Annotated in this window: 410 protein-coding genes, 14 tRNA genes, 1 other RNA gene, 6 pseudogenes and 2 riboswitches (2 of these 433 only partly in view); of the genes and pseudogenes, 205 read left to right on the top strand and 226 right to left on the bottom strand. The window is 65.3% G+C overall.

Features of this window, described 5'->3' with window-relative positions; genetic code table 11:
• The 6 genes in view from ACW7G0_RS04570 to ACW7G0_RS04545 are tightly spaced (at most 20 nt apart) and all read right to left on the bottom strand, a layout consistent with a single transcriptional unit that may run on beyond the window.
• On the bottom strand, positions 1 to 416 hold the 5' portion of the coding sequence (locus tag ACW7G0_RS04570; RefSeq protein WP_456987919.1) for a polysaccharide deacetylase family protein. It extends 238 nt beyond the left edge of the window; only the first 416 of its 654 coding nucleotides appear in the window; its start codon is at positions 414 to 416; its stop codon lies off the left edge, out of view.
• A complete protein-coding gene (locus ACW7G0_RS04565; RefSeq protein WP_456987917.1) occupies positions 413 to 1,570 on the bottom strand; it encodes a glycosyltransferase in 1,158 nt (385 codons plus the stop codon). The genes ACW7G0_RS04570 and ACW7G0_RS04565 overlap by 4 nt, the downstream gene beginning before the upstream one ends.
• A 20-nt stretch (positions 1,571 to 1,590) precedes the next feature.
• Positions 1,591 to 2,943: a phenylacetate--CoA ligase family protein gene (locus ACW7G0_RS04560; RefSeq protein WP_456987915.1), complete on the bottom strand. Its 1,353-nt coding sequence runs from the start codon at positions 2,941 to 2,943 to the stop codon at positions 1,591 to 1,593.
• Positions 2,940 to 4,496, bottom strand: a complete 1,557-nt coding sequence (locus ACW7G0_RS04555; protein ID WP_456987914.1) for an oligosaccharide flippase family protein — start codon at positions 4,494 to 4,496, stop codon at positions 2,940 to 2,942. The genes ACW7G0_RS04560 and ACW7G0_RS04555 overlap by 4 nt, the downstream gene beginning before the upstream one ends.
• Positions 4,493 to 5,824 carry an O-antigen ligase family protein gene (locus ACW7G0_RS04550; RefSeq protein ID WP_456987912.1) on the bottom strand — a complete coding sequence of 444 codons (1,332 nt, stop codon included), beginning with the start codon at positions 5,822 to 5,824 and terminating at the stop codon, positions 4,493 to 4,495. Before ACW7G0_RS04550 ends, ACW7G0_RS04555 begins: the two co-directional genes overlap by 4 nt.
• 11 nt (positions 5,825 to 5,835) lie before the next feature.
• Complete coding sequence (locus ACW7G0_RS04545; RefSeq protein WP_456987911.1) at positions 5,836 to 6,924, bottom strand: polysaccharide deacetylase family protein; 1,089 nt, start codon at positions 6,922 to 6,924, stop codon at positions 5,836 to 5,838.
• 153 nt (positions 6,925 to 7,077) lie between these two features.
• Here ACW7G0_RS04545 and ACW7G0_RS04540 point away from each other — a divergent pair, with 153 nt between their 5' ends.
• Genes ACW7G0_RS04540 through ACW7G0_RS04525 form a run of 4 tightly spaced genes read left to right on the top strand, consistent with a single transcriptional unit; the run spans position 7,078 to position 11,616 of the window.
• Complete coding sequence (locus ACW7G0_RS04540) at positions 7,078 to 7,680, top strand: J domain-containing protein (RefSeq protein WP_456987909.1); 603 nt, start codon at positions 7,078 to 7,080, stop codon at positions 7,678 to 7,680.
• A gap of 24 nt (positions 7,681 to 7,704) precedes the next feature.
• Complete coding sequence (locus tag ACW7G0_RS04535; protein WP_456987907.1) at positions 7,705 to 8,316, top strand: class I SAM-dependent methyltransferase; 612 nt, start codon at positions 7,705 to 7,707, stop codon at positions 8,314 to 8,316.
• Positions 8,309 to 9,526: a glycosyltransferase gene (locus tag ACW7G0_RS04530; protein WP_456987906.1), complete on the top strand. Its 1,218-nt coding sequence runs from the start codon at positions 8,309 to 8,311 to the stop codon at positions 9,524 to 9,526. The genes ACW7G0_RS04535 and ACW7G0_RS04530 overlap by 8 nt, the downstream gene beginning before the upstream one ends.
• Positions 9,517 to 11,616, top strand: a complete 2,100-nt coding sequence (locus ACW7G0_RS04525; RefSeq protein ID WP_456987904.1) for an NAD-dependent epimerase/dehydratase family protein — start codon at positions 9,517 to 9,519, stop codon at positions 11,614 to 11,616. Before ACW7G0_RS04530 ends, ACW7G0_RS04525 begins: the two co-directional genes overlap by 10 nt.
• A gap of 11 nt (positions 11,617 to 11,627) precedes the next feature.
• Here the strand turns inward: ACW7G0_RS04525 and ACW7G0_RS04520 are convergent, their stop codons facing one another.
• The gene (locus ACW7G0_RS04520; RefSeq protein ID WP_456987903.1) at positions 11,628 to 12,692 is read right to left on the bottom strand and encodes an acyltransferase family protein; all 1,065 of its coding nucleotides are present in this window, start codon (positions 12,690 to 12,692) and stop codon (positions 11,628 to 11,630) included.
• A gap of 38 nt (positions 12,693 to 12,730) precedes the next feature.
• On the opposite strand from ACW7G0_RS04520, the gene ACW7G0_RS04515 reads away from it, so the two are divergent.
• Positions 12,731 to 13,891, top strand: a complete 1,161-nt coding sequence (locus ACW7G0_RS04515; protein ID WP_456987902.1) for a glycosyltransferase — start codon at positions 12,731 to 12,733, stop codon at positions 13,889 to 13,891.
• Here ACW7G0_RS04515 and ACW7G0_RS04510 read toward each other — a convergent pair.
• Entirely contained in the window at positions 13,782 to 15,545 is a 1,764-nt protein-coding gene (locus ACW7G0_RS04510) for a GMC oxidoreductase (protein WP_456987901.1), read from the bottom strand. The genes ACW7G0_RS04515 and ACW7G0_RS04510 overlap by 110 nt on opposite strands.
• A 189-nt stretch (positions 15,546 to 15,734) precedes the next feature.
• Here ACW7G0_RS04510 and asnB (ACW7G0_RS04505) point away from each other — a divergent pair, with 189 nt between their 5' ends.
• Both asnB (ACW7G0_RS04505) and ACW7G0_RS04500 read left to right on the top strand, forming a co-directional pair.
• On the top strand, positions 15,735 to 17,681 hold the full coding sequence (gene asnB, locus ACW7G0_RS04505) for an asparagine synthase (glutamine-hydrolyzing) (protein ID WP_456987900.1): 1,947 nt from the start codon (positions 15,735 to 15,737) through the stop codon (positions 17,679 to 17,681).
• Between the two features lie 42 nt (positions 17,682 to 17,723).
• Positions 17,724 to 18,506 (top strand): annotated as a pseudogene (locus ACW7G0_RS04500) (class I SAM-dependent methyltransferase); the annotation flags it as partial.
• Positions 18,507 to 18,706: 200 nt separating this feature from the next.
• On the opposite strand, the gene ACW7G0_RS04495 reads toward ACW7G0_RS04500, so the two are convergent.
• Complete coding sequence (locus ACW7G0_RS04495) at positions 18,707 to 19,849, bottom strand: PQQ-dependent sugar dehydrogenase (protein WP_456987899.1); 1,143 nt, start codon at positions 19,847 to 19,849, stop codon at positions 18,707 to 18,709.
• Between the two features lie 313 nt (positions 19,850 to 20,162).
• Here ACW7G0_RS04495 and ACW7G0_RS04490 point away from each other — a divergent pair, with 313 nt between their 5' ends.
• The 5 genes from ACW7G0_RS04490 (at position 20,163) to ACW7G0_RS04470 (ending at position 24,960) form a co-directional block, all read left to right on the top strand.
• On the top strand, positions 20,163 to 20,915 hold the full coding sequence (locus ACW7G0_RS04490; RefSeq protein ID WP_456987897.1) for an FkbM family methyltransferase: 753 nt from the start codon (positions 20,163 to 20,165) through the stop codon (positions 20,913 to 20,915).
• 232 nt (positions 20,916 to 21,147) lie between these two features.
• Entirely contained in the window at positions 21,148 to 21,405 is a 258-nt protein-coding gene (locus tag ACW7G0_RS04485) for an acyl carrier protein (protein WP_456987895.1), read from the top strand.
• 8 nt (positions 21,406 to 21,413) lie between these two features.
• Complete coding sequence (locus ACW7G0_RS04480; RefSeq protein ID WP_456987894.1) at positions 21,414 to 22,928, top strand: class I adenylate-forming enzyme family protein; 1,515 nt, start codon at positions 21,414 to 21,416, stop codon at positions 22,926 to 22,928.
• Entirely contained in the window at positions 22,925 to 23,911 is a 987-nt protein-coding gene (nadE, locus tag ACW7G0_RS04475) for an NAD(+) synthase (protein ID WP_456987892.1), read from the top strand. The genes ACW7G0_RS04480 and nadE overlap by 4 nt, the downstream gene beginning before the upstream one ends.
• Complete coding sequence (locus ACW7G0_RS04470; RefSeq protein WP_456987890.1) at positions 23,908 to 24,960, top strand: hypothetical protein; 1,053 nt, start codon at positions 23,908 to 23,910, stop codon at positions 24,958 to 24,960. Before nadE ends, ACW7G0_RS04470 begins: the two co-directional genes overlap by 4 nt.
• A 23-nt stretch (positions 24,961 to 24,983) precedes the next feature.
• Here ACW7G0_RS04470 and ACW7G0_RS04465 read toward each other — a convergent pair whose 3' ends face one another.
• Positions 24,984 to 26,018: a polysaccharide deacetylase family protein gene (locus tag ACW7G0_RS04465; protein WP_456987888.1), complete on the bottom strand. Its 1,035-nt coding sequence runs from the start codon at positions 26,016 to 26,018 to the stop codon at positions 24,984 to 24,986.
• Here ACW7G0_RS04465 and ACW7G0_RS04460 point away from each other — a divergent pair.
• A complete protein-coding gene (locus tag ACW7G0_RS04460) occupies positions 26,017 to 26,934 on the top strand; it encodes a glycosyltransferase family 2 protein (RefSeq protein ID WP_456987887.1) in 918 nt (305 codons plus the stop codon). The two genes, ACW7G0_RS04465 and ACW7G0_RS04460, sit on opposite strands and share 2 nt — an antisense overlap.
• Before the next feature lie 20 nt (positions 26,935 to 26,954).
• Here the strand turns inward: ACW7G0_RS04460 and ACW7G0_RS04455 are convergent, their stop codons facing one another.
• The 10 genes and pseudogenes from ACW7G0_RS04455 to ACW7G0_RS04410 all read right to left on the bottom strand — a co-directional run bounded on the left by ACW7G0_RS04455 (position 26,955) and on the right by ACW7G0_RS04410 (position 37,968).
• On the bottom strand, positions 26,955 to 28,349 hold the full coding sequence (locus ACW7G0_RS04455; RefSeq protein ID WP_456987885.1) for a TIGR03013 family XrtA/PEP-CTERM system glycosyltransferase: 1,395 nt from the start codon (positions 28,347 to 28,349) through the stop codon (positions 26,955 to 26,957).
• Between the two features lie 268 nt (positions 28,350 to 28,617).
• Positions 28,618 to 28,694, bottom strand: a tRNA-Arg gene (locus ACW7G0_RS04450).
• A 65-nt stretch (positions 28,695 to 28,759) separates the two neighbouring features.
• Positions 28,760 to 28,851 (bottom strand) — tRNA-Ser (locus ACW7G0_RS04445).
• Positions 28,852 to 28,914: 63 nt separating this feature from the next.
• The gene (csrA, locus tag ACW7G0_RS04440; RefSeq protein WP_456987884.1) at positions 28,915 to 29,139 is read right to left on the bottom strand and encodes a carbon storage regulator CsrA; all 225 of its coding nucleotides are present in this window, start codon (positions 29,137 to 29,139) and stop codon (positions 28,915 to 28,917) included.
• Positions 29,140 to 29,265: 126 nt separating this feature from the next.
• Positions 29,266 to 31,935, bottom strand: coding sequence for an alanine--tRNA ligase (gene alaS, locus ACW7G0_RS04435; protein ID WP_456987883.1), 2,670 nt, complete (start codon positions 31,933 to 31,935; stop codon positions 29,266 to 29,268).
• Positions 31,936 to 32,125: 190 nt separating this feature from the next.
• Positions 32,126 to 32,695 (bottom strand): regulatory protein RecX, encoded by a 570-nt coding sequence (locus ACW7G0_RS04430; RefSeq protein ID WP_456987882.1) that lies wholly within the window; start codon positions 32,693 to 32,695, stop codon positions 32,126 to 32,128.
• A gap of 71 nt (positions 32,696 to 32,766) precedes the next feature.
• Positions 32,767 to 33,801: pseudogene (recA, locus tag ACW7G0_RS04425) on the bottom strand (recombinase RecA); the annotation flags it as partial.
• Positions 33,802 to 33,977: 176 nt separating this feature from the next.
• Complete coding sequence (gene lexA / locus ACW7G0_RS04420) at positions 33,978 to 34,646, bottom strand: transcriptional repressor LexA (protein ID WP_456987881.1); 669 nt, start codon at positions 34,644 to 34,646, stop codon at positions 33,978 to 33,980.
• Positions 34,647 to 34,723: 77 nt separating this feature from the next.
• Positions 34,724 to 35,224, bottom strand: a complete 501-nt coding sequence (locus tag ACW7G0_RS04415) for a CinA family protein (RefSeq protein WP_456987880.1) — start codon at positions 35,222 to 35,224, stop codon at positions 34,724 to 34,726.
• A gap of 107 nt (positions 35,225 to 35,331) precedes the next feature.
• On the bottom strand, positions 35,332 to 37,968 hold the full coding sequence (locus ACW7G0_RS04410; RefSeq protein ID WP_456987878.1) for a TonB-dependent receptor: 2,637 nt from the start codon (positions 37,966 to 37,968) through the stop codon (positions 35,332 to 35,334).
• 329 nt (positions 37,969 to 38,297) lie between these two features.
• Here ACW7G0_RS04410 and mutS point away from each other — a divergent pair, with 329 nt between their 5' ends.
• Both mutS and ACW7G0_RS04400 read left to right on the top strand, forming a co-directional pair.
• Entirely contained in the window at positions 38,298 to 40,865 is a 2,568-nt protein-coding gene (mutS, locus tag ACW7G0_RS04405; protein WP_456989450.1) for a DNA mismatch repair protein MutS, read from the top strand.
• Positions 40,866 to 40,924: 59 nt separating this feature from the next.
• On the top strand, positions 40,925 to 41,524 hold the full coding sequence (locus tag ACW7G0_RS04400) for a DUF937 domain-containing protein (RefSeq protein WP_456987876.1): 600 nt from the start codon (positions 40,925 to 40,927) through the stop codon (positions 41,522 to 41,524).
• 70 nt (positions 41,525 to 41,594) lie between these two features.
• Here the strand turns inward: ACW7G0_RS04400 and ACW7G0_RS04395 are convergent, their stop codons facing one another.
• From ACW7G0_RS04395 to ffh, 6 genes are all read right to left on the bottom strand, one after another.
• Positions 41,595 to 41,999 carry an RNA-binding S4 domain-containing protein gene (locus ACW7G0_RS04395; protein ID WP_456987874.1) on the bottom strand — a complete coding sequence of 135 codons (405 nt, stop codon included), beginning with the start codon at positions 41,997 to 41,999 and terminating at the stop codon, positions 41,595 to 41,597.
• Positions 42,000 to 42,155: 156 nt separating this feature from the next.
• On the bottom strand, positions 42,156 to 42,587 hold the full coding sequence (gene rplS / locus ACW7G0_RS04390) for a 50S ribosomal protein L19 (protein ID WP_456987872.1): 432 nt from the start codon (positions 42,585 to 42,587) through the stop codon (positions 42,156 to 42,158).
• 77 nt (positions 42,588 to 42,664) lie between these two features.
• Positions 42,665 to 43,444, bottom strand: a complete 780-nt coding sequence (trmD, locus tag ACW7G0_RS04385) for a tRNA (guanosine(37)-N1)-methyltransferase TrmD (protein WP_456987870.1) — start codon at positions 43,442 to 43,444, stop codon at positions 42,665 to 42,667.
• Positions 43,445 to 43,605: 161 nt separating this feature from the next.
• A complete protein-coding gene (gene rimM, locus ACW7G0_RS04380; RefSeq protein ID WP_456987869.1) occupies positions 43,606 to 44,121 on the bottom strand; it encodes a ribosome maturation factor RimM in 516 nt (171 codons plus the stop codon).
• Between the two features lie 38 nt (positions 44,122 to 44,159).
• Positions 44,160 to 44,444, bottom strand: coding sequence for a 30S ribosomal protein S16 (rpsP, locus tag ACW7G0_RS04375; protein ID WP_456987867.1), 285 nt, complete (start codon positions 44,442 to 44,444; stop codon positions 44,160 to 44,162).
• A 195-nt stretch (positions 44,445 to 44,639) separates the two neighbouring features.
• Complete coding sequence (ffh, locus tag ACW7G0_RS04370; RefSeq protein WP_456987865.1) at positions 44,640 to 46,004, bottom strand: signal recognition particle protein; 1,365 nt, start codon at positions 46,002 to 46,004, stop codon at positions 44,640 to 44,642.
• A 151-nt stretch (positions 46,005 to 46,155) separates the two neighbouring features.
• Here ffh and ACW7G0_RS04365 point away from each other — a divergent pair, with 151 nt between their 5' ends.
• A complete protein-coding gene (locus ACW7G0_RS04365) occupies positions 46,156 to 47,280 on the top strand; it encodes a tellurite resistance/C4-dicarboxylate transporter family protein (protein WP_456987864.1) in 1,125 nt (374 codons plus the stop codon).
• The gene (locus ACW7G0_RS04360; protein ID WP_456987862.1) at positions 47,277 to 48,068 is read left to right on the top strand and encodes a cytochrome C assembly family protein; all 792 of its coding nucleotides are present in this window, start codon (positions 47,277 to 47,279) and stop codon (positions 48,066 to 48,068) included. Before ACW7G0_RS04365 ends, ACW7G0_RS04360 begins: the two co-directional genes overlap by 4 nt.
• A gap of 39 nt (positions 48,069 to 48,107) precedes the next feature.
• Here the strand turns inward: ACW7G0_RS04360 and radA are convergent, their stop codons facing one another.
• The 11 genes from radA to murJ form a co-directional block, all read right to left on the bottom strand.
• A complete protein-coding gene (gene radA, locus ACW7G0_RS04355) occupies positions 48,108 to 49,532 on the bottom strand; it encodes a DNA repair protein RadA (RefSeq protein ID WP_456987860.1) in 1,425 nt (474 codons plus the stop codon).
• A gap of 84 nt (positions 49,533 to 49,616) precedes the next feature.
• Positions 49,617 to 51,512 carry a sulfate adenylyltransferase subunit CysN gene (gene cysN / locus ACW7G0_RS04350; protein ID WP_456987858.1) on the bottom strand — a complete coding sequence of 632 codons (1,896 nt, stop codon included), beginning with the start codon at positions 51,510 to 51,512 and terminating at the stop codon, positions 49,617 to 49,619.
• A complete protein-coding gene (gene cysD / locus ACW7G0_RS04345; protein ID WP_456987857.1) occupies positions 51,512 to 52,423 on the bottom strand; it encodes a sulfate adenylyltransferase subunit CysD in 912 nt (303 codons plus the stop codon). The genes cysN and cysD overlap by 1 nt, the downstream gene beginning before the upstream one ends.
• Entirely contained in the window at positions 52,416 to 53,426 is a 1,011-nt protein-coding gene (locus tag ACW7G0_RS04340; RefSeq protein WP_456987856.1) for an NAD-dependent epimerase, read from the bottom strand. Before ACW7G0_RS04340 ends, cysD begins: the two co-directional genes overlap by 8 nt.
• A gap of 31 nt (positions 53,427 to 53,457) precedes the next feature.
• Positions 53,458 to 54,744, bottom strand: a complete 1,287-nt coding sequence (gene tviB, locus ACW7G0_RS04335) for a Vi polysaccharide biosynthesis UDP-N-acetylglucosamine C-6 dehydrogenase TviB (protein WP_456987855.1) — start codon at positions 54,742 to 54,744, stop codon at positions 53,458 to 53,460.
• A gap of 293 nt (positions 54,745 to 55,037) precedes the next feature.
• Positions 55,038 to 55,113 (bottom strand) — tRNA-Thr (locus tag ACW7G0_RS04330).
• 36 nt (positions 55,114 to 55,149) lie between these two features.
• Positions 55,150 to 56,100: a 4-hydroxy-3-methylbut-2-enyl diphosphate reductase gene (gene ispH, locus ACW7G0_RS04325; RefSeq protein WP_456987854.1), complete on the bottom strand. Its 951-nt coding sequence runs from the start codon at positions 56,098 to 56,100 to the stop codon at positions 55,150 to 55,152.
• Between the two features lie 53 nt (positions 56,101 to 56,153).
• The gene (lspA, locus tag ACW7G0_RS04320; protein ID WP_456987852.1) at positions 56,154 to 56,666 is read right to left on the bottom strand and encodes a signal peptidase II; all 513 of its coding nucleotides are present in this window, start codon (positions 56,664 to 56,666) and stop codon (positions 56,154 to 56,156) included.
• A 6-nt stretch (positions 56,667 to 56,672) separates the two neighbouring features.
• A complete protein-coding gene (ileS, locus tag ACW7G0_RS04315; protein ID WP_456989449.1) occupies positions 56,673 to 59,486 on the bottom strand; it encodes an isoleucine--tRNA ligase in 2,814 nt (937 codons plus the stop codon).
• Positions 59,487 to 59,548: 62 nt separating this feature from the next.
• Complete coding sequence (locus ACW7G0_RS04310) at positions 59,549 to 60,514, bottom strand: bifunctional riboflavin kinase/FAD synthetase (protein WP_456987851.1); 966 nt, start codon at positions 60,512 to 60,514, stop codon at positions 59,549 to 59,551.
• 36 nt (positions 60,515 to 60,550) lie between these two features.
• Positions 60,551 to 62,131, bottom strand: a complete 1,581-nt coding sequence (gene murJ, locus ACW7G0_RS04305) for a murein biosynthesis integral membrane protein MurJ (RefSeq protein WP_456989448.1) — start codon at positions 62,129 to 62,131, stop codon at positions 60,551 to 60,553.
• A gap of 119 nt (positions 62,132 to 62,250) precedes the next feature.
• Here murJ and rpsT point away from each other — a divergent pair, with 119 nt between their 5' ends.
• A complete protein-coding gene (rpsT, locus tag ACW7G0_RS04300) occupies positions 62,251 to 62,523 on the top strand; it encodes a 30S ribosomal protein S20 (protein WP_456961846.1) in 273 nt (90 codons plus the stop codon).
• 127 nt (positions 62,524 to 62,650) lie between these two features.
• On the opposite strand, the gene cgtA is transcribed toward rpsT, so the two are convergent.
• The 3 genes from cgtA to rplU form a co-directional block, all read right to left on the bottom strand.
• A complete protein-coding gene (gene cgtA / locus ACW7G0_RS04295) occupies positions 62,651 to 63,742 on the bottom strand; it encodes an Obg family GTPase CgtA (RefSeq protein ID WP_456987850.1) in 1,092 nt (363 codons plus the stop codon).
• Between the two features lie 162 nt (positions 63,743 to 63,904).
• On the bottom strand, positions 63,905 to 64,162 hold the full coding sequence (gene rpmA / locus ACW7G0_RS04290) for a 50S ribosomal protein L27 (protein ID WP_456961848.1): 258 nt from the start codon (positions 64,160 to 64,162) through the stop codon (positions 63,905 to 63,907).
• A gap of 12 nt (positions 64,163 to 64,174) precedes the next feature.
• Positions 64,175 to 64,498: a 50S ribosomal protein L21 gene (gene rplU, locus ACW7G0_RS04285; RefSeq protein ID WP_456987849.1), complete on the bottom strand. Its 324-nt coding sequence runs from the start codon at positions 64,496 to 64,498 to the stop codon at positions 64,175 to 64,177.
• A gap of 245 nt (positions 64,499 to 64,743) precedes the next feature.
• Here rplU and uvrA point away from each other — a divergent pair, with 245 nt between their 5' ends.
• Positions 64,744 to 67,674, top strand: a complete 2,931-nt coding sequence (gene uvrA / locus ACW7G0_RS04280; protein WP_456987848.1) for an excinuclease ABC subunit UvrA — start codon at positions 64,744 to 64,746, stop codon at positions 67,672 to 67,674.
• A gap of 278 nt (positions 67,675 to 67,952) precedes the next feature.
• Entirely contained in the window at positions 67,953 to 68,330 is a 378-nt protein-coding gene (locus ACW7G0_RS04275; RefSeq protein WP_456989447.1) for an acyl-CoA thioesterase, read from the top strand.
• A 56-nt stretch (positions 68,331 to 68,386) separates the two neighbouring features.
• Here ACW7G0_RS04275 and ACW7G0_RS04270 read toward each other — a convergent pair whose 3' ends face one another.
• On the bottom strand, positions 68,387 to 68,830 hold the full coding sequence (locus ACW7G0_RS04270; RefSeq protein ID WP_456987846.1) for a copper chaperone PCu(A)C: 444 nt from the start codon (positions 68,828 to 68,830) through the stop codon (positions 68,387 to 68,389).
• 38 nt (positions 68,831 to 68,868) lie between these two features.
• Here ACW7G0_RS04270 and ACW7G0_RS04265 point away from each other — a divergent pair, with 38 nt between their 5' ends.
• Positions 68,869 to 70,428: a DUF4139 domain-containing protein gene (locus tag ACW7G0_RS04265; protein WP_456987844.1), complete on the top strand. Its 1,560-nt coding sequence runs from the start codon at positions 68,869 to 68,871 to the stop codon at positions 70,426 to 70,428.
• Positions 70,425 to 71,204, top strand: a complete 780-nt coding sequence (locus tag ACW7G0_RS04260; protein ID WP_456987843.1) for an enoyl-CoA hydratase/isomerase family protein — start codon at positions 70,425 to 70,427, stop codon at positions 71,202 to 71,204. Before ACW7G0_RS04265 ends, ACW7G0_RS04260 begins: the two co-directional genes overlap by 4 nt.
• 194 nt (positions 71,205 to 71,398) lie before the next feature.
• Here the strand turns inward: ACW7G0_RS04260 and ACW7G0_RS04255 are convergent, their stop codons facing one another.
• From ACW7G0_RS04255 to ACW7G0_RS04245, 3 genes and pseudogenes are all read right to left on the bottom strand, one after another.
• A complete protein-coding gene (locus tag ACW7G0_RS04255; protein WP_456987842.1) occupies positions 71,399 to 72,280 on the bottom strand; it encodes a sulfurtransferase in 882 nt (293 codons plus the stop codon).
• Positions 72,277 to 73,094 (bottom strand): annotated as a pseudogene (locus tag ACW7G0_RS04250) (NUDIX hydrolase). The gene ACW7G0_RS04255 and the pseudogene ACW7G0_RS04250 overlap by 4 nt, the downstream one beginning before the upstream one ends.
• 93 nt (positions 73,095 to 73,187) lie before the next feature.
• Positions 73,188 to 73,895 (bottom strand): FKBP-type peptidyl-prolyl cis-trans isomerase N-terminal domain-containing protein, encoded by a 708-nt coding sequence (locus tag ACW7G0_RS04245; RefSeq protein ID WP_456987841.1) that lies wholly within the window; start codon positions 73,893 to 73,895, stop codon positions 73,188 to 73,190.
• A 198-nt stretch (positions 73,896 to 74,093) separates the two neighbouring features.
• On the opposite strand from ACW7G0_RS04245, the gene ACW7G0_RS04240 reads away from it, so the two are divergent.
• Genes ACW7G0_RS04240 through nth form a run of 3 tightly spaced genes read left to right on the top strand, consistent with a single transcriptional unit; the run spans position 74,094 to position 76,027 of the window.
• Complete coding sequence (locus ACW7G0_RS04240; protein WP_456987840.1) at positions 74,094 to 74,891, top strand: enoyl-CoA hydratase/isomerase family protein; 798 nt, start codon at positions 74,094 to 74,096, stop codon at positions 74,889 to 74,891.
• Between the two features lie 54 nt (positions 74,892 to 74,945).
• Positions 74,946 to 75,326 (top strand): hypothetical protein, encoded by a 381-nt coding sequence (locus ACW7G0_RS04235; protein ID WP_456987838.1) that lies wholly within the window; start codon positions 74,946 to 74,948, stop codon positions 75,324 to 75,326.
• Positions 75,323 to 76,027 carry an endonuclease III gene (nth, locus tag ACW7G0_RS04230; protein ID WP_456987836.1) on the top strand — a complete coding sequence of 235 codons (705 nt, stop codon included), beginning with the start codon at positions 75,323 to 75,325 and terminating at the stop codon, positions 76,025 to 76,027. The genes ACW7G0_RS04235 and nth overlap by 4 nt, the downstream gene beginning before the upstream one ends.
• 4 nt (positions 76,028 to 76,031) lie before the next feature.
• Here nth and ACW7G0_RS04225 read toward each other — a convergent pair whose 3' ends face one another.
• Positions 76,032 to 76,880, bottom strand: a complete 849-nt coding sequence (locus tag ACW7G0_RS04225) for a 2OG-Fe(II) oxygenase (RefSeq protein ID WP_456987834.1) — start codon at positions 76,878 to 76,880, stop codon at positions 76,032 to 76,034.
• A gap of 253 nt (positions 76,881 to 77,133) precedes the next feature.
• Here ACW7G0_RS04225 and ACW7G0_RS04220 point away from each other — a divergent pair, with 253 nt between their 5' ends.
• The 24 genes from ACW7G0_RS04220 (at position 77,134) to rnt (ending at position 101,638) form a co-directional block, all read left to right on the top strand.
• Positions 77,134 to 78,576, top strand: a complete 1,443-nt coding sequence (locus ACW7G0_RS04220) for a hypothetical protein (RefSeq protein ID WP_456987833.1) — start codon at positions 77,134 to 77,136, stop codon at positions 78,574 to 78,576.
• Positions 78,577 to 78,722: 146 nt separating this feature from the next.
• A complete protein-coding gene (locus tag ACW7G0_RS04215; RefSeq protein ID WP_456987831.1) occupies positions 78,723 to 81,425 on the top strand; it encodes a TonB-dependent receptor domain-containing protein in 2,703 nt (900 codons plus the stop codon).
• Positions 81,426 to 81,626: 201 nt separating this feature from the next.
• Entirely contained in the window at positions 81,627 to 82,472 is an 846-nt protein-coding gene (locus ACW7G0_RS04210; RefSeq protein ID WP_456987830.1) for a type II secretion system protein N, read from the top strand.
• A complete protein-coding gene (gene gspD, locus ACW7G0_RS04205; RefSeq protein ID WP_456987829.1) occupies positions 82,469 to 84,538 on the top strand; it encodes a type II secretion system secretin GspD in 2,070 nt (689 codons plus the stop codon). The genes ACW7G0_RS04210 and gspD overlap by 4 nt, the downstream gene beginning before the upstream one ends.
• The gene (gene gspE, locus ACW7G0_RS04200) at positions 84,535 to 86,058 is read left to right on the top strand and encodes a type II secretion system ATPase GspE (protein ID WP_456987827.1); all 1,524 of its coding nucleotides are present in this window, start codon (positions 84,535 to 84,537) and stop codon (positions 86,056 to 86,058) included. Before gspD ends, gspE begins: the two co-directional genes overlap by 4 nt.
• Positions 86,045 to 87,265 carry a type II secretion system inner membrane protein GspF gene (gspF, locus tag ACW7G0_RS04195; protein WP_456987825.1) on the top strand — a complete coding sequence of 407 codons (1,221 nt, stop codon included), beginning with the start codon at positions 86,045 to 86,047 and terminating at the stop codon, positions 87,263 to 87,265. The genes gspE and gspF overlap by 14 nt, the downstream gene beginning before the upstream one ends.
• Positions 87,266 to 87,274: 9 nt before the next feature.
• Complete coding sequence (gene gspG / locus ACW7G0_RS04190) at positions 87,275 to 87,718, top strand: type II secretion system major pseudopilin GspG (RefSeq protein WP_456987824.1); 444 nt, start codon at positions 87,275 to 87,277, stop codon at positions 87,716 to 87,718.
• A gap of 3 nt (positions 87,719 to 87,721) precedes the next feature.
• Positions 87,722 to 88,201 (top strand): GspH/FimT family pseudopilin, encoded by a 480-nt coding sequence (locus ACW7G0_RS04185; protein ID WP_456987822.1) that lies wholly within the window; start codon positions 87,722 to 87,724, stop codon positions 88,199 to 88,201.
• Positions 88,188 to 88,562, top strand: coding sequence for a type II secretion system minor pseudopilin GspI (gene gspI, locus ACW7G0_RS04180; RefSeq protein ID WP_456987821.1), 375 nt, complete (start codon positions 88,188 to 88,190; stop codon positions 88,560 to 88,562). Before ACW7G0_RS04185 ends, gspI begins: the two co-directional genes overlap by 14 nt.
• Entirely contained in the window at positions 88,559 to 89,239 is a 681-nt protein-coding gene (gene gspJ, locus ACW7G0_RS04175; protein ID WP_456987819.1) for a type II secretion system minor pseudopilin GspJ, read from the top strand. The genes gspI and gspJ overlap by 4 nt, the downstream gene beginning before the upstream one ends.
• Before the next feature lie 11 nt (positions 89,240 to 89,250).
• Complete coding sequence (gene gspK / locus ACW7G0_RS04170; protein ID WP_456987817.1) at positions 89,251 to 90,222, top strand: type II secretion system minor pseudopilin GspK; 972 nt, start codon at positions 89,251 to 89,253, stop codon at positions 90,220 to 90,222.
• A gap of 4 nt (positions 90,223 to 90,226) precedes the next feature.
• Positions 90,227 to 91,390, top strand: coding sequence for a type II secretion system protein GspL (gene gspL, locus ACW7G0_RS04165; RefSeq protein WP_456987815.1), 1,164 nt, complete (start codon positions 90,227 to 90,229; stop codon positions 91,388 to 91,390).
• Positions 91,387 to 91,875 carry a type II secretion system protein GspM gene (gspM, locus tag ACW7G0_RS04160; protein WP_456987813.1) on the top strand — a complete coding sequence of 163 codons (489 nt, stop codon included), beginning with the start codon at positions 91,387 to 91,389 and terminating at the stop codon, positions 91,873 to 91,875. The genes gspL and gspM overlap by 4 nt, the downstream gene beginning before the upstream one ends.
• On the top strand, positions 91,872 to 92,591 hold the full coding sequence (gene gspN, locus ACW7G0_RS04155; protein ID WP_456987811.1) for a type II secretion system protein N: 720 nt from the start codon (positions 91,872 to 91,874) through the stop codon (positions 92,589 to 92,591). The genes gspM and gspN overlap by 4 nt, the downstream gene beginning before the upstream one ends.
• A gap of 141 nt (positions 92,592 to 92,732) precedes the next feature.
• On the top strand, positions 92,733 to 93,884 hold the full coding sequence (locus tag ACW7G0_RS04150) for an OprO/OprP family phosphate-selective porin (protein ID WP_456987809.1): 1,152 nt from the start codon (positions 92,733 to 92,735) through the stop codon (positions 93,882 to 93,884).
• Positions 93,885 to 93,989: 105 nt separating this feature from the next.
• Positions 93,990 to 95,102 carry a phosphate ABC transporter substrate-binding protein PstS gene (gene pstS, locus ACW7G0_RS04145; protein WP_456987807.1) on the top strand — a complete coding sequence of 371 codons (1,113 nt, stop codon included), beginning with the start codon at positions 93,990 to 93,992 and terminating at the stop codon, positions 95,100 to 95,102.
• Positions 95,103 to 95,214: 112 nt separating this feature from the next.
• Entirely contained in the window at positions 95,215 to 96,174 is a 960-nt protein-coding gene (gene pstC, locus ACW7G0_RS04140; protein ID WP_456987806.1) for a phosphate ABC transporter permease subunit PstC, read from the top strand.
• Positions 96,174 to 97,070 carry a phosphate ABC transporter permease PstA gene (gene pstA / locus ACW7G0_RS04135; RefSeq protein ID WP_456987804.1) on the top strand — a complete coding sequence of 299 codons (897 nt, stop codon included), beginning with the start codon at positions 96,174 to 96,176 and terminating at the stop codon, positions 97,068 to 97,070. Before pstC ends, pstA begins: the two co-directional genes overlap by 1 nt.
• Before the next feature lie 46 nt (positions 97,071 to 97,116).
• Complete coding sequence (gene pstB / locus ACW7G0_RS04130) at positions 97,117 to 97,908, top strand: phosphate ABC transporter ATP-binding protein PstB (protein ID WP_456987802.1); 792 nt, start codon at positions 97,117 to 97,119, stop codon at positions 97,906 to 97,908.
• Between the two features lie 10 nt (positions 97,909 to 97,918).
• Positions 97,919 to 98,650, top strand: a complete 732-nt coding sequence (gene phoU / locus ACW7G0_RS04125; RefSeq protein ID WP_456987800.1) for a phosphate signaling complex protein PhoU — start codon at positions 97,919 to 97,921, stop codon at positions 98,648 to 98,650.
• 69 nt (positions 98,651 to 98,719) lie between these two features.
• The gene (locus tag ACW7G0_RS04120; RefSeq protein ID WP_456961880.1) at positions 98,720 to 99,139 is read left to right on the top strand and encodes an HvfA family oxazolone/thioamide-modified RiPP metallophore; all 420 of its coding nucleotides are present in this window, start codon (positions 98,720 to 98,722) and stop codon (positions 99,137 to 99,139) included.
• Between the two features lie 25 nt (positions 99,140 to 99,164).
• Positions 99,165 to 100,049: an HvfB family MNIO-type RiPP peptide maturase gene (locus ACW7G0_RS04115; RefSeq protein ID WP_456987799.1), complete on the top strand. Its 885-nt coding sequence runs from the start codon at positions 99,165 to 99,167 to the stop codon at positions 100,047 to 100,049.
• A complete protein-coding gene (locus ACW7G0_RS04110; RefSeq protein WP_456987797.1) occupies positions 100,024 to 100,923 on the top strand; it encodes an HvfC family RiPP maturation protein in 900 nt (299 codons plus the stop codon). Before ACW7G0_RS04115 ends, ACW7G0_RS04110 begins: the two co-directional genes overlap by 26 nt.
• 25 nt (positions 100,924 to 100,948) lie before the next feature.
• Positions 100,949 to 101,638 carry a ribonuclease T gene (gene rnt, locus ACW7G0_RS04105; protein WP_456987795.1) on the top strand — a complete coding sequence of 230 codons (690 nt, stop codon included), beginning with the start codon at positions 100,949 to 100,951 and terminating at the stop codon, positions 101,636 to 101,638.
• A 30-nt stretch (positions 101,639 to 101,668) separates the two neighbouring features.
• Here rnt and sugE read toward each other — a convergent pair whose 3' ends face one another.
• The 5 genes from sugE to ACW7G0_RS04080 form a co-directional block, all read right to left on the bottom strand.
• Positions 101,669 to 101,986 (bottom strand): quaternary ammonium compound efflux SMR transporter SugE, encoded by a 318-nt coding sequence (sugE, locus tag ACW7G0_RS04100; RefSeq protein WP_456987793.1) that lies wholly within the window; start codon positions 101,984 to 101,986, stop codon positions 101,669 to 101,671.
• 72 nt (positions 101,987 to 102,058) lie between these two features.
• Positions 102,059 to 102,811, bottom strand: a complete 753-nt coding sequence (rlmB, locus tag ACW7G0_RS04095) for a 23S rRNA (guanosine(2251)-2'-O)-methyltransferase RlmB (RefSeq protein WP_456987792.1) — start codon at positions 102,809 to 102,811, stop codon at positions 102,059 to 102,061.
• Positions 102,812 to 102,871: 60 nt separating this feature from the next.
• Positions 102,872 to 103,672, bottom strand: coding sequence for a hypothetical protein (locus tag ACW7G0_RS04090; RefSeq protein ID WP_456987791.1), 801 nt, complete (start codon positions 103,670 to 103,672; stop codon positions 102,872 to 102,874).
• 209 nt (positions 103,673 to 103,881) lie between these two features.
• On the bottom strand, positions 103,882 to 106,335 hold the full coding sequence (gene rnr / locus ACW7G0_RS04085) for a ribonuclease R (RefSeq protein WP_456987789.1): 2,454 nt from the start codon (positions 106,333 to 106,335) through the stop codon (positions 103,882 to 103,884).
• Positions 106,336 to 106,485: 150 nt separating this feature from the next.
• Positions 106,486 to 106,572: transfer RNA gene (locus ACW7G0_RS04080), tRNA-Leu, on the bottom strand.
• A 252-nt stretch (positions 106,573 to 106,824) separates the two neighbouring features.
• Between ACW7G0_RS04080 and rnk the strand changes: the two genes are divergently transcribed.
• The 4 genes from rnk (at position 106,825) to ACW7G0_RS04060 (ending at position 110,822) form a co-directional block, all read left to right on the top strand.
• The gene (rnk, locus tag ACW7G0_RS04075; RefSeq protein ID WP_456961888.1) at positions 106,825 to 107,241 is read left to right on the top strand and encodes a nucleoside diphosphate kinase regulator; all 417 of its coding nucleotides are present in this window, start codon (positions 106,825 to 106,827) and stop codon (positions 107,239 to 107,241) included.
• A gap of 14 nt (positions 107,242 to 107,255) precedes the next feature.
• Positions 107,256 to 109,499 carry a DNA topoisomerase IV subunit A gene (gene parC / locus ACW7G0_RS04070; RefSeq protein WP_456987788.1) on the top strand — a complete coding sequence of 748 codons (2,244 nt, stop codon included), beginning with the start codon at positions 107,256 to 107,258 and terminating at the stop codon, positions 109,497 to 109,499.
• Positions 109,500 to 109,506: 7 nt separating this feature from the next.
• Positions 109,507 to 109,650 carry a hypothetical protein gene (locus ACW7G0_RS04065; protein WP_456987786.1) on the top strand — a complete coding sequence of 48 codons (144 nt, stop codon included), beginning with the start codon at positions 109,507 to 109,509 and terminating at the stop codon, positions 109,648 to 109,650.
• A gap of 71 nt (positions 109,651 to 109,721) precedes the next feature.
• Positions 109,722 to 110,822 (top strand): Gfo/Idh/MocA family protein, encoded by a 1,101-nt coding sequence (locus ACW7G0_RS04060; RefSeq protein WP_456987785.1) that lies wholly within the window; start codon positions 109,722 to 109,724, stop codon positions 110,820 to 110,822.
• A gap of 24 nt (positions 110,823 to 110,846) precedes the next feature.
• On the opposite strand, the gene ACW7G0_RS04055 is transcribed toward ACW7G0_RS04060, so the two are convergent.
• From ACW7G0_RS04055 to ACW7G0_RS04040, 4 genes are all read right to left on the bottom strand, one after another.
• Positions 110,847 to 111,722: an aspartyl protease family protein gene (locus ACW7G0_RS04055; protein ID WP_456987783.1), complete on the bottom strand. Its 876-nt coding sequence runs from the start codon at positions 111,720 to 111,722 to the stop codon at positions 110,847 to 110,849.
• A gap of 504 nt (positions 111,723 to 112,226) precedes the next feature.
• Positions 112,227 to 114,515, bottom strand: a complete 2,289-nt coding sequence (gene betT, locus ACW7G0_RS04050) for a choline BCCT transporter BetT (RefSeq protein WP_456987782.1) — start codon at positions 114,513 to 114,515, stop codon at positions 112,227 to 112,229.
• A gap of 181 nt (positions 114,516 to 114,696) precedes the next feature.
• On the bottom strand, positions 114,697 to 116,394 hold the full coding sequence (gene asnB / locus ACW7G0_RS04045; RefSeq protein ID WP_456987781.1) for an asparagine synthase B: 1,698 nt from the start codon (positions 116,392 to 116,394) through the stop codon (positions 114,697 to 114,699).
• A gap of 301 nt (positions 116,395 to 116,695) precedes the next feature.
• Positions 116,696 to 117,601 (bottom strand): LysR family transcriptional regulator, encoded by a 906-nt coding sequence (locus ACW7G0_RS04040; RefSeq protein WP_456987780.1) that lies wholly within the window; start codon positions 117,599 to 117,601, stop codon positions 116,696 to 116,698.
• Positions 117,602 to 117,733: 132 nt separating this feature from the next.
• Here ACW7G0_RS04040 and ACW7G0_RS04035 point away from each other — a divergent pair, with 132 nt between their 5' ends.
• The 4 genes from ACW7G0_RS04035 (at position 117,734) to ACW7G0_RS04020 (ending at position 122,681) form a co-directional block, all read left to right on the top strand.
• Complete coding sequence (locus ACW7G0_RS04035) at positions 117,734 to 118,600, top strand: pirin family protein (protein ID WP_456987779.1); 867 nt, start codon at positions 117,734 to 117,736, stop codon at positions 118,598 to 118,600.
• Positions 118,601 to 118,702: 102 nt separating this feature from the next.
• Positions 118,703 to 119,287 (top strand): NADPH-dependent FMN reductase, encoded by a 585-nt coding sequence (locus tag ACW7G0_RS04030; RefSeq protein WP_456987777.1) that lies wholly within the window; start codon positions 118,703 to 118,705, stop codon positions 119,285 to 119,287.
• 7 nt (positions 119,288 to 119,294) lie between these two features.
• Positions 119,295 to 120,215 (top strand): rhodanese-like domain-containing protein, encoded by a 921-nt coding sequence (locus ACW7G0_RS04025; protein WP_456987775.1) that lies wholly within the window; start codon positions 119,295 to 119,297, stop codon positions 120,213 to 120,215.
• A gap of 330 nt (positions 120,216 to 120,545) precedes the next feature.
• Positions 120,546 to 122,681 carry a M20/M25/M40 family metallo-hydrolase gene (locus tag ACW7G0_RS04020; protein WP_456987774.1) on the top strand — a complete coding sequence of 712 codons (2,136 nt, stop codon included), beginning with the start codon at positions 120,546 to 120,548 and terminating at the stop codon, positions 122,679 to 122,681.
• A 28-nt stretch (positions 122,682 to 122,709) separates the two neighbouring features.
• Here ACW7G0_RS04020 and ACW7G0_RS04015 read toward each other — a convergent pair whose 3' ends face one another.
• From ACW7G0_RS04015 to map, 13 genes are all read right to left on the bottom strand, one after another.
• Complete coding sequence (locus ACW7G0_RS04015) at positions 122,710 to 123,795, bottom strand: HoxN/HupN/NixA family nickel/cobalt transporter (protein ID WP_456987772.1); 1,086 nt, start codon at positions 123,793 to 123,795, stop codon at positions 122,710 to 122,712.
• A 41-nt stretch (positions 123,796 to 123,836) separates the two neighbouring features.
• Positions 123,837 to 124,583, bottom strand: a complete 747-nt coding sequence (gene ureG, locus ACW7G0_RS04010; RefSeq protein WP_456987771.1) for an urease accessory protein UreG — start codon at positions 124,581 to 124,583, stop codon at positions 123,837 to 123,839.
• Complete coding sequence (locus ACW7G0_RS04005) at positions 124,576 to 125,403, bottom strand: urease accessory protein UreD (RefSeq protein ID WP_456987770.1); 828 nt, start codon at positions 125,401 to 125,403, stop codon at positions 124,576 to 124,578. Before ACW7G0_RS04005 ends, ureG begins: the two co-directional genes overlap by 8 nt.
• Positions 125,404 to 125,428: 25 nt before the next feature.
• The gene (locus ACW7G0_RS04000) at positions 125,429 to 126,100 is read right to left on the bottom strand and encodes an urease accessory protein UreF (RefSeq protein ID WP_456987768.1); all 672 of its coding nucleotides are present in this window, start codon (positions 126,098 to 126,100) and stop codon (positions 125,429 to 125,431) included.
• Positions 126,101 to 126,110: 10 nt separating this feature from the next.
• On the bottom strand, positions 126,111 to 127,820 hold the full coding sequence (locus ACW7G0_RS03995; protein WP_456987767.1) for an urease subunit alpha: 1,710 nt from the start codon (positions 127,818 to 127,820) through the stop codon (positions 126,111 to 126,113).
• Positions 127,813 to 128,355 (bottom strand): urease subunit beta, encoded by a 543-nt coding sequence (locus ACW7G0_RS03990; protein ID WP_456987765.1) that lies wholly within the window; start codon positions 128,353 to 128,355, stop codon positions 127,813 to 127,815. Before ACW7G0_RS03990 ends, ACW7G0_RS03995 begins: the two co-directional genes overlap by 8 nt.
• A complete protein-coding gene (locus ACW7G0_RS03985) occupies positions 128,352 to 128,642 on the bottom strand; it encodes an urease subunit gamma (RefSeq protein ID WP_456989446.1) in 291 nt (96 codons plus the stop codon). Before ACW7G0_RS03985 ends, ACW7G0_RS03990 begins: the two co-directional genes overlap by 4 nt.
• A gap of 171 nt (positions 128,643 to 128,813) precedes the next feature.
• Positions 128,814 to 129,287, bottom strand: a complete 474-nt coding sequence (locus tag ACW7G0_RS03980) for a DUF1456 family protein (RefSeq protein WP_456979820.1) — start codon at positions 129,285 to 129,287, stop codon at positions 128,814 to 128,816.
• Entirely contained in the window at positions 129,284 to 130,426 is a 1,143-nt protein-coding gene (gene dapE / locus ACW7G0_RS03975; protein WP_456987763.1) for a succinyl-diaminopimelate desuccinylase, read from the bottom strand. The genes ACW7G0_RS03980 and dapE overlap by 4 nt, the downstream gene beginning before the upstream one ends.
• Positions 130,423 to 130,782 (bottom strand): Spx/MgsR family RNA polymerase-binding regulatory protein, encoded by a 360-nt coding sequence (locus ACW7G0_RS03970; protein ID WP_456987762.1) that lies wholly within the window; start codon positions 130,780 to 130,782, stop codon positions 130,423 to 130,425. Before ACW7G0_RS03970 ends, dapE begins: the two co-directional genes overlap by 4 nt.
• Before the next feature lie 85 nt (positions 130,783 to 130,867).
• The gene (gene dapD / locus ACW7G0_RS03965) at positions 130,868 to 131,719 is read right to left on the bottom strand and encodes a 2,3,4,5-tetrahydropyridine-2,6-dicarboxylate N-succinyltransferase (protein WP_456987761.1); all 852 of its coding nucleotides are present in this window, start codon (positions 131,717 to 131,719) and stop codon (positions 130,868 to 130,870) included.
• The gene (gene glnD, locus ACW7G0_RS03960) at positions 131,716 to 134,337 is read right to left on the bottom strand and encodes a [protein-PII] uridylyltransferase (protein WP_456987760.1); all 2,622 of its coding nucleotides are present in this window, start codon (positions 134,335 to 134,337) and stop codon (positions 131,716 to 131,718) included. Before glnD ends, dapD begins: the two co-directional genes overlap by 4 nt.
• A complete protein-coding gene (gene map, locus ACW7G0_RS03955; protein WP_456987758.1) occupies positions 134,334 to 135,110 on the bottom strand; it encodes a type I methionyl aminopeptidase in 777 nt (258 codons plus the stop codon). The genes glnD and map overlap by 4 nt, the downstream gene beginning before the upstream one ends.
• 336 nt (positions 135,111 to 135,446) lie before the next feature.
• On the opposite strand from map, the gene ACW7G0_RS03950 reads away from it, so the two are divergent.
• The 8 genes from ACW7G0_RS03950 (at position 135,447) to tsf (ending at position 143,481) form a co-directional block, all read left to right on the top strand.
• Entirely contained in the window at positions 135,447 to 135,962 is a 516-nt protein-coding gene (locus ACW7G0_RS03950; RefSeq protein ID WP_456987757.1) for a Csu type fimbrial protein, read from the top strand.
• Between the two features lie 77 nt (positions 135,963 to 136,039).
• Entirely contained in the window at positions 136,040 to 136,558 is a 519-nt protein-coding gene (locus ACW7G0_RS03945) for a Csu type fimbrial protein (protein WP_456987756.1), read from the top strand.
• A 25-nt stretch (positions 136,559 to 136,583) separates the two neighbouring features.
• Positions 136,584 to 137,330 carry a fimbrial biogenesis chaperone gene (locus tag ACW7G0_RS03940; protein WP_456987754.1) on the top strand — a complete coding sequence of 249 codons (747 nt, stop codon included), beginning with the start codon at positions 136,584 to 136,586 and terminating at the stop codon, positions 137,328 to 137,330.
• Entirely contained in the window at positions 137,281 to 139,671 is a 2,391-nt protein-coding gene (locus ACW7G0_RS03935) for a fimbria/pilus outer membrane usher protein (RefSeq protein WP_456987753.1), read from the top strand. The genes ACW7G0_RS03940 and ACW7G0_RS03935 overlap by 50 nt, the downstream gene beginning before the upstream one ends.
• Positions 139,668 to 140,684, top strand: a complete 1,017-nt coding sequence (locus tag ACW7G0_RS03930) for a Csu type fimbrial protein (RefSeq protein WP_456987751.1) — start codon at positions 139,668 to 139,670, stop codon at positions 140,682 to 140,684. Before ACW7G0_RS03935 ends, ACW7G0_RS03930 begins: the two co-directional genes overlap by 4 nt.
• Before the next feature lie 217 nt (positions 140,685 to 140,901).
• Positions 140,902 to 141,219: a hypothetical protein gene (locus ACW7G0_RS03925; RefSeq protein WP_456987750.1), complete on the top strand. Its 318-nt coding sequence runs from the start codon at positions 140,902 to 140,904 to the stop codon at positions 141,217 to 141,219.
• 367 nt (positions 141,220 to 141,586) lie between these two features.
• Complete coding sequence (rpsB, locus tag ACW7G0_RS03920; RefSeq protein ID WP_456987748.1) at positions 141,587 to 142,525, top strand: 30S ribosomal protein S2; 939 nt, start codon at positions 141,587 to 141,589, stop codon at positions 142,523 to 142,525.
• A 71-nt stretch (positions 142,526 to 142,596) separates the two neighbouring features.
• Complete coding sequence (gene tsf, locus ACW7G0_RS03915; protein ID WP_456961921.1) at positions 142,597 to 143,481, top strand: translation elongation factor Ts; 885 nt, start codon at positions 142,597 to 142,599, stop codon at positions 143,479 to 143,481.
• 206 nt (positions 143,482 to 143,687) lie between these two features.
• Here tsf and ACW7G0_RS03910 read toward each other — a convergent pair whose 3' ends face one another.
• Positions 143,688 to 146,690, bottom strand: a complete 3,003-nt coding sequence (locus tag ACW7G0_RS03910; RefSeq protein ID WP_456989445.1) for a TonB-dependent receptor — start codon at positions 146,688 to 146,690, stop codon at positions 143,688 to 143,690.
• A gap of 352 nt (positions 146,691 to 147,042) precedes the next feature.
• Between ACW7G0_RS03910 and pyrH the strand changes: the two genes are divergently transcribed.
• From pyrH to ACW7G0_RS03845, 13 genes are all read left to right on the top strand, one after another.
• Positions 147,043 to 147,765 carry a UMP kinase gene (gene pyrH / locus ACW7G0_RS03905; RefSeq protein WP_456961923.1) on the top strand — a complete coding sequence of 241 codons (723 nt, stop codon included), beginning with the start codon at positions 147,043 to 147,045 and terminating at the stop codon, positions 147,763 to 147,765.
• A 74-nt stretch (positions 147,766 to 147,839) separates the two neighbouring features.
• Positions 147,840 to 148,736, top strand: a complete 897-nt coding sequence (locus tag ACW7G0_RS03900) for a cation diffusion facilitator family transporter (protein ID WP_456987746.1) — start codon at positions 147,840 to 147,842, stop codon at positions 148,734 to 148,736.
• Positions 148,737 to 148,804: 68 nt separating this feature from the next.
• Positions 148,805 to 149,362 (top strand): ribosome recycling factor, encoded by a 558-nt coding sequence (gene frr, locus ACW7G0_RS03895; protein WP_456961925.1) that lies wholly within the window; start codon positions 148,805 to 148,807, stop codon positions 149,360 to 149,362.
• Between the two features lie 20 nt (positions 149,363 to 149,382).
• Positions 149,383 to 150,141 carry a polyprenyl diphosphate synthase gene (gene uppS / locus ACW7G0_RS03890; RefSeq protein WP_456987745.1) on the top strand — a complete coding sequence of 253 codons (759 nt, stop codon included), beginning with the start codon at positions 149,383 to 149,385 and terminating at the stop codon, positions 150,139 to 150,141.
• Entirely contained in the window at positions 150,138 to 150,974 is an 837-nt protein-coding gene (locus ACW7G0_RS03885; protein ID WP_456961926.1) for a phosphatidate cytidylyltransferase, read from the top strand. Before uppS ends, ACW7G0_RS03885 begins: the two co-directional genes overlap by 4 nt.
• Positions 150,974 to 152,224: a 1-deoxy-D-xylulose-5-phosphate reductoisomerase gene (locus ACW7G0_RS03880; RefSeq protein WP_456987744.1), complete on the top strand. Its 1,251-nt coding sequence runs from the start codon at positions 150,974 to 150,976 to the stop codon at positions 152,222 to 152,224. Before ACW7G0_RS03885 ends, ACW7G0_RS03880 begins: the two co-directional genes overlap by 1 nt.
• Entirely contained in the window at positions 152,217 to 153,599 is a 1,383-nt protein-coding gene (gene rseP / locus ACW7G0_RS03875; RefSeq protein WP_456987742.1) for an RIP metalloprotease RseP, read from the top strand. The genes ACW7G0_RS03880 and rseP overlap by 8 nt, the downstream gene beginning before the upstream one ends.
• A gap of 77 nt (positions 153,600 to 153,676) precedes the next feature.
• Positions 153,677 to 156,193 carry an outer membrane protein assembly factor BamA gene (gene bamA / locus ACW7G0_RS03870; protein ID WP_456989444.1) on the top strand — a complete coding sequence of 839 codons (2,517 nt, stop codon included), beginning with the start codon at positions 153,677 to 153,679 and terminating at the stop codon, positions 156,191 to 156,193.
• Between the two features lie 17 nt (positions 156,194 to 156,210).
• Positions 156,211 to 157,254: a UDP-3-O-(3-hydroxymyristoyl)glucosamine N-acyltransferase gene (gene lpxD, locus ACW7G0_RS03865; RefSeq protein WP_456987741.1), complete on the top strand. Its 1,044-nt coding sequence runs from the start codon at positions 156,211 to 156,213 to the stop codon at positions 157,252 to 157,254.
• Positions 157,251 to 157,712 carry a 3-hydroxyacyl-ACP dehydratase FabZ gene (gene fabZ / locus ACW7G0_RS03860; protein WP_456961930.1) on the top strand — a complete coding sequence of 154 codons (462 nt, stop codon included), beginning with the start codon at positions 157,251 to 157,253 and terminating at the stop codon, positions 157,710 to 157,712. The genes lpxD and fabZ overlap by 4 nt, the downstream gene beginning before the upstream one ends.
• Positions 157,709 to 158,494, top strand: coding sequence for an acyl-ACP--UDP-N-acetylglucosamine O-acyltransferase (lpxA, locus tag ACW7G0_RS03855; protein ID WP_456987740.1), 786 nt, complete (start codon positions 157,709 to 157,711; stop codon positions 158,492 to 158,494). The genes fabZ and lpxA overlap by 4 nt, the downstream gene beginning before the upstream one ends.
• The gene (lpxB, locus tag ACW7G0_RS03850; RefSeq protein ID WP_456987739.1) at positions 158,491 to 159,705 is read left to right on the top strand and encodes a lipid-A-disaccharide synthase; all 1,215 of its coding nucleotides are present in this window, start codon (positions 158,491 to 158,493) and stop codon (positions 159,703 to 159,705) included. The genes lpxA and lpxB overlap by 4 nt, the downstream gene beginning before the upstream one ends.
• Complete coding sequence (locus ACW7G0_RS03845; protein WP_456987737.1) at positions 159,698 to 160,357, top strand: ribonuclease HII; 660 nt, start codon at positions 159,698 to 159,700, stop codon at positions 160,355 to 160,357. Before lpxB ends, ACW7G0_RS03845 begins: the two co-directional genes overlap by 8 nt.
• 15 nt (positions 160,358 to 160,372) lie before the next feature.
• On the opposite strand, the gene ACW7G0_RS03840 is transcribed toward ACW7G0_RS03845, so the two are convergent.
• Both ACW7G0_RS03840 and ACW7G0_RS03835 read right to left on the bottom strand, forming a co-directional pair.
• The gene (locus ACW7G0_RS03840; RefSeq protein WP_456987735.1) at positions 160,373 to 160,813 is read right to left on the bottom strand and encodes a hypothetical protein; all 441 of its coding nucleotides are present in this window, start codon (positions 160,811 to 160,813) and stop codon (positions 160,373 to 160,375) included.
• A gap of 64 nt (positions 160,814 to 160,877) precedes the next feature.
• Positions 160,878 to 163,127, bottom strand: a complete 2,250-nt coding sequence (locus tag ACW7G0_RS03835) for a tetratricopeptide repeat protein (RefSeq protein WP_456987734.1) — start codon at positions 163,125 to 163,127, stop codon at positions 160,878 to 160,880.
• A 136-nt stretch (positions 163,128 to 163,263) separates the two neighbouring features.
• Between ACW7G0_RS03835 and ACW7G0_RS03830 the strand changes: the two genes are divergently transcribed.
• The 7 genes from ACW7G0_RS03830 to ACW7G0_RS03800 all read left to right on the top strand — a co-directional run bounded on the left by ACW7G0_RS03830 (position 163,264) and on the right by ACW7G0_RS03800 (position 172,871).
• Positions 163,264 to 163,935 (top strand): hypothetical protein, encoded by a 672-nt coding sequence (locus tag ACW7G0_RS03830; RefSeq protein ID WP_456987733.1) that lies wholly within the window; start codon positions 163,264 to 163,266, stop codon positions 163,933 to 163,935.
• Between the two features lie 93 nt (positions 163,936 to 164,028).
• Positions 164,029 to 167,616: a DNA polymerase III subunit alpha gene (gene dnaE, locus ACW7G0_RS03825; RefSeq protein ID WP_456987732.1), complete on the top strand. Its 3,588-nt coding sequence runs from the start codon at positions 164,029 to 164,031 to the stop codon at positions 167,614 to 167,616.
• 152 nt (positions 167,617 to 167,768) lie between these two features.
• Positions 167,769 to 168,743 (top strand): hypothetical protein, encoded by a 975-nt coding sequence (locus tag ACW7G0_RS03820; RefSeq protein WP_456987731.1) that lies wholly within the window; start codon positions 167,769 to 167,771, stop codon positions 168,741 to 168,743.
• A 162-nt stretch (positions 168,744 to 168,905) separates the two neighbouring features.
• Positions 168,906 to 169,403 carry a hypothetical protein gene (locus ACW7G0_RS03815; protein ID WP_456987730.1) on the top strand — a complete coding sequence of 166 codons (498 nt, stop codon included), beginning with the start codon at positions 168,906 to 168,908 and terminating at the stop codon, positions 169,401 to 169,403.
• Between the two features lie 588 nt (positions 169,404 to 169,991).
• Positions 169,992 to 171,494 (top strand): DUF262 domain-containing protein, encoded by a 1,503-nt coding sequence (locus tag ACW7G0_RS03810; RefSeq protein WP_456989443.1) that lies wholly within the window; start codon positions 169,992 to 169,994, stop codon positions 171,492 to 171,494.
• A gap of 426 nt (positions 171,495 to 171,920) precedes the next feature.
• Complete coding sequence (locus ACW7G0_RS03805; RefSeq protein WP_456987729.1) at positions 171,921 to 172,190, top strand: hypothetical protein; 270 nt, start codon at positions 171,921 to 171,923, stop codon at positions 172,188 to 172,190.
• Between the two features lie 201 nt (positions 172,191 to 172,391).
• Positions 172,392 to 172,871 carry a hypothetical protein gene (locus ACW7G0_RS03800; protein WP_456987728.1) on the top strand — a complete coding sequence of 160 codons (480 nt, stop codon included), beginning with the start codon at positions 172,392 to 172,394 and terminating at the stop codon, positions 172,869 to 172,871.
• Positions 172,872 to 172,970: 99 nt separating this feature from the next.
• Here the strand turns inward: ACW7G0_RS03800 and ACW7G0_RS03795 are convergent, their stop codons facing one another.
• Positions 172,971 to 173,870 carry a LysR substrate-binding domain-containing protein gene (locus tag ACW7G0_RS03795; RefSeq protein WP_456987727.1) on the bottom strand — a complete coding sequence of 300 codons (900 nt, stop codon included), beginning with the start codon at positions 173,868 to 173,870 and terminating at the stop codon, positions 172,971 to 172,973.
• Positions 173,871 to 173,982: 112 nt separating this feature from the next.
• Here ACW7G0_RS03795 and ACW7G0_RS03790 point away from each other — a divergent pair, with 112 nt between their 5' ends.
• The 14 genes from ACW7G0_RS03790 (at position 173,983) to ACW7G0_RS03725 (ending at position 185,672) form a co-directional block, all read left to right on the top strand.
• Complete coding sequence (locus tag ACW7G0_RS03790) at positions 173,983 to 174,723, top strand: SDR family oxidoreductase (RefSeq protein ID WP_456989442.1); 741 nt, start codon at positions 173,983 to 173,985, stop codon at positions 174,721 to 174,723.
• A gap of 57 nt (positions 174,724 to 174,780) precedes the next feature.
• Positions 174,781 to 175,692, top strand: coding sequence for an SDR family oxidoreductase (locus ACW7G0_RS03785; RefSeq protein ID WP_456987726.1), 912 nt, complete (start codon positions 174,781 to 174,783; stop codon positions 175,690 to 175,692).
• 127 nt (positions 175,693 to 175,819) lie between these two features.
• Positions 175,820 to 177,457 (top strand): L-glutamate gamma-semialdehyde dehydrogenase, encoded by a 1,638-nt coding sequence (pruA, locus tag ACW7G0_RS03780; RefSeq protein WP_456987725.1) that lies wholly within the window; start codon positions 175,820 to 175,822, stop codon positions 177,455 to 177,457.
• 136 nt (positions 177,458 to 177,593) lie between these two features.
• Positions 177,594 to 177,917, top strand: a complete 324-nt coding sequence (locus tag ACW7G0_RS03775) for an antibiotic biosynthesis monooxygenase family protein (RefSeq protein ID WP_456987723.1) — start codon at positions 177,594 to 177,596, stop codon at positions 177,915 to 177,917.
• 9 nt (positions 177,918 to 177,926) lie between these two features.
• The gene (locus tag ACW7G0_RS03770; RefSeq protein ID WP_456987721.1) at positions 177,927 to 178,271 is read left to right on the top strand and encodes a TfoX/Sxy family protein; all 345 of its coding nucleotides are present in this window, start codon (positions 177,927 to 177,929) and stop codon (positions 178,269 to 178,271) included.
• 34 nt (positions 178,272 to 178,305) lie between these two features.
• Positions 178,306 to 178,857 carry a YdeI/OmpD-associated family protein gene (locus ACW7G0_RS03765; protein ID WP_456987720.1) on the top strand — a complete coding sequence of 184 codons (552 nt, stop codon included), beginning with the start codon at positions 178,306 to 178,308 and terminating at the stop codon, positions 178,855 to 178,857.
• A gap of 70 nt (positions 178,858 to 178,927) precedes the next feature.
• Positions 178,928 to 179,326 carry an EF-Tu C-terminal domain-related protein gene (locus ACW7G0_RS03760; RefSeq protein ID WP_456987718.1) on the top strand — a complete coding sequence of 133 codons (399 nt, stop codon included), beginning with the start codon at positions 178,928 to 178,930 and terminating at the stop codon, positions 179,324 to 179,326.
• On the top strand, positions 179,326 to 179,835 hold the full coding sequence (locus ACW7G0_RS03755; protein ID WP_456987716.1) for a lysozyme inhibitor LprI family protein: 510 nt from the start codon (positions 179,326 to 179,328) through the stop codon (positions 179,833 to 179,835). The genes ACW7G0_RS03760 and ACW7G0_RS03755 overlap by 1 nt, the downstream gene beginning before the upstream one ends.
• A 117-nt stretch (positions 179,836 to 179,952) precedes the next feature.
• Positions 179,953 to 180,414, top strand: coding sequence for a hypothetical protein (locus ACW7G0_RS03750; RefSeq protein ID WP_456987715.1), 462 nt, complete (start codon positions 179,953 to 179,955; stop codon positions 180,412 to 180,414).
• Between the two features lie 23 nt (positions 180,415 to 180,437).
• Positions 180,438 to 180,773 carry an antibiotic biosynthesis monooxygenase family protein gene (locus ACW7G0_RS03745; RefSeq protein ID WP_456987713.1) on the top strand — a complete coding sequence of 112 codons (336 nt, stop codon included), beginning with the start codon at positions 180,438 to 180,440 and terminating at the stop codon, positions 180,771 to 180,773.
• Between the two features lie 38 nt (positions 180,774 to 180,811).
• Positions 180,812 to 181,810 (top strand): Gfo/Idh/MocA family protein, encoded by a 999-nt coding sequence (locus ACW7G0_RS03740; RefSeq protein WP_456987711.1) that lies wholly within the window; start codon positions 180,812 to 180,814, stop codon positions 181,808 to 181,810.
• A 172-nt stretch (positions 181,811 to 181,982) separates the two neighbouring features.
• Positions 181,983 to 183,146, top strand: a complete 1,164-nt coding sequence (locus ACW7G0_RS03735) for a calcium:proton antiporter (RefSeq protein ID WP_456987710.1) — start codon at positions 181,983 to 181,985, stop codon at positions 183,144 to 183,146.
• A gap of 169 nt (positions 183,147 to 183,315) precedes the next feature.
• A complete protein-coding gene (locus ACW7G0_RS03730; protein WP_456987708.1) occupies positions 183,316 to 184,458 on the top strand; it encodes an alpha/beta hydrolase in 1,143 nt (380 codons plus the stop codon).
• A gap of 5 nt (positions 184,459 to 184,463) precedes the next feature.
• Positions 184,464 to 185,672 (top strand): phage tail sheath subtilisin-like domain-containing protein, encoded by a 1,209-nt coding sequence (locus ACW7G0_RS03725; RefSeq protein WP_456987707.1) that lies wholly within the window; start codon positions 184,464 to 184,466, stop codon positions 185,670 to 185,672.
• A 23-nt stretch (positions 185,673 to 185,695) separates the two neighbouring features.
• Here the strand turns inward: ACW7G0_RS03725 and ACW7G0_RS03720 are convergent, their stop codons facing one another.
• Positions 185,696 to 186,760 carry an NADH:flavin oxidoreductase/NADH oxidase gene (locus tag ACW7G0_RS03720; RefSeq protein ID WP_456987705.1) on the bottom strand — a complete coding sequence of 355 codons (1,065 nt, stop codon included), beginning with the start codon at positions 186,758 to 186,760 and terminating at the stop codon, positions 185,696 to 185,698.
• A 160-nt stretch (positions 186,761 to 186,920) separates the two neighbouring features.
• On the opposite strand from ACW7G0_RS03720, the gene ACW7G0_RS03715 reads away from it, so the two are divergent.
• Genes ACW7G0_RS03715 through ACW7G0_RS03695 form a run of 5 tightly spaced genes read left to right on the top strand, consistent with a single transcriptional unit; the run spans position 186,921 to position 190,664 of the window.
• On the top strand, positions 186,921 to 187,880 hold the full coding sequence (locus tag ACW7G0_RS03715) for an acetyl-CoA carboxylase carboxyltransferase subunit alpha (RefSeq protein ID WP_456987704.1): 960 nt from the start codon (positions 186,921 to 186,923) through the stop codon (positions 187,878 to 187,880).
• A 4-nt stretch (positions 187,881 to 187,884) separates the two neighbouring features.
• Positions 187,885 to 188,151, top strand: coding sequence for a hypothetical protein (locus ACW7G0_RS03710; RefSeq protein ID WP_456987703.1), 267 nt, complete (start codon positions 187,885 to 187,887; stop codon positions 188,149 to 188,151).
• 15 nt (positions 188,152 to 188,166) lie between these two features.
• Positions 188,167 to 189,495 carry a tRNA lysidine(34) synthetase TilS gene (gene tilS, locus ACW7G0_RS03705; RefSeq protein WP_456987702.1) on the top strand — a complete coding sequence of 443 codons (1,329 nt, stop codon included), beginning with the start codon at positions 188,167 to 188,169 and terminating at the stop codon, positions 189,493 to 189,495.
• Positions 189,496 to 189,526: 31 nt separating this feature from the next.
• Positions 189,527 to 189,790: an exodeoxyribonuclease VII small subunit gene (locus ACW7G0_RS03700; protein WP_456961959.1), complete on the top strand. Its 264-nt coding sequence runs from the start codon at positions 189,527 to 189,529 to the stop codon at positions 189,788 to 189,790.
• Positions 189,783 to 190,664, top strand: coding sequence for a polyprenyl synthetase family protein (locus ACW7G0_RS03695; RefSeq protein WP_456987701.1), 882 nt, complete (start codon positions 189,783 to 189,785; stop codon positions 190,662 to 190,664). Before ACW7G0_RS03700 ends, ACW7G0_RS03695 begins: the two co-directional genes overlap by 8 nt.
• Before the next feature lie 25 nt (positions 190,665 to 190,689).
• Here ACW7G0_RS03695 and ACW7G0_RS03690 read toward each other — a convergent pair whose 3' ends face one another.
• From ACW7G0_RS03690 to ACW7G0_RS03660, 7 genes are all read right to left on the bottom strand, one after another.
• A complete protein-coding gene (locus ACW7G0_RS03690) occupies positions 190,690 to 191,604 on the bottom strand; it encodes a DUF4412 domain-containing protein (protein WP_456987699.1) in 915 nt (304 codons plus the stop codon).
• Between the two features lie 34 nt (positions 191,605 to 191,638).
• On the bottom strand, positions 191,639 to 192,628 hold the full coding sequence (locus ACW7G0_RS03685; protein ID WP_456987697.1) for a hypothetical protein: 990 nt from the start codon (positions 192,626 to 192,628) through the stop codon (positions 191,639 to 191,641).
• A 55-nt stretch (positions 192,629 to 192,683) separates the two neighbouring features.
• The gene (locus tag ACW7G0_RS03680) at positions 192,684 to 193,664 is read right to left on the bottom strand and encodes a hypothetical protein (protein ID WP_456987696.1); all 981 of its coding nucleotides are present in this window, start codon (positions 193,662 to 193,664) and stop codon (positions 192,684 to 192,686) included.
• Between the two features lie 133 nt (positions 193,665 to 193,797).
• The gene (locus ACW7G0_RS03675; protein WP_456987694.1) at positions 193,798 to 194,352 is read right to left on the bottom strand and encodes a DUF2799 domain-containing protein; all 555 of its coding nucleotides are present in this window, start codon (positions 194,350 to 194,352) and stop codon (positions 193,798 to 193,800) included.
• Between the two features lie 97 nt (positions 194,353 to 194,449).
• Positions 194,450 to 195,775: a Yip1 family protein gene (locus ACW7G0_RS03670; RefSeq protein WP_456987692.1), complete on the bottom strand. Its 1,326-nt coding sequence runs from the start codon at positions 195,773 to 195,775 to the stop codon at positions 194,450 to 194,452.
• A 326-nt stretch (positions 195,776 to 196,101) separates the two neighbouring features.
• A complete protein-coding gene (locus tag ACW7G0_RS03665) occupies positions 196,102 to 199,215 on the bottom strand; it encodes a YadA-like family protein (protein WP_456987691.1) in 3,114 nt (1,037 codons plus the stop codon).
• A gap of 144 nt (positions 199,216 to 199,359) precedes the next feature.
• Positions 199,360 to 199,845 carry a hypothetical protein gene (locus ACW7G0_RS03660; protein WP_456987689.1) on the bottom strand — a complete coding sequence of 162 codons (486 nt, stop codon included), beginning with the start codon at positions 199,843 to 199,845 and terminating at the stop codon, positions 199,360 to 199,362.
• 291 nt (positions 199,846 to 200,136) lie between these two features.
• Here ACW7G0_RS03660 and ACW7G0_RS03655 point away from each other — a divergent pair, with 291 nt between their 5' ends.
• From ACW7G0_RS03655 to ACW7G0_RS03625, 7 genes are all read left to right on the top strand, one after another.
• Positions 200,137 to 200,739 carry an ECF-type sigma factor gene (locus ACW7G0_RS03655; protein WP_456987687.1) on the top strand — a complete coding sequence of 201 codons (603 nt, stop codon included), beginning with the start codon at positions 200,137 to 200,139 and terminating at the stop codon, positions 200,737 to 200,739.
• Positions 200,740 to 200,788: 49 nt separating this feature from the next.
• Positions 200,789 to 203,533, top strand: coding sequence for a tetratricopeptide repeat protein (locus tag ACW7G0_RS03650; protein WP_456987686.1), 2,745 nt, complete (start codon positions 200,789 to 200,791; stop codon positions 203,531 to 203,533).
• Positions 203,534 to 203,579: 46 nt separating this feature from the next.
• On the top strand, positions 203,580 to 206,294 hold the full coding sequence (locus tag ACW7G0_RS03645) for a tetratricopeptide repeat protein (RefSeq protein WP_456987685.1): 2,715 nt from the start codon (positions 203,580 to 203,582) through the stop codon (positions 206,292 to 206,294).
• Between the two features lie 136 nt (positions 206,295 to 206,430).
• A complete protein-coding gene (locus ACW7G0_RS03640) occupies positions 206,431 to 208,731 on the top strand; it encodes a vWA domain-containing protein (RefSeq protein WP_456987683.1) in 2,301 nt (766 codons plus the stop codon).
• Between the two features lie 38 nt (positions 208,732 to 208,769).
• Complete coding sequence (locus ACW7G0_RS03635; RefSeq protein WP_456987681.1) at positions 208,770 to 210,590, top strand: CHASE2 domain-containing protein; 1,821 nt, start codon at positions 208,770 to 208,772, stop codon at positions 210,588 to 210,590.
• 42 nt (positions 210,591 to 210,632) lie between these two features.
• Positions 210,633 to 212,471, top strand: coding sequence for a CHASE2 domain-containing protein (locus ACW7G0_RS03630; protein ID WP_456987680.1), 1,839 nt, complete (start codon positions 210,633 to 210,635; stop codon positions 212,469 to 212,471).
• A complete protein-coding gene (locus ACW7G0_RS03625; RefSeq protein WP_456987678.1) occupies positions 212,468 to 213,796 on the top strand; it encodes a M48 family metalloprotease in 1,329 nt (442 codons plus the stop codon). The genes ACW7G0_RS03630 and ACW7G0_RS03625 overlap by 4 nt, the downstream gene beginning before the upstream one ends.
• A gap of 111 nt (positions 213,797 to 213,907) precedes the next feature.
• Here ACW7G0_RS03625 and ACW7G0_RS03620 read toward each other — a convergent pair whose 3' ends face one another.
• On the bottom strand, positions 213,908 to 214,243 hold the full coding sequence (locus tag ACW7G0_RS03620) for a DUF4870 domain-containing protein (RefSeq protein ID WP_456962980.1): 336 nt from the start codon (positions 214,241 to 214,243) through the stop codon (positions 213,908 to 213,910).
• Positions 214,244 to 214,402: 159 nt separating this feature from the next.
• Positions 214,403 to 215,713 carry a metalloprotease PmbA gene (gene pmbA / locus ACW7G0_RS03615; RefSeq protein ID WP_456989441.1) on the bottom strand — a complete coding sequence of 437 codons (1,311 nt, stop codon included), beginning with the start codon at positions 215,711 to 215,713 and terminating at the stop codon, positions 214,403 to 214,405.
• A gap of 112 nt (positions 215,714 to 215,825) precedes the next feature.
• Between pmbA and yjgA the strand changes: the two genes are divergently transcribed.
• The gene (yjgA, locus tag ACW7G0_RS03610; RefSeq protein WP_456987677.1) at positions 215,826 to 216,398 is read left to right on the top strand and encodes a ribosome biogenesis factor YjgA; all 573 of its coding nucleotides are present in this window, start codon (positions 215,826 to 215,828) and stop codon (positions 216,396 to 216,398) included.
• A 26-nt stretch (positions 216,399 to 216,424) separates the two neighbouring features.
• Here yjgA and tldD read toward each other — a convergent pair whose 3' ends face one another.
• The 4 genes from tldD to ACW7G0_RS03590 form a co-directional block, all read right to left on the bottom strand.
• Positions 216,425 to 217,867 carry a metalloprotease TldD gene (gene tldD, locus ACW7G0_RS03605; protein ID WP_456987675.1) on the bottom strand — a complete coding sequence of 481 codons (1,443 nt, stop codon included), beginning with the start codon at positions 217,865 to 217,867 and terminating at the stop codon, positions 216,425 to 216,427.
• Positions 217,868 to 217,950: 83 nt separating this feature from the next.
• Entirely contained in the window at positions 217,951 to 221,817 is a 3,867-nt protein-coding gene (locus tag ACW7G0_RS03600; RefSeq protein WP_456987673.1) for a YhdP family protein, read from the bottom strand.
• Between the two features lie 20 nt (positions 221,818 to 221,837).
• Entirely contained in the window at positions 221,838 to 223,343 is a 1,506-nt protein-coding gene (gene rng / locus ACW7G0_RS03595) for a ribonuclease G (protein WP_456987671.1), read from the bottom strand.
• Positions 223,340 to 223,945: a Maf family protein gene (locus ACW7G0_RS03590; protein ID WP_456987669.1), complete on the bottom strand. Its 606-nt coding sequence runs from the start codon at positions 223,943 to 223,945 to the stop codon at positions 223,340 to 223,342. Before ACW7G0_RS03590 ends, rng begins: the two co-directional genes overlap by 4 nt.
• A gap of 123 nt (positions 223,946 to 224,068) precedes the next feature.
• On the opposite strand from ACW7G0_RS03590, the gene ACW7G0_RS03585 reads away from it, so the two are divergent.
• Positions 224,069 to 224,845, top strand: coding sequence for an SIMPL domain-containing protein (locus ACW7G0_RS03585; protein WP_456987667.1), 777 nt, complete (start codon positions 224,069 to 224,071; stop codon positions 224,843 to 224,845).
• A gap of 3 nt (positions 224,846 to 224,848) precedes the next feature.
• A complete protein-coding gene (locus tag ACW7G0_RS03580; RefSeq protein WP_456987665.1) occupies positions 224,849 to 225,058 on the top strand; it encodes a hypothetical protein in 210 nt (69 codons plus the stop codon).
• 13 nt (positions 225,059 to 225,071) lie between these two features.
• Here the strand turns inward: ACW7G0_RS03580 and rlmH are convergent, their stop codons facing one another.
• The 6 genes from rlmH to leuS all read right to left on the bottom strand — a co-directional run bounded on the left by rlmH (position 225,072) and on the right by leuS (position 231,391).
• The gene (gene rlmH / locus ACW7G0_RS03575; RefSeq protein ID WP_456961981.1) at positions 225,072 to 225,542 is read right to left on the bottom strand and encodes a 23S rRNA (pseudouridine(1915)-N(3))-methyltransferase RlmH; all 471 of its coding nucleotides are present in this window, start codon (positions 225,540 to 225,542) and stop codon (positions 225,072 to 225,074) included.
• 17 nt (positions 225,543 to 225,559) lie between these two features.
• On the bottom strand, positions 225,560 to 226,003 hold the full coding sequence (gene rsfS / locus ACW7G0_RS03570) for a ribosome silencing factor (protein WP_456961982.1): 444 nt from the start codon (positions 226,001 to 226,003) through the stop codon (positions 225,560 to 225,562).
• A gap of 38 nt (positions 226,004 to 226,041) precedes the next feature.
• Entirely contained in the window at positions 226,042 to 226,701 is a 660-nt protein-coding gene (gene nadD, locus ACW7G0_RS03565; RefSeq protein ID WP_456987663.1) for a nicotinate-nucleotide adenylyltransferase, read from the bottom strand.
• Positions 226,702 to 226,768: 67 nt separating this feature from the next.
• A complete protein-coding gene (holA, locus tag ACW7G0_RS03560) occupies positions 226,769 to 227,815 on the bottom strand; it encodes a DNA polymerase III subunit delta (RefSeq protein WP_456987661.1) in 1,047 nt (348 codons plus the stop codon).
• Between the two features lie 2 nt (positions 227,816 to 227,817).
• A complete protein-coding gene (locus tag ACW7G0_RS03555) occupies positions 227,818 to 228,489 on the bottom strand; it encodes an LPS-assembly lipoprotein LptE (protein ID WP_456987659.1) in 672 nt (223 codons plus the stop codon).
• A 112-nt stretch (positions 228,490 to 228,601) separates the two neighbouring features.
• Complete coding sequence (leuS, locus tag ACW7G0_RS03550; protein WP_456989440.1) at positions 228,602 to 231,391, bottom strand: leucine--tRNA ligase; 2,790 nt, start codon at positions 231,389 to 231,391, stop codon at positions 228,602 to 228,604.
• A 159-nt stretch (positions 231,392 to 231,550) separates the two neighbouring features.
• Here leuS and ACW7G0_RS03545 point away from each other — a divergent pair, with 159 nt between their 5' ends.
• The 3 genes from ACW7G0_RS03545 (at position 231,551) to ACW7G0_RS03535 (ending at position 235,130) form a co-directional block, all read left to right on the top strand.
• Complete coding sequence (locus ACW7G0_RS03545; protein ID WP_456987657.1) at positions 231,551 to 233,269, top strand: diguanylate cyclase; 1,719 nt, start codon at positions 231,551 to 231,553, stop codon at positions 233,267 to 233,269.
• Positions 233,270 to 233,334: 65 nt separating this feature from the next.
• The gene (locus tag ACW7G0_RS03540; RefSeq protein WP_456987655.1) at positions 233,335 to 234,651 is read left to right on the top strand and encodes an amidohydrolase family protein; all 1,317 of its coding nucleotides are present in this window, start codon (positions 233,335 to 233,337) and stop codon (positions 234,649 to 234,651) included.
• Positions 234,648 to 235,130, top strand: a complete 483-nt coding sequence (locus tag ACW7G0_RS03535) for a TlpA family protein disulfide reductase (protein ID WP_456987653.1) — start codon at positions 234,648 to 234,650, stop codon at positions 235,128 to 235,130. Before ACW7G0_RS03540 ends, ACW7G0_RS03535 begins: the two co-directional genes overlap by 4 nt.
• Positions 235,131 to 235,162: 32 nt before the next feature.
• Here the strand turns inward: ACW7G0_RS03535 and ACW7G0_RS03530 are convergent, their stop codons facing one another.
• Both ACW7G0_RS03530 and ACW7G0_RS03525 read right to left on the bottom strand, forming a co-directional pair.
• A complete protein-coding gene (locus tag ACW7G0_RS03530) occupies positions 235,163 to 235,381 on the bottom strand; it encodes a helix-turn-helix transcriptional regulator (RefSeq protein WP_456987651.1) in 219 nt (72 codons plus the stop codon).
• Positions 235,382 to 235,392: 11 nt separating this feature from the next.
• Positions 235,393 to 236,022 carry a hypothetical protein gene (locus ACW7G0_RS03525; RefSeq protein ID WP_456987649.1) on the bottom strand — a complete coding sequence of 210 codons (630 nt, stop codon included), beginning with the start codon at positions 236,020 to 236,022 and terminating at the stop codon, positions 235,393 to 235,395.
• Positions 236,023 to 236,158: 136 nt separating this feature from the next.
• On the opposite strand from ACW7G0_RS03525, the gene trxA reads away from it, so the two are divergent.
• Positions 236,159 to 237,031: a thioredoxin gene (gene trxA / locus ACW7G0_RS03520; protein WP_456987647.1), complete on the top strand. Its 873-nt coding sequence runs from the start codon at positions 236,159 to 236,161 to the stop codon at positions 237,029 to 237,031.
• Positions 237,032 to 237,056: 25 nt separating this feature from the next.
• Here the strand turns inward: trxA and ACW7G0_RS03515 are convergent, their stop codons facing one another.
• Complete coding sequence (locus tag ACW7G0_RS03515) at positions 237,057 to 240,008, bottom strand: putative bifunctional diguanylate cyclase/phosphodiesterase (RefSeq protein WP_456987645.1); 2,952 nt, start codon at positions 240,006 to 240,008, stop codon at positions 237,057 to 237,059.
• A gap of 111 nt (positions 240,009 to 240,119) precedes the next feature.
• On the opposite strand from ACW7G0_RS03515, the gene ACW7G0_RS03510 reads away from it, so the two are divergent.
• Complete coding sequence (locus ACW7G0_RS03510; RefSeq protein WP_456987643.1) at positions 240,120 to 240,764, top strand: IMPACT family protein; 645 nt, start codon at positions 240,120 to 240,122, stop codon at positions 240,762 to 240,764.
• 5 nt (positions 240,765 to 240,769) lie between these two features.
• A complete protein-coding gene (locus tag ACW7G0_RS03505) occupies positions 240,770 to 242,554 on the top strand; it encodes an ABC transporter transmembrane domain-containing protein (RefSeq protein WP_456987641.1) in 1,785 nt (594 codons plus the stop codon).
• A 64-nt stretch (positions 242,555 to 242,618) separates the two neighbouring features.
• On the opposite strand, the gene ACW7G0_RS03500 is transcribed toward ACW7G0_RS03505, so the two are convergent.
• From ACW7G0_RS03500 to ACW7G0_RS03465, 8 genes are all read right to left on the bottom strand, one after another.
• On the bottom strand, positions 242,619 to 244,307 hold the full coding sequence (locus tag ACW7G0_RS03500; RefSeq protein WP_456987640.1) for an acyl-CoA dehydrogenase family protein: 1,689 nt from the start codon (positions 244,305 to 244,307) through the stop codon (positions 242,619 to 242,621).
• Positions 244,308 to 244,368: 61 nt separating this feature from the next.
• Entirely contained in the window at positions 244,369 to 245,151 is a 783-nt protein-coding gene (locus tag ACW7G0_RS03495) for an S-methyl-5'-thioinosine phosphorylase (protein ID WP_456987638.1), read from the bottom strand.
• Between the two features lie 3 nt (positions 245,152 to 245,154).
• Positions 245,155 to 245,754 (bottom strand): hypoxanthine-guanine phosphoribosyltransferase, encoded by a 600-nt coding sequence (locus ACW7G0_RS03490; protein ID WP_456961997.1) that lies wholly within the window; start codon positions 245,752 to 245,754, stop codon positions 245,155 to 245,157.
• Complete coding sequence (nagZ, locus tag ACW7G0_RS03485; RefSeq protein ID WP_456987636.1) at positions 245,751 to 246,746, bottom strand: beta-N-acetylhexosaminidase; 996 nt, start codon at positions 246,744 to 246,746, stop codon at positions 245,751 to 245,753. Before nagZ ends, ACW7G0_RS03490 begins: the two co-directional genes overlap by 4 nt.
• 55 nt (positions 246,747 to 246,801) lie before the next feature.
• On the bottom strand, positions 246,802 to 247,329 hold the full coding sequence (locus ACW7G0_RS03480; protein ID WP_456987635.1) for a CYTH domain-containing protein: 528 nt from the start codon (positions 247,327 to 247,329) through the stop codon (positions 246,802 to 246,804).
• A 6-nt stretch (positions 247,330 to 247,335) separates the two neighbouring features.
• Positions 247,336 to 248,667, bottom strand: a complete 1,332-nt coding sequence (gene rlmD / locus ACW7G0_RS03475; RefSeq protein WP_456987633.1) for a 23S rRNA (uracil(1939)-C(5))-methyltransferase RlmD — start codon at positions 248,665 to 248,667, stop codon at positions 247,336 to 247,338.
• 70 nt (positions 248,668 to 248,737) lie between these two features.
• Positions 248,738 to 249,355 (bottom strand): DUF1318 domain-containing protein, encoded by a 618-nt coding sequence (locus ACW7G0_RS03470; protein ID WP_456987632.1) that lies wholly within the window; start codon positions 249,353 to 249,355, stop codon positions 248,738 to 248,740.
• 75 nt (positions 249,356 to 249,430) lie between these two features.
• Complete coding sequence (locus tag ACW7G0_RS03465; RefSeq protein WP_456987630.1) at positions 249,431 to 251,470, bottom strand: hypothetical protein; 2,040 nt, start codon at positions 251,468 to 251,470, stop codon at positions 249,431 to 249,433.
• Between the two features lie 55 nt (positions 251,471 to 251,525).
• Here ACW7G0_RS03465 and ACW7G0_RS03460 point away from each other — a divergent pair, with 55 nt between their 5' ends.
• Positions 251,526 to 252,257, top strand: a complete 732-nt coding sequence (locus ACW7G0_RS03460) for a response regulator (protein WP_456987629.1) — start codon at positions 251,526 to 251,528, stop codon at positions 252,255 to 252,257.
• On the opposite strand, the gene recO is transcribed toward ACW7G0_RS03460, so the two are convergent.
• The 9 genes from recO to rpoE form a co-directional block, all read right to left on the bottom strand.
• Positions 252,254 to 252,982 carry a DNA repair protein RecO gene (recO, locus tag ACW7G0_RS03455; protein WP_456987628.1) on the bottom strand — a complete coding sequence of 243 codons (729 nt, stop codon included), beginning with the start codon at positions 252,980 to 252,982 and terminating at the stop codon, positions 252,254 to 252,256. The two genes, ACW7G0_RS03460 and recO, sit on opposite strands and share 4 nt — an antisense overlap.
• Before the next feature lie 33 nt (positions 252,983 to 253,015).
• Entirely contained in the window at positions 253,016 to 253,921 is a 906-nt protein-coding gene (era, locus tag ACW7G0_RS03450) for a GTPase Era (protein WP_456987627.1), read from the bottom strand.
• 50 nt (positions 253,922 to 253,971) lie between these two features.
• Positions 253,972 to 254,634, bottom strand: a complete 663-nt coding sequence (gene rnc, locus ACW7G0_RS03445) for a ribonuclease III (RefSeq protein ID WP_456987625.1) — start codon at positions 254,632 to 254,634, stop codon at positions 253,972 to 253,974.
• 10 nt (positions 254,635 to 254,644) lie between these two features.
• Positions 254,645 to 255,025, bottom strand: a complete 381-nt coding sequence (locus tag ACW7G0_RS03440) for a DUF4845 domain-containing protein (protein ID WP_456987624.1) — start codon at positions 255,023 to 255,025, stop codon at positions 254,645 to 254,647.
• Positions 255,026 to 255,070: 45 nt separating this feature from the next.
• On the bottom strand, positions 255,071 to 255,856 hold the full coding sequence (lepB, locus tag ACW7G0_RS03435; RefSeq protein ID WP_456987623.1) for a signal peptidase I: 786 nt from the start codon (positions 255,854 to 255,856) through the stop codon (positions 255,071 to 255,073).
• Between the two features lie 23 nt (positions 255,857 to 255,879).
• On the bottom strand, positions 255,880 to 257,673 hold the full coding sequence (lepA, locus tag ACW7G0_RS03430; protein ID WP_456989439.1) for a translation elongation factor 4: 1,794 nt from the start codon (positions 257,671 to 257,673) through the stop codon (positions 255,880 to 255,882).
• 118 nt (positions 257,674 to 257,791) lie between these two features.
• Positions 257,792 to 259,297: a Do family serine endopeptidase gene (locus ACW7G0_RS03425; protein WP_456987622.1), complete on the bottom strand. Its 1,506-nt coding sequence runs from the start codon at positions 259,295 to 259,297 to the stop codon at positions 257,792 to 257,794.
• Between the two features lie 108 nt (positions 259,298 to 259,405).
• Positions 259,406 to 260,431: a sigma-E factor negative regulatory protein gene (locus ACW7G0_RS03420; RefSeq protein ID WP_456987621.1), complete on the bottom strand. Its 1,026-nt coding sequence runs from the start codon at positions 260,429 to 260,431 to the stop codon at positions 259,406 to 259,408.
• Positions 260,431 to 261,036, bottom strand: coding sequence for an RNA polymerase sigma factor RpoE (rpoE, locus tag ACW7G0_RS03415; protein ID WP_456987619.1), 606 nt, complete (start codon positions 261,034 to 261,036; stop codon positions 260,431 to 260,433). The genes ACW7G0_RS03420 and rpoE overlap by 1 nt, the downstream gene beginning before the upstream one ends.
• A 221-nt stretch (positions 261,037 to 261,257) precedes the next feature.
• Here rpoE and ACW7G0_RS03410 point away from each other — a divergent pair, with 221 nt between their 5' ends.
• Complete coding sequence (locus tag ACW7G0_RS03410; RefSeq protein ID WP_456987617.1) at positions 261,258 to 263,327, top strand: 3-hydroxyacyl-CoA dehydrogenase NAD-binding domain-containing protein; 2,070 nt, start codon at positions 261,258 to 261,260, stop codon at positions 263,325 to 263,327.
• A 29-nt stretch (positions 263,328 to 263,356) separates the two neighbouring features.
• Here ACW7G0_RS03410 and ACW7G0_RS03405 read toward each other — a convergent pair whose 3' ends face one another.
• From ACW7G0_RS03405 to ACW7G0_RS03345, 13 genes are all read right to left on the bottom strand, one after another.
• Complete coding sequence (locus tag ACW7G0_RS03405; protein ID WP_456962013.1) at positions 263,357 to 263,713, bottom strand: PilZ domain-containing protein; 357 nt, start codon at positions 263,711 to 263,713, stop codon at positions 263,357 to 263,359.
• Entirely contained in the window at positions 263,710 to 264,783 is a 1,074-nt protein-coding gene (locus ACW7G0_RS03400; RefSeq protein ID WP_456987616.1) for a DNA polymerase III subunit delta', read from the bottom strand. The genes ACW7G0_RS03405 and ACW7G0_RS03400 overlap by 4 nt, the downstream gene beginning before the upstream one ends.
• On the bottom strand, positions 264,780 to 265,418 hold the full coding sequence (tmk, locus tag ACW7G0_RS03395; protein ID WP_456987614.1) for a dTMP kinase: 639 nt from the start codon (positions 265,416 to 265,418) through the stop codon (positions 264,780 to 264,782). Before tmk ends, ACW7G0_RS03400 begins: the two co-directional genes overlap by 4 nt.
• Positions 265,415 to 266,497 carry an endolytic transglycosylase MltG gene (gene mltG, locus ACW7G0_RS03390; protein WP_456987612.1) on the bottom strand — a complete coding sequence of 361 codons (1,083 nt, stop codon included), beginning with the start codon at positions 266,495 to 266,497 and terminating at the stop codon, positions 265,415 to 265,417. Before mltG ends, tmk begins: the two co-directional genes overlap by 4 nt.
• Positions 266,494 to 267,285 (bottom strand): aminodeoxychorismate lyase, encoded by a 792-nt coding sequence (gene pabC, locus ACW7G0_RS03385; RefSeq protein WP_456987610.1) that lies wholly within the window; start codon positions 267,283 to 267,285, stop codon positions 266,494 to 266,496. Before pabC ends, mltG begins: the two co-directional genes overlap by 4 nt.
• A 122-nt stretch (positions 267,286 to 267,407) precedes the next feature.
• Positions 267,408 to 268,838, bottom strand: coding sequence for an aminodeoxychorismate synthase component I (locus tag ACW7G0_RS03380; RefSeq protein ID WP_456987608.1), 1,431 nt, complete (start codon positions 268,836 to 268,838; stop codon positions 267,408 to 267,410).
• A gap of 47 nt (positions 268,839 to 268,885) precedes the next feature.
• Positions 268,886 to 270,139 (bottom strand): beta-ketoacyl-ACP synthase II, encoded by a 1,254-nt coding sequence (gene fabF, locus ACW7G0_RS03375; RefSeq protein ID WP_456987607.1) that lies wholly within the window; start codon positions 270,137 to 270,139, stop codon positions 268,886 to 268,888.
• Positions 270,140 to 270,298: 159 nt separating this feature from the next.
• The gene (acpP, locus tag ACW7G0_RS03370; RefSeq protein WP_456962020.1) at positions 270,299 to 270,538 is read right to left on the bottom strand and encodes an acyl carrier protein; all 240 of its coding nucleotides are present in this window, start codon (positions 270,536 to 270,538) and stop codon (positions 270,299 to 270,301) included.
• A 105-nt stretch (positions 270,539 to 270,643) separates the two neighbouring features.
• Positions 270,644 to 271,390: a 3-oxoacyl-ACP reductase FabG gene (gene fabG, locus ACW7G0_RS03365; protein ID WP_456987605.1), complete on the bottom strand. Its 747-nt coding sequence runs from the start codon at positions 271,388 to 271,390 to the stop codon at positions 270,644 to 270,646.
• A gap of 54 nt (positions 271,391 to 271,444) precedes the next feature.
• Complete coding sequence (fabD, locus tag ACW7G0_RS03360) at positions 271,445 to 272,404, bottom strand: ACP S-malonyltransferase (RefSeq protein ID WP_456987603.1); 960 nt, start codon at positions 272,402 to 272,404, stop codon at positions 271,445 to 271,447.
• A gap of 153 nt (positions 272,405 to 272,557) precedes the next feature.
• Positions 272,558 to 273,538: a beta-ketoacyl-ACP synthase III gene (locus ACW7G0_RS03355; protein WP_456987602.1), complete on the bottom strand. Its 981-nt coding sequence runs from the start codon at positions 273,536 to 273,538 to the stop codon at positions 272,558 to 272,560.
• Positions 273,539 to 273,607: 69 nt separating this feature from the next.
• Complete coding sequence (rpmF, locus tag ACW7G0_RS03350) at positions 273,608 to 273,802, bottom strand: 50S ribosomal protein L32 (protein WP_456962024.1); 195 nt, start codon at positions 273,800 to 273,802, stop codon at positions 273,608 to 273,610.
• A gap of 58 nt (positions 273,803 to 273,860) precedes the next feature.
• Positions 273,861 to 274,397, bottom strand: a complete 537-nt coding sequence (locus ACW7G0_RS03345; RefSeq protein WP_456987601.1) for a YceD family protein — start codon at positions 274,395 to 274,397, stop codon at positions 273,861 to 273,863.
• 189 nt (positions 274,398 to 274,586) lie between these two features.
• Here ACW7G0_RS03345 and ACW7G0_RS03340 point away from each other — a divergent pair, with 189 nt between their 5' ends.
• Entirely contained in the window at positions 274,587 to 274,961 is a 375-nt protein-coding gene (locus ACW7G0_RS03340) for a hypothetical protein (RefSeq protein WP_456987600.1), read from the top strand.
• A 48-nt stretch (positions 274,962 to 275,009) separates the two neighbouring features.
• On the opposite strand, the gene ACW7G0_RS03335 is transcribed toward ACW7G0_RS03340, so the two are convergent.
• Positions 275,010 to 276,971 (bottom strand): ArnT family glycosyltransferase, encoded by a 1,962-nt coding sequence (locus ACW7G0_RS03335; protein WP_456987599.1) that lies wholly within the window; start codon positions 276,969 to 276,971, stop codon positions 275,010 to 275,012.
• A 124-nt stretch (positions 276,972 to 277,095) separates the two neighbouring features.
• On the opposite strand from ACW7G0_RS03335, the gene ACW7G0_RS03330 reads away from it, so the two are divergent.
• Genes ACW7G0_RS03330 through ACW7G0_RS03315 form a run of 4 tightly spaced genes read left to right on the top strand, consistent with a single transcriptional unit; the run spans position 277,096 to position 281,563 of the window.
• On the top strand, positions 277,096 to 278,076 hold the full coding sequence (locus ACW7G0_RS03330; protein ID WP_456987597.1) for an AAA family ATPase: 981 nt from the start codon (positions 277,096 to 277,098) through the stop codon (positions 278,074 to 278,076).
• A 21-nt stretch (positions 278,077 to 278,097) separates the two neighbouring features.
• A complete protein-coding gene (locus ACW7G0_RS03325) occupies positions 278,098 to 279,066 on the top strand; it encodes a DUF58 domain-containing protein (RefSeq protein WP_456987596.1) in 969 nt (322 codons plus the stop codon).
• The gene (locus ACW7G0_RS03320; RefSeq protein ID WP_456987594.1) at positions 279,059 to 281,047 is read left to right on the top strand and encodes a transglutaminase TgpA family protein; all 1,989 of its coding nucleotides are present in this window, start codon (positions 279,059 to 279,061) and stop codon (positions 281,045 to 281,047) included. The genes ACW7G0_RS03325 and ACW7G0_RS03320 overlap by 8 nt, the downstream gene beginning before the upstream one ends.
• A gap of 30 nt (positions 281,048 to 281,077) precedes the next feature.
• The gene (locus tag ACW7G0_RS03315) at positions 281,078 to 281,563 is read left to right on the top strand and encodes a Slp family lipoprotein (protein ID WP_456962031.1); all 486 of its coding nucleotides are present in this window, start codon (positions 281,078 to 281,080) and stop codon (positions 281,561 to 281,563) included.
• A gap of 21 nt (positions 281,564 to 281,584) precedes the next feature.
• Here the strand turns inward: ACW7G0_RS03315 and ACW7G0_RS03310 are convergent, their stop codons facing one another.
• From ACW7G0_RS03310 to dnaX, 4 genes are all read right to left on the bottom strand, one after another.
• Positions 281,585 to 281,938 carry a histidine triad nucleotide-binding protein gene (locus ACW7G0_RS03310; RefSeq protein WP_456987593.1) on the bottom strand — a complete coding sequence of 118 codons (354 nt, stop codon included), beginning with the start codon at positions 281,936 to 281,938 and terminating at the stop codon, positions 281,585 to 281,587.
• Between the two features lie 81 nt (positions 281,939 to 282,019).
• A complete protein-coding gene (recR, locus tag ACW7G0_RS03305; RefSeq protein WP_456987591.1) occupies positions 282,020 to 282,616 on the bottom strand; it encodes a recombination mediator RecR in 597 nt (198 codons plus the stop codon).
• Positions 282,617 to 282,671: 55 nt separating this feature from the next.
• Positions 282,672 to 282,992 (bottom strand): YbaB/EbfC family nucleoid-associated protein, encoded by a 321-nt coding sequence (locus ACW7G0_RS03300; protein WP_456962034.1) that lies wholly within the window; start codon positions 282,990 to 282,992, stop codon positions 282,672 to 282,674.
• A gap of 71 nt (positions 282,993 to 283,063) precedes the next feature.
• On the bottom strand, positions 283,064 to 284,824 hold the full coding sequence (gene dnaX / locus ACW7G0_RS03295) for a DNA polymerase III subunit gamma/tau (RefSeq protein ID WP_456987589.1): 1,761 nt from the start codon (positions 284,822 to 284,824) through the stop codon (positions 283,064 to 283,066).
• A 211-nt stretch (positions 284,825 to 285,035) separates the two neighbouring features.
• Between dnaX and ACW7G0_RS03290 the strand changes: the two genes are divergently transcribed.
• Positions 285,036 to 285,128: transfer RNA gene (locus ACW7G0_RS03290), tRNA-Ser, on the top strand.
• A gap of 25 nt (positions 285,129 to 285,153) precedes the next feature.
• Positions 285,154 to 285,250: signal recognition particle sRNA small type (gene ffs / locus ACW7G0_RS03285), an RNA gene on the top strand.
• A 51-nt stretch (positions 285,251 to 285,301) separates the two neighbouring features.
• On the opposite strand, the gene ACW7G0_RS03280 is transcribed toward ffs, so the two are convergent.
• Complete coding sequence (locus ACW7G0_RS03280) at positions 285,302 to 286,063, bottom strand: MBL fold metallo-hydrolase (RefSeq protein WP_456987588.1); 762 nt, start codon at positions 286,061 to 286,063, stop codon at positions 285,302 to 285,304.
• A gap of 1 nt (position 286,064) precedes the next feature.
• Positions 286,065 to 286,814: a 3-deoxy-D-manno-octulosonic acid kinase gene (locus ACW7G0_RS03275; protein WP_456987586.1), complete on the bottom strand. Its 750-nt coding sequence runs from the start codon at positions 286,812 to 286,814 to the stop codon at positions 286,065 to 286,067.
• A 22-nt stretch (positions 286,815 to 286,836) separates the two neighbouring features.
• Here ACW7G0_RS03275 and ACW7G0_RS03270 point away from each other — a divergent pair, with 22 nt between their 5' ends.
• Positions 286,837 to 287,943 carry a glycosyltransferase family 9 protein gene (locus tag ACW7G0_RS03270; protein WP_456989438.1) on the top strand — a complete coding sequence of 369 codons (1,107 nt, stop codon included), beginning with the start codon at positions 286,837 to 286,839 and terminating at the stop codon, positions 287,941 to 287,943.
• On the opposite strand, the gene ACW7G0_RS03265 is transcribed toward ACW7G0_RS03270, so the two are convergent.
• Positions 287,919 to 288,326, bottom strand: coding sequence for a DUF6165 family protein (locus tag ACW7G0_RS03265; protein ID WP_456987585.1), 408 nt, complete (start codon positions 288,324 to 288,326; stop codon positions 287,919 to 287,921). The two genes, ACW7G0_RS03270 and ACW7G0_RS03265, sit on opposite strands and share 25 nt — an antisense overlap.
• A gap of 127 nt (positions 288,327 to 288,453) precedes the next feature.
• Between ACW7G0_RS03265 and ACW7G0_RS03260 the strand changes: the two genes are divergently transcribed.
• Together ACW7G0_RS03260 and ACW7G0_RS03255 are read left to right on the top strand one after the other, a co-directional pair.
• Positions 288,454 to 288,544 (top strand) — tRNA-Ser (locus ACW7G0_RS03260).
• A gap of 172 nt (positions 288,545 to 288,716) precedes the next feature.
• On the top strand, positions 288,717 to 289,421 hold the full coding sequence (locus ACW7G0_RS03255; RefSeq protein ID WP_456962039.1) for a PP2C family protein-serine/threonine phosphatase: 705 nt from the start codon (positions 288,717 to 288,719) through the stop codon (positions 289,419 to 289,421).
• On the opposite strand, the gene dnaQ is transcribed toward ACW7G0_RS03255, so the two are convergent.
• The 3 genes from dnaQ to ACW7G0_RS03240 form a co-directional block, all read right to left on the bottom strand.
• Positions 289,418 to 290,137 (bottom strand): DNA polymerase III subunit epsilon, encoded by a 720-nt coding sequence (dnaQ, locus tag ACW7G0_RS03250; RefSeq protein WP_456987584.1) that lies wholly within the window; start codon positions 290,135 to 290,137, stop codon positions 289,418 to 289,420. The genes ACW7G0_RS03255 and dnaQ overlap by 4 nt on opposite strands.
• Before the next feature lies 1 nt (position 290,138).
• Entirely contained in the window at positions 290,139 to 290,648 is a 510-nt protein-coding gene (gene rnhA / locus ACW7G0_RS03245; protein ID WP_456989437.1) for a ribonuclease HI, read from the bottom strand.
• 146 nt (positions 290,649 to 290,794) lie between these two features.
• Positions 290,795 to 291,481 (bottom strand): hypothetical protein, encoded by a 687-nt coding sequence (locus tag ACW7G0_RS03240; RefSeq protein ID WP_456987583.1) that lies wholly within the window; start codon positions 291,479 to 291,481, stop codon positions 290,795 to 290,797.
• Positions 291,482 to 291,573: 92 nt separating this feature from the next.
• Between ACW7G0_RS03240 and gloB the strand changes: the two genes are divergently transcribed.
• From gloB to ACW7G0_RS03225, 3 genes are all read left to right on the top strand, one after another.
• On the top strand, positions 291,574 to 292,356 hold the full coding sequence (gene gloB / locus ACW7G0_RS03235; RefSeq protein ID WP_456987582.1) for a hydroxyacylglutathione hydrolase: 783 nt from the start codon (positions 291,574 to 291,576) through the stop codon (positions 292,354 to 292,356).
• Positions 292,353 to 293,339 (top strand): lytic transglycosylase domain-containing protein, encoded by a 987-nt coding sequence (locus ACW7G0_RS03230; protein ID WP_456987581.1) that lies wholly within the window; start codon positions 292,353 to 292,355, stop codon positions 293,337 to 293,339. Before gloB ends, ACW7G0_RS03230 begins: the two co-directional genes overlap by 4 nt.
• A 73-nt stretch (positions 293,340 to 293,412) precedes the next feature.
• A complete protein-coding gene (locus ACW7G0_RS03225; RefSeq protein ID WP_456987580.1) occupies positions 293,413 to 294,207 on the top strand; it encodes an enoyl-ACP reductase FabI in 795 nt (264 codons plus the stop codon).
• 74 nt (positions 294,208 to 294,281) lie between these two features.
• Here the strand turns inward: ACW7G0_RS03225 and ACW7G0_RS03220 are convergent, their stop codons facing one another.
• The 13 genes from ACW7G0_RS03220 to ACW7G0_RS03160 form a co-directional block, all read right to left on the bottom strand.
• The gene (locus ACW7G0_RS03220) at positions 294,282 to 296,258 is read right to left on the bottom strand and encodes a peptidyl-prolyl cis-trans isomerase (protein WP_456987579.1); all 1,977 of its coding nucleotides are present in this window, start codon (positions 296,256 to 296,258) and stop codon (positions 294,282 to 294,284) included.
• 118 nt (positions 296,259 to 296,376) lie between these two features.
• Positions 296,377 to 296,453: transfer RNA gene (locus ACW7G0_RS03215), tRNA-Asp, on the bottom strand.
• Between the two features lie 28 nt (positions 296,454 to 296,481).
• A tRNA-Val gene (locus ACW7G0_RS03210) sits at positions 296,482 to 296,556 on the bottom strand.
• A 47-nt stretch (positions 296,557 to 296,603) separates the two neighbouring features.
• Positions 296,604 to 296,966, bottom strand: coding sequence for an HU family DNA-binding protein (locus ACW7G0_RS03205; protein WP_456962045.1), 363 nt, complete (start codon positions 296,964 to 296,966; stop codon positions 296,604 to 296,606).
• A gap of 131 nt (positions 296,967 to 297,097) precedes the next feature.
• A complete protein-coding gene (lon, locus tag ACW7G0_RS03200; protein ID WP_456987578.1) occupies positions 297,098 to 299,545 on the bottom strand; it encodes an endopeptidase La in 2,448 nt (815 codons plus the stop codon).
• A 219-nt stretch (positions 299,546 to 299,764) separates the two neighbouring features.
• Entirely contained in the window at positions 299,765 to 301,057 is a 1,293-nt protein-coding gene (gene clpX / locus ACW7G0_RS03195; protein WP_456987577.1) for an ATP-dependent Clp protease ATP-binding subunit ClpX, read from the bottom strand.
• A 205-nt stretch (positions 301,058 to 301,262) separates the two neighbouring features.
• The gene (gene clpP, locus ACW7G0_RS03190; protein ID WP_456962048.1) at positions 301,263 to 301,889 is read right to left on the bottom strand and encodes an ATP-dependent Clp endopeptidase proteolytic subunit ClpP; all 627 of its coding nucleotides are present in this window, start codon (positions 301,887 to 301,889) and stop codon (positions 301,263 to 301,265) included.
• Positions 301,890 to 301,975: 86 nt separating this feature from the next.
• Positions 301,976 to 303,271: a trigger factor gene (gene tig, locus ACW7G0_RS03185; protein WP_456987576.1), complete on the bottom strand. Its 1,296-nt coding sequence runs from the start codon at positions 303,269 to 303,271 to the stop codon at positions 301,976 to 301,978.
• Positions 303,272 to 303,444: 173 nt separating this feature from the next.
• Positions 303,445 to 303,531: transfer RNA gene (locus ACW7G0_RS03180), tRNA-Leu, on the bottom strand.
• A gap of 52 nt (positions 303,532 to 303,583) precedes the next feature.
• Positions 303,584 to 303,659, bottom strand: a tRNA-Lys gene (locus ACW7G0_RS03175).
• Positions 303,660 to 303,732: 73 nt separating this feature from the next.
• A tRNA-His gene (locus ACW7G0_RS03170) sits at positions 303,733 to 303,809 on the bottom strand.
• Positions 303,810 to 303,842: 33 nt separating this feature from the next.
• Positions 303,843 to 303,919: transfer RNA gene (locus tag ACW7G0_RS03165), tRNA-Arg, on the bottom strand.
• A 32-nt stretch (positions 303,920 to 303,951) separates the two neighbouring features.
• Positions 303,952 to 304,028, bottom strand: a tRNA-Pro gene (locus tag ACW7G0_RS03160).
• 134 nt (positions 304,029 to 304,162) lie between these two features.
• On the opposite strand from ACW7G0_RS03160, the gene ACW7G0_RS03155 reads away from it, so the two are divergent.
• Positions 304,163 to 304,918, top strand: a complete 756-nt coding sequence (locus tag ACW7G0_RS03155; RefSeq protein WP_456987575.1) for a Bax inhibitor-1/YccA family protein — start codon at positions 304,163 to 304,165, stop codon at positions 304,916 to 304,918.
• 57 nt (positions 304,919 to 304,975) lie between these two features.
• On the opposite strand, the gene ACW7G0_RS03150 is transcribed toward ACW7G0_RS03155, so the two are convergent.
• The 3 genes from ACW7G0_RS03150 to grxC all read right to left on the bottom strand — a co-directional run bounded on the left by ACW7G0_RS03150 (position 304,976) and on the right by grxC (position 307,931).
• Positions 304,976 to 306,307: a Na+/H+ antiporter NhaC family protein gene (locus ACW7G0_RS03150; RefSeq protein WP_456987574.1), complete on the bottom strand. Its 1,332-nt coding sequence runs from the start codon at positions 306,305 to 306,307 to the stop codon at positions 304,976 to 304,978.
• Positions 306,308 to 306,494: 187 nt separating this feature from the next.
• Positions 306,495 to 307,502: an isocitrate dehydrogenase gene (locus ACW7G0_RS03145; protein ID WP_456962051.1), complete on the bottom strand. Its 1,008-nt coding sequence runs from the start codon at positions 307,500 to 307,502 to the stop codon at positions 306,495 to 306,497.
• 135 nt (positions 307,503 to 307,637) lie between these two features.
• Positions 307,638 to 307,931: a glutaredoxin 3 gene (grxC, locus tag ACW7G0_RS03140; protein WP_456987573.1), complete on the bottom strand. Its 294-nt coding sequence runs from the start codon at positions 307,929 to 307,931 to the stop codon at positions 307,638 to 307,640.
• 287 nt (positions 307,932 to 308,218) lie between these two features.
• Between grxC and ACW7G0_RS03135 the strand changes: the two genes are divergently transcribed.
• The 5 genes from ACW7G0_RS03135 (at position 308,219) to ACW7G0_RS03115 (ending at position 315,842) form a co-directional block, all read left to right on the top strand.
• Positions 308,219 to 309,796 (top strand): M48 family metalloprotease, encoded by a 1,578-nt coding sequence (locus tag ACW7G0_RS03135; protein ID WP_456987572.1) that lies wholly within the window; start codon positions 308,219 to 308,221, stop codon positions 309,794 to 309,796.
• Positions 309,797 to 309,922: 126 nt separating this feature from the next.
• Positions 309,923 to 310,630 carry a phosphate regulon transcriptional regulator PhoB gene (phoB, locus tag ACW7G0_RS03130; RefSeq protein ID WP_456987571.1) on the top strand — a complete coding sequence of 236 codons (708 nt, stop codon included), beginning with the start codon at positions 309,923 to 309,925 and terminating at the stop codon, positions 310,628 to 310,630.
• Positions 310,631 to 310,696: 66 nt separating this feature from the next.
• Positions 310,697 to 312,097, top strand: coding sequence for a phosphate regulon sensor histidine kinase PhoR (locus ACW7G0_RS03125; RefSeq protein ID WP_456987570.1), 1,401 nt, complete (start codon positions 310,697 to 310,699; stop codon positions 312,095 to 312,097).
• 77 nt (positions 312,098 to 312,174) lie between these two features.
• A complete protein-coding gene (gene ppk1 / locus ACW7G0_RS03120) occupies positions 312,175 to 314,295 on the top strand; it encodes a polyphosphate kinase 1 (protein WP_456989436.1) in 2,121 nt (706 codons plus the stop codon).
• Positions 314,296 to 314,312: 17 nt separating this feature from the next.
• Positions 314,313 to 315,842, top strand: coding sequence for a Ppx/GppA phosphatase family protein (locus ACW7G0_RS03115; RefSeq protein WP_456987568.1), 1,530 nt, complete (start codon positions 314,313 to 314,315; stop codon positions 315,840 to 315,842).
• A gap of 24 nt (positions 315,843 to 315,866) precedes the next feature.
• On the opposite strand, the gene mdoH is transcribed toward ACW7G0_RS03115, so the two are convergent.
• Both mdoH and ACW7G0_RS03105 read right to left on the bottom strand, forming a co-directional pair.
• The gene (gene mdoH, locus ACW7G0_RS03110) at positions 315,867 to 317,870 is read right to left on the bottom strand and encodes a glucans biosynthesis glucosyltransferase MdoH (protein ID WP_456987566.1); all 2,004 of its coding nucleotides are present in this window, start codon (positions 317,868 to 317,870) and stop codon (positions 315,867 to 315,869) included.
• Positions 317,843 to 319,393, bottom strand: a complete 1,551-nt coding sequence (locus ACW7G0_RS03105; RefSeq protein ID WP_456987564.1) for a glucan biosynthesis protein — start codon at positions 319,391 to 319,393, stop codon at positions 317,843 to 317,845. The genes mdoH and ACW7G0_RS03105 overlap by 28 nt, the downstream gene beginning before the upstream one ends.
• Before the next feature lie 165 nt (positions 319,394 to 319,558).
• On the opposite strand from ACW7G0_RS03105, the gene ACW7G0_RS03100 reads away from it, so the two are divergent.
• Together ACW7G0_RS03100 and ACW7G0_RS03095 are read left to right on the top strand one after the other, a co-directional pair.
• Positions 319,559 to 320,722, top strand: coding sequence for a glycosyltransferase family 4 protein (locus tag ACW7G0_RS03100; protein WP_456987562.1), 1,164 nt, complete (start codon positions 319,559 to 319,561; stop codon positions 320,720 to 320,722).
• Positions 320,682 to 321,230 (top strand): phosphatase PAP2 family protein, encoded by a 549-nt coding sequence (locus ACW7G0_RS03095; protein ID WP_456987561.1) that lies wholly within the window; start codon positions 320,682 to 320,684, stop codon positions 321,228 to 321,230. The genes ACW7G0_RS03100 and ACW7G0_RS03095 overlap by 41 nt, the downstream gene beginning before the upstream one ends.
• 54 nt (positions 321,231 to 321,284) lie before the next feature.
• Here ACW7G0_RS03095 and ACW7G0_RS03090 read toward each other — a convergent pair whose 3' ends face one another.
• From ACW7G0_RS03090 to creB, 4 genes are all read right to left on the bottom strand, one after another.
• A complete protein-coding gene (locus tag ACW7G0_RS03090) occupies positions 321,285 to 321,893 on the bottom strand; it encodes a GNAT family N-acetyltransferase (RefSeq protein ID WP_456987559.1) in 609 nt (202 codons plus the stop codon).
• A 172-nt stretch (positions 321,894 to 322,065) separates the two neighbouring features.
• Positions 322,066 to 323,451 (bottom strand): cell envelope integrity protein CreD, encoded by a 1,386-nt coding sequence (creD, locus tag ACW7G0_RS03085; RefSeq protein ID WP_456987557.1) that lies wholly within the window; start codon positions 323,449 to 323,451, stop codon positions 322,066 to 322,068.
• 87 nt (positions 323,452 to 323,538) lie between these two features.
• On the bottom strand, positions 323,539 to 324,966 hold the full coding sequence (gene creC / locus ACW7G0_RS03080; RefSeq protein WP_456987556.1) for a two-component system sensor histidine kinase CreC: 1,428 nt from the start codon (positions 324,964 to 324,966) through the stop codon (positions 323,539 to 323,541).
• Positions 324,967 to 325,011: 45 nt separating this feature from the next.
• The gene (creB, locus tag ACW7G0_RS03075) at positions 325,012 to 325,686 is read right to left on the bottom strand and encodes a two-component system response regulator CreB (protein ID WP_456987555.1); all 675 of its coding nucleotides are present in this window, start codon (positions 325,684 to 325,686) and stop codon (positions 325,012 to 325,014) included.
• A 97-nt stretch (positions 325,687 to 325,783) separates the two neighbouring features.
• On the opposite strand from creB, the gene ACW7G0_RS03070 reads away from it, so the two are divergent.
• Positions 325,784 to 326,641, top strand: coding sequence for a 23S rRNA (adenine(2030)-N(6))-methyltransferase RlmJ (locus ACW7G0_RS03070; RefSeq protein ID WP_456987554.1), 858 nt, complete (start codon positions 325,784 to 325,786; stop codon positions 326,639 to 326,641).
• 69 nt (positions 326,642 to 326,710) lie between these two features.
• Here ACW7G0_RS03070 and ACW7G0_RS03065 read toward each other — a convergent pair whose 3' ends face one another.
• Positions 326,711 to 327,631: a cation diffusion facilitator family transporter gene (locus tag ACW7G0_RS03065; protein ID WP_456989435.1), complete on the bottom strand. Its 921-nt coding sequence runs from the start codon at positions 327,629 to 327,631 to the stop codon at positions 326,711 to 326,713.
• 149 nt (positions 327,632 to 327,780) lie between these two features.
• Here ACW7G0_RS03065 and ACW7G0_RS03060 point away from each other — a divergent pair, with 149 nt between their 5' ends.
• The 4 genes from ACW7G0_RS03060 to aqpZ all read left to right on the top strand — a co-directional run bounded on the left by ACW7G0_RS03060 (position 327,781) and on the right by aqpZ (position 333,346).
• Complete coding sequence (locus ACW7G0_RS03060; RefSeq protein ID WP_456987553.1) at positions 327,781 to 328,329, top strand: GNAT family N-acetyltransferase; 549 nt, start codon at positions 327,781 to 327,783, stop codon at positions 328,327 to 328,329.
• Between the two features lie 84 nt (positions 328,330 to 328,413).
• Positions 328,414 to 331,938 (top strand): transcription-repair coupling factor, encoded by a 3,525-nt coding sequence (gene mfd, locus ACW7G0_RS03055; protein ID WP_456987551.1) that lies wholly within the window; start codon positions 328,414 to 328,416, stop codon positions 331,936 to 331,938.
• Positions 331,939 to 332,115: 177 nt separating this feature from the next.
• Entirely contained in the window at positions 332,116 to 332,550 is a 435-nt protein-coding gene (locus ACW7G0_RS03050) for a hypothetical protein (RefSeq protein WP_456987549.1), read from the top strand.
• Between the two features lie 58 nt (positions 332,551 to 332,608).
• Complete coding sequence (aqpZ, locus tag ACW7G0_RS03045; protein ID WP_456962070.1) at positions 332,609 to 333,346, top strand: aquaporin Z; 738 nt, start codon at positions 332,609 to 332,611, stop codon at positions 333,344 to 333,346.
• Positions 333,347 to 333,412: 66 nt separating this feature from the next.
• Here the strand turns inward: aqpZ and ACW7G0_RS03040 are convergent, their stop codons facing one another.
• The 5 genes and pseudogenes from ACW7G0_RS03040 to ACW7G0_RS03020 all read right to left on the bottom strand — a co-directional run bounded on the left by ACW7G0_RS03040 (position 333,413) and on the right by ACW7G0_RS03020 (position 338,146).
• On the bottom strand, positions 333,413 to 335,221 hold the full coding sequence (locus ACW7G0_RS03040) for an amidohydrolase family protein (protein ID WP_456987547.1): 1,809 nt from the start codon (positions 335,219 to 335,221) through the stop codon (positions 333,413 to 333,415).
• A 97-nt stretch (positions 335,222 to 335,318) separates the two neighbouring features.
• Positions 335,319 to 336,548: pseudogene (gene rlmKL / locus ACW7G0_RS03035) on the bottom strand (bifunctional 23S rRNA (guanine(2069)-N(7))-methyltransferase RlmK/23S rRNA (guanine(2445)-N(2))-methyltransferase RlmL); the annotation flags it as partial.
• A gap of 115 nt (positions 336,549 to 336,663) precedes the next feature.
• Positions 336,664 to 336,734 (bottom strand) — tRNA-Ser (locus tag ACW7G0_RS03030).
• Positions 336,690 to 337,586 (bottom strand): annotated as a pseudogene (locus tag ACW7G0_RS03025) (THUMP domain-containing protein); the annotation flags it as partial. The pseudogene ACW7G0_RS03025 and the gene ACW7G0_RS03030, both read right to left, overlap by 45 nt.
• Positions 337,583 to 338,146, bottom strand: a complete 564-nt coding sequence (locus tag ACW7G0_RS03020) for a hypothetical protein (RefSeq protein WP_456987546.1) — start codon at positions 338,144 to 338,146, stop codon at positions 337,583 to 337,585. The pseudogene ACW7G0_RS03025 and the gene ACW7G0_RS03020, both read right to left, overlap by 4 nt.
• Before the next feature lie 91 nt (positions 338,147 to 338,237).
• On the opposite strand from ACW7G0_RS03020, the gene ACW7G0_RS03015 reads away from it, so the two are divergent.
• From ACW7G0_RS03015 to ACW7G0_RS02995, 5 genes are read left to right on the top strand one after another with little or no spacing between them, the layout of a single operon-like run.
• Positions 338,238 to 338,858: an N-acetylmuramoyl-L-alanine amidase gene (locus ACW7G0_RS03015; protein ID WP_456987545.1), complete on the top strand. Its 621-nt coding sequence runs from the start codon at positions 338,238 to 338,240 to the stop codon at positions 338,856 to 338,858.
• Between the two features lie 29 nt (positions 338,859 to 338,887).
• Complete coding sequence (gene tesB, locus ACW7G0_RS03010) at positions 338,888 to 339,784, top strand: acyl-CoA thioesterase II (protein WP_456962075.1); 897 nt, start codon at positions 338,888 to 338,890, stop codon at positions 339,782 to 339,784.
• A 10-nt stretch (positions 339,785 to 339,794) separates the two neighbouring features.
• Positions 339,795 to 340,670, top strand: coding sequence for a hypothetical protein (locus tag ACW7G0_RS03005; protein ID WP_456987544.1), 876 nt, complete (start codon positions 339,795 to 339,797; stop codon positions 340,668 to 340,670).
• Positions 340,671 to 340,709: 39 nt separating this feature from the next.
• Complete coding sequence (locus ACW7G0_RS03000; protein WP_456987542.1) at positions 340,710 to 341,465, top strand: arginyltransferase; 756 nt, start codon at positions 340,710 to 340,712, stop codon at positions 341,463 to 341,465.
• Positions 341,462 to 342,739: an endonuclease/exonuclease/phosphatase family protein gene (locus tag ACW7G0_RS02995; protein WP_456987541.1), complete on the top strand. Its 1,278-nt coding sequence runs from the start codon at positions 341,462 to 341,464 to the stop codon at positions 342,737 to 342,739. The genes ACW7G0_RS03000 and ACW7G0_RS02995 overlap by 4 nt, the downstream gene beginning before the upstream one ends.
• Positions 342,740 to 342,768: 29 nt before the next feature.
• On the opposite strand, the gene ACW7G0_RS02990 is transcribed toward ACW7G0_RS02995, so the two are convergent.
• Entirely contained in the window at positions 342,769 to 343,197 is a 429-nt protein-coding gene (locus tag ACW7G0_RS02990; protein ID WP_456987540.1) for a hypothetical protein, read from the bottom strand.
• 38 nt (positions 343,198 to 343,235) lie between these two features.
• Positions 343,236 to 344,510 (bottom strand): formate-dependent phosphoribosylglycinamide formyltransferase, encoded by a 1,275-nt coding sequence (gene purT / locus ACW7G0_RS02985; RefSeq protein ID WP_456987538.1) that lies wholly within the window; start codon positions 344,508 to 344,510, stop codon positions 343,236 to 343,238.
• A gap of 120 nt (positions 344,511 to 344,630) precedes the next feature.
• On the opposite strand from purT, the gene ACW7G0_RS02980 reads away from it, so the two are divergent.
• The 5 genes and pseudogenes from ACW7G0_RS02980 (at position 344,631) to ACW7G0_RS02960 (ending at position 348,116) form a co-directional block, all read left to right on the top strand.
• Positions 344,631 to 345,566 carry a hypothetical protein gene (locus tag ACW7G0_RS02980; protein WP_456987536.1) on the top strand — a complete coding sequence of 312 codons (936 nt, stop codon included), beginning with the start codon at positions 344,631 to 344,633 and terminating at the stop codon, positions 345,564 to 345,566.
• A gap of 4 nt (positions 345,567 to 345,570) precedes the next feature.
• Positions 345,571 to 345,669 (top strand): annotated as a pseudogene (locus ACW7G0_RS02975) (Arc family DNA binding domain-containing protein); the annotation flags it as partial.
• A gap of 27 nt (positions 345,670 to 345,696) precedes the next feature.
• Entirely contained in the window at positions 345,697 to 345,876 is a 180-nt protein-coding gene (locus ACW7G0_RS02970; protein WP_456963067.1) for a DUF4177 domain-containing protein, read from the top strand.
• 1 nt (position 345,877) lies between these two features.
• A complete protein-coding gene (locus ACW7G0_RS02965) occupies positions 345,878 to 347,227 on the top strand; it encodes an alpha/beta fold hydrolase (protein ID WP_456987535.1) in 1,350 nt (449 codons plus the stop codon).
• Positions 347,228 to 347,291: 64 nt separating this feature from the next.
• Positions 347,292 to 348,116 carry a M15 family metallopeptidase gene (locus ACW7G0_RS02960; RefSeq protein ID WP_456987534.1) on the top strand — a complete coding sequence of 275 codons (825 nt, stop codon included), beginning with the start codon at positions 347,292 to 347,294 and terminating at the stop codon, positions 348,114 to 348,116.
• Positions 348,117 to 348,132: 16 nt separating this feature from the next.
• Here ACW7G0_RS02960 and ACW7G0_RS02955 read toward each other — a convergent pair whose 3' ends face one another.
• The 5 genes from ACW7G0_RS02955 to ACW7G0_RS02935 all read right to left on the bottom strand — a co-directional run bounded on the left by ACW7G0_RS02955 (position 348,133) and on the right by ACW7G0_RS02935 (position 352,471).
• Positions 348,133 to 348,807, bottom strand: a complete 675-nt coding sequence (locus ACW7G0_RS02955; RefSeq protein ID WP_456987532.1) for a DNA-3-methyladenine glycosylase family protein — start codon at positions 348,805 to 348,807, stop codon at positions 348,133 to 348,135.
• A 1-nt stretch (position 348,808) separates the two neighbouring features.
• A complete protein-coding gene (locus tag ACW7G0_RS02950; RefSeq protein ID WP_456987530.1) occupies positions 348,809 to 349,186 on the bottom strand; it encodes a DUF423 domain-containing protein in 378 nt (125 codons plus the stop codon).
• Between the two features lie 110 nt (positions 349,187 to 349,296).
• Positions 349,297 to 350,469 (bottom strand): polyketide cyclase, encoded by a 1,173-nt coding sequence (locus tag ACW7G0_RS02945; RefSeq protein WP_456987529.1) that lies wholly within the window; start codon positions 350,467 to 350,469, stop codon positions 349,297 to 349,299.
• A gap of 119 nt (positions 350,470 to 350,588) precedes the next feature.
• Positions 350,589 to 351,269 carry a response regulator gene (locus ACW7G0_RS02940; RefSeq protein ID WP_456987528.1) on the bottom strand — a complete coding sequence of 227 codons (681 nt, stop codon included), beginning with the start codon at positions 351,267 to 351,269 and terminating at the stop codon, positions 350,589 to 350,591.
• Positions 351,266 to 352,471 carry a sensor histidine kinase gene (locus ACW7G0_RS02935; protein WP_456987527.1) on the bottom strand — a complete coding sequence of 402 codons (1,206 nt, stop codon included), beginning with the start codon at positions 352,469 to 352,471 and terminating at the stop codon, positions 351,266 to 351,268. Before ACW7G0_RS02935 ends, ACW7G0_RS02940 begins: the two co-directional genes overlap by 4 nt.
• 169 nt (positions 352,472 to 352,640) lie before the next feature.
• Between ACW7G0_RS02935 and ACW7G0_RS02930 the strand changes: the two genes are divergently transcribed.
• The 5 genes from ACW7G0_RS02930 to ACW7G0_RS02910 all read left to right on the top strand — a co-directional run bounded on the left by ACW7G0_RS02930 (position 352,641) and on the right by ACW7G0_RS02910 (position 355,776).
• Positions 352,641 to 353,246 (top strand): GNAT family N-acetyltransferase, encoded by a 606-nt coding sequence (locus ACW7G0_RS02930; RefSeq protein ID WP_456987526.1) that lies wholly within the window; start codon positions 352,641 to 352,643, stop codon positions 353,244 to 353,246.
• A complete protein-coding gene (gene minC / locus ACW7G0_RS02925) occupies positions 353,243 to 354,037 on the top strand; it encodes a septum site-determining protein MinC (protein ID WP_456987524.1) in 795 nt (264 codons plus the stop codon). The genes ACW7G0_RS02930 and minC overlap by 4 nt, the downstream gene beginning before the upstream one ends.
• Positions 354,038 to 354,173: 136 nt before the next feature.
• Complete coding sequence (gene minD, locus ACW7G0_RS02920) at positions 354,174 to 354,983, top strand: septum site-determining protein MinD (RefSeq protein WP_456987522.1); 810 nt, start codon at positions 354,174 to 354,176, stop codon at positions 354,981 to 354,983.
• Positions 354,984 to 354,985: 2 nt separating this feature from the next.
• On the top strand, positions 354,986 to 355,261 hold the full coding sequence (minE, locus tag ACW7G0_RS02915; protein ID WP_456962091.1) for a cell division topological specificity factor MinE: 276 nt from the start codon (positions 354,986 to 354,988) through the stop codon (positions 355,259 to 355,261).
• Between the two features lie 41 nt (positions 355,262 to 355,302).
• Positions 355,303 to 355,776, top strand: coding sequence for a hypothetical protein (locus tag ACW7G0_RS02910; RefSeq protein WP_456987520.1), 474 nt, complete (start codon positions 355,303 to 355,305; stop codon positions 355,774 to 355,776).
• Between the two features lie 59 nt (positions 355,777 to 355,835).
• Here ACW7G0_RS02910 and ACW7G0_RS02905 read toward each other — a convergent pair whose 3' ends face one another.
• From ACW7G0_RS02905 to ACW7G0_RS02880, 6 genes are all read right to left on the bottom strand, one after another.
• Positions 355,836 to 356,585, bottom strand: coding sequence for a pentapeptide repeat-containing protein (locus ACW7G0_RS02905; RefSeq protein WP_456987519.1), 750 nt, complete (start codon positions 356,583 to 356,585; stop codon positions 355,836 to 355,838).
• A 50-nt stretch (positions 356,586 to 356,635) separates the two neighbouring features.
• On the bottom strand, positions 356,636 to 357,886 hold the full coding sequence (locus ACW7G0_RS02900) for a hypothetical protein (RefSeq protein ID WP_456987518.1): 1,251 nt from the start codon (positions 357,884 to 357,886) through the stop codon (positions 356,636 to 356,638).
• A gap of 28 nt (positions 357,887 to 357,914) precedes the next feature.
• On the bottom strand, positions 357,915 to 359,567 hold the full coding sequence (locus ACW7G0_RS02895; RefSeq protein ID WP_456987517.1) for a DUF4384 domain-containing protein: 1,653 nt from the start codon (positions 359,565 to 359,567) through the stop codon (positions 357,915 to 357,917).
• Positions 359,568 to 359,656: 89 nt separating this feature from the next.
• Positions 359,657 to 360,028, bottom strand: coding sequence for a hypothetical protein (locus tag ACW7G0_RS02890; RefSeq protein WP_456962096.1), 372 nt, complete (start codon positions 360,026 to 360,028; stop codon positions 359,657 to 359,659).
• Between the two features lie 104 nt (positions 360,029 to 360,132).
• Positions 360,133 to 360,468, bottom strand: a complete 336-nt coding sequence (locus ACW7G0_RS02885; protein ID WP_456987515.1) for a hypothetical protein — start codon at positions 360,466 to 360,468, stop codon at positions 360,133 to 360,135.
• A 63-nt stretch (positions 360,469 to 360,531) separates the two neighbouring features.
• Positions 360,532 to 360,840 carry a hypothetical protein gene (locus tag ACW7G0_RS02880; RefSeq protein ID WP_456962098.1) on the bottom strand — a complete coding sequence of 103 codons (309 nt, stop codon included), beginning with the start codon at positions 360,838 to 360,840 and terminating at the stop codon, positions 360,532 to 360,534.
• Positions 360,841 to 361,410: 570 nt separating this feature from the next.
• On the opposite strand from ACW7G0_RS02880, the gene ACW7G0_RS02875 reads away from it, so the two are divergent.
• Complete coding sequence (locus ACW7G0_RS02875; protein WP_456987514.1) at positions 361,411 to 363,474, top strand: M2 family metallopeptidase; 2,064 nt, start codon at positions 361,411 to 361,413, stop codon at positions 363,472 to 363,474.
• A 99-nt stretch (positions 363,475 to 363,573) separates the two neighbouring features.
• Here ACW7G0_RS02875 and ACW7G0_RS02870 read toward each other — a convergent pair whose 3' ends face one another.
• Positions 363,574 to 364,869, bottom strand: coding sequence for a multidrug effflux MFS transporter (locus tag ACW7G0_RS02870; protein ID WP_456987512.1), 1,296 nt, complete (start codon positions 364,867 to 364,869; stop codon positions 363,574 to 363,576).
• A gap of 90 nt (positions 364,870 to 364,959) precedes the next feature.
• Positions 364,960 to 365,059, top strand: a riboswitch (glycine riboswitch).
• Positions 365,060 to 365,166: riboswitch (glycine riboswitch) on the top strand. It abuts the riboswitch before it with no gap.
• Positions 365,167 to 365,208: 42 nt separating this feature from the next.
• Here ACW7G0_RS02870 and gcvP point away from each other — a divergent pair.
• Positions 365,209 to 368,139, top strand: a complete 2,931-nt coding sequence (gene gcvP / locus ACW7G0_RS02865; protein WP_456987511.1) for an aminomethyl-transferring glycine dehydrogenase — start codon at positions 365,209 to 365,211, stop codon at positions 368,137 to 368,139.
• 95 nt (positions 368,140 to 368,234) lie between these two features.
• Here gcvP and ACW7G0_RS02860 read toward each other — a convergent pair whose 3' ends face one another.
• Both ACW7G0_RS02860 and ACW7G0_RS02855 read right to left on the bottom strand, forming a co-directional pair.
• Complete coding sequence (locus ACW7G0_RS02860) at positions 368,235 to 370,205, bottom strand: hypothetical protein (RefSeq protein ID WP_456987510.1); 1,971 nt, start codon at positions 370,203 to 370,205, stop codon at positions 368,235 to 368,237.
• A gap of 106 nt (positions 370,206 to 370,311) precedes the next feature.
• Positions 370,312 to 370,581: a hypothetical protein gene (locus ACW7G0_RS02855; RefSeq protein WP_456987508.1), complete on the bottom strand. Its 270-nt coding sequence runs from the start codon at positions 370,579 to 370,581 to the stop codon at positions 370,312 to 370,314.
• Positions 370,582 to 370,626: 45 nt separating this feature from the next.
• Here ACW7G0_RS02855 and ACW7G0_RS02850 point away from each other — a divergent pair, with 45 nt between their 5' ends.
• From ACW7G0_RS02850 to ACW7G0_RS02825, 6 genes are all read left to right on the top strand, one after another.
• Positions 370,627 to 370,761 carry a hypothetical protein gene (locus tag ACW7G0_RS02850; protein WP_456987506.1) on the top strand — a complete coding sequence of 45 codons (135 nt, stop codon included), beginning with the start codon at positions 370,627 to 370,629 and terminating at the stop codon, positions 370,759 to 370,761.
• Positions 370,762 to 370,820: 59 nt separating this feature from the next.
• A complete protein-coding gene (locus ACW7G0_RS02845; RefSeq protein ID WP_456987505.1) occupies positions 370,821 to 372,674 on the top strand; it encodes an FUSC family protein in 1,854 nt (617 codons plus the stop codon).
• A gap of 47 nt (positions 372,675 to 372,721) precedes the next feature.
• Positions 372,722 to 374,191: a M64 family metallopeptidase gene (locus tag ACW7G0_RS02840; RefSeq protein ID WP_456987504.1), complete on the top strand. Its 1,470-nt coding sequence runs from the start codon at positions 372,722 to 372,724 to the stop codon at positions 374,189 to 374,191.
• Complete coding sequence (locus ACW7G0_RS02835; protein ID WP_456987502.1) at positions 374,188 to 375,204, top strand: GlxA family transcriptional regulator; 1,017 nt, start codon at positions 374,188 to 374,190, stop codon at positions 375,202 to 375,204. Before ACW7G0_RS02840 ends, ACW7G0_RS02835 begins: the two co-directional genes overlap by 4 nt.
• Before the next feature lie 109 nt (positions 375,205 to 375,313).
• Entirely contained in the window at positions 375,314 to 376,324 is a 1,011-nt protein-coding gene (locus tag ACW7G0_RS02830) for a DJ-1/PfpI family protein (protein WP_456987500.1), read from the top strand.
• 62 nt (positions 376,325 to 376,386) lie between these two features.
• Complete coding sequence (locus ACW7G0_RS02825; protein ID WP_456987498.1) at positions 376,387 to 377,238, top strand: S1 family peptidase; 852 nt, start codon at positions 376,387 to 376,389, stop codon at positions 377,236 to 377,238.
• 19 nt (positions 377,239 to 377,257) lie between these two features.
• Here the strand turns inward: ACW7G0_RS02825 and ACW7G0_RS02820 are convergent, their stop codons facing one another.
• Positions 377,258 to 377,671, bottom strand: a complete 414-nt coding sequence (locus ACW7G0_RS02820; RefSeq protein WP_456987497.1) for a VOC family protein — start codon at positions 377,669 to 377,671, stop codon at positions 377,258 to 377,260.
• A 38-nt stretch (positions 377,672 to 377,709) separates the two neighbouring features.
• On the opposite strand from ACW7G0_RS02820, the gene ACW7G0_RS02815 reads away from it, so the two are divergent.
• The 3 genes from ACW7G0_RS02815 (at position 377,710) to ACW7G0_RS02805 (ending at position 382,727) form a co-directional block, all read left to right on the top strand.
• On the top strand, positions 377,710 to 378,060 hold the full coding sequence (locus ACW7G0_RS02815) for a nucleotide pyrophosphohydrolase (protein WP_456987496.1): 351 nt from the start codon (positions 377,710 to 377,712) through the stop codon (positions 378,058 to 378,060).
• A 312-nt stretch (positions 378,061 to 378,372) separates the two neighbouring features.
• Positions 378,373 to 382,368 (top strand): chemotaxis protein CheB, encoded by a 3,996-nt coding sequence (locus tag ACW7G0_RS02810; protein WP_456987495.1) that lies wholly within the window; start codon positions 378,373 to 378,375, stop codon positions 382,366 to 382,368.
• Positions 382,365 to 382,727, top strand: coding sequence for a response regulator (locus tag ACW7G0_RS02805; RefSeq protein ID WP_456987493.1), 363 nt, complete (start codon positions 382,365 to 382,367; stop codon positions 382,725 to 382,727). Before ACW7G0_RS02810 ends, ACW7G0_RS02805 begins: the two co-directional genes overlap by 4 nt.
• Positions 382,728 to 382,769: 42 nt before the next feature.
• Here the strand turns inward: ACW7G0_RS02805 and ACW7G0_RS02800 are convergent, their stop codons facing one another.
• The 10 genes from ACW7G0_RS02800 to rlmE form a co-directional block, all read right to left on the bottom strand.
• Complete coding sequence (locus ACW7G0_RS02800) at positions 382,770 to 384,062, bottom strand: adenylosuccinate synthase (RefSeq protein ID WP_456962113.1); 1,293 nt, start codon at positions 384,060 to 384,062, stop codon at positions 382,770 to 382,772.
• A 171-nt stretch (positions 384,063 to 384,233) separates the two neighbouring features.
• Positions 384,234 to 385,097: a protease modulator HflC gene (gene hflC / locus ACW7G0_RS02795; protein WP_456987491.1), complete on the bottom strand. Its 864-nt coding sequence runs from the start codon at positions 385,095 to 385,097 to the stop codon at positions 384,234 to 384,236.
• Positions 385,094 to 386,236: an FtsH protease activity modulator HflK gene (hflK, locus tag ACW7G0_RS02790; protein WP_456987489.1), complete on the bottom strand. Its 1,143-nt coding sequence runs from the start codon at positions 386,234 to 386,236 to the stop codon at positions 385,094 to 385,096. Before hflK ends, hflC begins: the two co-directional genes overlap by 4 nt.
• A 96-nt stretch (positions 386,237 to 386,332) precedes the next feature.
• Entirely contained in the window at positions 386,333 to 387,640 is a 1,308-nt protein-coding gene (gene hflX / locus ACW7G0_RS02785) for a ribosome rescue GTPase HflX (RefSeq protein ID WP_456987487.1), read from the bottom strand.
• Between the two features lie 67 nt (positions 387,641 to 387,707).
• Positions 387,708 to 387,989 (bottom strand): RNA chaperone Hfq, encoded by a 282-nt coding sequence (gene hfq / locus ACW7G0_RS02780; RefSeq protein WP_456987485.1) that lies wholly within the window; start codon positions 387,987 to 387,989, stop codon positions 387,708 to 387,710.
• Positions 387,990 to 388,115: 126 nt separating this feature from the next.
• Positions 388,116 to 389,072, bottom strand: a complete 957-nt coding sequence (gene miaA, locus ACW7G0_RS02775) for a tRNA (adenosine(37)-N6)-dimethylallyltransferase MiaA (RefSeq protein ID WP_456987484.1) — start codon at positions 389,070 to 389,072, stop codon at positions 388,116 to 388,118.
• A gap of 45 nt (positions 389,073 to 389,117) precedes the next feature.
• Entirely contained in the window at positions 389,118 to 390,626 is a 1,509-nt protein-coding gene (putP, locus tag ACW7G0_RS02770) for a sodium/proline symporter PutP (RefSeq protein WP_456987483.1), read from the bottom strand.
• A gap of 181 nt (positions 390,627 to 390,807) precedes the next feature.
• On the bottom strand, positions 390,808 to 391,662 hold the full coding sequence (folP, locus tag ACW7G0_RS02765) for a dihydropteroate synthase (protein WP_456987482.1): 855 nt from the start codon (positions 391,660 to 391,662) through the stop codon (positions 390,808 to 390,810).
• A 79-nt stretch (positions 391,663 to 391,741) separates the two neighbouring features.
• Complete coding sequence (gene ftsH, locus ACW7G0_RS02760; RefSeq protein ID WP_456987481.1) at positions 391,742 to 393,658, bottom strand: ATP-dependent zinc metalloprotease FtsH; 1,917 nt, start codon at positions 393,656 to 393,658, stop codon at positions 391,742 to 391,744.
• 66 nt (positions 393,659 to 393,724) lie between these two features.
• Entirely contained in the window at positions 393,725 to 394,357 is a 633-nt protein-coding gene (gene rlmE, locus ACW7G0_RS02755) for a 23S rRNA (uridine(2552)-2'-O)-methyltransferase RlmE (protein ID WP_456962119.1), read from the bottom strand.
• Positions 394,358 to 394,436: 79 nt separating this feature from the next.
• On the opposite strand from rlmE, the gene yhbY reads away from it, so the two are divergent.
• Both yhbY and ACW7G0_RS02745 read left to right on the top strand, forming a co-directional pair.
• Positions 394,437 to 394,742, top strand: a complete 306-nt coding sequence (gene yhbY, locus ACW7G0_RS02750) for a ribosome assembly RNA-binding protein YhbY (protein ID WP_456962120.1) — start codon at positions 394,437 to 394,439, stop codon at positions 394,740 to 394,742.
• Between the two features lie 38 nt (positions 394,743 to 394,780).
• A complete protein-coding gene (locus ACW7G0_RS02745) occupies positions 394,781 to 395,155 on the top strand; it encodes an Mth938-like domain-containing protein (protein WP_456987480.1) in 375 nt (124 codons plus the stop codon).
• Between the two features lie 32 nt (positions 395,156 to 395,187).
• On the opposite strand, the gene ACW7G0_RS02740 is transcribed toward ACW7G0_RS02745, so the two are convergent.
• The 4 genes from ACW7G0_RS02740 to surE all read right to left on the bottom strand — a co-directional run bounded on the left by ACW7G0_RS02740 (position 395,188) and on the right by surE (position 398,148).
• A complete protein-coding gene (locus ACW7G0_RS02740) occupies positions 395,188 to 395,919 on the bottom strand; it encodes a peptidoglycan DD-metalloendopeptidase family protein (protein ID WP_456987479.1) in 732 nt (243 codons plus the stop codon).
• An 86-nt stretch (positions 395,920 to 396,005) separates the two neighbouring features.
• Positions 396,006 to 396,665 (bottom strand): exopolysaccharide biosynthesis protein, encoded by a 660-nt coding sequence (locus ACW7G0_RS02735; protein ID WP_456987477.1) that lies wholly within the window; start codon positions 396,663 to 396,665, stop codon positions 396,006 to 396,008.
• 5 nt (positions 396,666 to 396,670) lie between these two features.
• Positions 396,671 to 397,348, bottom strand: a complete 678-nt coding sequence (locus ACW7G0_RS02730; protein ID WP_456962124.1) for a protein-L-isoaspartate(D-aspartate) O-methyltransferase — start codon at positions 397,346 to 397,348, stop codon at positions 396,671 to 396,673.
• Positions 397,345 to 398,148, bottom strand: coding sequence for a 5'/3'-nucleotidase SurE (gene surE, locus ACW7G0_RS02725; RefSeq protein WP_456987475.1), 804 nt, complete (start codon positions 398,146 to 398,148; stop codon positions 397,345 to 397,347). Before surE ends, ACW7G0_RS02730 begins: the two co-directional genes overlap by 4 nt.
• 180 nt (positions 398,149 to 398,328) lie before the next feature.
• Between surE and ACW7G0_RS02720 the strand changes: the two genes are divergently transcribed.
• The gene (locus ACW7G0_RS02720) at positions 398,329 to 398,886 is read left to right on the top strand and encodes a Smr/MutS family protein (protein WP_456987473.1); all 558 of its coding nucleotides are present in this window, start codon (positions 398,329 to 398,331) and stop codon (positions 398,884 to 398,886) included.
• A 19-nt stretch (positions 398,887 to 398,905) separates the two neighbouring features.
• Here the strand turns inward: ACW7G0_RS02720 and ACW7G0_RS02715 are convergent, their stop codons facing one another.
• The 9 genes from ACW7G0_RS02715 to ACW7G0_RS02675 all read right to left on the bottom strand — a co-directional run bounded on the left by ACW7G0_RS02715 (position 398,906) and on the right by ACW7G0_RS02675 (position 406,226).
• Positions 398,906 to 399,133, bottom strand: a complete 228-nt coding sequence (locus tag ACW7G0_RS02715) for a hypothetical protein (protein WP_456962127.1) — start codon at positions 399,131 to 399,133, stop codon at positions 398,906 to 398,908.
• 183 nt (positions 399,134 to 399,316) lie between these two features.
• Positions 399,317 to 400,375 carry a tRNA pseudouridine(13) synthase TruD gene (truD, locus tag ACW7G0_RS02710; protein ID WP_456989434.1) on the bottom strand — a complete coding sequence of 353 codons (1,059 nt, stop codon included), beginning with the start codon at positions 400,373 to 400,375 and terminating at the stop codon, positions 399,317 to 399,319.
• 26 nt (positions 400,376 to 400,401) lie between these two features.
• Positions 400,402 to 400,905 (bottom strand): 2-C-methyl-D-erythritol 2,4-cyclodiphosphate synthase, encoded by a 504-nt coding sequence (gene ispF, locus ACW7G0_RS02705; protein ID WP_456987472.1) that lies wholly within the window; start codon positions 400,903 to 400,905, stop codon positions 400,402 to 400,404.
• Between the two features lie 22 nt (positions 400,906 to 400,927).
• Positions 400,928 to 401,629: a 2-C-methyl-D-erythritol 4-phosphate cytidylyltransferase gene (ispD, locus tag ACW7G0_RS02700; protein WP_456987470.1), complete on the bottom strand. Its 702-nt coding sequence runs from the start codon at positions 401,627 to 401,629 to the stop codon at positions 400,928 to 400,930.
• A 53-nt stretch (positions 401,630 to 401,682) separates the two neighbouring features.
• Positions 401,683 to 402,000: a cell division protein FtsB gene (gene ftsB, locus ACW7G0_RS02695; protein WP_456962131.1), complete on the bottom strand. Its 318-nt coding sequence runs from the start codon at positions 401,998 to 402,000 to the stop codon at positions 401,683 to 401,685.
• 8 nt (positions 402,001 to 402,008) lie between these two features.
• Positions 402,009 to 403,295, bottom strand: a complete 1,287-nt coding sequence (eno, locus tag ACW7G0_RS02690) for a phosphopyruvate hydratase (RefSeq protein ID WP_456962132.1) — start codon at positions 403,293 to 403,295, stop codon at positions 402,009 to 402,011.
• An 18-nt stretch (positions 403,296 to 403,313) separates the two neighbouring features.
• Positions 403,314 to 404,147, bottom strand: a complete 834-nt coding sequence (kdsA, locus tag ACW7G0_RS02685; RefSeq protein ID WP_456987468.1) for a 3-deoxy-8-phosphooctulonate synthase — start codon at positions 404,145 to 404,147, stop codon at positions 403,314 to 403,316.
• The gene (locus ACW7G0_RS02680) at positions 404,144 to 405,832 is read right to left on the bottom strand and encodes a CTP synthase (RefSeq protein ID WP_456987466.1); all 1,689 of its coding nucleotides are present in this window, start codon (positions 405,830 to 405,832) and stop codon (positions 404,144 to 404,146) included. The genes kdsA and ACW7G0_RS02680 overlap by 4 nt, the downstream gene beginning before the upstream one ends.
• Positions 405,833 to 405,953: 121 nt before the next feature.
• Positions 405,954 to 406,226: a hypothetical protein gene (locus ACW7G0_RS02675; protein ID WP_456987465.1), complete on the bottom strand. Its 273-nt coding sequence runs from the start codon at positions 406,224 to 406,226 to the stop codon at positions 405,954 to 405,956.
• Positions 406,227 to 406,449: 223 nt separating this feature from the next.
• Between ACW7G0_RS02675 and parE the strand changes: the two genes are divergently transcribed.
• Positions 406,450 to 408,369 (top strand): DNA topoisomerase IV subunit B, encoded by a 1,920-nt coding sequence (gene parE, locus ACW7G0_RS02670; protein ID WP_456987463.1) that lies wholly within the window; start codon positions 406,450 to 406,452, stop codon positions 408,367 to 408,369.
• 146 nt (positions 408,370 to 408,515) lie between these two features.
• On the opposite strand, the gene hutG is transcribed toward parE, so the two are convergent.
• The 5 genes from hutG to ACW7G0_RS02645 all read right to left on the bottom strand — a co-directional run bounded on the left by hutG (position 408,516) and on the right by ACW7G0_RS02645 (position 413,791).
• Entirely contained in the window at positions 408,516 to 409,295 is a 780-nt protein-coding gene (gene hutG / locus ACW7G0_RS02665) for an N-formylglutamate deformylase (protein ID WP_456987462.1), read from the bottom strand.
• A gap of 23 nt (positions 409,296 to 409,318) precedes the next feature.
• Positions 409,319 to 410,662, bottom strand: a complete 1,344-nt coding sequence (gene gorA / locus ACW7G0_RS02660) for a glutathione-disulfide reductase (RefSeq protein WP_456987460.1) — start codon at positions 410,660 to 410,662, stop codon at positions 409,319 to 409,321.
• A gap of 73 nt (positions 410,663 to 410,735) precedes the next feature.
• Positions 410,736 to 411,992 (bottom strand): NAD(P)/FAD-dependent oxidoreductase, encoded by a 1,257-nt coding sequence (locus tag ACW7G0_RS02655; protein WP_456987459.1) that lies wholly within the window; start codon positions 411,990 to 411,992, stop codon positions 410,736 to 410,738.
• 47 nt (positions 411,993 to 412,039) lie between these two features.
• Positions 412,040 to 413,272 carry a DUF418 domain-containing protein gene (locus ACW7G0_RS02650; protein WP_456987458.1) on the bottom strand — a complete coding sequence of 411 codons (1,233 nt, stop codon included), beginning with the start codon at positions 413,270 to 413,272 and terminating at the stop codon, positions 412,040 to 412,042.
• Positions 413,273 to 413,311: 39 nt separating this feature from the next.
• Complete coding sequence (locus ACW7G0_RS02645; protein WP_456987456.1) at positions 413,312 to 413,791, bottom strand: FKBP-type peptidyl-prolyl cis-trans isomerase; 480 nt, start codon at positions 413,789 to 413,791, stop codon at positions 413,312 to 413,314.
• 106 nt (positions 413,792 to 413,897) lie between these two features.
• On the opposite strand from ACW7G0_RS02645, the gene ACW7G0_RS02640 reads away from it, so the two are divergent.
• Together ACW7G0_RS02640 and ACW7G0_RS02635 are read left to right on the top strand one after the other, a co-directional pair.
• Entirely contained in the window at positions 413,898 to 414,479 is a 582-nt protein-coding gene (locus tag ACW7G0_RS02640; protein WP_456987455.1) for a C40 family peptidase, read from the top strand.
• A 118-nt stretch (positions 414,480 to 414,597) separates the two neighbouring features.
• Positions 414,598 to 415,257: a C40 family peptidase gene (locus ACW7G0_RS02635; protein ID WP_456987453.1), complete on the top strand. Its 660-nt coding sequence runs from the start codon at positions 414,598 to 414,600 to the stop codon at positions 415,255 to 415,257.
• A gap of 70 nt (positions 415,258 to 415,327) precedes the next feature.
• On the opposite strand, the gene ACW7G0_RS02630 is transcribed toward ACW7G0_RS02635, so the two are convergent.
• On the bottom strand, positions 415,328 to 415,819 hold the full coding sequence (locus ACW7G0_RS02630; protein WP_456962143.1) for an acyl-CoA thioesterase: 492 nt from the start codon (positions 415,817 to 415,819) through the stop codon (positions 415,328 to 415,330).
• A gap of 311 nt (positions 415,820 to 416,130) precedes the next feature.
• On the opposite strand from ACW7G0_RS02630, the gene ACW7G0_RS02625 reads away from it, so the two are divergent.
• Together ACW7G0_RS02625 and ACW7G0_RS02620 are read left to right on the top strand one after the other, a co-directional pair.
• Positions 416,131 to 416,619: an NUDIX hydrolase gene (locus ACW7G0_RS02625; protein ID WP_456987451.1), complete on the top strand. Its 489-nt coding sequence runs from the start codon at positions 416,131 to 416,133 to the stop codon at positions 416,617 to 416,619.
• A 60-nt stretch (positions 416,620 to 416,679) separates the two neighbouring features.
• Entirely contained in the window at positions 416,680 to 418,374 is a 1,695-nt protein-coding gene (locus ACW7G0_RS02620) for an alkaline phosphatase (protein WP_456987450.1), read from the top strand.
• 23 nt (positions 418,375 to 418,397) lie between these two features.
• Here ACW7G0_RS02620 and ACW7G0_RS02615 read toward each other — a convergent pair whose 3' ends face one another.
• A complete protein-coding gene (locus ACW7G0_RS02615) occupies positions 418,398 to 418,820 on the bottom strand; it encodes a CopD family protein (RefSeq protein WP_456987448.1) in 423 nt (140 codons plus the stop codon).
• A gap of 130 nt (positions 418,821 to 418,950) precedes the next feature.
• On the opposite strand from ACW7G0_RS02615, the gene ACW7G0_RS02610 reads away from it, so the two are divergent.
• The 3 genes from ACW7G0_RS02610 (at position 418,951) to ACW7G0_RS02600 (ending at position 421,923) form a co-directional block, all read left to right on the top strand.
• A complete protein-coding gene (locus ACW7G0_RS02610; RefSeq protein WP_456987446.1) occupies positions 418,951 to 419,559 on the top strand; it encodes a class I SAM-dependent DNA methyltransferase in 609 nt (202 codons plus the stop codon).
• Between the two features lie 85 nt (positions 419,560 to 419,644).
• Positions 419,645 to 420,892 carry a polyhydroxyalkanoate depolymerase gene (locus ACW7G0_RS02605; RefSeq protein ID WP_456987444.1) on the top strand — a complete coding sequence of 416 codons (1,248 nt, stop codon included), beginning with the start codon at positions 419,645 to 419,647 and terminating at the stop codon, positions 420,890 to 420,892.
• 119 nt (positions 420,893 to 421,011) lie between these two features.
• Positions 421,012 to 421,923, top strand: coding sequence for a peptidylprolyl isomerase (locus tag ACW7G0_RS02600; RefSeq protein WP_456989433.1), 912 nt, complete (start codon positions 421,012 to 421,014; stop codon positions 421,921 to 421,923).
• Positions 421,924 to 421,931: 8 nt separating this feature from the next.
• Here ACW7G0_RS02600 and speG read toward each other — a convergent pair whose 3' ends face one another.
• Entirely contained in the window at positions 421,932 to 422,546 is a 615-nt protein-coding gene (speG, locus tag ACW7G0_RS02595) for a spermidine N1-acetyltransferase (protein WP_456987443.1), read from the bottom strand.
• Between the two features lie 123 nt (positions 422,547 to 422,669).
• Here speG and ACW7G0_RS02590 point away from each other — a divergent pair, with 123 nt between their 5' ends.
• Together ACW7G0_RS02590 and ACW7G0_RS02585 are read left to right on the top strand one after the other, a co-directional pair.
• Positions 422,670 to 422,969 carry a hypothetical protein gene (locus ACW7G0_RS02590; protein ID WP_456987442.1) on the top strand — a complete coding sequence of 100 codons (300 nt, stop codon included), beginning with the start codon at positions 422,670 to 422,672 and terminating at the stop codon, positions 422,967 to 422,969.
• Between the two features lie 80 nt (positions 422,970 to 423,049).
• Positions 423,050 to 423,901, top strand: coding sequence for a DUF72 domain-containing protein (locus ACW7G0_RS02585; protein WP_456987440.1), 852 nt, complete (start codon positions 423,050 to 423,052; stop codon positions 423,899 to 423,901).
• Positions 423,902 to 423,922: 21 nt separating this feature from the next.
• On the opposite strand, the gene ACW7G0_RS02580 is transcribed toward ACW7G0_RS02585, so the two are convergent.
• Complete coding sequence (locus ACW7G0_RS02580) at positions 423,923 to 424,828, bottom strand: DMT family transporter (RefSeq protein WP_456962152.1); 906 nt, start codon at positions 424,826 to 424,828, stop codon at positions 423,923 to 423,925.
• 111 nt (positions 424,829 to 424,939) lie between these two features.
• On the opposite strand from ACW7G0_RS02580, the gene ACW7G0_RS02575 reads away from it, so the two are divergent.
• Together ACW7G0_RS02575 and ACW7G0_RS02570 are read left to right on the top strand one after the other, a co-directional pair.
• A complete protein-coding gene (locus tag ACW7G0_RS02575; RefSeq protein ID WP_456987439.1) occupies positions 424,940 to 425,887 on the top strand; it encodes a DMT family transporter in 948 nt (315 codons plus the stop codon).
• 60 nt (positions 425,888 to 425,947) lie between these two features.
• Entirely contained in the window at positions 425,948 to 426,340 is a 393-nt protein-coding gene (locus ACW7G0_RS02570) for a DoxX family protein (RefSeq protein ID WP_456987437.1), read from the top strand.
• 12 nt (positions 426,341 to 426,352) lie between these two features.
• Here ACW7G0_RS02570 and dbpA read toward each other — a convergent pair whose 3' ends face one another.
• Complete coding sequence (dbpA, locus tag ACW7G0_RS02565) at positions 426,353 to 427,747, bottom strand: ATP-dependent RNA helicase DbpA (protein ID WP_456987435.1); 1,395 nt, start codon at positions 427,745 to 427,747, stop codon at positions 426,353 to 426,355.
• Positions 427,748 to 427,837: 90 nt separating this feature from the next.
• Here dbpA and ACW7G0_RS02560 point away from each other — a divergent pair, with 90 nt between their 5' ends.
• Positions 427,838 to 428,065: an RNA-binding S4 domain-containing protein gene (locus ACW7G0_RS02560; protein WP_456962156.1), complete on the top strand. Its 228-nt coding sequence runs from the start codon at positions 427,838 to 427,840 to the stop codon at positions 428,063 to 428,065.
• A gap of 33 nt (positions 428,066 to 428,098) precedes the next feature.
• Here ACW7G0_RS02560 and ACW7G0_RS02555 read toward each other — a convergent pair whose 3' ends face one another.
• Both ACW7G0_RS02555 and ACW7G0_RS02550 read right to left on the bottom strand, forming a co-directional pair.
• Entirely contained in the window at positions 428,099 to 428,887 is a 789-nt protein-coding gene (locus ACW7G0_RS02555) for a BON domain-containing protein (RefSeq protein ID WP_456987433.1), read from the bottom strand.
• 125 nt (positions 428,888 to 429,012) lie between these two features.
• The gene (locus ACW7G0_RS02550) at positions 429,013 to 430,101 is read right to left on the bottom strand and encodes a hypothetical protein (RefSeq protein WP_456987431.1); all 1,089 of its coding nucleotides are present in this window, start codon (positions 430,099 to 430,101) and stop codon (positions 429,013 to 429,015) included.
• 114 nt (positions 430,102 to 430,215) lie between these two features.
• Here ACW7G0_RS02550 and ACW7G0_RS02545 point away from each other — a divergent pair, with 114 nt between their 5' ends.
• Positions 430,216 to 430,512 carry a GIY-YIG nuclease family protein gene (locus ACW7G0_RS02545; RefSeq protein ID WP_456987429.1) on the top strand — a complete coding sequence of 99 codons (297 nt, stop codon included), beginning with the start codon at positions 430,216 to 430,218 and terminating at the stop codon, positions 430,510 to 430,512.
• Here ACW7G0_RS02545 and ACW7G0_RS02540 read toward each other — a convergent pair.
• Positions 430,465 to 431,958 carry an amino acid permease gene (locus tag ACW7G0_RS02540; protein ID WP_456987427.1) on the bottom strand — a complete coding sequence of 498 codons (1,494 nt, stop codon included), beginning with the start codon at positions 431,956 to 431,958 and terminating at the stop codon, positions 430,465 to 430,467. The genes ACW7G0_RS02545 and ACW7G0_RS02540 overlap by 48 nt on opposite strands.
• 116 nt (positions 431,959 to 432,074) lie before the next feature.
• Between ACW7G0_RS02540 and upp the strand changes: the two genes are divergently transcribed.
• Together upp and htpG are read left to right on the top strand one after the other, a co-directional pair.
• Complete coding sequence (upp, locus tag ACW7G0_RS02535) at positions 432,075 to 432,710, top strand: uracil phosphoribosyltransferase (protein ID WP_456987426.1); 636 nt, start codon at positions 432,075 to 432,077, stop codon at positions 432,708 to 432,710.
• A 119-nt stretch (positions 432,711 to 432,829) separates the two neighbouring features.
• On the top strand, positions 432,830 to 434,740 hold the full coding sequence (htpG, locus tag ACW7G0_RS02530) for a molecular chaperone HtpG (RefSeq protein WP_456987424.1): 1,911 nt from the start codon (positions 432,830 to 432,832) through the stop codon (positions 434,738 to 434,740).
• A gap of 115 nt (positions 434,741 to 434,855) precedes the next feature.
• Here the strand turns inward: htpG and ACW7G0_RS02525 are convergent, their stop codons facing one another.
• Positions 434,856 to 435,563 carry an HAD family hydrolase gene (locus tag ACW7G0_RS02525; RefSeq protein ID WP_456987423.1) on the bottom strand — a complete coding sequence of 236 codons (708 nt, stop codon included), beginning with the start codon at positions 435,561 to 435,563 and terminating at the stop codon, positions 434,856 to 434,858.
• A gap of 163 nt (positions 435,564 to 435,726) precedes the next feature.
• Between ACW7G0_RS02525 and ACW7G0_RS02520 the strand changes: the two genes are divergently transcribed.
• Positions 435,727 to 437,085, top strand: a complete 1,359-nt coding sequence (locus ACW7G0_RS02520) for a Gfo/Idh/MocA family protein (RefSeq protein WP_456987421.1) — start codon at positions 435,727 to 435,729, stop codon at positions 437,083 to 437,085.
• 64 nt (positions 437,086 to 437,149) lie between these two features.
• Here the strand turns inward: ACW7G0_RS02520 and ACW7G0_RS02515 are convergent, their stop codons facing one another.
• The gene (locus tag ACW7G0_RS02515; protein WP_456987420.1) at positions 437,150 to 438,802 is read right to left on the bottom strand and encodes a M28 family metallopeptidase; all 1,653 of its coding nucleotides are present in this window, start codon (positions 438,800 to 438,802) and stop codon (positions 437,150 to 437,152) included.
• Between the two features lie 159 nt (positions 438,803 to 438,961).
• Between ACW7G0_RS02515 and ACW7G0_RS02510 the strand changes: the two genes are divergently transcribed.
• A complete protein-coding gene (locus ACW7G0_RS02510) occupies positions 438,962 to 439,516 on the top strand; it encodes a DUF1697 domain-containing protein (protein ID WP_456987418.1) in 555 nt (184 codons plus the stop codon).
• A 12-nt stretch (positions 439,517 to 439,528) separates the two neighbouring features.
• On the opposite strand, the gene ACW7G0_RS02505 is transcribed toward ACW7G0_RS02510, so the two are convergent.
• On the bottom strand, positions 439,529 to 440,518 hold the full coding sequence (locus ACW7G0_RS02505; protein WP_456987416.1) for a DUF2268 domain-containing putative Zn-dependent protease: 990 nt from the start codon (positions 440,516 to 440,518) through the stop codon (positions 439,529 to 439,531).
• 170 nt (positions 440,519 to 440,688) lie between these two features.
• On the opposite strand from ACW7G0_RS02505, the gene ACW7G0_RS02500 reads away from it, so the two are divergent.
• The 4 genes from ACW7G0_RS02500 to ACW7G0_RS02485 are packed head-to-tail and all read left to right on the top strand — an operon-like array spanning position 440,689 to position 444,176.
• Positions 440,689 to 441,411, top strand: coding sequence for a DUF3348 domain-containing protein (locus tag ACW7G0_RS02500; protein ID WP_456987415.1), 723 nt, complete (start codon positions 440,689 to 440,691; stop codon positions 441,409 to 441,411).
• 11 nt (positions 441,412 to 441,422) lie between these two features.
• Positions 441,423 to 443,051: a DUF802 domain-containing protein gene (locus ACW7G0_RS02495; protein WP_456987413.1), complete on the top strand. Its 1,629-nt coding sequence runs from the start codon at positions 441,423 to 441,425 to the stop codon at positions 443,049 to 443,051.
• Between the two features lie 5 nt (positions 443,052 to 443,056).
• Positions 443,057 to 443,704 carry an OmpA family protein gene (locus tag ACW7G0_RS02490; protein ID WP_456987412.1) on the top strand — a complete coding sequence of 216 codons (648 nt, stop codon included), beginning with the start codon at positions 443,057 to 443,059 and terminating at the stop codon, positions 443,702 to 443,704.
• A complete protein-coding gene (locus tag ACW7G0_RS02485; RefSeq protein WP_456987411.1) occupies positions 443,694 to 444,176 on the top strand; it encodes a DUF2894 domain-containing protein in 483 nt (160 codons plus the stop codon). Before ACW7G0_RS02490 ends, ACW7G0_RS02485 begins: the two co-directional genes overlap by 11 nt.
• A gap of 31 nt (positions 444,177 to 444,207) precedes the next feature.
• Here the strand turns inward: ACW7G0_RS02485 and ACW7G0_RS02480 are convergent, their stop codons facing one another.
• On the bottom strand, positions 444,208 to 444,915 hold the full coding sequence (locus tag ACW7G0_RS02480; protein WP_456987410.1) for a glutathione S-transferase N-terminal domain-containing protein: 708 nt from the start codon (positions 444,913 to 444,915) through the stop codon (positions 444,208 to 444,210).
• Between the two features lie 201 nt (positions 444,916 to 445,116).
• On the opposite strand from ACW7G0_RS02480, the gene ACW7G0_RS02475 reads away from it, so the two are divergent.
• A complete protein-coding gene (locus tag ACW7G0_RS02475) occupies positions 445,117 to 445,479 on the top strand; it encodes a DUF1428 domain-containing protein (RefSeq protein ID WP_456962173.1) in 363 nt (120 codons plus the stop codon).
• Positions 445,480 to 445,561: 82 nt separating this feature from the next.
• On the opposite strand, the gene ACW7G0_RS02470 is transcribed toward ACW7G0_RS02475, so the two are convergent.
• Both ACW7G0_RS02470 and ACW7G0_RS02465 read right to left on the bottom strand, forming a co-directional pair.
• Positions 445,562 to 445,999: a hypothetical protein gene (locus ACW7G0_RS02470; RefSeq protein ID WP_456987408.1), complete on the bottom strand. Its 438-nt coding sequence runs from the start codon at positions 445,997 to 445,999 to the stop codon at positions 445,562 to 445,564.
• 113 nt (positions 446,000 to 446,112) lie between these two features.
• Positions 446,113 to 446,367 (bottom strand): hypothetical protein, encoded by a 255-nt coding sequence (locus ACW7G0_RS02465; protein WP_456987407.1) that lies wholly within the window; start codon positions 446,365 to 446,367, stop codon positions 446,113 to 446,115.
• A 195-nt stretch (positions 446,368 to 446,562) separates the two neighbouring features.
• On the opposite strand from ACW7G0_RS02465, the gene ACW7G0_RS02460 reads away from it, so the two are divergent.
• Complete coding sequence (locus ACW7G0_RS02460) at positions 446,563 to 446,988, top strand: PepSY domain-containing protein (RefSeq protein ID WP_456987405.1); 426 nt, start codon at positions 446,563 to 446,565, stop codon at positions 446,986 to 446,988.
• A 65-nt stretch (positions 446,989 to 447,053) separates the two neighbouring features.
• Here ACW7G0_RS02460 and ACW7G0_RS02455 read toward each other — a convergent pair whose 3' ends face one another.
• The 3 genes from ACW7G0_RS02455 to ACW7G0_RS02445 all read right to left on the bottom strand — a co-directional run bounded on the left by ACW7G0_RS02455 (position 447,054) and on the right by ACW7G0_RS02445 (position 449,859).
• Positions 447,054 to 447,584, bottom strand: coding sequence for a tetratricopeptide repeat protein (locus ACW7G0_RS02455; protein ID WP_456987403.1), 531 nt, complete (start codon positions 447,582 to 447,584; stop codon positions 447,054 to 447,056).
• An 81-nt stretch (positions 447,585 to 447,665) separates the two neighbouring features.
• Positions 447,666 to 449,357 carry a urocanate hydratase gene (gene hutU, locus ACW7G0_RS02450; RefSeq protein WP_456987401.1) on the bottom strand — a complete coding sequence of 564 codons (1,692 nt, stop codon included), beginning with the start codon at positions 449,355 to 449,357 and terminating at the stop codon, positions 447,666 to 447,668.
• 106 nt (positions 449,358 to 449,463) lie between these two features.
• Positions 449,464 to 449,859 carry a hypothetical protein gene (locus ACW7G0_RS02445; RefSeq protein ID WP_456987400.1) on the bottom strand — a complete coding sequence of 132 codons (396 nt, stop codon included), beginning with the start codon at positions 449,857 to 449,859 and terminating at the stop codon, positions 449,464 to 449,466.
• Positions 449,860 to 450,008: 149 nt separating this feature from the next.
• Here ACW7G0_RS02445 and ACW7G0_RS02440 point away from each other — a divergent pair, with 149 nt between their 5' ends.
• From ACW7G0_RS02440 to ACW7G0_RS02430, 3 genes are read left to right on the top strand one after another with little or no spacing between them, the layout of a single operon-like run.
• Positions 450,009 to 451,292 (top strand): alkaline phosphatase family protein, encoded by a 1,284-nt coding sequence (locus ACW7G0_RS02440; protein WP_456987399.1) that lies wholly within the window; start codon positions 450,009 to 450,011, stop codon positions 451,290 to 451,292.
• A gap of 49 nt (positions 451,293 to 451,341) precedes the next feature.
• Entirely contained in the window at positions 451,342 to 452,886 is a 1,545-nt protein-coding gene (locus ACW7G0_RS02435; RefSeq protein WP_456987397.1) for an AlkA N-terminal domain-containing protein, read from the top strand.
• A complete protein-coding gene (locus ACW7G0_RS02430) occupies positions 452,883 to 453,386 on the top strand; it encodes a methylated-DNA--[protein]-cysteine S-methyltransferase (RefSeq protein ID WP_456987396.1) in 504 nt (167 codons plus the stop codon). Before ACW7G0_RS02435 ends, ACW7G0_RS02430 begins: the two co-directional genes overlap by 4 nt.
• A 35-nt stretch (positions 453,387 to 453,421) precedes the next feature.
• On the opposite strand, the gene ACW7G0_RS02425 is transcribed toward ACW7G0_RS02430, so the two are convergent.
• Complete coding sequence (locus ACW7G0_RS02425) at positions 453,422 to 454,768, bottom strand: formimidoylglutamate deiminase (protein WP_456987394.1); 1,347 nt, start codon at positions 454,766 to 454,768, stop codon at positions 453,422 to 453,424.
• A 144-nt stretch (positions 454,769 to 454,912) separates the two neighbouring features.
• Here ACW7G0_RS02425 and hutI point away from each other — a divergent pair, with 144 nt between their 5' ends.
• Positions 454,913 to 455,403 carry the beginning of an imidazolonepropionase gene (hutI, locus tag ACW7G0_RS02420; protein WP_456989432.1) on the top strand. The gene runs 703 nt beyond the window's last position, so 491 of the gene's 1,194 nt are visible here — the first part of the coding sequence; its start codon is at positions 454,913 to 454,915; the stop codon falls past the right edge of the window.

Here is a 455,403-nt window from a genome sequence, read left to right as displayed (position 1 = left end):
AGCGGCAGCGGCAGCACCCCACGCGGCGGCCGGAACGGATGGCGCGGGCGGCCGTCGAACCGCGCCAGCAACGCATCCGTCCGGTCGACCTGGGCCAGTTGTTCCGCCAACGACAGCCGTTCAAAACGCGGGTGGTCGTAGGAATGGTTGCCCAGCGTATGTCCCGCCGCGACGATGCGAGCCACCAGCGACGGGTGCCGCTCCACCTGGTTACCGACCAGGAAAAACGTCGCGCGGGCACCGTGGCCAGCCAGGAAATCCAGCACCGGCAAGGTGTGCTCCGGATGCGGCCCGTCATCGAAACTCAGGTACAGGGGCTTGCGTCCGCGCGGGCCTGCCGTGGTCACCCAGGCTCCGGGAAGCCAGCGCAGCAGGTGCAGCCGCCGCGGCCTCGGCGTCATGTCACTCATCGTCATGGCCTGTCCTGTCCCGCATAGATCCTCGCATATCGTTCGGCCATGCTGCGAAATGAACCTTGCTCCAAGACCCAGGCCCGGCCGGCCAGCCCCATGCGGCCGGCGAGATCAGGATCTCCGAGTATCGCGAGGATCGCCTCGGCTAGTGCGATCGGGTCCGACGCGGGCACCAATCGCCCACTGACGGCGTTCTGCACGATCTCGGCATTCCCGCCGACGTCGGTGGCAACAATCGGCAACCCGGCGGCGCTGGCTTCGAGCAGGGCGATCGAGTAGCCCTCGGATACCGACGACATCGCGAAAAGGTCGAGTCCCTGCAATAGCACGTCGACGTCCGCGCGATCACCGAGGAAATGCACCGAGCCGTGGACGCCTTCTGCATGCGCGATCGCGGCCAGTCCGGCGCGTTCCGAGCCATCGCCGATCAGTAGCAAAGCCGTGGCCGGCATCGCATCATGAACCCGACGGAACGCCCGGATCAGCGACGCTTGGTCCTTCACCGGATTCAGGCGGCCGACGGTGCCGATCAATGCCGTGCCGGCAGGCAGTCCCAGGACTTCCGCCAATTGCCGTCGCGATGTCGCGGAGGCCGGCTGGTACCGGCCGAGCTGTATGCCATTGGGAATGGATACCAGCTTGGTGCGGGGGCCGACACCCCCTGCCTCCAATTGCAGGCGCGCGGCCTCGCAAACCGCCACGCAGACATCGGTCAATCGCATTGCCTGGCGGTACAGCCACTCGCGCCGGCCGGCGCCCTCGCCTACGGGCATCGCATGGCGCGTGTTGACCACCCGCCGCAACGACAGCCCCACGGCCGCCAACACCGCGTAGTAATGGGCAACGGCATTGTGGGTATGCACGATCGCCCCGGGCTCCTGCCTCAACAGCACGCGCATGCGGCGCACGGCGCGCAGGTCGGCGCCATTGCGCTTGCCGCAGGCCTGTACATCCACGCCGTCGGCCAATAGCTCGTCTGCCAGCGGCCCTTGTCCGAACAGGCAAATCACTTGGCAACGCATGCCCATCGCACACTGCGCACGGATCAGGTCGATGACGACGCGCTCCAGCCCGCCGCGGTTGAGGTTCTCGACCACGTGGATGACGGTCTCCCGGCGGTTCTCCCCGGAACGATCGCCGAGGTTTACCGTCGGCATCCTCCGACATGCATCCGCGCTCATGGCACCTCCGAAATGGTCACCCGCAGCTTCCCGGTCGGCGTCAGGGGAATGGTGTCGGCATAGATGAAATTGCATGTCACGCTCGAACCCAAGACCCTGGCCAGTTCCCGGCGCACCAGTGCCAGCGTGTGGTCGCCGAAGCCGTGGTCGCGCACCAGGATGATGTCGAGCGTGTCCAGGCGCCGCTGGATCACCTGGTAGCGCTTGATCCCGCTTACACCCAACAACGCGTAGACGATGAACTCCCCCGGCACGAAGCGACCGTCGGGCGTACGCAGCGCATCCAGCTTGCGGCCGTCCACGCTTGCCAGTCGGGGCAGGCCGCGTCCACAGCCGCAAGTGCCGTCGAGCGCGGTCCCGAGGTCACCGTTGGCATACCGCAACAGCGGCATACCGTAATTGTGCAGATCGGTGATCAGCAGTTCCGACGGGCCATTGCCCAGGGTCGGATCCAGCGGCGCTCCGAATTCGACCTTCAGGTGGTCGGCGTTGAGATGCAGTCCGGTCCTATGTTCGCATTCCGCAGCGATCAACATCACCTCGCGGCAGCCGTAGGTGTTGTACACGGGGCAGTCGAACGCCTGCTCGATCAGCTGTCGCTCAGGTGGATGCAGCGCCTCGGCGGCGGTGAGGATCCGCTGCGGCGGCTCGATACCGCGCTTGTTGGCGATCAGCCACTTGGCCAGGGCCACCAATGGCGCCACGTAGGACACCACCACCTCGGGGCGATACGCCGCCATCGCGTCGGCGTAGGAGGACATCCGGGCATCGGTCAGCAGGAAAGCATTGAGTACCTTGCGGTTGAACGCGGCGTGGTACAGGTCGTCCTTCAACTTCGGCAGCCCGGTCGCGCTCAGGGACGCACCCCACAGATACAAGGTGCGCTGCCCGAGGCGTGCGCCGGTCCAGCCATATCCGCGATGCATGGCCGCCATGCGTCGTTCGTAGCTTTCGCGGGTATAGCCGAATCGCATCGGTTCGCCGGTGGAGCCGCCGGTCGCCTTGTACAGGAGTCCGTCACGAAACGAAGGTGCGATCAGCTGCTCGAAGTTGTCGCGCACATCCTGCTTGGTCAGTACCGGCAATCGGGCATAGTCATCCGGACCGCGGATGTCCTCCGCCCCGGCGAGTCCGGCGCGCCGCCAGCGCTCGCGGTAATAAGGCACGTCATTCCAGCAATGTTCGACCAGGCGCTTCAGCTTGGCCCATTGCAGCGCCGCTATCTGCTCGGTCGACAGCCATTGACTGGCCTCGTATTCGCGCAGGTAATCGAGCGTGCGGCGCCGCCGCAGCACGGATTCGTACGCGGGGAACAGGACATTGCGGAACAACGGCTCGTAAAGGCTCATCGGCCACCTCCCTCGGGCGCGCGTTGGTATGCCCATTCCAGCAAGCGTGCGCTGATACGTGGCCGGCCCGCCACGAATCGCTGGTGGAGTTGTTGCAGGTATTCGATGTCGCCGCGGCTCCAGCAACGCAGCAGCAAGGTCAGCGGTACATAGACCAGCCCCAGCGCAACGACACCGGCCGCCACCTCCACCAGCGGCAGCAACTGGCCGCGCAAGGGCAACACGATGAGTGCGGCCAACGCCGCAGCGAAGCAGATGCGTGCCAGACGTCCCCAGTCCGGCGCCGCGCCGCTGACGCGAATGGCCAGTACCATCATGGCCACTGCGCTGGCCAGCGACACCGCCACGTAGGCGACCGCCGCACCGGCGAGTCCGAACTGCCGCACCAGGATCGCATCAAGCAGCACCTTCAGCAGGCCGCATCCCACGACCACCGCGAGCACGCTTTGCTGCCGGTCGGCGCTGATCAGCAAGCTCGACCCGCCGCCGGTCATTGCGGTGATCGAAACACCCAGCAGGCAGGCAGCAAACACCGGGGCGGCTTGCAGGTAGGCGTCGCCATACAGCGCCTGCACCGCTGCTGCGCCAAACACCGCTCCGAACGCGACCAGCGGCGCCGCCAGCAATGCCAGGTAACCGGTGGTTGCGACAAAGCGCCGGCCGGCGACATCGCGCCCCTGGCCAAGTGCGTTGGCCATCATCGGCAACAGCAACGCACCGAACACCCCCGGCACCAGCGCCGCGGCGCCGACCGCCAGCTGGTAGGCAACCTTGAACTGACCGGCCGCCTCTGCATCGCCGTACAGGTTGAGGAACAGGACCTCGACCTCGCTCGCGGCGACGAAACCCACGCTGACGATCATCGCCGTCAGCCACATGTGCCGACGGATCCGCGCCCGCAACTCCGGCGCGAGTACGCGGGACCCGGCCGCCATCGGCGCACGGGAGGCGATCATCCTGTGCGATACGCCGTAGAACACCACACTGGATACGACGAATACCCCCAGCAGCCATTCCACGGACGCGCCGAACTGCCAGGCCGCGATCACCATCGCCAGGTTGAGTGGGGTCGAGACCAGGGAAATAATGGCGGTGGCCCGGAAGTCCTCGAACCCTTTCGCCACGCCGATGTTGAACATGTAGCCCGCGCGCAGCGCAACCGCCACCACCAGGAAGGCCAGCAGCATCACGTGGTCCAGTCCCGCGGCTATGTGCTCGCCGGCCACCGCGAACACCACTGCACCGATCCCCAGCACCACCAACAGGAACAGGCGCTGGGCCCGTCGCAGGTAGGCCAGCAGCGCGGGAATGTCGTCGTCGCGCCCCGCCCCGCGAAATTCCGCGACGAACTTGATCGCGGAGCTGGCAGTGCCTGAATTGGTAGTCGCCACCCCCGTCGCCACCAGCCAGATCACCAGGCTGTAGACGCCGAAACCGTCGGGCCCCAGGTGGCGGGCGATGATGATCGACGTCAACATTCCCAGCAGGTACTCGGTATACATGCCAACCGAGGAGAATGCCGTGTTGCGCAAGGTGATGGACCGCGTGTTCATACCATCCCCAGCAGGACCTTTACCATCAGGTAAAGGCCGACGATCCCGACCATCGACCACAGCGGCCAACGCAACATGTCGTTTTCGAGGCGGAACCGGGGCAATCCCGCGTAGCGCGCCTGCATACCGGAGTAGTGCCCCACCACCAGCGCCGCCAGCAGGTAAAGGATGACCACGTAGCTGCGGCTGAGAAAAAACGAGGCGGCAAAGAAGCCCGACAACGACAACAGCAGCGTCATTGCGATGGCGCGGTCCTCCTGCCACTGCAGTGCCCTGCCGTCATCAAACTCCGGATCGGCATCCAGTCCGGTGATGGCATGGACATCGCCCCCATCGGTGTCGAGGTCGAGGTCGTCCTGGTGCTTCAGTACCGCCAGCACCATCCGAAAGCAGTAGCCGATGAACGCCAACCAGATGGTGAAACCGATGATGCCGGTCTCGGCCAGCACCAGCACGAAGGAGTTGTGCGCGGTCAGGTTGTACATGTCCGAATAGCCGTCGGCGCCGATCCCGAGCAACGGACTGGAAATGAACATTTGCAGCCCCTCGTACCAGGACTCGACGCGGCCCTGCGCGGATGCTTCGCCCACGTCCAACTCCTGCATCCGCGATGGCAACAGCATCAGCACAGTCAGCGCAGCCGAGCCCAGCACCCCGGCCGTGACCAGCCCCCGACACTGCCACACGTACACACCGAGCAGCACTACCAGCGACAGCATCGTGCCGCGCGAGTCGGTGAGGTAGATGCCATAGAGCAGGACTCCCGCGACCACCAGCCAGAACAGCCGGCGCAAACCCATGAGCCCACCGCGCTGGCTGAGGTAAACGCTCATCGGCAAGCACATCACGAACAGCATCCCGAGGTCGTTGGGGTCGTTGAAGATGCCGACGTACTGGATGCGGGTTTCCTGTGACATGGTGACCCCGGTCCAGCCGATGCCCGTCCGCGACTGTTCAATGCCGTGCAGCGCCAGCACGCCCGCGCAGACCGCGAACACCGCCATCACGGCAACGACCCGCTCGCGGGTATCGACTGCGTTGGCGAGTAGAACAAATGCCATCACCACCGGCGCGAACTTGGTCAACTGGACGAGCGCGCCGCCGGTCCAGCCATTGACGACCTTCGACAACATCAGCACCAGAAGAAAGCACAGCAGCAACAGGTATTGCGGCGCCGCAAGCGACTTGCGTGCCGAGAACAACCAGAACAATGCGGCCATCATCAGAACGATGGGCTGCCACGGCAGCCCGGCGGACTCCAACACCGCTGGATAGTCCTGCGGGCGAATCAGCACCAGCACCAGGTAGGCGACCATGAAGAGGAACATCGGCCGCACCCTCAGTACGCACGCCGGCGCGAGGGGAAGCCGAACACTTCCGGCAGCGAAACCATCGACTCGAACCACGCGGCGTCCATGTCCCGCTCCACCGGCAGCCGGTTCAGTGCGTATCGCGACTCACGTACGACCGGGTTGGTGCCCGAGATATAGCTGCATGCCATCCGGTAGCCCGCCTCACGGGCCGTCTCGATCACCTTCGCGTCGAAGGCATCCGGACCCCCGACCGGATAGGCCAGCACCTCGACGGATGTGCCGAGCTCACGGTCGAGCGTCGCCTTCGAACCCTGCAGTTCCTGGACAAGGTCGTCGATCGACAACTTCGCCAGCATCCGGTGAGTGACCCCGTGCGACCCGACTTCCATCCCGCCATCACGCATCTCGCGCAACTGATCCCAATTCATCGGCCGGCAATCAGGATGGCCGTCGGTGCGAGCGATGCCCCATTCGCGTTCCAGTCGCGCGATCAACGCCGTCTGCGACGCGTCATCCAGTGACTTGAGCCGGGTCAACAACTTCCGCACCAGTTGGCGCCGTCCATCCAGGCCTTCCGGCAATGGTGTCTCCAGCGCGAGCTCGGGAACGCTGAGCCTTCCCGCCGGGATGCTGCAGACCATGTGCACCAACCAATCGTAGGAGAACGGCAGCCCGGAATCGACATGGCCGGTGGACACGAAGAACATCGCCGACATTCCCAGGTCGTTGAGGATTGGGAACGCAACGCGATGGTTGTCGTCATAGCCGTCGTCGAAGCTGACCAGGACGGCGCGGGACGGCAGTGGGCGCCCGGCTTCGACCCGCTCCAGGACCTCGTCGAAGCGCATCGGATGGAACCGTCGGCGCAGGAACGCCATCTGATCGTAGAACCGCTCGGCCGATGCACTGATCAGGTCGACGTCGAAATCGAAGCCTGCGGGGTCGGCTGATTCCAGCACCCGGTGATACGCCAGTATCCGCAGGTCGTCGCGCAGCAACGTGCGTAGCCGCGCGAGCGGGGCCGTCACCTGCGCACCGTGGCAAAGGCGCGCCAATGCCTGCCTTCGGCCGTAGCCGGTAGCGGGCATTGTTGCCGTTACCTTCGAGGTGATCATCAGACTACCCACTCTTGTTGGTTGCTCCCCCTGGCAGTCCCCGACTTGTCGGAATCTGGCAGACCTCTTTTCCTGTTAACGCAAGCCGGCGCGATTCGAGGCCGGCTGTATCCGCAGCTGCGACGGCGAGCGCATCGTCCACGAGGGCACGACATGGGGGTCGACAACGACGTCAATGAGCTCTACCGCGAGTTGGGGGTCACCCCCGACTGCACCATCGAACAGTTCAGGCAGGCCTACCGACGACGGGTCGGCAGCCTGCACCCCGACCGCATACGCACCGATGGCGGACTCACCCGGCTGCAGCAGTTGAACGGGTCTTACGCGTGGGCCACCGAGTTCCATCGATTGCACGGACGGCTTCCCGGCGCCCGTATCCAGATCCAGGGGGCTCGCACGGTGTACGAACCTGCACCGGCGGTTGCGCGTGATGCGCCCCCGATGGCCGGAAACTCACATCGCGCCCGTTACTCAGTCTTGGTAGCGCTGGTAGCGGTGACACTGTTGTGGCTGCACGGGAGTGGATCCCTCGGCCCGCGGGTGGCTCTGGGCATGGACGCCGACGATATCCGGGCTATCCAGGGTGAACCCGCGAGGATCACTGGATCGCGCTGGGAATATGGCCTGTCGTGGATCGAGTTTCGTTGCGGCAAGGTTGTCGACTGGTACAGCGAGTCGGGGCAGCCTCTCCGGGTCCACGACAATCCGGTCACGGGGGGCAAACCCCTGCATCCGGACACTGCGCTTGACTGCTGAGCACGATCAGAATCGGGGAAAGGCATGTTTGCAGCGACTGGTCAACTACTGAGCAAGGCACAGCGGCGCTTGTGGATGAAGTACGCATTGCGCGGCGTTGGCGGCAACGACAACCATTCGCGGCTCGACCTTGCCTACCGTCTGGAAGACCCCTGGAACATGGATTCCACGATGGAGCGGACGCGGTTCGAGACCACCAATCAGGTCATCGAGCGAGCCTTCGGCCGGGTTGGCTCAATCCTCGAACTGGGCTGCGGCGAGGGGCATCAGAGCCGTCATCTGGCCTTGCTGGCCGACCAACTGTATGGGGTCGATGTCAGCGCGCAGGCAATCGGCAGGGCCCGCACACGGTTGCCGGACGCGCAGTTCGCGGTCGCCGACATCTTCAGTCAGCCGTGGGGCACGGAGCGCCACCGGTTCGACCTGGTGACGGCCTGCGAGGTACTTTATTACCTCAGCGATCCGGTCGCGACCATCGAGCGGATGCGACGATTGGGCCGCAACGGGCTGGTCACCTTCTTCGCACCCGCGTCGGGCCGTATAGGGCCATCGCTGGAGAACGTCCCGGGGCTGCACAAGGACTGGATTCACGCCGGTGCGACTTCGTGGCTGGTGGGATGGTGGACCGATGCCTGACCCGGACGCATCGATCCAGGACTTGGGAGTCGTCTACTTCGGCAACGACTGGCATGCGGAAAATCGTACCAGCAGCCATCACGTGGCGGAACGGCTGGCCGCGAAATTCCCACTGCTCTATGTCGACTCCCCCGGGATGCGCGCACCCGGCGCATCCGGTCGCGACTTCAGGCGTGCCCTCAGCAAGCTCGCCGCGACCTTCCGTGCGCCGGTGCGGACTCCCCAGGGCTTGTGGCATTGCACCGTTCCGCAGCTACCGTTCCGGCGCGTGCCCGGCGTCGACGCCTTCAACCGGCTGTTCGGGCGCTGGGCTGTGCGGCGGGCGTTGCGACGGGTTGGCATCCAGCGCTGCATCTCATGGTTCGTCGTGCCCCACCCGGGCTTCATGGCCCAACGACTGGGCGAGGAACTCTGCGTGTACTACTGCATCGACGATTATGCGGCGCACCCGGGGGTCGACGCGCCCCTGATTGCACAACGAGACCTCGACCTCAGCCGGCGCGCCGACCTGTTGTTCGTGGCGCCGCCGGCGCTGCTGGATGCAAAGCGCAGCATCAACCCGAGTACGATTTTCTCACCGCATGGCGTCGACGTGGCGCTGTTCGGGCAGGCAAGCGATTCGGCGACGCAGGTGCCCGAGGAAGCACGTGGGCTGCCTGCGCCGGTGATCGGGTATTTCGGCTCCGTGCACGAGTGGATCGACCTGGACCTGATCGAATGGCTGGCACAGTCGCGCCCCCGGTGGAGTTTCCTGCTGGTTGGGCACGCCGCGACCGATGTGGGCGCGCTGCGGGCGCTGTCCAATGTCCATCTGGTCGGCCCCAAGCCCTACCCTACCCTGCCGCAGTGGGCCAAGGCGTTCGATGCCTGCATCATTCCGTACCGGCTCAATCGCCAGGTGGCCAACGCCAATCCGTTGAAGCTGCGTGAGTATCTGGCCACCGGCAAGCCCGTGGTCAGCGTGCGCAATCCCGAGATCGAGAAATTCGCGCAATGGGTGCATATCGCCGACAGCCGCGATGAGTTCCTCGCCGCACTCGAACAGGTGCTGTGGAATGATCCCGTCGGCGGCGCCGCGGATCGCATCGCCGCCGTTGCCGACCAGACCTGGGACCGGCGCGTCGACGCGGTGCTGGAAACCGTGCGGCAGGCGCTGGCTCGGCGCGCGGCGACCCCGAAATCCACTTCCGAGGCAGCACCATGTCAGTAGCGCCCACCACCCGGCTGCGCGTCGGCATCGTGGGGGCCGGCTACGTCGCCGGCCACCATCTGGCCGCGCTCAAACGCCTTGATTTCGTGGATATCGTCGGCATCTGCGATACCGATCTCGCTGCCGCGGAGGCGCTGGCAACCCGCTTCGGCGGCGTGGCCGCCACCCATCTGGCCGACCTTGCCCACCTCGTCCCGCAGGTCGTGCACGTGTTGACCCCCCCGGCATCGCATGCGGCACTCGCCATCGAAGCACTCGACATGGGTTGCCATGTATTGGTCGAGAAGCCGATGGCCGACTCGGTCGCCGACTGCGAGGCGATGAGCGCCAAGGCCCGCGAGAAGAACCTGTTGCTCGGCGTCAATCACTCCGACCTGTTCGACCCGGTGGTGATGAAAGCGCTGGAGGTCGTGCGTTCGGGCCGGATCGGCGAAGTCGTGTCGGTCGACATCGTACGCAATTCGGACTACCCGGCCTACGCAGGCGGCCCGTTGCCGGCGATGGTCACCCAGGGTTCCTATCCGTTGCGCGACCTCGGCGTGCATGGCGTGTACACGCTCGAGGCCTTTCTCGGACCGCTTGAATCACTGGAGCTGGATTATCGGGCGAGCGGCACCGACCCCAACCTGAAGTTCGGAGACTGGCAAGCGCGCGTGGTCGGCCGGAACGGCGTCGGCCGCCTGCTGCTGTCGTGGACCGCACGGCCGATGGAGAACCGCCTGTTCGTGCGCGGCACCCGCGGCCTGGTCGAGGTTGATCGATTCCTGCAGACCTGCCGGATTCACCGCGTGTTGCCGGGTCCCAAGTTCATCGGCATCGTCGCCAATGCCTTCCTGCATGCAGCGGCCGATCTGGTGCGCATTCCCTGGAACGTGGTGCGCTTCGCCACCGGCCTGCTCAGGCCGTCGCCGGGGATCCAGCGCGGCGTGGAGCAGTTCGCGCTGGCGGTGCTGGACAAGGCGGCGCCGCCATTCAACGCAGAGGACGCATTGCGGGTGGCGCGCTTGCTGGAACCGGCCTGCGCCGAGCCCGATGCCTCGCGACTGCGAGAGTTGGAGGCGCGCTACGCATCGCTGGAACCGGTCGACGCACTGGTCACCGGCGCCGGTGGCTTCCTCGGCCGCGCCCTTGTAGCGGCCTTGCGTGCGCGTGGCCAGCGTGTGCGGGTCCTGGTCCGACGCCCGGTCCGCACCCATGAGGACCCCGGCGTGCAGGTGGTGGTGGGCGACCTCGGCGATCCGCGCGTCGTCGCCCATGCCGTGGCCGGCGCGGACACCGTTTATCACGTCGGTGCCGCGATGCGCGGCGGCCCACGCGAGTTCGAGGCAGGCACGGTCTGGGGCACGCGCAATGTCGTCGCCGCATGCCGCGAGCATGGCAGCAGGCGGCTGGTGTATGTCAGCTCGTTGAGCGTGCTCGACCATGCCGGCCGTGACCCCGCCTCAACGGTGGACGAGGCCTCCGCATACGAGCCGCGGCCTGGCCTCCGCGGCGCCTACACCCGGACCAAGCTCATCGCCGAACGGATGGTCGTCGAGGCCGCCCGGGAGGGCTTGCCAGCAGTGGTCATCCGGCCCGGACAGATCTTCGGACCGGGCGCCGAACGGGTCACGCCCAACGGCGTGGTGGCGCTCGCCGGTTACTGGATCGCGGTGGGCGATGGTGCGCAGACCATTCCGCTGGTCTACCTGGACGATGTGGTCGATGCGCTCGTGCTGGCGGCCGATGCCCCGGGCGCGGTCGGGGCGATCGTCAATGTTGTGGACCCGCAACCGGTGACCCAAGCCGATTACCTGGCACGCTGCCAGCACAAGCTGGGCAGTGACCTGCGTATGTTCAGGGTGCCGACCGGTATTTTCATGGTGTTGGGCACGGGTGTGGAACTGCTCGGCAGACTACTGCGTCGCGAAGTGCCACTGACCCGGTACCGCGTTCGCTCGCTCCGGCCGCTGGCGAATTTCGATGGCGCCGCGGCATCGCGGCTGCTGGGCTGGAAGCCGCGGACAGGCGTGGTACACGGCCTGGATCGCACGTTCGGGGCGCCATTGGTCGCGCAACCTTCGGCAGCTTCGCCACCGCGGTCCAATTGAACCTTCCTCGTTTACGCCGGCGCCAGTCGCGTCCGATGCTGGCGCCACGCCATTCGGATCGCGAGCATGACGGGACGCTCCACCCGCCAGGTGACCAGGGTCGCCAACGCAAGTGCCACGACAAGCGCCATCGCCACCGTCACCATGCTGGGCACCCCATGCTGCTCAAGCCAATGGATCAACGCGATGCCTATGGTCTGGTGAAGCAGATAGAGCGGATAGGAAATCGCCCCCAGCCAGGCAAACGGCCAGATACAGAGGAAGCGCAAGTGGCCGCTCACAAAAAGCGCGAAGACCGCACAGCAGGCCAACCCCACCAGCAGCAACACGCCCCCTTGGGCAATGCCGATCGCGACCAGGCTCAACCCGATCATCACCAGGTTCAGGCCACGCTCGCCGGCCTTGTCGTGCAAGCGGTAGAACAAGATGCCCAGGGCGAAGAACGGAATGTGCCGCAGGATCAGGAGTTCGCGCACCGAGTAGGAGAAATGCAGGCCTCTATCCATGACCACGCCCTGGATTGCCGCAAGCACCAGCCATGCCCCGATGATCCAGTGGATACGCCGAAGCTGTCCGACCGCGAACCAGAACAGCATCTGCGCGTAGAAGAACAACTCGACCTGCAGGGTCCAGTAGGATCCATCCAGGTGCCCGGCACCCAGGAACTGCTGGACCATCGTCAGGTTCAGCAGCAACTCGCGGGGCGCAAGCTGCTGGTCGGGAAGCCCGATCGCGGACACCACCGCGCCGGTGATACCCATCGAAACCCAGTAAGCCGGGTACAGGCGCGAGAATCGCGACACCACGAAATCCATCGCGTCGCGGGTGCGCTCGAGTGTCATGAAGATGACGTACCCGCTGATCAGGAAGAACAGGTGTACACCGTAGTTCCCGGCCGCAAAGCCGAACGGCAATGGCTCCACATGGCCGACCTGCTGCGCATACGACGTGGTGTAGTGGAACGCGACTACCGCCAGTGCCGCCACCCCCCGCAGCGCATCAAGCTCACCCAGCCGGGCGCGTGGCGCTGGCGGCCTCGAACTTTCCACGATGACCTGGCTTGGAATACTCGTCATCCGCCACTACTCGATCTCCGGACAGCCTTTCCGCCTCGATGCGTATCCTGATTGCCACATCGCAGTTCCCGATCGCGGGCGAACCCAACCGCGGCCGCCCGATCCTGCAGACCATCCGCGAACTGGCGCGGCTGGCGACCGTGCAGGTGGTCAGCCCGACCGCTGCCTATCCCGCCTGGGCGCGTCCACGCAGCTACCTGTTCCGACCGCCGCAAGCGGATGACCGAATCGATGGCTGCGATGTGCAGTACGCCCCATACAACGCGCTGCCGGTGATCTCACGGCCATTCAATGGCTGGCGCTGCGGCCACGTGCTGGATCACCCGATCAAGGCTTTCGCACCCGACCTGGTGCTGTCCTACTGGCTCTATCCCGACGCCTACGGTGCGATGCTGGCTGCACGCCGCGCGGGCGTTCCGCTGGTCGCCGGCGCGCGTGGATCCGACATCCGGGTGCGCGATCCGATCAGCCGCCAGCTGACCCGTGCGGTGGTCGGCGCGGCGCGGCGGTTGCTGGTCGTGAGCGAAGATCTCGGGCGCATGGCTGTGCGCGACTATGGCGCCGAGCCGGGACGGGTCCGGGCGATTCCCAACGGCTGCGACGCCGCGCTGTTCCAGCCCGCCGATCGCGCGGCGGCGCGCCACGAACTGGGCTTGCCCGGCGATGCCGAGATCGTGCTGTATGTCGGCCGCTTGGTTGCCGAAAAAGGACTGCGCGAGCTGGTCACGTCCACCCGCGTCCTGTCGGCGCAGCGCCCCGGGTTGCAAACCGTACTGGTCGGCGAAGGGCCATTACAGGCGGAGCTGGCGGGTGCCATCGCGGCGGCGGATCCGTCTTTGCCGCTTCGGCTTGTCGGCAGCCAGTCGCCGTCCCGGGTCGCACGCTGGATGGCGGCGGCCGATGTGATCACGCTGCCCAGCTACTCCGAAGGCCACCCCAACGTGCTGGTCGAGGCGCTCGCGTGCGGGCGACCCGTGGTGGCCACGGACGTGGGTGGCATCCCGGAGGTGGTGGACGGCCACTGCGGAGTACTCATCCCCACGCGCGATGCGGCGGCACTGTCTGCAGCGCTGGTCCGGGCGCTGGAGTTCAACTGGGATCCGCCGGCGCTCGCGCGCAAGTTCTCGCGGGGCTGGCATCAAGTCGCACGGGACACGCTGCTGGCGTGCGAGGAGGCGGTCGCGGAGTCGCGCCGCTGAACCCAGTACCGGCTGCTTCGTGCCCGGCGCACGTCCGCAGGTGCTCCGCCAGCCGCAGGCCCAACGCCACGATCGTGAAAGTCGGGAAGGCCCAGCCACCGGCAGGAAATACGGAACTGCCAACCACATAGAGGTTGTCGACCCCGTGCACCTTGCAATGCCGGTCGACAACGCCCGTCCTCGGATCATCGGACATCCGGGTCGTGCCGAGATGATGCGATGTGCCGCGCAATGGCGGCATGGACTCGCTGCCCTGTTCGAGCCAGGGCGCGAGCCTGAACCGCCCCCGGGATGCGCGTGCGAGCTCGCTGCCTGCGATGTTCGCCGCAGTACGGTAGGTGTGCCAATCCAGTGGCGTCAACCGCCAGTCGACGCAGACCTTGCGCTGCCCCAAGGCATCGACCTCGGGACCCAGGACGATCCGGCTGTCGCGGTTCGGGGCCTGCTCGAAGAACCCGACCACGTCGACATGGTCGGTGTGCACCACCGGTTTTCCGACCAGCTTGCGCCCGACAGCGCGGGCAATATCGCCAGCGCCCAAGCCAAGTCGCAGTGCAAGCCGGCCCAAATCCGGGGGTGTGCCCGGTCCGCAACTTTCCGACCCACAGGCAGTCATCTGCCCTTCCAGCGCCTCGTCACGCGAGGGATGGCGCAGCGCGGCCCGAAACCCCCGCAAAGCCTGGATCCCCGCTGGCACTCGCCGTTCGACCGCGATCGGGCGGATCCGCCCCGCCAGGATCCGATGCCTTCGCGTCGCATCGTCGGAGAGGCACAGCTCGGGGAATGCCGGTGCCGGACCCTTGCCGCCGGTACGGTCGTAGGGTCGACACAACCGGTCCGGGTCGTCGGCAACAAGTTCTCCCAGCTTTCCGCTGGGATGATCCATGAAAAACCGGCCTACCAGGTCGCGGTCGTTGCCGAGGCCGTGCCGGGCAACCGAGTCCGACAACAGCAACAGCCGCGCATTCTCGATCCCTCCACACGCCAGCACGTAGTTCCGCGCCCGGACCACGCCCCGGCGCCCATCGAGCGAACCGATCCTGGCCGCGCGAACCGCTCCCGCAGCCTCCCTGGTTTCCAGCTCGAGCAGGTTGGCGTGCAGCATGACGGTGATATTCGCCGCCTGCTCAAGCGCCTCCCGGTACGTTTCGCCGAAGAACACCGGACTGAGGACGAAGTTCTGGTTGACCAGTTTGGCGGCATCGAATTCCGGCGGCAGCCTTGCCGGCAAGGTGTCGAACGAACCCGGTCTGAAGGTGTGCCACTCGATCCCGCAATACGCCAGCGCCTGCCGGTAATGCGGTTCGAGCTCTGCGTACGGGAACGGCCAGCCGCTGTGTGGAACCCATTCCCTGCAGGCCAAGTCCGGCGCACCCAGTGGAATGCAGCCACCGCCCCAGACATTACCGCTGCCGCCGAACGCGCGGACCCGGCAGGTCGCCGGGTCGAACGGAACCGTCCCGACCGCCGTACCGCCGTAGAGCGCCTGGCTGTCCGGCTCGCCGTCGAGGCCGCCGCCCTCCAAAACGCACACGCTGACCGTCGTGCCGATGAAGGATCGCGCAATGGCGATGCCGGCCGGACCGGCGCCTACCACGCACAGATCCACCTCCACTTCGGTCGGAGCCGATGGTTGCAGAAAGTCGACGATCATTCGCGTTCCCTGTGCCTGCTCATTCGCACATCGCCTTGTTTGGTTTGGCCGTCGGCCACTGGAGTTTATAAACGCGAGGCTCACGCGTAAGCGGCCGTCACAGCCGTAGCGTGGCCGATTCTTGCCGTTTCGCGCGTCTCTGATTGGGTATGGCGCCGATCACGGCGCGTTGACGGGGATCGCCACCACGTGTGCGGAATTGCAGGCTTCATCGGGCCGGACGTAGTCTCGGCACTCGCGCGGCCGGTACTGGAACGGATGATCCAGACCCTCGCCCATCGTGGCCCGGATGGCCATGGTTTCCATGCCGAGCCCGGCGTGGGCCTGGCCCACGCGCGTCTGTCGATCATCGATCTGGCGACGGGTGCGCAGCCCCTCCCCAATCCACGGCGCACGGTGTGGACGGTGTTCAATGGCGAGATCTTCAACTATGTCGAATTGCGCGCCGCGCTGGAAGCGCTCGGGCACCAGTTCCGCACCCGCTCCGACACCGAGGTCATCGTTCACCTGTACGACCGCTACGGCGACCGTTTCGTCGAACACCTCAACGGCCAGTTCGCGATCGCGCTGTGGGACAGCGAGCGCAGGCGGCTGGTGCTCGCCCGCGACCGCGCCGGTATCCGGCCGCTGTTCCATGCGCGTGGCGGCGGGCGGGTGTGGTTCGCCTCGGAGATCAAGGCACTGCTTGCGGTGCTGCCCGAATGCACAACCCTCAACCCATCAGGACTGGTGCAGGCTCTGACCTACTGGTCGACGGTGGATCCGGACACCATCTACGACGGCGTACAGAGCCTGCCGCCGGGTTGCCTGCTGGCGATCGAACACGACGGTCGGGAAACCCTGACCCGCTACTGGGACTGGACATTCCCCGACGCCGCCGAGACCGCGCCGTCGCGCTACCCGCGAAGCATCGAAGCGGCAACCGAGGAGCTGCGTGAGCTGCTGGTCGATGCCGTACGCCTGCAACTGCGCGCGGACGTCCCGGTCGGGGCCTACCTCAGCGGCGGGCTGGACTCATCCGGCATCGTGGCGCTGGTGCGTGGCTTCACCGATACGCCGGTGCGGACGTTCTCGGTCACGTTCGAGGATCGAGAGTTCGACGAAAGCGCTCACCAACAGGCGATGGTCGCGCACTTGGGCACCGATCACACCACGCTGCACTGCACCCGGCGCGACATCGGCGAAGCATTCCCGCGGCTGGTGCGCCATGCCGAGACGCCGGTGCTGCGCACCGCGCCGGTGCCGTTGATGCTACTGGCCGGCTGCGTGCGCGAGCATGGCTACAAGGTGGTGCTCACCGGCGAGGGCGCGGACGAGGTGTTCGGTGGCTACGACCTGTTCAAGGAGGCCAAGGTCCGACGGTTCTGGGCGCGCCAGCCCGACTCGCGGTTGCGACCGCTGCTGCTGCAACGCCTGTACGGCTACCTGCCCAATTCGCCGGTGCGCAACCCGGCGTTCGCGCAGTCGTTCTTCGGCCAGGGCATGGAACACCTCGATCGCCCGATTTTTGCGCATGCGCCGCGCTGGATGACGTCCGGGCGTGCGCTGGCAATGCTGTCGCCCGAACTGCGCGCGAGCGTCGCCGGCTGGGATCCGCTGGAGGCCTACGAACGGTCGCTGCCGCCGGGGATGATGGCGTGGAGCCCCTTGGCGCGCGACCAGTATGTCGAGGCGAAGTCGCTGCTTGCCGGCTACCTGTTGTCCTCGCAAGGCGACCGGGTGGCGATGGCCAACTCGATCGAGGGCCGGTTCCCCTATCTCGACCATCGCCTGATCGAGTTCGCCAACCGGCTGCCCCCGAGCTGGAAGATCCGCGGCCTGACCGAGAAGTACCTGCTGCGGCGCGCACTGGCCGGGTTGCTGCCGGAGGACATCCTGCAGCGCACCAAGCAACCCTATCGCGCCCCCGACTGCCAGAGCTTCTTCCACGATGGCGAGCCACTGGACTACGTCGCCGACCTGATGGGAGCCGACCGCATCCGCGCCGCGGGCTACTTCGATGCCGCGGCGGTCGGTCGCTTGTTCGACAAATGCCGCGCCGGTCGGGCCACCGGGTTCGCCGACAACCAGGCCTTCGTCGGCGTGCTGTCGACGATGCTGGTGCACCACGAGACCGCGACGGCCGCGGGACGATAACGATACGCCGCCCAGCGGCACGGGAACGCAGCGGAGAACGACATGCATTGGCGAATCAAGGGACTCATCCAGAAACTCCTCGGCATCCATCCGGCCGGCGCCGGCCTGCATTACCAGTTGCAGCGCAGGTTTGGCGGCCTGACCGACTTCAGCCGAGAACTGGCGACCAAGGTCGACGACTGGACCATCATGGTCGGCCACCTGCGTACCGCCGGCATCACGATCGATGGTGCGCGAATGGTGGAAATCGGTACCGGCTGGTATCCGACCTTTCCGCTTGCCTGCTACCTGGCTGGCGCGGCGCGCGTGACCACCTTCGACCTGACGCACCACCTGCAACCGCAACTGTTGCATCGTTGTGTTTCGGAACTGGAAGGCTTCCTCGACGTCATCGCCGACGCGTCCGGCACCGACGTCGCCACGATCCGCGACCGCCACGCCCGTCTACGGAGATCACTGGATTCAGGCGCCACCCTGGGTCTGTCGACCGGCGGCGTTGTCTGCTATCGCGCACCAGCCGATGCGACCTGCTCCGGCCTCACCAACGGCGAGGTCGACGTGGTGTTCTCCAACAGCGTGCTCGAGCACGTGCCGGCCGAGGTGATCGCCGCGATGTACCGGGAATCACGGCGGATACTCGCGCCGGCGGGACTGATGTTCCACTCGGTGAACTGTGGAGACCACTATGCCTACGTCGACCGCAACGTCAGTCAGCTGAACTACCTGCAGTATTCGGATCGCGCCTGGCAATTCTGGAACAACGCCTTCCTCTACCAGAACCGGATGCGCGCCCACGAGTTCGTCGACCTTGCCGCCGAATCCGGGTTCGACATCCTGCTGGATACCTCGATTGCACGGCCGCAGCGGCTGGAGCAACTGGCCGCCATCCGCGTGCATCCGCGCTTCGCCCATTTCCCGGCGGAGCAGCTGTGCATCACCAGCATCGACTTCATCGCCCGTCCGGTAACCACCAACCCGATCGGGGCAACCCACCGTGGATCACGGCACGATGGCGGTCGCCTGATTCAACCCGTCGGCGCCGACGCCTCCACCGGAGGTTCCGGCGAGTCGGCCACCGCCCCGTCACTCGGCGCCAGGCGTAACAGCTGGCCCTCGCTGGCATGGTCCACCAGCAGGTACAGGGCCCCGTCGGGACCCTGCCGCACGTCGCGGATGCGCTGGCCACGCTCCGACAGCAAACGCTCCTGCCCCACGACCTCGTCGCCGTCCAGTTCCAGCCGGATCAGTTCGCTGGTGGCAAGCGCGCCGAGGAACAGGTCGCCCTTCCATTGCGGGAACCGGTCGCCGGTGTAGAACACCATGCCGCTCAAGCCCGGTGACACCGACCAGACATGGTGTGGCTCCTCCATGCCTGGTGCCGACGTGCCTACCGACCCCGGTACCAGCTTGCCGTCATAGTCCCTGCCGTGGGTGATCACCGGCCATCCGTAGTTGTGGCCGGCCTCGGGGATGTTGAGTTCGTCGCCGCCCATCGGTCCGTGCTCGCTGATCCAGAGTTCGTGGGAGCCGGGATGCAGCGCCGCACCCTGCATGTTGCGATGGCCGTAGGACCATATCTCCGGCCGGGCGTCGTCGCGCCCGACGAACGGGTTGTCCTCGGGGATGCTGCCGTCCGGCCAGATCCGCACCAGCTTCCCCTGCAGCTTGTCGAGCTCCTGCGCGGCCGCGGCAGCCACCCGGTTCTCGCCCTGGGTGACGAACAGGTGTCCGGCGCCATCGAACACCAGCCGCGAACCCAGGTGGGTGCCGGCGGACAGCTTGGGCTCCTGCCGATAGACAACCTCGACGTCCCGCAGGCTCCCGCCCTCCAACCGGCCGCGCGCCACCGCGGTGCCGGCCAGGTTGCCGCGGAAATTCGGCTCGGCGAACGACACGTAGACCAGGCGGTCGTCGGCGAACGTCGGCGACAGCGCCACGTCGAGCAGTCCGCCTTGGCCGTCGACGAAGATTTCGGGCAGCCCGCCAAGTGGTGCCGACACCTGTCCATCAGGGGTTATCCGGCGCAGCCGACCCGGCCGTTCGGTGACCAGCATGCTGCCATCGGGAAGAAACGCCAGCGCCCACGGGTGTTCCAGCCCGACGACCAGTTCGGTGACGGCAAGGGCACCTTGCCGTGAGGCATGGCTAACCGGTGGCGAGTCTCCCACCCAGCGCGGCGATACAACCGGCGATCCGCCCGGAACTGCGTCTCCACAGCTTGCGACAACAAATACCAACCACGTGATCAACAACCAACGGTACATAGGTACTCCGAGCAGGGCGGTTGACCAGTACAACGCAAACTGGCCATCGCGCAGGCCGGACGACACCCACGATGACGTCCGTGACGAATGACCGTTTCCAGGTCGTCGCACCGTTGGCAAGAGAAGCGTCACTAACGTAGGGGCAATCTCGCGCGAGTTGCCACATCCAGATATGAGCTTTTCCGGAAAACCTCCAATCGACGTCTAGAGACTAGTGATGAAGCTTGCATTCGACATCGGCATGTACGACGGTTCCGACTCCAGGTACTTCCTGGAAGAAGGTTTTCGTGTGATTGCCGTCGAGGCAAATCCCGCGCTGGTCGACCAAGCCAGGCAACTATTCCAGCAGGACATCTCAACGGCGCGGTTGACGCTGGTCAACCGTGCGCTTGCAGGCGGGTCCGGCGAAATCGACTTGGTCCTGTGCGGTGACGATCTGGGCGCCAGCACAATATTCGAGAACAAAATCGCCCATCGGAATCCATCCAGAGCCTGCACAGTGCCGATGGTCACATTCGCCGAACTTGTTCAACAGTACGGCGTGCCCCACCACGTCAAGGTCGACATCGAAGGCGCCGATCGATACTGCATCCTGGCACTCGATCGAGGTAACCGCCCGCAATTCCTGTCGTTCGAAGCCGACGACGATCTTGAGGAACTCGTCGCGCACGTGGCATCGCTGGGTTATTCGCGATTCAAGTTGATCGGTCAATGCAGCTTCCTGGAGTTGGACAACGAAAGCAGCCTGGAAGCTCGAATCAGGTGGAAATTGATGCGATGGCTGGGATTCGATGAGCCGTCGCGGGTACGCCGGTCGGGGCGATGGTTCCAACTCATGCACAGCAGTGGACCGGCGCCGTGGGCAAGCGACGGTAACTGGTGCACCGCAGCCGCGTTACTAAAGAAATGGAAGCACGCGAGAGATCGGAATCGGCTAATTGGCTGGTATGACGTGCACGCTTGCCTGTGAGAACCAAGCTGGTCACATCATCGAAGTAGAAACCCATCCCTACCACGTCGGTCGCGGTGATGTGGGGCGGTGATCTTGACGATCGGCTCCGCGTCGTGGCGGTCCGCGAGGGACCCGATGGTACTGGTGAACCGGTTGGCGGTTGGCCGGTGACGTTCGTCCAGAACGTTAACCACCAGTGCGAGCACCACGGGCGTCGCATGACACGTCGTGGAAATCCGGCCAAGGGGAAATGTCCGACATGGAACAGCAACGCAGGATCAAGCAATTCGTGCTCCAGAACTTCCTGTTTTCCGAGGACGAGAGCGCCTTGGGGGACCAGGACTCGCTCATTCGCGGCGGGATCGTGGATTCGACCGGCATCCACGAGTTGATCCTGTTCCTGGAAGAGAACTATCAGATCTCGGTGTCGCCGGACGAGATGATCCCGGCGCACTTCGATTCGATCGACTCGGTCAACCAGTTCGTCACCCGCAAGCTCGCGGGGTGAAAGCCGCCGTGGACTCGTTGACTTCACGAGTGGCGGCGGTGGCGGACGCGACGCCGGGGCGGACCGCGATCGTCGATCGCGAACGGCAGGCCACTTACGGCGAACTGTGGTCGCAGGCCAAAGCGTTTGCGGCCCTTTTGCGAGGTCACGGACTCGTGCATGGCGACCGCGTCGCGATTGTGCTGCCCAACCGGATCGAGGCGGTGGTGGCCTGGTACGGCGTGTGGCTCGCCGGCGGCGTGGTGGTCGCATTGAACGTGCAGGCACGGGTGCGCGATCTGGTGCCTTGGCTGGATCATTGCGGCGCGCGATTCGTGGTCCACGAGCGCGACCATGCCGATGCCTTGCAGGCACTGGACGCGATCTCGGCACGGCCACTGGCCTTTTCCCTGGGCGAGGGGGACGCCGAGTTCCGGATCGCGCCTGCCGAAACGACATGCGAATGCGCGAGCGATGGCAACACCGGGCCCGACGCAGTGGCCCTCATCCTCTACACCTCCGGCACCACCGGTGCGCCCAAGGGCGTGATGCTCAGCCACGCCAACCTGCTGGCCAACGCGCAATCGGTAATCGCCTATCTCGGCCTGGGCCAGGACGACAGCGTGCTCAGCGTGCTCCCGTTCTATTACGCCTACGGCGCCTCGGTCCTGCATACCCATCTGATCAGCGGTGCACGGGTGGTGCTGGCACCGAACCTGCTGTTCCCGCACCTGGTGGTGGACGATATCGCCCGCGAGCGGGTCACCGGCTTCTCCGGCGTGCCGTCCACCTTCGCACTGCTGCTGGATCACGTCGCGCTGCATGAGTACGACCTGTCGTCACTGCGCTATCTCACCCAGGCCGGCGGCGCGATGACGACCACCTTGGCGAACCGGCTGCGCGCGGCGTTGCCGCATCCGCGGCTGTTCGTGATGTACGGCCAGACCGAGGCCACCTCGCGCCTGACCTGGCTGCCGCCGGAACGGCTGGACCAGAAGCCCGGCTCGGTCGGCGTCCCCATCGATGGAGTCTCGCTGAAGATACTCAGCGAGGACGGCAGTAATGCCGCCACCGGCGAGGCCGGGGAGGTCTGGGTACACGGCCCGAACGTCATGCAAGGCTATTGGAACAACCCGGCCGCGACCGCAGCAGTGATGCGCGATGGCTGGCTGCGCACCGGCGACATCGGTCACCTCGACGACGACGGATTCCTGTTCCTCGCCGGCCGCCGCAGCGACATGATCAAGACCGGCGCCCATCGCGTGCATCCCGACGACATCGAGCAGGCGATCGCCGAGATGGAGGGCGTGATCGAGGTCGCGGTGGTTGGCATCGACGACGAGGTCCTCGGCCAGGTCATCAAGGCCTTCATCGTCACCGAGACCCTGCCCGAGCGCGGCGTCGAACGGGTCAAGGCGCACTGCCGCGCGCGCCTGGCGCCCTACAAGATCCCCAAGCACGTCGAATTCGTGACCGCCCTGCCCCACACCGCATCGGGCAAGGTTCGGCGCATCCAACTCACCGAGCAACAGGTAATCCCATGAGCCCACTGGACTGGACCGTACTGGACATCGACCTCGAACAGGAAGCCGACGGGATCGCCGCGCGCCTGCGCGACATCACCGCGCGCGAGCTGCATCGACGCGGACTGGTGGTGGCAATCTCCGGCGGAATCGACAGTTCGGTCAGCGCCGCGCTGGCGGTGCGGGCGCTCGGCCCCGACCGGGTATTCACCCTGATCCTGCCGGAACAGGATTCGTCGGACGACAGCGCCGAGCGCGCGCGGATACTCGCCGCACACCTTGGCGTGCGCAGCGAGACCATCGACATCGCTCCGACCCTGGCGGCGATCGGCTGCTACCGCGCGCGCGATGCGGCGGTGCGCAGCGTGCTGCCCGATTACGGCGACGACTGGAAAATGAAGATCGTGATCGACGGAGGCACCGAGGGCCGGATCAACCGGTTCCGCCTGATCGCCGAGGCTCCCGACGGACGCCGCCACGAGCGCGACCTCGGCCTGTCCGAATACCTCACCATCGTCGCCGCGACCAACTTCAAGCAACGCATCCGCAAGACCCTCGAATACTTCCATGCCGACCGCCTCAACTATGCCGTGGTCGGCACACCCAACCGGGTCGAGTACGACCAGGGATTCTTCGTCAAGAACGGCGACGGCTCGGCCGACGTCAAGCCGATCGCCCACCTGTACAAGACCCAGGTCTACGCGATGGCGCGTCACCTCGACCTTCCCGAACGGCTATGCACTGCCCAGCCCACGACCGACACCTACAGCCTCAGCCAAGGCCAGGATGAATTCTATTACGGCCTGCCGTACCGGCAGATGGACCTGGCGTTGTGGGCACTCAACCACGACCGACCCGCGGCGGAGCTGGCGTCGGCATTGCAGGTCAGCGAAGCGCACGCGCGCGCCGTCTACGACGATATCCGCAACAAGCGGCGTACCACCCGCTACCTGCACCGCGCCCCGGTACTGGCAACCGAAGTCGGGGAGCTGGAGTCCGCATGAACGCCGTGTTGCAGGTGCCGCTATACACGGCGCAGACCGGTGATGTGGAGCGTGATCGCGACACAGTGCTCTCGATCTGGCGTGACAACCTCGGGCAGGCACCGCTGATGGCGGCCAAGTACGACTGGTTCTACCTGCAATCGTCCGGCGACCCACCGCTGTTGCAGTTGCTTCGGCACGAACCCAGCGGCACCGCGATCGGTGCGTGTTCGGCCGGTCGGCGGCGGATGTCGTGGCGGAATCGCGACATCCGGGCCGGCGTGCTGGTCGATCTCGCGGTCACGCCCGAACATCGCTCGCTGGGTCCGGCACTGATCCTGCAGCAGGGTCTGGTCGCCGCCGGCAAGCGCGATCTTGACCTGCTGTACGGCTTCCCCAATCGGAAGGCCGCACCGGTGTTCAAGCGGGTCGGCTACCGCCACCTGGCCGATATCGTCCGGCATGCGAAGGTGCTCCGCCACGCCGGCTACCTCGCCAGAAAGATGCCACTGTTTTTGGCCCGGGTGGCCGGCGCCGCGATCGATCTCGCCGTCCACCTGGCCGACACCCTGCGCAGCCTCGGCGGCCCGCGCCTGCATGCCCAGTGGAGCAACCGCGCCGACCCGCGCATGGATGCACTCTGGTCCGGCTCGCCGCATGGCCACGGCCTGCTCGCGATCCGCGATGGCAGGCACGTACGCTGGCGCTTCGATCAATGTCCGCTGGGCAAGACCCGCCACCTGCTGCTGAGTGAGCCAAACGGATCTTTGTCGGGCTGGTTCGCGACCCAAAGCATCGATGGCACGCTGCATGTCCGCGACTTCTGGACCCGCGACGCTGCCGAGGGTGTCGGTCGCCACTATCTCGATGCGCTGTTGCGCGCGGCACGCGCCGCAGGGCATGTCGCGGTATCGGTGGAACTGGCCGCGCCGGACTCGCACCTCGACGCCTGGCATTCGCGCCGCTTCGTCGAACGCGGCCGCCGCCCGGTGTTCGGCCAGTGGAGCTGGCCTGACCCAGGTGGCAACGACCCGGCGTTGTTCCTGACCGCCGCCGACGAGGACGAGTGAATCCGTTGCGCCGCCGCGGCGGCTCAGACCAGCCGCCGTCGCTCGCGGCGGAACAGGTACAGCGCCAGCCGTTCCGGCCGGAAACGCCCCTGCGAATCGACCACGGCCCCACTCTCGAAACCGGTGCGGCCAAGCAACCACCCAGGTTCGGGCCGAGCAGGGTTGAGCACCGGTACGCTGGTGAATGCCAACTCGTAACCGGATTCGCGGACTCGTCGTGCTACCACCGGGTCGTGCACACCATGCGGGAACGACATCGACTCTCCCACCGGCTGCTCGGACCCCAAGTGGGCCGCGAGCACGGTACGGGCGCCAGCGAGTTCCGAATCAAGGTCAGATCGCTCGGTCAACGCCTCATGGGTCTTTCCATGCAGGCCCAGTGCGACCCCACCGTGTTCCAACCGCTGCAGGTCCTGTACGTCCACCATCTGGCGCAGGCCGTCATCAAGCACTTGCGCGAACGGCGCCAGCACCGCATCCCGCTGCACCGGGTCAAGTGCTTCCAATTGCGCAATGACCGTGCGCAGCGCCTTCAAGCTCTCTCCTGCCTCCGGATCAGCGGAGGTATCGGTCGCGGGTGCATGGGTCGGCAGCGACGCCGACAGGTCGGCCACCTTGATCCTCCCGCGCCGCCATGCCCCCACCAATTGTTCCTGGAAGAAAGGTTGTCGTCGCCCGATCACGTCCGCGACCACGAACAGCAACGCCGGCACGCCGGCACGCTGCAATTCCGGCAGGGCAAACTCGGCGTTGTCGGCCCAGCCGTCGTCGAAGGTGATCAACAACGCGCGCGACGGCAGCGGTTCCAGCCCGCGCCGCGCCGCCAGCACCTGCCCCAGCGATACCACGTTGTAGTGACCCTTGAAGAACGCCAGCGAGTGCGCCAGCAGTCCGGTCGATATCGTGTAGTCCGGGTCGCAGGATTGCCAGCGCGGGTCACGCGGGTCCAGCACCCGGTGGAACATCGCGACGGTCAGCGTGTCCGCATTTCGGACACGGTGGTACAGGCCCAGCGCACCGCACCCATAAAGAAGCCTTTTCGCGAGTTCCGGCAGCATGACTGACTCAATCCAGGTTTCGGCGATCATACCGACGTTCAACCGGCGCGAACTGGTGAGCCGGGCGATCGAGTCGGTGCTCGCGCAGACGCGCCGCGTCGACGAAATCGTGGTGGTGGACGACGGCTCCACCGATGGAACTACAGCAGCGTTGCGCGAGCGCTTCGGCGATCGCGTGCAGCATGTCTGGCAAGCCAATGCCGGGGTTTCCGCGGCGCGCAACCATGGCATGGCCATCGCCGGCGGTCGCTACTTCGCCCTGCTCGACAGTGATGATGAATGGCTGCCGGACAAGACCGCCCGGCAACTCGCCTGGCTCGAATCGCACCCGGAAGCCGGCATGGTCCTGTGCGACGTCGCCCGCGTCGACGAGCAGCACCGCGAGATCGACGTGTTCCGCCGACGCGACGTAATCCGGGAGGATGGTTGGGTGCTGCGCTGGATCCTGCACAACCCGGCCCTGGTTCCGGCATCGGTGATGATGCGACGCGAAGTGTTCGATGACATCGGCGGGTTCGACGAGTCGCTGCGTACCGCTGAGGACATCGAGTACCACTTGCGCGTCGCCAGGCGCTGGCAGGTCGGAGTAGTCGACCAGGTGCTGGTGCGCGCGATGCGCGGCCATGATGACGGGCTGTCGGCGCTGCCCCATACCTACGATGATTACCTGGGGGTGATGGAACAGGCATTCGAGGACGCACGTGGACAGGTCGACGAAACCGAACGCCGGCACGCGTTTGCCGCGGTCAACCTGCGCATCGCCCGCGGCATGCTCATCCATTCCCGCTGGGCCGACGGTTGGAGGCTGGCGTCCAGCGCGTGGCAGGCGACATCCGAACCCACGCTTCGGCGGGAGGCGCTCGGCCTGCTGCCGTTCGCGCTGAAGCGCGCCGCACGCGGGCTGCTCTCGCGGTAGCGCGGCACGGCCCGACGGGATCAACGCGCACCACGCCGGAATAGCACCACCTCGACCGTCTGCAGCAGGATCAACATGTCGAACACCACCCCGTGGTTCTTCACGTAGAACAGGTCGAACTTGAGCTTTTCCTCGGCATCGCGCACCGACGCCCCATAGGGATAGCGCAGTTGCGCCCAGCCGGTCAGTCCCGGCTTCACGCAGTGCCTGACCGCGTAGTAACGGATCTCCGTGCTGAGCTGGTCAACGAACTGTGGCCGTTCGGGACGAGGACCGACAAAGCTCATTTGGCCCCGCAGCACGTTGAAAAGTTGCGGCAACTCGTCCAGCCGCGTGAGCCGGGTAAAACGTCCTACCCGGGTAGCACGGTCGTCATCACTGGCTGCCCACTGCGCCACCCCATCGGTTTCCGCGTCAACCCGCATGCTCCGGAATTTGACCAGTTCGAAGTGCTGACCCCGCTCCCCCACGCGAATCTGTCGATACAGGATCGGTCCGCTCGACTCCAGACGGATGCACGCCGCCACCAGCAGCATGAAAGGCCACGCGACCAGCAACAGCGTCGATGCCGCCACGAGGTCGAAGAACCGCTTGCACAACCGTCGAACGATCGAGTTCTCGAAGCCTCCGGAAAACACCAGCCAGGACGGGTCGGCGACGTTGAGGGTGACCACCCCGGCCTCGCGTTCGAAGAACGTCGACAGGTCGGTCATGGCGATACCCCGCTGGGCGCAGGCCAGCATCTCCTCCATCGGCAGGCCGCCACGGCGCTCGTCCGGCGCGACCACTATCTCGAACGCGCTGAGTCGGGTCGCCAGTTCGACCAAGCTGTCGCCCATGTCCACCAGCAGTTCCTCCGGCACCGCGATAGCCTGTCCCGGCACGGGCACGAATCCAACCACCACCAGCGAACGGCGATCCGATCGCCGGCGCAATCGGCGATTCACCAGGTTGGCATTGTTACCGGCTCCCAGCACGAGGACGCGTCGCTTGAAGGCTTCAGCATCGAACAGCTGCTCCCACAACCAGCGCGTGGCGATGACACCGATGAACCCCAATACCAGCGACAGCAACAACACGCCGCGACCGATGTAGGTCACCGGCACCAGGTAGTACAGCACCAGCAATCCAACACCACCGAACGAGAACGACAGCAGCAGGCGAAGCAGGAAGTCCTGCCGGTTGTGCCGCACATGCACCTGGTACAGCCCGAATGCGGTCATTACCAGGGTGACCATCAGCGCGACCAGAAGCCGACGCGCCGGCGCGGTCTGGGTGAACGTGACGAGTCCCTCGTAGTCGTCGACGAACCGCAGCCACGCCGCCACCGTGACCGCCGCAACGATGACCATCAGTTCCAGCAGCCACAGCAACAGCAACACCCGGTTTTTGCGGCTGACCGACAAGAAACTCATGGCAGTGGCACCCGGGTGATAACGGTGAAGTCCCCGCACTGATCCGCCGAAGCGCGCATTGCGTTCCCCTGTCGTCGTACCACTTCCCCAAGGCCCGCGGCCAATGCTGCGGTGGGTCTGATCTAAACAACGGGGGAAACCGCGCGATCCGGACGTGACAACGCGGAAAAGCGCCGGTGCATCAGGAATGAAACGTCCGTCCGCGTGGAAGTCGCACACAAAAAAAGGGCCGACGAGTGCTGCTCGTCGGCCCTTTTGTGCTCTTGTATGGTGCGCCCGGAAGGATTCGAACCTCCGACCCCCAAGTTCGTAGCCTGGTGCTCTATCCAGCTGAGCTACGGGCGCGCAGTCGGAGAATTATGACGATCATTCTCAATATCGTCAAATTTTCCGGCGCTGCTTTTGCAAATTGGCGGAGAGTGAGGGATTCGAACCCTCGATGGAGTTTAACCCCCATACTCCCTTAGCAGGGGAGCCCCTTCAGCCACTCGGGCAACTCTCCGCGACACACACGATGTGCGGGCGGGAAGCATAACGGCTCACCCAACCTGGGGCAAACTTTTTGTCACTCGATCTCGCTTTTCCCCGGTTCCACCTCGGCTTCGCCACCGCGTACCTCGGGCTCTTCGCCGCGTTGGATGCGCTGGTAGATCTCTTCGCGGTGGACTGCAACATCCTTGGGCGCGGTGATGCCGACTCGCACCTGGTTGCCCTTCACCCCGAGCACGGTGACAGTCACCGAGTCGCCGATCATCAGGGTCTCACCGACGCGACGGGTCAGAATTAGCATGGGTAAGTCTCCTTGTACCGGTGCATCGTGCCCGGTAGGTTGCGCCCACGCAATACGTCAGGCGCTTCCAGTTTCAGTAAACGGAAAGTATCTGCTTGACCGGACAAAGTCCGCAAGCGAAGAAAGTCATGGGTCGAGGGATTCGTTCAGTCCCAAACACGTACCAACCCATGCGGGTACACCCGCAAGCGCCGCGGCCAATGACGGGCTGTCCTCGCCCCCGCCCTGCGCCATGTCTGGCCGTCCGCCGCCCTTGCCATTGATCTGACCCGCAATATGCCCCAACAGTTCCCCCGCCTTGACCTTGCCCAGTGCGCTACCGCTGACGCCCGCCACCAATGCCGCCTTGCCGCCCCTGGCACCGGCCAGGACGATCACCGCATCACCCAGCTGGTTCTTCAGCCGGTCCAGGGCATCGCGCAGGGCCTTGGCATCAAAGCCCTCCAGCCGCACCGCAAGGACCTTGACCCCCGCTACGTCCACTGCTGATCCCGCCAGGTCGGCGGTCGCACCCGATGCAGCCTTGGCCTTGATCGCGTCCAGTTCGCGCTCGAGCTTTTTCTGCCGCTCCAGCAAATGCCGCACCTTGTCGGTCAGGTCGGCCGGACTGCCACCCAGCAGGTGCGCGACTTCACCCAGGCGCTGCTCTTCACCGGCGATGTGGTCCAGCGCGCCCTGCCCGGTCAGCGCCTCGATCCGACGCACGCCGGATGACACGCCGCCCTCGGAAACAATCTTGAACACACCGATGTCGCCGGTACGCGAGACATGGGTGCCGCCGCATAGCTCGGTGGAGGTATCACCCATCCGCAGCACGCGCACCTGGTCGCCGTATTTTTCGCCGAACAACGCCATGGCACCGAAATCCAATGCCGACTGCATGTCCATCTGCCGGATTTCCGCTTCATGGTTGGCGCGGATCTCGGCATTGACCCGCCGCTCGATATCGGCCAATTCGTCGCTGGTGACCGGCTGGAAGTGCGAGAAGTCAAAGCGCAACCGTTCCGGCGCCACCAACGAGCCTTTCTGCACCACGTGGGTACCCAACACGTTGCGCAATGCGGAGTGCAGCAGATGAGTGGCGGAATGGTTGAGCACGGTCGCGCCGCGACGGACCTGGTCGACCGACCCGGCCACCTTGTCACCGCGCACCAGGGTGCCGGCCGCAAGCGTGCCGATGTGTCCGTGGAACTGACCGGCAAACTTCAGCGTGTCGTGCACCTGGAATCGGGCATCGCCGATGACCAGTGAGCCGGCATCGCCGACCTGGCCACCACTTTCCGCGTAGAACGGTGTACGACCCAGGATAACCACGGCGTCGTCGCCAGCCTGGATCGATTCCACTGGGCGACCCTGCTTGAGCAGCGCGAGCACTTCCAGATCGCGCTCCTCCAGACGGTCATAGCCAAGAAATTCGGTGGCCGGCAGTTGCGCCGCCAACTCGGCCGGCAACGTGGTGGCATTGCCGAATTTCCCCGCCGCACGCGCCATTTCGCGCTGGTGCGCCATGGCCGCATCAAAACCCGCCATCTCGATCGTCAAACCGCGTTCACGCGCGATATCGGCGGTCAGGTCAACCGGGAATCCGTAGGTGTCATACAGGCGGAAGGCATCGGCCCCTGGGATAACGTCCGTGGAGCGCGCGGCAACCTCATCGAATATGCGCATGCCCGAATCCAGCGTCTCGGCGAAACGCTCCTCCTCGGCCAGCAACGACTGCTCGATCAACACCCGGTCCCGACTCAGCTCCGGGTAGGCGTCGCCCATGACCTCGATCAACGGCGCGAGCATGCGGTGGAAAAATGGCTGCTTCTGGCCAAGCATCCAGCCATGGCGCAAGGCACGCCGGATGATCCGGCGCAGCACGTAGCCGCGGCCCTCGTTGGATGGCAGCACGCCATCGACAATCAGGAAGCTGCAGGCCCGGATGTGGTCGGCAATCACCCGCAATGACTTGTTGTCCAGGTCGGTAATGCCGGTCAATCGGCCAGCGGCGGCGATCAGGTGCCGGAACAGGTCGATCTCATAGTTGCCGTGCTTGCCCTGCAGGATCGCGGCCAATCGTTCCAGGCCCATGCCGGTGTCGACACAGGGCGCCGGCAGCGGGGCGAGACTGCCGTCGGGCTGGCGGTCGAACTGCATGAACACCAGGTTCCATATTTCAATAAAGCGGTCGCCATCTTCGTCGGGCGAACCCGGCGGGCCACCAAAGTGCGCCGGGCCGTGGTCGTAGAAGATCTCGGTGCAGGGGCCGCACGGACCGGTATCGGCCATCTGCCAGAAATTGTCGGAGGCGAACGGCGCACCCATGTTGTCGCCGATCCGGATGATTCGCTCGGGTGGCAGGCCGATCTGCTTGTTCCAGATCTCGAACGCCTCGTCGTCGGTGTGATAAATGGTCGCAAGCAGCCGCTCGGGCGGCAGCTTCCAGACTTCGGTCAACAGCTGCCAGGCCCACTTGATCGCGTCTTCCTTGAAGTAATCGCCGAACGACCAGTTGCCGAGCATCTCGAAAAACGTGTGATGACGCGCGGTGTAGCCGACCTGGTCCAGGTCGTTGTGCTTGCCGCCGGCACGCAGGCAACGCTGGACGTCGGCCGCACGCACGTAACCGGGCTTCTCGCTTCCCAGGAACACGTCCTTGAACTGGACCATCCCGGAGTTGGTGAACAACAACGTCGGATCGTTGGCGGGTACCAGCGGCGCCGAGGGCACGATGGTATGTCCGCGCTCGCGGAAGAATTCGAGGAAATCGCGACGGATATCGTTGGTACTGGGATGGGGAGCGTTATTCATGACTTGCCACGGCTGTCGAAGGGCTGGGCACGCTGGCGCTGCGCCGGTCCCCGCAAGATGGGGGTTCCGGGACGCAGAGACAACTGCGCGAAGCCGACAAGCGTATCAGGGGCCGAACCTCGACACGAACATGGTCTGCTTGCCCTGCGACGGTGAACCACCAGCCAGCGCCCACCGTCGGAGCACCACGCTAATCGTCTGGATCGTAGCGAGTCGCCGCCCTGACCACATCACCGGGGAATCCGCGGCGCATCAACATGTCTGCTGCCTTGCGACGCAGCGGCAGGTCCTCCGGGACCGTATCGCCATAGCGACGACGGACCAGGTCACGGGCATTTTCGGTCCAGTCACCTTCAAAGGTATCCATCGCCGTGAGGATGGCATCGCTGTCCAGCCCGTGCGTACGCAGTTCTGCGCGGATATGGATCGGCCCGTAGCTTCCCCCGACGCGAGCCCGGACCAGACTTTCCGCAAAGCGGCCGTCATCTTGCCAGCCCGCCTCGGTGAGCTTGTCCACGACGACGAGAACTTCGTCCGCATCCAGCCCGCGCGAGGTCAACTTCGCGATCAGTTCCTTGCGCGAGTGCTCGCGGCGCGTCAACAGCCCAAGCGCCCGCTCGGTCACGGTGGCCGGTGGGCGCTTGCGGCGCCGACCCGGACCCACCGCCGAGCCGGTGCCGGTGCCTGTTCCAAACAGTCCGCCATCGCGGCCGTCGTCGGAGCTTTCGTCCTGCATGATTCCGTCGTGAGAGGCGATCAAGCCTCCGCTTTCTCCGCTTTACCGGCCTTGCCGGATTTCACCGGCTTGCGACTCGCGACACCGTCCACTGGATCGTCCGATTCGGCATCTGCCGCCACCGCCGGGTTGGCCTCCGCCGGCACCAGTAGTTTGCGCAGCGCCGCCTCCAGGCCCTCGGCCAGTGCCGGGTTGTCCTTGAGGTATTGACGGGCGTTCTCCTTGCCCTGGCCGATACGCTCCTCACCCATGCTGTACCAGGCACCCGCCCTGTCGACCAGTTTTGCCTCCAGGCCCATCTCGATCAACTCACCCTCGCGCGAGATGCCTTCGCCGTACAGGATCTCCGTGAATACCTGCTTGAACGGCGGTGCCAGCTTGTTCTTGACCACCTTGATCTTGGTCTGGTTGCCGATGATCTCATCGCCCTTCTTGACCGCTCCGATGCGACGGATGTCCAGGCGTACCGATGCGTAGAACTTCAGCGCGTTGCCGCCCGTCGTCACCTCGGGGCTCTGGCCCGGCATCATCTGGCCGATCTTCATGCGCAACTGGTTGATGAAGATCACCAGAGTGCCCGAGCGCTTGATGTTGCCGGTCAGCTTGCGCAATGCCTGGCTCATCAGACGGGCTTGCAAACCCGGCAACTGGGCGCCCATCTCTCCTTCGATCTCCGCGCGCGGAGTCAGCGCGGCGACCGAGTCGACCACCACGATATCGACCGCCGCCGACCGCACCAGCATGTCGGCGATTTCCAGCGCCTGCTCGCCCGTGTCGGGCTGCGACAGCAGCAGGTCGTCGACGTTGACACCCAGTTTGGCGGCATAGATCGGATCGAGTGCGTGTTCGGCGTCGATGAACGCAGCCGTGCCGCCGGCCTTCTGGCACTCGGCAATCGCTTGCAGGGTCAAGGTGGTCTTGCCGGAGGATTCCGGGCCGTAGATCTCAACCACCCGGCCCTTGGGCAAGCCGCCGATGCCAAGCGCGATATCCAGCATCAACGAGCCGGTACCGATCACCTCGGCAGCTTCGACCACCCGGTCGCCCATGCGCATGACCGAGCCTTTGCCGAACTGTTTCTCGATCTGCCCCAGTGCCGCGGAAAGAGCTCGCTTCTTGTTCTCGTCCATTGTGGGTTTCCTTGCTGCCATCAGTTGAGTGAATCCAGATTACGTGGGGCCGGTCGCACGGATTGCGACACAGCCACGACTACGACACTAAGATTGGTTCGCGGTACCGGCCTATCATCCCCGGCGCCGTCTTCGGGTCGGAAAGTGCCGCGCCCCGACTCGGAATCAGCGTTGGTTTATCTGCCACGACGCACCAGTCCGCAATACAGCCCCTCAATGGCAAAGTCCTGGTCCGGCTGGACCTCGATGGGCTGGTAATCGGGATTGCGTGGCAACAGCCGGATCCGGTCCTTGCCGACCTTCAGCAGCTTGACCGTGATTTCATCGTCGATGCGGGCAACGACGATTTGCCCATTGCGCGCCTCCGGGGTGCGATGGACGCCAATCAGGTCGCCATCGAAAATCCCCTCGTCGCGCATCGAGTCACCCTGGACCTTGAGCAGGTAGTCCGGCGACGGGAAGAAGATGTTGCGATCCATCAGTACGTAGTCATCGGACCCGATATCCGCACCAATCGGTGTGCCTGCCGCGACCCGTCCCAGGACCGGCAGCCGCAACGCATCTTCTACCGCCGGCACCGGCATGCCCGTGGCATCGCCACTGCCGCCGTCATCGCTGGCTTCGGACACGGCCGGGCCAAGTACCCGGATCCCGCGGGCCTTGCCAGGCAACCGGCTTATCGCCCCTGCCTGCTCCAGAGCGTCCAGATGGTATTGCGCGGCCCGTACGCCGGCAAAACCCATCGCCCGGGCGATTTCGACCTGCGACGGGGGCACCCCTTCCTCGGCGATGCTATCGACGATCAAGGCAAGGATGGCTTGCTGGGTTTCAGTGAGTGCGTTCATTAGCAGTAATACTACTAACGATGGTCATGGCGATGCAAGCGTTGCCCGGTATCCGGCGATGACGGCGGTGCAACGGGTCAGGCGGCCAGGTCGAGCAACCCATGCAGCGCCGCCGCAACGGTCTGTCGACGCACCGCCTCGCGGTCTCCGTCGAAATGGAACACCAGCGCGGTCGGATACCCGCCCCGCCGCTTCCAGGCAATCCAGACCGTTCCCACTGGTTTGTCCTCGATCCCGCCGCCAGGGCCGGCGATGCCGGTCACCGCCACGGCAAGACTCCCTCCGGAATGCACCAGGGCACCGGAGACCATCTCGATCGCGGTTTCGCGACTGACCGCACCATGTTCCTCCAGGGTGCTGGCCTGCACTCCCAGCATCGCCTGCTTTGCCTCGTAGCTATAGGCGGCAATGCCGCACTCGAACCACTCCGAGGAACCCGGGATATCGGTCAGGGTCTTGGCGATCCAGCCGCCGGTACAGCTCTCGGCGGTCACCAGTCGATGGTGATGCTGGCGTGCCGCCGCGGCGACTTTCCCGGCGAGGAGATGAAGGGCGGCGTCGGAGGCGTCTTTGCTCATGGGACGGACTATAGCGGGCGGACGCCATCACCACGCAACAAAAAACCCGCAGGAGCGCGATCAGGCGCTCCTGCGGGTCAATCAACCACGCCTGTCAGTCACGCCTGTCAGTAACGTACGCGAAAGGTCACGCCGTAGGTACGCGGCGCCCCAAGAAAGGCGTTCCACGCGTCCGCCTGCAAGGGGGCGTCAAAGCCGACCTGGATGTAGTCCTCATCGGTCAGGTTGTCCGCCCACAGCTCCAGCATCCAGCTGCGGTCGCTGGCACCGATGCCCACGCGCATGTTGGCGGTCGTGTAGGCGCGCTGCACCTTCTGCGGATCCAGATCGGAGCCGGTGTTGGAGTCGGACGTGTGCTTGGCGCCAATGTTGAAACGGCCGATCAGGTTGGTGCCAATATCCTGTTCGTAAGTGACTGATGCGGTGCCCGACCACAGCGGCGCGAAGCTGGCACGACTGCCGGGCAGCAATGCCAGGTCGGCATCCGGCAGCGGATGGTTCCCGTACTGGGTATCGGCATACATCAACCCGCCCTGCAGCAGCAGGCCGTCAATGCCGGTCTGCCAGATCATCTCGGCGTCGACGCCCTGCGACACGACTTCCGGAATCGCCCGCACCACGAAGCTGGTGCCCAGGAAGCTGTTGAGCTGGAAGTCGGTGTAGGTTTGATGGAACAAGGTCGCGTTGAGCAACAGGTCGCCGCCGGCCCAGGTGGTACGTGCACCCAACTCGTAGCTATCGACAAACTCACCCGGGAACGAGGTGTCGTCGACCGGCGTGATTCCGTTGGTGCCGCTGGACAGGCCATTGGACGACTGCACCCGGTCCAGGTTGAAACCGCCGGCCTTGTAACCGCGCGCGGCCGACAGATAGGTCATCACCTGCTCGTTCCAGCGGTAGGCGGCCTTCACCGTTCCGGACCATTCGCTTTCATCACGCGACTGATCGGTCACCCGACCGTTGTGCAGGGCGTTGGCCCAAGGCAGGCACATGTAACCGGCGACCTGCGGCGCCGCGCCGGGGACCACGGCACCCAGCAACGCCGCCTGGGTTGCCGGTGGCAAACTCGCGAACCCGTTTATGCGCGAGGCGATCGCAGCGCCTACGCGCCCGCCCGGGTTGGTCAGGGCCGCGCCGCAACCCACAGAGCCATTGGGGTTACTGTAAATCGACGAAAGGTCTTTCTCCTCGCGGGTGTAACGCAAGCCCAGGGTCAGGTCCAACGCGTCGGTGGCGTGCCAGGTGTTGTTGGTGAACAACGCCAGCGTACGCGACTCCTGCTCATACAGGTCCAGCGCGCCAAGACCGGCGAAGTTGGTTCCGAATGGCTGGCCGCTGACCTGCGACATGAACAACGCCGGGTTCGACATGTCCACCGTCAGCCCCATCGGCGCCAGGCCGGCAGCGACCGCGCCCAGCACCTGACTGCCCACCAGGGTCGACAAGTAGGGCTCGTAGGCCGCGCCGATCCGGTAGGAGTCGTTGCGATCCAGGTCCTCGTTGGCATAGAACAACCCGACCATCCAGTCGACACTGTCGGTCGCACCGGTCAGGCGGAATTCCTGGCTGAAGGTCTCGAAGCCGGTGAACGACTCATCCGGGTCGGCCTTGCGATACAGGATGTCGGCACTGCTGAAGTCGAAGTCCAGCCCATTGATCGCCTCCCAGCTGCGAAAGGCGGTAATCGAGGTCAACTCGGCGCCGCCGGCCCATGGCGTCACCCAATTGGCCTCGGCCGAGATGCCCTTGTCCTTGATGTCCTGCTCGGTGCTGCGGTTGCTGTAGGCGATCCGCGCGAACGGATCCACGGTCGGGCTGACACCTTCGCCACCGGCCAGCGCGTTGATCACCTGCATGGGCGCGTTGTACGGCAATCCCGGGGTCGGATTGCGGGCGATGGTGACGCCGGTGCAGCAGTTTTCCTCGCGACTGGTGAAGTCGGCGATGAAGTTGATGTCGAAGGTGTCGCTCGGCTCGAACAGCAACTGACCGCGCAACGAGTGGAAGTTCTGGTCGTAGTCGTCGGTCTCGGTGCGCGGGCCTGGCCCGGCGCGCACGTCCATGATCCCGTCGCGCTTGCGCTTGGCGGCGTAGATATTGAACGCGGCGTTATCACCAATGGGCGAGTTGAACGAGGCGGCGGCGCCGAGCGCGTTGTAGTTGCCGAAGGTCAGCTCGCCCTCGACCTCGGTGGTGTAGCTGGGCCGGCGGGTAATCACGTTGATCACCCCGGCCGAGGTGTTCTTGCCGAACACGCTGCCTTGCGGGCCTTTCAACACCTCGATGCGCTCGATCTGGCCGAGGTCGCCAAAACCGACACCGTTACGCGGCCGGTACACACCGTCGATCACCACCCCGACCGACGACTCCAGCCCCGGGTTGTCACCCACCGTGCCGATGCCGCGGATCCGCGCGGTGGTCTGCACGGCGCTCTGGGTACTGGTAACGGTCAAGCCGGGAACCAGCAATTGCAGGTCCTTGATGTCACGCACCCCGGTGTCCTGCAGCAACTGCTCGGGCAATACGGTGATCGCGATCGGCACGTCCTGCAGGGCTTCCTCGCGCTTCTGCGCGGTGACGGTGATACCGGCCAGCGTAGTGGCGCGTTCGTCGTTGGTCGTCGTCGTGGCCGAATCCGGTTCGGCTGGTGCTTCCTGCGCCATCACTGGCGCATTGGCCAATGTGGCCAGCGCTACCAAAACCGATGTGGCAAGCAACGTACGTGCAGGCTTTGCAGTTCCCATGGTGTCCCCTCCCAAACGGCGATCAAATCAAGTGCGCGCCATCTCCGCGGCGGCAATGTACGGACCACTTGTCACCACTGGCCACGTGGGGGACTTGGCCAATGGCGGCGTGATGAGAGGCCCGCAGGCGAACCGTAGCACGTTCCATACGCAACGGAACGGTGTCACACAATGTGGCTTGACGGTGGCCGGCGACCATCGGCTGGCATACTTGCCAACCCATGGCCGATTACCTCGAGCGCCATCCGGCCCCCACCGCCAGACCCCGGAAATCCGTGCCCATCTCGATCACCGCAACCGCCCGCGACAACGACGCCCATACGCCGCTGATGCGCCAGTTTTTCAGCGCGAAGTCAGAGCATCCCGACGTCCTGCTGTTCTTCCGGATGGGCGATTTTTACGAGCTGTTCTACGACGACGCCCGCAAGGCGGCGCGGCTGCTCGACATCACCCTGACCCAGCGCGGCAACTCGGCCGGGCAGCCGATCCCGATGGCCGGCGTGCCCCACCATGCGGCCGAAGGTTACCTGGCGCGGCTGGTGGCGTTGGGCGAGTCGGTGGCCATCTGCGAGCAGATTGGCGACCCGGCGACGAGCAAGGGGCTGGTCGAGCGCAAGGTCGTGCGCATCGTCACCCCCGGCACGGTCACCGATGAGGCGTTGCTGAGCGAGCGTCGCGATACGCTGCTGCTGGCGGTGTCACGCAACAAGCACGGGTACGGGGTCGCCTGGGCCGATCTCGCCGGCGGCCGCTTCCTGGTCAACGAAGTCGCCACGGCGGACGCACTGGAAGCCGAGCTGGCGCGGCTGGATCCCGCCGAGACCCTGTGTCCCGACGAAGATGGCTGGCCGGATTTCGTGACCGGGCGTCGCGGCACGCGCCTGCGCGCGCCGTGGCTGTTCGATGCCGACAGTGGCCGTCGCCAGTTGCTCAAGTTCTTCGCCGTGCATGACCTGTCCGGGTTTGGGCTGGAAGACAGGCCATTGGCGATCTCCGCCGCGGCCGCGCTGCTCGGTTACGTCGAGGAAACCCAGAAGCAGCGCCTGCCGCACCTGACATCGATAGCGGTCGAGTCCGGCGACGGTGCCATCGCGATGAATGCCGCGACCCGCCGTCACCTGGAGCTGGACTCGCGCATCGATGGCGACAACCAGCACACCCTGCTCGGTGTACTCGACTCCACCGTCACCCCTATGGGCGGGCGCCTGCTGCGACGCTGGCTGCACCGTCCGTTGCGCGACCACCCTGCCCTGCGCCACCGCCACCAGGCCATCCAGACGCTGGTTGAATCAGCAGCCGACCAGTCCGTGCGCGAGCGGTTCCGCGCCCTTGGCGACCTGGAGCGCATCCTTACCCGTATCGCCCTGCGCAGCGCGCGCCCACGCGACCTGTCCACCCTGCGCGACGGACTGGGCCTGCTGCCGGAGCTGCGCGGCGTGCTCGCGCCGCTGGACTCGCCGCTGCTCAACGAGCTGACCGCCGAGCTTGGCGAGCATGACCAGCACGCCCACCTGCTGCAGTCCGCGATCGTCGATCAGCCGCCGGTGCTGGCCCGCGATGGCGGTGTGTTCCTTGCTGGCTATGACAGCGAGCTGGACGAGCTGCGGACGCTGTCCACGACCGCCGACCAGTTCCTGGTCGACCTGGAAGCGCGCGAGCGCGAGGCCAGTGGCATCCCGACCCTGAAGGTCGGCTACAACCGCGTGCACGGCTATTACCTGGAGGTCAGCAAGGCCCACGCGGCCAAGGCACCGACCCACTACACCCGGCGCCAGACCCTGACCAACGCCGAGCGCTACATCACCGAGGAACTCAAGGCGTTCGAGGACAAGGTGTTGTCGGCCCGCGAGCGCTCGTTGACGCGCGAACGATTGCTGTACGTGCAACTGCTGGACATCCTCGCCGGGCAACTGGAACCACTGAAGCGCTGCGCGGCCGCGTTGGCGCAGCTCGATGTGCTGGCCTGCCTGGCCGAGCGGGCGCAGGCACTGGACTGGTCGCAGCCGGAGTTGTCCAGCCAACCCGGCATCAGCATCGAACGTGGTCGCCACCCGGTGGTGGAGGCGGTGCGCAGCGAACCGTTCGAGCCCAATGACCTGATGCTGCATGAAGACCGCCGGATGCTGGTCATCACCGGCCCCAACATGGGTGGCAAGAGCACCTACATGCGCCAGAACGCGCTGATCGTGCTGCTGGCCCATATCGGCAGTTTCGTGCCCGCGTCACGTGCCGTGATCGGCCCGATCGACCGCATCCTGACCCGCATCGGCGCCGGCGATGACCTCGCGCGCGGCCAGTCGACCTTCATGGTCGAGATGAGCGAGACCAGTTACATCCTCCACCACGCCAGCGCCCAGTCATTGGTCCTCATGGACGAGATCGGGCGCGGCACTTCGACCTACGACGGGCTGGCGCTGGCGGAGGCCTGTGCGCGCCACCTCGCCCACGACAACCGCGCCTACACCTTGTTTGCCACCCATTATTTCGAGTTGACCGCCCTTGCCGGCGAGCCCAACAACACCGGCGGTAGCGGTATCGCCAACGTGCACCTGGATGCGGTCGAGCATCGCGACCGCAATGGCGGCGACACGCTGGTATTCCTGCATGCAGTCAAGGACGGCCCGGCCAACCGCAGCTTCGGCTTGCAGGTTGCCGCGCTGGCGGGGCTGCCGCGATCGGTGATCAAGCAGGCACGCGGGCGATTGGCCGAGCTGGAACAGCAAAGCCGGGATGCCCCCAAGCCCTCGATGTCCGCCGCAGCGCTTGAACAGCCGCAACAAGCGGCCTTGTTCGCGCCGCGCTCGGCCGCCCTGGATGCACTGGCGACGCTTGATCCCGACGAGCTGAGCCCCAAACAGGCGCTCGAAGCGTTGTACCGGATCAAGTCGCTGACGTGACGGCGCGGGCATACGTTCGCCGTTAGGATGAATGTTCCAACCCCACAGGTAACCCTCCCATGACCTCCCTCACCAACGATCTCATGCAACAGTTGCAGGGCCAGCCCATGTCCCAGTTGAGCCAACAGCTCGGCCTGGACACCGAACAGACTGCCAGCGCGGTGTCGGCGGCGTTGCCGCTGCTGATGGGCGCGCTGGGCCGTAACGCCAGCCAGCCAGAAGGCGCACAACAACTGCTGGGTGCGCTGCAGCGCGATCACAGCGGGCTGGACCTGGGCAGCGTGTTGGGCAGTGTTATGGGCGGAGGCGGCAACGGCAGCGATATCCTCGGGCACGTACTGGGCGGGCGCCAGCAGACGGCCGCGCAGGGGCTGGGCGCCGTCACCGGACTGGATGGCGACCGCGCCGGATCGCTGTTGAAGATGCTCGCACCGCTGGTAATGGCCTTCCTCGCCAAGCAGATGGGCAGCGGCGGCAACGCGGCGGCCACCCCACAAGCGCTGGGGGGCCTGCTTGGCCAGGAACAGGCGCAGATCCGCGAACAGGGCGGAGTCGGCGGCGGCCTGCTCGGAGCGGTGCTTGACCAGGACGGTGATGGCCAAGCCGGCCTGTCCGATCTGTTGAAGATCGGCGGCTCGCTGTTCGGCGGCAAGCGCTGACGGCGCGACGGTTACCCAACGCGACATTGCCCAGCGTGATACCACGCCGCGTGGTGTCGCCCGCCACGGGTTACAGCGAGTCGATATCCCCCAGCGCCCGGATCAATCGCCGGGCGCGTTTGTCGGGCTTGGACTTGGGCGCCTCGTAGCCGGTCCGCGTCGCCGCTCGCACGGCCCGCACTTCAGCCCGGGCCAGTTGCGACGCTTCGGACTCCTCGTACAGACCCTGCGCCACACTGGCCGCGCCACGCTTGCCACTGAGCGCCCGCACCGTCACTTCGAAGGTTTCCTCGGCGCGCGTAATCCGCAGCGCGTCGCCGACCCGGAGCGCGCGCGCCGGTTTGGCCCGCTGCCCCTCGACCTGGACCTTGCCGGTCTCGACGGCCTGTTTTGAAAGCGCGCGATTCTTGTAGAACCTGGCCGCCCACAACCACAAGTCGAGGCGGACGGTTGCAGCGGATTGATCAGTTGTCATCGCCGACAAATGTAGCCCACCCCAGGTCAGAATTCAGCGGCGAGCCTTGACCCACACAGCACTTCGATCCACGACACTCGACCCGGCCGGATCCGAAAACAGAAAAAGCCACCTCGAAGGTGGCTTTTCCGGGAATCGATACGAGACCGAATCGGATTACTTTGCGGCTTCTTCCTTGGTGGCCGCGGCCGCAGCGGCCTTCGCCTCTGCTTTGAACTTGGCAGCACCAGCGAGATCTTCCTTGATGCGCGCCTTGCGACCTTCCAGGCCGCGCAGGTAGTACAACTTGCCGGCGCGAACCTTGCCGCGACGCTTGACCTCGACCGAGTCGATCACCGCGCTATGTGACTGGAATACGCGCTCGACGCCGAAACCGTGTGAGATCTTGCGCACCGTGAACGCCGAGTTCAGACCGTTGTTCTTCTTCGCGATCACCACGCCCTCATAGGCCTGGACGCGCTCGCGCGTGCCTTCCTTGACCCGGACGTTGACGACGATGGTATCGCCGGGGCCGAACACCGGCAGTTCGCGCTTGATCTGCTCGGATTCAAACTCTTGCAGCAGCGTATGGATCGAGGGCTTGTTCATGGACTTGGCCTGTTGGAGTAGTTGTAGCGCGAGTGCACGTGGACCCGCGTCTGGCGTGATTGCAGCTAAGCCCGCAATTATAGCGGGGATTTCCGTCCGGATGCCACTCCATGGAGGGAAGGGCCGTGGCGGTCGCGCAAGGTGGCGAGAAACTGTCGATCCGCCGGCGACAGGTCTGCTTGGTCGAGCAACTCCGGCCGGCGTTGCAATGTCCGCAACAATGATTGTTGCCGCCGCCAATTGGCGATGTGGGCGTGATTGCCCGACAACAGCACCGGCGGTACTGCTCCCAACTCATGCTCCACCGGACGCGTGTAGTGCGGGCAATCGAGCAAGCCATCCTCGAAGCTGTCCTGGACGGCGGACTCGGCGTCGTTCAACGCACCCTCCTGCAACCGCGCAACCGCGTCGATGAGCACCGCCGCGGCCAGCTCGCCGCCGGACAGGACGTAATCGCCGATCGATATCTCCTCGTCGACCTCGGCTTCCACCACGCGCTCATCAATACCTTCGTACCGCCCGCACAGCAGCACGATCCGGTCGCGCTCGGCCAGCTCGTGCACCTTGGCCTGGGTGAGTGGTGCGCCTTGCGGGGTCAGGTAGATCGTCTTGACGGGTGCCGGATCGGCGGCACGGGCAGCGCGCAGGACGGCGCGCAGCGGGTCGATCAACATCACCATCCCGGGACCGCCGCCAAATGGGCGGTCATCGACGCGGCGATAGCTGCCTTCGGCGTAATCCCGCGGGTTCCAGCCATGCAGCGACAGCAGGCCGCGCTCTCCCGCCCGACCAGTCACGCCAAACGCGGCGCATTGGGCGATGAAGTCGGGGAACAGGCTGATGACGTCGATGCGCATGCGGATGATCGTAAGGGTTGTTGACCGACGGTGTGACACAGCGGCGTGGGAAAGGGGTTCGCGGGTCGTTGAGGCATGGTGTATTATGGCGTTCCGCCTAATACACCGTTGCCGATGACGCCCACTCCGCAAGATCGGGCATCAGTAAGCCACGAATCCCGTTAAAACTCCGGGTCCCAGTCGACGGTGATCACTCCCGCTGCGATGTCGATCGCAGTGACGTATTGCGGTTGCACGAAGGGGATCATCCGTTCGCGCTCGGCATCGCGGGCCACCAGGACGTCGTTGGCGCCGGTCGAGAACAGGTGCGAGACGCGGCCCAGGTCGGCGCCCTCGACGGTCACGACGCTCAGCCCTTCCAGATCCGCCCAGTAGAACTCGCCGGGTTTCGCCGTCGGCAATGCGTCGCGGGGAACGTGGATTTCCAGGCCCTTCAGCAGTTCGGCGCCATCGCGATCGCTGACACCGGGAAAGACCGCGACCACGTGCTTGCCGGTCTCGCGACCTTGCACACCGCTGATCTCGCGCTCATTGCCATGCGCATCGCGCAAGGTCCAGGGCTGGTAGCCGAAGATTGCGGCCCGCGGCTCGGTCCACGACTCGAGCCTCACTTCACCGCGCAAACCAAGGGCGCCAAGCACCCTGCCAAGGAGGATGCGGCGCCCGGAGTCGTTCATCATTCAAACGGTCGCGCGCAGGACGCGCGACCTGCAACTCAGGCGGCGGTCGCAGCCGGCACTTCGGCCGGCGCATCGGCCGACTTCAATGCTTCGCGGTACAGCACGGCGACCTTGTCGGTCAGCTGCGCGCCGGTACCCAGCCAATGCTGGACGCGCTCGGTGTTCAGCTCGATACGCTTCTCGCCACCAGCAGCAACCGGGTTGTAGAAACCGACGCGCTCGATATTGCGGCCGTTGCGGGCGCTGCGGCTGTCGGTGACGACGATGTGGTAGAAGGGGCGCTTCTTGGCGCCGCCGCGAGCCAGTCGAATCTTGACCATGATCTGTTGTGTCCTGTGGTGCCCAGTCGCCAGGGTGGCGAGGTAAGCCTGCGATTATATAGGGGTCTTGGGCGCTAGGGGAAGCCTTTGCTCGCTTGCCGCATGCCCTCATCCGCCCTTCGGGCACCTTCTCCCGCGAGCGGGAGAAGGGAGTCAGGACCAGCGGGAGAAGGAATCGGACGCCTGTGGCGGCGCCTAGAAGGGCATGCCGCCGCGGCCGCCCATCATTCCCTTCATGCCACGCATCATGCCTTTCATGCCGCCACGGCCCAGCTTGCCCATCATCTTTTCCATCTGCTGGTACTGCTTCATCAGCTTGTTGACGTCGGCCGGGGTCACTCCGGCACCACCAGCGATGCGCTTGCGCCGCGAGCCATTCAGCAACGCCGGGTTGCGACGCTCCTTTTTCGTCATCGAGTTGATGATCGCCACCAGCCGCGGGACTTCCTTGCCGGTCACCTGCGCCTTCACCGAGTCCGGGATCTGGCCCATGCCGGGCAGCTTGTCCATCAGGCCGGTGATGCCGCCCATGTTCTGCATCTGCTCAAGCTGGTCGCGCATGTCTTCCAGATTGAACTTCTTGCCCTTGGCGACCTTCTCGGCGAGCTTTTGCGCCTTGTCCTGGTCGACCTGCTGCTCGACCTGCTCGACCAGCGACAGCACATCGCCCATGTCGAGGATGCGACTGGCGACGCGCTCGGGATGAAAAACGTCCAGGCCGTCGGGCTTCTCGCTGACACCGATGAACTTGATCGGCTTGCCGGTGATGTAACGCACGCTCAACGCCGCACCGCCGCGCGCGTCACCGTCGGTTTTGGTCAGCACCACACCGGTCAACGGCAATGCCTCACCGAAGGCCTTGGCCGTGGTTGCCGCGTCCTGACCGGTCATCGAATCGACCACGAACAGGGTCTCGACCGGCTTGGCTACGGCGTGCAGCGCCTTGATCTCGGCCATCAGCGCCTCGTCGATCGCCAGCCGGCCGGCGGTATCGACGATCAACACATCGGCGTAGGACTTGCGTGCGTCCTCCATCGCCGCGCGCACGATCGTTTCGGGCTTCTGGTCGGCGCTGGACGCGAAAAACAGGACATCGACCTGTTCGGCCAGGGTCTTCAACTGCTCGATCGCGGCCGGGCGATAGACGTCGGCCGACACAACCATCACCTTCTTCTTGCGCTTGTCCTTGAGGTGCTTGGCGAGCTTGGCCACGGTGGTGGTCTTGCCCGCGCCCTGCAGGCCGGCCATCAGGATCACCGCCGGGGCGGGCACGTTGAGGTTGAGCTCACTGGCCTGCGAGCCCATCACCGTGGTCATCTCATCGCGAACGACCTTGATCAGAGCCTGGCCCGGCGTCAGCGACTTCAGCACTTCCTGGCCGACCGCGCGGACCTTGATGCGCTCGATCAGCGCTTGCACCACCGGCAACGCAACGTCGGCTTCCAGCAGTGCGATGCGGACTTCGCGCAGCGATTCGCGGATGTTCTCCTCGGACAGGCGACCGCGCCCACGCAAGCGTTCGATGGTGCCGGACAGGCGCTGGGTCAGGGATTCGAACATGCGGCACTACCTGCGGAAAGGAAACAAAAGCGGGCCGAAAGTATAGCCCGTGGGCCACCGTCACCGGCGACCGCCCCACCCCGCAGCGAGGCACGGAAAGCGGATCTCCCGGCGCCATGCGAACATAAACGGGTATCCCGCAGGCATCACGATGGACCCGACCCCAGCCACTCCCCCGGTCACGCCCGGTTTGCCCACCGCCTCGGACCCGTCCCTGCCACCGGCGGGTTTGACCGGCGCCACCGGCCTGGCAGGCTTGTCGCCCGCCTACTTCGGCATGGTCATGGCGACCGGCATCGTCTCGCTGGCCTGCCACCTGCTCGGGTTGCCGCGCATCGGCCAAGGCCTGTTCGCGCTGAACGCGATCCTCTACGTCGTGTTGTGGGGCTTGTACCTGACCCGGCTGGCCCGTTACCCGCAAGCCTTCCGTCGTGACCTTGGCGACCATCTTCGCGGGCCGGGGTTCTTCACCATCATCGCGGCGACCAGCGTGTTGGGCAGCCAGTGCCTGGTCATCGGCAACAGTGTGCTCGGCGGGCTACTCGCGTGGGCGCTGGCGTGCCTGCTGTGGCTGGGCTTCACCTACACGATCTTCGCCCTGCTCACGGTCAAGAAGGCCAAGCCGACCCTGGACCGCGGCATCAATGGCGGCTGGCTGCTGGCGGTGGTGGCTACCCAGTCGGTGGCCGTGCTCAGCGCCCTGCTCGCCGGCTACATCGGGCCGCCGTGGCAGCTGGAATTCAACTTCCTGGCCCTGTCGATGTGGCTGTGGGGCGGGATGCTCTACATCTGGATGATGTCGCTGATCTTCTATCGCTACACGTTCTTCGCCTTGCGGCCCACCGACCTGGAGCCGCCGTACTGGATCAACATGGGCGCGATGGCGATCTCGACCCTGGCCGGCTCGCTGTTGGTGGTCAACGCCACCGACGCGCCGCTGCTGCTGTCGATGCTGCCATTCCTGAAAGGGTTCACGGTGCTTTACTGGGCCACCGGCACGTGGTGGATTCCGATGCTGCTGGTGCTGGGGGTGTGGCGCTACGTCCTCAACCGAACCCCGGTGCGTTACGACCCGTTGTACTGGGGCGCGGTGTTCCCGCTGGGCATGTATGCCGCTGGCACCCACGAAATGATCCTCGCGCTGGACCTGCAATTCCTGTCCTGGCTGCCGATGACGTTCATGGTCATCTCACTGCTGGCATGGACCGCGGCCTTCGTCGGTGTGCTGCATGGCATGGTCCGGCGACGCAATGGCTATGCGACACTGCCGCGATGACAATCGTTCTCATCGCCATCGTGCTGTATCTCGTCGCCACCGGCCTGGTGGTCGCCAGCATCAGTCGCACGGAGCGGCCGGGCGGCAGCTGGTCGTGGCCAGCCGCGATTGCCGTGGCACTGCACGCCGCCGCGCACCTGATCGCGTGGCGCGGTACGGGCGGTGCAGACATGCATTTTTTTGCCGCCCTGTCGCTGGTCACGCTCGGCATGGCGCTGCTGACCGTGATCGTCGGCATGAAGGGACGGATGGCCACGCTCGGCGTGGTGGTCTTCCCGCTCGCCGCGATCACCCTGGCCGGCTACCACATCCACGGACACCTGCCGCCGGAACCGCTCGACTGGCGCCTGCAGCTGCATGCCTGGACCGCCCTGCTCGCCTACGCCACCCTGGCGATCGCCGCATTGCTGGCGGTGATGTTGTGGTTGCAGGAGCGCGCTCTGCGCCGGCGCGAAGTACATGGCTGGTTGCGCGCCTTGCCTCCGCTGGCGGAACTGGAAACCCTGTTGTTCCGCACCATCAAGGTTGGCTTCGTGTTGCTCTCGGCAACCTTGCTGACTGGCATGCTGTTCGTCGACAACCTGCTTGCCCAACACCTGGTCCACAAGACCGTGCTCAGCGTGCTGTCGTGGCTGGTATTCGGCGCCCTGCTGCTGGGCCGCTGGCGCTATGGCTGGCGTGGCTCGGTCGCGGTGCGCTGGACGCTGACGGCGATGGCGCTGCTGGTGCTGTCGTTTTTTGGCAGCAAGTTCGTGCTGGAATTGGTGCTGGGAATTCCGGGCGCGTAAGGCGGTGCGGGGTGGTGCAATACGCTTTGCTATTGCACCCTACGTTGCGGCCGCTTCCACCGCCTCGGCCAGCCGCTCCACCGCAACCACCTGCATGCCGCCGATCTTGCCGCTCTTGGGCGCGTTGCCTTTGGGCACGATCGCGCGCTTGAAACCATGGGTGGCGGCCTCTTTCAGCCGGTCCTCGCCGTTCGGTACCGGACGGATCTCGCCGGACAGTCCGACCTCGCCAAACGCGATCGTCTGCTCGGCCAGGGGGCGATCACGCAAGCTAGATAATACCGCCAGCAACACCGGCAGGTCCGCCGCGGTTTCCTGCACCCGGATGCCGCCGACCACGTTCACGAACACGTCTTGGTCACCCACGCCCACTCCAGCATGCCGGTGCAGCACCGCCAGCAGCATTGCCATCCGGTTCTGGTCCATGCCCACCGCGACCCGCCGCGGGTTCGACAACGGCGACGCATCCACCAGCGCCTGCACCTCCACCAGCAACGGCCGCGTGCCCTCGCGGGTGACCATCACGCAACTGCCGGGTTGCGGCGTGCTGCTGCCGGACAGGAAGATCGCCGACGGATTGGACACCTCGCGCAGGCCCTTGTCGCCCATCGCGAACACGCCCAATTCGTTGACCGCACCGAAGCGGTTCTTGAATGCGCGCAGGACCCGGAACCGGCTGCCCGACTCACCCTCGAAGTACAGCACTGCATCGACCATGTGCTCCAGCACCCGCGGGCCGGCGATGCCACCCTCCTTGGTCACGTGGCCGACCAGGAACACCGCGGTGCCGGTCTCCTTGGCATAGCGCACCAAGCGCGCCGCACTTTCGCGGACCTGGCTGACCGAGCCTGGCGCTGCGTTCAACGACTCGGTCCACAAGGTCTGGATCGAGTCGGCAACGATGAGCTTGGGCTGGGTCTCCACGGCCTGTTCGAGGATTCGCTCGACCCCGGTTTCGGCCAACGCGTACACCCCTTCCAGCGACAAGCCCAGGCGCGCGCCACGGCCTGCCACCTGGGCCAGCGACTCCTCGCCGGTGACGTACAAAGCCGGCAAAGACCCGGCCATCTTTGAAACCGCCTGCAGCAGCAGGGTCGACTTGCCAATACCCGGGTCGCCGCCGACCAGCACCACCGACCCCTGCACCATCCCGCCGCCCAGCACCCGGTCCAACTCGACGATTCCGGTGGAGACCCGCGCCTCGCCGGTGTGACTGACATCCTTCAACGCCGTCACCTTGGGCGGATCCACCTTGCCCGCCCAGCCACTGCGCCGCGAAGGTGCGGAGGCCGCCTTCAACGACGCCGCCGACTCGATCACAAACTCACTCAGCGAATTCCACGCATCACACGCCGCACATTGGCCCTGCCACTTGTTGTGGTCGGCACCGCACTCGGAACACACGTAGGCGACCTTGGCCTTGGGAGCTGGCTTGGCAGATGACTTACTGGAGAACGAGGACATGGACGCGAAGACCGAATAGACCGGCCATTACTTTAGCCTGCACGCGTCGCAGGGTATGAGATTGGGGGGGTGCGCCCCGCCGCCTCATCCCTCGACGATCTTCGCCACCAGGCCCTCGGCGAGTGCCTCGGGGGCCATCTGCGCGGTGTGCAAGTGGACATCCGGCTGCACGGGCGGCTCGTAGGGCGAGCTAATTCCGGTGAAGTTGGGGATCTTTCCCGCGCGCGCCTGCGCATACAGGCCTTTGACGTCGCGTTGTTCCGCGACCTCCAGCGCCGTGTCCACGAATACCTCCACGAACTCGCCTTCGTCGAACATGCTGCGGGCCATCTGTCGCTCTGCGCGGAACGGCGAGATGAAACTGACCAGCACGATCAGGCCCGCGTCGACCATCAACTTCGCCACTTCCGCCACCCGGCGGATGTTCTCGACCCGGTCCCCATCGGTAAAGCCCAGGTCTTTGTTGAGGCCGTGGCGGACGTTGTCCCCATCCAGGAGGTAGGTGTGGTGGCCCATCGCCAGCAAGCGCTTCTCCACCAGGTTGGCAATCGTGGACTTGCCGGATCCGGACAGGCCGGTGAACCAGACGCACCTGGGCTGCTGATCCTTGATCCGCGAACGGGCCGGCTTGTCGACATCGAGGTGTTGCCAGTGGATGTTGGAAGCACGTCGCAGCGCAAAGGCGAGCGTCCCCGCAGCGACCGTGGCATTGCTCTGGCGGTCGATCAGGATGAAGCCACCCAACTCGTGGCTGTCGGCATAACTTTCAAAGGCGATCGGTTGGTCAAGGTGAAGATTGCAGTAGCCCACTTCATTCAGCTCCAGCGTCTTCGCGGCCAGCTCCTCCTGGGTGTTGACGTCGACCTTGTGCTTGATCTCGGTGACCTGGGCGCCAACCGTGCGGGTGCCAATCTTCAACCAATAACGCCGACCCGGTAACAATGACGTCTCGCCGAGCCACAGCATGTGCGCCGCGAACTGGTCGGCGACCTCCGGCAGGTTGCCGGTCGCCGCAATGACATCGCCGCGGCTCACGTCGATCTCGTCGGCCAGGGTCAGGGTCACCGCCTGGCCGGGCCGGGCGAAATCCAGGTCGCCGCCCGCAGTGACGATCGCGGCCACCCGCGAACGCAGGCCAGAGGGCAACACCGCGATTTCGTCACCCACCACCACCGGGCCGGAAACCACGGTGCCTGCAAATCCACGGAAGTTCTGGTCCGGGCGGCAGACCCATTGCACGGGCAAGCGGAAGCCGCCGGTCCTGGTCGCGTCGCTGACGTCGACGGTTTCCAGGTACGGCAACAGCGGCACGCCCTGGTACCACGGGGTCGCGGCCGAACGCTCCAGCATGTTGTCGCCGTTGAGCGCCGACAGCGGGATGCAGGTGACATCGGGAATGCCCAATTGACCGGCCAGCACACGATAGCTCGCGGCGATGTCATCAAAGACCTTCTGGTCGTAATCCACCAGGTCCATCTTGTTGACCGCCAGCACGACGTGGCGGATGCCCAGCAGCGAGACGATATAGCTGTGTCGACGGGTCTGGGTCAGCAGGCCCTTGCGCGCATCCACCAGCATGATCGCCACGTCGGCAGTGGACGCACCGGTGGCCATGTTGCGGGTGTACTGCTCGTGGCCGGGGCAGTCGGCAACGATGAACTTGCGCTGGTCCGTGCCAAAAAACCGGTACGCGACATCGATGGTGATGCCCTGCTCACGCTCGGCGGCCAGGCCATCGACCAGAAGCGCGAAGTCGACCCCGTCGCCCTGGGTACCGAACTTGCGACTATCGGCGGCCAGCGCGGCTACCTGGTCGTCCAGCAGGCACCGGGTGTCATGCAACAGTCGCCCGATCAGCGTGCTCTTGCCATCATCGACGCTACCGCAGGTGATGAGGCGCAGCAGGCTCTTGGTTTCGTGCTGTTGCAGGTAGGCGGCGATGGCGGCCTGGTCGGTCGGGGTGCGCTCAGGCAGGTTCATCAAAAATACCCTTCCTGCTTCTTCTTCTCCATCGAGGCCGATGGGTCCTGATCGATCACCCGTCCCTGGCGCTCGGAGGTGGTGGACACCAGCATCTCGGCGATGATCGCCTCCAGCGTGGTGGCCTCGGACTCGATCGCGCCGGTCAGCGGGTAGCAACCAAGGGTCCGGAACCGGACTTTCTTCATCATCGGCGTCTCACCGGGCCGCAATGGCAGCCGGTCGTCATCGACCATGATCAGCGCACCATCGCGCTCCACCACCGGACGTTCCTTGGCGAAATACAGCGACGGCACCGGGATGTTCTCGCGGAAGATGTACAGCCAGACATCCAGCTCGGTCCAGTTGGAGATCGGGAACACGCGTACCGACTCGCCCTTGTGGATCCGGTTGTTGTACAGGTTCCACAACTCGGGGCGCTGGTTCTTCGGGTCCCAGTAGTGCTGCCGGTTGCGGAAGCTGAAGATCCGCTCCTTGGCGCGCGATTTCTCCTCGTCCCGGCGGGCACCGCCAATGGCCGCGTCGAAACCCCACTGATCCAGCGCCTGCTTGAGCGCCTGGGTCTTCATCACGTCGGTGTGCACGGTCGCGCCGTGGCTGATCGGGCCAATGCCCCGGGCAACCCCGTCGGCGTTGGTGTGCACGTGCAGCTCGACCCCCATCTCCCTCACACGCTGGTCGCGGAACGCAATCATCTCGCGGAATTTCCAGCCGGTATCCACATGCAGCAGCGGGATCGGCGGCCTGGCCGGATAGAACGCCTTGACCAGCAGGTGCAGCAGTACCGAGCTGTCCTTGCCGACCGAATACATCATCACCGGATTCTGGAACTCCGAAGCCACTTCACGAAGGATGTGGATGCTTTCGGCTTCGAGGCGGTCCAGATGGGAGAGATCGGGCGTATCAGGCATCAATGTAATAGCCCCGATACCACTTCACGAAGTTGGCCACGCCCTCCTCCACCGACACCCGCGGCCGGTAGTCCACGGCCTTGACCAACGCGGACACATCGGCTTCGGTGTCGGGCACGTCACCGGCCTGCAACGGCAGCAGTTCCATCTTCGCCTTGCGGCCCAGGCACTGCTCCAGCACTTCGATATAGCGCAGCAACTCGACGGTATCCTCGTTGCCGATGTTGAACAACCGGTACGGCGCGTTGCTGGTCGCCGGGTCCGGGGTGGTGGCGTTCCACCCGGGATTCGCCACTGGCGGGTTGTCGAGCGCGCGGACCACGCCTTCGACGATGTCATCGACGTAGGTGAAGCTGCGCTTGTGGTGGCCGTGATTGAACACCTTGATTGGCTCGCCAGCCAGGATCGCCTTGGTGAACAGGAACAGCGCCATGTCCGGCCGCCCCCACGGGCCATACACGGTGAAGAACCGCAACCCCGTGCTCGGGATGCCGTAGAGGTGCGCGTAGCTGTGCGCCATCATCTCGTTGGCCTTCTTGGTCGCCGCGTACAACGTCAACGGGTGCTCGGTGGACTGGTGTTCGGAGAACGGCATGGTGGTGTTGGCGCCATAGACCGAACTGGTCGAGGCGAACACCAGGTGCTCGACGCCGTGATGCCGGCAACCCTCAAGGATATGCAAAAACCCGGTGACGTTGCTGCTGACGTACACATGCGGATTCTGCGCCGCATAACGCACGCCCGCCTGCGCGGCCAGGTTGACCACCCGCTGCGGCTTGTGGGTCGCGAACGCCGCCTCGACCGCCTCGCGGTCCGCCAGGTCGGCCTGGATGTGGGTGTAGCGCGGATTGTCGGCAAACCGCGCCAATCGCGCCTGTTTCAGCGTCACATCGTAGTAGTCGCTGAGGTTGTCGATGCCGACGACTTCATCGCCGCGTTCGAGCAACTTGAGCGCAACGTGCGAGCCGATGAACCCGGCGGTGCCGGTGACCAGTACTTTCAATGTAATCCACTCTTTTTCATTAGTTTTTTGCCTACAGCCGGCCGTCGACCGATTCGCGCGGCAGCACGTACTTGACGTCGTAGACGACGGAACCCGGTTTGCCGAGTGCGCGGATGCCGTCGGCTCCGAGCGCGCGGAACTCATCATGGGCGACCGCCAGCACCACCGCGTCATAGACGCCCTGCTCTGGCGTAGCAACCGGCGTCAGGCCGTACTCGTGCTGCGCCTGGGCCGCATCCACCCACGGATCGAACACATCCACCTGCGCGCTGTAGTCCTGCAGCGCCGCGACGATGTCGACCACCCGGGTGTTACGCAGGTCCGGGCAGTTCTCCTTGAACGCCAGCCCCAGCACCAGCACCCGCGCGCGCACCGGATTGATGCCCTTGCGCACCATCAACTTGATCACCTGGTCGGCAACGTAGCCGCCCATGCCGTCATTGGTGCGGCGGCCGGCCAGGATCACCTGCGGATGATGGCCAACCTCCTGCGCCTTGTGGGTCAGGTAATACGGGTCGACGCTGATGCAGTGGCCACCGACCAGGCCGGGCCGGAACGGCAGGAAGTTCCACTTGGTGCCGGCCGCTTCCAGCACCTCCAGCGTGTCGATGCCGAGCTTGTTGAACAGGATCGCGAGATCGTTGACCAGCGCGATGTTGAGGTCGCGCTGGGTGTTCTCGATGACCTTGGCGGCCTCGGCGACCTTGATGCTACTGGCCTTGTGGGTGCCGGCGGTGATGATGCTGGCGTACAGGCTGTCGACGAAGCTGGCGACTTCGGGCGTGGAACCGGAGGTCACCTTGAGGATGTTGGTGACGCGGTGAGCCTTGTCGCCGGGGTTGATACGCTCGGGGGAGTAGCCGCAGTAGAAGCCCTGGTTGAACTTCAGCCCCGACACCCGTTCAAGGATCGGCACGCAGACTTCCTCGGTGCAACCAGGGAAGACTGTGGACTCGTAAATGACGGTATCGCCGTCTCGCAGCACGCTGCCGATCGCCTCGCTGGCCTTGATCAACGGCGTCAGGTCCGGTCGCTTGGCCGCGTCGATCGGGGTCGGCACGGTGACGATGTAGACGTTGCAGCGCGCAATACCGTCAAGTTGCGACGTAAAGCCCAGCCGCGTGGCCGATGCCAGCAGCTCCGGCTCCACCTCCAGCGTGCTGTCGTGACCACCAGCCAACGCGTCCACCCGCGCCCCGTTGGTGTCGAACCCAACCGTGTCGTACTGCTTGCCGAACTCCACCGCCAGCGGCAGGCCGACGTAGCCCAGGCCGACGATGGCGATGTTCGCTGTGTCCAGCGCGAAGCGGTGCTGCATGGTCTGTCCCCGTTCGGCCGCATGCCATGACGCACGCTGCGCCACGATCGATTATGCGTTACTTCACAAACGGCATGATCGTCCCGACCCCGGCCAACCTGGCACCGCCAAGAAAACAACGCGTCTTGATTCGACTGTCGGCTCGGCGTCACGCCGACGATTGCAGGGACATTTGCCCGTGGGCGCCAAGCACGCCCTCGACGAAAAGACCCGCCATAGCGGGTCTTGGGAATCCGGCAAGACCGCAGCCTTCGGATCATTCACCAACGGCCAAAAAAGCCGCAGCAACAACATGGTGCCGGAAATAGGAATCGAACCTACGACCTACGCATTACGAATGCGCCGCTCTACCAACTGAGCTATTCCGGCAAGGGGCTGGATTGTAGTGTTACCGGGGTTGCAGGGTCAATCAACAGGTTTGAGCCGCAGCTCCTTGGGCAGGGCGAAGACCATGTTTTCCGGCTCGCCGCGCAAGGCGCTGAGGTTGCCGGCACCCAATTGGCGCAGGCGCTCGATGACGCCTTGCACCAGGATTTCCGGGGCGGAGGCGCCAGCGGTGATACCGATCTGCTGGCGACCGACCAGCCAAGCCGGGTCGATCTCCTCGGCGCCGTCGATCAGGTGGGACTGGACGCCCTCGCGCTCGGCCAGCTCGCGCAGGCGGTTGGAGTTGGAACTGTTGACCGAGCCGACCACCAGCATCAGGTCGCACCGCGCGGCAAGCTCACGCACCGCGTCCTGGCGGTTCTGGGTGGCGTAGCAGATGTCGTCTTTCTTGGGTCCCTGGATCGACGGGAAACGCGCCCGCAGCGCACTGATGATCGCGCGCGTGTCGTCCACCGATAGCGTGGTCTGGGTGGTGTAGGAGACGTGTTCGGGTTGATCGAGGACCAAGTCGGCAACGTCCGCCAGGTCTTCGACCAGATAGATCTGACCGTTGCCCTCCTCGCGCCGCCATTGACCCATCGTGCCTTCGACCTCGGGGTGACCTTCGTGGCCGATCAACACCATGTCGCGCCCCGCCTTGCACTCGCGCGAGACCTCCAGGTGAACTTTGGTCACCAACGGGCAGGTGGCGTCGAACACTTTCAGCTCGCGCCGCTCCGCCTCGGCACGCACCGCGCGCGATACGCCATGGGCGCTGAAAATGACGGTGCTCCCGTCGGGGACCTCATCGAGCTCCTCGACAAAGATCGCCCCGCGCTGCTTGAGGTCATCGACCACGAACTTGTTGTGCACCACCTCATGACGCACATAGATCGGCGCGCCATATAACTCCAGCGAGCGGTTGACGATCTCGATCGCCCGGTCGACGCCAGCGCAGAAACCACGGGGATTGGCAAGAATCAGATCCATACCATCATTTTACGCCGTAACCGCCCCGCTTACCCAACTGCGCGATGCGCCGTCTACCGGGTTGGGCGACCGGCGTCCTTGCTTGGCTGTGCCCCCAAGAGGCCGAACAGGGCGATGCCGAGGGCGCCGCCGACTATGGAGGCGTCGGCAATGTTGAAGGCGGGCCAGTACCAGTCTTGCCAGTGCCATTGGATGAAGTCGACGACGTGGCCGTGGATAAGGCGGTCGACCACGTTGCCGATTGCACCGCCGATCACCAGCGCGTATGGCAGCGCTGTCTTCCAGTCACCGCGGCGGGTCCTGGCCAGCCAGTAGCCAAGCAGGCCGCAAATGCCCACGGCGAGCACCACGAAGAAATACTTCTGCCAGCCGCCGGCATCGCTGAGGAAGCTGAAAGCCGCCCCGGTGTTGTAGGTGCGGTACCAGTTCCAGAAGCCGTCGATGACGGGGATGGCGGTGTACTCGGGCAGTGAGGTCAGGACCCAGTACTTGGTCAGTTGGTCCAGGACGATCACGACGGCCGAAAGGGCCAGCCAGATGAGGGCGTTGGGTTTGGGAGTTGGCATTGCGTCTTAGAACCACTTCCGGTGTTCGCCGTTGCCATCGACGTTGTCGATGCAGCGGCTGCACAAGGTTGGGTGCGACTCGTGGCTACCCACGTCGGCGCGGTGGTGCCAGCAGCGGCCGCACTTGGGCTTGGTGCTGGGCGTGGCGTGCACTTCGAGTTCCTTGGTCTGGTCGTCGGCGATCATGCTGACGTCGCCGCTGATGAACAGGAAACGCAGTTCGTCGACGAACGGCGATAGCCAGTTCTGATCGGTGACGCCGCAGCGCAGGCCGATCTCGGCGTCCAGTGCGGCGCCGATCTTGCCTGCGGCGCGCATCGGCTCGAGGATCTTGCTGACCTGCTCGCGCAGGGCAAGCAGGCGCTTGAAGTCTTCGGCCGTCAGCGGGGCGTCGTCGGGCAGTGGGGCCAGGCCGTCGTACCAGGTGGCGAACAGCACGTTGCCTTCGCGCGGGCCGTCGGCGGTGACCGGCGGCAGGTGGTCCCACATCTCCTCGGCGGTGAAGCTCAGAATCGGGGCGATCCAGCGCACGAACGCCTCGGCGATGCGGTACATCGCGCTTTGCGCCGAGCGACGCCCGGGCGATTCCTCCTGCATCGTGTACAGGCGGTCCTTGGTGACATCCAGGTACAGCGAGCCCAGGTCGACGCTGCAGAAATTGGCGAGAATCTGCACGATCTCGGGGAAGTCATACGCCTCGCAGGCCTTGATGATGCGGCCCTGCAGTTCGTGCGCACGATGCACGATCCACCGGTCCAGCTCGACCATTTCGTCGACCGGCAACAGGTGCTTGGCCGGATCAAAGCCATGCAGGTTGCCGAGCAGGAAGCGCGCGGTGTTGCGGATGCGTCGATAGCCGTCGCCGCTGCGCTTGAGGATCTCGTCGGAGACCGACATCTCGTTGCTGTAGTCGGCCGAGGCGATCCACAGCCGCAGCACGTCGGCGCCCATTGCATCGATGACCTTCTGCGGTGACACCACGTTGCCCAGCGATTTGGACATCTTGCGCCCGGCCGCATCGACCGCGAACCCGTGCGTCAGCACCTGCCGGAACGGCGCAACGCCATCCATCGCGACCCCGGTCAACAGCGACGACTGGAACCAGCCGCGATGCTGGTCGGAACCTTCCAGATACAGGTCCGCCGGCTTGCGCAGGCCATCTTGCGGACGCTGGGCGAGCACGCATTCGTGGGTCACGCCCGAATCAAACCAGACATCCAGGATGTCGGTGACCTTTTCGTAGTCCGCCGCCTCGCCGTCCAGGAGGCTGGCCGGGTCGAGCGCATGCCAGGCATCGATGCCGCCGGTCTCGACCAGTTCAGCCACCCGGTTCATCAACTCGACCGAGCGCGGGTGCGGCTTGCCGCTGATGCGATGGATGAACAACGCGATCGGCACGCCCCAGGTGCGCTGGCGGCTGATGCACCAGTCCGGCCGGCCGTCAACCATGCCGGCGATGCGCGCCTGGCCCCACTCGGGGTACCACTGCACGTCCCCGATTGCCGCCAACGCGTCATCGCGCAATCCGGCCTGCCCCATCGAGATGAACCATTGCGGCGTGGCCCGGAATACCACCGGGGTCTTGTGGCGCCAGCAATGCGGATAACTGTGCTCGATTTTGGCGAACGCCAGCAGGGTGTCGTTGGCGCGCAGGCCGTCGACGATCACGTCATTGGCCTTCCAGATGTGCAGGCCTTCCAGCGCGGCATCGCCCATCGGCGGCGTCCCCGGCAGGTACACGCCGCGTGCGTCGACCGGGTTGAGCTGGGCGGCGGTGTAGTGCTCGACAAGGCCGTACTGCTGGGCAACGGCGAAATCCTCCTGGCCATGACCGGGGGCGGTGTGCACGTTGCCGGTGCCGTCCTCGTCGGAGACGTGGTCGCCGAGCAGGATCGGTAGATCACGGTCGGCGTAGAACGGGTGCTGGACGACCAAGCCGTCCAGGTCGGCTCCGCTCGCGTGGCCGTGAATTACGACTTCATCCACCCCGTACCGGGCCAGCGACGACGCCGCAAGCGCCTCGGCCAACACCAGCCAGCGACGGCCTCCGTCCGCGCGTAATGGGCCTTCGACCAGCACGTAATCCAGCTGCGGACCGACGCTGATGGCGAGGCTGGCCGGCAGGGTCCACGGGGTGGTGGTCCAGATCGGCACCGACACCTGGATCCCCGGATCGGGGACCGCACCGAACGCGCTGGCCATCTTCTTGCCTGACTTGGCCGGGTACGCGACATCAATCGCGGGCGACACCTTGTCGGCGTACTCGATCTCCGCCTCGGCCAGCGCCGAGCCGCAATCAAAACACCAGTGCACCGGCTTGGCGCCGCGCAGCAAATGACCACGATCGATGATCCTGGCCAGCGAGCGCAGCATGTCCGCCTCGTAACGTGGGGCCATCGACAGGTAGGGGTTGTCCCAGTCGCCGATCACGCCCAGGCGCTTGAAATCGGTGCGCTGCAGGTCGACCTGTTCGGCGGCGTACTCACGACATTTCTCGCGGAACTGCGCAGCGTCGAGCTTGACCCCGACCTTGCCGTACTTCTTCTCGATCGCGATCTCGATCGGCAGGCCGTGGCAATCCCAACCCGGCACGTAGGGCGCGTCGAAGCCGGACAGCAGCTTCGACTTCACCACCATGTCCTTGAGCACCTTGTTGACCGCGTGGCCGATGTGGATCACACCATTGGCGTACGGCGGGCCGTCGTGCAGGACGAAGCTTTTCCCGCGGCCGCCAACCTTCTCGCGGATGCGGGCATACAGGTCGTCCTGATCCCAACGCGCGAGCGTGACCGGCTCGCGCCTGGGCAGGTCGCCGCGCATCGGGAACTGCGTCGATGGCAGGTTCAGGGTGGATTTGTAGGGATTGGGGGCTTTGTTATCGCTCACGCGGTGACTCGAGGTTCTTGTTGCGTTAAAAGTGCGCGCGCCTGCTCGGCGTCACGGTGCATCTGCGCGGTCAGCGCTGGCAGGTCATCGAACTTTTCCTCGTCGCGCAGCCTGGCGACGAATTCGACCTCGATCCGGTGACCGTACAGGTCGCGGTCGAAATCGAACAGGTGGGTTTCCAGCAGCGGCTCGATGCCGTCCACCGTCGGCCGGGTACCGAGGCTGGACACGGCGGGCAGCGGCGCCTCGCCGATGCCGTGCACCCGGGTCGCATAGATCCCCGACAGGGCTGGGGTCTTGCCGGCAAAGCGGAGGTTGGCGGTCGGGTAACCGAGCGTGCGTCCCAGCCGGGCACCGCGCACGACCCGGCCACCGATCGAATAAGGCCGTCCGAGCAGGCGCGTGACGGTGGGGAAATCGCCGGCCTGCAACGCTTCGCGGATGCGGGTGCTGGAGACCCGTTCGCCATCGAGCAGGACCGGCTCGATCTGGCCGGCAACGAACCCCTGACCGGTCTGGGCAAGCTCGGCGCCCATCCGTTGCAGCAGGGCGAGATCACCGGCGCGACCCTTGCCGAAGTGGAAGCCCGGGCCGACCCAGACCTCGTCCACTGCCAGCAGCTTGACCAGCACTTCGCGCACGAAGTCCTCGGCGCTCATCGCCGCCAGTTTGGCCTTGAAGCGCAGCAGACCGACCTGGTCCACCCCGAGGCAGAACAACCCCTCGGCCTTGGCCCGCGGCGACAACAATCGCGGCGGCGGGTCGCCCCGGGCGAACAGCTCACGCGGCAGCGGCTCGAAGCTCAGCGCGACCGACGCCACGCCAAGCGCGCGCGCCCGTGCCACCGCGTGGCGCACCAGTACCCGATGCCCCAAATGCAGGCCATCGAAGGCGCCGATGCAGACCACACTGCCGTGCGGGCATCGGGGCCCGCCGTCGACGTCTCTAAACAGCCTGCTCATCGGCGCAAGTATAGCCGGCTCGCGGCGATACCCTCTCTATTGCCGCAGGTGCCTCGGGCGCAGCCCGGCGATCAACAGCACCACGCCATAGGCACCGGCGCCGGCGGCGATCACGGCCAGCAGCCAGATCCAGCGCCACAATCCGCGCATCGCGGTCCAGTCGCCAATCCACTCGCGCATCAGCACCACGACCACCGCCATCGCCACCAGCCCCAGGCCGATGCGCAGCAACCAGCGACCCCAGCCCGACTGCGCCTGATAGACGCCGTCGCGGCGCAGGTAGCGCCAGAGCAAGGCGGCGTTGATGATGCCGGCGATCGCGGTCGCAGCGGCGATGCCGGCGTGGGCGAACGGCACTCCCATCCACCACAACGGGGTCACCAGCGCGATCGTCAGCAGGACGTTGGCGATCACGGTGATGATCGCCGCGCGCATCGGCGTCCGGGTGTCCTGGCGCGAGTAGAACGCAGGCAACAGGACCTTGCTGAGCATGAAGGCGGGAATGCCGATGCTCATCGCGGTCAGTGCGTAGCTGACCATCCGCGTGTCTTGTGGGGTGAACGCGCCATAGCGGAACAACGAGGCGGTCAGCGGCTCGGCCAGCAGCGCCAGGCCCAGGGCGGCAGGCAGGCCGACCAGCAGCACCATCCGCAGGCCCCAGTCGAGCGAACGCGTATACCCGTCGGTGTCCTTGTCGGCGTGATGGCGCGACAGCTGCGGCAGGATCACGGTGCCAATCGCAACCCCGAACAAACCCAGCGGCAGCTCGGTCAGCCGGTCGGAGTAATACAGCCACGACTGGGCGGCGGGCACCAGCAGCGACGCGAACACGGTACCGACGAGCAGGTTTACCTGGGATACCGACGAGGAAAAAATCGTCGGCAGCATCAGCTTCATCACCCGCCGCACGCCCTCGTGGCGCAGGTTGAACTTGAACCGTGGCCGCAGCCCCAACCGCCCCATCGCCGGCCACAACACCAGCATCTGCAGGATGCCGGCGATCAGCACGCCCCAGGCCAGCGCCTTCTCCGGCACGTCCAGGTAGCCGGCCAGAAACAACATCGCGCCGATCATCGCCAGGTTGTGCAGCACCGGGGTCAACGCCGGCAAGCCGAACTGCTTGAAACTGTTGAGCACTGCGCCGGCCAGCGCGGTCATCGAGATGAACACCAGGTACGGGAAGGTGATCCGCAGCATCTGCGCGGTCAGTGGTATCAGCTCCGATTCGCTCGGGTCGGCGAAGGCGAGAAACAACCTGGCCACCCACGGCGCGGCCAGGATGCCCAGGCCGCTGACCACCACTACCACCGCCAGCAGCGCGCCGGCAACGTGGTCCAGGAAGTCCTGCAGCGCCTCACCGTCGCCTTGCTGCTTCAGCTCCGACAACAACGGCACGAAAGCGGAGGCAAACGAGCCTTCGGCGAAGATCCGGCGCAGGTAGTTGGGGATCCGGTAGGCAACCACGAACGCGCTGACCGCCGGCCCGGCGCCGAACAGGCTGGCCTGGAGCCAGTCGCGCAGGTAGCCGGCAATGCGCGAGATGAACGTCATCGCACTGAATACGGCGGTGGAGCGCAACATGCCGCTTTGCCGGCTGCCGCGGCCGGGCGCAGGCATGTTCAATGCTGGCTCCTTTTGTTGACGCAAGCCACTGAATCCCCCATACTTTCAGGTCTGATTTTCCGCCGTACCATATTCTCTCTTACCCGCAGCAATCAATTTTTCAGGAATACACAGTGGCAAACATCAAGTCCGCCAAGAAGCGCGCCAAGCAGACCGTCGTGCGCAACGCCCGCAACGCGAGCCAGCGCTCGATGCTGCGCACCTCCGTGAAGAAGGTGCTGAAGGCCCTCGGCGAGAACGACGCCGCTGCCGCCGAGGCCGCCTACAAGGTTGCCCAGCCGATCCTCGATCGATTCAGCTCGCGTGGCCTGATCCACAAGAACAAGGCCGCCCGTCACAAGAGCCGCCTGACCGCCCGCATCAAGGCGATCAAGACCGCTGCCTGAGTCGGGTTGCCCTTCCGGGGCAATCAAGCCGCATGAAGAAACCCGGCCCAGGCCGGGTTTTTTCATGGGCGATCGAAATACGGCGAGCAGGCAGACGCGCAGGTCGTTTCCACGAAAGCCCGGGGCTTCAACCGACGGCATCATTGTTGACATTGGCTTCCGCCACGGCTTCAGCTTCAGCGGCTGCCTCCAGCGCATCGGCTTTCTGGCGGTCGAAGAACGCCATGATGTCGAGCATGATCGGCCAGGTGCCTTCGCGGCCAATGGCCGATGCCAGGAACCAGCGGCCCTTCCAATCCAGCTCGTCGACAATCGCCTTTACCGTAGCCTCACGCTCCTCTTCCAGCAGCAGGTCGGACTTGTTGAACACCAGCCAGCGCGGCTTGGCCAGCAGCTGCGGGTCGTGCTTTTCGAGCTCGCGCTCGATCGCGCGCACCTGTTCGGCGGGACTGATCTCCACCCCGCCTTCCATTGGCGCAACGTCGACAAGGTGCAGTAACAGGCTGGTGCGCTGCAGGTGGCGCAGGAACTGGGCGCCCAGGCCGGCACCATCGGCGGCGCCCTCGATCAGGCCGGGGATGTCGGCGATCACGAAGCTGCGGTACTGCTCCACGCTGACCACGCCAAGGTTGGGATACAGGGTGGTGAACGGGTAATCGGCGACCTTGGGCGTCGCCGCCGAGACGGCTCGGATCAAGGTGCTCTTGCCCGCGTTGGGGAAGCCCAGCAGACCGACATCGGCCAGCAGCTTCAACTCCAGCTTGAGCACCCGCTCCTCGCCCGGTAGCCCAGGCAGCGCCTTGCGCGGGGCGCGATTGACCGAACTCTTGAAATGCATGTTGCCCAAGCCACCCTGCCCGCCCTTGGCGACCAGCAGGCGATCGCCGTGGCTGACCAGGTCGCCGATGGACTCGTCGGTCTCCACGTTCATCACCACGGTCCCGACCGGGACGGTGATAACCAGATCCCCGCCGCCCTTGCCATACATTTGCCGGCCCCGGCCGTCCTCACCGCGTTCGGCGCGGAACTGACGCTGGTGGCGAAAATCGACCAGGGTGTTGAGGTTCTCGTCGGCAACGACCCAGACACTGCCGCCGGCACCGCCGTCGCCACCATCGGGGCCGCCGAGCGGGATGTACTTCTCACGGCGGAAACCAACGCAGCCGTTGCCGCCGTTGCCTGCTGAGACCTGGATTTCGGCTTCATCGACGAGTTTCATGCAAGACCTCGGTAAATATCTGGATGATGCGATTGCACGGTGGGCATCGGATACCACGGTGCCCGGGACAACAAGATATCCCGGAAACGAAAAGCCCCGCCGCAGCGGGGCCTTTCACGGGTGACTCGTCACCAGGTCAAGCCGTGGCCTGACCGGCGTGGGTCACGCCGAGATGACGCTCACGGTGCGGCGCTTCTTCAGCCCCTTCACCGAGAAATCAACCTTGCCATCGACCAGCGCAAACAGCGTGTGGTCGCGGCCCAGGCCGACGCCCGGACCCGGATGGAACTGGGTGCCGCGCTGGCGAATGATGATGTTGCCGGCATCGATCGCCTGGCCACCATAGATCTTGACGCCGAGGTATTTCGGGTTGGAGTCGCGGCCGTTGCGGGTCGAGCCTCCGGACTTTTTATGTGCCATGGCTGCTGCTCCTTACTTCTTGTCGCCACCGGCAATGCCGGTGATCTCGATTTCGGTGTAATGCTGACGGTGACCCATCTGCTTGCGGTGGTGCTTGCGGCGACGGAACTTGACGATGCGGATCTTGTCCGCACGGCCGTGGCCGATGACCTTGGCGCTGACGATGGCACCCTTGAGCGCATCGCCGAGCGTGGTTTCGCCCTCGCCATCGCCCAGCATCAGGATGTTGTCGAGCTTGATCTCGCTGCCGGCTTCGGCTTCGAGCAGTTCCACGCGCAGGGTCTCGCCCTGCATGACGCGGTATTGCTTACCGCCGGTGACTACTACTGCGTACATGACCAGTTTCCTCTGTAGTTATTTTTGGTCCTTGCCATGCCGTCGAGGGCAGACAGAAGCGGAATTGTAGGCCCTTCAGGGGGTTGCGGCAACCCGTACCGTCACTGACCTGCTGGATGAACCGGACAGGCACAAATCCACCGTGGTTCTTCGGTTTCCACGATTTGCCCCCATTTCAAGCACTGGCTACGCTTACCGGTTCGCCGGCTGCGCCGACGGCCTTCCCCCATTTTGCAGGTCTTTCGATGGCGATGGAATTCATCAGCATCCGCGGTGCGCGGACGCACAACCTCAAGAATGTCGATCTCGATTTGCCGCGCGACAAGCTGATCGTGATCACCGGCCTGTCCGGCTCGGGCAAGTCCTCGCTCGCGTTCGACACCATCTATGCGGAGGGCCAGCGTCGCTATGTCGAATCGTTGTCCGCCTATGCGCGGCAGTTCCTGTCGATCATGGAAAAGCCCGATGTCGACCTGATCGAGGGCTTGAGTCCGGCGATTTCGATCGAGCAGAAATCGACCTCGCACAACCCGCGTTCCACGGTTGGCACGATCACCGAGATCTACGACTACCTGAGGCTGCTGTATGCGCGCGTGGGCACGCCGCGATGCCCCGACCACGGCTACCCGCTGGCCGCGCAGACCGTCAGCCAGATGGTCGACCAGGTAATAGCGCTGGGTGCGGATCCCGCCACTGCCGAACAACGCTACATGCTGCTGGCGCCGGTGATCCGCGAGCGCAAGGGCGAACATGCCCAGGTGTTTGATCAGCTGCGCGCGCAGGGTTATGTCCGGGTCCGGGTGGATGGCCAGTTGCACGAGATCGATGCGGTGCCACCGTTGGCATTGCGCGGCAAGCACACCATCGAGGCGGTGATCGACCGCTTCCGCCCGCGCGAGGACATGAAGCAGCGCCTGGCCGAGTCCTTCGAGACCGCGCTGAAGCTGGGTGACGGGATGGCCCAGGTGATGTCGCTGGACAACACCGATGCCACACCGCTGCTTTTCTCCTCCAAGTACAGCTGCCCGGTGTGCGAGTACTCGTTGCAGGAGCTGGAGCCACGACTGTTCTCGTTCAACTCGCCCGTCGGCGCCTGCCCGACCTGCGATGGCCTGGGCATGGCGGAGTACTTCGACCCAGCCCGGGTGGTGGTACATCCCGAGCTGGCGTTGTCGGCCGGCGCGGTGCGCGGCTGGGACCGCCGCAATGCGTATTACTTCCAGTTGATCCAGTCGCTGGCGAAGCACTACCAGTTTGACGTCGAGACGCCCTGGAACCAGTTGAGCGAAAAGATCCGCCAGGCGGTGCTGTTCGGCAGCGGCGACGCGACGATTTCGTTCACCTATCTGACCCAGGCCGGCAGCCGCCACCAGCGCAAGCATCGCTTCGAGGGCATCGTCCCAAACCTGGAACGGCGCTACAAGGAAACCGAATCGTCGGCGGTGCGCGATGAGTTGAGCAAGTACATCAGCGAGCGCGCCTGCACCGATTGCGGTGGCCAACGGCTGAACCGCGCGGCGCGCAATGTATTCGTCGACGGCCACGCCCTGCCCGAGATCGTGGTGTTGCCGATCGACGAGACCCTGGCCTTCTTCAAGCGCCTGCACCTGCCAGGCTGGCGCGGCGAGATCGCGGTCAGGATCGTCAAGGAAATCGGCGACCGGCTGAAGTTCCTGGTCGATGTCGGACTGGATTACCTGACCCTTGAGCGCAAGGCCGATTCGCTGTCCGGCGGCGAGGCGCAGCGGATCCGCCTGGCATCGCAGATCGGCGCCGGTCTGGTCGGGGTGATGTATGTGCTCGACGAGCCGTCCATCGGCCTGCACCAGCGCGACAACGAGCGTCTGCTGGGCACGCTCACCCGCCTGCGTGACCTGGGCAACACGGTGATCGTGGTGGAACACGACGAGGACGCGATGCGGTTGGCCGACTACATCGTCGACATCGGCCCGGGCGCCGGGGTGCACGGCGGCGAGGTGGTCGCGAAGGGCTCGTTCGAGGACATCATGGCCGCGCCACGCTCGCTGACCGGGCAATACCTGAGCGGCCGCAAACGCATCGAGATCCCGGCCAAGCGGCATAAGCCGAACCCGAAGCAGATCCTGCACCTGCGTGGCGCCACCGGGCACAACCTGAAGGATGTCGACCTGGCGATCCCGGCCGGCCTGCTGACCTGTGTCACCGGGGTGTCCGGCTCGGGCAAGTCGACCCTGATCAACAGCACCCTGTACGAACTGGCCGCCACCCAGCTCAACGGCGCCTCACGCACGGTCGCGCCCTACCGGTCGGTGGAGAACATGGACTTGTTCGACAAGGTCGTCGACATCGACCAGTCGCCGATCGGCCGTACCCCGCGCAGCAACCCGGCGACCTATACCGGCCTGTTCACGCCGTTGCGCGAACTGTTCGCGCAGGTTCCCGAGTCGCGCGCACGCGGTTACGCGCCGGGACGTTTCAGCTTCAACGTGCGCGGTGGGCGCTGCGAGGCCTGCCAGGGCGACGGGCTGATCAAGGTCGAGATGCATTTCCTGCCCGACGTGTACGTGTCCTGCGATGTGTGCAAGGGCAAGCGCTACAACCGCGAGACGCTGGAGATCCTCTACAAGGGCTACAGCATCAGCGACGTGCTGGCGATGACGGTGGAGGACGCGCTGGAACTGTTCGACGCGATCCCGTCGATATCGCGCAAGCTGGAAACCCTGATCGATGTCGGCCTGAGCTACATCAAGCTGGGCCAGTCGGCGACCACGTTGTCGGGCGGCGAGGCGCAGCGCGTCAAGCTGTCCAAGGAGCTGTCGCGGCGCGATACCGGACAGACGCTGTACATCCTCGACGAGCCAACCACCGGCCTGCACTTCCACGACATCGAGCATCTGCTCGCGGTGTTGCACCGCCTGCGCGATGACGGCAATACGGTGGTGGTGATCGAACACAACCTGGACGTGATCAAGACCGCGGACTGGATCATCGACCTGGGACCCGAGGGAGGCCATCGCGGGGGTACCATCCTGGCTACCGGCACGCCCGAACACATCGCTTCGCTGGAACACTCCTACACCGGCCGCTTCCTGGCCCCGATGCTGGAGCGATCGCGGGCGAATGACGAGGCGGCCGGCACTCTGCCCAAGGTCACCTCGACCGGGCCCAAGACCCGCAGGAAGAAGACTGCCGCATGAGCGATAACGACGGATCCAGAAGCACCCCCGGAAAGCCGGGCAAGGTTGAGCAGCCGGCCAAGCCGCGCAAAGCTGCGGCGAAATCGGCTGCAACAAAGCCCGCTTCAGAAGCAGCGGTAAAACCGGCATCGGGCAAACGCGAACCGGCGAAAACCGCGACCTCAAAAAAGCCCGCCAAGCCGGCGGCGAAAAAGCCCCGTGCCGAGCCGAAACCGGCAGCGACGAGCACAATCGAAACCAGCGCCGCACCCTCCCCGCGCGGACTGATCCAGGTACCGATGCCGGTGCGCTGGCGCGACCTGGATGCGTTCAACCACGTCAACAACTCCAAGTACCTCAGCTACCTGGAGGAAGCGCGCTTGCAGTGGATGCTCGGCGTGCCCGGCCAGGGCATGGACGACCATGTCGCCCCGGTAGTTGCCGCCGCCCAGCTCAACTACCGTCGCCCGATCACCTGGCCGGCACAGGTGTCGATCGAACTGTTTGTCGAGCGGCTGGGCAATACCAGCGTGACCGTCGGCCATCGCATCGTGGATGCCCAGGACCCGCAGATCCTGTATTGCGACGGCAACGTGGTGATGGTGTGGATCGACCGCGACAGCGGCCAGGCCGCCGCGCTGCCCTCGAGCGTGCGTGAGGCCTGCCAGGCCCAGTAGGTTCCAGACGTCTGTCGCCCGGCTGGCGCAACCTGGACTTGATCACCTGGACTTGATTACCTGGACTTGCTTACCTGGAACAGGCCGCGCACCTGGGTGCCATCTTCCAGTCGGAAGTCGATCACGACCGTATCGTCGGCCTGCAACGGCGCGTGCGGATCCATCAGCATCAGATGCAGGCCACCGGGCTCGAGGCTGGCATGATCATGCGCAGGAATTACCAGCTCCGGCATCGCGCGCATCTTGCTGATGCCGTCCACGATGCGCGTCTCGTGCACCGATACATCGGCAAACGCCGGACTGCTGGCGGCAACGATCTTTGCTGGCGCGTCGCAAGCGTTATCGATGGTGCCAAACCCGGCCAGCATCGGCATCGAAATGGGTGGCAGACGCACCCATCCTGCGGTTACTACCGGGCTGCAATCGGCGGCGATAACCGGCGGCGTGCTGAACGCAGTTGCCAATAGGACAGCGGCGAGGGGGACGCGGAGGGGCTTCATCGGCTTATGATACCAACAGGTTGATTCCGGAGTTTCCGATGCACCGCACCCTATCGTTGCTCGTCGCCGCCTGCGCGCTCGCCGCCTGCTCCCAGGATCCCGCGCCCAGTGGCGCTGATGCGCTGCCGGTGGCGCCACCGGTCGTGCCCGCCGACAAGGACGCCGCCGCCGCGGAAGCCGGCATCACCCAACTGAGCATCTACAGCGGTGCCTACGACGCACTCGCCGGGACCGGCCAGGCCCATGCCGGCATGCCCGGCTACGCCTTGGTGGAGCGGCCGCTGCATTACACGCTCACCGAAGGATTGAATTCGATCTCCGCCACCAGCGTGCCACCGTCGATGGACGTGGAGGCTGCGTTGTTGCGCCCCAAATCGACCGGCGTCTCGATAACGTCACAACGCTACATTGCCGGTCTGGAAAGCACGCAGGATGTCATCGCCCAGATGATCGGCCACCGAATCGTGGTCGAACACACCGCCGGCAACGCCAAGCAGACCGATACGGGCGTGTTGCTGGCCGCCAATGCGGGACTGACGCTGGCAATGGGCGATGGCCGGGTCAAGGTCATCAGCGACTACGACAACTTCAGCGTGCTCGACGGCACCCGCCTGTTTCCACAACAGGCGGAACTTCGATGGACGGTGCGGGCGCAGAACGCCGGCGACGCCGACTTCCTGCTCAGCTATCCGATGGGCGGGATGGCATGGCGCGCCGAATACGTGGCGACGCTGGACCCTGCCGACGCCCCGGGCTGCAAGCTGGCGCTGGATGGCGCCGCGATGGTCATCAATCGTGCCGGCGTGGGTTTCGCCGATGCCCGGCTGACCCTGATCGCGGGGGAACCCAACCGGGCGCCGCTGCAGACCCAGCACTATGCGCGACGCAGTGTCGCTGAGGACACCATGGCCCTCGTCGCTGCGGCACCGATGCCTGAGCAGCGGACATCGGGCGAGTACCACGCCTACCAACTGCCCGATACCGTCAGCCTGAGCGACGGCGGAACCGAGCGCTTCCCGTTGTTCGCCCACCGCGCCGCGATCGCGTGCGAGCGCGCTTACGTGGTCGATGCCGGTGGACAGCAATGGCAGCCACCAACACCGTTGATCCAACCCGATCGCCACGGCCAGACCGGCACGCTGCCGGTCAACGCGACAGTATCGGTGGACAACACCGAGGCGGCCGGGTTGGGCCAGCCCCTGCCCGCCGGGCGGATCCGGGTATTCGATGGCGCTGATTTTCTTGGCGAGTCGATGCTGCAACACACGCCCGCCGGGGCCGACATCCGGCTGGAAGTCGGCAAGGTGTTCGACCTGACGGCCAAGCGGGAGGCCACGGATTTCGAGCTGGACCGGGCCGGCCGCACGATCACCGAGTCGTTCGCCATTGTCCTGGGCAACGCCAAGAAGTCCGATGCGACCATCGAGGTGGTGGAACAACTGCCGCGGTGGAGCGATTGGGAGATTGTTGCCAGCAGCGTACCCGCGACCAAAAAAGACGCCAACCACGTCGAGTTCCAGGTACCGGTTGCGGCCGGTGGCGAGAGCCGATTGACCTATACCGTCCGCTATCGATGGCGCGCCGGGGACAACCCTTGACCCTCATCGAGCGCGTCGAACACGGCAACATCATCGAGTTGAAGCTCGCCCGGCCGCCGGTCAATGCGCTGGAGCCGGGCCTGTGCCGCGAACTGCTGCACGAGCTGAATGCCGCCGTCACCGCTGTGGATATCCACGGCATCGTTCTGTCCGGCCAGCCGAAGATATTCTCGGCCGGCCTGGACGTGCCCTACCTGCTCACGCTGGGCGATGACCGGGGCGCATTGACCGATGCGTGGCAGGCGTTCTTCGGCGTCGCCCGGGCACTGGCCTCGTGCCCGATACCGGTGGTGGCGGCGATCTCCGGCCATGCGCCTGCCGGTGGCTGCGTATACGCACTGTGCTGCGATTACCGGGTCATGGCCGCCGGCGATTACCGCATCGGCCTCAACGAGACCCAGGTCGGCCTGATCGCCCCGGAAGGTGTCCAGCGATTGCTGCGACGCGTGGTCGGCCCACACCGCGCCGAGCGGATGCTGGTCGCCGGCGAGATGGTCGACGCGGCGCGCGCGCTGCAGATCGGGCTGGTAGACGAGCTGGTCGCAATGGACCCGGTCAACGATCCCGATGCCGTCAGCCGACGTGCCCGCGAATGGTTGCAGACCCTGCTGGTGCTGCCGCCCGAAGCGATGCGACACACCCGCCAGATCGCACGCGCCGCAGTGATCGAAGCGCTGCAGCCCGAACACATCGAGCTGGAGCGCTTCGTCAACGCATGGATGGAGCCCGGCACCCAGGCGGCATTGCACGCCATGGTCGCCAAGCTCAAAAAGTAACCCAGGGAAGAACTACTCCTGTCATTCCCGCGAAGGCGGGAAGCGCTCCACAACAGCCCAATGGGCTGGTCATCTATGGGCGTTACGTGCCGAACGATCAAAGTCCATGGATCCCCGCCTTCGCGGGGATGACGAGTTGTCCGGGGTTTTCGGGGTCCGGGGTTTTCGGAGATGACGAGTCGTCCGGGCCTCTCCTAGCGGGCTTCACCCTGGGCAATCGGGCGCCTGGGATCCTCGATCCAGCCACTCCACGAACCGGTGAACAACCGTGCACCGGGAAGGCCAGCGAGTTCCATCGCGAGCAGGTGGTGGCAGGCGGTGACGCCGGAGCCGCACATCGCCACCACGTCCTGCGGCGTCCTGTCGCCCAGCAAGCCGGCGAACTCGGTTGCCAGTTCCGCGGCCGGCTTGAAGCGACCATCACGCAGGTTTGCACTGTAGGGGCGATTGATCGCTCCGGGCACATGGCCGGCGACCTTGTCGATCGGCTCCACCTCGCCGCGAAAGCGCTCTGGCGCGCGCGCGTCAAGCAGCATGCCGCCCTTGGCCAGATGCGCCTGCAGCTGCGGGGCGTCGAGCAGGCGATTGCGGTCGAACTGCGCGACGTAGCGGCTCGGTTGTATCTCGGGCAGGCCGGACTCGGTCGGCAGTCCCAGCGCGATCCAGCCGGCCCAGCCACCGTCGAGCACGGCCACGTCGCGGTGACCCAGCGCGCGCAGCAGGAACCAGGCGCGTGCCGCCGACAGCGCGCCGTCACCAGCGTCGTAGATCACGACCTGACCGGTCGGTTCGACACCCCACGCGCCCAGTCGTGCGGTGAAATCCGCAGCATCCGGCCATGGGTGGCGGCCACCGGATTTTCGATGGTCGGACAGGTCGCGGTCCAGGTCGGCGAATCGTGCGCCCGGGATATGCGCCTGTCGGTATGCCGCTTCGCAGCCGGCCGGATCGGCCAATGACGAGCGCGCGTCAAGCACGATCACGTCGTCCCGATCCAGTGCCGCCGATAGCGCCTTGGCCGAAACCAGCGCCTGCCACCTTGGCGCGCTTCCGCCACGACCCGAATGCGTGCTCATTTCACGTTCTCCAGCCGCTGCCGTAGATTCAACAGGATAAACGCGGTGGCGCCCCAAATCCGTCGCGCTGGATAGCGATACTCGTGGAGCAGGCGGGTCCGCCCTCGATAGTCGACCTTCAGATCGACCAGGTTGGCCGGATCAAGCAGAAAATCCAGTGGCACCTCGAAGACTTCGGCAACCTCACCCGGGTCGGGGCGGATCACGTGGACCGGGTCGATCACCGCCACCACCGGCAACACCCGGAAGCCGGTGATGGTCAACAACGGATCCAGCAAGCCCAGCGGTACGATCTGGTCGGCGCCGACACCGATCTCCTCACCGGTCTCCCGGATCGCCGCGGCAATGGCGTCCTGGTCCCCGGCCTCCACTCGTCCGCCGGGAAAGGCGACCTCGCCACCGTGATGACGCAAGGCATCCGTGCGCAGGGTCAGGATGACCTGGGTCGCGTCGGGTCTTGGTACCAAGCCAACCAATACCGCCGCATCCGCATGCACGGCCGAAGCCGGAAACAGGTCGGACAGCCCTTCCTGGTTCCAGCACGGACCCGTGGGTGGCGCCGCCAGCGGGTACAACGCACGCTCCAGGCGAGACGCCTCGGGCAGGCGGGCGACCAGGGGCGATCGGTTCATCCCTGCCCGGCTTCGCGCAACGGCAGCACGTCCTCGATCAGCCGCAACCGCTCGTCATCGCCCAGCGTCGACCAGCGCGCGATCTCGTCGCCGGTGCGGTAGCAGCCTTCGCACCGGCCATGCTCGTCCAGGCAACACACGCCGGTGCAGGGACTGAGCATGACGGGGAAAGGGGCATTCATGGCAGCTCACTCATAAAAAAATCGCGCCGGGCAAGCCGGCGCGACGGAGACTACGACTTGCAGAAGCACCTGAACGTACTGCTCCAGTGTGTATTACTTGACGCCGACCAGCTTGATCTCGAACTGCACGGCCATGTTCGGCGGGATCCCGCTACGTGGGTCCGCACCGTAGGCCTTGTCGGACGGGACGGTGACTTCCCACTTGGAGCCCGCTGGCATCTGCTGCAGCACTTCACGCATGGCCGGCATTTCGACTTCGCTGAGCTTCATCGCCGGCATGGCACGGGCCTGTGCGGCTTCACCCTGGGGGCGCTCGCCCCACGGGAATGGACCGGCGACCAGCAATTCCACGCTGCTGGCGGCGGTCGGCTTGGCGCCGTTGCCGCTCTCGATCACCCGGTACTGCACGCCGCTGGCCAAGGACTTGACGCCGGACTTGGCCTTGTTCTGGGCGATGAAGGTATCGCTCTTGGTCTTGTTCTCACCGGCGAGCTTGTTCCACTCCGCCTGCGCCTGCTGCGCGCGCGCTTGCTGGCGTTTCTGGAAATTCTCGAACACCGGGCGCAACTGGTCGGCGGGAACGGCCGGCTGGGTCTTTGCCATGGCGTCCTGCAGGCCCTTGGCCACGGACGCAGAGTCCAGTTGCTCCCCCGACGCTGCGAGTTGGGCAAAATCATTGCCCGCGTCATAACCCAACGCGTAGCTCAACTTACCTTTCTCGGATGAGATGTCCTGCGCGAAGGCTTGGCCCGCGGTCAGGGTCAGGGCCGCTACGGCGACCGCAATCAAACGCAACTTCATTCGGTAAAACCTCCGGTGATGGCGCGAAGCGGCGACACCGCCCCGATAGGATGCCCGTATCGGTCAACAGCCCCGATAGGACGCGCTAGGATAACGACGCCAGCGCTTAACCGCCACTGACGAACAAATCAGACCGCACGCTGGGTTTGCAAGTTCCATTGGCCACTGTAAACGACCCTTCACCGGAAAACGCCGTTCATGTCAAATGCTCCTCCGCCCGATTCCATTGTCACCACCGCCGACCACGACGCGGTTCGCATCATCACCGTCAATCGCCCGGACAAACTGAATGCGTTGAACGCGGCGACGCTGGACGCACTGCACTTGGCGTTTGACGCGGCCGCAGACGATGCCGGCGTGCGCTGCGTGGTGCTGACCGGCGCTGGCGGCAAGGCGTTCGTCGCCGGCGCCGATATTGCCGAGATGAACGGCCTGACGGCGGTCCAGGGCCGTGACTTCTCGCTGCGGGGACAACGACTGATGCGACGGGTGGAGAAAATGCCGAAGCCGGTGATCGCGATGATCAATGGCTTTGCGCTTGGCGGCGGCCTGGAACTGGCGATGTGCTGCCACCTGCGCATCGCCGCCGATACCGCCAAGGTCGGTCAACCCGAGGTCAATCTTGGCCTCATTCCCGGCTTCGGCGGCACCCAGCGACTGCTGCGGCTGGCCGGCCGGGCCGCGACCATGGAGTTGTGCCTGGTGGGCGCGCCGATCGACGCGACGCGGGCGCGTGAACTGGGCATCGTCAATCGCACTGTGGCCGCCGCCGACTTGCTGGCCGAAACAATGAAGCTGGCCGCACAGCTGGCCGCGTCGGCGCCGCTGGCACTGCGTGGGGTGATCGACTGCATCAATGTCGGCGGCGAGTGCGGGATTGAAGAAGGTTTGGAGTACGAGACTGCGCAATTTGGATTGATGTTCTCCACCGACGACATGCGCGAGGGCACCAGCGCGTTCCTGGAACGCCGCAAACCGGCGTTCCAGGGCAGCTGACAACTCATGGCCGGGGCCTGCATCTGCGGCTGTGAGGACCCATGCGGGGCCAGCGTGCATCCGGTCGCCATTGCGTTGATGGATGGCGACGTGGACTGCGCCTTGCAGCTCGGACTGCTCAAGGCGATGCCGTGCCCCGGCTGCAGCGTGGACTGCCATACGCGCCTCGTGGCTGCGCGCGCGGACCGCATCCGCGCCCTGGCCGCGCGCGAACGTTTCCGCGCCCGCGATGCGCGTCTTGAGCGTCGCCGCGCCGAGCGCGCGGCGCAACGCAGCGCGCCGGCGCGACCAGCAGAGGCCGATGTGGCTGCGACAGCCGGAACCGCCGGCGTGGACCCGTCTCAGCCGGCCCTTCCGGTCGCGGTTGCCGCTGCCCTGGCGCGGGCGAAAGCCAAAGCCGCCGGCAACCCGGGAACCGGCGGGGCCGGCCGTTGACCCGCCCAACCCCCCGCAAGCGGCCGGCGCGATCACGGCTGACCAAGGTCGAAATCGATGCGGTGTTCGCACGCTTGCGACAGCTCAATCCACACCCGACCACCGAGCTGGAATTCACCACACCCTATGAACTGCTGGTGGCCGTGACGCTGTCGGCGCAAGCCACCGATGTGGGCGTCAACAAGGCCACCCGCAAGTTGTATGCGGTCGCCAACACGCCGGAGCAGATCGCGGCTCTTGGCGTGGACGGGTTGAAGCCGTACATCGCCACGATCGGCCTGTACAACACCAAGGCCGCCAACGTGGTGGCGATGGCGCAGTTGTTGCTGAACCACCACGACGGCGAGGTTCCGCATAACCGCGCCGCGCTGGAGGCGCTGCCCGGCGTGGGCCGCAAGACCGCCAACGTGGTGCTGAACACGGCATTCGGGGAGCCGACGATGGCGGTCGATACGCATATCTTCCGGGTCTCCAACCGCACCGGCCTGGCGCCCGGAAAGACCGTGCGTGCGGTCGAGGACATCCTGGTGCGCGCGATCCCGGAGGAGTATCTGCGCGATGCCCACCACTGGCTGATCCTGCACGGCCGCTATGTCTGCAAGGCGCGCACGCCGGACTGCCCGCACTGCGCGATCCGCGACATCTGCCGCTACAGGGACAAGACCCCGGGCGAACCGGTCCCGGCCACCACGGCCACCTGACGCATCAATCGTGGCGGCGTTCGCGCAGCCACTTGGTCGCGATCCACTTCTCACCCTCGACCACCGGCGCGCCCGCATGCAGCGAGCGCGTCATCGGGTGCGGGCGGTCGTAGCTGAAGAACACCGCGTTGCCCTTGACCGCGGCGACTTCGAGATTGGCCTCGGGGAACGTGGTCGCGCCACCGCGCTGCGGGGTGTTGAGGTACATCACCAGCGAGCCGACCCGCTGCCCGCCGCGCGCCAGCGATGCCGCCGAACCCGGCCAGGCCGGGTCGAAGTAGTCGTGGTGCGGCCGGTACTGCGCGCCCGGCCCGTAGCGCAGGATCTGCAGCGCTTCGCCGTTCTCCAGTGGCCAGTCGAGCAACGCCGCGATGCGTGCCTCGATCCGTCTGCACAGGGGGCTGCCGCCGCGCGGGAAGAACGTGCCAGCGCTGGTGCGGTCGACATGCACCTCGTCGCCGCCACTGTCCGGATCGAGAATGGTCGAGCGCTTGAGCTTCGGCCGCGACATCTCCACCAGCTCGTCGCATTCGTCGTCACCCAGCAGGCCGCCGAACACGATCACCCGCGGCAGCAGCAGACTCGCCAGGACGCACACCTCGTGGTCGCCCACCTGCAATGCCGACGGCCCGTTGAGTTCGATCGGCGACGGCACCGGCACCGACGGCGGCAACCCGCTCCCACGCGCGTGCGAATCGAGCCATTCGCGCACCACCGACTCGACCGCCTCGGTCGCTTCGCCCTGCTCCCAGCCGTCCTCCAGCAAGGGTTGCAGCAGCGTGTCGGGTGGCTGCCCCGCGCGTGCCTGACCAAGGATCCATTCGACGGTGTCGGGGGCGAGTTCTCGTTTCATGACGCCAGTGTGACAAAGCTTGATTGCAGCTTCTTTACGGCGGCGAATTTTATACCGGCGACCCGACCAGGGTTTCATCGGCTGGCTCAAGAAACCGCGCTTACTGAAGCCGAGCTGTCACAAACCGGGCCTATAAAGATTTCCTGAAACTTCGCTACGGGACGCGGAGAGCACCCGGTCGCAATGGAAAGTGCCGGTTGACCGATCTGTTTCCCGTGGATTGACCCAACCCGTGATCGGAGAGATCGTGCAAATGGCTGCTTCCAGCAATTCCAAGACCCTGTTGATGACCCTGGCCGCGGCCTTCGCGCTCAGCGCGTGTGGTGGTGGTTCCGACAACGTGGCCTCGCCGGGCGAAGGCGCGTTCCCGCCGCCGCCGACCATCCCGCCGCCGACCACCCCGCCCCCGACCACTCCGCCGACCACCCCGCCGCCGACCGCGGCCGAGTGCCCGACCGGCACCAGCGATGTCGGCGAAGTCGCCGGCCTGCTCAACTGCCAGCTGCCCTCACGCATCGTCGGCGAGTTGCTGGTCCCGAAGATCGACGGGGTGGTGTACTCGGTCAACGGCCGCACCGATGTCGGCATGGACATGGGCGGTGACGCCGCCAACCCGGCACCGGGCGCGAACAAGGGCACGCTGACCCTCGAGCCGGGCGTGACTGTGTTCGGCTCCGCCGGCGCCGACTTCCTGATGGTCAACCGCGGCTCGCAGATCTTCGCCGAAGGCACCGCGACCGAGCCGGTGGTATTCACCAGCCGCCAGAGCGTCGAAGGCAGCACCGACATCGACTCGATCGGCCAGTGGGGCGGCCTCGTGCTGCTCGGCCGTGCCGCGATCAGCACCTGCCCGGGCACCGCACAGCCGGGCACGGCCACCTGCGAAGCGCAGGTCGAAGGCGCCAACGGCTACTACGGCGGCAACGACGACGCCGACAACACCGGCGTGCTGAAGTACGTCCGCGTGATGCACTCCGGCTTCGAGGTCCTGCCAGACGTCGAGCTCAACGGCATCACCCTGGCCGGCCTCGGCACCGGCACCACGGTCGAATACGTGCAGGTGCACAACAGCTCCGATGACGGCTTTGAGTGGTTCGGCGGCACGGTCAACGGCAAGTATCTGGTCGGCACCGGCAACGACGACGACACCTTCGACACCGACTCCGGCTTCCGCGGCGGCATCCAGTTCGGCCTGGTCGTGCAGCGCGCCGGTGGCGGCGACCGCATGAACGAGATGAGCTCGCAGGACCTGCCATACCGCTCGATGCCGAACCTCGCCAACGTCACCTTCGTCGGCGCCGGGCATGACAACGCGGTGGTGCTGAACCAGGGCACCCTGGTCGGTTACTACAACGCGGTGATCACCGGCGGCGCGCCGGCCTGCGTCGAGTTCCAGTCGGCCACCACCGAAGGCACCTTCGATTCGACCTTCCTGTCGTGCGCAGAGCCGTTCGCCGCTGGCGCCACCGGTGCCGAGGCCATCGCCTTCAACGCCGGCAGCAACAACTCGACGGGCGCCTCGACCCTGACCGCCGGCTTCATCAACGGCGCCACCGAGGCGGCGGTACCGGCCTACGCCGGCCTGGCCGCGATCAACGCGTCCTTCGTCGACGTCGACTACATCGGCGCGGTCAAGGATGCGAATGACACCTGGTGGCAGGGCTGGACCTGCGGCCTGACCGCCGACGACTGCTGAGCGGCGACAACGGGCGTGGCAGCCGCGGCCGCCACGCCACGGGAAACGGGGTCGGTGTCCGCGACCCCGGGCCCCCATCGATGCCGCGGCCGGGCCGCGGCATCGGCTTATTCGGACGCACCGAACCCATTGAAAGGCTGCCACTCATGAAGCTCACCACCGCCCGCACGGGCCTGTTTCTGGCCATCTCGGCCCTGCTCGCGCCCAACATCGCGCTGGCGCAGACGGTCTCCAACGCACCGCCGCAGTCCGCCCCCGCCCCCGCCGCCACAAGCGCAACCGCCGCAGCCGCCGCGCCGATGCAGGCGACCGAACTGGACGCGGTCCAGGTCCAGGGCGAATACATCCCGGAGCCGATGCTGCTCAGCTCAGCCGTCATGACCCACGTCTCCAAGGAAGACCTCGAGCGCCAGGGCGACAGCACCGCTGCCGATGCGCTCCGGCGCGTGGCGGGCATCAGCCTCAACCATGGCCGCTACGTCTACGTGCGCGGCCTCAACGAGCGCTACTCCTCGGCCCTGCTCAACAACTCGCCGCTGCCCAGCCCCGAACCGCTGAAGCGCGTGGTGCCGCTGGACCTGTTCCCGACCAACGTACTGCAGACCATCGAGGTGGTGAAGACCTACTCGGCGAGCATGCCCGGCGAGTTCGGCGGCGGCACCATCAACCTGTCCAGCGCGGTGATCCCCGAGGAGCCCTTTCTCGACTTCAAGATCGGCACCGGCGGCAACAGCGAGACGACCTTCCAGGCCGGCCTGACCCATTACGGCGGCGGCGACTCCGACTACTTCGGCTTCGATGACGGCACCCGCAAGATGACCGCCGAGCTGAAGGACGCGATTGCCACCGGCAACCGCATCACCCCGGGGCGCGACTTCAGCAGCGACGAGGTCAAGAAGATCGCGCGCAGCTTCACCAACGCCCCGCTCAACCTGCTGCAGGCGACCGACAGCATCGACCCGGATTTCAACGCCGAGATCAGCATGGGCAACGCCTATGACGTCGGCGACGACGTGCGGCTCGGCCTGGTCGCCACCGCGGCAATGAAGAACAGCTGGCGCACCCAGCTCGGCGTGCAGCAGGACGGCGCGGTCGAGAACGGCGCGATGGCGGTGCAGAGCGACTACGAGTTCATGTCGACCACCAACAACGCCACCATCAACGGACTGCTCGGCGCCGCGGTCGACTGGGACGGCCACCGGGTCGGCCTGATGACGATGTACGTCCACGACACCGACAAGGAGACCCGCAGCAGCGAGGGCTACAGCCTGCTGACCGGCGACAACGTGCGCGACGACACCACCCACTGGTTCGAGCGCGAGATGATCAACACCCAGCTGACCGGCGAGCACGCGTTCGGCGAATACCGCGACCTGGAGATCGACTGGCGCGCCAGCCACTCGCGCGCCAGCCGCGACGCGCCGTACGAGAAGGGTTTCCGCTACCGCGAGGACGCCGACGGCTTCTGGCAACACGACGCCTCGCAGGCGCAGAACTACACCCGCTTCAGCCAGGTCAACGAGCGCGTCGACAACGCCGGCGTGGACGTCAGCTGGCGCCTGCCGACCGAGCGCGATATCACCGTGAACTTCGGCGGCGCCTGGTCCGAAACCGAGCGTGATGCGGTCTCGCGCGAGTTTCGCTTGCTGTCGCTCGGCAACCTGCCGTTCTACGAGCGCTACCAGCGGCCCGACTACCTGCTGTCGGACTACAACATCAGCCAGGGCTACCTGACCCTGCGTGAGACCACCGGTGGCACCGGCGCGGCCGCGTATGACGCCTCGCTTGAAACCAGCGCGGTGTACATCGAGGCCGAGTCGCAGCTGACCGGCACCGTGCGCGCCACCGTCGGCGTGCGCTACGAGGACGCGACCCAGCAGGTGCGGCCAATCGACCTGTTCAACGAAGGCCAGCCACTGCCGACCGCGGCGCCACTGGAAAACGACTACTTCCTGCCGGCATTCGCACTGACCTGGAACTTCGCCGAAAACCAGCAATTGCGGTTCGGCGCGTCGCAGACCATCGCCCGCCCGCAGTTCCGCGAACTGGCGCCGCAGCAGTACCTCGACCTCGACAGCGACCGTCTCGTCATCGGCAACCCGTTCCTGGTCGACAGCGAGCTGCTCAACCTCGACCTGCGCTACGAGTGGTACTTCGACCAGGGCGAGTATTTCAGCGCCGGCCTGTTCTACAAGGACATCGAGAATCCGGTCGAGATGGTGCTCAACGGCCGCTCGGGATCGAGCTGGCAGCAGAGCTTCATCAACGCCCCATCGGCGCTGGTGTACGGCCTGGAGCTGGACTTCCGCAAGTACTTCGGCAGCCCGTTCGACTGGGCCGGTGACAGCCGCCTGTTCCTCGGCACCAACTACACCTGGTCGGATTCGGAAGTGCAGGTCGAGGACGGCGACGTCGCCTACACCCTTGCCGGCAACGGCCGCCCGCAGGCCGCCTCCGAGCTGGTACTCGATGGCAGCCGCCTGCAGGGCCAGTCGGAGCATCTGGCCAACTTGCAGCTGGGCATCGAGAACCCGGAAACCGGTAGCCAGGCCACGCTGCTCGTCGGCTACGCCAGCGAGCGCATCAACGCCCGCGGCATCAACGGCTACTCGCCCGACGGCACCGTGGTGGTCCAGCCCGACTACATCCAGGAGCCGGGCACCACGGTCGACCTGGTGCTGAAGAAGGGCTTCCGGCTCTGGGACACCGACATGACCTTGGGCTTCGAGGCGCGCAACCTGCTGGGGGAGGAATACAGCGAGTACCAGGAGTTCGGTGGCGGTCGCGCCGACGTGATGCGCTACGACCTGGGCACCAGCTATTCGTTCGAGATCAGCGCCTCGTTCTGAGGCATCGCGTGCCGTGGCCGGCGCTTGGGGAAGTGGCCGGACGCAGCGGCCCGGCGGGGAAACCTGCCGGGCTTTTTATTGTCCGCCGCGGACCATGACAGTCGCCGCAACCTTATGTGTCAACTGCAATCAAACCGTAACCAAACCATCTCATCCTGTGCGCACGCCTGAAATATCGGTGTCCCGGCCTCCGCAGGACCCATGCACTTGCTTCCCAACCGGCTTTCCCCTGACCAGTTCACCCAGTGGCGCGCCCGGCTTCCAGTCGGGGCGGAACTGGTGCTGGTGACACTGCTCGCGCTGCAGGTAGCGCGGTTGGCGTGGTTGGCGCTGACCCCGACCGGGCCGATCGGTGGTGCGATGACCGGGCCCGCGGTTGCCCCTCCGGCCCCGCCATCCCTGCCGCTGACCGATGTGTTCTTCCGCTCCGCCCGGGCGCCCAGCACCGCAAGCCGCGATGCGCTCGGCTACACCCTGTTCGGCGTGCGCAGCGACGGTGGCACTGCTTCGGCAATGCGCGGGTCGGCGATCCTTGGCAAGGATGGCGACCAGGCGTCGTACGCGGTAAGCCACGAGATTGCGCCGGGCATCGTGCTGGAATCCGTCGGCACCGAGCACGCGGTGCTGGCCGCCAATGGTGCCCGGCACCGGCTGGAGCTGCCGCCGCTTGCCACCGCGGGCGCCACGCCCGCAGCGAAGACGCTGCCGGTTGGCAACCTCAGGCCGACGGCGCCGCCAGCCGCGACCGCACCCCCCTTCCCGGCCGCATCGACCGGTACCCCTGCGATGCCGCGTCAATCATCGACCGCAACCGGCCTCATCGAGAGCCAAGGTGGCGGCTACGCAATCACCGCCGGCGCCGGCGCCGCGCTGCTGCAACCGGCCGGCCTGCGACCCGGCGACGTGGTGCTGTCGGTCAACGGACGCCCGCTCGACCCCGCCCGGCTGGCGGGATTGCAGGACGAACTGAAAGGCCAGGCCCAATTGACCATCCAGTACCAGCGCGACGGCAAGACCCACACCACCACCCTGCAGGCACCCCGATGAGCCGTCCCTTCCTCGCCGCCGTGCTTGCATTCGCGCTGGCGCTGCAACCCATGCACCCGGCGATCGCGCAGTCGGCCGCCGAGCCGGAGGCGTTCAACGTGCGCAACGCCGACATCCGCGCCTTCATCCAGGACGTGGCCCGCGCCACCGGCACCAACTTCATTGTCGACCCGCGTGTGCAGGGCACGGTCAACTTCTCCAACGACAAGCCGATGAGCGAGTCGGAACTGCTCGGCGTGCTGCTGACGATCCTGCGCGCCAACGGCCTGATCGCCGTGCCCGCAGGCGCCGGCACCTACCGCGTCGTCCCCGACGACACCGCCGCGCAGCAGCCGCGCTCGGCGGGCGGCGGCGCGACCGGCTTCGCGACCGACATCATCGCCCTGCAACGGGTCGACGCGCGGATCGCGGCGGAAACCATCAAACCGCTGGTCGGCCGCGGCGGCGTGGTCATCGCCACCCCCCAGGGCAACAGCCTGCTGGTGGCCGACTACGCCGACAACCTGCGCCGGATCCGCGGGCTGATCGCCCAGATCGACACCGACCGCGCCTCGATCGACACCGTCACCCTGCGCAACAGCTCGGCGCGCGAGATCGCCGCCACCGTCAACCAGTTGTTCGGCATGGGTGGGGCCGAGGGCGGCAACGCGGCGATGTCGATCCTGCCGGTGCCGAGCAGCAACTCGATCGTGGTCCGCGGCAGCCCGGAGGTGATCCAGCGCGTGGTGCAGATGGTGCTGGAACTCGACCGCCGCGCCGAAAGCACCGGCGACCTGCACGTGGTCCAGCTGCAGCACGCCAGCGCGGAACAATTGTTGCCGGTGTTGCAGCAACTGGTGGGGCAACCCACCGACGCGATGGGCGACACCGGTGCGCAGACCCAGGTCAGCGCCAGTGCAGCCGGCGTCAGCATCGATACGAACCAGGGCCAGCTGATCTCGGCGGTGCCCGGCAAGCGCCCGACCCTGGTCCGCGCGCCCGGCCAGAACGCGCTGATCATCAACGCCGACCCCGAAACCCAGCGCACCCTGCTGAGCGTGATCAAGCAACTCGACGTGCGCCGCCAACAGGTGCTGGTCGAGGCGATCGTGGTCGAGATTTCCGACGATGCCGCCAGCGAGCTCGGCGCGCAGATCGCCGCCGCCAACAAGGACGGCGTGCCGTTCGGAATCAGCCAGTTCCGCAACTCCGGGCCGGGCATCACCGAGCTGGCCGGCGCGGCGCTGCTCAAGGACGACGACTCCAACCTCGCCGAGACCGCCCGCAACGCCGCGATGCAATCCTTGCTCGGGCTGACCGGCGGGCTGGCAGGCATCGCGGGCAGCGCCGGCGACACCCTGTTCGGGCTGATCATCAATGCGGTCAAGAGCGACAACGGTTCCAACCTTCTGTCGACGCCGTCGATCATGACCCTGGACAACGAGCCTGCGCGGATCCTGGTCGGCCAGGAAGTGCCGATCACCTCCGGCGAAGTACTCGGCGACAGCAATTCCAATCCGTTCCGCACCATCGAACGACAGGACGTCGGCATCCAGCTGGAGGTCACCCCGCAGATCAACGCCGGTGGCGGCATCACCCTGCAGTTGCGGCAGGAAGTGTCGTCGATCGCCGGGCCGGTCTCGGCCGACTTCAACGAGCTGATCCTCAACAAGCGCGAGATCGAGACCCGGGTGCTGGTCGACGACGGCGCCATCGTCGTGCTCGGCGGCCTGCTCGACCAGGCCGAGCGCAGTTCGGTCGACAAGGTACCGCTGCTGGGCGACATCCCGATCCTCGGCAGCCTGTTCCGCTCCACCGGCCGGTCCAAGGACAAGACCAACCTGATGGTGTTCATCCGCCCGACCATCGTCGGCGGACCGGAGGATGCCCAGCGCGTGACCGCGCCGCGCTACGACTACATGCGCAACTCGCAGCTGCAGCTCGATGACGGCAAGCAGCGCGAGGCGGCACTCGACGTGCTGGTGCGCGACTACCTGCGCACGAATCCACCGGTGGCGCCGCCGGTCGGAAGCAACCCGGCGCCGGCCGCCGGGGCCGTGACCCCCGAAGCCCTGCCCACCCCATGACCGCCGCCCTGCCGTCGCTGCCCTACGCGTTCGCCAAGCGGCACGGCGTGGTCGTGCTCGACGGCGCGGCCGATACGGAATCGATCCATGTCGGCCTGCGCGACGACGCCACGGCGACCCCGCTGATCGAGGTCCGTCGCACGCTCGGCCGGCCACTGCAGGTCGCGCGGCTGCCGCGCGCCGCGTTCGACCGCAAGCTGTCGGAGGTCTACGCCGACGCCGGCCTCGGCACCACCGAGGCGGTCGACCAGCTCGACATGCACGGCAGCCTGGATTCGCTGGTCGAGGACATCCCGGCCACCGCCGACCTGCTGGAAAGCCAGGACGACGCCCCGATCATCCGCCTGATCAACGGCCTCATCGCCGAGGGCGCGCGGCTGGGCGCTTCCGACATCCATATCGAGCCGTCCGAGGCCGCGTTGCGGGTGCGCTTCCGGATCGATGGCGTGATGCGTGAGGCGGTCAGCCTGTCGAGCCGGATCGCGCCGTTGCTGGTGTCGCGGGTCAAGGTGATGGCACGGCTCGACATCGCCGAGAAGCGCATCCCGCAGGACGGTCGCATCTCGGTGGCGATGGGCGCCAAGGCGCTCGACGTGCGCGTGTCCACACTGCCCGCGCGCGGCGGCGAGCGGGTGGTGCTGCGAATCCTCGACAAGGACCAGGGCACGCTGACACTGGAACAGCTCGGCATGCCGGCCGCGGTCGAGGCCGCGTTCAACAAGGCCTTGCACGTGCCCAACGGCATCGTGCTGGTGACCGGCCCGACCGGCTCCGGCAAGACCACCACCCTGTATGCCGGACTGGCCCTGCTCAACGACGGCAGCCGCAACATCCTCACCGTGGAGGATCCGGTCGAGTATGCGATGGACGGCATCGGCCAGACCCAGGTCAACACCAAGGTCGGCATGACCTTCGCCGCCGGGCTGCGCGCGATCCTCCGGCAGGATCCGGACGTGGTGATGGTTGGCGAGATCCGCGATCCCGAGACCGCGCAGATCGCGGTGCAGGCCAGCCTGACCGGCCACCTGGTGCTGTCGACCGTGCACACCAACGACGCCGTCGGCGCGATCACCCGGCTGCGCGACATGGGGATGGAACCGTTCCTGCTCGCCTCGACCGTGCGGCTGGTGCTGGCGCAGCGGCTGGTGCGGCGGTTGTGCACGCATTGCCGCGCACCGCGTCCGGCCGATGCGTTGGGCCTCCGACTGATGGGCCGCGACTTCGACGGCATGCTCTACCAGTCCGTCGGCTGCGCGCGCTGCAACCACACCGGTTACGCCGGACGGATGGGCGTGTACGAAGCCATCGCCATCGACGACGAAATGCGCCGACTGATCGGCGACAACGCCGACGAGGACACCCTCGCCCGTGCCGCGTTCGCCCGCGCCGACCGACTGGCGGGATCGGCGCGCGCCGCGGTCGCCAGTGGTGCGACCACGCTGGAAGAAGCGCTGCGCGTGACCCGCGACGACGACAACCACCCGATGCCGGCTGAGGGCGCCAGCCATGCCGGCGTTTGACTACGACGCGCTCGACGAGCGCGGCCGCAACCGCAGCGGCCGGCTCGACGCGGCCGACCCGAAAGACGCCCGCGCGCGGCTGCAACGCCGGCGCCTGGTGCCGGTCCGGCTGGAACCGGCCCGCGTCGGGGGTGAGCCGGCGCCCGGCGGGTCGCTCGCGGGCGTCTTCGACCGCTTCACCACCAAGGACGTCGCCCTGGTCACCCGCCAGCTGGCGACCCTGGTCTCGGCCGCGCCACTGGAAGAGGCGCTGCGCACGATCGGCGCGCAGGCCGAGAAGCGCGCGGTGCGTCGGGTGCTGATGGCCACCCACGCGCAGGTGCTTGAAGGCTTCCGCCTGTCCGACGCTATGGCGCGCCAGGGCAAGGCGTTCCCGCCGCTGTACCGGGCGATGGTCGCCGCCGGCGAAGGCTCCGGCGCGCTGCCCGACATCCTCGAGCGCCTCGCCGACCTGCTCGAACGCGAGCAGGAGGTCCGCGGCAAGTTGGTCACCGCGCTGGTCTACCCGGCGGCGCTGGCGCTGACGGCGGTCGCGGTGGTGATCGCGCTGATGGCGTTCGTGGTGCCCAAGGTGGTCGAGCAGTTCGACTCGATGGGCCGCGAGCTGCCGATGCTGACCAGGATCGTGATCGGCATCTCCGACTTGATGGCGAACTGGGGCCTGCTGGCGCTGGTGCTGCTGGCCCTGGGCGTGGTGGCGTTCATGCGGATGCTGCGACGCCCGCCGTTCCGGCTGCGCTTCGACGCGCTGGTGTTGAAGACGCCATTGCTCGGCCGCCTCGTCCGCGACGTCCATGCCGCGCAGATGGCGCGCACGCTGTCGATCATGCTCGCCAGCGGCCTGCCGATGATGGAGGGCCTGGTCATCACCGCACGCACCGTGCACAACCGGGTGCTGCGCGCGGCGACCGACACCATGGTCGCCTCGATCCGCGAAGGCGGCAGCCTGTCGAGCGCGATGCGTCGCGCCGGGGTGTTCCCGCCGACGCTGCTGTACATGACCGGCAGCGGCGAGAACAGCGGCCGCCTGGCACCGATGCTGGAGCGCGCCGCCGACTACCTCGAACGTGAATTCAACACCTTCACCTCGGTCGCGATGAGCCTGCTGGAGCCGATCATCATCGTCGTCCTGGGCGGCGTGGTCGCGGTGATCGTGCTCGCGATCCTGCTGCCGATCCTGCAGTTCAATTCCCTGGTCCTTGGTTGAGGAAACCCCATGCAAGCCACCCCCACTCCGCGCCGCCGCAACAACGCCGGTTTCACCCTGGTCGAACTGATGGTGGTGATCGTCATCATCGGCCTGCTCGCCACCGTGGTGATGATCAACGTCATGCCCAGCCAGGACCGCGCGATGGTCGAGAAGGCCCGCGCCGACGTGTCGGTGCTGGAACAAGCCGTCGAGACCTACCGCCTCGAGAACCTCGTCTACCCGCGCACCGAGTATGGCCTCGATGCCCTGCTGCGCGCGCCCTCCGGCCTCGCCCGACCCGAGCGCTACCGTCGCGGCGGCTACATCCGTCGCCTGCCGACCGACCCGTGGGGCAACCCTTACCAGTACCGCCAGCCCGGCGAGCGCGGCGCGTTCGACATCTATTCGTTCGGCGCCGATGGCGCGGCGGGTGGCGAAGCCGACAACACCGACATCGGCAACTGGAACTGACCGTTGTCGCGCCAGCCCACCTGTTCGCGGCTCCCTGCGCGCCTGCGCGGCTTCACGTTGGTGGAGCTGATGGTGGTGCTGGTGATCGTCGGGTTGATGGGCGTGGCGGTAGTGCTGACCGCGCCGGGTGACGCCGGCACGCTTGCGCGGGAAGCCGACACCCTCGCCGCGCGGCTGGTACGCGCGCAGGAGGAGGCGATCATGACCACCCGCGCGGTGCAGGTGGTCGTCGACGCGCGGGGTTACGCCTTCGCGCGGCAAAACTTCGGTCAATGGGAGCCGCTGGACGAGGGCGCGTTCGGGCCGGTGGCATGGGCCGATGGCACCGTCGCGATGCTCGATGGCGACCGCGAGCAGGTCAGCTTCCGGTTCGAACCGACCGGTGGCGGCCGCGAGGAGCAGGTGCGGCTGGCGCGCAACGGCCAACAGCTCCGGGTCGGCGTGGACGCCGCTGGCGAGGTGAAGGTCGATGCGCCGCGCTGATCGGCCCGCGCGGGGCTTCTCGCTGATCGAGATGCTGGTCGCGATGGCGGTGTTCAGCCTGGTCGCGCTGGCGTTGTTGAACCTGGCCGGCGAGAACACCCGCACCGCCGTGGTGATCGAGGAGCGCGTGCTGGCCGGCGTGGTCGCCGACAACCGCGCGGTCGAGGCGATGCTGGCGACGCCCTCGCAACTGGCTTCGCAATCCGCCGGCACCGAGTCCGCCGGAGACCGCGAGTGGCGCTGGACCCGCACCGTAAGCCCGACCGACATGGCCGCGATCGTCCGGATCGACGTCAACGTGATGCCCGCCGGCGATGACCGCGTCACCGCGGAAGCCAACGTGTTCCGGAGCGTGCAATGAATGCACGCGGCTTCAGTCCGGCCACGCAGCACAGCGGCGCGGCGTTCAGCCGGCTTGGCGGCGATGCCGCCAGGGCAGCCGGCTTCACCCTGGTCGAGATGCTGGTCGCCCTGCTGGTCTTCGCCTTGTTGTCGGCGGTCGGGGTCTCGGTGATGGCGTACGCCGCCGACAACCAGGGCGTGGTGCAGGCGCGGATGGATCGGCTCGGCGAGTTCCAGCGCGCGCGCGCCCTGCTCAAGGCCGACCTCGCCCAGGCGGCCGTGCGCCGGGTGCGCGAACGCGACGGCACGCCCGCGCGCAACGCCTTCGTCGGCAGCACCGCGGGCGAAGGCCGGGCGATGTCCGGCGCGGCGCCACTGTTGGCATTGGTCCGCCGCGGCTGGACCAATCCCGACGCCGAACCGCGTGCATCGATGCAGTACGTCGAGTACCGGCTGGTCGACGGCCAGCTCGAACGCAGCGTCCGCACCGCGCTCGACGGTGCCGCGCCGGGCGTGCCGCAGGTGATGCTCGCGGGGATCGAGTCGGCGACGATCGGCTACCACTACCGCGGCCAATGGATCGACGGCTGGCCCGGCGGCGCGACGGCGATGCCCGATGCCATGCGGCTGCAGCTGCAACTGGAAGGACTGGGTCGGATCGAACAGTTGTTCCTGCTGCCGGGCGGCAGTTCGTGAAGCGCCGGTTCGTGAAGCGGCAGTCGGGCGTCGCATTGCTGACCGTATTGCTGCTGGTTGCGGTGATGTCGGTGCTGGTGATGAGCGTGCTGGACGACATCCGCTTCGGCCTGCGCCGGGCATCCAACGCGCAATCGATGGCGCAGGCGCAGTGGTACGCACGCGGCGCGGAAACGCTGGCGATGGCGCAGATCGACCGGCTGTCGACGCGCGACCCGGGCCGCACCACGCTGGTCGGCGACTGGAACGACCGGCCGTTCGTATTCCCGGTCGAGCACGGCGCGATCAGCGCGCGGCTGTCCGACGCCACCACCTGCTTCAACCTCAACAGCGTGGTCAAGGGTGCGCCCGAGCTGTGGCAGCGATACGACGAGGGCAGCCAACAGTTCGGCGCGCTGCTGCGGGCGCTCGACGTCCCCGCGCATCAGGCCGACGCACTGGTCGACGCGCTGGTGGACTGGATCGATTCCGACAGCGTGCCCGGCGCTCTCGGCGCCGAGGACGCGACCTACCTGTCGCGCACGCCGGCCCAGCGCACCAGCGGCGCGCTGCTGGCCGAACCCAGCGAGCTGCGCGCGATCGCCGGCTTCGACGACGACACCTACACCCGCCTGCGCCCGCACGTGTGCGCGTTGCCGACCGACACACTGTCGCCGATCAACCTCAACACTCTCGAAGAAGACGATGCCGTGCTGCTGGTGATGCTGACCGACGGTGCGCTCGGCCTGGATGCGGCACGCCGGCTGATCCGCGCGCGCCCTCCTGGCGGCTGGCCGGACGCCGACACCTTCTGGTCGCACCGGCTGCTGGACGGGATCAAACCGCTGGCGTCGGCGAAGGAACAGGTCGCGCTGTGGACGCGGTTCTTCGCCCTGCAGTCGCAGATCGAGTACGCCGGCGCGCAGGTGGTGTCGAGCGCGTTGTTCGAACACGACGCCGGCCGCACCTGGCTGGTCGAGCGCCGCCTGGCGCCACTGGAATAACCACATGACGACCCCGCGTGAGCCCATCGCGATGAACCCCAGCACCCTCTTGCTGTTGCTCCCGGCAACGCCCGCAGCCGCGGCCACCTGCCTTCAGGTCGATGGGGGCGGCCGCGTGCTCGCGCGGCGCACGGTCGACGACGGTACGCCCCTGACCACCGCTGCGACCCAGCCCCCTTCCCGGCAGGTGCTGGCTGTACCCGGCATCGAATGCCTGTCGACATGGTTGGAGCTGCCGACGCGCAATCCGGTGCAGGCGGTGGCGGCGGCGCGCGTGCTGGTCGCGGAACATGTCGCCGGCCCGGTCGACACGCTGCATCTCGCGATCGCGCCGGCCGCGGACGACGGCAGCCGCCAGGTGGTCGCGGTCGAGTCGGCGACGATGCAGGCCTGGCTCGACCGTGCCGCGGCGCTCGGCATGACGCCCGACTTCGTGGTGCCGATGCCTATGTTGTTGCCTTCGACCGACGACGCGTCCGCGGGCGACGCCGGCGAGGTCGTCACCGTCGACATGGATAGTCATTGGCTGGTCCGCGGCCAACGGCTGGCCTTCGCCGCCGAACCGGCACTGGCCGACCAGGTCATCGGCGAACGGCCGCGCCGCGTCCTGACTGAAACGGAAGCCCAAGCCGCGTTCGCCGTCAATGCGCTGGCGCCGCCGATCGACCTTCTGCAATACGCCTTCGCCCGCAAGACCACCCACCGCGAGGGTTGGCCGGCCTACCGCCGCGCGGCAATCCTGGCCGCCGTGCTGGTGGTGTCACCCTTGGTGTTGCTGGCCGCGCAGGCGATCCGCCACGAGGTCGCCGCGCGCGACCTGCAAGCCCAGGCCAACACCCGCGCCCGCGAGGTGTTGCCCGCTCTGGACAAGGACGCCGACCCGCTGCCGCCGGTGCGTGCACGGCTGGCCGAACTACAGGCCGGCGACGGCTTTGCCCGCGCCGCCGCCGCGTTGCTGGCGGCGGTCGCGGCGACCGACGGCGCCGAACTCGATGCCCTCGCCTACGCCGACGGCGAACTGCAGGCCACCCTGGTGGTACCTGCACCGGCCGCACTGGAACGCATCCGCACCGCGCTGGCCGAAGCCGGATTGGAGCTGGCCGAGACCGGCCGTCGCGACGCTGGCGGCCGCGACCAGTACGCCATCACCGTGAGGCCATCGGCATGAGCACCTTCGACAAGCTCCGGCACGGTTGGCAATCGCGTGAACTCCGCGAGCAACGGATGCTGGCGGTGATGTTCGCCGCGATCGCCGCGTTCGCGCTGTGGTTCGGTGTGGTCGCGCCCCTGCAGCGCGCCCGCGATGCGGCGCGCGACCACCTTGACCGCGCCACCGCCGACCTGCGCGAGGTCACGCGTGGGGTCTCTGCGATCCGCACCCTGCAGGCCCAGCGGCCCGCCGCATCCGCGCCCGACGATTTTGCCCGCGCCATCCTCGATGCCGCCGCGGCCGCTCAGGTGCCGGTCAGCCGCCAGCGCATCGACGAGGCCGGCGTGCTCGAAGTGGGCATCGACGCGGTCGACGCACCGGCGTTGTTGGGCTGGCTCGACGGACTGGTCCAGCAGCACGGCATCGCGCCGATGGCCGTCGACATCGCAGAACGCAACGGTCGCCTGCAGGTACAAGCCAGTTTCCGGTCGCCATCGCCATGAGCCGTCGCGCGCTGGCGTTGTGGTTCCTACTGGCCCTGGCGCTGATGCTGCTGGCGACGCTGCCGCTGCGGCTGGTATTGGCGGCGGGCTCCGGCATCGACCCGGATGCGCTGGGCCTGTCGGCGGACGGCGCATCCGGGTCGATCTGGTCCGGTCGCCTGCGTTCGGTCGAGTGGCGCGGGCAGACGCTGGGTGATGCCACCCTCGCGCTGGAGCCGCTGTCGCTCCTGCTGGGCGTGCAACGGCTCGAGCTGGCAACGTCCGGCCTGTCCGTCGACCTGCTGCGCGGTCGCCGCAGCGGCATCGACCACAGCAACGGGCAACTGCAACTGGACATCGACCAGCCGCTGCCGGGGCGGGTCGCGCACCTGTCCTTCGACAACGCCAGCCTGGTGTTCGCCGGTGGCCGCTGCCAAAAGGGCGGCGGCGCAGTCGAGGCGGAACTGGTCGTTCCTGGCCTCGCCGAGACGATCCGGTTACAAGGGCCGGTGCACTGCGATGGCGACAGCGGCTCGATCGTGCTCGCCTCGATTCCGACCACTACCGACGCCCCACGCGTCGAGGCGAACTTCACCATCAACGGTAACGGTCGCTATCGGTTACATTCGCGGGTGCAGCCTTCCGACGACCTGTCCGGGCTGGCGCTGCAGGCGGCCGGGTTCCGGCAAACGCCGGCCGGACGGGTCCGCATCGACGATGGGACATGGCCGGACTGACCAACAGGTCGCCATGTCACCGGGGGAGGACACCTCCACACAAATGCAATCAAAACGTCACAAAATTGCAGGGATGTCACATTTCTGTCATTTGCGGCCTTTAACCTGCGCGTACTTCCCCAGTACTGACATCACATCGCAATGAAACTTAAACCCAACCGTCTTACAACGCGGATCCTTGTCGGCCTGTCACTCGCCGCATTGACACCACTGATCCACGCCGGCGTCCCCATCGACACCATCGGCGGCTCCGAAATCAGTTTCGAGGGCATGGTCCAGACCGACGGCAGCTGGTACGACAACGACGTCGCCAACCTTGATGGCGATCCCGGCGACGGCAGTGACCACGACTACGAACTGCGCCGCGCGGAACTGGTGCTCAAGGGCAAGGGCCCTGGCAACGTCGACTGGGTGGTCGGTTACGACGCCAAGTCCGACAAGTGGCTCGATGTCAACGTCGAGTACGGCTTCGGCGATGGCCACACGCTGCAAGCCGGCCAGTTCAAGCAGCCCAGCAGCCTGGAGGAGCTGTCGTCGAGCAAGAACAACGACTTCATCTCCAAGGCGATGACCACCAACACCTTCGCGGTATCGCGTCGGCTCGGCGTGGCCTATGGCTATGGCCAGGACGACTGGAGCATCACCGCCAGCAGCTTCGGTCGCGAACTGACCAGCGGCGGCGCCCATGGCAGTGGTTATGGCGTTCGCGGCACCTTCGCGCCGATCAACCAGGACGGCAACATCCTTCATTTCGGCCTGTCCTACGTGAACCAAGACACCGACGCTGACACCCTGCGCCTGCGCACCCGTCCGCAGGCCGACCTGGCCGGCGTGCGGCTGGTCGACTCCGGCACGCTCACCGATACCGATCGCCTCGCCACCACCGGCGCCGAGGCGTTCTGGGTGCGGGGCCCGTTCAAGCTGCAGGGCGAGTACATGCAAGGCGAGGTCAGCCGCCACGACAACGCCGACTACAGCGCCAGCGGCGGCTACCTCAGCGCGCTCTACAACCTGACCGGCGAGAGCTGGAGCTACAAGGGCGGAGTGCCCGGTACCGCCAAGCCGGCCGACCCGGCCCGCGGCATGTGGCAGCTTGGCCTGCGCTACGACACGATCGACCTCGACGACGGCACGGTCGAGGGCGGCCAGATGGACGCACTGACCGCCGGCGTCAATTTGTACTGGCGCAAAAACTTCAAGTTCGCCCTGAACTACGTGCAGGTCGACAGCGAGCGTCTTGGTGTCAGCGACGACCCCAATATCGTCGAGGCGCGTGCGCAGTTCTATTGGTAGCGCTGTAACAAAGCCGCACGACTGTCATACACATGTAACAAAAATATCATTTCATAGGCTCAACCCGCTGGCATCAAGCCGGCCCTTTCCGTCACGGAGTTACCCATGAACCCGACACCGGCCCGATTTATTGTCCGCACCGCTGCCCTGTCCCTCGCCCTTGCGGTCGCTCTGAGCGCCTGCTCGGGCAACGATTCAGCCCCGACCACCGATACCGGCACCACCGCCGGTTCGACGGCCTCGGCAGACGCCACCGATCAGGTTGCCGCGCAGATCACCGGCGCCGGCGCGACCTTCATCTTCCCGCTGATCTCCAAGTGGTCGGCCGACTACCACACCGCGACCGGCAACATGGTCAACTACCAGTCGATCGGTTCGGGCGGCGGCATCGCCCAGATCAAGGCCGAGACAGTGGACTTCGGCTCCTCCGATGCACCGCTGGACAGCGCCGAGCTAGCCGAGGCCGGCCTTGGCCAGTTCCCTTCGGCCATCGGCGGCGTGGTGCCGGTGGTCAACGTTGAAGGCATCGAGCCCGGCGAGTTGCGCCTGACCGGCGCGCTGCTGGCGGACATCTACCTGGGCAAGGTCAAGACCTGGAACGATCCCGCGATCGCTTCGCTCAACCCCGGCGTCGAACTGCCGGCGACGAAAATCAACCTGGTCCAGCGCTCGGACGGCTCGGGCACCACGTTCAACTTCACCAATTACCTGAACAAGGTCAGCCCGGCATGGAAGGATGCGGTCGGCGAAGGCAAGTCGGTGCAGTGGCCCGACGGCGTCGGCGGCAAGGGCAATGAAGGCGTGGCGTCATACGTGCAGCAGATCGATGGCTCGATCGGTTACGTCGAGCTCGCCTACGCAATCCAGAACCAGATGTCCCATACCCTGCTGCAAAACGCCGCCGGCAATTTCGTCGCCCCCAGCGCCGAGTCGTTCCAGGCCGCCGCCGCAACCGCGGACTGGGCTGGCGCGAAAGACTTCAACCTGGTCATCACCAACGCCCCGGGCGCCGAGGCATGGCCGATCACCGCGACCAACTTCATCCTGATGTACAAGCAGCCCAAGGATGCCAAGCGCAGCGCGGACGCGATGGCGTTCTTCAAGTGGGCGCTGGAGAACGGCCAACCGCAGGCATCGCAATTGCATTACGTGCCGTTGCCGGCGGAGCTGGTGGCGCAGGTCGAGGCGTATTGGGCGGCGGAGTTCAAGACCCCGTGATTGGTTGGGGTTCGGCGTATTACGGCTTCGCCTAATACGCCCTACGCACGACATCGGAACGTAGGGCGCATTAACAATGCGCCCTACGACCACTTGGAGTTTTCCTGGACTGATGAATACCGTTGCCTTGCCAACCAGTACGCGTGATTCCAAGGATGCGCGCAACGATCGCTGGTTCCGCTACGCGCTGGTTGCGACCGTCGTGTTCGTGTTGCTGGCGCTTGCCGGGGCGGCGCTGTCGATGCTCTGGGGCGGGCGCCAGGCATTGCAGGTCACCGGGCTGGATTTCTTCTTCAGCACCGATTGGAACCCGGTGGAAAACCGCTACGGGGCGCTGGTACCGATCTACGGCACCATCGTCACCGCGGCGATCGCGATGCTGTTTGCGATACCGGTCAGTTTCGGCATCGCGTTCTACCTGACCGAGGTCGCGCCGCGCTGGCTGCGCGGGCCGGTTGGAACCGCAATCGAGTTGCTGGCCGGCATCCCCTCGATCATCTACGGCATGTGGGGCCTGTTCGTGCTGGTGCCGGTGATGACCAAATACGTCACGCCGTGGGCCAACGAGCACCTGGGCACGCTACCGGTGATCGGCCCACTGTTCCAGGGGCCACCGATCGGCATCGGCATGCTCACCGCCGGCATTGTGCTGGCAATCATGGTGGTGCCGTTCATCTGTTCGGTGATGCGTGAGGTGTTCCTGACCGTCCCGACGCGGCTGAAGGAATCCGCCTACGCGCTGGGCTCAACCAAGTGGGAGGTCAGCTGGGACATCGTGTTGCCGTACACCCGCTCGGCGGTGATCGGCGGCATCTTCCTCGGCCTGGGCCGGGCACTCGGCGAGACGATGGCGGTCGCGTTCGTGATCGGCAATTCGACCCGTTTCACCGCCTCGCTGCTGGAGCCGGGCACCACCATCGCCGCGCTGATCGCCAATGATTTCGGCGAGGCCACCGAAACCTACCGCTCCGCCCTGCTGCTACTGGGCTTTGTGCTGTTCATCGTGACCTTCATCGTGCTCGCGATCGCGCGCCTTATGCTGGCCCAGTTGTCGCGCAAGGAGGGCAACTGATGGCCGCCTCCACTACCTCCCCCAAGCGCGCATCGGCGCGCGTCGCCGATTCGCTGTACCGCCGCCGGCGCATCGGCAATGTGGTCGCACTGGGATTGTCCTGCGTGGCCACCGCGATCGGCCTGCTGTTCCTGGGCTGGATCCTGTGGACGCTGGTCGCCAAGGGCATCGGCGCCATCGAGTGGTCGTTGTTCAGCCAGGACACCCCGCCGCCCATGGCCGAGGGTGGCCTGCGCAATGCCTTCTTCGGCAGCGCGGTGATGTGCCTGATGGCGATCGGGATCGGCACCCCGCTGGGCATCGCCGCGGGCACCTGGCTGGCGGAGTATGGCCGCAGCACCCGGATCGGCACAGTGGTCCGCTTCGTCAATGACATCCTGTTGTCGGCGCCGTCGATCGTGCTGGGCCTGTTCGTGTACACCCTGATCGTCATGCAGGCCGGCGGCAATTTCTCGGCCATTGCCGGCGCGATCTCGCTGGCCTTCATCGTGCTGCCGGTGGTATTGCGCACCACCGACGAGATGCTGCGCCTGGTACCCGGTCAGATGCGCGAAGCCGCGCTGTCGCTGGGCGTGCCGCAGTGGAAGGTGATTGTGCAGGTGATGTACCGTTCGGCGATGCCCGGTATCGTCACCGGCATCCTGCTGGCGCTGGCCCGGATCTCCGGGGAGACCGCACCGCTGCTGTTCACCGCCTTTGGCAACCAGTACTGGAGCACCGACATCACCGGTCCGATCGCCAGCGTGCCGGTGGTGATGTACCAGTACGCCGGCAGTCCGTACGAGAGCTGGCAGGACCTGGCCTGGGGCGGCGCGTTGGTGCTGACCGGGTTCGTGCTGCTGATCAGCCTCGTCGCCCGCGCCATCATCTCCCGCCACCGGGTGTCCAATGACTGAGCTCCTGCAACGCCCCGCCCTTTCGCGTACCCACAAGGCCCCGGCCATGACCAACGCAATGTCCCCCGCAGTCGCCATCGATGCGACGGCCAAGCTCGCTGCGCGCGGGCTGGACTTCCACTACGACAAGTTCCATGCGCTCAAGGGGATCAATCTGTCGATTCCCGAGAAGCAGGTCACGGCGCTGATCGGCCCGTCCGGCTGCGGCAAGTCGACCCTGCTGCGGGTGTTCAACCGCATCTACGCGCTGTATCCCAAGCAGGACGCCAGCGGCGAGGTACTGCTGGACGGGGAGAACATCCTCGATCCGAAGTACCCGATGAACCGGCTGCGCAGCAAGGTCGGGATGGTGTTCCAGAAGCCGGTGCCATTCCCGATGACGATCTTCGAGAACGTTGCCTACGCGATCCGCCACCACGAGAAGTTGTCTAAGGCGGAGATGGCCGTGCGCGTCGAACACGCCCTGCACCAGGCCGCGCTGTGGGACGAGGTCAAGGATAAACTGGGGGCCAGCGCACTGGGCCTGTCGGGTGGCCAGCAACAGCGTCTGTGCATCGCCCGCGCCATCGCGCTGCGCCCGGATGTCCTGCTGCTGGACGAGCCAACCTCGGCGCTGGACCCGATCTCGACCAGCCGCATCGAGCAGCTCGTCGCCGAGCTGAAGAACGATTTCACCATCGTCATGGTCACCCACAACATGCAGCAGGCCGCGCGCGTGTCCGATTACACCGCCTTCATGTACCTGGGCGACCTGATCGAGCACGACGTGACCAGCACCATCTTCTCCAACCCGTCCAAGCGCCAGACCGAGGACTACATCACCGGCCGTTTCGGCTGAGGACATTGACATGACACCGATTCCCAGCGAACACATCGTCAAGAGCTACGACGAAGAACAGCAGCGCCTGTTCGACGAGACCCTGCGCATGGGTGAGATGGCCGCCGCCCAACTGGAAGCCGCGCTGGACGTGGTATCCCGTCGCGACGACTCGGCTGCCACCCGGATCATCGACAACGACGAGGCGATCGACCAGCTCGAGCAGGAAATCAGCCACGACGTCATGAAGCTTGCCCTGCGCGGGCCGATGGCGCGCGACCTGCGCGAGATCCTGGCGGCGATCCGCATCACTTCCGATATCGAGCGCATCGGCGACTACGCAGCCAACGTCGCCAAACGCTCCACCGCGCTGAACCTGGCACCACCGCTGCCGCATATCAGCGGGTTGCAGGTGATCGGGCGGCTGGCAGTGACCCAGTTGCGCGACGTGCTGGTGGCCTATCGCGACAGCGACGTGGCCGCCGCCAAGCGCGTGCGCGAAAGCGATGTCGCGATCGATACCGCTTACACCGCGCTGTTCCGCGAACTGCTGACCCACATGATGGAAGACCCGCGGGTGATTACCCCGTGCACCCACCTGCTGTTCATGGCCAAGAACATCGAGCGCATCGGCGACCACGCCACCAACATCGCCGAGAACGTCTGGTTCCTCGTCCATGGCGAGGACGACCTGCCCCCGCGCCCGAAGGCGGATGACAGCAACACGTTGGCGCCCCGACCGGGAGCCCCCGGCACGCGTTGATCCACCTGCGTCGTAACCGCGCTAGCATTACCACCACCGCGGCGCGGCCGCTAATGACGAGACAACACCATGTCGCACAAGTCGAACAAGCCCGTTTTCGCCGCCAGTGCCGCCCTCGCCGGCAGCCTGGTCTTCACTGGCGCCGTTCTTGCCAGCTCCGCATTTGCCGCCACCCCGCTGGCGCAGGGCTACATGCTCGGCGCACAGGACGCGGCAGCTACCGAGAAAACCGCCCACGAGGGCAAGTGCGGCGAAGGCATGTGCGGCATGGACAAGATGGATACCGACAAGGACGGCCAGCTGTCCCCAGCCGAATTCGCCGCCGCACATGATGGCGACAGCAGCAAGTTCGCCGCCCACGATGGCAATGGCGACGGCTTCATCGACGCCGATGAGATGAAGGCCCACCGCGCTGCAAAGAAGGCCGACATGCCTGCCAAGACCGACACGGAAGGCAAGTGCGGCGAGGGCAAGTGCGGCTCGATGTAAGACCCGCCATGGCTGCCCCATCGCAATGACCTCCACCGCCACGCTCGCACCCCATGCCGTCGGCCTGGGGCTGCGGCGCGGCTTGCTGCCGGAGTTGCGGGTGGCGCCGGTAGGCAGTTTCGACTTCCTCGAAGCCGCGCCGGAAAACTGGATCGGCGTCGGTGGCGCGCTGGGTGAGGCCTTTCGGGAACTCGTCTCGCGCCATCCCCTCGTGTGCCATGGGCTATCGCTTTCACTCGGCGGGCCCGGTCCGCTGGACGACACTTTCCTGGGCAAGCTGCGCCGGTTCCTGGACGCACACCAATGCCCGATCTACAGCGAACACCTCAGTGCCTGCAGCGACGATCAGGGCCAGCTCTACGACCTGATGCCGTTGCCGTTCACCGATGCTGCTGTCCACCACGTCGCGGCGCGTATCCGCCGGGTCCAGGACGCACTGGGCCGGCGCATCGCGGTGGAGAACATCTCCTACTACGCCACCCTGCCCGCGCCCGATGCCATGCGCGAGATCGACTTCATCCGCGCCGTGCTCGACCGCGCCGATTGCGACCTGCTGCTGGACGTCAACAACCTCGTGGTCAACGCGACCAACCACGGCTACGACGCCCTCGACTTCCTGTACGCGCTGCCCGGCGAACGCATCGCCTACCTCCACGTCGCCGGCCACTTTGACGAAGCCGCGGATCTCAAGATCGACACCCACGGTGCGGCCGTCAGCGACCCGGTATGGGCGTTGCTGGCGCATACCTACCGTGCATTCGGCCCACGCCCGACGCTGCTGGAGCGCGACTTCAACCTGCCGCCGCTGGATGAGTTGCTGGGCGAGCTGGATATCGTGCGCCGGCATCTCGATCCGCACCGAGCAGAGCAGCGCGAACCGCCGCATGGCCAGGCCTCCCGTGTCGCCTGAGGACTCCATCACCAACGGTGCAGGCAACCGCAGCAACATCGAGGCAGCGACCGGCAGCAACGCCCAGCGCGCACTCAGCGACTACATCCGCGATCCTGACAACGCGCCGCCGCCCACCGGTATCGAAGCGCGCCGGCTGAAGGTCTATCGCGAGTTGTTCTTCAACAACCTGCAGTCGATGCTGGCCGGCAACTTCCCGGTGATCAAACGGATCCTGGGCGGTGCGCCCGATACCGACCGTTGGTCGGCATTGGTGCGCGACTTCTATCGAGACCATCCTTCACGCACCCCTCTGTTCACCGAAGTGGCGCGCGAATTTGTTCGCTACCTGGAAACCCGCATCGTGCAGGACGACAACCCTGCCGGAGCGCACGCCCATGCACCGGGACGCGACACCCCGCCCTGGCTGCCGGAACTGGCCCATTACGAGTGGGTCGAACTGGCCCTGCAGATCAGCGAAGCACACGCCGACGATATCGCCCCCGATCCCAACGGAGGCTCCGGTGCCCTGCTCGACGACCGCCCACTGGTGTCGCCGCTGGCGTGGCCGCTGTCGTACACATGGCCCGTGCACCGGATCGGCCCCGACCATCAACCCGACACCCCACCGACCGAACCCACCTGCCTGTTGCTGCAACGCGACGCCGCCGGAAAGGTCCACTTCCAGCAACTCAGCGCGCTGACGTTCCGCCTGCTGCAGAGGCTGGAACAACAGCCCGCATTGGATGGCCGCAGCCAGCTGCGGGCTCTGGCCGCGGAAGCCGCGATTGCCGCCGACGATGCCTTCATCGAACAGGGCCATGTGATGCTGCAACAACTGCGAGCGAGCGGCGTCATTGTCGGCACCCGAAAAAAAACGCCAGTCCAAGCCTGACGCACCCGTCTGCTACGCTTCCGCGATGACAACTGCTGCAACACCCTCCCCCGCCGCGCCGCCTGACGCGTCAACGGTCTCGCCACTGGCCACCCGCTTCCGCGGCTTCCTGCCGGTCGTGGTCGATGTGGAAACCGGCGGCTTCGACTGGAACCGCCATGCCCTGCTCGAAATCGCGGTACTGCCGCTGGATATCGATGAAAACGGGCTGCTGATCCTCGGCGAGACCACCAACGCCCATGTGGAGCCCGCGCCCGGCCTGGATATCGACCCCAAATCGCTGGAGATCACCGGCATCGTGCTGGACCACCCGTTCCGGCTCGCCAAGGAAGAACGCGCGGCGCTGGACCACGTGTTCGCCCCGGTGCGCGCGGCGTGCAAGAAGCACGGCTGCCAACGCGCGATCCTGGTCGGCCACAACGCCCACTTCGATCTCAACTTCCTCAATGCCGCGGTCACCCGGGTTGGTCACAAGCGCAACCCGTTCCACCCCTTCAGCGTATTCGACACCGTGACGCTTGCCGGGGTGGCGTACGGCCAGACCGTGCTCGCCCGCGCGGTGCAGGCGGCCGGCTTCGAATGGGATGCCAACGAGGCCCACTCCGCCGTCTACGACACCGAGCGCACCGCCGAGCTGTTCTGCAAAATCGTCAATGCGTGGCCGGGACCGATGGCCGGTGTAGCTCCGCTGGCCCGGATGCCGTCCTCGCCGTAAATAGCCACCATGCCGCTGCGGCGGTGAAGGCTACGGCGTGGCCAGCTTCAGGCCGACCAGCCCCGCGATGATCAGCAGGATGCTGCCGACCCGGAGTGCATTCACCGGCTCGTCGAACAGCACCACGCCCAGGATGACCGTGCCCACTGCGCCCACACCCACCCAGATCGCGTAGGCAGTCCCGACCGGCAGCGACTTCATCGCGATGCCGAGCATGCCGACACTGATCGCCATCGCGGTCAGGGTGCCGACCGTCGGCCACAGGCGGGTAAATCCTTCGGTGTATTTCAGCCCGATCGCCCAGGCGATTTCAAACAGGCCGGCGAGTAGCAGGATGATCCAGGCCATGACGTTCTCCGTATCGATGGGGCCGTCCCCGGATGAACTGGAGCGGCGGGGTCGTCCCCGCGCCCTGCAAACTCAAAGCCGCTGACGCACCGCTTCGAACAAGGTTACGCCGGTGGCGACCGAGACGTTGAGGCTCTCGACACCGCCGCCGTCGCCGCCGGGCATCGGGATGTTCACCAACTGGTCGCAGTTCTCGCGCGTCAGCCGGCGCAGGCCATCACCCTCGCCGCCCAGCACCAACCCGACGTTACCGCGCAGGTCGATCGAGTACAGCGACGCCTGCGCATCGCCGGCCAGGCCGTACAGCCAGACGCCGAGCTTCTGCAGGTCCCGCATGGTCCGGGCCAGATTGGTTACCGGCACCACTGGCACGCTGTCGGCGGCACCCGCGGAGGTCTTGCGCACAGTGGCGTTGACCTGCACCGACTTGTCCTTGGGGATGATCACCGCGGTCGCACCGGCGGCAGCCGCGCTGCGCAGGCAGGCACCCAGGTTGTGCGGATCCTGCACGCCATCCAGCAGCAGGATCAGCGCGCGCCCTTCGGCAGCGGCGACGAGATCTTCCAGCTCGTCCTCACTCCAGGTCTTCGCCGCCGCGTAACGTGCCACCACGCCCTGGTGACGCAGGTTGCCGACCACGCCGGCCAGCGCCTGCTGGTTGACCCGGCGTACATCGATTCCGAACCGGCGCGCAGACGTCTCAATCTCGGTCAGGCGCGGATTCTTCGCCCCGGCCTCGATCAGCACCTCGCGCACGTTGTCGGCGTCGTGCTCGATCGCGGCGGTAACGGCATTGATGCCGGCAATCCATTGTTTCTGGCTCATGCGGGTCGGGAAATGGCGGTAGGGCCGGCCATTGTAAGGCGCGGCGGAGCAGACAGCCGACTAGCGGCTGCCAGCACCGTTGATGACGCCGAGCAGCTTTTCAAGCGTGTCAGACGTGTAGCGCACTTCGCTCGGAGTATCTGGCAACGGCGGACGATCGTCTGCTTGCCTCAGCGCTTCCGTGAGGCCGCTTGCAGTCCCATAAATAGGGGCCGCAACTGTGAGCGGGTTTGGCCTGGGGGCGGAACCGTGGAGCGCCTGATGAACAAGCATGGCGTTCAGCAGCGCCAGATCTTTCCCCGGATGCATGCCGTCAGCGGCGAACCATGTCAGCTCAGGCGCCACGCTACGCAACTGCTGTAGCTTTTCGGAAACCTCGACGTACATGATTCCCGCCTCCTCAGCCGCCGCGGCCTCCTTCTCGACCAAGTTCCGGGACACGACCGCATTGGGCTGGTAGGTGCCCAGGAGAACAACGGCCACGCCTTGTTCCCTGGCAAGATTTGCGAGGGTTTTGATCGCTGCCCGGGACTCAATGCAGGACTCAGGCCCGAATGAGCAGATCAGGTCGCCGCCGCGCTCTTGAAGAACAAGGGCTGTGTATTTTCCCGCGGCGAGCGCACGCGCCGCTGAACCATCAGCGACGCGCTGGGAAAGCGTTGCTCCGCCGCGCACGATCATGTCGCTGGTGGCAGGGTGCCCATTTGCCACCGCAAGCGCAGAGTAGATAGCAGGAACGTTCCCTACATACGTGAGGCTGTTGCCAACGAAAAGAACTCGTTCTGGCTGTTCGTGCGGATCTATCACGCGACACGACGCGCAGACAACGAGGAATAGAAGAGCTAGAGCGAGGATGCGCATAGTGTTTGCTCAGCTAACGCCAGAACCAAGCCGTCGTATGCAGGTACCGCGATGCAGATTCGATCATTATCCGGAGCCATGCCGCCCTTCCTGCATCTGGCTTTGACGGCGTCATCGCGAACGTCCATGGATCCCCGCCTACGCGGGGATGACGGCGGGGAGGCGGGGAGGCGGGGATGACCGCGGGTAGAGGCGATGCGTCAGGCCTCTCAGCGCTTCTGCTTCTTGCGCTTGGCCGGCTCGGTGCGGGGCGGCTCGGGTTTGGCGCCGCCCGTTTCCTCGGCCAATCGGAAGTCGATCTTGCGCTCCTCCAGGCTGGCCTTCATCACGATGATGCTGGCGCGGTCGCCGAGGCGGAATTCGCGGCCGTTGCGCTCACCTGTGAGGGTCTTGCGAATGGGATCGAAGCGGTAGTAGTCGTTCGGCAGCTGGGTGACGTGGACCAGGCCGTTGACCTTGGAATCGTCCAGCTCCACGAACAAACCGAAGCTGGTCACGCCGCTGATCACGCCGTCGAACCGGCTGCCCACGTGCTGCTCCATCCAGGCGGCGCGGTAGCGGTCATCGACCTCGCGTGAGGCCTCGTCGGCGCGGCGGCCACGCTCGGAACTCTGCAGCGACAACTGCGCCATGTCGCTGGGCGAGTAGCGGAAATGCTCCGCCTTGGCGCCGGTGAGTGCGTGCTTGATCGCGCGGTGCACCAGCAGGTCGGGATAGCGCCGGATCGGCGAGGTGAAGTGGGCGTAGGCCTCCAGCGCGAGACCGAAGTGGCCGATGTTCTCGGGCTGGTACACGGCCAGGCTCTGGCTGCGCAGCAGGACCGACTCGATCAACGGCCCATCGGCGCGTTCACGGGTGTTGCGCAGCAACTGGGTGTAATCGCGCGGCTGCACCTTGGACCACGGCGGCATCCGCAGCTGGAACTCCTTGAGGAACTCCAACAGGTCTTCGTACTTCTGCTCCGGCGGCCGGTCGTGGGTGCGGTACGGCGCGACCACCTCGGCGTTGATCAGGAACTTCGCCGCCTCCACGTTGGCGGCGATCATGCATTCCTCGATCAGCTTGTGCGCGTCATTGCGCACCAGCATGCCGGCCTGCACCACCTCGCCGCGCTCGCCCAGCACGAAGCGCACTTCGCTGGACTCGAATTCGATCGCGCCGCGCTTCGCCCGCGCCTTGGCCAGCACCTGATACAGCTGGTGCAGTCGCTGCAGATTGGGCAGCAGCGACCCCACCTGTTCCAGCGCCTCGTTCCGGGCGTCTTCCTCGATGCCGTCGCCAATCGCGCTCCAGACCTGGTTGTAGGTCAATCGCGCGTGCGAGTTCATCACCGCTTCGTAGAATTTCGCCTCGGTCACCTGGCCATTGCGATCGACCTGCATGTCGCAGACAAAGCACAGCCGGTCGACCTTGGGCTTCAGCGAGCAGATGCCGTTGGACAGCACCTCGGGCAGCATCGGCACCACGAAACCGGGGAAATACACCGACGTCGCGCGATTCTGCGCCTCCTCGTCCAGCGACTGGCCCGGACGCACGTAATGGGACACATCGGCGATCGCGACCACCACGCGGAAGCCGTCGCGGTTGGGCTCGCACCACACCGCATCGTCGAAGTCCTTGGCATCCTCGCCATCGATGGTGACCAGTGGCAGGTCCCGTAGGTCGACGCGCTTGGCGGTCTCGGCCGGCAATACATCCACCGGGATCGCGGCCGCCTGGTCGAGCACTTCGGGAGGGAATTCATACGGGATGTCGTGGCCGTGGATCGCCGCCTGCACCGCCAGCGAGGCGGTCAGGCGGTCCCCCAGGACGGTCAGGATCCGGCCCAGCGGCGGCCGGCGCGCATCCGGGGAGCGGGTCAATTCGCAGACCACCAGGTTCCCGGGCTGGGCGTCGCCGCGCGCCTCGGGCGGAATCAGGATGTTGCGCTGGACCCGGCGGTCATCGGGTTCGACATAGCAGACACCGTCCTCCAGCGTGAAACGCCCGATCAGACGATTGAGCCGGCGTTCCAGCACCTCCACGATCGCGCCTTCCTGGCGGCCGCGGCGGTCGACACCGGTCACGCTGGCCAGCACGCGGTCGCCGTGCATCACCTTGCGCATCTCGTAGGGCGGCAGGAACAGGTCGTCGCCGCCGGCCTCCGGGCGCAGGAAGCCGAAGCCGTCGGGGTTGGCGATCACGCTGCCGGCGACCAGGTCGACTTGCTCGGCCGGCACATAACCGTCGCGGCGGTTCTGCAGCAGCTGGCCGTCGCGAACCATCGCGCGCAACCGCGCGGTCATCGCCTCGAAACGTTCCGGCTCGTCCAGGCCCAGCCGGGCCGCCAGCGCCTCGGCGTTCATCGGCCCGTCGGAGTCAACCAACACCTGCAGGATCATCTCGCGGCTGGCGATGGGCTGCTCGTAACGGGCGGCCTCGCGGGCGGCGTGAGGATCATTCAGCCTGCCATCGCTTGACACGGCACTACCGTGCAACGGTGCCAACGGCGGCTTGCGGGCACCGCTCGGTGGCGGCTCGGGCAGCCAACCTGGCTTCTTGCCGCCAGCCTTGGCCGGCCCTCGACCAGCTTTTCCGGGCTTGGCGCTGCCGGCAGATTGCGAGGTTCCGGCCTTGCCGGTCGATTTTTTGGCGCCACGGCGCTTGCTGGGAGGCTTGTTCATCGCCGAGATGTTACAGGTGCCGCGTCAACAGGCTGTAGGTAAAATCGCCGCCGAGCAGTGAGCCAACGGGCTGGACAGGCTATCGGCAATAAAAAAACCCCGCCGGGGCGGGGTTCTTGTTTGTCCGACATGGTAGTCGTCGAACGGTGTTGGTGCCCGGGAGAGGACTCGAACCTCCACGGAGTTGCCCCCGCTAGCACCTGAAGCTAGTGCGTCTACCAATTCCGCCACCCGGGCAAACCGCAGAACCAATCTGGCTGTGCGGGCCGCGTATGTTGCGATGCGCGGAAAGTCTTGTCAACGCCCCGCATGCAAATAAAATTCCAGAAAAGTGGGACAATGCATCCAGGAAGGGCTCGACGGGCCGCTCCTGCCATCGCAGTTGATGCGCGCCCGATTCAGAGCTAACTTCAACCCACCACGACAGATTCCCGCGGACGACGCGCGTTTTTCGATGCGTCGTCCGCATTGCTTTTGGAGCCATGAAGCATGAACGCTACCACCACCCCGCCGCTGTTGCTGTCGCGCTTGGACTACGAGCGTCTGGAGTCCCTGCTCGAGCAACCGCTGGCACAGGGCCTGAACACCGACGCATTGCGCCACGAGCTCGATCGCTCCGAATTGCTCGAGCCGGCCGAGATGCCCGATGACGTGATCACGATGAACTCGACCGCCCGTTTCCGCGACGTCAACAGCGCCGCCGAGCGTGAGCTGACGCTGGTTTACCCGAAGGATGCCGACGGCAGCCCGGAGAAGGTGTCGATCCTGGCGCCGGTCGGCAGCGCATTGCTTGGCCTGCACGTGGGTGCGGTCATCGACTGGCCGGTGCCCGGTGGCCGCACGATCACCCTTGAAGTCCTTTCGATCCGCTACCAGCCCGAGGCTGCAGGCGAACTGCACCGCTGAGGCCGTCGCACCCAATGACTGATTCCGTACGGCCCGTTTTCCACGGTTACGAACAAGTCCCACTGCGTGAATATGCCGAGCGCGCGTACCTCGATTATTCGATGTACGTCGTGCTGGACCGCGCGCTGCCATTCCTCGGCGACGGCCTGAAGCCGGTGCAGCGGCGGATCATCTACTCGATGAGCGAGCTGGGCCTGAATGCCTCGGCGAAGCCGAAGAAGTCCGCGCGCACCATCGGCGACGTGATCGGCAAATACCATCCGCACGGCGACAGCGCCTGCTACGAGGCGATGGTGCTGATGGCGCAGCCGTTCTCGTACCGCTATCCGCTGGTCGAGGGCCAGGGCAACTTCGGCTCCAGCGACGACCCCAAGTCGTTCGCAGCGATGCGCTACACCGAGTCCAAGCTGACCCCGATCGCCGAGGTCCTGCTGGCCGAGCTGACCCAGGGCACGGTCGACTGGGTTCCGAACTTCGACGGCACCCTGGAAGAACCGTCGTGGATGCCTGCGCGGCTGCCGCACCTACTGCTCAACGGCACCACAGGCATCGCCGTCGGCATGGCCACCGACGTGCCGCCGCACAACCTCAACGAGGTGGTCAGCGCCTGCATCCGCCTGCTGGAGGATCCGGACGCGACCACGCGCGACCTGTGCGAGCACGTACTCGGTCCGGACTACCCGACCCCCGCGGAGATCATCACCCCGCGCGCGGACCTGTTGCAGATGTACGAGACCGGCCTGGGCAGCGTGCGCACCCGCGCCGTGTACGAAAGGGAAGGTCCCAACATCGTCATCACCGGCCTGCCCCACCAGGCCTCGCCGGGCAAGATCATCGAGCAGATCGCGACCCAGATGCGGTCCAAGAAGTTGCCGTGGTTGGAGGACATCCGCGACGAGTCCGACCACGCCAACCCGACCCGGATCGTCTTGATTCCGCGCAGCAACCGGATCGATGTCGAGCAGCTGATGGGGCACCTGTTCGCGACCACGGATCTGGAGAAAAGCTTCCGGGTCAACATGAACGTGATCGGCCTGGACGGCCGCCCGCAGGTCAAGGGACTCAAGCCGTTCCTGACCGAATGGCTGACGTTCCGCACCGACACGGTGACCCGCCGGCTCAACCACCGGCTGGCGAAGGTCGAGCAGCGTCTGCACCTGCTGGAAGGGCTGCTGGTCGCGTTCCTCAACCTGGATGAAGTGATCCGCATCATCCGCAGCGAGGACGAGCCCAAGCCCGCGCTGATGCAGCGTTTCTCGCTCAGCGAGGAACAGACCGACTACATCCTGGAAACCCGTCTACGCCAACTGGCGCGACTGGAAGAGATGAAGATCCGCGGCGAGCAGGACGAGCTTGCGAAGGAGCGCGAGCAGTTGATGGCGATCCTGGGCAGCAACCGCAAGCTGAAAAAGCTGGTCAAGGATGAATTGCTGGCCGATGCGAAAAAATTTGGTGACGACCGCCGCTCGCCGTTGGTCGCACGCGGCGCCGCGCAGGCGCTGTCGGAAACCGACCTGGCGCCCAGTGAACCCATGACCGTGGTGCTCAGCGAAAAGGGCTGGGTGCGCGCAGCGAAAGGGCACGACGTCGACGCGGCAACGATGAATTACCGCGACGGCGACCAGTTGCTGGCATCCACCCGCACCCGCAGCAACCAGCAGGTCGCGTTCCTGGATTCCAGCGGCCGCAGTTACTCGACCGTGGTCCATGGCCTGCCTTCCGCGCGCGGCAACGGCGAACCACTGACCGCGCGTTTCTCCCCCGCCGCGAAGACGTCATTTCAGGCCATCGCCAGTGGCGACAACGATCAGCGCTTCGTACTCGCCAGCTCGCACGGCTATGGCTTCGTGACCCGCTTCGAGAACCTCACCAGTCGCAACAAGGCCGGCAAGGCGATGCTGTCGCTCACGCCCAACGCCAACGTGCTGCAACCGGCCGCGGTGAGCGACCTGGCGCAGGATCGCGTGGTCGTGGCAACCAGCGCCGGCCACCTGCTGGCCTTCCCGGCCTCGGAGTTGCCGGAGCTCGACAAGGGCAAGGGCAACAAGCTGATCGACATTCCCCGCGCCAAGCTGGGCACCGAGCACGTGGTCGCGGTGGCCGTGCTCGCACCGGGGGCATCGCTCAGCGTGAAGTCCGGTGCGCGCACGATGACCGTGACCTGGAAGGATCTGGAGGCCTACCTGGGTGGACGCGCGACGCGCGGCGGGTTGTTGCCGCGTGGGTGGCAGAAGGTTGAAGGGCTGTCGGTCGAATAGAGCGCCCATGATCGAGGCAACTGCACGTGCGCGGCTTTGGCCAGCGCCGGATCCAGTGGTGCAACCCCGCCTGCAGGACGATGCCACCATCGTTATCCACGCCCCCGGCCACGGCATGAGCCCTGAACAGATCAGCGCGATCTTCGGTTGAAACCCCCGTCTACGTGACCATCTCAGGTCAAAGGCCCGCAACCGCGACATGGGTCCAACCAGGAGCATGAAGTGAACAACAGCAAACGCATCCGTGTCGGCATGATCGGCCTCAACCCGGGCATCCACTGGGGCGCAACGGCCCACGTCCCGGCGCTCGCCGCCCTGGTCGACGATTACGAGCTGGTCGGCGTGGCGAACACCAGCCTTGCCAGCGCTGAACGTGCCGCCGAAGCGTTCGGGTTGCCGCATGCGTTCGCCAACGCCCAGGCGCTGGTGGAGTCGCCCGAGGTGGACCTGGTCGTGGTCACCGTGAAGGTGCCGCACCACCATGCGCTGGTGACGGCGGCGCTGGAGGCCGGCAAGCACGTGTATTGCGAATGGCCACTGGGCAACGGCCTGGCCGAGGCGCGCGAGCTGGCCGCCCTGGCACGGGCGCGCGGCGTGGTGGCAGCGATCGGCACGCAGATGCGGGTGGCTCCGGAGATCGAGCACCTACGCGACCTCATCGCCGGTGGTTACGTCGGCGACGTGCTGTCGACCACGCTGGTCGGCAACGGCGGGCAATGGGGCGGGGAAACCGATGCCGCGCATGCCTACCTCTACGATGCAGGCAATGGCGCGACGCTGTTGACCATCCCGCTGGCGCATACGCTGGCCGGACTTTGCGAGGTGCTCGGTGGTATCCACAGCCTGTCGGCGCGCCTGGTCCGCCACCGGGACACGGTGCACGTCCAGGACACCGGGGACGTCATCGCGAATACCAGCCCGGAGCAGGTGCTGGTGCAGGGCACGCTCGAGAGCGGCGCGGCATTCTCGATCCACTATCGCGGCGGCGTCTCGCGCGGAGTCAACCTGCTGTGGGAGATCAACGGGACGCAGGGCGACATCCAGGTGACCGGCGCCAGCGGCCACGCCCAACTCGTGGACCTCGCGGTGAGGGGTGGCAATGGCGATGCCCCTGGACTGGCGCCGTTGATGCCGCCTGCCACCGCCTACGAGGGCTTGCCGGACAACGCGACCGCACGCAACGTGGCGCGCATTTACGCCCTGCTCGCGCAGGATATCCGGCAGGGAACGCGACGGGCGCCAGGCTTCGAAGACGCCGTCGTGCTGCATGAACTGGTGGATGCGATCGAGCGGTCGGCTGCAGAGGCGGAGCCGGGACTCTAAATCGACCCGGCAGACCGGCTTCCTTCAATCGCAGACGGCGACAGTCTTCGACCGCTGATCGATCAGAACCACCGCATCCTGGAGCGCATGTGCACCGACGAGCAGTTCCGGGAATTGTGCGGAGACGCGTACCTCCACGTCGGAAACGCTTACCTCTCCGACCCGGAAGGGCCCATGCACCGTGGCGCGTTGTGTCTCGATCTGACCATTGGTGAGCTGTGCGCGGCCTGCCTGCTCCAGCGGACCCGCAGCGACCTTCTCGTACAACGCTTGGGGAAGCACGAAGCTGATATTGGCGCCCGTATCCAGGTGTCCCACGGTCTGCAGTGCACCGATCGACACCGGTATGCGAAAAGCACGCTCGTAACCGAGGGCATTATTTCCAGACACCGACAGCCGCAGCGCGCGACTGAACGTCAGGGTCTTGCGTGGGTAATCGATAACCAGCAGCCCGTCGGAAAAGAACTCGCGAGCGATGATTCCCGAAAACACTGCATCCGGAGCGTTGCGGCTGTTGTAGTCGCGCGCGATGACCTCTAAATCGCGTCGGACAACGCCGCCGAGCTCAAGCGAGTCCAGGCGGGTCGTCTCCACGTCCGCGCTTTTTACCCCGTCCGACGTGGTGGTCTCTCCATGCATCGACAGGCCCAGCAAACTGACCAGACTGGCATCCGCACGGGCCATCCCACTTGCACCTGTATCAACCGCGAACCGGAATGGCCCGCGCCCATTGACCCGGGCCTGGACGTAGATGCGCCCGTCCACGGTTTCAAACGGGACATGCACCAGCGCGTCCGACAATGGAACGTCCGCGAGCGCGCAGGCATCGTCCAGTACTGTTGGAACAGGAGTCGCTGCTGTTGCGACAAATACCGCGGTCAGCAGGGTGGACACCGCCACGACCTTTCCAAGTGCAACGACGCAGCGGGCGCTGCTCCTTTGCTCACCGTGCGCCGGCGGGGTCGGCGTCGTGCGATCGGGTCGGGCCTTACGGTCGAGCGGATGTCGCTGAGGCATCGGACTTTCCTTATAGAAGGCGAAACTGCGGGTCGGCGTTCGCGATAGCCGGGCGCAGGGGCTGCAGCGGTTCTGAGCAGGGTCGCGCACGAGCAGGCTGCCCGCTACGCGTCCCGAGAGGGAGCACAATGCGATGAAGCAGGCGCATGGCCGACGGAGGCCGGAAAATTCGGACTAAAAGAGCGGGGGCTCTGCCACTTGGGCCGGCTTTTTTTTGACGAGCCCGCTATCGATGGCTCGAAAAATTACCCATGCTGGTTTTCAGGCCGACGTCCGCTTCCGGCCAGCACCGGCTATTGGCTCCTTGACGGAGCGTTCGCCTTGTCTCAGGCGGAACGCGCAGGAAGCGCCGGGCCAAAGGCCCATGCAGCGTTGACAGGTTGGGCGTCATTCCTTCTTATCTTCAAGGTCCTGGATGTCCCCTGCATCCTTCGGCACTGCGGACTGCTCGTCTTTGGGCAGGATCGACGGTGTGAGTACCGATGCGGTATCGCTCTCCGAGGAGAAGGTGAGGAACGCGAGGTGGGTCTCGTATCGCTCAAGCACGTCGTCGATCACCTGCTGCTTGGTGAGACCCATCAGGTCATAGCCGCCCGAACCGGTCTGCGTGAACACCTCGAGCCGGTAGTAGACATCGGTCTCGCGCGACATCCGGCCACTGAACATCGGCACCGGCGCCTCGACGATGGCGACCTGGTAGTGGAAGGCGCGGAACGTGTCCATCGACACCCGCAGCAGCGGCTCCTCGATGCCATGCGGGTTGGTCATGGCGCTGCGCTCCACCTGGTAGCCCTGGTTCTGGAACTCGGCGGCGACCTCGTCGAGCGCCGGCCGCACCGTGCGGTCGAGGAACTGGGTGACCTGCCGCAGTGACGGAAACGCGCGCAGCTGTTCCAGCCGCTGCTTCCACGACCGCTCCGGAACGTGGCCGCCGATCGCGGCCATCGACGGCCTGCGTAGCACCTGGCCCTCGCGCTCGGCGCGCTCCATGCGCAGCACTTTGTAGAAGGACGCCATCACCAGGTAGGCGATGATCGTCACCGGCAGCGCGAAGATGAGCGTCGCGTACTCCATCGTCGTGACGCCGCCCGCCAGCAGCATCGCCACGGTGAGCACTGCGGTGAGCACGGCCCAGAAGATGCGCAGCCACTTCGGTCCGTCGTGCGACGGATCCGGGATCGAGGCCGAGAAGTTCGACATCACCATCGCGCCCGAGTTGGCGCTGGTGAGATAGAACAGCAGGCCCGACAGCGTGGCCAGGCCGATCAGGAACATCGGCCCCGGGAACATCTGCAGCAATGCATACCAGCCCTGTTCCGGGCTGGTGACCGACAGTTCGGCGAATGCCGTGTTGCCCTGCATCACCTGAAACAAAGCCGAGTTTCCGAAAAACGAGACGATGATGAAGTCGCACAGCACAGGTGCAGTGATCGCCGCAATCACGAACTCGCGCAGCGTGCGCCCGCGGGAAATACGGGCCAGGAATACCCCGACAAAAGGCCCCCACGCGAGCCAGAATGCCCAGAAGAACAGCGTCCAGCCACCCATCCAGTCGGCGCCGCCGGGCTCGTAGGCGAAGGTCTGCAGCGTGCGCGCCGGGAACGTGACGATGAACCGGCCGATGTTCTCGACGAGGGCGTTCAAGAGGAACGCCGTCTGTCCGGTGACGAGGATGTAGACCATCATTGCCACGGCGCTCCAGAGGTTCAGCTCTGAGATCCAGCGGATGCCGCGGTCGACGCCAGACGTGGTGGCCGCGATGGTCAGAACCACCGCGCCTATGACCAGCGCGATCTGCAGCGCGAGACCCTGCTCGAGGCCGAAGATCAACGAGAAGCCGACGTTCAGCAGCACGACGCCGATGCCCATCGAGGTGGCCACGCCGAACACAGTGCCGACCAGCGCGATGATGCTGATGCCATCACCCAGGGGGCCGCGCACGCGCTTTCCCAGCAGCGGGTACAGCGCCGCGCGGATCGACAGCGGCATGCCCCAGCGGTAGGCGAAGTAACCCATCGCCATGCCGAGCAGCGCGTACATCGACCAGCCGGCAATGCCGTAGTGGAACATCGTCCAGACCACCGCATCCTGCATCGCGGCGGCCGAGGCGCCGTCACCGGAAGGCGGGTACAGGTACTGCACCACGGGGCCGGTCACCGAGTAAAAGAGCATGTCGATGCCGACGCCCGCGGCGAACAGCATAGCGACCCAGGTGGTGAGCTTGTACTGCGGCCGCGAATGATCGGGGCCGAGCCGTACGTCGCCCTCCTTGGAGAACGCCACCCAGAGCACGAAGACGATCACCAGCGTCATCGTGAGCACGTAGTACCAGCCGAGATTCGCCGCGATCCAGTCGACGACCGTCTTCATCGTCGTGCGGGCGTAATCGGGCACGAGGATGGCCCAGATCGAGAAGGCGATGATCACCACCGACGAGATCACCAGAACGCGCCAGCTGATGCTGGCCGTGCGGTGCTCGAGCAGTTCCTGGGGCCCCTTGCTGAGGTCGCTGCGCGATACCGGGGCGTCATCGTCAACCGGACGCTCATGCCGGCGTTGCGTTCCGCCGAACCGGCTGCGCTCAAGCGGCGGATGCGACGTCGCCGCCTTCTCGTTCGGGGCCTGCCCGCCGGGCTGGGCGACTTCTGAGCGTTCTTCCGGTGGCTCAATCGGCATGGGTTTACTCGCTCCTCGGGCGCCTGGGGTTCGGAAGCGGGCCAGTCGCAATCAAAGCCTCGCACTTCCAATTTCAACAAATCTGCAGAGCTGCTGGAGCAGTGTGACTTACTGCGAAGAGTAAACGGTCACTCAATGCCCGCTTCCGCCGCCAAAAGCAGCCGCGCGCGACGGCCGTCCGTCAGTGCTGCAGCGACGCCCGATGCACCCCCGCCACGGCCCGCCCGGACGGATCGGCGGCATCGGAGAACGAGGCATCCCAGGCAATCGCGGCCGGTGATGAGCAGGCGATCGACTTGCCGCCCGGCACGGTCTGCGCGCACGCCTCGCCGGGGAACAGTCGCTCGAAGATCCGCCGGTAAAAATAGGCTTCCCGGCTTTGCGGTGGATTGACCGGAAACCGGTTTGCCGCGGCCGCCATTTCGCGATCGCTTACCTGCACTGCGGCGTGCGCTTTCAGGCCATCGATCCAGCCATAGCCGACGCCATCGCTGAACTGCTCCTTCTGCCGCCACAGGATCGAATCGGGCAGGTAGCCCTCGAAGGCTTCACGCAGCACGGCCTTCTCTATCCTTCGCGCCCCGTCGGCTCGGGTCCCGACCATTTTCGCGGTCGCGTCCATCCTCATCGCTACTTCGAGGAATTCGACATCCAGGAACGGCACCCGCGGCTCCACGCCCCAGGCCATCATCGACTTGTTCGCGCGCAGGCAATCGTAGTTGTGCAGCGCGTCGATCTTGCGCACCAACTCCTCGTGGAACTGGCGGGCATCGGGTGCCTTGTGGAAGTACAGGTAGCCGCCAAAGATCTCGTCGCTGCCCTCGCCCGACAACACCATCTTGACCCCCATCGCCTTGATCCGGCGCGCCAGCAGGTACATCGGGGTCGAGGCGCGGATGGTGGTGACGTCATAGGTCTCGACATGCCGGATCACCTCCGGCAATGCGTCCAGACCTTCCTCGATGGTGTAGGTAAACCCGTGGTGGACGGTGCCCAGCGCCTCGGCGGCGATCTCGGCAGCGGCCAGGTCGGGTGAGCCTTCCAGTCCGATGGCGAACGAATGCAGGCGCGGCCACCAGGCTTCGGAACTGTCGTCGTCCTCGATGCGCTTACGCGCGAACCGGGCCGCGCAGGCTGCTACCAGCGAGGAGTCCAGGCCGCCCGACAGCAACACGCCGTATGGCACGTCGCTCATCAGTTGCCGGTGCACCGCGGCCTCGAAGGCTTCGCGCAGTTCGCGCGGACCGACCTCCACGCCGACCGTGGCGTCATGATCGCGCCACGGCCGCTGGTAATACGGAACCAGCCGGCCCGTCGCGCTGTCGTGGTAATGTCCTGGCGGGAACTGGGCGACATCGTTGCAGATCTCCACCAGCGCCTTCATCTCCGAGGCCACGCACAGCCGACCGGTGGCGTCGTGACCCCAGTACAGCGGCACCACGCCGATCGGGTCGCGCGCAATCAGGTAACGCCGGTGTTCCCGATCCCACAGTGCGAACGCGAATATCCCGTTGAGACGGTTCAACCAGTCGCCGATGTCGGCATCCTGCCGGTACAACGCGCTGATCACTTCGCAATCCGATCCGGTCTGGAAGTCGTAGGGCTGCTCCAGCGAGGTCTTGAGCTCGCGGTGATTGTAGATCTCGCCATTGACCGCGAGCACCAGTTGCCCATCGGCGGAGCGCAGCGGTTGCGAGCCGCCGGCCGGGTCGACGATGGCCAAGCGCTCGTGGACCAGGATCGCGTCATCGTCCAGATACACCCCACTCCAGTCCGGACCGCGGTGGCGCTGGCGCTGTGACAGTTCCAACGCCAGCCGCCGCAGTTGCGGGAGGTCGTCGCCGGGCTGCAGGCCGAAGATGCCGAAGATTGAACACATGACGTGGGCTCCGTGACGCTGGGTGGCGGAAAACAAAAAGGCCCGCACTTCGCAGTGCAGGCCTTGGGGATCGATTGAGCGTTTGTCGCGTTCGCTAATCGCCGGCCTGCGGAAGGCTGACGTTATTATTCGAATTGAGCTGCGCAGCAGAATGCGCCGCACACGAACCGGAGCCGGTGACAGCGGACGCGAATGCAAGCTGGGAGAAAACGAGGATCATTGGCCGATCCTGCTCCTTATGGATACCGCGCGCAAGCACTTACCTGGAAGGTGCCTGCATCTGCGCAGGTGTCCCGAGGGCTCAGTCCTGATCAAGCTGCTCGAACCGCATCGCAAGGTAGTCGATCAGGCTTCGCACCGAGGGCAGCAGTCCGCGCCTTGACGGAAACACGGCATGCACGATGCCGCTTCGTGACGCCCATTCCGGGGCGATCTTCACCAGCGCGCCCTGCTTCAACGCGTCACTGACCACCATGGTCGGCAACTGCGCGATGCCGACGCCACGAATCGCGGCGACACGCAGGGCATTCATGTCGTCGGTGACCAGTCGGGGCTGGTGCGGGATCGCGACCGAGGCGCCTTCCGGGCCTTGCAGCGACCAGACATGTTGCGGTTGCGGCGGACCGAGATCCACGCTCGGCAGACCGGTGAAATCGACCGGCATCATTGGCAACGTACGTCCGACCAGCAACGCCGGGCTGCCCACCAGGCACCAGGTCCGCTCGGCCAGCACCCGCATCACCAGGTCGCTGTTTTCCAGTGGCGGCGTGCGCGCGCGGATGGCCACGTCGATGGATTCACCGATCACGTCCACGCGGCGGTTGGTGGCCTCCAGATGGACGGTGACGCCGGGATTGTCGGCCATGAAGTCGGCCACCATCACGCCGACGTTGGCGTCCAGCAGGGTGATCGGACAGGTGACGCGGACGATGCCACAGGGCTCGGAGCGGGTCAGGTCGATGGCCTCCTGCGCCGCTTCCGCCTCCACCAGCATCGCCTTGCAGTGGCCGTAGTACTGCTGGCCGATTTCGGTGACCGAGAACCGGCGTGTGGAGCGCTGGATCAGGCGCACGTCCAGCCGTTCCTCCAGCATCGCGATGCGGCGGCTGAGCTTCGACTTCGGGATGCCCAGCGCGCGTCCCGCCGGCGCGAAGCCGCGATGATCGACCACCTGCACGAAGTAGTACAGATCGTTGAGATCCTGCATGGCGGTCGCCTCATCGTTCTTTAAACAGGACGATGAGGATAAGAAATGGGGGCTTCCGGATCAATCGTCATGAAACTAAGGTGGATCCCATCGGCCCAGACCCATTCAGGCCGAGACAATCAGGAGATCAGCATGAAGAAGGTCCTCGGCATCTACAGCGCCCCCAAGCCGCATTGGGTGGGCGACGGCTTCCCCGTCCGCTCGATGTTTTCCTACAACAGCCACGGCGCGCACCTGAGCCCGTTCCTGCTGCTGGACTACGCCGGGCCGATGAAGTTCGACCCGGCCGCGCAGCCGCGTGGCGTCGGCCAGCACCCGCACCGCGGTTTCGAGACCGTCACCATCGTCTATGAAGGCGAGGTCGAGCATCACGACTCCACCGGCGCGGGCGGCAAGATCGGTCCCGGCGACGTGCAGTGGATGACAGCCGCGTCCGGAATCCTGCACGAGGAGTTTCACTCGCACGAGTTCACCCGCACCGGCGGCACGCTGGAGATGGTGCAGCTGTGGGTCAACCTGCCGGCGAAGGACAAGATGGCCGCGCCGGGCTACCAGACCTTGCTGGATGCCGACATCCCGTCGGTGGCCCTGCCCGGCGACGCCGGCCGGGTCCGGGTGATTGCCGGACAGTACGCCGGTCATGCGGGACCGGCACACACGTTCACCGCGATGAACGTGTGGGACGTGCGACTGGGTCAGGGCCATTCCAGCGAATTCCTGTTGCCCGAAGGCCACACTGCGGCGCTGATCGTCCTGCGTGGCACCGTGCAGGTCAATGGCGAGCACATCGCCCGCGAGGCACAGATGGTGATGCTCGACCGCAACGGCATGGACGTGCTGCTGGAGGCCAACAGTGACGCGACCATCCTGCTGCTCAGCGGCGAGCCGATCGACGAGCCGATCGTCGGCCACGGGCCGTTCGTGATGAATACCCAGGACGAAATCCACCAGGCGATCACCGACTTCAACAGCGGTCAATTCGGCCGGATGCCGCACTGACGGACAGCCGGCCCCGATCCTCCCGGGCGGGGCCGGCTGTTCCATTTCGATTTAGATACTCTCACCTCAACTTTAAAACCGCCCACCCATAAGGAGCACCACTTGAAACCCCAACTCCATGTCTTGATTGCCAGCACCCGCCCGGGCCGTGTCGGCCCCGCCGTAGCGCGCTGGTTCAGTGATTTCGCTGCCGAACACAGCGCGTTCGACGTCAAACTGGTCGATCTGGCGGACTTCAACCTGCCGGTCTACGACGAGCCAACCCACCCCGCCATGCAGCAGTACGAGCACGCGCATACCAAGGCCTGGTCAGCCAGCGTGTCGGCGGCCGACGCGTTCGTGTTCGTGACCCCGGAATACAACTTCAACCCGCCGCCGTCGTTCGTGAACGCGTTGAACTACGTCTACCGCGAGTGGAACTACAAGGCCTGCGGCTTCGTCAGCTACGGCGGTGTGTCCGGCGGCCTACGCGCGGTGCAGATGGCCAAGCAACTGGTCACCACCCTGAAGATGATGCCGATGGTCGAAGGCGTTGCCGTGCCGATGGTGGGCCAGTCACTGGATGAGCAAGGCACGTTCGTTTCCAACCAGTTGATCGACCATTCCGCGCAGCAGATGCTGGACGAGTTGGCCAAATGGACTGGCGCGCTGGCCTCCCTGCATACGCCCGCTGACACAACGGCATAAGTCGCGCGTGGATGCGCTGATCCACCTGATCGAGAACTACGGCCTGTGGGTCGTGTTCATCGCCGTCCTGCTGGACCAGGGCGGCGTTCCGGTGCCAGCGTATCCGCCGATCGTCGTGACCAGCGCCATGGCCGTGCAGTCGGGCGACAGCCTGTGGTCGATCCTGCTGGTCGCCACCGTCGCAGCCGTGCTGGCCGATGCGTTCTGGTACGCCGGCGGGCGCCGGTTCGGCGGGCCGATGATCCGTTTCATCTGCCGCCTTTCACTTTCACCGGACTCCTGCGTCGGCACCACCCAGGGCATCTATTCGCGCTGGGGCGCGCCATCGCTGATCGTCGCGAAATTCATTCCCGGCTTCGCCGCGCTGGCCACCACGTTGGCGGGCCAGACCCGGACCGGCCTGGGCCGCTTTGCCTTTTACGACGGCATCGGCGCGGCATTGTGGGCGAGCGTCGCGGTTGCCACCGGGGCGATCTTCCACGAGGCCGTGCATGAGGTCCTGATACAACTGGAATCCCTCGGGCGGATCGGTCTGATCCTGCTGCTGGCCGCCATCACGATATTTGTCCTGCGCAAAGTCTGGAAGCGGCAGCGCTTCATCCGCCTGATCCAGATGGCACGCATTTCGCCGGCCGAGCTGCACGAGTTGATGGGCACCGGCATCAATCCACTGGTGCTGGATGTGCGTCCGGCGGATCAACGCCAGCTGTCGGGCTGGATCCCCGGCGCGATCGCAGTTTCCAGCATCGCCGAGCTGGACATGGCCGCCCAGCCGGAAGTGATCATCTATTGCGACTGTCCCAACGAGGCGTCAGCGGCACTGCTCGCCCGGCAGCTGAAGAGCCGCGGCTTCAAGCACGTGCGTCCGCTGGCGGGTGGGTTCGAGGCCTGGAATGCCCACGGCTTGCCCATCGCGCAGGCGTCGTAGGGCAAGCGTTGAAGCACCCCCTGCCGCGCTGACCGTCGCCGCGGTGCATGCCATGACGGGTGCAGCCGGATCACGGCTATCATCGGCAGGCCGTTTCCGGTGGGCCTGGGGAAGAAGATGCCGCACACGACACCATCCATTGGCGCGGGTCTGCGCGCAGCCCGGGCTCGACTGATTGGTACTCGGCCAACTGGTGCTCTACCAACTGGTGCTCGACCGACTGGAGCAGGGCCGACCGGCTCGCAACTGGCATCGACCATCCTGCTGACGTTGTTCGTGCTGGTCGCGGGATTGTCGCTGCGTGGCAACCGGCCGCCGGCTCCGCTTGGCATGGATGCGCCGACCGAGGCATTCTCGGCCGCGCGGGCGAAGCAGGTGCTGGTCCGCATCCTCGGCGATGAACGCCCCCACCCGACCGGCAGCACCGCCAACGCCGCGGTGCGCGACCGGATCGTGGCCGAGTTCGCACGGCTGGGAATCGATGCCGAAGTCCAGCGTCGCTTTGCTTGCGGCGGCAGCGCCTGCGCGACGGTCGACAACGTCGTCGCCAAGCTGGCGGGTGCGAGTGCCGAAGACGCGGTACTGCTGTCGGCCCACTACGACTCGGTGGCCGCCGGGCCGGGCGCCTCCGACGATGGCGCCGGGGTCGCGGCGATCATCGAGGTCGCACGCGCACTGCAGGCTGGCCCACCGCTGCCGCGCGATGTCTGGCTGCTGGCCAACGATGGCGAGGAGTTGGGCCTGATCGGCGCGGAAGCCTTCGCGCGAGAACCGGAGTTCAAGCACATCCGCTCGGCGGTGAACCTGGAGGCCCGCGGCACCACCGGTGCGAGCCTGCTGATCGAGACCCAGCCGGGCAACGCCGCAATCGTCTCGACCGTGCGCCGTGCGCTGTCGCGACCGGGCAGTTCATCGCTGGACTACGAGATTTACAAGACCCTGCCCAACGACACCGACTTCACCGTCTACCGGCGCGAGGGCCTGGTCGGGGTCAACTTCGCCTGGGCCCGGGGCGCAGCGCGATACCACACGCCACTGGATGACATCGCCCATCTGGATCCCGGCTCGTTGCAGCAACATGGCGACAACGCACTGGCCATGGCGCGCGCGCTGGCCAGTACCACAGTGCCGCTGAAATCCAGTCACGACGCGGTGTTCTTCAACGTGTTCGGGGCCGCGCTGGCCGGCTGGCCGGTCACCTGGAATGTCTGGCTGTTGGTACTGGGCCTGGCCGCCTGGCTGGCGCTGGCGGTGCGTCTGGTGCGCCGCGAAGCCGTTCGGGTCTTGCCACTGATCGGTGCCGGGGCCGGCATGTTCGCCGGACTGGCCCTGCTGGGCGGGATCGGCTGGGCGATCCACTCGCTAATGCAGGCTTTGGGGGCGATGCCGGCGGCATGGACGGCCCAGGGCGGAATTCTTGTTGCGACCTTCGTGTTGCTGGCGCTGCCGGTGACCGTGCTGGCGGGATGGCTGCTCCAGCGATGGTGCGGCGAGGCGACCACAGCCGCCGCGAGCTTGCTTCCTTTTGCGGCCATCGCAATCGCCACCGTGATGGCGATGCCCGGTGCCAGCCACATGGGCCTGTTGCCGCTGTTGGCCGGCGCACTGTGTGGCCACGCCTGTCCTGGGCGTCCTCGCGTGTGGGCCGGGGTCGCGGCGGTGGTCGCCGCGGCCTTGTGGTTTCCCTATGCGGTGGACAGCTACAGCGCCATCGGCCATCCGGGCTTGCCGGCAGCGACGCTGCTGACCGGTCTGGTGTTGCTGCCACTGATACCGGCGTTGAGGTCGCTGGGCCGCGGTGAAGTCGTGCTGGGTGGCGCGGCGTTGTTGGCGACGATTGCATGCGCCGTGCTGGCACTCGCGCGGCCAGCGTTCGATGCCGATGTCCCGCGACCGATGAACCTGGTCTACGTGGGCACCGATTCAGGCGCGCGGGTGTTTCTGCAACCCAGAGCAGACCTGCCCGCCGGCTTCCTGCGGGAGAACGGATTTGCATTGGAATCGGAACGCGTCTTGCCGTGGTCGGGCCGCGGCTTCGCGGGTCCCGATGGCCCGGCATTGACGCCACCGATCCTTGAGTTGGAACAAGACGCCGTAATCGACGGCAAACGCCAGCTGCGGATCCACCTGCGCTCCGCCCGGGGCGCGGTCGAAGGCGGGCTGGTCCTGCCCGGCAGCGTCGACGTCGCATCGATCCGGGTCCGGGGCCAGACGCTGGCTCCGTCGCGTTGGCACGCGCAGGAAACCACGTGGCGCAAGATCGCGCTGGTCGGCTTGCCGGACGAGGGCGCGACATTCGAGTTCAAGGCCGCTGCCGGCGAGCCCGTCACCCTCTACGCCTATGACCGATCGCACGGTGTGCCGGCCGGGCTGGTCGAGATGGTGCATGCCCGCGACGCGGTCAGCGTGCCATCCGGTCCCGGCGACTCGAGCTGGTCGTGGACCGAGCTGACGCTGGAGGACTAGCGGCGGTGGTCACCGGCGCCCATGCAGCTCACGTGTCGGCGGCGCGACCGCCGCCACCCGAATACCGGGATTCCACCTTCGCGATTCTCCAGTAAGCGGATGCCGCGAGCCAGGTAAAAACCAGGATGGCCACGATCACATAGCCCAGGTTCTCGATATCCAGAGCCGCGATCCAGCCCAGCAATCCGGAGCTACCGGGAAACGCTTCCGCGGCAAGACCGATGAGCCCGAGTCCGCCGACCAGGAACGCGACGGCGACCGAGATGATGGTGATCGTCAGGTTGTAATAGACCTTGCGTACCGGCGAGGCAAACGCCCATGCGTAGGCGTGATGCATGATTACGCCATCGAGCGTGTCGACCAGAGTCATGCCCGCCGTGAACAGGATGGGCAACACCAGCACCACGTACCACGGCGCGGTGAGAGCGGCCGTACCACCAATCACGAACAGGGCAATCGTCGTGGCGGTATCGAAGCCGAGCCCAAACAGAAGCCCGACCACGTACATCTTCCACGGCTTGTCCACACGCCGCGCGACCGGACCGAGAATCCGGTTGAGCACGCCGCGGTTGGTCAGCAGGCGTTCGAGTTCGGCCTCGTCGAGTTGCTGGCTGTGCATGTTACGGAATACCCGCCAGATGCCCTGCAGCGATACCAGGTTGATGAGGCCGATCAGCAACAGGAACACGCCGGAAACGAGCACGCCCCACACGCTGGCGATCGAGGTCAGTGTCGAGTGCTCAAGCGTGATCTGGCTGGCGAGCACATTGAGTCCCGCCACGAGCAGCAAGACCGTGACGACGACGACGGTGGAATGCCCGAGCGCGAACCAGAAGCCAACCGTGACCGGGTGCTGGCCGTCCTCCGCGACGAGTTTGCGTGTGGTGTTGTCGATCGCCGCGATGTGGTCGGGATCGAAACCGTGCCTCAGCCCCAGCGTGAACGCGGTAACCGCCAGACCGGTCCCGAACACGACTTGCCCGCCCATGATGTAGTCGCCGGGCAGGACCACCAGGAAGAAGGCGCCCCAGCCAAGGATGAAAAGCGCCGCGTTGACGACACCCATCCCGATCAATGCCGTGAGTTTGCTGGATGTGGGCGGCGCCGATCGCATGACGAAAGCTCCCTGGCAGTTCCGGCAAGGCCGGAGCGTCGTTACCGGTGTAGGTGCGTATGGCCGCCGTGTTCGTGACTGTGAACGTGCCCGCCGTCCTCGCTGGCATGGTGGTGCGGTGCCATGGGGCCGGGATCGCTTGGCGAGTGGGTGCCGTTGACAAACGCGGTGTGAAGTTGCCTGACCCAGTCGCACAACTGCTTGTCGGTTTCGCGGCGATTCTTCGAATGCGCGAGCACCGGCCTGTCGTCACGCGCGGCCCGCGCATCTTTCAGCATCTGCTCGACATCGACATCGACGTACTCGGCCAGGTCGACCTTGTTAACGATCAGCAGGTCGGCGCGGGCGATGCCTGGCCCACCCTTACGTGCGACATCACCGCCGCCGGCCACGTCGAGGACGAACAACTGCGCATCGACCAGCGCGGGCGAAAACGTTGCTGTGAGATTGTCGCCACCACTTTCGACCAGGACGATGTCGAGCGGAGCGAAGTCCTTCTCGAGATCTTCCACGGCCAGCAGATTCATGGTCACGTCGTCGCGAATGGCGGTGTGCGGGCATGAGCCGGTCTCGACCGCACGGATCCGCTCGATGGGCAGCACTCCGGCCGAGCGCAGGAACCGGGCGTCCTCGTCGGTGTAGATGTCATTGGTGATCACGCCAATGCGGAATTCCGCGTTCAAGTTGCGGCACAGCGTTGCGATTACGGTGCTTTTGCCGGTGCCGACCGGACCGGCGACGCCGAGGCGCAGCGAGCGGGTTCGCGTGGTGTTCCGGGGATCAGTCAAGACAGTCTCCAGTGGCCGATGCGGTGGCCGGTGCCCACGGCTCCCCGAGCAGCGTAACACCGTGGTCGAGCTGCCGGCGCAGCCCGAGCGTGTCGTCCGCCAGGGCACTCACCAGGATGCCGGGACCCTCGAGGGACAACAGCGCCGCGTCATGCCCCAGCACGCGCGTGCCGGGTGTGCGGGTGTGCCATGCGGGGTCAACGACAAGCACGCTGCCGATGCATTTGCGTGCCCCCAGCACGGCGGAACTTCGCCATCCTTTCGCTGCCGGGTCGAGGACAAGCTGTTGTTGAAACAACGAACGACCGGCTCGGCGCACGCGCACGTGCTGGGTCAGATGCCCGGGCTGCTCCCGGTGGCGCCCGAGCAACAGCTCCTCGCGCAGGAACAGACGTGCATCGGCGGCGAGCGTGATGTCGATCTCATGCAGATGATCGCACCCGCGTGCGGCGATGACCGGCTCCGGCAGCCACAAGAACGTTGCACCCTCATCGACCCTGACGGTGATACGCATGTGCGAGCGCCCTCCCCGCGCGCCCGGAAGCAACAGCGTGGCCGAGATCTCGTTCAGGACCAACGTGCTGCCCGCGCCAACGTGGATGTCCAGCGCGAAATCGTCGCCCCCCAGGGGGCCGGCGGCGCTGGTGGCCAACGACACCCGCGCGATGCCGATCATGCGATAAACCAGCGGTTCGCGGCCTTTCGGCAGCGTCGGTCGCAGCATGAGGGGGGCGTGGGATCGCAGCACGCGCACGCGGCTCACTGCGCGGCCGTTGTCGCTCACGACCTGCTCGGTCGCCAGCGATGCACGCGCGATCATCGTGGTTGCGCTGCGGGCTGCCGGCTCAGGAGGCAAATAGCCGCACCTTCCAGCGGTGGTGATGTTCAGCGGCGATATCCAGCAAGGGTGAGCCCATCGCCGGCAGTTCCATGGGCGGCGTCCGCGCATGGCGGGCCGCCTGTGCGGTCAACTCGTCTAGAAAACCTGTCAGCCGCACCAGCGCCGCGTGTACGGCAAACGGGTCCAGGCTGAGCACCTTCACTGCTGCCGAGGCAGGCCCGGCAACCGCATCGTGCAGCACGACCTGGGCGGCATCACGGGCACCAAGCCCCAGCGCAGCCGCTGCAACCCCATAGACCACCGGTTGGTGTGGACTCCCTTGCAGACCCGCGAGCAAAGCGTGCGGGTGGATGCTCGAGGCCGCCCGCAGCAACTGGCGACCCAGGGCGCGCGAAACGGCGCGTGCCGTGGGCGACGGCATGCGGGCATCCAGTTCGCTGTCCAGTTCCTTCAGCACCAGCGCATTGCCCGCGCGGGCAGCCTCGCATGCAGCGGCCGCAAACGACGCGGCGACCAGACCGGTGGTCGCCGCCCGGCCCTCCAGGAAGCGTTCCACGTCGGCGGCGTCCTTCAAACCCTGCATATGGACGACCGGTTCGAGACCGCCGGAATGCGCGTAGCCGCCGGCGGGCAACCGTCCATCGGCGAGCAGCAGCAGGGCAGCCTTGGACGGCATCCTGGCCGCGTCAGAACAGGAAGTAGCGCTGCGCCATCGGCAGCTCGGTGGCGGGCTCGTGCTCGATCAACTCGCCGTCCACCCTGACCGCATAGGTGTCGGGATCGACTTCGATGTGCGGCAAGGCCGTGTTCTCGGGCAGGTCCTTCTTCGTGCGTCCCCGGCAATTCTCGATCGCAACCAGCGGGCGATTGATGTTCAAGCGGCCGGCGAGGCCGTCGTCGATGGCAACCTGGGATACGAACGCGACGCTGGTGGATGCGGCCGCGCGGGTATGCACGTTGAATCCCAGCCGTTCGAGCACGGGTTGAGGCGTGGGGATCGACGCGTTGGGGTCGCCGAGGGCGGCGACGGCCGCCATGCCGCCCTTGAACACCAGTGCCGGCCGCACACCGAACAGGGCCGGCTGCCACAGCACCAGGTCGGCCATTTTCCCCACTTCCACCGAACCGATGTGTTTCTCCAGCCCGTGTGCAATCGCAGGGCAGATGGTGTACTTGGCGACGTAGCGGCGTGCCCGGTGGTTATCGGCACGGCCATCGCCGGGCAGGCTGCCGCGGATCTGCTTCATCCGGTGCGCGGTCTGCCAGGTGCGGATGACAACCTCGCCAATGCGGCCCATCGCCTGCGCATCGGAGGACATGATCGAAATCGCGCCGAGGTCATTCAGGACATCCTCCGCGGCGATCGTGCCCGCACGGACGCGGCTTTCGGCAAAAGCCAGGTCGTTGGGCACCTGCGGATTCAGGTGGTGGGCAACCATCACCATGTCCAGATGCTCGTCCAGCGTGTTGTGCGTGAACGGACGGGTGGGATTGGTCGAAGCCGGCAGCACGTTGAGCTCACCCGCAATGCGGATGATGTCCGGCGCGTGGCCACCACCCGCGCCCTCGGTATGGAACGAGTGGAAGGTGCGCCCCGCCACCGCCTCCAACAGGTCTTCGACGAAGCCCGCTTCATTGAGGGTGTCGGAGTGGATCGCGACCTGGACGCCGGATTCTTCCGCCACCGACAATGCCGCGTTGATGGCCGCCGGCGTGGCGCCCCAGTCCTCGTGGACCTTGAATCCGCCGACACCGCCGCGCAGTTGTTCCCACAGGGCCTCGCGCGAAACGGTGTTGCCACGGCCGAGAAACAACACATTGAGGGGCCACGGATCGAAGCCTTCCAGCATCCGCTGCATCCACCAAGACCCGGGCGTGGCCAGGGTGGCCTTGGAACCTTCGGTCGGCCCGGTGCCGCCGCCGACCACCGTGGTGGTTCCGGAGGCGAGCGCGATCTCGAGCATCTGCGGACCCACGTAGTGGACGTGGGTGTCGACCGCGCCGGCGGTCATGATCAAGCCGTTGCCGGACATGATCTCGGTGCAGGGGCCAATCACGAGATCGGGATGCACGCCGTTCATGGTCTCGGGGTTGCCGGCCTTGCCCAGTGCAACGATGCGGCCGTCACGGATGCCGACATCGGCCTTGATCACCCCCCAGTGATCGAGGATGACCGCACCGGTGATGACAAGATCCGGCGTGCCCTCGGCGCGGGTCGCACTCGATTGCCCCATGGATTCGCGGATGGATTTGCCGCCCCCAAAGACGGCCTCATCGCCACCCGCGCAACGGTCTTCCTCCACCTCGATCACCAGGTTGGTATCGGCAAGGCGGATGCGGTCGCCCTTGGTGGGGCCATAGGAGGCAACGTACTCGGCGCGTGCAATCTTAGTCATCGAGCTTGCCTCCACATAACCCGCGCAAGCCGAAAACAACGCGTTGCCCCTGGATCGGCACGAGCTCCACTTCCTCGACGGCACCGGGTTCGAACCGCACCGAACCGCCCGAGAGCACGTTCAAGCGTTGGCCCCAGGCCACCGACCGGTCGAACTCGAGGGCGGCATTGACCTCGGCGAAGTGGAAGTGCGACCCGACCTGTATCGGCCGGTCGGCTCCGTTGACCACCCTGATGGTGGTCACCTCGAGCCCGATGTTGATCTCGATGTCGCCCTCCCCCAGCAGCACCTCGCCGGGGATCAGCGGATCGGACTCCTTTAGTTCACTTGCCGACTCGCGCCGTGGCGCCTGCCGCTCACCGGTACCCGGGCGACGCGGCTCGCTTGGCCCGCAGATGCCCGACGACCGGGTCCGCCCCTCGGATTCGGACGTGCCTTCCGGATAATCGCGGCCCGGGTCGTCCGAGGCATGCTTTCGCTCGCCTTGATCCGCGGACAGGAAGTCTGGATTCTCGAACGGATTGGAGATCTTCATCGCACCGGATCCGTTACGGTTACCAGCTTGGTGCCGTCCGGGAATGTCGCCTCCACCTGGACCTGCGCCAGCATCGCGGGCACGCCCTCCATTACGTCATCGCACCCGAGCACGTTGCGGCCCGATTCCATCAAGTCGGCGACGGTCTCGCCGTTGCGAGCGCCTTCCAGCAGGAACGAGGTGATGACGGCGGTGGTTTCCGGCAGATTCAACTTGAGTCCCCGAGCCTTGCGCTCCAGGGCAAGCTTGCCGGCCAGGTAAATCATGAGCCGTTCTTGTTCGTGCATACTCAGGAACATCGAACCCTCCCACGCGCAGGCCACGACAAGCACACGCCGCGCTGCGAACAGGTGGCGTGACTTCAGGCCATCGGTATAACCAGAGCCGCGTTAAAGGTACGTCGTCGAGTTCGTGCACCCGGTTTTCGCCCGGGCATTGACGCCGGGATGGGGCAACCGTTACTCGCTGCCCCGCAGGCGCAGGGTCAATCCCTTGAGGAAATTGCGCAGTACCTGGTCCCCGCAACGACGGAAATGCTTGTGGTCGGCCTGGCGGAACAGTGCGGTCAACTCCGGCTTCGAGATCGGGAAGCCGGCGGCGTCGAAGACCTGGTGCATGTCGACGTCCTTGAGCTGGAAGGCGACACGCAGCTTCTTCAGGACGATGTTGTTGGTGATCCGCTTTTCCACCGGCCGTGGCGGCAGGCTCTCGTCGCGGCCGCGACAGTGCAGTACCAGCCCGTCCAGGAAGTGCGCGAGGACGTCGTCGGGACACTCGATGAAGTCCGCGTCCTCGTCCTTCTTCAGGAACGCCTGCACATCCAGCTTCTCGATCGGGAAATCCGGATCGGCCAGTCGGGTGATCTCCACCACCTTGATGTCGCTCAGGTCGAGCATGAAACGGATACTGCGCAGTACGTCGTTGTTGATCATGGTGTCTCCGCGAGCAGCAACCGCTCGATCAGGGCCAAATATAGTCCGGGCAAGGCTTCCAGGTCCGCCACGCTCAGGTGCTCATCGACCTGGTGGATACTGGCGTTGACCGGACCGACCTCGATGCACTGGGTGCCCAGGGTCGCGATAAAACGCGCATCGGACGTGCCACCACCGGTGCTTTCTTCCGGTGCGGCGCCAGTGAAATCGGCCAGCACGTCACGGGCGGCGGCACGCAGCGGGCCTTCGGGGGTATGGAACGGCTCGCCGCTGCGATGCCAGTGAATCGTGTAATCCAGCGCGTGGGCCCGCAGTACCGCCTCGCAATGACTCTCCAACTGCGCGGCGCTCCAGGTCGGGTTGTATCGCAGGTTGAACTGGACGTGCAGCTCGCCGGGAATCACGTTGCTCGCGCCGGTGCCGGCCTGCAGGTTGCTGACCTGGAGACTGGTCGGCGGGAACGATTGGTAACCGTCGTCCCAGACCCGCGCGGCCAGCTCGGCCAGCGCAGGCAGCGCCTGGTGGATGGGATTTCGCGCCTTGTCGGGATAGGCGACGTGGCCTTGCACGCCGCGCACGGCCAGGGTGCCGGTCAGGCTGCCTCGACGCCCCACGCGCAACAGGTCGCCCAGTACCGCAGTGGATGACGGCTCGCCGGTGATGCACCAATCGATGCGCTCATCGCGCCCGCGGAAGGTCTCGGTCACCCGGCGCACGCCGTCGATCGCATCGCCTTCCTCGTCGGAGGTCAACAGCAATGCGATGCGGCCGGGGTGACCGGGATGGGCTGCAACAAACTGCTCGGCGGCGACGACAAATGCGGCCACGCTGCCTTTCATGTCGGCGGCGCCACGCCCGTACAGGACGCCGTTGCGGATCTCCGGAACGAATGGATCACTGGACCAATCTTCCCGCGGTCCGGTCGGGACGACGTCGGTATGGCCCAGCAACAGCAGGGTGGGAGCAGCCGGATCGCCGTGGGTCGCGTACAGGTTCTCGACGGCGCCAAAACGAAACGACTCGCATACGAACCCGGACCTCGCCAGGCGCGAGGCGACCAGCACCTGGCATCCGCCGTCATTCGGTGTGACGGAGGGCCGCGAGATCAAGTCGCAGGCAAGATCGACAACGTCGCTCACGGGTCGATCCCGAACCGCGCCTTGAACCCGTTGTCGCTGAAGCGCTGGCTGACCTGTCCGTCATCGGTGACCACCACCGGGCGCCGGATCAACTGCGGGTACTCCTTCAGCAGCAGCTTCCACTCGGCGTCCGAACCGGGGGCCTTGCGGCTATCGGGCAGCTGGCGCCAGGTGGTGGAGGACTTGTTGATCATCGCTTCCCAGCCGCCCAGCTGCTCCTTCCATTCGACCAGCGTCTCTGGCGTCTGGCGCTGGTCGCGGTAATCGACGAACGCGTGCTCGATACCAAAGCGGTCGAGCCATTTGCGCGCCTTGCGGCAGGTGTCGCAGTTGTTGAGGCCGTAGACAGTGGTCATGTTGGTCATTTCCGTTGTTCGCGATCCGGGCGATCGTAGGGTGGATTAGCCGGAGGCGTAATCCACCGTTTTTCGATGTGCCCGGCTAATCCGCCAGGCCGCGCAACAATTCGTTGACGCTGGTCTTGGAGCGGGTCCTGGCGTCGACCTGTTTGACGATCACCGCGCAGTACAGCGAGTGCGAACCGTCCTTCGACGGCAGCTGCCCCGACACCACCACGCTATATGGCGGCACCGAACCGTAGCTGATCTCGCCAGTGGCACGGTGGTAGATCCGGGTGCTCTGGCCGAGGAAGACGCCCATCCCGATCACGCTGTGGTGGCCGACGATGAAACCTTCGACCACTTCCGAACGCGCGCCGATGAAGCAGTGGTCCTCGATGATCGTCGGCGTCGCCTGCAGCGGCTCCAGCACGCCGCCGATGCCGGCGCCACCGGACAGGTGGACTCCCTTGCCGATCTGGGCACACGAACCCACCGTCGCCCAGGTGTCGACCATGCTGCCCTCGCCCACGTACGCACCGATATTGACGAAGCTCGGCATCAGCACCACGTCCTTGCCGATGTGGGCGCCGCGACGAACGATCGCGCCAGGCACCACGCGCGCGCCGAGTTGGCGGAACGCAGCCTCGTCGAAGTCGCCAAAGCGCGCCGGGATCTTGTCCCAGAACGGTGCGGGGTAGGACTCCACCACTTCCATGTCCTGGGTACGGAAGTACAGCAGCACGGCTTTTTTCAGCCACTCATTGACCTTCCAGCCGCCGTCGCCATCGGGCTCGGCCACCCGGAACTCGCCGTTCTCGAGGCCTTCGATCACCCGTTCCACGACCGGTCGTGTAGAGCCTTCGATTTCCGCCGAGGTCAACGTGGTGCGCCGCGCGAAGGCGCCTTCGATGGTGGCCTTCAACTCATCGGTCGCGGAAATGCCTGGACTCACTGGTGTTCTCCTTCAATGCAGGCGAGCAGCGCCGTGCTCAACGCCTGCTGGCGGTCCTCGTCCAACGGCTGGTTGTGGCCGTCGGCATCGGTTGCGGTGATCTGGAACACGTCCTCGGCGCGGGCGCCAAAGGTCGCGATACGTGCGTCGTGCACGCGCAGGTTCTGGTCGCGCAGGGCCTGGGCAACATCGGCGAGCAAGCCGGGCCGGTCGGTGCAGACCAGGCTGAGCGTGCTGCGGCCATCGCCGGTATCGTTGAAACCGATGCTCGGCGGTATCCGGAAATGACGCAGGTGGCGGGGCAAGGTGCGTCGGGCCGGCCGGATGTCCTCCAGCGCGCCATCCAAGGCCAGCGCGAGGCGGTTGGCCACCGTATCGGCGACCGGTGCATGACGCGGATCGACCGGGACCACCTCGAAGGTATCGAAGATCGTGTGGTTGGGGCCGTCCAGCACCCTCGCCTGCTGGATCGCCAAGCCACAGCGGTCCAGCACGGCGACGATCGCCGCAAACAGCCCGTCGCGATCCGGCGAGTGCACGAACACCTCCAGCGCACCGGTGTGGGCGGCCACCGCACGTACCCGGACGCGCGTATCACCGGCGGCCACTCCGCGCAGGGAGGCCGCCTGCCAGGCCAGTTGCTCCGGCCGGCCGCGCTGGAACGACAACACCGGCATGCGCTCGAACAACTCAGCAACCCCGGCATCATCAATGCCGAACGCGCTCAGCATCGAATGCACCGCACGGCGCGTCTCCGCGCTGCGGTCGGCGGCGTCCAGGGGATTCTCCAGGCCGCGTCGCAGCGCCAGCCGGGTAGCGGCATACAGGTCGGCCAGCAACCGGTCCTTCCACGCATTCCACAGCTTCGGCGAGGTGCCGGCGATGTCGGCGCAGGTCAGCAGGTACAAGTGGTCCAGTCGTTCGCGGTCGGCAACTGCGGTGGCGAAGCGGTGGATCACGTCCGGGTCGGCAATGTCCTGTTTCTGCGCGGTCATCGACATCAGCAAATGCTTGCGTACCAGCCATTCGACCAACGCGGTATCGACCTCGGTCAGGTCCATGGCGGTGCAGAACACTCGCGCATCCTCACCCCCCAGCACCGAATGATCACCGCCACGCCCCTTGGCGATGTCGTGGAACAACGCCGCCAGCAACAGCAGTTCCGGCTTGCGCAATCGTGGCCAGACCTCGTGGGCCAACGCAAAGCGGTCACTCGGCCCGCCGGACGCGAACGACGCCAGGTTGCGCAGCACCGCAAGGGTGTGCTGATCAACGGTATAGACGTGGAACAGGTCGAACTGCATCCGCCCGGAAACCTGCAGGAATGCCGGAATCCAGCGCCCCAATACGCCCAGCCGCGCCATCCGGGTCAGCGTGCGGACCGGTTGCGTACCACGCAGCAATTTCAGGAACTGCTGCCGCAGCGCCGGTTCCGCATGACCGAAATCCGGGAACGTCGGCAGCGCCTCGGCCAGCGCCCGCGCGGTATGCGAATGCAGGCCGCTCAACTCACCGCGCGCGGCCCAGGTCGCGAACAGCGCAAACACCTGCTCGGGGGTGTGCGGCCACTCGGGGTCGCGCGCGGCGAGGTAGCCCCGGCGCAATTCGAACAGGTCATCCAGCGGCTCGGGCTCGGCTTCGCCTTCCAGCTGCTCCTCGAAGCGCTGCAGCAGGCGCTCGCCAATGCGCAGCACCAGCGAGGCGTTGCGGTAGAAGCCCTGCATCATCTGCTCGACCGCCAGGGTGCCGCCCACATCCTCGAAGCCCAGGCGGGTCGCAAGCAACTTCTGGTAATCGAAACGCAACCGCTCCTCGCGCTTGCCGGCCACCAGGTGCAAGCCGTAACGCAACCGCGCCAACGCACGTCGTTCGCGCTCCAGGGTGGCGACCTCATCGGCGCCAAGCTGGCCAAAGGCGACCAGCGACTCCATGTCGGCGGTACCGATGATCCGCAGCGCCATCCAGTTCAGGGTCTGGACGTCGCGCAAACCGCCCGGGCCTTCCTTCAGGTTGGGCTCCAGGTTGTCGGCGGTGTCGTCGAAACGTTCGTGACGCTCACGCAACTCGGCACGCTTGGCTTCGAAGAACTCCTGCGGCGGCCACACCAGCCTGGGCGATACCGCGCCTTGCAACTCACGGCGCTCATGCTCGTTGGCGGCCAGCGGACGCGCCTCCAACAGCGCCGTCAACACGGTGATGTCCTCGATCGAGGCCTCGGTGCACTGCTCAAGCGAACGCGTGCCATGGCCGACCGGCAGGCCGCAATCCCACAACACCGCAAAGAACCGGGCCAGCGAATCGGCGTGGGCCCGGGACGCGGCCGGCTCGGCCATCACCAGCAGGTCGATATCCGATTGCGGGTACAACTCGCCACGGCCGTAGCCGCCCACGGCGAACAAGGCCAGCTCCGCGTCTACGGGAATACTCCGCTGCCACGCCGCCTGCACCACGACATCCACCGCCGCCGCGCGCTCGGCCAGCAACCGGTCGATGTCGGCGTCAGCGTCGAAACGGGCCGCAAAACCGGCGTCGTGCACGGCCAACTCATCACGGGCACTGGCCGCCCATGCCGCGTCCTGTTGCCCGCCCTGAATGGCGCCAGGGTCGGGGTCGCTCATAGGTCGTTGTCGTCGCCTGGCAGGCGGGTCAGGATCTCCACTCCATCATCGGTGACCAGCACCGTGTGCTCCCATTGCGCCGACAGCGAACGGTCCTTGGTGACCACCGTCCAGCCGTCCGGCAGTACCCGGGTATGACGCTTGCCGGCGTTGATCATCGGCTCGATAGTGAAGGTCATTCCCGCCTCCAGCACCAGCCCTTCGCCAGCGCGCCCGTAATGCAGCACCTGCGGTTCGTCGTGGTAGACCTTGCCGATGCCGTGACCGCAATACTCGCGCACCACGCTGAAGCGCTCGGACTCCGCGTACTGCTGGATCGCATGGCCGACATCGCCCAGCGTGGCGCCGGGCTTCACCACCCGGATGCCGCGAAACATCGCCTCGCGGGTGACATCGACCAGGCGCTGGGCCAGCACCGAAGGGGTTCCGACGATATACATGCGACTGGTGTCGCCATGCCACCCGTCTTTGATCACGGTGACGTCGATGTTGACGATATCGCCGTCCTTGAGCACCTTGGCCTCGTTGGGGATGCCGTGGCAGATGACGTTGTTGACCGAGGTGCAGACGGTCTTGGGGAAGCCCTTGTAACCAACGTTGGCCGGGATCGCCTTCTGCACATTGATGATGTGGTCGTGGCAGATGCGATCAAGCTCATCGGTAGTCACGCCCGGCTTTACGTGTGGGGCGACAACCTGCAGGACTTCGGCGGCCAGGCGGCCGGCAATACGCATCTTCTCGATGTCTTCGGGGGTTTTGATATTGACTGGCATCCGGACATTATCGCCCATTTCCGCGACGGCCCAAATGGAAGGCGTAACGGGGGGCGTGAGTGTCGGCCGCGATTAGGGTGGACATCACCCAAACGATCCGATTGCAGTCACAGAACCGAGCTCTTTTACGAAACTGTCATCTGACTTAATGTGACGCGCCTCCCGACTGAATGTGACGCAGTCGGTCATTTGTCATCTCGCGCCAATTCCCCGCCACACCGCTGAGTCAATGATTCGACACCCGATAACGGCTGTCGAAAAGTTGGCACGGCACTTGCGTCAGGACTTTGGCAGCCCTTCCCGTAACGCGCCACGAGCGCCGGAGCCGATAGTCCAATGAACCTTTTCAAGACCAGCCTGCTTGCCACTGCCCTGATTGCCGGCGGCGCGATTGCCCCGGCCAATGCGGCCGACAACATGAATTTCGATGTCACCATCACGATCGACAAGTCGTGCGATGTGACCTCGACCAGCGATGTTTCATTCAACAGCCGCTTTGCCAGCGCCGGCACCGTGTCGACCAATGGCGGCGTCACCATCCAGTGCACGGTTGATGTTCCCTACAACGTCGCATTGAATGCCGGCAACAACGGCGGCACCGACATCACCGCCCGCAAGATGCTGATCAGCGGCGGCGGCACCGACACCATCGCCTACCAGCTGTACCAGGACACCGCCCAGACCGTGTGGGGCCAGACCGTCGGTACTGACACCGTCACAGGCACCGGCATCGGCTTCGGTGCCGCCGCGACGTTCAACCAGCCCCATACCGTCTACGCAGAAGCGACCATCGTTGGTACCGAGCCGGTGGGTAGCTACAGCGACACGATCACCGCAACAGTGAAGTTCTGATTTGGGGATGGGCGGCAGCAATGTCGCCCATGTCGCTCGCTTCCCGATGACAGTCCTCTCGTCCGGTCCCCTCAGCCATGAACTCCATCAAATCGGCGTTTTGCGTCGCGATGTTGGCCGCTTGCGCGGTGGCCGGACCGGCCCGGGCCGGATCGTTGGAGACGCAATTCGAGGTCTATCTCGATGTCGTTGCCAGCTGCACCTTCGTCAGCGCCGCCAACGTCGCCTTCGGCAGCCAGATCGTGATTCCCGGGCAGCCGCTTGAAGCCTTCGGCTCGCTGAGGGTCAGCTGCAACCTGCCAGTGGCCTATCAGATCAGCCTGGACCAGGGCTTGCATGGCAGCGGTGCCAACGACCGGAAAATGGCCAACAGTGGCGGCGACACCATTGCTTACCAGCTCTACAGCGGCGACATCGGAACCACCAGTTGCAGCGCCACTGTCGGCACCCAATGGGGCAACGCCACCGCCGGCTGTGTGTACGGCGACAGCTACGGCAGCGTCGAGCAGGACATCCAGATCCACGGCAAGTTGACGATCGACAACCCGCGCGCAGGCAGCTACAGCGACACCATCACCGCCACCATCACCTATTGAAGTTACGCAGATTGCCTTGAACGCCATGAGCCGATTGATTCCAACACGCTGGAAAGCCCTGATGCTGCTGGCACTGCTTGGCCCCTGCGGCCCGGCGTTGGCGGCGAGCCTGCAAGTCGCACCGACCTCGGTGGAACTGCACGCCAATGAAAAAGGCGAAGCGGTCTGGCTGAGCAACACCGCCACCGAAACTCCGGTGCGTGCCCAGGTCCGGTTGTTCCGCTGGACCCAGCAGGACGGCACGGACACCCTCGAACCCACCACCGATCTTGCAATCAGCCCGCCACTGCTCGAACTGGCCGGCGGCGCGCGTCAACTGGTTCGGGTCATCCGCACCGGCCCGGCACCAACGGGCACCGAGACCAGCTATCGGATCATCGTCGACGAAGTGCCCAGTGGCGAGACAGCCGACCAGACCGGGCTGAAGTTCCTGCTGCGTTATTCGATCCCGGTATTCGTGCTGCCGACCGGCGACACGCCGATCACCTACGACCTGCACCCGCGCCTTGAGCGCGCCGACGACGCAGCAACCCTGGTGGTCAGCAACCGCGGGCGCAGGCATGCGCAGCTGGCCGACCTCGCCTACATGGATGCCGGCGGCAAGCGCCACGAACTGATGCCAGGCCTGGTTGGCTACGTATTGCCGGACCAGACCATGCGTTGGGTGCTTCCGGCGTCCGCATCCCGGTATCTCGACAATGGCAGCTTCAAGGTGCGGATCAATGGCGAAGCCGTCGAGCAAACGCTCACGCTCGACCCTGCGACGCGTTGAGCCCCTGCTGCTGCTCGCCTGCTGCCTGCCGACCTATGCCCTGGCGGCGGGCCCGTCCGTGCCTGCGCTGGGTCCGGTGCCCTCGGCCCAGACCGACCTGCCGCTTTATCTTGATGTCGAACTGAACCAGCAACCAACCGGCCTGCTACTGCCGTTCGTATCACGCGATGGCCGCCTGTTTGCCCGCGCCGACACCCTCGCCCAGCTCGATTTCCACCTGCCCGATGCCGCGTCCAGACAACTGGTTGCGCTGGACGAACTGCCCGGCGTACAGGTGCGTTACGACGCCGCGCTGCAACGGGTGTCGATCACCGCTCCGCTGTCGCAGCTCGACCTGGAGACCACCGTGATCGCTCCCGACCGCGACCAGATCATGCCCGCCACCAACTCGCCGGGCCTGCTGCTCAATTACGACCTCTATGCCAACCATGGAAGTCGCTCCAGCAACGCCACCGCCTACGCCGAGTTGCGCGTGTTCGGCGGCCATACCGGCGTGTTCAGCACCACCGCAGTCACCCGCGCGTTCCGCAGCGATGCGAGCGAACGCTGGCAAGGTAACAGCGTCCGGCTGGACTCCAGTTGGGAGTGGTCATTTCCGCGATCGATGCTCAGCCTCAGCGTCGGCGATACCACTACCGGCAACCTGGGCTGGACTCGCGCGGTCCGCGTCGGTGGCATCCGCATCGGCCGCGACTTCGGCCTGCAGCCGTACCGCGTGACCACCCCGCTACCGGCGTTCCTTGGCGAGGTTGCCGTGCCGTCGGAGCTGGAGCTCTACGTCAACGGCGTCAAACAGTATTCCGGCGAAGTCCCCGTCGGGCCCTTCCAGCTGATCTCGCAGCCGAACATCAACGGCGCCGGCAACGCACAACTGGTCATCACCGACGCGTTCGGTGCGGTGCGCACGCTGAACTTTCCGTTCTACGCCAGCCAGAATCTGCTCGCCGGCGGCTTGTCGGACTGGTCGGTCACCACCGGCCTGATCCGCGAAGACTACGGCCTGCGGTCGTTCTCCTACGGCAATCGTCCGGTCGTCAGCGGCGAATGGCGCTATGGCCTGAGCGATGTCTTCACGATCGAGGCCCACGGCGAAGGCAGCGAGAACCTGCGCAATGCCGGCGCCGGTGCGGTGTGGTCGCTGGGCCAGGCCGGCGTGGTCAGCGCCTCCTACGCCGGCAGCGACTGGCACGACCAGACTGGCTCGCAGACGGCGCTGGCCTACAGCTGGAACAACTCGCGCTTCAATCTGTCACTCAGCACCCAGCGCACCCACGATGACTATCGCGATATCGCCTCCGGCTATGGCCAGGCGCCGGCGCGGACCAGCGACCGTGCCCTGGTCGGCTGGAACTCCGGGCAACTGGGCAGCTTCGGCGCCAGCTACCTGCGCTTGCAATACCCCGAAAGCGAGGCCAGCCGCTACGCCAGCGCGTACTGGAACCGCAGCTTCGGCCGCGACTGGGCGCTCAACTTCAGCATCAACCAGAACCTCGACGACGGCGACGACCGCAGCCTGTACCTCGGCATTTCGGTCAACCTCGGCGAGCGACGTGCGCTCAATACCTCGTTGCAACGCAACGCCGGCCGCGACAGTGCCAACGTCGACATCAGCCAGTCGGTGCCGACTGTCGGCGGCCTCAGTTGGCGTGTGCGTGCCAGCCATGCCGACGGCAGTGGCGGCAGCAGTGGCCTGGCCGAAGCGGGTTGGCTAGGCGATCACGGCCGGGTCAACGGCGGCGTGGCCGGCTCGGCCGGCAATTGGTACGGCTATGCGGGTGCCAACGGCGGACTGGTGCTGATGAGCGGCGACGTGTTCGCCTCGCGCAATATCAACGATGCATTCGCGGTGGTATCCACCGGTGGTATCGCCGAGGTGCCGGTCAAGCTGGAGAACCGCCTGATCGGCACCACCAATGACAATGGCCTGCTGCTGGTCACCCCACTCAACGCCTGGCAGCGCAACCGGTTGGCGATCGACCCAATGGACCTGCCGGCCAACATGCGCCTGGGCCAGGTAGAGATGTTCGCCGTGCCCAGCGACCGCGCCGGCACCAAGGTACCGTTCGACGTGCAGCCGGTACGCGCAGGAGTCGTGGTACTACACGATGTCACCGGCACCCCGCTCGCAGCCGGCAGCAGTGCCGCTCTGGTCGGCAATTCCGCCTCGGCGACCTTCGTCGGCTACGACGGTGAGGTTTACCTCGATGCCCTCGGCGACCACAACACCCTTCGTATCTCGACGGCGACCGGCAACTGCCAGGTCAGCTTCGACTACCCCGCCACCCCGGCGCCGATTCCACGGATCGGGCCGCTGACCTGCACCCCGGAGACATTGCCATGAACCGGTTGCGCTTCCTGATTGTTCTGACGCTGGCCCTATCTGCGCTGGTTACCCCACCTGCCGCACACGCCGACGCGACCTGCAGAATTCTGGAAAGTGACCTGTCCTTCGGGACGGTGGAGGCATCGGCGCTTACCGACGTGAGGGGTTCCATCAGTTACCAATGCGATGTTTCCGGCCCCGGGAACTCGGGAAAATCGGTGTCACTACAGGCTTGCATCGGCCTGGGCATCACCACTTCGGGCGGCGGCAACGTATATGACCGTCGCTTGGCTGGGATGGGCGACGCGAATGGTCCGAACCCCGACACATTGCCGTTCCAGCTGTACACCGACGTGGCGAGAAGCCAAGCATGGGGCGAGTCCAGCACATCCACGCCACCATACTTTGTAACGGCGCCGGTCACCGTCACTCCCCCCGGCAACGGATCCACGAGCGTAACCGGCATTGTGTACGTCTACGGGCGAATCCCATTATCAAACACGTTGGTGGCCCCCGGCACCTACGCTGGCAGCGTTTCCGGCAACCTATACTTCGGGTCCGAGCATAACGGCAAGATTGCCGACTGCATGAGCGGCGGGGGCAGCTTCCCATTCTTCCTCCCCGTTAGTGCAAGCGTTCCCGGCCACTGCAGCGTCGTCACCGCCAGCGACATGAACTTCAGCCCCGGCGGCATGCCGCTTTCGGGCACCAGCACCGGCCTCCTGACCAGCAGCTCGACCATCGATCTGACCTGCACCAATCGCACTGCTTGGCAGATTGGCTTGGACGATGGCATGAAACCCAGCGGCGGCAGCAGACAGATGTGCAATCCCGGCGGCGCCTGTATTGCCTACCAGCTCACTCAGCCCGGCGGCACCGTCCCGTGGGGTGATGATCTGGACACCAACACGGTGGATGGCCTCAGTAGTGGCGACCCGCAGACCCTGACCGTGAACGGTCGCGTCAACGACCAGCCACTGACCCAGGCCGGGCGCTACACCGACACGGTCAAGGTCATCCTCACCTACTGACAGCCCATCCAGGAACGTGGGGAATGCCTCACTACAGCCAAATACGCGGCACAAGTCCGCAATAGCCGCCCGTCGCTCGTGACGGGGTTCACAACTTCGCCACCAAGCGACCAATAACCTGCAGGCGTGCCCGATTCCGACTCAAGCTTTCCCGGAATCGGCCGTCATATTGACTAACCCGTCTCACCGCATTGCGGCGAGCGCAACGGAGTAGTTGATGCACGCACGCAGAATCGCAGTTGCCACCGCCCTGCTTGGCATGGCCTTTGCGACTCCTTTTGCCACGGAAAGTGCATCGATCCGTGTCGGGATCACGATTGTCCAGGCATGCAACATCCAGACCACTGCCTTTGACTCCGAACGCGCATTCAATCCTATGCAGGCCGATTGCTCGGCCAAAACCCCCTATAGCATCGCCCTTGGGGATCGCTCCGTGCACGATGACGGCCGTTCTCGGCCCGCGATCGTTCCCGATGACAACGCCGTCCCGAGTTCGCCTGAGCAGCCACTCCCGGTCGCAACGTTCACGCTCTGATCGATGCGCGATGCTTGGGATCGATGCCGTTGCAGGTGTCGCTTTCGCCGCGACCGGATGGTTGGCGGGCGGCCCGGTCTCCGTCCGCTTCTTTGACAGCAGGCTCGTCCTTGCCCGTGCGCCCGGACGCGGTTACAATTTCCCGGCTGCGTAGGCCGTATGCCTTCACTCCGCCCACGCCGGGCGTCACCGGCGAATACACACCTGCTGTCAAAGCCCGTGCCGGGGTGCTTCAAGGCTTGTTGCCTCGAGGTTCGGTCACGGAGGCAGCGGGGAAGTCCAACCCCGGAATCCTTGCCTCGGTTCACGCCGAGACAGCCGCCATACCCTATCCGGCGGCCGGATTCCCTTATCGGAGTTACACCTAATGCCCCAGATCACGATGCGCCAGATGCTGGAAGCCGGCGTCCATTTCGGCCACCAGACCCGCTACTGGAACCCGAAGATGAGCCCGTACATCTTCGGTGCGCGCGGCAAGATCCACATCATCAACCTCGAGAAGACCGTCCCGTTGTTCAACGACGCGATGAACTTCATCTCCGGCGTCGCCCAGAAGCGCGGCGTCATCCTGTTCCTGGGCACCAAGCGCAGCGCCCGCGAATCGATCAAGGAAGAAGCCGAGCGTTGCGGCATGCCGTACATGACCCAGCGCTGGCTCGGCGGCACCCTGACCAACTTCGCCACGGTGAAGAAGTCGGTGGCGCGCCTGAAGGAGCTGGAAGCGGCCGAGACCGATGGCACCTTCGAGAAGCTGGTCAAGCACGAAGTGCTGGGCCTGCAGCGCGAACGCGAGAAGAAGCTGGCCTCGCTGGGCGGCATCAAGGAAATGAACCGCCTGCCCGACGCGATCTTCGTGATCGACATCGGCCATGAAGACATCGCGATCAAGGAAGCCAAGAAGCTCGGCATCCCGGTCATCGCCGTGGTCGATACCAACTACGACCCCAACCTGGTCGACTACGCGATCCCGGGCAACGACGACGCCATCCGTGCCGTGCAGTTGTACGCCCGTGCCGCCGCCGATGCCGTGCTGGAAGGCAAGGCGGCTGCGCCGTCGGCTGCCAGCGTGCGCGAGGAAGACTTCGTCGAGGGTGACACCGACAAGGGTGGCACCGACAAGGCGCCGCGCCGCGCTCCGGCCAAGAAGGCGGCAGCGCCGAAGGCTGCTGTGGAAACCGACGACGCGCCGAAAGCCGCTGATGCAGAAGTGAAGGCCGATACCGCCGAAGCTGAAGACGTTGCGCCTGCAACCGACGCCAAGGCAGCCGAAGACCAGCCGGCCAGCGACACGCCCGCCACGAAGTAAGGCCGCTGTCACGCCGTCGCGCGACACTCGCGCGACGGCTCTATCCCCCCAGAACACCGAGGTAAAACCCCATGGCAGAGATCACCGCCTCCCAGGTCAAGGAACTGCGCGAGCGCACCGGCGCCGGCATGATGGAGTGCAAAAAAGCCCTCATCGAGAACAATGGCGACATCCAGGCATCCGCGGAATGGCTGCGCAAGCAGGGACTGGCGAAGGCCGACAAGAAGGCTGACCGTGTCGCCGCCGAGGGCCGCGTCGCCGCCGCCCAGGCCGATGGCAAGGCGGTACTGGTGGAGATCAATTCCGAGACCGACTTCGTCGCCAAGGATGAGAACTTCATCAACTTCACCGAGACCGTCGCCAACGCCACCCTGGCGGCCGCCGACATCGACGCCCTGAAAGCCACCAAACTGGCTTCCGGCGAGACCGTTGACGAGGCCCGCTCGGCACTCATCGCCAAGGTTGGCGAGAACCTGCAGGTCCGGCGCATGGCCCGCATCGACAGCGAAAACACGCTTGCCGCGTATGTCCACGGTGGCCGCATCGGCGCGCTGGTCGAGCTGAAGGGCGGCAACCCCGGTTCCGACCTCGACGCCCTCGCCCGCGGCCTGGCCATGCACGTCGCGGCAATGAATCCTCCGTATATCTCGCCGGCCCACGTCCCCGCCGACTTCATCGCCAAGGAGAAGGAAATCGCCCTGGCCCAGGTCAAGGACACCGGCAAGCCGCCTGAAATCCTCGAGAAGATGATCTCCGGCAAGGTCGCCAAAACTATCAACGAGTTGTGCCTGACCGGCCAAGCGTATGTGCTGGACACCAACCAGAGTGTCGAGCAGACGCTCAAGGCTGCCGGTGCCGAAGTGGTCAGCTTCGTCCGCCTCGCCGTTGGCGAAGGCATCGAGAAGCAGGCCGACGACTTCCACGCCGAAGTCATGAAGCAGGCCGGACTGGCTTGATCGAAATACCCAGGCCACGTTGAACAAGACCGCGGAGAGATCCGCGGTTTTTTTTGCCTGTAAAAAAGTCGGGATAAAAAAAGACCGCCCGAAGGCGGTCAGGATCAATCTGAGTAGAGAGAACATCACAGATCAGGCGTGGCTAGTTTCTCCGCCTTCGTCATCGCGATCATCGCCGGATGGCCGACGATGATCACTTGCATCAGTTACTTGAAGTCGTAACGGATCGCAAAACGCACGTTCCGTGGAGTCGAGTAGCTGATCACGCGACCAGCATGCGCGTACGGCACACCGGGGCCGCCGTTTTCGCCGTACTCGATCTGGTTCTGCGCGGTCTGGTCGTCAAACACGTTGAACACGTCGAACGAGAATTCCAGCGCGTTGTCGGCAAAGGCCGGAGCCCAGGCGACACCGAGATCCAGCGACTTGGTCCACGGCATCCGACCCTGGCTGCCACGCGGGGTCGGCTCACCGTTGCAGTAGAAGTAGTACGGGCCGCCGTATGCATAGTTCGTGTTGAAGTCCTCATTCTCCGGCGTCTGCGGGTAATACCCCATGCAGTTCTTGGGCCGGCCAGAGTGCGCCGTAAGCGCGGCAGAGAATCGCCACTCGGGAGTCATCTGATAGAAACCATACGCCTTCAAATAATGTCGACGATCATTGGGCAGGTAACCATTGGAGTGATCCATCAATTCCGGGTGATCCCAATCCTGGGTCTGCGAAACATCCTGCTGGCCAATATCGGACTTCAGCTGCCCCTCGGCGTTGCCGTAGTTCCGCGACAACGTGTAGTCCACGCGGCCATACCACTTGCCGTCGAATGGATGCTCGACGAAGAAGTCGATCCCCTGGTACATGCGCTTGAGTGTCGGGAAGCCGAGATCCGCGGCGCTCAGCGCAACCGGAACCAGCGTACCGCTCCCATCATCAAGCATGAAGGTGTTGTCATCACCGGGGTTGAACAGGCGGCATGATGCCAAAGAGTTGCCAAGGTTGTTCGCTATTTCCTCCGACATGCCTTGGCCAATTGCCCAATTGTAGGCGGGCCGGTAGTCGCACATGTCGTCAATGGCGGCCTTGAGGTCACGGTGGACGTAGCGCGCACCACCGTTGAGGCTGGCGGTAATGCTTTTCTCGAAACCGAGCACGAACTCGTCCTGATAATGTGATTCGAGATCCGACGCGGTCACCGACTGCGGATCGGGCGCCTGGCCGTATTCGCGGTTTGCCGAGTATGGGCCATCACCCAACGCGACTTGCCCCAGGGGTTCGCCAGTGGTCGGGTCGATACCGGTGAAAGAGAAATACTCGTTGGTATAAAGCGACCCTGCCGCGCCACGCAGTGCGACGTTGTTGGGCATCGCCAAATGGTAGCGACCCGCGTTGGCATAAACCTTGAGCGAGGCATCGCCGAAGACATCCCAACTTGCGCCCAAACGCGGGGCCCACTGGTCTTTCTGCTCTGCGTAGGTTGCCCCGTCGGCATTGTAGTTTTCGAACGATTCGTTGCGCAGTCCCAGCGTCAGGAGTACCTGATCGGTAACCTGCCAGCGGTCCTCGAAATAGTAGGCAATCTGATCGACGCTGAAGGTACCGCCGTTGGCGTACTGGTACTTGGACACATAATCGCCATTGCCGCCGGGACAAACTGCACCGCCGCCGCCAGGAATCGATTCACCACCGGCACCGACGCCGCAAGTGCTGTAGATCCAGCGATAACCAGTTGGGCCGGCGGTGACTTCGCCCGCCTGCGAGGTCGAATCCTGACGGTCATAGCCAACGCGCAGTGAGTGATCACCAACACGCCACTCGAGATCCACACGGAAGCCCGTGGTCTCGTCGAAGGCATTGGGGTCGTCAAGCTGGCCAAAGGTGCCGCGTTGGATCGGGTTGGCGATGGAGCGGTCGTCGCTCACGTACACGACGCTGGGGTCGTACCCGAACGGGTCAGCAATATGCGTTTTCGTCTGCTCGCCATACAGGGCTGTAAGCGTCAGGTTGTCGGTCAGGTAGCCGGTGTACTTGCCGATATACAGCTCGCCACCATCTTCATAGTAGTAGCCACCGGTTTTCTCGTTGCCGATCGGGCTGGTGTCATTGGTGCCCGGCTCATAGGTGAATGAGTGATAGTCGATCGATTGTTTGGTGATGTCGGAGATCGCAGTCAACTCGACGATATGGTTGTTGGTGATGTTCCAGTCAACTTTGGCCAGCCAACGCGGGATTTCGAAATGCGAATCGCGAGCACCGTTGGTGGTGCCACCCGGACGTGCCACGACGTTGTTTTGATCCTGCTCCTCAATTTCGCCAGAAGCGTAAATGAACAAGCGATCCTCGATGATCGGACCGCCGGCATGAACGCCGTAGCTCCAGGAGTTTACGTGCTCAAGCGCCTTCTTCTCCTGCACCAAGCCATCGTTGGGGGTCCCGTTATCCGGATAGTAGATATTCCGGTAGTCGGCACGCATGCTCTCCGGGCGGTAGGTGAGCAGGCCACCGAACTGCCATTCATTGGTGCCGCGTTTGGTCACGATATTGACCACGCCACCGGTGGCACGGCCGAACTCGGCACCGTAGCCGCCGGTCAGCACCTGCATCTGTCCGATGCCATCAAAGGGTAATGAGGTGGAACCAAGGTTGGTCAACGGGTTGGTGACCGCGTAACCATTGATGTAGAAGGCATTTTCCGAAGCAGACGAGCCTCCAAACGACGCTGCACCGGGGTAGCGCGAATCAGCCTGGACAACGCCAGGCGCCAGCAGTGCCACCGCTTCGATGCTGCGTCCGACCGGAATCCGCTCCAGCTCGGCCGCAGTGAACGTCCTGACCGTATCGGTTGAAGACACGTCGATATACCGTGCAGCGGTACCGGTCACCACAATGCGGTCCAGTTCAGTGGCATCAGCACCGCTGCCGGTGCCAGCACCGGAGAACGAAACTTCCCTACCGCCACCCACGGTCAATTCGATGTTTTCCTGGGTCGCGAGGACCTGCCCCCCACTCTGGAGCATGACCTTGTATTCGCCGGTCGGCAGCGCAGTCGCGCTATAACGCCCGCTTGCGTCACTGGTCACCTGACGGGTGAGGCCGGTATCGATGTTCTCGATCACGATCGTCGAGTTGGGCTCGCCGGTGGAGCCGAAGATGGTGCCGGACGTGTTGGATTGGGCGGTGGCCACGCCGGAGGCGAAGCACAGACCGAGCGCCACTGTGAGTGCGCTGCGGCGAAAGACGTAATTAATGGATGTTCTGGACAATGTAGTGACTCCCCATGCGCTGCGACGGAAACCCTGCTGGGCGCGACAACGATTACGCCGGTAACAGTCTGTTAACAAGCGTTCAGTAATTTCGCTTCTAGTTATATGACGCACGTCACACTATATATTGAACTTTACTGATCTTTGTCACTGTGCTGTTACACAATTTTGTGCGCACGCACAATTCACGGGCTTCCCAACGCCCGGCCGTAAGCCGCTGCGCGCAACTGGGGCCGGGTTCGGTATCCAGTACACTTCCTCCCACTTTCTCCGCGTTCCACTCCCTTCTGCCACCGAGGCCTCCATGTCCCAGCTCGCCTACCGCCGCATCCTGTTGAAGCTGTCCGGCGAGGCGTTGATGGGTTGCGAGGACTACGGCATCGACCCGCTGGTAATTCATCGGCTCGCGCGCGAGGTGATGGAGGCGCAGGCCGCCGGAGCGGAGGTCGCGCTGGTAATCGGCGGCGGCAACATCTTCCGCGGCGCAGGACTGGCAGCCGGCGGGATGGACCGGGTTACCGGCGACCAGATGGGCATGCTGGCCACGGTGATCAACGCCCTGGCCATGCAGGACGCGCTGGAGAAGCTGGGCGCAAAGGCCCGGGTAATGAGCGCGATCAAGATCAATGACGTCTGCGAGGACTACATCCGCCGGCGCGCGATCCGCCACCTGGAAAAAGGCCGGCTGGTGATCTTTGCCGCCGGCGTCGGCGCACCGTTCTTCACCACCGACTCGGGCGCCGCGTTACGTGCGATCGAGATCGGGGCGGACCTGTTGCTCAAGGCCACCAAGGTCGACGGGGTGTACGACAAGGACCCGAACAAACATGCCGATGCGGTGCGCTACGACAAGCTCACCTATGACGACGTCATCAAGCGCAACCTGCAGGTAATGGATACCGCCGCGTTCGCATTGGCGCGCGACAGCGACCTGCCGCTGCGGATCTTCGACATGAGCCAGCCGGGCGAGCTGTTGAGGATCCTGCGTGGCGAGGACATCGGAACCCTGGTACAGGGCCGCAGTTGACCCGATGACCACCGCGCGGCAGTAGCCGCGGTGGTGCAATAGTGTCCGGCACGGCTGCGTGACAGGATCGGCGCATGCACTCGCATCCGCATTCCCACGCGACCCGGACGTTCGCGGTCATCACCCTGGTCAACCTGGCCTACACGGCGCTGGAGGCCGGGTACGGCTTTGCCACCAACTCGCTGGTGCTGCTGTCGGACGCGCTGCACAACCTGGGCGACGTGCTGGGGCTCGGGTTGGCCTGGGGCGCCGCGGTGCTCGCCAAGCGCGCGCCAACCGACACCCACACCTATGGCTGGCGCCGGGCCACCCTGCTCTCGCCACTGGCCAACGCGATGCTGCTGGTGGCGTTCTCCGGCGCCCTGGGGTGGGAGGCGATCCGGCGTTTTGACGCGCCGCCCACGGTGCCGGCACTGCCGGTAATGCTGGTGGCGGCGCTGGGCATTGCCGTCAATCTGGGCGCGGCCTGGCTGGTGCGCGATGGGCACGAGCACGATCTCAACCGGCGCGGGGCGTTCCTGCACCTGGTGGCCGACGCGGCGGTCTCGCTGGCCGCGGTGCTGGCGGGAGCAGGCATGTGGTGGCTGGGCTGGGCGTGGCTGGATCCGGCCACCGCGCTGCTGGTCGGCGTGGTGGTGGCGCTGGGCGCATTCGGGTTGCTGCGCGAAAGCTTCAACGCGGCGATGGATGCGGTACCGCGTGCAGTGGACCGCGCCGAGGTGCTCGAATTCCTGCGCGGGCAACCCGGGGTGAGTGCGATCCACCACTTGCACATCTGGTCGCTGGGAGCCGGCGAGATCGCGATGACGGCACACCTGGTACGTCCGGCCAGCGATGACCACGACCAATTCATCGATGCGCTCAACCACCAGTTGGACCAGCGTTTCGGCATCAACCACCCGACCTTGCAGATCGAACATGGACAGTCGTGCGAGCACGACCTGCACGATCGCGCACCGCACGGGCACTGACTCCGGCGGCCGGGATGGGGCGGGGTTCGCTATACTTCCGCGATTACCGCACAGCACCGGAGCCGGCGATGCTCAACGAGATCAAGAAAGACGCCCAGACCCGCATGAACAAGAGCATCGATGCGCTGCGCCAGTCCATGACCAAGGTCCGGACCGGCCGCGCATCGACCTCGCTGGTCGACCATTTGAAAGTCAACTACTACGGTTCGGAGATGCCGCTGAGCCAAGTCGCAAGCATCGCCGTCAACGACGCCCGCTCACTCACCATCACCCCGTGGGAAAAGCCCATGGTCGCGGCGGTGGAAAAGGCGATCATCAACTCCGATCTTGGCCTGACACCCAATACCGCCGGCACCGTGATCCGCATCAACCTGCCAGCGCTGACCGAGGAGCGCCGCCGTGACCTGTCCAAGATGGTCCACGGTGAAGGTGAGGATTCGAAGGTCGCGATCCGCAACATCCGCCGCGACGCCAACCAGCAGGTCAAGGAACTGCTGAAGGAAAAGGAAGCCAGCGAAGACGACGTACGGCGGGTCGAAGACGAAATCCAGAAGTTGACCGACACCGCGATCAAGGACGTCGACGACGTGGTCAAGGCCAAGGCACAGGAGTTGATGGCGGTTTGACGAGCGCGTCCGTCACTGCCATGCCTTCGCCGCCAATTACGGGTGCACGCATCCCCCGCCACCTTGCCGTCATCATGGACGGCAACGGCCGCTGGGCGGAGCGTCGTGGCCGACCACGTGTCATCGGACACCGCGCTGGCGCGCGCGCGGTCAACGCCTGTATCGACTTCTGCATCGACAAGGGCGTCCAGGCGCTGACCCTGTTCGCGTTTTCCAGCGAAAACTGGGGGCGACCGGAGGCCGAGGTCGGCGCCTTGATGAAGCTGTTCATGAACGCACTGGAGCGGGAGGTCGACGAACTCGACCGCCGCGGCGTGCGGGTGCGCTTCATCGGCGAGCGTGGGCGGTTCAGCCCCGGCATCGGGCAACGAATGGACGCCGCCGAGGCCCAGACCCTGGCCAATACCGGTTTGCAGCTGACAATCGCGGCCAGCTATGGCGGACGCTGGGATATCACCCAGGCGGCGCGCTCGCTTGCGTTAGAAGTCGCCGCCGGCCAGCTGGACCCGCAAGCGATAGACGAGACGATGCTGTCATCGCGTATGTCGCTGGCGGACCTGCCGCGGCCGGACCTGTTCATCCGCACCGGGGGCGAGCAGCGGATCAGCAATTTCCTGCTGTGGCAGCTGGCCTATACCGAATTGTGGTTCACCGACTTGTTGTGGCCGGAGCTGGATGCGGCAACACTACAACGCGCACTCGACCATTACGCATCCTGCGAACGCCGCTTCGGCCTCACTGGCGCGCAGGTCGCAAACTCCGACGAGATGCCAAAATGACCCGTATCCGCCTGATCGCCGCATTGGTAATGGCATTCGTCGCGATCTCCGCGATCCTGCTGCTGCCGACGGAATGGTTGATGGCACTGGCTGCGGTCGTCTTCCTGCTGGGCCTGTGGGAATGGTTCGATCTGGCCGATATCGAGGACACCCTCGCCCGCACCGTCCTGCTATTGGCTCACCTGGCCTTGATGGTCGCCCTGGTGTGGGCATCGCGCTCGACCCGGGGTTTCAGTTTTGCGTTGCTGGAGCTGATGACCCTGATCGGTGTGGTCTGGTGGTTCCTGGCGCTGATGTGGCTGGGCCGTCATCGATTCGCCAGCGACCATGCCACCCATGCGCGGGTATTCAAGCTGTTTGCCGGCGCGCTGGCGATGATTCCCGCCTGGTGTGCGCTGGCCTGGATCCATGCCAGCACGCCCAATGGCCACTTCTGGCTGCTGACCGCGCTGATGGTGGTGTGGGCGGCCGATAGCGGGGCCTATTTCGCCGGGCGCCGGTTTGGCAAGCACAAGCTCGCGCCGCTGATCAGCCCCAACAAGACCATTGAAGGCCTGGTCGGCGGCGTGGTCGCCGGGGTCACTGCCGGCGTGGTGATGTCGTTGCTGGCCGGCGCCACCACCGAGCAGTTGCCGGCGATTGCGCTGGTGGCACTGGTTGCCACGCTGTTCTCGGTGGTCGGTGACCTGTTCGAAAGCCTGCTCAAGCGCCACGCCGGGGTGAAGGATTCGGGCAACGTCATCCCCGGCCACGGCGGCATCCTGGACCGTCTGGATGGCGTATTGGCTGCCCTGCCCGCGTTTGCGCTGGGCAAGGCCGTGCTGGGCTTCTGATGCCGGTCGCACCTGCCATGCGTGAGGTCGCCGTCCTGGGCGCCACCGGTTCGATCGGGGCATCGGCGCTGGACGTGATCGGGCGCCATCCCGGGCACCTGCGCGCGACCGTGCTGGCGGCGGGACGCAACGTGGAAGCGTTGCTGGAGCTATGCCGGCGGCATCGGCCTCGCCATGCCGCGATCGCCGATGAGGCCTGTTTCCCGGCGTTGCGCGACGGCTTGCGCGAAGCCGGTCTCGACACCCGGGCGCACGCCGGCGCAGAGGCGATCGAGGCATTGGCGTCCAGCGATGCCTGCGACACCGTGGTCGCGGCCATCGTCGGCACCGCCGGCCTGCCGTCGACCCTCGCCGCGGCACGTGCGGGCAAACGCCTGCTGCTGGCCAACAAGGAGTCGCTGGTGTTGGCCGGCGAACTGTTGATGGCGGCCGCCCGCGAAGGCGGCGCCACCATTGTGCCGATCGACAGCGAGCACAACGCGATATTCCAGTGCTTGCCGGTTGACGGTCGACAACCCGACGCTGCCGACCCGGCAGGCACGCCGGCCAGCTTCGGCCTGGCCAGGATCATCCTGACGGCATCCGGCGGGCCGTTCCGGGGCCGTTCACGCGAGTCGCTGGGCGATGTCACCGTCGAACAGGCGATCCGCCACCCCAAATGGTCGATGGGACCAAAAATTTCCGTCGACTCGGCCACCTTGATGAACAAGGGGCTGGAGGTGATTGAGGCGCATCACCTGTTCGGCGTGCCCGGCAACCGGATCGAGGTGCTGGTGCATCCGCAAAGCCTGGTGCACTCGATGGTGGAGTTCATTGACGGCTCCACCCTGGCCCAGCTCGGCCTGCCCGACATGCGCACCGCGCTGGCCGTCGGATTCGGCTGGCCACGGCGCATCACCTCGGGTGTCTCCGGCCTGGACCTGCTGGCCCAGGGCGGTCGACTGGATTTCGAGGCGCCCGACCTGGCGGCGTTCCCGTGCCTGCAGCTCGCGTTCGACGCACTGGCGGCCGGGGGCACCGCTCCGGCAATGCTGAATGCCGCCAACGAGGTCGTGGTTTCAGCGTTTCTTCAGCGACGCATAGGCTTCCTGTCCATTGCCGCGCTGGTCGAAGACACCCTCGCGGCGATCCCTGCCACGGCAGCGGATTCATTGGAATGCCTGCACGACGCCGATGCCCGGGCCCGCCGCCATGCGAGTCAGGCCGTGGCGGCCAACGGCGACATGAACCGGGAATCGACGCATGACTGAACTACTCGGTTCGATCTGGTGGCTCATCGTCAGCCTCGGCGTGCTGGTCACGTTCCACGAGTTCGGCCACTACTGGGTGGCGCGCCGCTGTGGAGTGAAGGTGCTGCGCTTCTCGGTCGGCTTCGGCAAGCCGCTGTGGATGCGTCGCGGCGCCGATGGCACCGAGTACGCCATCGCCGCGATCCCGCTGGGTGGCTACGTCAGCATGCTCGATGAGTCGCGGCTCGACGAGCAGGACGCCGCGGACCTGCCACCCGAGCAACTCGCGCAGGCATTCAACCGCCAGTCGGTATGGAAGCGGATCGCGATCGTGATCGCCGGACCGCTGGCCAACCTGGTCCTGTGCGTGGCGCTGTTGTGGGCGATGTTCGTGATCGGTCGTCCCGATTACCAGCCGGTGGTCGGTCACGTTGACGGAATCGCCGCGGCGGCCGGACTGCAACGCGGTGACACCATCACCCGGATTGGCGAGCGCCAGACGCCGACCTGGAGTGACGTCCAGCTGGCACTGATTCCGGCGGCCCTGGATCACGCCGACATCCAGTTGCAGGTATCCACCGACACCGGCGGCGAGGCAACCCGCACCCTGGCATTGTCCGAGCTGCCGGCGCAGTTCGACGAGCGCCGTGCGATCGAGGCGATGGGCCTGACCCCGCAGCATCTGCTGGTGCCGCCGCTGGTCGGCCGCGTCGCTCCGGACACCCCAGCCTGGGGCGTGCTCGCCGAGGGTGACCTGATCCGAGCCATCGACGGCATTCCCGTCCATGCCTGGGGCGACCTCGGCCCGCTGATCCAGGACCTGGGCGAGCGCGGTGGTGAGGCCATGATCGAAGTCGAGCGCGATGGCGATCGACTCGCGCTGGAATTGCAGCCAAGCCTGACCCGGCCTGCCGACGGCGGCGATTCCTACTGGGCGCTGGGCATTGCCGCGGCGCGGCCGCCGATACCCCCGATGGACGCGGAACTGCAGTACGGCCCGGTGGCGGCGATCCCTGCGGCGCTGCGCGAAACCGCCCACCAGACCAGCGAATTGCTTGCCATGATCGGCCGCGCATTCACCGGCCGGGTCGAGATAGAAAACACCATTGCAGGCCCGATTACCATCGCCCGGGCGGCCAATGCCTATGCCGACCAGGGCCCCGCGTGGTTCCTGTCGCTGCTGGCCATGCTCTCGCTGAGCCTGGGCATTCTGAACCTGTTGCCAATCCCGATCTTGGACGGCGGTCACCTGCTGTATTACCTTATCGAGTTGGTCAAGGGCAGCCCGGTCAGCGAACGGACGATGGCGCTTGGCCAATATATCGGTCTTGCATTGATCGTCGGCTTGATGGGCCTGGCTTTCTACAACGACATCGTGAACAACCTGGTGCACTGATGTCGACCAACTCTTCCAACCCGCCTGTCCTGCTGCCGGTCCTGACCGCGCAACCGCACCCCCAACCGGACGTGATGATGACGCGACCCATTCCCCGCCGCCTGCTTGCCATTGCACTTGCCTCGGCGTTGTCCACGGTACCGACGTTCAATGCCACGGCACAGACGACTACCGCACCATCAACCACGACGGCACCGCCTGCCGCGGCGGATCCCGGCAGCGCGTTCACGGTCAGTGATATCCGCGTCGACGGCCTGCAGCGCATTTCCGCAGGTACCGTATTCACCTACCTGCCGATCGAGCGTGGCGACACCGTCGACCCGGGCAAGGCCGGAGAGGCCATCCGCGCGCTGTACACAACCGGCTTCTTTGAAGACGTCCGGATTGGCCATCAGGGCAACATCCTGGTGGTCACGGTCACCGAGCGGCCTGCGATCAACAAGCTGACCCTCACCGGCAACAAGGACATCAAGACCGACGACTTGATGAAAGGCCTGAACGACATCGGCCTGACGGAAGGCAACACCTTCGATCGCCTGAGCCTGGACCGCGTCACCCAGGAGTTGACGCGGCAGTACAACAATCGCGGCAAATACAACGTCAAGATCAGTCCCAGCGTGTCCAACCTGCCCCGCAACCGGGTCGACGTGACCATTGCCGTGGACGAAGGCAAGGCGGCCAAGATCCGGCACATCAACCTGGTCGGCAACGAGCTGTTCGACGAAGAGCAGATTACCGAGCGTTGGGAGTCCGGCGAACACAATTGGCTGAGCTGGTACCGCCGCGATGACCAGTACTCGCGCGAAAAGCTCTCGGGCGACCTGGAAAAGCTGAATAATTTCTACCTCGACCGCGGCTATGTCGATTTCAGTCTCGACTCGACCCAGGTGTCGATCAGCCGCGACCTGCAGGACATGTTCATCACCGCCGGCGTCACCGAGGGTGAGCAGTACAAGATCTCCGAGGTCGAGATCAGCGGCGATACCGTGCTGCCGAAGGAAGAAATCGAGAAGCTGGTATTGGTCAAGCCCGACCAGATCTTCTCGCGCAGCCTGCTCGAGATCACTTCCGACTCGATCACCGCAACCCTGGGCAACGTCGGCTATGCATTCGCCCAGGTAAATCCGATCCCGAGCGTCAACGCCGAGGACAAGACCGTCGCCATTGCTTTCCAGGTGGTGCCGGGCCCGCGCGTGAACGTGCGCCGGGTGGTGTTCAAGGGCAACTCGCGCACCGCCGACGAAGTGTTACGCCGGCAAATGCGCCAGTTCGAGGGGACGTGGTACTCACAGGCGGCCATCGACCGCTCCAAGATCCGCATCCAGGGCCTGGGCTACTTCGACAAGGTCGACGTCGAGACCACGCCCGTGCCCGGCAGCCATGACCAGGTCGACGTCGTCTACACCGTCAACGAAGTAGCCGCCGGCAGCTTCATGTTCGGCCTTGGTTACTCCCAGCTGACCGGATTGAGCACCCAGGTCCAGGTCTCGCAGAACAACTTCCTGGGCAGCGGCAACCGCATCGCGGTACAAGCGCAGCGCAACGACTACCTGCAGCGTTATGACTTCTCCTTCCTGAACCCGTATTTCACCGATAACGGGGTCTCGCTGGGCTACAACCTGCGCTGGAGCGAGTTCAACAACTCCAACTTCAACACCGCACGCTATTCCTCCACCAGCGGCATGGGCCAGATGGTGCTGGGCGTGCCAATCACCGAGACCGACAGTTTCACCGCGATGCTCGGCATCGACAGCAACCAGATTTTTGCCTACCGCGGGGTCACGCCCGACTCCATCGTGGATTACATCGATGCGGTGGGCCAACGCACGTTCCACGCCTGGCGCGGCGAGATCGGCTGGGCCCGCAATACGCTCAACAGCGCATTGACCCCGACCCGCGGCTCAACCCAACGCGTGTGGCTGGAAGCCGCGCTACCGGGATCAACCGTTGAGTACTTCAAGCTCAACTACAGCTTCTCGAAGTTCTGGCCAATCTCACGCCACCTGGTGCTCAATACCCGGATGGAACTGGGTTACGGCGACAGCTACGGCGATTCCTTCGTCCGCGACGTCTGCTACACCGCCCCGACCACGGTCGATCATGACAACGACCCGACGACGCCACCGGTCTTCACCCCGGGCGCGGATCCTTCCGACCCCTGCGGACCGGACTCTCCGGATTACGTCAAGACCATCACCGCCGACGGCCTGCCGTTCTTCGAGAACTTCTACGCCGGTGGTACGCGCTCGGTTCGCGGCTTCACCGACAACACCCTGGGTCCGCGCGAGTCGGCAAGCAACACCTCTTACCTGCAGCCCATCGGCGGCTCGCTGAAGACCGTCGGCTCGGTGGAAATGATCTTCCCCACGCTGATCGACAGTTCTGCGGCACGGGCGTCGGCGTTCGTTGATTTCGGCAACGTGTATACCGATATCGACGCCTTTGACGCAGGCGAACTGCGCGCTTCCACCGGCCTTGCCCTGATGTGGCGCTCGCCGATGGGGCCGATCACGATCAGCTACGCCTTCCCGATCAAGAAGGAAGACAGCGATGACCTGGAGCGCTTGCAGTTCACCTTTGGCGGCTCGTTCTAAGGTCGCTGATAGAGGACATGCAACCCACCCATCATTCCGCCGCCGAGCTGGCAGATCGTTTCCTGCTCCGACTTCAGGGCAATGGCGACACCCGGGTCGACGGCGTCGGCACCCTTGCCAACGCCGGGCCGACCCAGTTGGCGTTTCTCGCCAACCCGAAGTACCGCGCCCAGCTGGCTGCCAGCCGGGCCGGCGTGGTGGTGATGCGCGAATCGGACGCCGCAGGATATGACGGCACCGCCTTGCTGGCCGATGACCCCTACAGCGCCTTCGCCAAGCTGGCCGCCTTGTTCGAGCGGCCGGCTTCACACCCGCCGGGTATCCATCCCCTGGCTGAAGTCGATCCCAGCGCCACGATAGATCCCGGTGCGCACATCGGTGCGTTTGCCAGTATCGGAGCGCGCAGCCGCATCGAGACGGGCGTCGTGATCGGACCGGGTTGCGTGATCGGTGACGATTGCGTGGTCGGTGACGACAGCCAGTTGAGTGCCCGGGTCACCCTGGTCATGCGGGTGCGGCTGGGCAAACGCGTACGGATTCATCCGGGCGCAGTGTTGGGTGCCGACGGCTTCGGCCTGGCCATGGACCGGTCGCCTGATGGCGAGCAACACTGGATCAAGGTGCCGCAATTGGGCGGTGTGCTGGTGGGCGATGATTGCGAGATCGGCGCCAACACCACCATCGACCGCGGCGCCATCGAGGACACCGTGCTGGAAGACGACGTGCGCCTGGATAACCAGATACAGGTCGGCCACAACGTCCGCATCGGGGCACACACCGCAATCGCCGGCTGCGCCGCAATTGCCGGCAGCAGCACGATCGGCCGCTACTGCCAGATCGGCGGTGGCGCCGGCATCGTCGGGCATCTGGAGATCTGCGACCGCGTCGTGGTCACCGCAATGAGCCTGGTCACCCGTTCGATCCGCGAACCCGGAGAGTACTCGTCGGGGACCGGACTAATGGACAATCGCAGCTGGCGCAGGAACGCGGCGCGGTTCAGGCAACTGGACAAGATGGCCCGTCAGTTGCACGGCCAACAGAACAAGGATCAGAAAGAATGAGCGACACCCTGAAACTGCCGATCGATGTCACCACGATCCAGGAGCTGCTGCCCCACCGCTACCCGTTTCTGCTGGTCGACCGGGTGGTCGAGTTCGAAGCCAACAAGCGCGTGCTCGCCTACAAGAACGTGACCTGCAACGAGCCATTCTTCAACGGCCATTTCCCCGGACAACCGGTGATGCCCGGGGTACTGGTACTGGAGGCACTGGCCCAGGCCGGCGGCTTGCTGACCCAACTGTCGATGGGCCGAACCGCCGAGAACAAGCTGTTCTACCTGGTCAAGATCGACGCGGCCAGGTTCTCCAGGATGGTCGTGCCCGGCGACCGGCTTGATCTGGAGGTCATCCTCAAGCGCACGATCCGCAACATGGCGTTGTACCAGGGCATTGCGCGGGTCGATGGTGAGCAGGCGGCCAGTGCCGACATCCTGTGCGCCGAGGTCGTGCCGAAGTCATGAGTAGCGCTCCCATCCATCCCAGCGCAGTAATCGAGCCGGGAGCCCGGCTTGGCGCCGGCGTGCGGGTGGGTGCGTTCAGCTATATCGGTGCCGAGGTCGAAATCGGCGACAACACCCACATCGGTCCGCATTGCAGCGTGCATGGTCCGACCCGGATTGGCCGCGACAATCGAATCCTCGGCCACGCCGCGATTGGCGGCGACCCGCAGGACAAGAAGTATCGCGGCGAGCGGGTCGAGTTGGTGATTGGCGACCGCAATACGGTGCGCGAGTTCGTCACCATCAACCGCGGTACCCACGGCGGCGGCGGGATGACCCGGGTTGGCGACGACAACCTGCTGCTGGCGTATACCCACATCGCCCACGATTGCCTGGTGGGCAACCATTGCGTGTTCTCCAACAACGCGACCCTGGCCGGGCACGTTGTCGTGGGCGACCACGTCAACCTCAGCGGGTTTGCCGCGGTGCACCAGTTCTGCCGGATCGGCGCCCACGCGTTTATCGGCATGGGCGCCTTCGTCAACGGCGACGTGCCACCGTTCGTGATGGTTGCCCAGGAGGGCTACAGCCGGCCGCGGGGCATCAATGGCGAAGGGCTGAAGCGGCTTGGTTTCGATCCCGAGCGCATCAGTGCGATCAAGCGTGCGTATCGCGCCTTGTATGTGTCAGGCGCATCGCTGGAAGAGGCTCACGCAAAGCTGACCGACCTCGCCGGCGACAGCCCGGATGTGCGCATGTTGCTGGAGTTCATCGACAGCGGTGAACGGCCCCTGCTGCGATGAGCGTCGCGCCCGCGGTGGATATCTTCAACGACCCGGTCCCGACCCGTGCCAAGCGGGTCGCGCTGGTCGCCGGGGAGGCCTCCGGCGATCTGCTCGGCGCTGGGCTGATCAGTCAACTGCAACAGCGATGGCCGGGTGCGGAGTTCGTCGGCATCGGCGGGCCGGCCATGCGTGAAACCGGGATGGAAACCTGGTTCGACGCTTCCGAGCTATCGGTAATGGGCTTGGCCGAGGTGCTTCGCGACCTGCCGCGGCTGCTGCGATTGCGCCGCGAATTCCGCCGCCGCGTATTGGACTGGAAGCCCGATGTATTCATCGGCATCGACGCACCGGACTTCAACCTGGGTGTCGAAAAATGGCTGAAGCAACACGGCGTGCGCACCGTGCATTACGTCAGCCCCTCAGTCTGGGCCTGGCGCGAAAAGCGCGCCGCGAAGATCGGTAGCAGCGCCGACCGGGTGCTGTGCCTGTTCCCGATGGAGCCGGAAATCTACGCGCGTCACGACGTCGACGCACGCTTTGTCGGCCATCCGCTCGCCGATGAAATGCCACTGCAACCCGATCGCACCCTGGCGCGCCAAGTGCTCCAGCTGGACCAGGAGCGGCCACTGCTGGCAGTGCTGCCCGGCTCGCGCGTGGGCGAGATCGAGCGGCTGGGCGCGGACTTTCTTGGCGCCGCGGCACTGGTGCTCGCCGCCGAGCCGAAGTTGCAGATCGTGGTGCCGATGGCCAATCCACAAGCGCACGAAGCTTTCCAACGCGTGCTTGCTGCCCATCCGGACCGCGAGGCGCTGGCACCTGCCTTGCGCGAGATCACTGGCCGTGCCCGCACCCTGATGGTCGCCAGCGACGTGATCCTGTTGGCGTCGGGTACCGCCACCCTCGAAGCCATGCTGGCGAAGCGGCCCATGGTGGTCGGCTACAAGGTCGCCCCGCTGACCTATCGCCTGGTCAAGGGCCTGGGCATGCTCAAGGTCGACCATTACGCGCTGCCCAATGTCCTGGCCGGCACCGAGGTCGTACCGGAGTTGATGCAACACGACTGCACCCCGGAAAAACTTGCCGCCGCGACCTTGCGTTGGCTGCACGACCCCGCGGCCGCCGAAGCATTGCAGCCACGCTTTCTCGCCTTGCACCAGACGCTGAAGCGCGAGGCGTCTGCACAGGCCGCCGACGCCATCGTCGACCTGGTGTCCGAGGCAAATGGCTGACATCGTCATCCAGACCACGCTCGACCTGGCGGTTGCGCCCCGCGCCCAACGCATTGCCGGCATCGACGAAGCCGGGCGCGGCCCGCTCGCCGGACCGGTGGTGATCGCCGCGGTGGTGCTGGGACCTGGCCGCACCCCGGTCAATGGACTCAACGATTCCAAGCAACTCAACGCCAAGCGCCGTGAGGCCCTCTACGACCGCATCGTCGAGCGCGCACTGGCCTGGCACGTGGTCGCAGTGGAGGTGGATGAGATCGACCGCATCAACATCTTCCAGGCCACCATGGTCGGCATGCGCCGCGCCCTGGAGGGCGTGCTGCACGTGGCCGAACTGGCGCGCATCGACGGCAACGCATTGCCGCGTGGCCTGCCCTGCCCGGCCGAGGCCTGGATCGGTGGCGACGCCCGTGACCGCGCGATCATGGCGGCGTCGATCCTGGCCAAGGTCACCCGCGATCGCCTGATGGCCGACCTGCACCGGCACTACCCGCACTACGGTTTCGACGCCCACAAGGGGTATCCGACCCCGGCTCACCTGGCCGCGCTGGCTACCCACGGACCCTGCCCGCACCATCGGCGCAGCTTTGCCCCGGTGCGCGCCGCGAGCGCCCAGCCGCACGCATCTGACATGCAGCACCCAGCCTGGGCGTGATTGCTGCCCGACCCACTAACGGATGATGATGGCCGGATCGATGCCGCCAAGGCGGGTCTGGATGTCGTACTCATAGGTGTCACTGGCGTTGCCTGCGGTGATCATCACTTTCTGCCGGCCGTCCTGCTCCGACGAACCCACGCTCAGGGGCATCCCACGGGCGCTGGGGCTGGCATCGGTGAACTGCAACTGGAACGCCTCGCTGCTGCCTGCGGGCGCACGCCAGGTGATCTCGGTGCCCCGGTCCACGGTGCAGACCGCATCCGGCGTGCTCACCGCGTTGCCGTCGTACTCCACGTCAATGTGCACGGCAGTTGCACCGGCTGAGTCCTGGCAGGCCACCCCATCGGGATCGGCGGGCGTTGTGGGCGAGCCGTGACCACCCGTGGTCGGACCGGTGCTGCTGCAGCCTGCCGCGACCAGCGCGATGGTGATTGCCATCAATTTCGGTTGCATGACGCACTCCTTGGTGGGTGCCTGCACCGTGCAGGCCGTTTAGGGATCGTCTGAGTCATTGCCGTCATTGCCGCGGTTGGCCCGCAAGCAATTCGTGCAGCACCGGGGACGCCTCGAGCCGTTGCTCGGCGATGCCCTCCCGACGCGCCTGCACCAGACGTTTGCGCGCACCGGCGGTGTCACCCAGCAACACCAGCGACTGGGCATCAATGAACGCGACTTCGCCGCGCTCGGTCGCCAGCGCCTCCGCCTTGCTTATATGGTCCAGCGCCGCCGCCGCATCACCCAGACGCGCGTAATAGAAGCCCAGTAGCGCCTGGGCCTGCGCATCATCGTCCTTGACGGTCAGATAGTCCTGGGCAAGCTGCACGGCATGCCGGTACGGCGCCTGCGCCTGCCCGGCGGTAGCAGGCTGGGCGGCCAGTGCATCGCCGATGTTGCCCCAGATGCGGAAGTCGGTCGGATCCAGATCCGCGGCCTGTCGATACAGCCGGGCGGCATCCGCGTAGGCACCCTGTGCATACCTTAGGGTTCCCAGGTTGCTCAACGCCGCATAGCTGGGCTTGATCGCCAGCGACTGCTGGAACGCATCGGCGGCGCGCACGTTGTCGCCGTCGCTCAGGTACAGGCCGCCGAGGCTGCTCCACAGGCTGGGGTCGTCGAGCCGCAAGGTGGTCGCGGTGCGAAACGACTCGATCGCCCCGTCAAGATCATCATTGAGGTACTGGTGGTAGCCACGCTCGCGGTAGACCTGCGCGTCACCGGGCCGCAACTTGCGCGCCAGCTCGAAATACTCCAGCGCAAGGTCATTGTTGCCCTGCACGCTCTGCACCCGCGCGAGTCCGATGTAGGCCGCCGGGCGCAAGCCGAAGTCTTCCAGCGCCTCGGTATAGAACTCATTGGCCTGCACATAATCGCCCCGGGCCCGGTGCAACTCACCGAGCGCCAGGCTGACTTCGCGCAGTGCCGGATCCATCGTCGCCGCGCGCATGCAGGCATCCTGCGCCTGGTCGAACGCCGGGGTATCGTGCGCAGCCTCGAAGCGGATGATCCGGGCCCGGCAAATCCCGGCCTGGGCACGGGCGAAGTTCGGGTCTGCAGCCAAAGCCTCCCCGAACAATCCGATGGCCTGGTCAAGGTAGCCATCATTTGCCGAACCCAACAGCAGTTGCTGTCCTTTCAGATAGGCCTCGTAGGCGCTCAGGTCATGGGTGGGCGCCAGCTTGTCCAAGGCGCGGGGATCGACCTTCAGCACGCCGGGCAACGCGTGCACGACCTGGTTGGCGATTTCCCTCTGGACGGCAAACACATCATTGGCCTTGCGGTCGAAGCTCCTACTCCACAACGTGAAACCGGTGGCGGTATCGGACAGCCGCGCATTCACGCGCAGCCGGTCGCCGTCACGCCGGACACTGGCATCCAGTACGGTCGCCACCCCGAGACGGCGGCCCAATGCCTCGATGTCGGGGGGATCCTGGCTTGCTCCGGGGCGTACCGCGGCCACCTGCAGCCCCGGCATGCCAGCCAGCGCGTTGTGCATCTCCACCGCCAGGCCTTGGGCGAAGTAGCGGTCATCCGGGTTATCGCTGAGGCTGGTGAAGGGAAGCACCGCAACCGAAGCATCCGCCGGTTGCTGCGACAGCATCCCGCGGTTGAACCAGGCAAACGCGGCCATCGCGATCAGCAGCAGGACAGCGGCGGCGAACCAGGCCGATTTGACGCCACCGCGGACGCGGGCCGGCGTCGCCTCATCCATGCCGACATGGCCATGCGGGGAGGACAAGTCTGGCGGATCTCGCGCCACTGGCAGGGGCGCGATCGTCGTTTCACCTGACGCCGGTGGATCCGCCAGCTTCGCCAAGGTCGCGGCGGCCCCGACCGGTGCCGGCTCGGGGGACGGTTGCCCAGCCTGAACGGATTGCGGGCCGGGCGCCGGCGGAGGGTCGACCGGGCCCGTGGATTCCACAGCCTCCAACTCGCCGATGAACCGGTAACCAAGCGCGTGCTGGGTCTGGATGAATCGCGGTTGGTGCGGATGGTCATCCAGGGCGGCCCGCAGCTGCGCGATCGCGCGGGTAAGGACACCGGGGGTGACGTGGCGGTGGCCCCACACCGCATCGAGCAGCGTCTCGTGCTCGACCAGCTCATCGGCGTGCCGCAGCAACACCAGCAGCACCGCGAACGCCTTGGGTTCGATCGCCTGTGGCAACCCGTCCCGGGTCAGCGTATGCGCGACCGCGTCCACGACGATCCCGCCGAAGTGGAAGCGGACGCCGGGCAGTCCTCGCTCTCCCGTGATTCCTGACGGATTCATCGGTGAAACCTCATGAAGACCTCGCCAACCTGTGCCAAAGGTGGCGAAAGACTCCCCCGGACATCATGACCCATTCGGGCGTCGAGCGGAATCTGGACCTGCGCCGAATCCCCAGCGCCTGACCCGGAGAATTGTCATGAACGCCATGCTTACCAGCACCATGCTCGCCACCGCCGGTTCGTACCCCGCCGCCCTGGACCTGGTAGCTGCCACCACGACAGCGTCCCCTCACCAGATGCGGCGCCGCACCATCAACGGCTTTTCCATCGACCAGGCCGAAGTCGACCGCTTCAACGGCCTGCTGTCACGTCTGGGCCGGACCCAGGCCCCGTTTGAGCGCGACCAACTGGCCACCGCCGGCCGCGAGTTGTGCGACGGCAGCGTCAATCCGCTCCCCGGCATCGCGCAGCGGATGCGCCGCGCCGCCGCCGCTGCCCTGATGGTCACCGACCCGGCATGGGAAACGGCCAACGATGCCGCGCTACTGGCGACGTTGGTGGTCGAATACATCCGTGCGAAGAACGACCTGCTGCCGGATCGTCTGCCACGGGTCGGTCGGCTCGACGACGTGATCGTGGTCGATACCGCTTGGCCGGTACTGGGTGACGAAGTGGACAACTACCTCCACTACCGTCGGCTGCGCCGGATCGAGGCGCGCCTGCGCGGCTGCAACTACGGCGACTTCGAGTTCAGCCGGGAGCAGTGGCAACAAGCACTGCAGGCCGAGATCGCGTTTGCCGCGGCCCATCGCGACGCCCTCGACCATTTCCACGTCCCAACCCATGCCGTGCGGTTTCAGGTGCATTGACGCCATGGCGGGCGGGCAGGGTCTGTCAAGCCTTGTCCGCCCCGGCGGGACTGATACTCTGGTCACTGTCCCAGCCGGTCAGCCAACGGCACGATGCCAGCGCGCTTCATACACCTCCACCTGCATAGCGAATTCTCGCTCGTCGACTCCACGATCCGGATCGACGAGCTGGTAAAGCGCTGCGCCGCCCTGGGCCAGCCCGCGGTTGCGGTCACCGACGTCAACAACCTGTTTGCCGCGGTCAAGTTCTACCGCAAGGCCGAGGCTGCCGGGGTCAAGCCGATCCTCGGCGCCGACATCGACCTGGCCGACGGCAACGAAACCCCCTCGCGCCTGACCCTGCTGTGCCGCGACCGCACCGGCTACCTCACCCTGTCGCGGCTGCTCAGCCGGATGTGGATGGAAGGCCACCGCGTCGACGGTGTTGCGATGCGCCCGGAATGGCTGCGCGAGGACAACACCGGTCTGTTCGCACTGGCCGGCCGGAGAAGCCTCGCCGGGCGGCTCGCGACCGGCAGCCGCCCGGAACTGGCCGAAGCGTGGGTCGCCGACTTGCAAGGCACGTTCGGCGACCGCCTGCACCTGGAGTTGACCCGGGCCGGGCATGGCGACGAGGACGCCTTCAACCGCTTTGCCCTGCACACCTCCGGCAAACGCGGCTTGCCGGTCATTGCCAGCAACGATGCGCGCTTCCTTGATGCTGACGGCTTCGACGCACACGAGGCGCGCGTGTGCATCTCCACCGGCCGTGTGCTTGACGACCCCAAGCGCCCCCACGACTACACCGCCGAGCAGTACCTGAAGTCGTCCGAGCAGATGGCCGAGCTGTTTGCCGACGTGCCCGATGCGATCGACAACACCGTGGCGCTGGCAACGCGCTGCAACGTCGAGATGACCTTCGGCCAGTACGCACTGCCGGCGTTCCCGGTGCCCAGCGAGCACACGATCGAGAGCTGGCTGCGCAACGCCGCGCGCGAGGGGCTGGAAAAGCGACTGGAAACTGCCCCGCTGGCCGAGGGCAAGAGCCGCGAGGTCTACGACGCGCGGCTGGAAACCGAGCTCGACGTCATCATCGAGATGGGCTTCCCCGGTTACTTCCTGATCGTTGCGGACTTCATCAACTGGGGCAAGGAGCAAGGCATCCCGGTCGGGCCCGGTCGCGGTTCCGGTGCCGGCTCGCTGGTCGCGTGGTCACTGGGCATCACCGACCTGGACCCGTTGCCGTACGACCTGCTGTTCGAGCGCTTCCTCAACCCCGAACGCGTGTCGATGCCCGACTTCGACATCGACTTCTGCATGGACCGGCGCGACGAGGTGATCGACTACGTCTCGCGCAAGTACGGTCGCGACCGGGTCAGCCAGATCATCACCTACGGCACCATGGCCGCCAAGGCCGTGGTGCGCGATTGCGGCCGCGTGCTCGGCCACCCGTATGGCTTCGTCGACGGCATCGCAAAACTTATTCCGCTGACCCTCGGCGTCAGCCTGGACGACGCACTGGGCGAGTCGGAGGCGGCGCGCAAGAACCCAGCGTTGGTCTCGACCGAGCTGATCGAGCGCTACGCCAGCCAGGACGATGTCCGCGACCTGCTCGACCTCGCCCGCAGCCTGGAAAACCTGACCCGCAACGCCGGCAAGCACGCCGGCGGCGTGGTGATCGCCCCGAGCCCGCTGAGCGACTTTTGCCCGCTGTTCGCCGAGCACGACGGCGAAGGCCACGGCAAGAGCCCGGTCACCCAGTTCGACAAGGACGACGTCGAGGCCGTCGGCCTGGTCAAGTTCGACTTCCTCGGCCTGCGCACGCTGACGATCATCGACTGGGCGGTGAAGGCGATCAACGTCCGCCGCGCCAAGACGGGCGAAGAACCGCTCGACATAACCACCCTCCCCCTCGACGACAAGCCCACCTACGAGCTGTTCGCCCGCGGCGAAGGCGTCGCGGTGTTCCAGTTCGAATCACGCGGCATGCGCGAGCTGCTCAAGCGCGCCAAGCCCGATTGCTTCGAGGACATCATCGCCCTGGCCGCGCTGTTCCGCCCCGGCCCGCTGGGTTCGGGCATGGACAAGGACTGGGTCGACCGCAAGCACGGCGTGGCCGAGGTCAGCTACCCGCACCCCTCGCTGGAGCCGGTGCTGGCTCCGACCTACGGCGTTATCGTCTACCAGGAACAGGTGATGCAGATCGCCCAGGTCCTGGCCGGCTACTCGCTGGGTGGCGCCGACCTGCTGCGCCGCGCGATGGGCAAGAAGAACGCCGCGGAGATGGCCAAGGAGCGGGCCAAGTTCGAAACCGGCTGCGAGGCGCGCGGGATCCCCGGCAAGATCGCCAGCCCGATCTTCGACCTGATGGAGAAGTTCGCCGAGTACGGCTTCAACAAGTCGCACTCCGCGGCGTATGCACTGGTCGCCTACCAGACCGCCTGGCTCAAGGTGCACTACCCGGCCGAATTCATGGCCGCGGTGCTGTCCAGCGACATGGACAACACCGACAAGGTCACCGGCTTCCTCGACGAGTGCCGGGTGATGGGCCTGACCGTGCAGCCGCCGGATGTGGGCGCCTCCGCCTACATGTTCGAGGCGATTGACGCCCCGGCGACCGGGCCGGATGCCATGGCCGACGACACCGCCGTGCAAGCCGACGGCAACCGCCCTGTCGCCGCCCACACCATCCGCTACGGCCTGGGCGCGGTGAAAGGTGTCGGCCACGGCGCCTGCGATGCGATTGTCGAGGCCCGCCGCGCCGGCCCGTTTACCGACCTGCTGGACTTCTGCAAGCGCGTCGACAGCGGCAAGCTCAACCGCCGCGCGCTCGAAGCACTTACCCACGCCGGCGCCCTGGACAAACTCGGCCGCAACCGCGCCAGCCTGATGCTGCAGTTGCCCGAAGTGGTGCGCGCGACCGAGCAGCTGGCGCGTGAACGCGACGCCGGCCAAGTCAGCCTGTTCGGCGGCGGCGAAAGCGCCCCCGCGCTGCGGCTGGAGCTCAAGGAAACCGACGAATTCCCGCTCGGCCAATTGCTGGCCCGCGAACGCGAGACCCTCGGCCACTACCTCAGCGGCCATCCGTTCGACCCCTATCGCGAAGAACTGCACGACCTGGTCGGCTTTGATCTCGGCGACCTCGAGAAGATCTGGGAGAACCGCCCCCAGTCCGCCCGCAGCGGCTGGCGCCCCGAACTGGAGACCGCCGTCGCCGGCCAGGTGGTCGCCATCCGCAAGAAGGGCGACAGCCAGATGTTCGTGCAGATCGAGGACGGTCGCGGCCGCCTCGAAGTCGCCTTCTTCTCCGAGACCTACAGCGAGTACGCCACCCTGCTGACCCGCGACCGCCTGTTGGTGATCCAGGGCGGCCTGCGCGAGGACGCCTTCAGCGGCGGCTTCGCACTGAAGGCGGCGCGCTGCTGGGATTACAGCCAGATCTGCGCGCAGCATGCGAAGCGGTTGTCGCTAAGACTCGACTTGCGGGTGCCGGGGGTCTGGAATCAAGTAGATGAGTTGCTGGCGAAGCACCGGCCTGGCTCGACGCCGATTCGTGTTGACTTGATAAGGACGGGCGCTGCGGGGATGCTGGACCTCAATGGGAGCCACTCGGTACGGGTGGATGCAGAGCTGGTGGGGACGTTGAAGGCGGTGCCGGGGGTCAAGGCGGTGAAGTTGGCTTTGGGAAGGCCTTGGGGTTGATAGGTTCAGTCAGCAATCTGTGAGGTCAGAGCAACCTACCCCTCTGCTAGCAACCTGTCTCATATTTACGTGGATTCTCTACCCACCCAGGCCGGAGTTTGTACACGGCGAATGGAACGACGCTCCGAATAGGACACTTTCAGGGGGAAGACATGCCGGATACAACAAAATTAGAAGCTAAACTCCATCAGTTTGATGAAATAGATAAGCGACTTCTGATCCAACGTACTGAGTGGGGCAGCATCGATTTTAGCGCCGCGGCGAATGACATTGATTCAGTATATGAAATCGTATCTATTCTGCAGGGCCTGCCGTTAGAGCGACTGCCCGCCAATGCTATATCTGAGATTTCCAACTCGCTTGATCAAGTATGGGTCTGGATAGAGAAGAGCAATAAGTTCACCTTGGGCGATGGAAACCCAGCCGGAACACGAGACAACATTGTAAATAACATTGCAGCTGTACAACAGGCTCTATACATAACGACACATCAATGGATTCCATTTCTTGCATATTTGAAGGGTGACATTCCGGCCCAGCTTGGACAGATAACGTCGTCAGTCACGCTAGCCGAACAAGCTAAGGGTGATTTCGATGAATACTTATCCACACAGCGAACAGAGCTCGACAACATCATACAAGCAACACGGGAAGCCTCAGCAGAAGCTGGCGTCGGTGAATTCACTCAGGATTTTGCCAATGATGCGGTAGATCGCGAATCCGATGCAAGGACTTGGCTTACCCGTTCATCAGTCGCAGCAGTTGTAACGCTTATCGCGGCATTTATCTTCTTTTTCTTACGTCCTGACCTAGACAACCTATCTGTAATTCAATATACAACTTCGAAAATTGTGATCCTTGCAATGCTTATTGCAATGACCGCCTGGTGCGCGGGAAATTATAAAGCAAACAAGCATCAAGCCGCCGTGAGTCGACATAAAGCCCACGCGCTGAAAACATTTCAAGCCTTTGTGCAAGCCAGTGACAATCCATCGGTTAAGGATGCCGTGCTGCTTGAAACGACTCGTTCGATATTCACTCATGCGCAGACTGGATTTCTGAAGAGCGACTCGCCACCCGATGGGTCAGCGCGAATCTTAGAGATCATTAAATCAGCCGAGAAATAGACGGAGCTTCGGACCATTCATGGAATCGAAGTGAACGGGGTCAGGTCCACCTATCGTGAGAAGAAAGTGCATCTGACCCCGTTTTTGGCTTGCTGACGCACAGATAAAACCTCCCTCGCGGCGAAGCTTGACTCAGGCGCCTAGCCTTCTTGGAAAACAGACATGCTTTCAAGGTTTCTAAAAGTATCTTTCGTGCTGGTCATATCCTTCGCCTCATATTTGGGGTCAGTTGAGAATGCTGAAGCCCAAGCAAACCGAGACGCTATACAGGATGTTCTGGAGCACGGACGTAAAGAGCAACAAGCAATTAGAGAAAAATACGTGCGAGATATTCAGAATATTACTGATGAATCCCGGCGACAAGCACTTGCCAACGCTCCACGGTATCCGATACATCACAACCCTTCTTTCGGCGTGTTTTTCGCTAAGGGTTCATTTTTTTACTTCACATGCGAGAAGGCCGACGAGCTTATCAGAGCCAAAAATCTTCCGACGTACCCTAAATTGGAAGGTTTTCAATCCCTTTCGATGGGTGACCTCATAAGCAGTCGTGAAGGTCTTGGCTATTTGAATTGCGTAAAACTTAGACTCAAGGCGTCTCAACGCACTGACAAATACGGAACCGCTGACGATTTGATGAAACGACACCTGGGCAAATAGTTTAGCAATCTTGGCGTCCCAACTGGCCCGTAAGGATCTTCCCAACCCCTTCCGCGCGAAACGGGCTCTGGTTCACTTATCGTGAGAAGGAAGTGAACCTGACCCCGTCTTTGGACCAGCCCAATGCGGTTGTGTCCCGAAATTTGGTCGAGAAGGAGGCCGCGGTTGCTGAGGAGGCGGGGGTCATGTACGTCGAAGTTTCAGAGAAGCTACAACGGTCGCGTAGCGCGGCGCCTGAGCTGACATGGTTCGCCACTGACGGCATGCACCCCGGGAAAGACTTGGCGCTACTGAACGCAATGCTTGTCCATCAGGCACTCCATGGGTCCATCCCAAGACCAAAGCCGCTCACAGTTGCGGCCCCATCTACGGAACTACAAGCGGCCTCACGGAAGCTCTAAGGCAAGCAGACGATCGTCCGCCACTGCGAGATACTCCAAGCGAGGTGCGCTACAGGTCCGACACGCTCGAAAAGCTGCTCAGTGTCATCAACAGTGCGGGCAGTAGCTGACAATTCATTCAAGCCGAACCCGCTTCGCAGGTCGGCTTAACTCAGGTGGTTAGCTAAAAGGAGTTCATGACTTGAAGATGCAGTTAGAGCGGCGCGCCCTCGATAAAATTTACAAGAGGCGTGACCGATACGAGATTCCCGATTGGCAGCGCGAAGCGGTCTGGGGAAAGGAAAAAAAGCAAAAGTTGATTGATACGATTCTTCGAGGCTGGCGGCTTCCAAAACTCTACCTGCTGAAGACTTCGTCGAAACCCGCGGAGTATGAGGTTCTTGATGGGCAGCAGAGGCTTACTGCCATCTGGGAGTTCTTCGACGGCGACCTTGAACTGAGTGAGGAAACCGCAGCCTTTGGCGGAGGAGCAAGGACTTATGAACAACTCCCAGACAACATCTCAGACGCTTTTGACGATTATGAGCTTGACTATGATGAGATAACAGAGGCGGACGAAGAGGACCAGAAGGAGTTCTTCCTGAGGCTTCAAGAAGGATTGCCGCTAAACAGCAGCGAGAAACTTAATGCTGTTCACAGCAAGCTACGGGACTTCTGCAATAAGTTAGCGAAGCACAAGCTCTTCTCCGAGACGACAGCAGTGCCTAGCCGGCGCTACGCATATTTTGATATCGCTGCCAAGGTCATGGTAATCGAGATTGAGGGACTAGGTGCAGGCCTACGCTTTGCAGATGTGAAGAATATATTTGAAGCGCAAAGCAACTTCCCCACGACTTCAGCAAACGCCAAGAGGGCCCAGAAGGCGCTCGATCTTCTGCATAAGCACCTGCCGCATCCGTCGACACATCTCCGAAACAGGACGATGGTGCAGTCCGTCATAACCATGACCTGCCATCTTCTTCGCGTAGGAGTGCCGGAGAAGCGCTTCAAGGAAGTCGTTGCGTTCATCGAAGCATTCGGGAAAGAGCTTTCTCGTCAGGTTGAGCTTGGGCAGAACGCCAATGACTATGATTACCTGGATTTTCAGAGGACAGTCAACGCGAATCTCCGCTCTGGTGCCGACACACGCAACGCGATCCTGCTTAGAAAGCTTTTCAGCATGCATCCTGATCTTTACTCCTCAGTTTCTGATGGGGTTGCGGTTGCAAAAGGTGTGGAGGCGGATATTGGCTCGAAAGCGTCCGGTATTTCTAACTTAATCTACCAAGTTAACGAGAGGTACGCGGCAAAGAATGGAAAAGATCTTTTTAAGATAACCAACAAAACCGCGAAAGCCCTTACTACTGACATGGGTGGAGTGGTTCGCAGCTCTGGAAAATACAAAGAGTTCGTTGAGGGTCTTTATTTCATTTTTAGAGAAAGCATAGGCCAACGCTTGGAAGGCGAGCTGCCCACGTCGTTTGGACACGTGAATGACTTGAGAACCCTCAATGAGCACGATGTGGACCATGGAAAGGACTCGAAGGTAGCAAAGAAGAGAAAAGCTTTGGCGGATACGTTCCGCCTGTACGCGGGAGCGCCAACGCCAGATTCCATCGATCCTTCTGCTTATTGCCTCATGCAAGCCAATATTCTTGGGGCTCTTGAGAACGACCTGCGCGTGCTCGCGAAGAAGTACGCAGGAAGCTAACAACGTTCGAGCCGACGCGGACGCCGAAGCGGCGCCCACGCGGCTCAACCGCAACGTTAGCCGCTTATGAAAATTTCCCGCGCTCTCACAATTCCGATGCTCGCTCGGAGAAACAGGGTCAGGTTCACTTATCGTGAGAAGAAAGTGAACCTGACCCCATTTTTTAAGGCGGTATCGGAGTCAAGGCCGTTAAATTGGCTTTGGGGAGGCCTTGGGGCGGATAGCGCGGCACCTGCGTCGTGTTTAGCTAGCACGTCACCGATGCAGTAGTTCCGCGCGCAGCTCAGGCCACCCTACTTTTTGGCTTTACTAAGAGCTAGGCCGCACACAGCAAGCACGTGCGCCTGATGTTGCTTTACAATCCAACAAAATCAACAGTTCAAGGGAGTGGGATTTGTGGCCGTAGTACAAGATCGAAAGTCCATTATGCTGGACGCAACTGAGTACGATGCAATCTCGGCAATCGCAAAGAAGGCGGGAGTGGTTAGGCCGCACGTCATTCAAGCTCTGATAGAGGTAGCGGACGAAGCGGAGGTTATCGTCAAGGCCCGCCAACTCAAAGCAGAGCGGAAGGCCGACGGCGCGGAGTTGAAGAAGAAACGGGATGCAATCGCCAAGCTCGCGTCCACCTTAGATATCGAGGATATTGAAGCCCTACTAAGGCAGATCAAAGGTGACCCCACTCACCCGCAATAATCTTTTGGGAATGGTACTCGCCGGATCACACGCCAAGGGCAAGCACGGCCGCTTCACTTTTCCTTACGGGATCGTGGCATAACAATTCATTCAACCCGAACCTGCCGCGCTTCACCAACAACATGGCGAAAAAAGCCTGCCACATTGTCATCTACGCTACGCATCCGGCTTAACTCGGGCGTCTGATACCAAGGGGAGTTCGTGGCCATATCAAGCCTTCAAGAAGCAATATCAGTCCAGGCCAAGATTAATAGGTTCCTAGCCTCCAATGGGATCAAGAATTTGGTCGGTGACTATGGGGAGCTGCTGATCCATAAGGCTTTGGGCGGCAATCGTAAGAATGCAGTGAATCGTGGGTTTGACATAGAGCACCCCGATCTGCAACGAATAGAGGTTAAAACACGCAAGTACGAGCTGAAGCGAGATGGGACGATTACAAGGGAGAGTCGTGCTGTTGGCTTCTCTGGTAAGAAAAACAGTTTTGAATGGCTTGCTCACGTCGTTCTAAATGTCGACTTCTCCGTGGTAGGTGCCTGCTTAGTTCACTATGATGACATTTGGCCAGAGATTGAGAGAACCACTAAAAAAGTAGGTTTTCCTACGTCGTCAACGTTACCAAGCAGTCGAGATATCACGCAGATGCTCCGCGCAACTCAGCAAGATATGGGCTTTAGCATCTAAAAGTTTTAAACGGAGTTTGGAACGGGGTCAGATTCACTTATCGTGAGAAGAAAGTGCATCTGACCCCGTCTTTGGTCAGTCGGCAGCTAATTTCCATTCTCAAAGGGCGTCGCGTGTTCGATATTGCTGCGCCAGCCAGTCGATGAAGACGCGCAGGCGCGGCGAAAGCTGACGTGTGTGGGAATAGAGCGCATGCACCGGCAGGGGCGGCGGCGGGTAGTCCGGCAGCAATTCGACAAGCGTACCCTTGGCAAGCTCGGAAACCACACCGTAGCGCGGCACCTGCACGATGCCGAGGCCGGCACAGGCCGACGCACGGTTCGTGTCCGGTCCGGTGACCGTAAGAACACTGGGCAACATCAATTCCTGGACCTTGCCCGCAACGGTGAATGCGAGCGGCCTGATGGACGATGAGTCTGGGGCCAGCAGGCCCATCATTCTATGGCCGTTGGCGAGATCATCGAGCGTGCGTGGCGTCCCGAAGCGAGCGAGATAATCCGGACTGGCGAAGGTGCCGCGCTTTAACTCGGCTAGCTTGCGGTAATAGAGCGAAGAATCCGTCAGCGTGCCGGCGCGCACGATGCAGTCGTAGCCTTCTCGTACCATGTCGAGCGGCTGGTGAATTTCGCTTAGATACAAGTGGATGTCGGGATAGCGCGCAAGAAAGTCCGGCAGGCCGGGCAGCAGGAAATAGCGCGCCTGCGTACCGTGGACATCGACGCGCAGCAGGCCCGAGGGCTTGGCTCCACTGAAACCCGCTTCCGCATCCTCCAGGTCGGCAATCAGGCGAACGCACCGCTGGTAATAGGCTTCCCCGTCCAGCGTGGGCCTTACAACGCGCGTCGTTCTTTCAAGCAGGCGTACACCCAACCGCCGTTCCAGGTGCTTGACGGCATCGGTGGCGGTCGAGCGCGGCACTCCCAGATCGTCGGCCGCCAATGTGAAGCTGCGCCGCTCGGCGACACGGGTGAAGATGCGCATGGCATCGAAGCGATCCATATTGTTTGTTCGCTAATTTCGGATAGTAATGCCAGTTTACATGGGATTATCCGAGACTTTGAAAAGCACAGACTCTCCTTTGTCAGCAACGCACTCACAAAGGAGAACTCGAATGACTACGAACACCAACAAGGTCGCAATCGTCACCGGAGCCTCGCGTGGCATCGGTGCAGCGATTGCCCAACGCCTTGCCAAGGACGGTTTCACGGTCGTCGTGAACTACGCCGGCAATGCCGGCGAGGCCGAGCAACTGGCAGGCAAGATCGAGGCTGCCGGCGGCAAGGCCCTCACCGCGCAAGCCGATGTCAGCGATGCGGCGGCGGTGGCACGTCTGTTCGACAAGACCGAAGCGGCTTTCGGCGGTATCGACGTTCTGGTCAACAACGCCGGCATCATGCGCCTGGCGACGATTGCCGATGGTGACGACACCCTCATCGACAGCCAGATTGCTGTCAATCTCAAGGGGAGCATCTACACCCTGCGCGAGGCCGCACGGCGTCTGCGCGATGGTGGCCGGATCGTCAATCTATCGACCAGCGTCGTCGGGCTCAAACTCGAAACTTATGGCGTCTATGTCGCCACCAAGTCCGCCGTCGAAGGGTTGACTGGCATCCTCGCCAAGGAACTGCGCGGCCGCAACATCACCGTCAATGCCGTTGCGCCCGGACCGACCGCGACAGCGCTCTTCCTCGACGGCAAGTCGCCGGAACTGATCGAGCGCATGTCGAAGATGAATCCGCTCGAACGGCTCGGCACGCCCGAGGACATTGCGGCGGCCGTCGCCTTTCTCGCCGGACCCGATGGCGCCTGGATCAACGGTCAGGTGCTGCGCGCCAATGGCGGCATGGTCTGACCCCTCATCCCCTCAGTCACGCGCCCAACAGCGCGATTAATTGAAAGGAACACTGTCATGTCCAAGAAGATCATCCTCATCACCGGCGCTTCCAGCGGCTTCGGCCGCCTGACAGCGGAAGCGCTCGCCCGCGCGGGCCACACCGTCTATGCCTCGATGCGCGACATCGCCGGGCGCAACGCGAAGAACGCGACCGAACTGGCGGAATTGTCGGCGCGCGAAGGCGTGGACCTTCGCTCCGTCGAACTCGATGTGCAGTCGGAGCCCTCGACCAATGCAGCCGTCGAGGAGGTCATCGCTGGAAGCGGACGGATCGACGTGCTCATCCACAATGCCGGCCATATGGTGTTCGGCCCGGCCGAAGCCTTCACGCCGGAGCAATATGCCCAGCAATATGACGTGAACGTGCTCGGCACGCAGCGGGTGAACCGCGCTGCGCTGCCGCACATGCGCGCCGCCAAACAGGGCCTGGTGGTCTGGGTATCAAGCAGCAGCGTGGCCGGCGGCACGCCGCCCTACCTTGCACCCTACTTCGCGGCGAAGGCGGGAATGGATGCGTTGGCGATTCAATATGCCCGCGAGTTGTCACGCTGGGGCATTGAAACCACGATCATCGTGCCGGGGGCTTTCACCAAGGGCACCAATCACTTTGTCCATTCGGGCCGGCCGGCCGACGAGCAGCGCGTGGCGGAATACGAGGCCGGTCCATACAAGAACTTTGCCGAGGAACTTCAGCCCAAACTGGCAGCGACCGTGCCGGACGATGCCGATCCTGAAGGTGTGTCGCGTGCGATCGTCGGTGTTGTCGATACGCCCTTCGGTGAACGCCCCTTCCGCGTTCATTACGATCCGGCCCAGGACGGTGCGAACGTCGCTTTCGCGGTGATTGATCGCGTCAAAGCTGAAATGCTTCACCGCATCGGGCTTGCCGATCTGCTCAAGCCGGCGAAGCTGGCCGGAGGTCTTTGAATCATGCAGCAGGTTGTCGATACAGTCGTTGTAGGTGCGGGCATTGCCTGAAACGGGGTCAGGCTTCCGGGCCTGCCTTCACGGCAGGATGCCTACAATCGGTATCCCCCGTGCAGGAGAGTCCGCCATGTCCCTCGCCATCTCCACGGTTCCCGTGCCCGTCAACGAGCCGGTCCGCGCCTACGCGCCCGGATCCCCCGAACGCGCCAGCCTGCAGGCGACGCTGGCGCGGATGTCGGGCGAGACCATCGAGATGCCGCTGGTCATCGACGGCAAGGACGTGCGCACCGGCAAGCTCGGCCAGGCGGTGATGCCGCATCGCCACGCGCATGTGCTCGGCGACTTCCACCAGGGCGGCGCGACGGAAGTGCAGACGGCGATCACCGCCGCGCTGCGTGCGCAGAAGGACTGGGCCAACCTGCCGTGGGAAGCCCGCGCATCGGTGTTCCTGAAAGCCGCCGATCTTCTGGAAGGTCCGTATCGCGACGTAATGAATGCCGCGACCATGCTCGGCCAGAGCAAGACCTGCCACCAGGCCGAGATCGACAGCGCCTGCGAGTTGATCGACTTCCTGCGCTTCAACGTCGCGTTCTACGAACAACTGTTGCGCGAGCAGCCGCAAAGTTCGCCCGGCATGTGGAACCGGCTGGAGCATCGGCCGTTGGAAGGCTTCGTGTTCGCGGTCTCGCCGTTCAACTTCACCGCCATCGCCGGCAACCTGCCGACCGCGCCGGCGCTGTGCGGCAACACGGTGCTGTGGAAACCGGCCAGCACTGCCGTCTACAGCGCGCACTTTTTGATGCAGGTGCTCAGAGAAGCCGGCCTGCCCGACGGCGTGATCAATATGGTCTCTGGCAGTGGCGCGGACATCGGCGATCCCGCGCTGAAGAACAAGCACCTTGCCGGCATCCATTTCACCGGCTCGACCAAAGTGTTCCACCAGATGTGGCGCACGGTCGGCAACAACATCGACCAGTACGCGAGCTACCCGCGCCTGGTCGGCGAAACCGGCGGCAAGGACTTCATCATCGCCCACGCCAGCGCCGACCCGGTCGCGCTGGCCACGGCCATCGTGCGCGGCGCGTTCGAATACCAGGGCCAGAAATGTTCCGCCGCCAGCCGCGTCTATGTGCCGAGCAACCTTTGGCCGCAACTCAAGAACCTGCTGGTGGAACAAGTCGAGAGTATCGCGATGGGCGACGTGGCCGACTTCAGTAATTTCATGGGCGCGGTGATCGACGCGGCGAGTTTCAAGACCCAGAAGGCCGCGATCGACGAGGCGAAGGCATCAGGTGACGCGGAAATACTGGTCGGTGGCGACTACGACGATGCAGACGGCTATTTCGTGCGCCCGACCATCATCGTCACCAGCAACCCGGACTACCGCACGCTGCGCGACGAACTGTTCGGGCCGGTACTGACCGTGTACGTGTACGACGAAAACAAGTGGCTCGACACGCTCGACCTGGTCGACCGCACCAGCCCCTACGCACTGACCGGCGCGATCTTCGCTCAGGACCGCTACGCCATCGAGCAAGGCCTGGAACGGCTGCGCAACGCCGCCGGCAACTTCTATATCAACGACAAACCCACCGGCGCCGTGATCGGCCAGCAACCCTTCGGCGGCGCCCGCGCATCAGGCACCAACGACAAGGCCGGCTCGATCCTCAACCTGATGCGCTGGATCAGCCCGCGCACGATCAAGGAGACGTTCGTGCCGGCGACGGATTACCGGTATCCGTTTATGGGGGATGGGAAAGTGTGAGTGGTTGCTGCGCGCCTGCATCGCCGCGTCCAATGACACCCCTACGCCGACCGTTGATTGGAGAAACGCGTCGCACCCGCCAACGACCGCGGCTTGCCCCGGGACGGCTGCCACTAACCGGTACAGGAGGATTCCCATGCCAGCCAACACGCCACGACCGCCCTACTACGCCGTCATCTTCACCGCGCAGCGCACCGAAGGTGACAACGGCTACGAGGAGATGGCCACCCGCATGGACGAGCTGGCGGCGCAGCAGCCCGGCTACCTCGGCATCGAAAGCGCCCGCGGGGCGGACGGGGCCGGCATCACCGTCTCCTATTGGGAGAGCCTGGAGTCGATTGCCGCGTGGAAGCGCAACTCTGATCACCGGCTCGCCCAGGCACAGGGCCGCGCGGACTGGTATTCGCAGTACACGGTGCGGATCGCGAAGGTCGAGCGGGTCTACGGACGGGAAGGCTGATATCCGCCCATGGCCACCACCCGCGAGTTCATTGACTACATCGCCGAGCAGGCCGACCTCGGCGCCGCGTTCACCCACAAGCGGATGTTCGGCGAGTACGGTCTGTACCTGCACGACAAGGTGATCGCATTCGCCTGCGACAACAGCCTCTTCATCAAGGCCACGCCGGCGACGGAGGCGCTGACCGCCGGACTGCCCCGGCGGCCGCCATACCCGGGGGCTAAGCCCTACCCGGTGGCCGACGAGTTGCTCGACGATGGCGATGCATTGCGCGCCCTGCTGGTGGCGACTGAAGCAGCGTTGCCAGCGCCAAAGCCGAAGAAGGCCAAGGCAAAGAAGCGCAAACCGGCCTGAGCCTCACGGCGCGGCAAAACGGGACTGACTGGATATGACCAAGACCACGTCAAGCATCCACTTCAAGACCAGGCTCCTGCGGCCGGCAGAACCTGCGAAGGCCACCTGGACCTTCCTCATCCTGCCCAAGGCCGCCAGCGGCAAGCTCCCCACGCGCAGCATGACCACCGTCGACGGCACGCTCGGCGGCGCGCCGTTTCAGGCCACGCTCGAGCCGGACGGCCAGGGCAGCCACTGGCTCAAGGTAGACAAGAAGCTGCGCGAGGCGGCGGGTGCCAAGGCCGGCGATGAGGTCGCGCTGGAGATCAGCCCGGTCGAGCAGGAACCCGAGCCCAAGGTCCCGGCCGACCTGCGCAAGGCTTTGGCCGACACCCCGGAAGCCCGGACGGTGTGGAAGGACATCACGCCGGTCGCGCGGCGCGACTGGGTCCACTGGATCACCTCCCCCAAGCGGCCGGAAACCCGCGTGCGCCGGATCGAGACCGCCTGCGACAAGCTCGCCAGCGGCCAGCGACGTGCCTGCTGTTTCGACCGCTCGGGGATGTACAGCAACAGCCTCGCCCCGCCCGAGGCGGCGGAGGACTAGGCGGCGGATCGTGGCGTGGTCACGTACGGATACGGTAGCGTAAAGCCCCCTAACGCATGGAGCACTCCGCATGAAAATATCCGTCCTTGCCGTCCTGGCGCTGTCCAGCCTTTGCACTCCAGCCTTCGCCGCCGAACGGGTGGACGATACGGTTGGCTTCGGCTCCGGACAGGCGATCCCGGTAACGCTGTCGTTGAACTTCTCAGAGAAGGGCCGCGACGCGCGCATGACGCCAATCCGCGACAACTACCGTCCCAAGGTCCGCTTCGGCGGTCGCGATGTGGTGTGCATGTTCCACCTGCCCGAGTCGCTCGAGAAGATCGCGCCGGGTGAATCCGGCGAAGTGTCGGCCACCTGCAAGGAACCGGTATCGGTGTCCCGCGCCAGCACGCAGTTCACCGTGGTCGAAGGCGGGAAAACCGTCGGCTCGGTGATCGTTCACCTGCCACCGCCGCCAGCCGGATCGTGATGCTGCACCCCGTTCGGCTCCGGCACCTCCGCACCCTGCTGGTTCTTGCCACCGCCATCATGGTGGCGCCGGTCTTGGCCCAGGACAAGCGGTCCGACTGGCCGGAAGGAAGTTCGATGCACACCGGTTTCCTGATGGCCGAGCGGCGCGATGCAGCCGAGGCGCAACTGGAGCAGCAGCAAGCCCGATTGATGGCGCTGGTGATCGGCAGCCGGACCCGGTTCCCCGACCAGCGACTGGTTTCAGCGCTCCAGTCGCAGCACGCTGCGTGGCTGGTGTACCGGACCGCCGAGTGCGAGCTGTTCGGGGCGCTGACCGGCGCCGGCGGCACGTGGCCCACTACCCATGCGCTCGGTTGCGATGGGCAGCAGACCGAGCAGCGCGTCGAGGAGGTGGCGATGGCCATCGCCTGCATCGAAGCGCTGCCGGCGGAGGAACGCGAGTTTAGCCAGAATGCCTGCCTGTACCCGCTGGCGCCAATCAGCGGCGAGGACCGGGAGATGTATTGATTCAGAAACTCAAGATATAACGCATTAACTGGGGGATATAACATGCGATTTCTTTTAGCAACTCTGCTCGCAACGACTATGTGCATTTCTGGTTGCGTATCCATTCCGCTTTCAACCATGATGAGCCTGTCGCACATGTCTCCGCGCTCATTGGCGCAAGTCGATCCGGCACAACTTCGGGTCAGGCTTTCGGTGCCTCAAGGCTTCGAAGTCGACGTGGCGGCGACCCATCTCAATTTCTCGATTAAAAATCCGTCCGTTGCCCACTCAAGCGAGATGGGCGTTAACGCCTTGAATGTCACAAAGGAAACGCGTCCCGGTGGGTTTTTGAGTTCGGACCTTCCGATCACGACATATCTGTTTGCGCTCACTGTTGAGGGCCAGGCCGAGCTGCGATCATTGCAACAAACCCTGCAACAGGTCGAGCACGGAACCTTCGATGCCGGTTTTAAGACACACTTCGCCAAGCGTCCGCCTGGGGCCGAAAAAATTACCTTCTGGGTAGACCTCAAACTTTCCGCCTCCGAGCCCTTTATGCCGCTGTTGGATGGAGCCGAAGTGGAATTTAAAGACTCATAGTCAGATAGCCGAGGGGGTTCAACATGTTCATTGCGGCTTTCATCTGGGAACCCGGCGTCTATGACGAAGAGTTCCATCGCCTCAACGCCATGGTGGAAGAGCTGGCTCAATCCATGCCAGGCTACCTTGGTGTTGAGTCATGGCAGTCGGCGGACGGGAAACGCAAAAATGCTACCTACTACTGGGACAGCCTCGATACATTGAAAGCATTCTCGGAGCACCCAACCCATCAAGAAGCCAAACGAAACTACTCACGCTGGTACGCTGGCTATCACATTGTGATTTCAGAAGTTATTCGATCGTATGGGGATAGTGCGTTCAGCCATCTCACTCCCAACGAGCGGCGCAAACATGACTGATCTTCAACGGATCGTTGATGAGGCCTGGGAGGCATTCTGTGCAACATCGTGAGGCGGCTCCAATCATTCGCTGGGGCATGATCGGATGCGGCGCGGTGACCGAGGTGAAGAGTGGCCCGGCGTTCTACAGTACCGCGGGCTCTGCCCTGACCGCCGTAGCGTCGAGAAGCTTCTTGTCGGCCCAAGACTATGCACGACGCCATGGCGTCCCATTTGTTTATGAGAACGTAGATGACCTGATTTCGGCTAAAGAGGTGGATGCCGTCTATGTGGCCACTCCACCTGCAAGTCACAAGGAGTTGGCACTGAAAGTTGCGCGTGCAGGGAAGCCTTGTTGCGTTGAAAAGCCAATGGCGCTCGATCACGAGGAATGCCTGAGCATGGTTGATGCTTTCGCAGCGCGGGGGCTACCGCTATTCGTTTCCTACTATCGCCGTTCGTTGCCACGCTTCACGGAACTTAAGTCATGGTTATCGCAGGATCTAATCGGCCAAGTTCGAGAGGTACACTGGCATCTTGTAAAACAGCCCTCCCCACGAGACCTGAGCGGGGAGCCGAATTGGAGGACCGATCCCCTGGCAGCACCGGGAGGATACTTTTCTGATCTTGCGAGTCATGGCATCGACTTGTTTCATTTTCTACTGGGAGACATTGACGCCGCGTCTGGTATCGCAGTTAATCAACAAGGCCTGTATCGAGCTGAGGACGCGGTGAGTGCATGTTGGAGGTTCGCGAATGGGGCGCTTGGGAGTGGCAGCTGGATTTTCGGCGGCGCAAGCAGGAAAGATGAAGTTAAGATTATCGGAGAGAGGGGCACGATAATATTTTCCGTGTTTGATGAGATGCCCCTGGAGCTGCATGTCGATGGATCGGATAGATCAGTATTCATTGAAAACCCTTTACACATTCAGACTTTTCATGTCGAAAACATGATCAAACACTTACAGACCGGCTCTCCGCACCCATCTTTGGGCGTGGAGGCTGCAAAAACCAACTGGGTCATGTCTGAGATTCTTGCTGGCGCACCTACCAAGTAGGCGACCGGCCGCACCACATGAGGCCGCCCGCAGGGGCGGCCCTCTTCGTTCCGGGGCGTAGTAGCACGGAACACGCATTTGGCAATGCCGCCGATTTGCCCGACGCTTCGGTGCAATCAGGAAGCCCGTGCGAACTCCGTGCCCCTGCCCACGCAAACAGAGAACAAGGCCAATGAAACACCCTGGATTGCAGCAACTCATACCGCCAATAACCTGGCTCAGACTGCTGGGTTCGTGGCTGGTGGTAGGGTTTTTCATGGTGTTTGGGGCGGAATGGCTTGGCGAGCCACTGAGCACAACGACGGCAGCCATCGTCTTCATCGTGCTCTTTATTACCATCCTGGCGGCGTCATTTGGTGTCGTGCGTGAAGCCGACCACCTGGCGCATCAACTGGGCGAGCCCTATGGCACGCTGATTCTTACGCTGTCGATCGTCTTGATCGAAGTGATCCTGATTGTATCCGTGCTGCTTGGCCCCGGAACGTTTCCAACCATCGGGCGGGATTCCATTTTCGCCGTGATGATGATCATCCTGAACTTGGTGACAGGCATCTGCCTGATTGCTGGTTCGGCTCGTCATGGTGATCAGGAGTTCAATGCCCAAGGCGCGGTCGCCTACCTCTCAATGATCGTCCTTCTCACCGGCGTAGCGCTGGTGCTGCCCAATTACACAAGCGTCGCGGGAGAGTTCTCGGCAACGCAGGCGGTTGGCATCTCGGTTCTGACCACGCTCTTGTACGGAATTTTCCTGTGGATGCAGATGCGCAGCCATCGACGCTACTTCGTCCAGCCACCGCAAGGATCGATGACGATCAAGGCCGCCACCAATGCCCCCCAGGCGGAACAGGATGCCAGCATTTCCGCATCCGGCTCACACTCTGCGCGCGCCCTCGTGATTCGCTCCTGCGTTCTGCTGGCCCTGATTCTCCCGATCGTTCTGCTTGCTCACGACCTCGCTATTGTCACGGACTTTGGCATTGCTGCCTCCGGCGCGCCCGTCGCCGTAGGCGGGGTTCTCATCGCCATCATTGTTTTTACGCCAGAGTCGATCACGGCGGTCAAAGCAGCCCTGAACAATGAGATGCAACGGGCCATCAATCTTTGCCTGGGCGCCTTCGTGTCCACCGTTGGCCTAACCGTTCCGGCGGTTCTGGTCATTGGCTTGATCACCGGAAAACAGGTGATCATGGGCATCACCAATGCGGATACTGTGCTTTTCCTCATCACCGCAGCGTTGAGCATGCTGACCTTCAATGGGCAGCGTACGTCACCGATTCAGGGGTACATGCACCTCACCGTATTTGCCGTGTTTGGTCTGCTGCTGTTCTACCCATGAGAAGGTGATCGCATTCGCCTACGACAAGCTCGCCAGCGGCCAGCGACGCACCTGCTGTTTCGACCGCTCGGGGATGTATAGCAACAGCCTCGCGCCGCCCGAGGCGGCGGAGGACCAGGCTCCGGATCGCGTTAAGCTGCGTCGGATTCGGCCAACTCCCGGGGAGCGCATGAGAAATACTGGATTGATTTCCTTCTTGCTGGCGGTGCTGTGCCTGCCGTCGCAGGTTCAGGCCCAGACGCCGGAGTGCGGCGAGCTCTGCGGCAAGATGCGCGAGGCGGTCGCGGACCTTGGCCGCATCGTCGCGCCCGACGGCGTGCAGGAGACCTACAAGACCCGTATCGGCGGCATCGAGCAGTGGATCAACATCCGCGGGCAGGACCGCGACAATCCGGTGATCCTGTTTATCCACGGCGGCCCGGCGTCGCCGACGATGCCGACGGCGTGGCAATTCCAGCGGCCGATCGAGGAATACTTCACCGTCGTCCACTACGACCAGCGCGGCGCCGGCAAGACGTTCCTGGAGACCGACCCGGAGACGATCAGCGACACCATCCACATCCCGCGCTATGTGGACGATGCGATCGAGATCGCCGAGCACGTGCGCGAGCGGCTGGGCCAGGACAAGCTGGTCCTCGTTGGCCACAGCTGGGGCACGATCGTCGCAATGAACGCGGCGTTGCAACGGCCGGACCTTTTCCACGCCTATGTCGGCATCGGCCAGGTCATCAATACGCGGCTGAACGAGAAGCTAAGCTTCGAGTACGGCCTGCAGCGTGCGAAGGCGGAAGGCAACGAGGCGGCGGTGCGCGAGATGGAGTCGATCGCGCCGTATCCAGGCGACCAGCCGATCACCCGCGAGCGGATCATCACCGCGCGCAAGTGGTCGCAGCACTACGGCGGCATGAGCGCGTACCGGTCGGAGTCGCCCTATTACTACCGCGGCCCGTGGCTGTCGCCGGTGTACGACGCCGAGGATGTGCACGCGATCGATGCGGGCAACGTGTTCACGTTGGGGCGGATCCTGCCGGAGTTCCTGGCGGTGGATTTCAGCGACGTTGAGTCGTTCCCGATCCCGGTGGTTATGTTCATGGGCCGGCACGACTACACCACGCCCTCAGCGCCGACCGCGGCATGGATCGAGAAGGTTGACGCGCCGTGCAAGGCGGGCGTGTGGTTCGAAAACTCCTCCCATATGATCCCGTGGGAGGAGCCTGGCAAGACCCTGGTCAGCCTGCTGGGGATGGTACGGCCGCTGGCGACCGGCGGCGGCTGTCGGGCGTCGATGGGACTCTTGGTTTTATCAAGGTGATGCAGATGATGACGCGATACTGGTTGTTCCTGGTGGCGTTGGTCCTGTGCTCTAGCGCTGCGGCGCAGGGCCCAGTGACTGTTGTGGATCATCACGATGATGCGGCTTTGTTTATCGTGCCGACGGCCAACGTGGTTGAACCGGCCCGGCCGGTCGAAAGCGTGGCCGAGTACGTGGCGGTCTACGGCCGTTCAAGCGGGACGGATTTTGGGGCGCTGGCGGCCGCGCAGTTTTTTGCCAATGGGGGCCACCGTTTGTATGCGATCGATCCAGGCGGAAGTTCGGCGGGGGATTTTCGGCGGGCGCTGGCCGCCAGCACAGCCTTGCCTGTCAGCCTGGTCGCGCTTCCGGGAGCCTCCTGTTGCATCGGCGATCCGGCAACGCTGCGGTCGGTGATGAAGGCGCTGATCCAGCACGTCGCTACCAGCCCCAACCGCTTTGCCGTGATCGATGCGCCGGAAAACAGTGGCGCGGCCGGGTTGAAGACGTATCGGACCGGACTCGACAGCACATACGCCGCTCTGTATGCGCCGTGGCTGGTCGTGGATGATTCCAGCGCCAGCGCGGGCCGCCGCCCGATGCCGCCGTCTGCGGCGGTGGCGGGAGTGATCGCGCGCACCGACCGCACCAGGGGTATGTTTAAAAGCCCCGCGGGGACGCGTGCGGAACTTTCCGCCATCTTGAACCCGGCACTGGGACGCGACCTGGGGCCGGTACTCGATTATTTGAACCCCAAGAGCATCAATGTGCTGCACCAGATTACCCCGGGCAATAACCCCATGATCTGGGGCGCACGGGTACTGGACCCCGGCGGCCAACCGTATGTCTCGCGATACCGTTACCTGCGCCATCTTGAGCACTCGATCGATACCTCGTTGCGCGCCTGGCTCACAAGCGCAGCACCGGGCCCGTCGATTGCCGCCGCTGCGGAAGCCAGCATCAAAACCTATCTCGACACCCAGTGGCGCAGGGGTGCCTTGCAAGGGGCCAACCCGCAGCATGCCTATTTCAGCAACTGTCAATTCACCGGTTCGATCCTTGATTGCCAGGTGGGCGTGTCGCTGATCAAGCCGGCGGAGTTCGACGTCTTTAATGTCCAGTGGCGCAGCGCGAAAAAGCTGCAAAAGCGGATGGAGCAAGTTGAACCCCGTCGCAATCTGCGTCCACGCGCAAAGGCGGTTCAAGCCGGCGCACGTGCACGTTCAGAGAGATAGCGTGTCGATCGACCCTGCGCAGCTCACCACGCACGCCCGTACTGCTCCGGCGGGGTGAGTTCGGTGCCGAGCGCGTGCGCCGCGCGGCGCGGGAAGTACGGATCGCGCAGCAGCTCGCGGGCAAGCAGGACCACGTCGGCCTCGTTCTCGGTGATGATCCGCTCGACTTGATCGGGCGCGGTCAGCAGGCCAACCGCGCCGGTGGCGATGCCGGCTTCGCGGCGGATGCGGCAGGCGAACGGCACCTGGTAGCCCGGTTGCAGCGGGATCTTTGCGTTGGGCACGGCGCCGCCGCTGGAGACGTCGATGAGGTCGACGCCGCGTTCGCCGACCAGCCGCGCCAAGGCGATGCTCTGCTCGATGTCCCAGCCCTGGCCGTCAACCCAGTCGGTCGCCGAGATGCGCAGCCACAGCGGCAGCCGCTCCGGCCAGATCGCGCGCACGGCGTCGATGACTTCCAGCACCAGGCGGATACGGTTGTCGAAGCTGCCGCCGTAGTCGTCGTTGCGCCGGTTCGACAGCGGCGACAGGAACTGGTGCAGCAGGTAGCCGTGCGCGGCGTGCAGTTCGACCAGTTGGAAGCCGGCGTCCAGCGCTCGCCGGGTCGCGGCGACGAAATCCTCGATGACCTTGGCGATGCCGGCCGCGTCCAGCGCGTCCGGCACCGGCGAGCCGGCGTCGAAGGCCAGCGCCGAGGGTGCAACCGGCGTCCAGCCGCCCTGCGCCGGCGCCACCGCGCCACCGCCGCGCCACGGGGCGTCGGTGCTGGCCTTGCGGCCGGCGTGGGCGAGCTGCACCCCCGGTACCGCGCCCTGGCCGTCGATGAACCGGACGATCGGGGCCCAGGCCTGCGCCTGCGCGTCGTTCCACAGCCCGGTATCGGCCGGCGAGATCCGGCCCTCCGGCGAGACCGCGGTGGCCTCGGCGATCACCGACGCGGCGCCACCAACGGCACGGCTGCCCAGATGCACCAGGTGCCAGTCGTCCGGCACGCCGTCGCGCGAAGAGTATTGGCACATCGGCGAGACCATGATGCGGTTGCGGAAGGTCACGTCGCGCTGGGTCAGCGGGTCGAACAATCGGGACACGTTGTCACTCCTGGGTGGGTGTGTGGCGACAGTAGACACGCCATGGCGTCACCGCGATGTCAGCAGCGGGGGGCCAGGCACGCCTCGGTACGGCCCGGGCCGGTCGGATAGACTGTGCGCTTCACAGCCTTTACTGGCTGCCATTGGCCCTGGTCCACGCATGAACCCGAATTATCTCGACTTCGAACAACCCATCGCCGATCTGGAAGCCAAGATCCAGGAGCTCCGGCAGGCCAGCCGTGGTTCGGCGGTCGACGCCGACACCGAGGTCCACGCGCTGCAGGACAAGCTGCGCCGGCGGACCGCGCAGATCTTCCGCGATCTGAGCCCGTGGCAGGTCTCGCAGCTGGCGCGGCATCCGGCGCGGCCGCACACCAAGGACTACCTCCGGGTGATATGCGACGAGTTCCAGGAGCTGGCCGGTGACCGCGCTTACAGCGACGATGCCGCGATTGTCGGCGGGCTGGGCCGGATTGACGGCCGCAGCGTGGTCATCATTGGCCATGAGAAGGGCCGCGACACCAAGAGCAAGGTCAAGCGCAACTTCGGCATGCCGCGTCCCGAGGGCTACCGCAAAGCGCTGCGGCTGATGAAGCTGGCCGAGCGCTTCGAGCTGCCGATCCTGACCTTCATCGATACTCCCGGCGCCTATCCCGGCATCGGCGCGGAGGAGCGCGGCCAATCCGAGGCGATCGCGCGCAACTTGCTGGAGATGGCCGAATTGAAGGTGCCGGTGATCTGCACCGTGATCGGCGAAGGCGGCTCCGGCGGCGCGCTGGCGATCGGCGTCGGCGACTGCACGGTGATGCTGCAACACAGCACCTACTCGGTGATCTCGCCGGAGGGCTGCGCGTCGATCCTGTGGAAGGACGCCGGCAAGGCCAAGGACGCCGCCGAGCAACTGGGCCTGACCGCCGTGCGCCTGCACGGGCTGGGACTGGTCGACAAGGTGGTGCGCGAGCCGACCGGCGGCGCCCATCGCAATCCCAAACAGATGGCAATCCGGTTGAAGACGGTATTGATGAACGAGCTGGACACCCTTGAAGCTTTGCCCACTGCCGAACTGCTGCAGCGTCGCTACGAGCGCCTGCGCGGTTACGGCGCGTACGCGGCGGCCTGATCTCATGCGTAATGCTACCTACGCGGCGTTGTGGGCCATCGCCGGCGCCGTGATGGTCGTCGGTGCGTTGGCCAGCCTGGAGGTCAACGTGATCTTCGCGATGATGTTCACCGGCTTGGCCATCGCGCTGTTCCTGGTCGCGCTGAGCTGCCTGCTGCTGGATCCCAGGCCACGCGCCAGAACGTCCGGGGGCGACCGCAGCACCGATGACGAGCCCACCGGTGACGGGCGCCATGACGGCGATCAGCGCCGCAAGTGGGGCCCTCGCTGAGGGCGGCGATGCGCGATGCGCCCGGTCGCTGCCCTGCTCGCTGAAGCCCTGCAAGCGCCCACTGACGGGCCGGTGTGCGTAGGTCTCAGTGGTGGACTGGACTCGACGGTGCTGTTGCACGCCTTGGCGGGTATCGCGGCGGTCCGCGAACGTGGCCTGCGCGGCTGGCATGTCCACCATGGGTTGCACCCCGACGCCGACCAATGGGCCGGGCATTGCCAGGCATTTTGTGACGCGCTGGCGATACCGCTGACAGTGTCCCGGGTAACGGTGTCGCGCGGCGACGGACAGGGGCTGGAAGCCGCGGCACGGCATGCGCGTCATGGCGTCTTTACGCGAGGACTGGCCGATGGCGAGATCCTGGCCTTCGCCCATCACCTGGACGACCAGGCCGAAACGTTCCTGTTGCGCGCGATGCGTGCCTCCGGCCCCGACGGTCTCGGGTCGATGCAGCCGTGGCGAAAGTTTGGCCGGGGTCATCTGTGGCGTCCCCTGCTTGGCTTGTCACGGGCCACCCTGGAAGCCTACGCGGCCGAGCATCGCCTGCACTGGATTGAAGACCCCAGCAACGCCGACGAGTCCTTCGACCGCAACTTCCTGCGCCAGCGGGTGCTGCCACTGTTGCAGGAGCGCTGGCCACACGCGGCCGGCTCATTGGCGCGCTCGGCGGCGCTGTGCGAGCAGGCCGCCACGCTGCTCGACACGCAGGATGCGGTGGCGTTGTCGGACGTTATCGCCGACGAACCAGCAATCCTGTTGCGTTCGCGCCTGTCGCAACTGCCGCCGGCCCGGCGCGCGCGCGTGTTGCGTCACTGGATCGGCACGCTTGGCCTACCGCCACTACCGGCCGCGGGCATCGCGCAGATCGAGTCCGCGCTACTGCCCTCACCCGCCGACGCATCGGCCAATTTTGTCTGGCACGGCGCGGTCATCCATGCCTGGCGCGACCTGCTTCATGCCGGACCGCGGCAACCGCCGCTGCCGGACCAGTGGCAGGCGAGTTGGGACGGCGCCGCGCCGCTGCCGTTGCCCGGTGGCGGAACACTGGCGCTTGATCCCGCCATCCCCGACGGCTTTGGCCGCCGCCTGCTGGTTCACGCGCGCCGCGGCGGCGAGCGGATTACCCTGCCCGGGCGTCGCCACAGCCATGCACTGAAACAGGTGCTGCAGGACTTTGCGATACCGCCGTGGCAACGCGTGCAGCTGCCCCTGTTGGCCACTGCTGAAGGCGAACTGCTGGCGGCCGGCGACCGGATCCGTTCCGCCGCGCTGGACCAGTGGCTGCGCGACCACGACGCATGCCTGCAATGGCATCCGACGGCGCCGGAGCCATCGCTCGATTGACCATCCCCGAGCCCGGCGGCACACTTGCACCATGCCACGCAAAGCCACCCCCGAAGCATCACCGGTCGCCGATTTTGAAACCTCGCTCGACTCGCTCGAGCAACTGGTCGAGAAGATGGAACTGGGCGAGATGAACCTGGAAGAATCGCTGGCCGCCTACGAGCGCGGCGTCGGGCTGTATCGCCGTTGCCAGGTCGCACTGGAACAGGCCGAACTGCGCGTACGCCTGCTCAGCGACCCCCAGGATCCCGCCAGCGCGGAAGAGTTCGCTCCACCCTCTGCGCCCGATGCTTGACCCGCAACTGGTCGTCTTGCGCGAGCGCTGCGACGCCGCGCTGGACGCGGCCTTGCCCGCACTCGACACCCAGCCCCAGACCCTGCATGCCGCCATGCGCCACGCCGCGCTACTGGGCGGCAAGCGCATGCGACCACTGCTGGTCCACGCCAGCGGCGCGTTGTTCGACGCAGACCCGGCTGTGCTCGACGCACCTGCGGTCGCGATCGAGTTGATCCACGCCTATTCACTGATCCACGACGACTTGCCGGCAATGGACGACGACGCTCTGCGCCGCGGCCAGCCCACCGTGCATGTCGCCTTCGACGAAGCCACCGCGATCCTCGCCGGCGATGCGCTGCAATCGCTGGCCTTCGCGGTGCTGGCGGAGACGCCGGTCGATGCCGAGGTACGGGTCGAATTGCTGCGCACGCTGGCGTTTGCCGCGGGCAGCCGCGGGATGTGCGGCGGGCAAGCGCTGGACCTGCAGGCGACCGGCAACGGCCACGGCATGACCATCGCCGACCTGGAGCAACTGCATGCGCTCAAGACCGGCGCCCTGATCCGCGCCGCGGTGCGGATGGGTGCGCTTTGCAGCGGTGCCGGCCAGGATGCGCTGCAAGCGCTGGACAGTTACGCCGACGCGCTCGGCCTGGCGTTCCAGGTCCGCGACGACATCCTCGATGTCGAAGGTGACACCGCGGTGCTCGGCAAGAGCACCGGCAAGGACATCGCCCAGGACAAGGCCACCTTCCCGGCGCTGATCGGCATGCAGGCCTCCCGGGAGCGGTTGCAGGAACTGACCGTCGCCATGGACGACGCGCTGGCACCGTTCGACCAACGCGCCGACCTGTTGCGGTCACTGGGACGATTGGCGGTACAGCGCGACCGCTGAATGATGGCCACCCGCCCGGCGGGCCTTACTCTCCGGACGGCATCTGCATGCCGCGTGCGAGGTCGGCCATATCCATCTGCTGGTAACCTTCGGGCAGCTCGAAGCGGGTGTCATCGATATCGCCCGGCTGCAGGTCATATTGCTCCACTATGGTGTAAGCCGGCATGAAACCGCCGCCCGCCGCCAACGTCTCGTGGTTCACCGTCACCGTACGCACAGGCACACCGTCGCCCAGTTGTTCCATGTGGCCGAACGGGCTGAGGTCGGTCCAGACGTCGAAGACCGCACCAATTTGCGATCCGAGGTCCTCCGACATCCAGATCGTGACGATGCTGTCATCCAGGAATTCGAAACGGTAGCCGGTCGTATCGAAGCCACGAATCTCGCGTTTTCCGAGCGTCTCGATGTCGGGCGCCACTGGACTGGACTCTTCTCCGTTCTTCCCAGCCGCCATTTCGTCCGGGCGCATGGTCATGATCGTGCGGTTGTCGCCATCCACCACGCGTATCGCCTGCTGTTCACCATCGATGATGGTGTAACCCGACTGGCCTTCGTACTCCACCCGGCCCATCGGACCGTCGATCTCCACTGTCGATTTTTGGATCGACTCGGCTTCCACCTCCCCGTTGTTGACGGCCTCGATGACCCGGTCGGGCGAGAGCGCAAGAATGGCTTCCAGATCGCTGCTGCCGGCAATCGAGCTGATCGCATCAGGCCCCAGCGAGATCATCAACTGCTGCATGGTGCCTTCGAAATCCGCCGGCGCACGCGCCTCCGATTTCGTCGCCGGTTGGGACGATGTTGACGTTCCGGGCGTCGCTGATACATCCGCGCTTGCGGACTCGGGAGTGCCACCGCTGCAACCGGCCAGCATGCCGGCAGCAATCAGCGCCAGTGGCAGCGTCGCCCTGCGCAGTGGTTCAAATGTCGTCACTTTCATGGAGTTGCTCCTGTGCATGTGCTGTGCGTAATAACTAGTGGCCGCGTGATCGCGCGACGTCGACGCGCTGCCACTCCACGTTGCCAGGGGCTTCCAGCCGCTGGATCCAGCTCGCCGATGTGGCGTCATCCATCAACGCGGTCAAGTGCATCAGCGCGCTTGAATTGCGCTCTTGCCCGCTGCTGTTGAGGCCGATCAACATGGTGATCTCCGGCCGCTCCGGCGTGGCGCCCTCGTGCAACTCGTCATATTCGCCGGTGGCCAGCTGGAACAATGCTTGGGCGATGCGTGCCGGCGCGGCAATGGCGAACTCCGGCTCGCTCTGGGAAACCGTCGCCCCACGATAGATCGCGGGGGCAAGCTCCGGTGCCGGCATCGGCTCAAAATCACCTGCATCAGTCGGCTCCATTGGCTCGAGTGCCAGACACGGCCGTCCCAGGCACATCGCCTGTGATGCTTCGTCCGGCGTGATCACGCGACGGCTGGCGGCGACAACGGCGGCACGCTGCCCCATCACCCCGGTCGTGACCAGGCGCCAGCTGACATGAGGAAGCTCCCTGGCCGGCCCGGCCGGTGCCGCGCGATCGCCGTATTCGGCGACCAGCATCCGGTGCCAGGACGGCGCCAGGTTGTAGCGGGTGATCTCGATGTAGGAATGCCGGACGTCAGACCAGTCGTCGCCGAGCGAGCGTTGATGGCGGGTGATGCGGTAGCGGGCCCTGGCCGGGATACCGTCCGCGCCAAGTGGCGCCTCCCGGCTGTCGAACAGCAGCATGCTGCGCGTGACCGGGTCGAGGTCGGCGTCGGGTAGCAACGCCGACTCCCCGGCATTGGGGAAACGGGCGTACCAGTCCTGGTCCACCATGGACTCGACATCCAGTTCCTCATAACCCGGCGCGGCGACGAAGGCATCGATGCGCTGCTCCAGTTGCTGCCCGAGCTCGGCCGGAAGTACTAACGAGTGAGCAGCCGGCGCGACACCGGCCATCAGCAGGAATACAAGCACCGAAACCATCTGCTTCATCGTGATCTCCTATCACCAGGCGCGCCCAACCATTGGCCGCGCCGCATCAACCGCGTTATTGGCCCGTGCTGGCAAAGCCATCATTCAGCCGGAAGGATCCCAGTCGCATCGCCTGCATCACGGCCTCGACCGACTCCTGCATGTCGCCCGGCTCGGAAGACGAGGCGTGCTGGGCCTTTGTGATCTTTCCTGTTTCGAAGTCGACTTGTTGGAGTTGCGTGTCGTAGAAGACATCAAGCGACTGCCGGCTGCTGGTCTGGGTGCCGTCGGGATTTTTGGTCACCCGCGTCATGGTCGTCGGCCTGCTCCCGGAGCCGGTATCGACCAGTTCGAAGGCGGTGAAATAAAGAAACGAGGCGGTGGGCACATACTCGCGTTCGCCTTCGACGCAGCGCGTGTGATCCATGGCGTAGTTTCCCGGGTCGGGCAACAGGCTGCCGTCGTTTGCCACGCGCAGCACGACGCGCGTCTTGCCGTTGACCCGGGACGCCGGCACGAGCGTGAGATAGTCGCGCAACGGTTTGTCGGCCGTCTCCACCACGCGCTCACCCACCACCGCCAGCACGGTCTCGAACAACTGCTTGCCGTTGGCCAGCGCACGCGCTTCCTCGGGGGTCTTCGGGTCGTCGATCTTGTGTTCCTGCCGGCCGTCCTTGCAGTCGGCGGCCAGCAGTTCCATGGTGCCGCTCGGCAGCGGGCGCAGGTAGGTCAGCGTGCCGGTATGGGTCGCCTGGCCGTTGAAGTCCCAGGTCACGCTCATCTGCCTAGGTGTCTGCTGCCGGTAATCTACCGCCAGTGTGAATCCACCTTGTTGCTCGGTCCGGGAATAGGTATTGGGCAACCGCGACGTGCGCGAAAACGCCGCCGGCTCGTTCGTTCGGGTCTCGTAGGCCTGCAACCGCTCGCCGCAATTCCAGAACTCCAGTTGCATCTCGGTCCGGTCCATAAGCCGACCATGCGGTCCATACATGGCGCCATCCCAAACCCCGGAACAGGGCAGCGCCGAGCCGGCGCCGGCAATGGCCGGCAGCGACATTGCCACCGACAGCCCAGCCGTCGCCATGACGGTCGCCAAGGTGCGCTGATACTGCTTCATTGATGACTCCTGTCGTTTCGCCTCATGAGTCGGTGTACCCATCGACCAGTCGGATTTCGCTACCACCACCTGCTCAGCGGTAGCCGCCCCCGGGCGGCGCATGCTGGTACCTGAGGCGACTGACCTCGCGCTCCAGGAAGCTGCGGTCGCGATGCAGGTCACGCAGCTCCCGCAGCAGCCGGGCCCGCTCCTTGTCGCTGGTGTCCTTGTCGTCGATGCGGAACTGGCGGGTCTTGATCTCGCGCTGGACGTCGTCCAACGCTTCCTGCGCGTCGTGGATGATGCTGCCGCTGCGGTAGCCGGCCATGAAGTCACGCTCGGTATCCAATGGGCACACGTTGCGGTAGGGGTGGCCGTCGCGTCCCTCGGTAAAGCCCTTGTACGGTGTGCAATACAGCAACAATCCAGCCTCGCGTCCGGCGTCGTAGGCCACCGGATCGGGACGGGCGCCGTATTCGGCACAGGCCTTGTGATGCTCGAACAGGCGCGAAGTTGTCATGCCGCGGCTGCCGTCATTGCGCCCCACCGCGTACCAGTCGCCGGTCAGGCATTCGCCCTGCGACAAAGTGGTGCAACCTGACAATGCCGCGACGATGGCAAGTGCAGCGAAATAGTGACGACACGTCATGAAATCTTCCTTGTGAACGGTGCGGATCCGAACCGCCTATCCGTAGCATCTGTTACCGGAAAAGCCGCACGGACAGGACAGGCGGATATGGAATCGCCTACTGCTGCTCGTCCGCACCCTTCATCGCGGCAAGGCCTTTCAGGTCGAGGCTGCCAACAACTCCCTTGAGCTGGTCCATGCTGTCGACCTGACCTTTGGCCTCGACCTGGAAGCGGCCGCCGACCGAGATGCTGTACTCGCCACGCTGGGATTTGTTGTTCCACTGCTCGTGGATCCGCTGACCGTCGAGGGTGTAGGTCTTTTCGTAGCCGTCAGCACTCTGGCTCTCGGACTCACCGCCGCCGCCAAACGCGTTGGCCATCGCCATCAACCCGCCCGTAGCAGGCGCATCAGTCAGTTGGAGGTCCACGCGTTGACTGCGGTCGGCATTGGCGTAGCCGGCTTTGGCTTCAGTGATCTGCATGCCCATGGCGCCATTGCGGCTGGACGACAGGCTTTCACGCGTGAGATTGCCGATCGATTCGGGCAGGAATGCCTTGAGTTGATCGGGCGTCAGCGAAGCGGCGACCTTGCCATCCTTGCCGCCGAGCATGGCGCCCATCATCGCGCCCATGGCTTGTTCCGCCTGCGCTTGCGCATCGCCGCCTGACCCACCAGAGCTGGAGCTGGCACCAGCATTACCGGAATTATCGGAACCGCCATTGGCTGCTTCGGCCTGCGCCTCGGCTGCCGCCTGCATGCGCTGGCCCATTGCGGCCAGTCGACCGAGCTGGCTGTCCTCGTCGAAGGTGACGTTGTCGCCCCCCCGTGCGCTGCCATTGACCGCAGCACCGGTCAGGCCGGCCATGCCCATGAATCCGGCGACCACCACGCCCAGCAACACGCTCAGCACCACGGCAATGATCACGCTGACGGCGGTGTAGCCTGCCGCCTTCTCCGGCGGGCACTTCATCGTGTGCGGCAGGCCAAGGTAAAGCAGATAGATGCTGTAGATGCCGCCCGCCAGCGCGATCAGCCAACCCAGCCACGGGATGATGGTCGCGATGCCGGCAATCCAGGCCGCAGTCCACGCATAACCAACGACCTTGAGCGCCTGCAACTGGTTCTTCTGGCCGCCGAACGTCGGCGCCAACGCGTTGATGATCAGCGCGATGACATACAGCACCACCAGGCTCAGGATGTAGCTGACGACCATCCCGAACAAGCCCGCCATGATCGATGTCGTCACCGACACGCCGAACGCACTGTGGCCAATCAGGCTGCCCTTGATGAAACCGAACACGGCCGGTATTGCCGCCAGGATCATGATGTAGCCGGTGTACAGGCTCTTGACGCTGGCCGGCTCGTCGGCGATGACCGGCCACTCACTTTTGGGTGAGAACAGGATCGACGTGACGCGCTCTACGAGCTTTCCGATATCCATTACGGTCGTACTCCCCTCTGGTGTTGCATGGAATGTGTTGGCGCCATGCGCCCTCCCCGACCAACCAACGTGCAACCGACATTAAAACGGCCGCCAGGCGCCGAAAGCGCCCGCACCCATTTATGCCGGACAGGCAACTCGTCGTTTGATCCCCGGCCCGACAGTAGCAAACATCGTCCGTGTGGACCTGTCACACGACGCTTGCACTGCCGCCTGCCCGATGCGTCCGGGATGAGGTTCGTACGGGCAGGCGACAGCACAAACAGATCCGGCCAAGCGTGGGTTGCCTGCATGTCACTGCCCGCAACCCGCGCCCTGCCGGCGTATTACAAGTCGACGCCGATACCGATACCGGCCGATGACTCCGAGCCGCTGAACGCACCACCGAAGTTGATGCGCACGCGGTCACTGACAGCCTTTGCATAACCGACCGCCAATGCGGCACGTCCGTCCTGGAAGCCCACGCCCGCAGCCAAACGACCATCGCGACTCGCGCCCGCGCCGGCCATGGCCATCTGCATCGACGCCGCGCTCATCGCACCTTGCCGGCTGATGCGGTCATCGGTGCGATAGAAACGGTCGTCCACCTGATTGCGGAACTCGGTCAGGCTCTGGTCCCACGCCAGGACCTGTTGGTCGGTGTAGTTGTTCGCCGACTGCAAGGTCGCCGCATCGCCGGTGTCGGCATAGTCCTGGGTGGTTGCCAACGTCGCGACATCACCCGCATCTGCATAGTCCTGGGCCGTCGACAACGTCGCCGTATCACCCGCATCCGCATAGTCCTGAGCGGTCGACAACGTCGCCGCATCGCCCGCGTCGGCATGATCCTGCGCCGAGGTCAGGGTGGCTGCGTCGCCGGCATCAACCCGGGCCTGCACCTGGTCGGGTGTAATCGCCCCGGCGGCGATCACCTGCGCATCCGAGTACGCCTTGGCGTCGGCCAGGGCCTGCGCATCACCGGCATCCATCTGGCCCTTGTTGACCGCGTCGGTGGCAGCGGTGCCATCGGCCACGTTGACCACGCGGCGCTCGTTGCCGGCACTGCCGACCGAGACCGTATCGGCCTGATCGGCCACCGCCCCCTGGCCCAATGCCACCGCACCGGATGCCGTTACCGAGGCACTCTCGCCCACGGCCACCGCGTTGGTGGCGGCCGCGTCGATCACGGTATTGGCACCGACTGCGGTGCTACCGTCCGCGTTGACCTTCGAATTGCCGCCCAGCGCGGTGTCGTTGGCGCCAGCCGCATAGCTGTCGGCACCGATGGCCGTACCCAGCGCGCCACCGGCTTCGGCGTTGGAGCCCACCGCCACGCCACGTGAACCGGCTGCCACGCTGGCGGCATCGCTGCCGTCCCCGGCACCGTCGGCGCTTACATAGTCGAGCGTGCCGGCTGCACCCTGTAGTGCGGCAATATCACCTTCCACGGTGGTCACGCGCCCGTCGATGGCGGTGACATCGCCCGCCACGCTGGCGACCTGTCCGCCCACCGCATCGAGCTGGCCCTTGTTGACCGCGTCATCTACCGCCACACCGTCAGCCAGATTGTGGATGCTGGTGCCGCTAGTGCCGGCCAGGGTCAGGTCGGTATGCGCGGTGCCGTCGTAGGCCACCGCGTTGGGCGTGCCACCACCGCCAACAGTCACGCCGGCAATGGCCGCATCAAGTTGCCCCAGGTTGACCGCGTCGGTGGCATTGACGGCATCAGCCACGTGGATCAGGCGGCGGTTGAGGTCGCTGCCGTAGGCGATGCCGATGCTATTAAGATCACCGGTGGCATGGCCGAACGAGACCACATCCGCACTGCCGGCTACCGAATACGCACCCAGGGACACACTGTTGATACCCGTCGCACTGCTGCCGTTGCCCAGTGCCATGGCCGCGTCGGCATCGCTGAGAGCAAAATTGCCTATGGCAACGGTGAGTTCGCCACTGGCATTGCTGCCGTAACCCGCCGCTACACTTGCCTGGCCAGTCGCATGGCTGCTGTACCCCGTGGCCGTACTTCTGTGCCCAGTCGCATCACTGTCTGCACCCGTCGCGGTGCCGCCATAGCCACTGGCCTGGCTACCTGCGCCCGTGGCTGTACTGAACTCACCGGTCGCCTGCGCGCCGCTGCCGAAGGCGCTGCTGCCGGTGCCTGATGCCAGGGCCCTTTCAGTGGAATTGACGATGTTGTCGCCGTTCTTGTCGGTCCAACTGCCCACGGCGGTGGCGGATTCGCCGGTGGCTTGGCTGTACGAGCCCAGTGCCGTGGCGAAATCGGCATCGGCCAAAACGCCGGTGCCCACTGCCGTGCTGTGGGAATGGGTCGCAGAGGCTAACGCGCCGATAGCAGAGCTAAACGACCCGGAAGCACTGCTGCGGATGCCTGCTGCCAGTGAGCCAAGAGCAGCATGGCTCCTTGTACCCAAGGCAGTGGAGTCGAGGCCCACTGCCTGCGCGCCGCTGCCGAAGGCGCTGCTGTTTGTGCCCGATGCCAAGGTCAGTTCATCAGCGTCGACGACGCCGTCGCCGTTGTTGTCCCTCCAGCCGCCCACCGCCGCGGCACCCTCCTGGTTGGCGATGCTGTGATTGCCGACGGCCACGCCGTTTGCACCGGTCGCCGACGAGCTGAAGCCGAGCGCCGTGGCACCGTCAGCCGTGGCCTGCGCACCATGCCCGAGAGCGCTGGCCTGCGGTGCTTGCGCGTTCGCACCATGGCCCACGGCGACACTTTCGCCCTTGGCCGCGCTGTCGAAGCCGATTGCGGTGCTTTCGCCATCGGCGGCGCTGCTCACGCCCACCGCGGTGCTGCCGCCCAAGGCGAGGGCCGGCGTGGTATCCGCGCTGTCGTCAGCGGCGAAATACGGCGAGCCGCCCGCAGCCGCCAGGGAAGCGTTGAGCTGGGCGACGTTGACCGCGTCAGTGTCGTTGATACCAGTGGCAACGTGCATCAGGCGACGGTTGAGATCAGTGGCGTAAGTTCCGCCACCGGGTTGCGCGTCACCGGCGGCGTGGCCAAAGGAAACACTCTGGAAGTCGTTGGCTACCGACCTACTGCCAATGGCCACCGAGTCGGTTACGCGGGCATAGGCGAAGGCGCCCAGTGCCGTGGACTGCTGGTCGGCGGCACTGGCACCTTCACCGATACCCACGCTGGCCAGGCCAGCCGCGTTGGCAGCCTGGCCGATCGCAACCGCCTCGTCACCTGCAACCGCCCTCCTGCCAACGGCCACAGCCCACGCGCCCGCCACTGCTTCATCGCCGCAGGCCACTGCGTTGGAGCCGGCCACACCGGCCGGGTTGCCGGTGGTGTCGGTGCACTCCACCGTGGCGGCGTGGGCGCCGGCGGACATGCCCAGAGCGAGCAGACCAGCGACCGCCAACGCCAGTTGGTTGCTGCGCGGAGTGACGCGCTGTTCGTTGCCGATCTGGCGGTGAGGAATGCGACTGATCATGTGGTGTTCTCCCTTTTTGGTGAGTAGTGACGTTGCCCGGCCACCCGCGGCTTGAAGCCGACGCGAGCGCCCCATGACAACGTCTTCCCCATCCATTACCGGGAAACCACCCGGGGGAGGACATCGGATTTTCCCACACCTTTTCTAACGGCGACCTCTCTGCTTGTGCACGTCGTAGGTGATGTTGGTGGTGCCGGGCGTGTCACCCGTCGAGTAGGTCATGATGATGCCGTAGCCATCCTTGGACGCCACGACCTGGCCGACGCCTTCCTCGTTCAACGGCGTCTCGGAGACTTCGGCGCCCTGCGCCTTGTAGTCATCGGCAAGCGATGCCGCGACGACATCGACGCTATCGCCGGTCTGTGCCGTGACCATGTACTTGAGCGTCGCGCCGGACCCCATCTTGAAGACGTGCGTGATCGTGGAGGGCTCGTAAATCGGCGCAGCATTGTCGGGGTATCCCTCCGGCAAAGGTTTGGACGCCGGCTCGGGCATTGCCGTATCCGATGTGGGCGCGGCGTCGGGCCGGACGCCGTCTGCGCTGGCTACGGGCGGTGCGCTGGCCGGCTCGTCCTGGCCGGCGCCAGAGCAGCCGACAAGGACGCCACCGGCGATGAACGCGACGATCATTGGAATGACGATCTTTGCGCCGCGGTTTCTACTTGATTTGTTCATTACACACCCCTCGGATGAATTGATTTGCGTGACAAGAATCTTTTTCTTACTGGCATGCCACTAAGCGGGAGTGCCACCGTCGCGACAATGGCAGAAAGGCAGGATGGCCTCATTGGTGTTCTCCAGTTCGATAGGTGGTGTCCAACCCATTACTACCGAAAAGCCGTCCAAGAGAGGACATCGGATTTGCTTTTGCGTTTCCGGGAGCCTAAGTTGGCGGCGACCGAGGGGGTACCACCGAACACCATGTCCGCATTGCCTGCACCCATCGAGGGCGACGTGACGCGCCTGCTCAACGCCTTGCATCGAGGCGAGGAGCTGGACGCGGACGCGCATGACGAATTGTTTGCGCGTGTCTATGACGCGCTGCAAACCATCGCACATCAGCAGCGCGCGCGATGGAATGGCAACGAGACCCTCAACGCGACTGCCCTGGTGCACGAGGCCTACCTGAAGCTGGTGGGCTGTGGCGGCGAGTACGAGAACCGCTCGCACTTCCTGGCCGTCGCATCGCGTGCCATGCGGCATCTGTTGATCAACTATGCCCAACGTCAGGCATCGCAGAAACGCGGTAGCGGCGAGGCACACTTGCCGCTGGAAGAGGCGCTGCTGATACCGGAGCAACGCAGCGAGGAGTTGCTGGCACTGGACGAAGCGCTCGAGCGATTGAAGGATGTCGACCCGCGCGCCGCACAAGTGGTGGAGTGCCGCATTTTCGGCGGCCTCAGCGCGGAGGAAACCGCCGACGCGCTGGGTATCACCCGGCGCACTGTCACCCGCGACTGGAGCGCCGCACGCGCGTGGTTGTATGGCGAGTTGCGGCGCGACCTGACCTCCGTAACGCCGTGAGCGCCGCTGTCCACGCTCAACCGGCAACACGCCGACGGCAGCACTGGTAATGGACGCCGAGCGCTGGTTACGCGCAAAAGAGATCCTGGGCGCGCTGGATGAGCTTGCACCCGATCAACGCGCGGCGCGGATTGCCGAAGCCTGCGGAGACGATGCCGGCCTGAGAGCCGAGGTGGAGCGGCTGGTGGCGCTGGACGACGAAGCCGACTCGTACTTCGGCGAGCTGCGCGACGCGCTGGGCCAGGGAGAAGTTGCGCAACCGGAACAGGTCGGCGTGTACCGCATCATCCGCGAGATCGGCCGTGGCGGCATGGGCACGGTGTACCTCGGCGAGCGCAACGATGGCCAGTTCAAGCAGGAGGTGGCGATCAAGGTGGTGCGCCATGGCATCGGCGGCAACCTACTGGAACGCTTCCGCGACGAGCGCCGCATCCTCGCCCAGCTGAAACACCCCGGCATCGCCTACCTGCTAGATGGCGGCAGCCTCGCCGACGGCCGCCCCTACTTCGTCATGGAGTACGTCCAGGGCGAGTCGATCACTACCTATGCCAACCACAAGCAGCTGGATGTCCACGCCCGGCTGGGTTTGTTCCGCGACGTGTGCGCGGCCGTCGCCCATGCGCATCGCAGCCTGGTCATCCATCGCGACCTGAAACCGGCCAACGTGATGGTGCAGGAAGATCGCCGGGGCGACGCGACGATCAAGCTGCTGGACTTCGGTATCGCCCGGATCATCGCCGAGGGGCTCGGTGATGACGCGGACGACAATGAGCGGGACGGGGACGGCGAGGCGGAAAACCGACCAGTCCCGGCCGCCGACCTGACCGCACGCGCCTCGACCCAACATGGCGAGCGGCTGCTGACGCCACGCTATGCCGCGCCCGAACAGATTCGCGGCGAAAAGGCCACCATGGCCTCCGACGTGTATGCACTGGGCCTGCTGCTGCATGAGCTCCTGACCGGCACGCACCCTTTTGGGGCCGCCGTGTCCACACCCGGGGACATGCAGCGCGCCATTCTGGAGGACTCGCCGGCACTGCCCAGTCTGACCGCGAGCCGTGAGGATGCCGCCGTCGCAGCCCTTCGGGGCACCACGCCAGGGAAACTCGCGCGCCAGCTTCGCGGCGACCTCGACAGCATCGTGCTCAAGGCCATCCACCGCGACCCGGATCAGCGTTACGCATCGGTCGGGCAACTGGCCGATGACATCCGGCGCCACATCGATGGCGAAACAGTCACTGCCAGGCAGGGTACGGCGACATACCGTGCCGGCGTGTTCCTGCGTCGGCACCGGCGTGGTGTGGCCGCAGCTGCGCTGGTCCTGATCGCTGCCGTCGCCTCTGCCGCGCTGCACGTCAACAACATCACTCACGAGCGCGATCTGGCGCGCATCGAGGCGACCAAGGCCCGGCAGGTCACCGGCCTTCTGGTCAGCATGCTGGAGTCGGCCGACCCGGCGCAGGCCCGGGGCGAGGAGATCAGCGTACGCGAGGTGCTGGAGCAAGCCTCTGACAGAATGCAGACGGAACTGGCCGACCAGCCTGACGTCCGCGCAAAAATGGATGCCATCATCGGCGCCGTCTACACCAGCCTGGGCAAATACGAGGAGGCAGAAACCTTGCTGACCCGGGCGCTGGCGCTGCAACGCGACCGCCATGGCCCGAACCATCCTGAGGCGCTGGACACCATGCAGGCCATGGCGACGCTGGCGCTGCGACGCCAGCAGGACGACAAGGCGGAGACCCTGCTGCGCGACGTGCTGGCCGGGCGCCTGGAGCTGGCCCACCCCGACCCGTTGCAGGTGGCCTCCACGCAACACGACCTTGGTGGGGCACTGCAGCGCCAGGGCAAAAACGACGAAGCCGAGACATTGCTCCGCGCGGCCCTTGCCACGGCCAGCACGCCACCTGGAGCCGCTCCCGAAGCCCTGATGGCCGTCCGCAACACCCTGGCCGTGCTGCTGGTCGCCAAGGGCGAATTCGAGGAGGCCGAGAAGTACTACCGCCTGGCCCTCGCCCAACAACGCGAGCTGCTGGGCCCGGTTCATCCCAGCCTCGCCACCACGCTGAGCAACCTCGGCGTTCTGTTGACCACACGGCAACGCTTCCCGGAAGCCGAACCACTGATGCGCGAATCGCTGGCGATGACACGCAAGCTGTTTGACGACAACCATCCCGAGGTCGCAGCCGGCATGGGCCAGCTTGCGGCTCTGCTGACCAGGCTGGAACGCTACGACGAGGCCGAATCCCTGCTCCAGCAGGCGCTTGCCATGCGTCGCGCGACACTGGAACCGGGGCACCCGCACATTGCCGTCAACCTCAACAACCTGGCCAACCTGTACCGCGGCCAAGGCGATTACGTGCGCGCCGAACCGCTGTATGGCGAGGCGATCGCCATCATCCGCGAGGCCGCGGGGGCAGAGCATCCCTGGACCTCAAGCATGATCGGCAACCAGGGTGCGATGTACCTGCTCGCGGACAACGCAAGCGCCGCAGAAGAAGCCTTGCGCGAGTCACTGCGCATCCGCCAGAAGAACCTTCCCGGCGACCACTGGAAAGTGGCCGACACGCAAAGCCTGCTGGGCGAGGCTTTGGCAGCACAGGGTCAACTGGACGCCGCCGAACCGCTGCTGAAAGCCGGGTATGCGACCTTGCAACAGGCCCTTGGCGAGAACGACCCCCACACCCGTGCTGCCAAGACCCGTCTTGCCGACTTGCAGGAACTCCGGAAGACACCAACAACGCAGCCTTCCGGGCCGTCGCGAGCCACCGCCCCGGCCTCCGTAACGTCGTGAGCGCCGCCTGCGCTCGACCCGCGGCACGCAGGCGGCAACACCGGTGATGGACACCGAGCGCTGGCTACGCGCAAAAGAGATCCTGGGCGCGCTGGATGAGCTTGCACCCGATCAACGCGCGGCGCGGATTGCCGAGGCCTGTGGAGACGATGCCGACCTGAAAGCCGAGGTGGATCGGCTGGTAGCGCTGGACGACGAAGCCGACTCGTACTTCGGCGAGCTACGCGACGCACTCGGCCAGGGGCAAGCGGCGCAACCCGAACAGATCGGCGTATACCGCATCATCCGCGAGATCGGCCGCGGCGGCATGGGCACGGTGTTCCTCGGTGAACGCTGTGACGGCCAGTTTGAACAGCAGGTGGCGATCAAGGTGGTACGCGAGCGGATCGGCAGCCGGCTGATTGCGCGCTTCCGCGACGAGCGCCGCATCCTGGCGCAACTGGAACACCCCGGCATCGCCTATCTGCTCGACGGTGGCAGCCTGCCCGACGGGCGGCCCTACTTCATCATGGAGCATGTCGAGGGTGAGTCGATCACCTCTTATTGCGACCGCAAGCGTCTGGATCTTCCGGCCCGGCTCGGGTTGTTTCGCAGCATCTGTGCCGCGGTCGCCTACGCGCATCGCAACCTGGTGGTCCATCGCGACCTGAAGCCCGGCAACGTCATGGTGGAGGAGGACGACCTCGGCCAACCGTCGATCAAGCTGCTCGACTTTGGCATTGCCAGGATCATCGAAGCGGGTATCGACGACGAAGACGCGCCAGCAGACCATCCACGCACGCACGGCGTCGGCGTGCAGACTCCCATCGCAACCCATGGCCTCGTCGAGGGAGGGCTGACACAACACGACGAACGTCTGCTGACACCGCGCTACGCCGCGCCCGAACAGATCCGCGGCGAGCATGCCTCCACCGCCGCCGACATCTATGCCCTGGGCGTACTGCTGTACCAACTGTTGACCGGCTCGCTCCCGTTTGCCGGCGCGGCGACGCATGAGCAGTTGGAACGCGCGATCCTGGAGGACGACCCGGCACCGCCGAGCGAGCTCGCGCGCGAGATCGACGGCGATGTCGCCGCACTGCGCGGTACCACGCCGACGCAGCTGGCGCGGCGGTTGCAGGGCGATCTGGACAGCATCGTGCAGAAGGCGTTGCAGAAGCAGCCCGAGCACCGCTACGCGTCCGCCGGGAAACTGTCCGACGACATCAAGCGTCACCTGGGTGGTAAGGCGATTGCTGCCCGCCCCGCCACCTGGACCTACCGTACCGGGCTGTTCGTGCGCCGCCACCGCTGGGGCGTGGCCGCCGCAACGATCGCACTGCTGGCGAGCCTGTCCCTGTCGGTTCTGCACGTGTCCCGCATTGCCCACGAGCGCGACCTTGCGAACGCCGCAGCGGCGAAGGCCGAAGCCGAGGCAGCCAAGGCCGAAGAGGTGGCTGGCCTGCTAATTGAGATGTTCGAATCGGCGGACCCGTCGCAGGCACGGGGCGAAGACGTCACCGTGCGCGAGGTGCTCGACCGTGCTGCCGCCAAACTCGATGACGGGCTGGCGAGCCAGCCTGCCGTACAGGCGCAGATGAAACACATCATGGGCGGCATCTACGTGCGCCTGGGCGAGTACGACACCGCCAACGACCTGCTACAGCAAGGTTTGGAGATGCGCCGGAAACTCTACGGCCCACGTCACCGCGATGTTGCCCAGAGCCTGCATAGCCTGGCCGTGCTGGCCTGGGAGCGCGGAAACTACGAGCGCGCCGACGAACTGCTGCGCGATGCGCTCGCGCAGTGCCTGGAACTGTTTGGTCCCGACCATCTGGAGGTCGCCAGAATCCGCAACGACCTGGCGGCGGTCCTGCGCCGCCAAGGCAAGCTCGACGAGTCGGAATCGCTATACCAACAGGTCCTCGCCACGCGGCGGGCACAACTGGGCGGCAATCATCCGGACGTTGTCTCCACCTTGAACAACCTGGCGGTACTGTTGAACGAACAGGGGCAGTCGGAAGCTGCCGAGCGCATGTATCGCGAAGTGATCGCAGCGCGGCGCAAGAGCCTCGGTCCGATCCACCCGCAGATTGCCAACACCATCAGCAGCCTGGCTGTCCATATGCGGGAGGAACGCCGCTTCGCCGAAGCCGAAACTCTGGCGCGCGAAGCACTGGCAATGGACCTGACGCTCTATGGCGAGAGCCATTCCCGCGTCGCCGACGCCATGAATACCCTCGGCGGCGCGCTCCGCGGCCAGGAGCGTTACGACGAGGCCGAAACGGCCTATCGCAAGGCGCTGGTGATTAGAAGAGAGGTCTTTGGCGAAGACAACCTGCTCGTCGCCGACAGCTTGAATAACCTCGCCAACCTGTATCGCGACCTGGATCGCCCTGCCAAGGCGGAGCCACTCTACCGTCAAGCGATCAGCATCTATCGCGAGGGGGTTGGTGCGGAACACCCATGGACCGCCACCAGCATCAAGAATTTGGGTGAGCTGTTCCTGGAGATGGACAATGCGGAGGCGGCCGAAGCACAGTTCCGCGAGGCACTACGCATCCGCGAACTGGCCCGCTCCCCCGATCACTGGCAGATTGCCGAGGCGCGCAGCCTGCTGGGCGCGTCGTTGGCCCGACAAGGCCGATTCGATATTTCCGAACCATTGCTGCTGCAGGCACATGCCACGCTGGAGCAGTCGCGCGGAGCGCAGGATCCAAAAACGCAGGATGCTTACGCGCGCCTCCTCACTGCGCGGAAATACCGTTCAACCGAGCCCTGAAACTCCAACTGCCGATGGCTTTTGTTGTCATGGCGCGACACCCGTCTCAATGACTGCATCGACCCGCGCACATTTGTCGCGGCGCATGACCGTGCTATAGGGTAACGCGGAGCTATTCAAATCGCTTGGGGAAAACATGATGATTTCAGGCCGACTGCTTGCCGCATTCGCCGCGACTTTTGCCGTCGCCGGCACACCGGCCCTGGCACAGGAACCCGCCGCCGCACCCGCCGAAGATGCCATCCTGGTACTGGATGCGTCCGGCTCGATGTGGGCGCAGATCGATGGCGTGGCGCGAATCACCATTGCCCGCGAAGTCATCTCGGACCTGCTCGATGATCTGCCGGCAAACCGTCGACTCGGGCTGGTCGCCTATGGCCACAACCGCAAGGGCGACTGCAAGGACATCGAGACGCTGGTCGAGGTCGGCACCGATCGCGATGCCATCCGCAAGGCGGTCAATGACATCAATCCCAAGGGCATGACGCCGATGACGGCGGCGGTCCAACAGGCCGCCGAGGCACTGAAGTACAGCGAGAACAAGGCGACCGTCATCCTGGTATCCGATGGCCTGGAGACTTGCAACCTGGACCCGTGCACGGTGGCTTCGACGCTGGAAAAAAATGGCGTCGACCTGACCGTGCACACCGTCGGCTTCGGTCTGGGCGACGATGAGAAAACCGCCAAGGAGCAATTGCGTTGCATGGCCGATCGCACCGGCGGCATCTCACTGCTGGCCAGCGATGCGGCCGAGCTGAGCGCGGCGCTGCAGCAAGTCAGCGCGGTAGCGGCGGAACCAAAGCCGGAACCAAAGCCGGAGTCGAAGCCGGAGCCCGCGCCGGTTGAAACGGTTGCAATCAAGTTGATCGCAACCGATCAGGATGGCGGCCCGGTGATCAAGGACGGCCTGGCCTGGACGGTCCTGCACGGAGCAACTGGCGAAGTCCTGTTCGAGTCGAGCGAATCGGGCACGGTCGAAACCAAAATCCCACGCGGCGTGCACGACGTGACCGTCAAGCGGCTGTCTGACGGCGCCACCGCCACCGGTGCGATCGAAACCGGCGTCAATGGCACCCGCCTGACGCTGCCCATTATTGTGGAGTTGGCCGCCACGCTCGAGGCGCATGCCAGTGCACCGGCAGGATCGGAAGTGCGCGTTACCTGGAGCGGTCCGGATGAGGCCGACGATTACATCTCCATCGCCAAGCCCGATGCCGATAGCAGGAAGGAACTCAACTACACCCGCACCAGGAGCGGTAATCCGCTGAAACTCAAGTTGCCCGATGCCACTGGCACCTACGAAATTCGTTACATTTCAAACAAGACCCGTGACATTCTGGCGCGCCAGGCCATCGAGGTCACGGCAGTAGAGGCGGCGCTGGAGATCCGGGCGACCGCGCCGGCGGGCTCGACCATTACGGTGAACTGGACCGGACCGGATTACAGCGACGATTACATTGCCATCGCCGAGCCGGACGCCGACAGCAGGGAGGAACTCAACTACACCCGCACCCGCAGCGGCAATCCGCTGAAACTCAAGTTGCCCGATGCGCCGGGCACCTACGAGGTGCGCTACATCCTCAACCAGTCGCGTGACATCCTCGCGCGCCAGACCATCGAGGTCACGGCAGTAGAGGCGGCGCTGGAAATCCCGGCGACCGCGCCGGCGGGCTCGACCATTACGGTCAACTGGACCGGACCGGATTACACCGACGATTACATCGCCATCGCCGAGCCGGCCGCCGACAGCAGGGAGGAACTCAACTACACCCGCACCCGCAGCGGCAATCCGCTGAAACTCAAGTTGCCCGATGCGCCGGGCACCTACGAGGTGCGCTACATCCTCAACCAGTCGCGTGACATCCTCGCGCGCCAGACCATCGAGGTCACGGCAGTAGAGGCGGCGCTGGAAATCCCGGCGACCGCGCCGGCGGGCTCGACCATTACGGTCAACTGGACCGGACCGGATTACACCGACGATTACATCGCCATCGCCGAGCCGGCCGCCGACAGCAGGGAGGAACTCAACTACACCCGCACCCGCAGCGGCAATCCGCTGAAACTCAAGTTGCCCGATGCGCCGGGCACCTACGAGGTGCGCTACATCCTCAACCAGTCGCGCAACATCCTCGCGCGCCAGACCATCGAGGTCACGGCAGTGGAGGCGACGCTGGAGATCCCGGCGACCGCGCCGGCGGGCTCGACCATTACGGTGAACTGGACCGGACCGGATTACACCGACGATTACATCGCCATCGCCGAGCCGGACGCCGACAGCAGGGAGGAACTCAACTACACCCGCACCCGCAGCGGCAATCCGCTGAAACTCAAGTTGCCCGATGCGCCGGGCACCTATGAGGTGCGCTACATCCTCAACCAGTCGCGCAACATCCTCGCGCGCCAGACCATCAAAGTGCACGGGGCTTCCGACAACTGACGCTACCCGATGCGCCGCTACGAGGCGGGTGAACGAACGTGATCCGGGACTTCCTGCAACGGCAAGTGGCACGCATCAACGGGGTGATGGCCCACCTGGGCCACACCTTCGTGGAGCGTTGGGGACAAGTGGAAAAGGGCTACCGGAGACCCTTGGCCCGGCTGGCGCTGCGTCTGGGCTTCTGGTTCTACCCTCTCCTGGCGCTGCTTGCGCTGGGATGGCTTGCCTGGGACTGGCAGCACCAACGCCACCTGGTTTCCGCCGAGGACGCAATCTTCGACACGGTCATCGCGTTGCGACTGTGGGAGCCCAAACCATCCGGAAAGGTGGCGATTGTCGCCATTGATGATTGCTCGATCGAGTACTACCGTGCGCGCGGCGAAGGCGGCTGGCCGTGGAGCCGGCAGCGGCATGCCGACCTGCTCGACCTGCTCGACCGCGCCGGGGTGCGTGCGGCAGGTTTCGATGTCCAGTTCATCGACCGCTCCCACAGTGACCCGATGGCCGACTCGGTGCTGGAGGCCATGGCCGATGGCGGACAAGGGCGCTTTGTGTTCGCCGCCACCCGGCTGCACCAGGATTACGATCACCGCTCGACGTTGCACGTATCCCAGGCGCCGGCGGCATTCCCGGTCGTCGATGAGCCGGTACACGACCCGACGGTCGCCTTGTTGTTGCCGTATGGCGAGGCGATGGCTCGCAACGCGGCGCTGGTCAATGTCACGCGCAGTGCCGATGGCGTGCTGCGCGACATCCCGCTACGGGTGACGGTCGGTGACTGGGCTATCCCGTCGCTGCCGTTGCGCCTGGCCGCGGGCGCGGACACCGCGCGGCTGGCCAGCTATCCCGACACGATCCGGATCGACTGGCGTACTGACAGCAAGCTGCCGGGTATCAGCGCAGTCGACCTGCTGGAAGGCAAGCCCGTCTGCGGCGACCCCAACGTGCCGATACCAGACCTGGAAGGCAGCACGGTGTTGGTCGGCTATACCGCCGCAGGCCTCAACGACGCCAAGCCCACCCCGGTCGACCCGGTAATGGCAGGGGTCGAAGTGCATGCCGAGGCCGTCGAGGCACTGCTGACCAGTCGCACGATCTGGATGCCACCGGCGTGGTTCAAGTACGTGCTCGCCGCGCTGCTGGTGGCGTTGACCGGCTACGCGTTCTTCCGCGGTGAACCCGCCTGGGAAATGGACGAGATGTTCATCGCCGGCAACCTGCTGCTACTGGCGCTTGCCTACGTGGGTGTCACCCGGTTTGCGGTGTTCATGGACATCTTCGCGGCGATCGGCTTTGTCGCGTTGTGCTTCGGATTCTGTCGGATGTACGCGACCACCCAGCGCGGCTATGCCATCGGCAACGACGACTATCGGCAATCGTTTGATCCCGACCTGCATCCCTGGCTGGCGATGGCGCGGCTGCGCTTTGTCCCCAACCCCGGGCTGGAGCCGAAGGTGCTGGAAAGCCGCTTGCGTGAGTTCCGGCGGCGGCTGCGACGGTTCATGTACAAGGGCACCGATGCGGTCGCGCTGGATTGCGTGGTCGAGTACGACACCTGGTTCTGGGACTCGATGATGGATGTGACGGTGTTGCTGTGGGGCGGCACCGACCGCGACCAGGTGATCGCCTCGGCCCGCCGCGAGCTGGATGCGCTGCACGCCTACCTGGCAGGACAGGACTCCGCGCTGCCCGACGATGGCAGCGTACGCGTGGCCTGTGTGGTCAGCACCGCCGTCGACGACGAGGAATGCATCACCACCGCACGCGTCCGGGTGTGCACCGCGCTGGGGGAGGTGCTGCGCGCGCCGGGCGAATGTCCTCTGCGAGCCCGGAATGTGGTTATTGATAGTGGGCAATGACAACCGGCATGAAAAATACTGCCTGGCAAGGAAGGTAAAGCAATGGCCCGCAGGCCCGATCGCGTCACGCTGGCATGGTTCCACACCACGATGGCCACCCTGGGCGTCTGGGCCATGGACGCCTGGACGGTGGTGCTGCGTGGCTATCGGCGCCCTTTGGCGGGGCTGACGCTGAAGCTGCGCTTCGCGTTCTTCCCCTTGCTGGCGCTGGTGGCGATCGCCTGGCTGGCCTGGGACTGGACCCATGACCGTTCGCTGGACGCCGCCGAGGACGCGATCTTCGACCAGGTGGTGCAATGGCGCCCGCTGGAACCCACACCGTCGGGACGGGTGGTCGTGGTCGAGATCGATGACTGCTCGATCGCACACTTCCGCAACCTCGGGGAAGACGGCTGGCCATGGAGCCGCGATCGCCACGCCGACCTGATCGACGGCCTCGACCGGGCCGGAGTGCTCGGGGCCGGTTTCGACATCCTGTTCGCCGATCCCTCGACGCAGGACCCGCAGGGTGACCGGTTGCTCAATGCGATGGCCCGCGCCGGCGATGGTCGGTTCCTGTTCGCCGCCTCACGTCTGCACCCGGCCTTCGACGCCCGCGCGACGCTGACCGCGGATGCCGCACCCGGTGCCTACCCGGACACTGCACAAGCGACCTCGCCCGGACCGCCGATAGCGCTGTTACTGCCCTACGGCGATGCGATGACTGCCCACAGCGGGCTGGTCAACATCGACCGTGGCAAAGACGGCGTGGTGCGGGATGTCCGCCTGTACCTGGGTGTCGGCGGCTGGAATATTCCGGCGCTGCCGTTGCGCCTGGCGGAGTTGGCCGATGGGCATGTACCGCGCCCGACACGACCGCTGTTACGGGTCAACTGGCGCACCCATTCGCAACTGCCCTATGCCAGCGCCGCCGACATTATCGAAGGGCGCCCCATCTGCCATTCGGACGCCGATCCACTGCCTTCGCTGAAAGGGACGCTGGCGCTGGTCGGCTTCACCGCGGCCGGCGTCAACGACACCAAGCCGACCCCGGTAAGTCGAGCGACACCAGGGGTGGAAGTACTCGCCGAGGCCACCGAGGCGCTGGTCGCCGGGACCGCGATCCGGATGCCACCGGGCTGGCTGAAATACGTCCTTGCCGCCTTGGCGACGCTGCTAACCACGCTGGTGTTCTGGCGCGGCCAACCGCACAAGGACGTCGACTCGGTGTTCGTGGCAATCAACGCGGTGTTGTTGCTGCTCGCCTTCGCCGGCCTGACCTTCTTCGGGTTCTTCCTCGATATCTTCGCCAGTGTCGGTTTTGTCAGCCTGTGTTTTGGTGTGTGCCGACTGTACTCGGGGGTGCAGCGTGGCCGTGCCGCCGGCAACAGCGATTACACCGCCGAGCACGACCCGGCCGCCGAGCCATGGACCGCCGTGGTCAGGCTGCGCCTGCTGCCCGACGCCAGCGTGTCGTCCCGGGCGTACAAGACCCGGCGCCGGGAATACCGCCGCATCCTGCGCCGTTATGTATATGCCCACGATGGCATCGTCATGATCGACGGCGTGGTGGAACGCAAGCACGTCATGACCGGGATGCTCGATGACACCATCATGCTGCTGTGGAACGGGACCGGCGAGGATGCACTGCGCGACCGCATACGCAACGACATGGACGCACTGCATGCCCGACTGGTCGAGTTCGACCGCGCGCCGGCCGCCGGGGCGCAGCTCGCGACCAGCCTTGCGATCGCCCGCACCAACGACACCGAGCGCGAAGGCTGCCGACGGAAGCTGCGCGCCCTGCTTGGCCAGGATTTCAATCAACTCCCCGAGTGGCCGCTGGCGGCCGCAAATACCTTTGTTCACACGGGCCCGGTGCCCGATGGAGAAGCTGCATGAATACCATCACCAAACGGATCGGCGCGGCGCTGCTGTCCCCTCTACTCATCGTGGCCGGCAGTCTTGCCGGCGCGGCCACTTCACAGCCGGAGATGCCGGCGGTGGTCCACAAATCTTCCGTGGAAGTGCACAGCAGTCCCGACTTCAAGTCCGACAAGGTCGCGACCCTGTCACGCAACGCCGCCGTCCGGATCACCGGCCAGGACGGCTTGTGGTACCAGTTGCACCTGGCCAATGGCGCCAGCGGTTACGTGCGGGTGAATGACGTGCGCGTGGCAAGCGCCGCTGCCGAAACTCCGGCGGCCAATGCGCAGGCGCTGTTCGCCGGAAATTCCGGCAAAGGCCGTATCACCGAAACGGCCAGCGTGCGCGGCATCAACGAAGGTACGTTGCGCACTGCGCGCTACGACAGCGCCGGAATCTCGCGCATGCAGAATTACCGGGTCAGCCCGCAGACAGCCGCCGCGCACGCCCGCACCCAGGGCTGGCAGCCGGCACGCATCGCCTGGGGACCTGACGCAGCCGCTGCGCATGGCGCTGGCGGCCAGGCCACCCAGGCGGAGAAGCGCTCGACGCTGTCGTCGGCACGCGGGCTGCTGTCCAGACTCGGTGGCGGAGCGATCGTCGACAACGCGATGCGCGTAGCCGACCGCGCGGTCGGCAAGTCCGAACAAGAGCTCGCCGCCGAGGAACTCGCGCTTGGCCCGGCACTGGCCGGCCGGGTGTTGGGCGCCGCACCGCTGTGGGATAACCCGGAAGCGCAGAAGCGGGTCAACCTGGTCGGGGGCTGGGTCGCCTCGCAGACCGCGCGGCCGGATCTGCCGTGGACCTTCGGAGTCATCGACGACGGCGAGATCAACGCCTACGCCGCGCCCGGCGGCTACATCCTGGTGACCCGCGGCCTGTATGGGCTGCTGGACAGCGATGCCGAGCTGGCCGCGGTGATCGCACACGAACTGGGACACGTCGTCCAGCGCGACCATTACCAGGTCATCCGCAAGCAGGAAGTGGCGAAGGTCGGCAAGGATATCGCCATGTCGAAGGTGCAGGCGCGGGGCATTGCCGCCGATTTCGCCCGCGACTACGTCAACCGTTACGGCGCGGCGGTATTGATGAGCAGCCTGGATCGGGATGCCGAGTACCGGGCCGATGAAGCCGCCGGGATCTATCTGGCCCGGGCCGGTTTCGACCCGCTGACGTTCTACTCGGTCCTGCAGAAAATGGCGGCGCTGGGCACGCGTCCTGCGCGCATGTCACAGCTGTATCACACCCACCCGCCGCTGGACGCGCGGATGGATCACCTCGACCAGCGGATCCGGCGCTGACTGCCAGTCGCCAGTTGCCGGCCACCCAACAAAAACGGGCCCGGGGATTCACTCCCGGGCCCGTGGATGCTGCCCGACCTCAGCGGCCGGCCACGACGGCAAGCGCAGGAATCAGCTCACCAGCCGCAGGGTCATCGGATAACGGTAGGCGACACCCTCATTGCTCTTGATCGTCGCGATCACGGTCATCACCAGCCAGTAGATCCCAACCACGAAGGCGGCAAAATAGAACAGGAAGCCGATCAGGATCACCAACAGAACAGTCCCGACCACCACCAGGCCCAGCGTGACGATGCCGACGGTGATGTTGAAGTTGAGCGCTTCCTTGGCCTGGTCGTCGACGAAGGGCATGGTGTCTTTCTGGACCAGCCAGATGATCAGCGGCCCCAGGATGCATCCCAGGCCACCGGTGAAGATGCCGGTCAATGCAGACAGATGGGAAAACATCGCCCACTGCCGTTGCTGCACGGGAATACCCTGGTCAACCGGCTCTTGCGGCGTGCCGAGTGGATCGTGGTCTTGTTCGTGATCGTTCATGCAAATCTCCCGTGGTGAATCGTCAGCGGAGCATGTCGGTTGCCCATTGGCAGGTCAACCGGCCGGCGCTCAGCCTTCGCCGGCAACCGTCATCCGCCCGACCAGGATCGAGCCGGTGTGCACATGCGAGCGTGGGTCGACATCGCTGCCCACCGCCTCGATTGCGGAGAACATCTGCTTGAGGTTGCCGGCAATGGTGATGCCGTCGACCGGGTACTGGATCTTGCCGTCCTCGACCCAGAAGCCCGCCGCGCCGCGCGAATAATCGCCGGTGATGTTGTTGACGCCTTGCCCCATCAGTTCGGTGACCAGCAAACCACGCCCCATGCCGGCCAGCATGGAGTCGAAATCACCGCTATTGGCTGCCACCTGCAGGTTGTGCACGCCGCCGGCGTTGGCCGTGGTCTGCAAGCCGAGTCGGCGCGCCGAATAACTGCCCAGGACATAGCGCTGCAACACGCCGCCGGTGACCAGTGCCGACTCGCGGGTGGCGACGCCTTCGCCATCAAACGACGCCGAGCGGAAACCGCGCGGCAGGAACGGCCGCTCGTCGATCGCGAACCAGTCGGGAAACAGCTGGGTGCCGGCGCTGTCGAGCAGGAAGCTCGCGCGGCGGTACAACGCGCCACCGGAAACCGCTCCGAGCAGGTGGCCGATCAGCGAACGGGCCATCTCCGCCGAGAACAACACCGGGTACTGGCCGGTCGCGATCTGTCGCGGAGCCAGTCGCGACAACGCCCTCTGCGCCGCCTTGCGGCCGATCGCTGCCGCCGACTCCAGTTCGTCGGCGGCCAGCGCGATGCTGTACCAGCCATCGCGCTGCATGTCCGCGCCACGGCCGGCAATCAGCGCGCAACCAAGGCTGTGGTGGGTTCTGCGCTCGCGGCCCACGAAGCCGTGCGAATTGGCATACACCGACAGGCTGCTGCCGCTGCCGACCGAGGCGCCGTCAGAGTTTTCCAGGCGCGGGTCGAGGTCACGGCCGGCCTGTTCGCAGGCCAGTGCCAGGTCGATGGCCTGGTCGGCTTCGATCGCCCATGGATGCCAACTGTCGAACTCGCGGATATCGGTCGCCATCAGCGCCGCATCGGCCAATCCCGCCGCCGGGTCATGCTCGGTGTGGCGCGCAATCGCGCAGGCCTGGTCGACGGTGGCGGCCAGGCTTTCCTCTTGCAGGTCGGCGGTGGAGGCGCTGCCCTTGCGACCACCGAAGTAGACGGTCACCGCGATGCCGCGGTCACGGGTCGACTCGACGGTCTCGACCTCGCCCATCCTGACATTGACGTTGAGCCCCGTATCTTCGGAACAGGACACCTCAGCCTGGTCGGCGCCATTGGCCTGCGCGCGCTCCAGCAAGCGTGCGGACAGCCCCGCAAGCATGTCCAGACGGGCAGAACTGGCGGTGTCGGCCGGCACGGCAGCCTCAACGGGGACGGGAGTGATGTCGTTCAATGTCTTATCCTTGCAATTCGAAATGACGTGGATGTTGAAGATGCGTGGCAAAGACGAAGAAACCGGCGAATTTCGCGGCGACAGCCGCAGCCAGCAGCGTCGCGATGCGCTGGAGGTACTGACGCTGGGCCAGCAACTGGTGGCCCTGACGGAGACCCAACTGGCCCGGATGCCGGTTCCCGAGTCGCTGTTGCCGCTCATCAGTGACGCGCGCCGGATCACCTCCCACATCGCGCACAAGCGGCAAATGGCGTTCCTGGCCAAGCAGTTGCGCCGCGAAGATGACCAGACGCTGGAGGCGCTGCGCGACGCACTCGACGAGAAAGGCGACGCCGCTCGTCGTGAGACCGCGGCGATGCACCGGGTCGAAGCCTGGCGCGACCGCCTGCTGGCCGAAGGTGACGTGGCGCTGGGTGAGCTGCTCGACCTGCACCCCGATGCCGACCGCCAGGGATTGCGGCAACTGGTGCGCAACACGCTGGAAGAGCGCAAGCGCAACAAGCCGCCGCGCGCGTTCCGTGAGCTGTTCCGACAGTTGCGGGCGATGATGCTGGCCGATGACGCGGCCCGTGAGGACGCGCCTGTCGCAGACGACGACAGCGATACGCTCTAGCACCGCGTCCGACGGGCGGCAGGCGCTCACGCCTGGGTGCCGCCCACCGTGATGCCGTCGATCAGCAGCGACGGCTGGCCGACGCCGACCGGCACGCTCTGGCCGTCCTTGCCGCAGACGCCGACACCTTCATCCAGCGCCAGGTCATGGCCGATCATCCTGACCTTCTGCATGGTCTCCGGGCCGTTGCCGATCAGCGTCGCGCCCTTGACCGGCGCGGTGACCTTGCCGTCCTCGATCAGGTAAGCCTCGGTCGCCGAGAACACATACTTGCCGCTGGTGATGTCGACCTGGCCGCCACCGAAATTGACCGCGTACAGGCCGCGCTTGACCGAGCGGATCATCTCTTCCGGGTCATGCGTGCCGGCCAGCATGTAGGTGTTGGTCATGCGCGGCATTGGCAGGTGGGCGAAGGATTCGCGGCGGCCGTTGCCGGTCGGTTTCATGCCCATCAGCCGCGCGTTGAGGCTGTCCTGCATGTAGCCGACCAGCACGCCGTCCTCGATCAGGGTGGTGCACTCGGTCGGCTGACCCTCGTCGTCGATGTTGAGCGAGCCACGGCGGCCCGGCAGGGTGCCGTCGTCGACGATGGTGACGCCGGGCGAAGCCACGCGCTGCCCCATGCGGCCGGCGTAGGTACTGGTGCCCTTGCGGTTGAAGTCGCCTTCCAGTCCGTGGCCGACAGCCTCGTGCAAAAGCACACCGGGCCATCCGTTGCCAAGCACCACCGGCATCACCCCGGCCGGTGCGTCGACCGCCTCCAGGTTCAACAATGCCTGGCGCAGCGCCTCCCGGCCCCAGGCCTCGGGCTTGCCGTCGGCCAACAACTCGGCATAGCTGTAACGGCCACCGCCGCCGGTGGAGCCGGACTCGCGGCGACCGTTGTGCTCGACGATGACCCGCACGTTGAAGCGCACCAGCGGGCGCACGTCGGCCGCCAGCACGCCGTCACTGCGCGCGATCAGCACGGTGTCGACACCGCCAGACAGGCTCACCATCACCTGCTTGACCCGCGGATCGGCGGCGCGCAACAGCTGGTCGATCCGGCGCAGCGCCTCGACCTTGTCCTCGTTGGCCAGCGAGTCGATCGGATCCTCCGGCGCATACAGCGCGTGCGCGTTGCTGCGCACCAGCGACCGGGTCGTGACCGAGTTCCCGTCACGCGCGATCGCGCGTGCAGAACTGGACGCGGCAATCAACGCCGCGCTGTTGATCTCGTCGGAATAGGCAAAGCCGGTCTTCTCGCCGCTGATCGCACGCACGCCCACGCCCTGCTCGATGGAATGGGCGCCGTCCTTGACGATGCCGTCTTCCACCGTCCAGCTCTCGCGCCGGGCGTGCTGGAAGTACAGGTCGCCAAAATCGATGCCGGGGCCGAGCAAAGTGCCGAATGTGGCTTCCAGTGCGTTGGCGTCAAGCCCGGCCGGCAACAGGAGACGGGATTCGGCAAGTTGCAGCGGTAAGGTCATGGGGCGCTCGGATAGGGGAAATTGGGGAGTACCGCCGGAAAACGCGGCAACGAGAGACGATATGCGGCCGATGGGCCCGCGCTTCAACCGTTTGGAACCGGCTTGTCGGCCACCCGACTCTGCTCGCGGCTGATGACCTCGACCTTTGGGTCACCCCACGGGCCGGTGACCCGATAGGTCTTGGCATTGATCTGCCCCAACGGCTTTTGCAGAACGGCATTGGCGGCGGCGCCGATTGCCGCGCCGACCGGACCGGCGGCGAGCGCACCGGCCACCGTCAACAGGGTGCCCGTCCTGGGCAGTACCTCGATGGTCTGGTTGAAGGTCTTCGCGCGCAGGTTGGCCGATCCGTGGATATTGATCCGGGCGGCGGGCCCGTCGATACGCAGGTTGTCGCTGCTTGCCTCGCCACCGGCGAAGCGGATATCACCGCCGGCCTGGTTGAAGGCGAAGCCCTTGAAGAAGAAGTCACCGAAATCCAGGGTCAATCTCCGTGGCAATTCGGCCAGGCTGAGCAGCCCGAGCACACGGCCCGCCCCCGGCTCAACCTCGAGCAGCCGGCCATCGCGAACATCCAGGTGGAGACGGCCGGCAAGCGACGCCACCCCGAATTGCGCCGGGCCTCCACTCCAGCCGGCTTCCAGCTGCGCGCTTCCCTCACCGCCTTCCAGCCGCGCGGCGAAACCAAAGTCGGCCAGTAACTGGCCCAGGTCTTCACTTTGCAGCTTGGCGCTGAGTTGGGTGCGTGCGGTTGCACCGGTACCCACCCAGCTGCCGCTGGCATCAATCGATTGCCCGGGTGCACGGACCTGCAACTGCTCAAGTTGCAGCCCGCTCGCCGTGGAACGGGTGCGCACCCGCGCAGTGCCCAGCCGGGCACCGCCGATGCCCAGGTCGGCGATATCCAGCGACAAGGGTGGGATACGACGCGGATCGATGGCGTCAGCCGTGCCGGTGGTCACGGCCGGTACCAAGGTCGGCGACGCCACGGGTGTTGGCGCCGGGATCGGCTGCCAATGCACCCGCTGGAAGTTTCCGGTCACCACGGCGCCGGCCGCCGTCGGCACCAGCAAATCGCCTCGCAACGCCTCGCCTTCGAACTGCACGCGGGTCGCGCCGTTCGCAACCGGCTCGGCCAGCAACCGGGTATGCGGGAAGTTGCCTCCCAACAGGTGCAGGCGACGGGCGGTGACATCCATGCGTCGCAACGCCATTGCACTGTTACCGGCGCCACCGCCGCGTGCCATTCCGACCCATCCGATCGCATCGAATGTGTCGGCGCGTCCGCTGACCACCAGCCCCGATGCCGGCGCCGCCTGCTGGACGACGCGGCTTCCCAGCGCCACGCGCACCCCGGTACTGCCACCAACGGTGCGCGCACGCAGGGCCAATACGTCTCCCAGCGCCACCTGGATCTCGCCGCTGCCCAAAGGCAGCGGAGTCTCCACGCTCGTCACCAGCACCTCGTCGGCAGGCTTGGCCAATGGCTCGGGCAGGCTCAGCGCGGTGCCGCGCAAATCCGATTCCAGCCGAAGCCGCGTTGCCGTCGATTGACCCGCAGCCGACTTGGGTACCGTGAGTTCGACCGACCATTGCGACCGGCCGTCCATGTAGGGTGCCAACCAGCCGAGATCAGGCGCACGCTGCAGCAAGGCGTCACTGCCAAACGTGGCGACCAGCTTGCCTTCGAAAATATTCCCCGGGTGACGCACCAGCCCCTCGCCGGCCCTCAACGAAAGCGTACCCGCTCGCCCGTCGTGCCGAACCCGCAGCTCCGGCGCGCTGAAACCATTGCGCGAATAACGCACCCGACCATTGACCGCGTCGAAGGCGAGATCCCAGCGCGGGTCGGCGAGTTTTGCATTGCTCAGTGCGACCGCACCCTGGATCGAAAATTCGCCGTGTCCCATTGGCAGCACCAACTGGAAATCGGTTTTGGCCGCACCGCTGCCGGTAATGGCATCGAAGGTCTCGGGCTGAAGTTCGTGCAGCGGACTGTCTTGAAGCAGGCCGATCAACTGGCCGACATCGGCATTACTGCTGGCTTCCACGGTCAGCGCACCGTCACCGTAATCGTCGATGGCCGCGTGGATCGCGGGGACCTCGATACCGGCCAGCGTGCCCCGGCCATCGAGGCTGAAACCGTTGCCGATGAAGCTGGCGTCCAGATCCAGCCCGCTTGCCGCCGGCCAGCCTTCGTGGAAGGCAACGGTGGCCTCGGTGATATGTGCGCGTGCTTCGAAGCGGCCGTTGCTGTCGACAAACGGCCAATCGTCGAGATCGCCCGAGATCAACGCCCGACCACCGACGACGGTTCCTGCCACCAGCGCGCCGTCAAGCCATTCCACCAACGACTCCGGCATCTTGTGGCGGACCCAGAATTTTTTGGCTACCGGCACCGCCGTCTCGTCCACCGTCGCAGCGAGGTCGATCCGGGGTCGCGTGCCGTCCCCCTGCCACCACAGGCTGCCGCGCGCATCGGCACCGAAGTCCTCGCCATCGACCCGCAGCCCGGCCGTACCTGCCTGCCAACCGTCGCCTTCACGCCAGCCCGTGATCACCCCGTCCAGGCGGACCTCGTGGACCATGCCGAAGCCACGCGGCCAGTCGAATTGCACCGGCTGGCGCTTGTCCAGCCGCAGGCTGAAACCAGCCGCGTCACCTTCCAGCCTGCCCGCCAGCCCACGCAGGCCCGGACTGTCAGCAACCGGATTGAACCCCAGTACGTCGATCGAGGCGGCCATGCGCAGCGGTCCATCACGACGCCCATGCAACTCGACCTGGCGCAATGTTCCCGACGGGCGTGCCTGCAGCAGCCAGCGCCGCAGCGGCGTCGGCAGCCGATCACTCAATGCCGCGATACGGACCAGTGGTGCCAGCCCGAGCCGGTCGGCCACCAAAGCGTAATGGTCCCCACCGGCCAGCAGCAGGCCATCGAACACGTGCTGCTGATTGTCGGCGTCGATCCTCAGGGCCGGCGCATCCAGTCGCCAGCCACCGTCAACCCGTTGCCACCGTGCACGGGCTTCAAAGCGCTCCAGTCGTGCCACCGGAACCGCGGCGCCCTGGGCACGCGCGTCCGCGGAGGCGGACAGTGCGACCGGCGCGCCGCTCAAGGTGACGTCCTCCAGCAGGGTATCCAGGGTAACCATGGCGACGCGCTTGTCGCGCAATGTCATCCACGCTTCAACGCGCCCCTGGCCACCCTGTATCGCGACGCCGGCCAGTCGCAGCAGCGGCGACCATTCGGTCAGATCCACCCGGTCCGCGTCCGCGTAAGCGCGGCCATCGCCGCTGTGGCGGTTGAACGCCAACACCGAATCAATCGGCCTGGCCACCTCGCCCGCTGCCGTCTGCGGCCATGCGCGCAGTCCGGCGCGGACCTGGTCAGCATCGACCTGCAGGCGCAAATCGACCCGCGGCACCGTGATGTCGACGCCGACATCCGCCGCCAGCACTCTCAGCGCGCCGTCGATCACCTGCAACTCGCCCAGGCCTTCCAGCGCCTGGAACGGGTCACCGCCACTTTGCTGTTGTCCAGGCAGTCCGCGCACCTGCCAGCGACCGTCGGCAAGGCGCTCTACGGTCAGCTCCAGGTTGCGCAGGCGCAGTTCCGACAACGGGATGCCCGGCAGCAGGCCGGCGTAGATCGACACCAGCATCTCGGTGTCGCCGACGGTAAACGCCTGCTCGCCGTCGCCAATGCGCAGGTTCTCCAGCTGCAGCAATGGCCCGCGACGCGTCCATGCCGTCTCCACCGCATCAAAGGCGACCGGCCGACCGGCGCGCTGGCTCAACCACGCCGCAACCTGATCGGGGTTGCGCTCGGCCAGCGGCAACACCTGGCTGGCCAGGCCGAGCACCAGCGCCACCAACACCAACGTGATGGCAACGGCGTAGCCAAACCCGCGACGGGCGTGGCGCAAGCGACGGCGCAACGCAGTCGGCATGTCAGCGCTGGCGTTGGCGGTCAGAGCAGCACGACATCGAACTGCTCCTGCGCGTACTGGTCATCAGGCTGGAACCGGACCGACTTGCCCAGGAACTCCTCCAGCTCGGCCACCGCCGCCGACTCCTCATCGGTGATCCTGGCGACCACCTTCGGCGAGGCAATCACCAGCAGGCGTTCGGCATCGAACTGGCGCACCTGCCGGACGATCTCCCGAAACACCTCGTAGACCACGGTCTCGGGCGTTTTCAGGGTGCCACGGCCGTTGCACTCGTGGCATGGCTCGCTCAGTTGTCGCTGCAGGCTTTCGGTGGTGCGTTTGCGGGTCATCTCCACCAGTCCCAGCGGCGAGAAGTCATACACCGTGGTGCGGGCGTGGTCCTTGGCCAGCGATTTCTCCAGCGTCCGCAGCACTTGCCGCTTGTGTTCGGCATCGGTCATGTCGATGAAGTCGATGATGATGATGCCGCCCAGGTTGCGCAGCCGCAGTTGCCGGGCGACCGATTGCGCCGCCTCCAGGTTGGTGCGGTAAACCGTCTCCTCCAGGTTGCGCTGCCCCAGGAAAGAACCGGTGTTGATGTCGACCGTAGTCATTGCCTCGGTCTGGTCGATCACCAGGTAGCCGCCGGATTTCAGCGGTACCTGCTTGTCCAGCGCGCGCTGGATCTCGTCCTCCACCCCGTACAGGTCGAAGATCGGTCGGGCGCCGGCGTAGTGCTCGATCTTTTCCACCAGCCCCGGGCCGTCGGCGGCGCCGGTGGAGTCCATGAACCGGGCCGCAAACGCGCGTAGCCGATCGAACGTTTCGCGCGAGTCCACCTTGACCTTCTCCACGTCGCGCCGGATCAGGTCGCGCACCGCGCGCAGCGGCAGGGTCAGGTCCTCATAGACGCATTCACCGACGCGTGCACTCCGGGACTTCTCCCCGATCAGCTCCCAGACCCGGCTGAGATAGGCAATATCCTCGCCCAACGCCTCTTCTGGCTGGCCTTCCGCATTGGTGCGCACGATATATCCGTGCAGGTCCTCGCCCGGCGCCAGGGCGGCGACGTGTGCTTTCAGGCGTGCGCGCTCGACTTCGTCCTCGATCCGCGCCGACACCCCGATCACCCGGGTATTGGGCAGCAGCACCAGGTACCTCGAAGGAATGCTGATCTGGGTGGACAGACGTGCCCCCTTGCCACCAATCGGGTCCTTGACCACTTGCACGACGATTTCCTGGCCCTCGCGCAGCAGCTCGGAGATGGGCCGGGTCGGGACCGCTGGCAGGTCGGTCTCGTCACCATCACCCAACGGCGTCGGCTTGACGATGTCGGCCGCATGCAGGAATGCCGCGCGCTCCAGCCCGATATCGATGAACGCCGCCTGCATTCCCGGCATGACCCGCTGCACCCGGCCTTTGTAGATGTTGCCGACCACGCCGCGCGCCCAGCCACGCTCGATATGCAGCTCCTGCAGCATGCCGTTCTCGACCACCGCCACCCGTGTTTCACGCGGCGTCACGTTGACCAGTATTTCTTCGCTCATGTCGCCTCCGCGCTGATCGCGTCGGGAGTCGACGCCGAACCCAGGTCGAACTGCGCCAACAAACAGCTGGTCTCGTAAAGCGGCAAACCCATCACCCCTGAATAACTGCCGGCCAAACGTGTCACGAATGTCTCAGCAAAACCCTGGATAGCGTACCCACCGGCCTTGCCAAACGGCTCGCCGCCGGCGACATAGGCCTGGATACGGGCCTCCGTCAGCACCGCGAAAGTGACCTCGGAGATCGACACCGCCTGCAATTGCCGGCGTGCCGAGATCAGCGACACCGCCGAGATCACCTGATGGGTGCGGCCCGACAGGCGTCGCAGCATCGCGGCAGCATTGGCGCCATCGGCCGGTTTGCCGAACACTTCGCCTTCCAGCACCACTTCGGTATCGGCACCCAGCACCAACGCATCCGGGTCGCCGGCACGGTCCAGCAACCCGGCCCGGGCCTTCTCACCGGCCACACGACACACGTAGGACTCGGCCGCCTCGTCCGGCCGCCGGCACTCGGCCACGTCCAGCTGGAGCACCTCGAATGGCACGCCCAGCCGGGCAAGCAGCTCACGGCGGCGGGGGGATCTGGAAGCGAGATGGATCATGCCGGGAAAGCATAACCTGTACAGGCTGAGCGCCGGCCGACGCGGCCGGTATCGGTGGGGACGGCTCACGGCGTGTTCACCATCTTGCCCAGACCCTTCATATCTGCCATTCAGGAGCACATCATGCGTCCGACGCGACTTCCAAACCGACCCACCCTGCGCCCTCTGATCGCCGCCGCCGCGCTCGTGCTGGCGGCCACCGCGATGCCTTGCCTCGCCCAGTCTGCCCCCACGTCCATGCCGGCCAGCCGTGCATCGGCACTCGCCAGTACCGGCACCCTGCTGGCGGTCTCGGCCCAGGGCGAAGCGCAACGCGTGCCGGATATCGCCAACCTGTCCACCGGCGTGGTCACGCAGGCCGCCGACGCCGAAGCGGCAATGCAGGCCAATGCCGAGCAGATGACCAGGGTGGTCGCCGCGATTCGCAAGGCGGGGGTCGCCGAACGCGACATCCAGACCAGCGGGATCAGCCTGAACCCGCAGTACCGGTACGCCGACAACCAGCCACCGACCATCACTGGCTATGAGGCGCGTAACACCGTCAACATCACCGTGCGCGACATCGGCGACCTGGGCAGCATCATCGGTACGCTGACCAGCGTCGGCGCGAACCAGATCCACGGCCCCAGCTTCGAGGTGGACGACAAACAGTCCGCTTACGACGAAGCCCGCCGGAGCGCGATCGATACGGCCCGTGCGAGGGCGCAGATGTATGCCGAATCGCTGGACATGAAGGTACGACGCATTGTCAGCATCAGCGAAGGCAATGGCGGTTTCGGACCACCCGTGCCGATGATGGCGATGGCACGGATGGAGAAGGCCAGCGCCGACGCTCCCGTTTCACCGGGTGAAAACACGCTGTCAGTCAATCTGGACGTGGTCTTCGAGCTGGGGAGGTAAACGATGAACCATCCCGACAACACCCGGCCGCCGGCAAGGAACCCCGACAAGCACGGACCCGGACGCGACGAAGATGCCGACGCCGGCTATGCCGAGCCGAAGCCACGCGACAAACACGACGCCCGCCAGCCGGATCCACGCAGGCCGCCCAACCCCGATGAAGGCGGCCTGGGTCGCAAGCCCGAAACCGACCCGGGCGCGGCCGGCAACTGAACCCGCCCTACCGCTACGCGCGGTGGTACGGGTGGTTGACCAGCAGCGCCGCGGCCCGGTACAGCTGCTCGGCGGCCACCAGGCGCACCAGCATGTGCGGCAGGGTCAGCGGGCCCAGCGACCACGACTCGTCGGCGCGGGCCAGCACGTCATCGGCGTGGCCTTCGGGCCCGCCAATCAACAGGGCCAGGTCCCGCCCCTGCCCGCGCCAGTGCTCCAGGCGCTGCGCCAGTTGCTCCGAACTCCACGGCTTGCCGCGGCCATCCAGGGTGACCACCAGCGGTGACTTGGGCAACGCCGCCAGCACGCGCGCACCTTCATCGGCAGTGGCGCGGGCGATGTCATGGTTTTTGCCGCGCAGCCCTGGCTGGATTTCGATCAACTCCAACGGCAGCCAATGCGACAACCGCTTGCGGTAGTCCTCGAAGCCCTCGGCGACCCAGTGCGGTGCACGCTCGCCGACTGCAATCAACTTTGCCTTCATGCGAGCGGTTTCAGATGCTAGAGACCGTCTTCCGCGTCGGTCTCGCCGCGGTGGTCATCGCCATACTCGTCGATGGCCTCCGGCGGCTGGTCACCGACCGTCCACAGCCGCTCCAGCGCATAGAACTCACGCACGCGCGGCAGCATGATGTGGACCACGACATCGCCGAGATCGACCAGCACCCATTCCGCCTCGCGCTCGCCCTCAACGCCAATCGGCATCACATCGAGCTTCTTGACGAACTTGATGACTTCGTTGGCGATCGACTTCACGTGCCGCGACGAGGTGCCCGAGGCAATCACCATGTAGTCGGTGACGCTGCTCTTGCCGCGCACGTCGATTTCCACGCAATCCTTGGCCTTCAGCTCGGCAACCGCGTCACGCACGGTCTGCAGCAGGTCGTCCACGCTGGGCGGAGGGCTGGGGAGGCGGGTCTTGATGACTTGGGCTTGACTGGTCAATGCAGGCTCTGGGTTGGGTGTGGGTTGGCGGGGTCGAATTATAACGAAGCCGGGGTGGCAACCCCGTTTGCATACAACCGGTGGCGGTCGATATAGCCGGCGACGGCGGGCGGAACCAGCGCTTGCCACGGTTTTCCACCGGCGATTCGCGCACGTACATCGGTGGCCGATCCGGGGTGAAGAGGTTGCTGCAAGCGCCATACACGGCCTGCCGGAGCATCGCGCAGGGCTCCGGGATGCGTTGTCCAACGGTCCTGGAGGAACGTCGACAGGGTCCCGGGAAGCGTTTGATCGAGGTCAACCGCGGGGCGCTCTGCAACCACGAAATGCGCGAGCTCGAACAACGCCTGCCACTCTTTCCAGGTGGGCAGGCCCAGCAGGCCGTCAGCGCCAATCAGCAAGGCAACGGGTGCTTGCGGCCCCAGTTCGGCGCGAATGCCGCGCAGGGTATCGATCGAGTACGACGGCGTGCTGCGGGCCAACTCGCGGCGGTCGACCAGCAATCCGGACTCGCCAGCCACTGCCAGATCGAGCATCTGCGCTCGCTGGAGCGCACTGGCACCCGGCGCGTCCCGGTGCGGCGGATCGGCGGCTGGCATCAGGCGGATGACGGCGTCCAAACGATCGCGCGCATGCCGTGCGACCTGCAAATGGCCACAATGCACGGGGTCGAACGTGCCGCCGTAGAACACAGCCAAACCGTCGGCTAAACCGTCGACAGGACCGGCGCTCGCTCCGGTGGCTGTCACTCCGGCGGCACCCGGCTCAGGCACTCGAGCGTGCCAGCAGATGGATGGCACGCGGCTCCGCGACCGCCAGCAACAGGCGCTCCAGTGCCACCCACGCATCGCCCGGCTCTCGCCCCTTGGCCATGCGGTCGACCCGCCCGACCTGCGATACAAACGCGTCCCAGTGCGCGGCGGAGTGGCGTTGCAACGCCCGGTGGTACATCGGCTGCTTGGAATCCCAGATCCGCTGCGCCTTGAACTCGCTGGCCAGGCTGCCCCCGCGTGACTGGATCCGTGCCAGTGCGGCGGTGCGCTGCAGTTCCATCACCACCATGCCCAGCAACGCCGGCACCGCGACCCCCTCCGCACGCAAGCCCGCGAGCATCCGCGACAGCTGGCCGGCGTTGCCGTTCATGGCGGCGTCAATGACCCGGAACACGTCGAAGCGCGCCGCATCGGCGACCAGCGACTCCATCGTCGCCAGATCGAGGCTTCCATCGATGGCCAGCAACGCCAGCTTGTCGATCTCTTGCGCAGCGGCCAACAGGTTGCCGTCGATGCGCTCGACCAGCTGCTGCACGGCGTCCGGATCGGCACGTACCCCACGCGAGCGCAGGCGCTGCTCGACCCAGCCGGGCAACTCGTGCGGCTTGACCGGCCAGGCAATCGCGATTTTGCCAATCCGGCCGATCGCATCACTCCATTTACCGGCGTGCTTTTTGCTCCACTCGCCGGTAGTCACCAGCAGTACGACATCGGCCGGGGGATCGGCGCAAAACGCACTGATCAATGCCCCTCCCTCCTTGCCTGGCTTGCCAGTGGGCAATCGCAACTCGATAAGGCGACGGCTGGCAAACAGACTCGGCGCGCCCAGGCTGGCCTTCATCGCCGCCCAGTCGGGCTCGCGCTGGTTACCTTCGGCCTCGAACACCTCGCGTTCGGCGACCCCCTGGGCACGGGCAGCGGCACGCACTGCATCGGCCGCCTCCAGCACGCGCAAAGGCTCGGAACCAGCGATCAGGTAGGCGGAGGCAAGCGACCCGGAGGCGAGCTGGGCAACCAGCTGTTCGGGTTTCAGCTCCATCGTCAGCGCGGACGCGGGGGAGCCGGCTCGTCCGACGGATCGGTATCGGCAGGCTCTTCGATTACCGGCGTTTCAACGGCTGGGGGGCTGACCGGCGCGGGCGGCACCGGTGCAACGGCATTGGCGGCGTCCATCGCGGCCTGCGCCGCGTCCGTGGTCTCGATGAATACCTGTGAAGGGTCACCACCCCCCACCATGGTCCCGCTGGCGGCCGTGTCGAGGCGCCGCAGTATCGAGGCCGCCATTTCACGTTGCAGCTCGCGCACCAGGATATCCCGCTCGCCCTCGGTGCCTATCGAGTTGTTCGGCACCGAGATGTAGTCCCGGGACAGCTCGATATTCTGTTCAGGCACCAGCAAGCTGCCATCGCCATTGCGCAACTCGAATACCACCGCGTAGCGCAGGCTGAATTCCTGCGCACGGCCACGCGTATCCACGCTGATCGGGGTATCGCCCCAACGCTCGGCCTTCAATTCCAGAACCGCCGGGTTTTCGGTTGCCGCGGTCGCTGGCGTTGCGCCGGCGCGTACCAGCGACGCGGCCAGCGACTCGGCCAACGGGCTGTAACGACTGCTGGAGACGACCTTGACCGGATCCAGCCCGGCCGGCAATGTCAGCGCGTCGCGCAACTGGAAACCACAGGCGGACAAGGCCAGCGCGAGGGCGAGAAACATCAGTGCTCGGATCATCGTGCGAGTCTGACCCACGCGGATGGGCGCATCAAGCATGAAAGCAACGCCGGGCTGAACCGGTCGCGGCACAAAGCGACGGCAGATGATCCACCACTCAGCCCGCCACGATGTTGACGATCTTGCCCGGCACTACGATCACCTTGCGAACGCTCAGGCCCTCCAGGAACTTGGCCACGTGCGGCTCGGCCAGCGCCAGTTGCTCGATTTCGGCCTTGTCCAGGTTGACCGGCACTTCGATGGTGCCGCGCAGCTTGCCATTGATCTGCACCGCCATCACCAGCGCGTCGCGGGTCAGCGCGGCAGGATCGACCTGCGGGAACGGGACGTCTTCCAGCAGCGTCTCCGGGTGGCCCAGCGCCTGCCACAGGGCATGGCTGGTGTGCGGGGTGACCGGGTTCAGCAGCAGCACCATCGCCTGCAGCGCCTCGTGGCGTACCGCCCGGCCCGGATCGCTCATGTCCTTGAACCGGCTGACGTGGTTCAACAGCTCCATCAGCGCGGCGATCGCGGTATTGAAGGCGTGGCGGCGACCGTAATCGTCGCCCACCTTCTGGATGGTGGCATGCAGCTGCCGGCGCAGGGATTTCTGCGCCGTGTCCAACACCGTGCCAGCCTTCAGCAGATCGTCCACCGACGGATGGTCGGGCTGCCCGACATGGCTCAGCACCTCGCGCCAGAACCGGCGCAGGAACCGCGCCATGCCTTCCACGCCGGCCTCGTTCCACTCCAGCGACAGATCCGGCGGCGCGGCGAACATCGAGAACAGGCGCACGGTGTCGGCACCGAACTTGTCCACCATCACACGCGGGTCGACACCATTGTTCTTGGACTTGGACATCTTCTCGACGCCGCCGATCACCACCGGCTTGCCATCGGCTTTGAGCGTTGCGCCGGTGATGCGGCCACGCTCGTCGCGCACGATCGACACGTCGGCCGGGTTGATCCAGTCCTTCGCACCGTTGGCTTCTTCGCGATAGAACGTCTCGGCGATCACCATGCCCTGGGTCAGCAGGTTGGTCGCCGGCTCGTCGCTGTCGACCAGGCCCTGGTCGCGCAGCAGCCGGTGGTAGAAGCGGAAATACAGCAGGTGCAGGATGGCATGCTCGACGCCGCCGATGTACTGGTCGACCGGCAGCCAGTGGTTGGCGCGCTCGTCGACCTGGGTGGCCGCGCCCGGCGAGGTGTAACGCGCGTAATACCAGCTCGATTCCATGAAGGTGTCGAAGGTGTCGGTCTCACGTTCGGCCGCGCCACCGCAGCTCGGGCAGGTGGTCTTGCGCCATTCCGGGTCGGCCTTGATCGGCGAGCCGGTGCCCATGAACGCGACATCCTCGGGCAATACCACCGGCAGTTGCTCCTCCGGGACCGGCACGGCGCCACAATCCTGGCAATAGACCACCGGGATCGGGCAGCCCCAGTAGCGCTGGCGGCTCACGCCCCAATCTCGCAGGCGGAAATTGACCCGACGCGCACCCCGGCCTTCGGCCTCGAACCTGGTGGCCAGCGCATCAAACGCCTGCTGGAAATCCATCCCGTCGTATTCGCCGGAGTTCACCAACCAACCGCGCTGGGTATACGCCTGGCTGGCAAGGCCCTGCTGGAACTGCTCGACCACCTGCACCGCCGCGCCGGTGTCGTAGACATCGGTCGCACCGGCCTGGCCCAGCGCGCTGGCCATCGGGTCCGCATGCGCGCCCAGGTCACGGCGGATTTCCACCAACGCATCGCGCACCGAGTCGGGCACGATGACCAGCTTGACCGGCAACTGGTAGTGCGTGGCAAATTCGTGGTCGCGCTCGTCGTGGCCGGGCACCGCCATCACCGCGCCGGTGCCGTAGTTCATCAGCACGAAGTTGGCGACGTACACCGGCAACGGCTCGCCGGTGACCGGATGCAGCGCGCGCAAGCCGGTGTCCATGCCGCGCTTTTCCTGGGTTTCCAGCTCCGCCTCGCTGACACCGCCCTTGCGCAGGTCGGTGATGAACGCGGCAAGGTCGTTGTTGCCGGCGGCAGCATGGGTCGCCAGCGGATGCTCGGCGGCGATCGAGACGAACGTCACCCCCATCAGGGTGTCCGGCCGGGTCGTGAACACGGTCAACGGCTCCAGCTCCGCCCCGTCGGCATCATGCCCGTCGACATCATGCACGTCGAAGCGGATATCCAGCCCCTCACTGCGGCCGATCCAGTTGCGCTGCATGGTCTTGACCGCATCCGGCCAGCCCGGCAGGTTGTCCAGCCCGTCGAGCAACTCCTGCGCGTAGTCGGTGATCTTCAGGAACCACTGCGGAATCTCGCGCTTCTCCACCAGCGCGCCGGTGCGCCAGCCGCGGCCATCGATGACCTGCTCGTTGGCCAGCACGGTCTGGTCGACCGGGTCCCAGTTCACCACCGAATTCTTGCGGTACGCCAGCCCCCGCTTCATCAGCCGCACGAACATGCGCTGCTCATGGACGTAGTACGACGGCTCGCAGGTGGCGAACTCGCGCGACCAGTCGATCGCGTACCCCATCTGTCGCAGTTGCGCCTTCATGTGCTCGATGTTGGCGTAGGTCCACTTCGCCGGTGCGGTGTGGTTCTTGATCGCGGCATTCTCGGCTGGCAGGCCGAACGCGTCCCAACCCATCGGCTGCAGCACGTTGTGGCCGGTCATCCGCTTGTATCGACTGATCACGTCGCTGATCGTGTAGTTGCGCACGTGGCCCATGTGCAACGCACCGGACGGGTACGGCAGCATCGACAGACAGTAGTACTTGGGCTTGTCGGACGACTCGTCGGCCTCGAACGCGCGCGTGCCGTCCCAGAAGCGCTGGGCGGCGGTCTCCACGGCCTGTGGGTCGAACCCGTGGGCATTGGCGGCACCGTGATCGAGGGTGCTGGGGTCGATGGAAGCTTCAGTGGGCACGGCGTGGGACCGGAGATGGTTGGACCGGAAAGCCTACCGCAGCGCAACAAACCCTGCCATGCGGGCGCGCGAGCCGGCCTGACACCCGTCATGGCACACTTGTTGCAGAGCTTTGGACCTACTCCGAAGAATGCCGCAAAGATGGTTCCTGTCAACACCCTCCCACCCAGCAAACTGCGCCCTTATCGAATACCGGCCTTCGTGCTGTCGGTCGTCGTGCTGATCTGCGTGGGCGTGGCGATGGTCCTGAGCATCCGCAACTTCACTCGCAGCACCGACCTGGTGGAGCACAGCTATCAGGTAATCAGCACGGCGGAGGCGATCCGCTCCTCGATCCGGTCGGCGGAATCCAGTGCACGCGGTTACCGCCTCAGTGACCGCGACTCGCTGTTGATGGAATACCAGGCCACGCTTCCGGCGATCCGGGACGCGACATCACGATTGGTGGTCAGCACCCAGGACGACCCGGACCAGCAGGCTCGTGCGCTGGAGCTGGAAACGCGGGTGGAGGACCGGATGGCCGAACTGCAACGACTGATCGACATGCAGCTGAATCTGGGCATGGCAGAGACCCAGCGCGAGGGGCTCAACAGCTCCGGTTTTGGCCAGATGCAACAGATTGACGCGCTCATCGGTACCGTCCTGAGCCACGAACATCACTTGCTACTCACGCGCCGGCAAACCATGGCCACCCTTGCGACCGTCACCACCGTCGGAGTGGTGGCGGGCATCCTGCTGCCGCTGGCACTGCTGAACCTGCTGCTGGGAGGCCTGACGCGGGAAAACCGACGCAGCCGGAGACTGGAGCGCGACACCCGCAATGCCCTGCGGGAGCTCGCCGTATCGCTGGAGCAACGCAGCCAATTGTCCGAACAGCGCCGCGTGCTGGGCGCGTATGCGGGTATCTTGCAAAGCTGTGAGGACCTGAACGAAGCGCTCAACGTCACCGCCGAGGTGATCGCCCAGATGTTGCCCAATACTGGCGGTCATTGCTACGTGCTGCGCTCGTCGTTGAACCAGGTCGAGGCCGTTTCCGGGTTCGGCACCGAGACGATTCCCAGTGACCTGGTGTGGACGCCGTCCGCTTGTTGGGGCATCCGCCGCGGTCAAACCCATCGCAGCGGCCACGGCCCGGGCAACGTCTACTGCAGTCACCTCCACATCGCAGACCTGCCTCCGGATGGCTGGACACTATGTGTGCCGCTGATGGCCCAGGGCGTCTCGCTGGGCCTGCTGCATGTCAACGGCGCCACTGGCGGCGGCGTCGAAGACGTGCAGGTGGTGGAAGCCGTCGCCGAGCAGTTGAGCCTGGCCATGATCAATCTGCAGCTGCGCGAGTCGCTGCGGGTGCAATCGCTGCGCGACCCGCTCACCGGTCTGTACAACCGCCGCTATCTGGAAGACAACACCCAGCGCGAGCTGCAACGTTGCCAGCGGCGCGGGCTTCCCCTGTCGGTGATCATGCTGGACGTCGATAATTTCAAGCGCTTCAACGACGACCACGGCCATGCCGCCGGCGACGCGCTGCTGACGGCCATCGCGCAGACCCTGCAGGAGCACACCCGCGACGAGGACATTGTGTGCCGGTATGGCGGCGAGGAGTTCACCGTGGTGATGCCCGAAGCCAGCGCCGAGGACGCCCGGCGGCGAGCGGAGGAAATCCGCAGCGCGATCGCTGCCACCACCGTGGTGCACCTGCGCAAGACCCTGGGGCCGACCACGGCGTCACTGGGGGTGGCGACATTCCCCGTCGATGGCAGTACACCTGCCGAACTGATCGGATTGGCCGACAAGGCGCTATATCGCGCCAAGGCGGAGGGACGCAACCGGCTCGTAGTGCATCGCAGCGCGCTGTCCTGACTGCGGCCAACAGCCGTTGATCCAGCCGTGCTTCAATCGGGTCATCCTCATCGTCGGACACCTCCATGACCGCTCGCCTGGTTTGCACCGCCCTCGCGCTTTCCTGCCTGTCCTTCACTGGCCACGCCGCCACCGCACCAACCGCCCTGCAGTGCGGACAGCTGTTCGACAGCCGCAGCGGTGACGTGCTCGGCCCGCACACCGTGCTGGTCCGTGATGGCCGGATCGCCGAGATCATCAGCGGCCACGCCGAAGTCCCGGGCATGGCCGGCATCGATCTGTCGGGGCACACCTGCACGCCGGGCTGGACCGACCTGCACGTGCACCTGGGTAGCCAGTCCAGCCCGGACAGCTACTCGGAAGGCTTCCGCCTGGACGACGTCGACTACGCGTTCCGCTCGGTGGGCTATGCGAACAAGACCCTGTTGGCCGGCTTCACCAGCGTGCGCGACCTCGGTGGCGACGTTGCCCCACACCTGCGCGACGCGATCAACCACGGTCTGGTGGACGGTCCGCGGATCTGGGCCGCCGGCAAGTCGATCGCCACCACCGGTGGCCACGCCGACCCGACCAACGGCTACAACTCCAGCCTGTCCCACCTGCTCGGCCCGCCCGGCCCAACCGAGGGCGTGATCAACTCGATCGATGACGCCCGCCAGGCCGTGCGCCAGCACTACAAGGACGGCAGTGACGTGATCAAGATCACGGCCACCGGCGGCGTGCTGTCGTATGCCAAGTCCGGCGATGCGCCGCAGTTCCGGGTCGACGAAATCCAGGCCATCGTCGATACCGCCAATGACTACGGCTACCGCGTCGCCGCCCATGCCCACGGCGAGGAAGGCATGCGCCGCGCGGTGGAGGCTGGCGTCACCAGCATCGAGCACGGCACCTACATGAGCGACGAGGTGATGGCGCTGATGAAGCGCAAGGGCACCTGGTATGTCCCGACCATCTACGCCGGGCGGTTCGTCGCTGACAAGGCGAAGATCGACGGTTACTTCCCCGACGTGGTGCGGCCCAAGGCTGCCCGGATCGGCGCGTTGATCCAGGCCACCGCGGGACGCGCGTACAAGGCCGGCGTCAACATGGCCTTTGGCACCGACATGGGCGTTGGCCCGCATGGCGACAACGCGCGCGAGTTCGTCTACCTGGTCGAGGCCGGCATCCCGGCTGCCGTCGCGCTGCAGATGGCCACGATCCGCGCTGCCGAGGTGCTCGGGGTCGACGATCAGGGTGTGATCGCAACCGGCCAGCGCGCCGACATCGTCGCCGTGAAGGGCAACCCGGTGGAGGACATCAACCGCGTACTCGACGTCGCGTTCGTGATGAAGGATGGCGTGGTCTACAAGCAGCCCGACGCAGCGCCGAGCCAGAAGCGATGACGCTCCTGCCTGCCCCGCCGTGGTCGGTCTCGCGATGGTTCAATGCCGAGCCCGGCTTGAGCCTGGCATCACTGCGTGGCCGGCCGGTGTTCCTGCACGCCTTCCAGATGCTCTGTCCGGGTTGCGTGCAACACGCGGTGCCGCAGAGCCTGAAGGTCGCCGCAACCTTCGCCAATACTGAGCTGGCAATCATCGGCCTGCACACCGTGTTCGAGCATCACGACGTGATGGCTACGGCCGCGTTGCAGGTGTATCTGAGCGAGAACCGGATCGGCTATCCCGTAGGCGTCGATGCCTATCGCGATGACGATGCGGCCGCACATCCACTGCCGCTCACGATGCAGGCCTACGCGATGCAAGGCACACCGACGTTGTGCCTGATCGACCGCAAGGGCCGACTTCGTACCCAGCACTTCGGTCTGGTGGACGACCTGCAACTGGGTGCGGAGATCGGGACCCTGCTGGCCGAACAAGGCTGACTGGTACGCCTGCGCTCGCACGCGTGTCCAGCTTATTTTGTCCGCGCCCATTGGAAAACTTCGTCGATACCGACATCGAACGCGTGCGCAATGCGAAACGCCAGTTCCAGCGACGGCGCGTACCTGCCCGCCTCAAGCGCGATGATGGTTTGCCGGGTCACCCCGCAAGCCTCGGCCAACGCCTGCTGGGTCATCTCGCCATTGGCGAAGCGCAAGGCACGGATGGTGTTTGCTATCGGGGTCGATGCCATCCTGGCCGGGCTCAATGCCGGTCGCGCCAGTAATACACGGCGATCGCGACGTATTCGATCAGGCAGCTCGCCATCATCCCAAAGATCAGCAGGTTGGCGATCACCAGATGGCTCGCCCACTGCAACCGCTCCGGCGGTGACAAGCCGAGCGTGACGGCCAGGCCGATACCGAAAACCACCAGTCCCGTTCGCGCCCATCCAACGGCCTTGGCAGCGATCTCACGGTCGCGCTCGTCTTCTGCCACGGCGCCTTCCCAGCGCGTCGCAAGAACGCTCGACAGCACGCTCCATGCAATCAGCAACAGCACCAGGTTGCGTACGACCCGGCGGGTGCCGGAATCGTTCCAGACCGTCGCAGCAAGAAATACATCCGCGTTGGACGCAAAGTAGGCGACCGCGGCGGCCATGAACGCGGTTCCGATCCAGGCCTTCCATTCGCCCGGCGACGCCGCCTGGGTGACCGTGTCGCGTGGCAACCGGCTCGCCGCGAAGAGCGACACCCACGCAACCGTGATCAGCAGCACCATGCCGACGTTGCCGGTATCGATCCCGAGCAGCGACTCCGGGCTGGCCAGCAGCAACCACAGCGCAAACATGGCGAACAACAACAAACCCAGGATGGCCCAGCGACGCATGGTCATTGTTTGTTCGCTCCAGCGGACTAAATGTAAACTACACATTACATTCGAACGGCCCGATGTCAACTATTTTTTACATTTGGTTGGAATCAGCCGTGCTGGCACCATCTAGAACTGAACTTCATTCGCGAGTCGCCAAATGCCTGACGCCATTACCGCCCCCCACGTCTTCGACGCCACCACCGAGGGTTTCGAGGCCGACGTCCTGCAGAAATCCATGCAGACGCCGGTGCTGGTCGATTTCTGGGCCGAATGGTGCGAGCCATGCAAGCAACTCGGGCCGGTGCTGGAAAAACTGGCTGCCGAGTACCACGGCAGCTTCGAACTGGCCAAGGTCGATGTCGACAAGCAACCGCAGCTGGCCGAGGCGTTCCAGGTGCGATCGATCCCGACCGTGTTCCTGGTCAAGGGCGGGCAGATCGCAGACGGGTTCCCGGGCGTGATTCCCGAAGGCCAGATCCGCGAGTTCCTCAAGCAACACGGCGTCGAGCCGGGCGAGGCCCCGCCGGCCGATGACACCGAACCCGAGGTCGTGCCGCTGGACCCGGTTGCCGAGGTGGCGCGCCTGCGCGAGGCGGTCGTGGAAGCGCCCGACAACGCCGAACTCAAGCTCGACCTTGCCGTGGCGTTGCTGCAAACCGGCGATAGCGACGAGGCGACGGGCCTGCTGGATGCCCTGCCGGCCAATCTGGCGACCGATGACCGCAGCGTGCTCGCGCGTGCCCGGCTCGGGTTCGAGAAACTGGCAAAGGATGCGCCTGCCATGGACGTGCTGCAGCAGGCGGTCGCGGGCAATCCCGATGACCTGCGGGCGCGCCATCTGCTGGGGGCGCGTCACATCGTCGCCGGGCAACCCGAGGCCGCGCTGGAGCAGTTCATCGAGATGCTGGCGCGCGACCGCACGTTCGACAACGGCTTGCCCCGCACCGCACTGATCGACGCGTTCCGGGTCACCGACGATGCCGCGTTGGTCAGCCGCTACCGCCGCCGGATGTCTTCGTTGCTGTTCTGAGTCCGCATCGGTCAGCCGATGCCGATCACTGCACACCGATCACAATCGGCTGCTCCGTCGACAGCATCTGTTCCGCCGGACGGCCCAGCAGATAGCCCTGCCCGGACCCACAGCCCAGTTCATGCAGGATGTCGCGCTGCGCTTCGGTCTCGATGCCTTCACCGATGGTGTAGATGCCCAGCGCGCCGGCCAGTGCCTGGATCGCGCGCACCACGGCGATGCTTCCCGCCTGGTTCTCGCCGGTCAGGCCGGCGACGAAGCTCTGGTCGATTTTCAGGCACTCGATCGGGAAGCGATGCAGGTAGGACAGCGCCGAGTAGCCAGTACCGAAATCATCCAGCTGGGCCAGTACGCCGCGTTCGCGCAGCGCATGCAGGGTCCGCAATGCGCGCGGCATGTCGTCCAGCAGTGCCACCTCGGTGATCTCCACGCGCAGTCGACGCGGGTCGGCGCCGGCACTGTCGGCCAGGCGCAGCAAACGGTCGGCAAAGTCCCCGTTGCGGAAATGCCGCGGCGAGACGTTGATCGAGACATACCCGTCGCCCGTGGTGCTCGCCAGGCCCGCGATTACCCGGGCGTACATCAGCCAGTCGACCTCTTCGATCAGGCCGTTGTCCTCGCCCAGGCCGATGAACTCGCCCGGCGCCAGCAAACCACGGCTTGGATGCTGCCACCGCAGCAATGCCTCATGGCCGATCACCTTCATGTCGTCCAGCCTGACGATCGGCTGGTAGTAGGCAACGAAATTGTCGTCATTGATGGCGCGGCGCAAGTTGGACTCGAGCTCCAGGATCCGCAACGCGTCCTCGCGCATGTCCTCGTCGAACACGATCGAGCGGTCACGGCCACTCGCCTTGGCGCGATACATCGCCGCGTCGGCATCGCGCAGCAGCTCCGCGCCGGTACGGTGGCGTGGATGCCACAGGGCAATACCCAGGCTGGCGGAAGGGAATACCTCGCGGCCTGCGGCCAGGTAAGGCCGTCCAAGCAGGTACAAGATGCGATGCGCGAGTTCCTGGGCCACGTGCAGGCCTTCGATATCGTTGACCAGGATCGCGAACTCGTCGCCCCCCAGCCGGGCGACCATGTCCTCGCCGCGAACGGCCGACACGATCCGCCGACCGGCCTCCACCAGCAGGTCGTCACCGGCGGAGTGGCCGACGCTGTCGTTGACCAGCTTGAACCGGTCCAGGTCAAGGAACAACAACGCGAACGAACGCGAAATCCCATTTTCTCCGACCGACTGTGCGTTGGACTGCGCGGTGCGGATGGCGGCGGAGATCCGATCCAGCAACTGGGTCCGGTTTGGCAGGCCGGTCAACGCGTCATGGTGGGCCTGGTAGGTCAGTTCCTGCTCGGCGCGCAGGCGCTCGCCAATCTGCTCGAGCAGCTCCGCGTTGGCCATCGCCAAGTCGCGCGTACGTGATTGCACCCGTTGCTCGAGCTCCCCATGGGCGGCGACCAGCCACTCCCGGGACTGCTTGCGGGTCAGCCCGATACTGATGTGGTTGGCCACGAACGTCAGCAGGTCCTGGTCCCGCGCAGTGAAGGCAATGGCGGGAGAGTAACTCTGCACCGCAATCGCCCCGACCACCTTGTCATCACGGTAGAGCGGCACCCCCAGCCAGCATTGCGACATGGTGCCGTGACTACGCAGGCGGCCTTGCGACTCCAGTTGGCTGATCCGCTTCCGGTCCGCCAACAATGCGCTGCCGGTGGAGATCACGTACTCGGTCATTCCTTGATCCAGCCGACGATTGGCACGGACGATATCGCGCTCATCCACGGAGTACGGAAACTCGAGCCGGTCACCCTCCTTCGACAACAGCGCGATGTAGAAATTTCGCGCATACAACAACTCGCCCACCACATCGTGGACCTGGGCATAGAAGCGTTCCAGGGTCTCCGAGGTAATCGACAACTCGGCAATCCGGAACAACGCGCGCTGCAACCGTTCGGCTCGTTGACGCTCGACGATCTCCGCCTGCAGGTCGCGGTTGCTCAACTGCAGTGCCTGGGTCCGCTCCTCGACGCGACGCTCCAGCTCCTCCCGGGCCTGGTGGCGATCCAATGCGGTGAGGATGTGCTGGGCAACGAACACCAGCAACGTCCGCTCCTCATCGCCATAGCTGTGCGGCCGGTCATAGCTTTGCACCACGATGGCGCCGCACACCCGGTCATCGCGGCGAAGGAGCACCCCCAGCCAGTCCTCGCTGTCGGGGCCATGGTTGCTGTCAGAGGCAACGCCGAGCTGACCGCGGACATAGTCGGAAGGCCCCTGTACCGGCTCGCCATGCCGCAACAGCGCGAAGGTCAGGCTGTTGGGCGTGTTTTCACCGTGTATCTCGTGGTCCGGGTCGGGGACGAACGTGTCGATACGGTCGGCAAAATACAGGAACCGGTAACACTCGCGCACATCGTCGTACAGCACGATGTAGAAGTTCTCGGCAACCATCAGGCCGCCGACGACGCCGTGGATGCGCTGCAGCATGTCGGCCATTTCAAGGTCCGAACCCGCCAGGTCGGCGATCTCGTACAGCGCCTGCTGCAGCCGCTCGGACTTCTCCAGTGATTCCGCGCGCGCTTGCGCAATGTCGGCGAGCATGTGCAGATCGACGATCCGCCTGGCCAGGTCCTCCCAGCCCGTCCGCAAGGGTTGCGCCATCGGCTCGGCCAGCTCGGCCACGATCGCCGCCCGCCCGGCTTCGCCATGCCAACCCATCTCGACCCGGCGCAGGCTGCCGTCACCATGGCCCTGATCGCCATCGTCGCCATGGCCAGCCTTCAGTACCCGCTCGGCGCGAGCCACCAAAGTCGCATCAACGCCCATCGACGTCGAACCGGCCGGCCGGCCATCGGCATCGTGCCAGCGCAGCACCACTTGCGAGCAGCCAGGCAACGCCGCCTGCAGTGCGCCGGCCAGCGAATCCGCGTCACCGGAACCTGTCTGGACCGCCGTGTCAGACAGACTGGTCATTTGGGCATCTGTACTTCGCACCGATATCGTCCCCGTTTCATTTGCGCAGGATAACGCGCCGACCCGACTTCGCGCCCGTTATCCACCAACGCCCTTGCGTCGGTATCGCCAATGGGTACCCTGCAGGCGATGAACGAGACTGCCAACAGCCATACCCTGGCTCGATCCGTCCGCCATGCAATCGAGGTCAAGAACAGCCGGTTCCTGGCCCTGGCCACGTCCGTGGCCTCCCCGGAAGACGCGCTGGCCTTCGTCACCGAAGTCGCCGACGCTACCGCAAACCACAACTGTTGGGCGTACCGGATCGGCGGCCTGTACCGTTCCAGCGATGATGGCGAACCCGCCGGAACCGCCGGACGGCCCATTCTCGCCGCGATTGACGGCCAGGGGCTGGATCAGGTCATCGCCGTGGTGACCCGGTGGTTTGGCGGCATCAAGCTGGGAGCTGGTGGCCTGGTGCGTGCGTATGGCGGTTGTGCCGCCGAATGCCTGCGAACCGCTCCGCGCCGCGAGCTGATCGAGTACATCCACTGCCAGCTTGCATTTGATTTCGCCGACACCGGCGCGGTCCACGCCGCTCTGGTCGCGTATCAGGTGGACAAGCTCGACGAGCGGTTCCATGCCGGCGGCAGTGTCCTGCAACTGCGCCTGCCCGCGCGCCAACTGGGGGCACTGACCAGCCATTTGCGCGATGCCACCCGCGATCGTGCGCGGCTGCAGCAGCGCGACGCGCACCCCGTCGATAGCGGACAATAGTCGCCATGACTGCCAATACCGCGTCCGCCCCCAGCCCGGAAACCCCACCCAAACCCTCCATCGGCAGCCTGCAAACCTTGTGGCCCTTCGTGCGCAAGCACACCGGCTTGTTCAGTGGCTGGCTGGTGGCGCTGGCGTGCTCGTCAGCGGCCACGTTGAGCCTGCCGATCGCGTTCAAGACGATGATCGACAAGGGCTTTGCCCAAGGCGGCGGCAGCGCCATCGACCAGGCTTTCATGCTGCTGTTCGCGGTGGCCGTGGCACTGGCACTGGCGACGGCGGCCCGTTTCTTTTTTGTGTCCTTGCTGGGCGAACGCGTGGTTGCCGACCTGCGCGAGCGCCTGTACTCGCACCTGATCACCCTGGACGCCAGCTTCCACGACCGCAGCCGCAGCGGCGAACTGGTCTCGCGGCTGACGGCGGATGCCGAGCTGCTGCGCAGCCTGATCGCCACCAGCATGTCGGTCGCCCTGCGCAGCCTGGTGACCTTCGTTGGCAGCATCGTGATGCTGTTTGTCAGCAGCCCGCACCTGGCAGCCTACGCGCTGGTCGGCATCCCGCTGGCGGTGTTGCCGATCGTGGTCGGCGGTCGCCGGCTGAAGAAAATCTCCCGTGCCAGCCAGGACCGCGTTGCCGATGCGAACACGCTGGCCAACGAGACCCTGGGTGCCGTGGGCACGGTGCAGGCGCATGTCCGCGAGTCCTACGAGCTGGGTCGTTTCCGCGATTCGCTCAAGATTGCCGTGGCCACCGCGCGCCGCCGCATCCAGGCCCAGGCCTGGGTGACTGCGATCGCGATCATGCTGGTATTTGGCGCGATCACGCTGGTGCTGTGGTCGGGCGCACACGACGTGATGGATGGCAACATGAGCGCCGGCACGCTGGGTCAGTTCGTGTTGTATGCACTGATCGGCGGCGGTTCGATTGGCTCGCTGGCGGAGGTCTGGAACGAGATCCAGCGAGCATCCGGCGGTATGGGACGCATCAGCGAGCTGCTGGAGGAAACCTCGGTGATCACCGCGCCGGAGCATCCGCAGCCACTACCGCAACCGGTACGCGGCGAGATCAAGCTGGATCACGTCACCTTCCACTACCCGATGCGTCCCGACCGGCCGGCGCTGGAAGATTTCAGCCTGCACATCCAACCGGGCGAGACGGTAGCGCTGGTCGGCCCGTCGGGCGCGGGAAAGAGCACGGTATTGTCGTTGTTGCTGCGTTTCCACGACCCACGCAGCGGCACGATCAGCGTGGATGGCATCGATATACGCCAGCTCGATCCGGGCAAACTGCGCAGCGCAATGGCGCTGGTGTCGCAGCAGCCAAGCATCTTTGCCACCACCGCGCGTGACAACATCCGCTACGGCCGCCTGGAAGCCAGCGATGGCGATGTGGAGGCCGCGGTCGAGGCCGCCCACGCCACCGACTTCATCCAGGCGCTGCCACAAGGGTTGGATACCGAATTGGGCGAACGCGGCGCGCGCTTGTCCGGTGGCCAGCAACAACGCATCGCCATTGCCCGTGCGTTGCTCAAGGACGCCCCGATCCTGCTGCTCGACGAGGCCACCAGCGCGCTGGATGCGCAGAGCGAGCGCGCCGTCCAGCAAGCGCTGGACACTTTGATGGAGGGCCGCACGACGCTGGTCATCGCCCATCGGCTGGCAACGGTGTTGAAGGCCGACCGCATCGTGGTGCTCGACCATGGCCGCGTGGTCGCCGAAGGCAGCCATGACCAGCTGTTGGCCCAGGGTGGCCTGTACGCGGAGCTGGCCAAGCTGCAATTCCTGGATTGATCGCGACCCACCCTGCGGCAATCCCTGACGGAGAGATCGGCATCGAGGAGCGCCTGGATGCAGCTCAACCTGACGTACTGAACTCGACCGGTAGCGCGCGCTCGATCAAACCGTCCAGCGGCAGGTCCGCCGGCAAGGTCCCCATCGCCAGTCCGTGCGCACCGCCCAGGCGGCTGCGGCAGAACGCCTCCGCCACAGGGCTGCCCGCACGCAACAGGATGCCGGCTTGCAGGGCCAGCGCCAGCCGCTCGACGAAATGGCGGGCCCCAGCCGGGTCGACGACGACTTCGCCATGCAGCGGCGCGCGCAGGGCGTCGACTGCGGCGGCATGGTCGGGATGGCCATCGCCAGCAAGCTGCAGCTCCGCCCACAACGCAGCGGCGGTTTCCGGCTCACGCGACAACGCACGCAGGACATCCAGGCACTGGATGTTGCCGCTGCCTTCCCAGATCGAGTTCAGCGGCGCTTGCCGATACAACCGCGGCAAGATCGATTCCTCGATATAGCCATTCCCGCCCAGACACTCCTGGGCCTCGTTGACGAATGCCGGCGCGCGCCGGCATATCCAGTATTTTCCGATCGCGGTGGCCACCCGCGCCAGCGCCGCCTCAGCAGGATCGCGCGGCGCCGCATCGACCGCGCGGGCGATCCGCATCGACAGCACCAGCGCCGCTTCGGCCTCGATCGCCAGGTCGGCGAGCACGTTGCGCATCAGTGGCTGGTCCACCAACCGCTGGCCGAAGGCACGCCGGTGACGGCAATGATGGATCGCCTGCGCCAAGGCCATGCGCATCTGCGCTGCGCTGCCCAACATGCAGTCCAGCCGGGTCAGCATCACCATTTCCAGGATGGTGGCGATACCGCGGCCTTCCTCGTCGATGCGCCATGCCCGCGCACCGCAGAACTCCACTTCCGCGGACGCGTTGGACCAGTCACCCAGCTTGTCCTTCAGGCGCATCAGGCGGAACGCGTTCTTGCTGCCATCGGCCAACCGGCGCGGCATCAGGAAGCAGCTCAAGCCGCCCGGCGCCTGCGCCAAGACCAGGAAGCCGTCACTCATCGGTGCCGAGAAGAACCATTTGTGTCCGACCAGCCGGTACGTCGATGCCGCGGACGGCTCGCCGGTATCGGGCAGCGGCATGGCGACGGTGGTGTTGCTGCGCACGTCACTGCCGCCCTGCTTCTCGGTCATCCCCATGCCGATGGTGACGCCGGCCTTGTCGCCGATGGGCAGCTCGCGCGAGTCGTAATGCGGGGCGGCCGCCTTGTCCGCCCATTCCGCCAGGGCCGGTTCACGGCGCAGTACCGCCACGGCAGCGTGGGTCATGGTCAGCGGGCAGCTGGTGCCGGGCTCGACCTGATGGTGCAGGTAACTCAACGCGGCGCGCGCGACATGCGCCCCGGGTTGCGGGTCACGCCACGACAAACCGGCGACACCGTGCTCGATCGCGGCCTGCATCAGGGCGTGGTACGCGGGGTGGAACTCCACCCGGTCGATTCGATGCCCGAACCGATCGTAGCCACGCAGCCGCGGCCGGTCACGGTGGGCATCGAACGCCCACTCGTACAGGTGGCTGCCGGCCAAGTCTCCGTAGGTACCCAGCGGCTCCAGGTACGCGCCAGCGCCTTCCGCCGCAGCGGCCTCACGCAGGACCACGTCATCACGCCACAGGTCGCGCGGCGCGAACGGCGGCGGCTGGTTCTGGACCTGATGGGTCTGGTAGGTCGAGCTGTCAAACGATGGCGGCTTCATTGCCGACTCCGGTCACGGCTGAGCCCCGAATCTAGCGCACCGCGACCGCCGCTGCCGCCTGCTAGCTGTCCAGCAGCTGGCGCAACAGCGCCGGCACGCTGGACGAGGCCCTCGCAACGTTGTCCAGAACATCCTGCAAGGTGATCACCTCGTCGGGATCGGGTCCCGTACCCGCGGCCCAGTTGGCAACGATCGCCAGGCAGGCGTACTCCAGCCCCATCTCGCGCGCCAGGCCGGCTTCGGGCATGCCGGTCATGCCGACCAGGTCACAGCCATCACGCCGCATCCGTGCAATCTCCGCGCGGGTTTCCAGTCGCGGCCCCTGGGTGGCGCCGTAACAGCCGGTGCTAACCATCTCGATATCCGCGCTCGCCGCGGCGGTGATCAGCAAGTGGCGCAGCGACCGGGTGTAAGGCTCGCCGAAATCGACATGCAGCACCTCGTCGCCACCGCTTCCATCCACGCTGTCATCGCACAGGCTCGACACCCGGCCCCAGGTGTAATCGATCAACTGGTCGGGGGAGCCCAGTACGCCGGGCCCGAAGCGCTCGGTGATGCCGCCGACGGTATTGAGCGCCAGCACCCGGCGCGCGCCCAGTGCCTGCAACGCCGCGAGGTTGGCGCGGTAATTGATCCGGTGGGGCGGCAGGGAATGGCCCTCTCCGTGACGGGCCAGGAATGCCACCCGGTGGCCGTCCAGGGTACCGACCCGCACCGGCCCCGAGGGGACGCCAAAACGGGTTGCCGGCTGGTGCGATTCAACATCGACAAGCTCGGCCAACCGGTAAAGACCGGTACCACCGATGACGGCAAGTTCGATGGGCTTGTCGACGGGCTTGTCCATGGCTCAATCCTTCAATGCGTAGATAGCCGGCAGGTTGCGGCCTTGCTCGTGGTAATCCATCCCGTAACCAAACACGTAACGGTCCGGCAACTCGATCCCGACATAATCGGCACGCAGGCCCGGTACGCAGCGGTCGTGGATTTTCACTGCCAGTGCGGCAATCCGCACGTCCGCCGCGCCTTGCTCGCGACACCACGCGGTAATCGCCGCCATGGTGTGGCCCTCGTCGAAAATATCATCGACCAACAACACCCGGCGACCGCGCAGCGAGGTTGCCGGGCGGTGCTTCCAGGCCAGCTCGCCGCCGGTCATCGCGCCGCGGTAGCGGGTGGCGTGCAGGTAGTCGAACTCCAGGTCCAGGCCCAGCGCACCCAGCTCGAACCCCAGTTGCGCGGCAAACGGCATGCCGCCGTGCATCACCGTGAGGTAGACCGGGCGCGCATCGACCGGGTCGATATCGGAATGCTCCGCGCCGCTCAGGCTCGGGTCGGCATAATCCGCGCGGATGGCGACGGCCATGCGTGCGATTGCCCGTTCCAGCGCTTCACGGTCAAACAACAGGTCCGCATTGGCAAGCGCGTCACGCAACAGGGGGGTAGTCATGCCAGCCCTTCCAGGAGGTCCCGATTTTTCTGGTAACGGGCGTCGGCGAGCAGGTTGTCCCAGCCCATCGGGCCGCCGCCAATCAGCCCGCCCAAGGCCATGGTGTTGAGCTTGCGTCCTTCCACCGCCTTCAACGACTCCTCGACCAGCTCGGGGTGACAGACCAGGACCACATCGCAGCCGGCATCCAGGTGCAGTTCGACGCGTTGCTTGATGCCTCCGGCCGAGAACGCGGCGGCCATGCCGATGTCATCGGAGAACACCACCCCGCGGAAGCCCATTTCCTGGCGCAGGATCTCCTCGATCCAGCGCTTTGAATACCCTGCCGGCTCCGGCGCAACCTGCGGATAGACCACGTGCGCCATCATCACCGCGTCGGCCCTGGCTTCGATGCCGGCGACGAATGGCACCAGATCCGATGCCCGGATCTCTTCCAGCGAGCGAGGGTCGACGGCATCGTCAAAATGGGTGTCTTCAAGCACCGAGCCATGACCCGGGAAATGCTTGAGCGTCGCCGCCATCCCCGCCTCATGCATGCCGCGCACATAAGCCCTGGTGAACTCGGCGACGATCGCGGGATCTTCGGAAAACGCCCGGTCACCGATCGCACGGTTGCCACGGCCGAGGTCGACCACCGGGGCAAAGCTGAGGTCCACGCCACTGGCCTTGATCTCGCTCGCCATCACCCACGCGTGCTCTCCGGCAAGTTTCAACGCCGCCTCGCGATCGCGTGCAAACAGGTTGCCGAACTCCTGCAGGGATGACAGTGCGCTGTAACCGTCACGGAAGCGTTGTACCCGGCCGCCTTCCTGGTCCACGCAGATCAGTTGCGGGCGTGGAGCGGCCGCGCGGATGGCCTGGGACAGCTCGGCAACTTGTGCCCTGGACGCAAAATTGCGTGTGAACAGGATCACGCCGGCGCAGGCATCGTGCTGCAGCCAGTCGCGCTCTTTCGCGGTCAGTTCGGTGCCGGCAATGCCGATCACGAGCATGGGAAACTCCTGGACAGGTCAAGATAAGGCAATATCGCCATTGTCGCGCAGTTGATCAGCTCCGGTGGACGCGCTGTTCCGCCTGGCTCCATTGCGTGTACGGTCGATTGGCCAGCGTCAGGTTGTAGTAGCGGACCTCATCGGTGACCTCGGCGCCGAGCCAGGGTGGGTGCGCGAAGGCCTCATCGGCGTGTCCCAGTTCGATCTCCGCCACCACCAGCCCGGCGTTGTCGCCGAGGAATTCATCGACCTCCCACAGGTGACCCTCGAAACGCACGTAATGCCGCCGTTTGTCGATCAGGCCGCCCACGCTCAACGCCAGCAGCGCGCGCCCATCGGGCACCGGGATCGGATACTCGAACTCCTGCCGGGTGTGCCCCGACTGGCGCGACTTGAGGTTGAGCCAGGCCGCATCGCCGGCAATCCGCACCCGCACCGAAGCCTTCATCGCGCGGCCCTCGCCCGCCTCGTCCATCGCCGCCAGGTCGTTGAGATAACCCTGCGCCATCGGCACCACCTTGTCTGCCGCGCCGCGCCAGCCATCGCCAACGACCAGGAACTTGCGCTCGATTTCAATCGCCATCGGCTGTCAGCCCGGCTCGAACATCGCGATCGACTCGACATGGGCGGTGTGCGGAAACATGTCCATCACCCCCGCCGCGCGCAACTTCCAGCCTCGTTGATTGACCAGGTAGTCGGCATCACGCGCCAGCGACGCCGGATGGCAACTCACGTAGACGATCCGCTTGAACTGCTCCAGCGGCAACTGCGTCAGCACGAAATCGGCACCCGAGCGCGGTGGATCCAGCAGCAATTTGTCGAAGCCTTCGCGCATCCATGGTTGATCGCCGAGGTCCCTGGCCAGGTCCGCGGCGTGGAAGTTGGCATTGCCGATCGCGTTGTGCTCCGCGTTGTCGCGGGCACGCTGGACCAGTCCCGCATCGCCTTCCACCCCCACCACTTCGCGCACGCGGCGCGCCAGCGGCAGGGTGAAGTTGCCCAGCCCGCAGAACAGGTCGAGCACCCGGTCATCCGCTTGCGCGTCCAGCAACTCGATCGCCAGCTCGATCATCTTGCCATTGAGACCGGCGTTGACCTGGATGAAGTCCAAAGGCTGAAACCCGAACTCCAGGTCCGACTGCGGCAGGCGAAAAGCGAGCTTTGGATCCTGCGGCCACAACGGATGCACACTGTCGACCCCACCGGGTTGCAGGAAGATCGCAAACTCGTGCTGCTGGCCGAAGGCGACCAGTGCCGCAAGGTCATCCGCCGTCAACGGGAGCATGTGGCGGATGGTCAGGGCGATACCGTTGAAGTCCGGCGTGGGGTCGCCGGCGATGAACTCGATCTGCGGTATTTCACGACGGGCCTGCAGGCTGTCGACCAACAGCCCCAGCGCCTCGACCTTCTCGCCAATCGCCGGAATCACGGTGTGGCAATGGGAAATATCGGCGACAAAACGCCCATCGGTTTCGCGAAAGCCGACCAGCGTCTTGCCCTTCTTGTCGACCCTGCGCACCGAGAACCGGCCCTTGCGACGGTAGCCCCAGGCCGCACCGGTCAACGGCTCAAGTACGCGCTCGGGCGTGACGTGGCCGATGCGCTGGAAATTCTCCAGCAACACGTTTTGCTTGGCTAGGATCTGCTTGTCCTGGGCCCAGTGCTGCATGGCGCAGCCGCCGCAGGTGCCAAAGTGGCTGCATCGCGGCTCGACCCGCTCGGGCGCCGCCTCCAGCACTTCTACCGTCCTTGCCTCGTCGAAGCTGCGATGACGACCCGTCCGGGTCGCCATCACCCGCTCGCCCGGCAACGCACCGGCGATGAAGATCGCCTTGCCGTCCTCAAGATGAGCGACACCGCGGCCGTCGTGGGTGATGCCGTCGATTACGGCCTCAAAGGGGGTTTTATCAATGCGGGCCACAGGCAAGACGCAGGAAACCGGGCCGCGCATTATCGCAGATGCGCCCCGATCGCGCGGCTCGCGGCAATCCCTACTTCTGCTTCCACGCACCGCCGCTTTGGTACCACCAGCCACTGCGTGCGCTGGCGATCCACTGTTTGGCGAACACCTCGCGGATCTGCGACTCCCACTCTGGATGACCGTTGGCGACCGCCACTTCCCGGTACACCGCATTGCGGTCGCGATTGTCTTCCGCCACCGCCTGCTGGACCTTGGCCCGGTCCTTCAACGCCAACTTGGAAGCATCGCGGACCACGATCGTGCCGTCGCTCGCAAACCCGAGCGCGCCGGCATCGAAGCCCGCGCGCAAGCTGGAGTTGAAGCGTGAGGCCATGCGTGCCTGGATCGCCTGGATCGCCGGCGTCTGGATACTGATGTCCGGTGACTGCGCGCGTGCACTGCCGATGCCGATCAAGGCGTACACGTCAACCTGCGAAGCCAACTGCTTGAGCAAGCCCGCATCCAGCATGGCGCTTGGCCCGCCGTCGCCTTCTTCGACCGGAGTAGAGGGCTGGGGTTGATCGCCGATAACTTTCTCGACGAACTGCTTGGCCGCCTCGCGCGCCTCGGCGGCCGGGAAATAGACATTGATCGTGACGCAGGCGGTGATCATCACCGCAGCAACCGGAATTCCCATCCAACGACGCATGAGCTATCTCCTGGGGAAGTCCCCGAATATGGATTCGACGCTACGCTAGTCGACTACACGCTAGTCCACAACACGCTAGTCAACTACCGGCTTCACGTCACCCTTGCCTACCGCGGCGAGGCGTTCAACCAGCGTCGGCCAGTCGACCCGGCGGTTGAAGCCCACCACGGTCAATCGCGGCAGGCCCGAGCCACGTACGAGTATAAAGCCCTCGCCCGCTGAACCTATCCCGTCCATCGTGCACACCTCCCGTGACAGCGTGCAGCCGATTCCGATCTTCGAATAGCCGAAGTCATCGAAGAAGCCGATCAATTGTGATTGCAGCGAGTTCACGAACGACGCGTTGCCGACGCTGGTCAGGTCCTGCACGGCGCGTTGGCTGATCCGTTGGCGCACACCGCGATGGCGGTCGGTGGCAATGCGGGCCGAGAAGGAAACCGGCTGCCAATCCACCAGTCGCAGCTCGGCGATGCTGCCGTCAAGCTTGCCGCTGATGCTGCCAAAGTCGAATGCGCCGGTGAGCGACAGCAGGTCGATGTCATTGAAGGCAATATCGGCCGAGAGTGTCGGCAGCACACCGAACGGACGCTCCATCGACAGCCCGGTTACCGCCACCTCGCCGCCGAACAGCTGCACGTTCAGGCCACCATCGAACTGCAAGCGGTCACCGACGTAGCTGGCATGGGGAATGGTCCCGCTCAGCTGGCCAGTAAACGCCGGCCAATCCAAGGCCTCCGACAGCTGCGCGATGTCCAGTGCCTGCAACGCCAGGCCGAAGCGGATGTCCAGCTCCCGGTCGGCCGCCGGCGGTCGGATCTGCAGGTGATTGAAGTGCGCATTGCCGCCGAGGATGGACAGATCAACCGGTTCCGCCAGGCGCAACGCTCCGGCATCACTGGTGAAGGGCAGCGAGGCCGCGCCGAAGGGAATGCCATGCAACGTGCCACCCCGCCAGCGCAGCTCACTGTCCACCGGGGAAGCGGAGGACAGGCGCAGGTCACCATCCAGTCCTTGAAAGCCGAATCGGTCGTCTGGGTCGGTCAAGCTCACCTCATGCAGCGACAGTGAAGCCTCGACCAATGCCCCATCCTCCAATCGCACCCGTGCATCGGCGCTGCCATCCAGCGTCAGCTCTTCCAGCCCCGCCATCCCGAGCCAGCCGCTCAGGTAGCCGTCCCGCAGCGGTGCCAATACCGGAGCGTGGACGCGCGCGTCCAGGGCTTGCAGACCGCCGTCCAGGTCAAACGCCGCCGTGGCGTCGGCCACCAGCAATCCGGGGTCATGCCATTGCAGGCGCGGCAGTTGCCAGCCCTGTCCATCCTGCCGCTGCGCCGCCACCAGCAAGTCGACCTGGCGCTGCTGCAACGACACATAGGTGGAGCCAAACAGCAGCTCGCCGTCTCCCAGCGTACCGGCCACGTTGACGCGGTCACGATCACCCAGCAGGGCCTCGATATCCAGCCGTGCCTCCAGCCCTGCCGCGGCAATCGTGCCATCGGGCGTATCAAATCCGGCCGCATGCAGGGCGAGCGGACCGGCGATCCGCAATGGAGCATCATCGGGCGCGGTGATGAGCAGCTGGCTATCGAGGGTGCCGCCGGTGATTCGCGCCGCCTCCCAGGCCTGCGACGCCAGCGCCTGGGCCCAGGCCAACGGCACCTGGACCAGATCGATCCGGGTGGCATCGGGCCGGGCCGCGCTGCGGTGCAGTTCGATCCGTTGATCACCGTCCGACAGCCTGGCATGGGTCGACGCCGCGTCGATTACGACCGATAGCTGCATCACCTTGTCGTCGCCACGCACCGGGCCGGTGCAGCGCCAACGGTTATTGTCTCCGTCTGCCGCTTCCACGCGCTGCAGCGGGCAGCGCCAGTCCAGCCCTGTGAACCGATAGCCCAGCGCAGGTGACACGGCCTCGCGCACCTGCAACCGCAGCGCCCCTTGCGGTGCATCGGCTGGCCACGACAGTTCCACCTCCACCCCGCGCAGGTTGGCGACCGCGCTATCGACTCGATCGATGTGCGCGGTGACCGAGCGTGCCTGTGCCGCACCGCTCACCAGCAGCGCCGCCAGCATCAGGACACCGGCGGCGCTGGACAAACGGCGCAGTCGCAAGGGTAGTATCGAAAAAACCATCGTCGCAGCATAACCAGCCAAGGCAGGGTTCCCGATGAATACGACACCCGACCTGCCCCGCGTTTTGCTGGTGGAGGACGATCCGACCAGCGCCGCCTTCCTCGCCGCCGCCGTGGGCGCGTTGCCGGCCCGGGTGGACTGCACCGGGAACATGGCGGCGGCCTTGGCGCTGGCCAACACGGGCCGGTACGACCTGTGGTTGCTCGATGCCAGCTTGCCCGACGGCACCGGAGCGGCATTGCTCGCCCGGCTGCAGGCGCTGCACCCGGGCATTCCCGGGATCGCCCACACCGCCTCCCGCGAGCCGCCCGTGCTGGAAGCGCTTGCACTGGCAGGCTTCGAGGAGGTCCTGGTCAAACCCTTGTCGTCCACCCACCTGCAAGCGGCGGTGCGGCGGGTGCTTGGGCTTGCGGTCGACACCGGGACCGACATCGAAGTGGCCACCGATGCCACCGACAACCCGCCGCTATGGGATGACGATGCCGCCGCCACCGCACTCAATGGCAACCGCCACCACATCGAGACGCTGCGACGGCTTTTCAGCGACGAGCTTCCGTCCGTGCGCCAGCGGGTCATGGACGCGGCGGGCGCGGGCCAGCTTGACCAACTGCACGACGAGCTGCACAAGCTGCGCGCCAGTTGCGGTTTCGTGGGTGCGGCACGCTTGGGCGCGTCGGTGCAGGCATTGCAGCAGGACCCGGAAACCACGGTGGCGATCTCCCGCTTCGATGCCGCGGCGCAAGCCACGCTTGCCGGGTTGCGTTAGCGCCGACCGATCCTTGGCAGGGCCGCCAGCATCTCCCATGACTTCAAGCCACGTGGCCCGAGGTGATGGGCCAGCAGTACCCGCATCACGCGCCGCAGTCCCGGCAGGTCGTCGTCCGCGGGCAGCTGGTCGGCGGCCAGCGACAACAGTCCACGCCCGGTCGCGGCCTGTCGGCGGTCGTCATGGCCACGATCGCTGAGCAGCCGCTGCAGGCCACGCTCGGGGTCGACCCGGTAGCGGGCGGCCGGGTCGATGGGGACGCCATCGCTGTCGCACGTCCAGTCATGGCCGTAGCCCAACGCTTCCAGCAGGTCACGCTCGAAGCGCCGCAATGTCCATCCCAGTGGCTCGGTGGCACGCAGTCGCTCGCGGGTGATTGCGTAGGCGAGGAAAAGCCCGGGTTGCGGCTCACCCCGCGGGGTCAGTCGCAAGCTCAATTCGTTGAGGTAGAACCCCGCCAGCATCGCCTCGCCGGTCAGGCGCGGCGCCGCATCCAGTGCCTCGGCGCTGCGCAACTGGGCCAATTCGCCCTGTTGCACGGCATCCAGGGCGATCCATTGCAACGGTTGCAACGCCGCGCGTAATGAATGTTGCCGTGCGCCGCGCACGCCGCGCGCCACCAGCCCCAAACGGCCATGGTTGGCGCTCAGCACCTCGACCAGCAAGCTGGTCTCGCGCCACGCGCGGGCATGCAGGACAAACGCGGGTTCCTTGTTCAGGCGCATGGCCACTCGCAGGTCCCACCGTGGATGATGGTGTCAGTCGTGGTAGCCAAACGCCCGCAGCGCGGCCTCGTCATCCGACCAGCCTTCGCGTACACGGACCCAGGTTTCCAAGAACACTTTCGCCGCGAACAGTTGCTCCATCTGTATCCGCGCCCGGGTGCCGATCTCGCGCAGCCGTTCACCGCCCTTGCCGATCACGATCGCCTTCTGGCCATCGCGCTCGACCCAGATCACCGCACCGATCCGCAGCAGCGGGCCGTCGACGATGAACCGCTCGATTTCCACCGTGGTGGCATACGGCAGTTCCTCGCCGAGTTGGCGCATCAGCTGCTCGCGGACCAGTTCACCGGCCAGGAAGCGTTGGCTCTTGTCGGTGATCTCATCATCGGCATACTGCGCCGCCTGCTCGGGCATCAGCCCCAGCAACTGCTTGACCAGCGGGTCCAGCCCCTTGCGCTTGAGCGCGGAGATCGGATGGATCCCGGCGAAGTCACGTCCTTCCGATACCTGCGCCAGGTAGGGCAACAGATCGGTCTTGTCCTTCATCCGGTCGATCTGGTTGACCACCAGGATCACCGGCACATCCGCGTGGCGCAGCGCCTGGTAGGCGAAGCTGTCCGACTCTTCCCACTTGCCTGCACGCACCACCAGCATCGCCGCATCCACGCCTTCCAGCGCGCCCCGCGCCGCGCGATTCATCCAGCGATGCATGGCGGTCGCGGTGGATTTGCCCTGGTCACGATGCAGGCCGGGCGTATCGACCAGCAGCAGTTGGCCATCGGCAAAGGTGGCAATACCCAGCAAACGGTGACGGGTGGTTTGTGGCCTGGACGAGACGATGCTCACCTTGGCGCCAACCAGGGCATTGGTCAGGGTGGATTTGCCGACATTGGGACGGCCAATGACGGCGACGTGGCCGCTGCGGTGTGATGGATTCATGGGGAGATTGTAAAGCCAGACAGGTGAGCGGTCGCCCACCGCCACCCGATTCAGGCCGCCGTGACGGCCGCCAATGCCGCTGCCGCCGCCGCCTGCTCCGCGCCACGACGCGAATTGCCCTCACCTTCAGTCACCAGCATGGGTTGCCCGAGGGTGCAGCTGACCCGGAAGGTCTTGGCGTGATCCTCACCGCTTTCGGCGATCAACTGGTATACCGGCAACGGCTTTTGCCGGCCTTGCAGCCATTCCTGCAGCCGCGTCTTGGCGTCCTTGCCAACCTTGTGCGGCGGCGGCAACGCGTCCATCTGCTCAGCGAACCATGGCATCACCACGGCCCGGCAGGCCTCGAACCCGGCGTCCAGGTAAATGGCCGCAACCAGGGCCTCCACGGCGTCAGCCAGGATCGAATCGCGGCGATGTCCGCCGGACTTCATCTCCCCCGGGCCCAGTGTCAGCCGATCGCCCAGTGCCAGCGCACGCGCAATTGGCGCCAGGGCCGATTCGCGCACCAACTCGGCGCGCGCGCGGGTCAGCGCGCCCTCGTCGGCTCGTGGCCAGCGCAGGTACAGCGCTTCGGCAACAAACAGGTTGACCAGCCCGTCACCGAGGAATTCCAGCCGCTCGTTGTGGGGCGCACCGGCACTGCGATGGGTCAGCGCCTGGGACAGCAACTCGGTCCGCGCGAAGACATGGCCAATCCGGTCAGTCACCATCCGATCCCGGTCAGGGGTTCCCGATGCCGCGCCGCAATTGCTTCTCGGTACTGAACTTGCCCACCACGTCCAGGTTGGCAATCAGCGGCTTGCGCACTTCGTAATCCACCGTGATCAGGTACCCGGAATCCTGGCGCACGATCTTGACGTGCTCGGGCTTCACCGTTTCCGCGTAACTGATGTACAGACGGCGAAAAAACATGTCCTTGATTTTTGCCGGCGATTGGCTGGCGATATCCGCTTCGTTTTCCAGGCCTGCCAGGGCCTGCTTGACCGAGTAGTACTCCGAATACATGGGAATCACCTTCATCCCCATGTAGATGAACAAACCAGCCACCCCCAAAACGATAATGAACCCCACCAGGGTCATGCCACCTTGCGTACGCTTCATTTCAGTTGCTCCCCTTTTGTTGGTTGCACACCGTGCTGCCGAACCCTACCGGATCGACTGCCCGATGCGCGAGAAATTGATCCCCCCATCGATATTCATCCAGATCAGGAACGCCTTGCCGCGCAGGTTCTCCTCCGGCAGGAAGCCCCAGTATCGACTGTCTTCACTATTGTCGCGATTGTCCCCCATCACGAAATACTGACCGGCCGGCACCACCCACTCACCCTGTGCGGGGTCGGTAAATGGCAGGTTGGTGCGCTCCAGCACGAGGTGCGTGCGACCCGGCAATTGCTCACGCAGCTCCTCGGCCCCGGTCATCTGGGTGCCCTTGCCATGGCCCTGGTAGCGGCCCAGTGATTCGTACGCGACGGGAGCACCGTTGATATGGACCTGGTTGTCGTAATAGCCGATCCGGTCACCCGGTAGCCCGATCACGCGTTTGATCCAGTCCTGCTCAGGATGATGCGGCGGATGGAACACCACCACGTCGCCACGCTCGGGCTCGCCGGTATCGATGAACTTGCTGTTGGTGATTGGCAGGCGCAAGCCGTAGGCGAACTTGTTGACCAGGATGAAGTCGCCGGTCAGCAGGGTCGGCATCATCGAATTGGAGGGGATCCGGAACGGTTCGGCGATGAAGCTTCGCAGCACCAATACCGCCAGCAACACAGGGAAGAACGCCTTCGCATAATCGACATACCACGGCTCGGCATCGTCATCGAGCAGCCCCTGGTAGGCGGCCCTGCGCCGGGCCAGTACCAGTTTGTCGAGCAGCCACACCAGGCCGGACACGACGGTGAACGTCACCAGGGCAATTTCAAACCAACGCATGCGTCTTCCTCAATGTATTGCGACTATTTGTGGTCGGCTTGCAGTACCGCCAGGAACGCTTCCTGCGGGATCTCGACGTTACCAACCTGCTTCATCCGCTTCTTGCCGGCTTTTTGCTTCTCGAGCAGCTTCTTCTTGCGCGAAATGTCGCCACCGTAGCATTTGGCCAGCACGTTCTTGCGCATCGCCTTGACTGTGCTGCGGGCGATGATCTGCGAACCCACTGCCGCCTGGATGGCCACGTCGAACATCTGCCGCGGGATCAGTTCGCGCATTTTCTCGCTGATCTCCCGGCCACGCCGGTCGGCGTGGGCGCGGTGGGTAATGATGCTGAGGGCATCGACCTTGTCGCCGTTGATCAGGGTATCCACGCGCACGAACGGGCCGGCCTGGAAACGCAGGAAATGGTAGTCAAGCGATGCGTAGCCACGCGATACGGATTTGAGGCGATCAAAGAAGTCCAGCACCACCTCGCTCATCGGCAACTCGTAGCTGATCTGCACCTGGCTGCCCAGGTAGGTGATGCCGATCTGGTTGCCGCGCTTTTCCTCGCACAAGGTGATCACGTTGCCGACGTAATCGGGCGGGGTGAGGATGTTCGCGCGGATGATCGGTTCGCGGACTTCCTCGATCAGGTTGGACGGCGGCAGCTTGGCCGGGTTGTCCAACGACACGATCTCGCCATCGGTCCTGAGCACTTCGTAGACCACGGTGGGCGCGGTGCTGATCAGGTTGAGGTCGTACTCGCGTTCCAGCCGCTCCTGGACGATCTCCATGTGCAGCATGCCCAGGAAACCACAACGGAAGCCAAACCCCATCGCTTCGGAGGATTCGGGCTCGAAGCGCATCGCGGCATCGTTCAGGCGTAACTTGTCGAGCGCTTCGCGCAGGTCCGGGTAATCGTCCGCATCGACCGGAAACAGGCCCGCGAACACGCGCGGCTGCATTTCCTGGAAGCCCGGGAGCGGCTTGCTGGCCGGGTCGCTGGCCAGGGTCAGGGTGTCGCCGACCGGGGCGCCGTGCACGTTCTTGATCGAGGCGTTGATCCAACCCACCTCACCGGCGCCAAGCTTGGCCGTGTCCTTGCGCTTGGGGGTGAACACGCCGACTTTGTCGACCAGGTGGGTGCGACCGGTCGACATCACCAGGATCTTGCTGCCCGGGGTGATCTCGCCCTGCATCACCCGCACCAGGCTGACCACGCCCAGGTAGTTGTCGAACCACGAGTCGATGATCAGCGCTTGCAGCTTGTCGGTGTCGCCCGGCTGGGGCGGCGGGATGCGGGTGACGATCGCCTCCAGCACTTCCTCGACGTTCAGCCCGGTCTTGGCACTGATTGCGACCGCATCGCTGGCGTCGATCCCGATCACCGCCTCGATCTCGGCCTTGGCGCGATCGATGTCGGCCGTTGGCAGGTCGATCTTGTTGATCACCGGCACCACTTCCAGGCCCTGCTCGACGGCGGTGTAGCAGTTGGCGACCGATTGCGCTTCCACGCCCTGGGCGGCGTCCACCACCAACAGCGCGCCTTCGCAGGCGGCCAGCGAGCGGCTGACCTCGTAGCTGAAGTCAACGTGGCCGGGCGTGTCGATGAAATTGAGCTGGTAGGTCTTGCCGTCACGCGCGGTATACGGCACCGATACCGACTGCGACTTGATGGTGATCCCGCGTTCGCGCTCGATCGGATTGGTGTCGAGCACCTGAGCCTCCATCTCGCGCGAACTCAGGCCGCCGCACATATGGATGATGCGGTCTGCCAGGGTCGACTTGCCGTGGTCGACGTGGGCGATGATGGAGAAATTTCGTATCTGCTGCATGCGGGCGGCAACGGGCTCTGGGCCGGGGAAGGTCAACACGCGATTATCGCATACCCACCGCGTCCGGCCGTGCGCATGGGGCCGGCCGCCATTGCTGCCGTCCCGCCCGATGCAGCACTCAATCCTTGGGCGCCGTCACTGCCTTGAACTGCACGGCACCGCCGCGCTGGATCAGCAACATCACCGTCTCACCGGGCTTGGTGCCGGCCAGTTCACGGTTGAACGCCGCGACGCTGCCCACGGCCTTGCGACCGATTGCGGTGACAACGTCTCCGGCCTGCAATCCCGCGGCACGCGCCGACTCGTTATCGACATCGACCAACAGCACGCCTTCATCGTCCTTCAGGCCGAGCTGCTGCCGTTGCCCCGCCGCTAGGTCGCGTGCCACCAGACCCAGTGGATTGACTCCCGTCGAGGTCGTCGCAGAGGGCGCCCTGGAATTGCCACCCGATGCCGCAGCGGTGGCGAACGACTCGTCCCCGCCAACCACCAGGTCGATCTCGCGCAGCTTGCCGCCGCGGAATATCTCCAGCTTCGCCTTGCTGCCGGGAGCCACCGCGCCTACCAGTGGCGGCAGGTCGCTGAAATCGGTCACCGCGACACCATTGAACGAGCGGATCACGTCCATGGGCTCGATACCGGCCTTGTCGGCGGCGCTGTCGGGCTGGACATTGCTGACCATCGCGCCACGGCTGTCGGGCAAACCAATCGCCTCGGCAGCCACGTTGCTGACCTCCTGGATGTTGACCCCAAGCATGCCGCGACTGACCTTGCCGGTCGCCTTGATCTGCTCGACCGCGCCCATTGCCAGGTCGATCGGGATCGCGAAGCTGACCCCCATGTAGCCACCGGAACGGGAGAATATCTGCGAGTTGATCCCGACCACCTCGCCGGAGGTGTTGAGCAGCGGGCCACCGGAATTGCCCGGGTTGATGGCCACGTCGGTCTGGATGAAGGGCACGTACTGTTGGCCGGAATACTGGTTGGAGCGGCCGACGGCGCTGACGATCCCGGCGGTCACCGAATGATCCAGACCAAACGGCGAGCCGATCGCCACCACCCATTGGCCTGGTTGCAGTGTCGAGGACTGGCCCGGACGCAGCCAGCGCAGGTTGTCGGCATCGATCTTCAGCAGCGCGATGTCGTATTGCTCGTCGCTGCCGACCACCTCGGCCTGGAACTCACGGCGGTCCGACAAGGTCACGGTGACGGTGTCGGCCCCATCGACCACATGGAAGTTGGTCAGCACGTAGCCATCGTCGGAAATCACGAACCCGCTGCCCAGCGACGTCGCGCCACCGCGTGGGCCGTGCGGTCCACCCGGCGCGCCCGGGAACGGCATCCCGAAGCGACGGAACAGCTCCTCGACGCCATCGGGCAGCCCTTGCTGCGACCTGCTGCGGCGCGGCGCGGTCTCCGCGCTGATGTTGACCACCGCCGGGCCCACCCGCTTCACCAGTGCGGTGAAATCCGGCAGGCCGCTGACGATCGGCTGTGCGGTTGGCGGCGTGACCGCCTGCGAGGCCGCCACCGCGACCGTCGGCGATTGCTGCGCTGTGCAGGCGATGGGCATGGCAGCGGCAAGCGTGCCGAGCAAGGCAATGGAACGAAAGGGACGGTTCATGGAATCGGCCTGAAGTTGCGAGGAAGGGTATGTGCGGAGTCGTGGGCGACCGGCTCGACGGCGGTGTCGGCGGCGGCAGTCACGCGCAGGGTCACGGCCACGCTCAGGTCACGGCAAATCGGTGGCCTGCGGCCAGTTCGATCGCGAGGCGGCCCCGTCATCGTGCAAAGCCTGCGGCTCGAACGGATAAAACGACGGCGATGGCTGCTCGGTAACGCTGTTACCGTCGTAGCTGGCCGTCAGGGTTCCGCCGGCAATCGGGTAATCGGGTAACGCCGCACGCGGCCAAGGCCGCGACGCAATCTCGCCGCGAGGCTGGAACGGGTGTACCGACGAGCCGGCCGCATCTGCCACGGCCATCGTGGGCATCACCGGCGGCGAGGCTGGCGTGGCCGACGCGGCGGCAAGCGCTTGCATCGGTGCCTCGCGCTTCACACCACGCAAAGCGGCGCGCTGGGATTGTCCGCGCGAACGACGCTCACTGGCACGCCGCGGCAGTTCGGCAACCGCGATGACGGTCGCGGTCGCGGCTGCGGCGGTTGCCGGAGCACCTCCGGTGGAGGTCGTAGGTTCGAGAGTCCCGGTTTGTGGCAACGGCGCTTGCGGCACGCTGGCGACTTGCAGCGTGGGTGCCTGCAGCATCGGTGCAGGAACCACACCGTCCGCCGTGGCAGTGGCTGAACCGCCCGCTGCCCCGCTGGAGGTGATCTGCTGGGCCGATGTTTCCAGCATCGGAGCGGCGGTCTGGGTCAACGGACGCACGACGAACAACGCTGCCATCGCGACCGAGGCGGCCAGCGCCGCGCCGCCGATCCAGCGTCGACGAGCCGTGGCCACGGCCCCCGAGGCGACGGAATGCGTCGACGCTGCGGGCATGGCTTCCCGCGATTCGCGCGCCACCGCTGCCATCACCCGCGCTGCGAAGTCCGGCGGCGCCAGGTCACCTGTGTTTCCACGCAAGACATCACCGGCCAGCTGCCAGTGACCGCAGGTCCGCCGCCACTGCGCATCGTGCCCAAGTCGCTTCAGCGCGAAACGCGCCGTGTCACCCTCCAACTGGCCATCAAACAGCGCGCTGAGGGTCTCGCGATCGGCATCATGGTGGTCGGCGTCATGGATTGGACTGTTCGGCATCACTGTTTCCGCTCCGGGGAGTCGTGTTCCTGGTCAAGCAGGGGGCGCAATTCGATATCGATCGCTTCGCGGGCACGAAAAATCCGCGAGCGCACGGTTCCGATTGGACACTCCATTTTCTGTGCGATCTCGTCGTAGCTCAGACCATCGACCTCGCGCAGGCTGATCGCCACACGCAGGTCTTCCGGCAATCCTTCGACCACGCGCATCACCGTTTGTTCCACCTGGTGGCGCATCAGTTCGCGTTCCGGGGTGTCGTTGTCACGCAGGCGGACACCGACATCAAATTGCTCGGCATCGCCAGCGTCAATGTCATCGGTCGGCGGGCGACGTTTTTGCGCAACCAGGTGGTTCTTGGCGGTATTCACGGCGATACGGTGCAACCATGTGTAGAACTGCGCATCGCCACGAAAGTTCGGCATCGCACGATAAGCGCGCATGAATGCATCCTGGGCGACGTCCTGGCATTCACTCCAGTCAGAGATGTAGCGGCCGATCAACGCCACGATCCGATGCTGGTACTTGAGCACCAATGCATCGAACGCAGTGCTGTCGCCCTGCTGCACACGCCTGACCAGTTCCTGGTCCAGATCATTTTCGGCCATACCGCGCGCCGGCACTCCTGTCAGCTCGGCCATGGCCAAGCAATGAGACAACCCTGTCGGGACGAAAGTTCAACTACCACAACGATTGGGGCGCCATGGCACGACCGCAACCATCATCGGCCCATTGATGTCCAAGCTGTGTCGACGTTGCCCTATTTGACGCAGGTCAAACAACCTCGGGATGATAGCGGCTTGATCCATACTTGAACGGATGGTGCCGCATGGCCCCTCATGACACCGCAGTGCCGACATTCGCCGGTTTGCGCGTCCAGCACTGGCACGCAGAAGTACGCCCCGATGGCGTTCTGGTGTTGGCGCTCGACCGTGCCGGCGAAGCCGTCAACTCGCTATCGCAGGACGTGCTGATCGAGTTGGACTCGCTGGTGGAGCGGCTGGCCAGCGATCCGCCCAAGGGCGTGGTATTCCGGTCGGCCAAGGACAGCGGTTTCATCGCCGGCGCCGACATCAAGGAGTTCCGGAGCTTCGACGAGCAAGGCAATGTCGCCGGCGCACTCAAGCGTGGCCAGCAGGTGTTCCAGCGCGTGGCCGGGTTGCCCTGCCCCACCGCCGCGGCGATCCACGGCTTCTGCATGGGCGGTGGCACCGAGCTGGCCCTGGCTTGCGACTACCGTGTCGCCAGCAAGGATCCCTCGACCCGGATCGGCCTGCCCGAGGTCAAACTCGGCATCTATCCGGGCTGGGGCGGCAGCGTGCGGTTGCCAAAATTGATCGGCGCGCCGGCGGCGTTTGACATGATGCTGACCGGGCGCACCTTGTCGGCCTCGGCGGCACGCGCGAACGGGCTCATCGACAAGACCACGGACAAGGCGACTCTGGTCGATGCCGCCGCCACGTTGGTGCTGCGCGGTGGCAAGCGTCCGCTCAAGCAGCGCGCGATGGGCTGGCTGAGCAACATCTGGCCGGCGCGCCAGGTGATCGCGCCGATGCTGCTCAAGCAGGTCGCGCGCAAGGCCCGCAAGGAGCATTACCCGGCGCCGTACGCGTTGATCAACACCTGGAAGACCACCGGCGGCGGAATCGAGGCGCGGCTGGCTGCCGAGCGCAAATCGGTCGCCAAGCTCGCTTCGACCCCGACCGCGCGCAACCTGATCCGGGTGTTCTTCCTGCAAGAGCGGCTGAAGGCCGCCGGCGGCGGGGATCACGGCATCCAGCACGTGCATGTGATCGGCGCGGGGGTGATGGGCGGCGACATCGCGGCATGGTCGGCCTACAAGGGCTTCCAGGTCACCCTCAACGATCGTGAGCAACGCTACATCGACACCGCGATGGAGCGCGCCGGCAAGCTGTTTGCCAAGAAGGTCAAGGACGAGAGCAAGCGACCGGCCGTGGCAGCGCGACTGAAAGCCGACCTTGCCGGCGACGGCGCGGGCAAGGCGGACCTGGTGATCGAGGCGATCATCGAGCAACCGGCCGCCAAGCGCGAGCTGTACGCGGCGGTGGAGCCGCAAATGAAGCCCGATGCGTTGCTGGTCACCAACACCTCGTCGATTCCGCTGCTTGAGTTGCGCGATGGGATCCAGCGCCCGGCGCAGTTCGCCGGACTGCACTACTTCAACCCGGTTGCGCTGATGCCGCTGGTCGAAATCGTGCTCCACGATGGACTGTCCGCGGAAGCCCGGCAGCGCCTGGCCGCCTTCTGCAAGGCGATCGGCAAGCTGCCGGTCCCGGTGGCCGGGACCCCGGGGTTCCTGGTCAACCGGGTGCTATTCCCGTACATGCTGGAAGCGGTCACCGCCTACGCGGAAGGCATTCCCGGCAAGGCGATCGACAAGGCAGCGGAAAAGTTTGGCATGCCGATGGGACCGATCGAACTGGTCGACACGGTCGGTCTGGACGTCGCGGCCGGGGTCGGCGCGGAGCTGTCGCCATTCCTCGGCCTGCAGGTGCCCGACGCGCTCGCCACCCAGGCCGAGCCGGGCAAGCGCGGCAAGAAGGATGGGCAGGGGCTGTACAAGTGGGAGGACGGCAAGGCGATCAAGCCGGAATTGCCCGAGAACTACGAAGCGCCCGCCGACATCGAGGATCGCCTGATCCTGCCGATGCTCAACGAGGCGGTCGCCTGCCTGCACGACGGAGTCGTTGCCGATGCCGACCTGCTGGATGCCGGGGTGATCTTCGGTACCGGGTTCGCACCGTTCCGGGGGGGGCCGATCCAGTACATCCGCGAGACCGGCGCGGACGCGCTGCTGGAGCGCCTCAAGCAGCTGCAAGCCCGGCACGGCGATCGATTTGCACCGCGACCCGGCTGGGACTCCGCCGCGTTGCGTTGAGTCTTGCACCGCTGACACGGTGCGACCGACTACATGGTGTGGGTCGCGCGCTCCGCCTCCAGGCTGCCCGCCAGGAGCGCGTCGATCTTGCCCTTCAGGCTTTCGCCTTCAGCGGTATCGGCAAACTGGATGCCGATGCCGGAAGGACGGTTGCCCTGGGCACCGGCAGGCGTTACCCAGATGACTTTGCCGGCCACCGGCAGGCGCTCGCCGGACTCGGGCAGGGTCAACAGCAGGAACACCTCGTCACCAAGGAAATACCGCTTGGCCGTCGGCACGAAGATGCCGCCATGGCGGATATAGGGCATGTAGGCGTTGTACAGCGCCGCCTTGTCCTTCACCGCCAGGGTCACGATGCCCTGGCTCGCCCCACCTGCTCCACTCATGACGCTTTCCCCTGCATAGTGCTGTCCCCACGTTTCCCGGCGGCCCTGCGTGCTTGTGCGATGCGCCAGGCCATCAACAACTCAACCACCACCAGATCGGCACGAACCGTAGTACGCAACAGTCCGCGCGCGCGATTGGCGCGGTCAAACCATGTTGCCAGACTGCGCGTGCCCATCGGGTCGGTCAAGCCATCGGCTTGCCTGGCCATCGTCAAGGCCAGGTCGGCGGCGAAGCTCAGGCGCTGATCGGCATCGCCGTCCGCTACCCAGCGCTGCGCAGTCTCGACGACGGCCAGTTGGCCGCGGGCCACCTGCTCCAGGTCGCTTGCCACCTGACGCCGCAGGTCCAGGCCATCTCCCTGCAGCCATTCTTGGGCCAGACCCGGATGGCCGCGGGCCGCAGCAAGCGCCTCGGCGGCCTTGACCTGTGCGTGACCCTGCTGCTGCAACCAGGCCAAAGCTTCACTTTGCGGTGGCAGACGAAACTCAAGCTTCTGGCAACGACTGCGAATGGTCGCCGACAGCCGCGAGGGATTGGCGCTGACCAGCCACAGGTAACGGCCGTCAACCGGCTCCTCCAGCGTCTTGAGCAGGGCATTGGCACCGGCATGGTTGATCGCATCGGCCGGCTCGATGATCGCGATCTTGACCTCGCCATAGTGCGGGCTCAGGGCCATCCGCTCGGAGAGCTTGCGCATCTGTTCGATCACGATCTCGGAACGCGACTTGGGCTTGGGCTTCGCCTTGTCATTGATGCCGTAGCTGATCTGCGAGAAGTCCGGATGGCCGGTATGTCCTCCAGGATGCGCCAACGACCCATCGGGACGCAGCTCGACCGGATCGGTTTGCGAACGTACCGCAAACAGGCGGCAGCTGCGGCACGCCTCGCAGGGCTCGCCACCGGCCGCGCGATCCAGACACAACAAGCGCTTGGCGAGACGCTCGGCCACCGCCAGCTTGCCCAGCCGGGCCGGGCCACAGAACAGCAGGCCATGACCGAGGCGGCCGGCATCAATAGCACTGGCAGCGTGGTCGTAGACGCGCTGTTGCCAGGGTGCGAACGCACTCATGCCAATGCTGCCTGGTGTGCACGCAGGTGGGCGATCGCTTCGCTCGCCACAGCAACTGGTGACTGGCTGGCGTCGATCACCCGGAACCGCGACGGGTCGGCGGCGGCGCGGGCCAGATAGGCGGCGCGCACGCGCTCGAAGAAATCGTCAGCCTCCGCTTCGATCCGATCGCTGTTTCCTCGCCCGCGCACGCGTTGCAGGCCGAGTTGGACCGGCACGTCGAGCAGCAGGGTCCGGCCGGGGACGATGCCCACCACGCGCCGCTCCAGCTCGGTGATGAAATCCGGGTCGCCGCCGCGTGCCGCCCCCTGATAGGCATAGCTGGCATCAGTGAATCGGTCGCTGATCACCCATGCGCCGCGCTGCAGCGCCGGCAGGACCAGTTGGCGAACATGTTGGGAACGCGCGGCGAACATCAGCAACAACTCGGTTTCCGGCGCGTGCGGCTCATCGCCGCTGCGCAACAGCAAGTCGCGGATCTGCTCGGCCATCGGCGTGCCCCCCGGCTCGCGGGTGCATACGACCGACTCTCCCGATGCCCGCAACGCCTCCACCAGTGCAGCCATCACAGTCGACTTGCCGGCGCCCTCCCCACCTTCCAGACTCAGCAATCGCGGTTGCACCAGCAGGCTCATGGGGTCGGGCTCGCGTCCTGCGCTTGGCGCATGCGCTGGCGGTAGTTGTGCAGGTACTTGCGCACGTTGGCCTGGTGTTCGGCCAGCGACTTGCCAAACAGATGGCGGCCACTGCCATCACCGACGGCAACGAAATACAACGCATCGCCCGATGCCGGATGGGCGACCGCCTGCAGCGCATCCACGCCCGGCATCGCGATCGGGGTCGGTGGCAGTCCGCTGCGGGTGTAGGTGTTGTACGGGGTGTCGGTGGTCAGGTCGCTGCGACGGATATTGCCGTCGTAGTCGGCACCCATGCCATAGATGACGGTGGGGTCGGTCTGCAACTTCATGCCGATTTTCAGTCGGCGCTCGAACACTCCGGCAATCTGCGGGCGCTCGGATGCGATCCCGGTTTCCTTCTCCACGATCGACGCCATGATCAGCATCTCATAGGGACTTTCCAGGCCGATCTCGGGGTCGCGCGCTTCCCAAGCGGCAGCCAATGCCCGGTCCATCGCATCGTGGGCGCGGCGCAACAGGTCCAGGTCGCTGTCACCGCGACTGTACAGGTAGGTCTCGGGCAGGAACCGGCCTTCCGGATGCTCGTCGTGGTAATTCAGCGCCTCCATCAGCGCGGCGGCATCGAGGCCGGTTGCGGCGTGCTCCAGTGGCTCCGCGCTGGCCAATGCCGCCCGCAGCTCGCGGATGCTCCAACCCTCCACGATCGTGAAGCGATGCTGGATGATGTCGCCTCGTCCCATCGCGATCAGCAACTCCTGCGGCGAGATGCCCGGGTCGAGTGCGTACTCACCCACATGCAGGGTGGACGCGGCACCGAGTTGGCGGGCCAGCAGGCGCCACTCGTATTCGCCGCCTTCGCGGACGCCCGCCTGGCGCAGCTTGGACACCACGACCGGCAGCGAATCACCACGATCGATGACCACGCTGTCGCCCACCTGCAGGCCGGCAATCGGCGTCGTGGCGAAGGCGGTGTAGCGTTGCCATGCCCAGAATCCCGCGACCGCCGCGACGATCAGCGACAGCACCAGTATCAACAGCAAAAACGCACCAAAACGATGCTTGCGGGAACGACTCACGATACCTCCGTGCCTGTCGGCTTGGCGAATGCGGGATGCTCGGCGGCGAGACGGTCCTGCCACTGGGCCACCATCGGGTGTGGCTGCCATCCGCGCTCGCCCAACCGGGCGACAGGCAGGATACCCCGCACCGCGTTGGTCAGGACGATCGCATCGGCAGTTTCGACATCAGCCGGCGACAACCTGGCCTGCCGGATTGGAAAACGCTCCAGCAACCACTGGCGACACACGCCTGCAACGCCGCAGCGATCCACTTCCGGGGTACTCCACTGATCACCGTGCAGTACAAACAGGTTCGCCGCCGTAGCGCAAACCACGTCGCCATCCATGCTGCGCATCAGGCCTTCATGGGCCACGTCGGCGTCGTGCCACTCACCCCGTGCCAGCACCTGTTCAAGCCGGTTGCAATGCTTGAACCCGGCCAATGCCGGCTGTATCGACAGCCGGATATCGCACCAGCGCAGGGTCAGGCCCGCCGTCGGTGCCGGTGCTGGCAAAGGGTGTAGCGACAGCATCCAGTTTGGCTGCGGGTGGGTCGGTGGCGCGTATCCACGGCCGCCACTGCCGCGGCTGAGCCGCAGCTTCAACACGCCGTCGGCGCCATCAAGCAGGCGCTCGGCCTGGTCGCGAACCTGCGTCACCGGGGGCGTGGGTATCTGCAGGCAGCGTGCGCCACGCTCCAACCGGGCCCAATGCATGTCCCACCACGGCAAGCTGCCACGATGGGCACGAAGGGTCTCGAACAGGCCCTCGCCATAGCTCAGCGCACGATCGTCTGCACGGATCATCCCTATGCGCCGGGTGCCGCTGAACAATCGCGTCGTCCCATCGTGCGGCTCAGCCGTTCCACCACCCTGACCTGGCGATCCTCCGCAGCCACTGCCGATCGTGCCCGGGCCCGTCGTTCCCATCATTGCCGGGCACCACTACAACTGTCATCGCCAAACCCGAGCGCGCGCAGCATTCCTCGTGCCTTGGCACGGGTCTCGTCCAGCTCCCGGACCGGATCGGAGTCGACCACGATCCCGGCGCCGGTGCGAAAGCGCAATGTGTCCATCTCGATCTCCGCGCTACGGATCAGGATATTGAGGTCCAGGTCGCCGTCCCGGTTGAGCCAGCCCATTGCGCCGGTATAGCTGCCGCGGCCCTGGCCTTCGAGCTCGGCGATGATCTGCATGCAACGCACCTTCGGGCACCCGGTGATGGTTCCACCCGGAAACACGGCGCGGATAACCTCGCCTGGAGTCACGGTCTCACGCAAGCGGCCGCGCACGTTGCTGACGATGTGGTGGACGTGGGCATAGCTCTCGACCACCATCAACTCGTCGACCTCCACGCTGCCGGGCACACAGACCCGGCCAAGATCGTTGCGTTCCAGGTCGATCAACATCACATGCTCCGCACGCTCCTTGGGGTGCGCGATCAACTCGCTGATCCGGGCGCTGTCGTCGTCACCCGCTACCCGCGCGCAGGTGCCGGCGATGGGACGGGTTTCGACCATGCCGCCGCGCACCGACACCAATCGCTCCGGCGAAGCGCTGACCACGGACCAGTCACCGGCACCGCCGCATGAAGTCGCGTCCGCATCCGCATCGGCGCCAACACCAGCGCCCGAGAAGATGCCGGCGAACGGCGCCGGATTATTCTTGCGCAGTCGCTGGAACAGCGCCGCCGGAGCCACCGGCGCATCAAAGTACGCGCACCAACCACGCGACACATTGGCCTGGAACACATCACCCGCAACGAGGTAGTCAAGCACCCGGGCGACGCCGTCGAGATACCGCTGTGGCAGATCCTCCCGAATCGATGATGGGGGTTGCCACGCGGACATCGGTGCCTGTCCGGCCAGGGAAGCCAGATCGACCGCGACAGCTTCAAGCAAGCACCCATATTCCGGCTCGGCCAATGCGAAGCAGTCGCTGGTGACGTGATCACGCAATATTGCGGCCGGGCAACGAATCGCCACTGCCACTGGCAAGCCACCCGGCGCGGGCGGCAGCTTCAGCACCGGCTCGATCTGGGCCGCCAGCTCATAACCCAGCAACAGCGCCCAGCCGCCGCGGAAGGGCCAACGAGGCTCGTCCCGCTCGACCCGTTCCGCTTGCCAGGCGTTGTCCAGTGCCTGCAGGAAGTCATCGCCGACCACGACACCGCGCTGATCGCGAACCAGCCCATCGGGATCAAGCTGCAACGATTCACCATTGGCAGCCAGCAACACATCCCAACGCCCCTGGACGGTGCCGGCGGCACTGGACTCCAGCAACAGCGGGTAGCGCGAGGGTGCATGCCGATGCAGGTCCAGCAGGTCGACCGGGGAAGCCAGCGGGTACGTCAGGGCCATGTTGATCGTTGATTGGACACCATCGAGCACCGGCGTCCGGGATGCCGTCAGAGCCGCTGGAACACCAGGGTGCCGTTGGTGCCGCCGAAGCCGAACCCATTGGACACGGCGACATCGATCTTCGCCTCGCGCGCCACGTTCGGCACGTAATCCAGGTCGCAGCCTTCGCCCGGCTCCTCCAGGTTGATCGTCGGCGGGATGATTCCGGTATGCAGCGCCATGATCGAGAAGATCGCCTCGGCACCGCCAGCCGCACCCAGCAAGTGGCCGGTCATCGACTTGGTCGAGCTCACCATCGTCTTGTAGGCGTGGTCGCCGAACGCGCGCTTGATCGCCAGGGTCTCGGCAAGATCGCCCAGCGGGGTCGAGGTGCCATGCGCATTGAGATAGCCGACCTGCTCGGGATTGACGCCCGCGTCCCGCATCGCCGCGACCATGCAGCGCGCCGGACCTTCGCCGTCCTCGCTGGGCGCGGTCATGTGGAACGCATCGGAGCTGGCGCCGAAGCCGACCAGCTCACAATAAATCCGCGCGCCACGGGCCTTGGCGTGCTCGTACTCCTCCAGCACCAGGACGCCGGCACCGTCGCCGAGCACGAAGCCGTCGCGGTCCTTGTCCCAAGGGCGCGAGGCGCGGGTGGGGTCGTCGTTGCGGGTCGACATCGCCTTCATCGAGCAGAATCCGCCCACTGAGGTCGGCGAGGAACCGCGCTCGGCGCCACCGGCAAGCATCACGTCGGCATCGCCGTACTGGATCAGGCGCATCGCCATGCCGATCGAATGATTGGAGGTGGCGCAAGCCGAGACCGCGGAAAAATTGGGGCCCTTGATGCCGGTCAGCAACGACACCTGGCCGGGGAGCATGTTGATGATCGTGCTGGGCACGTAGAACGGTGAGATCTTGCGCGGGCCGCCGGCCAGGTACTTTGCGGTCTGCTCCTCGATCCCGAGGATGCCGCCGATACCTGATCCGATCAGCGCGCCGATCCGCTCGGCGTTGCCGTCGTCGATCTCCAGCCCGGAATCGGCCAGCGCCATCAACGAGGCACCGACGCCGTAATGGATGAAGCGGTCCATCTTCTTCGCATCCTTCGCCGGCACCCAATGGGTGATGTCGAAGTCATGGATTTGCCCGGCGATCCGGGTGGTGAAACCGGTGGTGTCGAAGTGACTGATCGGGCCGATGCCGGAGCGACCATTGATGATGCCGTCCCAGCTGCTGGCCAGGTCGTTACCCAGCGGCGAGACGATGCCAAGGCCGGTGATGACTACGCGCCTGCTGGAGGCTGGTCGATTGGACATGAGGAACTCCGCTTGCGGACGCGCCGTCACGGGGTCCATGACGCGCCTGACGTGTTTCGTACGTTGGATAAACTCAAGGCCGCGTGATGCGGCCCCGGTCGGTGCTGCCGGGCATGGGGCGCCGGTCCTGGACCGGTCGCACCACGACCTGCGGCCCTGTTACGCCTTGACGTGGGTCGTCACGTAATCGATCGCCTGCTGCACCGAGGTGATCTTCTCGGCTTCCTCGTCCGGGATCTCGCACTCGAACTCTTCTTCAAGCGCCATCACCAGCTCGACGGTATCAAGGGAGTCGGCGCCGAGATCGTCAACGAACGAGGCGTTGTTGGTGACCTCGTCTTCCTTGACGCCCAGTTGCTCGACCACGATTTTCTTGACGCGTTCTTCGATGCTGCTCATTGGTATTCACTCCTCCCGGACGGGATATTCGATGGAATAGTGTAGTGGAATCGAGAGCTTCGCGACGATCGCGGAGCCCTTTGGTTACCGTTGCCTGTCGCGGAACTACGACATGTACATTCCGCCGTTCACGTGCAGGGTCTCGCCGGTGATGTAAGCCGCAGACGGTCCGGCGAGAAATGCCACCGCCCGTGCGATGTCGGCCGGCTCGCCGAAACGGCCCAGCGCAATCTGGCCCAGCATCGCGTTTTTGGCATCCTCCGGCAGTGCGCGGGTCATGTCGGTGTCAATGAAGCCGGGGGCGACCACGTTGACGGTGATCCCACGGCTGCCAATCTCCTTGGCCAGCGACTTGCTGAACGCGATGATGCCCGCCTTCGCCGCTGCGTAGTTGGCCTGGCCTGCGTTGCCGGTCGCGCCGATGACCGACGCGATATTGACGATACGGCCGCGACGCGCCTTCATCATCGAGCGCATCACCGCCTTGGAGGTGCGATAGACGCTGCTCAGGTTGGTGTCGATCACCGCCTGCCAGTCCTCGTCCTTCATGCGCAACAACAGGTTGTCGCGGGTGATGCCGGCATTGTTGACCAGGATCGAAATCGCGCCGATGTCTTTGCCGATGCTGTCGATCAGCGCAGCTGTTGCCGCGGCGTCGACCACGTCAACGACGCGGCCGTGCCCGCCGCGCCCGACCAGGCGCTCGGCAATCGCGTTGGCGCCGCGCTCGCTGGTGGCGGTGCCGATCACGGTCGCGCCCTGGGCCGCCAGTTCGTCGGCAATCGCCGCGCCAATACCGCGGCTGGCGCCGGTGACCAAGGCGATCTCGCCGCTGAGGGGTTGTGTGCTCATGTCTTTCGTCTTCCTGCTGGCAGGCACCGTTGCCGGTGGCCTGCGAATGAATGGCTATTGTTTCCAATCGGCCAGGGTGGCTTCGAAATCAGCCGCCGTGCCGATCGAGCGTGCTTCCAGCGTCCTGTCGATCCGCTTGACCAGGCCGGTGAGCACCTTGCCCGGACCGCACTCGACGAACCGCCGTGCGCCGCGCTCGGCCAGTGCCTGCATGCAACCAGTCCACTGCACCGGCAGGTACAGCTGGCGCACCAATGCATCACGGATCGCCTCGCTGCCCTCGTGCACCTTGGCATCGACGTTGTGTATCACCGGCAACAGCGCCGGCTGCCAACGGATATCGTCCATCGCCTTGGCCAGTTGGTCTGCAGCGTCGCGCATCAGCGGCGTGTGCGATGGCACGCTGACGGCCAGCTTGACCACCTTGCGAACGCCGCGCTCGGCCAGCTGCACCAAGGCCTTGTCGACGGCGGCGGTATCGCCACCAATCACGATCTGGCCCGGAGAGTTGTAGTTGGCCGGCACCACGACCTCCTTGCCTGAGACCGACTGGCAGACCTGCTCGACCAACGCATCGTCAGCACCCAGTATCGCGGCCATCGCACCGGTGCCGGCGGGTGCGGCGTCCTGCATCAACTGACCGCGCAGGCGCACCAGCCTGGCGGCCTCGCCCAGCTCAAGCACGCCGGCGGCCACCAGGGCGCTGTACTCCCCCAGGCTGTGGCCGGCCAGTTGCGCCGGACGCGTACCGCCGCGCGACTGCCACAGGCGCCATACCGCCACGCCTGCCGCCAGCAACGCCGGCTGGGTGAATTCGGTCTGGTTGAGCTGCTGCGCAGACTCGTCCTGGCTCAACGCCCACAGATCGACCCCGGCACCGGCGCTGGCTTCGGCAAACGTCTCGGCCACCAGCGGCCAGTCCCGGGCGAGCTCACCGAGCATGCCCGGCGATTGCGAACCCTGACCTGGAAAGATGAAAGCGAGTTGCTGGTCGCTGTGTTGAGAATCGCTCACACGACGTCCCCTGCAGATGGAACACACCATGATACGAGTGAACCCAGCGAGGTGTCTGTACCGTGGCGTACAGTCAACGCCCCGTGCAGGACGGCATCGATCAGCATGGATCCGGCCCGACCGGGCCGTGGGATTGCGGTCATTACTGCCCGCTCAATAGCGCAAGAGCGCCGAGCCCCAGGTAAATCCGCCGCCGAACGCCTCCAACAGCACCAGTTGACCACGCTTTACCCGGCCCGAACGCACCGCCTCGTCCAATGCCAGCGGCACTGAGCCCGATGAGGTGTTGCCGTGCTTGTCGACGGTGACCACCACCCGTTCCATCGGCATCTCCAGCCGCTTGGCGGTCAGCTCGATGATGCGCAGGTTGGCCTGGTGCGGGATCAGCCAATCGATCTGGCTGCGGTCCAGGCCGTTGGCCTCCAGGGTTTCCTCAACGACCGCATCAAGCGCCTTGACCGCGTGCTTGAACACATCGTTGCCGGTCATCATCACCTTCACCCCGGCGTTGTGCTCCTCGGGCTTGAAGCCGACCGAGACCCCGACCGGGTTGTACAGCAAATCTTTCTTGCCACCGTCGGCATGCAGGTGAGTACTGAGGATGCCCGCTTCGCTGTCGGCTTTCAGCACCACTGCCCCGGCGCCATCGCCAAACAGCACGCAGGTGGCCCGATCGGTCCAGTCCAGCATCCGGGTCAGGGTTTCCGCACCGATCACCAGCGCCGTCTTCACTGAACCGGAGCGAATGAACTGGTCCGCGACCGCCAACCCGTAGATGAAGCCTGAACATGCGGCGTTGACGTCGAATGCAGGACAGCCGTTGGCGCCCAGGCGGTGCTGGACCAGGCAGGCGGTGGACGGAAATATGATGTCGGGCGTGGTCGTGCCCAGCACGATCAAATCCAGCTCGGACGCCTCGACCCCGGCCGCCTCCATGGCACGCACCGCGGCGTGATAAGCCAGGTCACTGGTGGTCTCACCCTCCGCCGCGACATGGCGCTGGCGAATACCGGTGCGCGACGCAATCCATTCGTCACTGGTCTCGACGATCTTCGACAGATCGGCATTGGTCAGGACTTTTTCCGGCAAATAGCTGCCAGTGCCCGCAATGCGGGAGAAAATTCGATCAGTCATCACCACTCCAGCGACGGCCGCCGCACGCGTGTTTCGCGGGCAGCGGCGATGTAACGCACGTGAGGCAGCTTACTCTTCGTCGGCAACGTTGGCCTGGGTGTTGATCACCTTCTTGCCGCGGTAGTAACCGTCAGCGGTGACGTGGTGGCGGACGTGGATCTCGCCGGTGGTCGGGTCGGTGGACAGCAGCTTGCTGGTCAACGAGTCGTGGCCGCGGCGCATGCCACGCTTGGACGGGGAAACGCGGGACTTCTGGACAGCCATGATCTTAACTCCAGGGAAAACCGTGAATAACGCTTGATTCGAAGGACAACTCGAAGTTCTAGTTCGACTTGTCCGCCTTGCTTTTCAGTGCCGACAACGCCGCGAACGGGTTGACGCGCTCCAGGTCGGCCGCAGGCGCCGGCCAATCTGCTTCCATTGCTTCTGTTCCGGGCTTCACCGGTATCACCGGTATCGTCAGGATCAGCTCATCTTCGACCAGTGCAACCGGTGACAGCATGCCGTCGGGCGGCACCAGCAGCGGCTCGTACCCCTCCGGCAATGCCGCCTCGTCGGCTTCATCACGGATCAGGCCAAGCCGTTGCACAATCGCCACCGGGAACAGGAACCGCTCAAGACTGCGCTGGCACAACAGCGGCAACGACGCCTGCGCGCGCAGCTCTACATACGGGACCCGTAGCTCGTCAGTGCCAAAATCCAGCGAATAGGTCACGTCACCGTCGCTATCCACCAAGCTGTCACGCAACCGCACCAACGCTGCCAACGGCACGCGGCCCTCGACACCGCGACGCGCTGCCACCATGCGCCACGCATCCAGAACCTCGGGTACAGTCACTTTGGGCACGTCAGCGGACATAAGCCCGAGAATGTTAAGGAGCGCGTGCTGGCGTGTCAAACCCGGCAACCCCGCCCGACTCCGGAACCGGGCATCTACCGGCAATGGCCGCGCCAAACGGGAGCACGCCGGTTCGGCGGGTTTGCCCGCTTTACGCACGCACGGCAGACTGAACGCCCATCCCACCGCTGCCCAGCCATTATCCTCGCCGTGAACACTCCTTTGTCGCTGTTGCTTGTGCTGGCCTCCGCTGCGGCCGTCGTGGCGTTCATCATTGCCCGGATACGCCGCCCGGGCGATGGACGCCAGCGCGAGATGCAGCAGTTGCTGGATGCCGCCGACAGGCTGGAGGTGCGCCTACGCGCTGCACGCGCGGAGATCACCGCCGTGGTGGGCGAAGACGCCACCGATCCGGTCCAGGACGCCCTGCGTGAAATGCTGCGCCAGCGCATCTGGTTACGCGAACATGGACAGCGCGCAAGTGTGCAGGAATTGCAAGAGGTACGCGGCTCGATCGAGATGGCCGGGACCCGGATCGAGCAACAACTGGCTCAGATCCAGCAGGCCCGCACTTCGATGGAGTGAGCTCGATGCAGTGTGAGCGGCTGCAACCCTGCCGTTATTCGCCGGCCGCTATTGGCCGGTCTCGCGTGGCAGGACTTCCAGCGGCTGCTCCGACCACACCTCCACGCTGCCATCGGCGCCATGCAGGCGCAGTCCGAGCCAATGGCGGCCTGGCTCCACGTCGCCCAGGTCGACGCGCCCGGCAAACCCGACCGCAGGATGGTTCGGGTCGTTGCTGATTTTCCAATAGTCGGCCACGCCGGGGCTGTCCAGCCCGTACTTGACGTCCGCCACCGGTTGACCGTCCAGCAGCACCTCCACGCGCTCCAGCCCCACTCCTTCCTTGAACGCCCAGCCGGCGATTTCGAACGTGTGGTCCACCGTGGCACCTCCGACCGGACGGTCTATCCAGGCCATCGCCGGGGCAACGCAGGTACCGCTGACAGGCGCTTGGGGATCAAGCTTGAACAGCATGAAGCGTTGACTGCCATGGTCGACGTTGATCACCTGTGGCGGCGGCAATGGGCCCACCATCCGGCACAGATCGTGGTAACGACGCAGCAGGTCCTTGTAGGGCACGTCGGTGACCGCCTCTACCAGCAGCACCGGCACCTCGCCCCACGGCTTGCCGAACTGTGCTGCCCAGCCGGCACGTCCGGTCGTCTGCAGGTTCCACAAACGCAACTGCGGCGCGCGGCCGTGCTTGTGGTTGAGCGGGTGGTCGAGCACCGGGATTTCCGCGTTGCCCAGGGCAAAGCCCAGTTCTGCGCCCACCTTGAAACTGCCGGCCACGATGCGGGTGCCGGCTGGCATCTGCGCGCGGGTAAAGCGCACCGTCTCGGCCAGCTCATCCCATCCGGCAAAATTGGATGGGTACCATTTTTCCACGGCAGCGCGTTCCCGCACCGCAGGCACGGAGACGGCAACGTAATAGCCCAGCACCACGATCAGACCCAGTCCTGCCGTTGCCCAGGTCGCGACGCGCAACCAGCGCGGCCAGGCCGCCAGCACGGCCGGCAACAGCGGCAACAGGGCCAGATAGCCCGGCAGTGGCCAATGAAAGCTGACCCGTTCGGTATCGGCGAAGAATCCCAGCGCAAAGAAACCCAGCACCACCAGGCCGCCAAGCAGCGCAAAATAACGTGACACCGGCAGCGCGCTCCTGCTCCCCCGCCAGCTCGCCATCGCCAGGGCCGCGAACAACAGTGGCGTCACCATCAGCGCCTGGATCGCAATGAACAAAACGCCGTCGAAATGGAATGCCCACGGGTGCCGGTCGACCAGTTGGAATCGCAGGCCGGCGTCGGAATTGTCCAGGTTCCATGCCACCAGCGGTGCCCACGCCGCCGCACCGATCGCAACGGCGGTCCAGGTACGGGCATCACGCAGGACCTTGCGGCCATCGGCGATGAGCAACAGCGCCAGCAGGCCGACACCGATCACGGCGATGAACCGGTAGTGGCTCAGCGCTCCGATCGACAGGCCCGCCGCCAATTCCAACGCGGCGCCTGCGTCGACCTGCCGCAGCAGCTTCGCTCCCGCGTCCACGCACAACAACGTTGCCACTGCCATCGCCGCATCGGGCAGGGCCAGCAGGCCCAAGGTGCCGGACAACGGCAACAACAAGGCAAAGCACCCCGCCTGCCAGCCGAAAGTCTCGCCGTATTCCCGCCGGGTAATCCGCACTACCAGCCACGGCACCAGCGCCGCGATCAGCAGGAATGGCAGGCGTAGCCCCAGCTCGGTATTGCCTCCCAGGGTCACCCCCAGCCGCGACAGCCATGCGGTCAGGCCGGGCAAGTCGGAGTACGCCGGCGCGAGGTGCTGACCCTCAAGCCAGTAGAAGGTCTCATCGACGAACGGCGGCAACCGCGCCGCCACCAGGACTTTCAGCGCCAGCACGACCGCGAACAGGCTCCAGAACCAACGTCGTGCCGCTCCCGCACCCTCGGGTGGCGAGCCTGGCTGCGGCGAGTCAGCGCCGAACGAAGATTCCGACAGCGGGAATTGGGGCGGTTGGACTACGCGCATGGAGTTGCGACCTCGTTACACTCGTTGGCGATGGCGATGGCGATACGGGCCGCGATCGGTGGCCCGACCCACGACACCGCCCAAGTCTGGCATTCATCGGCCTGGGCAACTCCCGGAGAGCACCATGGCGGTATCCACCCCGGCAATCGATGCCGGTATCGGTTCGGCGAAGGCACGCATGCTACCGGACACACTGCGAAATGCGCTTGACGATGCCCAGGCGCAGGTCAATTCACTGGTACTGGGCAAATCCCTCGAGGTGCGGCTGGCATTTGTCTCGCTGCTCTCGCAGGGCCATCTGTTGATCGAGGACCTGCCCGGGCTTGGCAAGACCACGCTCGCCCATGCGTTGGCCGCGACCCTCGGGCTGGACTTCCAGCGCGTGCAGTTCACTTCCGACCTGCTGCCGGCGGACATCGTGGGCGTGTCCGTGTTTGACCCGCAGGCGAGACGCTTCGAGTTCCATCCGGGACCGGTATTCACCCAGGTACTGCTCGCCGACGAGATCAACCGCGCCCCACCCCGCACCCAGAGTGCGCTGCTGGAGGCGATGGCCGAGCACCAGGTCAGCATCGACGGCACCACCCATGCACTGCCCGACCCGTTTTTCGTGATCGCCACCCAGAACCCGGTCGACCTGGCCGGCACCTACCCGCTACCCGATTCCCAGCTTGACCGTTTCCTGCTGCGTCTCACGCTTGGCTACCCCGGACAGGAAGCGGAACGCGAGCTGCTCGCCGGCCGCGATCGCCGTGCGCTGATTGCCCAAGCCCAGCCACGACTGACCCGGGACGACGTCATCGCCATCCGCCGTGCGGTCATCGAGGTGCATGCCAGCACTGCACTGGTCGACTACGTGCAGGCACTGCTTGCCCGCAGCCGCAAGCATCCTGGAGTACGGGTCGGGCTGTCGCCACGCGCCGGGCTGGCGTTGTTGCGCGCGGCCCGGGCCCATGCGCTGTTGCTGGGCCGCGACCATGCCCGTCCTGAAGACGTCCAGACGCTGTTCGCGGCCGTCGCGGCGCATCGCCTGGTCGCCGAGGCCGACGCCGGCAGTGACGCCGCGCTGGCAAAATCCATCCTGCATGCGGTCGCCGTGGACTGATCGGTGATGTCGGGACCGCTGATGCGACGTTGGCACCGCTGGGCATTGGGCTGGACCCGTCCGCGGGAACCCGAAACGCTACCCGCGCACTTCGATCGGCGCCGCGTGTACGTCTTGCCGACCCGATTCGGCCTCTTCTATGCGGTGCTGCTGGTCACGATGCTGCTGGGCGCGTTGAACTACAACAACAACCCGGCCCTGCTGCTGGGGTTGTTGCTGGCCGGCGCCGGGCTGGCCAGCCTGGTGGCCGCCCAGTTGCAGTTGACCGGTCTGGCGATCGTGGCCATTGATGCGGAGCCGGTTCCGGCCGGCACCGACCTGCTACTGCGGTTGCATGCCCAGGCCGATGACGGGCGCAGGCGGCGTGGCCTGCAATTGACGCTGGAGCGCATCGACGCCGGCGACGACACGGGGCCTCCCTCGGCCGTGCTCAATTTGGATCCGAGTCACGGCCAGGCACAGTTGCCCGTACCCACTCTCCAGCGTGGCTGGTTGGACCTGGGACGGCTGCTTATCGCCACCACTCGCCCGCTCGGCCTGGCGCGCGCCTGGTGCTACATCTGGTCGCCGGCGCCGCTGCTGGTGTACCCACGGCCCGAAGCCGACGGACCCGCGCTGCCGACCGGGTCCGGCGACCGGGTGCAAAGCCGGCTGCACCCCAGCGGCGATGATGTCCACCACCTGCGCAACTACCGCCGTGGGGATTCCCGTCAGGCAATCGCGTGGAAATCCTCGGCCCGTCGCGACACCTTGCTGGTGCGTGAATACGAACAACCGCTGGGCACGGACATCGTTCTGGACTGGCATCACGCCGGCCCGCTGGGCAGTGAGCAGCGGATCGCGCGGCTGGCACGCTGGGTGGACGAAGCCGAGCGCGATGGCCGCCGCTATCGGTTGGTCTTGCCAGGACAGGTTGCGATCGGACCGGCGCAGGGCCCCATCCACCGTCACGACTGCCTGCGTGCGCTGGCGCTGATGCCACATGGCTGAGTCAACGTTGGCAGGGGCGCTGGACCCGGGCAGCCGGCGTTGGACGCTGGCGGCTGCGGGCGCCTGCCTGTTCCCCTTGCTGTTGCAGCTGCCGTCGCCGTTGGGATGGCTGGCTGGATCGGCGGCCGTGCTGGTCACCGCGCTGTCATGGCGCAAGCCGCTGCATGTCGTGTGGCGGCTGGGACTCGCGTTCGGCCTGTTGGCGGCACTGTTGAGCATCGCCGGCTTCAGCGTTGGCCGCGACACCGGTTGCGCCGTACTGGCGGCCATGTTGGCGGTGAAACCGGCAGAGACCTTCACCGTCCGTGATGCGCGCAGCCTGGTCGGGTTTGCGCTGTTTGGCCCGTTCGCCGCCTTCCTGCTCGATCAGGGGCCGCTGACGCTCGCGCTCAGTCTGGTCGGGACGGTGCTGGCGCTGGGTGCGCTGCAACGGCTGGCCGACCTGGAGTCCGGGGACACGATCGATATGGACGTCCGCCGCCGGCTTGCCGGAACCGGTCGCCTGCTGGCGATCGGGCTGCCGTTGGCGCTGGCCGCATTCTGGCTGTTCCCACGGCTGGCATCACCGTTGTGGGGCCTGCCCGAGCGTGCATTGGCGCGTACCGGACTATCCGATGAGATGAGCCCCGGCCAATGGATCGACCTGATGGTCGACGACACGCCGGCGTTGCGCGTGCATTTTTTCGGCGCCACCCCACCCACGTCGCAGATGTATTGGCGCGGGCCGGTGCTGGTTGATTTCGACGGGCGCAGTTGGACCCGGTCGCGTCGGCTGACCCGCTCACCGGCGGCAGCGGTAACGCCTGCCGGACAGCGCTGGGACTATGAGGTCGAGATTGAACCCACCGAACGTCGACAGGTGCTGGCGCTGGACCTGCCGCTCGCCGCTCCCGAAGGCACACGGCTCGGCCATGCCTACGGCTTGTTTGCCTCGCGCCCGCTGAGCTCGCTGACCCGCTGGCGGATCCAATCCGCTCCGCCGGCCGATTTCGAGCCAAGGCTGTCATCCACAGTGCGCGAGGCGGCACTCGCCCTGCCCGACCAGTTCAACCCGCGGACCCGCGCCCTCGCCCGGCAGTGGCGCGCCGAAGCCGGCAATGACGATGCCCGGATCGTCCAGCGTTCACTGGACTGGGTACGCCGGGACTTCGCCTACACCCTCAGCACCCCGCTCGCCGGGCGGCATTCGGCCGATGAGTTCCTGTTCGATCAGCAAGAAGGGTTCTGCGAACACTTCAGCTCTGCCTTCGTGATCCTGATGCGCAGCGCCGGCATTCCCGCACGCGTGGTTACCGGTTATGTCGGTGGCCGCCACAACCCGCTGGGTGATTATTGGCTGGTCCGCCGTTCCGACGCCCATGCCTGGGCGGAGGTGTGGCTGTCCGGGCGTGGCTGGACACGCGTCGACCCGACCGCGGCGGTCGCCCCGGAGCGGATCTACGACACCGTCGACGACCTGATGGCCGGCGGTGGCACCAGCGGCCTGTTCGGCCGCATGTTGGGCAACGGCGGCAGCCTGTCCCAGGCAGGTGATTGGATGCGCCGAGGCTGGAATGATCTTGTACTCGGCTTCGATGCACAGCGTCAGTCAAGGATGCTGCGCCCGCTTGGCATCGAACACCTGGCAGGCGCCCGGCTGGGCCTGTTGTTCGTCGTCGCGGCGCTGTTGGCACTGTTGTGGATGGCCTGGTGGAGCCGCCGCGGTGAACGCCAAGCCGATCCGGTACTGCGTGCCTGGCACCAGCTGGATCAGCGCTACCAGCGGCTGGGGCTGGGACGCGAGCCCAACGAGCCAGCAGGCCGATGGGCACAGCGGGTCGGCGGTGTCCATCCACAAGCGCGCGACGAGTTGCTTCGGCTCAGCGAGCGTTTCAGCAATTGGCGTTACGCTAGACTTCCATCGGGACAACGTCCCCCATCACAGCAGTCGCGTGAGCTTGCTCGAGCGCTGCGAGCCCACCGTCCACCCGGCAAGCGCTGACTGCACGGCCCTTCGACACGGAGAAACCCCATGAACATCCGTCTTGTCATGCTCGCGTTTGCCACCGCACTGCTGGCTGGTTGTGCCACCCAGCCAATGCCGTTGCAGGGAGAGTTCGCACAGGTCAGCCCGCGCGACGCCACCACGGCCGATCGCACCGGCGCGCTGGTGCGCTGGGGTGGACGCATCGTGCAGGTCGAGCCGGAATCCAACCGCACCTGTTTCGAGATGATTTCGACCCGGCTCACTGTCCAGGCCCGGCCGTATTGGGCCACGGATGACGTCGGTGGCCGCTTCATCGCGTGCCGCGAAGGTTTCTACGACCCGGCATTGTTCCAGGTCAATCGTGAAGTGACCTTTACCGGCCGGATCGACGGCTACGAGACCCGACGGATCGGCGAGTACGACTACCGCTTCCCGCGGGTCGCCGCCGACGTGGTCTACCTGTGGCCGGTCCGCGAGCGGGTGGACGTGATCACCCGTCCGGCGCCGTGGCCATGGTGGGGCTATTGGTAAGCACAACCCGGTAGCGGGGCGTCACGCAGGCGTGCCAAACCGCCCCAGCGGCGCGCCGCCAAGCAAATGCAGATGGATCTGGAACACGGTCTGGCCACCATGCTCGTTGCAGTTCATCACCAGTCGATAACCCTCGTCGGCCAGGCCTTCTCGCCTGGCGTATGACGCTGCCGCATGGGCAAGCCGGCCGACGATCGCCGCCTGCGCCTCGGTCAGGTCATCGAGGGTCGCCACCGGCGTCTTGGGAACGAACAACACGTGCACCGGCGCTTGCGGGGCGATGTCGCGAAACGCGATCAGGTGCTCGTCCTCGTAGACGATATCGGCCGGCAATTCACGGCGGATGATCTTGCCGAAGATGGTCTGGTCAGTCATGACGCGACTCCATGGGGTAATGGGCTGGGGTAATGGACCTTAAGTGATGGGCCATTGTCACCCAGCTCGCCGCATGTCGGCTCAGGTCATCTCACTGCGGCTGCCGAAGGCATGCGACAAGGTGCCGCGATCGACATATTCCAACTCGCCGCCCAGCGGCACTCCGTAGGTCAGGCGACTGGGATGCACCGCGTGCTGGCGCGCAATCTGGCCCACGTAATGCGCGGTTGCCTCGCCTTCCACCGTCGGGTTGGTCGCGATGATCAGCTCCGACACCTCGCCTTCGGCCAGTCGCGCGTCCAGCCGGTCCAGGCCCAGCTCGGCCGGGCCGATACCGTCAAGGGGACTGAGCCGGCCCTGCAATACGTAGTACAGGCCCCGGTAGCCGGTCGCCTGCTCGATGGCGAGACGATCGGCCGGGGTTTCCACCACGCACAGCTGGTGGACATCGCGCGAGGCGCTGGCACAGGTCGGACACACGTCATCCTCGCTGAAGTCGCGGCAACGCGCGCAATGGCCGATCTTCGCCATCGCCACCGCCAGCGCCGCGGACAGCCGCTGGCCGCCGTCGCGCTCGCGCTCCAGCAGGTGGTACGCCATGCGTTGCGCGGACTTCTGGCCTACCCCGGGCAACACCCGCAGCGCTTCGATCAATTGTTCCAGCAGCGGCGAGCTCATCGAAAGTCCGCCCGGCTTCGGCTTGATCGCAACGGCCTGATCAAAGCGGGCATGATCAGAACGGCAACTTCATCCCCGGCGGCAACTGCATGCCGGCGGTGGCCGAACCCATCTTGTCCTGCGAGGCCGCGTTGACCTTGTTGACGGCATCGTTGATGGCCGCGGCAACCAGGTCCTCGGTCATCTCCGCGTCGCTGATCACGCTCGGATCGATGCGTACCTTGCGGCACTCCATGCGACCGGTCAGGGTCACGCTGACCATGCCGCCGCCAGCGTTGCCGGTGACCTCGACGTTGGCGAGCTCTTCCTGCGCACGCTGCATGTTTTCCTGCATCTGCTGCGCTTGCTGCATGAGTTGGGCAATATTTCCACGCATTTCGTCTACTCGTTTCGGTTATGGATAACGGTTGAGATTGTGGTGCCGCCCGCAATCGTCAAGGTCGCGGGTCAGGCATCGTCAAACGGCCGGATCGAATCGGGTACCACCTTCGCACCATGCTGGCTGATCAACGCCTGCACCTGGGCATCGTTCAGGAATGCCTGTTCCGCCGCCGCCTGTCGTTCGTCGCGCGCCCGCTCGTTGCGCTGGTTCAGCGACACCGGCCCATCGGCGCCAGTCATGGGCTGGAATTGAATTTCTGGAACGCGGCCCAGGGCCGGCGCCAATGCTTCGGCGATCTGCCGTACCAACGCCGGTTTGTTCAGCAATTCATCGACCGGCGCCAGCGCCAGCGTCAGCACGCCGTCGCTGCAGGCGATGAAGCCGACGTGCTCGGCCAACACCCGCGCAGGGCCCTTGAGGCTGCTGGCCATGACCCAGAGGTGCCAGGCAGCGGCGTCGTCGATGGCGATGGCGGTGGCGGTGGCATCGGACGGTGGCTGCGATGTTTGCGCCAGGGTCGTCGAGACCGGTGTCGGCGTCGGTGCCGGCTCAGGCTCCGATACCGAGTTCGCGCTGGCCGGGTGTTCCGCTTCCGATTTGACTGCAACCGGGTAGGAGACTTCCGGAGGGATGGCGGCTGTCACACCGGTTCCGAGCTTCGACCCAGACTCGGCTGTCACGGGCCCAGAACGGGAAACTGGCTCACTACGCGCTGGCGTGGTCGCCACCTCACGGCTCGCCGCCGGGCCTGCCGGGCGGAACGCGAGCATCCGCAACACGCTCATCTCGAACCCCGCGCGCAGGCTGGGTGCGAGCGCAAGATCGCGACGGCCATTGATTGCCATCTGGTACCACAATTGCACCAGCTCGGCCGGAGTGGCGGCGGCCAGCGAATCGACATCGACACCATCCGCTTCGACCGCCGCGCCGGGCACCAGCTGTCGCACCTGGATCCGGTGCATCGCCTCGGCCAGCGCTTCCAGCACCCCAGCCCAGTCCGGCGAGAACTCCGCCAATATCGCCACTTCGGCCAGCAACGCTTCACCATCGCCACCGGCCAGCGCCATCAGCAGCGCGCCAACCCGGGTCTGGTCGACCGTCCCGAGCATGGTGGCTACGGCGGCGTCCGTCAGCTGGCCGCCGGTGTAGGCAATGGCCTGGTCGAGCAACGACAATCCGTCGCGCAGACTGCCGTCGGCGGCCTTGCTGATCTGGCGCACCGCGCCCGGCTCCACAGCGATGCCCTCGGCGCCCAGGATCTTGTCGATCTGCCCGCTGATCTGGTCCTCGTCCAGGCGCTTGAGGTTGAACTGCAGGCAGCGCGACAACACCGTCACCGGCAACTTCTGCGGATCGGTGGTGGCCAACAGGAACTTCACGTGCCCGGGCGGCTCCTCCAGCGTCTTCAACAGCGCATTGAACGCCGACTTGGACAGCATGTGGACTTCATCGATCAGGTACACCTTGACCCGTCCGCGTGACGGCATGTACTGGGCGTTGTCGATCAGATCGCGGACGTCATCGACGCCGGTGTTGGACGCCGCGTCGATCTCCAGCAGGTCGATGAACCGGCCGGCATCGATGTCCTTGCAGGCATTGCATTCCCCGCACGGTTCGGCCGAGGTGCCGCGCTCGCAGTTGAGCGACTTGGCGAAAATCCGCGCAATAGTGGTCTTTCCGACCCCACGGGTACCGGAAAACAGGAAGGCGTGATGGACCCGGCCGGTGTCGAGCGCGTTGGTGAGCGCCCGGACCACGTGCTCCTGCCCCACCAGTTCTGCGAAGCGCTTGGGCCGCCACTTGCGGGCGAGGACGAGGTAGGACATCAATAACCTTGGGCAAGTCCGGAGGAAAGGGTCGCAACGCCATGACAGCAGCGTGCAACCGGTCCGGGCCATTGTGCCACGGCCGGATCCTCCATCGCGGCGGGGCGACGACCCAGCGCAACGTGCGACTTGTCCGCGCGTCCCGGCACCGCTAGACTTTGCGGCCCACTACCGACTGGACGTCGTGGCGGGGTCTGAGCGGTTCAGATGCGGAGAGGTGTCCGAGTGGTTGAAGGAGCACGCCTGGAAAGTGTGTAAGCGTCTAAACCGCGCTTCGGGGGTTCGAATCCCCCTCTCTCCGCCAGATATTGCAATTGTCCATGGTGGCCCTGTCGGCCCCTCGCGACGCTAGGTCGAAAACTCCGCCAGGGCCGGAAGGCAGCAACGGTATTGACTGACGCGGGTGCCGAGGTCAGCCGGCGGGGCCACCGCCTTTTTGGCGGCAGCGCCTTTTTGGGGCAGCTCATTCGAGGGTCGCTACGGCGTCGCTTCGGCCCGCAGTGCAGTGGTGTCGCGCAGCGCGACCAGTTCGCCCGGCGTGCCGACCCGGTAACCGCGTTCGGCGAGCAGCGCACCTTCGCGCGGGCTGCCGTAGTGGTAGAGCAGGCAACGCGCCAGCAGTTCACCCGGGTACTCCCGCTCCAGGTCGTCAATGCCGCTATGGGACGGATTTCCTTGTAGTGCACAGTCGTGGGCGACCAGCTCGTCGGCGTCGGCCATCGTGGCCAGCATTTCCGGGATCGGACGGGTGTCGCCGGTCCAGACCAGGCTGCCATGCAGGCGCAGCCCGAATGCGGTATCGGGCCAGTGATGACGGACCGGAAATACCTCCAGCCGCACACCGTCATGCCAGAACGCATCGCCGACCGGAATTACCTGGAACGCATCCCAGAAATTGGCCCCACCCTCGGCCAGCGCATTGGGGTAGTCGCCGACACGCTGGTGCAGCAATGGCACCAGTTTGGCCGGCACGTACAGGCGCACCCGGCCACGCCGCGCCTCATCGAAATAGCTGCCCACGAACAGACGCTCGAAACCGCCGACGTGGTCGAGATGGGTGTGGGTGATGAACAACGCGCGCGGCATCTGCCCGTAATGGGCAAGATAAGCGGTCAAACCTTCGCCGCCGCAGTCGATGGTCAGCCATGGCGCGCCATCGTGCTCGATCGTCGCCATGGCCGAGCCCAACGCGACCGCGGAGGAGTTGCCGACACCCTGGAACCGCAAGGCCCAACCCATCTCAGTAGCCCCGCGCCCAGATTCGATCGTAGGCATCGCGCAGGCGGACAAAATCGCGCTCGACCGCGACGACCTCGCGTGGCCCGCGCAGTTTCAGCAGTGAGCGCTTGAGCCGGGCCAGGTTGCGCTCGCGCCAACGGGTCGCGGGAATCATTATCTGGCTGCGATCCAGGTCGATGACCCAGCCACGCCCGGCCGCATCAAACATCAGGTTATGGGCGTTGAGGTCCGCATGATCCAGGCCCGCACGATGGGCGCGGGCAATCAATCGTCCGGCCTCCTCCCATGGCGCATCACTGCCAGCCACCAGCACGCGATCGGCCAGGCTGCGCACGTTCGGGATGCGTTCGATCAGGATCGCACACCGATACAGCGCGCCTTCGCGCCGATACATTGCGGCGATCGGCGATGGCACTGGCACGCCCTTGTCGATCATCGCGCGCGACAGCCGGAACTCGGCAAAACTGCGGGTGCGGGCGGCGCCCTGCCACACATAACGATCACGGCTGAGCTTGGCGACCATGCCGCCGCGCAGGTAACGTCGCAGCACGACAGGCCCAAACGGTGCGTCGACAAACCAGGCACCGCCGCGACCGCCACTATCGACCGGCCGCGCCTGGCCCTCCCACGCTGCAGGAATGAACCATTCGGGTTGCGCTTGCCGGACACGCGTAATGTCGAACAAAATCGCGCCATACCCGCCATCGTCATGGAATGGTGTTAGTCCCTCGGCGGCGTCATACCCAGTCATCCTCCGGAGTCTAGCAATTAGCATCCCTCCTGCACCTGCTTCCATCTGCCTGCTGCGCTTGTCCGCGCTCGGCGACGTCACCCATGTCGTGCCATTGGTGCGAACCCTGCAGGCGGCATGGCCGGAAACGCGGCTGAGCTGGGTCATCGGCAAGACAGAACAGCGCTTGCTGGAGGGACTGCCGGGCGTGGAGTTCATCGAATACGACAAGCAGTCCGGAATCGGCGGCATGCTGGCGCTGTACCGCCGCTTGCGCCGGGGCCCGATCGACAACCCGACCTTCGACGTATTACTGCAGATGCAGGTGGCCGCACGCGCCAACCTGTTGTCGGCGGTCATCCCGGCCTCGATGCGCGTGGGCTATGACCCGGCGCGCTCCCGGGACGGGCATGGCATGTTCGTCAACCGGCGTATCCCGGACCGGCCGGGCATCCACGTACTCGATGCCATCGGCAGCTTTTGCGAGCCCCTCGGGCTGAGCCAGACCCGGGTGCAATGGGATTTGCCGGTACCCGAGCAGGCACGGCAATGGGCCGGCGCGCAATGGCCGGCCGACGACATTCCGACCCTGATGATCTCGCCGTGCGCCAGCCATGTCCTGCGCAACTGGCGGCCCGACCGCCACGCCGCCGTTGCCGATCACGCGATCGCCCGCGGGTGGCGAGTGGTGCTGTGTGGCGGACGCAGCGAGTTGGAGCGCCAGACCACCGACGCCATCATCGCCGCGATGCGCGGCGATGCGCTGGATCTGGTGGGCAAGGACACCTTGAAACAATTGCCGGCGCTGCTGGAACGCGCCGACCTCGTTATGACCCCCGACTCGGGTCCGATGCACATCGCCAACGCGATGGGAACCAAGGTCCTGGGCCTGCACGCAGCCAGCAACCCGGCGCGCAGCGGCCCCTATAGTGATCGCCGCTACTGCGTGGACCGCTATGACGACGCCGCACGCAAGTATCGAGACAAACCTGCCAGCCAGCTCCGCTGGGGCAGCAAGATCGAGCAGGACGGGGTGATGGACCTGGTCAGCGTCGACGATGCGATCGCGGCGTTTGAACGCTTCCTCGCCGACCACCCGGGCGGCCGCTCGCGGTCGGGCGGCGGTCAGGGCGTGTCGCTGCCCCTGTAGTCCTGGTAGGACTTTTCCTCGACATACGAAGACCCAAGGGCAAGGTTGATCTCGCGCTTGAGTCGGGCGCGCTCGTCGTTCTCGAAATAGACGCTGCGGGCCAACTTGATGAAGTCGGCGTCGAACTGCTGCGCCTTCTCCTTGATCCGGATGTCGTCTTCGATGACCCACAGGCGCTCGTTGACTGCCTTGAGTTCCGTGCGCAGGCGAATCACGTCCTTGTCGGCCGCAGGGTGCGCCAACCAGGTCTTCTGCAACGCCGACAGCTCGTTGTGGATGTTCGCCAGCTTGGCGGCATCGGTCATGCGCTCGGACTTGATGGTCAGGATCGCAATCTTGTCGAGCAACTCACCGAATGAAACGGGGACCAGGATTTCAGACATGGGACAAACCGGGATAGGGGGGAACTACCAGTCTAGCGTCGACCAGCGGAACGCAGGCAGCTTGTCGACCCGCGCTGCGGCCCGTATCATTGCGCCCCCACGACCGGAGTTTCACGGTAGTGGCACCGGAGAGGTGGCAGAGTGGTCGAATGTACCTGATTCGAAATCAGGCGTACGTTTATAGCGTACCGGGGGTTCGAATCCCCCCCTCTCCGCCAGATATCGCAAAAGGGCTGTCCTGACAGCCCTTTTTGCTGACAAACTGGTTGTCTTCCCGGACTCGGACGTCCTCGTGCTGCCCCGCTGCTGCCCGTCACTGGCCGGCTAACGACGATCATTCCGTTTTATTCTGCGAAGGGTTTTCGACAACAGGATCTGCATGATCAACCCATGATCGAATTCGGACACCTGACGCACCCTGGCCTGCGTCGTGAACTCAACGAAGACAGCTATTACGGCGACAGCGAGCTGGGCCTGTGGTTGGTGGCCGACGGCATGGGCGGGCACGAGTATGGCGAAGTCGCCAGCGCACTGGCGCGCGAGACCATCGTGCGTGAAATCCGCGATGGCACCCCACTCGCCCAGGCCATCCGCATCGCCGACGAGGAAATCATCCGCGCCTCGCAACGGCGACGCGACGCGCTGCCCATGGGAACTACCGTGGTTGCAGCACGCGTCATTGGTGCCCGGTTCGAGGTGGTCTGGGTAGGCGACAGTCGGATCTACCTATGGCGTGATGGCCAGTTGACCCAGCTCTCCAGGGATCACAGTTACGTGCAGGAGCTGATCTCGACCGGCGCCATAACCCGCGAACAGGCCCGTCATCATCCTCATCGCAACGTTGTCACCCAGGCGCTCGGAGTGACCGGCCCCAGCAGCCTGGATGTCGCCAGCCTCTCGGGTGAGTTGCTGCCGGGCATGCAGTTGCTGCTGTGCAGCGACGGGTTGACCGAGGAAGTCGACGACCAGCAGATTGCGCAGGTCCTTGCCCACGCCGACTGCAGCGCCCAGGAATGCGTCGACACCCTGGTGGCGGCCGCGCTGGATGGCGGTGGCTCCGACAACATCACCGCTATCCTGGTCCGCAGCCACTAGACGGGCTCGGCGGCATCCCACACCGCAACACCGGCCCGTTTGCGCAGGCTTTGCAGTCGCACCTCGTGCGCAGCCAGCTCATCGGCCTGCACCACGACCGACGGCCGCGACCGCATCGAGTCATCCGGCTTGAACAGCACTGCCGCGACCGCTCCCGGTGCCGGCTGCGAGCTGGCGAAGCCGATCTCTTCCTGTCCCGAGGTCAGCCCGATATAGACTTCGGCCAACAGTTGTGCGTCCAGCAACGCGCCGTGCAACTGGCGGTGCGCATTGTCCACGCCAAGCCGCCGGCAGAGTGCATCGAGTGAGTTGCGTTGCCCCGGAAAGCGCCGGCGGGCCAGCAGCAGCGTGTCTTCGATCGCGCAGCGGTCGCCCAGGCGGCCGTGGCCGCCACCCACCAACCGCAGCTCGTTGTCCAGGAAGCCGACGTCGAAGGCCGCGTTATGGATCACCAGCTCGGCACCGTCGATGAAGGCAATGAATTCATCGACGATGTCCGCGAAAGCGGGTTTGTCGGCCAGGAACTCCAGGGTCAGGCCGGTGACTTCCTGCGCCCCTGGCTCAAACTGGCAGTCAGGCTTTAGGTAACGGTGGAACGTACGCCCGCTTGGGCGCCGCTCGAGGAACTCGACGCAACCGATCTCGACCACCCGATTGCCGCGCTCCCAGCTCAGCCCGGTGGTTTCGGTATCAAGCACGACCTGGCGAGGCGACATCTCAACCCACCCCGTGGGGTGCACGACCCTTGAAGCGGGTGGCCTCGTCGCGTGCCAGGTCATCGACACGTTCGTTGTCCGGATCACCGGAATGGCCCTTCACCCATCGCCAATCAATCCGATGGGCCACCGTCGCCGCTTGCAGGCGCTCCCACAGGTCACGGTTCTTGACCGGCGCGCCGGCCGCCGTCTTCCAGCCACGGCGCACCCAGTTGGCCATCCACTGGGTGATGCCCTGGCGGACGTACTGGGAATCGGTATGCAGGGTGACCACACACGGACTGCGGAGTGCTTCCAGCGCGGAGATGGCCGCCATCAATTCCATGCGGTTGTTGGTGGTGTCCGCTTCACCGCCAGTCAGTTCACGCTCAACCCCATTGCACCGCAACAACGCCGCCCAGCCGCCCGGCCCCGGGTTGCCCAGGCAGGCGCCATCGGTATGGATCTGTACGCTACGGGTGACCGGGACGGACACATCGCCAGGGTGTCCGGCGGCGGACGCTTTTTCCATGGTGTCGCAGATATCTTCAGTCATCGGGGCATTATCACCGAGCACGGCGAGCAGGTCTGCCCCAGGGTGACGATTCAGACCAGGACCACCTGCTGCTGCCGACCTGCCGAGCGCTGTCACGGGTGGTCAACACGCGCAGCCTCAAGTCAGCCAGTTCCACCCGCAGACCAGCGTCCCGCTTGCCAGCGCAACTGACGCAGCGGCGTGGGCGTTACTGACGCCAGCACCCGCTTGCTTACCGTGAACGCCATCGCCGCGCGAAACCGGTCGACGGCAGCCACCCCGGTCTCGCCAGTACCGACGCGCCAATGCGGGCCCAGCCATTGCAACCGGATCGAACTGCCGGAAAAACCGGTTTGCCGTAGCACCCGTTGCCATCGACCGGGATCGCGGGCCCGCAAGCCGGCGCCGACCCAGCGAAGACGATACGGCGTCCAAGGATTGAGGGTCGCCAACCAGAGCGTGCCGCCCGGCGCCAACACGCGCGCGCACTCATCCAGCAATGCCAGACCACCATCACCATCATCGAGCGCGTGCTGTAGCAACACCGCCCCGCAGGTCTCCGTGGCCAGCGGCAATGGCAATGCACAGCGCACCGTTCCGACCAGATCGTGCTGGTGGCGGTGCAGCACAACCCCACGACGACCGGCGGCCGGGGGCGCCGCTGCCGGCACCCCGATCCAGAGCCAGGGCATGGCCGGACACGCAGCCAGGACGCGCTTGACCGCAGCGGTTTCCGCTGCCAACAGCCCGCCTCCGGCTTCACTGCCAAACCAGCCGAGGCCGTGAGGCGCGCTCGGCTGGAGTTGACGATGGTGGTTGAACGCAGGCATGGTCGCGGATTCTCGCATCGTCGGTGGTTTGGCAGGCTCTGCATTGTGCGGCATTGCGCAGCACGCCACCGACAACCCGAAGGAGTCCGTGGATGCTTCTGCAAGCCCTGCCTGCATTCAACGACAACTACATCTGGCTGCTGGATGACGGCAATGGCGGCAGCCTGGTCATTGATCCCGGTCAGGCCGGTCCGGTGTTGGCGGCCGCCGCTGCCGGCATGCGTCCCACGGGGATCCTGCTGACCCACCACCATCATGACCATATCGGCGGAGTGGCCGACCTGCTGGCTCGCTGGCCCGGCCTGCCGGTGGTCGCGGCCCATGACCCCCGAATCGAGCTGGCGACGATCCGCGTGGCCGATGGCGACCAGTTCACCCTCGGCGCACGCCGGTTCGAAACGATCGCGGTTCCCGGGCATACCACCAGCCACCTGGCCTATTTCTGCACCGACACCGCCGCCAGTGACCCCCTCTTGTTCAGCGGCGACACCTTGTTCAGCCTGGGTTGCGGGCGTCTTTTCGAAGGTAGTCCGTTGCAGATGCACCAGTCGCTGTCCCGTTTGGCCAGCCTGCCGGGGCCGACGCGGGTTTGTTGCGGCCACGAATACACCTTGTCCAACGCGGCGTTTGCGCGCGTGGTCGAACCCGACAACACGGCGCTCCAGCGCCGTATCCTGGAAGTCCAGTCCATGCGCGATGCCGCCAAGCCAAGCCTGCCCAGCACGATCACCAGCGAACTGGCATGCAATCCGTTCCTGCGTTGCACGGAGCCGGCCGTGGTCGCCGCCGTACAACAAAGGCTGGGTCGAGTGCCAAGCGACACGACAGAGGTGTTCGCAGGATTGCGACAATGGAAAGACGGGTTCGGCGGATGAGCCGGCCCTGTCTTGAGGGCCGGATCAAAGACGGCGCATCCCGCTGCGCGCGCGCCCTGTTGGCGACGTTGCTGGCGATGTCGCTGGTAGTGCCAGTGAGCGCAGGCGAGAGCACCCCCGGATCGGCAGCTGCGGCAGCGGGACCTGCTGCCGCCAAGTCGGCCAGTAGCGCCGCAATCACCCCTCGCAGTGGGCTGGATATTTACCAGCAGTTCCGGGCGGGCCTGGCTGATCCATCCTGCGGAACCGACGTCAGCGCGCGCTGGAGCAAGCACTACGCTGCTGCACCCAAGCGCCTGGCCTCGCCCGGTGACGATACATTGCTGCTGTTCGGCTACGTGCTGGACGCCGTTCGCGACGCGGGCCTGCCCAGCGAGTACGCCCTCATCCCGTTCGTGGAGAGTGGCTATCGCCCCGAGGCGCGCAGCCCCCAGGGGCCTGCCGGCCTGTGGCAGATGATCAAACTCACCGCGCGCAGCCACAATGTGTCGATTCGCAAGGGGTACGACGGGCGGCTGTCGCCAGTGGATTCCACCCGCGCCGCGGTGCGCTACCTGAAGACGCTGCACGGTATGTTCGCCGGTGACTGGCGCTTGGCGGTGATGGCCTACAACGCCGGCGAGTACCGGATATTCTCCGCGCTCGACAAGGGCGGCCAGGTCGCGCGTGACGCCGACCCCGAAGCGCTGCCGGGACTGCCGGACATCACCCATGCCTACGTGCGCAAGCTGCACGCCCTGGCCTGTGTCTTGGGCGATGCCGACGACCGGGACCCCTGGGTAAAGGCAATGGATCGGCCAGTGCCGCACTTGAAGGCGATGCCCGTGGCCGAGAACGTGCACGCGATTTCGGATTGGGCTGCGCGCAACGACCAGGACCCCAAACGCCTGGCTCGCCTCAATCCGGTGTTCCGTGATGGCCGGATCAGCCACGCCGGCGACACACCGGTTCGCTTGCTGGTACTGGCCACCAGCCTGAATTAGACATTGGCGGCATGGGTACAATAAGAGGTTGCCCGACCGCCCCGGTCGCGGCCCAGGTCAACCAGGAGCCACCATGGGTTTTCTTCAAGGCAAGCGCGCGCTGATTACCGGCATCGCCAGCGAACGCTCGATCGCCAGCGGCATCGCCGAGGCGATGCATCGCGAAGGCGCGGAACTGGCCTTCACTTACCTCAACGACAAGATGCGCCCGCGGGTCGAGAAAGCCGCCGCCTCACTGGGCAGCGACATCGTGCTTCCGCTGGACGTGTCCAGTGACGAGCAGATTGCCGCCTGTTTCGAGCAACTCGGCCAGCGCTGGGACGGGTTCGACATCCTCATCCATGCCATCGCATTCGCCCCGCGCGAGGCGATCGAGGGTGAGTTCCTGGACGGCTTGACCCGCGAGAACTGGGCCGTGGCCCACGACATCTCGGCCTATTCGCTGGCGGCCATCTCCAAGGCCGCCCGCCCGCTGATGGCCGGCCGCAACGGAGCGATCCTGACCCTCAGCTACCTGGGCGCCGTGCGTGCGCTGCAAAATTACAACGTGATGGGCGTGGCCAAGGCCAGCCTGGAGGCGACGGTTCGCTACCTCGCACTCAACCTGGGACCGGAAGGCACGCGCGTCAACGCAATCTCCGCGGGTCCTATCAAGACATTGTCGGCTGCGGGTATCTCCAATTTCCGCAAGATGCTCGGCCAGTTCGAGAAGAACGCGCCGCTGCGCCGCACGGTCACCATCGAGGACGTCGGCAACACCGCGGCGTTCCTGTGCTCGGACCTGGCAGCAGGCATTACCGGCGACGTGGTGTACGTCGATTCGGGCTACAACATCCTGGGCATGACCGGAGTCGGCGACGCCGACTGAAGCACCGGGAACTGAAGCAGCGCGAGCTGAAACCACGGGATCCAGTCCGGCACCAAGCCGGACTGGATTTTTTTTTACAGGTTCTGCTCGATCACCTTGACCTGCATCCGCTGACGCAACGTCTTGATCAACGCCTGCATATCCTCGATCCCGGCCACCTGGGAGAGCTGTTGCCGCATGATCTCGCGCTGTTGCGGCGGAAATTGATCGTCACTCCCCGCCGCCACCTTGTCCACGGTAAACAGGACAATCCGGTTGTCGTCCAGCACGTCGTAGCCACCGGCAACCTTTCCTTCGGCAGCTGCCTGCACGGCGAAAATTGCTTCCGACACGCCGTCAGCAATCAGCGGTGCGCCGCGCGGCACCCCGGGGATCACCTGTGGCTCGGGCAATTGCTCGGCAGCCACCAACGCGGCAAGGGACTCACCACCATCCAACCGCGCCAGCAGGGTCTCCGCACGCTTGGCAGCCGCCTGCTGCGCCTGATCAGCCTGGAGGGCCGCGACCACGTCGTTGCGCACCTCATCCAGTGGTCGTGCATGCTCGGGCTGGTGACTTGTCACCCGGAGCCACACATTGTGCCCGGGCTCGATCTCGATCGGATCGCTGACGGTGCCATCCTGGACCAACGTCTCGGAGAACGCCGCACGCTTGAGCGCCGGATTCGCTGCCAGGCCTTCGTTGGCCTGTTCGGTGAACGGACCAAGCTGCTGGACTGAAAGGTTCGCCGACTCCGCCGCCGGCTCAAGCACGCCGGGGCTTCGCAACACCGCATCGACAACACGGCTGGACAGGTCGTTGAACATGCGGTCACGTTCCGCGGTGACCTGCTCGAGCGCCAATGCATCACGGACCTCCTCGAAGGACTCCCGCGCGCCAGCCTTGACCTCACGCAACTTGATCACATGCCAGCCAAACTCGCTCCTGATGGGCTCGCTGACCTGGCCAGGCTCCAGCGCGAACAGCGCGTCCTCAACGGCACCGGGCATCATGCCTTTGCCAATCCAGCCCAGGTCCCCGCCGCTCGCGCTGGAGCCACTGTCATCACTGTTGGCCTCCGCGAGCGCGCCGAAGTCAGCCCCTTCCGCGCTGGCCTTGGCAGCAAGTTCGCGCGCCTTGGCCTCTATCGCCGCGGCGTCTGCGCCTTCGTCGACCTGCAACAGGATGTGCGATGCAAGACGCTGCTCCGGCTCGGCGAACTTGTCCTGCTGCTCTTCGTAGAGCTGGCGCAAGCTCGCCTCGTCGGCTGGTGGCGGTTCCGGCATCGCGTTGCGGTCCAACGAAATGTATTCGACAGAGACGCTCTCGGGCGCAATGTAATCGACCGCATGCGCGTCGTACCACGCCTGGATCTCGGCCGGCGTCGGCGCGGCATCCGCAGCGGACGCTTCCGGTGCGGGCACGACGACCAGGCTCACGTCACGCCGCTCGCCCATCAGCTTGACCAGGCGTGCCATCTCGCTGTTGGTAATGAAGTTGCTGCCGGCGATCGCGTTGGCCAGCAGGCTCTGCTTCAGGCTTTGGCGCACCATCGCATCGAACTGTGCCGGCGACTGCGCGGGCACCTGCGAGGCCAGCGCAAGCTGGTAACGCTGGGGATCGAACTTGCCGTCGACCTGAAAGGCCGGGATCTGCTGGATCTCGTTGCGCACCATCGCATCACTGATGGCAATGCCTGATGCGTCGGCGGCCATGGTCTGGACGCGCTGGTTCACCAAGGCATCCAGGACCGCGAGCTTGTTGGAGGTCTCCGCGAAATCGCGTGAGTCAAACGCGTCGCCCTGTGCTGCGCGTTGCTGCTGGCGCACCCGCTGGAACTGGTCCTGGAACTCGTTGGTCGTGATCTCCTCATGCCGCCACAACACCGACACCGGCCAGAACGACGGAGCCGACGTCCACCAGGCAGGCGGTGCCTTGATGACGGCCACGGTGGAGCTGCTGCCCTGGACCATGTACTGGTCCAGTCCAAACAGGGCGAAGGGGACGATCAACACGCCCATGATCGCCATGGCGATCCAGCCAGAAGTCTTGTCTCGGAGTTTTTGCAGCATGATCCCGTCGCGTCGAGTGCGGAAGCCCTACAGTTTAGCGTGCTTGCGCTCCGAAAGTCGGGCCACCCCATGCTAAAAAAAACAGGCCCCTCGATCGCTCGAGGGGCCTGGGTATAAATGGCGGAGTGGACGGGACTCGAACCCGCGACCTCCGGCGTGACAGGCCAGCATTCTAACCAACTGAACTACCACTCCGCACTTGGAACTCTGTCGACCCGGTGCTTGGTGGGTGCTGAGGGTTTCGAACCCCCGACCCTCTCCGTGTAAAGGAGACGCTCTACCACTGAGCTAAGCACCCTGCGTGCAGTGCCGATGCCAGAACATGCACATCGGCGGGCGAGCCACTTAGTTTACAGCGTCTTTTAGTGCTTTGCCAGCCTTGAAAGCCGGATTTTTCGATGCCTTGATCTTGATGGCTTCGCCGGTCTTCGGGTTGCGGCCCTGACGAGCAGCGCGCTCGCGAACCTGGAACGTGCCGAAGCCAACCAATGTGATCGTGTCGCCCTTCTTCAGCGTTTTGGTAATGACGCTGACCATGGCGTCCACGGCGCTGGCAGCGTCGGTCTTGGACAGTTCTGCAGCGTCGGCGACGGCAGCAACAAAATCACCCTTATTCATGCGTTTGGACTCCTGAGCGGATCGAGAACCGCGAAATTGAGAATCGGAATGCCACCGCGCGCAGCAGCACCCCGATCGACCTTGCCGCATCACAGTCCCGCGTGGGCCATGCGATGTGGCTCCCCGTCGTTATACCAGTGGGGTTTTACTCACGCAAGGCGGAAACCCAGCAACGACGCGGGTTTCAGCCCGTTTTGCGTAATATTCGGCAACCTGGACAATCAATGCTTGACGTCAGCACGCGTGACAGGCTTGCGTTTTGAGGGTGGCGGGGGGCCATCCTGCTGGGGCGGCGCCATGGGCACGAGGGGACGCTCCAGAGCGATATCGAGCACTTCGTCGATCCAGCGTGCGGTCAGGATTTTGAGGCCATCGGTCACGCTCTTGGGCAAATCGACCAGATCCTTCTTGTTCTCCTCCGGGATGATCACCGTGGTGATCCCGCCGCGCAGCGCCGCCAGCAGCTTTTCCTTGAGACCACCGATCGGCAGGACGCGGCCGCGCAGTGTGATTTCACCGGTCATCGCCACCTCGGCCCTGACCGGGTTCCTGGTCAGGGTCGACACCAACGCCGTCGTTATCGCGATCCCGGCACTGGGGCCGTCCTTGGGCGTCGCGCCTTCGGGCACGTGAATGTGGACATCCTGCTTGTGCAGGAAATCCAGGTCGATCCCCAACCGCTCGGTGCGCGCACGCACCACCGAAAGCGCCGCCGAAGCCGACTCCTTCATGACGTCACCCAGTTGGCCGGTCAGCAGCAACTGGCCCTTGCCAGGCACCAGCGTGGTCTCCACCTGCAACAACTCGCCGCCAACCTCGGTCCATGCAAGCCCGGTGACCAGTCCGATTTCGTTGTGCTCCTCGGCGCGCCCGAAGTCGAACTTGCGAACACCCAGGTACTTGTCCAGATTCTTCGAGCTGACGGTGAGCGCCGTCTTCCTGGCGGCAGTGGGTTTCGGCCCGGCGAGCGCAATGTCCTTGACCACCTTGCGGCAGATCTTGCCGATCTCCCGCTCCAGATTGCGGACGCCGGCTTCGCGCGTGTAATAGCGCACGATGTCGCGCACCGCCGATTCGGCAACCTTCAACTCGCCGGGCTTCAGTCCGTTGGCCGTGAGTTGCTTGGGTAGCAGGTAGCGCATGGCGATACTGAGCTTCTCCTCCTCGGTGTAACCGGGGATCCGGATCACCTCCATCCGGTCGAGCAACGGGCCCGGGATGTTGAGGGTGTTGGAGGTGGCGACGAACATCACTTCGCTCAGGTCCAGGTCAACTTCCAGGTAGTGATCGTTGAAGGCGTGGTTCTGCTCCGGATCAAGCACCTCCAGCAACGCCGAGGACGGATCGCCGCGGAAATCCATCGACATCTTGTCGATCTCGTCGAGCATGAACAACGGATTCTTGGTGCCCGCCTTGCTCAGGTTCTGCACCACCCGGCCCGGCATGGAACCGACATAGGTTCGGCGATGGCCACGGATCTCGGCCTCATCGCGCACTCCGCCCAGCGACATGCGCACGAACTTTCGGTTGGTCGCCCGCGCGATCGATTGGCCCAACGAGGTCTTGCCCACGCCCGGTGGCCCGACCAGGCACAGGATCGCGCCCTTCATCCGCTTCACCCGCGTCTGCACCGCCAGGTACTCAAGGATGCGTTCCTTGACCTTCTCCAAACCGAAATGGTCCGCGTCCAACACATCCTGGGCCGCCGACAGATCCTTGCGCACCTTGCTGCGCTTCTTCCACGGCACTCCCAGCACCCAGTCCAGGTAGTTGCGCACCACCGCGGCCTCGGCCGACATCGGCGACATCTGCTTGAGCTTGTTGAGCTCGGACTTGGCCTTCGCCTCCACCGGCTTGGGCATGCCGGCCGCGGCAATCTTCCGGGTCAGGTCCTCGATGTCGTTGGGCGCGTCGTCGATGTCGCCCAGCTCCTTCTGGATCGCCTTCATCTGCTCGTTGAGGTAGTACTCGCGCTGGCTCTTCTCCATCTGGCCCTTGACCCGGCCACGGATGCGCTTCTCCAGCTGCTGGACATCGATCTCACCGTCAACCAGGCCCACCAGCTGCTCCATCCGGGCGCCGATGCCGTGGGTTTCCAGCAGCGTCTGCTTGTCACTGACCCGTGCGCCAAGATGGGCGGCGATGGTGTCGGCCAGGCGACCGGGCTCCTCGATGCCCGACAAGGTCTGCATCAGCTCTGGCGGCAGCTTGCGGTTGGTCTTGACGTATTGCTCGAACAAGCCCATCAGCGAACGCATGATCGCCTCGATCTCACGTTCATCGCGATCGGTTTCCGGCGCAATGACGCGAGCCTGCCCGGTGAGCGTGCCGTCCACCGCCACGATCTGTTCGACCCGCACTCGCGACACGCCCTCCACCAACACCTTGATGGTGCCGTCGGGCAGCTTCAGCAACTGCAACACATGAGCCAGGGTGCCGATCTCGAACAGATCCTCGGCGCCGGGGTCGTCGGTCTCCGCACTCTTCTGCGCGACCAGCAGGATCTGCTTGTCCGCCGCCATGGCCTGGTCGAGTGCGTGGATCGACTTGTCGCGCCCGACAAACAGCGGAATCACCATGTGCGGAAACACGACGACATCGCGTAGCGGCAACACCGGCAAGTTGAGCAGTTCGCCCGCGGGGGGCTGGATATCAGTGGATTGGGTCATGGGAACTCCGGGTCGTACAGACAGCCGTGCCGATCGGGCACGGTCGGAAAAAGAGGATGCACCGGATTTGCCGGTCATGGACTGGGTTATGGGGGCCGGCGCGGAAGGTTGCAAGAGAACCGGTTCCGCCTGGGTCGCACTGGACACCAAACCCCCAAACAAATCAGCCGCTTGCATGGGCAAGCGGCTGATCTGGAGAAACTCGGGGATTGCGCCGGTTCAGTCGCCCGCCGCTGCCTTCTGCGGCGCCACCGGCGGCGCTTCGTAAATCAGGTAGGGCTCGGTCTTGTGCTCGATGACGGACTCATCCACCACGACCTTGCTGACGTTCTCCAGCGACGGCAACTCGTACATCGTGTCCAGCAACGCCGACTCGACGATCGTGCGCAGTCCGCGCGCGCCGGTCTTGCGCTTGAGCGCCTTGCGCGCGATCGAGACCAGGGCGTCGGGACGGAATTCAAGCTCAACTCCTTCCATGTCGAACAGCTTCCTGAACTGCTTGGTGATCGCGTTCTTGGGCTCGGTCAGGATCGTGATCAGCGCCGCTTCGTCCAGCTCCTCCAGCGTCGCCACCACCGGCAGCCGGCCGACGAACTCGGGAATCAGGCCGAACTTGATCAGGTCCTCGGGTTCAACTTCGGCCAGCACCTTGCCGATCTCGATCTTGCGCTCGCTGGACTTGACCTTGGCGCCAAAGCCAATCCCGCCGGCCTCGGTGCTGCGCTGCTGGATGATCTTGTCCAGCCCGGCGAACGCACCGCCGACGATAAACAGGATGTTGCGGGTATCGACCTGCAGGAATTCCTGCTGCGGGTGCTTGCGCCCGCCCTGCGGCGGCACGCTGGCCACGGTGCCCTCGATCAGCTTCAGCAATGCCTGCTGCACACCCTCGCCCGAGACGTCCCGGGTGATGGACGGGTTGTCGGACTTGCGCGAGATCTTGTCGATCTCGTCGATGTAGACGATGCCCTGCTGCGCCTTGTCGACATCGTAGTCGCACTTTTGCAGCAGCTTCTGGATGATGTTCTCGACATCTTCGCCGACATACCCGGCTTCGGTCAGGGTCGTAGCATCGGCCATCGTGAACGGCACGTTGAGCATCCGCGCCAGCGTCTCAGCCAGCAATGTCTTGCCTGAGCCGGTGGGACCGACCAGCAGGATGTTGGACTTGGCCAGCTCGACGTCGTCGTTCTTCTGCCGGCTCTCGATGCGCTTGTAATGGTTGTACACCGCGACCGCGAGGGTGCGCTTGGCGCGCATCTGGCCGATCACATACTCGTTCAGGACCTCCAGGATCTCCTTCGGCTTGGGCAGGTGGCTGCGCGCCGATTGGGCCTTCTCCTCAAGCTCCTCGCGGATGATGTCGTTGCACAGCTCCACGCATTCGTCGCAGACGAACACGCTGGGGCCCGCAATCAGCTTGCGCACCTCATGCTGGCTCTTGCCACAGAACGAGCAATAGAGAATTTTGTTGCTGTCGCCGGTGCTCCGGCCCTGTCGGTCATCGGTCATGCGCTTGCCTGAATGATCATTTGCCGGATACGCCGTGGCGCGACCATCGCGTCGCGGCATAGCCAGAGTGCTTCGGCCCGAGAATAGCACAGCGTACCAAGCCGCTTCCGGCGTGGTTCCGTGCTAATAAATCGTCCGGGAATCAGCGGGTTAGCGGCCCATCCAAACTCGGCCGGGCGCCATCTGCGGGATGCGGATCGTGCGGTCAATTGGCCTGGATCGACTCTTCCGGGCGCCGCTCCAACACCTCGTCGATCAACCCATAGTCGCGCGCTGCCTCGGCGCCCTTGAAGTTGTCACGTTCGGTATCACGCGCAATCGTCTCCAGCGCCTGGCCGGTGTGCCTGGACAGCACCTCATTGAGCTTCTGCTTCAACGCCAGGATCTCGCGGGCGTGGATCTCGATGTCGCTGGCCTGGCCCTGGAAGCCGCCGAGCGGCTGGTGGATCATCACCCGCGAGTTGGGCAGTGCGTAACGCTTGCCCTTCGCGCCCGATGCCAGCAACAGCGCCCCCATCGAGGCCGCCTGGCCGACGCAGATCGTGCTCACGTCCGGGCGGATGTACTGCATGGTGTCGTAGATCGCCATGCCGGCGGTGACCACACCACCGGGTGAGTTGATGTAGAGGCTGATGTCCTTTTCAGGGTTCTCGGCCTCCAGGAACAGCATCTGGGCAACGATGACGTTCGCCACGTGGTCGTCGATCGGACCGACCAGGAAGATCACCCGCTCCTTCAGCAGCCGCGAATAGATGTCATAGGCGCGCTCGCCGCGGCTGGTCTGTTCGACCACCATCGGAACGAGGTTGAGGGCTTGGGTCTTGTTATCCATCGAGACGAACCTTGGCTGCTGTTGTAGGAGTTGGCCCAGTCGACTTGGGGCCGACCAGGCCAAAGCGCAAGACGCGCCGGGGAATACTACTGGCGGATCGCGTCGGTGAAGGCCAGTGGCTGCTCGGTGTGCTGCGCACGCTCGGCGATCCAGTCGATCACCTGCTCCTCCATCACCCGGCCCTGCAAACCGGACATCAGCTGGCGATCATTGCGGTACAGCTCGATCACCTGCTGCGGCTCCTCGTAGGTGGAGGCAATCAGGTTGAGCGTCTCGTTGACCCGTTTGGGATCCAGCTTGAGCTCGTTGCGACGCGCGACCTCCCCGACCAGCAGGCCCACCAGGACCCGCTTGCGAGCAGGCTCCAGGAACCGCTGATGGGCATCGGCGGGCAACTCGACGTTGCCGCCCTGGCGGCGCGCCTGCTCCAGGGCCTGGTTGGCCATGTCGCGCGCCTCGTTCTCGACCAGCTTGGGGGGCATCTCCGTTTCCGAGTAGGCGGCGACCAACTGCTCGCCCACCTCGCGCCGCAGGCGGTTCATCAGCGCACCCTTGAGCTCGCGCTCCAGGTTGCTGCGGATGTCGCTGCGGAACTGCTCCGGCTCGCCACTGTTGATGCCGAAGCTCTTGATGAATGCCTCGTCCACTTCCGGCAGGTTCGGCTCCGACACCTTGCCCACCTTCAGGTCGACGGCAACCGTCTTGCCGGCAAACTGCGGCACCCGCCAATCGGCCGGGAAGTCGATCTGCGCCTGCTTCTGTTCGCCCGCCTTCATTCCCACCAGGGCCGACTCGATCGCCGGCATCATCGTGCCGGACCCGATAACGGTGGTCCCGCGCTCGACACCCTCGGCCGGCATCCGCTCGCCATCGACGGTGGAGAACGTCTCCAGTTCCACCGCGTCATCGGGCTTTGCGCCGCGCTCGACCACGTCCCAGGTGCGCCGCTGCAGGCGCAGGTTGGCGATCATGGTGTCGATATCGGCGTCCTTCACCTCCGAGGTATGGCGCGTGACGTTGAGCTTTGCCACGTCGACATCACCGAAGTCCGGCACCACCTCGAAGGTCGCGACGTACGCCAGGTCATCCGCGTCGCTGACCGGCTCGATGGCCGGGTTACCGGCAATCTGCAACGATTGCTCGCGTACCGCCTCGCCGAAGCTCGAGCGCACCAGGCCGTCGAGCACCTCGGCGCGAACCTGCTTGCCGAAGCGCTGCTCGATCACCTTGGCCGGAATCCTGCCGGGGCGGAAACCCTTGATCTTTGCGCCACGCGCGATCTCGCGCAGGCGGCCACCCACCTCGCTCTCGAACCGGTCGGCCGGGAGATTGAAGGTCATGCGGCGTTCAAGGGTACCGAGCGATTCGACCGAAACTTGCATATTCACTCCTGACACCGCGGCAACCGCCACGGCACGATAAGGTTGATCTGCGGCCACCGAAGGCCGAGGCCCCGCAAGCAGCGTAACGTAATAGTCTGGCGGATTTGGGCCGTCGCTGCCAGTCTTTTGGGCCGACTGCACGCGGGCGCGTCGACAACCCGATTGCGCTGCATTGGTGCGAAAGGGGGGACTCGAACCCCCACGAGGTCACCCTCACTGGCACCTAAAGCCAGGGCGTCTACCAATTCCGCCACTTTCGCTGGGAGGCAAAGAAAAAAGGCACCCGGAGCGATCCCGAGTGCCTGATATTACTGGTGGGCCGTGAAGGATTCGAACCTTCGACCTATTGATTAAGAGTCAACTGCTCTACCAACTGAGCTAACGGCCCGCTGTGACGTGGCACTACTGCATGGAGCTTGTGCGGCACGAAATTGTACAGGAACAATCCGTGCAAAAAACAGTGGGGTGGAAGACGGGACTCGAACCCGCGACCCTCGGAATCACAATCCGATGCTCTAACCAACTGAGCTACATCCACCACAGCAAAAACGTGAAGCTATTGTCGCATGACTGGTGCGCCCGGCAGGACTCGAACCTGCAACCACTGGCTTAGAAGGCTAGTGCTCTATCCGGTTGAGCTACGGGCGCCTGCGAACATGATACCGGCGCCGTTTACCAAGTGGTCGGGGCAGAGGGATTCGAACCCCCGACCCTCTGGTCCCAAACCAGATGCGCTACCAGACTGCGCTATGCCCCGATCCGGGCTTCGGCAAACGCACGCGGCGCTGCAGAAGGCCGGCCATTCTGTGCCCCGGTTGTGCTGCTGTCAACTTCAAACGCGCTTGCTGCGTGTATGCTGGGTTACCGATAAAAACGCCCCAGGGGGCTTGCATGATCCGTAGTGGCAATCCGGCTCTCAAGGAGTCGACCTTCCTCGATCTTGGCAGCGGCGCGATCGTTCGCGACGATGGCAACGTAATGACCCTGAACGGGACGGTCAACAAGACCGGCCTGCTGCTGTTGCTGTGTGTGTTGACGGCCGCATTCGCCTGGAGCCAGGTGGCGACCCCGGCAGGGATCGTTGGCGCGGGGCCCTACATATGGGGTGGTCTGATCGGCGGCCTGGTGCTGGCGATGGTCACCATCTTCAAGAAGGAGTGGGCACCGATCAGCGCACCTCTGTATGCCCTGGTCGAGGGATTGTTCCTGGGTGCGATCTCGGCGCAGTACAGCTATCTGTACGAAGGCATCGTAATGCAGGCCGTGATGCTGACCTTCGGCACCCTGTTCGCGATGTTGTTCGCCTATCGCTCCGGGCTGATCAAGGTGACGGAGAACTTCAAGATGGGCCTGGTCGCCGCGACCGGCGGCATCTTCCTGGTCTACCTGGCCAGCATGGTGTTGGGCATGTTCGGCATACAGATCCCGCTGATCCACGAGTCGGGCCTGGTCGGGATCGGCTTCAGCCTGGTGGTGGTGGTGATCGCGGCATTGAACCTGGTGATGGACTTCGACTTCATCGAGGCCGGCATCGAGAAGGGCGCGCCAAAATACATGGAGTGGTATGGCGCGTTCGGCCTGATCGTCACCCTGGTGTGGCTGTACATCGAGTTCCTGCGACTGCTGTCGAAGCTGCAGTCACGCTGATCACAGCTCCCACCGATACGAAAGAGGGGGTGCTTCGGCACCCCTTTTTCGTGTCCGTCAGCCAGCTCCCCTGCCCCGGCCTGGCCACAATATGAAGCCGACCGCGACCAGCGCCAGCAGCCAGCAGTACCAGACCTTGCCGGCGATCAGCAACGGCGACAGCCCGGCCAGCGAGCCAGCCAGCAGGATCTGCGCGCCGTAGGGCAGCACGCCCTGGACGACGCAGGAAAAGATGTCGAGCACGCTGGCCGCCCGGCGCGGGGGGATGCCGTGGCGCTGGGCGATGTCCCTGGCGAGATCGCCGCTGACCAGGATCGCGACCGTGTTGTTGGCGGTGAGCGCGTCGCCGCCGGCGGCCAGAGCCGCAATGCTGATTTCACCGGCGCGACGGCCGGTGTGCCCGCCGGCAAACCGGGCAATGGTCGCGGCGAGCCAATCCAGCCCACCATTGGCCTTGATCAGCGCCGCCAGGCCACCAATCAGGATCGACAACAGGGTGATTTCGACCATGCTCTCGAAGCCGGCATAGATGTCGCTGGCAAAGCTGATCACGTCATAACCGTCGGCCAGCACGTAACCGAACACGCCGGCCACCAACAGCCCCAAGCCAAGCACCAGCACCACATCGAGCCCTATCAGGGCGAGTACCAGCACCACCAGGTACGGCAGCACCAGCCAGACCGTGGCGGCTTCGGGCGCACTGATTGGCGCGGCGTCACCGACCACCGCCAGCAGTGCGGCCGTCGCCAGCGCCGCCGGCAACGCAATCTTGAAGTTCTCCCGGAACTTGTCGCTCATCCGGCACCCCTGGCTGCGGGTCGCGGCGATGGTCGTGTCGGAAATGATCGACAGGTTGTCGCCGAACATGGCGCCGCCGACCACCGCGCCCAGCACCAGCGCCTTGTCGAGTCCGGCGGCATCAGCCAGGCCAATCGAGATCGGCACCACCGCGGCGATCGTACCCATCGAGGTGCCGATCGACAGTGAGACGAAGCTGGCGACCAGGAACAACCCTGGCAGGATCATCGCCGGCGGCAATGCGCCCAGGCCAAGCGCAACCACCGCATCGACCGCGCCGATCGCCCTGGTCACGGTGGCAAACGCGCCCGCCAGCAGGAACACCAGCACCATCAGCATCACGTTGCTGTGGCCCATCCCCTCCAGCAGGGTGTCGACCGGCTTGATCCCGCGGCGCCAGGCCAACCAGGCACCGAGCGCCAACGCCGGCAAAATCGCGACCGGGGCGCGCAACTGGTAGAAGCCCATCGCTTCGCCCTGCGCGGTGAAATACAGGCCGGCGCCGAAGAACAACACGAGGAACAACAGCAACGGGGTCAGCGCCAGTGCGCTGGGAGACGCCGTGGCCACGGTAGGTGGGGAGTCATTCATCGCTTTATTCGGATGGAATAATCAATCGCGAAGTGTGCCGGCTGCTCCGACGGCTGTCGAGCACAGGGATGGAATGCTGGATATCACCACCCGAACATAAAAAGTGGCCAGACATAAAAAAGCGGGGCGTCCAAGACGCCCCGCTGGGTCCGAATCAACACGACGGACTAAAAAAAATCTGGTTGGATCACAGCCGGCTGGCGATCGCCTTGGCAAAGCCCATGGTGGTGCCGCTGCCACCCAGGTCGGCAGTCAGGTTGTCACCGGCCTCCAGGGTCGCCACGATCGCCGCGCGGATCGCTACCGCCTTGTCGGTCATGCCCAGGTGGTCAAGCATCTGGGAGGCACCCATCAACAGCGCGCACGGGTTCGCCTTGCCCTGTCCGGCGATATCGGGCGCGGTGCCGTGCACGGCCTCGAAGATCGCCGCATCGGCACCGATGTTGGCACCCGGAGTCAGCCCCAGGCCGCCAATCAGGCCGGCGCACAGGTCGGAGATGATGTCACCGAACAGGTTGGTGGTCACGATCACGTCGAACTGTTCCGGGCGCATCACCAATTGCATGCAGGTGTTGTCGACGATCATTTCCTCGCACTCGATCTGCGGGAACTGCGCGGCGACTTCACGCGCGGTCTTCAGGAACAGGCCCGAGGTCGACTTGAGGATATTGGCCTTGTGCACCACGGTGACCTTCTTGCGTCCGGTCTTGACCGCCAGCTCGAACGCATAACGCACGATCCGCTCCGAACCCTTGCGGGTGGTGCGGGTGATCGAGGTCGCGCTCTGGCCGTCAGCCGCGGTTTCCTGCCCTTCGGCGCTGTAGGCGCCCTCGGTATTCTCGCGTACGGTGATTACGTCCACGCCGGTCGGGAAGCGCGACCTGGTATTGGGGAAGGACTTGGCCGGCCGCACGTTGGCGTACAGGTCGAAGCGCTTGCGCAACTCGACGTTGATCGAGGAAAAACCGCCGCCGACGGGAGTGGTCAGCGGGCTCTTCAGGGCAACGCGGTTCTTGCGGATCGAGTCCATGGTCGCCGCTGGCAGCAGCTCGCCGGTCTTTTCCATCGCGACCAGGCCAGCATCGGCAAACTCGTACTGCAGCCCAAGCTTCATCGCGTCGAGCACGTACAGGGTGGCGTCCATGATTTCAGGACCGATGCCGTCGCCACGGATCACCGTGATTGTCTGTGTCATTGGGGGTCTTCTTCCATCTGATGGGCGCGCCGTGCAAGACGCTGCGCCGGGTGGTTATCCCTGCAATTATGCCGCAAGCACCCATTCGATGGGCGCCCGGAGGGCGCCAGCCACCAGATATCGTCAGTGAATCCGCTACGCGGCGCCATCCAGCAAGGGCTCCAGCTTGCCCTCGCGCTGCAGCGCCATCATCTCGTCGAAGCCGCCCACATGGGTGTCGCCGACGAAGATCTGCGGCACGCTGGTGCGCTTGGTCAAACCCATCATTTTCTCGCGGGCAGCGGAATCCAGGTCAATGCGGACCTCGGTCCACTCGCGACCCTTGCTCTTGAGGAAGTTCTTGGCGGCGACGCAGTACGAGCAGGTCGCGCTGGTGTAGATCACGATCGGGTTGGAAGCGGGGTCAACCTGGTTCAAGTCGGTGCTCAAGTCGGTTCTCCTGTGGTGAATTCGGTGTAGGCAAAATCCGGATGCAACGGGCCCGGGGGGTGAACTCCGGCGAACGGGCATTGTCCAACCCATTGCCATCGCTTTGCCACGCAGGCAATTGGGAGATGGGTTCAACAGCCCGTGTTCGCAAGTCGGCGGCACCCGCAGCCCCCGGCGCATCGTTCAGGCCAATTAACCGCGGATTCATTCGGCCCGGCCCGATCATCGGCATGCTGCCATTATCGACCCTTCGGCCATGCAACGGTGGCCGGTCCCAGGAGTTCCGCTTGCGCCGCATCATCGTGCTTTCCACCGCCGTCACATTGGCCTTGGCCAGTGTCTGCGCGCCTGCGCAGGACTCCTTGCCGGACATCGGCTCCTCCGCCGGTGAACTGCTGACGCCCCACCAGCAGGAGGAATACGGCGCGATGATGTTGGCGCAACTGCGCCACTACGACTACATCCTGGCCGATCCTCTGGTGGACAGCTGGCTCACTTCGCTTGGTACCCGGCTGGGCGCCAGCAGCGACCGCCCGCAACAGCCCTTCACGTTTTTCATGATGAGTGATCGCCAGATCAACGCGTTTGCCACGCTCGGCGGCTATATCGGCGTCAACGCCGGGCTGGTGCTGGCGGCCGAGCGCGAGGATGAAGTCGCCGGGGTAATGGCCCACGAGATTTCCCACGTCACCCAGCAGCACGTGCTGCGCGGGGTCGAGCGGGCCCAGCGCGACCAGTTGCCGATCCTGCTGGCGATGCTGGGGGCGGTCGTGGCGGCCCAGGCGGCCGGGGGCGACTCATCCGGCGAAGCGACCCAGGCGGCAATCGTTTCGGCGATGGGCCTGGCCCAGCAGCGCCAGATCAACTACACCCGTTCCAATGAACACGAGGCCGACCGGATCGGTATCCAGACCCTCGCCCGCGCCGGTTACGACCCGCTGGCAATGGCCGACTTCTTCACCACCATGCAGGCGAAATCACGGGTCAATGCGGCCGGCGCCTACGACATCCCCGGCTACCTGATGACCCACCCGGTCACGACCACCCGCATCAGCGAGGCGAAAGCGCGGGCGGGCCGGGTCGAAGAATCGCCGGGCGGCTTCCTGGCCAGCCCGATCGCGACCGACAACCCATTGTTGCCCGACGGCCTGACGATCGGCGCGCCGGCGCACAGCGGCAAGGGCACGGGCCTGTTTGGTTTTGCCCAGGAGCGCCTGCGCGTGCTCAGCGCCGACAGCCCGCGCGCGGCAATCCGCGAATACGAGCAGATGACCAAGCGCGGCACGCTGGACGAGGCGCAGCGTTATGGACTGGCCATCGCACGATTGCGCGCCAATGAACCGGCGGCGGCCGCCAAGCTGCTGACGAGCTTGCTGACGGAACGGCCGGGCGAGCTGTGGTTGAGCCTTGGGCTGGCGGAAGCGGAATCGCGCAGCGGTCACCAGGAGGCCGCCGACGCACGTTTTGGCGAGCTGCTCCGACGCGCGCCCAACAACCGCGCCGTTGCGCTGACCTGGGCCGACGCCCTGCTGGAGCGCAACACGGTCGATGCCGGCAAGCGCGCCCAGGCAATACTGCGGCCGCTGCTGTCACGCTCGGCGACGGATCCGGCCTTCCAGCACACGTTCGCCCGCGCCAGCGAGATCGCCGGCGAGCCGATCCGCGCCGGCGAAGCCTATGCCGAAGCGACGTTCCTGAGCGGCAGGGCCGAACAGGCGCTGGTCCAGCTGAACACCCTGAAAAAGCGCCCCGAGGTTGATTACTACGCCCGCGCCAGGATCGAGGCGCGAATCGCCCAGATCACACCCATTGTGCTGGAGCTCCATCGTCAGGGCATCCACGACCAGGTATTTGACCGCCGCTAGGCAAGGCAGGCCGCGGCAAGACGCTGTCATGCGCCTGTAACTAAACGGTAGTGTACTGGGGTGACTCCGGGATCCACGGTCGATGACCAACCGATCCCGGCGCCCACTCCTCGTCACTGGTGAGCCGTGCAGAAGAACATCCTGATTGTTGAAGACGAGCCCGCGATCCGGGACATGGTCGCCTTTGCCCTGCGCAAGGGGGACTACAACCCGGTTCATGCCGGTGATGCGCGCCAGGCCCAGGCCGCGATCGCCGACCGCGTGCCCGACCTGATCCTGCTGGACTGGATGCTGCCCGGAACCAGCGGCCTGGAACTGGCGCGACGCTGGCGCAAGGACGCGTTGACCCGGGAGGTGCCGATCATCATGTTGACCGCCCGTGGTGAGGAGAACGACCGTGTCGGCGGCCTGGAGGCCGGTGTCGACGACTACGTGGTCAAGCCGTTTTCGGCCCGTGAGCTGTTGGCCCGTATCCGTGCGGTACTGCGTCGCTCGCGCGAGGATGACGAGGACGGCAGTATCCGTGCCGGATCACTGCGTATCGACGGTGCCGCCCATCGCGTCTTCGCCACTGTCGGCGGCGAGGAACAACCGGTACAGATCGGACCCACCGAGTATCGCCTTTTGCACTTCTTCATGACTCACGCCGAGCGGGTGTATTCGCGCAGCCAGCTGCTGGATCATGTCTGGGGCGGCAGCGTATACGTGGAGGAGCGCACCGTGGACGTGCACATCCGCCGCCTGCGCAAGACCCTGGAGCCGTACACGCTGGACGGCATGATCCAGACCGTCCGCGGCACCGGATACCGGTTTTCCGTGTCCGCCGACTGTTGACGCGGTAATGGGCGGGTCTGACCGCCCTGCGCTGCACCACAACATCATCTGTTGGATACTCAGGCCATGACTTCGCGCGTACGCACTGCCTGGTTCCGCACGATTGGCCTGCTGTGCCTTTTCCTTGCCATTACGGCCGCGTTTGGCTTGGCAATCGGTTATCCGTGGCCGGTCGTGACCGTGGCCGCGCTGACCCTGGTGGGCTGGCATTACTGGCGTCTGCACCGGGTGCTGTCACGACTGAGCGCGCGCCTGCGGCAGCCGCCGCCCGGCGGACCTGGCCCGTGGAACGAACTGGACCGGATGCTGTACCGCGGCCAAGCCGAAATGCGCGGCCGCAAGCGACGGCTGGTGGAGATGTTGCGCGCCTATCGCGCCGCGGCCGCCGCGCTGCCAGATGCCATCGTGGTGGTCGATCGCAACAGTCAGCGGATACTGTGGTTCAACGAGTCCAGTTCGCCATTGCTGGGACTGCATTACCCCGTCGATATCGGCCTGCCACTGGTGCAACGGATGCAACCGTTGCCGCTTGCCCACTGGCTCGCGGCCGGTCGCCATGCCGAGTCGCTTGAGGTAGCAGCCCCGACCCGTCCATCGATGCGCCTGAGCCTGCGCCTGATCCCGTATTCGGAGAACCTGTGGTTGCTGGTCGCGCGCGACGTCAGCCGATTGCTGCAGTTGGAGCAGATGCGCCGGGACTTCGTCGCCAATGTCTCCCACGAGCTGCGTACCCCGTTGACCGTCATCCATGGGTACCTGGACATGATCGAGCAGGACGAGCACCCGGAGTTGGCGCCCATATTCACCGAGATGCAACGCCAGTCGCAACGCATGGCGCAGCTGGTCGAAGACCTGTTGACCTTGTCACGGCTGGAGTCGCAGGACAGCTTGCCGGTGGAAGAACCGGTATCGATGGACGCGATGCTGACCACCCTCAAGCGCGAGGCCGTCGCACTGAGCCAGGGCAGGCATCACATCAGCGTGGATGACAGCGCGGGCCTGGACCTGCTGGGATCGGGCAAGGAATTGCACAGCGCGTTCTCCAACCTGGTAAGCAACGCGGTGCGTTACACGCCAGCCGGCGGGGAGGTGGTGATCTGCTTGCGCACCACCCGTGCATCCAGTCCGGGACTCGATGTCGCGCCGCAGCGGATCGTGCCGGCTGGACTCGTGTCGGATGGAATCGTGCTTGAAGTTCGCGACAGCGGTTACGGAATTCCGGCAGCACACTTGCCACGAATCACCGAGCGCTTCTACCGGGTCTCGACCAGCCGCTCGCGCGAGAGCGGTGGTACCGGCCTGGGGCTGGCCATCGTCAAGCACATACTGCAGCTCCACCAGGCGCGCCTGGAGATCACCAGCGAGGTCGGCCGTGGCAGTATCTTTGCCTGCCACTTCGGCGCGGAGCGGGTACTTCCGCGCGAGACATCACGCGGCGGCCAGCACGCCAACGAGTTGCATGCATGAATACCCCAGCCAATGACCGCTTGCCGGCCAACCCGGCGCCGGAAGACCGGAAAGGCGAGCCCACACCGCCCACGCACATCCCGCTGGACCAGGTCGCGCCCGAGCACGCGCCGCTCGACGTGGGCCTGTATACCGACGTGGCCGACAACGACCCGCTTCGGGACCCGTCGCTGTACTTCAATCGCGAATTGTCCCAACTGGACTTCAACTTCCGGGTGCTCGCACAGGCGCAGGATTCGCAGGTGCCCTTGTTGGAGCGCCTCAAATACCTGTGCATCAGTTGCACCAACCTGGACGAGTTCTTCGAGATCCGTGCCGGCACCTTGCAGCACGCACAGGACCTGGGACTGGTCGCCGGCCCCGATGGCCTGTCGCCAAACGCGGTACTGGCGCGCATCCATGACCGTGCCGCCGAACTGGTCGACGCCCAGTACGATTGCTGGAACACGGTGTTGCGACCGCAACTCGATGCCGCTGGCGTACGGGTCCTAGCCCGCGGCAGCTGGAATGCTCGTCAAACCCGCTGGCTGCGCGCGTACTTCCGCAATGAAGTCATGCCGGTACTGTCGCCGCTGGGGCTGGATCCGGCACACCCGTTCCCGAAAATCCTCAACAAGTCGCTCAATATCGTGGTGGTGTTGAGCGGCCAGGATGCATTCGGCCGCAAGGGCGACCTGGCGATCGTGCGTGCACCGCGCTCGCTGCCACGAATCATCCAGGTCCCGCAGAAGATCAGCGGCGGGTCGAATGACTTCGTGTTCCTGTCGGCGGTGCTGTCGAGCTTCGTTGGCGAGTTGTTCCCGGGAATGGAGATCAAGGGCGCATACCAGTTCCGGGTCACCCGCAATTCCGAGCTGTTGGTCGACGAGGAGGAGGTGGACAACATCGCCCTGGCCCTGCGCGACGAACTGGTTGGCCGTGGCTACCTGCGCGCGGTGCGGTTGGAGATCGCCGAGCAATGTCCGGCCCCGATCGTGCGCAACCTGCTGGACAAGTTCGACCTGCCCGCCAATGCGGTCTACCGGATAAAAGGCCCGGTCAACCTCAACCGTGTGATCCAGGTGTACGACCTGGTCGAGCGCCCCGACCTGAAATTCCCGCCATTCCAGCCGCGTCAGCTACCCGGCAGCGATCGCATTTTTGCCACCGTGGCCAAAAATGACGTGCTGCTGCACCACCCCTTCGATGCGTTCACGCCGGTGCTGGACATGCTGCGCCAGGCGGCCGAGGACCCGGCAGTACTGGCGATCAAGCAGACCCTGTACCGCTCGGGCAAGGATTCCTCGATCGTGGAGGCGCTGATCCAGGCCGCCCGCAACGGCAAGGACGTCACCGCCGTGGTCGAGTTGCGTGCACGTTTTGACGAAGAGGCCAACCTGGGTTTCGCCGACCGCCTGCAAGAAGCCGGGGTGCAGGTCGTCTACGGCGTGGTCGGTTACAAGACCCACGCCAAGATGCTGCTGGTGGTCCGGCGCGAAGGCCGGAAGTTGCGTCGTTACGTGCACCTGGGCACCGGCAACTACCACGCCGGCACGGCCCGGCTTTACACCGACATCGGCCTGATCACGGCCCACCCGGAGATCGGCAACGACGTCCACCTGATCTTCCAGCAGCTGTCCGGACTGGCGCCGTCGATGACCCTCAAGCTCCTGTTGCAATCGCCTTTCACCTTGCATGCCGGGGTACTGCAACGGATCGATCGCGAAACCGCGAATGCGCGGGCGGGCAAGCCCGGCCGGATCATCGCCCGGATGAACGCACTCAATGAGCCTCGGGTGATACGCGCGCTGTATCGCGCATCGCAGGCGGGCGTGCAGATCGACCTCATCGTGCGCGGCGCCTGCACTCTGCGCCCGGGTGTGCCGGGCGTCAGCGAGAACATCCGGGTGCGTTCCATCGTCGGGCGATTCCTGGAGCATGGCCGGGTCTACTGGTTCGGCAATGATGGCCAGCCAGAACTGTTCTGCGCCAGCGCCGACTGGCTGGAGCGCAACTTGCTGCGGCGGGTCGAGACCTGCTTTCCGATCCTCGATCCGGGTCTGGCCGAGCGGGTGTTCGACGAAACCCTGAACAACTACCTGGACGACAACCTCAACGCCTGGTCGTTGCAGTCCGATGGTGACTACGCGCGGGTGCCGCGGCCCGACCATCAACCACCCCATTCGGCCCAGGCTTGCCTGTTGGCCAAGCTGTGCTGACCAGGGATCACCGCGACATGCCGGACATCTTCCCGACCGCGGCCATGCCGTTACGCGATGGCGACCTGCTGGCCGCGATCGACCTGGGCTCCAACAGCTTCCACATGGTGGTTGCCCAGTATCTGCTGGGACAGCTGCGGGTCGTCGACCGCCTGCGCGAGAGCGTACGGCTGGCCGAAGGCCTGGATGGCCGCGGCGCGCTATCGGCCGAGGTCCGCCAACGTGCCTACGCGTGTCTGTCGCGTTTTGGCCAGCGCATCCGCGACATCCCACCACAGCGGGTACGCGCAATCGCGACCAATACCGTGCGCCGCCTCGCCGTCCCGCAGGCGTTCCTGATGCCGGCCGAAAGCGCCCTGGGCCACGGGATCGAAGTGGTCGCCGGCCGCGAGGAAGCGCGACTGATCTACCTGGGTGTCGCCCACGCGCAACCTTCCAAGCCAGGCCAGTTGCGACTGGTGCTCGACATCGGTGGCGGCTCCACCGAATGCATCATCGGCAGCGGCTTCGAGGCGATCGAACGCGAGAGCCTGCAACTGGGTTGTGTTGCCACCACGCGGCGCTATTTCGGCGACGGAAAGCTCACCGAAAAGCGCTGGCGCGAGGCGTTGATCGAGGTCACCGCCGAGTTCCAGCAGTTCGCCTCCACCTACCGCGCTGTGGGTTGGGATGATGCGATCGGCACTTCCGGCACCAACAAGGCCATCGGTGAGATCTGCGCCGCCATGAAATTGAGCAAGGGCGCCATCCTCGTCGATGCCCTGCCCCAGGTACGCGACCGCTTGCTGCAGGCCGGCAGGATCGATGCGATCAAGCTACCCGGGCTGTCCAGCGAGCGCCGCGAGGTGATTGCCGGGGGCGTGCTGGTGTTGGAAGCGGCTTTCGATGCGCTCGGCTTGCAGCGACTGGCGACCAGCAAGGCCGCGCTGCGCGAGGGCGTGTTGCACGACATGATCGGTCGCGGCGGCGCGGATGATCCGCGCGACGCCTCGGTGGCTGCCCTGATGGTGCGCTACGGGATCGACACCGCCCAGGCCGCGCGCGTGGAGGCAACCGCGCTGCGGCTGTTCGATCAGCTCGCGCAGGCCTGGCAACTGGACGTCGACGACCGGCTGATGCTGGTCCGGGCGGCGCGCCTGCACGAGTTGGGGCTGACGATCGCCCACAGCCAGTACCACGTGCACAGCGCCTATGTAGTCGAGTACACCGACATTGCCGGTTTTTCGCGCCAGCAGCAGCAGTTCCTGGCGGCGCTGGTACGCACCCAGCGGCGAAAGATCCCCAAGCACGTGTTCGACGCCCTGCCCGACCGCCTGCTGCCCGCCGTTCGCCACACCTCGGCGTTGCTTCGGCTGGCTGTGCTGATCCACCGCGCGCATGAGGCCGACCCGATTCCGCAACTCGACGCTCATGCCAGCGCGGATTGCCTGACGCTGACCTTTGCCCAACGCTGGCTGCAGGCACGTCCGTTGCTGCGCGCGGACCTGGATGGCGAACCTGACGACATCGCCGCGCTGGGCATCACCCTGAGCGTCGAAACAACGTAGGCACGCGTGCAGCGCCCACGCGCCCTACACCGGGTGCGGCTCCAATTCCGACGTCGTCTCCGCCGGCGCCAGGCCGGGAGCGTCCACGCACGCCACCGCCCGGACCAGCGATCCGCGCAGCGCCTGCGCACGGGCAAGCACCGGCGGCGGCACGACCTCCTCGGGAGTCAGGAACAGTCCGAGGTGCCGCAAGCGGCGGCCCGGTATCGGCGCCGCGGTCAACGCGACCAGCGGCATCGACACCACCAGTCCAAGCAGCACCGGCGACATCCACAACATCAACGAGGGCGAGACCGCATAGCTCCATACCGCGCCCACCAGCCCGCAGGCCGTCACCCCACCGTAGCGTTGCAGCAACTCAGTTCGCGACAACGTGCCATCGTCACGGCGCTGGCTTTCCCAACCGGAATCACGCCCCATCAGCACCTCGGCCACACCGCGCGACTGCAGGCACATCGTCACCGGCGCCATCAACGTGGTCAGCACCGTCTCCACCAGCACCCCCAGCGTCAACCGCAAGGCTCCGCCACAGCTGCGACGCGCCCACGGGTCGACCAGGGTCAGCAGGAAGCCCAATAGTTTGGGACCCAGCAACAACGACATGGTCAGCACGAAAACCCACAAGAAGCGCTCACCATCGCCTGGCCCCGCCCAGTTCGCGGACGATGCCAGACCGGGGAGCACCAGCTCATGCAGGCGCAAGCCCGAATTCGCCATGGTCATCACAAGACCGATCAGCATCAGCATCCCCCACAAGGGCGCGGTGATGTAATGCCCGATGCCGGTCAGCAGGTGCCAGCGACTGACCCAGTGCAATCCACGTGCAGGCAACACACCTGCGTGCTGCAGGTTGCCCTGGCACCAGCGGCGGTCGCGCACCAGCATGTCGGTCAGTGAGGGCGGGCCTTCTTCATAGCTGCCGCCCAGACCGGGGATCAGGTGCACCGACCAACCGCCGCGGCGCAACAAAGCCGCCTCCACGAAGTCATGGCTGAGGATACTGCCACCAAACGGGCGGCCGCCCTCCAGCTTCGGCAGGCCGGCATCGACGGCAAATGCCGCGGTACGGATAATCGCGTTGTGGCCCCAGTAGTTGCCCTCGGTGCCATGCCACCAGGCATTGCCACGCGCCAACACCGGACCGTACACGCGCCCGGCGAACTGCTGCATGCGCGCAAACACGGTGCCGCCATTGACCACTACCGGCAGGGTCTGGATCAACCCGACCCCGGGGTTGCGCTCCATCGCCATCGCCAGCCTGACCACCGCCTTGCCGGTCATCAGGCTGTCGGCATCAAGGATCAGCATGTGCGGGTACGCCGCGCCAAAACGCTTTACCCACTCGGCGATGTTGCCAGCCTTGCGCTCCAGGTTGTCGGGACGATGACGGTAAAACAGGTTCACCTGTCCACCCAGGCGACCCCGTAATCCCTGAAACGCTGCCAACTCCCGTTGCTGGAACTCACTGCGGGTGGTGTCACTGAGTACAAAAAAATCAAACGAAGCCGCTCGGCCGGTGGCAATCACCGATTCGCAGATGGCCTCCAGCCCGGCCATCAACCGCTCCGGATCCTCGTTGTAGGTCGGCATCAACAGCGCGGTGCGCGTGGTCAGCGCGGGCAGTGGCCCGGCATCAATCAAGCCCAGCCCGCCGCGGCGACGGTAGTCATTGACGATCAATGCAAAGCCGGACAGGGCGCTCATGAAACTCTGCGCAACCCAGACGAACAGGCAGGCGAACAGGACCAGGGTCAGCCCTTCCAGCGCACCCAGTCCGCCGCCACGCAAGGCCCACCACAGCTGGTAGGTCGCCAACAGGGTCAGTCCACCGGTGCCACCAAGGATCCATGCACGGCGCCAGATGATGCCGGCGGGGCTGCCCGGCAACGTGGCGGCGGCCGGCTCGGCCTCCTGGAACGATTGCACCGGCATCTGCAACGGTGCTTCGGCTGGCAACAGTGGCCGCGCCTGGTGGGCGGCGGCAAGCGAAGAGGCATTCATCATGATCGGGTCCATCGGTAAATCCATGTTTCCGAAAGGGGGTTGCCGTCCTGCGACAGCAACCGGGCGCGCAACTCCACCAACGGCTCGTCACCGGGGTGCAGCTCGAACGCCAGGCGCCAGCCGCCCGTCTCGGGGCTGGCATGGGCAACAATGTTAGTGACCTGGCCGTGACTGGCGTGTACTTCGGCTCGCGGCAAGGCGGATTCGTTCAGGCTCGCCAACCCGCCTCCGGCCAGGTCGATCACGACCCGTCGGGCGCCCTTCGGCGCCGCCCCGATCCGGGTGCGCTCGGTCCTTGCCAGCACTGCCTGGTCGCCGCGTCGCTCACACCAGTGCAGGCGATAGTCGAAGCGATGCTCGCGACCTGCCGCCAGCGGTTGCGACGGGCGCCAGAACGCGACGATATTGTCGTGGTACTCATCCGCGGTGGGCAGCTCGAACAGGTGCACGCTGCCCCTGCCCCAGTCACCCACCGGCTCCACCCACAGGCTCGGGCGGCGTTCGTACTGGGCTTCGCTGTCGCCGTAGTCTGAAAACCTGCGCTTGCGCTGCATCAGCCCGAAGCCGCGCGGGCTGTCATCGTCAAAGATGCTTTCCTGCAGCGCCACCGGATTGCACAACGGTCGCCACAGTTGCTCGCCGCTAGCCGTATCCAATGCCAGCCCGCCGGAGTCATGCACCGCACTGCGGTAGTCATCGATACCGACCCGATCACTGGCGTCGAACTGGAACATGCTGGTCAGCGGTGCAATGCCTGCAAGGGAAAGCTCCACGCGCGGGTACAGGCGCGCACTGACGTCGAATACGGTCTCCTGGCCGGGGTGGATCACAAAGGCAAAAGCACCCGCGACACTGGGGCTGTCCATCAGCGCATGCACCACGATCTGCCCCGCGCCCGGCTCGGGGCGCTCGATCCAGAACGCCTTGAAGACCGGGAACTCCTCGCCGGCCGGATCGCCGGTGCGCAACGCCAGCCCGCGCGCGGACAATCCATACCGCTGTCCCTGGGCGACCGCACGGAAATAGCTCGCACCAAGGAAGGCGCAGACCTCGTCGAAATAGTCGGGGGTGTTGATGGGCGCATGCAGGCGGAAGCCGGCAAAACCGAGATCCGTTTCGACAGTTGCCGGCGCCGAGCCGAAGCTGAACATTCCCGGCTGGTAGACGATCGGTGTAGCCATGCCATCGGCCACCTGGTGGATGTCCACCCGCTGCCCGAACAGGAACGCACGATGGAAGAATTCCGCCTGGAACGACCTTCCCTGTCCGCGCCATAACGCCTGCCTGGGATCGAAACGGATCTCCCGGTACTGGTCATAACCGATACTGCGCAGCGAGTCCGGCAACTTCCCGGCAGCGGGCTGGAAAGGTTGCGCGGCAAGCGCGCGGGCCAGCCCCGGCACGGTGTCCGGGGTGAAGGGCCGCGCCAATGGGTCTTGCACCGGAACGTCGCCGGCAAGGGCTCGCAACGGCGACGGCTTCCCCACGCCTGGCAAGGCGACAAGGGGCAGCGTGAGACCCGCGATCAGCAGTTCGCGTCGGCGCAAGGGGGTTTACCGGAAACAGGGATCGGCACAGCCTATCGAATCGCCCATTAATGTCCGGCAAACACGTCGATGCGTCACCCGCTGACGTCACATCATTGTCATATTTTCGCCATCTTCGGTTCACCTCACCGCGGCACGCTGGGCGCACTCAGGCGGAGGCCCCCGATGCGCTACGCGATCGTCACCGAGACCTATCCACCGGAGGTCAACGGCGTCGCCTTGACCGTGCGGGACCTGGAGCACGGACTGCGCGAACTGGGTCACGAGGTCGGCCTGGTACGGCCGCGACAGACCGCCGACTGCCAATCGGCAGACCACGAGCTGTTGATCCGTGGCGTGCCGCTACCGCGCTACTCCGGCTTGCAGATCGGCCTGCCGGCGACCCGTGCGTTGATCAGGCACTGGCGCGCAATGCCACCGGACGCCATCTATATAGCCACCGAAGGGCCATTGGGCTGGTCGGCGCTACGCGCGGCGCGGCAACTGGGAATCCCCGCCGCAACCGGCTTGCATACCCGCTTCGACCATTACATGCGCGACTACGGGTTCGCCTGGCTCGGCAACGCGGCATCGCGCTGGATGCGCCACTTCCACAACCGCGCCGACGCCACCCTGGTGCCTACCCACGAGCTGGCCGGCCTCCTGCGATCACAAGGCTTCCGGCAGGTGCGGCGCCTGCCGAGGGCGGTCGATTGCAACCGTTTCACCCCCGACAGCCGCGACCCGACGCTGCGCGCGCAATGGGGCGTTGGCCCGGACGACCCGGTCGCCATCAATGTCGGCCGGATTGCCCCGGAAAAGAACCTCGACCTGGCCATACGGGCCTACCGGCGCTTGCAGGAAGCCCACCCACGCGCCCGCTTCGTCTGGGTCGGGGACGGACCGGAACGAGCTCGCCTGGAGCGCGAGCATCCCGACTTCATCTTCTGTGGCGTACAGCGCGGCAACGAACTCGCCCGCCACTTTGCCAGCGGCGACCTGTTCCTGTTCCCGAGCCACAGCGAAACCTTCGGTAACGTCACCCTGGAAGCCATGGCCAGTGGCGTGCCACCGGTCGCATTCAATTACGGCGCCGCCCGTGAGCATCTGCGAGACGGCGTGCACGGCGCAGCGATCGACGATGGCGACGACACGGGGTTCATTGCCGCGGCGGTGAACATCGGCGGCGATGCCCAACAACGCGCCGACATGGCCCGACGCGGGCGCGAGGCCGTCATGAGCTTGCAACCGCAACAGGTCGCACGGGATTTCGATGCATTGCTGCGCGACCTGGTCGCGAGGAGGAAGGATGAGTCGATTGCGCTGGCATCAACGTCTGGTCGCCGATGAGTCGGGCTGGTGCCTGAGGCTCAACCAGCTGGGTAGTGGCGGCATTTCGCGGGCCGCATTCGCCACAGTCAGCCGGCTTGGCGACGGGATGTTCTGGTACCTGCTCATGGCGATGATGATCCTCGTCGACGGCATCGACGGACTGGCCGCATCGATCCACCTGGCGGCGACCGGGCTAGTCGCACTGGGCCTGTACAAACTGCTCAAGCGATGGACCCGCCGTCCACGGCCGTTTGCCAGCGACCAGCGGATCCAGGCGTGGGTTGCGCCGTTGGACGAGTTCAGTTTCCCGTCCGGACATACCTTGCATGCGGTCGCCTTCAGCCTGGTCGCAATCGCGCATTACCCGGTGCTGGCGTGGGTGTTGGCGCCGTTCACCGCTGCCGTCGCGGCTTCCCGGGTGGTACTGGGCCTCCACTACCCCAGCGACGTGCTGGCTGCCATCGTGATCGGCAGCGGCTTGGCCGGGGTGGCTCTGTGGGTACCGCGGATAGCCCTGCTGGTCTGACGCATGCAGGGCGTGGCGAACGCGATCGCGTTGATGGGAGTTCCCCGCCCGTAGCTAGAAGTTGCGTTCCAGAGGACGCGACCAGGTCGCGAAGTTTTGCGGCAGACCCTCGCACCGGCGGTAGCCGCGCTTGTGCCAGAACGGTTCCAGACTGCGGCCAAACGGCGGCCGGCGCGGATCGTCGACGGCGCGCTCGACCGTGCGGAACGTCGTCGTCTCAAAGCCGCCCAGTGCGCGCGCATGCGACTCGCGCTCATCGAAGAAACGATGGCCCAGGCCGCGTCCGCGATACGCCGGCAGCAACACCGATCCGCCAAAATGGAAGGCCCGGCCGACCTCGCGCCCTGCCGGAGCGAACACCTGGCGCAACGATTCGCGCGCATCGCCCAACGGCAAACCGATCGACGCGCCCACCAACCGGGCACCGTCGGACACCAGGATCGCAATGCTGCGCCAGGAGTCCAGGTAGACCTGCAGGTGCCGGGCCTGGCTGGCGACATCGCCGTCATACAGGTTCGGCCAGTCGCAGAGCACCGTGGCCCGCAACTGCGCGATCTCGCCAAGGAACGGCCGGATCGCCGCGCCGACTACGCTGTGCACGACCAGTGCTCTCAGCGTCGGGTGGTCTGTATGGCGAGATGCGGATTCGGTGAGCGGGGTCATGCCGGACATCATGCTCAGCGGTCTCTTTTGGTCTGGGGGATGCGCGCCCGCCAGTGACAGTACGTGCGCAGCTTACGGTCGGGTAAACGGCAATCCAATGCGGAGAAGGCCATCCGGGTCATCCGTCCGGAAACCGCCGGCGCCTCCCCTGGGGCGCCGACGGTCACGAGAATCAGCCCTCGCCCAAGCTCGGCCCGGACCGCCGCGGACGCAGCGACGGACGCCCGGCCAACTGGTACCAGTCCACCTTGCGGGTGATTGTCATCAGCGCGGCGAGAACCACGAACAGCAGGCCCGAACCCAGCACCAGCGCGTTGTCTTCCGACACCAGCAATCCATAGAGCGCGGCATACAGGGTGGCCAGCATCGCGGCGAAGCCCAGCGCCCGCCGCACGCTTCGCAGGACCGCGCTGAGATAGAACGTGATCAGGCCGATACAGGCGGCCCCGGCGACCAGGTAGGACCAGCCGAACCTGAAATGCTCGCTCAGGCTGAGCAGCAGCAGGAAGAACAGCGCCAGCGCGAGCCCGACCAGGCCGTACTGGATCGGGTGGATCGGCAACTGCCGGGTCAGCTCGAAAATGAAGAACCCGATGAAGGTCAGCAGTACGAACAGCAGGCCGTACTTGGTCGCGCGATCGGTCTTGGCGTACACATCGACCGGGTCGACCAGCGACACGCCGACACTTTCCACCCCGGCGGATCCATCCTCCGCGCCGCTGGCGCCGGCCCGCGCCCGGTCGGCCGCTATACCTTCCAGGAAACTTCGTTGCGCGTTGCTGGCCAGACCGGGAATACCCCACTCGGCCCGGAAGCCGCTGGCGTCGATGGTCCGGGTGCGGGGCGAGCTGCCTTCGAAACTCGGATGCGGCCAGCTCGAATCCAGCGAGAACCGGTTCTGATGACCCAGTGGGACCAGCGCCAGACGTTCGGTGCCGGCCAGCACGAAGTCCAGGCGGGTGCTCACGGTGCGCGTCTCACCCGATGCCGGCACGCCCAGCCGTACATGCAGGCCCTCGCCGCGACGATAGCCCCGGCCCTGCTCCAGGCTCACGCTGCGGCCATCGACCTTCAGCACCGGGGTACCTACCAGCCCGCGCACATCGCCGATCGCGTAACCCAGGTAGGGCTGGCCGATCCGGCGCGCCTGCTCCGGGCCGGGATCGGCCGGGATCTCCAGATCGAATGAAGCCTGTGCGCTCCCATGCCACTCGTACACCCGGACCTCATGCAGCCCGCGTCGGCGGATGCCCGGCTTGAGGTCTCCGTCGACAACCAACGTGCTGGGAAAAAATGTCCACTGGCTCTCCTGCATCCGGCGCACCCTTCGCACCACGCCGTTCGCATCGGGCTCCTCGACCTCAACCAACTGCCGATACGGCACCACCAGCACCGGCCCCGCGAACGACTGCTGGCCGGCGTAACTGCGGGCGATGTCAGCCACCGCCTGGCGCCGGTACTCCTGTCGCTCGTGAACCACCCCGCGCACCATCGTCAACGGCACCAGGATCGCCAGGGTCATCCCCAGCACCAACACCATCTTCATCCAAAGTCGCATTTTTGCACTCCCGTCGTGGCAACCAACGGCAGCATCGATGGCGCGCATGTGCGGACGATGGGGCCACGGTGAAGCGAGGGTGAAGCGTTACCCGGTCGCCGGCAGCACCAGTGTTGCCAGCGCACCACCGCCCGCGCGATTGCCGAGGGTGACCCGTCCGCCGTGCAAGGCCGCGACTTCCGCCACGAAGCACAACCCCAGCCCACTGCTGCGACTGCCGCCTGCCGGGCGCGGCAGCGAATAGAACCGCTCGAACACCCGTTGCGCTGCATAGTCGGGAACGCCCGGACCGCGGTCGGCGACCTCGACGACGACCTCGACGCCCTCGCTCCGCAAACGCAGCTCGACCACGCTGCCGACCGGGGCGAAATCCACCGCGTTGTCGACCAGGTTGACCAGCGCCTGACGAAGCAGGAACGCATCGCCGCTGACCGTCGCCACGGCCGTCTCCAGCCGCAACTCGACGGCCGCCCGGAGCAGGCGTGACGCGCAAAGACCGGCGATATCGGCGGCCAATCGCGCCATGTCGACCGGCTCGGGTTGCTCGATCCGCTGCCGATGCTCCACCGCGGCCAGGGCGAGCAGCTTGTCGATCATCTGCGCCAGGCGGTCGGCCTGGGTCCGGATACTGGCGACAAAGCGTGCACGGTCGGCTTCGGGCATTGGCGACTCCAGCAGTTCTGCGCTGCCCAGGATCGCCGCCAGCGGCCCCTTCATTTCGTGGGTCAGGCTGTGCACGTAGTGCTCGACGTACTGCTTGCCCTCGAGCCTGGCGCGCATGGTTTCCAGCGCGGCGCCCAGTTCGCCGAACTCGCCCGCTGCGCGCGGCGGGACCGCACGCTCACCAGCGGTGACCGCGTGGGCATAACGCCGCAGCCCGGCAAGCTGGCGCGACAACCACCCGGCGGCCGTCAGGCCGATCAACAGGGCTGCGCCCAGCAGCACCGCGCCCCACCCCAGCACCACGGCCTGCCCGCGCTCGATGAACGGCATCAAGGTGCTGTTGGGTTTGGCCACGGTCAGCACGCCGATGAGGGTTCCGTCCGCGTCGCGGATCGGGGCGGCGACATGCATCACGGTGGAGTTTTCATCGGCCGGATCACTCCGGCTGGAGCGTGCACCGTAGTGCCCGTCCAGCGTCCGGCGCACATCATTCCAGCGTGAGTAGTCCGCGCCCAGCGCCGTGCCGCTGCTGTCGAACACGACCACGCCCCGCGCGTCGGTGACGTAGACGCGGTAATTGCCGTGATGCTTGTCGAAACCCCAGATGCTGGCGCCGAAGTCGCGTTTGGCCACCGCCCGCACGCGCCGGGCGAACGCCCCATCGGCGATATGCCCGGCCTGCAGGTCGTCGGTCGCCAGTTCGGCCAGGACATTGGCGGTATCCACCAGCGTGTCCTCCATCGCCTGGCGCACGCCCGGCTTGACCTGCTGGACGAACACCTGCACCACCAGCAGCCCAGCCAGGGCGACGATCAGGAAATAGCCGAGGAAAATCCGCAACCCGATGTTCAAGACATTCGCCTCATTCCGCCGTTCTGGCCCAAGCTCTAGCCCCAGTCACGCGACCTCCAGCGAGTAACCCAGCCCGCGATGGGTGCGGATCGGATCGGCCGACGGGTCCACCTCGCGCAACTTCGCCCGCAGCGTCTTGATGTGGGTGTCGACCGTCCGGTCGCCGCTTTCCAGCGCATCGCCCCAGACCCGGTCCATCAACTGTGCCCGCGACAGGATCGCCCCGGGCCGCTGCAACAACGCAGCCAGCAGGCCGTACTCGTAACGGGTCAAGTCCAGCATGTGTCCGCGGAACCGGATGCACTTCCCTGCCGCGTCGTGGTTGAAGGCCTCCACCGCGGGCACGGCCAACGTCGGTGCCTGGCCACGGCGCAGTACCGCCCTCACCCGCGCCACCAGCTCGCGGGGCGAGAACGGCTTGGTCACGTAATCGTCGGCACCGATCTCCAGCCCGAGGATGCGGTCGGCTTCGGCACCCTGCGCGGTCAGGAAGATCACCGGCATCGAGCTGTTGCGACGCAGCTCGCGGCACAACGCGAAACCGCTGATGTCGGGCAGGCCGATGTCGAGTACGGCCAGATCGAAGGCCTGCCCGGCCACCAGCCGCAACGCCTCGCCACCGGTCAGGCAGTGCACGGACTCGAAACCTTCGGCGCGCAAGGCGTATTGCAGCGTCTCGGCAATCGCGGTCTCGTCTTCGACCAGAAGGATGCGGGGCATGGGCAGGCGGGACCGGGAATGGCGGGGGAAGCCGGCAACGGACGGCCACGACAGGATAAGCCAGCCGCGCACCCCGCCGCCGGGATATCCTGTCGCGATGAACTATCGCCACGCCTTCCACGCCGGCAACCATGCCGACGTCTTCAAGCACGTCACCGTACTGGCGCTGTGCGACGCGCTGACCTCCAAGCCGGCACCGCTGTTTGCGCTCGACACCCATGCCGGGCGCGGCCTGTACGCGCTCGACAGCAACTCCGCCCAGCGCACCGGCGAGGCCGAGGGCGGCATCGGCCGGCTGCTCGCCGAAGCGCCGCGGCACCCGGTCATCACCCGCTACCTGGCCGCCGTGAAGGCCTGTCGCAGCGAACACGGCAATGCCAGCTATCCCGGCTCGCCGTGGCTGCTGGCGCACGCGCTGCGCGAGGGCGATCGGATCGCGGCCTGCGAATTGCTGCCCGAGGAAGCCGCGCAGTTAAAGGCCAACTTCGCCGCCGATCCACGCGTCGCGGTGCATGCGCGCGACGGTTACGAAGCCATGAAGGCCCTGCTTCCGCCGAAGTTCGGGGAGGTGCGTTTCAACCGCGGGCTGGTGTTGATCGACCCGCCCTACGAGGCCCAGCTGCAGGAGTTCGACCACATCATCGGCGCGGTACGCGAGGCGCTTGTGCGCTGGCCGCACGCCAGTTACGCGGTGTGGTATCCGATCAAGCTGCGTCGCTCGCTGAACCAGTTCTTCCGCCGCGCCGCCGCGCTGCCGGTGAAGTCGTCGCTACTGGCCGAGCTGATGGTGCACCCGGACGATTCGCCGCTGCGAATGAACGGCAGCGGGATGTTGCTGCTTAACCCGCCATGGCAACTGGACCAGACCCTGGCCACCGTGATGCCCTTGCTGCAGCAGGTACTGGGCGAGGCCGGCTCATCATCGCGTGTGCAATGGCTGAAGCAGGCCAGTTAGCCATCGCCACGGGGCCGGGACCGGATGCGCTGGCGGCCCCGCCCGGGTCGGGTGCCCGGGGACGCGCCCTCAAGCGCCGGTACGCACGTCCGGCTCGAAGAAGCTCCAGCGCACCTCGGGGAAGGCCTGCTTCATCGCCACCTCCACCGTGTTGATCTCGGCCACCAGGTTGTTGACGCTGCCGCTCTCGCGCATCTGCGCCTGCACCGACACCATCACCTGGTTGCCCAGTTGCATCGTGATCAAGCTGATCACCCGGGTGAGCTCGGGGCGGCCGTCCAGAAATTGCCGGATCTGACGCTCGCGTTCCGGGTCTACGCTTTGTCCGATCAGCATCGCCTTGATCTCGATGGCGACGAAGACCGCCACGATGATCAGCAGCGCACCGATGCCGATCGTGCCCACCGCATCCCACAGCGGATTGCCGGTGACCATGGTGGCGACGACGGCAACCAGTGCGAACATCAGCCCCAGCAGTGCCGCCAGGTCCTCTCCGAAGATCACCACCAGTTCGGCTTGCCGGCTCTCACGGAACCAGCGCCAGATGCTGCGCTGACCACGCGACTTGTTGACCTCCTGCAAGCAGGCCCTCATCGAAACGCCCTCGGCAATGATGCCGAACGTCAATACGCCGACCGCCCACCACAGGCTGCTGCCACCCGGGTCAGCAGGCGCCTGCAGCTTATGGATGCCCTCGTACAACGAGAACATTCCGCCAACGGTGAACAACATCACCGCGACCAGGAACGACCAGAAATAAATCGCCCGGCCATAGCCCAATGGGTACTCCGGCGACGGCGGCCGCTTCGCCTGCTTCAGCCCCAGCAGCAGCAAGCCCTGGTTGCCGCAGTCAGCCAGCGAGTGCACGGTTTCAGCCAGCATCGCGCTGGAGCCGGTGAAGAATGCGGCCAGACCCTTGGCCACCGCGATCAGGAAGTTGGCACCCAGCGCGAAGTAGATCGCGCGGTTTGAATCACCGCCACCGGCCATGGTTCGATCCTCAATGAATAGCGGCGGAATTCTAGCATCGGCGATGGCGATATCCGTGATCAACAGGCCTGAACGAACCGGCAAACATGGGGTTGACGTGATTTCCGGGTGAAGCAAATGTTTACACCGACTATGGCAATATCCTCCGCATGAGCTCCCGAGAAAGACTTCCTCCGTGGCACGAGCGGCAACGCCTGCCCAACGGACGTGAACTGCTGATCCGCCCGATCCGCCCAGAGGACGCGGAGCCTTTGCGGGCAGGCTTTTCGTTGTTGCAGCCCGAAGAGGTGCGGCAGCGGTTCCTGCATTCGGTACGGGGGATGTCGGCAGAGACGATCGAACGCTTCACCCGGTTGAACCCCAAGACAGAATTCGCCCTGGTAGCCGCCGAGCCACTGCCGCCCGGGGAGGCGTTGGTCGGCGCCGTGGCACGGATATTCATTGACCCCAACGGCCGTGACGCGGAATTCGCAATACTCGTCAGCCACTACATCGCCGGCATGGGCCTGGGCCGGTACCTGATGACCCGACTGGTGAAGTGGGCCCGGAGCAAGCAGCTGGAGCGAATCTACGGCGATGTGTTCGAGCACAACCTGCCGATGCTGTCGTTGGCCCAGTCACTTGGTTTTACCCGCGAATCCCAGCAAGACGGTCTGGTGCGGGTGATGTTGGACCTCAAGCCGGTCGCCAGGGGTTGACTGGCAACGATTGAGCGCGTGTCGTCGGTCATCGCCCCGGGGTTATGCCCGGCAACGGCATGATCGGCTAAAATCCTGCACCTGATGCCCTTCCCCATATTTCCTGCCCCGCCGCTGCCCAAGGCAGGCCAGCAGCGCGCCTGGTGGCGCGCGCCGGTCTCGCCCTCGGCCCTCGCCTTCCACATCGCCTGCGCCGCAACGGCTCACGACGGTCCGCTGTTGGTTGTCGCGCGCGACAATCATGCCGCGCTACAGCTGGAATCGGACCTGCGCACGCTGTTGGGGGTTCCCGCTTCGGGTCCGCGCGGTGACGCGGCCACCGATAATGCACCACCGCCGCTTCCGGTACTCCATTTTCCCGACTGGGAAACCCTGCCCTACGACCACTTCAGCCCGCATCCGGAAATCGTCAGCCAACGTCTGGCGACGTTGAACCGGCTGCCGAAACTGCGGCGCGGCATCGTGGTGGTACCGGTACAGACCTTGCTGCAACGCCTGGCGCCGATGCGCCACGTGGTTGGTGGCAGCTTCGATGTGCAGGTCGGCCAACGGCTGGACCTGGAGGCAGAAAAACGCCGCCTGGAATCGGCCGGCTACCGGCACGTGCCGCAAGTGCTCGACCCGGGCGATTTCGCCGTGCGCGGCGGCCTGCTGGACGTTTATCCAATGGGCGCGGACCAGCCGTTCCGGGTCGAGCTGCTGGACGACGAGATCGACACCATCCGCGGCTTCGATCCGGAGACCCAGCGCTCGTTCGACAAGATCGACGCGGTGCATCTGTTACCGGGCCGCGAGCTGCCACTGGACGAGGCATCGCTGAAGCACGCACTGGACGCATTGCGCGAGCGTTTCGACCTGGACACGCGGCGCAGCGCGCTCTACCAGGACCTGAAAGCCGGGACCGCGCCGTCGGGCATCGAGTACTACTTGCCGCTGTTCTTCGAGCAGACCGCAACGCTGTTCGATTATCTCGCCGAGAACACCCTGCCGCTGCTCGGTGAGGGTGCCGCCGAGGCCGCCGAGGTGTTCTGGCGCCACACCGGGGAACGCTACGAGCAGCGTCGCCACGACCTGGAACGTCCGCTGTTGCCGCCCGATACGCTGTACCTGTCGCCGGATGCGCTGCGCGAACGCCTCAACCGGGGCGTGCGCATCGAGGTCTGCGGCGAAGGCCATCCGCAACGCGACCGCGCGCAGGCACTGGCCAGTCAACCGGCGCCCGCGCTGCCGATTGCCGCGCGCGACCAGATTCCGGCCGGCGAGTTGAAATCGTTTCTGGGCAGTTATCCGGGACGGGTGCTGGTCGCGGCGGATTCACCCGGACGACGCGAGGCGCTGCTGGAGATCCTGCAAGCGGCCGAACTGCAGCCGGACGTGCTGCCGGACTGGCCCAGCTTCGCCGGGCTGCTTCCGCTGGCGGAACAAACCGAGCTGTCGCGTTTCGCCATCGCGGTCGCGCCACTGGACGACGGCTTCGCCCTGACCGAGCCCCCGCTGGCGGTCCTCACCGAGCGCCAGCTGTTTCCCGAACGCGCCAGCCAGCCACGCCGGCGCAAGCGCGCCGGGCGCGAACCGGAAGCGATCGTCCGCGACCTGGGCGAGCTGTCCGAGGGCGCGCCGATCGTCCACGAGGACCACGGTGTCGGTCGCTATCGCGGCCTGGTCACCCTGGAGGCCGGCGGCGAGAAGAACGAATACCTGGAAATCGAGTACGCCAAGGGCGACCGGCTGTACGTGCCGGTCGGCCAGTTGCACCTGATCAACCGGTATTCCGGCGCGTCGGTGGAGACCGCGCCGCTGCACTCGCTGGGTGGCGAGCAGTGGAGCAAGGCGAAGAAGAAGGCGCAGGAAAAAGTCCGCGATGTCGCTGCCGAGTTGCTGGAGATCCAGGCCAGGCGTCAGGCACGCGCGGGACTGGCGATCGATCTGGACCGGGCGATGTACGAGCCATTCGCGGCCGCGTTCCCGTTCGAGGAAACCCCCGACCAGCATGCGGCGATCGAGGCGGTGCTGCGCGACCTGCAATCCAGTCAGCCGATGGATCGGGTGGTCTGCGGCGACGTGGGCTTCGGCAAGACCGAAGTCGCTGTGCGCGCCGCGTTCGCCGCCGCGGCTGCGGGCAAGCAGGTCGCCGTCCTGGTGCCGACCACCCTGCTGGCCGAGCAGCACTACAACACCATGCGCGACCGCTTCGCCGACTGGCCGTTGAAGGTCGAGGTGCTGTCGCGGTTCAAGTCGACCAAGCAGATCAAGGCCGAACTGGAGAAGGCTGCCGACGGAACGATCGACGTCGTCATCGGCACCCATCGGCTGCTGCAGAAGGACGTGCACTTCAAGGACCTCGGGCTGGTGATCGTCGATGAGGAGCAGCGCTTCGGCGTGCGCCAGAAGGAGGCGTTGAAGGCGATGCGCGCCAACGTCCACCTGCTGACCCTGACCGCCACCCCGATCCCACGCACGCTCAACATGGCGATGGCCGGACTGCGCGACCTGTCGATCATCGCCACTGCGCCGGCGCACCGGATGGCGGTGCAGACCTTCGTGGTGCCGTGGGACGACAGCCAGTTGCGCGAGGCGTTCCAGCGCGAGATATCGCGCGGCGGGCAGGTCTACTTCCTGCACAACGATGTGGAAAGCATCGGCCGCATGCAGCGCGAGCTCGAGGCGCTGGTGCCCGAGGCGCGCATCGGGATTGCCCATGGCCAGATGCCCGAGCGTGAGCTGGAGCGGGTGATGCTCGACTTCCACAAGCAGCGCTTCAACGTGTTGCTGTGCACGACGATCATCGAATCAGGCATCGACATCCCCAACGCCAACACCATCATCATGAACCGCGCCGACAAGTTCGGTCTGGCACAGCTGCATCAGCTGCGTGGCCGGGTCGGGCGTTCCCATCACCGCGCCTATGCCTACCTGGTGGTTCCCGACCAACGCTCGATCAGCGCCGATGCGAAGAAGCGGCTGGACGCGATCGCGGCGATGGACGAGCTGGGCGCCGGCTTCACCCTGGCCACCCACGACCTGGAGATCCGCGGCGCCGGCGAGCTGCTGGGCGAGGACCAGAGCGGGCAGATGGCCGAGATCGGTTTCAGTCTCTACACCGAGTTGCTGGAGCGCGCGGTGCGCAGCATCCGCCAGGGCAAGCTGCCCGACATCGATGGCACGCACGACCGTGGCGCCGACGTGGAACTGCACGTCCCGGCGCTGATCCCGGACGACTACCTGCCCGACGTGCACACCCGCCTGACGCTGTACAAGCGTATCTCCGGTGCCCGCGACGACGAGCAGCTGCGCGAATTGCAGGTCGAGATGATTGACCGCTTCGGCTTGTTGCCCACCCCGACCAAGCATCTGTTTGCGATCGCCGCGCTGAAACTGCAGGCCACCGGACTGGGCATCAGCAAGCTGGACATTGGTGAGAAGGGTGGCCGCATACAGTTCGTCGACAAGCCCAATGTCGACCCGATGGCGATCATCAAGCTGATCCAGGGGCAATCGAAGCTGTACCGCATGGACGGCCCGGACAAGCTGCGGCTGACCCTGGACCTGCCCGATGCTGGCGCCCGGCTCGCCAGCGCACGCGGTTTGCTGATTGCACTGCGCCCGTGACCAATACCCACCCACGCTGCGGCCAGGCGTTAATGCACTCAAGCAAAAGGTTTGTCAACGCCTCGTTTCTGCTTTAGGGTCGGACTGCCAGCCCATGAATACCGGGCTGCGGAATCAATTGCGGCACATCGCCGCAAGATCAGGGGGGGATACCAAATGGCCAAGAGCATGTTTTGCTTGTCTTTGCTACTTTTTGCCGCCGGCACGGCGCAAGCGCAGGATCCGGGGTCATGTCCGCAGTTACCCGGTGATACGGGCCTGACCTGGGAGCATCGCGGCATGGGCGAGTCGGACTTCTGCCGTGCGTTGCGCAGCGACGGTTCCGAAGCGTTCGGAATGTACATTTCCAACGAAGCCGCGTTCGATCCCCAGCGTGGCAACCGCGAGGAGGCGGATGTCATCAACGGCCAGGAGATTCGCTGGTATCGCGCCGAACTGGTCGGCCAACCCGACGTCGAGGCGCGCGAGACCCTGGTCGAACTCAATGACGGCCGCACCGCCCACATATGGTTGCAGGCCGGGCCCGGCGAGCAGCTCGACAAGATGTTCCAGCTGGCGCGTGGCCTGGACTTCTCATCCAGGCCAATCGACACCATCGCCGCGGAGCAATAGCGGTTCGACCACGGGCTTCAGATCGCGGCCGGCATGTTAAACACCTGAGGGAAGCATGATGACGCGACGACTCGCCGCCGAATTACTCGGCACGTTCTGGCTGGTTCTTGGTGGGTGTGGCAGCGCGGTACTGGCGGCGCATGTGGTCGGTGCCGACGGCTACCAGTTCGGCATCGGCTATCTCGGGGTGGCGCTGGCGTTCGGCTTGACCGTGCTTACCGGGGTGTATGCATTCGGCCACGTGTCGGGTGGCCATTTCAACCCGGCCGTCACGCTGGGTCTGTGGGCCGGCGACCGATTCCCGATCAAGGACGTGGTGCCCTACGTCGTGGCACAGGTGGTGGGGGCAATCGCGGCCGGCTGGATACTGCTGCAGATCGCCAGCGGTGCCAGCGGCTTCAGCATCGACCCGAGCGCGGCCGGTACATTCGCCAGCAATGGCTACGGCGCGCTGTCCCCCGGTGGCTACTCCGTTGCCGCAGCCTTCCTGTGCGAGGTGGTACTCACCGCATTTTTCCTGATCGTGATCATGGGAGCGACCCATGGCCGCGCGCCTGTGGGCTTCGCTGGCATCGCGATTGGCCTGGCGCTGACGTTGATCCACCTGATCAGTATTCCAGTCACCAATACCTCGGTGAACCCGGCACGCTCGACCGGCGTGGCCCTGTTCGCCGGTTCTGGTGCGATCAGCCAGCTCTGGCTGTTCTGGCTGGCGCCATTGCTTGGCGGCCTGCTCGGTGGCGTGATCTACCGCTGGCTTGGCAATGACCGGACGGAAGTGGTCGGCAACCCCTGACAGGCAACCGACAACACCGTCGACGCGACCCCGCCCAGGCCCGGACCAGTCGCCAGCGGCGGGTGCTCAATAGAACTGCACATTGTCCAGTTCGAACCACGGCATGCGGGCACCTTCCCCGTTGACGATGAACTGCAGGTCGGTGACATCATCGCCCGCCCATGGCCTCGATTCGCCCTCAACCACGCGATAGGGCGCGTATTGGAGCTGGCTGAAATCGACTGTGACCTTCTGCCATTGGGGCTGCACGGGAATATCGGCTTTCCAGCGTCCGCCTTCCAGGCCTTTCACCATCAGCGCGTGGCTGCCGTCTTCGCCGCGAATGTCAAAACGCACCCCACGGAAGTCGCGCAGGTCCACCGGGCGCACCGACCCACGGCTCAGCGGCACCACTACGGAGGCATATGCGCGATCCTTGCTGGACATGCGCGCCATCGTCCGCAGCGCGTGGCCGCCATCCGCGCGTGGCACCACCCGCGTCAGCTGCCACGTGCGGTCGTTGCCACCGTCGTTGTCATCGGTGCGCAGCGTGTCCAGCGCCGTGCGCTGGTCGGTGCGCTCGAAGTCGTCCACCAGCGACCCGATCGCTGTCGGCTCCGGGTAGCGGCGCGAGCTGCTCGCCGGCAGGTTCACGCCAGGACCATGCACCAACTGGCCATTCAGCCAGACACGGCTGAGCCGCTTCATGTCTGCGATGTCCTGCCACGGTTTGCCATCGACCAGCAACAGATCGGCGCGCTGGCCCTTGGCGATCCGGCCGCGGTCGTTCTGCAGCCCCATGGCTGCAGCGCTGGTGGCGGTTCCGGCCAGCAACGCCTCCCCCGGGGTCAGGCCGGCCTGCACCAGCAATTCGAGTTCGCGCAGGGTGGCCGCGCCGTGGGGCGTGCCAGGCATGCCCGCATCGGTACCCAGTGCGATGGGTACACCAGCCTCGTGCAGCAGGCGTACGTTTTCCATCGCGGTGATGAAGTTGCGCTGGCGACTGAGCAGCTTCGGATCCTGAGGATCAACGGGCGCGCTTTGCCCCATCCTGATCGGCTCGTACACCGTCAGGGTCGGAGCGTAATAGGTGCCGCCAGCCTTGAGCCTGGCAATGGTATCGGCATCCAACACGCGGTCCTGGATGCTGTGCGCGATCAGGTCGACCTTTGCATCGCCTGCAAATCCGGCGCGCGCGGCGGTGACGGTATGGGTAGCGACCTTGAGCCCGTTGGCATGCGCCTCCTCAACCAGCGCGGCCAGGGTCCACGGATCCATGCTGGTGTTGTCCGGCATGTGGCCGTAGCGCCAGCCGTCCGTGAAGACTTTGATCAGGTCCGGGCGATACGGCAGCAGCGCACGCACCGCGTTGCGTGCCGCCTCGGGCGAATTGACCCAGCGCGTGGTGGCGGGATCGGCCCAGTCGGCGCCATGACCCAGCGGCGTGCTCATGCGCGCGGCAAAATTGACGTGCGGGGCAACCATGGTTGCCAGCCAATCCCGGCGGGGTGCATAGGACTCCGGTGCCTGGTGGAAGTCGTTGACCGTGGTCACGCCTGCCGCAAGATACACGCCGGACAACACGGCACTGGACGAGGGACTGGAATTGGGTGTCCAGTGCGTGTGCAGGTCGAACAGGCCCGGCATCAATGTCTTGCCGGCGGCATCGACCACCACTGCCCCCTTGGGCACCTTCAAGCCTGGACCCACGCCGACGATCCGCTGGTCGCGGATCAGAACGGTGGCCGGATAGGGAGCCGCACCGCTGCCATCGAAGACAGTCGCGTGGGTAATCGCGATGGTCTCACCCTTGTCACGTGCCGCAGCCGGGCCGGACAAGCCAATGGCCACGACAGTGACGAGCGATGCGACCCGCCACAGGTTCAAATACTTCACGTTCCAATCCCCTTGCCGACTCAGAAACTCTTGCTGATGTTCACATAGAAATAGCGCGGGTACGCCTGATGCACCGCCGGCGCCGCAGGCCTCCTACTTATCCCCGCGACAACTTCCAGCAGCGATGGATGCGTGCGTGGCGGGCGAAGTCGGGCGGAATTGTTTCGGCGCTGATCTCCTCACACGTCGCGAACTCGGCCACGGCCGCATCGTCCAGTCTGAAGCGACGGAAATTGTTGGAAAAATACAAGACACCGTCACGCGACAACCGCTCCACTGCCGCCCGCAGCAGGCGCACATGACCGGCCTGGATATCGAAATCATCGGCACGCTTGGAGTTCGAGAACGTCGGCGGGTCGCAGAAGATCAGGTCGTACTCGGCCTGCTCCGTCTCCAGCCATGACACCGCGTCGGCCTGCACCAGCCGGTGCCGGGTCCCGCCAAAGCCGTTCTCGGCAAGGTTGTCCGCGCACCACTGCAGATAGGTCGGCGACAGGTCAACGGTGGTCGTCTGCCGGGCGCGCCCGACGGCGGCCTGGATGGTGGCCGCGCCGGTATAGCCAAACAGGTTCAGGAAGCGCGTGTCTTCTGCCTCTTCCTCGATCCGGCGGCGCAGCGGCCGATGATCCAGGAACAATCCAGTGTCGAGATAATCGAACAGGTTCACCCGCAGCCGGGCATCACCTTCCCGCACGCTGATGAACTCGCCCCGTTGGTCGAACCGGCCGTATTTGGAGCCGCCCTTGCCCCGACTTCGGGTCTTCAGCGCGACCTGTTCGTGTGAGACCGCGAACACCTCACGCGCCGCAGCCAGCAACTCGTTCAAGCGGCGCCGCTGCACCGGCTCGGGGATGTCGTCCGGCGCGGCGTATTCCTGCACGTGCAGGAAGGTGCGCGGCGTGGCTTCATCGGTCTCGTACACGTCGATCGCGGCGGAATACTCGGGCAGGTCGGCGTCGTAGGCACGGAAGCAGGTCACGCCTTCGCGCTGGCGCCAGGCCTTGAGCTTGCGCAGGTTCTTGCGCAGGCGGTTGGCCACCATCTGGGCGCCATCACTCAGCGCCGGCGCCGGCTGGCCGGGCTTTTGCTCGCGCTGCGGCGGGGCAACCGGATCCACGGTAATCAAGGTGCATTCAATCGCGCCATTGAACAGCTGGTACTTCTTCAGCGCCCGCAGGCCGGTGGCATGGGCAAGCTCGGCATCGCCGCACAGCACGCTGGCGCGCCACTCCGGCACCGCCCGCTTGAGCGCGTCGCCCAGCGCGCGGTACAGCGCGGGATCGGCCGCCAGACGCAGGTCGTAGGGCGGGTTGCACACGACCAGGCCGCCCGGCGGGCGCGGCTTCTGCTTCGCTCGCGACCAGGGCCCGGCTTCGTTCGGCGATGGCTCCGGCACGTCGACTGGCGGTTCGGACTGCTCCGAAGCAGCATCGCCATGGGACTGCCGGACCAAAGGAATCGAACCCAGGCGCAGCCCTTCAATGGCCGCGACCTCCCAACGGATCACTCCGGCCAGTCCTGCCAGCACCTCGTTGTCCTGCGCGGCGCGGATCGCCTGCGGGTCGTTGTCGCGACCGAAGAACACCGGCCGCAACGCGGCACGGCCGGCGGCCTCGCGTCGACGCGCGTCATCGGTCAGCTCGCGCCACTGCTCCGCATCGAACTCCTTCCAGCGCGTGGGCACGAAACCGCCATGGCGCAACAGCCCCGGCGCCACGTCGGCCGCCATCAGCGCGCCCTCGATCAACAGCGTTCCACTGCCGCACATCGGGTCGAGCAAGCCGCCACCATCGGCATACACCTGGGGCCAATGTCCGCGCAGCAAGACTGCCGCCGCGAGGTTCTCCTTCAGCGGCGCCTCGCCCTGGTGCTGGCGCCAGCCACGGCGGTGCAACGGACCACCGCCCAGGTCGATCGAGACAATCGCGCGGCCTTTGCGCACCACCAGGTTCAGACGCAGATCCGGGGTCTCGACATTGACGCTCGGACGCACTCCGGTGGCATCGCGCATCACATCCACCACCGCGTCCTTGACCCGCTGCGCGGCGAAGCGCGCGTGGGTCAGACCGGTGCCCGAGACATGCGCGTCCACCGCGATGGTGTCGCCGTCCTGCAGGTGCTCCGGCCATGTGATTTCCGCTACGCCTGCATACAGGGCTTGCTCATCGCCGCATTCAAACTCGGCGATGGGCCACAGCACGCGGCTGGCCAGGCGGGACCACATCACCGCGCGTTGGGCGTCCAGCGCCGTGCCCTGGACGTTCACTCCCGCCATGGTCGCAGTGGCGTGGTTGCAGCCCAGCGCCAGCATCTCGTCAGCCAGCAGGTACTCCAGGCCCTTGCCGCAACTGGCGAAGAACTTCATCGGATGGCCTGCGGTGCTGATGCCAATGACGATGGTGCCAGCGTGGCCAGCAGCGCACGGAAGGCGGCGACGCTGGCGTCGACATGACCGGACAGGCGATGGCTGTCATCGACCAGCAACAGCCTTGCCCGTCGGGCGGCGGCCCAATCGACCACCTCGGTGGCGGGGATCAGCTCATCGTCCCAGCCATGGATGATGCTGGTGGGAACATCGGCCGCCTCCATCGGGTTGGCCTCGCCCATCCGGATCGGCGGCGCCATCAGGAACAATCCAACCACCGGCACCTGCAGCGAGGCCAGTCCGGAGACATAGGCGCCCAGGCTGGACCCGGCCAGCACCACGGGGCCACGCGTTGCCGCGTTGCGCGCCAGATCGATCAGTCGCCGCAGCCTGCCCGGCACATCACCCAGCTCGCTGACCGAGCGCCTGGCGTCCAGGTCGGTATAGTCCGGCCGCTCGACCGACCAGCCGAGCTGCTCGGCAACCGTCGCCAATGCGGTGACCTTGGTCGCCTCCGGACCGCTCTCGAAGCCGTGGGAAAGGATGCAATGTCCGCGCATGGGTTGGGTCCGGGAGTGAGAGTGCCGCCGCCACGGAGAAATCACGTGGCATGCAGCAGGAGCTGGGGTCCGCGATGCTAGCATCCGCGCCATGTCGACCGAGTTTCCGCCATCCTCCATATCACCGGCAATCGTGGTGCGGCCGTTGCCATACCAGGACCTGCTGGAGGCACGCTCGCGCGGCGAGGTCGACCTGGTGGTGATCCACTGCACCGAGCTGCCCGATCTGGCGATGGCCCGTGACTATGGCGAGCGGGTGCTGTATCCGCAGTCCGGCACTGGCAACAGCGGCCACTTCTATATCGACCGCGACGGCAGCGTGCAGCAGTACGTGGCCACCACGCGCGTCGCCCACCATACCCAGGGTTACAACCCGCGCTCGATCGGGATCGAGCTGGTCAACACCGGCCGCTACCCCGATTGGCTGGACTCGCGCCACCAGGCGATGGACGAGGCGTACACCGACGCGCAGCTTGCCGGATTGATCCAACTGTTGACCGGGCTTTGCGCTACCCACCCCGCGCTGCGATGGATCGCCGGCCATGAGGACCTCGACACCGCCTCGGTCGCGGCAAGTGACAACCCCGGCTTGCAAGTACCGCGCAAACGCGACCCGGGACCGCGCTTTCCGTGGCACCAGCTGCTGCAGGCCACCAGGCTGGAGCGCCTGCCGGGCCGGGCCGTCCGTTCCGGTAACGTGCTCCCGCTATAATTGGCGGCTACCCGTACCGGCGCTCCTGCATGACTCCTCCCGTTTCCGAGCTGATCGACCTGCTTTCGCTGGAACGCCTGGAAGACAACCTGTTCCGTGGCCAGAGCCGCGACATCGGGACCAAATTTGTGTTTGGTGGACAGGTACTGGGGCAGGCGCTGTCGGCGGCGCGCGAGACCTTGGTCAGTGATCGCGCCGCGCACTCGCTGCATGCCTACTTCCTGCGCGCCGGCGATATCAACGCACCGATCGTCTACCAGATCGATCGCACCCGCGATGGCGGCAGTTTCTCGGTCCGCCGGGTCACCGCGATCCAGCACGGGCAGGTGATCTTCTTCATGGCCGCCTCGTTCCAGGACGTGGAACCGGGCGCCGAGCACCAGCTGTCGATGCCATCGGTGCCGATGCCCGAGGACATCGAGTCATCGCCTGCAGTGCCGGAGAAGGTCATGGCGACCCTGCCGATCAAGATCCAGCGCTGGCTGTCGAGGGAGGGGCCGTTCGAGTTCCGCCACGTCTACCCGCGCGACGAGCTCAATCCACCCAAGCGACCGCCGCATCAGCAAGTCTGGTTCCGGCTGACCGAGCGGGTCGGCGACGCTCCGGAGCTGCACCGCGCACTGCTTGCCTATGCCTCCGACTTCCAACTGCTGGGCACGGCGACTTTTCCGCATGGCATCAGTTACTACCAGCCCAACGTCCAGATGGCGTCACTGGATCACGCGCTGTGGTTCCACCGGCCGTTCCGCGCCGACGAATGGCTGCTGTACTCGATCGACAGTCCCAGCGCGCAGGGGTCGCGCGGGTTGGCCCGGGGCCAGATCTTCGATCGCGGCGGCCGGCTGGTCGCCAGTACCGCGCAGGAAGGCCTGATCCGCGTGGTGCCCGACGCGGCTGCCGCGGCCCACGTCCCGGCCAGGGGCTGAAGGTTCGCCGATGCGCAAGGTTTTCAGCAGCCCCAGGTTGGAGAACGCCGAAGGTGTCGCAACCTTGTTGCGCGAAGCGGGGATCGAGGTCCGTATCACCAATGGGCGGTCCTACAAGGGCAGTCGGCGCCGCCATTTCAGCTATTCCGACCCATCCGCGCCGGAGTCGGCGGTGTGGGTCGTACGCTCCGACCAGCAGGCCCAGGCGCGCACCTTGTTGCGACAGGGTGGCTTGATCGACTCCACCCGCCCCGGCAGCGACGACGAGCATGGCTATGCCATGCCGACGTTCCGCACCGCCGTCCAACTTGCCCACAAGACGCCCGCCCGCAAGCGACTGATGCGCATCAAGCTGGGCCTGCTCGGGTTGATCGCGGCAGTGATGGTCGCCGGGGTGATCCACACCATCAACCAGCCTCCCGCGCCGCCGTCCGTCGCCGTTGAGCCGCAGCTTGCCGTCCCTCCGTTCGACGGCTCCATCGCCGCGACCCTGGCTCCCGTTGCCCGCGTCGTGTTCGCCAGCGAGCTGGACAGCGTCGACACCCCGGTCGCGTGCCTGGGAGTCGACGGCGGCGATGCGTCACCCGCCCTCATTGCCTCCCTGTCTGCTGCCAAGCCAACCCTGGTGCCGGCCACGGCATGTGTCGAGATTGCCGACGAGGACCAGGGCAGCCGCCATCGCGCCTCCGGGCAGCTGGCAACGATCCTTGATGTGGCCGTATTCCGGCCGGCGGCACCGGACCGCGGCACGGTCCAGATCACCGCCTATCACCACCGGGGCTGGGCCAGCTACAAGACGCTGGAGGTCTCGCGCCATGACGATGGTCAGTGGCAAGTGGACGACGTCATCAAGCACGTCGAAAGTCGCGGTTTGATGCAGTTCTAGAGCTGCCCCTACGGTCGGGGGCAGCGCTATGCTGGTGCCATGGGCAACGATCCACGCCGGAACCTCGACGACCTGCGGCTGTTCCACACCGCCGAACACCCCTGTGGCTACTGGCCGCAGCGGATTGCCCGTGACCTGGTGCTGGACCCGTGCGATCCGCAGTTGGCCCAGCGCTATCCGATGGCGCTGGGCTGGGGATTTCGTCGTTCCGGCGGCATCGTCTACCGGCCGCATTGCCAGGGTTGCCAAGCCTGTGTCGCGGTGCGGATCCCGGTGGAGCGCTTCCGCCCCGATCGCAGTCAACGCCGTTGCCTGGCGCGCAACGCGCGGGTGGAAATGCGGGTACTGCCAGCCGAGCGCACCGATGAGCAACTGGCGCTATACCAGCGTTACCTTGCCGCGCGCCACAAGGACGGAGGCATGGATGGGCACGGCGCCACCGAGTTTGACCAGTTCCTCGGCGGGCTGTGGAACACCGGTCGCTTCATCGAGTTGCGCGAGCCGGAAGCACATGGCCCAGGCCGGCTGCTGGCCGTCGCGGTGACCGATGTCATCGAGGACGCGTTGTCGGCGGTGTATACCTTCTACGATCCGCGGGAACACCAGCGTGGACTGGGAACGTTGGCGATACTCAAGCAACTGCAATGGGCGCACAGCCAAAAACACCGATATCTGTACCTGGGCTACTGGATCGCGGCCCACCCGAAAATGGACTACAAGCGCCGGTTCCGTCCGTTGGAGCAGTTCGACGGGCGTAATTGGCACGATTTGAATGATGATGGAGCTGCTGAATGACGCTGCCGCGATACCGATTACTTCCGTTGCGCCGCCGTCGACCTCAGGGCGCATTGATCCTCGCTATCGTGCTGGTGGCCCTTGCCACGGCCGGCTGTGTCCGGGTCGCAATCCACGGCGACCCGGATGCCTGGGCGGATAACATGACCGAATCAATGAACGCCAGCACCTTGCGCGTGGCTACCTACAACACCTCGCTGTACGACGAGTCCGCTGGTGGCCTGGTGCAACAGCTGTCGGCCAACGACGAACACGCGAGCAAGATCGCCGCCGTGCTGCAACGCGTGCGCCCCGATGTTGTGCTGCTCAACGAGTTCGACTACGACCCGGCCGGACGAGCGGCCGATCTGTTCCAGCAAAATTATCTGGAGCTCAGCCAACCCGGGGGCGGCGAGCCGCTGCACTACCCCTATCGCTATCTCGCCCCGGTCAATACCGGCGTACCCAGTGGGCTGGACCTGGACGGCAACGGCGAGGTCGGCGGAACCGGCCGTGACCGCGGCAACGATGCCTGGGGTTACGGTTTGCATCCCGGCCAGTACGGGATGCTGGTGCTCTCGCGGTACCCGATTGACCCGGCCGCGGTGCGCAGCTTCCAGCACCTGAAGTGGAGTGCCATGCCCGGCGCCCGTGCGCCGCGTAATCCAGGCACTGGCGAGCCATGGTATCCGCCGCAGGTCTGGTCACAGTTGCGCCTGTCATCCAAGTCGCATTGGGACGTACCGATCACCACCCCGATGGGCACCGTCCACCTGCTGGCTGCCCACCCGACGCCACCGGTATTCGATGGCCCCGAGAACCGCAACGGATTGCGCAATGCCGATGAAATCCGCCTGTGGGCCGAGTACATCTCGTCGGGCGACACGCCGTGGTTGTGCGACGACCGTGGCCGCTGCGGAGGACTGCCCGGCGATGCGCGGTTCGTGATCGTCGGCGACTACAACGCCGACCCTGTCGATGGCGATGGCGTACCCGGTGCCATCGCGCAATTGCTGGACAACCCCCGGGTCAACGCCAGCTTCGTGCCCCGCAGCAATGGCGCAATCGAACGGGCGGGTGAACGGGCCCTCCCGCGCAATGGCGATGTCGCAACCCACACCGGCGACTTCGGACCCAAGGGAGGCACCCTTCGACTGGATTACGTGCTGCCATCAAGGGATCTGCGGATATCCGATGGCGGTGTTTTCTGGCCCGTCACTGGCGAGCCGGAAAGCGCTATCGCCGCGGCAAGCGACCATCACCTGGTATGGCTGGATGTGGTCGTGCCCCGGTAAGTCGACGCAAGGGGCCGAAGCCGCCTCGCTCAGGCCGGAGGCTTCGGTTCTTCTTCCACAGTTGCCGGGCCCGGCGGTGGCGGACTCGTGGCAGTAGTCTCCTGATCACCGGCCATCGTGGATGTCGCCGCAGCGCCCGGCGCCACTTGACCGGTCCCGGTGGCCGGCACTGCCACCGGCACCGCGACCCTGGGACCAAATCCGAAAGCCTCTTCGCTGCGGGCCGATGCGATCATTCGCACCATGCTGCCAGGCACCATCAACTCCAGCTCGATCGACTCCCCGGCGCTGGTGCGCCCGTCAAGAGTCATCTTGATCATCGAACCGCCGGTATCGACTTCGCGACAGACTACGTGGACGCCGGCCTTGCCCTCGCCCAGGTAGGGTTTTATCGCTTCACCCAGCGCCTCCAGCGCTTGTGGAAAGAAGAACACGGCATATCCGTTGTGGTCGTCCATCGGGACTCCTGTAGCTGGTGCGTTGGTGGTGGGGTCGCTCAGCGCAGCTCTACCCGCAGCTGCGCGGCGGCATGGCGTGCTTTCTCGCGGGCCTGCTCGACATCCTCACCCAGCGCCAGCGTCACCGCGACCCGGCGCTGGCCTTCGACTCGCGGCTTGCCGAACAGGCGCAGTTGGGTGTCGGGCTGGGCCAAGGCCGCATCGACTCCGTGAAACACCGGCACACCGTGCCCGTGCGCCAGGACCGCACACGAGGCGGAAGCGGGATGACTGCGGATCACCGGTATTGGCAGCCCCAGGATCGCACGCGCATGCAGGGCGAACTCGCTCAGGTCCTGTCCGATCTGGGTCACCAGCCCGGTGTCATGCGGCCGCGGGGAAACCTCGCTGAACCAGACCTCATCACCCTTGATGAAAAACTCCATGCCAAACACGCCCCAGCCACCGAGGTCATCGCTGACCGCCTTTGCCATCGCCTGTGCACGCTCCAGCGCCAGCGCCGACATCGGCTGTGGCTGCCAGCTCTCACGGTAATCGCCGTCCGCCTGGGTGTGCCCGATGGGCGCGCAGAACGTGGTGCCGCCGGCATGGCGCACGGTCAGCAGGGTGATCTCGTATTCGAAATCGACAAACCCCTCCACGATCACGCGCCCCGCGCCAGTACGTCCTCCGGTTTGGGCGTACTCCCAGGCGTTATCGATATCGGCCTGGCCGCGCACCAGCGATTGGCCCTTGCCTGACGAGGACATCACCGGCTTGACCACGCACGGCAGGCCGATCTGCGCGACAGCGGCGCGATAGTCGGCCAAGGTATCGACGAAGCGGTAGGGCGAGGTGGCGATCCCGAGGGTTTCCGCCGCCAGCCGGCGGATGCCCTCGCGATCCATGGTCAACTGCGCCGCGCGGGCGGTCGGGATCACCCGCATCGGGCGGCCGCCGGGATGCCGGCCGGGCTCGCCGAGTTCGAGCTCAAGCTCGACCAGGGCCTGGGTAGCGATGGCCTCGATTTCCGGGACGATCAGCTGTGGCTGCTCCGCGGCGACCACGGCGCGGATCGCGGCCCCGTCCAGCATGTCGATCACGTGGCTGCGGTGGGCCACCTGCATCGCCGGGGCGTCGGCATAGCGATCGACCGCAATCACCTCCACGCCAAAGCGTTGCAACTCGATCGCCAGCTCCTTGCCCAGCTCGCCAGAGCCAAGCAGCAACACGCGGAACGCATGCGGTGACAACGGGGTACCGAGGCTGACGGAGCCGATTTCAACACCGGGCTGCGGGGTCTTGCTCTGGGTTTCAGTCGGGGTTTCAGGCATGGATGGGTGATACCGGTCGATGGGGACAGTTTTGTCCAATGTGTCGAGGCAGTCTAACTTCCGCCAATCGGTCGCGGTACCGCATTTCCTGCGATGGCAGGCGCATGCGATCCTTCCGGCATGCGCCCTCGCCTGCCGTCATTGCTGTCGCGAATCACCATGGCCGCCTTGCTGGCGCTACTGGTCCCGGCTTGCACGCGTTCCGACGATGCCACCACCCATGCCACCGAAGCGCGCATGAGCGGCGTCCTGCTGGACATGCAGCTCAATGAGATCAGCGGCCTGGCCGCCTCATCGCTGCACCCGGACGTGTTGTGGATGCATGACGATGGTGGAAATCCGGCGCGACTGTTCGCCGTGAGCACCAGCGGTCGTCGGCTGGCGACCTACACCATCGAAGGCGTGACCAAGACCGATTGGGAGGACATGGAGGCGTTCGAGTTCGGTGGCAAGCGTTACCTGCTGATCGCCGACACCGGCGACAACGGTGGTTTGCGCCACAGCCTGCAACTGCACGTGATCGAGGAACCGGCGACGCTCACCAACGCGCGCCTGAAACCCGCCTGGTCAATCGCCTTCCGATGGCCCGACGGCCCGTCCGATTGCGAGGCGGTCACGGTGGATCCCGAGCGCGGCGAAATCCTGCTGGTTTCCAAGAAGCGCCAGCCACCAGAGTTGTTCGTGCTACCGCTGAAACCACCGGACCGGGAGCTGCTCACCGCAACCCGGGTCGGCACGCTGGCGGGGGTGCCTTCTGCCACGCGCACCGGCCAGACGCCGGCCGAAGCGGCAGGACGGACGCCATTGGGCAGCCAGGTCACCGCTGCCTCGGTATCACCCGACCGCACCACCCTGGCGGTGATGACCTACCGCTACCTGCTGCTGTACCCGCGTGCCGAGGGTGGCGACTGGGCCGATGCGGTGGCCCATCAGCCCCGCACCAGCCTGTTGCCGTGGTTGCCGCAGGCCGAAGCACTGGGCTGGGCCGCCGATGGCCGCAGCCTGTATGCGACCGGCGAATTCATTCCCGCACCGCTGTACCGGATCACGCCCTGACGAGGCCACGCCGCAGCGCAGCGCGGATGATGAGTTGCGTAGCCTCAACGCGCAGATCGAGTATGTTTTACCAGACACGTTACGCAAGGCCGGCCGACTGCCCGGCACCTTCCAGCAAGGAAACCAACCCATGAGCACACCGTGGATCTACGAAGTGGTGGAGATGAACCCCAACATGCTGGGGCCATCAATGACCGAGCGCCTGCAAGAAGAGCTCAACCGCCTCGGCCAGGAAGGCTGGGAACTGGTAGCGGCCAACCAGGTCAACCCATTCGACCAGGTACGCTTGATCCTCAAGCGGGCGGCCTGACATGCGCGCGGCAATGATTGCGCTGGGGCTCTCGCTGCTGCTTGCCAGCCTGCCGGCCCGTGTCGCAACCGCCGCGACCGACACCACGCCCGCCGCGGCCGTGCTCGACCCGCAGGCCATCGCCTCCCGGTTTCTCGACCAGTTGGATGCCGGCGACTACGCCGCCGCCGAGGCCACATTCACCGACCGGATGGCGACATCGGTGCCGGTCGAGAAGCTCAAGCTGGTGTGGGAGCAATTGCCCGTCCAACTCGGCCCCGCTGGCGGCCGCGGTGAAGCCACCGTCACCCAGCACGACGGCATGCATATCGTAGTCATGCCGCTGGACTACGGGGACGCCGGCGTGATCGCGCAGGTCGTCATCACCGCCGAAGGCAGGGTTGCCGGATTCCTGGTCCAGCCGGCCGCAAAAACCACCCCGGTGCCACCACTGGCCGCGGATGCGACGTTCATCGAACGCGATTTCAGCGTCGGTGAAAGTGACAAGGCCTTGCCGGGCACGCTCGCCATGCCCCGGGGCGCTGCCAATACGGACCAGCGAGTGACTGGGGTGGTACTGGTACATGGCTCCGGCCCGCAGGATCGAAACGAGACCGTCGGTCCCAACCGGCCGTTCCTGGATATCGCCCGCGGCTTGGCATCACAAGGCATCGCGGTGCTTCGCTACGACAAGCGCAGCAAGGCGCGACCGCAGGATTTCGCCGATGGCGACTACGACGTGGACGAGGAAACCACCGATGACGCCGTCGCTGCGGTCGCCGCATTGCGCGCCACCGACGGCATCGACCCGGCGCGCGTCTACGTGCTCGGCCATAGCCAGGGTGCGATGTTGGCGCCACGCATTGCCGCGCATTCCGGACACGTTGCCGGTCTGATCATGCTGGCCACACCGGCACGCCCGCTGCTGGACCTGCTGCCGGAACAGAACCACTACCTGTTCAATGCCGATGGTTCCATTGGCCCGGCCGAGCAGGACTTCCTGGACGAGCTTGAGGCCAGCATCACCCGGATCCGCAGTGACCAGGCGATGCAGGCCACCGACACCCCACTGGGCTTGCCGGTCGCCTACTGGCGCGGCTTCGACCGCATTGATCCAGTCGCCGATGCACTCGCCAGCAACCTGCCAATACTGCTGCTGCAGGGCGGTCGGGATTTCCAGGTAATCGACACCGACTGGAATTTATGGAACAACGCCCTGGCCGACCGCGACAACGTGACTTTCAAGTACTACCCGTTGGTAAACCATCTGGGTATCGCCGGCGAAGGACGCGGCTCAATCCAGGACTACCAGACCCCCGGGCACGTGGATGCAACACTGATCAACGACATCGCGGCGTGGATCAAGCAGTGAGCGGCCGGCTCGCGGGAAGAACCCGGATTGGCACCATCGGCCACACCGATCTAACCTGACCGACATGCGTGGCCAACCCAAGCTGCTGATCAACACCCCGAAGGTCGAACTGTGGCCCAGCGGGCTGTTGCGTGCGCGCAGCAACCACGATGCCCGCATCCTGTCGCGCGCGAACCACATACTGCGACGCAAGCGCGATGGCCGCTATCTCGCGGCGCAACTGCCCGAAGGCCTTGTACCATTGATTCCCCGGTTGACCCGGGAGCCCGGCGTCACGGCGGCCCTGGAGGTGCTGGCGAAGCAGCGCGGCGTGCTCCATCCGGGCCACGCCTGGTCGAGCCGGCTCCAGCCGGACGAACTTCCCCTGGACGGGCTGCGTGAACGGCTGGACGCACTCGGCCTGGATGACGGCTATGGCGAGCGCACCGGCCTGCCGCTGGTGGCCGAGCCGGGCTGGCTCACCCTGGCCGGCCTGGACCGCTACCGGCGCCCATTGTGGCTGCGCGCCGGCGCCGCCCGCGCGTGGATCCACCTGCGTGAGGCCGCCAGCCAGGCAGGCGTGGTGCTGGATGCGATCTCGGGCTATCGCAGCCATGACTACCAGTTGGGCATCTTCGAAAGAAAACTCGCGCGTGGGCAGGCCGTCCCGGAGATCCTCCGTGTCAACGCCGCGCCCGGCTACAGCGAGCACCACTCAGGCTTTGCCCTCGACATCGGCACCCCGGGCGAACCGCCGGCCGAGGAGACCTTCGAACAGACGCCCGCGTTCGATTGGCTGACCGCCAGCGCCGGCGGCCACGGCTTCGCCATGAGCTACCCCCGCGACAATTCCCACGGCATCGTCTACGAGCCGTGGCACTGGCGCTGGGCTCCCCAAAAAACCGAATGACCAGACGGAGTCCGGCTCAGTCCTGCGAGCGCTTGGTCGGCGTCTTCGCCTCGACCGCGAAGTCGGCGATCTTCCACAAGTAGAAGCTGGCGTAGCTGCGGTATGGCCCCCAGCGTTCACCGAGTTGCGCGAGTTGCTTCGGCTTCGGCATCACCTCGAGCTTGTCGACGATCTGAGCGCCCTTGCGGATGCCGAGGTCGTCGATCGGCAGTACATCGGGGCGACCGAGACGGAACATCAACATCATCTCGACGGTCCAGCGGCCGATACCGCGCACCGGCACCAGCGCGTCGATGATCGCGTCATTGTCCATCGTCGCCATCCGCCGCAGGGTCGGAATCTCGCCGGCCGCCTCGCGCAAGGCCAGGTCGCGCAACGCCAGCAGCTTGTTGCCGGACACCCCGCAGGCGCGCAGGGTCGGGTCGTCGCAACGGCCGAGGGTGTCGCAGTGGAAACGGTCGCTTTCGATCGCCGCCTCGACCCGTCCGACGATCGTCGCCGCGGCCTTGCCGCTGAGCTGCTGGTAGAGGATCGCGCGGGCCAGCGCGTCCACAGGGTCGAACGACTTGCGCCAGCGCGGATCGGGGTCGATCACGCCGATCCGGCGCATCCAGCTGCCCAGCTTGCGATCGCGCCCGGCCAGGTGGGCATGCGCCGCCGCGGTGTCGAATCCGCGCGAATGCCGTGGCATCTCAGCGCCTCACGCTGTCGGCCGCCCACAGCAGCCAGGCGAGGATCATCAGGCCGCCACCCAGCGGTGCGAGCGAGGTCGGTGTGCCGAACCCGTGCGCACTGGCCAGGCTGCCGGAAAACAGCAGCGTGCCAAACAACAGCATCCCCAGCGCGATCGCCGCCAGTCGGCGCCTTGCAACCGGGGCCAGCGCGGCCAGCGCGATGCCGTGGCCGAACGCGAACAGCGCCGCCGAGTGCAGGCTCGCCTGGACCTCAGGCTCGGCGGAATGGGCGGCGTAGGCGAACAGTGCGACCGAGGCGGCGGCGAGCACGGCGCCCAGTGCGGCAAGTGCCCGCAGGGGCCGGGCGACCCGGGTTGGATCAGCGGTCGGGATCATTCAATGGTCTCGCGACAGGTCGCCCAAGATAGCAGCCCTGCCCATCACGGCACCCAAAAAAAATGCGCCGCGGGATCCGCGGCGCATCTCAGGTTGGGTACAGCGTCTGCTCAGCGCAGCGTCCAGTACACCTCGAACTTGCCTTCCTCGGTAAAGCCCTTGTCGATACCGTTGATCCAGGCCTCGTACGGACGTCCAGCGGTTTCGTCGCCGCGGGTCATTACCCAGGCGCGCAGGGCATCACGCACCTTGGGCATGTTGGCCATATGACCGACAAACGGAACCATGGCCACCTTGGCGGGCTCCTCGAACACATGGGTCACAGGGCCTTCCAGCTTGATGTCCAGCTTCACCACCGGGCCTGGCGCAGCATTGGCGGTGGCGATATCGGCGGCATCCGTCCCTGCATCGTCTCCGGTCCCGTCAGCGTCCGTCTCGTCGGCATCCGGCTTCTTGTCCGCGCCACTGCCGGCCTTGCGCACCGGTTGGGCAACATCGAACGCGTAGGTTTCGGCACCGAACTCGTTGGTGATGATGCGCACCGGACCAGCGGGTTCGAGATTATTGGCCTTCATGACCTTTTCGATCCACTGCATGTTGTTCTTCATCGTGCGCTGGACCACTTCGTTGTTGCGCTCCACGGCCGCACCGACTACCAGCATGTTGACCGCCGGCCGCTCGATCACCTTCGGAGCCATCTCCGGGTTGTCCTTGCTGAGCTCCGCATAGTCGTAGTTCGGCACCGCAGCGAGCATGTTGCTGAACCGGTTCAGGCTCATCTTCATGCGGTCGCCCATGCCGCTGGTGACATACATGCCGGCGTAGCGACCAAACAGGTTCATGCCGTAATCAACGTCGTAGATCTGGGTAATCTTGACGTTGCGATTGCTGCGTCCGGTCGGCTCCAGTATGTAGCTGGTGCGCTTGTTGGTGCCGGGTTCGTTGTTGACGACCTCGAAGCTCACGCTTTTGCGTGGCTGGCTGTCCACCAGCTTCCAGCTGCCGTCGCCCACGCCCTTCGCATCAGAGCTGTAGTCCAGCTCCGCGCCAACCCCGCTTTCCGGGCCGGAAAGCTTGATATCCATCGCCGGATCCCGCAGCGGAAGCACGTTCCAATCGTCGAAACGGGCAAAGCTGTTGAGGGTGTCATAGACAATCGTCATCTTGCGATTGGTCTCCACCGACTGCTGGATGTGACGGGTGGAAGGCAGGAAGAAACCGATGACGAGAAACGCCACGGCCACGATTGCCAGCGAAATCAGGAATTCGATCAAACGGGTCATACAGGTTCTCTCCAGGGCCAGACCCGGAATGGGACGGGGGGCAGACCCGTAATCCTAGCAAGGAAAACGGGTCTGTCGCATGCCAGCCAGGTCACAAGAATCACGAAATTGTCCGGTATTTACACCAACTGCAGCTCAAATGCCTTCAGCACCGCTCTCGTACGATCGCGCACACCCAACTTGGACAGGATGTTGGAGACGTGGTTTTTGATGGTGCCTTCGGCCACTCCCAGCGAATTGGCGATCTCCTTGTTGGAAAACCCTCCCGCCATCAATCGCAGTATTTCCGTCTCGCGTTCGGTCAACGGATCCGGCCGATCCAGGCTGACGAACTCGTTGCGCATGTGTTCCAGCCCCGACAACAGGCGCTGGCTCATTGCCGGCTGGACAAGCGAGCCGCCACCGGCCACGGTCTGGATCGCGCCAACCAGTTGCTCCAGCGACACATCCTTGAGCATGTAGCCCTTGGCTCCTGCCTTGATGCCCGCCAGCACCATCTGGTCATCATCAAACGTGGTCAGGATGATCGTCGGCGGCAGCTGGCCTCGGCGGGCCAGCTCCTGCAGCGCCTCCAGCCCCGACATCACCGGCATCCTCATGTCCATCAGCACCACGTCGGGCTGGACCTGCGGTATGAGCTCGACCGCGTGCTTGCCGTCGCCAGCCTCGGCAACCACCTCGATGCCCTCGGCCAGTTCCAGCAGCGATCGCACTCCCTGGCGAACCAGGGTCTGGTCATCGACGATCAGGACGGTTATCGGGTTGTCCGGATCACGGGGTTTGATCGGATTGGGGGTCATGCATTCACTCCTTCGCGGGTAGCCGCCACGGCGTCTGCCGACAGCGGCAACACAAGATGCAGGCGGAACCCTGCCTGTGGCCGGGTTTCAATGGTCAAATCACCCCCGCACTGGGCGAGGCGTTCGCGCATGCCGCGCAGTCCGTTGCCGATGGCAACCTGGCTGGCACCTCGCCCATCGTCGCGGGCCGTCATCACGATGCATCCATCTTCGCGCCTCAAATGGATCCACAGGTGACCGGCACCCGAATGACGCACCGCGTTGGTAATGATCTCCTGGGTGCAACGCAACAGCACGTGCGCACGCTCGGGATCGTCAACGGTCAGCGGCTCCTCGATATCCATGTGGATCTTCGGAGTGAAGATATTCTCGGCCAACGGGCGCAGCGTCAGCGCAAGGTCAATCGCCTTCTCCACCCGCAAATGACTGACCGCCTCGCGCACGTCCGTCAGCAGCAAGCGAGCCAGGGTATGGGCCTGGACGACGTGCTCCTTCGCCCGGCCATCGGTCAGATGGCCGGCAACTTCCAGGTTCAGGCTCAACGCTGTCAGATGGTGACCCAGCAAATCATGCAGCTCACGGGAGATGCGGGTGCGCTCATTGATTCGCGCGCTCTCTGCCAACAGCAGGCGCGTGGCATGCAACTCGGCATTCAACTGACGCTGTTCCTCACGGGCCTGGGCCTGTTGTCGGGCCACCAGCGCGGTGACAAACACCAGGCTGGAAAACCCCATATAGGCCAGCGACTGCATCAAGGCCACCAGCACCGGCATGCCCAACGCAACAAACGCCGGCGTGATCGCAAGGTTGCCCCCGACCAGCCAACCCACTCCCACCCGCAGCGATAACAGCCATGGCAGCAGTCCAGCCACCACCATCAGCAGGACACTGCCCAGACCGGTGCGCGACAGGTAGCTGATGCCCACCGCGCAGATCGTCAGCACCAGCAGCAGGACAAGGGACAGGTAGTCGGTGCGGCGCGGCCCCAGGTCGCGGGTCAGCCACCAGTACGCGCCGCCGAAAGTCAGGTACAAAGCGACCCAACGCGCGATCAGCAGATAAAACGGTTGGCCGCTGACAGCCGGCAGGAATTCCAGCCCGCCCGGAGCCAGCCATAGCTGAATCGGCCATAGCCCGACCATGCCCCACGTGAGGAGGCCGGCGAAGCGCAACAGTCGGCTGTGGTTAAGGCGGCTCAGCATCACCGCATGCTACCGGCATCGGGTGGCATGAGGGGGCGCCGAAAGTCATGCTGAATGCGCGCCGGACCGCATCGGTCGATTGAAATCTGTTCGCCGCACGCCGGGACCCATGCGATAATTGGCCCTGGAAACGCGACCCCACGCTAAGTAACAACCCCTGGAGCCCGGAATGTCGATCGTTGTCCGCGACGTGCTTGAGCACGAGCTGGATTCCGTCCTTGCCCTCAACAACGCTGCCGGACCTGCGATCCTGCCACTGGACGCCGGGCGATTGCGCCATTTCTTCGAAACGGCCGAGTATTTCCGTGTCGCCGAGCGTGACGGCACCCTGGCCGGCTTCCTGATCGGAATGGGCAGCCATGCCTCGCATGACAGCAGCAATTTTCGCTGGTTCTGCCAACGCCACCCGGATTTCTTCTACATTGACCGCATCGTAGTGGCCAGCCGCCGACGCGGCGGCGGTGTCGGCCGGGCGTTCTATGCCGACGCCCAAAGCTATGCGGAATTGCGCTACCCACAGATGGCTTGCGAGATCTTTCTGGATGGTTCCAGCGATCCGGTGCTGTTGTTCCACGGCAGTTTCGGATTCCGCGAAGTCGGGCAACACGTCATGGACGGCACCGGGCTGCGCGCGGCAATGCTGATGAAGCAATTGTGCAGCTACGCCTGGATCCGCCAGGCCTATGGCGAGAACCTGCCAAGCCTGCCATGGGCTCGCCCACGCACGCTGCCCGGCAAAGACCTGGCGGCACGACTGACCGGGACCAACCGTTGAGCACGGCGGTGACGGATTACGAGCCCGCCGGTGAGCTCAAGATCGGCCAGGTCGGAATTGCCAACCTGCGCATACGCTCGCTGGATGTCCCCAGGTTGACCGAGGAAATGCGCAGCCGGGTGCAACGCGCGCCCAACCTGTTCAAGAACGCGGCCGTGGTGATCGATTTTGGCGGGTTGGGCCAGATGCCCGACCTGGCCACCGCGGGTGCGCTGATGGACGGGTTGCGCCAAGCAGGGGTACTACCGGTCGCCCTGGCTTATGGTTCCAGTGATACCGAGCAGCTGGCGGATGCCCTTGGCCTGCCGCTTCTGGCCAAGTTCCGCGCCCAGTACGAGCGCGGGGACGAGACCTCACCCGCAGCTTCACCGGCCGCGGTGCCAGCGACGGCCCCGCCGCGTGAAAAGGCGGCCCCGCAACCAGCAACTCCTGCGAAGGCGGCCGCAAGCAAGGCAAGCCCCGGAATGATCCATGCGACGCTGGTTCGTTCCGGCCAGCAGGTCTACGCAGATCACCGCGACCTCACCGTGCTGACGGGCGTCAGTGCTGGTGCAGAAGTGATTGCCGACGGCTCCGTCCACATTTATGGCCCGTTGCGCGGTCGCGCCCTCGCCGGCGCCCAGGGCAATGAACAGGCACGCATTTTCTGTCGCGAATTCCATGCTGAACTGATCGCCATCGCCGGCCACTACAAGGTGCTGGAAGATATTCCGGCGGAGCTGCGTGGTCGCGCCGTCCAGGCTTGGCTGCAGGACGGGCAATTGCAGCTGGCCGCACTGGACACACCGTGAGCGAAAACCGTGCATGCTGTCGCGTTGCGCCCAATCGGCAACCGGGCAGTTGCAGCCGGCCCGGCATCTCGCCGGGCGCTGCAGACGCTACATCGATGCATTCCCCCGCAGCACCCATGAACTGGAGGATTTGAACTTGGCCGAAATCATCGTTGTCACCTCGGGCAAGGGAGGCGTGGGCAAAACCACCACCAGCGCCAGCCTCGCCTGTGGGCTTGCACGTCGCGGCCACAAGGTGGCCGTCATCGACTTCGACGTCGGCTTGCGCAACCTGGACCTGATCATGGGTTGCGAGCGACGCGTGGTGTACGACTTCGTCAACGTGGTCAATGGCGAGTCGACCCTGAAGCAGTCGCTGATCCGCGACAAGCGTTTCGAGAACCTGTACGTGCTCGCCGCCTCGCAGACCCGCGACAAGGATGCGCTGACGGTTGAAGGCGTACAGAAGGTCCTGGACGATCTGGCTGCAGACGACTTCGACTACATCGTCTGCGACTCCCCCGCCGGCATCGAGAAAGGTGCCTACCTGTCGATGTATTTTGCGGACCAGGCGGTCGTGGTGGTCAACCCGGAAGTCTCCTCGGTGCGCGACTCCGACCGCATCCTTGGCTTGCTGGCCTCCAAGACCCGCCGCGCCGAGAACGGCGAGCGGGTCAAGGAACACCTGCTGCTGACCCGCTACAGCCCCAAGCGGGTAGAGTCCGGTGAGATGCTGAGCATCGGTGACGTGGAGGAAATCCTGGGCTTGAAGACAATTGGCGTGATCCCCGAGTCCACCGACGTCCTGCACGCTTCCAACAAGGGCGAGCCGGTCATCCTCGACAGCGAGACCGACGCGGCACAGGCCTACGATGATGCCGTCGCCAGGTTGCTTGGCGACACCCGTCCAATGCGGTTTGTGAACCCCGAGAAAAAGGGTTTCTTCAGCAAGATGTTCGGAGGATAGACATGGGTTTGTTCGATTTCCTGCTGGTCAAGAAGCAGACGGCTTCGGTCGCCAAGGACCGCTTGCGGATCATCGTTGCCCACGAGCGCGCCACCCGTGGCGGACCCGACTACCTGCCGATGCTGCAACGCGAACTGCTCGAGGTGATCCGGAAGTACGTCAACGTCGACGTCGATGCGGTCAAGGTCGACCTGATGGGCGAAGGCGACAACAAGGTGTTGGATATCTCGGTCTGCCTGCCCGAAAAGGCCGAATCACGGGCGTTCGCCAACGGCTGAACAAGACGCACTGTCCGGACAAGGACTTCGGACAAGATCCTATGCTCACGCTCGCTGACACCGGCTTCGCCGCTCCTGCCGCATTACTGGCACGGTATGGACTGCAATTGGCAAAGGTTGCCGATGGAGAGCCCATTCCGGGGAGCTATTGGGGCGACTGTGAAGCCGGACTGATCGGCACCACCGTCCATGCCCGCGCCGATACGCCGGTGCACTCGTTGCTGCATGAGGCGGCGCACCTGATCGTGTTGCCGCCCGAGCGTCGCGCTGCCGTGCACACCGACGCCACCGACTCCATCGAGGAGGAAGATGCGGTTTGCGTGTTGCAGGCGTTACTGGGCGACGAGCTGCCCGATGTCGGCCACGATCGCATACTGGCCGACATGGACGCGTGGGGCTACACCTTCAGGCTCGGCTCGGCGCGGGCGTATTTTGAACGCGACTCCGATAGTGCTTGGCACTGGTTGGCCAAACGCGGGCTGGTCGAGCTGCCGCACCGGCGCCTGATCGTCTAGATACCCAGACCGCGGCCGGGCATGGCCATGCAGGTGAGCGGGCGTACGGCTCGGCTCGCTCAGCGGCAAACGCCGACCGAGCCACTGCCACAGATACGGCCGTCAACCCAGGTCGCGCCTTCAAAACGCGCGCCCGACAGCATTGCATTGGTCAGCGTGGCGTCTTGCAGGTTGGCCCCGCGGAAGTCGACGCTATCCAGATTGGCATTGGCGAAGTTGGCTTCGACCAGGATCGCATCACGGAAGCTGGCGCCACCCAAGTGGGAATTGACGAACGTCACGCCCGCCAGTCGCCGGCCGGCGAAATCTCTCCCGGCCAGATCCTGATTGGCGTAGCTCGTCGGCCCACCGCGCTGCGAGGACGAAGACGAAGACGACGTTGTGGTCCGTCCATTGACGGTGCTGGTTGCTCGACCGCCGCCGGCACTCATGACGTGCAAGCCGCCATCGCCCTGGACGCTGACCTGGCCATCGTTGACATGCGTGTGTTGGGTGTTGTCGCCATCGGTTTGATAGTTGCCGGTGCGCGAAGACAGGTTTTGCTGGCCGCTCGCCTCCACCGTGGCTCCGTGCGTGCGCACCTCGGTTCCGGCGGCACCGGCCTGGACCACGGTACCGTCGCCCGCGTCGATCCTGACGTTGCCGTCGGCGTCGATATCCACGCTCTGGGCAAGTGCCGGCATCGCCAGTGAGGCCAACAGGAGTCCGCCAAACGCGAGCATGAGACAAGAACGGCTGCGGGCGATCTGACTGGCCTCGGTGTGGTTGTGGGGGGTCTGGTTGTGGCGGGTCTGGTTATGGAAGGTCACGGAATGCTCCTGTCGGGGGCCCACTGAGCGGGGAAAATATTCAGTGGAAGTCAGAGGCCGAGATCGGAAAGTCCGGCCAACGGGTCGTCGAGTCGCGGCTGCGCGGCCGAAGTGATGTTGGAAACCAGGTTGCCTCCCGACTGGCCCACAGCCGCGGAAGCCAACTGCCGCATCCAGGTCGGGTCGAAGCCACCACCGGGGAGCGTACGCGCCTGGATCAGGCCAAGCATTTGCAAGGCAGGCTTGCTGCCCTGCGCCGCTGCACCCCGGTACAGCCGCAAGGCCTTGCCATAATCGACGGGCACGCCATCGCCGCGATGGTAGCGACGTGCCAGCGCGTACAGGGACTCGGCATCACCGTCGGCGGCCGCCTCGGCACCGGCCTCGACTTGTCGACGGGCTTCATCGCCGCGCGCCAGACTGGCGAGATTGAGCTTGGCAGCCGCGCTGCCATTGTCGACTGCACGCTGGTACCACATTTGCGCCGTGGTGCGGTCGCCTTGTAACTGATAGTGCACACCCATGGCATTTTGAGCGACGCCATCACCGCCACGGGCCGCCCGCTCACGCAGTGCGGCCTGCTGCTTCTCGCCACCGCGACGTCGCTCGGCAGCAAACAGCAGCGAGAGCAGGTAGTCGGCCCGCGCGACGCCAGCGGCACTGATCTGCTGCAGGCTGCGCCGCGCGGCGGCCGGATCTCGCGCCACGCCCAGACCGAGTCCTTGCAGGTAGGCGAATGCCATTGCCGCTCGGCGGTCACCTGCGTCAGCAGCAACCTTGAACCAACGCGCCGCCTCGGCGTAACTGCGCGGATCCGCATCGCCCCGATAGGCCGCCAGCGCCTGCTGCAATGGATCATCCGATCCCGCCACGACTTCCGTCGCAGCTTCCATCGGCATCACGGCGCCACCCTCCACCCCCGGAGTGTCCATCACGACCGCGCTATCGTCGCTCGCGGGTTCGATCCCGGCGGGATTCGACGGCCAAACGATATTGCTGCTGGACGGCGGCGTAAGCGTCGGCGCGGGGAGCGCCAAGTCCGGCGAAGTGGGTACTTCCCCGGCCGTCGTGGGGACCGCACCGACCGGCTTGGGGCGAGGCGGCACGATCTCCGCCCGCATGCCTGCGGTGGAGACCATGCTCGAGGTGCCGACTGCGGTTTCCGGGGACTCCGGAATTTGCGGAGCTGCGGGCACCAACGGTGGCGTTACCGGCACGATCTCCGCATGGACCACAGCGACCAGCCCGATCAGCAACGCGGCGCCCCAAAGCAGGGTGCCACGCCGATCGCCTGCGATCATCCAACCGATCATCGCAGGCCCGCCCCGGTCATGGTGTAACCGACCATTGCGCGCTGCCCGCGCCAACCCTGGCCCCGACCGCCGACCGGAATGCCTGCTCCACCGCATCCAGCGATACCGCGTCGATGGGCGTCAGTACCGGCGCCTGCAGCTGGGCCGGCAGCAGCGACGAGGGATCGAGCGGACTGGTCAGGCAGCGCAGTTCCTCGGTGCCCGGTGCCGTCAGCTCGATCGCGAAACTCTGCGGGTTACCAATATCGGGCACCATCAGCGCGCGATTGCCTTCGATTACACCGGACGGCTGCAACGGATTGGGGTAGATCTGCGCAATCGTGCCTTTTGCATCCTGGTAGTAGCACTGCAAGTACGCCGTCCGGTCGACGCTGATGTTGAACGAAAGCAGCTCGCCCAGCGGACGCGCGTTGCCGGGTGTCGGCAAGGTGATGTCGACCTGCGGCGGACGCGGCTTGGTCGAGCCCAGCACGGGGGCACCATTCCTGGGCTCACTGCGGGAGGCGACTGGCAAATGGCTCTCGGTCACGCCGGTATCGCCCCACCCGACCTTCACGAAGTGGCCATCCCCATCGCTGCGGACGTAGTCACGAGCGAGGTGCTCATAGGTTTCAAAGCTCAGCTGGCCCGATGCCAGCACCCCTTGATCAAGCTGGAAGCGCTGGATTGCGTTGCGCAACTCTGCAGTGATCAGGCGCGGGGTCGGGTCGACCGTGTAATAGCCTTGTGCCCGCAGCCCGCGCTGGAAAAACGCCACCCGCTGGGTTTCGTCCATTTCCAGGTACCACTGACGCAATTGACGCTGGAATTCGGGATGGGCCTGGTCGAGCGCGAGGCATTGCCAGTACGGCACTCGAGCCCACTTGCCGACCAATTCGATCATGCTCAGGTCGATCAAGGTCCGCGCGGCGGGGCCAACGCCCTGCGAGAAATCGCTGCCGATCTCGATCTGCACGCCGGCCTTCTTGATCCGTCCGCCGACATCAATACCGGCACCCTTGTTGGCGATGGTGATTTCGTTCGCCGAATGGATACCGGGGATCAGGGTGCGGCTGATGAAGTCGCCGAGGTGGAAATCCATCCCCATGACGCTGCCGGCCAGGTCGCGGGACCAGCCGATTTCAGCATCCTCGGAAGCGGCGCCCAGGCCGCGGCGGTCGATCATGACGTTCTGGTCCATGAAGCTGATTGCGCCGGATATGTACAGCTGCGGCATCGAAATCATCATCTGGTTGTTCTGCAACATCAGACCGCTGAGCGTCTGCACGGTGTCCTGGCTGAGCGGATTTACCTCATAGTCGACAAAACGGAACGTGTTGCTCAGTCGCGACATCTCCGACAATGACGTGATCAACATATCCGTCGCAGCAACGTAGACCTTGCCGGAAGCATCCGGAATGGTCTTGGAAGTAATGGTGACCGGGTTGATGTGGTTGTCACGCAGCATCCGGTCCATGCACGACAGCGAGTCGTTGAAGTTGCTGACCGAACGCACGGGCCACACCACCGGCTGGTTCTCGACCCCAATCTGGTTGTAGAAGTCGGTGTGCTTGCGGGGGCCGTTCTTGCCCAGCGTGCTGCAACCGGCCAGCAACGTCACCGCAGCGGCCATCGCCACCACTTTTACTCCCGCGCGCGCCGTGCGCGCGTGCCCCTGTAGTTTTGTCATCCGTCGTGTTTATCCGTGTCGAAAGGAAATGTCGCCCAAGCGCTCTCGACCGGGATCCGGCGCACATGCACTTGATGTGGCGGGGGCGTCTACTTGCAGACGTTGATCACGCTGCCGTTGACCACCACTACCCGCTCTTGCTGCTGGCCGCGTGGGCTGGGGCCATAACGCGGGGTGAAACTGCCGACCGTGGTGGGCGATTGCGTGACGGTGCCCACATTGGTGATGCAGGTCTTGGCACCACCTGGCCCGCTATTGATGACCTGGGTGTCCTCAGCGGTCTGTCGCGTGCCAAAACCGAGCCAACGCTTGGCCTGGACCTGGCTGACCTTGGCCCTGTCCCATGGGTCGATCCCGCGACGCGGGGTGACGTCCGACTGCTGCGCCTGTGCCAGCGGCGCCAGGACAGTAAGTGCCAGCGCCAGCCCGGCGGTACGGATGCTGATTGTGAGCATGCTCATGCGATTTGCTCCTCATTTACAACCTCACTGGGCGGGGCAGCCATCACTGCCGGCCGCCCCGCCATCTATCGACGCACGATGCGTGCGACGTTGATCAGCAAGGTTTATTCGCCTTCGTTCGACGAAACGTTCTGCTCGGCTTTCGACCCGGCACCAACCGCGCTGTTGGCGATCGCGCCCATGACGTCGGTGGTCTGCGTGTTGTTGCCACCAATCTTGACGTTGCCCTTGTTGGACGAGACGTTTTGGGTCGCCGTGGTCAAGGCACCCACCGCGGAGTTGGCGATGGCACCTTTGACGTTGGTCTTCTGCGTATTGTTGCCGCCGATTTTCACTTCGGCATAGGCGGTGCTCGACATCAATACAGCGGCGGCGATCAACAGCACGTATGACTTCTTCATGGGTATTTCCTCATCTTCTGGGTAAAGGGGGGTACGCATGCCATTGGCCCTTTGGCAAACCACTCCCAGGCGGGCCTGACATGGGAGGCGGTGGAGGTGCGGTTATTCGTCGCTGACCGAACCGATGTTGATGATGGCCCTGGAGCCGGAGCCCGAGGCCTGGTTGTGGATCGAACCACTCACCGAAACCGTTTGGCTATTGCTACCGACTTTGGCCTTGCTACCGCTGATTGATCCGATGTTGACCTGGGCGGTGGCGCCGGATCGCGCCTCGTTGCTGATGCTTCCCGAGACATTGACCGTCTGCGAGTTGCTGCCACTGATCACGACTTGCTTCTGCGCAAAGACGGACCCAGATGCCGCAACCGTCAGGGCTGCCGTCATAGCCAGGATTCGAGCCGTATTTTTCATGCCGTTCCTCATCGTTGTCGCTCCAGGTGAGTCGTCCCGGGTGGTGAGTCGCACCGGGTAAATACGCAAGCAAGCATCCGGACCACAGCCTGCCGCTCAGCGTCACCCTTCCTGTTAACTATCGGGGTGTCAAATCAATTTTTTGTGACATCCGGCCCTACCTAAACCAGTGATTCAGGCTTATCAAACCCGCTTTCACAGTGGTGCTTTATCTACGCGTTATCTAATTTTAATAGACGTTAAGGGAAATTAAGGGATTTTAAGCGCAAACGGTACGCATGCTTGGCGACCGCTGCAACGCAAAACCCCTCTATTGCCATCTCCCCTGGCGGCAGAAGCGGCATTTTCCCCGGCTCAAAGCAAAGTGACATTTTGCGTCAGCCATCACAATCTGAGCGGACTGCCGCACGCATTGCCGACGGCGCCCCCAGCAGCAATGGATGACGCACCAAACGCATTGGCCGCTCTTGCGGCGCATCTTGATGCCCGCTTGCGCGGCGCTTGAGGTGTCTCTAGCCTTCTGAAGTTTGGCGCGACGCACGCGCTTCATGCAAAAGGGAGCTTCCCCTGATGAAACTCGCACGCGCACTACTGGCGATCAGCGTTACTGCGGCCGTGTTCGGGCTTGCCGGCTGCGACAAATCCCCCATTCCTGGCGAAACCCACCCGGCCACCACAGCCGCCGCGCCGGCCGACGAGACGGCGGATCAGTTCGTCGCCCGGGTCAATGCCGAGATCAAGGCGATGTACCCCGAGCTGACCACGCCGCAGTGGCTGTCCTCCACCTACATAAGCGACGACACCCAACTGCTGGCGGCCAAGTCCAACGAGCGCTACCTGACCCAGCTCAACGCCTGGATCAAGCAGGCCAAGCGCTTCGAAGGCCAGCAGATGTCGCCGGAAACCGCGCGCGCGATCCAGCTGCTGAAGCTCTCTACCTCGATGCCGGCACCGTCGGACCCGGTCGAACTGGCCGAACTGACGCGCATCGCAACCAAGATGGAAGGCATCTACGGCGCCGGCGAGTACTGCACCGGCGAAGGCGATGCCAAGCAGTGTCGCCAACTCGGTGCCCTGGAAGAGGTGCTGCGCAACAGCCGCGATTACGACGCCCAACTCGACGCGTGGCGCGGCTGGCACACGATCTCCCAGCCGATGCGCAAGGATTACGTGCGTTTCGTGGAGTTGGTGAACAAGGGCGCCGATGAGATGGGCTTCGCCGATGCCGGCGAGATGTGGCGTTCGGGCTATGACATGAGTCCGGTCGAACTGGCAGCGGAAACCGACCGGTTGTGGAGTCAGGTCAAACCGCTGTACGAGCAACTGCACTGCTATACCCGCACCCGGATGGCCACCCAGTACGGCCCTGACAAGGCCGAGGTCGCCGGCGGCATGTTGCCCGCGCACTTGATGGGCAACATGTGGCAGCAGGACTGGAGCAACTTGTGGGATATCGTCGCGCCCTACGAGAATGCCGGCAGCCTCGACATCACCACGTCGCTGGAGTCTCGCTACCGCCAGATCCACTCCCAGAAGCTCGCCCAGTACACCGGCGAACGCAGTCCGGCCGCGCTGGCCCAGCTTGAGCAGGATGCACTGGACGCCTCGGCGAAACAGATGACCAAGCGTGCCGAGGACTTCTACGTCTCGCTGGGTCTGCAAAAACTTCCCGACAGCTACTGGGAGAAGGCCCAGTTCATCAAGCCACGCGACCGCGACGTGGTCTGCCACGCCAGCGCGTGGGACATGAACATGGAAGGCGATGTGCGCACCAAGATGTGCATCCACCCGAATGAGGAAGACTTCACCACGATCTACCACGAGCTGGGCCACGTGTATTACTACCTGGCCTACAACGATTTGCCGCCGATCTTCCAGACCGGCGCCCACGACGGCTTCCACGAGGCCATTGGCGACACCGTGGTGCTGGCAATGACACCGAAGTACCTGGAATCGATCGGTCTGGTCGATGCCCAACAGCAGGGCGAGGAGGCACTGATCAATGCCCAGATGCGCATGGCATTGTCCAAGGTCGCGTTCCTGCCGTTCGGGCTGATGATCGACCGTTGGCGCTGGGGCGTCTTCGACGGTTCGATCACGCCGGACCACTACAACCAGGCCTGGTGGGACCTGAAGGCCAAATATCAGGGCGTGGCGCCGGTGCAGGAACGCGGCGAGGAGTTCTTCGATCCGGGCGCTAAGTACCATGTGCCGGGTAACACTCCGTACACGCGCTATTTCCTCGCCCACGTCCTGCAATTCCAGTTCTACAAGTCACTGTGCGATGCAGCCGGCTACACCGGCCCGCTGCACGAGTGCAGCATCTACGGCAGCACGGCGGCGGGTGAGAAGCTGCAGGCGATGTTGAGCAAGGGCGCCAGCCAGCCGTGGCAGCAGACCCTGAAGGAATTGACCGGTGGCGAGCAGATGGACGCGTCCGCGATTTTGGAATATTTCGCCCCGCTGCAAGGCTGGCTGAAGCAACAAAACGAAGGCGGTACCTGCGGTTGGCAGCCCAGCGCGACGGCGGCCGCCGCTGCGGCGTCCACGCCTGGATCCGAGCCCGCAGCGAAGGCGGAAGCGCCAGCCGAACCCGACGCCGACACGCCACCCGGGGCCGATACCGACAACTGAGTCGCGATACTCATCACCCGGCGATCCGGGCAGCAGGAACGACAAAGGCCGGCGCAAGCCGGCCTTTGTCGTGTGACATCTGACCGGCCCAACGGCCGGTCAGATCGACTCGTTTGGCATCCTGCCCGCGCCATGGCTGTTGCCCGCGGCAGTCCGCGCCGATAGCGACTCCCACAGCCAGAACAACCAGCCCGTGAATACCAACACCGCTGCCGCCAGCGCCAGCCACAACGCGCTATGGCTGAGCCACGGCGAAACCACGCCGGCAATCACTGCGTTCAGCACCAGCGAGGTGAATGCCTGCAGTGACGAGGCTGCGCCGCGCATGCGCGGATACATGTCCAGGATGGCCAGGGTCACGATCGGGAACACCAACGCGATGCCGAACGCATTGAGGCTGATCGGGATGATCGCCCAGGGCATTTGAGGCGTATCGGTCCATAGGTTGTAGCCCAGCCCCAACGCAACGGCGACTCCGGACACCGAGAAACCGATCGCCACCAACCTTGCCCCACTGATCCTGCCCGCGGCTCGCCCGGACAGATAGGCACCCGCCACCATGCCGCCAATCATGGGGATGAAGAACCAGCCGAAATCCCCTTCATCCATGGGTTGTCCGTGGCGCTGCAACAAGTCGAGCACGAACGCCGGCGCGGAGGCGATAAACAGGAACAACGCAGCGAAATTAAGCGCCGCGCACGCGGCCAGTCGCTGGAAGCGGGGGTTGAGCAGGATCGCGAGATAGTCGCGCCACAGCCGCGACGGCACCATCGGCAAGCGTGCCTGGACCGGATGGGTTTCCGGCAGCATCCGCCAGGTCACGCCCAGCAGCACCACCGAGAACACCACCAGGAACCAGAAAATCACCGACCAGTGGCTCCAGCCCAGTATCCAGCCGCCGATGACCGGTGCGATCGCCGGCGCGATGCCAAAGATCATCGATACCTGGCTCATCAAGCGTTGCGCGTCATCGCCGTGCAGCACGTCGCGAATCACCGCCCGACCCACGATCAGGCCCACACCGGCCGACAATCCCTGCACCGCACGGAACACCAGAAGCGTCGTCAGGTCGGTCGACAGTGCACAGCCCACCGAGGCGAGGGTGAATATCGTCAAGCCCCCCAGGATCACCTTGCGCCGCCCCAACGCATCCGAAAGCGGCCCATGCAGCAAGCTGGTCACCGCATAGGCAATCAGGTAGACACTGATGGTCTGCTGCATCGCCAGCTTGTCCGCGCCGAACTCGACCCCCATCGCCGGGAACGCGGGGAAGATGGTGTCGATCGCGAACGGGCCGAACATGGACAGTCCGGCCAGGATGAAGGTTAGCCGGCGCAAGCCGCCAGCCGATTGCAATGAACGCACGGAAATCCCAGGGATTCGAGGGGCCCTCATGGTACGGCTTTGCACTCGCGCATATGAAAGCGCGCCCGGCCGTCCGTGCAACCGCTTATAATCCCGAGGTAGCTGCAAACCACTAGCTGCAAACAACCGGTGGGAGAAGCGGCCCATGCCCTGCAGGCTTGGCCCGCTGCCGAAGGCGCAACGCCCGTAATCGCTCAGGCTCCCGTACCACCGGTTGTGACAACTCTGGAGAGACCGGTTGAATCCGGCGCCGAAGGTGCGTGAAGCGCAGCAGTCCCGTGGTATCGGACCGCGCTTCCAAAACTCTCAGGCAAAAGGACAGAGGGGCGCCCGCGTGCGGCACGCACGTAGCCTTCGGACGCCCCTGCCATGAGCCACGACACCCAATCCTCCCTGCGCGCGCTTGAGCACCACGACGCCTTCGTCTCACGTCACATCGGCCCCAACGACACCGAGGTCGCACAGATGCTGCGCACCGTCGGCCACGAGTCGCTGGAAGCCTTCACCGATGCCATCGTGCCCGCCTCGATCCGCTCGCCGGAATCGCTGGCGCTGCCAGACGCCGTAACCGAGGTGGATGCGATCGCCATGATCCGCACCATCGCGGACCGCAACCAGGTCTTCCGCAGCTTCATCGGCCAAGGCTATTACGGCACCCACACCCCCAACGTCATCCTGCGCAACATCCTGGAGAACCCGGGCTGGTACACCGCCTACACCCCGTACCAGGCCGAGATCTCGCAAGGCCGGATGGAGGCGCTGATCAACTTCCAGACCATGTGCGCCGACCTGACCGGCATGGAGATCGCCAACGCCTCGCTTCTTGACGAGGCCACCGCCGCCGCCGAGGCGATGACCCTGGCGCGCCGCTCCAGCCGCGCCAAGACCAATGTGTTCTTCGTATCCAATGGCGTGCATCCGCAGACCCTGGAAGTGATGCGCACCCGCGCGGAGCCGCTGGAGATCGAGCTGGTGGTCGGCGATGACGCCACCGCCGCCGATGTCGAGGCCTTCGGCGTGTTGCTGCAGTACCCCGACACCTTCGGTGCGGCGAACGACTACGCCGCGCTGGCCGACGCGGTGCACGCGCGCGGCGGCATCGTCTGTGTCGCAACCGACCTGCTCGCCCTGACCCTGCTGGCCTCGCCTGGCGATTGGGGCGCGGACATCGTGGTCGGCAACACCCAGCGTTTTGGCGTGCCGTTCGGCTTCGGCGGCCCGCATGCCGCGTTCATGGCGTGCCGGGATGCGTACAAGCGCTCGATGCCCGGTCGCCTGATCGGCGTGTCGGTCGATGTCGAGGGCAACACCGCCTATCGGCTGACCCTGCAGACCCGCGAGCAGCACATCCGCCGCGAGAAGGCGACCTCCAACATCTGCACCGCGCAGGTATTGCTGGCGGTGATGGCATCGATGTACGCGGTCTACCACGGCCCCGAAGGCCTGACCCGCATCGCTCGCCGCACCCACCGCCTGGCCGCGATCCTGGCCGGCGTGCTGCGCAAGGCCGGGGTCGCCGTCAGCGACAATTTCTTCGACACGCTGCACGTTACCGGCATCGATGCCGCCGAGCTGCACCATCGGGCTCAGGGCGCGCACGTCAACCTGCGGATCATCGACCGGGGCAGCGTCGGGATCAGCTTCGATGAGACCACCACCCGCGAGGACGTGATCGCCGTCGCCGGCCTGTTCGGCGTGCAGATCACCGACGTCGACGCGCTCGATGCGCAGACCACCGACGCGTTGCCCGCCGGGTTGCTGCGCCAAAGCGGGTTCATGACCCACCCGGTATTCAACACCCATCACAGCGAGCACGAGATGCTGCGCTACATGCGCGCCCTGTCCGACAAGGATCTGGCGATGGATCGCACCATGATCCCGCTGGGCAGCTGCACCATGAAGCTCAACGCGACCGCCGAGATGATCCCGATCACCTGGCCGGAGTTCGCCAACATCCACCCACTGGCGCCGGCCGGCCAGGCGCTTGGCTACAAGGAGTTGATCGACGGACTGGAAGCCATGTTGGTGGAAATCACCGGCTACGACGCGGTCAGCCTGCAGCCCAACTCCGGCGCCCAGGGCGAGTACGCCGGGCTGCTGGCGATCCGTGCCTACCATCGCGCCAACGGACAGGAGCAGCGTGACATCTGCCTGATTCCCGAGTCCGCCCACGGCACCAACCCCGCCTCGTCGCAGTTGTGCGGGCTGAAGGTGGTGGTGACCAAGTGCGATGCGAACGGCAATGTCGACGTCGAGGACATCCGCGCCAAGGCCGAGAAATACAGCGACCGGATCGCTGCCTTGATGATCACCTACCCGTCGACCCACGGCGTGTTCGAGGAAGACGTGGTCGAGATCTGCGAGATCGTCCACCAGCACGGCGGCCAGGTCTACACCGACGGCGCCAACATGAACGCCATGGTCGGCCTGGCCAAGCCGGGCAAGTGGGGTTCGGACGTGTCCCACCTCAACCTGCACAAGACCTTCTGCATTCCCCACGGCGGCGGCGGTCCCGGCGTCGGTCCCTGCGCGGTCAAGTCGCACCTGGTGCCCTACCTGCCTCGTGCCTACTCGCCCGCCGGAGAGACTGTCCGAAGCACGGCAGAAGGCACTCCCATCGCCACCGGTGGCATGGTCAGCGCCGCCACGTACGGCAGCGCCAGCATCCTGCCAATCAGCTGGATGTACATCACCTTGATGGGCAAACAAGGGCTACGCAAAGCCAGCCAGATCGCGATGCTCAACGCCAACTATGTCTCCAGGCGCTTGGCTCCGCACTACCCGACCCTGTACACCGGTCGCAGCAACCTGGTCGCGCATGAGTGCATCCTGGACCTGCGCCCGCTGGAAAAGGACACCGGCGTCAGCGCCGAGGACGTCGCCAAGCGCCTGGTCGACTTCGGCTTCCACGCCCCGACCCTGAGCTTCCCGGTCGCCGGCACGCTGATGGTGGAGCCGACCGAGAGCGAGTCGCTGCACGAGCTGGACCGCTTCATCAATGCGATGATCCAGATCCGCGAAGAGATCCGCGCGATCGCCGAGGGCAAGCTCGACCGCGAGGACAACCCGCTCAAGCACGCCCCGCACACCGCCGCCCAGGTCAGCGCCAGCGAGTGGACCCACGCCTACCCGCGCGAGTTGGCCGCATTTCCGCTGGCGGTGCTCAAGCAGCAGAAATACTGGCCGCCGGTCGCCCGCGTCGACAACATCTATGGCGACAAGAACGTGTTCTGCAGTTGCGTGCCGATCAACGAGTTCGAAGGCGAGATCGAGGCGTTCAGCGAGCCGAACGTTTCCTGATCCGTTTTCAAAAAAGCTGACGCCCCGAACCGGGGGCGTCAGGCTGTGCGCCCGGCGCTGGATCGCATTTCCGCGCCGCCGCCCGGCGACCGTACTCAGCCGCCGTTTGCCTCCCGCCACTCCAGGAATGCGTCCCTGGTCGCGAAGGTGAACGTGCAGGCTTCGCCGCCATCGCCGCCACCGTCCGCGACCGGATCGGTGACATAGAGATGGATCGTGGTCGGGTTCGCGCAGTGATACGAGACCTCGACGCTGGCATAGGCCCTGGGCGTGGAGGTCTTCTCGAGCCAAGCGGCGAGCATCTGCTGCAGCTCCTCGGGGGTCCGCAGGAAGCCGCGGTTACGAGGCATCCCTTCGTTGATCATCTCGGCCAACTCCTCGGGGGTCCGCTGGAAGCCGCGGTTGACGCCTTCCTTCCACCAGTCGTCGAGCGACGGCGAGGACGGATCCTCGGCACCGACGTACGCGGTCACGTAGCCGCGTGCCTCGGTCCCGTGGTGGCCGGACTCGGTGCGAATGTCGACGATGTAGTCGCCCTCGAATTCTGACGACGATACCCGCGCGGGACTGCCCGACTGGTGCGCGCCCTCCAGCTGGAAGTCGTTGTTGCGCAGCGACCATTGCGCATGCACGGGCGCGCCGGCGACCAGGCGCCAGTGCAGCCTCGCCGCTTCGTCAGCGGCGCCGGTGGCGGTGAACTTCACCTGCACGCCCTCGTCTTCCGGCCGGTGCAGTTGCTTCGGCTCGACCTCCAGGTCCAGCGGTTCACCGGCCAGCGACGACGCAACCCTGGCGACCCCGCGGGCGATGGCGATGGCATTGGCCGCTTGTTCCGGTTTCCCGTTGATGGCCTTCTCGAAGCTGGACACCAACGCCTTGTCGGTGCCGGTGCCGGCATCGCGGTCGAATGCGGCCAGGATCAACTGCATCTCCAGCAGCGACAGGCGGGTCTGCCCGGAACGTGGACCAGCTCCCTTGACCGGAAGCTCGGAACCCGGGCGCCCCAGCACACGCCGCTGCGGATCGGCCAGGTCGACCGGCGGATCCTGCAGCCGCGCCATCTCGGTGATGAACAGCGGCACGAAACTGGCCGGATCCTCCGGTGCCTTGGCCGCCGCCTGCACCCAGCGCTCGAGCGCAAGCTGAAAATCCTCGCCCGCCCCGTACTCGGGCCCGACCTTGCTCGCGTAGACGTTCTGGAGGCGCTCTGCCTGCCGCATTGCATCGCGTCGCTCCTTGCGCGAGTCCTGTCCTTCGCGCAGGGTTTCGCGCGCCGCGTTCGCCGCTTCCCGCGCAGCGGTCAGCTCTTCGCGCGCCGCGGTCAGTTCCTCGCGTGCGGCCAGCACCACGGATTGCGCCTGCTTCGCCTCGCGGCTGGTGGCGTCGCGCACGGCCTTGTTGGCTCGTTCGACGCGCGCGCGCGCCTCGCTTGAGCGGGCTTGGGGCGCGTCCAGCACCGAATCCTCCCAGGCCTCGAATTCGGCCCCCTCGGTTTCGCGCGCGACTTGCCGCGCCTGCGCCACCTCGCGTTGCGCTTCGCGGCGACGCTCTTGCGTGTACTCGTCCTCGATGTCGCGGTTGGGCTGCCGAGCATTGCCGGAACGCTGGGCATTCGGGAATTCCCAGCCGAAAGACGCGAGCATGTGCGCGAACTCGGCCACTTCCAGGCGCGCGCGGAGGCCGCGGTCGCGCGCTTCCATCGCCATGTGCACGGTTTCCCGCGGCGTGACCGTGAACGAGGCCGCCGGGGCATGCGCGGCCACCAGTTCGCGCTCACCGTCGCGGGTGGCGATGCCGCCACGCGCGAGGATCTCGCGGGTCGCAGCGACCGCCACGTCGAGATCTTCGGCTTGGTTCAGTTGCCCCACCAGGTCAGCCCACGCGCCCTGCGGGATTTCCGCAAAGTCGTGACCACCATCGCCACCCCCCAGGATCCGGGGCAGCAGCGAACTACGGTCGCCTTCGCGCGCCGTCGCGTCGCCACCATCGCTCGATGCATCCCCACCACCACTGCAGGCACCCAAGACCAGCACCGCAACCAGTGCAACCCATCCGTATCGATTCATCTTCCCTTCCCCGTACTTACGTCAATAAATTGAAGTAGTTACACCAGGGAAATGATACCGGGAGGACAATTTCCGCGCACTTTGTGCGATTACCGTAACGCGAGTCTCAGGTTTCCGGCGGCGGCTTCAGTTCCTCCGCCAGTTCGTCGAGTTCGGCGATGGCCGCCTCCAGCGCGTCGTGGAACTCGCCCTGGCGCGTCATCAGTTCCTCGATGGTCTTCGACTCGCCGAGCTTCTTCAGCTTGCCTTCGTCGAACTTGAGCCACTGTGCCGTCAGTAACTCAACGTTGTTCTTCGAGTAATGGCGCATCTCCTTGAGCTGGGTCGCAAGGTCGGTGACGTGATCGAGCGGGGTCTTGGGGGTTTCGTCGGACATGGTGGCTCCCGGAAGCGAATTCCCCCAAAGGTACGAGGGCGGCGTGTGAACCGATGTGAATCCGAAGGCTCGGTACCGGAAGCCGAACTCGCCGCGTGGCTGCGTCGCCACATCCAGCTTGAACCAGGCAGCGGCGTGCACGAGCCGCCGAACCGTTACGCGGGCAAGGCCGGCGGCTGAGTCACCGTGCCGGCCGGGCGATGATCGGCCACAATCGCCGCATGTCGACCATGCCGCCGATGTCATCCGCCCGCCGCATGCTGCGCGGCATGCTGCACTTCCAGCCGCCCACGCCGCGACGCTGGCTGTTCGCATTGCGCGCCAGCGCCTGCATGGGTGCCCCGGTCGCCGCCGGCGCGCTGGCTGGCGACGTGCCGGCCGGGCTGATGGCGGGCATCGGCGGATTCACCGCGTTGTACGGCGCCGGCCGGCCCTACCTGAGTCGCGCCAGGCACCTGGCGGTGATCGCATTGGCATTCGCGCTGGCGGTCGGTCTGGGGCTGTGGGCGGGGACGTCGGCGTGGGCGACGGTATCGATGGTCGCGCTCATCGCCATGCTCGCCACATGGCTGGGCAATGCCCTGCAGATCGGGCCGCCGGGCGCCTACATGTTCGCACTGGCCTGCGCGGCGGGCACCGCGATGCCGGCCGCGCACCTGACCCCGCTGCATGCGGCAACGCTGGTCCTGGCCGGCGGCGGCTTTGCGTGGCTGGTGCACATGGGCGGCGCGTTTTTCCTGCCGCATGGACCGGAACGCAGCGCGGTGGCAGTCGCCGGCACGGCGGTGATCGACTATGTCGTGGCGATCGGCAGCGCCCGCGAAGGCCAGGCCCGTCACCGCGCGGCATTCACCATGCACCGGGCGTGGTCGGTGCTGGTCAGCCAACAGCCGGCGCACGTGCGCGCCGACGGCACACTCGGCCGCCTGCGCACTCTCAACCATGAGTTGCACCTGCGTTTCGCCGAGGCGATGGGCGCAGCCAGCCGGCAATCGCCGGTGCCGGCTGACCTGCCCGACGACCTGCGCCGGCTACTGGCACAGGTCCGCGACCCGCGCGAACTGCCCGGCTCCACAACCGACGAGATACCACTGGGCCATCCCAGCGCCCGCGCCGTCCTGCTGGAAGCATTGCAACCCGGCTCCAACTCGCGCCGGGTGATCCTGCGCGTCGGCGTGGCGGCCGTGGTCGCCGGTACGCTCGGCGCGGCCGTCCACCTCGACAGGGCGTACTGGGCGGTCGCCGCGGCGGTGCTGATGCTCCACCAGGGCTTCGACTGGCTGCGGATGCTCCAACGCAGCATCGAGCGCCTGCTTGGCACCTGGGTCGGGCTGCTTCTGGCCGGCGCGATCATCGTCGCGCATCCGCAGGGCCTGTGGCTGGCGCTGGTGGTGATGGCGCTGCAGTTCACCATCGAGATGGTGGTGGTGCGCAACTACACGCTGGCGGTGGTGTTCATCACCGGCGCGGCGCTGACCCTCGCCAGCGGCGGGCAGCCGGTGGCGTCGCCCGGAAGTTACCTGTTGGCGCGTGGCATCGACACCCTGGCCGGTTGCGTGGTGGCGCTGCTGGTGTTCCGGCTGATCCCGCCGCGCGCGTCAACCGCCCAGATTCCCGAACAACTGGTCCACGCCCTGCAGGCGGTCGACGCGGTGGTCGTCCACCTCGCCGCCGGCACCGTCACGACGATGGACGCGAAGCACGCGCGGCGCCAGCTCCAGCACGCCAGCTTCGCCCTCGCCCAGGCGCACGAGGAGAGCCTCGCCGCCTCGCGCCCGCAGCGTCGCGCCGCCGAGCACAGCTGGCCCGCGATCGCCGCCACCGAGCGCCTCGCCTACCGCACCCTGTCGGCCTGCTGGTCGCTGAAACACTTCGCCGGAGATGCCGCGCGCGAGGCCGCCGCATCGATGTTCCCCGCCGATGGCGAAGCACGCGTGCACCAGGCACTCGACATCCTCGCCGGCGCCGTGCGCGATGGCAGAACGCCCCCGTCACTGGCCCCGATGCCGTCGGTGCTCGAGGCGGAGCTGCGCAACCTGCGTGAATGCCTGGTGCGCGAGTCGTACGTCGGCGCACGCGAGCCTGTCCCGTAGGGGCGCCATGGTCATAGACTCGGGGAAACCATCACCCGGGTGACCCCATGATCCGCCACACCACGACTCGGCGCCTGCCCCAACGACTGCTGGCCAGCCTCGCCCTGCTGTGCCTCCTCCCGTTCGCGTCCGCCAGTACCGTCGCCCAAGCCGTGGCCACCGCCACCGCCACCGCGCCGCAGATCATGCGGCTCGACTACCTCCACACCGGCGACGCCGATGAGCAGCACTACGCGCTCGATCGCATCGTGATCGAACCGCTGCCGTGGGCGGGCAACCCGGCGCGGCCGATCGACGACAGCAACCGCGGCAACAACAAGTTCGAAGTGCTCGACGCCGCGACCGGCGAGCTGCTGTACTCGCGCGGCTTCAGCACCGTGTTCGCCGAATGGCGCACTACTGAGGAAGCCGGAAGCGTATCGCGTGGGTTCCAGGAGTCGTTGCGTTTCCCGACGCCGGCCAGCCCCGTCACCGTGCGCGTTTACGAGCGCGACGCCGCCAACGCCTTCGTGCCGGTCTGGAGCGTCGACATCGACCCCGGCGCCCTGACTGTCCAGCGCAATACCATGCCCTCCACCCTCAAGCCCGTCGCGATCCGCGACAACGGTCCCTCGGCGCACAAGGTCGACCTGCTGATCCTCGGCGACGGCTACACCGATGGCGAACGAGACAAGTTCATCGCCGACGCCCGGCGCCTGAGTGATCATCTGTTCACCGTGTCGCCGTTCAAGGAGCGCGCTGCCGACTTCAACGTCTGGGCGCTGACGGTGCAAACCCCGCAGTCCGGCATCTCGCGCCCCTCGACCGGCGACCACCACCCCTCCGCGCTCGGCGCACGCTACGACATCTTCGGCAGCGAGCGCTACGTGCTGGCGCTCGACAACCGCGCCCTGCGCGAGATCGCCCAGCACGCCCCCAACGAGTTCATCGAGATCCTGGTCAACAACCAGACCTACGGCGGCGGCGGCATCTTCGGCCAGTTCAGCACCGCCGCGGCCGACAACGCCTTCGCCGACTACCTGTTCGTGCACGAGTTCAGCCACCACTTCGCCGGCCTCGCCGACGAGTACTACACCTCGCAGGTGGCCTACGCGCCCACCGACACCAAGGTCGAACCGTGGGAGCCCAACATCACCGCCCTGCACGACCCCGCCCAACTGAAATGGGGCCACCACGTGCGCGCCGAGACCCCGGTGCCGACCCCATGGCCGAAGACCGAATACGAAGCACGCCAGCGCGAGTTCCAGCAAACCCGCGCCCAACTACGCGCCGACAAGCGGCCCGAGGCCGAGATGGAAGCCCTGTTCCGCGAAGAACTTGCCTACACCGAGCAGTTGTTCGCCGAAGAACCGTACAAGCACGCCGTCGGCGCCTTCGAGGGCGCCAACTACGCCGCGACCGGCTACTACCGCTCGCAGATGCAATGCCTGATGTTCGACCGCAGCGACGCCTACTGCCAGGTCTGCGCCGATGCGGTGGCGGAGATCATCGACCTGTATTCGCGGGCGGCCCGTTGAGCGCCATCGATCCGGCAGTCGCATCGAGTGCTCCGACGCGCGTGATCTGCATGCTCGCCTACGCCAATGCACAATCACTCGACATCATCGGCCCGATGGAAGTGTTCGCTTTCGCCAACCGGTTTGCCCTGGAGGACGATCCGCGACAATCACCGATCTATGCGGTGCGCATCGTGGCCCGGCACGCACAACCGATCACCGCGGCCTCGGGCCTGCGCATCATTCCCGATATCGCCTGCGACGAGCTTCCCGCCAGCGTCGACACCCTGCTGGTCAGCGGCGGCACGTGCGATGCGATGGACCGCATTCGCGAGGATGTCTGGCTGGTCGCCTGGCTACGGCAGGCCGCACTCCGTGTCCGGCGGATCGGCTCGGTCTGCAGCGGCGCGCTGTTGCTCGCCGAGGCGGGCGTTCTCGACGGACGGCAAGCCACCACTCATTGGGATGACGTGGCCGAGCTGGAGCGATGCTACCCCGACGTGCACGTCGTACCCGATGCCATCTACACCCGTGACGCGAACGTCTGGACTTCCGCGGGCATCACCGCCGGCATGGATCTGGCGCTGGCCATGGTGGCCGCCGACCACGGCCAGCCGCTGGCATTGAGAGTCGCCAAGCACATGGTGATGGTGAGCAAACGCTCGGGTGGGCAAAGCCAGTTCAGCCGCCAGCTCGACGAGCTGGAGCTGCCCGATCACTTCGCACAACTGGCCGGCTGGATCCGCGATCACCTGCACGACCGGCTCGACGTCACCCTGTTGGCCGGGCGCATGCACATGAGTCCGCGCCAGTTCAGTCGCCGCTTCAATGACGCCTTCGGCATGACCCCGCAGAAGTACGTCGAGCACCTGCGCATCGAAGCCGCCAAGCCATTGCTCGAAAGTACGACCAAGGATCTCCAGCGGATTGCCGCCGAGTGCGGCTTCTCATCGGGCGAGGCAATGCGGCGCGCATTCGTGCATCGACTGGGCGTCCGCCCGAACGAGTACCGGCAACACTTCGGCGCGCCCTGATCTCCGGGTGACCAGCGCGAGCATGTCCGGATTGGTGGCCGCGTTGTCCGCATTTGCAGCCACCATTGCATCATCATGAACGGACAGTAGATTCCACCGGAGAAAAGCCGTGCGCAACTCCCAAGCCGTCATGGGCGCCATGCTCGCCCTGTTGCTTTTCCTTGCGCTGCCGCGTCCGGCATGGGCTGCCAACGTGCCTCAGTCGGAGCCCGAAGTGACCGTGGGCATCGTGCTGTTCGATGGCGTCCAGATCATCGATTTCGCCGGCCCCTACGAGGTGTTCGGAGCGGCCGGGTTCGGCGTGGTCACCCTCACCCGCGACGGCAAGCCGATCACCACGACGATGGGGCTCAAGGTCACCCCCGATAATGACTTCGCGAATGCCCCGAACTTCGACATCCTGCTGGTGCCGGGCGGCACTGTTGCGGATGCGCAGAAGGACCCCGCCACGCTCGACTTCATCCGCTCACGCACCCCCGGCGCCGATCACGTGCTGTCGGTCTGCACCGGCGCCTTCATCCTGGGCGAGACCGGGCTACTGGACGGCCTGCAGGCCACCACGTTCACCCCCCGGATTGACGGACTGGCCCGCGACTTCCCCAAGGTCGACGTGATCCGCGATGTCCGTTGGGCCGACAACGGCAAGATCATCACCTCGGCCGGCCTGTCTTCGGGTATGGACGCGGCCCTGCACGTCGTCGCCCGTATGCGCGGCACCGACGTGGCTCGCAGCACCGCTCTTCACCTGGAATACGACTGGCAGCCCGAAGGCGGCTTCATCCGCAGTCTCATGGCCGACCGGTACATGCCCGGACTGCGGGACGTGGTCTGGCCCGAGGGCACCCAGTTCGATCGCACCGTCTCCGTCGGGGACGAGCGGACGTGGCGCATACAGTACGAAGTCACCAGCCCGGCCACCCAGGACGTCCTGATGCAGTTGATCGTCGACGGCGCCCAGTCCGAAGGCGACTGGACCCGCATGCCGGGCGCCGGCACCTATCGCTGGGAAGGTGAGATGGAGAACCGGCACGTCGTGCTGGAGTTCAAGGCCACGCCCTCCGACACCGCGGAACACTTCGGGCTCGAGGTGAGAATCGACGCGGATGAGCCAAAAATTTAAGCGGCTCGGCTTGATTCGACGTCAGCTCAATCGCCAGCCTCCTTTTGATCCCCAGGGTACAAATGAACCGCTATCTTTTTCTGGTGCTGCTTGCGATCTCGTCCACAGCCAGCGCCATCGTGATTCGTACCGACCTTGATGATGCCGCGTACCGGATACCGGCTTCTGCATTCCCGGCACTGGCGGACATGCCCTACGAAGCGCATGGCGTCCTGATTGCGCCGCAATGGGTTGTAACCGCAGCTCATGCAGCGCCATCGCCGCATATGAACGAAATAACCATCGGTGGTGCAGCGCGCAGGATCGAGCGCGTATTCACGCATCCGGGCTACAAAAAGCTGCCTGACGCACTAATCCAGGAAGCACTGGCATCTGGCGATGCATCGAAAATCCATGAGTTTCTTGCATCATCGGATGACATAGCGCTGATCAAACTGGCGTCCCCCGTTACGGATGTAACCCCGGTCGCCCTCTATCGCGGAAGTGACGAAGTCGGGAAGACCATTGAGCTCATAGGCAAGGGGGCGACCGGAAATGGTACCGACGGCCAGCCCCCTCACAGCCAGCACCGCACGGACTTGCGCCATGCCTTCAATGTCGTTGCCGGTGCTGATGCACGCTGGCTTTGGTACGCATTTGATCCACCCCCGGCGGGCCTACCGCTCGAAGGCGCGACCGGTAGCGGCGACAGCGGTGGCCCCGTCGTCATTCACGACAAGGGTCGGGTGCGTCTCGCGGGTTTGGCCAATTGGGTGAAGTACCCCGAGAGCGACGTCCCGACGATACAACCTGGCCTCTATGGCCAGATCGGCTACAGCATCCGGATTTCCCGGTACGCCAAGTGGATCGACGATACCGTCACCGCTCAGGCGCACCTGGCCGATCGCCAGTCCTCTGAAGAACACGAGCGTTGAAGTCTCGCTACGCCGTTAATCAGTCCGGCGGCCCCTTGAGCTCCACTACATTGCCCTCCGGGTCGGACAGGTACTGCGACGGCCCCTCGCCCATCGCGCCGTAGCGCGAACCGAACTCGCCAACCTGCACGCCATGCGCCTGCAGGTGGGCGACGATGGCGTCGCGGTCGAACGGCAACACCTGCAGGCACAGGTGGTCCATGTTGCGACCCTCCGCGCCCGGCGCGGCGCCGCCCATGCGCCCGAGCTTGCCCTCGACATCGACCAGGTCGATCAGCGAATCCCCCGCGCGCAACTGCAACAGGCCGATCGCCTCCTGCCGCTTCTCGACCGTGCAGCCGAGGACATCGCAATAGAACGCCTGCATCGCCGCCACGTCGCGGACGCGCAGGACGACATGGTCGAGGCGCTGGAGGGAGAAGGGAATGGTCATGGGTTTAGGATAGCCTGGACACCGCACGGACACCGCGCATGAGCCAGGACATCGAAGCACTGCAAGCCGCCCTACGCGAATTCGCCCGCGAGCGCGAATGGGGGCAGTTCCACTCCCCGAAGAACCTGGCCGCCGCGCTGTCGGTGGAAGCGGCCGAACTACTGGAACACTTCCAGTGGCTGACCGAAGCACAGAGCCGCGACCTGCGCGGCGACAAGCGCGAACAGGTCGCCGAAGAACTGGCCGACGTCCTGCTCTACCTGCTGCAACTGGCCGACAATCTGGGCATCGACCCGGTGGACGCCGCGTGGCGGAAGATGGAGGCCAACGCGAAGAAGTATCCGGTGGAGCGGGCGAAGGGGCGGATTACGAAGTACACCGAGCTCTGAAACCGAGACAGGTGCTCGAAGACCTGTGGTACGGGCACCGTGCGGTGAATCGATCAGCCCTCCAAGCGTGCATCAAAAAAACCCGTTCACGATGATGTTTCAGATAGGTCGTCGATTCGGCTGCTGCTTTCGCAAGGATGCCGGCATCCCTAGCATCGCCCGTTTCGACTCCGATATCCGTGAACAGCCCAGCATGTGTCCACTCGAATCGAAGCTGATAAGCCCGACGGATCGCCTCCCGTCGCATCCATTCACATGGCCCCCCCGCGGCGTCCGTGCATACTGGCGTCCCGCCGTGCGATGTCTCGCCGTATGCCGCAAGAAAACGCCAAGCCTTCGGGCGACACCGGCCCCGGCCCCGGCGCCGCCGGCGTAGCTGTCGCGCCCGAGCAGGCCGCAAGGCCGGACGCTGGGGCGACGGACGCCGGGACCGCGTCGTTACCGGACACCGGGCCGCTGCTGATTGTCGGCATAGGCGCTTCCGCCGGAGGGCTGGAGGCTTTCAAAAATTTCTTCGCGCAGATGCCAGCCAACAGCGGCATGGGGTTCGTGCTGGTCCAGCACCTGGCGCCACAGCACACCAGCCTGCTGACCGAACTGATCGGTCGTGGCACCGCGATGCCGGTACTGGAGGCCGTCGACGGCGAACCGGTGCAGGCCGACCACATCTACGTGATCCCGCCGGACGCCACCCTGACGATCGTCGACGGCGCGCTGGCGGTCAGCAAGCCCGCACCGCCGCGGCAATACCGCTGGCCAATCAATACGTTTTTTACTTCGCTGGCGCATGACCAGGGCGACTGTGCGGTGTGCATCGTGCTGTCGGGCACCGGCAGCGATGGCGCCCGTGGTCTGCGCGCAGTCAAGGAATGCGGTGGACTGACTCTGGCCCAGTCGGGCTTCGACCACGTAGCGATGACCGGCATGCCGGCCAGCGCCGCTGCCACCGGTCTGGTCGACGCCATCCTGCCAGTAGAGGATATGCCGGCGCGGCTGCTCGCCCACCTCCAGCACCTGCGGGCCACCGACAGCCACAAAGGCGCGGACGGTGAACGCCAGGACCTGGCCGCACACCTGCGCACGATCTGTCGCCTGTTGCGTGCCGAGGTCGGGCACGACTTCAGTCAGTACAAGGAGAAGACCCTGACCCGGCGCATCCAGCGCCGCATGCATGTGGTCCAGGTCGAGACGGTGCCCGGTTATATTGATTATCTGCGCGGGCACCCCGACGAACACCAGCAATTGTTCCGCGAGGTGCTGATCGGGGTCACCGAGTTCTTCCGTGACCCCAAGGCCTTCGAGGCATTGCAAACCACGGCAATCCCAAAGTTGCTGGCCAGCAAGGGCGCCGACGACGCGGTGCGGGTCTGGGTATCGGGTTGCGCCACCGGCGAGGAGGCTTATTCCATCGCCATCGCGTTGAGGGAGGCCATGGACCTGCATGACAAGGCCGACCCGAAGGTGCAGATTTTCGCCACCGACATCGACGACCGCGCGATCAGCGCTGCCCGTGCGGGACGCTACAAGTCACCACTGGTTGGCATCTCCGAGCAGCGTCAGGAGCGCTGGTTCACCCGCGACGGTGACGACTGGTGCGTGGCCAAGTCGATCCGCGAGATGTGCGTGTTCTCGCCGCACAGCGCGATCAAGGACCCACCGTTTTCGCGCATGGACCTGGTGTCGTGCCGCAACCTGCTGATCTACCTCAATTCCGACCTGCAGGAACAATTGTTGCGGACCTTCCATTACGCGCTGCGACCGGATGGTTACCTGCTGCTGGGCTCATCGGAGGGCCTCGGCCGTAGCGCCAAGCTGTTCACCGTGATCAGCAAGAGTCACCGCCTCTACACCCGCCGTGCCAACAGCGGGGTCGGCTTGCCGGCACTGCCCGAGCGCGGCAAGCCGGCGAGCGACACGCCGCCGAAGCGCGGCGCCGAGACGCGGGCCAGCAGCGGGGCCCAAGACTGGATCGACCTCGGGGCACGCCGCGCACTGGAGAAGTACTCGCCAGCCTATGTAGTGATCGACGAGCAGCACGACATCGTGCGCTTCGCCGGCAACACCGGGCGCTACCTGGAGCCGGCGGCGGGCGCGGCCAGCCTCAACCTGTTCGGGTTATTGCACCGTGGCCTGCGGGTGGCCGCGCGCAGCGTGGTAAAACAGGCCGTAGACGCTGGCAAGCCGGTACTACAGAGTGGTTTGAGCGTGTCGATCGGTGACCAGCGTCAACGCCTGCGGCTGATCGCGGTGCCGCTGCCCGTCCGCGATGCCGGCGTGCCGCTGTGCGTGCTGGCGTTCGACGAGATCGAAACGGTGCCGGCCGACGAAGCCGACAGCGACCATTCCGACGATCGCGGCACCGCGGTGGTCCAGGGACTCGAAGACGAACTGGCCAACGCACGCGCCGAGTTGCAGGCCGCGATCGAGCAGCAGGCGATGACCGGCGAGGAAATGAAGTCGACCAACGAGGAGTACCAGTCGGTCAACGAAGAGCTGCAATCGTCCAACGAAGAGCTGGAAACCTCCAAGGAGGAGATGCAGTCGATCAACGAAGAGCTGCAGACGGTCAACGCCGAAATCCAGGACAAGAACGACAGCCTCGCCCACCTCAACAACGACCTGCAGAACCTGCTCGACAGTACCCAGATCGCGACCCTGTTCCTGGACGCGCAGTTGCGGGTCAGCAACTTCACCCCGGCGATGACCGAGGTGTACCACCTGCGCGACAGCGACCGCGGCCGGCCAATCACCGAGATCGCCGCGCGAATCGACTACCCGGACCTGCGGCACGACGCGGGTCAGGTGCTGCGTACCCTGGCCATGGTCGAACGCGAGTTGCCGGCCAGCGACTCCGGACTGCTGTTCCAGTTGCGCATTCGCCCGTACCGCACCGTCGACAACGTCATCGACGGCGTGGTGTTGACCTTCGTCGACATCAGCGAACGCCAGCAATACCGGATCGAGCGCGCCCGGTTGGCGGCAATTGTCGACTCCTCACGGGAGATGATCATCGGCCATCGCCTGGACGGCACCATCACCAGTTGGAATGCCAGTGCCGAGCGGATCCTGGGCCATACGGTGAACGAGGCGATTGGCCAATCGCTCTCGCTCCTGGCACCCGACAGCACCGAGCAGACCCGGCAACTTCTGGAGGCATGCGCGAAGCACCGTGGATCGACCGAAGTGGAAATGCAGTGGCTGCGACAGGACGGCAGCCAGGTACCGGTCGCCGTGACGTGTTCTCCGGTGCTGGACATGGAAGGCACGGCCATCTCCGGGTCGTTGATCGCCCGCGACAACAGCGAGCGACAACGCTTCGATGCCGAGTTGAAAGCCAGCCAGCGCCACCTGGCGCAGCTGATCGAGCAGACGACGGTCGGGATCGCCGAAATTGACGCCACCGGCCGGTTCCTGCAAGTCAACCCGGCCTACTGCACCATCGTGGAACGCAGTGCCGAAACCCTGGCCGGGATGCGTAAACAGGACATTACCCATCCCGACGACGTGCCCGGTTACATGAGGCAGCTGCACGCACTGATGGCGGGCGGCCCAGCGTTCCGGATCGAGAAACGCTATCTGCGGCCTGACGGATCGGAGGTCTGGGTCGACAACAGTGTCTCCCTGCTCACCGATCCGGGTGGCAGGCCCGACCGCGTGCTGGCGATACTGCAGGACATCAGCGAACGTCACCGCGCGGCCGAGTACCAGCAATTGTTGCTGGGCGAGCTCAACCATCGAGTCAAGAACACCCTGGCCAGCGTGCAGGCCATTGCGCAGCAGACGGCGGCCAACTCCACGGACCTGGACCAGTTCCGCGCCACGTTCCTGTCACGCCTACATGCTTTGTCCAGCACCCATAATCTGCTGGCCGTCGACGCCTGGAGCGGCGCGGGGCTGCGCGAAATCGTGCTCAGCGAGCTGGCGCCCTACCAGCATGACAACGAAAGCCGGGTCCAGTTGAGCGGCGCGGCGCTGAAGCTCAACCCCAAGGCCGCTCTGGCACTGAGCATGACCCTGCACGAGTTGGCAACCAACGCGGCCAAGTACGGCGCGCTGTCGGTGCCCGACGGGCGGGTCGCGGTGCGATGGGAGACACGCGTGTCCGAACGGGTGCCGTGGCTGCACCTGCTGTGGACCGAGAGTGGTGGGCCCCCGGTCACACCACCGACCCGGCGGGGCTTTGGTTCACGCCTGATCAGCGAGGGGCTTGGATACGAGTTGCAAGGCACGGCGACACTGCAGTTCGATCCGGCCGGCGTGACCTGCCGGATCGAGTTGCCGTTGGCGGAAATCGAGAGCCCATCGTGAACACCGTCCTCGCCCCCGGGTGCCTGCTGATCGTCGAGGACGAGATGCACCTGGCGATGATGCTCGAGGATATCCTGGTCGATGCTGGTTATCGCGTACTCAAGGCCTCGCGGGTGCCCACCGCGCTCGCGCTGGCGACGGCGGAGCCCATCGACGGTGCGATCCTCGACATCAATCTGGCCGGAGTGCAGGTATTCCCGGTGGCGCAGGCACTGCGCGAACGCGACATCCCATTCCTCTTCACCTCCGGCTATGGCGAGGACGGCCTGCCGGACGACTACCACGGCTGCCCAATGCTGCAGAAGCCGTATGTGGTCGCACAGCTGAAACAGGCGGTGAGAACCCTGTTGCGCGGCTAGTGTTGCGCGGCTAGTGTTGCACGGCTACCGGTGCGTCGGCGTCTACGCCCATGGGTCTTGCAGCACGATGTTGGCGTCACGGTCGGGGCCGGTGGAAACCATCGCCAGTGGACAGCCGGAGAGCTCTTCCAGCGCGCGCAGGTAAGCGCGGGCGGCGGGCGGCAGCTTGTCCCATTCGGTGATGCCGTGGGTGCTCTCCTCCCAGCCCGGGAACTCCAGGTAGACCGGCACGCATTCGTCCCAACCCTGCGCATCGAGCGGTGCGTACTCGGTCTGCTTGCCGCGATACTGGTAGCCGATGCACATCTTCAGGGTCGGCATGCCGTCCAGGATGTCCAGCTTGGTGATGCACAGGCCGCTGATGCCGCTGATCGCGACCGCACGCTTGAGGGCGACGATGTCGATCCAGCCGCAGCGGCGCGGGCGACCGGTGGTGGCGCCGTACTCCTGACCGCGGTCGCGCAGGCCCTGGCCAACGTCGTCGTGCAATTCTGTCGGGAACGGGCCGCTACCGACGCGGGTCGCGTAGGCCTTGGCGATGCCGAGCACGTAGTCGATGGCATCGGCGCCGACACCGGTACCGGCCAGCGCGCCACCAATAGTGGTGTTGGACGAGGTCACGTACGGGTAGGTGCCGTGGTCGATGTCCAGCAGCGAACCCTGTGCGCCTTCGTACAGCACCCGTGCACCCTGCTTGCGCAGATCGTGCAGGATGCCGGCGACATCGGACTTCATCGGCTCCACGTAGTCGCCGAATTCCAGCGCCTCATCGAGGGTTTTCTGGAAGTCCACCGCCTCGACACCGAGGTACTTGGTCAGCACGAAGTTGTGGTAATCCAGCGCGCTGCGCAGCAGTTCGGCCAGTTGCTCCGGGTAATGCAGGTCGGCGACACGGATGCCGCGGCGGGCGACCTTGTCCTCGTACGCCGGGCCGATACCGCGACCGGTAGTACCGATGGCCTTGCCGCCGGCGGCCTTCTCACGCGCCTGATCCAGGGCAATGTGGTACGGCATGATCAGCGGCGTCGCCGGACTGATCTTGAGACGCGAGCGCACTTCGACGCCTTCGGCCTCCAGTTCGGCGATCTCCTTTTGCAGGGCGCCGGGGTGCAGCACCACGCCGTTGCCGATCAGGCACAGCGCGCCTTCGCGCAGGATGCCCGACGGGATCAGGTGCAGTACGGTCTTCTTGCCATTGATGACCAGGGTGTGGCCGGCGTTATGACCGCCCTGGAAGCGCACCACCGCACCGATCTGCGTAGTCAGCAGGTCAACGATCTTGCCCTTGCCTTCATCGCCCCACTGGGCACCGAGAACGACGACTGACTGACCCATTACGCATGCTCCTGAAGCATTGAGAGGCCGACGCGGCCAACTGTGCGGAAGGTTTCCACACACAGAAAAAGCCGGACGGGGAATGCCCCCAGCCGGCTTTTGTGCATTATCCGGGTTTCGGGGTCACAGGGCTAGCCCCGTGACCCGTCCCGGGTGAACGGACCGCCAAGCTTACCGGTCGTTACCAAAGTACTGCAGGAAATCATCCTCGTTGTCGAGCATGATCACACCCTGGCCATCATCGAACGCGTCGCGATACGCCTCCAGACTGCGCTGGAACGCATAGAACGCCGGGTCCTTGTTGGCGGCCTTGGCATAGGTCGCCGCCGCTTCCGCGTCACCCTGACCGCGCAGTCGCTGTGCATCGCGTTCCGCCTCGGCAATGATCACTGTCCGCTCCCGGTCCGCTTGCGCCCGCACGGTCTGGGCCTGCTCGGCGCCTTCCGCACGCAGGCGGCTGGCCACCTGGTGGCGTTGCGCACTCATGCGGCGATAGACGTCCTGGATCACCTGGCTGTCGGTCGGCAAGTCGATCTGCTTGATGCGCAGGTCGATGATCCGCACTCCGACCGTGGCGGCACCTTCATTGATCCCGTCCAGTTGCCGCTCGATGATCTCGGAACGATCACCAGACACGATTTCCTTGAGGGTCCTGGCGTTGATTTCGTTACGCAACGAGTCCTTGATGATGGGCGCAAGACGGTCGATGGCAAGACTTTCGTCGCCGCCGGTGGCGCGATAGAACGCGCGCACATCCTCAATCATGCCGACGGTGAAGAAGTCGACGCTGACGTCCTTGCGCTCGGAGGTCAGGTAACGCTCGGGCTCGGCGTCAAGCACCATCAGGCGGCGGTCGAACACCATCGCACGTTCCACCAGCGGCCATTTGAAGTGCAGCCCCGGCTCCAGGCCGGTGCGATCGACACGCCCGAGGTTGAGCACCATCGCGACCTGGCCCTCGCGGACGACATAGGTCGAGCCCATGAACAGCAGCAACACGGCGACGCCCATCGCAATCCATATGGAATGTTTCATCGGGTCACCTCCGGGCGGCCAGTGGGTCTGGAGCTGCGATCGCTACGATTGGCTGCGCCGGACTTGGATGCCGAATCGGATAGCGCTCCGGACTCCAGCAACTGGGGGGTCAGCAACGGCGCCGACGAGGTACCGGTGGAAGTGGAGTTGCCGCCACCTGCGCCCTCGGTCATCGGAACGTAAATCAGCTGGCGCGAGTCGCCGCCAACGACCTTGCGGTTGCCCGACAGCACGTCCTGCACGGTCTCCAGCCACAAGCGTTTGCGGGTGACCTCCGGCGCATCATGGTAGGCATCGACCAGCATTGAGAAACGATCGGCGTCACCCTCTGCCCGTGCGACCGATGCGGCCTTATAACCCTCGGCAACGGTTCGTACGCGTGCCGCCTGGCCGCGCGCTTCCGGAACCACCTGGGCAGCGTAGGCCTCAGCCTCGCTGATCAGTCGGTCCTTGTCCTGCTGGGCGCTGTTGACGTCATCGAACGCAGGCTTGACCTCATCAGGCGGACGCGCGTTGGGAAGACTCAGTTCGGTCACGACCAGCCCGGTGCGGTAGGCATCCAGTGAGGCCTGCAATTGCTCCCTTGCCGACACCGCCAGCGCGTTGCGGGCGCCCAGCACGGTGTCCAGCGTGGAACGTCCCACCTGCTCACGGACGGTGCTGAGTGATGCCTGCTTCAGCATGGCGTCGGCGTTACGGGTCCCGAACAGGTATTTGTACGGATCGCTGACCCGGTACTGGACGTTGATCTCGACCTGGACGATGTTCTCGTCACGCGTCAGCACCGGCACGTTGGTGCCGAAGGTCTTGATCTCGGTGGCGTTGATCTTGATCACCGTCTCCACCGGCCATGGCAACTTGAAATGCGGCCCCGGTTGCAGGACGCGCGAGTAGTGGCCAAACCGCAGCACGGTGCCACGCTGCTGCTCGTTCACCAGCACGAAGCTGTTGAATACCAGCCACAGCACGAAAACCACCAGGACCCAGCGCCCGATGCCGTTGCCACCGCCACCGCCACCGCCTTCGAACAGGCCGCGCAAGCGATCAACGATCTCGTCCAGACCATTGCCGCCGGGTCGGCGCTGCCGGGGTGGCCGGCCGCTGCCGGAATTGTCACTGCCAGGGGTGTTCCAGGCCATGCCTGCTCCTAATGTCGATAGACGCCGTCCTGCATTGTCCGGCAGGCGACCGATGATTCTAGGTGGGGGCGGCGCTTGCCTCAAGCAAGCGTGCGATCAAACGGTATCGGATGGGAGCTCCAGCGACTCCAGCAGTGGCTGCAGGGCATCGCCGTGCGGCTGCGTATACAGCCGTTGCACGTCTTCTTCGGTGATCTCCAGCCGCAGTGACCAACCGTGCTCGGCGGCGTGCTCCTCGCGTACGGCGCCCAGCTCGTGCAGGCGGGCGCGCAGCCGTCCTGCGCTTGAGGACAGTTCCACCGTGCCGGTCACATGGCGAAGCTGGAGCGCCTCGCCAATCACTTCCGGCAGCAGATCCAGGCCAAGGCCATCGCGCGCCGAGACCCAGACCCGCGAGTGGCCTTCACCCGGCCGATCGATCCGCGGTCGTACCTGCTCAAGCCGGTCGATCTTGTTGAATACCAGGATCTGCGGGAGGTCGCCGGCACCAATCTCGGTCAACACCTCGTTGACCTGGGCGATCCGCTCGTCCCGCAGCGGGTCATCGGCATCGATGACATGCAACAGCAGGTCTGCTTCGCGCGCCTCCGACAAGGTGGAGCGGAACGCGGCGACCAGCTCATGGGGCAAGTCACGGACGAAGCCGACGGTATCGGCCAGCACCACGGCGCTGCCGGACAATTCCATCCGGCGCACGGTCGGATCCAGGGTGGCGAACAGCTGGTCGGCGGCGTAGGCGCCGGCACCAGTCAATCCATTGAACAGCGTCGACTTGCCGGCGTTGGTGTAGCCGACCAGGGCGACCCGCGGCAACTCGCTGCGGACGCGGCCACGGCGCATCTGGTTGCGCTGCACCTCGACTTTCTGCAGGCGCTTTTGCAGTTGTTCCAGGCGTTTTTGCAGCAACCGGCGATCGGTCTCCAGCTGGGTCTCACCCGGCCCACGGAGCCCGATGGAGCCGCCGCGCTGGCGCTCCAGGTGGGTCCAGCCGCGGATCAGGCGGGTCGACATGTGCTTGAGTTGGGCCAGCTCCACCTGCAACTTGCCGTCGTGACTGCTGGCCCGCTGGGCGAAGATGTCCAGGATCAGGCCGGTGCGGTCCACCACCCGGCACTGCAACGCACGCTCCAGGTTGCGCTCCTGGACCGGGCTGAGCGGATGGTTGACCAGCACCAGGTCAGCGCCGCTGGCCGCTGCGGCGGCCTGCACTTCTTCCAGCTTGCCGCTGCCGATCAGGATCGCGGCATTGGGCCGATCAATGCGCGCGGTCAGGGTGGCCACCACGTTGGCCCCGGCCGAACGGGCGAGCTCGGCAAACTCTTCCAACTGGCCCTCGTCGGGCGGTCCACCGGCGTGGGGCTGGATCAACAGGGCGTTCTCACCCTTGCGGGAGCGTTCAAACAAAGGTTGCGGACTCCGCGAATCGACTGGTCATGCCCACCAGATGGGTGCGTGGCGGGCAAACACAAGGTCAGTCGGCGGCGGCGTCCTGCACGCGCTCACCGTCGCCTTCGCTCGGCTGGACATAACCGCCACTGGGGCCGACCCGGACGTTGCGCGCCGGCACCACGGTGGAAATCGCGTGTTTGTAGACCATCTGGCTGACGGTATTGCGCAACAGCACCACGAACTGGTCGAACGACTCGATCGTGCCCTGCAGCTTGATGCCGTTGACCAGGTAGACCGAGACCGGCACGCGTTCGCGACGCAGCGCATTCAGGAAAGGATCCTGCAAAGATTGTCCCTTGGACATCAAATTTTCCCCAACTTGTCTTTCTAGTTATGGTTGGCCGCTCCGTTTGGCGGAGCCGTCCCATCGCCCAATACCGACCCCACAGCAGCGATGGGGCGATGGTAACGCATGTAGCCGCAGGCTGGCTCAGTGGCGTTGGCGGATGAACATTCGCAGTGCCGTATCCAGCGCGTCCGCCTGGGTGGCCGGGTCGAACCAGCGTGCATCCAGCTGGCCACGCAGCCAGGTCAGCTGGCGCTTGGCCAGTTGACGGGTGGCGTATATCGCGCGATCACGGAAACCGGCGGCATCGAAAGCCCCATCCAGATGTTCCCAGGCCTGGCGGTAGCCGACCGCACGCAATGCTGGCAACTCCAGTGGAGCGGGATGCGCCTGCAACTCGGGCATGGTGCGCAGGCGCTGGACTTCCTCCAGGAAGCCGGCATCCAGCATCAGGTCGAAACGACGCTCGATGCGTTGATGCAGGACGGCCCGGTCCTGCGGGGCCAGCACCAGCTTGAGCACCCTGAATGGCAGGCGCGGTGGCAGCAGTTCGCGTTGCCAGTCGCTGATGGTCCGTCCTGACAGCCGGTATACCTCCAGCGCCCGCTGGATCCGTTGCGCATCGGTCGCGTGGATGCGCTGCGCTGCCTGCGGATCAATGCGCGCCAACTGGGCGTGCATCGCGGCCCAGCCCACCTCGGCCGCCTCGGCCGCCAGCAGGGCGCGCGTCGGTGCATCGGCGCTCGGCATGGCCGACAGCCCTTTCAACAAGGCGTGGAAATACAAGCCGGTGCCGCCGGCAAGGATGGGCACCTTGCCGCGCGCGGCGATGTCGGCCAGTGCGACGCGGCCGGCAACGGCGAACTCGGCAGCCGAGTAAGGCTGCCAGGGCTCGCGCAGGTCGACCAGATGGTGCGGCACGGCCGCCATTTCATCGACGCCGGGTTTGGCGGCACCGATATCCAGGCCGCGGTAGATCAGCGCCGAATCAACGCTGACAATCTCGCCGCCCAAGCGCTGGGCCCAATCCAGCGCGAGCGCCGTCTTGCCCGACGCGGTCGGCCCCATCAGTGCGATCGCCAGCGGACGGGGATCGTTCATGCCTGTCCGCCGGCGCTCGTCATGGGGTGCGGGACGGGTCCCGGATCAGTACCCGGTTTCACGCAGCGAGGCTCGCACCTGCTGGTGCAAGGCCTGGATCTCCTGCGGCGGCTCGCGGTCGAGCTTGCTGACCACGATGATGCCCAGGGTCGCCACGATGAAGCCGGGGACGATCTCGTAGAGCTCGAAACCGAACTGCTCGATCGCGACCAACTTCCAGGCAATCACGGTGGCCGCGCCGAGCACGATGCCGGCCAAGGCGCCATTGCGGGTCATGCGCTGCCAGAACAGCGACAGCAGCACCACCGGGCCGAAGGCCGCGCCGAAGCCCGCCCATGCGTAGCTGACCAGCCCAAGCACGCGACTGTCCGGGTCGCGCGCCAGCCACAGCGCCAGCAACGCAATCAACGCCACCGAAGCACGACCGGCCCAGACCAGCTCGCGCTGGCTGGCGTGGTGGCGCAGGAAGCCGCGGTAGAAGTCCTCGGTCATCACACTGGAGCAGACCAGCAACTGACACGACAGGGTGCTCATCACCGCGGCCAGGATTGCCGACAGCAGGACCCCTGCGATCCACGGATTGAACAACAGGGTCGCCAGGTCGATGAATACGCGCTCGGCGTTCTCATTCACCGGGCCGGCCACTTCGGGGTGGGCATTGAAATAGGCAATGCCGAAGAAGCCCACCGAGACCGAGCCCAGCAGGCACAGGATCATCCAGGCCATGCCGATCCGGCGTGCCTTGGGCATCGAGGTAACGCTGTCGGCGGCCATGAAGCGCGCCAGGATATGCGGCTGACCGAAGTAGCCCAGCCCCCAGGCCAACATCGACACAACCCCGATGAAGCCCATCTCGCCACCGCGGAACCAGTCCAGGTTGCCGGCGTCGAGCTGGCCGATGAGGGCGACACTGGCTTCGAAACCGCCGTTGTTCATGATCACAATGACCGGCGTCAGCAGCAACGCAAAGAACATCAACCCCGCTTGCAGGGTATCGGTCCAGCTCACTGCCAGGAAGCCGCCCACCAGTGTGTAGATAATCGTCGCGCCTGCGCCCCACCAGAGGGCTTCTTCATAGGGCAGGCCGAATACGCTTTCGAACAAGCGCGCGCCGGCGACCACGCCGGAAGCGCAATAAATCGCGAAGAACACCAGGATGACCAATGCCGACAACACCCGCAGGATCCGGTCCTTGTCCTGGAACCGATTGGTGAAATAGTCGGGAATGGTCAGCGAGTTGCCGGCGCGCTCGGTGTACACCCGCAACGGACCGGCGACGTACATCCAGTTCAGGAAGGCGCCCAGGATCAGCCCCATTGCGATCCAGGCTTCAGACAGGCCGCCCAGGTACATCGCGCCGGGCAATCCCATCAGCAGCCAGCCGCTCATGTCCGAGGCGCCGGCGGCGAGCGCGACCACCCACGGGCCGAGCGAGCGGCCGCCCAGGATGTAATCGTCGAATGTCTTGGTCGAGCGCCAGGCAATGAACCCGATCAGGATCACGACCGCAAGATAGATGGAAAACGTTATGAGTAGCGGTGCACTGGCTGTCATTGGCAACAGGTCCCCGTGTTCGGAAAAACGGCCGCGGTGGCGGCGCGAATGGGCCAGCCTAACGCACCTTCCTGGATGGTTCAGCCCCCGGGTTATGCACAGGGGCTGTGGACAAGCCGTCTGATCAACTTGTGGATAACCATCTGAGCCGCTTACTCCGCAAGGGTTGCGATCAACCTGGTCATTTTTTGGCTAGTGCGGCCACTGCATTCCAGACCTTGAGCGAATCCACCGTCGCGGCCACATCGTGCACCCGCACCAGCCGGGCACCGCGTTGCGCCGCGATCAGGTGCGCAGCGACCGAGCCGCTCACCCGTTCCTCCATCGGCTCCCGGCCGGTCAGCTCGGCAATGCTTCGTTTGCGCGACAGGCCCGCGAGCACGGGTACGCCAAGCTCCACCAACTGCTCCAGTCGTGCCAGCAACTCGAGGTTGTGGATCAGGGTCTTGCCGAAACCAAAACCGGGATCGATGACGATCCGGGCTTTGGCGATCCCGGCCATCTCGGCGGAAAAAATGCGCTCTGCCAGGAAGCGATGGACCTCGGCAACCACGTCGTCGTAATGCGGGGCCTCCTGCATGCTTCGCGGCTCGCCGCGCATGTGCATCAGCACCACCGGCACGCCGAGTTCCGCGGCGGTGGCGAGCGCGCCGTCCTGGCGGAGCGCGTAGACATCATTGATCATGCCGGCGCCGGCCTCCACCGCCGCGCGCATGACCTCGGGCTTGGACGTGTCGACGCTGATCGGCAGCGTGGTCTCGCGAGCCAGCCGTTCGACCACCGGGACCACCCGGCGCAATTCTTCCTCGACGGCGACATCATCGGCACCCGGACGGGTCGACTCGCCGCCGATGTCGAGGATGTCCGCGCCCTCTCTGGCCAACCGCAGGCCGTGGGCAACCGCCGCCTCCAGGCTGTCGTGCTGGCCACCGTCGGAGAACGAATCCGGGGTGACGTTGACGATGCCCATCACGCGCGGCTGGTCAAGGCGCAACAATCGACCGTTGCAATCCAGTGTCGGAGCGATATCAAACATCGGTTGCTCAATAAAAAAGGCCAGAGCGAACTCTGGCCTTTCAGGTGTCACGCAGCAAGTGTCATGGGGCAAGACCCGCTCAGGTCTGCTCGGCTGTCCCGCCGATCGTTCCAGGAGTGTTGGCGTCATCCTTTGGAGGCGGCACCTTGGTCACGTTGTCCGCATCCTTCTCCCAGTCAGCCGGCGGTCCTGGCGTGCGCCCGGCCATGATGTCGTCGATCTGGTGGGCATCGATGGTCTCGTACTGCAACAGCGTATCGGCCATCACGTGCAATTCGGGCAAGTGCTTGGTCAGGATCTCGGTGGTGCGCTGGAATGCCTTGTCGAGGATGCCGCGGACGACCTCGTCGATCTTGCGCGCGGTGTCGTCGGAGACACTCTTGTGCTGGGTGACCGAACGGCCCAGGAACACCTCGTCGTCTTCCTCACCGTAGGAGATCGGCCCCATCTCGTCGCTCAGGCCCCATTTGGTGACCATGTTGCGGGCCATCTTGGTTGCGCGCTCGATGTCGTTCGACGCGCCAGTGGTGACCTTGTCGGCACCAAAGATGAGCTCCTCGGCAACCCGTCCGCCATACAGCGACGCCAGTTGTGACTCGATGGCGGTGCGGTTGAAGCTGTACTTGTCGCCTTCGGGCAGGTACATGGTCACGCCCAGCGCGCGGCCCCGGGGAATGATGGTGACCTTGTAGACCGGGTCATGCTCCGGCACCACGCGGCCGACGATGGCGTGACCGGCCTCGTGATACGCGGTGAGCTTCTTCTCGTCCTCGCTCATCGCCATCGAGCGCCGCTCCGCGCCCATCATGATCTTGTCGCGCGCCTTGTCGAAGTGGTCCATGCGCACTTCCTTGGCGTTGCTGCGCGCCGCAAACAGCGCGGCCTCGTTGACCAGGTTGGCCAGGTCGGCACCGCTGAAGCCCGGGGTTCCGCGGGCGATGGTCATCGGCTCGACATCGTCGGCCAATGGCACCTTGCGCATGTGGACACGCAGGATCTGCTCGCGACCGCGCACGTCCGGCAGGCCGACCACGACCTGGCGGTCGAAACGGCCCGGGCGCAACAGCGCCGGATCGAGCACGTCCGGGCGGTTGGTCGCGGCGATCACGATCACGCCCTCGCCGCCCTCGAAGCCGTCCATCTCGACCAGCAACTGGTTCAGGGTCTGCTCGCGTTCGTCATGCCCACCACCCAGGCCGGCGCCGCGATGGCGGCCGACCGCGTCGATCTCGTCGATGAAGATGATGCACGGCGCGCTCTTCTTGGCCTGCTCGAACATGTCGCGCACGCGGCTGGCGCCGACGCCGACGAACATCTCGACGAAATCCGAACCGGAGATCGCGAAGAACGGCACCTTGGCTTCGCCGGCGATCGCACGCGCCAGCAACGTCTTGCCGGTACCCGGAGGGCCGACCATCAGCACGCCGCGCGGAATCTTGCCGCCCAGCTTCTGGAACCGGCTCGGATCGCGCAGGAACTCGACCAGTTCACCGACCTCTTCCTTCGCCTCGTCGCAACCGGCGACATCGGCCAGGGTCACCTTGATCTGGTCCTCGCCCTGCAACTTGGCGCGCGACTTGCCAAAGCTCATCGCACCCTTGCCACCGCCTTGCTGCATCTGTTTCATCACGAAAATCCAGAACGCGATGATCAGGATGATGGGCAGGAAGTTGAGCAGGATCGACCAGAACGACGGGCCACCGGGCGGCACCTGCTCGATCACCACGCCGTGCTGCAGCAGGTCGTTGACCAGGTCCTTGTCACCCGGGCTGAAGGTAGTGAACGGCGTGCCGTCCTTGCGCTCGCCGGTGATGGTGGTGCGATCCTCGGCGATCTTGACCTTCTCGATCTTGTCGCCCTGCACCTGCTCGACGAATTGATCGTAGGCCAGTGGCACGGCGGGAGCGCTGGTACGCGGACCGAAGGTCTGGAACACCACCATGAGCACCACGGCGACGATCACCCAGAGCAGCAGATTCTTGGCCAAGTCGTTCATTTAATAAGGTTCACGTTTTTTGTGCGGGAGGCCCGGAACCCCGGGTATCGAGTACAGCAGACCACGTTATTTCATTTCCGCGCGCTTGCCCTGGGCCAGCGCGTACACCTCCGGAGAACGCTTGCGCGACGCCTCCGGCTTGCGGATCGCGACCTTGGCATAACGCCGTCGCAACTCGCGCACATAGTCATCGAAACCCACGCCCTGGAACAACTTGATCAGGAACGCACCATCGACGCGCAAGTGCTGGTCGGCAAAATCCATCGCTAGTTCGGCCAGATACAACGCCCGCGGCATATCCACCGCATCCACACCACTCTTATTGGGGGCCATATCCGACAGCACAAGGTCCACCGGCTTTCCATCAAGGCAATCAACCAGTTGGGATAAGACCTCATCCTCCCTGAAATCCCCATGAAGGAACTCCACCCCTGCCAGCGACGGCATCTCCAGGATGTCCAGTGCGATGACCCGGCCGCTGTCGCCCAGTGCCTTTCGCACCCATTGCGACCAACTGCCGGGCGCCGCGCCCAGATCGACCACGGTCATGCCCGGCTTGAGCAGCCGGTCACGCTCGACCAGCTCCTCCAGCTTGTAGGCCGCGCGTGAACGCAGCCCTTCCGCACGCGCCTTCTTCACGAAGGGGTCGGAATGGTGTTCCTTGAGCCAGCGCTGGCTGCTTTTGCTGCGGGTAGCCATTGGGAGGGACGAAAAATCGCGAGGATGACGGGCCCCCATGTTACCCTGCGCGCCTTTCCAACCTCACTTGCGTGCATTGATGGCTACTGTCCTGACCAACGCCCAGACCCGGTTCCTGCGCGGCCAGGCCCACGACCTCAAAGCCATGCTCCAGGTGGGTGGCAAGGGGATCACCGACGCCCTGGTGGCCGAGCTTGACCTGGCCCTGGAACATCATGAACTGGTCAAACTCAAGATTGCGGCAAGCGACCGGGAGGCGCGTGACGCGATGATTGGCGAGCTTTGCACGCGTACCGAATCGGCCCTGGTACAACGCATCGGCCACACCGCGGTGCTCTACCGGGCCAGCGAGGACAACCGCCAGATCGTGTTGCCGCGAAGCTGATAACGGCATTTTCCCCGGCCGATTGCTAGCATGCGCCGATGGAACTGAACCTTGAACGCCCCGATTACGAATTTGCGTTGCGCGCCGCCGACGGTGTCTCCGCGCTGGTCAACAACCGCCGGCTGACCCACAGTTTCGTGATTGCGCCCGATCACCTGATGGACACTTGGGCAGTGACGGATGCCGCCTCGCTGGGGCCTGCGGAACTTGCGCCCCTGCTGGAGCTGCAACCGGAGGTGATCCTGCTGGGCACCGGGGAACAGCAGGTATTTCCGTCGGCGGCCACGAGAGCGGCCTGCCTGGCACGCGGGGTCGGCATGGAAGTCATGACCAACGCCGCGGCGGCGCGCACGTTCAACGTACTGGCAAGCGAAGGACGCAAGGTCGTCGCCGGCTTCATCCTCGCCGGCTGAGGGACTGTCAGCCGGGCGCCTGCCTGCCAACCTTACTTGTGCGGCAGGTACAGCAGCGGATCGACCGGCTTGCCGTTGTAGCGGATCTCGAAGTGCAGCATGTCGCGCGCCGCTCCGGTGCGGCCCAGCTCGGCGATCTGCTGGCCAGCGCTGATCTTCGTGCCTTCCTTGACCATCCGGTTGCGGTTATGGCCGTAGGCGGACAGCCACTGCTCGTTGTGCTTGATGATGATCAGCTCTCCGTAACCGACCAGGCCGGATCCGGAATACACCACGGTGCCGTCGCCCGCGGCACGAACCGGCGCACCAGCGGTGCCGCCGATATCGACGCCCTGCTTGGTTGGATCACCCGCCGAGAAGCGATTCAGCAGCGGCCCGTCGACCGGCCACCGCCACGCCACGCCACTGTTCAACGGCGGCTTGGCCGGCTTGCTGGGTGCAGGTGCCGCAGCGACAGGCTTGGGCTTGGTTGTGCTCGTCGGTCGCGTCGTGCTGCCGGCGACGCCAGCCTTGGGGTACAGCACCAGCCGCTGGCCGGGGTAGATCGTATACGGCGCCGGAATACCGTTCCATGCCGCGAGGTCGCGCATCGCGATTCCGTTCTCCGTGGCAATCCGGTACAGCGTGTCGCCACGCTGGACGACGCTGCTGGCACCGTATTTGGGCGTGGAAGCCGACCCACCCTCGCGGGTCACCGTGCTGGAGCAGGCCGCAAGCACAATCGCCGCGGCGATGGGCAGGAACAAACGGAGAGTCAACTTCATCATTCGCCTTGTTATGTTTTCCAGGTGGTTCAGCTCAATGCGGCTGACGGGCAATACCGATGCCAACGGATCTGGCGATGGATGGCTCAACTGGAAAGCCGCTGGAACAACTCGTGTGCCGCCATGCCACCACCGCCGATCAGGATGCCAAAGTAGATGATTGTCCCGATGTTCGCCAAATGGCCAAGCAACATCGCTCCGCCGTCGCGCTGGATCATGCCCACAGCGTAAAACAGCAACGCCAGGCCCGGTAGCGTATTGCTGAACGGAATGAATCCGAACGGTGCCATCAGCAACAGGGCAGCCAGGATGAAGGCGAGGTTGTTGAACACGTCTTGTGCGCGTCCATCGACAAACACCCGTAGCCGATGCGGTCGACTGATCTTCTCCAGTCGCCCCACCCAGACCATCCCTGCCGTCAGGCCCGGGCGCAGTTTCTCGACGGGCAGCGCCTTGGCCTTGAGCTTCTCCGGGAGCCAGAAAGGCCGTCCCATCAGGCGACTGATGCCGACCAGCAGGATCACCGCACCGAACACCGTGCTGACCCCCGGGATCGACACCGGGATCAGGAAGACCAGGGTCAGCAATATGGTCAGCAGCAGCAGGCCTTCGTCACCGAATACCGCCAGCAGTTCGCCCAAGGTCAATTGGTCCTCGGGCAAGTTGCGGATAATCGTGGCGAGTTGCTCTCCCAGCGCGACTGCGTCGGAATCGCGGGCTTCCTGCGGGGCGTCTGGATGGGTCACGGCAGTCAGTCGACCAGGCCAGACAAAAGCGGCACAAACACCACTGGCCCCAGTGATTCCTGGCTAATCCGGCCGTTGGCATCCTTGTACAACCTGAGCAGCGATTGCGACGAGGCCGCGCCCACCGGAGCGACCAGCGAACCGCCCGGCGCGAGTTGCGCGGTCAACGCATCCACCAGCGCCGGCGCCGCGGCCGTGACCAGGATGGCGTCGAAGGGGCCGTTTTCCGGCCAACCGATGCGGCCGTCGTCATGCTTGCTGCGCACGTTCATGCCCAACTGCCGGAAGCGCTTGCGCGCGGTCCGTAGCAGCTCACCAATGCGCTCCACGGTGTGTACTTCCAAGCCGAGCGCCGCCAGGACCGCGGCCTGGTACCCCGAACCAGTGCCGATCTCCAGCACCTTCGCCGGGTGGGTCTCCAGCAGCGTCTGGGTCATCTTCGCCACCACCCAGGGCTGGGAGATGGTCTGGCCGTGACCAATGGGCAGCGCGGTGTCCTCATAGGCACGCGTGGCCAAGGCTTCATCGACAAACAGGTGCCGGGGCACGGTGCGGATCGCATTGAGCACGCGCTCATCGGTGATGCCATTGCCACGCAGGCGATCAACCAGACGATCACGTACGCGCTGTGAAGTCATGCCCGATCCGAGTGCTTCGGGTTGCAATCGCATCCGCAGGTTCACGGTGATGCCTCGTCATGCCCGTCGGTACGGTCCAGCAGCGACGCCGCCAGTCCGTCGACCCAACTGGCGACCTGCTCCAGCGCCTGGTAACGGGTCAGGTCGACCTTGATCGGGGTGATCGAGATATGCCCGCTGTGCACCGCATGGAAGTCGGTACCGGGACCGGCGTCCTGCTCCGGTCCGGCGGCGCCGATCCACCACCACTGACGTCCGCGCGGATCGGTCTGCGGCACGCAGGCTTCGGCGCGGTGGCGGTTACCCAGCCGACAGACCTGGAAACCCCGGATCTCATCCCACGGCAAGTCCGGCACATTGACGTTCAGGATCGTGTCGGCCGGCAGCGGGTCGGTGCGCAGCCGGGCGATGATCTCGACCGCGGCACGCGCGGCGGTCTCGTAATGACGCCCGACATGATCCGAGGTGACCAGCGACACGGCGACCGCCGGCAACCCGAGGAAGCGGCCTTCCATCGCCGCCGCCACGGTGCCCGAATAAATCACGTCGTCGCCAAGATTGGCGGCATTGTTGATCCCCGACACCACGATGTCGGGCTCGTCTTCCAGCATTCCGGTGATCGCCACGTGCACGCAATCGGTCGGCGTGCCAAAGACCCGCCAGCTGCCGTCGTCCTGCTGCATCGTGCGCACCGGCATGTCCAGGGTGAGCGAATTGCTGGCGCCGGAACGGTCGCGGTCGGGCGCCACCACCACCACGTCATGCCCGGCGGCACGCAGCCCTTCGGCGAGGACCCGGATGCCCGGGGCGTCGACACCGTCGTCGTTGCTGACCAGAACTCGCATGAACTCCCTTGGCGGGCGCCACGCAAGGCGCCAAAAGATGGTGGAAAAACAGAACCACCATGATAGCCGAAGGTGGTGGCCGGCTCAGCCGCGAATCGACATTGCCCCCGTTTTCGACCCACTCGCTTGCACAACCGCGTTGCCGCGTTAGGATTTGTTGACGGTTCCCCGGACGCACCCATGAATGACCCCCACGATGACGACGATGCGGCACTGTTCCGCCACGCCATCGGGGCGGTGAGGATCCTGCCGGAACGCGCGCCTGCACCCGCCCCACCACGGCCCAAGCCGCGTGCACGAATGGCCGAGCGCGACGAAGCCAACGCCCGCGACGAGTTCCGCCACCCGTCGGACGCGGCGCTATTGGAGGCCGACGACCCGCTCTCCTACCGCCACGACAGCTTCCCGGCAGACACCTGGCAGCGATTGCGGCGCGGTGAGATGGCCGCCCAGGAAGAGCTCGACCTGCACGGGACCGACGCCCGGACTGCCGAGGCCCTGCTGCGCGCGTTCCTCGGCGATGCGCTCCGTCACGGCCTGGGTTGCGTGCGGATCATCCATGGCAAGGGGGGCCGGGAGCGTTCGGATTTCAGCAGCAGCGGTGCGCCGGTGCTCAAGAACCTGGTCGACCGCATGTTGCGCCACCGCTCCAGTGTCCTGGCATTCCATTCCCCACCGCCCGCGCAAGGGGGCGCCGGCGCCGTCGTGGTGGTTCTGTCACGGCAGCGACGGCGCTAGCCAGCAACACGCCTGCCAACTACTGGCCCGCGAGCGATTCCACGTCCGGGTTCAGTGGTGGGTTGACCCACATCACCCTGACGCCACGACGGCTGGCCAGTTGTTCCACCATGGACATATACAACTGGTCGGCATTCAGCGGCTCGGCTTGGGGCGTGGCGCGCGCCGATTGCTCATCCATGCTGGCGCAGGCCGACAGGCCGCTCACCAGTGCCGCCATCAGTGCAATACGCAACAAGAGGTTCATGACGTAGCTCCCGACGGTTCGGGGCCGGACGCGGGTCGCGTCTGGGGTCCGATCCACTCGGCTCCCAATTCCGGTATACCCCTCCTGGCGACCAGCGCCAGTGCCACCACGAACTTTTTCCGATCAACGGCAGCCGGATTGGTGGCAGGTCGCGCTGTTGGGGCCCAACCCGGCCTGCAGACGTCAGTGGGTGCCAGCGAACCCCGGTTCCGTGACCACACCCAGCTCTGCCAACACCACGGTCGCGTAGGTCCCGGGCGGCAGTTGGAATCGCAATTCCAGGGTAGCGGCATCGCGCCAGTCCCATTCCAGGCCATCGGGCCGCAATCGCAGGCAGCGCCGCTCCTGCTTCAGCCCGGCTTGCTCCAGCCCCAGGCATAGCTGCGTCGCGGGCGATTCATTCGACACCTGCCGCTCCATCGCCGAGACCTCGCCGGTGCTGCGTAACGGACCCTGCCCCCAAAGCGGCCCCGTGGGATGGATATCGAAGGCCGCCAGTCGCTGAGCAAGGGTTGCGTCGAAGGGCTGCGGGCCAAACACGCTGCGACTGCCGTCCAGCATCCAGACCTCGCCGTCCAGCGAGTCGCCGCTGGCGGACAGACCGCTCCAGGTCCCAGCGGCGACGCGAGCGCCAAGCAACTGGTTGAACACCGCCGAGCGCGCCGCCGACAGCAGCATGCCGCGCTGGTCCCGCCGCACCTTGCGACCGGCGAACATCGTCAATGCCCGGGCGATGTTGTCGCCGCCATGCCCAAAGCGTTGTCCACCAAAATAGTTGGGGACGCCCGCGGCGGCGATGGTGGCCAGCCGGGCATCGATCGCTTCGCGCTCACCCCGGACGTCGCGCAGCACCAGTTCGAAACGATTGCCGGCCAGCGCACCGCGCGGCAGCTTCTTCGCGTGCCAATGGTGGTCAAGCACCTTCAGGCCCGGGGTGTCCAGCGCCGCCAGGTCCGGGGCGACCTTCTTCGGCAGGTGGACACTGAAACGCTGGCGGGTCACGGCATGGCGATCCTTCAGGCCGGCATAACCAATGGCCATCTCGCTGACACCGGCCCATTGGGCAATGCAGCTGGCGGCAAAGGCGGTGTTCATGCCGCGCTTCTCGACCGTCAGCAGCAGGTGCTCGCCACTGCCACTGGGTGAGAAACCCGGCAGCTCCTCGACACGGAAATCCTCCGGCGTGCTGCGAATGCATGCACTCAGTACCGGCGGACCCGACGCGCGCAAGGGCTCGATGATCGCTACCGCACTCGACCCAGCAGTGCTCACGGACGCGACAACAGGCAAACCGCCATCGCCGCGAGGCCTTCGCCACGCCCGGTGAAGCCCAATGTTTCACTGGTGGTGGCCTTGATGCTGACCGCATCGATCTGGCAGCCAAGATCGTCCGCCAGCAACTCGCGCATGGCCTGTGCATGCGGACCGATCCGGGGACGCTCGCAGATCACGGTGATGTCTGCGTTGCCCACCCGCCAGCCACGCTCGCCGAGCAGGGTGTTGCAATGGCGCAGGAATGCACGGCTGTCGGCGCCTTTCCATTGCGGGTCGCTGGGCGGAAAATGGGTGCCTATATCGCCCAGCGCCAGCGCGCCAAGCATCGCGTCGCACAAGGCGTGGATCACCACGTCGCCATCGGAATGAGCCAGCACGCCGCGCTCGTGTGGCACCCGGATACCGCCGATGACCACGTGGTCGCCATCGCCAAACGCGTGCACGTCGTAACCTTGGCCAATACGAATATTCAATGTGGAATGTCCTGGTTGCGACAACGGAAACGGAAACGGAAATGGATCACTCGGGGATTGGGGCAGTACCGCGGGACAACAGGTAGCGGGCAAGGGCGAGATCGGCCGGCGTTGTCACCTTGAGGTTGTCCTCCCGGCCTTCCACCAACCGTGGGAAGGCACCGACCCGCTCCATCGCCATCGCCTCGTCGGTCACCACCACGCCATCGGCGCGGGCACGCAACAGCGCAGCCGTCAGTGCGCCGCGGCGGAATGCCTGCGGTGTCAACGCGCGCCACAAGCCTTCCCGTGGCTGGGTCGCGATACTCCTGGTGTCGGCATCGGCACGCTTGAGGGTATCGCGCAACGGCGCGGCGAGAATCGCTCCAACCGCGTCGGCCTGTGCCACTTCGATCAGGCGTGCCAGGTCGGCCGCGGCCAGATTGGGGCGCGCGGCGTCGTGCACCAATACCAACGCGTCGTCACCCACCTGGTCGGGCAATGCCTGCAGCGCGGCCAGTACCGAGTCGGCGCGCTCACCACCGCCGACACAGCGCAACACCGGCTTGCCGTGCAACGATGCCCAGCCGGGCCAGCGTTCATCGTCCACTGCCAGCGCAACCATCGCGCCATGGATTTGCGGATGGCCGAGCAGGACATCCAGCGCATGTTCGATCAGCAGTCGACCGGCGACCTGCAGGTATTGCTTGGGGATGTCACCGCCAAACCGGCTGCCACGTCCCGCCGCCGGTATCACTGTCCAGATCATCAGTCACTCCTGGGGGACGGCAGGTTGCCCGGGACGTATCACCGGCGTGAAAATCAATCGACCGGAACGGGATCCGGTCGATCCGACGCGGCCGGATCGACCACCCGATAGAACGTTTCGCCGGGCTTGATCATGCCCAGTTCGCTGCGTGCACGCTCTTCGACGGCCGCCTCACCGGACTTGAGGTCTTCGACCTCGGCCTGCAGCGCGTCGTTGCGTTGCTGCAAGCCCGCGTTCTCCCGATTTTGCTGCGCCACGGCCTGCTCCAGCGCCGCGACGGAAGCCCGACCACCCTCGCCGGTCCACAGACGGTATTGCAGGAACGCCAACATCGCGATCAACAGCAGCAGCAATATCGCCAGCCAACGCATGGGCGGGGTCAGCGCTTCAGTGACACGAACGCATCGCGACCGGCGTAACGCGCAGCCGCACCCAACTGCTCCTCGATCCGCAGTAGCTGGTTGTACTTGGCCACCCGGTCGCTGCGGCACAGCGAGCCGGTCTTGATCTGGGTTGCCGTGGTCGCCACCGCGATGTCGGCGATGGTGGTGTCCTCGGTCTCGCCGGAGCGGTGCGACACGACCGCCGCGTAACCGGCACGATCGGCCATGGCGATCGCCTCCAGTGTCTCGGTCAGGGTGCCGATCTGGTTGACCTTGATCAGGATTGCGTTGGCGACGTGCTGGTCGATGCCCTGCTGAAAGATGCGCGGGTTGGTCACGAACAGGTCGTCGCCGACCAGTTGCACCTTGCTGCCCAGCTTCCCGGTCAGCTGCTTCCAGCCGTCCCAGTCGTTCTCGTCCATGCCGTCCTCGATGCTGATGATCGGGTACTGCGCGCACCAGCCCGCGAGGAAGTCGACGAACTGCTCGCTGGTCAGCCGCTTGCCTTCACCGGTGAGGTTGTACTTGCCGTTCTCGTAGAACTCGCTGGACGCTACGTCGAGGCCGAGCAGGATGTCCTCGCCGGCGTGGTAACCAGCCTTGCCGATCGCCTCCAGGATGGTTTCCAGCGCTTCCTCGTTGCTGCGCAGGTCGGGTGCGAAGCCGCCTTCGTCACCAACGGCCGTCGACAAGCCGCGCCCCTTGAGCACCGACTTGAGCGCGTGGAACACCTCGGTGCCGGCACGCAGGCTTTCGGCGAAGCTGTCGAAACCGACCGGCAGGATCATGAACTCCTGTAGGTCGACGTTGTTGTCGGCATGTGCGCCACCGTTGATGATGTTCATCATCGGCACCGGCAGTACTGCGGCACGGTCACCGGCCAGGTATTTCCACAGCGGCAGTTTCCGCGACGCGGCCATCGCATGGGCGTTCGCCATCGACACCCCAAGCAGCGCATTCGCACCCAGCCGGCCCTTGTTGTCGGTGCCGTCCAGGTCGATCAGGCGCTTGTCGATCCCCGCCTGGTCGGACGCATCCATGCCGGTGATCGCCTTCGCGATCGCGGTATTGACGTTGCCCACCGCAGTACGCACGCCCTTGCCGAGGTATCGGGTCTTGTCGCCGTCGCGCAGCTCGACCGCCTCCTTGGAACCGGTGGACGCGCCCGAGGGCACCATCGCGCGGCCGAAGCTGCCATCGCTCAGGGTGACTTCGGCCTCAAGGGTCGGATTGCCGCGGCTGTCGAGGATTTCACGGGCGTGGACTTTGGCGATTTCGGTCATGTCGGGTCTGTGCCGGTCTCAGGGTTGGGATTCGAGGAATGCGTGTTGCTTGGTGACCTGGTCAATGGCCATCAGCGTTTCCAGCAGGGCACGCATCTGGCCCAGGGGCCAGGCATTGGGGCCGTCGGACAGGGCTTCTTCCGGCCTGGGATGGGTTTCCATGAAGATGCCGGAAATGCCGACCGCCATCGCCGCGCGCGACAGCACCGGCACGAACTCGCGCTGGCCGCCGCTCTTGCCGCCGGCGCCGCCGGGCAGCTGCACCGAATGGGTCGCGTCGAACACCACCGGGCAGCCGGTGTCGCGCATCACCGCGAGGCTGCGCATGTCGCTGACCAGATTGTTGTAGCCGAAGCTGGCACCGCGCTCGCAGACCATGATGTCGGTGTTGCCGGTGGCCAACGCCTTGTCGGCGACGTGCTTCATCTCCCACGGCGACAGGAACTGGCCCTTCTTGACGTTGACCGGCTTGCCGGCGCTGGCGACTTTCTGGATGAAGTCGGTCTGCCGGCACAGGAACGCCGGGGTCTGCAGCACGTCGACCACCGAGGCGACCTCGTCCATCGGGGTGTACTCGTGGACATCGGTGAGCACTGGCACGCCGATCTGCTTCTTCACCTCGGCCAGCACCTTCAGGCCTTCCTCGATGCCCGGGCCGCGAAAGCCCGACACCGAGGTGCGGTTGGCCTTGTCGAAGCTGGACTTGAAGATGAAAGGGATGCCGAGCTCGTCGGTGATCTCCTTCAGCGTGCCGGCGGTGTCGAGTTGCAGTTGCATCGACTCGATCACGCAGGGGCCGGCAATCAGGAAGAACGGGCGGTCAAGGCCGATTTCGAATCCACAAAGCTTCATGCGTTCGCCTCTTTCAGCAGGCCGACAGCGGAGCTCTCGCCGGCGGCCCGGTCTTCATTGTGTTTGTGCTCGCGCGCGGCGCGGATGAAGCCCACGAACAGCGGGTGGCCATCGCGCGGAGTGGACAGGAATTCAGGATGCGCCTGGCACGCGAGGAACCAGGGATGCACCTCACGCGGCAGCTCGATCATCTCCACCAGCAAGTCATCCATCGACTTGGCGCTGATCACCAGCCCGGCGTCCTCCAACTGCGTGCGATAGCGGTTGTTGAACTCGTAGCGGTGGCGGTGGCGCTCGGCCACCACGTCCTTGCCGTACAACTCGTGGGCCAGGGTGCCCGGCTTCAGACGCTGCTCCTGCAGGCCCAGCCGCATGGTGCCGCCGAGGTCACCGTCTTCGCTGCGCCGCTCCACCTCACCGGTCGCGGTACGCCATTCGGTGATCAACCCGATCACCGGATGCGGGGTGGACTTGTCGTTTTCGGTGCTGTTGGCATCTTCCAGACCGGCCTGGTTCCGCGCGTAGTCGACCACGGCGGCCTGCATGCCATAGCAGATACCGAAATACGGGATGCCGGTCTCGCGCGCGTGCCGGGCGCCCAGGACCTTGCCCTCGAAACCGCGATCCCCAAAGCCGCCGGGCACCAGGATGCCATCGACGCCGGCCAACGCACTGGCACCACGCCGCTCGACATCGCTGGACTCCAGCCATTTCAACTTGACCTTGGTGCGCTGGCGCAAACCGCCGTGCTTGAGCGCTTCACCCACCGACTTGTAGGCGTCCTGGTGGTCGACGTATTTGCCGATGATCGCAATGGTGACTTCGTCGACCGGATTCTCAGCGGCCTCGACCACCGCATCCCACTCGGTCATGTCGGCGGGGCCGGCATCCAGCCGCAGGCGTTCCACGATCAGGTCGTCCAGCCCCTGCTCCTGGAAGCGGGCGGGCATCTTGTAGATGTTGTCCAGGTCGACCGCGGTGATCACCGCACGCTCGGACACGCTGGTGAACAGAGCGATCTTGCGACGCTCGCTGTCGGGCAACGGCTGCTCGGAACGGCACACCAGGATGTCGGGCTGGATACCGATGGAACGCAATTCCTTGACCGAGTGCTGGGTCGGCTTGGTCTTCAGCTCGCCGGCTGCGGCGATGAACGGCACCAGGGTCAGGTGCATGAACAGCGCCTTCTCGGGGCCGCGCTCGGTGCGGATCTGGCGGATTGCCTCAAGGAACGGCAGCGACTCGATATCACCCACCGTCCCGCCAATCTCGACCAGGCCGACATCAAAGCCGTCAGTCGCATCAAAAATACCGCGCTTGATCTCGTCGGTGATGTGCGGGATCACCTGCACGGTACCGCCCAGGTAGTCGCCGCGGCGCTCCTTGCGGATCACGTTTTCGTAGATCCGACCGGTGGTGATGGAGTTCTTGCGGCTCAGGCGGGTACGCACGTAACGCTCGTAGTGACCCAGGTCCAGGTCGGTCTCCGCGCCGTCGTCGGTGACATACACCTCGCCGTGCTGGAACGGACTCATCGTGCCCGGATCGACGTTGATATACGGATCGAGCTTCATCATCGTTACGCGCAAGCCGCGGGCTTCGAGGATGGCGGCCAGTGAGGCCGCCGCAATGCCCTTGCCGAGCGAAGACACCACGCCACCGGTGACGAAAATCAGGGGAGTCATGCGTTTTACTGCCGCTGGAAAGCCGTAGTTTACAGGCTGGACGCTCGCACCGCGACCGCTCGCTCCCCGAAAAAGCCGAACGCCCCGACCAGCGGGGCGTCCGGAACACGCTGATCGCCCGTCAGCTGCGCCAGTCTTCCTCTTCCGGTTCCACCGGCTGGTCTTCGTACTTCTGCTCAGCCTTGGCGTCCGCGTCGGTGTTTTCCGCGGCATTGGCATCGGTGCTCGCCTTCTCCACAGCCTTGGCCGGCTTGGAGGCATCTGCCGCCGAGTTGGTGGCCTGCGCGGCAGCGGCTGCGGCCTGAGCATCGGCGTCGGTACTCTGGGCGAAGGCGGCAGGGGCTGCGATCAACGCTGCGATCGCCATCGGCAACAGGAGCTTGCGAATATTCATCAGTAGGTTCTCCGTGAGCGGGTTGTGGGATGCGTTGCCGCTCCCCCACGCGACTTGGCGACCCTACCGCCTGACGCCATGCCCTTGCCTGAACACGCCGGAATTGACCGCGACCGGGATGTCCCGATGCACCCTCACCTTGACCATTACGGGTGGTGCCACGCATTCTGGCGAGCTTTCACCCATTTCTCTTTCCCGCCCGCTGCGCGCAATCGACCACTTGATGAACAACAGTTACAACGCCGCTGATATCGAAGTCCTTTCCGGCCTGGACCCCGTCCGACGTCGCCCGGGCATGTACACCGACACCACCCGCCCGAACCACCTGGCGCAGGAGGTGATCGACAATGCGGTCGACGAAGCGCTGGGCGGTCACGCGAAGACCGTCGAGGTGGTCATGCATGCCGACGGCAGCTGCGAGATCAGCGATGACGGGCGCGGCATGCCGGTCGATATCCACCCGGAGGAAGGTATCCCCGGCGTCGAGTTGATCATGACCCGGCTGCACGCGGGCGGAAAATTCAACCACAAGAACTATGCGTTCTCCGGCGGCTTGCACGGCGTCGGCGTCAGCGTGGTCAACGCGTTGTCGACCCGGCTGGATCTGTATATCAAGCGCGGTGGCAACGAGTACCGGATCAGTTTCGCCGATGGCGACCGCGCCTCACCGCTGGAAGTGGTCGGCAGTGTCGGCAGGAAGAACACCGGCACCCGGCTGCATTTCTGGCCCGACCCGAAGTACTTCGACACGTCCAAGTTCAACCTGCGCTCATTGAAGCACCTGCTGCGGGCCAAGGCGGTGCTGTGCCCCGGCTTGACGGTAAGGCTGAATGACGTTGCCAGCGGCGAGAACGTCGAATGGCATTACCGGGACGGTCTGAGCGACTACCTGCTCGACGAGTTGAGCGCCGACCAGCCCAAGCGCGAGCTGCTACCGCCCGAATTGTTCCTTGGCAGCTCCAGCAAGGACACCGAGACCGCGGACTGGGCAGTGGCCTGGGCACCGGATGGCGAACTGGTACAGGAAAGTTACGTCAACCTGATCCCGACCGCGCAGCACGGCACCCATGTCAATGGCCTGCGCAGCGGGTTCACCGATGCATTGCGCGCGTTCTGCGATATCCGCAGCCTGCTCCCCCGCGGCGTCAAGCTGGCGCCAGAGGATGTATGGGACCGGGTCGCCTTCGTGCTCAGCATCAAATTGCTGGACCCGCAGTTCAGTGGCCAGACCAAGGAACGACTGAGCTCGCGCCAGGCAGCCGGCTTCGTGGAAGCCGCCGCGCAGGACGCCTTCACCCTGTGGCTGAACCAGAACGTCGAACTGGGCGAGAAGATCGCCCAGCTGGCAATCGAGCGTGCCAGCGCACGGCTGAAAACGGAAAAGCAGATCACCCGCAAGAAGGTCACCCAGGGACCGGCTTTGCCCGGGAAGCTGGCCGATTGCATCAGCCAGGACCTGTCGCGCACCGAGCTGTTCCTGGTCGAGGGCGACTCGGCAGGTGGCAGCGCCCGGCAGGCCCGCGACAAGGATTTCCAGGCGATCCTGCCGTTGCGCGGCAAGATCCTGAACACCTGGGAGGTCGCCTCGGGCAGCGTGCTGGCCTCGCAGGAAGTCCACGACCTGGCGGTCGCGATCGGCTGCGACCCCGGCAAGGACGACATCACCGGCCTGCGTTACGGCAAGGTCATCATCCTGGCCGACGCGGACTCCGACGGCCTGCACATCGCGACCCTGCTGTGCGCCTTGTTCCTGCAGCACTTTCCCGCCCTGGTAGCCGCCGGTCATGTGTTCGTGGCGATGCCGCCGTTGTTCCGGATCGACCTCGGCAAGCAGGTGTTCTACGCCTTGGACGAGGAGGAAAAGCGGATCCTGCTGGAGAAGATCGAACGCGAGAAAGCGCAACGCAAGAAGGGCTCGTCGGGCGCCGTCCACGTCACTCGCTTCAAGGGCCTGGGCGAAATGAACCCGTCGCAGTTGCGCGAATCGACCGTCCACCCCGACACCCGCCGATTGGTGCAATTGACCGTCGATGATGCGCAGGCGACCCACGCGCTGATGGACATGCTGCTGGCCCGCAAACGTGCCGGCGACCGCAAGGCGTGGCTGGAAGACAAGGGCGACCTGGCGACACTCGAGGTGTGACGGCAACGCGGGCCGACGGGATTGGTTGGTTCGTTCGGCTCGTGCGTGCGGCGCAATGCGCTTTGCTTATTGCGCCCTACGATTCCCCGGCAACCGAAGCAATCGGAACGTAGGGTGTATTAGCCAACGGCGTAATACACCACCCGTCAACCAAGGGCGGCCTCAAGGAGCCGGCGCAAAACGATCTGCAACCGCGTCGCCTTGTCTTCCTGGTACTCCCGCGACTCCTCGTCCATGTAGCAGCGCTGGCTGATCTCCAGCTGCACCGCGTCGATCCCGCGAGCGGGGTCGCCGTAGTAACGGGTGATGTGACCGCCCTTGAAGCGCCCGTTGGCAACCCAGTCGTACTCATCCTGTCCGGCAAGCACCGCTTCCAGTTGCGCCTGCTGCAGCGGCGAGCAACTGGTGCCCGTCGCGGTGCCGAGGTTGAGGTCGGGGAGTCGTCCTTCGAACAGGAACGGCAATTCGCTGCCCCGGATCGAGTGGCCCTCCCACAGCAGTGCACGGCCATGCTCGTCGCGGATCCGCTTGAGTTCGCCAGCCAACGCGGCATGGTATGGCTGCCAGTACTCCTCGACCCGCGCAGCAACCCCGGCGGCCGTGGGCTCCTGCCCGGGCAGGTACACCGGCTCGCCATTGAAGCGAGTCGTCGGGCACAGGCCAGTGGTGTTTTGTCCCGGATACAGCGAGGTGTCATCGGCCGGCCGATTGAGATCGACCACGTAGCGGGAGTACCTGGGCACCAGTACCGATGCACCCAACTCGCGTGCAAACGCGTACAGGCGCGACACATGCCAATCGGTATCGGGGGCGCTTCTGGCCTCCGGTGTCATCGCCGCGGCCAGCGAGTCCGGGATCGCACTGCCATCGTGGGGCAGGCTCACCAGCAAAGGCGCACTGCCCCGGTGGAGTTCGAAAATATCCATGGTCGTAGTGTATTGGGTCTTGCTCAACCCATCAGCACGACTTCTTCGGCGCTGGTCGGATGGATGGCGACGGTGTCGCGCAGGTCGGCCAGGGTGATACCGCGCTTGAGCGCCACCGCGAACCCTTGCAGGATCTCGTCGGCCGCCTCGCCCAGCAGGTGAATGCCGACCACCCGCCGCTCGTCGCCCACGCAGACCAGCTTGAACACGCTGCGCTGCGGCGCGTCGACCAGTGCCTGCAACATCGGCCTGAAGCTGGCGCGGGCGACATACACCTCGTCGCCGTACTTCTCCCGCGCCCTCGCCTCGGTCAGCCCGACCTTGCCAATCGGCGGATGGCTGAATACCACCGTGGGGATATCGTCCTGGTCCAAGGGCGCATCCTGGTCGGCATACAGCCGATCCATCAGCCGCCGCGCGGCGGCGATTGCGACCGGCGTCAGTGGGAGGTTGGCGGTGACGTCGCCGACCGCGAAGACGCTGGTCGCCGACGTCGCATGACGCTCGTCAACGACGATGTGGCCACGCTCATCGATGGCGACCCCGGCCGCATCCAGCCCCAGCGCCTCGGTATTGGGCCAGCGCCCGGTGGCAAACAGCACTTGATCGAAACCCTCGTGGCTTGCGCCTTGACCACGGACGCGGATGCCCTCACCGGTCTTTTCCAGCGCCGTCACCTCGCAGTTGAAATGCAGGTGGATGCCGGCCTGGCGGTAATCCTCGGCCAACTGCGTGGACAGCTCCTGGTCAAAGCTCTGGATCAATCGCGAGCCACGGACAAACAGCTCGACCTTGCTGCCCAGCGCTTGCAACACACCCGCCAGTTCGATCGCGACGTAACCACCGCCGACCAGCGCCACCTGCGACGGCGGCGCGCACCAGTGAAAGAAATCATCCGACGTGCCGCCCAGCTCGGCGCAGGGGATATCAAGCTTGCGGGCATGGCCGCCGGTGGCGATGAGCAGCCGTTGCGCACGCAGGACCACGCCGTCGTCGCACTGCACGGTGTTGGCGTCCCGCAAGCGGGCGCGGACCGGCAACGCGGCGATGCCGGCTTTGTCCAGTCGCGTGCGGTAGCTCTCGTGGATGTTGCTGATATAGCGTTGGCGATGGGCAATGAAAGTCGGCCAGTCGAGCGCGCAGTCCTTCACTGCAAAGCCCAGCGCCTTGGCAGTCACCAGCTTCTGGGCGACGTCGGCCGCCAGCCACATTGCCTTCTTGGGGACGCAGCCGGCGTTGACACAGGTCCCGCCCAGCGGGCCGGGCTCCAGCAATGCCACGCTGGCACCGTGCTCGGCGGCGCGAAATGCGCCGGCCAGGCCACCCGAGCCGCCACCGATCACGATCAGGTCGAAGTCTTGTTGCATGGATCACTCCTTCTGGATGGCCTCGCCATCTTGCCGCGGCGGATGTCAGGCCAGTGTCAGCCCGATCGGCCCGCTACACGAACCGGTCGGGTACAAATGGCGTGGGATCGACGGCCGGCGCGCGCCCGGTCATCAAATCGGCAACCAGCTGCCCGGTCCCGGCACTCATGCTGACCCCCATCATGCCGTGGCCGGTCGCCAGCCACAGCCGTCGATGGCCGGGTGCGCGACCGATGATCGGGATGTCGTCGCAGCTCATTGGCCGCCAGCCACACCAGCGCTCACGCACCTGGGCACCAACGGGCTCGCGCAGGTACTCGCCAGCGCCGCGCTCCAGCGCCGCCAAACGGGACGGGTTGAGGCTGTCGTCGAAACCGCTGAACTCCATCGTGCTGCCGAGCCGGAAGCCACTCTCCCACGTAGTCACGCAGACCGAGCGCTCGCGCAGCACCAACGGCCGCCTGGGCACCAGTGTCGGCGACGAGTAGGTGATCGAGTAGCCCTTGCCCGGTTGCATCGCCGCGCCCAGCCACGCGGTTCCAATCGCCTGCGCCAATCGCGGTGACCAGGCGCCGGTGGCGATCACCACCTCCCGGGCGTGCACGATTCCCTGGCCGGTGTGCACGGCCAGGCCGTCGCGACCTTCTTCCAGCGACAGCAACGCACAGTGTTCGTCGATTATCCCGCCATGCTCGCGAACCACGCGCGCCAGCTCGTCCACGTAACGGTCCGGCCGCAACACCGCGTCGCCGGAGAACCGGATCGCGCCGGCGACACCGGGTTTCACCGCCGGCTCCATGGTCTGGTAATCCGGGCCGGCAAATACCTCCACCGCCACACCCAGCTCCCGCAAAAAGCCCAGCTCCTTCTGACCGTCCTCGAACGACTGCGCGTTTCGATAGACATAGTCCTCACCGGACTGGGCGAACTCGCAGGCCATCGAGTAGCCCTCCACCCACTGCACCAGGCGCGCCCGGGAGTCGTTCAACAGCGAGGACTTGGACCGTGCGCTGGCTTCCCAGTCGTCCCGGTTGCAACGCCCGGCGAAGCGCCACAGCCAGCGCCACAGCGCCGTATCCACGCGCGGACGGATGTATAGCGGGGCATCGGGACGCAGCATCATCGCCAACGCCGTGCGCACCATTCCCGGCGCGGCGAGCGGTGGCGCATGGCTGGGAGTGATGGTGCCGCAGTTGCCGTGCGAGCTGCCGCTACCGATCTGCCCGGCTTCGATCACGCGCACGCCGCGCCCCGCTTCAAGCAGGGCCAGCGCCGAGGCCAGGCCGATCACTCCGGCACCGACCACGACCACGTCTTCGTGATGCTCCATGACGCCAGTTTACGCGGTCAATCCATCACCGGAGACCGCCGCGGGATCTATTGAACGCCTATCGAACGCCGCATCGGTGGCCACTGCCAATAGCTGAAGGCACGCCACAGCCATTCCAGCGGACCGTAGCGGAACCGCCCCAGCCACCAGCTGCTGGCCAGCAGTTGCGCGCCGAATACAAGCAACACGCCAAGTACTTGCCACGCCCGCGAAACCTCGCCCCACAGCCCCAACCCATACCCGTAGAACACCAGCGTGCCGATGACCGATTGCGCCAGGTACTGGGTCAACGCCATCCGCCCGGCCGGCGCGAACACGCGCAGCCATGTCGCGCGATGCAATGCCAGCACCACCACCGCCACATACGCCAGCGACATCAACGGCGCACCGGCCATATGCAATGTCATCGCCACCACCTGCTCGCCACTGGGCCGGGCCCCACCAGGGTCACTATCGATTGCGAGACTGGCCGCGGTGAGCGCCAGGCCGGCCAGGCCACCGAACCAGGCCAACGACACCCATAACCGGCGATGGGCCTGCGGCCGCCCGATCGCGCCACTGCGCACCAACCAGGCGCCCAGCAGGAACATGCCCAATACCAGCGGGACCAGGAATACGTTGAGGCCGAGCACATGGGCGAAATAACGCCATCGCACCGCGATTGCGTCGGCGTAACTGCCGGCGGAGTACGCGGCAACCTCGGCGTCGCGCAGGGCTGCCACCGCTACCGCGCCCTGGACGGCATCCGGGCCGGAGGCGACGTCACCGTCGAGCATCATCGTCGCCCCGCCCAGCAACATCACTCCCACCAGTACCGCCCACAGGCCGGCGCCCCACTTCCACAAATCGTCGGTCGCGGTGTGCCGGAACAACAGCAGTGCCACCGCCGTCACCGCGTACGACACCAGGATGTCGCCGGCCCAGATCAACCACGCGTGGGCCAGGCCGATCAACAGCAGGCCGAACGTCCGTCGCAGATACAACGGCGCGAAACTGCGGCCTGCGGACTGCGCACGATCGAGCATGATCGCGAACCCCATCCCGAACAGCAGCGAGAACAGGGTCCAGAACTTGCCACGCACGAACACGTAGACAAACGCATCCGCCAGCCAGTCCAACCCGCGCTGCCCGGGACCGATGCCTTGCTCCATCCCCGCCAGCGGCGCAGTGAAATACTCGACATTCATCAACGCAATGCCGAGCAGCGCCAGCCCGCGCAACACGTCCAGGCTGTCGATCCGTTCCGACGGCGCCATTGGCGCCAACACGGTGGAAATCATGACGCTACTCCGGGGCCAGGCGGCCAGCCGATGCTGCGGTCAGTGCTGGTGACCGCCGTCGCCGTGGACGTGACCGTGGTCGATTTCCTCGGCGCTGGCCTCGCGAACATCGACGATCTCGATATCGAAGCTCAGGTCCTTGCCGGCCATGGGATGGTTGAGGTCGACGTCGACCACGCTCATGCCGACCTTCTGCACCGTCACCGGGCGCGGACCGAACTTGGTCTGCAGCGCGACCTGCATCCCCGGTGCCAGGCGGGTGTTCTTGAAATACTTTTTCGGCACGCGCTGGGTCAACCCGGGCTGGGCCTCGCCGTAGGCCTGTGCGGCGACCACGTCGGCGGTGAACTTCTCGCCGGCTTCGTGGCCTTCCATCGCCTGCTCCAGGCCGGGAATGATATTGCCGTGGCCGACCAGGATCATCAGCGGCTCGCGCCCTTCCGAACTCTCGAGGGATTCCTTGCCTTGCTCGGCGACGGAATAGTGGAAGCTGACAACGCGATCTTTCTCGATTTTCATGGCACGACTCAGATGGGCGGGACGGTAGGGATGCATCGCAGCGCGGATGGCACCAGATGCCTGGCCGCGGCGGATGGTTGCCGCCATCCGCGCCAGCAGCGAAGCTATGAGGATGACGAAAGCCGCGTATTATCCCGGGATCACCGCCCTTGCGCCAGCGCAAAGCCTGCCAGCGCAATGGACACGGTTGCTTTTACTGTCGCTTGCCGGGGTGTTGCTGGCCAGTTGCGGCGGGGGCGAACAGAGCGTTCGCAGCACTGCGCCACCACCCAGTTCGCACGATTGGACGGTAGTAGCCCCGGCCAATCCTGCGGCCTCCAACGCGGTATTGATGCGCGCGATCAGCCTGGTGGGCACGCCATATAAATGGGGCGGCAATACTCCGCAGTCGGGCTTCGACTGCAGCGGGCTGGTCAACTATGTCTACCAGGACATGTTGCAGATCGACCTGCCGCGCACTTCCAGCGCGCTGGCCGCCTATCAGGGCCCACGCATCAAACCCAAACAACTGACGGCCGGAGACCTGGTTTTTTTCGGCAGCGGCGGTCACGTCAGTCACGTCGGCATCTACGTGGGAAACGGTCGTTTCGTGCACGCACCCAGCAACGGCGGCACGGTGCGGCTGGACCATCTGGACGGTTACTACTGGCGCGACCATTACAGCGGCGCAAAACGGGTGGTTCGCTGACCGGTCGGTAAAAACGTGAACTGCGTTGCTTCTTATTCACAAATTTTTAACGACATCTAAACCCATCACGCCGTTTTCATGTGCATCATCCCTCGTTGGATCACAAAGTGATGACCGCGTGACAATTCAGATCCACGGCCAAGGCCGTACCGCTTGCACCTCTTCACGCCGCGCATCCGCCCGCTACCGCTTCCTGCTGGGCTGCATGTTGTCCGTTGCGATGATGCCCGCGTTCGCCACCGAAGCGGCGCCGGGGCCTGGATCCATCGAGATGCCGGTGTTGATGCCCGACGCGATGACCTTGCCTGATCGCGCACTCAGCCTGGCCGGGGATATCAGCGGCATGCTGGCATCGGGCAAGACCGCCGCCGCCGCTGCCGATTACACCCCGCCCGACCGAGAGGCCAAAACCCTCCTGCAACGCACCCTGACCCTGTTGGGCACCCCGTACCGTTGGGGCGGCACCTCGCCCGACAAGGGGTTCGATTGCAGCGGACTGGTCAGTTACGTGTTCCAGAACGCATTGGGTATCGACCTGCCGCGAGTCTCGCGCGAACAAGCCAATGCTGGCGAGCCGGTCACCGATAAATCCGAATTGGCCGAAGGCGACCTGGTGTTTTTCGGCCGTCGCGGCAGGGTCGACCACGTCGGCATCTACCTCGGCGAAGGACGCTTCGTACACGCGCCAAGCACCGGCAAGGACGTGATGGTGTCCGACCTCGACAGCGGCTACTGGAGCGGCAAGTACCTGCAGGCACGCCGGGTCGCCGGGATCTGAGTTCGTCCAGCCATCTGGTCGCAAGCGAAGGCCGCCCCTCGGGCGGCTTTGTCGTATCCGGAGCGCGCTCCTACGGTTCCCCGGCCAACCGGTAGCGTTCGACCGTCTGCTCGATCCCCTTGCTCAACTCCATCACCTGCATCGCATACTCGGCCAGCTTGCGGTCGTGCTCGCCGGCCGGCGTCCAGTCCGGCACCCGGGACGGCTTGCCCTCGACGCCATCGAGCGCGACGAACACGATCACGCAATGGGTGCACAGGCGCGGCTCGCCGCCCATCGGGTCGCGCGCGCTGACCTCGACCGCGAAGTGCATGCTGCTGGTGCCGGTATGGACCAGTTGGGTGCGCACCGTGACCAGGTCGCTGATCCGGATCGGGGCCACGAACCGGATCCCGCCGACCGCCACGGTCACGCTGTAGGTACCGCTCCAGCCGACCGCCGCGGCATAGCCGGCCTGGTCGATCCACTTCATCACCACCCCGCCATGGACCTTGCCGCCGTAGTTGACGTCGGCCGGCTCGGCGAGGAAGCGCATCGTCAACTCGCGTTGCTGGCCCTTCATGCCGGCAACCAGCGAGTAGCGTCGAACCGGATGGCACCGGCGGAGCCGCCGTGGACGAATGCCGTCATCTGCCTCTCCCTTGTTGCATGCTTTCCATTGCTGATTATGCGCACATCCGATCAAACACCGGTTTCGTGCGCTGCGATCTGGCCGCGGCGGGCACGATCGCCGACACTGTCGTGCCCAACGGCCACTTCCCACATGTCGAACTTCCTGCATAGCCATGCCCACGCGGATCACGCCGGTCCGCTGGCCACGATCCGGCGTGCGGCGGGCGCGACCCGGGCCGAACAACGCAAGGCGGCCGACTGATGCCCTATTGCCCCATCGTTGCCACCCTCGGCTACGTGTTGTCGCCCGACGGCCGCGAAGTGCTGTTGGTCCACCGAAACGCGCGCGCCGACGACCAGCACCTGGGCAAATACAACGGACTGGGCGGCAAGCTTGAAGCCGACGAGGACGTGGTCGCCGGCATGCGTCGGGAGATTTTCGAGGAGGCCGGCATCGAGTGCGACCAGCTCAGCCTGCGCGGGACCATCAGCTGGCCCGGTTTCGGCCCCAATGGCGAGGACTGGTTCGGCTTCGTGTTCCTGATCACCCGGTTCACCGGCACGCCGTTCACCAGCAACGTCGAGGGATCCCTGGAGTGGGTGCCGGTTGAACGCCTGCACGAACTTCCAATGTGGGAAGGCGACCGCGAGTTCCTGCCACTGATCTTCGACGGCAACCCACTCGCGTTCCACGGCGTGATGCCCTATCAGGACGGCGCCATGGTCTCGTGGCGATACTCGCGAGCGTAGGTCGCGTCGGTGCAATGGTTACCCGGCATAATCGGAGCATTCCGATCAAGGGTCCTACCGATGTCCACACTGCGCAGTGCCTGCCTCGTCCTGGCTCCTACCCTGCTCGTCGCCGCCTGCGCGACTACCTCACCCACGCGCACTTCTGTCGCCGACGCCATCCTCCAGGTCAGCGTGCCGTCGATCGAGCACCCGCAGGGCGAGACGGCCGCCTGGTGGTTCCTTGATGGCGCCGCCCAGGCCGCCGAGCGCGGCGCGATGGAAGGCCAGGCAAAGAACGTGATCCTGTTTGTCGGCGACGGGATGAGCCTGCCAACGGTGGCCGCCGCGCGCATTCTCGAAGGCCAGCTCAAAGGCACGCCGGGCGAACGCAACCGCCTGAGCTGGGAGCATTTTCCCGCCACGGCGCTGAGCAAGACCTACAACACCGACCAGCAAACCCCCGACTCGGCAGGCACCATGAGTGCGATGGCCACCGGGGTAAAGACCCGCGCCGGGGTGATCAGCATTGGCCAATCCGCCAAATTCGGCGACTGCGCAGGCGGGTTGGCGGCACCGATGGCCACCCTGTGGGAATTGGCAGCGGCCAGCGGCATGGCTACCGGCGTGGTCACCACCGCCCGGACCACCCATGCAACCCCGGCAGCGACGGCCAGCCATTCGGCCAGCCGCAATTGGGAGAGCGATGCCGCGATGTCGACCGAGGCGAAGGCTGCCGGCTGCATCGATATCGCTCGCCAGATGATCGAGTCGCCGTACGGCAATGGCCTGGACGTGCTGATGGGCGGCGGCCGCACCAATTTCATGCGTACGGACCAGGTGGACCCCGAATACCCCGACAAGTCCGGCCGACGCGAGGACGGTCATGACCTGATCGCCACCTGGCAGCAGCGCCATCCTGGCGGCGCCTACGTGTGGAACGCGGCGCAGTTCGCGGCCGCGCCTGCCGGTGCACCACTGCTGGGGCTGTTCGAGCCAAGCCACATGCAATACGAAAACGACCGCCCCGATGACGCCGCTGGTGAGCCGAGCCTGGCGGAAATGACCCGCGCCGCGATCACCCGCCTGGCCGGCAATCCCAACGGCTACGTGTTGCTGGTCGAGGCAGGCCGGATCGACCATGCCCACCATGACGGCAACGCCTACCGGGCGCTGACCGACACCATTGCCATGAGCCAGGCGGTCGAGGAGGCGGCCCGGCTGACGTCGACCGATGACACCCTCATCATGGTCACCGCCGATCACGCCCATACCCTCAGCTTTGTCGGCTACCCGGCGCGCGGCAACCCGATCCTCGGCAAGGTCCGCGAAGCCGACAAGGACGGTGAGCTGGAGCTGGCGCAAGACGCCCGCGGCATGCCCTACACCACGCTCAGCTATGCCAACGGACCCGGCTATACCGGCGCCAGCGACCGCCAGGCCGCCGGCCCCAAGACCTTCCCGCACGGCCCGAAGGATTATTCTGCCGCGATCGGCCGGCCGGACCTGACCGACGTCGACACCGCCGCACCCGACTACATGCAGGAAGCACTGGTCCCCACCAGCTCAGAATCCCATGGCGGCGACGACGTCGGCATCTGGGCAAGCGGCCCCGGCAGCACGGCGGTGCGTGGCAGCGTGGAGCAGAACACCATCTTCCACTTCCTGCTGCAGTCCACCCCGCATCTGCGCCAGGCCGTGTGCAAGGCCGGCCACTGCAACTCCGACGGCGTGCCGGTGGAGTTGCCGGTGGCGGACGCCCTCACCGTAGACTGAGGCGCGTAATGACGGGTGCTGGCCTAGAACGGCTTGGCCAGCACCAGCCAGACGATCATGATCAACAGCACTACCGGGACTTCATTGAACCAGCGCAATGCCCTGGACGAGGGCAACTGACGGCCGGCATCCACACCCTTCAGCCAACGACCGCTGACGATGTAGTAACCCAGCAGCACCACCACCAGCAGCAGTTTGGCGTGCAGCCAGGCGCCGCTGATCCCGAAATGCATCCACAGCGCCAAACCCAGGATCACCGCCAGCCCGAACATCACGTGGCCAAAACGATACAGCCGCTTGCCCATCAGGGTCAGCCGGGAACGCACCGACGGCTCATCCCCTGCCTCGGCGATGTTGACCAGGATCCGCGGCAGGTAGAACACCGCTGCCATCCAGGCAATCACGAATACAAGGTGGAACGTCTTCGTCCAGAGATAGGCATTCATGCAGTCGAGATCCTCGGTGGGTTGGGCGCGTGTTTGGCATGTCGTCGGCTAGGATGACACGACGCATTGCCGACCGGGCCATGCGACCGCGTCGCTTTCATCCTGGACTCCCACTGCCGCAGCAAAACCCATGACCAAGCAGTACGACCAAGCCTATTTCGACCAGTGGTACCGCAACCGCACCTCGGGCGACAAGGCGATCAGCGGGCCCGCAAGGCTCTCACGCAAGGTAGCCATGGCGGTCGCTACCGCTGAGTACCATCTGGAACGCCCGATCCGCAGCGTGCTCGATATCGGCTGCGGTGAAGGCGGCTGGCGCGCGCCGTTGTTGAAGTTGCGGCCGAACCTGCAGTACCTGGGCTTTGACAGCAGCCGGTACGCCATCACCCGGTTTGGTCCGCGGCGTAACCTGCACTACGCACGTTTCGCCGACTTCGAGCACCTGCGCCCCTGCGCACCGGTCGACCTGCTGGTGTGCAGCGACGTACTGCACTACCTGCCAAGTCGTGAACTGGACCGTGGCCTGCCGGCATTGGCCGATCTTTGCGGCGGCATCGCCTTCCTGGAAACCTTCACCCGCAGCGACGGGATCGACGGTGACACCGATGGCTTCAAGGCACGACCGGCCAGTTTCTATAGAAAACGCTTCGCGCGTATCGGTCTGCAGGCCCTGGGTTCACACCTTTGGCTGAGCCCGGAGCGATGCGCTGACGCCGCCGCACTGGAGTTGCCGGCCTGAAGAAGGTGACCTGCGTCCCCCGGTTCACGTTTTCGCACGCTCGATCCGCTACGCTGCAGCGCAACATTACCAACGAAGGCTTCACATGCCGCTTTACCAGATGCACGAATGGGGTCGCGCGTGGATGGCTCCCATGACCTATTGGGCCGATGCCAGCGCGAAAATGCTCAGTACTCCCAGCAACTTCGCGGGATCCTTGCCCGGCGCCAGCCAGCTCGCGGCGGGCTGCGAGCTGCTGTACCGCATGGGCAAGGACTACGAGAAGCCCGAGTTCGGCATCCATTCCGTCGATATCGACGGCACCACCTACCCGGTGATCGAGCGCGAAATGCTGCACAAGCCGTTCTGCCGGCTGTTGCGGTTCAAGCGCTACGCCGACGATGCGGACAACATCCGCGAGTTGAAGGGGCAACCGCCGGTGCTGGTGGTCGCACCGCTGTCGGGCCATCACAGCACCTTGTTGCGCGATACCGTCACCACCCTGCTGCGCGACCACAAGGTCTACATCACCGACTGGACCGACGCACGCATGGTGGATGCCGGTGAGGGCACGTTCGGGCTGGACGACTACGTTGCCTACATCGAGGAGTTCATCCGCACCATCGGTGCCGACAACCTGCATGTGATCAGCGTCTGCCAACCGACCGTGCCGGTACTGGCGGCGATCTCGTTGATGGCGGCGCGCGGCGAAGCCACCCCACGCTCGATGGTGATGATGGGCGGGCCGATCGACCCACGCGAGAGTCCGACCCAGGTCAACGACCTGGCGGTCCACAAGCCGCTGTCATGGTTCCAGGACAACCTGATCCACGAGGTCCCGCGGAACTATCCCGGCCACGGTCGCAAGGTCTACCCGGGCTTCCTGCAGCACAGTGGATTCATGGCGATGAATCCGGAGCGCCATGCGCAGTCCTATTGGGACTTCTACCAGGACCTGCTCAACGGCGACCTGGACGCTGCCCAGTCACACCGCCGCTTCTACGATGAGTACAACGCGGTGCTCGACATGCCGGCCCAGTACTACCTGGACACGGTCCAGGTGGTGTTCCAGCAACACCTGCTGCCACGCGGCTTGTGGGACGTGGCGGGCGAGCGGGTCGACCCGGGGGCGATCAAGGACACCGCGCTGCTGACCATCGAGGGCGAGCTGGATGACATCTCCGGCCAGGGCCAGACCCGCGCCGCGCACGCACTGTGCACCGGGATCAAGGAGCGCGACCGGGACCACGCCACCATTGAGGGCGCTGGTCACTACGGCATCTTCAGTGGTCGCCGCTGGCGCGGGCAGGTCTACCCGCAGGTACGCGACTTCATCGCCAGGTATGCGGACTGAGGCGCACGTTCTTATCACCCGTGCCGGCCGGTGGCGGACGCTCGGGGATTCAGCCAGAATCGGGATCAACGACTCCTGGAGCCACTACCGTGCCCAAACCACGCCTGCTAGCGACCGCCTTGTTTCTCACTTGCACGTTCGCAGCAACCGCGCAGGAGCCGGAGCCCACCGAGGCGGCGCGGCAGGCAACACCGCCATCGGTCCAGGACATCCTCGACGCCTCGCCCGCGGAGCACTGGCGCACACCTGACCCGGCCAACACCCTGTACATGCAGGTCGCTGGTGGGCGGGTGGTGATCGAATTGGCGCCGCAGTTCGCTCCGCAACACGTCGGCAACATCACCACGCTGGCGAAGGAAGGCTTCTGGGACGGGCTCAGCATCTACCGCTCGCAGGACAACTTCGTGGTCCAGTTTGGCGATCCCGATGCGGACGCGGCCAATGCCAAGTCCCTGGGCACCGCCAAGACCCAGCTGCCGGCCGAGTTCGAGCGTTCGTCGGTGGGTCTGGACTTCCGTGTCCTGCCCGACGTTGACGGCTGGGCGCCGCAAGTAGGGTTTGTCGCGGACTTCCCGGCGGCACGTGACCCCGAGGCCAATGTCGCGTGGATGGCGCATTGCTACGGCGCGCTCGGCGCCGGGCGCGGGATGGCAGCCGACTCCAGCACCGGCGCCGAACTGTACGTGGTCACCGGCCAGTCCCCGCGCCAGCTCGACCGCAACATCACCCTGGTCGGGCGTGTGATCGACGGCATGGAGTTGCTATCGGTGATCCCGCGCGGACCGGAGCCCATGGGTGTCTACGAGGACCCGGATGGGCGTACCGTGATCAACACGATCCAGTTGGCCAGCGAGGTCCCCGCAGATGCACGCAGCGCGCTGCAGGTGCTGCGTACCGACAGCGCAACCTTCGATGCCGTCACCGAAGCGCGCCGCAACCGCGGTGGCGACTGGTACAAGGTATCGGCCGGGCATATCGACCTGTGCAACGTGCTGCTGCCCACCCGGCAGGCGCCTGCCGCCACCCTGTAGCCACGACCTCAGCCGACATCTCGACCGGCTTCGCTGCCCAGCACCTCGTGCTGGAACATGCACATCCGGATCACGCTGCGGTAGCGGCCATCGCTGAAGAACTCATCCACCAGCACGCCCTCGCGTTTGAAGCCTGCCCCTTCGTAGACCCGGATCGCCGCGGCGTTGTCGACGTCCACCAGCAAGTACAGCTTGTACAGGTTGAGCACCCGGAACGCGTAGTTGATGGCGCTGCGGGTGGCGGCCTTGGCGAAGCCACGGCCCTGGTGCTCCGGGGCGATCATGATCAGGAACTCGGCGCGGCGGTGCAGGTGGTCGATCTCCACCAGCTCGACCAGGCCGACCCGCTCGTGCGCCGGGGCCTCGGTTGCCTGCCCGCTGGAATCGTGTCCGGTGGTGAACTGGTGCTCGGCGATGAAGCGCCGCTCGGACTGGTCATGAATGTGCTTGCGGTAGAGCTCTTCCAGCTCGACGAACGACTCGTAGGGCTCCTCGAACCAGTAGCCCATTACGCTGCGGTTGTTGTTCAGGACGTGGACGAAATGCAGGTCGCTGCGCTCAAGCGGGCGCAGGGTCACGACCGGTGCCACCGGGGTTTCGCGCGGATTCTTATCGGATTCCATCGACCAAGCCTAAACGAGTCGAAGGCCAATGCAGGTGAGGACGCTGCAGCCATTACGCTGTCCGTCACGCCATCTTGGCCGCCGCCTGCCTAGCCTGACTCCCCCACACCAGAGACCGCTGCCATGCCCCAGTTACGTATCCGAATCACCGGCAGCGAAGACGATGCGCGCGCGATCGCCAACCTGCTGACCGGCATTCCAGGCATCGAACACGTCGAGGAAATCTCCGGCCTGATGTCGCACATGGATGACCCCGACTCCAGCTCGGCCGGCTTGATCGACAACATGGGTCCGGGCACCCATGTATTGGAGATCGAGGCGCCCGACAACGCCACTGCGGAGAAGGTGCGCGAGACCGTGGAGGCATTGGCGTTTGATCTGGAGGTACTGGTCGAGTTCGAGAGCGCCGAAGCGGAGCAATAACAGCGCTACCAACGACGACCCGGAACGGCCAGTTAACATCGCGGCGCTATCCTTTGGACACTCGCCCTCGACTGGTCCCCATGAGCCGCCAAAACCACGACGACCTGTTTGCCGCGACCGCCGACGCAGTGAATGCGATCGACGGCATCAGGGTCGGCATCGGCGGCTGGACGTACGAGCCCTGGCGCGGCGGCTTCTATCCCGCCGGGCTGGTCCAGCGCCGAGAGCTCGAATACGCCAGTCGCCAGCTCAGCGCGATCGAGATCAACGGCACCTATTACGGCACCCAGAAACCCGAAACCTATGCGCGCTGGGCCAGCGAGACTCCTGCGGGCTTCGTGTTCTCGCTCAAGGCACCCAAGCGGATCATGCAGTCGCGCATGCTGGCCAATGCTGGCGGCCAGGTGGAAGGTTTTCTTGCCGACATCACCGCCCTGGGCGACCGTCTGGGTCCCATTGTCTGGCAGTTCGACCGGGGCACCCAACTCGCCCATGACGACTTCGAGAGGTTCCTCGACCTGCTGCCGCCCCAGGTCGACGGGCATCCGTTGCGCCACGTACTGGACGTACGTGCGCCCGATTTCGTCGATGCCAACTACCTCGCGATGGTTCGCAGCCGCGGCATGGCCACCGTGTTCACCGACTCCAGGGAGTACCCGTCGTTTGCCGACGTGACCGCGGATTTCGTGTACCTGCGGCTGATGCGCTCGCAAGCCGGACTCAGCAGCGGCTACAGCGCCGAAGAGTTGGCGCTTTGGGCCAGGCGCGCGCGCATCTGGGCCGATGGGCGTGAACCCGGGGATGTGCCGCGGATCGGCCCGACCGCCATCGAGACGGACAAGCCGCGCGATGTATTCGTCTTCTTCATCAGCGCGGCCAAGCGCCGCAATCCCGCCGCCGCGATGGCGCTGATCGAGCAGCTTCGCAACTGATCCGACACCACGGCGTGCCCGTCACTTGCGGGCTTTCTGGCTGATCGCCACGCTACCCATGATCAGCGCGCCGGCGACTCCCATCGACAAGGTCACCGGCTCGTCCAGCAACCACCATGCCCAGCCGACCGCGAACAGCGGCACCAGATAGGTGACCGTGACCGCGCGGCTGGCCCCGATGCGCTGCACCAGCCGGTAATACACCGCATAGGCCGCGCCGGTGCACAGCACCCCGAGCAGGATGGCCGACAACCACGCGTTCATCGATACCGATTGTGCCGGCCATTGCGCGACCGCGAACGGCAACGTCAGCAGGGCCGATGCCCCGAGGGTCGCCGCAGCCAATGCGGCCTGTGGCATGCCCGAGAAGTAGCGGCGCAGCATGTGTCCACCAACGCCATACAGGAACGATGCCGTACAGCCCGCCGCAACCGCCCAGCCGATGCTGGCGCCGGCAGTCTCACCGCTGGCCAGCACGGCCACGCCGACAAAACCCACCAACAAGGCGATCGCCCGGCGTACCCCGATTTTCTCGGCGAAGAACAAAAAACCGATCAGGGCGGTGAACAACACCGCGGTGGCATTGGCAATCGCACTGATACCGGCGGGCGCGTGCTGGGCGGCCCAGGCGAACAGGGCAAACGGGATCGCGCAGTTGATCGCGCCCAGCAGGATCACTTTTGGCCAGGCCCTGACCGGGAAGGCTGCACGCCCGCGCCACAGGAACGGCAGCAGTACCAGGGCGCCAAACGCAAGCCGCAATTCCGACAGCACCGCAGTGCCGAACTCGGGCGCGGCAACGCGCTGGAACATGAACGACACACCCCAGATCGCGGCCAGCGCGACCAGCTCCAGCGGCGCCAGCCAGGCACGCTCCGACGTGGCGGTAACGGGAAGGTCGGCAACGCAGGCTTGTGTGGTGGGCATGGCGCGATGGACCGGTCTGGCTTGAATCGAGCCGCTATTGTCCTCCACTGACCCGCCATCGCAAGCGCATAATTGAAGGTTCAGCCATCCAACCTGCCACGCAGTGATGCCATGCCGATGACTCCGCACAACAAGGCGTTCCTGCAGATCCACTTCTGCGTGCTGCTGTGGGGGTTCACGGCGATCCTCGGCAAGCTGATCACGCTTCCGGCCCTGCCGCTGGTGTGGACACGGATGTTGATCGTGGTGGTCGCGCTGGCCTTGCTGCCCAGGGTCTGGCGCGGGCTGCGCGCGATGCCGGCGCGGCTGTTCTGGGCCTACGCCGGCATCGGCGTGCTGGTGGCGCTGCACTGGCTGACCTTCTACGGCGCGATCAAACTGGCCAACGCCTCGGTCGGTGCAACCTGCATGGCACTGGCCACGGTGTTCACCGCGCTGATCGAACCCAGCCTGGCACGTACCCGATTCAATCGACGCGACCTGGCCCTGGGCGTTGGCGTGTTGCCCGGCGTCGCGCTGATCGTCGGCGGAGTCCCTGCCGACATGCGGATCGGCATTGCCGTGGGTGCGCTGTCGGCCTTGTTCGTGGCCCTGTTCGGCTCGCTCAACAAACGACTGGTCCACCACGCCGATCCGTTGACGGTCACCGCGTTGGAACTGGGCGCCGGCACCCTTGCGTTGACGGCATTGGCGCCGGTGATGCCGCTGGTGTTTCCCGCCTTCTCCGGCGACTTGCTGGTGATGCCCGGCAGTCGCGATATGGTCCTGTTACTGGTGCTGGCGCTGGTCTGCACACTGCTTCCGTTCGCGCTGTCGCTGGTTGCATTGCGTCACATGAGCGCCTTCTCCGCCCAGTTGGCCGTCAACCTGGAGCCGGTCTACGCCATCGTGCTGGCCATTTTGCTGTTGGGTGAACAGCACGAACTGACGATGTATTTCTACCTGGGCGTATTGATCATCCTGTCGGCCGTGTTCGTCCATCCGCTGCTGGGCAAGCCGCGCCGGGTCGAGCACCCCGAGATGCTGGTGACGGCGGAATCCAAGAGCGTGGTGGAGTAAACGTGAAACCAGCAAAATCAAACGTATGCTTGTCCCCTCCTCCCGACCAAGACCGCTCCGATGAATCCAGCGCTGCAGCAAGATCTCGCCAAACTGTTCCTGCGGGTCGCTTTGGGGCTACTGATCCTGCTCCATGGACTCTCCAAACTTGACGGCGGTCTGGCGTCCATCACCGGCATGGTCGAGGCGCGCGGCCTGCCCGGCTTCCTGGGCTACGCGGTACTGATCGGCGAGGTGGTAGCGCCGTTGATGGTCCTGATCGGTTTCCACGCGCGGATCGGCGGGCTGCTGATTGCCATCAACATGATCGTCGCCGTCGTTCTCGCTCATGCCGGTCAGCTGGGCAGCATGAGCGGTGGCGGCTGGGCCCTGGAACTGCAGGGAATGTACTTTGTCACCGGGCTGGCGATCGCGTTGCTTGGCCCGGGACGGTTCAGCGTCAACGGCCGATAGCCGCAAACCCGCCTAGATCCGGTTGACCCGGAAGCGGCGACCCTTGATTTTTCCTGCACGCAACCGCGCCAGCGCGGTGTCGGCCTGGTCGCGGGCAATGGCGACGTAGGAACGGGTTGCGAAGACGTCGATCTTGCCCACTGCCGAGGCCGCCAGACCGGCATCGCCGGTCAATGCGCCGACGATATCGCCGGGTCGCAACTTGTCGGTGCGCCCGGCATCGATCCGCAGGGTAACCATGGCCGCCGGCTTCACCCCGGAGGCCTTGCCGGCCAGCGGTGTGCCACGTCGCCAGGCCAGTGCGGTACTCGTATGTTCGGCAATCGCCAGCGCACGGGGTACCTCGCGCGGCGCGCACAGACTCAGGGCCAACCCATCCTTGCCTGCACGACCGGTGCGGCCGATGCGGTGCACGTAGATGTCCGGATCGGTCGGCAGCTCGTAATTGACCACCGCTGCCAGGTCCTCGACGTCAAGCCCACGCGCGGCGACATCGCTGGCGACCAGTACGCTGCAGCTGCGGTTGGCGAAGCGCACCAGGATCTCGTCGCGATCGCGCTGCTCCATGTCGCCATGCAGGGCCAGCGCGGTGAAACCGTAGTGCTCAAGCGACGTGACCACCTCGGCGGTATCGCGGCGCATATTGCAGAACACCACGCAGGACACGGGACGGAACTCAAGCAGCAACGCGGCCAGCAACGGCGTCTTGCGCGCGGACTCGACCTCGTAGAAAAGCTGCTGGATCGGGGCCTGGCTTTCGGCCGCTTCCACGGTGATTTCCAGTGGCTGCTGCAGCATCGCGTTCGCCAGCCCGCGGATGGCATCGGGAAAGGTCGCCGAGAACAACAGGCTTTGACGATCCTTCGGGGTCTTGCCGACGATCTCCTTGATCGGCTCCTCGAAGCCCATGTCGAGCATTCGGTCGGCCTCATCCAGCACCAGAGTGCGCACTCCGCGAAGATGCAGCGCCTTCTTGCGCAGCAGTTCCTGGATGCGTCCGGGCGTGCCGACCACCACCTGCGGGTCGTGGGTCGCCAGTGACGCCAGCTGCGGCCCCAGCGCCATGCCTCCGCACAGCACCGACACCTTCAAGTTGGGGATACCCAGCGCCAGCTTGCGCAGTTGCTTGCCAACCTGGTCGGCGAGCTCCCGCGTGGGGCACAACACCAACGCCTGGGTCTGGATCCGGGCCGGGTCCAGGCGATGCAACAGGCCCAGACCGAACGCCGCGGTCTTGCCGCTGCCGGTGGGCGCCTGCGCAATGACGTCACGGCCATCCAGGATCGCCGGCAACGACTGCGCCTGGATCGGGGTCAGCTGCCGGTATCCCAGCGCCTCCACGCCCTGCATCAGGCTCGTGGGCAGCGATAGCGAAGCGAAGGACGGGTCGGTGGCAGTCTGGGTCATGCGCCATGATCGCAGGTTGCCGGCCGGTCAGGTATTGCGCACGTTCATGCCGGCTGCGACCCTGCACCCTCCCCGCTGACTGAGCCGCAGATGCAAGCATCCGATTTCGAACTCGATCCCGCCCACGACCATGTCGAACTCAACCAGTTGCTCAAGCTGGCCGGGCTGTGCGATAGCGGCGGCGCCGGCAAGGCCATGGTCGCCAGCGGTGCCGTCGCCGTGGATGGCGTGACCGAGTTGCGCAAGACCTGCAAGATCCGCGTGGGCCAGGTTGTCACCTTGGGAGACGCCGAAATCAGGGTGATCCCGGCGTCGTGACCGGTCGTGACCGGTCGTGCCCGGCGACGCGGCTTATCCGCTCGTCGTGCTGCCTCCTGGCGTGCTGCTGCCTGATGCAGTGCCACCGCGATCGCTGGCGACACCGGCGCTACCAGCGGCATCCGGTGCCGCCTGCGCACTGGCCGTCCCGGACGACCATGGCTGGCGGTCATCACCGTCGGCCGCCGCCCGCACGCGGATCCGGTTCTCCACGTGGCGCACGCCGCTGCAGCCATCCGCCAGATCCTCGGCGCGATGTTTCATCCAGCGTTGCGCGACCGTACCGTCCAGCGTTGCGGTGCCATCGACAACCTTGACCTCGATGTCGCTGGCGTCCACATCGTGGTCCCGGCTCAGCCGCTCGCACAGGTCCTCGTTGATGCGACTGTCGGAACGAACGTAGTTTTTGGGCCCCATGCCGCTGTAGCTGCGCCGTTGCGGTCCGCGATAGTCTGCTCCGGCGTAAGCCGTCTGGCTGTAACCCGGGCGGTCGTAATAGTCGGGCTGGGTGTCGCCCGGCATGGCATAACGTTGGGCGTGGCGGGTCACGTTTTCGCCCAGATACGTATCCGGCCCAGCACCGGCATAGCCGGGGCCAGCCTCACGTTCCGTCTGATCCGCGCGAGAACGGGGGTTGGCGTCATGCCGGTACTGGCTCTGGTCTCGTCGCGATCCATGGGGAGCCTGGTTACGGTTGGTCATCCCGTCTCTCCGTTCGTCCATCCATTCACGCCCCGACTGAACCCATTGCGCGCCCATGTCGACGACGTCCTGGGCCATCGCCTTGAGATCATTGCCGACGTTCCTGTTCCTGTCTTGCACCGGTCACCTCCTTCCACTGCGTTGGATGCACCGAGCCTGCTGGCACGTCACCGCAAGCCGCACCTTGGAAGATGGGGCAACGGGTATTAACGCAATGTGGCGGTTGTGTTAGTCGGCTGTATTGGTTACGACGTCGGATTTCCGTTGAGCACGTCGTCGGGCATTTCCAGCGCCGAGTCGTATTCGGACAAAGGGCTCTGCGCCGGGCACTCGCTGTCCGGGAAGCCGAAGCGGTGGCGCAATTGCTGGGCACACTCGCCCATCACCCCCACCTCCCCACCGGGAGCCTGGCAGTCACGTTCGAAAGCCCGGTAAAACGCATCCTTGCGCTGCACGAACGCTTCGCCGCACTGGCGGGTCAACTGGATGCGCTGCAGGTCATCCTCCACCGCGTTCAGGCCGTTCAATCCGTACAGGTCCAACTCGTCATCGGTCAGCAGGCGCAAGCGACGGTTGGGGACGGTCATCATCAGGTCCGCGACGGCAAACGCCACCCCGTTCCGCTGCAGGTATTCGCGCACCTGGGCGTGGACTTCTTCCAGCTCCTGCTGCAGCTCGGCGCGTGAAGTGGCTTTTGACCCGATCCGGATCATCCGGTGTATCCCGACCTTGCCGGCAATCATCCGCATGTCCCCGGCCGCCAGCACCAGCACGCACGAGCTGTGACAGACGGCGTCCTCGCGCACCCAGACCGTCCAGCCCGAGCCACCAATCAGGTCGCCGACGCGGATTGCCTGCTCGATCTGGCCACCGGTGGAGTCGATGTCGAGGATGCGCTTGTCGATGCCCAGGGTGTCGGCAAGCTCCACCACACGTTCGACCAGAGCGGTGAATTCACTGGATATCTTGCCCTGGTAGCGCAACCGCAACAGCCCGGGATCGCTGCACCGGGCCAGCGATCTGCGCATTACCGAATAGCCCAGCGAGAGCAAAGGCTGACCTTCGCCATCGGCATAATCCGAGTCGCAACTGATCCACGCTTCACCGGCGGTCAATGCCATTGGTTGCCAGTCGGTTTCCACCCGCTCGCTGATCCGCTCCGGCGCCACCGGTACGGCGACCGTCGCATCCGATACCGCTCCGCCCGGCGGTTCCACGGCGGCATCTGCGCGGGTCTCGGTGACCGGCGCGGTGGCGTCGACCGGCGCCTGCAGGTTGCAGGCCGCCAATAACAACGTCACGCAGATCGCGGCGAGGCACCGGGGCTTGGACATGCGCGAAAAACCGACAGTCAGGATGGAGGCCCAGTTTAGGGTGCATGGGTTGCACGCGGCTCAACGCCGGATGAACATTTTTCGCTCATCGGCCGTCCTCGTTACACTGCGCCGATGACCTGCTGGTACGTCTACCTGATCGAGTGCCGCGACGGCAGCCTGTATACCGGCATCGCCACCGATGTGGAGCGTCGTTATGCCCAGCATCTGGCGGGCAAAGGCGCGCGCTATACCCGCGCGCACCCTCCGGTGCGACTGATGGCGCGGTTCGAGCACCCCGACCGCAGCAGCGCCAGCCGCGCCGAGTACGCCATCAAGCAGCTCAGCGCCGCCCGCAAACGCGCGTTGTGCGGCGAGGCAAGCCTATCCGTCGCGCCCGATCTCCCCTCTGGCACGCATGCCGACCCGTGAATGGCGCCGCCCGTAGAGGAAGTAGATGGCAAAGCCGACCGCCAGCCAGACGACGAACCGCACCCAGGTCAACGTGGTCAGGTTGAGCATCAGATACGCACACAGCAGCGCCGAGACGATGGGCAACACGGGTGAGAACGGCACCTTGTAGCCGCGGGTCAGGTCGGGGCGCTTGTGACGCAACACCACCACTCCAACGCTGACCAGTACGAACGCGGACAGGGTGCCGATGTTGATCATCTCTTCCAGTATTTCCACGTTGGTGAAGCCCGCCAGCAACGCGACCGCCGCGCCGCTGATCAGCTGCAGGCGCACCGGTGTATGGCGCTTGTCGGAGGTCGCGGCGAGCCAGCGCGGCAACAACCCGTCGCGACTCATCGCCAGCAGCACACGGGACAGGCCCAGCAGCAACACCATGATGACCGTGGTCAGCCCGATCAGGATTCCCACCGAGATCACCTGCGCGGCCCAATCGGCGCCCACGGCAACGAATGCGGTAGCCAGCGATGGATTCTCCGCCGCCGCCAGTACCGTGTACGGCACCATTCCCGTCAGCGCCAGCGATACCAGGATGTACAGCACACTCACCAGCGCCAGTCCGCCGAAGATGCCACGCGGCAAGGTCTTCTGCGGATCCTTGACCTCCTCGGCCGAGGTGGCGACGACGTCAAAGCCGATGAAGGCGAAGAACACCAGCGCCGCCCCCGACAGCACGCCGGCAACACCGTACTGGGCCGGCGCCGCGCCCGTGGCCCATGACACCAGCGATTGCGACCACACATCCGAATCACCTCCACCGGTTGGGACTGCCGGCGGCACGAACGGGGTGAAGTTCTCCACCTTCAGGTAAGTGAAACCGACCACGATGACGAACAGCACGATGCCGACCTTGATCAGGGTGAACACGTTGTTGACCCGGGCCGACAACTGGGTGCCCTGGATCAGCAGCGCGGTAAATACCCCGACGATGAACAAGGGCCCCCAATCCATCCCCAGCCCAAATACGTCGATGGTCGTGGGTATGTGCACATCGAACAGGTCGAACACCGTGCTCAGGTAAATGCCCCAGTACTTGGCGATCACCGCGCCGGCGGTCAGCAACTCCAGGATCAGGTCCCAGCCGATAATCCACGCCAACAACTCGCCCAAGGTGGCGTAGGTATAGGTGTAGGCACTGCCCGCGACCGGGATGGTGGAGGCGAACTCCGCGTAACACATGATCGCCAGCGCACAGGTCACGGCCGCAAGCACGAACGACAGCGTCACCGCCGGCCCCGCGAAGCTGCCTGCCGCGCGGGCGCCGACCGAGAAGATGCCCGCACCGACCGCCACCGCCACACCCAGGATCATCAGGTCCCAGGTGCTCAGCGAGCGCTTGAGCTGGTGGCCTGGCTCGGCCGCATCGGCCATGGATTGCTCGATGGATTTGGTACGGAACAGACTCATGCACTGGATCCTGGCTGGGGCCGACCGGCCGTGACGGCCGCAGATTGGCAACGAGCCAGCCTATAGCGATTTTCACCCGGGGCGAAAGTGACCAAGGCCATGGCACACTTGGGCCAATGAAAATCGTCGAAGTCCATCATCCGCTGGTGCAACACAAACTCGGCCTGCTGCGTCGCGCCGACAACAGCACCAAGTCGTTCCGCGAACTGTCGTCCGAGGTCGCCACCCTGCTTACCTACGAAGCGACGGCCGACCTGGAAACCGAATCGGTCGAAGTGGAAGGATGGGCCGGAGCTCCCATCCGGATACGCCGGATCAAGGGCCGCAAAATCACCCTGGTGCCGATCCTGCGTGCCGGCATCGGGATGCTGCCGGGCGTGTTGGAAATGATCCCGGCGGCCAAGGTCAGCGTGGTCGGCCTGCAACGCGATGAGCAGACCCTGGGCGCGGTCACCTATTACGAGAAACTGGTCGGCAACATGTCCGACCGGACCGCCTTGATCCTCGACCCGATGCTGGCAACTGGCGGCACGCTGATCGCCACCGTCGACATGCTCAAGGCCGCCGGCGCAACGCGGATCAAGGGCCTGTTCCTGGTCGCCGCACCCGAAGGCCTGCGCGCGGCAGAGGCTGCGCATCCGGACCTGGAAATCTACACCGCCTCGATCGACGATCGCCTCAACGAGCGCGGCTATATCCTGCCCGGGCTGGGCGATGCAGGCGACAAGATCTTCGGCACCCGCGCGGACTGACCAGTCTCCGCGGCAGGAGCCCTGGCACGCGCGGCAGGGTGCCCAGGTTGAATTCTGGCCACCCAGGCCCATTTCCGATGCCTGGACTCCACTCCTATCGCAGCATCGGACTCATACGCATGAACGCAAGCACTGAAACTGAAACCCGCCAATTCGAAGCCGAAGTCGCCCAGGTCCTGCACCTGGTCACGCACTCGTTGTATTCGCACAAGGAGATCTTCCTGCGCGAGCTGATCTCCAACGCCTCCGACGCCTGCGACAAGCTGCGCTTCGAGGCGATCGCCCACCCGGAGATGACCGCCGGCGATGGCGAGCTGCATATCGACGTCAGCTGTGACAAGGACGCCCGCACCATCACCATCCGCGACAACGGCATCGGCATGAGCCGCGATGAAGTCGTGGCCAACATCGGCACTATTGCCAGCTCCGGCACACGCCGCTTCCTGGCCGCGATGGGGAACGAGCAGAAGGCCGACGCCCGTTTGATCGGGCAGTTTGGCGTGGGCTTCTATTCCGCCTACGTGGTTGCCGACAAGGTCACCGTACTCACCCGCCGCGCCGACGCGCCGGCGAGCGACGGGGTGAAGTGGGAGAGCGACGGCAAGGGTGAATACACCCTGGAGCCGGTCGAGCTGGCCGAGCGTGGCACCACCGTGGTGCTGCACCTCAAGGCCGATGAGGACGAGTTCCTCGCCGACTGGAAGCTGCGCTCGCTGATCAACCGCTATTCCGACCACGTTGCCTTCCCGATCCGGATGCCCAAGGAAGTGGCCGACAAGGACGAAAGCGACGACGACAAGAACGAGGACGCCACGGCGGCCGACGAATGGGAAACCGTAAACGCCGCCTCCGCGCTGTGGACCAAGCTCAAGTCGGAAATCTCCGACGAGGAATACCAGGGCTTCTACAAGTCGCTCGGCCACGACTTCAACGATGCGTTGGCGTGGGCGCACAACCGCGTCGAAGGCAACCAGAGCTTCACCACTCTGTTGTACCTGCCGTCGCAGCCACCGTTCGACCTGATGATGGGCGGGCGCGATGAGCGCAAGGGGCTGAAGCTCTACATCAAGCGCGTGTTCGTGATGGACGCCGCCGAGGAGCTGCTGCCCAATTACCTGCGTTTCGTGCGCGGGGTGATCGATGCCGACGACCTGCCGCTCAACGTCAGCCGCGAGTTGCTGCAGCACAACCGCCAGCTGGAGCGCATCAAGGCCAGCTGCGTGAAGCGGGTGCTGGACCTGGTCGAGTCGCTGGCACGCAACGAGCCCGAGAAGTTCACCACTTTCTACAAGGCCTTTGGCAACACGCTCAAGGAAGGCATCGGCGAGGATGTCGGCAACCGCGAACGCATCGCCAAGCTGCTGCGTTTCGCTTCCACCAAGGCCGAGGGCAGCAAGCAGACGGTCTCGCTGGACGATTACATCGGCCGCATGACCGAAGGCCAGGACACCATTTGGTTCATCACCGCGGAGAGCCATGCCGCCGCATTCGGCAGCCCGCAGCTGGAAGCATTCAAGGCCAAGGGCGTCGAAGTGCTGTTGATGTCCGACCGCATCGACGAGTGGATGCTCGGCTCGCTGCACGAGTACGACGGCAAGAAGTTGCAGAACGTCGCCAAGGGCGAGTTGCCGCTGGACGAGGATGACAAGGCCAGGCAGGACGCGGCCGTCAAATCCGCGGAACCGCTGGTGGCCAGGCTCAAGACCCTGCTGGGCGACCGCGTCAGCGACGTGCGCGTGTCCGCCCGTCTCACCGACTCGCCTTCCTGCCTGGCGTTGGCCGACTACGACATGGCCCCGCATTTCGCCCGACTGATGCGCGAAGCCGGCCAGGAACTGCCCGAAAGCAAGCCGACGCTGGAGATCAATCCGCAGCACGAACTGCTCAAGCGGGTCGAGGCGGAAACCGACGATGCCAAGGCGCAGGACCTGGCCACGCTGCTGCTGGAGCAGGCCGAGATCGCCGCCGGCGCACCGCTGCCCGATCCTGCCGCATTCGTGCAACGGATGAACCGGGTGTTGCTGGGCTGACCAACATCCCCGCGAAATGACCCATCGTCATTCCTGAAACGACCCCGTCATCCCCGTGAAAGCGGGGATCCAGCGACCTCCAAACCCGCCGGCCTCCGGCGGGTTTTTCATGGGGCTACTTGCCGCCGACCTTCGGCGTGCGATCCGGGACCAAGCGCCCCAGCGCGACGCCGACCAGCTCGCCGATCCGATCAATCGCGATATCGGGTGGAGGCACAAAGGTCTTTCCGATCGCTTCATCGGCGTAATGGCCCTGGCGGACGAATACCGTGGTCAGGCGCGCACCCAGGACCTGCTTCATCTCGGCCAGCAGTCGCGGCTTGTCATCGACCATCACGTAATGGCGCGCCGGAAACCGGCGTTGCACCGCATCTAGCATGTGCTGTTTGTGCAGGTAGATCAGCACCCGGCCGTGCAAGACGTCCCACAGGCCCGAACGCTGGACCTTGCGCGGCTGGAACACCACGTCGCCATCGGACAACACCACCGGCGTGCCGAGCGTGTGCAGATGCCTGACCACCTCCAACGCTTCGGGATAAAGGCGCTGCGCAAACGGGTACTCAAGCAGGAAACCGGACATCTGCAACAGGTCCGGATCCGCGTCCAGACCCTCACGGAAGGCCTGCAAGGTCGCGAGGTAATCGGCATAGCCAAGATCCTCGCGAACGCTGTCGTAAAGCGACCAGTAGCGAGCGGCGTCGTCGGCCCCGAAGTCACGCACCAGGCGTGCGTCAAGATCGGCCTTGAAACCATCGTTGTCGAGCAAGGTATTGTCGACGTCGAGCAGGAATACGACGTCGGCGGGAGGTTCGGGCTTCAGCATGGGGTTCGCCTGTGTTTCCACCACCCTGCCCGGGTGCCCGTAAACACGGTGTCTGCTTGCCCTCCAAGCGTGGGAGCAGAGCCGGCTTTACGGATGGAGGGCAATTTCATGAGGATGTCGACAAGCTATATTGTCGACCGCCTCAAAAAACGGTACCGGAAGCATGAAACGTCGCGAATTCCTGATCACCGGCATCGCCGGCGGCACCCTGGCTGCTGCCGGGGTCTGGACACCCGCCTTTGCCCGGCCGCGCAGCAAACTGCGGCTGGGCATGATCGGTACCGGCTTGCGTGGCCAGAGCCTGATGGGTTCGTTGCTGGGACGCAGTGATGTCGACCTGGTGGCGCTGTGTGATATCGAGCCGATCATGCTGGGCCGCGCCGTTGCGGCAATCGAGAAGGCCGGCAAGCCGAAGCCGAAGACCTTTGGCGCCGACGGCGATGTGCATGCCTACCGCGGATTGCTGGAGATGGATGACCTGGATGGTGTGATCATCGCCACACCGTGGGAATGGCACGCGCCCATGGCGATCGACGCGATGCAGGCAAAAATACCTGTCGGTTGCGAAGTGGTCGCCGGCATCACCCTGCAGGACCACTGGGACGTGCTGCGCACACAGCAGAAAACCGGCACGCCCTACATGCTGCTGGAGAACGTCTGCTACCGCCGCGATGTGATGGCAGCGCTCAACATGGCTCGCCAGGGCGTGTTCGGCGAGATCGTCCATCTGCAGGGCGGCTACCAGCACGACCTGCGCGGGGTGGGTTTCAACTCCGGCAACCCCGACGAGCCGTATGACAGCGGCGTGGAGTACGGCGACAAGGGCTGGTCGGAGGCGCGCTGGCGGACGCAGCATTCGATCGACCGCAACGGTGACCTGTATCCCAGCCATGGCATCGGGCCGTGCGCGCACCTTGCCAATATCAATCGTGGCAACCGGTTTACCCGGATCAACTCGTTCGCCAGCAAGGCCCGTGGCCTGCACGACTACATCGTCGACAAGGCAGGCCCAAACCATCCCAACGCAACACTGGAGTTCGCCCGTGGCGACGTGGTCACCACCCAGATCGCCTGCGAGAACGGCGAGACCATCATGTTGCAACTGGACGTCTCGCTACCGCGTCCCTACTCGCTCGGCTTCCGCGTGCAGGGCACCGAGGGATTGTGGATGGACGTCAACAAGGGCGTCCACATCGAGGGCAAAAGCCCGCCACACAAATGGGACGACGCCCAGGAATGGTTCCGCAAGTACGACCATCCACTGTGGAAGAAATATGCCGAGACCGCGGCGGGCGCGGGACACGGCGGGATGGACTGGTTCGTACTCAACGGCTTCGTGGAGGCTTTGAAAGCCGGCGACGCGATGCCGATCGACATCTACGACGCCGTCACCTGGAGCGCGATCACCCCATTGTCGGAGCAATCGATTGCCGGGAACTTCGAGACCCTCGACTTCCCGGACTTCACCGAGGGCCGGTGGAAGAACCGCAAACCGATCTTCGCGCTGGATACCGGTTACTGACTTCACTCCCCCCGATTGCCACGCCAGCCTGCGCGCGGCAACCGGGAACGTGCTGACGCGGATTTTATTTCCGCTGCGTGGCCGTCTCGTCACGGACGCCGCGAAACTCGGAATCCTTGCTCCAGTCGGGCCATTGTTGCGAGTTGGCCAGGTCGCTGCCCACCACGTACAACAACTGCAGGTCGCGCGCCATTCCGGTGAAGGGCCAGTCGGCCTGCCATTCGTCGGATGGCTGGTGATAGTGCTGGCTCGTGTATTGGTCTTCGAATGCCTTGCCTGCCTCCACGCCGCCGTCGATCAGGTCGTTGCCCGCGCCGAATGACACCGCCGGCACACCACGCTTGGCGAACGAGAAGTGATCGGAGCGGAAGAAGTAGCCAGCCTCCGGCTTGGGATCGGGCGTATAGACCATGTCAAACGCTTTGGCGTCCTTGATCATGGCATCCAGCAAACCCAACTTGGCGTTGCCCGATATGGTGAAATTGCGCGATGGGCCATGCGGGCTCAGCGCATCGGCATTCAACACGCCTGCGGTGGTGGCCAATGGATAGAGCGGGTTGGCGGCGTAATACTCTGACCCCAGCAGGCCTTTTTCCTCGGCGGTCACGGCCAGGAACACGACCGAACGCTCAGGCTGCGGTGCCTCGGTAAAAGCGCGCGCCAATGCAATCAAGGCGACCACGCCGGTAGCGTTGTCCACCGCGCCGTTGTAGATGGGGTCACCGGTGGCATCGGGCTCACCGATGCCCAGGTGGTCCCAGTGCGCGCTATACATCACGGTTTGGTCGGGATGCGTGCTGCCCTCGAGGCGGCCGACCACGTTCTGCGAGGTGATGACTTCGGAGTCGACCTTGAAGTTGGCCGACAGGCTTTCGCCCTCCAGCGCCACCGGCTGGAACGCGCGCGTCTGCGCCTGTTTTTTCAGCTCGGCGAAGTCCAGCCCCGCCTGATCGAACATCTCGACCGCCAGGTCGTGTTGGATCCAGCCTTCCAGTTGGACATGCGCTTCAGCCGGCTGGTCGCGCACGATATCGAACATGGTGTTGGTGTTGGAGTTCTTGACCGTGTCCCAACCGTAGGACGCCGGTGCCGTCTCATGCACCACCAGCATGCCAACGGCGCCGCGCCGCGCGGCCTCTTCATACTTGTAAGTCCACCGGCCGTAATAGGTCATCGCCGGGCCACCAAAGTCGCCCTCGCCGGTCTCGAAATCCGGGTCGTTGACCAGCACCACCGCAATCTTGCCGTGCAGGTCCAGGCCCTTGTAATCGTCCCAGTCGCGCTCCGGCGCGCTGACGCCATAGCCGACAAACACCAGCGGCGCGTCCTTGACGTCGACGGAGGCAGAGCCATCCATCGGTGCGCGGATCGCGATTTCCTCACCCTGGGTCAGTGCTCGCGCTTTGCCCTCCACGGTCAGCGTCAGCGTTGGCACGCCAACGATATTGCTGCGCGCCAGCGGCACCGCCTGGGTCCACGCACGCTTGCCGTCCTTCAGGTCGCCGCCGGGCTCGAGGCCAGCGTCTTTCATCCCGTTGACGATGTAGTCGACGGTCCTGGCTTCCGCTGGAGTCGCGGGTGCCCGACCCTCGAACGCATCGGAAGAGAAAGCTTTCACTTCATCCGACAGTTGTTGCGGATTGAATGTCGGCAGGTCGGCGGCAAATGCGAACGAGCACGCGGGCAGGACAAGCGCGGAAAGGAGCAATCGTTTCAAGGTAGCTACCTGTGCGGAGGCGGTTGACCGGCTGATGCTAGCACTGGTTGCTTTGGGGTTATCCCTGAACCATCACCCGGCAAACGCTTCGGCTGCAAGCACGCCACTCATCAATGACGTCGTACTGTCCGAAGCGTGAAGGGTGGTTATGCTGCGTGCGTGAATACCTATGTTGCCCTGCTGCGCGCCGTCAACGTCGGCGGCACCGGCAAGCTGCCGATGACCGTACTGCGCACCCTGTGCGAGGACGCCGGGTTCGAGAACGTACGCACCTACATCGCCAGCGGCAATGTGGTGTTTGACACCGTAGCGACGCCCTCGCAGGCGAAGAAAACGCTGGAGGCGAGCCTGCAGCGCCATGCCGGAAAGCCAATCGGCGTGGCATTGCGCACCGGCACCGAGATGGCGGCGGTGTTGGCCGCCAACCCATTCCCCAACGCCGCACCCAACCGCACGGTGGCGATCTTCCTCGACAAGGCACCGCCCGCTGATTCGCTGGACCACGCCAGCGGACGCAACAGCGAGGATTTCGCGCTCGGCAAGCGCGAGATTTACGTGCACTACGGTGACGGCATGGCAGATTCGAAGCTGAAGATTCCTGCCGCGAAAACCGGTACGGCGCGCAACATGAACACCATAGGCAAGCTAGCCGGGATGGCGGGATCGTCCCTGGGCGCGCCATGGACCGGTTCAGTGAACCGTTTCAAGAAGTGAACCCTGCCCCGGTCACTCTGCTCCCGCAGAGTCGCACTCAGGTCGCCAACCGCTGGCGTCGAATAATGCCGCCGCGATCTCCGGACGTACATCGAGCAGCTCGACGATGGCCTGCTGTCGGTCATCCGCGGCGTTGACGTAGGCGCGCGCGATGCGATGGCCGATCCAGTAGCCGAGGTCGCCCCGGCGGCTGTCGTCACCGGGACCGTTATAGAGCCAGCGCGACATCTCGGCACCGTCCTTGTCGGCGAGGAACTCGCGCCCAAGCGTGCATTCGCGATCATGCGTCCAGCTCTGCAGGTGGGCATTGGCCACCTGCCCGGAGATCAACTCGCCAACATATTCCGCCCCACCCTCCAGCAGCACCTGATACAGCAGTGTGGGCTCGGTAACCTCAACCGCAGCGCCGTGTTGCTGCACGTGCACATACTCATGCGCGATCAAATGGACGAACCGGTCGTCGATTTCGGGCTGCATCCAATCGGCGTTGCACAGCGTCTCCAGCCCGATGACCACCCCCGCCGGCGTGGTGACGCCGCCGGTGGTGCCACGGCCAACCAAGATGGTAACCGGTGGAAAACGTGCCGACGGCAATACCGTCCCCAGCTCTGCCAAAGCACCGACCACCCGGTTGCTTATCTCCGGCAAGCGCGTCGCGCAGGTGCGGGCTTTGTCGAACAACGCCGGCTTGTCGACGATGGCCTGGGCCAACCGCTCCATCGACCCGATCCGGATGTCATTGAAGTCGCGCAACGCGTCGCTGCCCACGTCCAGGTAGCCGCGTCGCAACGCCTCGGCATCGGGCTTGCCGTGGGCTGCATCGAATGTCTGGAAAAAGCGCGTGACGTCGTCGCTGTGCACCTCGGCCGGGTTATCGCCCGATCCAGCCTCCCCCGAGAGCGCAGGCAGCGGCAATCCCGCAGCCAGCAGCACCGCCAATACACCTGACTTCGTCCTGCGCCGCGGTGTGCTCACCGGAGGCGCGATTGCGGTCTGGTCCATCAAATCCGTCCTGAGTCGTGATCGGGCCGATCAGGATACCGGCACGGTTCCTGCCACGTGAACCCCGCCGGCACCGGAGAAGCTGTTCATTCCTGGCTCCGCGCTGGAAGCATGTAAAATTACCGGTTTTCCGAAGCGGTCATGCCGCAGCGAATATGCGGCAGCAAAACATGGCCAAGGCACCTCCACGGACGCCCGTTCCCGGCCCGGCATTCATCCGCCTGTTGGTTCGCCTCACCGAGTCCGACATCCAGCCGTCCAGGCACACGTTGTCGGATCGACTGAGTCAATGGATCGACTGGAACCGCGCGGTTGCCCTGTCCCGGGCCCTGGATGGCCGGGTTCCCGCCGCCGCTACCGAGGTGCCGGATTTTGACGGCAGCGAGGCATCCGAATGCGCGCGCGTTCGCACCGCGTTGGTGAAGGCCATTGTCCAGGCATCGGCTGCGGTCGAGACGGGCGCATCCGGTTCCGGCGTGGACGCTGCGGTGGTGGATTACACCGCCGTTGGTGGCTGTTATCTCGACATGCAGCGGACGATGCAGGCGGCGACCGGTCGCCTGCGCGGCCAGCTGCGCGACCGGCTCACGCGCGAGTCGGTCGATCTGGCCCGGCTCGCGGAAGTCGATGCGGTAATGGAGCAGACCTTGAGTCCGCGCGAGAACACCTTGCTGGCCACCGTGCCGGCCCTGCTGGGACAACACTTTTCCCGTCTTCACGCTGCCGGCCAGAGCCCGTTGACCGACCCGGAAGCCTCCGCTGGCAGCAACGCCATCCAGCCCGACGCCTGGCTGGAGAGGTTCCACAAGGACGTGCAGGGCCTGCTGCTGGCCGAACTGGAACTGCGTTTTCACCCTGTTGAAGGCCTGCTTGCAGCGTTTCGCACCCGATAGCTGGAACCCCGATGCCCAAAAATGCCCTTCTGTTTGTCGTGTTCCTGCTCGGTCTGCTCGCCGTGGGCTGGATCGGCGCTGGTTATATCGGCTCCAACCTGCTCGGGGTCGGCGTCACCGTAATGATCGGCGCCTGCTACCTCGCCGGCGCGCTGGAGTTGCATCGCTACCGCCACGCCAGCGCCTCGCTGACACGCGCCATGGCAGACGCAGGCAGCGCCGTCTCCGACCTTGGCGACTGGGTCGGCCGTCTGCACCCAAGCCTGCGCAATGCGGTGCGATTGCGGATTGAAGGTGAGCGCGTGGCGCTGCCGGGGCCGGCGTTGACACCGTATCTGGTCGGCCTGCTGGTGCTGCTGGGCATGCTTGGCACGCTGATGGGCATGATGGCGACCCTGCGCGGCACTGGCCTGGCGCTGGAAAGCGCGAGCGATCTGGAGGCGATTCGCGGCTCCCTGGGCGCACCGGTAAAGGGCCTGGCGTTCGCGTTCGGCACTTCGATCGCCGGCGTGGCCGCCTCGGCAATGCTCGGCCTGTTGTCCGCACTGTGCCGGCGCGAACGGCTGCAGGCGGTGCAGCAGCTCGACGTGGAAATCGCGACCACCCTGCGCCCGCACTCACAAGCCTGGCGGCGCGACGAAGCCTTCCAACTGCTGCAACAACAGACAGCGTTGATGCCGACACTGGTCGACCGGCTGCAGTCGATGATGACCAGCCTTGAGCAGCACAACCTCACCGCCAGCGAACGGCTGGCCGCCCAGCAACAGGAATTCCACGCCCGCGCCGAGGCGTCCCATGTGCGCCTGGCCTCCTCGCTGGAGCAGTCCCTGAAGACCGGCGTCAGCGACAACGCCCAAGCCGTCGTTGCCGCGCTGCAACCGGTGGTGGCAACCACGATGGCCGGCCTCGCGCGCGAAACCGCATCACTGCATACCCAGGTCAGCCAGGCGGTACAGCAGCAACTGGACGGACTGTCGACCGGCATCGAGACAGTGACCAGCGCCGCCGCCGAGCACTGGACCGCCGCCGTGGCCGAGCAGCAGCAAGCCAACAACACCCTCGTCGCTGATCTGGGCGGCACGCTGGCACGCCAGCAAACCCTCAACGAACAGCTCGCGGCTCGCAACGAGCAGGCGCTCGCCACCGCCGCGACAAACTTCGATGATCGTGCCGGCGCGCTCGTCAACGTCCTGCAGCAAGCACATGCGGAGCTGCAAAAGGAGCTGGAGTCCCGCGACCAGCAGCGGCTGGCGCAATGGACCGACGCGTTCGGCGCCATGCTCGAAGAGCGCACCCGTCTGCTGGGCACCCTGGAAACGTTGCTCGATGCCGTCAACCACGCCTCCACCGAGCAGCGCACCGCGGCGGCGCATGTCAGCGCCGGCGCAGTCGAGGTGGCCAGCCTCGGCGATGCCTTCGGCGCAGCAGTGCAAGTGTTCGGCACGTCGACCGACGCCCTGGCCGAGCGCCTGCAGCACATCGAGACCGCACTCGACAAGTCGATGACCCGCAGCGACGAGCAACTGGCCTACTACGTCGCCCAGGCGCGGGAGGTCGTCGACCTGAGCCTGTTGTCGCAGAAGCAGATCATCGGCGAGCTGCAACACCTCGCCACCTCGCGCACAGCAGCCGAGGCGTAAACCGGATGAGCGACGAGATCGAACTGGATGACGAATCCACCTCGACCACCTGGGCCGCGTTTGGCGACCTGATGTCGGTGCTGCTGGGTGCGTTCGTGCTTATCCTGGCCGGCGTCATCGGCGTGCAACTGCAGCTGTCCAACCAACTGGACGAAGCGGTCAGGCAACGCCAGGCCGAAGCGCAACGCCTGAAGACCCTGGAGCAGGCCCTTGCCGCACCGTTGGCTACCGGTCGTGTCACCGTCATCAACGGCCGCATCGGGATCAGCGGCAGCGTGCTGTTCGCGCTCAACTCCGACCAGCTCCAGCCCAAAGGCCGCGACATCCTGCGGAGTATTGCCGCGCCGCTGTCGGACTACCTGCAATCGCGCGATGAGATCCTGATGGTGAGCGGCTTCACCGATGACCGGCCGGTGCTGGGCAGCAACCGCCGCTTCGCCGACAACCTGGAACTGTCCGCCGCGCGAGCCATGACCGTCACCCGCAGCCTGATCGCCGATGGGGTGCCGGCATCGTCGGTGTTCGCCGCCGCATTCGGGGCCGAGCAGCCGGTCAGCTCCAATGCCGACGAAGCCGGGCGGGCGAGGAACCGCCGCGTGGAAATCGCCCCGATTCCCCGGTCCGAAACGAGCTCAGCGCCCGATGCCGGGTAAGACGACCGACGTCCGCACGCAGCTCGACGCCCGGCGCGAGCAAGGTGCCGACCACGCGGGCCCGGGAGAAAGCGCCGACGTCCCGGCACCCAGCCCGCTGCGCGCATTGCTCGACCATATCGACGCGACTCGTGGATCCGCCGCCCCGCTTCCCCATCCGGACCACGCAGCGCTACCGGTATTGGCCGAGTTCCAGCAACTGTGGAATCGCGTCCGCACCGACAGCCAGCTGCGCCGATCCCTAGATGCGGTCCCCGAGGATGCCGGCCCACTGCATTCCAGCGCCCTGCTCCACCGCGCGATGCGCCTGATGCACGACGCCTCACCGGGCTATCTGCAGCACTTCATCGGCTACGTCGATGCGCTGTCATGGATGGAGCAGTTGCAGGAGGATGGCGTGCTGGAACCACCCACCCCCGCCCGCAGCGGCAAGACACGCCCGCGCAAGCGCACGAAACCCCGGCGCACCTAGGGACGGTCCGGCATCGCCGCTCAGACCTGCTTTATTCCCCGCGCGACGGGATCGCAAGCCCACGCTGGACGGCCGGGCGCGCCAGTCCGCGTTGCAACCAGGCATCGACATGGGCAAAGCCGTCATAGCCGACCAGCTCGCGCGCCTCGTAGAACGTGATCAGGTTGTTCACCCATCCCAGGGTGGCGATGTCGGCGATGGTGTAGTCGTCACCCATCAGCCACGTACGGCCGTCGAGCCGCGCATCGAGCACGCCGAGCAGGCGTTTGGACTCGTCGACATAGCGCTGCTTCGGACGCGGATCCTCGATGTCCTTGCCGGCGTATTTGTGGAAGAACCCGAGCTGGCCGAACATCGGCCCGATCGACGCCATCTGGAAGAACACCCACTGGATGGTCTCCCAGCGCCGCGCCGGATCGGCAGGGATGAAACGGCCGGTTTTGTCGGCCAGGTACAGCAGGATCGCCCCGGACTCGAACAACCCCAGCGGCTGCCCGCCCGGCCCGTCCGGATCGATCATCGCGGGGATCTTGCCGTTGGGATTGAGTGACAGGAATTCCGGTGTGTGGCTGTCGTCCTGCGCGATGTCGACCAGATGCGGCTCGTACGCCAGCCCGGTCTCCTCGAGCATGATCGAGGCCTTCACCCCGTTGGGCGTATTGAGCGAGTACAGCTGGATGCGCTCGGGATGTTGCGCCGGCCAACAGCGTGTTATCGGGAAGGCGGACAGGTCGGGCACGGCGGCTCCTGGTCAATGTCTGGAATGGCCCAGCTTAGAACGATCGGTCTGGATTGGCACAGCCCCGGATGGAACGGACCGTCGCCATGTCTGCGCCGGCATGACCATCCGGCAAAGTGGCCTGCCGGTACTGACGGGTGTCGATTTCCCGCCCCGTCGTTCGTCGTTTCACGACACCCCCCGCAAAGAAGGAGACACGACATGTCCTACATCGACGGCTTCGTCATCGCGGTTCCGACCGCGAACAAGCAGAAATTCATCGACCACGCCAAAACCGGCGATTCGGTGTTCATGGAATACGGCGCCACCCGCGTGGTCGAGTGCTGGGGCGACGACGTCCCGGCCGGCAAGCAGACCGACTTCCAGCGCGCGGTGCAGGGCAAGGAAGACGAGACGATTGTCTTCTCCTGGATCGAATGGCCCGACAAGCCGACCCGCGACGCCGGCATGGAGAAGATGATGAAAGACCCGCGGATGGATCCGGAGACCAACCCGATGCCGTTCGACGGCGCGCGGATGATCTATGGCGGGTTCCAACCCGTCGTGGAGCTGGGGTCGCGCTGATCCCGAGCGCCCGGCCTCGTCGATGGCAAAACCCGGGTCAGGCTTACTTTCCTGAAAGCCTGCCCCGGTTCATTGGAACGTCTTATGCCAGCCAACCACGCCCGATCGACCGGTGCGCGAACCACACCAGCAACGCGGCAATCACGGTAACCAGGACGGGCATGGGCAGCGACTGCGCGGCGCCCAGCACTTCGAGCATGCGGCCGGGAAACAGGCAATAGCCGAACAGCACTACCACCGCGACCAGCGACACCCAGAACACCGGCAGCGCCAGCCGCCTGCCCATCATCAGCAGGATCGAGCCCAGCGTGCCCGCGACGACGGCCGCGCAGTTGAGCGCCCACAGCCAGTCGGGGAATCCCTCCTGCAGGCTGCGTTGGGCCTCGGGCAGCTGCGCCAACTGATCGGGCGTCATCGTGTACTGCAGGTAGAACATCGCCAGGCCAAACAGGTTCCACAGCAACGCCAGCACGGCCACGACCCAGAACCAGGCCGGACGCGTCACGACAGGTGCGTTCATGTGCTTCTCCCCAAACCGGTTTTCGGGCATCGGATCGATGCGAGGCTGATCTTAGCGCCTCCCCCCGGCCGCCCCGAAGACCAACCCGATGCCGTTCGACGGTGGCGGATGATCTATGGCTTCTTCAGCTGCTTCTTCTTCGCTGATGCCAGTTGCCCGATGCTGCTGTCGGGCGTCGGCAGCTCTTCCGGCATGGTGCCGCCCAACTCATCGATGGTCTGGCGTACTTTGTGCCCGACCTCGAAGTGCGTCCGGTTGGCCTCCGTCTTGCCGCGCACCTCGTCGCGGCGCAGCTTCTCCTCGGTCTGCGTGGCGCGGAACAGGTTGGCCGCCAGTTCGGTGCTGCCCATGTGATCGAGGATCTTCATTTTCTACTCCGTGGTTTACCCGGGAACAGACTGCATCCGACGCCCCCTCCATACTACGTTACGCAGTCAAGCATGACCGGTACGTAGACCCCGGCTTAAAGATGAATCGGGCGCATCGACTGCCCAGGACCTTCACCTCGGATTGATCCGCGCGCGTGAATGCTCAACTGGTGATTCCACTAGCCCGGAGGATGTATGAAAAATCTCACTGTTCTGACCTTGGCGCTGGCCGCCGCCTGCGCATCCACCGCTGCGATCGCACAGGACGCGCTGACCGAGCAGGACGTACGCGCGCAGCTCACGGCCGAGGGTTACACCAAGGTCAATGACGTGGAGTTCGAAGATGGCGTATGGAAGGCCGATGCGCGCAGCGCCGACGGCAACCGGACGGAGGTGCGGATCGACCCCGCGACCGGCAAAATCTACCCTGACACCCAGGTCGCACAAATGAGCGAAGCCGACGTGCGCGCGCAGCTCGCGGCAGCCGGCTACGTCAACGTGCATGACGTCGACTACGAAGACGGCATCTGGAATGCCGAGGCCGACGATCCGCAGGGTATGGATGTCGAACTCAAGATCGACCCGGCCACCGGCGAGGTCATCGGCACCGCGAAGGATTGACGCACGTGTGAAGCCCAAGTGGTGACGGCGGGGCTGTCGGAAGTCGAAAGCCCCGTGTCGCCCGATCAGTGTTGAGGCGCAACCCCCAGGTAGGCGCCGGCGATATCAAGCGTGGCCCACAGCTCTTTGCGCTCGATCGCGTACGAGCGGTCGAACAACTGCTCCGCCGTCGCGCGGTCACCATCGAGCAGGTAGTAGGTGCCGACTTCGGCCAGGTCCTTCTCGTCCTTCGGGTTGTCGAGCAGGTAGCGGTCGAACAGCGGCCGCGCTTTCTCCCACTCGCCGGCTTCCTGGTAGACGCGGGCGATACGGAACACGTCGCTGTCCTCATGCTTGCCGGTCAGCAGCGCGTCGAAGATCGCCTGCCCTTCTGCCTTGAACCCGCCGAGGTAATAAACCCGCCCCACCCCGATGCGCTCCCAGCTGCCGTTCTTGCCGGCCTGCGCGAGGGCGATGTCGAGCAGCGTATGCGCCGCTTCACGTGCATCCTTGTCGTGGTAGTCCGCCGGCGCTGGCTCGCGTTTCGCGCCGTAACCCACGCCCATGCCCATGACAAAAACCACGGCCACCGAGGCCGCTACGATCCACTTCTTCATTCCCCTTCCCCCTGATGTGATGACAGCGCCACGTGGGCGCAATGAGTGCAACGACATGATCGTACCGGAGCGGGTTGCGGCTTAATCGTCCCGGCCGACCATCGGCAGCTTCAACCCCTGCTCTTTCGCACACGCCTTCGCGATCTCATACCCCGCATCCGCATGCCGCATCACGCCGGTGGCCGGGTCGTTCCACAACACACGCGCGATGCGCTTGTCGGCGGCCTCGCTGCCATCGCAAACGATGACGATGCCGCTGTGTTGCGAGTAACCCATGCCGACGCCGCCGCCGTGGTGCAGGCTGACCCAGGTCGCGCCGCCGGCCACGTTGAGCATGGCGTTGAGCAGCGGCCAATCGGACACGGCGTCGCTGCCGTCCATCATCGACTCGGTCTCGCGGTTGGGGCTGGCGACGGAGCCGCTGTCGAGGTGGTCGCGGCCAATCACCACCGGCGCTTTCAACTCGCCGTTGCGCACCATCTCGTTGAACGCCAGGCCGAGCTTGTCGCGCAGGCCAAGGCCGACCCAGCAGATGCGCGCGGGCAAGCCCTGGAACTCGATCCGGTCGCGGGCCATGTCCAGCCAGTTGTGCAGGTGGGCGTCGTCAGGGATCAGTTCCTTGACCTTGGCGTCGGTCTTGTAGATGTCCTCGGGGTCGCCGGACAGCGCCACCCAGCGGAACGGGCCGATGCCCTTGCAGAACAGCGGGCGCACGTAGGCGGGGACGAAGCCGGGGAAGTCGAAGGCGTTGCTGCAGCCTTCGTCGAACGCCATCTGGCGGATGTTGTTGCCGTAGTCGAAGGTCGGGATGCCCAGTTTTTCGAACGCGAGCATCGCTTCGACGTGGACACGCATGGATTGCTTGGCGGCGTCGCGGACTTTCTCGGGGTGCTGCTTCTGCCCGGTGAGCCACTGCTCCACGCTCCAGCCAATCGGCAGGTAGCCGTGCACGGGATCGTGGGCGCTGGTCTGGTCGGTGACGGCGTCGGGGCGCACGCCGCGCTCGATCAGCTGCGGCAGGATCTCCGCGGCGTTGCCCAGCAACGCAATCGACTTGGCTTCGCCGGCGGCGGTGTACTTGGCGATACGGGCCAGCGCGTCATCCAGGTCGCTCGCCTGCTCGTCGACGTAACGGGTCTTCAATCGCATGTCGATGCGGCTCTGCTGGCACTCGATGTTGAGGCTGCTGGCGCCGGCCAGGCTGGCCGCCAGCGGCTGCGCGCCGCCCATGCCGCCCAGGCCGGCGGTCAGGATCCAGCGACCCTTGAGATCGCCGCCATAATGTTGGCGACCCATCTCCACGAACGTCTCGTAGGTGCCCTGGACGATGCCCTGGCTACCGATGTAGATCCAGCTGCCAGCGGTCATCTGGCCGTACATCATCAGGCCCTTCTTATCGAGCTCGTTGAAGTGCTCCCAGGTCGCCCAATGCGGCACCAGGTTGGAGTTGGCGATCAGCACGCGCGGGGCGTCGGCGTGGGTGCGGAAGATGCCGACCGGCTTGCCAGATTGCACCAGCAGGGTCTCGTCGTCTTCGAGGTTCCGCAGCGACTCCAAAATCGCGTCGTACGACTCCCAGTCGCGCGCGGCGCGGCCGATGCCGCCGTAGACCACCAGTTCGGTCGGGTTCTCGGCGACCTCCGCGTCCAGGTTGTTCTGCAGCATCCGGTACGGGGCTTCGGTCAGCCACGACTTGCAGGAGAGCTGGTTGCCGCGCGGGGCACGGATGACACGGCTGGGGTCGACACGCGTGTGAGCTGCGGGGGTGGACATCGGCAACTTCCTGTACGAAGACGGAAAGTCCCATTATCGCACCGCACCCGACAGGCGGTCGGCCGCTGGCGCCGAGTAACGAAGTCCGTTTTTCTGCGTGCCGGGGTCAGCGGATGGCGGGGTCGAGCTTGCGCAATGCATCGGCAAGATCCACCTCACCGGTGCGGCTCAGGTCGGAGCGGCTATAGACGCGGCCATTGGCATTCACGCAATCCTCCGGCTCGAGCGAGGCGACGCGCTGATGATCCATCTGCTCGTGATCCATGTGCTCGTGATCCGCATCCGCACGACCCGTGTCATCGGCACGCGCTACGCGCTCAGCACGTCCGCTTCGGCTCCGGACAATATGGCTGCCGGTATAACGCATGCAATTGTGGCGGGCATCACGCTCGCTCACTTCGGCCTGCGCCGCCACGGCTTGAGCGCTGGCAGGTACGGGTTCACCGGCCTGTGCGACGCAGACCGGCAGGGCGATCAATACACTCAGGGCCAGGTTTTTCATGACGTCACCACGAGGTTGCCAGAGGGGCTGGATCAGCCTTTACCCTACGCCTGCCGTGTTGTGTATGCGGGTATGGCACGAACCATATTCATGGGGTTTTCAGTCTTTCGGCACTTCGAGTTGCAACATCGCATAGCTAGGATTGACTCATGCATTCGATCAAATCGGCGGCACGAGCCGTCCTGCTCACTCTTTCTGCCCTGTCACTGGTGGCTTGCGGCACGTTCCCCGGCTCGCAGGCCACGCGTCCCGGTGACCCGGCCATCGCGCCGCCAGCCACGGTCGTACTGGTCTCGATGGACGGCTTCCGCGCCGACTACCTGGAACTGGGCATCACGCCGAACCTGACCCGGTTGGCGGGCGAAGGTGTACAGGCGGAATGGATGAACCCGTCCTACCCCAGCCTGACCTTCCCGAACCATTACTCGATCGTCACCGGCCTGCGCCCGGACCATCACGGCATTGTCCACAACACGATGCATGACGCGACGCTGGGGGATTTCAGCCTCGGCAATCGGGAAGCAGTCAGCGACGGACGCTGGTGGGATGACGGCGTGCCGGCCTGGGTATCGACCGAGAATGCGGGGCTACCTGCCGCGACGTTGTTCTGGCCCGGTAGCGAGGCGCCCATCACCGGCGTGCAGGCGACGGAATGGTTGCCGTTCGACTCGGATCTGGCGATGGACGTGCGGGTCGACACGGTGCTGGGTTGGCTGGCGAAGCCGGCATCCTCCCGTCCGCGCTTTGTCACGCTGTATTTCGAAGCCGTGGACAGCGCCGGCCATCGGCACGGGCCAGACTCGCCGGAAGTCCACGAAGCGATCCGCGAGGTCGACGCGCAGATCGGCCGGCTGCTCGACGGCTTGGCCGCGCGCGGACTGGCTTCACGGGTCAACCTGATGGTGGTGTCCGACCACGGCATGGCAGCGGTACCGCCGGACCAGCACGTGGCCATTGAGGACATGGTGGACCCGGCCGACGCGACGATGGTGACCGCAGGCCAATCGGTTGGTTTTGCACCCTTGCCCGGGCGCACCGCGATGGCCGAGGCACAACTGTTGGGCACGCATCCGCATTATCAGTGCTGGCGCAAGGCCGACCTGCCGGCGCGCTGGCACTACGGCACCCATCCACGCATCCCACCGATTGTCTGCCAGATGGAGGAAGGCTGGGATGCGCTTCGGAGCGAATGGATTGCCAGCCGCAAAGATGCAGGAACCCGCGGCTCGCACGGATTCGACCCGGCACTGCCATCGATGCGCGCGATTTTCATCGCCCGCGGCCCGGCATTCCTGGAAGGCGCACAGGTGCCGGCATTCGACAATATCGACGTGTATCCCTTGCTGATGGAACTCATCGACGTGGCGCCCGCAAAAAACGATGCCGACGATGACGCCATGAGCACATTGAAGCCTGCCGCCCGCCAGTATTGATGTCCGAATCCGGCGAGTTTGACGCCCGGGCCGGTGCTAGCCTGCACCCATGTCCTCGCCCAATGCTGACGTAATCCCCACCGCCATCGCCGAAGCGCCAGGCACGCCTGACGTACGCGTCTGCGAGCAGGCACGACTGAGCCGCGACGCGCGTTTCGACGGACTGTTCTTCACCGCCGTCACCAGCACCGGGATCTATTGCCGGCCGGTGTGCCCGGCACCGGTCCCCAAGCGCGAAAACGTGAACTATTACCGCAGTGCCGCGGCGGCGGAATCCGCCGGGTTCCGGCCCTGCCTGCGCTGCCGGCCGGAATTATCCCCCGGTGACGACGGCTGGAACCGTGGCGATGCGACGGTGGCACGCGCGCTCAGGCTGATCGAGCAGGGCGCGCTGGCCGATGCGCCACTGGCGACGCTGGCCGACCGCGTCGGTCTGGGCGAGCGACAACTGCGGCGTTTGTTCGTCGAGCATCTGGGCGCCGCGCCGCTTGGGGTGCACGCCACCCGGCGGCTGTTGTTCGCCAAACAGCTGCTGACCGAAACCACGCTGCCGGTCACCGAAGTCGCGTTGGCGGCCGGGTTCGGCAGCCTGCGCCGCTTCAACACCACGTTCCGCGAGGCTTACCGGATGGCGCCACGTGAACTGCGCAAGCTTCCGCGCGACAGCGACAACAGCAATGAAAGTCAGGTACTGACTTTGCGACTGGGCTACCGCCCGCCCTACGATTTCGCGTCGATGCTGGCCTTCCTCGGCACCCGCGCGCTGCCCGGCGTGGAAGTGGTCGATGGCGACACTTATGCACGGGTGATCGCGCCGCCCGACGACACCCCTCTGGCGCCGCCGGGCTGGCTGCGGATCAGCGCCTGGCCGGGTGGCGCCCACGCCTTGCGACTGCAGGTACACGGCGTGGGTTCGACGCGGCTGCTGTCGATCGTCGCGAGACTGCGGCGGATGTTCGATCTGGACGCCGACCCGCAGACCATTGCCACCACCTTGTCGGCCGATCCGAAGCTGCGGCCATTGCTGCACAAACGTCCCGGTCTGCGCCTGCCCAGCGGCTGGGATGGCTTCGAAATCGCGGTGCGCGCGGTGCTCGGACAGCAGGTCAGCGTGGCCGCGGCACGCACGCTGGCCACGCGATTGGCGCACCGGTACGGGCAGCCGCTGGACGCGGCGTTCGCGCCGGGTCTGGAGCACGTTTTCCCCACCGCCGAAGCATTGGCCGATGCCGACCTGTCTACGATCGGCGTTACCCGTGCACGGGCTGAAACGATCCGCAACCTGACCCGCGCGCTGCTCGATGGCCGGGTCGACTTCCGCCCCGAACGCACGCTGGAGGATTTCGTCGCACGCTGGGTCGCGCTGCCGGGCATCGGGCCGTGGACCGCGCACTACATCGCGATGCGTGCGCTCGGCCACCCCGATGCGTTCCCCGCCGAGGACCTGATCCTGCGCCGCGTGGCCAGCGATGATGCGACGCCGCTGACCGCCCGCAAGCTGCTCGCGCGCGCCGAGGCGTGGCGTCCCTGGCGCGCGTACTCGGTGATCCACCTGTGGCGCGACACCGTGCCCGAACCCGGAGCCCTCCCATGACCATCTACACCACGATCGACAGCCCGGTCGGCCCGCTGCTGCTGGCCGCCGACGACGACGGCCTGCGACTGGTCGAGTTCCAGCAATCGCGCCATCACATCAAGCGCAGCGACGATTGGACGGAAGGCGAGCATGCGGTACTCGACGCAACGCATGCGCAACTGGACGAGTACTTCCGCGGCGAACGCGAGCGCTTCGACCTGCCGCTGGCACCGCGTGGCACGGAATTCCAACGTGAAGTCTGGTTCACCCTGGCGACGATTCCCTATGGCGAGACCGTCAGCTACGCGCAACTCGCTGGCCGCGTCGGCCGGCCAACGGCCATGCGTGCCGTTGGCGGCGCGAACGGCCGCAACCCGCTGCCGATCGTGTTGCCCTGCCACCGCGTGATCGGCGCTGACGGCAGCTTGACCGGCTTCGGCGGTGGCCTGCCGACCAAGCAGTTCCTGCTGGAGTTGGAAGGAGTGCTGCCGCGCGTCGACCTGTTTGCCTCCGCCTGAGCCGACTTGCTCGACCCATATGCTCGACCCGCAAGCTAAGTGTGGGCGAGCATCCGTTCGATTTCGCTCCGGCAATGCGAAAGGATCGCGTCGGCATGGAAGTGGCGACCGTTCTCGACCACGCATCGACCGTCCACCCAGGTCTCGCGCACCAGCGGGCGGTTGCCGGCAAACACCCATCGATCAATCGCGTCCTCGTCCCGGGCACCGATAAATTGCGGCGCGCCGACATCCAGCACCACCGCGTCGGCAAACTCGCCCTCGGCCAGGCGACCGATCGCATGGCCGGTCGAGTCGGCGGCGCTGGCGGCCGCGCCATGCACCAGGGTTTCACCCACGCTCGGGGACGCGCTGGTCACGGCGATATTGCGCCGCCGCGTGGACAACCTCTGGCCGTACTCCAGCCAGCGCAGCTCCTCGACCGGCGATACCGAGATGTTGGAGTCCGACCCGATGCCCCAGCGGCCTCCGGCATCGATGTAGTCGGCCAGCCGGAACAGCCCGTCGCCGAGGTTCGCCTCGGTGGTCGGACACAGTGCAACGGTGGCGCCCGATTCGGCGATGCCGGCCAATTCGGCGTCGTCCAGGTGGGTCGCATGCACCAGGGTCCAGCGTCGGTCGACGCCGGCATGGTCGAGCAGCCATTGCACCGGCCGCGCGCCGCGCACCTGCAGGCACTCATCGACCTCCGCGGTCTGCTCGGCAATATGGATGTGGATGCGGCTGTCACCCGGCAATGCCGCGATGACTTCTTTCATCGCCTGCTCCGGCACCGCGCGCAAGCTGTGCAACGCGCAGCCGACCTTCAGCATGGAGTTCTGCTCGGTACGCAAGGTGTCGAGCAGTCGCAGGTAGCTTTCCACGTCGTGGCCAAACCGCTTCTGCCGTGCATCGAGTGCACGTCCGTCAAAGCCACCGGTCATGTACAGCACTGGCAACAGGGTCATGCGGATGCCCACGTCGTGCGCGGCAGCGATCAACGCACGCGACATCGCCGCAGGGTCGTCATAGGGCTTGCCATCGGGCGCGTGGTGCAGGTAATGGAACTCGCAAACGGTGGTGTAACCGGCCTCCAGCATCTCGCTGTACAACTGCGCCGCCACCGCGTGCAACGCTTCGGGCGTGAAGCGGCCGGCGAAGCGATACATCGCCTCGCGCCAGGTCCAGAACGAGTCATCAGGGTTGGTCTGGCGCTCGGCCATGCCCGCCATCGCACGCTGGAACGCATGAGAATGCAGGTTGGCAACCCCCGGCAGCACGCGCTGGTCGGTGGTTCCGCCGTGTTGCCTGCGGGTGATGTGGCCGTGTATGTCGACGTCGAGCTTGACGCCATCCCGCCAACCATCGGGGTGCCATATCCTGGCGTTTGGAATCGTTCTCATGGCCCGATTGTGGCGCGTCGACACGGATCTGGCGACCGCCGGCGGTCTCCTTACAATGGGGCCATGAGCACACATCACGCGACGCCGCACGCACGCCCCCGCCCCGATGACCACGCCGACTCCGACTCTCGATGGGATGGGCTGATGATTGGCGCCTCGTTGGCGACCTTGATGGGCGACACCGGTTACGGCGAGATCACCAACGGCGCACTGGGTTGGAAGGACGGTCTCATCACCTATGCCGGTGCGGTCAGCGACCTGCCAGGCGAGCCATCGCTGCTGACCCGGGAGGTCGTCCAGGCCGATGGCTGGATCACCCCCGGCCTGGTCGATTGCCACACCCACCTGGTGTTCGCCGGCGACCGCGCACGCGAATTCGAGCAGCGCCTGCAGGGTGCCAGCTATCAGGAGATCGCCCAGGCAGGCGGCGGCATCCTGTCCACCGTGCGCGCGGTGCGAGAGGCTGACGAAGCCGAGCTGTTAAGACAGTCGTTGCCGCGCGCGCGCGCGTTGCTGGCCGATGGCGCGACCACCGTGGAGATCAAATCCGGCTACGGGCTGGACTTCGACAACGAACGCAAGATGTTGCGGGTCGCCCGGCAGATCGGAGACATCCTGGGCATTACCGTGCGCAC

Source organism: Lysobacter sp. A286, from assembly GCF_054052105.1.
The sequence above is the reverse complement of the archived record's forward strand: the minus strand, read 5'-3'. Positions and strand labels throughout refer to the sequence as shown.

Excerpts from the sequence above, each read along its gene's own strand:
- ACW7G0_RS04565 (WP_456987917.1), bottom strand. The coding sequence starts at position 1,570 with ATGCCGACGGTAAACCTCGGCGATCGTTCCGGGGAGAACCGCCGGGAG.
- ACW7G0_RS04560 (WP_456987915.1), bottom strand. The coding sequence starts at position 2,943 with ATGAGCCTTTACGAGCCGTTGTTCCGCAATGTCCTGTTCCCCGCGTAC.
- ACW7G0_RS04555 (WP_456987914.1), bottom strand. The coding sequence starts at position 4,496 with ATGAACACGCGGTCCATCACCTTGCGCAACACGGCATTCTCCTCGGTT.
- ACW7G0_RS04550 (WP_456987912.1), bottom strand. The coding sequence starts at position 5,824 with ATGTTCCTCTTCATGGTCGCCTACCTGGTGCTGGTGCTGATTCGCCCG.
- ACW7G0_RS04545 (WP_456987911.1), bottom strand. The coding sequence starts at position 6,924 with ATGATCACCTCGAAGGTAACGGCAACAATGCCCGCTACCGGCTACGGC.
- ACW7G0_RS04540 (WP_456987909.1), top strand. The coding sequence starts at position 7,078 with ATGGGGGTCGACAACGACGTCAATGAGCTCTACCGCGAGTTGGGGGTC.
- ACW7G0_RS04535 (WP_456987907.1), top strand. The coding sequence starts at position 7,705 with ATGTTTGCAGCGACTGGTCAACTACTGAGCAAGGCACAGCGGCGCTTG.
- ACW7G0_RS04530 (WP_456987906.1), top strand. The coding sequence starts at position 8,309 with ATGCCTGACCCGGACGCATCGATCCAGGACTTGGGAGTCGTCTACTTC.
- ACW7G0_RS04525 (WP_456987904.1), top strand. The coding sequence starts at position 9,517 with ATGTCAGTAGCGCCCACCACCCGGCTGCGCGTCGGCATCGTGGGGGCC.
- ACW7G0_RS04520 (WP_456987903.1), bottom strand. The coding sequence starts at position 12,692 with ATGACGAGTATTCCAAGCCAGGTCATCGTGGAAAGTTCGAGGCCGCCA.
- ACW7G0_RS04515 (WP_456987902.1), top strand. The coding sequence starts at position 12,731 with ATGCGTATCCTGATTGCCACATCGCAGTTCCCGATCGCGGGCGAACCC.
- ACW7G0_RS04510 (WP_456987901.1), bottom strand. The coding sequence starts at position 15,545 with ATGATCGTCGACTTTCTGCAACCATCGGCTCCGACCGAAGTGGAGGTG.
- ACW7G0_RS04490 (WP_456987897.1), top strand. The coding sequence starts at position 20,163 with ATGAAGCTTGCATTCGACATCGGCATGTACGACGGTTCCGACTCCAGG.
- ACW7G0_RS04485 (WP_456987895.1), top strand. The coding sequence starts at position 21,148 with ATGTCCGACATGGAACAGCAACGCAGGATCAAGCAATTCGTGCTCCAG.
- nadE (WP_456987892.1), top strand. The coding sequence starts at position 22,925 with ATGAGCCCACTGGACTGGACCGTACTGGACATCGACCTCGAACAGGAA.
- ACW7G0_RS04470 (WP_456987890.1), top strand. The coding sequence starts at position 23,908 with ATGAACGCCGTGTTGCAGGTGCCGCTATACACGGCGCAGACCGGTGAT.
- ACW7G0_RS04460 (WP_456987887.1), top strand. The coding sequence starts at position 26,017 with ATGACTGACTCAATCCAGGTTTCGGCGATCATACCGACGTTCAACCGG.
- ACW7G0_RS04465 (WP_456987888.1), bottom strand. The coding sequence starts at position 26,018 with ATGCTGCCGGAACTCGCGAAAAGGCTTCTTTATGGGTGCGGTGCGCTG.
- ACW7G0_RS04455 (WP_456987885.1), bottom strand. The coding sequence starts at position 28,349 with ATGAGTTTCTTGTCGGTCAGCCGCAAAAACCGGGTGTTGCTGTTGCTG.
- csrA (WP_456987884.1), bottom strand. The coding sequence starts at position 29,139 with ATGCTAATTCTGACCCGTCGCGTCGGTGAGACCCTGATGATCGGCGAC.
- alaS (WP_456987883.1), bottom strand. The coding sequence starts at position 31,935 with ATGAATAACGCTCCCCATCCCAGTACCAACGATATCCGTCGCGATTTC.
- lexA (WP_456987881.1), bottom strand. The coding sequence starts at position 34,646 with ATGAACGCACTCACTGAAACCCAGCAAGCCATCCTTGCCTTGATCGTC.
- ACW7G0_RS04415 (WP_456987880.1), bottom strand. The coding sequence starts at position 35,224 with ATGAGCAAAGACGCCTCCGACGCCGCCCTTCATCTCCTCGCCGGGAAA.
- ACW7G0_RS04410 (WP_456987878.1), bottom strand. The coding sequence starts at position 37,968 with ATGGGAACTGCAAAGCCTGCACGTACGTTGCTTGCCACATCGGTTTTG.
- mutS (WP_456989450.1), top strand. The coding sequence starts at position 38,298 with ATGCGCCAGTTTTTCAGCGCGAAGTCAGAGCATCCCGACGTCCTGCTG.
- ACW7G0_RS04400 (WP_456987876.1), top strand. The coding sequence starts at position 40,925 with ATGACCTCCCTCACCAACGATCTCATGCAACAGTTGCAGGGCCAGCCC.
- ACW7G0_RS04395 (WP_456987874.1), bottom strand. The coding sequence starts at position 41,999 with ATGACAACTGATCAATCCGCTGCAACCGTCCGCCTCGACTTGTGGTTG.
- rplS (WP_456987872.1), bottom strand. The coding sequence starts at position 42,587 with ATGAACAAGCCCTCGATCCATACGCTGCTGCAAGAGTTTGAATCCGAG.
- trmD (WP_456987870.1), bottom strand. The coding sequence starts at position 43,444 with ATGCGCATCGACGTCATCAGCCTGTTCCCCGACTTCATCGCCCAATGC.
- rimM (WP_456987869.1), bottom strand. The coding sequence starts at position 44,121 with ATGAACGACTCCGGGCGCCGCATCCTCCTTGGCAGGGTGCTTGGCGCC.
- rpsP (WP_456987867.1), bottom strand. The coding sequence starts at position 44,444 with ATGGTCAAGATTCGACTGGCTCGCGGCGGCGCCAAGAAGCGCCCCTTC.
- ffh (WP_456987865.1), bottom strand. The coding sequence starts at position 46,004 with ATGTTCGAATCCCTGACCCAGCGCCTGTCCGGCACCATCGAACGCTTG.
- ACW7G0_RS04365 (WP_456987864.1), top strand. The coding sequence starts at position 46,156 with ATGGACCCGACCCCAGCCACTCCCCCGGTCACGCCCGGTTTGCCCACC.
- ACW7G0_RS04360 (WP_456987862.1), top strand. The coding sequence starts at position 47,277 with ATGACAATCGTTCTCATCGCCATCGTGCTGTATCTCGTCGCCACCGGC.
- radA (WP_456987860.1), bottom strand. The coding sequence starts at position 49,532 with ATGTCCTCGTTCTCCAGTAAGTCATCTGCCAAGCCAGCTCCCAAGGCC.
- cysN (WP_456987858.1), bottom strand. The coding sequence starts at position 51,512 with ATGAACCTGCCTGAGCGCACCCCGACCGACCAGGCCGCCATCGCCGCC.
- cysD (WP_456987857.1), bottom strand. The coding sequence starts at position 52,423 with ATGCCTGATACGCCCGATCTCTCCCATCTGGACCGCCTCGAAGCCGAA.
- tviB (WP_456987855.1), bottom strand. The coding sequence starts at position 54,744 with ATGCAGCACCGCTTCGCGCTGGACACAGCGAACATCGCCATCGTCGGC.
- ispH (WP_456987854.1), bottom strand. The coding sequence starts at position 56,100 with ATGGATCTGATTCTTGCCAATCCCCGTGGTTTCTGCGCTGGCGTCGAC.
- lspA (WP_456987852.1), bottom strand. The coding sequence starts at position 56,666 with ATGCCAACTCCCAAACCCAACGCCCTCATCTGGCTGGCCCTTTCGGCC.
- ileS (WP_456989449.1), bottom strand. The coding sequence starts at position 59,486 with ATGCGCGGCGACCTGCCCAGGCGCGAGCCGGTCACGCTCGCGCGTTGG.
- ACW7G0_RS04310 (WP_456987851.1), bottom strand. The coding sequence starts at position 60,514 with ATGAGCAGGCTGTTTAGAGACGTCGACGGCGGGCCCCGATGCCCGCAC.
- murJ (WP_456989448.1), bottom strand. The coding sequence starts at position 62,131 with ATGCCTGCGCCCGGCCGCGGCAGCCGGCAAAGCGGCATGTTGCGCTCC.
- cgtA (WP_456987850.1), bottom strand. The coding sequence starts at position 63,742 with ATGAAACTCGTCGATGAAGCCGAAATCCAGGTCTCAGCAGGCAACGGC.
- rpmA (WP_456961848.1), bottom strand. The coding sequence starts at position 64,162 with ATGGCACATAAAAAGTCCGGAGGCTCGACCCGCAACGGCCGCGACTCC.
- rplU (WP_456987849.1), bottom strand. The coding sequence starts at position 64,498 with ATGTACGCAGTAGTAGTCACCGGCGGTAAGCAATACCGCGTCATGCAG.
- uvrA (WP_456987848.1), top strand. The coding sequence starts at position 64,744 with ATGGCGATGGAATTCATCAGCATCCGCGGTGCGCGGACGCACAACCTC.
- ACW7G0_RS04275 (WP_456989447.1), top strand. The coding sequence starts at position 67,953 with ATGCCGGTGCGCTGGCGCGACCTGGATGCGTTCAACCACGTCAACAAC.
- ACW7G0_RS04270 (WP_456987846.1), bottom strand. The coding sequence starts at position 68,830 with ATGAAGCCCCTCCGCGTCCCCCTCGCCGCTGTCCTATTGGCAACTGCG.
- ACW7G0_RS04265 (WP_456987844.1), top strand. The coding sequence starts at position 68,869 with ATGCACCGCACCCTATCGTTGCTCGTCGCCGCCTGCGCGCTCGCCGCC.
- ACW7G0_RS04255 (WP_456987842.1), bottom strand. The coding sequence starts at position 72,280 with ATGAGCACGCATTCGGGTCGTGGCGGAAGCGCGCCAAGGTGGCAGGCG.
- ACW7G0_RS04245 (WP_456987841.1), bottom strand. The coding sequence starts at position 73,895 with ATGAAGTTGCGTTTGATTGCGGTCGCCGTAGCGGCCCTGACCCTGACC.
- ACW7G0_RS04240 (WP_456987840.1), top strand. The coding sequence starts at position 74,094 with ATGTCAAATGCTCCTCCGCCCGATTCCATTGTCACCACCGCCGACCAC.
- ACW7G0_RS04225 (WP_456987834.1), bottom strand. The coding sequence starts at position 76,880 with ATGAAACGAGAACTCGCCCCCGACACCGTCGAATGGATCCTTGGTCAG.
- ACW7G0_RS04220 (WP_456987833.1), top strand. The coding sequence starts at position 77,134 with ATGGCTGCTTCCAGCAATTCCAAGACCCTGTTGATGACCCTGGCCGCG.
- ACW7G0_RS04215 (WP_456987831.1), top strand. The coding sequence starts at position 78,723 with ATGAAGCTCACCACCGCCCGCACGGGCCTGTTTCTGGCCATCTCGGCC.
- ACW7G0_RS04210 (WP_456987830.1), top strand. The coding sequence starts at position 81,627 with ATGCACTTGCTTCCCAACCGGCTTTCCCCTGACCAGTTCACCCAGTGG.
- gspD (WP_456987829.1), top strand. The coding sequence starts at position 82,469 with ATGAGCCGTCCCTTCCTCGCCGCCGTGCTTGCATTCGCGCTGGCGCTG.
- gspE (WP_456987827.1), top strand. The coding sequence starts at position 84,535 with ATGACCGCCGCCCTGCCGTCGCTGCCCTACGCGTTCGCCAAGCGGCAC.
- gspF (WP_456987825.1), top strand. The coding sequence starts at position 86,045 with ATGCCGGCGTTTGACTACGACGCGCTCGACGAGCGCGGCCGCAACCGC.
- gspG (WP_456987824.1), top strand. The coding sequence starts at position 87,275 with ATGCAAGCCACCCCCACTCCGCGCCGCCGCAACAACGCCGGTTTCACC.
- gspI (WP_456987821.1), top strand. The coding sequence starts at position 88,188 with ATGCGCCGCGCTGATCGGCCCGCGCGGGGCTTCTCGCTGATCGAGATG.
- gspJ (WP_456987819.1), top strand. The coding sequence starts at position 88,559 with ATGAATGCACGCGGCTTCAGTCCGGCCACGCAGCACAGCGGCGCGGCG.
- gspL (WP_456987815.1), top strand. The coding sequence starts at position 90,227 with ATGACGACCCCGCGTGAGCCCATCGCGATGAACCCCAGCACCCTCTTG.
- gspM (WP_456987813.1), top strand. The coding sequence starts at position 91,387 with ATGAGCACCTTCGACAAGCTCCGGCACGGTTGGCAATCGCGTGAACTC.
- gspN (WP_456987811.1), top strand. The coding sequence starts at position 91,872 with ATGAGCCGTCGCGCGCTGGCGTTGTGGTTCCTACTGGCCCTGGCGCTG.
- ACW7G0_RS04150 (WP_456987809.1), top strand. The coding sequence starts at position 92,733 with ATGAAACTTAAACCCAACCGTCTTACAACGCGGATCCTTGTCGGCCTG.
- pstS (WP_456987807.1), top strand. The coding sequence starts at position 93,990 with ATGAACCCGACACCGGCCCGATTTATTGTCCGCACCGCTGCCCTGTCC.
- pstC (WP_456987806.1), top strand. The coding sequence starts at position 95,215 with ATGAATACCGTTGCCTTGCCAACCAGTACGCGTGATTCCAAGGATGCG.
- pstA (WP_456987804.1), top strand. The coding sequence starts at position 96,174 with ATGGCCGCCTCCACTACCTCCCCCAAGCGCGCATCGGCGCGCGTCGCC.
- pstB (WP_456987802.1), top strand. The coding sequence starts at position 97,117 with ATGACCAACGCAATGTCCCCCGCAGTCGCCATCGATGCGACGGCCAAG.
- phoU (WP_456987800.1), top strand. The coding sequence starts at position 97,919 with ATGACACCGATTCCCAGCGAACACATCGTCAAGAGCTACGACGAAGAA.
- ACW7G0_RS04120 (WP_456961880.1), top strand. The coding sequence starts at position 98,720 with ATGTCGCACAAGTCGAACAAGCCCGTTTTCGCCGCCAGTGCCGCCCTC.
- ACW7G0_RS04115 (WP_456987799.1), top strand. The coding sequence starts at position 99,165 with ATGACCTCCACCGCCACGCTCGCACCCCATGCCGTCGGCCTGGGGCTG.
- ACW7G0_RS04110 (WP_456987797.1), top strand. The coding sequence starts at position 100,024 with ATGGCCAGGCCTCCCGTGTCGCCTGAGGACTCCATCACCAACGGTGCA.
- rnt (WP_456987795.1), top strand. The coding sequence starts at position 100,949 with ATGACAACTGCTGCAACACCCTCCCCCGCCGCGCCGCCTGACGCGTCA.
- sugE (WP_456987793.1), bottom strand. The coding sequence starts at position 101,986 with ATGGCCTGGATCATCCTGCTACTCGCCGGCCTGTTTGAAATCGCCTGG.
- rlmB (WP_456987792.1), bottom strand. The coding sequence starts at position 102,811 with ATGAGCCAGAAACAATGGATTGCCGGCATCAATGCCGTTACCGCCGCG.
- ACW7G0_RS04090 (WP_456987791.1), bottom strand. The coding sequence starts at position 103,672 with ATGCGCATCCTCGCTCTAGCTCTTCTATTCCTCGTTGTCTGCGCGTCG.
- rnr (WP_456987789.1), bottom strand. The coding sequence starts at position 106,335 with ATGAACAAGCCTCCCAGCAAGCGCCGTGGCGCCAAAAAATCGACCGGC.
- rnk (WP_456961888.1), top strand. The coding sequence starts at position 106,825 with ATGAACGCTACCACCACCCCGCCGCTGTTGCTGTCGCGCTTGGACTAC.
- parC (WP_456987788.1), top strand. The coding sequence starts at position 107,256 with ATGACTGATTCCGTACGGCCCGTTTTCCACGGTTACGAACAAGTCCCA.
- ACW7G0_RS04065 (WP_456987786.1), top strand. The coding sequence starts at position 109,507 with ATGATCGAGGCAACTGCACGTGCGCGGCTTTGGCCAGCGCCGGATCCA.
- betT (WP_456987782.1), bottom strand. The coding sequence starts at position 114,515 with ATGCCGATTGAGCCACCGGAAGAACGCTCAGAAGTCGCCCAGCCCGGC.
- asnB (WP_456987781.1), bottom strand. The coding sequence starts at position 116,394 with ATGTGTTCAATCTTCGGCATCTTCGGCCTGCAGCCCGGCGACGACCTC.
- ACW7G0_RS04040 (WP_456987780.1), bottom strand. The coding sequence starts at position 117,601 with ATGCAGGATCTCAACGATCTGTACTACTTCGTGCAGGTGGTCGATCAT.
- ACW7G0_RS04035 (WP_456987779.1), top strand. The coding sequence starts at position 117,734 with ATGAAGAAGGTCCTCGGCATCTACAGCGCCCCCAAGCCGCATTGGGTG.
- ACW7G0_RS04020 (WP_456987774.1), top strand. The coding sequence starts at position 120,546 with ATGGATGCGCCGACCGAGGCATTCTCGGCCGCGCGGGCGAAGCAGGTG.
- ACW7G0_RS04015 (WP_456987772.1), bottom strand. The coding sequence starts at position 123,795 with ATGCGATCGGCGCCGCCCACATCCAGCAAACTCACGGCATTGATCGGG.
- ACW7G0_RS04005 (WP_456987770.1), bottom strand. The coding sequence starts at position 125,403 with ATGATCGCGCGTGCATCGCTGGCGACCGAGCAGGTCGTGAGCGACAAC.
- ACW7G0_RS04000 (WP_456987768.1), bottom strand. The coding sequence starts at position 126,100 with ATGCCGTCCAAGGCTGCCCTGCTGCTGCTCGCCGATGGACGGTTGCCC.
- ACW7G0_RS03995 (WP_456987767.1), bottom strand. The coding sequence starts at position 127,820 with ATGACTAAGATTGCACGCGCCGAGTACGTTGCCTCCTATGGCCCCACC.
- ACW7G0_RS03990 (WP_456987765.1), bottom strand. The coding sequence starts at position 128,355 with ATGAAGATCTCCAATCCGTTCGAGAATCCAGACTTCCTGTCCGCGGAT.
- ACW7G0_RS03985 (WP_456989446.1), bottom strand. The coding sequence starts at position 128,642 with ATGCACGAACAAGAACGGCTCATGATTTACCTGGCCGGCAAGCTTGCC.
- ACW7G0_RS03980 (WP_456979820.1), bottom strand. The coding sequence starts at position 129,287 with ATGATCAACAACGACGTACTGCGCAGTATCCGTTTCATGCTCGACCTG.
- ACW7G0_RS03970 (WP_456987762.1), bottom strand. The coding sequence starts at position 130,782 with ATGACCACTGTCTACGGCCTCAACAACTGCGACACCTGCCGCAAGGCG.
- glnD (WP_456987760.1), bottom strand. The coding sequence starts at position 134,337 with ATGAGCGACCCCGACCCTGGCGCCATTCAGGGCGGGCAACAGGACGCG.
- map (WP_456987758.1), bottom strand. The coding sequence starts at position 135,110 with ATGCCAGTCAATATCAAAACCCCCGAAGACATCGAGAAGATGCGTATT.
- ACW7G0_RS03950 (WP_456987757.1), top strand. The coding sequence starts at position 135,447 with ATGAACCTTTTCAAGACCAGCCTGCTTGCCACTGCCCTGATTGCCGGC.
- ACW7G0_RS03945 (WP_456987756.1), top strand. The coding sequence starts at position 136,040 with ATGAACTCCATCAAATCGGCGTTTTGCGTCGCGATGTTGGCCGCTTGC.
- ACW7G0_RS03940 (WP_456987754.1), top strand. The coding sequence starts at position 136,584 with ATGAGCCGATTGATTCCAACACGCTGGAAAGCCCTGATGCTGCTGGCA.
- ACW7G0_RS03935 (WP_456987753.1), top strand. The coding sequence starts at position 137,281 with ATGGCGAAGCCGTCGAGCAAACGCTCACGCTCGACCCTGCGACGCGTT.
- ACW7G0_RS03930 (WP_456987751.1), top strand. The coding sequence starts at position 139,668 with ATGAACCGGTTGCGCTTCCTGATTGTTCTGACGCTGGCCCTATCTGCG.
- ACW7G0_RS03925 (WP_456987750.1), top strand. The coding sequence starts at position 140,902 with ATGCACGCACGCAGAATCGCAGTTGCCACCGCCCTGCTTGGCATGGCC.
- rpsB (WP_456987748.1), top strand. The coding sequence starts at position 141,587 with ATGCCCCAGATCACGATGCGCCAGATGCTGGAAGCCGGCGTCCATTTC.
- tsf (WP_456961921.1), top strand. The coding sequence starts at position 142,597 with ATGGCAGAGATCACCGCCTCCCAGGTCAAGGAACTGCGCGAGCGCACC.
- pyrH (WP_456961923.1), top strand. The coding sequence starts at position 147,043 with ATGTCCCAGCTCGCCTACCGCCGCATCCTGTTGAAGCTGTCCGGCGAG.
- ACW7G0_RS03900 (WP_456987746.1), top strand. The coding sequence starts at position 147,840 with ATGCACTCGCATCCGCATTCCCACGCGACCCGGACGTTCGCGGTCATC.
- frr (WP_456961925.1), top strand. The coding sequence starts at position 148,805 with ATGCTCAACGAGATCAAGAAAGACGCCCAGACCCGCATGAACAAGAGC.
- uppS (WP_456987745.1), top strand. The coding sequence starts at position 149,383 with ATGCCTTCGCCGCCAATTACGGGTGCACGCATCCCCCGCCACCTTGCC.
- ACW7G0_RS03885 (WP_456961926.1), top strand. The coding sequence starts at position 150,138 with ATGACCCGTATCCGCCTGATCGCCGCATTGGTAATGGCATTCGTCGCG.
- ACW7G0_RS03880 (WP_456987744.1), top strand. The coding sequence starts at position 150,974 with ATGCCGGTCGCACCTGCCATGCGTGAGGTCGCCGTCCTGGGCGCCACC.
- rseP (WP_456987742.1), top strand. The coding sequence starts at position 152,217 with ATGACTGAACTACTCGGTTCGATCTGGTGGCTCATCGTCAGCCTCGGC.
- bamA (WP_456989444.1), top strand. The coding sequence starts at position 153,677 with ATGACGCGACCCATTCCCCGCCGCCTGCTTGCCATTGCACTTGCCTCG.
- lpxD (WP_456987741.1), top strand. The coding sequence starts at position 156,211 with ATGCAACCCACCCATCATTCCGCCGCCGAGCTGGCAGATCGTTTCCTG.
- fabZ (WP_456961930.1), top strand. The coding sequence starts at position 157,251 with ATGAGCGACACCCTGAAACTGCCGATCGATGTCACCACGATCCAGGAG.
- lpxA (WP_456987740.1), top strand. The coding sequence starts at position 157,709 with ATGAGTAGCGCTCCCATCCATCCCAGCGCAGTAATCGAGCCGGGAGCC.
- lpxB (WP_456987739.1), top strand. The coding sequence starts at position 158,491 with ATGAGCGTCGCGCCCGCGGTGGATATCTTCAACGACCCGGTCCCGACC.
- ACW7G0_RS03845 (WP_456987737.1), top strand. The coding sequence starts at position 159,698 with ATGGCTGACATCGTCATCCAGACCACGCTCGACCTGGCGGTTGCGCCC.
- ACW7G0_RS03840 (WP_456987735.1), bottom strand. The coding sequence starts at position 160,813 with ATGCAACCGAAATTGATGGCAATCACCATCGCGCTGGTCGCGGCAGGC.
- ACW7G0_RS03835 (WP_456987734.1), bottom strand. The coding sequence starts at position 163,127 with ATGAATCCGTCAGGAATCACGGGAGAGCGAGGACTGCCCGGCGTCCGC.
- ACW7G0_RS03830 (WP_456987733.1), top strand. The coding sequence starts at position 163,264 with ATGAACGCCATGCTTACCAGCACCATGCTCGCCACCGCCGGTTCGTAC.
- dnaE (WP_456987732.1), top strand. The coding sequence starts at position 164,029 with ATGCCAGCGCGCTTCATACACCTCCACCTGCATAGCGAATTCTCGCTC.
- ACW7G0_RS03820 (WP_456987731.1), top strand. The coding sequence starts at position 167,769 with ATGCCGGATACAACAAAATTAGAAGCTAAACTCCATCAGTTTGATGAA.
- ACW7G0_RS03815 (WP_456987730.1), top strand. The coding sequence starts at position 168,906 with ATGCTTTCAAGGTTTCTAAAAGTATCTTTCGTGCTGGTCATATCCTTC.
- ACW7G0_RS03810 (WP_456989443.1), top strand. The coding sequence starts at position 169,992 with ATGCAGTTAGAGCGGCGCGCCCTCGATAAAATTTACAAGAGGCGTGAC.
- ACW7G0_RS03805 (WP_456987729.1), top strand. The coding sequence starts at position 171,921 with ATGCTGGACGCAACTGAGTACGATGCAATCTCGGCAATCGCAAAGAAG.
- ACW7G0_RS03795 (WP_456987727.1), bottom strand. The coding sequence starts at position 173,870 with ATGGATCGCTTCGATGCCATGCGCATCTTCACCCGTGTCGCCGAGCGG.
- ACW7G0_RS03790 (WP_456989442.1), top strand. The coding sequence starts at position 173,983 with ATGACTACGAACACCAACAAGGTCGCAATCGTCACCGGAGCCTCGCGT.
- ACW7G0_RS03785 (WP_456987726.1), top strand. The coding sequence starts at position 174,781 with ATGTCCAAGAAGATCATCCTCATCACCGGCGCTTCCAGCGGCTTCGGC.
- pruA (WP_456987725.1), top strand. The coding sequence starts at position 175,820 with ATGTCCCTCGCCATCTCCACGGTTCCCGTGCCCGTCAACGAGCCGGTC.
- ACW7G0_RS03775 (WP_456987723.1), top strand. The coding sequence starts at position 177,594 with ATGCCAGCCAACACGCCACGACCGCCCTACTACGCCGTCATCTTCACC.
- ACW7G0_RS03770 (WP_456987721.1), top strand. The coding sequence starts at position 177,927 with ATGGCCACCACCCGCGAGTTCATTGACTACATCGCCGAGCAGGCCGAC.
- ACW7G0_RS03765 (WP_456987720.1), top strand. The coding sequence starts at position 178,306 with ATGACCAAGACCACGTCAAGCATCCACTTCAAGACCAGGCTCCTGCGG.
- ACW7G0_RS03760 (WP_456987718.1), top strand. The coding sequence starts at position 178,928 with ATGAAAATATCCGTCCTTGCCGTCCTGGCGCTGTCCAGCCTTTGCACT.
- ACW7G0_RS03755 (WP_456987716.1), top strand. The coding sequence starts at position 179,326 with ATGCTGCACCCCGTTCGGCTCCGGCACCTCCGCACCCTGCTGGTTCTT.
- ACW7G0_RS03750 (WP_456987715.1), top strand. The coding sequence starts at position 179,953 with ATGATGAGCCTGTCGCACATGTCTCCGCGCTCATTGGCGCAAGTCGAT.
- ACW7G0_RS03745 (WP_456987713.1), top strand. The coding sequence starts at position 180,438 with ATGTTCATTGCGGCTTTCATCTGGGAACCCGGCGTCTATGACGAAGAG.
- ACW7G0_RS03735 (WP_456987710.1), top strand. The coding sequence starts at position 181,983 with ATGAAACACCCTGGATTGCAGCAACTCATACCGCCAATAACCTGGCTC.
- ACW7G0_RS03730 (WP_456987708.1), top strand. The coding sequence starts at position 183,316 with ATGAGAAATACTGGATTGATTTCCTTCTTGCTGGCGGTGCTGTGCCTG.
- ACW7G0_RS03725 (WP_456987707.1), top strand. The coding sequence starts at position 184,464 with ATGATGACGCGATACTGGTTGTTCCTGGTGGCGTTGGTCCTGTGCTCT.
- ACW7G0_RS03715 (WP_456987704.1), top strand. The coding sequence starts at position 186,921 with ATGAACCCGAATTATCTCGACTTCGAACAACCCATCGCCGATCTGGAA.
- ACW7G0_RS03710 (WP_456987703.1), top strand. The coding sequence starts at position 187,885 with ATGCGTAATGCTACCTACGCGGCGTTGTGGGCCATCGCCGGCGCCGTG.
- tilS (WP_456987702.1), top strand. The coding sequence starts at position 188,167 with ATGCGCCCGGTCGCTGCCCTGCTCGCTGAAGCCCTGCAAGCGCCCACT.
- ACW7G0_RS03700 (WP_456961959.1), top strand. The coding sequence starts at position 189,527 with ATGCCACGCAAAGCCACCCCCGAAGCATCACCGGTCGCCGATTTTGAA.
- ACW7G0_RS03695 (WP_456987701.1), top strand. The coding sequence starts at position 189,783 with ATGCTTGACCCGCAACTGGTCGTCTTGCGCGAGCGCTGCGACGCCGCG.
- ACW7G0_RS03690 (WP_456987699.1), bottom strand. The coding sequence starts at position 191,604 with ATGAAAGTGACGACATTTGAACCACTGCGCAGGGCGACGCTGCCACTG.
- ACW7G0_RS03685 (WP_456987697.1), bottom strand. The coding sequence starts at position 192,628 with ATGAAGCAGATGGTTTCGGTGCTTGTATTCCTGCTGATGGCCGGTGTC.
- ACW7G0_RS03680 (WP_456987696.1), bottom strand. The coding sequence starts at position 193,664 with ATGTCGCTGCCGGCCATTGCCGGCGCCGGCTCGGCGCTGCCCTGTTCC.
- ACW7G0_RS03675 (WP_456987694.1), bottom strand. The coding sequence starts at position 194,352 with ATGACGTGTCGTCACTATTTCGCTGCACTTGCCATCGTCGCGGCATTG.
- ACW7G0_RS03670 (WP_456987692.1), bottom strand. The coding sequence starts at position 195,775 with ATGGATATCGGAAAGCTCGTAGAGCGCGTCACGTCGATCCTGTTCTCA.
- ACW7G0_RS03665 (WP_456987691.1), bottom strand. The coding sequence starts at position 199,215 with ATGATCAGTCGCATTCCTCACCGCCAGATCGGCAACGAACAGCGCGTC.
- ACW7G0_RS03660 (WP_456987689.1), bottom strand. The coding sequence starts at position 199,845 with ATGATCGTCGCGTTCATCGCCGGTGGCGTCCTTGTCGGCTGCTCTGGC.
- ACW7G0_RS03655 (WP_456987687.1), top strand. The coding sequence starts at position 200,137 with ATGTCCGCATTGCCTGCACCCATCGAGGGCGACGTGACGCGCCTGCTC.
- ACW7G0_RS03650 (WP_456987686.1), top strand. The coding sequence starts at position 200,789 with ATGGACGCCGAGCGCTGGTTACGCGCAAAAGAGATCCTGGGCGCGCTG.
- ACW7G0_RS03645 (WP_456987685.1), top strand. The coding sequence starts at position 203,580 with ATGGACACCGAGCGCTGGCTACGCGCAAAAGAGATCCTGGGCGCGCTG.
- ACW7G0_RS03640 (WP_456987683.1), top strand. The coding sequence starts at position 206,431 with ATGATGATTTCAGGCCGACTGCTTGCCGCATTCGCCGCGACTTTTGCC.
- ACW7G0_RS03630 (WP_456987680.1), top strand. The coding sequence starts at position 210,633 with ATGGCCCGCAGGCCCGATCGCGTCACGCTGGCATGGTTCCACACCACG.
- ACW7G0_RS03625 (WP_456987678.1), top strand. The coding sequence starts at position 212,468 with ATGAATACCATCACCAAACGGATCGGCGCGGCGCTGCTGTCCCCTCTA.
- ACW7G0_RS03620 (WP_456962980.1), bottom strand. The coding sequence starts at position 214,243 with ATGTTTTCCCATCTGTCTGCATTGACCGGCATCTTCACCGGTGGCCTG.
- pmbA (WP_456989441.1), bottom strand. The coding sequence starts at position 215,713 with ATGCTTGCGGGGCTGTCCGCACGCTTGCTGGAGCGCGCGCAGGCCAAT.
- yjgA (WP_456987677.1), top strand. The coding sequence starts at position 215,826 with ATGCGTGGCAAAGACGAAGAAACCGGCGAATTTCGCGGCGACAGCCGC.
- tldD (WP_456987675.1), bottom strand. The coding sequence starts at position 217,867 with ATGACCTTACCGCTGCAACTTGCCGAATCCCGTCTCCTGTTGCCGGCC.
- ACW7G0_RS03600 (WP_456987673.1), bottom strand. The coding sequence starts at position 221,817 with ATGCCGACTGCGTTGCGCCGTCGCTTGCGCCACGCCCGTCGCGGGTTT.
- rng (WP_456987671.1), bottom strand. The coding sequence starts at position 223,343 with ATGAGCGAAGAAATACTGGTCAACGTGACGCCGCGTGAAACACGGGTG.
- ACW7G0_RS03590 (WP_456987669.1), bottom strand. The coding sequence starts at position 223,945 with ATGATCCATCTCGCTTCCAGATCCCCCCGCCGCCGTGAGCTGCTTGCC.
- ACW7G0_RS03585 (WP_456987667.1), top strand. The coding sequence starts at position 224,069 with ATGCGTCCGACGCGACTTCCAAACCGACCCACCCTGCGCCCTCTGATC.
- ACW7G0_RS03580 (WP_456987665.1), top strand. The coding sequence starts at position 224,849 with ATGAACCATCCCGACAACACCCGGCCGCCGGCAAGGAACCCCGACAAG.
- rlmH (WP_456961981.1), bottom strand. The coding sequence starts at position 225,542 with ATGAAGGCAAAGTTGATTGCAGTCGGCGAGCGTGCACCGCACTGGGTC.
- holA (WP_456987661.1), bottom strand. The coding sequence starts at position 227,815 with ATGGAGCTGAAACCCGAACAGCTGGTTGCCCAGCTCGCCTCCGGGTCG.
- ACW7G0_RS03555 (WP_456987659.1), bottom strand. The coding sequence starts at position 228,489 with ATGTTTCTCGCCCTCGCGCTGGCCTTGTCCGCCTGTGGTTTCCAGTTG.
- ACW7G0_RS03545 (WP_456987657.1), top strand. The coding sequence starts at position 231,551 with ATGGTTCCTGTCAACACCCTCCCACCCAGCAAACTGCGCCCTTATCGA.
- ACW7G0_RS03540 (WP_456987655.1), top strand. The coding sequence starts at position 233,335 with ATGACCGCTCGCCTGGTTTGCACCGCCCTCGCGCTTTCCTGCCTGTCC.
- ACW7G0_RS03535 (WP_456987653.1), top strand. The coding sequence starts at position 234,648 with ATGACGCTCCTGCCTGCCCCGCCGTGGTCGGTCTCGCGATGGTTCAAT.
- ACW7G0_RS03530 (WP_456987651.1), bottom strand. The coding sequence starts at position 235,381 with ATGGCATCGACCCCGATAGCAAACACCATCCGTGCCTTGCGCTTCGCC.
- ACW7G0_RS03525 (WP_456987649.1), bottom strand. The coding sequence starts at position 236,022 with ATGACCATGCGTCGCTGGGCCATCCTGGGTTTGTTGTTGTTCGCCATG.
- trxA (WP_456987647.1), top strand. The coding sequence starts at position 236,159 with ATGCCTGACGCCATTACCGCCCCCCACGTCTTCGACGCCACCACCGAG.
- ACW7G0_RS03515 (WP_456987645.1), bottom strand. The coding sequence starts at position 240,008 with ATGACCAGTCTGTCTGACACGGCGGTCCAGACAGGTTCCGGTGACGCG.
- ACW7G0_RS03510 (WP_456987643.1), top strand. The coding sequence starts at position 240,120 with ATGGGTACCCTGCAGGCGATGAACGAGACTGCCAACAGCCATACCCTG.
- ACW7G0_RS03505 (WP_456987641.1), top strand. The coding sequence starts at position 240,770 with ATGACTGCCAATACCGCGTCCGCCCCCAGCCCGGAAACCCCACCCAAA.
- ACW7G0_RS03500 (WP_456987640.1), bottom strand. The coding sequence starts at position 244,307 with ATGAAGCCGCCATCGTTTGACAGCTCGACCTACCAGACCCATCAGGTC.
- ACW7G0_RS03495 (WP_456987638.1), bottom strand. The coding sequence starts at position 245,151 with ATGGACAAGCCCGTCGACAAGCCCATCGAACTTGCCGTCATCGGTGGT.
- ACW7G0_RS03490 (WP_456961997.1), bottom strand. The coding sequence starts at position 245,754 with ATGACTACCCCCCTGTTGCGTGACGCGCTTGCCAATGCGGACCTGTTG.
- nagZ (WP_456987636.1), bottom strand. The coding sequence starts at position 246,746 with ATGCTCGTGATCGGCATTGCCGGCACCGAACTGACCGCGAAAGAGCGC.
- ACW7G0_RS03480 (WP_456987635.1), bottom strand. The coding sequence starts at position 247,329 with ATGGCGATTGAAATCGAGCGCAAGTTCCTGGTCGTTGGCGATGGCTGG.
- ACW7G0_RS03470 (WP_456987632.1), bottom strand. The coding sequence starts at position 249,355 with ATGCGTCGTTGGATGGGAATTCCGGTTGCTGCGGTGATGATCACCGCC.
- ACW7G0_RS03460 (WP_456987629.1), top strand. The coding sequence starts at position 251,526 with ATGAATACGACACCCGACCTGCCCCGCGTTTTGCTGGTGGAGGACGAT.
- recO (WP_456987628.1), bottom strand. The coding sequence starts at position 252,982 with ATGCGCCTGAACAAGGAACCCGCGTTTGTCCTGCATGCCCGCGCGTGG.
- era (WP_456987627.1), bottom strand. The coding sequence starts at position 253,921 with ATGAATCCATCACACCGCAGCGGCCACGTCGCCGTCATTGGCCGTCCC.
- rnc (WP_456987625.1), bottom strand. The coding sequence starts at position 254,634 with ATGGTGACTGACCGGATTGGCCATGTCTTCGCGCGGACCGAGTTGCTG.
- ACW7G0_RS03440 (WP_456987624.1), bottom strand. The coding sequence starts at position 255,025 with ATGAAGCGTACGCAAGGTGGCATGACCCTGGTGGGGTTCATTATCGTT.
- lepB (WP_456987623.1), bottom strand. The coding sequence starts at position 255,856 with ATGCGTTGGTTTGAAATTGCCCTGGTGACGTTCACCGTCGTGTCCGGC.
- lepA (WP_456989439.1), bottom strand. The coding sequence starts at position 257,673 with ATGCAGCAGATACGAAATTTCTCCATCATCGCCCACGTCGACCACGGC.
- ACW7G0_RS03425 (WP_456987622.1), bottom strand. The coding sequence starts at position 259,297 with ATGAACCGTCCCTTTCGTTCCATTGCCTTGCTCGGCACGCTTGCCGCT.
- ACW7G0_RS03420 (WP_456987621.1), bottom strand. The coding sequence starts at position 260,431 with ATGCCGAACAGTCCAATCCATGACGCCGACCACCATGATGCCGATCGC.
- rpoE (WP_456987619.1), bottom strand. The coding sequence starts at position 261,036 with ATGGCCGAAAATGATCTGGACCAGGAACTGGTCAGGCGTGTGCAGCAG.
- ACW7G0_RS03410 (WP_456987617.1), top strand. The coding sequence starts at position 261,258 with ATGGCCCCTCATGACACCGCAGTGCCGACATTCGCCGGTTTGCGCGTC.
- ACW7G0_RS03405 (WP_456962013.1), bottom strand. The coding sequence starts at position 263,713 with ATGAGTGGAGCAGGTGGGGCGAGCCAGGGCATCGTGACCCTGGCGGTG.
- ACW7G0_RS03400 (WP_456987616.1), bottom strand. The coding sequence starts at position 264,783 with ATGAGTGCGTTCGCACCCTGGCAACAGCGCGTCTACGACCACGCTGCC.
- tmk (WP_456987614.1), bottom strand. The coding sequence starts at position 265,418 with ATGAGCCTGCTGGTGCAACCGCGATTGCTGAGTCTGGAAGGTGGGGAG.
- pabC (WP_456987610.1), bottom strand. The coding sequence starts at position 267,285 with ATGATCCGTGCAGACGATCGTGCGCTGAGCTATGGCGAGGGCCTGTTC.
- ACW7G0_RS03380 (WP_456987608.1), bottom strand. The coding sequence starts at position 268,838 with ATGGCCCTGACGTACCCGCTGGCTTCCCCGGTCGACCTGCTGGACCTG.
- fabF (WP_456987607.1), bottom strand. The coding sequence starts at position 270,139 with ATGTCCAATCGACCAGCCTCCAGCAGGCGCGTAGTCATCACCGGCCTT.
- acpP (WP_456962020.1), bottom strand. The coding sequence starts at position 270,538 with ATGAGCAGCATCGAAGAACGCGTCAAGAAAATCGTGGTCGAGCAACTG.
- fabG (WP_456987605.1), bottom strand. The coding sequence starts at position 271,390 with ATGAGCACACAACCCCTCAGCGGCGAGATCGCCTTGGTCACCGGCGCC.
- ACW7G0_RS03355 (WP_456987602.1), bottom strand. The coding sequence starts at position 273,538 with ATGACTGATCGAATTTTCTCCCGCATTGCGGGCACTGGCAGCTATTTG.
- rpmF (WP_456962024.1), bottom strand. The coding sequence starts at position 273,802 with ATGGCTGTCCAGAAGTCCCGCGTTTCCCCGTCCAAGCGTGGCATGCGC.
- ACW7G0_RS03345 (WP_456987601.1), bottom strand. The coding sequence starts at position 274,397 with ATGTCCGCTGACGTGCCCAAAGTGACTGTACCCGAGGTTCTGGATGCG.
- ACW7G0_RS03335 (WP_456987599.1), bottom strand. The coding sequence starts at position 276,971 with ATGCGCGTAGTCCAACCGCCCCAATTCCCGCTGTCGGAATCTTCGTTC.
- ACW7G0_RS03330 (WP_456987597.1), top strand. The coding sequence starts at position 277,096 with ATGGCGGTATCCACCCCGGCAATCGATGCCGGTATCGGTTCGGCGAAG.
- ACW7G0_RS03325 (WP_456987596.1), top strand. The coding sequence starts at position 278,098 with ATGCGACGTTGGCACCGCTGGGCATTGGGCTGGACCCGTCCGCGGGAA.
- ACW7G0_RS03320 (WP_456987594.1), top strand. The coding sequence starts at position 279,059 with ATGGCTGAGTCAACGTTGGCAGGGGCGCTGGACCCGGGCAGCCGGCGT.
- ACW7G0_RS03315 (WP_456962031.1), top strand. The coding sequence starts at position 281,078 with ATGAACATCCGTCTTGTCATGCTCGCGTTTGCCACCGCACTGCTGGCT.
- ACW7G0_RS03310 (WP_456987593.1), bottom strand. The coding sequence starts at position 281,938 with ATGACTGACCAGACCATCTTCGGCAAGATCATCCGCCGTGAATTGCCG.
- recR (WP_456987591.1), bottom strand. The coding sequence starts at position 282,616 with ATGAGCTCGCCGCTGCTGGAACAATTGATCGAAGCGCTGCGGGTGTTG.
- ACW7G0_RS03300 (WP_456962034.1), bottom strand. The coding sequence starts at position 282,992 with ATGCGTGGAAATATTGCCCAACTCATGCAGCAAGCGCAGCAGATGCAG.
- dnaX (WP_456987589.1), bottom strand. The coding sequence starts at position 284,824 with ATGTCCTACCTCGTCCTCGCCCGCAAGTGGCGGCCCAAGCGCTTCGCA.
- ACW7G0_RS03280 (WP_456987588.1), bottom strand. The coding sequence starts at position 286,063 with ATGGGTTGGGCCTTGCGGTTCCAGGGTGTCGGCAACTCCTCCGCGGTC.
- ACW7G0_RS03275 (WP_456987586.1), bottom strand. The coding sequence starts at position 286,814 with ATGACTGGGTATGACGCCGCCGAGGGACTAACACCATTCCATGACGAT.
- ACW7G0_RS03265 (WP_456987585.1), bottom strand. The coding sequence starts at position 288,326 with ATGTCTGAAATCCTGGTCCCCGTTTCATTCGGTGAGTTGCTCGACAAG.
- ACW7G0_RS03255 (WP_456962039.1), top strand. The coding sequence starts at position 288,717 with ATGATCGAATTCGGACACCTGACGCACCCTGGCCTGCGTCGTGAACTC.
- dnaQ (WP_456987584.1), bottom strand. The coding sequence starts at position 290,137 with ATGTCGCCTCGCCAGGTCGTGCTTGATACCGAAACCACCGGGCTGAGC.
- rnhA (WP_456989437.1), bottom strand. The coding sequence starts at position 290,648 with ATGGAAAAAGCGTCCGCCGCCGGACACCCTGGCGATGTGTCCGTCCCG.
- ACW7G0_RS03240 (WP_456987583.1), bottom strand. The coding sequence starts at position 291,481 with ATGCCTGCGTTCAACCACCATCGTCAACTCCAGCCGAGCGCGCCTCAC.
- gloB (WP_456987582.1), top strand. The coding sequence starts at position 291,574 with ATGCTTCTGCAAGCCCTGCCTGCATTCAACGACAACTACATCTGGCTG.
- ACW7G0_RS03230 (WP_456987581.1), top strand. The coding sequence starts at position 292,353 with ATGAGCCGGCCCTGTCTTGAGGGCCGGATCAAAGACGGCGCATCCCGC.
- ACW7G0_RS03225 (WP_456987580.1), top strand. The coding sequence starts at position 293,413 with ATGGGTTTTCTTCAAGGCAAGCGCGCGCTGATTACCGGCATCGCCAGC.
- ACW7G0_RS03220 (WP_456987579.1), bottom strand. The coding sequence starts at position 296,258 with ATGCTGCAAAAACTCCGAGACAAGACTTCTGGCTGGATCGCCATGGCG.
- ACW7G0_RS03205 (WP_456962045.1), bottom strand. The coding sequence starts at position 296,966 with ATGCGGCAAGGTCGATCGGGGTGCTGCTGCGCGCGGTGGCATTCCGAT.
- lon (WP_456987578.1), bottom strand. The coding sequence starts at position 299,545 with ATGACCCAATCCACTGATATCCAGCCCCCCGCGGGCGAACTGCTCAAC.
- clpX (WP_456987577.1), bottom strand. The coding sequence starts at position 301,057 with ATGACCGATGACCGACAGGGCCGGAGCACCGGCGACAGCAACAAAATT.
- clpP (WP_456962048.1), bottom strand. The coding sequence starts at position 301,889 with ATGGATAACAAGACCCAAGCCCTCAACCTCGTTCCGATGGTGGTCGAA.
- tig (WP_456987576.1), bottom strand. The coding sequence starts at position 303,271 with ATGCAAGTTTCGGTCGAATCGCTCGGTACCCTTGAACGCCGCATGACC.
- ACW7G0_RS03155 (WP_456987575.1), top strand. The coding sequence starts at position 304,163 with ATGATCCGTAGTGGCAATCCGGCTCTCAAGGAGTCGACCTTCCTCGAT.
- ACW7G0_RS03150 (WP_456987574.1), bottom strand. The coding sequence starts at position 306,307 with ATGAATGACTCCCCACCTACCGTGGCCACGGCGTCTCCCAGCGCACTG.
- ACW7G0_RS03145 (WP_456962051.1), bottom strand. The coding sequence starts at position 307,502 with ATGACACAGACAATCACGGTGATCCGTGGCGACGGCATCGGTCCTGAA.
- ACW7G0_RS03125 (WP_456987570.1), top strand. The coding sequence starts at position 310,697 with ATGACTTCGCGCGTACGCACTGCCTGGTTCCGCACGATTGGCCTGCTG.
- ACW7G0_RS03115 (WP_456987568.1), top strand. The coding sequence starts at position 314,313 with ATGCCGGACATCTTCCCGACCGCGGCCATGCCGTTACGCGATGGCGAC.
- mdoH (WP_456987566.1), bottom strand. The coding sequence starts at position 317,870 with ATGGATTTACCGATGGACCCGATCATGATGAATGCCTCTTCGCTTGCC.
- ACW7G0_RS03100 (WP_456987562.1), top strand. The coding sequence starts at position 319,559 with ATGCGCTACGCGATCGTCACCGAGACCTATCCACCGGAGGTCAACGGC.
- ACW7G0_RS03095 (WP_456987561.1), top strand. The coding sequence starts at position 320,682 with ATGAGTCGATTGCGCTGGCATCAACGTCTGGTCGCCGATGAGTCGGGC.
- ACW7G0_RS03090 (WP_456987559.1), bottom strand. The coding sequence starts at position 321,893 with ATGACCCCGCTCACCGAATCCGCATCTCGCCATACAGACCACCCGACG.
- creD (WP_456987557.1), bottom strand. The coding sequence starts at position 323,451 with ATGCGACTTTGGATGAAGATGGTGTTGGTGCTGGGGATGACCCTGGCG.
- creB (WP_456987555.1), bottom strand. The coding sequence starts at position 325,686 with ATGCCCCGCATCCTTCTGGTCGAAGACGAGACCGCGATTGCCGAGACG.
- ACW7G0_RS03070 (WP_456987554.1), top strand. The coding sequence starts at position 325,784 with ATGAACTATCGCCACGCCTTCCACGCCGGCAACCATGCCGACGTCTTC.
- ACW7G0_RS03065 (WP_456989435.1), bottom strand. The coding sequence starts at position 327,631 with ATGGCCGGTGGCGGTGATTCAAACCGCGCGATCTACTTCGCGCTGGGT.
- ACW7G0_RS03060 (WP_456987553.1), top strand. The coding sequence starts at position 327,781 with ATGAGCTCCCGAGAAAGACTTCCTCCGTGGCACGAGCGGCAACGCCTG.
- mfd (WP_456987551.1), top strand. The coding sequence starts at position 328,414 with ATGCCCTTCCCCATATTTCCTGCCCCGCCGCTGCCCAAGGCAGGCCAG.
- aqpZ (WP_456962070.1), top strand. The coding sequence starts at position 332,609 with ATGACGCGACGACTCGCCGCCGAATTACTCGGCACGTTCTGGCTGGTT.
- ACW7G0_RS03020 (WP_456987546.1), bottom strand. The coding sequence starts at position 338,146 with ATGCGCGGACATTGCATCCTTTCCCACGGCTTCGAGAGCGGTCCGGAG.
- ACW7G0_RS03015 (WP_456987545.1), top strand. The coding sequence starts at position 338,238 with ATGTCGACCGAGTTTCCGCCATCCTCCATATCACCGGCAATCGTGGTG.
- tesB (WP_456962075.1), top strand. The coding sequence starts at position 338,888 with ATGACTCCTCCCGTTTCCGAGCTGATCGACCTGCTTTCGCTGGAACGC.
- ACW7G0_RS03005 (WP_456987544.1), top strand. The coding sequence starts at position 339,795 with ATGCGCAAGGTTTTCAGCAGCCCCAGGTTGGAGAACGCCGAAGGTGTC.
- ACW7G0_RS03000 (WP_456987542.1), top strand. The coding sequence starts at position 340,710 with ATGGGCAACGATCCACGCCGGAACCTCGACGACCTGCGGCTGTTCCAC.
- ACW7G0_RS02995 (WP_456987541.1), top strand. The coding sequence starts at position 341,462 with ATGACGCTGCCGCGATACCGATTACTTCCGTTGCGCCGCCGTCGACCT.
- ACW7G0_RS02990 (WP_456987540.1), bottom strand. The coding sequence starts at position 343,197 with ATGGACGACCACAACGGATATGCCGTGTTCTTCTTTCCACAAGCGCTG.
- purT (WP_456987538.1), bottom strand. The coding sequence starts at position 344,510 with ATGCCTGAAACCCCGACTGAAACCCAGAGCAAGACCCCGCAGCCCGGT.
- ACW7G0_RS02980 (WP_456987536.1), top strand. The coding sequence starts at position 344,631 with ATGCGCCCTCGCCTGCCGTCATTGCTGTCGCGAATCACCATGGCCGCC.
- ACW7G0_RS02970 (WP_456963067.1), top strand. The coding sequence starts at position 345,697 with ATGAGCACACCGTGGATCTACGAAGTGGTGGAGATGAACCCCAACATG.
- ACW7G0_RS02965 (WP_456987535.1), top strand. The coding sequence starts at position 345,878 with ATGCGCGCGGCAATGATTGCGCTGGGGCTCTCGCTGCTGCTTGCCAGC.
- ACW7G0_RS02960 (WP_456987534.1), top strand. The coding sequence starts at position 347,292 with ATGCGTGGCCAACCCAAGCTGCTGATCAACACCCCGAAGGTCGAACTG.
- ACW7G0_RS02955 (WP_456987532.1), bottom strand. The coding sequence starts at position 348,807 with ATGCCACGGCATTCGCGCGGATTCGACACCGCGGCGGCGCATGCCCAC.
- ACW7G0_RS02950 (WP_456987530.1), bottom strand. The coding sequence starts at position 349,186 with ATGATCCCGACCGCTGATCCAACCCGGGTCGCCCGGCCCCTGCGGGCA.
- ACW7G0_RS02945 (WP_456987529.1), bottom strand. The coding sequence starts at position 350,469 with ATGACCCGTTTGATCGAATTCCTGATTTCGCTGGCAATCGTGGCCGTG.
- ACW7G0_RS02940 (WP_456987528.1), bottom strand. The coding sequence starts at position 351,269 with ATGACCCCCAATCCGATCAAACCCCGTGATCCGGACAACCCGATAACC.
- ACW7G0_RS02935 (WP_456987527.1), bottom strand. The coding sequence starts at position 352,471 with ATGCTGAGCCGCCTTAACCACAGCCGACTGTTGCGCTTCGCCGGCCTC.
- ACW7G0_RS02930 (WP_456987526.1), top strand. The coding sequence starts at position 352,641 with ATGTCGATCGTTGTCCGCGACGTGCTTGAGCACGAGCTGGATTCCGTC.
- minE (WP_456962091.1), top strand. The coding sequence starts at position 354,986 with ATGGGTTTGTTCGATTTCCTGCTGGTCAAGAAGCAGACGGCTTCGGTC.
- ACW7G0_RS02910 (WP_456987520.1), top strand. The coding sequence starts at position 355,303 with ATGCTCACGCTCGCTGACACCGGCTTCGCCGCTCCTGCCGCATTACTG.
- ACW7G0_RS02900 (WP_456987518.1), bottom strand. The coding sequence starts at position 357,886 with ATGATCGCAGGCGATCGGCGTGGCACCCTGCTTTGGGGCGCCGCGTTG.
- ACW7G0_RS02895 (WP_456987517.1), bottom strand. The coding sequence starts at position 359,567 with ATGACAAAACTACAGGGGCACGCGCGCACGGCGCGCGCGGGAGTAAAA.
- ACW7G0_RS02890 (WP_456962096.1), bottom strand. The coding sequence starts at position 360,028 with ATGAGCATGCTCACAATCAGCATCCGTACCGCCGGGCTGGCGCTGGCA.
- ACW7G0_RS02885 (WP_456987515.1), bottom strand. The coding sequence starts at position 360,468 with ATGCGTACCCCCCTTTACCCAGAAGATGAGGAAATACCCATGAAGAAG.
- ACW7G0_RS02880 (WP_456962098.1), bottom strand. The coding sequence starts at position 360,840 with ATGAAAAATACGGCTCGAATCCTGGCTATGACGGCAGCCCTGACGGTT.
- ACW7G0_RS02875 (WP_456987514.1), top strand. The coding sequence starts at position 361,411 with ATGAAACTCGCACGCGCACTACTGGCGATCAGCGTTACTGCGGCCGTG.
- ACW7G0_RS02870 (WP_456987512.1), bottom strand. The coding sequence starts at position 364,869 with ATGAGGGCCCCTCGAATCCCTGGGATTTCCGTGCGTTCATTGCAATCG.
- gcvP (WP_456987511.1), top strand. The coding sequence starts at position 365,209 with ATGAGCCACGACACCCAATCCTCCCTGCGCGCGCTTGAGCACCACGAC.
- ACW7G0_RS02860 (WP_456987510.1), bottom strand. The coding sequence starts at position 370,205 with ATGAATCGATACGGATGGGTTGCACTGGTTGCGGTGCTGGTCTTGGGT.
- ACW7G0_RS02855 (WP_456987508.1), bottom strand. The coding sequence starts at position 370,581 with ATGTCCGACGAAACCCCCAAGACCCCGCTCGATCACGTCACCGACCTT.
- ACW7G0_RS02845 (WP_456987505.1), top strand. The coding sequence starts at position 370,821 with ATGTCATCCGCCCGCCGCATGCTGCGCGGCATGCTGCACTTCCAGCCG.
- ACW7G0_RS02840 (WP_456987504.1), top strand. The coding sequence starts at position 372,722 with ATGATCCGCCACACCACGACTCGGCGCCTGCCCCAACGACTGCTGGCC.
- ACW7G0_RS02825 (WP_456987498.1), top strand. The coding sequence starts at position 376,387 with ATGAACCGCTATCTTTTTCTGGTGCTGCTTGCGATCTCGTCCACAGCC.
- ACW7G0_RS02820 (WP_456987497.1), bottom strand. The coding sequence starts at position 377,671 with ATGACCATTCCCTTCTCCCTCCAGCGCCTCGACCATGTCGTCCTGCGC.
- ACW7G0_RS02815 (WP_456987496.1), top strand. The coding sequence starts at position 377,710 with ATGAGCCAGGACATCGAAGCACTGCAAGCCGCCCTACGCGAATTCGCC.
- ACW7G0_RS02810 (WP_456987495.1), top strand. The coding sequence starts at position 378,373 with ATGCCGCAAGAAAACGCCAAGCCTTCGGGCGACACCGGCCCCGGCCCC.
- ACW7G0_RS02800 (WP_456962113.1), bottom strand. The coding sequence starts at position 384,062 with ATGGGTCAGTCAGTCGTCGTTCTCGGTGCCCAGTGGGGCGATGAAGGC.
- hflC (WP_456987491.1), bottom strand. The coding sequence starts at position 385,097 with ATGAAACATTCCATATGGATTGCGATGGGCGTCGCCGTGTTGCTGCTG.
- hflK (WP_456987489.1), bottom strand. The coding sequence starts at position 386,236 with ATGGCCTGGAACACCCCTGGCAGTGACAATTCCGGCAGCGGCCGGCCA.
- hfq (WP_456987485.1), bottom strand. The coding sequence starts at position 387,989 with ATGTCCAAGGGACAATCTTTGCAGGATCCTTTCCTGAATGCGCTGCGT.
- miaA (WP_456987484.1), bottom strand. The coding sequence starts at position 389,072 with ATGAACGATCCCCGTCCGCTGGCGATCGCACTGATGGGGCCGACCGCG.
- putP (WP_456987483.1), bottom strand. The coding sequence starts at position 390,626 with ATGACAGCCAGTGCACCGCTACTCATAACGTTTTCCATCTATCTTGCG.
- folP (WP_456987482.1), bottom strand. The coding sequence starts at position 391,662 with ATGTTTGATATCGCTCCGACACTGGATTGCAACGGTCGATTGTTGCGC.
- ftsH (WP_456987481.1), bottom strand. The coding sequence starts at position 393,658 with ATGAACGACTTGGCCAAGAATCTGCTGCTCTGGGTGATCGTCGCCGTG.
- rlmE (WP_456962119.1), bottom strand. The coding sequence starts at position 394,357 with ATGGCTACCCGCAGCAAAAGCAGCCAGCGCTGGCTCAAGGAACACCAT.
- yhbY (WP_456962120.1), top strand. The coding sequence starts at position 394,437 with ATGGCTACTGTCCTGACCAACGCCCAGACCCGGTTCCTGCGCGGCCAG.
- ACW7G0_RS02745 (WP_456987480.1), top strand. The coding sequence starts at position 394,781 with ATGGAACTGAACCTTGAACGCCCCGATTACGAATTTGCGTTGCGCGCC.
- ACW7G0_RS02740 (WP_456987479.1), bottom strand. The coding sequence starts at position 395,919 with ATGAAGTTGACTCTCCGTTTGTTCCTGCCCATCGCCGCGGCGATTGTG.
- surE (WP_456987475.1), bottom strand. The coding sequence starts at position 398,148 with ATGCGAGTTCTGGTCAGCAACGACGACGGTGTCGACGCCCCGGGCATC.
- ACW7G0_RS02720 (WP_456987473.1), top strand. The coding sequence starts at position 398,329 with ATGAATGACCCCCACGATGACGACGATGCGGCACTGTTCCGCCACGCC.
- ACW7G0_RS02715 (WP_456962127.1), bottom strand. The coding sequence starts at position 399,133 with ATGAACCTCTTGTTGCGTATTGCACTGATGGCGGCACTGGTGAGCGGC.
- ispD (WP_456987470.1), bottom strand. The coding sequence starts at position 401,629 with ATGATCTGGACAGTGATACCGGCGGCGGGACGTGGCAGCCGGTTTGGC.
- ftsB (WP_456962131.1), bottom strand. The coding sequence starts at position 402,000 with ATGCGTTGGCTGGCGATATTGCTGCTGCTGTTGATCGCGATGTTGGCG.
- eno (WP_456962132.1), bottom strand. The coding sequence starts at position 403,295 with ATGACCGAAATCGCCAAAGTCCACGCCCGTGAAATCCTCGACAGCCGC.
- kdsA (WP_456987468.1), bottom strand. The coding sequence starts at position 404,147 with ATGAAGCTTTGTGGATTCGAAATCGGCCTTGACCGCCCGTTCTTCCTG.
- ACW7G0_RS02680 (WP_456987466.1), bottom strand. The coding sequence starts at position 405,832 with ATGACTCCCCTGATTTTCGTCACCGGTGGCGTGGTGTCTTCGCTCGGC.
- ACW7G0_RS02675 (WP_456987465.1), bottom strand. The coding sequence starts at position 406,226 with ATGAATATTCGCAAGCTCCTGTTGCCGATGGCGATCGCAGCGTTGATC.
- parE (WP_456987463.1), top strand. The coding sequence starts at position 406,450 with ATGAACAACAGTTACAACGCCGCTGATATCGAAGTCCTTTCCGGCCTG.
- hutG (WP_456987462.1), bottom strand. The coding sequence starts at position 409,295 with ATGGATATTTTCGAACTCCACCGGGGCAGTGCGCCTTTGCTGGTGAGC.
- gorA (WP_456987460.1), bottom strand. The coding sequence starts at position 410,662 with ATGCAACAAGACTTCGACCTGATCGTGATCGGTGGCGGCTCGGGTGGC.
- ACW7G0_RS02655 (WP_456987459.1), bottom strand. The coding sequence starts at position 411,992 with ATGGAGCATCACGAAGACGTGGTCGTGGTCGGTGCCGGAGTGATCGGC.
- ACW7G0_RS02650 (WP_456987458.1), bottom strand. The coding sequence starts at position 413,272 with ATGATTTCCACCGTGTTGGCGCCAATGGCGCCGTCGGAACGGATCGAC.
- ACW7G0_RS02645 (WP_456987456.1), bottom strand. The coding sequence starts at position 413,791 with ATGAAAATCGAGAAAGATCGCGTTGTCAGCTTCCACTATTCCGTCGCC.
- ACW7G0_RS02640 (WP_456987455.1), top strand. The coding sequence starts at position 413,898 with ATGAGGATGACGAAAGCCGCGTATTATCCCGGGATCACCGCCCTTGCG.
- ACW7G0_RS02630 (WP_456962143.1), bottom strand. The coding sequence starts at position 415,819 with ATGAAGGGCCAGCAACGCGAGTTGACGATGCGCTTCCTCGCCGAGCCG.
- ACW7G0_RS02625 (WP_456987451.1), top strand. The coding sequence starts at position 416,131 with ATGCCCTATTGCCCCATCGTTGCCACCCTCGGCTACGTGTTGTCGCCC.
- ACW7G0_RS02620 (WP_456987450.1), top strand. The coding sequence starts at position 416,680 with ATGTCCACACTGCGCAGTGCCTGCCTCGTCCTGGCTCCTACCCTGCTC.
- ACW7G0_RS02615 (WP_456987448.1), bottom strand. The coding sequence starts at position 418,820 with ATGAATGCCTATCTCTGGACGAAGACGTTCCACCTTGTATTCGTGATT.
- ACW7G0_RS02610 (WP_456987446.1), top strand. The coding sequence starts at position 418,951 with ATGACCAAGCAGTACGACCAAGCCTATTTCGACCAGTGGTACCGCAAC.
- ACW7G0_RS02605 (WP_456987444.1), top strand. The coding sequence starts at position 419,645 with ATGCCGCTTTACCAGATGCACGAATGGGGTCGCGCGTGGATGGCTCCC.
- speG (WP_456987443.1), bottom strand. The coding sequence starts at position 422,546 with ATGGAATCCGATAAGAATCCGCGCGAAACCCCGGTGGCACCGGTCGTG.
- ACW7G0_RS02590 (WP_456987442.1), top strand. The coding sequence starts at position 422,670 with ATGCCCCAGTTACGTATCCGAATCACCGGCAGCGAAGACGATGCGCGC.
- ACW7G0_RS02585 (WP_456987440.1), top strand. The coding sequence starts at position 423,050 with ATGAGCCGCCAAAACCACGACGACCTGTTTGCCGCGACCGCCGACGCA.
- ACW7G0_RS02580 (WP_456962152.1), bottom strand. The coding sequence starts at position 424,828 with ATGCCCACCACACAAGCCTGCGTTGCCGACCTTCCCGTTACCGCCACG.
- ACW7G0_RS02575 (WP_456987439.1), top strand. The coding sequence starts at position 424,940 with ATGCCGATGACTCCGCACAACAAGGCGTTCCTGCAGATCCACTTCTGC.
- ACW7G0_RS02570 (WP_456987437.1), top strand. The coding sequence starts at position 425,948 with ATGAATCCAGCGCTGCAGCAAGATCTCGCCAAACTGTTCCTGCGGGTC.
- dbpA (WP_456987435.1), bottom strand. The coding sequence starts at position 427,747 with ATGACCCAGACTGCCACCGACCCGTCCTTCGCTTCGCTATCGCTGCCC.
- ACW7G0_RS02560 (WP_456962156.1), top strand. The coding sequence starts at position 427,838 with ATGCAAGCATCCGATTTCGAACTCGATCCCGCCCACGACCATGTCGAA.
- ACW7G0_RS02550 (WP_456987431.1), bottom strand. The coding sequence starts at position 430,101 with ATGTCCAAGCCCCGGTGCCTCGCCGCGATCTGCGTGACGTTGTTATTG.
- ACW7G0_RS02545 (WP_456987429.1), top strand. The coding sequence starts at position 430,216 with ATGACCTGCTGGTACGTCTACCTGATCGAGTGCCGCGACGGCAGCCTG.
- ACW7G0_RS02540 (WP_456987427.1), bottom strand. The coding sequence starts at position 431,958 with ATGAGTCTGTTCCGTACCAAATCCATCGAGCAATCCATGGCCGATGCG.
- upp (WP_456987426.1), top strand. The coding sequence starts at position 432,075 with ATGAAAATCGTCGAAGTCCATCATCCGCTGGTGCAACACAAACTCGGC.
- htpG (WP_456987424.1), top strand. The coding sequence starts at position 432,830 with ATGAACGCAAGCACTGAAACTGAAACCCGCCAATTCGAAGCCGAAGTC.
- ACW7G0_RS02525 (WP_456987423.1), bottom strand. The coding sequence starts at position 435,563 with ATGCTGAAGCCCGAACCTCCCGCCGACGTCGTATTCCTGCTCGACGTC.
- ACW7G0_RS02520 (WP_456987421.1), top strand. The coding sequence starts at position 435,727 with ATGAAACGTCGCGAATTCCTGATCACCGGCATCGCCGGCGGCACCCTG.
- ACW7G0_RS02505 (WP_456987416.1), bottom strand. The coding sequence starts at position 440,518 with ATGGACCAGACCGCAATCGCGCCTCCGGTGAGCACACCGCGGCGCAGG.
- ACW7G0_RS02500 (WP_456987415.1), top strand. The coding sequence starts at position 440,689 with ATGGCCAAGGCACCTCCACGGACGCCCGTTCCCGGCCCGGCATTCATC.
- ACW7G0_RS02495 (WP_456987413.1), top strand. The coding sequence starts at position 441,423 with ATGCCCAAAAATGCCCTTCTGTTTGTCGTGTTCCTGCTCGGTCTGCTC.
- ACW7G0_RS02490 (WP_456987412.1), top strand. The coding sequence starts at position 443,057 with ATGAGCGACGAGATCGAACTGGATGACGAATCCACCTCGACCACCTGG.
- ACW7G0_RS02485 (WP_456987411.1), top strand. The coding sequence starts at position 443,694 with ATGCCGGGTAAGACGACCGACGTCCGCACGCAGCTCGACGCCCGGCGC.
- ACW7G0_RS02475 (WP_456962173.1), top strand. The coding sequence starts at position 445,117 with ATGTCCTACATCGACGGCTTCGTCATCGCGGTTCCGACCGCGAACAAG.
- ACW7G0_RS02470 (WP_456987408.1), bottom strand. The coding sequence starts at position 445,999 with ATGAACGCACCTGTCGTGACGCGTCCGGCCTGGTTCTGGGTCGTGGCC.
- ACW7G0_RS02465 (WP_456987407.1), bottom strand. The coding sequence starts at position 446,367 with ATGAAGATCCTCGATCACATGGGCAGCACCGAACTGGCGGCCAACCTG.
- ACW7G0_RS02460 (WP_456987405.1), top strand. The coding sequence starts at position 446,563 with ATGAAAAATCTCACTGTTCTGACCTTGGCGCTGGCCGCCGCCTGCGCA.
- ACW7G0_RS02455 (WP_456987403.1), bottom strand. The coding sequence starts at position 447,584 with ATGAAGAAGTGGATCGTAGCGGCCTCGGTGGCCGTGGTTTTTGTCATG.
- hutU (WP_456987401.1), bottom strand. The coding sequence starts at position 449,357 with ATGTCCACCCCCGCAGCTCACACGCGTGTCGACCCCAGCCGTGTCATC.
- ACW7G0_RS02445 (WP_456987400.1), bottom strand. The coding sequence starts at position 449,859 with ATGAAAAACCTGGCCCTGAGTGTATTGATCGCCCTGCCGGTCTGCGTC.
- ACW7G0_RS02440 (WP_456987399.1), top strand. The coding sequence starts at position 450,009 with ATGCATTCGATCAAATCGGCGGCACGAGCCGTCCTGCTCACTCTTTCT.
- ACW7G0_RS02435 (WP_456987397.1), top strand. The coding sequence starts at position 451,342 with ATGTCCTCGCCCAATGCTGACGTAATCCCCACCGCCATCGCCGAAGCG.
- ACW7G0_RS02430 (WP_456987396.1), top strand. The coding sequence starts at position 452,883 with ATGACCATCTACACCACGATCGACAGCCCGGTCGGCCCGCTGCTGCTG.
- ACW7G0_RS02425 (WP_456987394.1), bottom strand. The coding sequence starts at position 454,768 with ATGAGAACGATTCCAAACGCCAGGATATGGCACCCCGATGGTTGGCGG.